Below are 458,376 nucleotides of genomic sequence, written 5' to 3'. Positions count from 1 at the left end.
CCACCGTCGGCGCAACCGAGCACCACGACGATCTCGTCGGCGCGCGGGGCGTCTTCGATCTGCATTTCCAGGGTGATGTAGTGCGAACGCAGGCCTTCGTCGTCCTTGTGCATCATCGGGATCTGGATCGAAGTGCCCGGGCCGCCGCGCTTGTTGGTGAAGCTCAGGTAACTCTTGGCCTTGACCGCTTCGCGGTAGTGGTTGCCAAAACGCAGGGTGTGGATCACCGCCGAGGCGTGTTCGATCTCGCCATCGGCGCCGACCACGGCCGCTTTGCCGTACGCCTCGATCTTGTCGGCACCGCCGATGGCCGCGCACAAGCGCTCGACCATCTGGGCGCCGAGGTCCGAGCAGTTGGCGCGGATTTCGGGTTTCAAGTCTTCGACAAAACCGCGACCCAGCCAGGGGTTCTTGATCACCACAGCCAGGCCGACCATGGTCACCGGTTTGTCGCTGGCCTTGCCGCCTTCAATCAGGGTCTGTTCGCTGTAGGTGACGATCTTGCGGATTTCGAAACTCATGGGCTGCTCCCGTGCAGGGTGGTTTGGTCTTGTTGTCTGATGGTATACCATAATATTTACCATGCAAGTGCTTCCGGCAAATTTCTCTGCTAGGGGGGACGGGTGGGGATGTACAGCATCGCGGGTCACACCGCCGCTCCCACAGAGGTTCAGATAACCTTGTAGGGGCGCCGGTGCGACGACTCGACTTGACCCGCGATAGGGGGACTACTTGCGGGCTTCGAGGATCAGGTTGAACGGTGTTTCGGTGGCCCGGCGAAAGCGCTTGAACCCAGCCTCTTCAAACACTGCCCGCAGCCTCGCTTCCCCCGCCTGGGCGCCAAGCCCGAGGCCGACTTCCTGGGACAGCGAGTTCGGCGTACAGATAAAGGTCGAGGCGGCATAGAACAGTCGCCCGACCGGCGTGCTGTTTTCATCCAGGGTGTCGTTGGCATACGGCTCGACCAAAAGTACCGTGCCATCGGCTTTGAGCGACTCATAGGCATGGCGGGCAGCGCCGACCGGGTCGCCCATGTCGTGCAGGCAGTCGAAGTAGCAGATCAGGTCGTAGTCGTTGCCGGGGAAGTTCTTGGCGCTGGCCTGGACGAACTCGGCGCGCTCGGCCACCCCCCCTTCGGCAGCACGTTGGTTGGCGATAGTGATGGACGGGCCGTGGTAGTCAAAGCCGCTGAAACGCGAGGCCGGGAACGCCTGGGCCATGATTACTGTCGAGGCGCCATGGCCGCAGCCGACATCGGCGACCTTGGCCCCGGCCTGCAGCTTGTCGATTACCCCGGTCAGGCTCGGCAGCCATTCGGCCACCAGGTGAGCACGGTAGCCGGGGCGGAAGAAGCGCTCGGTACCGCTGAACATGCACGGGTGATGATCGCCCCAGGCCAGGGCGCCATCGCCGCGCATCGCGGCGACCAGTTTGTCTTTGTCATGAAACAGTGCGGCGATCACCGAGGCGCCGCCAGCCGCGTACACCGGTGAATCTTCAATGGCCAGGGCCATGGCCTGTTCTTCCGGCAGGCGAAAGCGCCCATCGCTGTGTTCCATGTATCCGGAGGCCGCCTGGGCGCTCAGCCATTCGCGTAGCAGGCGGGCATTGCAACCGGTTTTGTCGGCCAGTTGTTCGGGTGTGATGAATTGGCTGTCGGCCATGGCCCGGTACAAACCGAGCTCATCACCGAGGATCAGGTTGGCAAGCATGGCGGCGGCACCCATGTCGGTGACCAGCTTGCCCATGAAGTCATTGAGTCTGGCTTCGTCCATTGCGTGTTCTCCTGCAGAAGTCCAACGTCAACGGGGTTGCCAGCGGGGCCGGCAACCTCGGGCCAATATGTTGCGGGGGCAACTTTTAAGTCTAGTTCGCTTCGAAGAACGCCAGCACTTGTGCGCTGAACGCTTCGTCCGCTTCTTCCATGACGAAGTGCCCGCAGTCGGCGATGACGCTGCCACGCAGGTTGTCGGCATGGGCCTGCAGGGTCTGCAACGGCACCTCGCCAGTAGCATGCTCGGCGCCGATGGCCAGCACCGGCATGCCCAGGCGTTTGCCCGCGCGCTGCTGGTTCTGGGCGATGGTCTGGCTGATCGAGCGGTAGTAGGCCAGCCCGCCACTGAGACCGCCGGGCTTGCTGTAGGCCTTGATGTAGGTATCAACTGCAACGCGGTCGACATGGTGCGCCCAGCGCTCGAACATGAACGTCAGGTAGCGGTCCTCGCGGCCACTGATCAAGGCTTCGGGCAAGTCCTGCAGCTGGTTGAACAGGAAGTGCCAGATGAAGATGTTCTGCTCGGCACTGACAAAGATTGGCGGCGCCTCGGCCAGGCCTGGAATCACCGCTTCGCTGAGCACCAACTGGCTGACGGCGTCGGGGTAGTCGCTGGCCAGCGCGTAGCCAACCCACATGCCGACATCATGGCCCGCCAGCCGGTAACGCTGATGCCCCAGTTGGCCCATGGCCCGGTGCAACAGCGCGGCAATGTTGCCGGTGTCGTGGCCTTCGGCGGCCGGGTCGGACAGGCCGGTGCCCGGCAGGTCGACGGCGATGGCCTGGTAACCCTGGCGGGCCAGGGCTTTCATCACATGCCGCCAGGTGTACCAGGTCTGCGGCCAACCCGGGATCAGCAGCACGGGCTGGCCGCGGCCCAATTGCACGCAATGCAGGCGGCGGCCGGGTTCCAGGATCAAATAGCGATGTTCGAAGTCGGCTTCGGGGGTTACTGACATCTGTTGCACTCCATGTGAAAGAGAGGGATTCAAGCCAGGCCCAGCAGGGTCTGGATCTGTTGCGGGTCGACCGGCGCGCCGGCAAAGTCGTCGAAGGTGCGAGTGGTGACCTGGATGATGTGCTCACGGATGAATGCTGCGCCTTCGCGGGCGCCGTCTTCCTGATCCTTGAGGCAGCACTCCCATTCCAGGGTGGCCCAGCCGGGGAAGTCGTATTGCGCCAGCTTGGAGAAGATCGCCTTGAAATCGACCTGGCCGTCGCCCAGGGAACGGAAACGCCCGGCCCGCTCGGTCCAGTCGCAGTAACCGCCGTAGGTGCCCTGGCGGCCCGTTGGGTTGAACTCGGCATCCTTGACGTGAAACATGCGGATGCGCGCGTGGTAAATGTCCAGGTAGTCCAGGTAGTTCAATTGCTGCAGGACGAAATGGCTGGGGTCGAACAGCAGGTTGCAGCGCGGGTGTTGGTCCACCAGGTCGAGGAAGCGTTCGAAGCTGCTGCCGTCGTGCAGGTCTTCGCTGGGGTGGATTTCGTAGCAGAGGTTGATGCCGTGGTCTTCGCAGGCATCGAGGATTGGCCGCCAGCGCCGCGCCAGCTCTGCAAACGCCGCCTCGATCAGGCCCGCCGGGCGCTGCGGGAAGGGGAACAGGTAAGGCCAGGCCAGCGAGCCGGAGAACGTGCCCATGTCGGTCAGGCCCAGGCGTTGCGAGGCCTTGATTGCCAGGTGCAATTGTTCCAGCGCCCAGGCCGTGCGCGCCTGGGGTTTGCCGTGCAGGGCCGGCGGGGCGAAGTTGTCGCACAGGGCGTCGTACGCCGGGTGTACCGCGACCAACTGGCCGAGCAGGTGGGTGCTCAGTTCGCTGATCTGCAGGCCGTGGTCGGCAAGCATGCCGCGCAGCTCATCGCAGTAGGTCTGGCTTTCGGCGGCACGTTCCAGGTCAAACAGGCGCCGGTCCCAGGCCGGCACCTGCAAGGCCTTGAATCCATGGCCGGCAGCCCAGCGGGCGATCTCGGGGAGGCTGTTGAAGGGGGCTTGCTCAGCGCTGAACTGGGCCAGGTGCAGGCTGGGTCCTTTAAGGGTACGCATGGTGACTTCCTATTGTTTGTCGATCGACAAACAATAGGTCGGCAACAGGCTTGCGTCAACTGTTTTGCAGGGTAGAATCCGCCACACCTGATTTGATGGACACACAACCCATGGCCGGACGTCCCCGGGAATTCGATCGCGACCAGGCCTTGCACAAGGCCCTGGCGACCTTCTGGCGATACGGCTATGAAGGCACTTCGATGGCCTTGCTGGTCAGTGCCCTGGGCATTGCCTCGGCGCGCATCTACGCCGCCTTTGGCAGCAAGGAGCAGCTGTTTCGCGAAGTGGTGGCGCTGTACCTGGCCGAGCAGGGCGGCTTTGCCGAGCGGGTCATCAACCGTGGCCTGCCGGTGTGCCAGGCGCTGGAGCAGATCCTCCTCGATGCCATCGCCACCTACACGGCGGCGGACGGCCCGCGTGGCTGCCTGGCGGTGTCATCGACCGCCAGCGGCGGGCCGGATATCACCGGCGTGCTCGACTGGATGAGCGAGCTGCGCCGCCAGCGCACCCAGTCGATCATCGACTTGCTGCAGCAGGCCCATGGCCGTGGCGAGCTCAAGGCCGATGCCGATCCGCAGGCACTGGGCGATCTGTTCGCTACCTTGCTGCACGGCATTGCCATCCAGGCCCGCGACGGCATTGCCACGGCGCGCCTGCAGGCGATGATCAAACCGGCACTAAGCGCACTGCGCGCGGCCCAGGCCTGATTCAGCGCGCCTGGCCCGAGGCCCGCTCACGCAGGGCCTTGCTGACCTTTGCCTGGATTTCGTAGGCCGGCGTTTCGACGGCGTCGAAGTCGCGCGAGTAGCGCCGGGCGAATTCCGCCACTCCCCATTGCTGGTACTGCTGCACATGGTGCAGTTCGTGGGCCCAGAGCGCGACGTTGTCCTGGGCGTCGGCTTCGTTGCGAAAGACGATGATGTCGATCAGGGTCACGGCGTTGACATCGGGGTTCTGCAGCAGGGCATTGGCGCTGTCCAGCGCCTCTTGGTCGCCAACCTTGTAGCGCGCGGCATCGAGCACCTGGAAGTCATAGAACGGCTCGAGCTGGGCACGGATGTGCAACGGGATCGGCAGCACCGTGCCGGCCGCGGCGGTGTCGCGTGCCTGTTGCAAGGCCATGGCCAGGGAGCTGCTGGCCATGCGCCCGAGGTCGTCGAGCACGGTGCCGGCCTGGCCGAGGTCGATGGGCGAGCAGATGCAACTGCCCAGACAGATTTCATACTGGCCGGCCGGGCAGGCGGCGAGGGCGGTCAGGGGGGCGCTCAGGGCAAGGCTCAGCAGTAGCGACTCAAGAGGCTTCATGCAAAGCCCCGGCAATAAAGTCGCGGGAGGCCTTGAGCACGTCTTGCTGAATCGGCTCGCTGGCCAGCATGCGCGCAATCACCAGCGCGCCCACGCACTGGCTGAGCAGCGCCCAGGCCAGGGCCGGGTCTTTCAGGGTCTGCGCCCAGGCGTGCTGCAGATGGCACAGCCAGTGTTCGGCTTCGGCGCGCACCGGTAACTCGGCGCGGGCGATCTCCGCGCCCAGGGCCGGAATCGCGCATCCGCCTTCGACATTGTGCAAATGGGCCATGCTCAGGTACTGCTCCAGGCAGCGCTCCAGCCGGGCGCGGTTTATCGGTTGCTGGGCGATGGGGCTCTGCGACAGTTCGCGACGCACCACTTCGCTGAACAGGTCGTCCTTGGACGGGAAGTGGTTGTAGAAGGCGCCGCCGGTCAGGCCGATGGCCTTCATCAGCCCGGCCACGCCGGTGCTGCCGAAGCCCCCGCGCTTGGCCAGGGCGCCGCTGCTTTCCAGCAATTTTTGCCGGGTTTGTTCCTTGTGGGTGGTGGAGTAGCGCACGCCGACAATCTCCGCTGGGCTGGCTTGACGAAGCCTGGATCATAGCATAGCGTTCGTTTACTAAATGATCGTTTACTAATGGAGGCGACAGATGACCCAAGGCAAGAAGGTGGTACTGGTGGTAGGGGCCGGCGATGCAACCGGCGGCGCGATTGCCAGGCGTTTTGCCCGCGAGGGTTATGTCGCCTGCGTGACCCGGCGCAGCGCCGACAAGCTGCAGCCGCTGGTGGACGAGATCCGCGCCGCCGGTGGCGAAGCCCACGGTTTTGCCTCGGATGCGCGCAAGGAAGAGGAGGTCGCGGCGCTGGTCGAGGAGATCGAAAGCAGCCTTGGCCCGATCGAAGCCTTTGTCTTCAATATCGGCGCCAACGTGCCCTGCAGCATTCTGGAGGAGACCGCGCGCAAGTACTTCAAGATCTGGGAAATGGCCTGTTTCGCCGGCTTTTTGACCGCTCAGGCGGTCGCGCGGCGCATGGTCACCCGCGAGCGCGGGACTATCCTGTTTACCGGCGCCACCGCTGGTTTGCGCGGCGCTGCGGGTTTTGCCGCCTTTGCCGGTGCCAAGCACGGTATTCGCGCTCTGGCCCAGAGCATGGCCCGCGAGCTTGGGCCGCGCAATATCCATGTCGCCCATGTGGTGGTGGACGGCGCCATCGACACCGCGTTCATCCGCGACAGCTTCCCCGAGCGTTATGCGCTCAAGGACCAGGACGGCATTCTCGACCCGCAACACATCGCCGACAGCTACTGGTTCCTGCACAGCCAGCCTCGCGATGCCTGGACCTTCGAGCTCGACCTGCGGCCGTGGATGGAACGTTGGTAAGCCCCTCACCACAACAAGAAAGGAACCGCTGCAGATGAGCAAGACCGTCGAATTCTTCTTTGACCTGGGCAGCCCGGCCAGCTACCTGGCCTGGACCCAGTTACCGAAACTGTGCGCCGAACACGATGCGCAACTGCTATACCGGCCGATGCTGCTGGGCGGGGTGTTCCAGGCCACCGGCAATGCCTCGCCGGTGATGGTGCCGGCCAAGGCCCGGCATGTGTTCGTCGACTTTCAGCGCTATGCCAAACGCTATGGCGTGACGCTGGCGTTCCCACCGGGCTTTCCGATCAATACCCTGGGCCTGATGCGCGCTACCGTTGCCGTGCAGCGCTACCAGCCAGAGCGTTTCCAGGCCTACCTGAGCGCGATGTTCGAGGCCCTGTGGGTTCGCCAGCGTAATCTTGGCGACCTGCAGGTCCTGACGGGTGTGTTGCAAGAAGCCGGTTTCGACCCCGAGCAGTACCAGGCCTGGACAGCCGCGCCCGAGGTCAAGGCTGCGCTCAAGGATGCGACCGAGGAAGCCGTGCGCCGTGGCGTGTTTGGCGCGCCCACCTGTTTTGTCGGCGAGCAGATGTTCTTTGGCCAGGACCGCCTGGAGTTCGTCGTCGAGGCGCTGGCGGAGCAGGACAGTCAAGTGTAGCGGCGTTATTTTCAGCAACTGTATGGTCGGTCCGGATCGGGACTCCGTTAGTGTCAGTGCAGCCCAATAAAAAAACTGGATGCCTGCCATGCTCGGTTCACTGGACCTGATCACTGCCTTCGTGTTGTTCGCCTTCGTCTCCTCGATCACCCCGGGGCCCAACAACACCATGTTGCTGGCCTCCGGGGTGAACTTCGGCGTGCGCCGTTCGATTCCCCATGCGCTGGGCATCAGCGTGGGCTTCATGGTCATGGTGCTGGCGGTGGGCTTTGGCCTGGGCGAAGTGTTCAAGGCCTATCCGCCGATCTATACCGTGCTGCGTTATGTCGGCGCCGCCTACCTGCTGTACCTGGCGTACAAGATCGCCACCTCCGGGCCGCTGTCGGTCAGCAATCCCGAGAGCCGCAAGCCCTTGGGCTTTTGGGGCGCGGCGGCATTTCAGTGGGTCAACCCGAAAGCCTGGGTCATGGCGGTGGGTGCGATTACCACCTACACCCCGGCTCAGGGTTACGTCACCAACGTCATCGTCATTGCCAGCGTGTTCGCCCTGGTCAACCTGCCCAGCGTGTGCGTCTGGGTGATGTTCGGCAGCGCCTTGCGCACGGTGCTGCAGAACCCGCGCTGGCTGATGCTGTTCAATCTGTTGATGGCGGCGCTGCTGGTGATATCCCTGTACCCCTTGCTGTTTGTAGAATCGAGCTTTTCCTGACATGAGTGCGCTGGCACATGCAGTTGATTCCCTGGTCCCATGACACAAGTGCTGGCTTCACCCTGCGCGGCTGGCGCTCCCCAGCCAGTGGCAAACCGTTGCTGCATTTTCTCCACGGCAACGGTTTTTGCTGCCTGGCCTACCAGCCATTGCTGGCGCGCCTGGCCGAGCGGTTCGACCTGTGGCTGTGCGATGTCCAGGGCCATGGCGACAGTGATCATGGTGGCCCGTTCGCCGGCTGGAACCGCAGCGCGCAGCTGGCCATCGAAGCCTTCGAGGCCGGGCGCGGCGAATACGGCGAGGTGCCGCGGTTTGCCGTCGGCCACAGCTTTGGCGGGGTACTGACCGGCTTGATGCTGGCGCAGCAACCGCAGTTGTTCCAGCGCGCAGTGCTGCTCGATCCGGTGCTGTTCACCCGTGCGATGATGGGCATCATGGGCGCCGCCGCCCTGGTTGGCCTGCACCGTCGACATGCCCTGGCACGCAAGGCCGCTACCCGCCGCAGCCACTGGCCAGACCGCAGCGCGGCGCGGGCGTCGCTGGAGGGGCGGGGGATCTTCAAGGGCTGGAGCGAATCGGCGTTGCAGGCCTATATCGAACACGCCATCGGCGATTGCGGCGAAGGCGTGGTGCTCAAGTGCCGGCCCAGCCGTGAGGTGGAAATCTTCAGCTCCTTCCCGCGGCGCATGTGGGCTTCGCTGACCCAGGTGACCACCCCGAGCCTGGTGCTTTATGGCCAGTCCACCTATCCCTTCGTGCCGCAGTCGGTGCAGCGTTGGGCCCAGACCAACAAGCATGTCACCGCCAGCCAGGTGCCGGGCGGACACTGCTTCATGCAGGAAGACCCGGCGGCGTGCTGCGAGCAGGTCGAGACCTTCCTGTTGAGGTGATCGGGTCGTTGTCCATTTTGCGACGATAGGTGGCCTGATCACGAGCGAACGACAGCTCGCCATTCCCTAAGCTGCCCCTCCACAGACAACAACAGGAGAGGCAGCATGGGACAGGCGCGTTGGCCGTTGCTGTGCGCAGGCGTGTTACTGAGCGGGGCGTGTAGCCAATTTGACGAGGGCCGGGCGCTGGCACCGGCACTGCGGCCCGACGTCGAACTGAGCCGTACCGCCGGCACGCATGCGCAGGCGTTGCCGCAGGATTGGTGGTCGCTGTACCACGACCCGCAGCTGGATCGGCTGGTGCAAGCCGCCCTTGCGCATAACCGTGAGCTGGCCGCTGCCCAGGCTAATGTGCAGGTATTGCTCGGTGGCTTGCGCAGCGCCGCTGCCGGCCGCTGGCCAACGACGCGGCTGGGGTATGGCTATCGCTATGGCCGCGATGGCGATGACCAGACCCTGGCACAAGCCAGCGATAGCCATGCTGACAGCCAGTGGCAGCATGAAGCGCAATTTGCCCTGGACTACGAACTTGACCTGTGGGGCCGGGTTGCCGCCAGCATCGTGGCCGCGCGCGCCGATGCCGAGGCGGCGCAGGCTGCCCGTGATGGGCTGCGGGTCAATGTGGCGGCACAAACCACACGCGCCTACTTGCGCGTGTGCGCCCTCGGCGCTCGCCGCGAGGTGCAGCTTCAATCAGTGGCGGTGCTGCAAGGCAGCCTGGCCCTGACGCGTCAGCAACAGGCCGCCGGGGTCCTCACGGCGCTGGACATCAACCGCCAGCAAAGCCTGCTGGAGCAGACCCGGGCGCTGTTGCCTCGGTTGCAGGGCCAGCGCCAGGCCGCCTTGTTCGAGCTGGCGGTACTCAGTGGCCAGCCGCCGCAGCACCTGGATCAACAGGCCAGCCATTGCCAGCGCCTGCCCAGCATTGCCCGGCCATTGCCAGTGGGCGATGCCTGGAGCCTGTTGCAGCGCCGCCCGGACATCCGCCAGGCCGAACGCCAGTTGTTCGCCGCGCGGGCACGGATCGACACGGCCAAAGCGCAACTGTATCCGCAGGTGCAGTTTGGCGCGGCGCTGGAGTCTTCAGCGGCCACTTTCGGCGCCATGGGCGACAGCAAGGCGTTGACCTTTGCCATCGGCCCCATGATCAGTTGGCGCTTTCCCAACCGCGCGCAGGCCCATGCCCGGGTCGAGCAAGCACACGCGAGCAGCGACGGCGCACTGGCGCGCTTCGACAGCGTGGTGCTGGGGGCTTTGCGCGACGTAGAGCAGGCCTTGGCGCTGTATGCCGGCGAACGCCAGCAGCGCGCGGCCCTGGCCCGCGCCACCGCCCAGAGCCAGCGCGCCTTCGAGCTTGTCCGGCTGAACCTGGACGCTGGCGCCGTGGACGGCCTGGAGCTGCTCGACAGTCAACGCACCCTGGTCCGCCAGCAGGCCGAGCTGGCCGAAGCCGACTTGCGCCTGTTGGAGCGCCAGGTCGAGCTGTTCCGTGCCCTCGGCGGCGGCTGGCAGCGTACCGACACTCCTCAATCCCTTGCCTTGCACACCGGAGCCCGCCCATGAACCAGGTCGTTACCCCCGATCCGCAGCGTGTCGGCGCGCAATTGACCCGCCGCCGGCACGCCCGCTATGCGCTGGGCACCGCCGGGCTGTTGGCCGTGCTGGCCTATGGCGGTTACTGGTGGAGCAGCGCGCGCTTTTTCGAACAGACCGATGATGCCTACGTGCGCGCCGACTGGGCGCCGGTCAGCGCGCGGCTGGCAGGTTATGTGGCCGAGGTGCGGGTGGCCGACAATGCCAGGGTCAAGGCCGGTGACGTGCTGGTGCGCCTGGATGCCCGCGACTACCAGCAGCGCCTGCGCCAGGCCCGCGCGCAACAGGCCGCCAGCGCCGCCGCCGTGCAGGCACAACAGGCGCGCCTGAGGACCTTCGCTGCGCAACTGGACGAGCAACGCCAGGCCATCGCCCGCGCCCAGGCCGAGCATGCCGCCTGTGCAGGCGAAGCGCGGCGTGCACAGCTCGACTGGCAGCGCTACCGGCAACTGGCCGGGCAACAGGCCGCCAGTGCCCAGCGCCTGGAAAGCGCCAGCGCCAGCCGGGTCAAGGCTCACGCGCTGTTGCGCGCGGCCGCCGCCGAGCTTGAGCGCCAGCAGGCGCGGCAACAGGTGCTGAGCAGCCAGCGGCAACAGGCGCAGGCCGATCTGGCTGCACGCCAGGCCGCGCTGGAACAGGCCGAGGCCGAGCTGGGCCTGGCCGAGAACGCCCTGGCCGACACCGAAATCCGCGCACCTTTCGATGGCGTGATCGGCCAGCGCAAGGTGCGCCAGCAGCAGTACGTCACCCCCGGTTTGCCATTGCTGGCGGTGGTGCCGGTGGCCCAGGCCTATGTGGTCGCCAACTACAAGGAAACCCAGCTTGAGCACCTGCGCCCCGGTCAGCGGGTCAGGCTTGAAGTCGACACCTTCGGCCGCCACTGGCAGGGCACGGTCGACAGCGTGTCGCCCGGCTCCGGTGCGGTGTTCGCGCTGTTGCCGCCAGACAACGCCACCGGCAACTTCACCAAAATCGTCCAGCGCTTCCCGGTGCGCATCCAGCTCGACCCGCCGGCCGCCGGTGAAGCGCAACTGCTGCCGGGCATGTCGGTGATCGCCACGGTCGATACCCGGGAGGCCGATCATGGCCGCTGAAGACAAGGTCTCGCTGCGCGCCTGGGTGGCGGTGATCGGCGGCCTGTTCGGCTGCTTCATGGCCGGGATGAACGTGCACGTCACCAGTGCCGCCTTGCCGGAGATCGAAGGCGCGCTGGGGGCCAGCTTCGAGGAAGGCTCGTGGATCTCCACGGCCTACCTGGTCGCGGAAATCAGCATGATCCCGCTCACCGCCTGGCTGGTGCAGGTGTTCTCCCTGCGCCGAGTGATGCTGGTGGGCTCGGTGGTGTTTCTGCTCAGTTCGGTCAGTTGCGCCCTGGCGCCGAGCCTGCAGGCGATGATCGCCCTCCGGGTGATTCAGGGCGCCTCCGGGGCGGTGCTGATCCCCCTGTCTATGCAGCTGATCATCACTGAACTGCCGGCCAGCAAGATCCCGCTGGGCATGGCCTTGTTCAGCCTGTCCAACAGCGTTGCCCAGGCGGCCGGGCCATCGATTGGCGGCTGGCTCACCGACGCTTATTCATGGCGCTGGATTTTCCTGTTGCAGTTGCTCCCGGGGGTGGCGCTGATTGCGGCGGTGGCCTGGTCGATCGGCGCCCAGGCCGGGGACCGGCGCAAGCTGCGCCAGGCCGACTGGCTGGGCATCGCCGCCATGGCCCTGGGCCTGGGGGCGTTGCAGATCGTGCTGGAGGAGGGCGGACGCAAGGACTGGTTCGACTCCTCATTCATCATCGGTTTCAGCCTGTTTGCAGGTGTCGCCCTGGTGCTGTTCATCCACCGGCAGTTGTGGGGCGAGCGGCCCTTTATCAACCTGCGCCTGCTGGCCAGTTACAACTTTGGCGTCGCCAGCCTGGCCATGGCGGTGTTCGGCGCGGCGACGTTCGGCCTGGTGTTTCTGGTGCCCAACTACCTGTCGCTGGTGCAGGGTTACAACGCCCGCGAGATCGGCATCAGCCTGATCGCCTATGGCATGGTCCAGTTGCTGCTGGCGCCATTGTTGCCGCGGCTGATGCGCTGGCTCAATGCCAAGTTGCTGGTGGCCAGTGGCTTCGCGATCATGGCCTTGGGGTGTTGGCTGGGGGCGCATTTGTCGGACGATGCCGCCGCCAACGTGATCATCCCCTCTACCGTGGTGCGCGGCATCGGCCAGCCGCTGATCATGGTGGCGCTCTCGGTGCTGGCGGTCAAAGGCCTGGACAAGGCCCAGGCGGGCTCGGCCTCGGCGTTGATCTCGATGCTACGCAACCTCGGCGGCGCGGTGGGCACGGCGTTGCTCACGCAGTTGGTGTCCCAGCGTGAGCGCTTTCATTCCGAGCGTATCGGCGAGGCGGTGACGATGTTCGACGGCGCCTTGCAGCAGCGTCTGCCGCGCGGGCTGGTCGATGTGCAGGCGCCGCAGGTGATGCAGACGCTGAGCCTGATCGATCATAGCGTGCGCCAGCAGGCTTACCTGATGGCTTATTCGGACGCCTTCTACCTGTCGTGCCTGGCCCTGGCCGCCTGCGCCCTGGCCTCGTTGCTGCTGCGTCAGAAAGACGGCTGATCAGTCCGGCTGCGCCGTGCCATAGGCCTGGGCTTTGCCAAAATAGGCTGAGGGCGACACCCCCAGGGTGCGGCGGAACATGGCGCTGAAGGCGCTGGGGCTGTCGTAGCCCAGGTCCAGCGCCACATCGAGGATGGGATGCCCGGCGGCCAGCGAGTCGAGGCTGGCCAACAGGCGCATGCGTCGCAGCCACTGGATGAAGCTCAAGCCGGTTTCACGCTGGAAGGCGCGGGTCAGGGTGCGGGCGCTGGTGCCGATCAGGCGGGCGGCGCGCGCAAGGTTCCAGTCTTCACTGGGCGCATCCCGCAGGGCCTGGCACAGCTCGGCCAGTTGTGGGTCGCGGGGGGAGGGCACGTGCAGGGCCATGATCGGCAGCACGCGGATCTCATCGAGGATCAATTGCATGACCCGCTCGTCGCGCCCTGTGCGCGGGTAGTCGGCGGGAATGTCCATGGCGCTGATGATCAGCTGGCGCAGCAGCGGCGAGATGTCGATCACCTGGCAGCCCTGGGGCAGATCCGTGCGCGCTTGTGGGTCGATGAACAGGGTACGCATGCGTACCGCGCCGGCCATCTTCAGGTCGTGTTCGACCGCCGCCGGCACCCACACACCACGCCCTGGCGGCACCACCCAACTGCCCTGCAGCGAGTTGACCGTGATGACCCCGCTCAAGGCGTGGATCAACTGTGCGCGGTTGTGGCAATGGGCAGCGATGCGTTCGCCGTGGCGGTAGTTTTCGGCCAGGGTGAGGATGGGCGGGTTAGTCACGGTGGTAGGCATTCATCCGCTGACCCGAAGGCGGCATAGTTGTTGGATCCAAGGTTCTAAAATGCCATTATTGATGGGTCCTTCTATCTGAATCAAGAGTTACGCATGGCCCAGGCGCTCAACACCCTCGTCAGTTTCGCCACCAGCTGGGGAACCCGTTTCGGCGGTATAAACAGCTTCAACTATGACCTGTTGGGGGCGTTTGCCATCTTGTGCTGCCGGCAAGTCGAAACGGTCTGCGTCGTGCTCTGGGCAAACGACGAGGACTTTGTCGATGCGGCAAGCAAGCAGGTTCGCCTGATTTCGCTCGGGCTGGAAGGGCAGAAGCATTTTTCTCCCGAGCTGAAATCGAGCGTACGCAACGCGCTTGATGCTGAAAAAGTGAGCTTGGGGACGGATACGGTCTGGCTGGGCCATGATCGTATTACCGGAGATATCGCTGTGGCTGCGGCGCGCGAATGGAAGGGGCGGTCGGCGCTGATCCACCACATGAGTTACAGCCATTATGAAGCGTTCGCGGAAAACAGCGTGGATGCTCGCGGCAAGGAGGATCAGCAGCGGGCGTTGTTTCAATCTGCCGATGTGGTCATGGCCGTGGGCCCACTGTTAAGAGATGCGCTTCTCGATCTGCGCGAAGACGGCGCCGTTGCGATGCTGGTGCCAGGGTTGCCGGAAATTGACGCGAAAGGAGCGGCGCCGCGTAATTTCAAGGCGATCCTGAGTGGGCGCTTGAGTGAGGACGCGCGCAAGATCAAACAGGCTCATCTGGGGGTCGCAGCGTTCTCCCAGGCCATACGAGTCGCGGACACCACGCCTCATCTGGACAACGTGTTCCTTGCCAAACGGCACCCGAGCTTGTTGCTGCGTGGCGTCGACTTCGAGAAAAGCGAAAGTGAACAGATCGGCGAAGCAGAACTTGAACTGCGCTGCTTCGCCGAGCAGCACGCGGACCGTGCGTACAACCTTAAGGCGCTTCCATTTACCACAGACCGCAAGGCGCTGTTCACGGATATCCGAAACGCCAGTGTGGCGATGATGCCGTCCTGGCATGAAGGCTTCGGCTTGGTTGCCTGGGAAGCTATCGCGGCGGGTGTGCCAGTTGTCATCAGCGACAAAAGTGGTGCTTACCAGATGCTGGAGGAATGGCAGGAAGGTTTGTACAAGGGGCATGTAACGTCTATCGATGTGCGTGGTAGCAATATCGATCCTTTTTACAAGGAGCAGGACATACAACAGTTGGTCGGCGCGTTGAATGTGGTCGGCAATGATTCGTCCAAGCGCAGGCAGGCCGCTAGTTTGCGTGAGGCGCTGGCAGCTGAGTTTACCTGGACCGCGTGTGCCAGAGCCTGTGCGAACGCATTGGGTTGGGACATTTCTGAATCGGCAACTACATCAGTTCCCAGCGTGTCCACAGCGGCGCAAACGCCACTTGAATTTGACTGGCTCAGTTGCCCTGGCCGATCGAGCGCCGCAATGGGCCACAGCGATAGCCAACTGCTGCGCGCGGAAGCGGCTGTGGTGCCTTTTGACAAGGATCGCGAGCCGTTCTTGAACCTGCAGTTGGACTGGGTCAAGGCCCCCACCCATTCATTGGCAATCAGGCTACTCACCGGTGCTGGAGGGGTGGGGAAAACCCGCCTGGGATTGGAGTTGTGTCAGCGCTTGCGGGAGAGTGGCTGGCTCAGCGGCATACTGTCCAGCGAGTTTACCGCCAGCAGCATGGCTCGGGTGGCTGATCAGCTGAAGGCTGCCAAGCAACCTTCGCTGATTGTGATCGACTATGCCGAAACCCGACAGGACGCATTGCTGGCACTGATTAAAGTCTTGCACAACGGTCGGCTCGAACAGCCGATACGTATACTGCTTCTTGCCCGAGATGGCGGCGAATGGTGGCGGCGGCTGCCAGAACACGACAGCGAGTGTGAAGGCGTGCTGAGCGGGTCGCAAACGAGTGGCCCTTATCAACTGCCTATGCTTCATGAGTCTGTGGCCAGTCGTCAGCGCGCGTATCAGGAAGCCTCGCTGGCATTTGCTCAGCATTTGAACATCGGCGCAGTTGATCTTCAGCCCAACCTTGAAGCCGAGCATTTTGATCGGCCGCTGTTCATCCAGATGGCGGCACTGATGACGTTGCGAGGGGAGTCTGCAAAGTCCGCCGAGGGATTGCCCAGGGCGGTGCTCAACCGTGAGTCGGAGTATTGGCAGAAGACCTTGGCAGCACAGGGGTTGGCGGACGTCCAGTCGCTCCGTCAAGCGACAATGCTGATGACCTTGTCGACGTTAATCAGTGGCATACCGACCGCTCGGGTACTCGATGATATTCTCGATTTGAAAGCAGAGGAACGCGCCAACCTTAAGCGTCTCTACGATGTCTTGACCCCGCTCTATCCTGATCGACAAGGGCTGCAAGCACTGCGCCCTGACTTGTTGGGAGAAGCGCTGGTGGCGAAAGTATTGCTGGAGCACGGCGGTTCTGTGTTCGAGCGCGTGCTGGCCGAGGGCAGCGGCAGCCAGGTCCGTTCGGCATTAACGGTTGTTGCACGGATGCTGCGCTATCGGGAGGATCTTGCGCCCACGGTGTTTGAAGTGATGGATCGGCAGTTTTCAGCAACCATGGATGGCTGGATTGCTGTTTGTCTGGAAACCCGCAGCCCACTGCCTGGCATCCTGGAAGGTATTTTTTCGCAGATGAGTCCTAAGCGAAAAATACAAGTGGCCGGTGCGTTGAAGGACAAATTACAGGTTGAAATGATCGCGTTACTTGGATTGCGCCAGCAGGTAGGGGAAGTGCTGGTCGGACACTTTAGTGACAAAAATGACAAGGCTGGACGTAAGGGCGATGTTGCACGGTCGTCCGCCTTGAAATGGCACTCGAAAACGCTTCGCTACATTGGTCAGTCGGTGTTGGCGAAGGACACAATGGAGCAGGCGTTGAGTGTCTCGCGATCCATTGCTCAGCGAGATCCAAGGCATACCCCGGCCCTGATAGACCTTCTTTGTGACATCTCTCAGCATCGCGCCGAGTTTGGCATGTCGGACAGTGCCATGTCCGCGATTGAGGAAGCGCTGGTGTTGGTTCGCAAGCACGGCACGATCATGGTACAGCAACGGGCAAAGGTGCTTGGCTTGTATGCACTGCGACTGGATGAGTGCGGGCAGGGCGACAAGGCCATTGACTACGTCAAGCAGTCCTTGGAACTGCATCGAAGTGCCAGCCAGGCCAATATTTCGCAGTACCATAAAAATATGGGGGTTGCGTACAATCGTTACAGTAATTTGTTGGGGAACAACGGATGTGATGAAGATGCCCTTCAGACCGCCAAACGTTCATTGGAGTCTTACCGTCAGCTTATCGAATGCCGCGGATACCCTGATGATCCGGACTGGGTTATCTCGCTGAATAATTATGCCAATCGGTTGTCGCAGCAGGGCGACATGGAAGAGGCTATTTCATATATCGAAGAAGGGTATTCGATTGCCACCAGGCTGGCGGAGGCCAAACCTGAGCGCTTCACAATCGATCTGGCTGACGCGGGGTACAGCTACTCGCTGATTCTCGGCGAGCATGGAAATATTGCCAAGGCGCTTGAGGTGGGCGACGTTGCGTTGAAGGGCTATCAAGGGCTGAATGAAGCTCATCTGCTGTATCGGCACGGCATCGATCGAGAGAAGTGTCGATTGTTAGTGGCCATGTGGCGCTGGCTGGACTCAGGCCAGGACCTGTATGCCGAAGCGAGAAAACCTTTGGAAATGGAAACGCATCCCGAGGTTCAAGGTATTGCTTTTCAGCGCTTGTGGTTGTGCGCGATAGCGGTTCCCGATCAGGCGCATTTGCAAAGCGCTTTCGAGCATTGGGAAAGCCTTAATCGTGCTGATCAACATGCGTGGAAAACAGGTTATTTCTTGATATCGGCATTGGCTGAACATTTTCTGGGTGCTGACGACGCACCCTCCGAATGGCGTACGGAATTCCTGACGTATCTACAAAAGCGCAACGGCCATTTGCCGTTCTGGATGAGCGAAACGCTCAAACGTCTGGGTTGCTCGTTTCCAACGCCATAAGGAAAAAGCGGACATCCCCTTACGCTATATCACTGGCCTCGAACTCCGCCGCGAGAAAATCCAGCAAGCTGCGCACCGACGGCAGCAATCCGCGGCGCGAGGCAAACACCGCATGCACCACGCCGCACTCCGGTGCCCAGTTCGGCGTGGCTTGCACCAGCCGGCCGGCTTCGAGTTCTTCGCGGATCACCACCAGCGGCAGGTGCACCACGCCCACGCCGGCCACGGCGGCCTGACGCAATACCACCAGGTCATCGGTCACCAGCCGCGGGTTGTGCCGCAGGCTGGCGCGGGCGCCGTCGGGGCCGAGCAGGTGCCAGTGATAGTCGCGCTGCGGATAGCCCCAGTGCAGGCTGGGCAGGCTGCTGAGGTCGGCAGGCACCGGCCGCTGCGGCAGGCGCTCAAGCACTGACGGCGCCGCCACCAGGTACTGGGTGCTGCGCGCCAAGACCTTCATCACCAGGTCGCTGCTTTCCAGCGGCGGTACGCGCACACGCAGGGCGATGTCGATGCCTTCCTGGATCAGGTCGACCTGACGGTTGGTGCTTTCGATATGCAACTGCACCAGCGGGCACTGGACCATGAAGCGGGTGAGCATGGCCCCCACCCAGAAATCCAGCAGCGCCGTCGGGCAACTCAAGCGCACGATGCCCTGGGGTTCGGCACGGTTGCGCTCGATCAGTTCGGCCGCGCCCTCGGCTTCGACCAGCATGGCCAGGCAATGGCGATAGTAGGCCTGGCCGATTTCGGTCACTGAAAAATGCCGGGTCGAGCGCTGGATCAGGCGCACGCCCAGGCGTTCTTCCAGCCCGGCAATGCGCCGGCTGAGCTTGGACTTGGGCATGTCCAGGGCGCGGCCGGCGGGGGCAAAGCCGCCGTGATCGACCACCTGGGCAAAGTAGTAAAGGTCGTTGAGGTCTTCCACCAGTGTTCTCCAAATGGAACGCTGAGGGCAGTTTAACCGATCTACCGCCGATGTCGTTGCGCTCGTATGGTTATAGCCATGCACGAGAGGAGGCATCTGATGAAAAAGATCCAAGGCGTCTACAGCAGCCCGCACCCGCATTGGGTGGGTGATGGCTTCCCGGTCCGTAGCCTGTTTACCTACGACAACCTGGCCCAGCACATCAGCCCGTTCCTGCTGCTGGACTATGCCGGCCCCCACGACTTCACCCCGACCACCGCACGTCGCGGGGTCGGCCAGCATCCTCATCGCGGTTTTGAAACCGTGACTATCGTCTACCAGGGCGAACTGGAGCACCGCGACTCCACGGGTGCCGGCGGCCTGATCGGCCCGGGCGATGTGCAGTGGATGACCGCTGCCGGCGGGATTCTCCACGAGGAGTTCCACTCGCCAGCCTTCGCCGCCAAGGGTGGCACCCTGGAGATGGTCCAACTGTGGGTCAACCTGCCGGCCAAGGACAAATCGGCGCCGGCCGGTTACCAGACCCTGCTCAGCACTGACATCCCGCAGGTGCCGCTGGGCAACGGCGCTGGCACCTTGCGGGTAATTGCCGGTGCATTCCGTGGCCATCAGGGGCCGGCGCAGACCTTTACGCCCATGGATGTCTGGGACCTGCAACTGAAGGCCGGCGCGCCGCTACGCCTGCCTAGCGCCGCTGGGCGCAGCACGGCGCTGGTGGTGTTGCGTGGCCAGTTGCTGGTCAACGGCGAGCGCCAGGTCGGTGCCGCGCAACTGGTGCTGTTCGACCGCGCCGGTGACGAGCTGCTGCTTGAAGCGCAAAGCGATGTATCGGTGCTGCTACTGAGTGGCGAACCGCTGGACGAGCCGATTGTCGGTTACGGCCCATTCGTGATGAACAGCGATGCCGAAATCGCCGAGGCCTTCGACGATTTTCGCGCCGGACGCTTCGGCCAGATGAGCGGGCAGGCCGGGCCGCGTCACCACAACTAGTCTCATAAACCCGAAGGAGAATATGCCATGAGTACATTTGCCAACGTTGCCAACTTCAACGGTCAGGTCCCGCGCATCGACCCCGATGACGCTGCGATGCTGCTGATCGACCATCAGAGCGGCCTGTTCCAGACGGTCAAGGACATGCCCATGACCGAGTTGCGGGCCAATGCCATCACCCTGGCCAAGATCGCATCGCTCGCCAGGATCCCGGTCATCACCACTGCCTCCGTGCCGCAGGGGCCCAATGGTCCGTTGATCCCGGAAATTCACGAAGCCGCGCCGCACGCCCAGTACGTGGCACGCAAAGGTGAAATAAACGCCTGGGACAATCCCGAATTCGTTGCCGCCGTAGAGAAGACCGGACGCAAGACCCTGATCATCGCCGGCACCATCACCAGCGTGTGCATGGCCTTTCCGAGCATCAGTGCGGTCAATGCCGGCTATAAAGTATTTGCGGTGATCGATGCCAGCGGTACTTATTCGAAGATGGCCCAGGAAATCACCCTGGCGCGCATCATGCAGGCCGGTGTGGTGCCGATGGACACCGCCGCGGTGTGCTCGGAAGTCCAGCGCACCTGGAACCGCGAAGACGCCCAGCAGTGGGCCGAAGCCTACAGTTCTGTGTTCCCGCATTACCAATTGCTGATCGAAAGCTACCTCAAGGCGCAACAGGTGGCCCGCGACAACGAACTGCTCGATTCCCAACGCTGATCCCTCATGTCCGGTGCCCGGCACCGGCGTCTCAACGCAAGGAGTAAGACCATGACCAAGCCCTACGTCCGTCTGGACAAGAACAACGCTGCCGTCCTGCTGGTCGACCACCAGACCGGCCTGCTGTCGCTGGTTCGAGACATCGACCCGGATCGCTTCAAGAACAACGTGCTGGCCGTTGGCGACCTGGCCAAGTACTTCAAGCTGCCGACCATCCTCACCACCAGCTTTGAAACCGGCCCCAATGGCCCGCTGGTGCCCGAGCTCAAGGCGCAGTTCCCCGAGGCGCCGTACATCGCCCGCCCCGGGCAGATCAACGCCTGGGACAACGAAGACTTCGTCAAGGCGGTCAAGGCCACCGGCAAGAAGCAACTGATCATTGCCGGGGTGGTGACTGAAGTGTGTGTGGCCTTCCCGGCGCTGTCGGCCCTGGAAGAAGGTTTTGACGTGTTCGTGGTCACCGATGCTTCCGGTACGTTCAACGAGCTGACCCGCGACTCGGCCTGGAACCGCATGTCACAAGCCGGCGCGCAGTTGATGACCTGGTTCGGCCTGGCCTGTGAGCTGCACCGCGACTGGCGCAACGACATCGAAGGCCTGGGTACCTTGTTCTCCAACCACATCCCCGACTACCGTAACCTGATGACCAGCTACAACACCCTCACCAACGGCAAATAACGCCGTGCACTGATCAACGGCCGGGCGCTAGCGTAGCCCGGCCGTCGTCGTATCGACATCCCCCTGAAGGGCAGACCTTTGGGGCGCCGAAATTCTGCGAAACCTCTGGCGTCGTGAGGTTTGCGCAGGTGATGATCGGCGCATGAAATCTTCCACCTTGGCTGGCCATCGTCGCACCGTGCGGCCGGGCAGCGTCATCAGCTTCTGGCTGCCCTATCAGCCACCGTTGCACTGGCCGTCGCTGCTGGGGTTCTTTGCCGCGCGGGCGATCACCGGGGTCGAGACGGTCGTGGCGGGGGTGTATGCGCGCAGCTTCGATCTTGCCCAGGGCCAGGGCATCGTCCAGGTGTCTCAGGCGCGTGGGCACCGGCTGAAAGTCACCGTATTCGGCGCCTCTGCGCGAGCGCTGCCAGGTATGCTGGCCAGGGTCCGACGGGTGTTTGACCTGGATGCCGAACCGCACAAGATCCAGGCGCAGCTCAGTCGCGACCCGTTGATGGCGCAACTGATCAGCCTGCGTCCGGGGCTGCGTGTGCCGCGCGGCTGGGACGCGTTCGAGCAAGCCATGCGTACCGTGCTGGGCCAGCAGATCAGCGTGGCCGGGGCCATCACCCTGGCCGGGCGGATGGTGGCGGGCTACGGCCAGCGACTCCCCGCGCATGTGCAGCAGTTGCCCGGCTTGACCCATGTGTTCCCCAGGGCCGAGGCCATTGTTGACGTCGACCTCAGTGGCCTGGGCATGCCGCGCTCCCGGGCCGCGACCTTGTCGACCCTGGCCCGGGCTCTGCGCGAGGACCCGCAGCTGTTTGGCCCGGACCGTGACCTGGAGGCCTGGGTCCAGCGCCTGTGCCGTTTGCGCGGTATCGGCCCGTGGAGCGCCCACTACCTGGCCCTGCGCCAGATGGGCGCGGCCGATGCCTTGCCGCTAGGGGATGTAGCCCTGATCAAGGCCTTGCGCCTGCTGGAGGGCCCCGAGGCGCAACTGGCACAGCGCGCTCAGGCCTGGCGCCCATGGCGCGCCTATGCCGCCCAGCACTTGTGGGCGTCGCTGAGCTGACTCAACCGGACTGGCGCCACTTCACATCGCTAATACCGTAGCGCTCGGCCAGGGGCCTGCTGACTTTTTTCACTTTTTCGTGTCCGTAACGGCCTATTCGACCAATACCGGCGTCGCAACTAGCCCAGTGCCAGGCATCGGCGTTGTCCATCGTTTCGGCGCGGACGATAAAGGACTTGTGATCGCCGTGCAGTTGGTAGTCGATGACGAACAGTTTTGCGTTTTCCATGGGGCTGGAAAGATCCTTACAGAGCAGTGACCAGGAAAATCTCTTCAATGCTTTTAGTGAGTGCTGCGCCTGCAGAAAAATTCCATTGGATTTCAGCCCGTCAGTGGGTGCCGCTGACGCTCAGGTGCCGGGCATCCTTGGCAAACACCACCTGCTCTAGGCGGTGAGCGATACCACAGGCCAACGAGTCATAGGCGGGAATGACCTTTTCTTCGGTCGACAGACAATGAAAAATGTCCAGCTTGCGCTCGGCCTGGGCGGTCTCCTGCTCGAAGATGCGCACGTAGCGCTCCAGGTCGTTGTTCAGGCTCGAGAGGTATTCACGCAGGCGCGAATGGTCCACTGCGCTTTGGCTGAAGTGCCAGGTCATGGGGTGGATGAGAAAGCGTGAATGCGGTGCGGCGACGCGCTCGGCGGCTGCCAGGTACATGATGATGCCCATTGACTCGATGTTGCCGGCATTGACAGCGCACAGCGGTACCGGCAAGGACTTGAGAAAGCTGTAGAGCGAGAACCCGAAGTTGGTGCTGCCGCCAGTGGTCGACAGAAACAGCAGCAACGAGGTGGCGCCATCAGCGATGGCCTGCAGGCACCGATCGCGAAAGCGCTCGGTGGTGTCCTGATCGATCTGGCAATGGAAGTGGATCACCTGTTGGCTCATTGCGCTCTCTCGGGACCGACGCACATGACGTGCGCCGGTCTTTCGTCCGTCAGCTACGGCCGCCACCACTGGGTTTGCGGGGCTGGTCCTTGTCCATGTCAGGCTTGCGGGGCTGGCCAGCTGCGCCGGAGGCCTGGCCACCTTTTTTCCCGGCATCAGATGCTTTTTGCTTGTCGTTAGCGAAATTCCCGGGATTCGAAGTGCCTTTGTTAGCCATGATTCTCTTCCTCTTGTGAATGTTCGCAAGGCGTTTGCCTTACATAAGTTGGGAGACGGCCGCGCTGGGCAAAGTTTGAAATATTTCGCCGCTTCATGACGAACGGTCAGGGCATCGACCATTGCTGCCTTGTATGGGGTAGCGGTGCGGTATCAGCAATTACAATTGGCATCTGGGGCTGGTCGGGTACTAACTCAATATTCGGGCCTTACGACACGAGGATCGAATCATGTCACTGATTGGTGTTTCTACGCTTGAGCTGTGCCATCTGATCGAACAGGCCTTTCTGCCTGAACGGTGCATCGTGTCCTGCCTCGATGGTGAGCATCTGACCCTTCAACTGGGGCAGGGCGATACCCTCGGCGAGTGCCTGACCGTCACCGGAATCCATGTGCACAGCCTTACCACCTGCCATGAACTGGCCGCCCTGGTCGCCCAGGTGCGTGAAGAACAGCGCCTGGGGCGTAGCCATATTCCCCTTACGCCCCAAGCGATGGTCTGAAGACTCAGCCCGGATGCCCGGTCAGCCAAAGCTGGCCGGGCGCAGGTATTCAGGGTTGAGCACGTTGAACCAGAACAGGATCATCGACACCAGGATGGTCACCAGTACCAACAACCCCACCGCCCAGACACTGGTCGAATACAGCAGGCCGTCTTCCTTGCGCAGGCGCAGAAAAGTCGGCAGGCCAATGTAGAGCAGAAAGGTCGCATAGGCCGACGCCACAGCCAGCACGATCAGCGCCAGCCAGCGTCCGGGGTAGAGCCCGGCGACACCGGCGACGAAGTATGGCGTGGCCGTGTAGGCGGCAAAACCGATGCATTGATTGAGCGTGGGACGTGCGTCGAAGGTGCGTGACATCCAGCGAATGAACCCGCCCATGATTATCAGCCCGAGCACGCTGGTGGCGTACAGCAGCACGCCCAGTTCGGCGGCGCTGGTCACACTCAGGCGTACCCGCTCGGTGCCGGCCAGGCTCCAGCCAATACTGGTGGTGCCAATGAACAGGCACAGGGCGGGAATCAGCGCCATCAGCAGCAGGTGCGGCAGGTAGTGACGCGGGTGCAGTTCTTCTTCCTGGCGAATTTCCATCCAGGCGTCGTCGGGGTGGGTGAAGAGTTGAACCAGATGGGTACTCATGGTGACCTCCGAGGGTGAGCAGAGTAGAAAACACCTCTCCCTGTTCTATGGAGACTTGGCCTGCGCTGGGGTTTCATTTTTTTTGAACCACTCCCGGTATTGTCTGGTCACTGACATGTGACTAGCACTACCCAAGGAGTCAACGCCATGAACGCACAAACCTGTGCCTGCCCAGGTTGCAACTGCAAGCTGGGTGAACATCCGGTGATGAGCGAGGGCAGGGCCTATTGTTGTCAGGCCTGTGCCGAGCACCATCCGTCCGGCAAACCGTGCAATAGCAGTGGCTGTGGATGCGCCGCCAGCCCCAAACGCTGACCGAACGGTGGGCGCGTCGCACCGCCGCTCCCACACGTGTTCACTGTAACTCCAGCTGCAACTGCAAGCCGCCGTCATCGCAGCGCCGGTGATACTGGACAATCCCGCGATAGGTGCGGCCTTCCCAGACAAACGCCACGCTGTGCGAACGCTCAAGCTTGTCGGGTACGGGCGCCTGTACCTGCATGCGCAAGCCAGGCAGGCCGTTGATGTTCAGCGGTGCCAGTTGCACTTCACATTCGGCGCTGTGGGCGATGGGACCGAACAGCGTGTCCTGGACGAAGTCGATCTGCAGGCAGGTCGGGCAGGCCGGGCTGACCTTTCTCATACCAAGGGCCTCCTTCAGTTCTTGCGGTGCGCGTTCTGCAGTTGCTTGGCCATTTCCAGGTGGTGCTTGAGGGTCGCCAGCGTGGACTTGGCAAAGGTGCGCAGATCGTCAGGGTCCGAGGTAGACCGGCTCTCTTCGTCGAACAGGCGCACCGCCTGCTCATGGGCGTCGACCTGATGGATGGCATAGGCCGCATCGAACGACGCGCCGTCCTGCACCTGCAACATCATCTTGCGCGCCTTGCTGGTGAGGGCTGCGTCATCCGGGACGCTGAAGCCATGTTGCTTGGCAAGATCGAGCAGGTGCTGATTAGCTTTAGTGTGATCCTTGATCATCTGCTGGGCAAATGCCTTTACCTGGGGCGATTGGGTTTTTTCCAGGGCCAACTGGCTGGTCTGGATTTCAGCCATGCCGGCACCGATCGCTTCGCTGACGAAGGCATTGTTGCTGTCAGCCTGGGTACTGGCACTAAGCACGACGCACAGGCACAGGACAAGGCGGATGGGACGGATAAAAGGGTTCATAAGCGGTATCTCCCGGGGCGTAAACAGCATGCAGCTGTTAGTTTTACGAAAGGCCCCAGGCGTCAGAGTTCAGCCCGATTGCTGTCTACGGACCACTGGCGCCACGGTGTATGCTGCTGGCCAGCCAGTAATCGAGTTGCATCAACGGCAACGTGTTCGTCGTCACCGGTGGCAATCCGCTGTCCTGACGGCAATCGCAGCAAACCTTCGGCGCCTGGCGCAGTCACAACAGGTAAGGGGTGGTCCAAACGCCCCATGGGAGGGCCCCATGACCATTATCTGTCTGTTCAAGGGCTGCCACTGGTGCGATGAGCCCGAGGGCGAAGGTGCGCTGCTATGCCAGCGTTGTGAGCGCTGCGGCGCCGTGCGCTGGCACGCTACGTGTTAAGAGGAAAGAGGTCATGGCCAGAGTCATCTGGAAAGGTGCAATCAGCTTCGGCCTGGTGCATATCCCGGTGTCGTTGAGTACTGCTATCAGCAGCGACCGGGTCGACTTCGACTGGCTCGACGAGCGCAGCATGGAGCCGGTGGGCTACAAGCGGGTGAACAAGGTCACCGGCAAGGAGATCGCCCGCGAGCATATCGTCAAGGGCGTGCAGTATCAGAAGGGCCAGTATGTGGTGATCAGCGAAGAGGAGATCCGCCAGGCGCGCCCGCAAGCGACCCAGACCATCGACATCTTCTCGTTCGTCGACAGCGGCGAAATCCCTCTTCAGCAGTTCGACACCCCGTACTACCTGAGCCCCGACCGGCGTGGCGGCAAGGTCTATGCCTTGCTGCGCGAAACCCTGGAGAGCACCGGCAAGGTGGCCCTGGCCAAGGTGGTGCTGCACACCCAGCAGCACCTGGCGCTGCTGCGCCCGCTCGAGGACGCGCTGGTGATGATCACCCTGCGCTGGCCCGAGGAAGTGCGCGGCCTGGACAGCCTGGACCTGGACGCCAGCGTGCGCGATTCAAGCCTCGACAAGCGCGAGCTGCAAATGGCCACGCGCCTGGTCGAGGACATGAGCGGGCATTGGACGCCCGAGGACTATCGTAACGACTTCAAGGACACCATCATGAGCCTGGTCGAAGAGAAGGCCCGCCAGGGCAAGATCGCCACGGTCGAGCCGCTGGAGGGCGAAGGCGAACAGAAAAGCGCCGACATCATCGACCTTACCGAACTGCTCAAACGCAGCCTGGGCGGGCGCAAGCCGGCCGCGAAGAAGGCGGCGCCGGCCGCGAAAAAACCGGCAGGCACCAGCAAGCCGCGCAAGAAAGCCTGATCAGTCCGTCACTGGCGTTTCATGCAGATGGCGCCAGCGCAGGGCGCCATTGGTGTTGTGTTCGAAGACCACGGTCGAGCGCCGTACTGAGCGGTTGCCTGCCGCGTCGGCCTGCCACTCGCGATAGCTGACCACCGACAGGTTCGGGCCTGTGGCGATCAATTGCAGCTCATCGATGCCGATTTCCAGGCCCGCACGCTTGCCGTAGGCGTGCTGAAACACACTGTGCAGGCCTTGGTAATCGATCACCTTGCCGGGCAGGGTGATCATTGAGAATTGCCGGCTGAAACGCGCCATCAGCGCGTCGAACTGGTCAGCCGGGGCGTTGCCCGACAGCCATTGTTCAATGGCGACGTGGGCATCGATGACTTCCTTGAATGCGGGGGTGTTTTGGTTCATGGGCAGGGCTCAGGTAGGGGTGGTGCAAAGCCCCAGGGTGCGAGCCCCGGGCAGTTTGAAAACCATCGGCAGCGGTAGCAGGGTCAGCAGCGCAGCGAGGATGAAGCTGTGGGCAAATGCTTGCGGCGCCGGCAGCAGATGATTGAGCGTGGCGCCGAGCACGGCGACGCCGAGGCAAAAGCTCAGTTGCCGGTTGAGGTTCCACAAGGCGCTGGCCTGGCCCATCTGCTCCGGCGCGATGGCCAGGAATGCCAGGCTTTGCGCACTGCTGCTGCACAGGCTGCTGCCAAGGCCCAGCAGGGCGAAAATCAGCGCCAGCCAGGCCGGATGCGCAGCGACCCACGGCGAGGCCAGCCACAACAGTGCAGTGCATTGGATCAATATCCCGGCGCTCAGCAGGCGTTTGGGCCCGGTCAGGTTGAAGCGCCAGCGGACAACGGCAATGGCACCCAAGGCGCCCAGCGCCCAGGGCAGCATCAGCGCGCCGGTGGCTGTGGCGTTCAACCCAAGGCGCTGTTGCAGGTACAACGCCGCCACCAGGTTGGCGCCGATGAATACGCCCGGCACGCACAGGTAAATCAGCATTGCCGTGCGCAGCAGCGGCTGGCCGAGCAGGCGCAGGTCAAGCATTGGCTGTGGGGCAGGCAAGGGCAGGTTCGCAGGCAGCCAGGCCAGCACCAGTACGCCTGCAATCAAGGTCAGCGGCAGCATGGCCAAGAAGATCCAGCGCCACGAACCCTGATCGACCACCACGCCACCCAGTGCCGGCGACACGGCCGGGACCAGCAGGGCCACCATCATCACCAGCGAGGTCAGGTGGTGGCGCTGCTCGGGTGCATATAAGCGATAGGCCATGGCCTGGCCCACCGGAATCAGCAGGCCGCCACCGAGGCCTTGCAGCAGGCGCCAGGCGAGCAGGCCCTCGATCGAACCGGCGCTGCCCGCAAGGGCCGATCCCAGGCCGAACAGCGCCAGCGAAAGCAGCAGTGTCTGGCGTTCGCCCAGACGCGCGGCCAGCCAGGTGCCCAGCGGGATCACCAGGGTCAGGCCGAGCATGTACAGGTTGCTGGTCCAGCTCAGTTGCGCCACCGAGGCGTGCAGTTCCTGGCCCAGCGCCGGGTAGGCGGCGTTGAGGGCGAACATGTTGAGCAGGTCGAGGGTGAAACCCAGCAGGTAGACCAGGGTGACTTTCGCACGATAAGGCATGAGCAGTTCGATGGGCCGAAGAAAAGCGCAGTCTAGAGACTTGCAGGTGCTTGAATAAGACGCGAAAACCCGGCAGATTGGTTGAGTTATTTTGACAATGGCGAAGGCATTGCATGGTCAGCCTCGACCGATTCGAACTGTTTTGCGCCGTGGTCCAGGCCGGCTCCTTCACGGGGGCCGCCGAGCGCTTGCAGCAAACCCGCGCTGCGGTCAGCTTCAGTATCAAGCAGCTGGAAGCTGAACTGGGGGTCACCCTGCTGACCCGCACCACCCGCCGGATCGCCCTGACTGACGCCGGTGAGCGCTTTTACCAGCGCTGCCTGCAGGTGGTCGAAGACGCGCGCATCGCCATCGACGAGGCGCGCGCCGAACACAGTGGCTTGCAGGGCAGCTTGCGGATTACCTCCACGGTCGAGTACGGGCTGAAAGTCCTCGCCCCGGCACTGCAGGCGTTCTGCCGCCTGCACCCGGGGCTGAGCGTGCGCCTGGAGACCCATACGGCGCAGGTTGACCTGGTGCGCGAGCGCTTCGATGTCGCCATTCGCCTGGGCCAGGCGCAGGACTCCAATTATCGCGGCGTGTGCCTGGCGACCTACAACGTGCGCCTGGTGCTGGCACCGAGCCTGTTGGCCGTTCATGGGGCTCAGCTGATCAACGCCCCCGAGCACCTGGCTAACGTCGCGCAACTGGTGCACAGCCGTTTCGAGCAGAACAATCGCTGGGAGCTGCTGGGCGACAAGGGGCGCCGCGCAGTGTTCGCGCCGCAGGGTACGCCGTTGCTGGTGGCCGACAATGCCTCGATCCTGCGTGCCTTTGCCCTGCAGGGCGCGGGCGTTACCTTGTTGCCCGACTGGCTGGTGGCCGATGACCTGGCCAGCGGGCAGTTGCTCGACGGCCTGCCCGGGTACCGCTTCGCGGCGCAGAGCGTGTATGCCCTGTATCCGTCCAGCCGCCATGTACCGCGCAAGGTTCGCGCCTGGATCGATTTCATCAAGGCCTGGCTGGCGATGCCCGAGCCGGGTCGCCGAGGTTGTTGAGAAAGTGCCCCAGTCGCCGGGCAGGCCGCGTTGTTTGATGCGTTACTCGAAACAGCGTGCCGATACGCTCATGTGAACACCAGTTCGAACGGTTGCAGCAGGCGTGCCAGGGCCTCGCGGTCGAGGACCGGCGGGGTCTGCTCGTCGGCCTGCAGCTGGCTGGTGTGGGCGGCGACGGCCTGCTGCTTGAGGGCCAGCACCGCGCGGTCGAGGAACAGCTTGTGGGCGCGCTGCCAGGGCAGGCGCGGGTCGCTGGGGCGGGCCCAGTGCCAGGCCCAGATCGGCACTTCGATCAAGCGCGCACCGACGGTTTCGCAAGCGCGGGCACAGGCGCGGCCGACCGCTTCATGGTCGCAGTGGCCGTCCAGGCGCCAAGTGGTCAGGACCCGGTCGCTGGCGCGCAGCAGTTGCACCAGGCGTTCGGCCAGCCAGCGTTCATGATTGGCCACGGCGCCGTCCGCCAGGCCCAGGCGCAGCCAGCTCAGCCGGGTCAGGTCCAGGCCCAGGCGGCGCAAGGCGTCGGCGCTTTCCCGCGGGCGTTGCTGGCGCAGGCGTTCGCTGGTCCAGTGGCGCGAATCAGGATGGCTGGCTTCGCCGTCGCTGACCGAGATCAGCAGCAGATCCTGCTCGCGGCCACGCATGCCGGCCAGCACGCCGCCGCAGCCGAGCACTTCGTCATCCGGGTGCGGGGCGACCACCACCAGGCGGCCGCCACGCGGCACCAATTGATCGTGGCTGATGGCCGGCACCGCTTGCAGGGTCGTGGAGGATTGCCAGTGCGCCAAGGGCGTGCCCGGTGCCTGGATCGGGTTTTGCGGTCTCTGCAGGGTCATAGCCGCCAGCCTCCCTCGAGGGGTGTACTCAATTGTCGGCCCAGTTCGGCCAGGTCGCTCATGATTCAACGCCCATGCGTCGGCGCAGGTCCTTGCTGATCGACTGCCGCACCCGGCCATAATCGGCCCAGGGGTCATCGCCTTCGACCAGGCGTTTGCCGAGGTTGAGCAGGTTCCACTGGTTGGCGCCTTCAAGCTCAGTCAGCTCTTCGCGGCGAATCGGCACCGACACCGGCAGGCCCGCGCGGGCGCGGAGCGAATAGGCGCAGACGGTGGTCGCGCCTTTGCCGTTGCGCAGGTAGTCGATGAAGATCCGCCCGACCCGGTTCTTCGGCCCGGACACCGCCGACAGGCGCTCGGGGAACAGCCCGGCCAGGTGCTGGACCATGGCTTGGCTGAAGGCCTTGACCTCGTCCCAACCGGCACGCCGGGTCAGCGGCACGACAATGTGCATGCCCTTGCCGCCGCTGGTCTTGAGGAACGACTGCAAGCCCAGTTCATCGAGCAGGGCCAGGGTCAATTGAGTGGCTTCGAGCATGGCCTTCCACGGCAGCGCCGGGTCCGGGTCGAGGTCGAGAATCAGCCGGTCGGGCGTGTCAAAGTCCTTGGCGGTGGCGTTCCAGGTGTGCAGTTCGAGGGTGTTCATCTGCACCGTGCCGAGCAGTGTTTCGACCCGGTCGATGATCATCAGCGCCTGACCGGCTTCGGCCTTGTCGTGGCGCTCAAGGCCGGGGATGTTCAACGGTGTGGCGTTCTTCTGGAAGAACAGCTCGCCGGCCAGCCCGTCGGGTGCCCGCACCAAGGCCACCGGGCGGCGCTTGAGGTGCGGCAGGATCCACTCGGCGACCTGGGCGTAGTATTCGCCGACCTGGCGCTTGGTGATACCGGTGCTGGCGTCGACCACCCGTTGCGGGTGGGTCAGCTGCAGTGTGGGCGTGTTGCTTGCCGGGCTTTTCACGGGCTGCTCCAGGCCAATGGCCTTGGCCGGTTTGTCGTCACGCAGGCCATGGAACACCGAATGGCGCACCACGCCGTCGCGGGTCATCTGCGCATAGGCGACCTCGGCCAGCAGCTGCGGCTTGAGCCAGTGCACGCCTTTGGCCTCGGCGCCGGTTGGCGGCGTGGGCAATGGCGGCTTGCCGACTTCAAGCGGCGCCAGGCGTTGATGCAGGTGGGCAAGGGTGGCACTGTTGAAGCCGGTACCGACCTTGCCGGCATAGCGCAGCTCGCCGCGCTCATCGTGCAGGGCCAGCAGCAGCGCGCCAAACGCTGCGCGCGAGCCTTTGGGGTCGGTGAAGCCGACGATCACGAATTCCTGGCGCTGCTTGCACTTGAGCTTGATCCAGTCGCTGCTGCGGCGGTTGACGTAGTGGCTGCCCAGGCGCTTGCCGATCAGGCCTTCCATCTTCATCTTGCAGGCGCTGTCGAGCAGCGATTCGACACGCTGGTCAAAGCCGGCAGAGAAACGCAGGCACTTGTCGTCGGCCTTCTCCAGCAGCGCGGCCAGGGCCGAGCGGCGCTGTTCCAGCGGGCACTGGCGCAAGTCCATGCCGTTGAGGTACGGCAGGTCGAACAGGTAGTAAACGATCTGCTCGTCGCAGGCCTGATCGAAGGCATTCTGCAGCGCCTGAAAATCCGCAACGCCGTGCTCGTTGGCCACCACCATCTCGCCATCGAGCCATGCCGATTGCACGCCGAGCCCGGCCAGGGCCTTGGCCTGTCTGGGCAACTTGGCGGTCCAGTCATGGCCGTTGCGGGTGAACAGGCGTATTTGCTCACCGTTGATGCGGGCGAGGATGCGGTAGCCGTCGAATTTCACTTCGTAGCCCCAGTCGCCCTCGGGGGGCGTCTCTACCAGGGTCGCCAATTGCGGTTTGAACGAAGCGGGCAAAGCGGCTTTGCTGGCGCCGTCGAGCTTGGACTTGCTCGCGGGCCTGGCCTTGCGGGTGGTTTTGTTCGCCGCTGCCCTGGGGCGGCGGGCAGTCAGGCTGCGTTCGCTGAGCACGCTGTCGGGCTCTGCTTCGAGGATGTCGTAGTCTGCTTGCGGGCGCGCCTGGGCATCGTCGGACTTGACCAGCAGCCACTGCTCCTTGGTGCCGGCCAGGTGGGTGCGAAACAGGTTCCAGGTGCCGGACAGCTTCTCGCCCTGCAGGCGAAAGCGCAGCTTGCCTTTGGCATAGGCCTTGCGCGGGTCTTCTTCGGGAATCCACACACCGCGGTCCCAGACGATTACCTCACCGGCGCCGTAATGGCCTTCGGGGATACGGCCTTCGAAGTTGGCGTAGTCCAGTGGGTGGTCTTCAACGTGCACCGCCAGGCGCCGGATTTTCGGGTCCAGCGACGGGCCCTTGGGGATGGCCCAGCTTTTCAGGGTGCCGTCCAGTTCCAGGCGAAAGTCGTAGTGCAGGTGGCTGGCGTGGTGTTTCTGGATGCAGTACTGCAGGGCGTGGGCGGCTTTTTTGCCCTGGGCATGGCTACCCACAGGCTCCGGGGTGGCGTCGAAATTGCGCTTGCGTGCGTACTCCTGCAACGGCTTGGCCATGGCGGTGTCCTGCTGCTTATGGGCGGCTCCTAAGGATTGGGATCGGACGGCTGGGGTGAGAGTTCAATCGGCTTTGTTCGAGGTGGGGCTGCTGCGCACCCCATCGCCGGCAAGGCCCCACAGGTGTCGAGCGCACCGCTATCCTGTGGGAACCGGCCTTGCCGGCGATCGACCGCGAAGCGGTCGCCGTATCAGCCTTGCTTCTTGATAATCGCCTCACTGATGCTCGCCGGCGCTTCAGCGTACTTGGTGAACTCCATGGTGTAGCTGGCCCGGCCCTGGGTCATGGAGCGCATCTGCGTGGAATAGCCGAACATCTCGCCCAATGGCACTTCGGCGCGTACCACCTTGCCCGCCGGCGTCTCGTCGCCTTCCTGGATCATCCCGCGACGGCGGCTCAGGTCGCCCATGATGTCGCCCTGGTACTCCTCGGGGGTCACCACCTCGACTTTCATCACCGGCTCCAGCAGCACCGCGCCGCCTTTTTGCGCCAGTTGCTTGGTGGCCATTGACGCTGCGACCTTGAAAGCCATTTCGTTGGAGTCGACATCGTGGTACGAGCCGTCGAACACCGTGGCCTTCAGGCCAATCAGCGGATAACCGGCCAGTACGCCGTTCTGCATCTGCTCTTCGATGCCTTTCTGGATCGCCGGGATGTACTCGCGCGGCACCACGCCGCCGACCACTTCGTTGATGAACTCCAGGCCCTCTTTGCCTTCCTCGCCCGGGGCGAAGCGGATCCAGCAGTGGCCGTACTGGCCGCGCCCGCCAGACTGACGGACGAACTTGCCTTCGATCTCGCAGGTGTTGCGGATCTTCTCGCGGTAGGCGACTTGCGGCTTGCCGATATTGGCCTCGACGCCGAACTCGCGCTTCATGCGGTCGACGATGATGTCCAGGTGCAACTCGCCCATGCCGGAGATGATGGTTTGCGCCGTCTCTTCATCGGTGCGCACCCGGAACGACGGGTCTTCCTGGGCCAGCTTGCTCAGGGCGATGCCCATTTTCTCCTGGTCGGCCTTGGTTTTCGGCTCGACCGCCACCGAGATCACCGGGTCCGGGAAGTCCATGCGTTCGAGGATGATCGGCTTGTTGATGTCGCACAGGGTGTCGCCGGTGGTGACGTCCTTCATGCCGATCAGCGCGGCGATGTCGCCAGCGCACACGTCCTTGATCTCGGCGCGCTGGTTGGCGTGCATCTGCACCATACGGCCGATCCGTTCCTTCTTGCCCTTGACCGAGTTGAGCACGGCATTGCCTGAGCTGAGCACGCCGGAGTAGACCCGGGCAAACGTCAGGGTACCGACGAACGGGTCGGTGGCGATCTTGAAGGCCAGCGCCGAGAACGGTTCGTTGTCGTCGGCGTGGCGCTCCAGGTGCTTGTCTTCGTCGTCCGGGTCGGTGCCGTTGATCGCCGGGATTTCCGAGGGCGCCGGCAGGTAGTCAATCACCGCGTCGAGCATCAGCGGCACGCCTTTGTTCTTGAACGACGAGCCGCAGATCGCCGGCACGATCTGGTTGGCCAGGGTACGCTGGCGCAGGCCGGCCTTGATCTGTTCGTTGCTCAGCTCCTGGCCGTTGAGGTACAGCTCCATGAACTCGTCATTGGCCTCGGCGGCGGCCTCGATCATGTGTGCCCGCCACTCGCGGGCAAGCGCCAGCATGTCGGCGGGAATCTCTTCTTCGCGGTAGCTGGTGCCCTGGTCGTCCTCGTTCCAGTAGATGGCCTTCATCTTCACCAGGTCGATCTGCCCGGCGAAGTGCTCCTCGGCGCCGATCGACAGCTGGATCGGCACCGGGTGATGGCCCAGGCGCTGATCGATCTGCTTGACCACGCGCAGGAAGTCGGCGCCCTGGCGGTCCATTTTGTTGACGTAGGCCAGGCGCGGCACATGGTACTTGTTGGCCTGGCGCCAGACCGTTTCCGATTGAGGCTCGACGCCATCGGCGCCGCTGAACACCACCACCGCGCCGTCGAGCACGCGCAGCGAACGCTCCACCTCGATGGTGAAGTCGACGTGGCCGGGGGTGTCGATGATGTTGAAGCGGTACTTGTCGGGAAATTGCTTGGTCGAACCCTGCCAGAACGCCGTGGTCGCCGCCGAGGTGATGGTGATGCCGCGCTCCTGCTCCTGGGCCATCCAGTCCATGGTCGCGGCGCCGTCGTGCACCTCGCCCATCTTGTGGTTGACCCCGGTGTAGAACAGGATGCGTTCGGTGGTGGTGGTCTTGCCGGCGTCAACATGGGCGACGATGCCGATGTTGCGGTACAGCTCGATGGGAGTGGTGCGCGCCATGAGGGGTCACCTGTGTGTGATGCGGATGAAGAGGGTATTCCCAAGGTAGCAGAAGTGCGGCGGCTTGCACGGCGGTCCATGGCTGAAGCAGGTTCATCCATGGCCTGAGTAACCATCGGTTGTAAAGCCTGCGGCGCTGACGCTTAATCCTTCTATCCGCTTGCCGATGGAGTCGCCCAATGCCGCTGGAACAATCCGTTAATGCCTGGTGCCAGAGTCATCCGTTGATCGCCGAACTGGTGGCGTTGCGCCCTACCTGCTGGTTCAACCCGGCCCTGGCACCGAGCGCCGAGGCCCTGGGGGACGTGGCGCTGACGGCTGCGGATATCCGTGAAGCCAGCGCCAGGCTCGAGCGCTTTGCCCCGTACATTGCCTCGGCGTTCCCCGAGACCGTGCCCAGCGCCGGTATCATCGAATCGCCCGTATTGCCGCTGCGCGCCCTGCAGGCGGTGCTCTGTGCCGAACAGCACCTTGCGCCAGCCGGTGAGCTGTGGCTCAAGGCCGACAACCTGTTGCCGATTTCCGGTTCGATCAAGGCCCGCGGCGGCATCTATGAAGTGCTCAAGCATGCCGAAGACCTGGCCCTGGCAGGCGGTTTGCTGCGCCCGGGCGACAGTTACGCCACGCTTGACAGCGATGAGGCCCGGGCATTCTTCGGCCAGTACAGTGTGGCGGTCGGCTCCACCGGCAACCTCGGCCTGTCGATCGGCATCATCAGTGCGCGCCTGGGCTTCAAGGCGACGGTGCACATGTCCGCCGACGCCCGTCAGTGGAAAAAGGATCGCCTGCGCGCCTGCGGCGTCGAGGTGCGTGAGTACAGCGCCGACTACAGCGTGGCGGTGGAGCAGGGACGCCAGGAGGCCGAGGCCGATCCGCGTTGCCATTTCGTCGATGATGAAAACTCGCTGAACCTGTTCCTTGGTTACGCCGTGGCCGCCGAGCGCCTGCAGCGCCAGTTGGCGGAGCAGGGCATCCAGGTCGACGCCGAGCATCCGCTGTTCGTCTACCTGCCCTGTGGCGTCGGCGGTGGCCCGGGTGGCGTGGCCTTCGGCCTCAAGCATATCTTTGGCGATGCGGTGCATTGCCTGTTCGCCGAGCCGAGCCATTCACCGTGCATGTTCCTCGGTGTGTACACCGGCTTGCACGACAGTGTCTCGGTGTATGACTTTGGCATCGACAACCAGACGGCCGCCGACGGCCTGGCGGTTGGCCGCCCCTCGGGCTTTGTCGGCCGCTCGCTGCAGCGCCTGATCGACGGCTACTACACCGTCAGCGACGACACCCTGTACCGCCAGCTTGCGCAAATGCACGCCTGTGAGGGCATCGAACTTGAGCCCTCGGCGCTGGCCGGGGTGTCGGGGATGTTCAGCGTGATGCAAGAGCAACAAGGCTACCGTCAGCGCCTGGGCTTGAGTGATGAGCGCATGGCCCGTGCCACCCACCTGGTCTGGGGCACCGGCGGCAGTATGGTGCCGCGCGACGAAATGGACCGCTACCTGGCCAAGGGCCGTGCCGTGCTGGCCGGGCGCTGAGCATGCTCAACCTGCCCGATCGCCTAGGCATGCGCTTGAACGGCGCCCAGTTCGCCAACCTGCATACCTTCCTTGCGGTCGCCCGGCACCTGAGCTTCAGCCAGGCGGCGCAGGAGCTGTGCCTGACCGCCAGCGCCGTCAGCCACCGTATCGCCCGCCTGGAACAGGCGCTGGCACTGCGCCTGTTCGAACGGCTGACCCGGCGCATTCGCCTGACCGCTGAAGGTGAGCGGCTCTATCAGGTGCTGCAAGGCTTCGAGGCGCAACTGCAGGAAGCCCTGCAGCCGTTGACGACGCAGGTCAGCGGGGCCCTGAGCCTGTATGTACGGCCTTCGGTGGCCCAACACTGGCTGGTGCCGCGCTTGGCAGATTTTCAGCAGCGTTATCCGCAACTGAGCCTGGATATTCGCACTGGCAACGACCCGGTGGATTTTCGCACCCGGCCAGTGGACCTGGCCTTGCTGTACGGCCACGGCGAATTTCCGGGGCTGGTCAGCCGATTGCTGATGGACGAGCAGATAGCCCCGGTGTGCAGCCCGCAGTACGCCGAACGCCATGGCTTGATCGGCCACCCCGAGCGCCTGGCCCAGTGCACCTTGCTGCACGACGCGCTGGCCTGGGAACACGCGGCCTTTGACGCCGAGTGGCAACGCTGGGCCCGCGAACAGAACCTGCAACAGCTCCTGCCCGCCAGCCACCTGACCTTCGATCGCTCCGACCTGTGCAGCGCCGCTGCCCGCCACCATGCCGGCGTGGCCATGGGGCGCCAGCGCCTGGTGCAACCGTTGCTGGACCAGGGCGCGTTGATCCTGCCCCTGGGCGGCTTCAGTCAGGCGGCGGGGCAGGGTTATTACCTGGTGCATCCGCCGCGCGAGCCGCTGGCGCAGCGCGTGCGGGTGATGGTTGAGTGGTTGCGTGAGTGTGCGCTCAGCTGACCTCGGCCGTCGTGCACAGGCGTGCCAGTGGCGTGAGCTCGCGGGCAAAATGTTCGATGGCCAGCACGTAGCCGTGGGTGCCGAAGCCGGCCAGCACCGCCTTGGCCACCAGCGACACATAGGAGTGGTGGCGGAAGGCTTCACGGCGATGGACGTTGGAGATATGCACTTCGATCACTGGCACCTCGGCGGCAATCAAGGCGTCATGAATCGCCACCGAAGTATGGGTCCAGGCACCGGGGTTGATGACGATCCCGGCGACCCGGCCACGGGCCTGGTGAATCCAGTCGATCATCTGCCCTTCGTGGTTGGTCTGCTGGAACTCAAGCTTCAGTTCCAGCCGGCTGGCGGCCTGCTGGCAGAGGTTTTCGACATCGGCCAGGGTCTCCCGGCCGTAAACCTGCGGTTGGCGCAGGCCGAGCATGTTCAGGTTGGGGCCATTGAGCACGAGCAGGGTTTTCATGGTGCAGGTTTCCAGTCTGGGGGTTGGCGCGCAGGGCGTCGTAGGCGGGTAAAAAGGGCTCAGAGGCTGTCGGTGGCGACGATCTGGCCGCTACGCGCGGCGCTGCTGATGGCCTCGACAATCTGCACATTGCGCAGACCGTCGCGCACGCTTACCAGCGGCGGCTCGTGGCCGCGAATCACCTGGCAGAAGTGTGCCAGCTGGCGGGCCAGCGGGTCGGCGCTGTGCAAGGGCACCACGGTGCTGGTGAAGGGCTTCCACCACGAGCGGTCGGCGCGCTGCTCGTAGTACTTCAGGCGCATGCTCGGGATCGACAGTGAGCCCCGGGTGCCGCTGATCACATAGCAGTCTTCGTCGGCGTAGCTGGGGTAGTCGAGGTTCTCGCCCGTGGTCTGCTCCCAGCTGCGGGCGCAGGCGGCGGTGTCGGACAGCATGAAGGTGCCCAGGGCGCCGCTGGCAAAGCGCAGGCTGATGGCCACGCTGTCTTCCACGGCAAAGCCGCGGGTGGCGCTGGAGGCCTGGGCCTGCACGGCGACAATCTCGCCGCACAGCGAACGCAGGTTGCTGATCTCGTGGATCATGTTGATCAGCACCGGCCCGCCGCCGATCTGGCGGCGCCAGGGCGCAGCGTCGAAATAGTCGTCGGGTTTGTAGAACAGCGCGCTGCCCATCACCGCCACCAGGTTGCCCAGCAGGCCTTCGGCGATCACCTCGCGGGCCTTGGCCAGGATCGTGCTGTGGGCACGATGATGGCCGACCAGCAGCCGCGCACCGGTTCGCTCGGCGATGGCCAGCAGGCGCTTGCCTGCTTCCAGCGTGTGCGCCAGCGGTTTTTCGATCAGCACGCCAATGCCGTGTTCAACGCAGGCCAGGGCGCCTTCGACATGCAGGTGATTGGGCGTGGCCAGGATCACCGCGTCCGGGCGCTGCTCGGCGAACAACTGCTCAAGGCTGGGGTAGAGGGCAACGCCGTGGCTGGCCGCGAGTTCGGCGGCGGCCGGGGCCGGGTCGACCAGGGCGGCCAGTTCGCACTCGGCGCTGGCCTGGATCAGTTCGATATGCCGGCGGCCAATCAGGCCGGCACCGGCGACGGCAATACGGATCGTGTGCATGGCGCTCTCGTCATTGTTATGCGGACCGCGGCAACGGTTTTGTGAGAGGCTAATAAAAAACTCCCAGGAGATAATCGGGCCAGATGAAGAATCAGAATGCGCTATTAGCGAATAATGACCCGCTGCTGCGCGACCTGCAGTTGTTCTGCGAAGTGGCGCGGCGCTCCAGCTTCATCGCCGCCGCCACCGAGATCGGCCTGTCGCCGGCCCATGTCAGCAAGCGCATCGCCACCCTGGAGACGCTGCTGGGGGTCAAGCTGTTCAACCGCACCACACGGCGGGTGAATATCACCAGCGATGGCGAAGCGGCGTTCATCTGGGCGCAGAAGATCCTCGAGAATGTCGAGTCGATGCTCGAGGCGTTGTCCGGGGCCCACAGCGAACCGCGCGGCACCTTGCGCATCAGCACCAGCCTGCGCCTGGGCCGCGAGCACATCGCGCCGATCCTGTCGCTGCTGCGCAAGCGTTATCCGACCCTGGATATCTGGCTGGAGCTGCTCGACCGGCGGGTGGACCTGATTGGCGAGAATTTCGATATCGACATCCGCGTCGGTGAGGTGCAGGAAAAACACCTGATCGCCCATCGCATCGCCGAGAACAAGCGGGTGCTCGCGGCCTCGCCGGCGTACCTGGCGCGCCGCGGCCAGGTGCGGGTACCGGCGGAACTGGCCCAGCATGATTGCCTGCTGTTTCGCAGCCGCGACGATCGCTTCGGGGTGTGGCGGTTGATTGGGCCGGGCGGGTCGGAAACGGTCAAGGTCACCGGGCCCATGGCGGCCAACCACAGCGATGTCGTCCGCCAGTGGGCCATGGACGGGCACGGCATCATCATGGCCTCGTACTGGGACGTGGCTGGCAGCTTGCAGGAGGGGTCATTGGTTCGGGTGTTGCCGGCCTATCACCAGCCGGCGGATGTCTGGGCGGTGACGGCGGCGCGTTCGGACAGTTCGGCGAAGGTGCGCAGTTGCGTGGCGTTCTTGCGCGAGCAACTGGCGCAGGGGCCGTTTGCGTTGGCGGTGGGTGGCTGAGGGGGGGCATCGCGGGGCCGGCCAACTCCCACAGGTGCTGTGCAGGCTCGAAACTGTGGGAGCCGGCCTTGCCGGCGATGGGCTGCGCAAGCAGCCCCAGGCACTCAATCGCCGGCTTGAACCTGCAGCATCCACTGCCCGTCGATTTCACGCACCAGGCCACTGGCCAGGAACAGCGGCAGCAGGCGCTTGTGCAGCTGCGGTTCAACAAAACCTTTCACTGCGCTCAGGTCCAGCGCACCCAGCGTCGGCAGGTCGACCTTGGTGTACGAAAGCCAGGCCTTCTTCAGTGCATTGAGCACATCGCTGCCCGTAGTGTTGGCAAAGCGCCGGTTGAGCGTCTGGCCATCGAGCACGAAGGTGTGCTGGTACTCGTAGCCCGTTTCGTCACCGCCGCTGGTGCGGCAGCGGATACAGGTGCAAGGCCCGTCGCCGAAGGCTTTTTGCAGGTAGTTGTTGAAATCCACCACGGGCTTGAGCCCCAGGCGCTTGTCGACCTCGAACATGTCCGAGGTCAGGTTCTGTTCAGCACTCAATGTCATTCCTCTGACAGGTTTTTACCGGGGGGCACAATACCAGCCGGGGCGGGCCGAGGGTACCTTCGTGCGTCGCCTCGTCGAAGGGCGCGGGCTTTTTCCGTGCCGCTCCTTTACCCTATGCGCCCGCACGCGTCAGCTGACGCGGTTTTCCCTGTCGTTGGAGTTCGACCATGTTGTACAAATACACCGCCACCGTGACCGTCAGCGACGACCTGCATGAAGATGTCGAGGCCGTGGAAAACCCCGGGATCAAGATCGGCCTGGAGGCCGTCAGCGAGACGCTGAAAAAGGTTCACTTCATCAATACCCTGGCCGCTCCCGACAAGCCGACGCATATCTGCGTGACCCTGGAAAACGGCCTGAGCTACTACGGCCCGATCGTTAACGGCCATGCCGAGCTGGAAGGCGGCTGGATCGCCTTCGAAAGCGACATGCTCACCCCGGAAGAACTGGGCCTGTAATCCGTTGGGCTACAGCACCGTGGCCCAGAGCAACCCGGCCAGGTACAAGGCCACGCCGAACACCCCATGAGCCAGCAGGCTGCGCGCCCGCGCCGCATTCGGCTTGGGGGTTTTCGAGGCGAAGACGCCCGCGCCCATGCCGGGCTGCATGATCAGGTAAGGCGCCGCCACGGTCACCAGGCCGAGCACGAACGCAGGCACAAACTGCGGCTGGTGTGCCCACGCCACACCGCAGATTGCCAGCAGCAACCCGGCGAAAATCACCCCGATGGTGTAATGCGCACTCCAGCCAATCAGCCGTTCATTGGCCAGCGCAGGCGCCTTGGCGATGCTTTGATGGACGAACTGCCCGCGCGGCATATGCCCGATCCAGCGCCCCACCAAACCCCAGTTCGGTCCGGCCATGCCCAGCACGCGCTGCTGGAACAGTGACCAGAGGTCGGCCAGGGCCGTGGCGGTTACGCCGATCAAAACAGCAAGAACGATTCCTTCAGGCATGGCGTACTCCATTTAAAAACATTCAATAGATTGATTGAATGATTGGCCAATGCTACCTTCCTGTCAATGACCGATATGAAAACCCAGCAGCACCAGCACATCGCCGAACTGGCGCGGACCCTTGGCCACGCCCATCGCCTCAATCTGCTCGAACAGATCGCCAGCGGCGAGCTTGCCGTCGAGCAACTGGCCCAGCAGTGCGAGCTGTCGGTGGCCAACGCTTCCCAGCATTTGCAGCACTTGCGCCGCGCAGGCTTCGTGCAGACCCGCCGCGACGGCAAGCGCGTGCTCTACCGGCTCAGCGCCGGGCCGATCACCGAGGTGCTGGCGGCGCTCGGGCAATTGGCCGCGTTCAACCGTGCGGCGATCCGCGAGCTGATGAGCGATAGCCTGAGTGCGCCCGAGCACCTGGAAGCGATCAGCAGGGAAGAGCTGCTGGAGCGTTTGCAGGATCACAGCGTGACCCTGCTCGATGTGCGCCCGGCCGAGGAGTTTGCCCAGGGGCATTTGCCGGGGGCGATCAATATTCCGTTCGCTGAACTGCAGCAGCGCCTGGGCGAGCTGCCGGTCAGCCAGGAAGTGGTGGCCTATTGCCGCGGGCCCTGGTGCGTGTTCTCCCGCGATGCAGTGACGGCCCTGAAAGCCAGGGGCTTGAGGGCGCGTCACTTTCTTCAGGGCATCGAGCTGTGGCCTGGGCCGCTGCAGGATTAACCCAGTTCGGCCAGGCAGCGCTCAAAGATGTCCAGGCCTTCTTCGAACACTTCAGCCTCGATGGTCAGCGGCGCCAGCAAGCGGATGATGTGCCGCGCCTTGCCGCTGGGCATCAACAGCAGGCCGGCGCTCCTGGCCGCTGCCAGCAGTTGCGCCAGCTGCGCGGTGGCCGGTGTGCCGTCGGCGTTGACCAGTTCGATGCCGCGCATCGCCCCGGTGCCGGTCAGGCGGCCCAGATAAGGCGAGAGTTTGCTGGCCTGCCAGCGCTCGAAGCGGCTTAGCAGCGCGGCCTCCTGGCGTTCGCCCCAGGTCGAAAGGTTGGCGTCGCTCATTTCATCCAGGGTCGCCAGGGCGGCGGCGCAGGCCATCGGGTTGCCGGAGTAGGTGCCGCCAAGGCCACCTTTGGGCAGGTTGTCGAGCAGCGCCTTGCGGCCGACCACGGCGCCCAGCGGCATGCCGCCGGCGATGCTCTTGGCCAGCAACAACAAATCCGGCTCGATGCCCAGGCGCGGGAAGGCGAAGCGCTGGCCGGTGCGGCCAAAACCCGACTGGATTTCATCGATGATGATCAGGATGCCGTGCTGGTCGCAGAAGCTGCGCAAGGCGCGGGCAAACGCGGGCTCCATGGCCAGAAAGCCGGCTTCACCCTGGACCGGTTCGAAGATGAAGGCGGCCACGTCATTGACGTCGATCTCGACGCTGAACAAGCGCTCCATGGCCTTGAGCGCCTGCTCGCTGCTGACGCCGGTGTCCTGGCTGGGGTAGGGCAGGTGATACACCGGCCCCGGCAGTACGCCGACGCGTTGCTTGTAGGGCGCAACTTTGCCGTTGAGGTTGAGGGTCGCCAGGGTGCGGCCATGAAAGCCGCCATCGAAGGCGATGATTGCCGTCTTGCCGGTGGCACCGCGGGCGATCTTCAGGGCGTTTTCCGCCGCTTCCGCGCCGCTGTTGGTGAGCATGCCGCTGAGCGGGTAGGACACCGGCACAAACGTCGCCAGGCGATTCATCAATTCGAGGTAGGGTTCATGTGCAGCCGCGTTGAAGGCGTAGTGCGTCAGGCGTGTGGCCTGCTGCTGGATGGCCGCGACAATCCGCGGGTGACAATGGCCCAGGTTCAATACGCCGATGCCGCCAACGAAATCGATATAGCGTTTCCCGTCGGTGTCCCAGACTTCCGCGTTTTTACCGTGTGACAGTGTAATAGGGTGAACGACGGAAATAGACTGGCTGATCGTTTCGTGACTCATTTGCCCACGGCCTCACTGGAGTTTCTTATTATCTAAGCGAGGCCCGCTACTGCTGTGCAAGCGAAATAATGGATTGCAATCATTCCTGCAGGTCGTGAACTTTATCGCCCTGGCTTATCCATTCGGCAATCCACCCGACCAAGGCGTGCACCTTGGACGCCTTGACAGCTATCCAGGTAAAAGCACGGAGCAGAGTGGTGGTGGGGGGCACCAGGGGTTTGTACATGGGCAGAGTCAACCGGGCGAAAAAGAGATAGGGTCATTCCATTACGGAATCATGTGCTTCTAAAAGGTCGTTTGTGAGCAGCGGCCCTATAGATTAATACTGACCTGCATCAATGATTTCGACCCGTATCCGCTGTAGGAGAATAATAAGATGGTTGCTGAACTACTTACCCGTTTGGGCGTGCCTGAAGGTTTATATAACGGCGGCACACACGCTGTTTGTACCCCCATCGACGGCAGCCAGATTGCAGCGCTTACCCTGCAAAGCAAAGCCCAGGTGACCGCCAAGATCGATCAGGCCGAAAAAGCCTTCCAGGCCTGGCGCAACGTCCCGGCCCCGCGCCGCGGTGAGTTGATCCGCCTGTTTGGCGAAGTGCTGCGTCAATACAAGGCCGAGCTCGGTGAACTGGTGTCGATCGAAGCCGGCAAGATCACCCAGGAAGGCCTGGGCGAAGTGCAGGAAATGATCGACATCTGCGACTTCGCCGTTGGCCTGTCGCGTCAGCTCTACGGCTTGACCATCGCCTCCGAGCGCCCGGGCCACCACATGCGTGAAACCTGGCACCCGCTGGGTGTGGTCGGGGTGATCAGCGCTTTCAACTTCCCGGTCGCGGTCTGGGCCTGGAATACCACCCTGGCGCTGGTGTGCGGCAACGCCGTGGTGTGGAAACCGTCGGAGAAAACCCCGCTGACCGCACTGGCCTGCCAGGCCCTGTTCGAAAAAGCCCTGAAGGCCTTTGGTGAAGCGCCAGAAGGCCTGAGCCAGTTGATCATTGGTGATCGCGACGCCGGCGAAGCGCTGGTTGACGACCCGCGCGTGCCGCTGGTCAGCGCTACCGGCAGCACCCGCATGGGTCGTGAAGTTGGCCCGCGTGTCGCCGCGCGTTTCGGCCGCAGCATCCTCGAACTGGGCGGCAACAACGCGATGATCCTGGCGCCCAGTGCCGACCTCGATCTGGCCGTGCGCGGCATCCTCTTTAGCGCCGTCGGTACTGCGGGCCAGCGCTGCACCACCTTGCGCCGCTTGATCGTCCATCGTTCGATCAAGGACGAAGTGGTGGCCCGGGTCAAAGCCGCTTACGCCAAGGTGCGCATCGGCGACCCGCGTAAAGACAACCTGGTCGGCCCGCTGATCGACCAGGCCTCGTTCGCAGGCATGCAGGATGCCCTGGCCCGTGCCCGTGATGAAGGCGGCCAGGTATTCGGCGGTGAGCGTCAGCTTCAGGAGCAATACCCGAATGCCTATTACGTGGCGCCGGCGATCGTCGAGATGCCAGGCCAGAGCGCGGTGGTGCGTCATGAAACCTTCGCACCGATCCTCTACGTGCTGGCCTACGACGAATTCGACGAAGCCCTGCGCCTGAACAACGAAGTGCCGCAAGGCTTGTCGTCGTGCATCTTCACCACCGACCTGCGCGAAGCCGAGCGCTTCCAGAGCGCGGCGGGCAGTGACTGCGGGATTGCCAACGTCAACATCGGCACCAGCGGTGCGGAGATTGGCGGGGCGTTTGGCGGCGAGAAGGAAACCGGCGGTGGCCGAGAGTCGGGTTCGGATTCGTGGAAGGCCTACATGCGTCGGCAGACCAATACCGTGAACTATTCCCGCGAGCTGCCGTTGGCGCAGGGGATTGTGTTCGACTGATTACCGAGTCGGCCCCATCGCTGGCAAGCCAGCTCCCACAAGGACTCTGTGGGAGCTGGCTTGCCAGCGATGGCCGCGCCACCGATCCCGCCAGTGGAACAATAAAAACGCTTTCACCCTACCAGTTGAGGGTTACCCATGGCATCGCTACAACAAAAGAAACAGCGTTCGCTGCAACACGGTCTGACCTCGCGCCAGGTGTCGATGATCTCCATTGCCGGGATCATTGGCGCCGGCCTGTTCATCGGCTCGTCCACCGCCATCGCCACGGCCGGGCCGGCCATTCTGATCTCCTACACCATGACCGGCCTGCTGGTGCTGCTGGTGATGCGCATGCTCGGGGAAATGGCCATCGCCAACCCCAACAGCGGCTCGTTCTCCACCTACGCAAGCCAGGCCATCGGGCCCTGGGCCGGGTTTACCATCGGCTGGCTGTACTGGTGGTTCTGGGTGCTGATCATTCCGGTCGAGGCGATTGCCGGCGCCGATATCCTGCACGCCTACTTCCCCGGCGTGCCGTCGTGGCTGTTCGCCTTCCTGATCATGATCGTGCTGTCGGGCACCAACCTGATCAGCGTGAAGAACTTCGGTGAATTCGAGTACTGGTTCGCGCTGATCAAGGTCATTGCCATTCTTGCCTTCATCGGCGTCTGCACCCTGGCGGTGTTCGGCGTCTGGCCGTTGGCCGAAGTCTCGGGTGTGCAGCAACTCTGGGCCAGCGGCGGCTTTATGCCCAACGGTTTCGGTGCGGTGCTCGGTGGCGTGCTGGTGACCATCTTCTCGTTCTTCGGCGCCGAGATCGTCACCATCGCCGCCGATGAAACGGCCAACCCCAAGGACAAGATCCGCAAGGCCACCAACCTTGTGGTGTACCGCATCGCGATCTTCTACATCGTCTCGATCTTCTTCATCGTTTCACTGGTGGCCTGGAACGACCCGGGTCTGAAGGCGGTGGGCTCGTTCCAGCGGGTGCTGGAGGTGCTCAACGTGCCCGGCGCCAAGCTGATGGTCGACCTGGTGGTGCTGGTGGCAGTGACCAGTTGCATGAACTCGGGCCTGTACACCGCTTCGCGCATGCTTTATTCGCTGGGCTCGCGCGGCGAAGCGCTGAAGATGACCAAGCGCATCTCCGGCAATGGCGTGCCGACCGTGGCGGTAATCCTCTCGACCTTCGCCGGCTTTGCCGGTTGCCTGGTCAACTATGTGTTCCCGGGCAAGGTCTTTGGCTTCCTGCTGTCGACCACCGGCGCCATCGCCTTGCTGGTGTACCTGGTGATTGCCGTGTCGCAGCTGCGCATGCGCGCCATCACTGACCGCCAGGGCACCGAGCTTGCGTTCAAGATGTGGCTGTTCCCCTGGCTGACCTGGCTGGTGATCGGCTTGATCACCCTGGTGCTCGGCTACATGCTGATCAGCCCGGCCTACCGCTATGAAACCCTGATGACTGCAGGGGTGACCCTGGCCATCCTGCTGATCTCGCTGACCCGGCGCAAAACGCCGGCCGATGCGCCGGTCGGCAGCCCGGCGGTGTCAGGCAAAGGCCTCTAGCGCGGCGCTTGGCAAGGCAAAAGCCCATGACCGGTTCATGGGCTTTTTCGTTGTGCGGCGTTACTATCGGGGTCGCTTTCCCACCAATAACAGACAATCAGGAAGCCTATGAGTACCCAAGCCTTATCCCTGCAGGAACTGGCCGCCCCCGAAGGCGTCTGCTACGGCTGCGGCTGTTCCCACCCCAGCGGCCTGCGCCTGAAAAGCCACTGGGACGCCGATGGTATCCACCTGCTGTGCCGCCACTCACCCGACGGCACCTTCCTCGGCTGGCCGGGGCTGGTGTATGGCGGCTTGCTGGCAATGCTGGTCGACTGCCATTCCAATTGGACCGCCATGGCCTACCACTACCGTGCCGAAGGCCGGGAGCCCGGCAGCCTGCCGCGCATCGACTGCGTCACCGGCCAGCTCAGCCTGACCTACCTGAAACCAACGCCGATGGGCGTCGAGCTGTTGCTCAAGGCCCGGGTCGAAGGTGAGGTCGGGCGCAAGAGCCGGGTGATCTGCGAGGTCTGGGCCGACGACGTGCTGACCGTGACCGCCGATTCGGTGTTCGTGCGCGTCGATACCGAGAAACTCAAGCACAAGGCCCACGGCACGGCTTGAGTGCTCAGAAGGGCACGGCGATGGTCAACTGGCTGTAGACGTTGGTGCCGTTGCCGCCCACCTGGTTGCCGCCGTTATCGCTGCTCTTGCGCGGTTGGTACAGGCCCAGCAGCGGGCTGATGATCAGGTGCTCGCTCACCGCCCATTCGGCGTACAGATCCAGCTCGCGGCCGTCGAGGTTCAGCGTGCTGCGCTCGTGCAGGGTCTTGTAATTGAACAGCAGCACGCCCAGGGTCAGCGCCTCGACCGGGGTGGCCTTGAGGCCGACAAAGTGCACGTCGTTGTTGCTGTTGAGCGGGCCTGAATAGTTGCCCGTGACCTCGCCCTGGAACCAGGTGCCGTAGCCGCGGTTCATGCCGTTGAACATCGAGTCCCAGCCTTCGGAATAGCGGCTGTAGCGATAGGTCAGGTCCGGGCGCCAGGGCACATCGGCAAAGGTGTAGCCGGCCTCGGCGTACCAGGCTTTCTCCGGCCCTGCGTGCTTGTTCTGCCTGGCGTACTCAAAGGCAAAATGCGCGTTCTCGACCCCGGCGTCACCGGCACCGCGCAGGCTGTAGATGTCCATGCCTTCACGTTGCTTCTGGAATTCGCTGGCGTAACGATCATCGACATTCAGGCCACGGATGTAGGTCAGCTCCAGGGTGCCGGGGGCGGCGCTGTAGGTCAGGGTGCTGGCGGCCAGTTCGCTGTTGGCCTGGGCGCGGTTATCCGACTTCATCCACAGCAGGCTGGCGTGCAGGCCATCCTTGCCACCCAGGCGCAGTACTGCGGTCTTGTCGAAGGCATGGCGGGCGGCCAGGTAATAGGCGCCACCGCGATTGAGCTCGCCATCGGCCGGGCCTTTGCCGAAGTTCAAGCCGTCGTCGTTGATGATGAAGCCATCGCCGAGGGTGATGACCTGGCGGCCGAACGACAGGTCCAGGCCATCGTCGCCCAGTGCCGGGATCAAATTGCCCGAGCGCCAGCCGGCGAAGGCTTCGTCGAATTTAGTGGTGCGCTCGCTGCCATCGCTGATGCCGGCGGCATCGCCGTCGCCCCAGGTCGCCGAACTGACCAGGTTGGCGGTGCCGTACAGCGTACCCAGATCGTCCAGGCGCTGGTCGGCACTCAGGCCATATTTGATGAAGCCCTCGCGCCAGGTCGAGCCGCCGGTGGTGCCGTCGTAGTTCTTGCGGCTGTTGAACAGGCCATACACGGCGAGGAAGTTGGCGTTCAGGTGCGTGTCGTCATCGGCAAACAGCTCAAGTGCCTGAACCGGGGGCAGGGCCAGCAGCAGGCTCAGGCTGGAGCCCTTGAGAAAATGGGGGAGGCGGGTGGTCATGGCGCAGGTTCCCTAAAGGAGGCGTTGGTGGCCGCCATTTAGGGTGGCAAGGCCCCGGCAGGTCTTTGCTTTGCCTGCCAGGGCGGTTGATCCTGCTCGCCAGCAGGGTTAGCGCAGGGTGCCGGCCATCTGCCCGAACACGTCCAGCACGGCGCTGGCCAGGTCCTTGCTGCGCAGGCCGTTCCAGCCGGTCTGGGGGTTGGGGGCGTCGTCGTGGTCCTTGAACGGCATTTCCAGGGTCAGCGACAGGCAGTCAAAGGCCTGGCCGACGCTGTTGCAGGCCAGGGTCATGTTGGCTTGGCCAGGGGCGGAAAGCGGATAGCCATGCACCTGCTGGAAGTCCACGGTGCGCTTGCACAGGCTGTCGCGGAAGGTGGCTTCCAATGCAGCAATACGCGCGGTATAGCCGGGGTTGCCTTCGCAGCCGGCGGTGAACACGTGGGGGATTTCTTCGTCGCCATGCACGTCGAGGAACACGTCGACGCCATGCAGTTTCATCTGCTGCTGGGCGAACAACACTTCCGGGCTTCTGTCGATGCTTGCATCCTGCCAGGCGCGGTTCAGGTCCTGGCCCTTGGCGTTGGTGCGCAGGTGGCCGTGGAGGGCGCCGTCGGGGTTCATGTTCGGGATCAGGTACAGGTCGGCCTCCTGCAGCAAGGCCTGGATAGTCGGGTCATTGTGTTGCAGGCGGTCGATCACCCCTTCCATGAACCATTCGGCCATGTGCTCGCCTGGGTGCTGCTGGGCGATGATCCACAGTTTGCGCTTGCCCGGCGCCCCGCTGCCGGCACGCAGCAACTGGATGTCGCGGCCCTCGACGCTGCGGCCGGTGGCCAGCAGTTCGACGCCGGGAAGGCTTGTGGCACGTTCAATCAATTGATTGTGGCGCGCGCGCGGGTAAGGCTCGAAGTAGGCAAACCAGGCTTGGGGCTGCTCGGCCTTGAGGCTGAACTCAAGGGCCTTGCCATCGAAGCGGGTGGGCACCCGGAACCATTGTTGCTGATCGTAGGAGGCGACAGCCTGGTAGCCGCTCCAGGCCTCGTGGTAGGACGAGGCGCCGGCGTTTTCCAGGATAAAGCCATGGGTCTGGCCCGGGGTCAGCCCGGCGGCCTTGAAGTGAAACCACTGGAAGTGCTCGCTGCGGGTGTCGGGGCGAATCGCCAGGCACACCCGTGCGGGGTCACTGGCATCCTTGACGAGGATGTTGCCGGAATCGAAATCGCAGTCGATGTGCAGGGGGGACAGCGTCACGGTCATCACCAGGCTCCATGTAGAGTTGTTGTGACACCTACTCTACACGCCTGGCTCAGGACCAGAAACCGATCGCTGCCAGGGCGGCCAGGCCCAGGCCGATGGCCACCGAGCAACCGCCCAGCGACAAGCTTGCCCGTGGTTGCCGGTACCAGCCGTCCTCGCCCAGTTGGCGGGCCGGGGCCAGCAGGGTGCGCCAGCGCAGCTCGGTGGCATGGAAGGCCTCACGGTGCTCGGGGGCGCTGTCCAGCCAACGGCGAAAGTCGATGCGTTCGCTGGCGGTCACCTGCGGGCTTTGCAGGCGTACGTACCATTGGCCGGCGATGTTGGCCAGGGCGTCGCGCTCTTCGCGGGCGGTGTGCAGGGCCTGGTTCATGTGGCGCTCGACGGTGACCGCGGGCAGGTTCAGGCGCTCGGCGATGCTGGCGAACGACAATTGGTCGAGGCGGCTGAGCAGGAACACCTGTTGAACGCGGCGTGGCAGCTTTCTAAGGCGCTGCAACAGGGCATCGTCCGTCAGGTCGTGGGAAAGGGAATTGTGTTCAAGGGGCAGCAACAGACGGGTCATGTACAAGCTCCTTGCTGGTCGGTGGAGTGGGGGCGTCTTCCGTGACGCTGTAACAGCTTATTCGTAACGAGATTGATTCTCAAGTGCTAATTCTGCAAAGCGCTGTTACAACCATTCACTGTGCGACATTCATTTGCTATCATCGCGGCCATTCGAGCAACACCCCTCTTCATTAGCCTGAAGACCAAAAAAAAGACCCGGCAAAAAGCCGGGTCAAAAACCGTGATTAGCCTGATGAGGAGATAATCTGAGAGTCCGACCTAAGGGCTTTCAGTTTATCCAACCAGTCTCGCGACCAGTTGTGAGCAATAATAATCGTTATCATTTGCAAGTCAAATGAATTTTCTGTCATTCCGTAAAAATCTTTTACCGAATGCGCTCCCTCCAGACCGGCGGACACCAACACCCGCCTTCGGTCGACTCCCCACGAAATCCGTAGATCGCTGCTCAGGCAGGGTCCTGGTTGGCCGCCTTGCGTTCGAGCATGGCCCTGGCCATGTTGATCATGTGCATTGACGCCAGCGCCAGGTCCCGGGGGACGCCTTGCAGGCCGTCAGCCGATTCGTAGGCGGTGGCGGCGGCGCAGCGCAACAGGTTGGTGGCGTGAGCCGTGGCCTGGGCGCCGCTGAGGCCTTCGCGGGCCACCATCAGCGGTTCGTCCGGGCCGAACTGCACGGGTGCGGGGTTGAGGTAGTAGTCCAGCGCACGCCGGGCGGCATCACTGTTACTTAATGCTTCGCTATCAAGGCTGAGGTCCGTGTCAGGAAATGTCGGTTTCATTCGGCTGCCTGCTGTTTGGGTAAGCGATTAAAGGTGCTGGGGAATATTAATACGACATGTAGTTTTTGCGATTGCTTAAATACTACAATATGTGTATTGAGTGCCAGAAGGCAGTCCGTATCGTGCCAGCGATGGATAAATGGACTGACCTGGTAAAAGCCAGGATGCGTGAACTGAAGGTCACGCAGGAAAATCTTGCCGAACGCATCGGGGTCACCCAGGGCGCCGTGGGCCATTGGCTGCGCGAGGAGCGCGAGCCGAAACTCAAGGTGCTCAACCAGATTCTGGTGGAGGTGGGTCTGCCGCCGTTGCAGATGGTTTCCCCTCACCAGGTGGCGGAAAACCACGGTTCCTACACAGTCTCGGGTAACCCGACTACTGTTACTGGCGCCGATGGCCTACAGCACGATCTGTATTTTCGCTATCCGATTCTGAGCTGGGGCAATCTCGACCCGATCGAGGTAGGTGAAGACTGTGCGCTGCAGTCAACCGACTATAAAGCGCAGGGGCGGGCGTTCTGGCTCAAGGTCGAAGGCGATGCGATGACAGCGCCACTGGGTGTGAGTGTGCCGGAAGGGATGTTGATCCTGGTGGACACTGCGTTGCCTGGCGAGCCCGGCAAGCTGGTGATCGCGCGTTCGCCCGACAGCAAAGCGCCGCGTTTTCGCCAGCTGATCGAGGAGGGCGGGCAGCGCTATTTAAGGCCGCTGAACCCGACCTATCCCAAGGTCCTGTGTACCGAGCAGTGTGAAATGCTGGGGGTGGTGGTGCAGGCGTTGGTGAAATTCTGAGACACCGTGTCGCCTGCATCGCCGGCAAGACTGGCTCCCACAATGAGCCCGCATGCACCGATATCCTGTGGGAGCCGGCCTTGCCGGCGATGGGCTGCGTTAGCAGCCCCAATGACTCAAGCCTCTTCCAGTTCCACCAGCACAGCCCCTTCACTGACCATCTCGCCTTCCTGGCAGAACAACGCCTTGACGGTGCCGGCATGGGGCGCGCGGATACTGTGTTCCATCTTCATGGCCTCCAGCACCACCAGTTGCGTTCCGGCTTCCACCGCCTGACCGACCTCCACCAGGACCCGCACGATGCTGCCGTTCATGGGCGCGCCCAGACCGCCCTGATGGCTGTGGCTGGCGTCGGCTTCGGCGATCGGGTCGTAGCGGTTGACGCTGTGCAGCTCACCGTCCCATTGCAGGTACAGGGTGTCGCCACGGCGGATCGCCAGGTGCCGACGGCGCAGGCCGTCCTGATCGATCAGCAGGTGCTCACCGTCGAGCTTCAGGTTCGACGCCGCCGCCTGGCTCAGGTTGATGGCCCGGGCTTCACCGTTGCAGGTCAGGTGCAGGCTGATCTGCGCCGCAACACCTGCGCGAAAGCCGTTGTTGGCGGCCCAGGGTGAATGACGGTCGTCCGCGCGCGGTTGCAGCGGCTGGCTCTGGATGCAGGCTTCAGCCGCCGCCTGCCAGAACGCCTCGGGCAACGCTTGCGGCGCTGGCAGCAGTTGCTCCTGGTAGCGCGGGATAAACCCGGTATCCAGCTCGGCCTCGGCAAACGCCGGGTGGGCGAGGATGCGCCGCAGGAAGGCAATGTTGGTCTTCGGCCCGCCAATGGCGAACTCGTCGAGCATTGCCAGCAAGCGCAGGCGCGCCTGTTCACGGGTTTCGCCCCAGGCGATCAGCTTGCCGAGCATCGGGTCATAGAACGGCGAGACGTCGTCGCCTTCGCTGACGCCGCTGTCCACCCGCCGACCGTCGCCCGGCGCCGACTCGCGGTACAGCGCCAGATGGCCGGTGGCCGGGAGAAAATCATTGGCCGGGTCTTCGGCGTACAGCCGCACTTCGATGGCGTGGCCGTTGAGCGGCACCTGCGCCTGGGTGAGCGGCAGCGGTTCGCCACAGGCGACGCGGATCTGCCAGGCCACCAGGTCCAGGCCGGTGATCGCTTCGGTGACCGGGTGCTCGACCTGCAGGCGCGTATTCATCTCCATGAAGAAGAACTCGCCACGGGCATCGAGCAGGAACTCCACGGTGCCGGCGCCGACATAACCGATGGCCTGGGCGGCCTTGACCGCCGCTTCGCCCATGGCTTGGCGCTGGGCGCTGCTCAGGCCCGGGGCCGGGGCTTCTTCGACCACCTTCTGGTGACGGCGCTGGATCGAGCAGTCGCGCTCGTTGAGGTACAGGCAGTTGCCGTGCTGGTCGGCGAATACCTGGATCTCCACGTGACGGGGCTTGAGCACGTACTTTTCCACCAGCATGCGCGCATCGCCAAACGATGACTGGGCTTCACGCTGGGCCGAGGCCAGGGCTTCGCCGAGCTGGCTTTCGTGCTCGACCACCTTCATGCCCTTGCCACCGCCGCCGGCGGTGGCCTTGAGCAGCACCGGATAGCCGATCTTCTCGGCGGCGGCGCGGAAGGTTTCCAGGTCCTGGGCCTCGCCGTGATAGCCCGGCACCAGTGGCACGCCGGCCTGTTCCATCAGGGCCTTGGCCGCCGACTTGCTGCCCATGGCATCGATGGCGCTGGCCGGTGGGCCGAGGAAGATCAGCCCGGCCTGCTCGATGGCACGGGCAAAGCCTGCGTTCTCGGACAAAAAACCGTAGCCGGGGTGGATTGCCTGGGCGCCGCTGGCTTTTGCCGCGGCCAGTAGCTTGTCGATGTCCAGGTAGCTGTCAGCGGCCTTGGCACCGCCGAGGTCGACGCGAATATCAGCTTCGCGGCTGTGCCGCGCTTCACGGTCGATGGCGCTGTGCACGGCCACAGTGGTCAGGCCCAGGGCCTTGGCGGTGCGCATCACCCGGCAGGCGATCTCGCCGCGGTTGGCGACCAGCAGGGTGGTCAACGGGGTGCGGCTCATGGGCGCGGCTCCTTGTTCGACGGTTGGCCCTGCCAGGCCGGGCTGCGTTTTTCCAGGAAGGCGCGCAGGCCTTCCTGCCCCTCGGGGCTGACGCGGATGCGGGCGATGGCGTTTTCGCAGTAGCGACGGATGGCCGGGGTCAGTTCGCCGTGGCCGACTTCGCGCAGCAGCTCCTTGCTGGCGCGCATGGCTTGCGGGCTGTTGAGCAGCAGGTTGTCGATCCATTGGCCGACCTGCTGTTCCAGCTCGGCGGCCGGGTAGGCTTCGGCCAGCAGGCCCAGCTCGCGGGCGCGTTCGCCGCTGAAGCGTTCGGCGGTCAGGGCGTAGCGGCGCGCGGCACGCTCGCCCATGGCCTGGACCACGAACGGGCTGATCACCGCCGGGGCGAGGCCGATGCGCACCTCGGACAGGCACAGTTGCGCGTCACTGGCGCCAATGGCCATGTCACAGCAGCTGATCAGGCCCAGGGCGCCGCCAAAGGCTGCGCCTTGCACCACGGCCAGGGTCGGCACCTTGAGCCGCGCCAGGTTGTACATCAGCTCGGCCAGCTCGCGGGCGTCGTCAAGGTTGGTGTTGTAGTCCAGTTGTGCCGACTGCTGCATCCAGGCCAGGTCGGCACCGGCGCTGAAGTGCCGGCCACGGCCACGCAGCAGCACGAAACGCAGGCTGCTGTCGGCGCCGATGTGGTCGATGGCGATGATCAGCTCGCGGATCATCTGCGCGTTGAAGGCGTTGTTCTTGTCTTCCCGGCTCAGCCACAGGGTGGCGAAACCACGGGGATCCTTGATCAGTTCAAGGGTAGTGAAGTCGCTCATGGTCACATCCGGAAAATGCCGAAACGGCTTTGTTCGATCGGTGCGTTGAGGGCCGCAGACAACGCCAGGCCCAGGATCTCGCGGGTTTGCGCCGGGTCGATGACACCGTCGTCCCACAGCCGCGCACTGGAGTAGTAGGGGTGGCCCTGATGCTCGTACTGATCGAGGATCGGTTGCTTGAGGCGTGCTTCATCCTCGGCGCTGAAGGCGTGGCCGCTGCGTTCGCTCTGCTCGCGCTTGACCTGGGCGAGCACGCCGGCGGCCTGTTCGGCGCCCATCACGCCGATCCGCGCGTTGGGCCACATCCACAGGAAGCGCGGGTCGTAGGCGCGGCCGCACATGCCATAGTTACCGGCACCGAAGCTGCCGCCGATGATCACCGTGAACTTCGGCACCTGGGCGCAGGCCACGGCGGTGACCAGCTTGGCGCCGTGCTTGGCGATGCCGCCAGCCTCGTACTTCTGGCCAACCATGAAGCCGGTGATGTTCTGCAAGAACAGCAGGGGGATGCCACGCTGGCAGGCCAGTTCGATGAAGTGCGCGCCTTTTTGCGCCGCTTCCGCGAAGAGGATGCCGTTGTTGGCCAGGATCGCCACCGGGTATCCGTGCAAGTGGGCGAAGCCGCACACCAGGGTGGTGCCGAACAGCGCCTTGAATTCATCGAACACCGAGCCGTCGACCAGCCGCGCAATCACCTCGCGCACATCGAACGGCTGCTTGGCATCGGCCGGAACCACACCGTACAGCTCTTCGCTGCTGTACAGCGGCGCCACCGGGGCACGTTGCTGCAACTCGCCAAGCTTGTGCCAGTTGAGGTTGGCCACGCAGCGCCGGGCGATGGCCAGGGCGTGTTCGTCGTTGTCGGCATAGTGGTCGGCCACGCCGCTGGTCTTGCAGTGCACGTCGGCGCCGCCGAGGTCTTCGGCGCTGACCACTTCACCGGTGGCAGCCTTGACCAGCGGCGGGCCGGCGAGAAAGATCGTCGCCTGCTGGCGGACCATGATCGCTTCGTCGGCCATGGCGGGCACATAGGCGCCACCGGCGGTGCACGAGCCCATGACCACGGCGATCTGTGGAATGCCGAGGGCGCTCATGTTGGCCTGGTTGAAGAAGATCCGCCCGAAGTGCTCGCGGTCGGGGAACACTTCATCCTGGCGCGGCAGGTTGGCGCCGCCGGAGTCCACCAGGTACAGGCACGGCAGGCGGTTCTGCAGGGCGATGGCCTGGGCGCGCAGGTGTTTTTTCACCGTCAGCGGGTAGTAGGAGCCGCCTTTGACCGTGGCGTCGTTGGCGACGATCATGCATTCGACGCCTTCGACCCGGCCGATGCCGGCGATCACACCAGCGGCCGGGACGTCTTCGCCGTACACCGCATGGGCGGCCAGCTGGCCGATTTCGAGGAACGGCGAGCCGGCGTCGAGCAGGTGGTCGATCCGATCGCGCGGCAGCAGTTTGCCCCGCGAGGTGTGCCGCTCCTGGGCCTTGGGCCCGCCGCCCTGGTGAACCTGGGCGATCAGGCTGCGCAAGGCGTTGACCTGTTCAAGCATGGCCGCGCTGTTGGTGGCGAACTCCGCCGAGCGTGGGTTGATCTGGGTGTGCAAGGTAGCCATGGCGCGATTCCTTGTGCTCAGCGGGTTTCGTTGAACAATTCGCGGCCGATCAGCATCCGGCGGATCTCACTGGTACCGGCGCCGATCTCGTAGAGCTTGGCGTCACGCAGCAGGCGACCGGCCGGGAACTCGTTGATGTAGCCGTTGCCCCCCAGGATCTGGATCGCCTCAAGGGCCATCTGGGTGGCGCGCTCGGCGGTATAGAGGATGACCCCGGCGGCGTCCTTGCGCGTGGTTTCGGCGCGATCACAGGCCTGGGCCACGGCGTACAGGTAGGCGCGGCCGGCGTTGAGCTGGGTGTACATGTCGGCGATCTTGCCCTGGATCAGCTGGAACTCGCCGATGCTCTGGCCGAACTGCTTGCGGTCGTGGATGTAGGGTACGACCAGGTCCATGCAGGCTTGCATGATCCCGGTCGGGCCGCCGGAAAGCACTACGCGTTCGTAGTCCAGGCCGCTCATCAGCACTTTTACGCCGCCGTTGAGCACACCGAGGATGTTCTCTTTGGGCACTTCGACGTTGTCGAAGAACAGCTCGCAGGTGTTGGAGCCGCGCATGCCGAGCTTGTCGAACTTGTTGCTGCGGCTGAAGCCCTTCCAATCGCGCTCGACAATAAAGGCGGTGATGCCGTGGGCGCCTTTTTCCAGGTCGGTCTTGGCGTAGATCACATAGGTGTTGGCGTCGGGGCCGTTGGTGATCCAGGTCTTGCTGCCGTTGAGGACGAAATGGTCGCCGCGCTGTTCGGCGCGCAGTTTCATCGACACCACGTCGGAGCCGGCGTTGGGTTCGCTCATGGCCAGGGCGCCAATGTGCTCGCCGCTGATCAGCTTGGGCAGGTACTTGGCTTTCTGCTCGGCGTTGCCGTTGCGGTTGATCTGGTTGACGCAGAGGTTGGAGTGGGCGCCGTAGGAGAGGGCGACCGAGGCCGAGCCGCGGCTGATTTCTTCCATGGCCACCACGTGGGCCAGGTAGCCAAGACCGGCGCCGCCGTATTCTTCCGGGACGGTGATGCCGAGCAGGCCCATGTCGCCGAACTTGCGCCACATGTCGGCGGGGAACAGGTTGTCCTGGTCGATCTGCGCGGCGCGCGGCGCCAGTTCAGCGGCGACGAAGGACTGGACCTGGTCGCGGAGCATGTCGATGGTTTCGCCCAGGGCGAAGTTCAGGGTCGGATAACGCATGCTGGCACCTTCTATTTGTTCTTGGATCAGGGTGTGGTGTCTGCCCTCATCGCTGGCAAGCCAGCTCCCACAAGTAGCGAGTGCACCGAACACTGTGGGAGCTGGCTTGCCAGCGATGGGCTTGTAACCTTTACGTTAACGTAAACCTGCCGCCCGATGCTGTCAATCTCGTCATGACCTTTACGTTAACGTAAATTTGGGCCAGAGTAAGACCCGCTTGAGTCAGCTCCCAGAACAACCACAAAAAGGGACCGCCATGAATCAACCGAGCTATACCCAGGGCCGCCAGGACAAGCCGTTGCTGGCCATGACCATCGGCCAGGCGTTTGACCGGACCGTGTCGCGTTTTGCCACGCGGGAGGCACTGGTGGTGCGCCACCAGCACCAGCGTTATACCTGGCAGTCGCTGGCCGCCAGCGTCGACCTGCATGCCCGGGCGCTAATGGCGCTAGGGCTGAAAACCGGCGATCGCTTAGGAATCTGGGCCCCCAACTGTGCGCAGTGGTGCATTGCCCAGTTCGCCAGTGCCAAGATCGGCGTGATCCTCGTCAACATCAACCCGGCCTACCGCACCAGCGAGCTTGAGTATGTACTCAAACAGTCCGGCTGCCAGTGGTTGATCAGCGCCGGTGCCTTCAAAACCTCCGATTACCACGCCATGCTCGGTGAATTGCTGCCGGACCTGGCCCGGCAAACACCAGGGCAACTGCGCAGTGAGCGCTTGCCGGAGCTGCGCGGGCTGATCAGCCTCGACCTGCAGCCGCCGGCGGGCTTTCTGCCCTGGGATCGTCTGGCCGAGCTTGCCAGTGAAACCGAACCGGCCGAGTTCCAGGCCCGTCAGCAAAGCCTGCAGTTCGACCAGCCGGTGAACATCCAGTACACCTCCGGCACCACCGGCTTCCCCAAGGGCGCCACGCTCAGCCACTACAACATCCTCAACAATGGCTACATGGTCGGCGAGAGCCTGGGCCTTGACGAGCACGACCGCATGGTGATCCCGGTGCCGCTGTACCATTGCTTCGGCATGGTCATGGGCAACCTCGGTTGCATCACCCATGGCAGTACCATGATCTACCCCAACGACGCTTTCGATCCGCTGCTGACCCTCAGTTGCGTGGCTGAAGAGCAGGCCACCACCCTGTACGGTGTGCCGACCATGTTCATCGCCATGCTCGACCACCCGCAGCGGCCGGAGATGGACCTGTCGAGCCTGCGCACCGGGATCATGGCCGGCGCCACGTGCCCGATCGAGGTGATGCGCCGGGTGATCGGCGAGATGCACATGAGCGAGGTGCAGATCGCCTACGGCATGACCGAAACCAGCCCGGTGTCGATGCAGACCGGTCCCGATGACGACCTGGAACTGCGCGTGACCACGGTCGGGCGGACCCAGCCGCAACTGGAGAGCAAGATCATCGATGAACAGGGCTGCATTGTGCCGCGCGGGCAGATTGGCGAGCTGTGCACCCGCGGTTACAGCGTCATGCTCGGTTACTGGGGCAATCCGGCTGCCACCAGCGAAGCTATCGACCCGGCGGGCTGGATGCACACCGGCGACCTGGCGACCATGAACGAGGCAGGCTATGTGTGCATTGCCGGGCGCAACAAGGACATGATCATTCGCGGTGGCGAGAACATCTATCCGCGAGAGCTCGAGGAGTTCTTCTTCACTCACCCGGCGGTGGCGGATGTGCAGGTGATCGGTATTCCCGATGAGCGCTATGGCGAGGAGATCGTCGCCTGGATCAAGTTTCACCCCGGCCACAGCGCCAGCGAGATCGAACTGCAACAGTGGTGCAAGAGCCGCATTGCCCACTTCAAGACTCCGCGCTACTACCGCTTTGTCGAGGAGTTCCCGATGACGGTGACGGGCAAAGTGCAGAAGTTTCGCATGCGTGAGATCAGCATTGCAGAGCTGATCAAGCGCTGAATTTTTCGCGGGGCAAGCCCGCTCCTACAGATTGTAGGAGCGGGCTTGCCCCGCGATGTCTACGCTTTCACCGGCGGCTCGTTACTCGGCGAGTCGCCCACGGTGGGCGGCACCGTCGGTTTGACCGGCACCGATGGGAATGTGCATGACCTGCTCAGGATTCCTACCCTGGCCTTGGCCAATTGCTGATTTTTTTTGAACCCCAAGCCGCGCCCCCGCTCGAACCTTTACCGTCACTTCATAACGGAGCAATGTTCGATGACCCGCGATGAGCCCTTCGAAACCGACCGCATGCCCTCGGCGAGCGACCACCCGGACCAGGCCCTGAGCCTGTCCCAGGCCTTGCTCGAACCGCGGATCGTGATCGAGAACACCGTGCCGGTACTCGATGGCGGACTGTTTGCGGTCAAGGCGGTGGTGGGCGAGCCGGTGCAGGTCAGCAGCAAGGTCTATGCCGATGGCCATGATGCCCTGGCGGTGATGCTCAACTGGCGCCAGGCCCATAGCCGGCGCTGGCATTGCGTGCCGATGCAGTTTGCCGGCAATGACCTGTGGCAGGCCGAATTCACCGTCAGCGAGCAGGGCCGCCACCTGTTCAGCATCGAGGCCTGGATCGACCCGTTCGCCACCTATTGCCATGACCTGGAGAAGAAATTCAACGCCGGTGTCGCGGTGCCACTGGAGCTGCAGGAAGGGCAGCTGCTGGTCAAGCACAATATCGGTCGCAGCAGAGGCCCCTTGCGCGACCAGCTGCAGGCCTTGCACCAGCAGCTGCCGGGCCTGCCCGCCGATGAGCAGGTGGCCTTGCTGCTGCACCCGGACACCGCGCTGTTGATGGCCGAGGCCGAGCATCGTACCTACCTCAGTCGCAGCCCCGAATACCCGCTGGAAGTCGAACGCCTCCAGGCGCAGTTCGCCAGTTGGTACGAGCTGTTTCCCCGTTCGATCACCGATGACCCTGAGCGACATGGCACCTTCAATGATGTGCACGAACGCCTGCCAATGATCCGCGACATGGGCTTTGACGTATTGTACTTCCCGCCCATTCACCCCATTGGCGTGCGCTACCGCAAGGGCCGCAACAACGCCTTGCAGGCCGAGCCGGATGACCCGGGCAGCCCTTATGCGATTGGCGGCGCCGAAGGCGGGCACGAGGCGATTCACCCGCAACTGGGCAGCCGCGAGGATTTTCGCCGGCTGGTGGCTGCCGCTGCCGAGCATGGCCTGGAAATCGCCCTGGACTTTGCCATCCAGTGCTCCCAGGACCACCCCTGGCTCAAGGAGCACCCGGGCTGGTTCTCCTGGCGCCCGGACGGCAGCATCCGCTACGCCGAGAACCCGCCGAAAAAATACCAGGACATCGTCAGCGTCGACTTCTACGCCGCCGATTCGGTACCGGCCTTGTGGCTGGCCCTGCGCGACGTGGTCGTGGGCTGGGTGAAGGAGGGGGTCAAGACCTTCCGGGTCGACAACCCGCACACCAAGCCCTTGCCGTTCTGGCACTGGCTGATTGCCAATGTGCGCAGCCAGTACCCAGAGGTCATCTTCCTCGCCGAAGCCTTCACCAAGCCTGCGATGATGGCGCGCCTGGGCAAGGTCGGCTATTCCCAGAGCTATAGCTACTTCACCTGGCGCAACACCAAGGCCGAGCTGCAAAGCTATTTTGAAGAGCTCAACCAGCCGCCGTGGTGCTACTGCTACCGGCCGAACTTCTTCGTCAACACGCCGGACATCAACCCGTACTTTCTGCATGAGTCCGGGCGCGCCGGGTTTCTCATCCGCGCCGCCCTGGCGACCATGGGGTCGGGCCTCTGGGGCATGTACTCGGGCTTCGAGCTGTGCGAGGCGACGCCGGTGCCGGGCAAGGAGGAGTACCTGGATTCGGAGAAGTACCAGATCCGCCCGCGGGACTTCACCCAGCCCGGCAACATCATTGCCGAAATCGCCCAGCTCAACCGCATTCGCCGGCAGAACCCGGCCTTGCACACCCACCTGGGCGTGGCCTTCTATCACGCCTGGAACGACAACATCCTGTACTTCGGCAAACGCACCGCCCAGCGCGACAACTTCGTCCTCATCGCTGTCAGCCTCGACCCGCACAACGCCCAGGAAGCGCATTTCGAACTGCCGCTGTGGGAGCTGGGGCTGGACGACAATGCCGATACCTTCGGTGAAGACCTGATGAGCGGCCATCGCTGGACCTGGCACGGCAAGACCCAATGGATGCGCATCGAGCCCTGGCATCTGCCGTTTGGAATCTGGCGTATCGAAAAAGCCCACTAGAAAGGAGTCGAGCATGGCCAAGCGCATCCGCCCAGCCGCCTTTATCGATGATCCGCTGTGGTACAAGGACGCGATCATCTACCAGGTACACGTCAAGTCCTTCTTCGACTCCAACAACGACGGCATCGGTGACTTCCCCGGCCTGATCGCCAAACTCGACTACATCGCCGAGCTTGGAGTCAACACCCTGTGGCTGCTGCCGTTCTACCCCTCGCCACGCCGTGACGATGGCTACGACATCGCCGAGTACAAGGCGGTGCACCCCGACTACGGCACCCTGGCCGACGTCAAGCGCTTCATCGCCCAGGCGCACACGCGCGGCTTGCGGGTGATCACCGAGCTTGTCATCAACCATACCTCCGACCAGCACCCGTGGTTCCAGAAGGCCCGCCACGCCAAGCCCGGGAGCAAGGCCCGGGACTTTTATGTGTGGTCCGACAGCGACCAGAAGTACGACGGCACGCGGATCATCTTCCTCGACAGCGAGAAATCCAACTGGACCTGGGACCCGGTGGCCGGCCAGTACTTCTGGCACCGCTTCTACTCGCACCAGCCGGACCTCAACTTCGACAACCCGCAGGTGCTCAAGGCGGTGCTTGGGGTGATGCGCTACTGGCTCGACCTGGGCGTCGACGGCCTGCGCCTGGACGCCATCCCTTACCTGATCGAGCGTGACGGCAGCAACAACGAGAACCTGCCCGAAACCCACCAGGTGCTGAAAAAGATCCGCGCCGAAATCGACGCCAACTACCCCGACCGCATGCTCCTGGCCGAGGCCAATCAATGGCCGGAAGACACCCAGCTGTACTTTGGCGAAGGGCAGGGCGATGAGTGCCATATGGCCTTTCACTTCCCGTTGATGCCGCGCATGTACATGGCCGTGGCCCAGGAAGACCGCTTTCCAATTACCGATATCCTGCGCCAGACCCCGGAGATTCCGAGCAACTGCCAGTGGGCGATCTTCTTGCGCAACCATGATGAGCTGACCCTGGAAATGGTCACCGACCGTGAGCGCGACTACCTGTGGAACTACTACGCCGAGGACCGCCGGGCGCGGATCAACCTCGGTATTCGCCGCCGCCTGGCGCCGCTGCTGCAACGCGACCGGCGCCGGGTCGAGCTGTTGTGCAGCCTGCTGCTGTCGATGCCCGGCACCCCGACCCTGTATTACGGCGACGAGATCGGCATGGGTGACAACATCTACCTGGGGGACCGCGACGGTGTGCGCACACCCATGCAGTGGTCGATCGACCGCAATGGCGGTTTCTCCCGCGCGGACCCGGCGCGCCTGGTGCTGCCGCCGATCATGGACCCGCTGTACGGCTTCCAGTCGGTCAACGTCGAAGCCCAGGCCCATGATCCGCACTCGCTGCTGAACTGGAACCGGCGCTTGCTGGCGGTGCGCAAGCAGCAGAAGGCCTTTGGCCGCGGCACGCTGAAAATGCTGTCGCCGAGCAACCGGCGGATCCTGGCCTATCTGCGCGAGTACACCGGCACCGATGGCAAGACCGAGATCATCCTCTGCGTGGCCAACGTCTCGCGCGCCGCACAAGCGGCAGAGCTCGAACTTCAGCAGTATGCCGACAAGGTGCCGGTGGAGATGCTCGGCGGCAGTGCCTTTCCGCCGATCGGCCAGTTGCCGTTCCTGCTGACCTTGCCGCCCTATGGCTTTTACTGGTTCCTGCTGGCTGACAAGGATCAGATGCCCAGTTGGCACGTCGAGCCGGCCCAGAGCCTGCCGGAGTTCACTACGCTGGTGTTGAAAAAGCGTATGGAGGAACTGCTGGAGGCGCCGTCGCGGGCCACCCTGCAAGACAGTGTGTTGCCGCAGTACCTGCCCAAGCGCCGTTGGTTTGCCGGCAAGGAAACCGTGATCGAGCACGTGCAGATCGCCTATGGCGTGCGCTTCGGCGCGCCCACCAGCCCGGTGTTGCTCAGCGAGATCGTGGTGCAGGGCGGCGGTCGGAGCAGTCGCTATCAACTGCCGTTCGGCCTGATCGCCGAAGAGCACCTCAACAGCCCGGCGCCGCAGCAGCTGGCCTTGGCGCGGGTTCGCCGCGGTCGCCAGGTGGGCTTGATTACCGACGGTTTTGTCCTGGAAAGTTTCGTGCGCGCGGTGCTTGCCGGCTGCAAGGATGGCCTGCGCTTGCCGTGCGGCGAAGGTGAGCTGCGTTTCGAGGCCAGCGGGCAACTGGCGGCCTTGAACCTGGGGGAGGACGCTCAAGTGCGCTACCTGAGCGCCGAGCAGTCCAACAGCTCGGTGGTGGTCGGTGGCAGCCTGGTGCTCAAGCTGATCCGCCGGGTCAACCCCGGGGTGCACCCGGAGCTCGAAATGAGCGCCTACCTGAGCGCCGCCGGCTTTGCCAACATTTCGCCGCTGCTGGCGTGGGTGAGCCGCGTGGATGATCAGGCGCAGCCGCACCTGCTGATGATCGCCCAGGGCTACCTGAGCAACCAGGGCGACGCCTGGGACTGGACCCAGAACAACCTGGAACGGGCCATTCGTGACGAGATGGAGCCTTCGAGCAAGGACCAGGACGTGCACACCGATGCCCTGCAGGACCTGGCCGATTTCGCCGCCTTGCTGGGGCAGCGCCTGGGTGAGATGCACCTGCTGCTGGCCGCGCCCAGCGCAGATCCTGCGTTCCAGCCGCGGGCCAGCAACCGGCGCGACAGCCAGGCCTGGAACAAGCACATCAGCGCCCAGCTGAGCCGCGCCCTGGACTTGCTGCAGGAACACCGCGCCAGCCTCGACAGCGACAGCCAGGCCCTGGTCGACGACCTGCAACAGCAGCGCAAGCGCCTGCTCGAGCACATTGGCGAACTGAGCAAGCAGGCGCTGGGCGGGCTGCTGATGCGTGTGCACGGCGACCTGCACCTGGGCCAGGTGTTGGTGGTCCAGGGCGACGCCTACCTGATCGATTTCGAGGGTGAGCCGGCGCGGCCGCTGCAACAGCGGCGGGCCAAACACAGCCCGTACAAGGATGTCAGCGGCGTGCTGCGCTCCTTCGACTATGCTGCAGCGATGGTGCTGCGCAGTGCTTCTGCTGTCGACCTTTCCGAGGCTGCCCGTCAGGCCCGTCAACGTGTTGCCCGCCGTTACCTGCACCAGGCCCGGCATGCCTTCATCGAAGCCTATGGCCTGGCCAGCGCGGCCATGCCCCATGCCTGGGAGCACGGCGACGGCGAGCAGGCGGCGCTGGCGTTGTTCACGCTCGAGAAGGCCGCCTATGAAATCCTCTACGAAGCCGAGAACCGTCCGCATTGGCTGGCTGTGCCTTTGCATGGCCTGCATGGTCTGATCAGTACCTGGGGAGAGCAGTAAATGACTCAACGCAAGCGCGAGGAAGGCGGGCTGGGGCAGCGTGATATCAACGCCCTGGTAAACGCCAAACACGCCGACCCGTTCGCGGTGCTCGGTCCGCACCCGGATGGTGCCGGAGGCCAGTTTGTCCGCGCCTATTTGCCCAATGCCCTGAACGTGCGGGTGTTGGCGCGCGACGACAGCCGTGTCCTGGCCGTGCTGGAGCAGGGCCCGGTACCGGGGTTGTTCATCACCCGTCTGGCGGAGCAACAGCCGTACCTGTTGCAGATCAACTGGGCCGGCGGTGAGCAGGTCACCGAAGACCCTTACAGCTTCGGGCCGGTGCTCGGCGACATGGACCTTTATCTGTTCGCCGAGGGCAATCATCGCGACCTGTCCGGGGCCATGGGCGCGCAATCGGTGAAGGTCGAAGGCGTCGACGGCGTGCGCTTTTCAGTGTGGGCACCGAATGCCCGGCGGGTGTCGGTGGTGGGTGATTTCAACAATTGGGACGGGCGCCGACACCCCATGCGCCTGCGCCACCCGTCCGGGGTCTGGGAGCTGTTCGTGCCGCGCCTGCAGGCCGGCGAAGCTTACAAGTATGAAGTGCTCGGGCGCGAAGGCATCCTGCCGCTCAAGGCCGACCCGCTGGCTCGCGCTACGGAACTGCCGCCAAGCACCGCCTCGAGGGTCGCAGGTCCCCTGGCCCACGACTGGCAGGACCAGGACTGGATGCAGCAGCGTGGCGAGCGCCAGGCCACCCATGCGCCGCTGTCGATCTACGAGCTGCACGCTGGCTCCTGGCAATGCGAGCTGGACGACAACGGCGAAGTGGCGCGTTTTTACAACTGGCGCGAACTGGCCGAGCGCCTGGTGCCTTATATCCTGCAGCTGGGCTTTACCCATATCGAGCTGATGCCGATCATGGAGCACCCCTTTGGCGGCTCCTGGGGCTATCAACCGCTGTCGATGTTCGCGCCCACCGCGCGCTATGGCACGGCCGAGGATTTTGCCGCCTTTATCGACGCCTGCCACCAGGCGCGCATCGGCGTGATCCTTGATTGGGTGCCGGCGCATTTCCCCACCGACAGCCACGGCCTGGTGCGTTTCGACGGCACCGCGCTGTACGAGTACGACAACCCGCTGGAGGGCTTCCATCAGGACTGGGATACGCTGATCTACAACCTCGGCCGTACCGAAGTGCACGGCTTCATGCTGGCTTCGGCGCTGCACTGGCTCAAGCACTTTCATATCGATGGCCTGCGGGTGGATGCTGTCGCCTCGATGCTCTACCGCGATTATTCACGCAAGGCCGGGGAGTGGGTGCCCAACCGCCATGGCGGGCGCGAGAACCTCGAAGCCATCGACTTTTTGCGTCACCTCAACGACGTGGTGGCGCTGGAAGCCCCCGGTGCCCTGGTGATCGCCGAAGAGTCCACGGCCTGGCCGGGCGTCAGCCAGCCGACCCAGCAGGGCGGCCTGGGCTTTGCCTACAAGTGGAACATGGGCTGGATGCACGACACCTTGCACTACATCCAGAACGACCCGATCCATCGCACCTATCACCACAACGAGATGAGCTTCGGCCTGATCTATGCCTATTCCGAGCATTTCATCCTGCCGATCTCCCATGACGAAGTGGTGCACGGCAAGCACTCGCTGATCGACAAGATGCCCGGCGATCGCTGGCAGAAGTTCGCCAACCTGCGCGCCTACCTGACCTTCATGTGGACCCATCCGGGCAAGAAGCTGCTGTTCATGGGCTGCGAGTTCGGCCAGTGGCGCGAGTGGAACCACGACAGCGAGCTGGACTGGTATCTGCTCAAGTACCCCGAGCACCTGGGCGTGCAGCGCCTGGTCAGCGACCTCAACCGCCTGTACCGCGAAGAGCGTGCCTTGCACGAGCAGGACTGCCTGCCCCAGGGCTTTCAATGGTTGATTGGCGATGATGCACACAACAGCGTCTATGCCTGGCTGCGCTGGAGCGCTGACGGCGAGCCGCTGCTGGTGGTGGCCAACTTCACCCCGGTGCCGCGCGAGGGTTATCGCATCGGTGTGCCGTTTGGTGAGCGCTGGGCCGAGGTGTTCAACAGCGATGCCGAGGGCTATGCCGGGTCCAATTACGGCAACCTTGGTGAAGTGGCCAGCCAGGCGTTGCCCAGCCATGGCCAGCCGTTGTCGCTGGGGTTGAACCTGCCGCCGTTGGGGGTGTTGATCCTGCGACCGCAGTGATTGCCATCGCCGGCAAGGCCGGCTCCCACAAAGGGCCTGCATGCAGCGAACCTGTGGGAGCTGGCCTTGCCAGCGATCGAGCGCGAAGCGCTCGCATCACCACCGTATCCTGATCCCCAGGTTGCCGATCAGCCCGTTCAGGTCATTGTCATCGACATTGCTGCTGTAATCGGCACTGACAAACAGCGCCACCTTTGGCGTTACCCGTGCCACCAGGCCCAAGCCCAGTTCGACCGTGGCGGAATTGCGCCCGCTGCTGATCTTGTCGACCTTGTCCAGGCTCAGGGTGTCGGCGTTGGAGAAGTCATACCAGACGTTGGTGCGCACGAACGGTTCGATCGGCATGCCGCGTACGTTGTAATGCGCAGACAACTTGGCACCGACCCGGCCGGTCCAGTTCGGTTGCTGGTCGAACGCCTCTTGGGTGTCGGTCTGGGTCTGGCTGCCCGGAAAGTACTGCTGGTTGATCAACTGTGCTTGCGGCTCGAGGGTCCAGTTGTTACCCAGGCTGATGGGGTAGCCACCTTCGACCGACAGGGTCAGGGCATGGCCGTTGCCATCCAGGCGCTGGCCGGTTTCGCTGCGGCCATTGATATCGAAGCGCGTGCCCATGGCCACGGCATCCAGGTGCCAGCCCTGATCGTGGGTCATGCTCCAGTACACACCCAGGCTTTGTCCGTCGAGGTTGAGGACGCTTTCCTTGTTGCCGACCTGGGGTTTGCGCAGGCCGTCAAAACCGCTTTGCAGGTTGCTGTGGCCGACAAAGAAACCGGCACGGTGAGTATTGCCGCCACTGGTTTCACGAATGAACAGGTCCGGGCTGATCTGCAGGCTCTGGTTCGATATGCCGAGGTTGTCGACTTCCGGGCTCGGGGTGCGGACCGGGGTCGGGAAAAACTGCGCCCACTGGCTGGCGATAGGGTCGGTCGCGGCCGGGGCGTGGCGCTCGGCCAGGCGCTCGGAAAACGCCCCGAGGGTGCTCAGGCCCAGGCCGCTGGTGCTGACCGGGTTGAGCGAGAGTACAGGCTGAGCCTGCACCAGGTTGCTGAACGGTTCGTTATCCTCCAGGCCCAATGCATGGGTTTCCAACGGGGTTGCCAGTAGCAGCGACGTGGAAACCGCATAGAAAACATACTCAAAGCCCGTAGGATTCGGAGTTTTTTTCATAGCGGATATCCTCTGTTTTCATAGCCAGGGTTCTGGCCTGATGTCACGGGCTGTAAGGCAAAACCAGAGGGCGACCCAAACCAGCAAACCGGTCCCTGCCGCGCGCTGAAAAGCGCGCGCTAGAGGCTCGGAATGGAATCTGCAATTGCTGCATTACTTCTAGCTAAGGAGAGGAGCGGGCGGGCGTCAAGAAAGCGTGAAATAACTGTTATCAAACTATTAGTGGTGGCAATACATTGAAATAAAACAAAAATTCACATTCGATAGCCGCAACTGCTCTTTCCAGCGTCGCGGCTATGCCGAATGATTGCTAAAGCTGCACTTCCACCGCCAATGGCAGATGATCGGAGAGGTGGCTCCAGGGCTTGTTGCCGAGGATTTGCGGGGCATGGCTATTGGCGTTGCGCAGGTAGATGCGGTCCAGGCGCAACAGCGGCAGGCGCGCGGGGTACGTGCGGGCGAGCAGGCCATGATGGCGCTCGAAGGCTTCGTGCAGGTCGCGGTGCAGGTTGAGGGTGCGATTGCCACGCAGTTGCCAGTCGTTAAAGTCGCCGGCGATGATCACCGGGGCATCGGCCGGCAGCGAATCGAGCAGCCGGCGCAGCAACTGCAGCTGTTGTTGCCGATGGCTTTCGAGCAACGACAGGTGCACGCAAATGGCATGCACCTCGCGCTGTCCGGGTACATCCAGCACGCAATGGAGCAAACCGCGGCGCTCGGGGCCGGTAATCGACACGTCGAGATTACGGTGCTCGATGATCGGGTACTTGGACAACAGCGCATTGCCGTGATGGCCGTCCGGGTACACGGCGTTGCGACCGTAGGCGAAATCGCTCCACATACTGTCGGCCAGAAATTCGTACTGCGAAGTCGGCGGCCAACTGGCGTAGCGTGCGGCATGCCGGTCGTGGGAACCGAGCACTTCCTGAAGAAACACAATGTCGGCGCGGGTACTGCGCACCGCTTCGCGCAGTTCGGGGAGGATGAAGCGGCGGTTAAAGGCGGTAAAACCCTTGTGGGTGTTGACGGTCAGCACCTGCAGGCGCTTGACCGCTGCAGCCTGGCGGGCGGTGGCTGTGTGGCGGGTGTCCGATTCAGCGCTCACGGTGACTCCTGTTCGACCCATCTATAGCATCGGACTTGCCGGGGTACGTGCAGTTCCCCGGCAGTCACGCATCGTCGTCACGGTACAGCTCGAGCAACACCAGCGAGCGACCGCTGACCTGAAACTCGCTGGCAAAGGCATGCTGCTCGCCTTTGCGCAGGTGCGGCCGGTCGGTGTCGACCAGGCAGTTCCAGTATTCGCCCTCCGGCACGCCGGGCAGGGTGAAGGCCACCGTGTCGTGATGAGCGTTGACGATCAGCAGCAAGGTGGCGTCGGCCCCCGGGCGCAGGATGCCACTGACCTGGGCGCGGCCATCCATGAGCATGCCCAGGCAGCGCCCGTGGGCGTCCTGCCATTGCTCGACGCTCATCTCGCTGGCGTCCGGCGCCAGCCACGTGACATCCTTGACCCCGATCGCCTCATTGTAGTCGCCGACCAGAAAACGCGAACGGCGCAGCACCGGGTAAGCCAGGCGCAACGTGGTCAGGCGCTTGACGAACTTGAGCAGCGCGGCGCCGTCGTCGTCCAGCTCCCAGTTGACCCAGCCGATCTCACTGTCCTGGCAATAGGCGTTGTTGTTGCCGTGCTGGGTGCGGCTGAATTCGTCACCGGCAACGATCATCGGCGTACCCTGGGCCAACAGCAGGGTGGCGAACAAGTTGCGCATCTGGCGCAGGCGCAGGGCCTTGATTTCGGGGTCGTCGGTGGGGCCCTCGACACCGTGGTTCCAGGACAGGTTGTTGTTGCTGCCATCCTGGTTGTCTTCGTCGTTGTCCTCATTGTGCTTGTCGTTGTACGACACCAGGTCGCGCAGGGTGAAACCGTCGTGGGCGGTGATGAAGTTGATCGAAGCATAGGGCCTGCGCCCGCGGCGGTTGAACAGCTCGCCGGAGGCGGTCATGCGCGCGGCAAAGTCGGCCAGCTGGCCTTCGTCGCCTTTCCAGAAGGCGCGCACGGTATCGCGAAAGCGGTCATTCCATTCCGCCCAGCCGGGAGCGAAGTTGCCCACCTGGTAACCGCCGGGGCCGCAATCCCAGGGCTCGGCAATCAGTTTCACCTGGCTGAGCAACGGGTCCTGACGGCAGGCGACAAGAAAACTGTGGCGCTCGTCAAAGCCCTGGTGATAACGGCCGAGGATGGTCGCCAGGTCAAAGCGAAAACCGTCCACGTGCATCTCCCCGGCCCAGTAGCGCAGCGAATCGGTCACCAGCTGCAGCACGCAGGGGTGGCTGAGGTCGAGGGTGTTGCCGGTGCCGGAATCATTGACGTAGAAGCGCTTGTCGTCGGGCATCAGGCGGTAGTAGGAGGCATTGTCGATGCCGCGCATCGACAGGGTCGGGCCCAGCTCATTGCCCTCGGCCGTGTGGTTGTAGACCACGTCGAGGATCACCTCCAGGCCGGCGTCATGCAGGTGTGCGACCATCTCCTTGAATTCGGCGATCTTGCCGTTGGCCAGGTAACGCGGGTGCGGGGCAAAGAAGGCAATGCTGTTGTAGCCCCAATAATTGTTCAGGCCCTTTTGCAGCAGGTGCTGGTCGTTGACGAAGGCGTGAATCGGCAGCAATTCGATCGACGACACTCCCAGCTGTTTGATATGGCCGAGCAGTTCGTCGCACATCAGCCCGGCGAAGGTGCCACGGTTGGCCTCGGGGACTGCCGGGTGGCGCATGCTGATGCCACGTACGTGGGCTTCGTAGAGGATCGTCCGCTCCCAGGGAACGCCTACGCGCTGGTCGCGGCCCCAGGTGTAGGCCGGGTCGATGACCTTGCACTTGGGCACGAACGGCGCGCTGTCGCGTTGATCGAAACTGAGGTCGCCATCAGGGTGGCCGATGGTGTAGCCGAACAGTGCCTCGGACCATTTCAGGCGGCCGACCAACTGCTTGGCATAGGGGTCGATCAGCAGTTTGTTGGGGTTGAAACGGTGGCCGTTTTCCGGGGCGTAGGGGCCGTGCACCCGGTAGCCATAGATTTGCCCGGGGTGGGCGTCGGGCAGGTAGCCGTGGAAGATCTCATCGGTGTATTGCGGCAGCTCGATGCGCTCGAGCTCGACCTCGCCGCTGGCATCGAACAGGCACAGCTCGACCTTGGTGGCATTGGCCGAGAACAGCGCGAAGTTGACCCCCAGCCCATCCCAGGTGGCGCCCAGGGGGAAGGGCAGGCCTTCACGGATGCGCGAGGGTTCGGGGTGGACTTCGGCGGCGGGCTTGGCTTTGCGGGTGGTCATTTGTGCTCCTTGATGAGGCTGGGACTGCTCTGCAGCCCATCGCCGGCAAGCCGGCTCCCACAGGATTCGGTGCAAGCAGCCCCTGTGGGAGCTGGCTTGCCAGCGATGCTTTCAACGGCTTAAGCCAGCGGCGGCTTCTTGGCAGCCCTGGGCTTCTTCGGCGCCGCCGTAGCGCCGGCCGGCTTGGCCTTGCCGGTGCTGGCCGGCGGCGCCTTGGCGGGTTTGCGCGGTGTCACCTTGGGCGCCAGCGCTTCGGCTTCGGCGAGCTTGCGCGCCATGTCCCAATGGCGCTGCTCCTGGCCTTCGGGCCGGCCTTCCGATTCCCAGATCTGATAGGCGAATTCACGGATACGTTTTTCTTCGACACTCATCTCGACGCTCCTGAGGACTTAATGATGTTCAATGAACAGATTGACCGGAAACTCCTTGAGTGCAGTACTCAGCCACAGCTCCTGTGAGGCTGAGACTGCGCCTGTGGCAAACAGTCCCGAGCAATTGGCAGGCGACAAGGCAAACGGCAGGATCAGCCGGGTATCGTCCCAGTTCTGTGCCGGGATCAGGGGTATTGGCGACTGTGCAAGCAAGCCCCAGGCCAGGCGTGGCACGACAACAATGGCGTGCTCGTCGGCACTCACCCGGGCAAACGCCAGGACCCGCTCGGCGTGCCTGCCGCGCACTTCAACGGGCAGGTAGCGACCGCGCAGGAACAACTGGGGGTACTGTTGACGCCACTCCAGCACCTGGTTGATCAGCGCCTGTTTGACCCGACCGCTGCGCCAGTCCTGCAGCAGTTGCAACGTTGTGGTGCCGTCCCCCAGCGCCTGGCGGCGGCGGGCAAAATCCACCGGCCGGCGGTTGTCCGGGTCGACCAGGCTCAAGTCCCAGAATTCGTTGCCCTGGTACAGGTCGGGCACCCCTGGCGCGGTCATGCGCAGCAGGCATTGGGCCAAACTGTTGAGGGCCCCCGGGCAGGCGATCGCTTGCGCCGCCTCGGCCAGGGAATGGCGCAACTGCTGACTGGCGCGCTCCAGCAGCAGGGTATCGATAAAGTCCAGGCAGGCCTGCTCGTAGGCCTCGTTCGGTGCGCTCCAGCTGCTGCGCAGCTTGGCTTCGCGCAGGGCTTTGCGCTGCCATTGGCGCAGACGCTCGGCAAAGGCTTCCAGGGCCAACGGATCGTTCTCGTCGAGCTCCAGCGGCCAGCTGCCGAGCAGGGTCTGATACAACAGCAGTTCATCACCGGCGCCAGGCGCCTCACCGTCGGCCAGGGTGCAGCGCAAGGGGCTGGCAAGTTCGCGCCAGTGTTCGACCCGGCTGGCAAACCAGCTGCTGCGCTCGCTCAGCACCGCCAGGCGCGCGCGGGTGTCTTCGCCGCGTTTATGGTCATGGGTGGCGGTGGTGAGCAGGTTGTCCGGGAACTGCTCCAGGCGCTCGCTGCAGTGCTGATGGAAGTCCTCGACCGGGGCGCTGAAGCGCTCGGCATCAAAGCCGACATCGTTGCGCGACAGCAGCAGAGCCGAACGGTAAAATGCGGTGTCTTCCACGGCCTTGGCGGCGGTGGGTGACGTCAGTTGCTGGAAGCGCACGCAGGCATGACGGCGGTGTTTGCGTGGCCGGCCTGGCGGCAACTGGCGCCAGGGTTCGCCGCCGAGCCAGCGCTGCAGGTAATCGAGCACCGGCCAGTCGGCTTCGCTCAGGCACTGGCGAGCGCCACGCAGGGCCTGCTGGAAAAACGCTTCGTCTTCGCTGGGGCGCCCGCAGGCATTGATGTAGGTGCGGTACACCGGGTAGTGCTCGATCAGGGCCTGCACGGTGCGGCGGATGGCGCCGAAGGTCAGGTCGCGGCTCATCAGGTCGTCGCGGGCCACCTGCAACAATGCCTGGGCCACCGACTCGAAATCGCCGGCCAGGCTGCCATTGAGGATCTGCTGGCGGGCCAGGCGCACTTCCTCGGTAAAATCCGGGCGATCGCTGAGTGCGCTCCACAGCGCGGCCAGTTCACCTTCGCCGTCCGGGTCATGCTGCAGCAGCGAGACCTGGTTCATGAACTCATAACCGGTGGTGCCGTCGATGTGCCAATCGCGGTGCAATTGCTCGCCGGCGCCGAGGATTTTCTCGACATAGATCGGAAAGTGCTCCAGTGCCGCCTCCAGTGGGCGCTGGGCCAGCAGCCCGTCGACCCGGCGGCGCAGCTTGCGGCAGTAGCCTCGCGGGTCGGCCAGGCCGTCGATGTGGTCGATGCGCAACCCATCGACCAGCCCGCGGCCGATCAGCTCGAACACCTTGCCGTGGGTCGCTTCGAACACCGCTGCGCGCTCCACGCGCAAACCGCCCAGTTCGTTGACGTCAAAGAAACGCCGCCAGTTGATATCGTCGCCGGCGGTGCGCCAGCTGGCCAGGCGATAGGGCTGGCGCTCGAGCAGCGCGTGCAGGCGCTGGAAGCCTTCTGGCGTGCGGCTGTCGAATGCACTGAGCAGATTGTCCAGGGGCTGCTGCCTGGACAGCGCGGCCAGCTCGGCCAGCAGCGGCCGGGCGCGCACCGGCGCATCGGCAGCCGTGCGCAGGCTCTCCAAGCGTGCGCCCAGCGCCTGCAGGGCGGCGCCACCATTGGCGAGAATCACCCCGTAGTCGGCCGGGCAGATCGGAAAGCGGTGGTGGTGATGCTGGATATGAAACTGCCCAGTAGCGGCATCGAACTGCAGAGGGATTTCACCGCCTTGCAGCATCGCACCGTAGTCACTGGCCAGAAACGGCAGCAACAACTGGCCTTCGAGCAGCGGGTCGGGCGAGTGCCACTGGATGTCGAAGAATTCGGCATAGCGGCTGCGCCGGCCCCAGGCCAGCAGGTCCTGCCACCAGGGATTGTCGCTGCCGACCGCCATGTGGTTGGACACCATGTCGAGGATCAGGCCCATGCCGTGCAAGCGCAGCGCCGCCACCAGCCGCACCAGCGCCGCTTCGCCGCCGAGTTGCGGGCTGACCTGGCCGGGGTCGACCACATCGTAACCATGGCGCGAGCCGGGGCGGGCGCGCAGCAACGGCGAGGCATACAGGTGGCTGACCCCTAAGCGGGCGAAGTAGGGCACCAGCGCGGCGGCGTCGTCGAGGCTGAAGTCAGCATGAAACTGCAGGCGCAGGGTGGCGCTCAGGGCTTTCATCGGTCACGCTCCCAGGCTTGTTCGCGAGCCTGCGCCAGCAGCTCCAGGCGCCGCGCCGCGTCCTCGTCGTCGAGCAGGGCGGTGGCCGGCAGGGCAAAGCGCCGGCGCCAGTTCGGGTGGCTGTTGGTGGTGCCCGGCAGGTTGGGTTGTTCATCGATGCCCAGCAGGTCTTCCAGCGGGACCAGCACCAGCGGCGCGCGGGTATGGCCGAGGTAGCGGATGCTGGCATCGATCAGGGCGTCGCTGTCTGCCAGGGGTTGGCCGTAGTTGTGTTCGAGGATCCGCCGCAGGCCCTGACGCTCGTGCTGGCGGGTTTCGCGCCAGTGGCGTTCGGTGATGCCGTCGATCAGGGCCAGGCGCTGGTTCCAGTCAATATCGCGGGCCTCCAGCCAGCCGGCCAGCGTCGGCAGGTCATGGGTGCTGGTGGTCGCCAGGGCGCTGTCGGGCCAGTCGAGGATGGGCTTGAAGTGGCCGGGCGGGTCCTGTTCGAACAGCAGCACGCGCATGCCGAGGATCGCCCGTGCGGCGAGTTTCTCGCGCAGCCCTTCAGGGACGGTGCCGAGGTCTTCGCCCAGCACGATTGCCTGGTGTCGCACTGACTCAAGGCTGAGCAGGCGCAGCAGGTCATCGAGTGGGTAGTGCAGGTAGGCACCCTCGGCCGGGCTTGCGCCTTGCGGGATCAGCCACAGGCGTTGCAGGCCCATGACATGATCGATGCGCAGGCCCCCGGCATGGGCGAAGTTGGCTCGCAGCATTTCGATAAAGGCGCGGTAGCCGTTGCGCCGCAGGCCTTCGGGCGAGAAGGCGCAGATGCCCCAGTTTTGCCCGGTACGGTTGAGGATGTCGGGCGGGGCGCCGACATTCAGACCCGCCAGCAGCTCGTCCTGGCGGCTCCAGGCCTGGCTGCCGGCGCCGTCGGCTCCCACCGCAAGGTCAGCGATCAGGCCGATGCTCATGCCGTTGCTGCGCGCCGCATCCTGGGCGCGCTGCAGGCTGCGTTCGATCAGCCATTGGCAGAAGGCGTGAAACTCCACCTCCTCACTGTGCTGGCGGGCGAAGGCGCTCACCTGCGGGCTATGCGGGTCGTGCCAGGCGGCGGGCCAGCCGCGCCAGTCCTGGCCGATATCGCGTTTGAGCGCATGCTCGAGCAGCACCTCGAAGCGGCAGTGGCGCTCCAGTGCGGGCCCGGCGTGCTGGCGATAGCTGCTGAAATCGGCGAACAACGGGTGCTCAGCGGCGATGAAGTCGCGATACAGCGCGCGCAGCAGGCGCTGGCGAAACGACGCCGCCTGCGGCCAGTCGATCAGTGGCAATAGTTCAAGCTGCTCAAGCGGGTCGTGCAACTGACAAGCCTCAATGGCCATGCGCACCGCGCGGTCCCCCAGCAGCGCCGCGGGGCTGGCATACAGGCTGTTGAGAAACAGCCGGCTGGACGGCGAGTAAGGGCTGTAGCGCTGGGTGTCGCTGGCGAACATGGCGTGCAGCGGGCTGATCGCCAGGGCATCGGCGCCACGTTCGGCGGCGCTGCGCACCAGGGCTTCGAGGGCCAGGCAGTCGCCATAGCCGCCGTCGTTGGGGCGACGCAGGCTGTACAACTGGGCGCTCAGCCCCCAGCAGCGCGGTGTTGGCGTGCCGAGGGCATCGGCAATGCTGTAGCAGCGTGCGGGCGCTACGGCCAGGGTGAAGTGCTGCTGGTCGATCTGCACCTGGTGATAGCCGATAGGCAAGCTACCGGCAAGCCTGGCTTGGTCATCCAACTGCAGCTGTTGTTCGCTGCCATCCTCAAGCAGCACCCGGCACGGCATCGACGCCGGGAAATAGCCTGCCAGCTCCAGTGGCTGGTGTTGGTCAACGGTCAACAGCGGCGGCAGGTGGCGGGCATCGTGGGCACTGAGCAGGGCCTGGATGCTGGCTTCGATCGCCTCGACGCTATCGGCCGGATGGCCAAGCCCGGCCAGCACCCGCTGCAGCGCCGGGTCGCTGACCCGCTGGGCGCGGCCGTTGGCGTCGATCCAGTCCACGGCCAGGCCCGCCAGTTCGGCCAGTTGCTGCAAGCGAGGGTCAGTCATGGGCAGGCTCCGCTGGGGTGGTCGGCATCAGGCTGACCAGGGTGGTGTAGGGCGGCAGGTGCGTAGTGCCGACGCAAGCCTCGCTGCAGGTGAACAGTCGCGCAGCGTTATCGGGCAGGTCGGCACGTTGCGAGGTCGGGCCAAGGTTCAGGTCGATACGCAGCTCGCCGCCGCTTTTCAGCTGCCAGCGCACACTCAGGGCCTGCGGCCCCAGCACCCGGGCACCGAGGGCGCGGATACCAGGCAGGTGCGGGACGATGTGCCGGGCGCGCAGGGCCAGCAGTTCACGGTATAACTGTAGCCAGGGTTGCTGGCGCGATTGGGGCGGGCGCGGCCTTGAGGCGTTGAAGGTGGTGACGGCGTTGGGGTCGGGAATCCGCGCCCGGGTCGCGGCGTCGGCAAAGGCGGCAAAACTGGCGAACTCGGCCCGCCGGCCTGCGCGCACGGCATCGGCGAGTTCGTCGTGATGATCGGTAAAAAAGACGAAAGGTTGCTCGCAGCCCCATTCATCGCCCATGAACAGCAGCGGGATCATCGGTGCCAGCAGCAACAGGGTGGTGGCGGCCCGCAAGGCGGGTAGCGGGCACAGCTGGTTGAGGCGCTCGCCGAATGCGCGATTGCCGATCTGGTCGTGGTTCTGCAGGAACAGTACAAAGGCGGTAGGCGGCAAATGGCCGCTGGGCTCGCCGCGGGGGCGGCCGTTGCGGTCGGGCTGGCCCTGGAAGACGAAGCCCTGGCTCAGGCAGCGTGCCAGTTTGTCGATGGTCGATTCGCTGTAATCGACGTAGTACGCCTCCTGCTCACCGGTCAGTAGCACGTGCAGGGCGTTATGGCCATCGTCGTTCCACTGCGCATCGAAGCCCTGTTCGAGCAGGTGTGACTGGTTATGTTCGTTCTCAAGGCTCAGCCACACCTGACGCCCGGGAGCGATGTCATTGCGCACCCGGCGTGCCAGCTCGGCGAGAAAATCCGGCTCATCGATGGCGTGCACGGCGTCCAGGCGCAGGCCGTCGATGCGATAATCCTGCAGCCACATCAGGGCGTTTTCGATAAAGAAGTCGCGCACCTGGCGGCGGCGAAAATCGATCGCCGCGCCCCAGGGGGTCTTGCGATCTTCGCGGAAAAATCCGCTGGCATACTGGCCGAGATAATTGCCGTCCGGGCCGAAATGGTTGTAGACCACATCGAGCACGACCATCAGGCCATGGCCGTGGGCCTGGTCAATCAATTCGCGCAGTTGCATCGGGGTGCCATAACTGTGTTGCGGGGCAAACGGCAGCACGCCGTCATAGCCCCAGTTGCGTTCGCCCGGAAACTGTCCGACCGGCATCAGCTCGATCGCGGTGATACCCAGTTCGGCCAGGGCTGGCAAGCGTTCGATCACTCCGGCATAACCGCCGCACAGGCCGACGTGCAGCTCGTAGATGACCGCTTCGTGCCAGGGGCGTCCGTGCCAGTCCGGGTGCTGCCAGCGGTAGGCGGCAGGGGCCAGCAGCGCGCTGGGGCCGTGCACGCCTTCGGGCTGGTGGCGCGACGCCGGGTCGGCGACGCTCAGCTTGCCGTCGATGCGATAGCGATAACGGCTACCGGCGCTACACGCGAGCCGGCCGATGAACCAACCGTCAGCCTGTGCCGGCAAAACTTCACGCCGCCCCGACGCGAACTCGACATCTACCCGCTGCGCGTCCGGAGCCCAGAGGGCAAACCGGGCGCTGTTGCTGTCCAGCATCGCGGCCCCGTGAGTCGCGCGCTCCTGTGACCTAAAGGGCATACCTGCCACCTCGCGTTCAGCGTGGGGTTGCACGGGCGTTTTCGACCAGTTCCTCGTAGAGACGGGCATAAGGCTCGACAGCCTGGCACCAGTTGAAGGGTTGGGTCATGGCCAGGCAACGCATGGCGTTGAGCAGGTTTTTTTTGCTGTACACGTAGAACGCCCGGCCCAGGGCTTCGCGGTAGCTGTCGACGGTGGGCTCATCGAACAGAAAGCCGGTCACGCCATTTTCGATGGTGTCGGCCAGGCCGCCGGTGTTACGCGCCACCGGCAGTGAACCGAAGCGCTGGGCGTACATCTGGCTCAGCCCGCAGGGTTCGTAGCGTGATGGCATCAAGAGGAAGTCGCTGCCGGCGAACATGCGTCGGGCATCGGTTTCATTGAAGCCAATACGCACGCCAATCTGCCCGGGATGGCGCAGGGCAAGTTCGCGCATGGCCTGTTCTTCTTCCGGTTCGCCACGGCCGATGATCGCAATCTGGCCCCCTTGGCGCACGATGTATTCGGCCACCCCCAGGGTCAGGTCCAGGCCCTTTTGATACACCAGGCGCGAAACCACGGCGAACAGCGGCCCGCTCGAAGGTTCGAGGTCGAACAGTTCGCGGACCTGCCGGGAGTTGGCGGCCTTGCCTTGCCAGTCGTTGAGGCTGAAGGGGTGGGCCAGGTGCGGGTCGCTGGCCGAGTCCCAGCTTTCGTCAATGCCGTTGGGGATGCCGCTGAGCAGGCCTTGCTGGGCCTTGCTGGCAAGAAAGCCATCCAGCCCGCAGCCAAATGACGGCGTGGTGATTTCCCGGGCGTAGGTGGCACTGACCGTGGTGATGTGGCTGGAGTAGGCGAGGCCGGCCTTGAGGAACGACAGCTTGCCATAGAACTCCATGCCTTCCTGCTGCAGGGCATGATCGGGGATCGCCAGCTCCGGGCAGCAGGCGCGGCTGACCACGCCCTGGTAGGCCAGGTTGTGAATGGTGAACAGGGTCGGGGTCTGCAGGCCGCGCCAGTGCATATAGGCCGGGGCCAGGCCCGCCGGCCAGTCGTGGGCGTGGACCAGGTCGGGCTTCCAGTGGACCATGCCTTCACCGGCGGCGATTTCCGCGGCGGCCAGGCCCAGGCGGGCGAAGCGGATGTGGTTGTCGGGCCAGTCGCGACCGTTGTTGGCACCATAGGGGGTGCCTTCGCGCTGGTACAGCTCGGGGCAGATCAACACATAGATGACCAGGCCATCGGCCAGGTCCATGCGTCCGATCTTGCACGGCGGCAAGGCCGCGTGGCCGCCCAGCTCGCCCACCAGGTGGATCGGGTTGTCGCTCTCCAGCACCTGCGGGTAACCGGGAATCAGCACCCGCACATCGTGCAAATGGCGCATGGCCCGCGGCAGCGCCGCCGAGACATCGCCCAGGCCGCCAGTCTTGACCAGGTCGGCGATTTCCGAGGTAACGAACAACACCTTGCGTTTGTGCGATGAATGTCTGGGGTCAGCACCCAGTGCCTTGGCTGTCGGCGTGAACTCCGCTCCAAGCGGCTCACGCGTATCCGGGGTGAAATGCTCTACATGAGGTTCGACAGCGGCACTGATCATACGTCTCTCCGTCCCTAAGTGGTGCGGGCGTGGGCGCCCGTTGTTGTTTCTTTACCGATACTGTTCTCTGTAAGTGATGTTGCCTTGCGTTCCATGCCCCGAAGCCAAGCGCACAAGCGCTACGCAAGCCGGCATCCTGCCGACGGCGTGGTGACAATATGGGGTGGGTGGGCCGCGTCCGTTGAAGCGGAATCGATGGCCTACTTAGTTCCTGACCTACCGCAATTCCAGAAGTTTCGACTAATTTCAGTCGAGTTTTCCGGGCGATGTCTGGCCGAGTACCGAGTGTAGGAGAGATATCGTGAAAAATGTGACCCGCTGGTCATTTTTGCAGAGGGGAAAACCTGCTGCCCCTGGACCGCAGGTCATGGCGCAGGTTCAGCGTGCGGCGGCAGCGAGGAGTGATGGCGGCTGATCGGCCACTGCTGGCCATTTTCTGTACGCCACGCTAATCGTCAGGCGCGGGTTGGCACCTGGCCGTCCTGGGCTTGCTGCAGGAGCAGATTCAGTTGGGCGACTTGTTGTTGCAACTGGTCGCGCTCCTCCTTGAGGCGACGCAGCTCGTCGCGGCGAACCGTCACGTAGAGGGTCTGGGCAGGCATTTTTGGCAGAAGGGTTCCCATTGCACACCTCGCATAGGGTGGGTCGTTTTTCTAACAGCGTAGCTGCTGGATCGGCGGCGATTCTGAATTCTTTTCGCGGTCATTGGAACTTTTTTGTTTCTGGTTGTCTTGCCGTTCGTCGCTGAACCAAGTGGGCGACGGCTGGACTAACCTTGAAGGCCTGAACCGGCATTTTTCATTCCAGGGGAGCATCGCACATGCAATTGGGAATCGTGGGGCTGGGCCGCATGGGCGGCAATATTGCGCGGCGCTTGATGCGTGGCGGGCATCGCATGGTGGTGCATGACCGTGATCGCCAGGTGGTGGAAGCCCTGGTCAAGGACGGCGCCAACGGCGCCCATGACCTTGGCGCGCTGGTGGGCAAGCTGGACAAGCCGCGGGCGGTGTGGGTGATGCTGCCGGCCGGTGCGGCGACCGAGCAGACCATCGCGCAACTGGCCGACCTGCTCGACGCCGACGACGTAATCATCGACGGCGGCAACACTTTCTACAAGGACGACATGCGCCGCGCCGCCGAGCTGGGCCAGCGCAACCTGCACTATATCGATGTCGGCACCTCGGGCGGGGTCTGGGGCCTGGAACGCGGCTACTGCATGATGATCGGTGGCGAAAAGGCGGTGGTCGAGCGTCTCGATCCATTGTTTGCCACCCTGGCTCCCGGGGTCGGTGACATCCCCCGCACCCGTGGCCGCCAGGGCCCGGCCGGGCGTGCCGAGCAGGGTTATATTCATGCCGGGCCCGCAGGTGCCGGGCACTACGTGAAGATGATCCACAACGGCATCGAGTACGGCCTGATGCAGGCCTATGCCGAAGGGTTCGACCTGCTCAAGAGCAAGGGCAGCGATGCCGTGCCGGCCGAGCAGCGCTTTGACCTGAACCTGGCCGAAATCGCCGAAGTGTGGCGTCGTGGCAGCGTGGTGACGTCCTGGCTGCTTGACCTTACCGCCGACGCCCTGGTGGCCGATCCGCAACTGGGCGGCTACAGCGGCTCGGTCGCCGACAGCGGCGAAGGACGCTGGACCATTGATGCGGCCGTCGAGCAGGCAGTGCCGGTGCCGGTGTTGTCCAGCGCACTGTTCGCCCGCTTCCGCTCGCGCCAGCAGCAGGGCACCTACGCTGACCGCATGCTGTCGGCGATGCGCTTCGGCTTTGGTGGTCACGTCGAGAAGAACGCCGAATGAGCAAAACACAGATCGAAGCGGCCCCGCCTTGCAACCTGTTTCTGTTTGGCGCCAATGGCGACCTGGTCAAACGCCTGCTGATGCCGGCGCTGTACAACCTGAGCCGCGATGGCTTGCTCGACAAAGGCCTGCGGATCATCGGCGTCGACCACAACGCCGCCACCGACGGCGAGTTTGCCGCACGCCTGGAAGCCTTCATGCGCGAGCGTGACAAGGCTAGCCAAGGCGCCAGCAAGTGCCTGGATGACAAGCTCTGGGCGCGCCTGGCCAAGCGCATCGGCTACCTGACCGGCGACTTTCTCGACCAGGCGACCTACCAGGCCATCGCCGAGCGCATCCGCAGCAACCCTAGCGCCAACGCGGTGTTCTACCTGGCCACCTCGCCGCGTTTTTTCAGCGAAGTGGTGCAGCGCCTGGGCGCCGCCGGCCTGCTCGACGAAACCGACGGCTTTCGCCGGGTGGTGGTGGAAAAACCCTTCGGCTCGGACCTGGCCAGCGCTGAGGCGCTCAATACCTGCCTGCTCAAGGTCATGAGCGAAAAGCAGATCTACCGTATCGACCATTACCTGGGCAAAGAAACGGTCCAGAACATTCTCGTCAGCCGCTTTTCCAACGGCCTGTTCGAAGCCTTCTGGAACAACCACTACATCGATCATGTGCAGATCACCGCCGCCGAAACCGTCGGCGTTGAAAGCCGCGGCGGGTTCTACGACAACACCGGCGCCTTGCGTGACATGGTGCCCAATCACCTGTTCCAGCTGCTGGCCATGGTCGCCATGGAGCCGCCAGCGGCCTTTGGCGCCGATGCGGTGCGCAGTGAGAAAGCCAAGGTCATCGGTGCGATCCGGCCCTGGTCGAAGCACATGGCCCTGAAGAATTCGGTGCGCGGCCAGTACAGCGCCGGCAAGCAAGGGCGCAAGAAAGTCCCTGGCTACCGCGAAGAACCGCGGGTCGAGCCCGACAGCAACACCGAAACCTTCGTCGCCCTCAAGGTGATGATCGACAACTGGCGCTGGGTCGGCGTGCCATTCTACCTGCGCACCGGCAAGCGCATGAGCGTGCGCGACACCGAGATTGCCATCTGCTTCAAGCCGGCGCCCTACGCGCAGTTTCGCGACACCGAGGTCGAGCGGCTCAAGCCCAACTACCTGAAAATCCAGATCCAGCCCAACGAAGGCATGTGGTTCGACCTGCAGGCCAAGCGCCCGGGCCCGGCCCTGGCCATGGAGAACGTCGAGCTGGGTTTTGCCTACAAGGACTTTTTCAAGATGCAGCCGTCGACCGGCTACGAGACGCTGATCTACGACTGCCTGACCGGCGACCAGACGTTGTTTCAGCGTGCCGACAACATCGAGAACGGCTGGCGCGCGGTGCAGCCGTTTCTCGATGCCTGGAAGGAGGGCGGCGAGGTGCAGCCCTATGCCGCCGGCGAAAATGGCCCGACGGCGGCGGATGAGTTGCTGGCCCGGGACCGGAGGGTCTGGCACCGCATCGGGTGAAACCCATCGCGGGACAAGCCCGCTCCTACAACCAGTACGTCACCGCCCACCACCCCAGCCCACCCATGACCACGGTGTAGGGCAGCGCCATCCACACCATGCGCCCGTACGACAGGCGAATCAGCGGCGCAATCGCCGAGGTCAGCAGGAACAGGAACGCCGCCTGGCCATTGGGCGTGGCCACGCTCGGCAGGTTGGTGCCGGTATTGATTGCCACCGCCAGGGTCTCGAAGTGCTCACGGCTCATGCCGCCGTTGACAAACGCCTGCTTGACCTCGGTGATATAGATAGTGGCGACGAACACGTTGTCGCTGATCGCCGACAACAGGCCGTTGGCGATAAACAGCATGCCTGGCTGCTGATCGGCCGGTAGCGCCAGCACCCACTGGATCAGCGGGGTAAACAGCTGCTGCTGGTGAATCACCGCCACCACGGCAAAGAACACCACCAACAGCGCGGTAAACGGCATGGCGTCCTGGAACGCGCGGCCCAGGCGGTGTTCGTCGGTGATGCCGGTAAAGGCGGTGATCAGCACGATCACCAGCAGGCCGATCAGGCCCACTTCGGCCACATGCAGGCCCAGGCCGATGATCAGGATCAGCGCCGCCAGGCCCTGCACCAGCAGCGCGGCACGCTGCTGGGTGGTGCGCTGGGCGTCGTCTTCGGCGGCATAGGTGGCCAGCACCTGGCGCACGGTGTCCGGCAGCAGGGTGCCGTAGCCGAACCAGCGCAGTTTCTCCAGCAGGACACAGGTGACCAGCCCGGCCACCAGCACCGGCAGCGACACCGGCGCGACCTTGAGGAAGAACTCGGCGAAGTGCCAGCCCATTTCGTGGCCGATCAGCAGGTTCTGCGGCTCACCCACCAGGGTGCACACGCCGCCCAGGGCGGTACCGACAGCCCCATGCATCAGCAGGCTGCGCAAGAACGCGCGAAACTGCTGCAGGTCTTCGCGGTGCAGGTGAGCGATCTGCTGGTCGCTGTCCAGGTCGGACTCTTCCCGCGGGTTGCCGCCGGAAGCGACCCGGTGATACACCGAATAAAAGCCCACCGCCGCGCTGATGATCACCGCCGTGACCGTCAAGGCATCGAGAAACGCCGAGAGGAACGCCGACAGAAAGCAGAACAGCAAGGCCAGCAGGGTCTTGGAGCGCACCCCCAGCAGGATGCGCGAAAACAGGAACAGCAGCAGGTCTTTCATGAAGTAGATGCCGGCGACCATGAACATCAGCAGCAGGATCACCGGAAAGTTGTGCTGCAGCTCTTCATACAGCGCTTGCGGCGTGGTCATGCCCAGCAACAGGGCTTCGACCATCAGCAGGCCGCCGGGCATCAGCGGGTAGCACTTGAGCGCCATGCCGAGGGTAAAGATGAACTCGATCACCAGCACCCAGCCGGCCACCACCGGGCCAAGGGTGAACAGCAGCAGGGGATTGAGCAGCAGGAACAGGCACAAGGTGGCCTTGTACCAGCGCGGCGACTGACCGAGAAAATTGTGGGCCAGGGCGCCGGCCAGGGAGCGGGACATGAAAATGTATCCTTATGATTCAACAGCTGGGCAAAGTGCCGCATGTGTGAACGGAGATCAAGGTAAAAGTCCCGGTTTTGGCACAAGCGCGGCCTTGGCGCCGACGGCCACCTTGTTATAGTCCTGCGATCAACCTCGCCGCCATCAAGGAAAGCACCGTGACTGAGTACCAAGCGTTCAAGGTCGAACTGATTCACCACATCGCCCACGTGCAGATCAACCGCCCGGAAAAGTACAACGCCATGAACGCGGCGTTCTGGAGTGAGATCGTCGAGATCTTCCAGTGGATCGATGAAACCGACGCGGTGCGCGCGGTGGTGATCAGCGGCGCGGGCAAGCATTTCTCCGCGGGCATCGACCTGATGCTGCTAGCCTCGGTGGCCAACGAGCTGGGCAAGGACGTCGGCCGCAACGCACGCTTGCTGCGCCGGACCATCCTGCGCATGCAGGCGTCGTTCAATGCCGTGGACAACTGCCGCAAGCCGGTGCTGGCGGCGATTCAGGGCTATTGCATCGGCGGCGCCATCGACCTGGTCTCGGCCTGTGACATGCGCTACTGCAGCAGCGATGCGCAGTTCTCGATCAAGGAGGTCGACATGGGCATGGCTGCCGACGTCGGCACCCTGCAGCGCCTGCCGCGGATCATCGGCGACGGCATCATGCGCGAGCTGGCCTACACCGGGCGCAATGTCGCGGCTGACGAAGCCCTGCGCATCGGCCTGGTCAACCGGGTGTTCGACTCGTATGAGACGCTGCTCGACGGAGTCTTTGCCATTGCCGCTGAAATTGCGGGAAAATCGCCGCTTGCCGTGGCCGGCACCAAGCACATGATCAGCTACATGCGCGATCACCGCATCGACGATGGCCTGGAATACATCGCCACCTGGAACGCCGCCATGCTGCAATCCACCGATCTGCGGGTGGCGGTTGCCGCCCACATGAGCAAACAGAAACCCGAGTTCGCCGACTGACGCCCGGCGGCGAACCTGCGCAAGGAACCGCACAATGTCAGCGCGTTGGATCACCGCAGTACTGGATACGAACATCAGCGGCGGCTGGGCAGTAGCCCGCTGCAGCGAAGGGTTCCTGGTCGATGATAACGGCGCGCTGTTCCCGCGCGACTGGCTCAAGCGCCAGGAGCTGGACGTGCTGTGCGAGCACGGTATCGGCCATTTCGATGGCCAGCCGGTGTTCCTGCTCGAATTACGCAGCCCGCAGGCGGTGCAGGGCTGCAGCTGGCGGGGGTTGCGTCAGTTCATGCTTGAAGGCGACTTCGACACCTACAAGGTTCTCGGCTACGCCGCGCAGATCGGCACCTGGGCCCGCGAGCACCGGTTCTGCGGCAGCTGCGGCCAGCCCATGGCGCAGATCCACTGGGAGCGGGCCATGTACTGCGCGCCGTGCGAGCTGCGCAGCTACCCACGCATCTCGCCGAGCATGATCGTGCTGGTCACCCGTGGCGATGAAATCCTCCTGGCCCGTTCTCCGCGCTTTGTCACCGGCGTGTACAGCACCTTGGCCGGCTTTGCCGAGCCGGGCGAGTCGGCTGAGGATTGCCTGGTGCGCGAGGTGCGCGAAGAGGTGGCGATCGAGGTGCAGAACATCCAGTACGTCGGTAGCCAGTGCTGGCCGTTCCCGCATTCGATGATGCTCGGCTTTCATGCCGAGTACGCCGGTGGCGAGATCATCATGCAGGCGGACGAGATCGAAGACGCCCAGTGGTTTCGCGTCGATGCGCTGCCGCCGTTGCCGGCGGGGCGCTCGATTGCCCGTTACCTGATCGACCTGTACGTGGCGCGGCGTCTAGGCCTGGCCGAACCAGTGCTGCCACGCTAGGCGCACGGTCAACGCCAGCACCACGGTGATGAACACCGGGCGGATGAACTTGCTGCCGCCGCTGATGGCGGTGCGCGCACCGAAAAATGCGCCGACCATCAGCGCCGAGCCCATCGACAGGCCCACCAGCCAGTCGACCTGGCCGGAGAAAATGAACACCGACAGGGCCGCGGCGTTGCTGACGAAGTTCATGCTGCGCGCCACGCCGCTGGCCTTGACCAGGTCGATGGGGTAGAGCAGCAGGGTACTGACGGTCCAGAACGCCCCGGTACCGGGGCCGGCCACGCCGTCATAGAAACCCAGGGTGAAGCCCTGGGGGATCTGCCACTTCTTTTTCACCGGTGCGTCGGCATCCAGCGGCGCCTTGGGCGTGCCGCCGAACAGCAGGTAAACACCACAGAGGAAGACGATCACCGGCAGCATCTTGTTCAGCCATTCGGCCGGCAGGTAGTGGGCCACCACTGCACCGATCAAGGCGCCGACAAAGGTGCCGGCCAGGGCGTGACGCCACTGCGCCGGGTGGAACAGTTTGCGCCGGTAATAGGTAAAGCCGGCGGTGGCCGAGCCAAAGGTCGAGCTGAGCTTGTTGGTGCCCAGCACCAGATGCGGCGGCATACCGGCGGTGAGCAGGGCAGGGGTGGTGAGCAGGCCACCACCACCGGCGATGGCATCGATGAAGCCGGCGACAAAGGCGACGGCGGCAAGAATCGCCAGGGTGGTGAGGTCTACGCTGAGTTCGAAAGGCATGGCGTGGGCTTGACAGGACGCGCGTTGGCAGGCGCAAGGCCACCATGGTAAACGCAAGCGTTTGCGCTGCCCAGTGCAAGGCCGGTAGTGAGTAAATATCTATATGATCGACGCTGTCGGCTTCTGATGAACTGAAGGTTCTCTTTCAATCAGAGGTATCCGTCATGTCATCGTTATTGGCCAATACCCCCGCAGCGTCGTTGCCGTATGCCGGGATCGGTTACATACCATCGTCGTTTTCACCCCATGAACAGGAAGGTTTGCCCCAATGGCTGCAGACCGCCGAGCCGGCCAAACGCCTGCGCCTGATGCGCATACGTGAAGAGGGCCGTACGCTGCGCCGTGAACTGACGGCGGCGATCTGCGGGCTGCAAACCCTGTATGAATTCTGTCGACCCAAGCTCGAGCAAATGGCCCGTGAAAGCTCTGGCGAAGTGGTCGACACTGTCAACGGCACGTTTCTGGTGTTCAGCCCCGACTCAGCCGCGTTACCCAATCGCCTGGATGAGGTGCTGCTGAGTCAGCGCTCGATGTACGAAGCCGCCTTGCAGAACTTCAGCCTGGCGCAGTTGCGGCAATTGGCTGGCAACCCTTTCGTCAAGCTGGCAATACCCACGGAGTTCGATCTGTTTGCCGGCTTCACCGGCAAGGATCGGGATGCCGTCGATGCCGTAAGTTCCATCGTGTGTTACGCCGACGAGGGTGTTGCCTATGCGCTGCAAGTTCGCATCCTGGATATGGGCAAGCAGTATCAGGAGTACCTGACCCGCCAGCTGGCTGCCGGTTCCCTGCCGCAGATCAAATGTGTGGCCGCCATGAATGTCCTGGCCGAGGAACTGGCGATTGCCGATATCAAGGGCCAGCTGAGCAGCGCCGCGAAGGTCATCCTCAACGCATTCATCAACGCGGCGGCGCGCGATACCCCCCATGGCAGCCAGGTCCGGCATATCCTCGACGACGGCATCTCACCCTACGATCATGCCGAGGAGTGGTCGCTGCACCTGCTTGACGATGTGGCGTTGAGTGAAATTCTCGTGTTTGGCGTCGACAAGCCACAGTCGCCCTGTGTTGCCTTTGTACCGGGGCATCCGCAGCAGCCGTTGAAGGAGTACCCCTCCCGTTCAGCGTTCCTTGACGATCTGCAGGTACAGCTGACTGATGGGGCTTTCCAGGCCTTTTTCCGCCGTTTTGTACCAATGGCCAAATGGTCCATCGTGCTTGAAGCGTTGCTGGAGACCGACGAATACACACGCAACAGGCGCTTGAACCTGCGCACCGAATCGCTGAGCAAGGGTTTGAAGGCACACTGGTTCGAACAAATGTGCCGCAGGCTTGGCGACGATGCCAGGTACCTGGCCGTCCCCACGGCGGCGGTAGAGGGCCGCAGGACGGTTGGCAACATTGCATATTTTCTCGAGGCTACTCAGCAGCACCTGATGTTCGGTGCCGGGGTCGGGTTTCAAGCCGGCGAGGAGGATGAGGGCCAGGCCCCCTCCGACTACGTCATGCCCTGGCGCTGGGTGATCCTGCCCAACGGCCGTTACGGGCGTTGGGCCAGCAACCTGAGCGCCTACACCTTGCCGCCCCCGCAGCAGTTCGATCCGCCAAATGATCGAGGCATCATCCACTCGTCCCTGGGGCGGGAAATCCGAATCAATGGCCGCAGCTATTTGATCAATTTCGATGCCAGTATCGAAAAAGAGCGCTTGAGTCTGATTAGCGATCAGCGCGCCTATAGTCCGATCCTCGAGCACAACGGCGCGGGCAGTTGGCACCATAGCCTGGAGCGCCCGGAGCGATGGGGACGGCTATCGTTGCTGCGGCGCCTGGGTAGCTGGCTGGAAGACCTTGGCGATGAAGATCTGATGCTGGCTGCACGCCTCAGTGGTGTAACCAATACCACCTTGCGCAGGGTGTATAGCCATGACGATGCGCCGCCTGCATTACTGGTGTGGACGATCGGCCGACTGCGGCGGGTGCGCAAGACCGAATCGCTGCTGGCGCTGGTCAAGGACGGGCGTGTGGTGCCTGCTGAGTACGAGGTGCCAGAACTGGCAGAATTCCGTGCGCTGTTTACTGTCACCGAGACTCAGGTACCCCGGCCACGACGCAGCCCACAACAGGACGACAGTAACGCTTATTGCGGCCCTGACTGCGGCGCACCGCCGGCGGTGCTGTTTCTGGAATGGTACGACAGGCTATTTCGCGCGTTCCTGGCCCGCAGCGAAGTCGCCCTGCAACTGCCTGAGCCGGCGCAGGTGGCTAGCGACGTGCAACTTGACGAACTTCGCCAGCACTACCCGGACCTGCCTGTGCAGATGCTTGACCGGCTGATTACCGACTCCTCACCTCTCGTGCTGGAACGTCTTTCCCGCGGTGTCCTTGACCTGGACCTGTTCGAGCGTTCACGCCAGGCCTGGAACGCCTATCGGCTGACGCGTGCGCTGATGGGTTTTCGCGCTCCTGCCCAAGCCCACATCGATACCCGCCTGCTGGCGTTCGCACTATTACCGTCCCTGCCTGGCTGGCACTCAGACCTGAACCTGGCGTTGTATCCGGGAGATGTGCGAAGCACGACGCCGAGGCGCCATGCGCAGGTGCAAGGCGCGCCGTCCTGGGGGATGGGCGCCGGCAGCCCGATCAGCTACGAAGTGGTTCGACTGGAGGGTGAGCGTTACCTTGACAGCCGTTTCCACAGTGACTTCTATGCCGCGCTGCTGGATCTGATGGGGGCTTCGCAGCGCCAACGCCTGGGGCTGGGTACGAACGAGACTGAACGCTTGCGCAACCTGCTGGATGAACTGGCCGCTACCGATCCGACGCGTGCTTTGGCCCTGCTTGGCATCGAGCGCCCACCCGTTACCTTGCATCCGCACGGCTCCGGCCGCCGCACCCGGGCGATGGGTGGCACCGGTGGGCGGTTCGAGCGCGAGCGTGGTCGCGAACGGTTGCAACTCATGTTCCCTATGGCATCCGAAAGCCAAATCGATCGTATTTTTGACGAAGTGGCACAACAGGGGATGACGCTCACCGCCGCACTCGATAGCCTGGAGCAAGCGCGCTTGCGCCTGGACGGCGCGTTGCGGGCTTGGGTCCGGGTCAGCAATGTGCAGGGGGCGGGTTACGGTGCGCGCCGGCGGGGGATTATCGCCGAGCAGTTGCTCAATGCCATGGCCCCGACAATCCGTGAGCTGGAAATCAACGATGGGTTTGTCGACAGCCTGCCCGAGCTGCCGCTGGACTTCGCCGCAATCGAGTGCCTGACCCTCAACCTGCCGGCGATGGAAAATCTGCCTGGCAGCTTCATCGCGCGCTTCCCTAACCTGCGCGAACTGCGCTTGATAACCAGGATTGGCCGTCTGCCAATCGGCCTGACCGATTTGCCGCAGTTGCGCACGCTGTCCTTGACCAACGCGTATCTGCGCCCAGAGGACTTGAGGCCGATTGGCCTGCTTGCGCAATTAAGGGAGCTGAACATCATCAATCTGTGGCCAAGGCAAAGTCGTCGCGAAACGCTTACCTGGCGCGCCGAAGACATGGCGGCTATCGCCCGCTGCCAACACCTGCAGCGCTTGCAGATCCAAAACAGCCGGGCGTGGTTCGCGGACGATGTGATTGGCGCGCTGGCGCCCCTTCAACATCTGACGCATCTTGACCTGTCCGGCAACGCGTTCACCCTGTATGGAGAGAATGTTCGCGGTCTCGTTCATTTACGCCATCTGGACCTGAGCCGCACTCCGCTCTTCGGCACACTCGATGTCAGCAGGATGGGCGATTTGCGTTGCCTGGACCTGCATTACTCCTACGCCAACTGGCCGGTGGGCCTGGAAAACCTAGCGCACATCGAACACGCCAACCTTGAGGATGTCAATCTGGACAGCGTGCCGGCCGGTGCTGGCCTTGTGCCTGGGCTACGCCTGTCGGTTGACGGGCTCAATGCCCCGGACCGCGAGCGAGTGCTGAGGGAATTGACTGAAGTGAACAACCTGCCTGGCGCGGTTTATGGCGAAGTCCGCCTGTCACGCGCCTTAGTGGGCGATTCATCAACTGAATCCGAAGAGGAAATGGACACTGAGGAGAACGCCGAGGATACGTTGCTCGAAGGCTTGTCGGCAGAGGAACGGCGCCTGGCGCAGCAATTGATTGACGAGAACAGTAATGGCAGCCGTGCGTTTTTTGCCTTGATGAATACGATACGCTCGCGAACGCCAGTGGATGAGCGCGAAGAGGTCACCGGGCAAATCCACTCGATCATCTTGCGCATGTTCAATGAGACCACCCGCGAGGCGTTCTATCGTGTGGCACTGGACCTGGGGTGTATCGATTCCGCGGTGCAACGTTTTTCCGACCTGCTGGGGCTGGCAGAAGCGGATCGGGTAGTGGCCAGTACCTCCGGCGACGCCCGCCCCGAACTGATCGAACTGGGCCTGTCGCTCTGGCGGGTGCGCAGCCTGCGTGAGTCCGTTGCCAGGCGTTATCGCGATTGGTGGGCGCAGCACCCTAATCCTGACGGCCAGCCGGATTATGCCGAGATCGAGTTGTATATTCGTATCGCTTTGACCACCCCGCTGCGTTTGCGTCACCAGCCGCGGCGCCAGGTCAATGCCGACTTGGTAACGTGGATGAGCAGCGCGATGGCGCATGAAGTCGAGACGGACGTCCTGACCGCGCAGGCACAGGATTTCCCTGTGGCGTTGAGCGATCAGCCGTTCTGGCAGGAGCACCTGGGTGCGCAAGAGTGCGCCCCCTGGAGTTACGACGTTGCATCGGCGCTGGAGGAACTGGGGGTTGGCGAAGGTGTGCCGCTCACGTTGAGCGAACCGGCACGTAACCGCCTGGCGCAGCTCCTCACCCAGGCCCGCAAGGTCATTGCCGAGCGTGACGGCGTGGCAGTGAACACCGGGGCACTGGTGCTGGACAGCAACGACCATCGGCTGCAAGCGCTCCATCTGATGCCGGCAATGATCCAACTGTCCAGGGTTGAATACACCCGGCAGATCGTCAACGAGTACTTTGCCCAGGGCATGTCGACACAAAGCCCGCAGCCGGGGCCTTCGGGCGTACAGCGCAAACCTTGATCGTCAATAGCGGTGAGTCATGAAGAAAGGGGCCAGAGCCCCTTTCTCTTTTGCGGTCATCGCCATCAGCTTAGAAAACCGCCATCCACGTTCAATGCCACACCGGTGGTATAGCTCGACGCGTCACTGGCCAGGTACAACACTGCCCCGGCCATCTCCTTCGGATCGGCCACGCGCTTGAGCGGGATCTGCTGCAGGGCGGTGTTGAGGATCGCGTCGTTGTTGACCAGCGCCGAGGCGAACTTGGTATCGGTCAGGCCCGGCAACAGGGCGTTGCAGCGGATGCCGAACGGCGCGCACTCCTTGGCGAACACCTTGGTCATGTTGATCACCGCAGCCTTGGTCACCGAGTAGATGCCCTGGAAGATCCCCGGCGATACGCCGTTGATCGAGGCGACGTTGATGATGCTGCCGCCGCCGTTGTCGCGCATCAGCTTGCCGGCTTCCACTGACATGAAGAAGTAGCCGCGGATATTGACGTCGACGGTCTTCTGGAAGGCGCCAAGGTCGGTGTCCAGCACGTTGCAGAACTGCGGGTTGGTGGCGGCATTGTTGACCAGGATGTCCAGGCGCCCGAATTGTTCGCGAATGCCGGCGAAAACCTGACTGATCTGCTCCATCTCGCCGATATGGCAGGCAACCGCAGTGGCCTTGCCGCCGCCGGCAGTGATCGCATCGACGACCTGCTGGCAGCCCTCGAGCTTGCGGCTGGAGACGATTACATGGGCGCCTTGCTGGGCCAGCAGGTGGGCGATGGCTTCGCCGATGCCGCGACTGGCGCCGGAAACGAAGGCGACTTTACCGTCGAGGTCGAACAGGTGAGTCTTGGACATGGTCTTTTCCTTGTTGTAGTCGTCAGAGTGGGGACGTGGCGATGACCTGCAGGCTCATGTGCTCCAGCAGCGTGTTCATGTGAATGAACTGGGCGAAGCGCTTGTCCTGGGTCTGGCCGTGGAAGAACCGGTAGTAGATCTGCTGGACGATGCCGGCCAGGCGGAACAGGCCGTAGGTGTAGTAGAAGTCATAGTTGTCGATTTTGATCCCGGCGCGTTCGGCGTAGTAATCGACAAACTGCTGGCGGGTCAGCATGCCCGGGGCATTGCTCGGCTGGCGGCGCATCAGTTGCACCGGCGCCGGGTCCGCCGCTTCGATCCAGTAGGCCAGGGTGTTGCCCAGGTCCATCAGCGGATCGCCCAGGGTGGTCATCTCCCAGTCGAGCACACCGATGATGCGCATGGGGTTGTCGGCATCGAGGATGACGTTGTCGAAGCGATAGTCGTTGTGCACGATTGCAGGCTTGGGGTGGTCGGCGGGCATCTTCTCGCGCAGCCAGGCAATGACCTTTTCCCAGCGTGGCGCATCCGCAGTCAGGGCTTTTTCGTAGCGGCTGGCCCAGCCCTCGATCTGGCGTTGCACATAGCCTTCGGGTTTACCCAGGTCGCCCAGGCCGCAGGCGTTGTAGTCCACCTGGTGCAGTTCGACCATGCGCTCGATGAAGCTCTTGCACAGCGCCTCGGTACGCTGCGCATCCAGGCCCAGCTCCGGCGGCAGGTCCGAGCGCAGGATAATGCCCTTGACCCGGTCCATGACGTAGAACTCACCGCCGATCAGCGCCTCGTCGGTGCAGTGCACGTAAGCCTTGGGGCAGTAGGGGAAACCGCTGTTGAGCTGGTTGAGGATGCGAAACTCGCGGCCCATGTCATGGGCGGATTTGGCCTTGTGGCCAAAGGGCGGACGCCGCAGCACGAACTCGCGCCCGGGGTACTGCACCAGGTAGGTCAGGTTCGAGGCGCCGCCGGGGAACTGGCTGATGCTCGGCGAGCCGCTCAGGCCCGGGATGTGCGCCTTCAGATAAGGGTCGATCACCGCAGCGTCGAGTTCTTCGCCGGGGCGGACCTGGGTGGACTGGTCGGTGAGCGTCATGCGTTTCCCTTATGATCAAAGCCAGAGATTATTGGTCAATCTAATTCCTGTAACGGTTGCTCACAAGCATAGGTCGGCTTTATAGGCGAGCGTGTTGCAGCTCAATCAGCAGGCTTGATCGGCTGAGCCGGTGGGTGGGGCAAGTGGCGGGTGAATACATATCTACATCCTCGCGCCAGCGTGCCTTTGATTGACTGCTGCCTCAAGCCATCCATGAGGCAGTGCACATGACAACCGACGCTTTGAGGCCATTCAAGGCCCACGACCAGTACTTCGAACAGCAGATCCCCACTTGGCTGAGCCATTCCAGCACCCATGCCATCAAAGAGCTGCATCAACGTCAACTGCCCCCTGCCCAGGTTGCCGCCGATACGGTGTCGCAGCTGCGCGACGCCTTCAATGACAGCCTGCGGCGTAGCCAGGCATCCAATGCCGCCGCCGCCAGGGTTCTGCGCACGGTCAAGGGTATCAGCGAGTTCGCCGAACCGCTGCTGCGGGCTGAACTTAAGAGACGTTTCTCGCTGGATATCAGCGTGACCGCCAATGAGCTGGTGCACATGCGCAATGACGCGTCCTGGCGCGAAGACCGCCTGGCTTCGGTGCTGATTTCTCGCCAACCGTTGTTGCAGGCGGCCTTGCAGAACTTCAGTGCAGGTGACGTTGAGGTCTTTCGCACCGATGCCTACAGCGCCGTTACAGCGTTCGGTGCCTTGCAGCCCTTTCCTGAAGCGGTCGACCCTGCTCGGCGCGCCCACCAATCCATCCGCTACTCGAGCAAACTGTCGATCAGCCCTCATCAGTTCGCGCAAATGTGTCGGGAGCTGGATATCGGCCAGCAGTATCAAGACCATCTTCAGGCAATTTTCGACGCCCCCAATACCCGTGACGCCGTGCGCCAGACCCTGGTTGCAGCCGCCAGAGACCTGTGCGAAACCAGCATTCACGCTGCCCGCGTCGCTGGGCACATCAGCGAGCCGGCCTACCGCATGCTGAAAAAACTGCTTGCCCAGTCGGCGACCGCCCCGGCGTCGCGTACCTTGAGGGTCGACAAGGTGTATGAGTATGGCAAGAGTGCGTTCGACGGTTCGCGTTGTTATTTGCTGAACCTGTTCGGTACCACCTTGGGCGCCGGCTTTTTGCTGATCGGCCCCGATCCTGCGAGCGCGCAGTCGTCTGTGCCATTGGTGGTACTGATGCCGGGCGCTGCCAAGCCTGTGCAGGAATACGACTCCTACGCGGATTTTTACCTCAGCCTCAAGGCGCGCTTGCTGAATCAGGATTTCAGGCGTTTCTTCAGCCGGTTTCTTGGGTGGCGTGGGCAGTCCAAGGTGTTCGGGCAGTTGACGTCGCCCAGCAGTTGGCAAGCGCAAAAGCCCAGGACCCAGGAGGTGCGGGGCGAAGTGTTCGACTACCTGCACACGGCGATGTTGGTCAGGGCCAGGGATGACGCCAGGGCCCTGGCGGTACCGACTCGGGAGGTGGACCGCGAAGCCTGGCTGCAGGAGCTGGACCATTGCCTGGGCTTGGGTTTTAGCATGCTCAATGTCGCCGCCTTCTTTGTGCCGGGCCTGGGGGAAGTCATGATGGTGGCCCTGGGTGCACAATTGCTCGGCGATCTGTTCCATGGCCTGCAAGCCTGGGAGGCCAATGACAAGGAGCAGGCAATCACCTACCTGCAGTCGTTCGGCATCAACCTGGCCATTACCGCCGGGCTCGGTGTGGCGGCAGGGGTCGTGGGTACAGCGTTGAGCCAGCCGCTGGCGATCGACCTGCTGGAGGCCGTCGAACTACCGGGGGGCGAGGTCCGTTTGTGGCGGCCAGACCTTGGCCCTTACCAGCGCAGCGCAGAGGTGCTGCAGGGAAGCGTTGCCGATCCACAGGGCATTTACCGGGTCGATGGCAGGCGCTATATCCGCATCGAGGGCAAACCGTTCGAAATCACCCTGGATTCGAGCCTGGGCAAATGGCGGATCAAGCATCCCGACGATCCCCAGGCCTATCGGCCTGTGCTCGAGCATAACGACCAGGGGGCCTGGCATCATTCACTTGAGCGCGTGGACAGTTGGCCACGCAAGACACTGGTGCGCAGGTTGGGGCCGGGGTTCGAGGGCTGGTCCGATGCGCTGCTCGAACGCATGGCCGACATCAGCGGGGTCAGCGACGCGCAACTGCGTCGCGTCTACAGTGATGACCTGCCCACCCCGGCAGCGCTGCTCGATACCCGGCACCGTTTCGAAATCGATCGCTTGATCAGTGCGCAGATCAACAATGTCAGGACCGGGCAGGGGCTGCAAAAGGGATTCGACTATCCGGTATCGCTGTTGCCGGAGTTGCCGCAATGGCCGAGCGGCAAATCCATTGAACTGTTTGACAGCGCCGAGTTGTGGGGGCAACCGCAGGTGCATGGCAGCCCGGCGCCAGGTGTGGCGGCGATCAAGGTGTCGCGCAGCGATCTTGCGGCGGGACGCCTGGCCCGCAGGGTGATAGAAGGCTTGAGCCCGGCTGAGCGTCGCCATTGGTTTGGCAATGACTACCTGGCACGAGACCTCGAAGCAGTGCTGCGCCAGAGCCTGGCTGAGCGGATGCTGGCGTCAAGGGTGCGAATCTTCGATAGCCTGTACTTGGACCAGACGGAAATTGTCGACACCTTGCAACGGGCCTTGCAGCGTGATTTCCAGGGGTTGTCGCGCCCGGTCGCCAAGGCTTTGGCCGAGGCTGCCAGTGAAGTTGAAAGCAGTCGTTGGCAGGCTTCGCAGCGGGTGCCGCTGACGCTAGCCAAGCGGGCCCGCGAGGCTTCGCGGCAGATCCGCCTGTCACGCGCTTGCGAAGGCCTTGAAATAAGTTACCTGGCCAAAGACGACACCTACCGGCTGGCCCTTCATTTGTTGCCGGAACTACCCGGCTGGAGCGATACGGTTCATTTGAGCGTGCGCAGCGATAGTGTTTCCGGCACCGAACTTGACAGCATCGGCAGTGCTGCAGCAGTGTCACGCAAAACGCTGGTACGCACCGCGCAGGGGTGGCGCGCACATGACGAACGCGGGGAAACGTTGGACGGGCTGAACAGCTCAGACCACGGATTTTTCACCAGCGTGCTGCTGGCCTTGCCGGACAGCGAGCGTGTGGCACTTGGCCTGAATATCGACGACAGCGACGCACTGCGCCACAAACTATTGGAGCTGGCCGCCCGCCAGCCGGCCAAGGCAAGGCTGGCGCTGGGCATGGCGGTGGACCATGGCGGCTTCAGGCCTCCTCTGCCTGTAGGCGCCGGGCGCCGTGGTTACCCCTTGGGCGGTGTGATCGGGCGCTTGTTGCCCCGCACTCTGGAGCAGCGGCTCAGAGCGCTGTTTCCAGATTTTACCGATGGGCAGTTGCGTGACTTTTTCCGCAACGCGAGCGTACAAGGTGAGAGCCTGGAGAACGTAATCGGCGATCTGGAGCAGGAGCTGAGGGCCGAACGGGAAAGCTTGTCAGCCTGGGTAGAGCAAGGGGCTACGGCCACTGCCCGCACACGGCGCAGGCTAGTGGCGATGCAGTTGCTGGATGTATGGCAGTTGCGTCACCGGGCGCCACTTGAGGTCAGTGAGTACCAACTGGATGGGACGCCGGGTTACCTGCTGAGACTGAACTCCCCTGTGGTTGACGCGCTGCCACCCCTGACGTGCGAAATCGACCAGGTTCTGGAACTCGAATTGAGCACCATGTCGGCCATCACCGAATTGCCCGCGGATTTCCTGCGAGCCTTTCCCAACTTGCGCCGCTTGAGCGTGCGCAACACACCGATCACTGACCTCCCTGAAAACGTGGCGCAACTGAGTGAGCTGCGTGTGCTGGATTTCACCTACACGCAAATAGGCCTGGCCAATCTTGAACGCTTGAGCGGGCTTCGACGCCTGTGGTCACTGGACCTCAGAGGCGTCTCGCGCTCAGCGCTCATGCTTACCGCCGCACAACTTGCGCCCTTGTGCCAGTTACCCGCCTTGCGCTTTTTGTCGCTGATGGAAAACCAAATCAGCTTCGGTCCGGGCGTGTTTGCCGAGTTGGCGCGGCTGCCGAACGTGCGCCGGTTGTATTTGACCCGCAATAACATCACCCTGACCGAGGCCGATGTCGGTGAGCTGGCTGGCATTACCACCTTGCGAGAACTGTCCATGGGGCGCAACCCCTTGATGCGCGCCCCGGATATCCGCCAGATGCCGGCGTTGCGCCTGCTGGCCTTGCCCGATGCGCAGATAACCACCTGGCCGCTCGGGCTTGAAACCACCTCGACTATCGAGGTTCGGCTTGAAGGCAACGCCATCACCGAGGTACCTGAGGGTGCCGGACGGATGCGGGGCCTGTCGTTTGGCTACGAGGGCATGAGCGAGGCGCTTATTACCCGGTTTATTCGTGAGCGCATGCAGTTGCAGCCCGATCCGGGCGCGGACGTGCTTATCGAGGAGGAGTTGGATGAGGGCGCGGACGATGACCTCAGTGCCTATCATGCGCTGACTGAAGAACAGGAGCACACCGCGCTGGAGCTGTTTCGCCTGCCTGAGTCGCGCTCATTCCGGCGCTTGCTGGCCCGTTTGTTGAGCCACGAGCAAATTACCGAGGCTCAGGCCGTGCAGATGATCGAGGCGGCAGCGGCTGACCCTGAAGGGCTGGGCAGGCAACTGTTCGCTCAGGCAGTCGACGCTGATACCTGTGAAGACCGTGACGTCGTGGTGTTCAGTGATCTGCAGGGGCTTGAAGAAGCAGACCAGGCCCTCAGCCAGGTTGCGCTTGCCCAAGGTGACCAGGCCAGTCGCCAACTGCTCGCCCTGGGTATCAGCCGCTGGCGCCTGCAGCGCTTGCGTACCTATGTGGCGGAGCAGATTCGGGGCTGGCGATCGTCGATGCCAGACATCGACGACATAGAAGTGGAGCTGTACTACCGAATTCACCTGGCCGCACGTCTGGGCTTGCGCAATCAGCCGTCCACGATGAGGTTTCCTGGTCTTGTGACCTGGGTGACCAGCGATATGCTGGAGGCGGCGGCGCGCGTCATTAGCCAGGACCAGGCTGGCTTGCTACCGCAGTGGATGGTCGAGGAAGTCTACTGGCAGAATTATCTCAGGCGTGTGCACAGCGAGCGCTTTGAGGCGCTGCAGGTTGAACTGGCCGAAGTCTTCGACCCTGCAATCGATTTCATGGAAGCGCTGCAACGGCTCCGGGGAGAGCAAGCGGACCTGGCAACGCCGCTTCCTGTGGTACAGGGCCAGACGGCTGAGCAGCTGGCGCTGGCATTCGGGGTAGCACAAAACGAGCTGGCGCAGTTGGCTTATGTCGAGGCCGAATGGAGTCAGGCGTATGCAAACCTGCAGGATGCCAGGGAGGCCAGGGAGAATGAGCTTCCAGGGCTTCTGACCAGAGAGGAAATTGAGCGTAACGCCCGATAGCGACCTGCCGGCGATTGCAGCAGGCAAAAAACCGAAGCCAGGGCTTCGGTTTTTTTATCGCTGCAAGCCGATCAGGCCGGGAACAGCTCGCTCAGTTTCATCGACAGCATCATGTCGCCTTCAACGCGCAGCTTGCCGCCCATGAAGGCCTGCATGCCGTCGGTTTCGCCGCTGACGATACCCTTGAGGGTTTCGCTGTCCAGTACCAGGGTGCAGTTGGCGTCAGCGTTTTCGCCTTCCTGGATTTCGCAGGTGCCATCCTTGACGATGAGGGCGTAGTGCTTGTCTTCGTCAGTGATGTTGAAACCGAAAACCAGGTCCAGGCCGGCGGCAGCGGCTGGGTTGAACTTGGCTTTCATCGCTTCGACGGCTTTTGCTACATCGCTCATGGTGTGTTCCTTATTAAGTGATTTGCGTGACGGGTGAGGTCACAACGAGCCGGGGTTCATCGGTAGGTGATGAGCTCCGGCGCCTTCAACAGCTGCACATGGGCCTGGCTGTTGAAGGAAGCCAGGGCCACCTCGCGGCCGCGAAACTTCAGTTGGCTGAGCGAGGTGTTGATGATCTGCCAGTTCAGCTCGAAAGCCTGGCCGGCAGTGATACGGGTTACCAGGTGGAGCAGGGCGGCGATGGTGCCGCCCGAGGTGAAAATGGCAATGTTGTCGCCGTTGCCGGCCTGCTGCAGCACCCGCTGCAGGCCGCCGTCGACACGCTGGACAAAGCCCTGCCAGCTCTCGGCGCCTTCGCAGGCATGTTCGCCGCCGTGCCAGCGCTGTACCAGCAAGGCGAACAGGCGCTGGAATTCGCTGCGGTTCTGGGTGGCGTTGCGCAGTACATGCAGGGCTTCGGGCTCGTCCGGCAACAGGCCGGGCAGCAGGCCGCGGATCACGCCATCGGCGTCGAATTCGTTGAAGGCGTTGTCGGTTTCCAGCGCGGGCACTTCACAGCCGGCGTTGTGCATGACGGCCAAGGCCAGGCGCGCGGTGTCTTGCTGGCGGCGCAGGTCGCCGGCCAGGCAGCGGTCCAGGCGCAGGCCCAGTTGCGCCAAGTGCTCGCCGAGGGCCTCGCTCTGGCGCATGCCCACGGGCGAGAGGACATCATAGTCGTCTGCACCAAATGAAGCCTGGCCATGTCGAATCAGGTAGATACTGCCCACGTCGTCCGCCTGCACTTAAGGATGAGCCGAGGTTAGGTTGCCGCTGTCGGGCTGTCAACGAAAAAACATACAAGCGTTTGAAAAGAGCGTTTGAACTGCATTGCCGAAGATTTCCTACGCTGGCAGGGTCAAGGCCGCCTCGGTATGCTTGACTATCGGTTCGCGCCGTACGGGCGCAGGCATGTTAAGGAGTTACTGTGGAGTTTCTTGCAGAGTACGCAAGCTTTCTCGCCAAGACCGCGACCCTGGTGATCGCGATTCTGATTGTCCTCTCGGCGATTGCCGGTTTGCGCGGCAAGGGCCGGCGCAAGGGCGGCGGGCAGTTGCAGGTCAACAAGCTCAACGAGTTCTACAAGGACTTGCGCGAGCGCCTGGAAAGCAGCTTGCTGGACAAGGCCCAGCTCAAGGCCCTGCGCAAGCAGCAGGCCAAGGCCGAAAAGCAGCAGAAGAAAAAGCCCGAAGAAAAGCCGCGGGTGTTCGTCCTCGACTTTGACGGCGACATCAAGGCCTCGGCCACCGAGAGCCTGCGTCACGAAATCAGCGCCGTCCTGAGCCTGGCCACGGCCCAGGACGAGGTGGTGTTGCGCCTGGAAAGCGGCGGCGGCATGGTTCACAGCTATGGCCTGGCCGCCTCGCAACTGGCGCGTATCCGCCAGGCCGGGGTGCCGTTGACGGTGTGCATCGACAAGGTCGCCGCCAGTGGTGGTTACATGATGGCCTGCATCGGCGACAAGATCGTCAGCGCGCCGTTTGCCATCCTCGGCTCGATCGGCGTGGTGGCACAGCTGCCCAATGTCAACCGCCTGCTGAAAAAGCACGATGTCGACTTCGAGGTATTCACTGCCGGGGAATACAAGCGCACCGTGACGGTGTTCGGCGAGAACACCGAGAAGGGCCGGGAGAAGTTCCAGGAAGACCTGGACGTCACCCACCAGTTGTTCAAGGATTTTGTCTCGCGCTATCGCCCGCAGTTGCACATTGATGATGTGGCTACCGGTGAAGTCTGGCTCGGCGTTGCGGCGCTGAACAAGCAACTGGTCGACCAGTTGATGACCAGCGATGAGTACCTGAGCCAGCGCGCCCGCGAGGCCAACCTGTATCACCTGCACTTTGCCGAACGCAAAAGCCTGCAGGAGCGCGTGGGGCTGGCGGCCAGCGGTTCGATCGAGCATCTGGCGATCAAGCTCTGGAGTCGTCTCAGTGGGCGTCTTTGGTAACCGGCAACCCCCGCGGCGCGCAATGCGCAAGCATTAATTAGCACCCAGGTGGTGCTGCCGGCAGGTCTCCTAGGCGTTCAAGCCTACAGGAGACTTGCCATGCCCCCCCCTCCAGTATCTGTTCCCGGCCTGCATGGCCCCTTCATCTTGCAACGCCTGCCCGCTTGGATCAGGCACGCCAGGCCCGAAAACTTCGACCAGATGGGCGCTCACCTGCTGCCGGAACAGCATGGTCGCGACCAGGGCGACTGGTTTACGGCCGCCAGCGAGGTTGAAAAAAAGCTACTGGCCGATTACCAGATGCGCAGCCGCCGTTCCGGGCAACGCCTGGCCCGTGAGCTGAAGGACTTCAAGGGCATTGGCGCGTTTTGCGAACCCTTGCTCAAGGCCCGCCTCAAGGCCGACCTCGGTGCCGAGCCTGATATCGACAACGATGAGTTCGTGCGTATCGAGCGCGAATCGGTGTTGCTGGGGGTAATGCTCAAGACCATCCCGCGCCGCCAGCGCCTGATGCAGGCCGCGTTGCAGAACTTTGCCGCCGACAGCGAGTTTGAAGACGGTACCGCGCTGGCCCCCAAGGATGCGTTCTTCCTTGAGCGGGTGCCGGGTAGCGAGCAGGGCTACCCGCGTTTTCGCTATCGCTACTCGCAAAAGCTCGATATCGATCCCCAGGCATTTGCCCACTTGTGCCATGACCTGGATCTGGGTGGGCAGTACCAGCGTCACCTGAGCGAGGTGTTCGAGCATCCGCGCAGCAGCGTCAGGCGCCGTACCCTGGCCATCGAACTGTACAAAGACCTGCTGCGGGTCGGTCTGCAGGTCGCTTTTCTCAAACAGCAGATCAGCGAGCAGGCCCGCGCGGTGCTGCTGGAGCTGGTCCAGGGCGCGCAGAGCTGCCAGGTCAGCCCCAAGGCATGCTGTTCGAGCACATGGCCAATGTCACCGCAGCGCAACTGGACAGCGCCGCAACCGAGGTGCTGGAGGGGGAGACGCCGGAATCCTTGAAGGCGGGTATTTCGGGGCGGGACTTCTGGATCGACTTTCTCAAGATGCGCTATGCGGCCCGTTTCGATGAGGCCAGCAAACCTTACTTTGCCCGGCTGGAAGCGCTGGACGCCGACAAGCAGACGATGAGCGACCAGGCGTACCGCACTCGCTCGGAAACCATTGGGCAACGGCGCACGTTGGACGAGCAGCGCTTGATCGAGACGCTGACGACGGATATCTGGAATAGCGTGCCGGATCAGGTTACCCGTTTGTAACCCTGTTGGCAGTGCAACTGGCGCCCGTGCCGAGTGAGGCTCGGGCGCCGTTTTGCATCAGCGACGACGGAACAGCGGTTGCGGTTCGTCAGTGGCGGCCTGGTAGGTCACCGAAAAGTCCTGCAGGCTTTGCAGCGCTTCGACCGGGTCCTTGTCGGCACGCAGGGCAAAGGCGTCGAAGCCGCAACGCTTCATGTAGAACAACTGATCACGCAGCACGTCGCCAATGGCGCGCAGCTCGCCGGTGAACTTGTAGCGGTCACGCAGCAGGCGCGCATTGGAGTAGTTGCGCCCGTCGGTGAAGGCCGGGAAGTTCAGGGCAATGACCTGGAACTGGTTGGCGACTTCGCCGATTTCTTCGGCTTCTTCATCGGCGTCCAGCCACACGCCCAGGCCGCCGTCGCGGGCCATGAGCATATGGCCGTGTTCACGCCACAGCTGCAGTGGAACAATGTAGTCGTCGCAGTTGGTCACTTCGTCGATGCTGAAGTCCTTGGGCAGCAGGTGCCAGGTTTCGTCGACGATCTGGTTGTTCTTAATGATTCGCTGCATAGACGCGTTCCTTGAATGGGTCGATGCCAATACGTTGGTAGGTGTCGATGAAACGCTCGTCTTCGGTACGTTTTTCAACGTAGACGTCGATCAGCTTCTCGATCACATCCGGCATGTCGTCCTGGGCAAAGGAAGGGCCGAGGATCTTGCCCAGGCTGGCGTCGCGGCTGGCGCTGCCACCCAGGGAGACCTGGTAGAACTCTTCGCCTTTCTTGTCCACCCCGAGGATGCCGATATGGCCGACGTGGTGGTGACCACAGGCGTTCATGCAGCCGGAGATGTTCAGGTCCAGCTCACCGATATCGAACAGGTAGTCCAGATCGTCGAAACGGCGCTGGATGGATTCGGCGATAGGGATCGACTTGGCGTTGGCCAGGGAGCAGAAGTCACCGCCCGGGCAGCAGATGATGTCGGTCAGCAGGCCGATGTTCGGTGTTGCGAAGCCGTTTTCGCGCAGCTCCAGCCACAAGGCGTGCAACTGGCTCTGCTCGACGTCGGCGAGGATGATGTTCTGCTCGTGGGAGGTACGCAGCTGGCCGAAGCTGTAGCGCTCGGCGAAGTCGGCGACGGCATCCAGTTGCTTGTCGGTCAGGTCGCCCGGGGCCACGCCAGTAGGCTTGAGCGACAGGGTCACGGCCACGTAGCCGGGCTTTTTATGCGCCAGCACGTTGCGCGCGCGCCAGCGGGCAAAGCCTGGGTGCTGCTGTTCGAGTTCGCTGAAGTCGAGGTTGTCCAGCGCCTTGTAGTCCGGGTCGACGAAGTGCTTGGCCACGCGGTGCACTTCGGCTTCGGTCAGGGTAGTGCTGCCGCCGCGCAGGTGGACCATTTCGGCCTCGACCTTCTCGGCAAACACTTCAGGGGTGAGCGCCTTGACCAGGATCTTGATCCGCGCCTTGTACTTGTTGTCGCGACGGCCGTAGCGGTTGTACACGCGCAGGATCGCGTCCAGGTAGCTGAGCAGGTCCTGCCAGGGCAGGAACTCGTTGATGAAGGCGCCGACCACCGGGGTACGGCCCAGGCCGCCACCGACCAGTACGCGAAAGCCCAGTTCGCCGGCTGCGTTGTACACCGGCTCCAGGCCGATATCGTGCACTTCGATGGCCGCGCGGTCGCTGCTCGAGCCGTTGATGGCGATCTTGAACTTGCGCGGCAGGTAGGCGAATTCGGGGTGGAAGGTGGTCCACTGGCGAACGATCTCGCACCACGGGCGCGGGTCAATCACTTCATCGGCAGCGACACCGGCGAACTGGTCGGTAGTGACGTTGCGCAGGCAGTTGCCGCTGGTCTGGATCGCGTGCATCTGCACGGTGGCAAGCTCGGCCAGAATCTCCGGGATGTCTTCCAGGGCAGGCCAGTTGTATTGCACGTTCTGCCGGGTACTGATGTGGGCGTAGCCCTTGTCGTAGTCGCGCGCGATCTTCGCCAGCATCCGTGTCTGACGCGACGTCAGCTGGCCATAAGGCACGGCGACCCGCAACATCGGGGCAAAACGTTGGATATAGAGGCCATTTTGCAGGCGCAGGGGGCGGAACTCTTCTTCGCTCAGTTCACCGGCCAGGTAGCGGCGGGTCTGATCACGGAACTGCTTGACGCGGTCCTCGATGATCCGCTGATCGTACTCGTCGTATACGTACATAGGGGTCCTGTTCTCAAGCTGCTTGCAGCTAATCGCGCGCACGGCCGCGCACTCCGATGCGGAGCCGAAGAAAGATAGCAGTTTGCGTTTATGCGCAAAAGTGAAGTTTTTGCATATGAAAAGAACCATTTGGACTAAGTGAGACTGACTGGCGTTTAGCCAATGTGCCACTACGGGCGGTTATAATCGGCGGTTTGAATAGCGGGAGCGTTAACGCATGCTCAAGGCCTTGTGCCAAAGCCTTTGCCTGAGCCTGCCAGTGGTGGCTGGCGCACAGGCGGCTTCAGTGGTGTTTCTCAATCCGGGCTATTCCAACGAGACCTTCTGGGTCAGCTATTCGCGTTTCATGCAGGCTGCCGCCGACGACCTGGGCATGCAGCTGAGTATCCAGTACAGCGAACGCCGGCCGGAGCTGGCGCTGACCCAGGCCCGGGAAGTGCTCGAAGGTCAGCGGCGCCCGGACTACCTGGTGCTGGTCAACGAACAGTACATCGCCCCGGAGATCATCCGACTGTCCCGTGACAGCGGGGTCAAACTGTTTCTGGTCAATAACGGCCTGACCCCGAACCAGGCCGAGCTGATCGACAGCCACCCGGACAAATACCCGCCGTTGCTCGGCACCCTGGTGGGCAACGACGAGCAGGCTGGCTACCAGATGCTCAAGCAATTGATCGCCTTGCGCGCGCAGCCGGGCCTGACCCGGCCGCTGGAACTGCTGGCGTTTTCCGGGCTCAAGACCACCCCGGCCTCGCAATTGCGCGAGCAGGGTATGCGCCGCGCCCTGGCCGAGCACCCCGAAGTGCGCCTGCGCCAGGTGGTGTATGGCGGCTGGGGCAGGGAGCGCGCCTATGAGCAGGCCAAGCAATTGATACAGCGCTACCCGAAGATCGAGCTGGTGTGGTCGGCCAATGACGAGATGGCCTTTGGTGCCATGCAGGCGGTTGTCGAGGCTGGGCATGTGCCGGGCAAGGACGTGCTGTTCAGTGCCGTCAACAGTTCGTCGGCGGCGCTGCAGGCGCGCATTGACGGGCGCCTGAGCGTGCTCATGGGCGGGCACTTTTCCCTGGGCGGCTGGGCCATGGTGTTACTGCACGATGATGCGTTGAAACTGCCAATTGATCGGGACGGGCGCCGTGAACATCAGGTGCCGGTGTTGCAAATGATCGACCCGCTGCGAGCGCGGCGCTGGCTGAACCTGCAGGAACAGGCCGACTACGGCCTGGATTTCAACCGTTTTAGCGCCCAAGGGCACCCGGGCGACTACCGTTATCCGTTCCTCAAGGCCCCCGTCGAATATTGAAATGCCCCTGCTTGAGCAATGGCCATTGCTGGACTTAACTGCAACGGGTTACATGCATTCCCATAACCACTACAAGAGGCGATGCAATGGGAAATTCGACCAAAGCGGGTAAGCCTGACAGCAGTGTCGATGCCTGGGCGATACTCTGTCTGATCATCCTGGTGGTGGTGACCGCCGTGTATTGGGTCAGCCACCAGTGACATCACGCGATGGGTAACAGTGAACCGCCCGCAGAAGGGATATCTGCGGGCGGACTGCTGTTTAGCGGGCGGTAAGGTGCATGGCCAGTTGCACCAGCCCGATCAGTACCAGAATGAAAAGCAAGGTGAACACGGTGCCCAGCGCAATAAAGTGGCTGGCCTTGCCGTGGTTGAAGTCGCGGGCGCGGTTCTTGCCGCTTTGCACCCCGAACGCCGCCGCCAGGATGCTTTGCAGCATCTGCCAGAAGGTTGGGGGTTTGCCTTGGGCGGGTTCGTCCATGAGGGGCTCCTTATAGAAGGCATCTCCCCCAGTGTAGACGGAAGCTGCAAGCTACAAGCTACAAGCTACAAGAGGCTGATGCGCCCTCTTGCAGCTTGTGGCTTGCAGCTTGCAGCTTCAGTTGTCATACCCAAGGTTAGGCGCCAGCCAGCGCTCGCTTACGCTCAGGTCCTGCCCCTTGCGCACCGTGTAGCTCTGCACCTGGTCCTTGTCGACCTTGCCCACGGCAAAGTACTGCGCCTGCGGGTGAGCGAAGTACCAGCCGCTGACCGCCGCCGCCGGGAACATGGCGAAGTGATCGGTGAGGAACACGCCGCTGGGGCCGGTTTCGCCGATGGCGGTGCCGTCGAGCAGGCGGAACAGGGTTTCCTTCTCGGTGTGGTCCGGGCAGGCCGGGTAGCCCGGGGCAGGGCGGATACCCGCGTACTGCTCCTTGATCAGCGCCTCGTTGTCCAGGTGCTCGTCCTTGGCATAACCCCAGTAGTTTTTCCGCACCTGTTCATGCAGCCACTCGGCGCAGGCCTCGGCCAGGCGGTCGGCGAGGGCCTTGACCATGATCGAGTTGTAGTCGTCGCCCTTGTCCTGGTAAGCCTTGGCCACTTCCTCGGCGCCGATGCCGGCGGTGGTGATGAAGCCACCGACGTAATCGGTGATGCCGGTCTCTTTTGGCGCAACGAAGTCGGCCAGGGAGAAGTTCGGCTTGTTGTCCGGCTTGATGGTCTGCTGGCGCAGGTGGTGCAGTTGTGCCAGCGGCTGGCCGTCGGCGCCATAGACTTCGATGTCGTCATGGTTGACCTGGTTGGCCGGCCAGAAACCGAACACCGCGCGGGCGCTGATCAGCTTCTCGTCGATCAGCTTGGCGAGCATCTCCTGGGCATCCTTGAACAGCGCGGTGGCCGCTTCGCCGACCACTTCGTCGGTGAGGATGCGCGGGTACTTGCCGGCCAGGTCCCAGGAAATGAAGAACGGCGTCCAGTCGATGTAGGCGGCCAGCACCTTGAGGTCGATGTCCTTCAGCACTTTGACGCCGGTGAAGCTCGGTACCACCGGCTGATAAGCGGCCCAGTCGTATTTCGGCTTGGCGGCAATCGACTGCTCGTAGCTCAGGCGCTCGGTGCGGGCGCTGCGGTTGGCGGTGCGCTCGCGGACTTCAACGTAGTCCTGGCGGGTCTTTTCGACGAAGCCCGGCTTGAGCTCCTTGGACAGCAACTGGGTGGCGACCCCCACGGCACGCGAGGCGTCGGTGACGTAGATCACCGCGTCGTTGCTGTATTTGGGCTCGATTTTCACCGCCGTGTGCGCCTTGGAGGTGGTGGCGCCGCCGATCATCAGCGGCAGGTGGAAGTCCTGGCGCTGCATCTCACGGGCAACATGGACCATCTCGTCCAGCGACGGGGTGATCAGCCCGGACAGGCCGATGATGTCGCACTTCTGCTCGCGGGCGGTCTGCAGGATCTTCTCGGCCGGGACCATGACCCCAAGGTCGACGATGTCATAGCCGTTGCAGCCGAGCACCACGCCGACGATGTTCTTGCCGATGTCGTGCACGTCGCCCTTGACCGTGGCCATGAGGATCTTGCCCTTGGCTTCGGGTTTGTCGCCTTTTTCCGCTTCGATGAACGGAATCAGATGGGCCACCGCCTGCTTCATTACCCGCGCGGACTTGACCACCTGGGGCAGGAACATCTTGCCGGCGCCGAACAGGTCACCGACCACGTTCATGCCGCTCATCAGCGGGCCTTCAATCACCTCGATGGGGCGCGCGCACTGCTGGCGGCATTCTTCGGTGTCTTCGACGATAAAGGCAGTGATGCCTTTGACCAACGCGTGTTCCAGGCGCTTGTCGACCGGCAGCGAGCGCCATTCTTCGTTCTCGACTTCCTTGACCGCGCCACCGCCCTTGTAGTCGTCGGCGATAGCGAGCAGGGCGTCGGTGCCGTGCGGGGTGCGGTTGAGCACCACGTCCTCGACCTTCTCGCGCAAGGCTGGCGGGATTTCGTCGTAGATCTCCAGCTGGCCGGCGTTGACGATACCCATGGTCAGGCCATTCTGGATCGCGTGGTAGAGGAACACCGAGTGGATCGCCTCGCGCACCGGGTTGTTGCCGCGGAACGAGAACGACACGTTGGATACCCCGCCCGAGGTCAGGGCGTAGGGCAGATGGTCGCGGATGTAGGCGCAGGCTTCGATGAAGTCGACGGCGTAGTTGTTGTGCTCTTCGATGCCGGTGGCGACGGCGAAGATGTTCGGGTCGAAGATGATGTCTTCCGGCGGGAAGCCCACTTCATTGACCAGGATGTCGTAGCTGCGCTGGCAGATCTCGCGTTTGCGCGCAGCGGTGTCGGCCTGGCCGACCTCGTCGAAGGCCATCACCACCACGGCGGCGCCGTAGCGCTTGCACAGCTTGGCGTGATGCTTGAAGGCCTCGACGCCTTCTTTCATCGAGATCGAGTTGACGATGCCCTTGCCCTGGATGCATTTGAGGCCCGCTTCGATCACGTCCCATTTGGAGGAGTCGATCATGATCGGTACGCGGGAGATGTCCGGCTCGCCGGCGATCAGGTTGAGGAACTTGACCATGGCTGCCTGGGAATCGAGCATCCCTTCGTCCATGTTGATGTCGATCACCTGGGCGCCGGCCTCGACTTGCTGCAGGGCGACTTCCAGGGCTTCGGTGTAGTTCTCTTCGCGGATCAGCCGGGCGAACTTGGCGGAACCGGTGATGTTGGTGCGCTCACCGACGTTGACGAACAACGAGTTGCGGTCGATGGTGAACGGCTCCAGGCCCGACAACCGGCACGCCTTGGGGATGTCCGGAATGGCCCGTGGCGGGTACTTGGCCACCGCTTCGGCAATTGCCTGGATATGCCCGGGGGTGGTGCCGCAGCAACCGCCAATGATGTTCAAAAAGCCGCTGGCGGCGAACTCTTCGACCACCACGGCCATCTCGGCCGGGGTTTCGTCGTATTCACCGAAGGCGTTCGGCAGGCCGGCGTTGGGGTGCGCCGAGACATGCGTGCCGGCCTTGGTCGACAGCTCTTCGAGGTAGGGGCGCAGGTCCTTGGCGCCGAGGGCGCAGTTCAGGCCCACGGAGATCGGGTTGGCGTGGCGCACCGAGTTCCAGAAGGCTTCGGTGGTCTGCCCCGACAGGGTCCGGCCGGAGGCGTCGGTGATGGTCCCGGAGATCATGATCGGCAGTTCGACGCCGTCCTCCTCGAACACCTGCTGCACGGCGAAGATCGCCGCCTTGGCGTTGAGGGTGTCGAAGATGGTTTCGATCAGGATCAGGTCGGCGCCGCCCTCGATCAGGCCGCGGGTGGCCTCGATGTAGTTTTCTACCAACACATCGAAGGTGACGTTGCGGTAGCCCGGGTCGTTGACGTCGGGGGAAATCGAGCAGGTGCGGCTGGTCGGGCCGAGTACGCCGGCAACGAAGCGTGGTTTGTCCGGCGTCTCGAGGGTCTTGGCGTCGGCCACCTGGCGGGCGACGCGCGCGCCTTGCACGTTGAGCTCGTAGACCAGTGCTTCCATGCCGTAGTCGGCCTGGGAAATCTGCGTGGCGTTGAAGGTGTTGGTTTCGAGAATGTCGGCGCCGGCGTCCAGGTAGGCTTTCTCGATAGCGGCGATGACGTCGGGGCGCGACAGCAGCAACAGGTCGTTGTTGCCTTTGACATCGCTTGGCCAATCGGCGAAGCGCGTGCCACGATAGTCGTGTTCCTCGAGGCGGTAGCTTTGGATCATAGTACCCATGCCGCCATCGAGAATCAGGATGCGCTCTTTGAGTGCTTGCTGAAGTGCTTGGAAACGAGCGCTGCGGTCAGACATAGGACTACCTGGTCGGGCAAATACAAAAGTTGCGGAATAATAACAAAGCTGCGCGGTTTTTAGACGTGTTGAAGATTTACATGAATTTCATTCATGTTGGCACGCCGCCAGCACCGGTAGAATCGTGAAGCTATCAATACCCAGGACATTCGGCACATGGTGCATCGCTTACTTGCCGGCGCTTTCGCTCTGTTCATCAGCGGCGTGGCGTTGGGGCAAGCCCCTCAATCAAGCTCGGCTATTTCGTATACCCGGGACATCCAACCGATCTTTACCGAGAAATGCGTGGCCTGCCACGCCTGCAACGACGCGGCCTGCCAGCTGAACCTGGGCAGTGCCGAGGGTGCCTCGCGGGGCGCTTCGAAAGTGCCGGTGTACCAGGGCGACCGCAGCACGGCGGTGGCGCCGACGCGGCTGTTCTACGACGCCAACAGCACGCAAGCCTGGCAGCGCAAGGGCTTTTACTCGGTACTCGACAACCAGGGCAGCCAGGCTGCGCTGATGGCGCGGATGCTCGAACTGGGGCACAAGACCCCGCTGACGCCCAACGCCAAGCTGCCCGAGGAGATCGTCCTGGGCCTGAACCGCAACAACATGTGCCCGCTGCCCGGCGAGTTCGACGCCTATGCCGGCGCACACCCGAAAGAGGGCATGCCGCTGGCGGTCACCGGCCTCACCGATGCCCAGTACCAGACCCTGCAACGCTGGCTGGCGGCCGGTGCGCCGGTGGAGCACAACCCGATCCAGCCGAGCGCCAAAGAGGCCGCGCAGATCGCCGACTGGGAGGCGCTGCTCAACCGCCCGGGTTCGACCGAAGCGCTGGTCGGCCGCTGGCTGTACGAGCACCTGTTCCTGGCCCACATTCATTTTGTCGGTGGCGAGCAGGGGCACTTCTTCCAGTGGGTGCGATCGCGCACGCCAAGCGGCCAGCCGATCGACCTGATCGCCACGCGCCGGCCCAATGACCCGCCGGGCACCGACTTCTATTACCGGCTGATGCCGGTGCAGGGCGTGATCGTGCATAAAACCCACATCACCTACCCGATGGGCCCGCAGAAGCTCAAGCGCGTCAAGCAGCTGTTCTACAGCGGCGACTGGCACGCCAATGCGCTGCCCGGCTATGGCCCGCGCCACCGTGCCAACCCGTTCGAGACCTTCGAAGCGATTCCGGCGGTGGCCCGTTACCAGTTCATGCTCGATAACGCCGAGTACTTCGTACGCACCTTCATCCGTGGCCCGGTGTGCCGTGGCCAGATCGCCACCGACGTGATCCGCGACAACTTCTGGACGCTGTTCCAGGAACCGGCCCACGACCGCTACCTGACCGATGCCGAGTATCGCGGCCAGGCCACGCCGCTGCTGGCCATGCCCGGGCAGATCGACGACGTCGGCAGCATCCTGACCCTCTGGCATGCCTACCGCGACAAGCGCAACGAGTACGAAAAGCTGCGCCGCGATGCCTATGCCGAAGTCCCGCCGCCGAGCTGGTCGACCCTGTGGGCCGGTAATGACAACGCGCTGTTGACCATCTTCCGCCACTTCGACAGCGCCTCGGTGAGCAAGGGCCTGATCGGTGACGTGCCGAAGACCATCTGGCTGTTCGACTACCCGCTGTTCGAGCGCACCTATTACCAGCTGGCGGTCAACTTCGACGTCTATGGCAACGTCTCGCACCAGGCGCAGACGCGGCTGTACTTCGACCTGATCCGCAATGGCGCCGAGGTCAACTTCCTGCGCCTGATGCCGGCCGATGCCCGTGCTGCGATCCTCGGCGACTGGTACCAGAACAGCGGCAAGGTGAAGATGTGGATGGACTATGAGGACATCGACACCGACACCCCGAGCGCGCTGAAGCTGGATAAACGCGACCCCAAGCGTGACTTCGGCCTCAAGCTGATCCAGCGCACCGGTAGCCTCAATGCCGCGCCCGACCCGATCAACCGTTGCCAGGGCGCCTACTGCTCGCGCCCGCAGATGAGCGAAACGTTCCGCGATGTCGAACAGGCCCTGAGCCGCCTGGTATCACGCCCGGCGGCCGGCCTTAAGGTGATCAACCAGTTGCCGGAAGCGACCATGCTGCGCATCGAAGGGCCGGGTGGCCAGCGTCAGGTCTACAGCCTGCTGCGCAACCGCGCCCACAGCAACGTCGCCTTCATGCTCGGCGAGGCCTACCGTTACCAGCCGGGCCTGGACACCCTGACCCTGGTGCCGGGCGTGCTCAGCAGCTACCCGAACTTCATCTTCAACGTCCCGGCCAGTGATGTGCCGGAGTTCGTCGAGGACCTGGAAGCGGCCCGTGATGACACCGCCAAGTTCGAGCGTATTGTCATGCGCTGGGGCGTGCGTCGCAGCCATCCGCAGTTCTGGCAGTACTTCCATGACCTCGACAGCTACATCAAGGAGACCGAGCCGGTAGAGTCGGGCGTGCTCGACATGAACCGCTACGAGAATCTCTGAACATGATCTTTTCCGACAGAATTACTAGGACTTTGTTCGGCGGCCAGGTTGGCGTAAACTGCCGACAAGTCTGTGAGGAACTTCCATGAGCGCCATAACTATTACCGACGCCGCGCACGATTACCTGGCCGATCTGCTGGAAAAGCAGAACACCCCGGGTATTGGCATTCGCATTTTCATTACCCAACCGGGCACCACCTACGCCGAGACCTGCATTGCCTACTGCAAGCCGGGCGAAGAGAAGCCGGAAGACCAAGCGGTGGGCCTTAAATCCTTCACCGCCTACCTCGACGCGGTCAGCGTGCCGTTTCTCGAGGACGCCGTGGTCGACTACGCCACCGACCGCATGGGCGGCCAGCTGACCATCAAGGCGCCGAACGCCAAGGTGCCGATGGTCAACGAAGACAGCCCGATCAACGAGCGCATCAACTACTACCTGCAAACCGAGATCAACCCGGGGCTGGCCAGCCACGGCGGCCAGGTCAGCCTGATCGAAGTGGTCGAGGACGGTATTGCCGTGCTGCAGTTCGGTGGCGGTTGCCAGGGCTGCGGCCAGGCCGACGTGACCTTGAAGGAAGGCATCGAGCGGACCTTGCTCGAGCGTATTCCGCAACTCAAGGGTGTGCGTGATGTGACTGACCACAGTCAGAAAGAGAACGCCTACTACTAGCTCCATAGGGCCCCATCGCTGGCAAGCCAGCTCCCACAAGGTTCGGTGCATGCTGTACCTGTGGGAGCTGGCTTGCCAGCGATGGCGGTCTTCAAGCCTCAAAAGTCATAACTGACACTCGCATAGTAAAACGCCCCCTGCGCCCCCTCCGGCGACGTAATCGAATACTTCGGCACCCCGTACAACTGCGGCCCTTCGAGCTTGTCCGGATGGCTGTCGAACAGGTTGATCGCGCCCACCGACAGTTTCAGCCCCTGGTCGAAGCTGTAGCTCAGGTCCAGGTCGGTGATCCACTGCGGGCTGAAGGTCTGGTCCAGGTTCGGGTTGCTGCTGTTCAGGCTCTGCCACTGGCCATAACGGCGCTGGGTCAGGGTCACGCCCCAGTTCTCGTAAAGCCAGTTGGCGCTCAAGGTCAGCTTGTCTTCCGGCGTGCCGTGTTCGATCAGGCCCTGGGTGGCGCGGCCGACGATCTGCTCGCCGCTGATACCGCCGACATCGCGCAGCTCGGTGATTCGCGTGCGGGTCTTGGCAACGCCTGCGTTGAGGTTCAGCCGGCCAAACTGCTGCAAGTCCCACTGGTATTGCCCCGCCAGTTCCAGGCCGTCGGTGCGGGTGTCGGCGATGTTGGTGTAGAACGCCGCACTCTGGATGTTGGCGTAGGGCGTGCCGGCAAAGATCGGCCCGACCACGTTGCTGGGCAACTGGTCGGAGAGGGTGATGCGGTTGTCGATATCGATGCGGTAGGCATCCAGGGTCACCGAAGCGTTGCTCAGCGGGCGCCAGACCAGGCCCAGGGACAGGTTGGTGGACTCCTCGGGCTTCAATGCGCGGCCACCGAGCAAGGCCGCCTCCGGGCTGTCGGCGCGCAGGGTGCGCTGCTGTACTTCGACCCAGTTGCCGCTGCCTGAAGGCTGTTCGACCACCTGCACGCTGAACGACGACAAACCGCTCTGCACCAGCGATGGCGCGCGGTAACCGGAACTGATGCTGCCGCGTGCGGCGATTTGCGGGGTGAAGTCGTAGCGCAGCGACAGCTTGCCGTTGGTGGTGTCGCCAAAGTCCGAATAATGCTCGGAACGCACCGCAACCCCAGCCTGGAACTTGTCGGTGATCTGCCCTTCGACATCGACATAGGCACCGAACACCTTGCGCTCAAGCGACGCGGCATCGACCTGGGTGATGCCTGCGTAGTAACCGGGAATGCGCCGGCCACTCAGTGGGTCGAGCGTGTTGAACAGCGGCCCGTTCTGCCAGCCAGCCGCTTCGCCGGCACTCAGGCTGTAGTGCTCCTTGCGCCAGGCCAGGCCCGCCGACAGGGTCAGCGGCTTGGCCAGCAGGTCGGTAGGGAAGTCGCGGACCCAGTCCAGGGTCAGGTTGGTCTGTTCGTTCTCGCGCTCGCCGGTGTAGATCTTCTGCGGGCTGGCGTTGCCCCAGCTGGGGTTGATGGCATTGCGGTCGGTGGACTTGAGCGTGTCGTTGCCGTAGTTGGCCGCCAGGTCGAACTTGCCCAGTTGATCGTCTTCGTAACGCACGCCACCGGTCACGGCATAGTCTTCAAGGTTGTAGCGGGTGATCGGCAAACGACCGTCCGGGTAGCGCTGCAGGGCCACGCTGCCGTAGTTGTTGCGCAGGGTTGTCGGCGGGTCGAAGAAGCCTTCGGCGTCGGTGTTCTTGTGCGCGTAGGTGGCAAAGCCGTAGGCGGTCAGGCCGTCGCCGATGCCGAGCTCGCTGTTGGCCAGCAGGTTGTACTGGTCGGAGACATTGCCCGAGCCCCAGTTCCAGGTGCGGTAGCGGTTGTTCTGTTCGCGCTCGCTGTTGATGCTGGGGGAGCCGGGGTAGAAAATGCGGTTGTCCGGGCGGGTGTCGCTGGCCGGGTCCTGGCTGCCGGCATCGAAACTCAGGTTGAGAAAACCATCGTTGGGCAGGGCCAGGCCCTTCCAGCCGCTGAGCTTGCGCTGCAGGCCGTCGCCCTTGGCGTAGCCGCCAAAACGATAGCCGATGTTGCCGCCGGCGTCGTTCTCCTTGAGCACGATATTGATCACCCCGGCGATGGCATCCGAGCCGTACTGGGCAGCGGCGCCATCACGCAGGATCTCCACCCGCGAGATGGCGCTGAGCGGGATCAGGCTCAAGTCCACCGCCGCCGCACCGCGGCCGTTGGCCAGGCCCTGGCGGGTGACGTTGGCACTGCTGTGGCGGCGCTTGCCGTTGACCAGCACCAGCACCTGGTCGGAGGCCAGGCCGCGCAACGAAGCGCCCTGGGCAATGGAGCCGGCAAAGGCCCCTTGCGGCGACTGCGGGAAGCTGAACGACGGCGACAGCGCAGTGAGCGCACCGGACAAATCCTGCGCGCCGGTTTCCTGCAACTGCTCGGCGCTGAGCACATCCACCGGGGCGGCGCTTTCCAGGGCGGTGACATCGCTGCGGCGGGTGCCGACCACCACCACGGTGTCGAGCTTGCTGTCGCTGGCGCCCGGCGCCTGGGCGTAAACGCCGGGCGCGCCGAAGCCGCCGATGACCAGCGCGATGGCGCTGGCCTTGGGGGTAGGTCGGAACATGGGAACAGACTCCTGTAAGGCGCAAAAGGTGCAGCGATCAGAACCGGCTGGTGACACTCAGGCCCACGGTGCGCGGGTCGCCATAGGTGATCACGTACTGGCCGGCGGTGCCGTTGGGGCGGCCGTGGACCTGGTAGCGGCGGTCGGTGAGGTTGTTGACGAAACCGGTGACGCTGAGCTTTTCATCCGGGCTGAACCAGGTCAGGCGGGTATTGGCCAGGGTGTAGTGCGGCTGGTTGAGGGGCTGGTCGGCGCTGCTCTGGCGATCGGCGAGGAAGTACTCGCGGTCACGGAAGCTGACATCGGCACCGGCCACCAGCTTGCCGCCGACCTCCAGCGGGATGGTGTAGTCGCCACCCAGCGACACCACGTAGCGCGGCGAACGCACGAAACTGTTGCCGCTGTAGTCGGCGGTGACAGCACCGGTGGTGGGGTTGGTGTTCTTGAAGTCGGTGTATTCGGTGTCGAGGAACGACAGCGCCGCGCGCAGGTGCAGGGCGTCGGTTGGCTGGCCCTCGATTTCGAGCTCGGCGCCCTTGACCTTGCCCTTGGCACCGTTGGTCAGCGCCGTGGTGAGGATGCCGTTGTTGACCGTCAGCAGGTTGACCTGGATGTCCTGGTAGTCGTAGTAGAACAGGTTGGCGTTGACCGTCAGGCGATGGTCGAGCCATTCGGACTTCAGCCCCAGCTCGTAGGCGTCCAGCTCTTCCGGATCGACCGTGGTCAACTGCGCGAGGCTGGTCGACAGCCCGGTGTTGAACCCACCGGAACGGAAGCCATGGGCGTAGCGGAAGAACACCCGCAGGTTGTCATTGATGCGGTACTCGGGGGTCAGGTCGTAGGTCCAGGCATCCCAGCGCTTGGCTTCTTCCTGGGAGCCGTTGCTGCCGTTGGCGGTCAGCGGGATCAGCGGGCCGTTGGCGGTGGCGCGGGTCAGTTGCACCAGGTCCAGGTCGATGTCCTTTTTCTCGGTGGTCCAGCGCAGGCCGCCGGTCACCGTCAGGTTGTCGGTGACGTCGTAAGCCAGGTTGCCGAACAGCGCGTAGCTGTCGGTCTTGTGGGTGTAGCTCAGGTCGCGAAAGTCCACCACGCCGCCAGTCTGGTTGGAGCCCGTACCATTGGGCGTCGGCCCCGGAGTGACGGTGCGCAGGGCGCTGCTGTCGAGGGTTTCGTGGAAGTAGTGGGCGCCGAGCATCCAGCGCAGGGTTTCCTGCTGCGGCGAGGCCAGGCGAAACTCCTGGGAATACTGGTCGTAGCGGTTGTCGCTGTCGGCGGCGCCGTTGACTTCATAGGGGGTGTAGTCGGCGTCGCTGAGCTGCTGGTTGCGGATGTAGTCGTAGGCGCTGATCGAGGTCAGCGTGTAGTCGCCGATGTCCCAGTTCAGGGTCAGCGAGGTGCCGTTGTGGTCGAGCTTGGCATCTTCATCGACGTTCAGCTCGATGCGCCGGCCTTCCGGGCGCTGGTAACCGACGTTGTAGTAGCGGCCGAGCGTTAGCGAACCGCTGCTGCCATCGCCCTTGAACTGGCGGCCGTGGATCTTCCACAGCGCTTCCAGGTCGGGGTTGAGCTTGGCCAGAAACTGCACGCGCACCGCCTTCTTGTTGACGTCGCCGTAGGTCTGGTCGTTGCTCAGGTTGTGGGTGAAGCCATCGCGCTCTTCGGAGTACAGCGACACCCGTGCGGCCAGGCGCTCATCGACCAGCGCGCCACCGATGGCACCACTGAGGATGCGCTCGTTCTTGCTGCCAAAACCGATCGTGCCAAAGCCGTCGGTCTCGAAGCCCGGCTTCTTGGAGATGATGTTCACCGCACCGGCGGTGGTGTTCTTGCCGTACAGGGTGCCCTGCGGGCCGCGCAGGATCTCGATGCGCTCCAGGTCGAACAGCGGGCCGCCGCCGGCCACCGGCGCATTGAGGTAGACGTCGTCGGCGTAGATGCCCACCGGGTAGACGGTGGCAGCGCCAGTGTCGCCGGTGCCCAGGCCGCGGATGTACCAGCGCGGGCGGCCGTCGCCGTCGGGGTTCTTCGCTGAAGCGTTGGGGATGAACGTGGTGATGTCGCCCATGGCCCGAACGCCGTCGGCGGTGATGCTGCTGCCTTGCACGGCGGTGACCGCCACAGGGACTTCCTGCAGGGTTTCTTCGCGGTGCTGGGCGGTGACCGTGACGGTCTTCAGGGCCGGTGTGGTGCTGTCGTCGGCCCTGAGCAGTTGCGACTGGCTGGCCAGCAGGATGCTCAGGCCGATGCCTTTGGCGATTGGGTTAAGTGTGTGCATGCTGCTGGTCTCCCCGGATGTGCAGTTGAAGGGGATAGAGCAGGGTTTGTGCCATGTTTGTAAGTTACTGTATTTAAGGGTGTTTAATGGATTTTTGGGGAGTGATTGTTAGCTATTCAGCAGGGGGTGTGGAATTCCTGTTGCTGGGGCAGCAATCGCGGGGCAAGCCCGCTCCTACAGGGTGGGAGCGGGCTTGCCCCGCGATCAGGTAGCGACCCGCGAAGTGGAGCCGATCACCGCCTCCAGCACCCTGAAATCAATCCACTCACGCACATCGAAGCGCCGCGGTATAAAGGCCCAGCGATGGAGAAAATCGGTGAAATCCTGCAACGCCTCGATCGAGCGGCTATCGAGCGTGGTGCGCAAGCGCCGATGGGCATCCTCGCCATAGGCCGCCGCCACCCAGTACTCGCTGGTGTTCAGCTCACGGGCCAGGTAGCGCCGGGTTTCATCGGCATTGGCCCAGGCCCACTGCTCGGTGCGCAGCAGCACGTCAACGATGCGCTTGCAGGCACCGAAGTGCTGCTCCAGCAGGTTGATATCCACGGTCAAGGTGCGCGGCGTACCGTTGTTCGAACGAATCAGCGGGTCAGGGTGGGAGCCGGTGTCGATCACCACCCGCAAGCCGAACTCGTGGGCCAGTTGCAGCGCTGAGGCGCCCTTGAGGAAGATCGCATCGATATCCCCGCGCAGCAGGCCGATCAGTTCGTTGTTGCGCCGGCTGACCCGGTTCACCCCCAGGGTCACCGCTGCGCCATGCACATGGGTGACCTGTTCATCACTGTGAGTGCCGCCATAGGGGTAGTCGACCAGCTCGACATCGGCCACGTTCAGGCCTTCGAGTTTCAGCGCGTTCTCCAGCCCGCGCAGGGCCTGGGCGCGGGTGAAGTCGATCTGCACGTTGGCCCATTTCGGCAGGCCGAAGCGGCGGTTCTTCAGGTCGCGAACCGTGCGCACGCCACTGTCTTCGGTGGTCAGGATCAACTGCACCTCATCGGCCCAGCTCAGCCCCAGCACGCGGGTCTGCACGCCGCTGGCGTAAGCCCAGATCGCCGGAATGTTGCCGCCGTGGCGCACCGAGTTGCGCAGGTGATGGTCGTAATGGGCTTCGCGCACTTCGCGCTCGCTGGATTCACGCAGCGACTGTATCGAGGTGCCCAGCGGCTGGAAGGCTTCGGCCAGGCGCCCGCTTTGCACGGCGATGCCAAGGCCGGTGGGCACCGGGCTGTGGGTGTACCAGAGGGTATCGAGGGGTGTGCTCATTGTCGGTTCTAGTCCTTGTCAGGTGGCCGGTTAGCCGGCCAGTGCGGTATGCAGCCCGTCCATGGGGCGGCGGTCGATCCATTGGCGCACATCGAACGCCGTGCGGATAAAGCGCCAGCGCTGCAGGAAGGCAATGAAGTCCTGCAGGGCGGCGATGGCCTGTTCGTCGAGGGCGGTGTGCAGGCGCTTGTGGGCGTCTTCGCCGTAGGCGCGGCTGACCCAGTACTCGCTGCTGTTGGTTTCCAGGGCCAGGTAGCGGCGGGTCTGCTCCGGGTGCTGGTGAGCCCAGGCTTCGGCGCGCCGCACGCTGTCGAGCACCCGGGTGGCGACGGGCAGGTGCTGGTCGAGCAGGTCCTGATCGACGCTGAGGGTGCGCGGCGTGCCGTTGTTGCTGCGGATCAGCGGGTCGGGGTGGGCGCCAATGTCCAGCAGCGTGCGCAGGCCAAAATCATGGGCCTGCTGCACGGCGCTGGCACCCTTGAGGAAGATCGCGTCGACTTCACCGCGCAGCAGGCCGATCAGCTCCAGGTTGCGTGCCTCTTCACTGCTGGTCACGCTGCTGCCGGCAACAACGCGCACGGGGCTGTCGCTGAAGCCGCTGTCGTAGCGGTAGTTGACCAGCTGCAAGTCGCCGACCTGCAGGCCATCGAGCTTCAACGCGTTCTCCAGCCCGCGCAGGGCCTGGGCGCGGGTGAAGTCGATCTGCGCGCGGGCGCGGTCGGGCAAGCCGAAACGCTTGCCAGCCAGCTGCTGGATGCTGTGAATGCCGCTGTCGGCGCGGGTCAGGATCAACTGCGCTTCATCGGCCCAGGACAGCCCGATCAGGCGCGTGGCACGGCCTTGGGCGCGGGCCCAGATCGCCGGGATGCTGCCGCCATGGCGCACCGAATGGCGCAGGCTGTGATCGAAGTGCGACTCGCGCACTGTGGCGTCATCGGCCTCGCGGATCGACTGCACCTGGGTGCCGAGGCTGCGCAGGCTGTCCTGCAACCAGCCTTGCTGCACGGCGATGCCCAGCCCCGTGGGCACCGGGCAGCGGGTGTACCAGAGGGTATCGAGGGGTGTGCTCATGAAAGGCTCCGGTCAGGCGCTGGCGGTCAGGGGCAGGCTGGCGACCGGCGCCTGGCGCACCAGCGGCAGCACCTCCTGGCCGATGCGCAGGGCTTCTTCCAGGTGCGGGTTGCCGGCCAGGATGAAGGTCGAGAAGCCGGCGTCGCGGTATTCGGCCAGGCGTTCGGCAATGTGCTCGTGGCTGCCCACCAGGCCCACGGTCGGCCCCGGCTTGGCCTTGGCGAAACCGGCCCAGAGGTTGGGGCCGATGATCAGGTCGTCGAAGCGCTGGATGTTCTGGTGATAGGCCGTTTGCCGCGCGCCGCCGACCGAGTCGCTGGCGCTGGTGAAGGCCTTGGAGATGGCGCTGGGCTTGCCGTCGAGCTTGTCGAACTGGCGCCGCAGGTCGCGCCAGGCGGCGTCTTCGGTTTCACGGGCGAACAGGTCGACACGCAGGCCGAAACGCACCGTGCGGCCTTGCTTGTCGGCCAGTTCGCGCACCCGTTCGATATGCGGTTTGAGCTGCTCAACAGGCTCTGCCCAGTTCAGGTAGACATCGGCGTGACGGGCGGCCACGTCCAGTGCCGGGTCGGAGAACCCGGAGAAGTACACCCCCGGCTTGCGCTCGTTGCCCAGGTGCGGTGGCAGCGCGCCGTTCTCCAGGCGGTAGATGTCGCCGTCGTAGGAGAAGCGTTCGTTGTTCCACAGCCCTGCGATGATGTCGAGGAACTCGCCGGTGCGCTGGTAGCGCTGGTCGTGGTCGAGAAAGTCGCCCTGGGCGCGCTGGCTGGCCGGGTTGCCGCCGGTGATGATGTTCCAGTCCAGGCGCCCGTGGCTCAGGTGCTGGAGGATCGCCGCCTGCTGGGCGGCGTAGGCGGGCAGGGTCCAGGTGGCCTGGAAGGCGATCAGAAAGCGCAGCCGGCGGGTTTCCCGGGCCAGGGCCGCGGCGGCGATCCACGGCTCGGGGCCGGTGGGCAACAGCGCGCCTTCGAAGCCTGCAAGTTCCGCGGCCTTGGCCACCTGGGCGATGTAGTCGATGTAGGTGAAACCGTCGGCGCTGCCGTCCTGCAGCAGGCCGGGGGCGATATGCCCGGGCGTGTGGCTGAAGCTGCCGCGGTTGTGCTTGTCGGTGCTCAGTTGCGGGCCGTCGGTGCCCAGGGGCAGACGCCAGAAGAATTCGGTGCTCATGGCTGTTCCTCGGTGAATGTGAGGACACTGGTGCAACGCCCATGCCACGCCGCGCGGGCCCGGAATTACAGGGGGTTGAGGGCAGGGGTGTTGCCAGGGCAGCAGCGGGTCAGCAGTGGCTGCGGCGGTTGCAGCACAACAGCATCGCTGGCAAGCCCGCTCCCACAGGCTGTGGGAGCGGGCTTGCCCCGCGAAAAGGCCCTCAACTAGCTTGCAGTTCAGCACCATGCTGATAGCGCCGGTACAACGCCGCATATTCGCCACCCCTGGCCAACAACTGTTGATGCGGCCCTTGCTCCACCAGCCTGCCCTCGCGAATCAGCACGATCCGGTCGGCATCGCGGATGGTCGCCAGGCGGTGGGCGATGATGATCGCCGTGCGCCCCTCGCACAGCCGCCGCAGTGCCCGCTGGATGCGCCGCTCGGTGTGCACGTCGACCGCCGAGGTGGCCTCGTCCAGCACCAGCACCGCCGGGTCGGCCAGGTACGCCCGCACCAGGCACACCAGCTGGCGCTGGCCCTGGCTCAGGTGGCTACCCAGCGGCCCGACCTGGGTGTCGTAGCGATGGGGCAGGCGTTCCAGCACCTCGTCGGCACCCAGCTCGCGCACCGCAGCAATCAGGGTTTGATCCTCGGCATCCGGTGCGGCCAGGCGCAGGTTGTCGAGAATGCTGCCGTTGAACAGTACGTTGTCCTGCAGCACCACACCCACATGGCGGCGCAACTGTTGCTGGCTGAGCTGGCGGATATCGACGCCATCGAGGGTCACTGCGCCCCGGTCGACTTCGTAGAAGCGCGTGAGCAACTGCACCAGGGTACTTTTGCCATGCCCGGACGGGCCGACGATCGCCAGCACTTCACCGGCATGAATGCGCAGGTCCAGGCCGTCGATCACCGGCCGGGCCGGCTGTGGCAGGTAGGCAAACTGCACCTGTTGAAAATGCACCTCGCCACGGGCCCGGGGCAGGTCAACCGGGGTAAGCGGGTCGAGGATCTGCGGCGCCGTGTCGAGCAACAGGAAGATCCGTTGGGCCGAGGCGGAACCGGTCGCGTAGCGTTCGAACAGGTCGGTCAGCTCTTGCAATGGCCCGAGGAACAGCATCACGTAGAACAGGCTCTCGCCCACCTGGCCGACTGTGACGGTGCCCGCGGCCAGGCTGTTGCCGCCGACCAGCACCAGCACCGCCATGCCGGCGGCGGTGAGCAGGGCGGTAAAGGGCGCGAACCAGCCCGAGCGCAAACTGCCGACGATCAGCGCGTTGTTGAAGGCGTGCAGCAACTGCTGGTAGTGCGCCAGGTTCGGCGCTTGCTGGCCGGTCTGCTGCAACAGGCGAACGCCGCTGACGCTCTCGACCAGGTGCGCGGTAAAGCGGCTGCGCTGTTCGGCGACCTTGGCCCAGTTGCGCTGGGCGATGCGCTTGAAGGCCCAGGTCGCCGCCAGCAGCAAGGGCACGCTACCGATCAGGCTGAAGAAGAACAGCGGTTCGATCAGCCACAGCATCACGGCCGCCAGGCTGCAGCGCAGCAGGGCGCCGAGCAGCTCCGGCGGGCCCTGGATCAGCAGCGGCTCCAGGGCATCGACGTCGCGGTCGGCGCGGGAAATGATGCGCCCGGCGCGGGTGCGATCGAAGTAGCCGACGCTCAAGGCCTGGACATGGGCAAACACCCGCACCCGCAACTGGTTGAGCACGCCGATGGCGGCGCTGCCGGCAATGTACTGCGACACCCCGGCAAGTAGAAAACGCCCCAGCCAACTGGCCGTAAGCCCCAACCCCAGCCATAGCACCAGTGGCTGGTCGAGCAGCCAGCGGTTGCCGTCGTGGATCAGGCCGCGGTCGAGCAGTTCACGGACGAACCAAGGGCGCAGGAACACGGTGAACACCAGCACCAGCTCCAGGCCAATCACCCAGGCGATCTGCTTGCGCACCGGCCGCAGCAACGGCAGCAGGCGCTGGAACATGCTGCGGTCGAGGGCTTTTTTGGCCAGCAGTTCTTCGATTTCGATATCGCTCAGGGCGTTGCCCGGCAGTGGCTTAGCCATGGTCGATCCCCAGCAGGTCACGGTAGGTCGGGTTGCGTTGCAGCAGTTGCGCGTGGGTACCGCTGTCGGCGATGGCGCCATTGTCGAGCAGCAGCACGCGGTCGGCGCGTTGCACGGTGGAAACCTTGCTGGCGATCAACAGCAGGGTAGTGGCCTGTGGTTGCCGGCGCAGGTTGTCCAGCACTCGGCCTTCGCTGTGCGCGTCGAGGGCGCTGGTGGCGTCGTCCAGGCAGAGAATGGCGGGCGCGGCGAGCAATGCCCGGGCCAGGCACAAGCGCTGGCGCTGGCCGCCGGAGAGGGTCACGCCGCGATCGCCGAGCGGGCTGTCGAGGCCATCGGGCAAGCGTTCGAGGATATCCTCGGCGGCGGCCTGGTGCAGGGCCTGGAGCAGTTGCTGGCCGCTGGCGCCGGGGGCGCTCAGGCGCAGGTTGGCGGCGAGGCTGTCGGCAAACAGGAAGCTCTCCTGGGGCAGTACATGCACGCGCCGGCGCAGGTCGCTCAGGTCCAGGTAGCGAATGTCCTGCCAGCCGGATTGCGCGTTGCCGAGCAGCACACGGCCTTCGGCAGCATCGGTCAGGCGAGGCAACAGGCTGGCCAGCAGGCTCTTGCCGGTGCCGGTAGCGCCGACCAGGGCGACGGTTTCACCGGGTGCCAGCTCGAAGGCGCAGTGGCGCAGGATCGCCTGGCCACCGCCGGGGGCGGCCACGCTGACGTCTTCGAGCCTCAGCCCTAACGGCCCCTCGGGCAAGCGCTGACTACCGCCGACAATCAGCGCCGGCGCATCCAGCAACTGCCAGATACGCCCGGCCGAGGCGCGGGCGTCGGCGAAGGTCTGCATCACCCGGCCAATGCCTTCGATGCGAAACACCAGGGTGGTGGCGATCAGCAGCGAGGTCACCAGTTCGCCAATGCCGATCCGGCCTTCTGCGACCAATCGTGCACCCATCACTAGTATCCACACATGCCCCAGCGCCACCACCGCCTGCGGCAGCGGTATCCGCGAGCTGGCGTAGGCCAGGGCCTGGCGGGCCAGGGCGCTGAACTGCACAACCTGGCGCTCGAAGCCGGCGATGCGCTGGGCCTGCAGGCCGAACGACTTGATCACCCGCACCGCGCCAATGCCTTCGGCCAGGTCCTGGTTGACCCGGTCGTAGGCGGCGCCGACCGCGCGGTCGAGGCTCACCAGGCGCTCGGTCTGCAGGACGAAAATCCACACCCCGAGCACCGTCAGCAGCAACGGCCCGAGAGCCAGCAACGGGTCGTACCAGGCCAGCAGGCCGACGGTGGCCAGCACCACCAACGGCGTTTCGATCAATTGCCGCCAGAAGCTCACCAGCGCATCGCGAACCTTGTCGGCATCGCGAGTGGTGCGGGTGACCATCTCGCCCATGCCATGCTGCCAGTGATAGCCCAGGTGCAGGCGCAACACCTGTTCGAGCAGGCGTTCGCGCAGGCGCGTCAGCAATGCCTGGCCGAGGATCAGCGAGCCGATGGCGGCGGCGTACTGCAACAGCGCCCGGCCGAGGGCCACGCCGAGGATCAGCCAGAACCAGCGCCAGGCGCGCTGGCTGTCGAGGCTACCATCGGCCAGGCGCTGCACCGCCGTGCCGGCGCTGACCTCGTTGAGGGCGTGGCCGATCAGCCATTGCTGCCAGACCAGCCCGAGGTTGATGGAAACGAACAGCCCGGCGACCAGAGCGAAACGCCAGGGCATTTCGCGGTAGATCGCCAGGCTGCGCAGCAGCGGGTGTCGAGGGCTCATGAAGGACTCGCGGCAGAAGGAAAGTGTGTGCTCAGCGGCTGGCGCCGGCCTTTTGCTTGGCATTGAGGATGGCGGTGTATTCGCCCGGGTCGATGCCGTTGAGGTAGTAGTTGCCGACGTGGTGCAGGCGCCAGCGGATCGGGTCGTGGGTGGTGTGCACGCGGGCGTTGCGCCAGAAGCGGTCGAGGTTCCACTTGCTCAAGGATGAACTGGCACCGAGCAGCGAGAAGATGTCGCTGGAGATTTTCAGCGAAGCACCATCGGCATGGGCGCGGGCGGTAGCCACCGAGAGGATCAGCTCGTCTTCCAGGGCCTTGTTGTCCGGCTCCCGCTCATGGGCGTCGAAGGTTCGCGCGGCGTCGCGCAGCAACGATTCGGCCGCGCGCAGGGCCACCGCGTATTCGCCGATCTGGCGGATGATATGCGGCTCGTCACTGGCCCGTTCCACCTCACTCTCGACCCACGGCCGGGCGTGCTGGTTGAGGTAGTCGATGCCGGCCTGCAAGGCGCCGGCGGCGATGCCGGTGTCGATGGCGGCGTGGAGGATCTGCGGGAAGGTCAGGCCGGTGCGCTTCATCGGGCCCTGGCGACGCAGTAAGTAGCGTTCGTCCAGTTCGATGTTGTCGAAGATCACCGTGCCGCTGACCGAATTGTTCTGGCCGAAGGCGTCCCAGTCGTCGACCAGGGTCAGGCCGGGCGTGTCGCGCTGTAGCAGCACCCCGGCGCCGCCGTCATCGCTGGCGGCGGTCAGCGAGATCCACTCGGCCAGGTAGGCGCCGGTGGAGTAGAACTTGCTGCCGTTGAGGATCAGCTTGCCATCGGCGCGGCGCTCGACCCGGGTCTTGAGGGCGAACTTGTTCTTGCCGCCGACCTCGGCCAGGGCATTGCCCAGGCGCTTGCCGGCCAGCACGTCGCTGACCACGCCGTCGCGCACCTCGTCCGGGTAGCCGCTGAGCACGCCGCGCAGCATCACGTTGTGAATCTGCAGTAACTGGCCGACGCCGCCGTCGGCGCGGGAGATGATGCGCACGGTTTCAACGATGGTTTCTACCGACGCGCCCAGGCCGCCCAGCGCTGCGGGTACACCGATGGCGGTGATGCCGCTGTCGGACAGCAACTGCGCCTGGCGCCGGGGCAGTTCGCGGTTGAGCAACGGGTCGGCGGCGAGGGCGGCGATGGCCTCGGCAATCTCATGGGCCGCGGCGATGGCCTGGGCGGGGCTGTGCAGGCGACGGGGCAGGGTACTCACGATAGGGCTTCCTTGAATGAACAGGTACCCAGGGCCTTGAGCAGGTTCTGTGCCATTGGCGGCAAAGCCCCGCGCAGCAAGGCTTGCGCAGCGTTTGCCAAGGCCGGGTGTTGCTGGAGCAGCAATCGGCGGGTGATTGTTGCTCTGGCAGCAGCAGGGCTGCGGCACAACTGCTGGCAGATCAGCAGTCGATGCCTTTGACAAAGGGCAAGGTCCAATGAAATCAGGGCCTTGCCGAGTTGGCACGGGCGCTGCAATACCTCAGGCAAAGGCCACCTGGCCGATTCGATCCGCTTGATGGAGCATGCCCATGACAATCGCCGCCACCTTGCCGCTGCCTACCACAACTTCGCTTGAGCAACTCTGGTTTACCCGCTGCCCGGTGCCGACCGCTTCCGGCATCGCCTATACCCTGGGCTGGCTCACGGAAGAATTCGCCGCCGACGGCCTGCCGGTACACACCCTGCAGGAAGCCCGGCAACTGGGCCATCACCACTACGATCACCAACTGCCCGGGCTGTTTCGCGAGGGCGGTAATGTCCCGGCCTTGGCCGCCCGCGCCGCCGGTGCGCCGAGCCGCCTGATCGGCCTGACCTGGATCGAGGAGTGGCAGACCATCCTGGTTCGCCCCGACTCAGGCATTCGCAGCGCCGCCGACCTTAAAGGCAAGCGCCTGGCTCTGCCGGCCTGGGGCGCCAACCGCCCCGGCAGCATCGCCCGGGCCATGAGCCTGCACGGCTACAAAGGTGCCCTGAGCCTGGCCGGGCTGAGCTTCGATGATGTCCAGCTGGTGGAAGTGGCGCTGCACTCCCAGGACGATGCGCCGACCCCGCAGCAGGGGTTGCAGCGCCTGTGGTCGGGCCTGGATTACCTGGTGCGCGGCGAGGTCGATGCGGTCTACGTCAAGGGCGCTGCCGCCGCCGACGCTGCCCGGCGCCTGGGCCTGGTGGTGGGTATCGACCTGGACCAGATCGAAGACCCACGCTTGCGCATCAACAACGGCACGCCACGGCCGATCACCGTGCACCAGAGCCTGCTCGACGATCACTTCGAGCTGGTGGTGCGCTTTCTCGCCCAGACCCTGCGCGCCGCCGACTGGGCCCGCGATAACCGCGCCGGCCTGCTGCGCATCCTTCAGGACGAAACCCGCGCCGGTGCCGAAGGCGTCGATCAAGCCTACCGCGGCGACTTCCATACCACCCTGGCCCCGGACCTTTCGGCCGAGCGCCTGGCCTACCTCGACATCCAGAAAACCTTCCTCAACCTGCACGGCTTTCTCGAAGCCGATTTTGCCCTGGCCGACTGGGTCGACCCGCGTCCACTGCAAGCCGCCCAACAACTGCTGGCCGAACGCCGCGCCCGCGCTTAAAGGAGCATTGCCATGACTGTACTGACCAGCGACCACCTGATCGATGCCGAACTGAAAACCTTCATCGAGCAGGTGATCAACGAGGCCGAGCAGGCCTTCACCGTGTTCCGCGAAACCAACACCATCACCGCCAACGGCACCGTCGGCTTTATCGAGCGGGTACCGGGCCGCGAGCTGCTGGTGTCGGTCAACTACCCGGGGCCGTGGGAGTACCGCAAACCGCTGCAGGCCACGGTCAGCGACCTGGCCGGCAACCTGGTGCATGGCCAGGGCAAGGGCGGCCTGGGCCGATACGCCAAGCTGTTCCGCGAGCAGGCGCAGATCACCACGGTGTCCCATGTGCACTCGCCGTACCTGGGGGCCTGGGCCCAGACCCAGCGCACCTTGCCGTTCAACTATGTGCCGGTGCAGCGCTTCCAGCTGGCCCGCGAGCTGCCAACCTACATCGACCGGCGCCAGGACGAGGTCGATTTCATCCTCGAACGCCTGGTCGAGAACCCGTTCACCCCGGCCATCCTCGAAGCCAACGGCGGCGCCACGGTCTGGGGGCAGCACGGCCTGCGCGCCACCGCCGAGTTCATCGTGCTGCTGGAGGAGGGCGCGCAACTGCAACTGCTGGCCGAAGCCATCGGTGGCTCGCGGCCCTTCGGCCCGGGCGTGCTCACCCAGCAATGGAAGATGAGCAAGCTGATCGACAAGGCCAACGAGCTGGGCCTGATTCCCGCCACCGACCGCATTCGCGCCTGAGGAAAGACCATGGCAGTCAAGATTCTCTGGTACCTGACCAGCCCCGACGGCCCTTATCCATGGGAAGCCCAGGGGCGCTGGAAGACCGATTTTGCCCACCTCAAGCAACTGGCGGTGGCCAGCGATCGCCTCGGCTACTACGGCTCGCTGCTGGGCTCGAGCCCCAATGAAAGCCTGGCGGTGGCCGCCGCGCTGATCGACGCCACCGAGCGCTTGCGCTTTCTGGTCGCCCAGCACCCGGGCGAGTTGTCGCCGGCGGTGTTGGCCAAGTGGGCGCTGACCTTCGATGAGTTTTCCAACGGCCGCCTGTTGTTCAACGTGGTCAACGGCAGCGATGCCGGCCTGGCCCCCCTCGGTGTGCACTATCCGCACGATGAGCGCTACCAGTTCAGCCTGGAATACTGGCGCGCCTTCCAGAGCATCTACGCCGGCGAAACCGCAGGCTTCGACGGTCAGTACGTCAAGCTGGCGCCGCGCCCGGCTGCGGCGGCGCGCCACCCGCTCGGAGGCTGGCATCCGCCAAAACGCGCAAGCGTTCCGCTGTGGGGCGCAGGTACCTCGGGCCCGGGGGTTGCCCATTCGGTGCAACTGCTCGATGTCTACCTGAGTTTTGCCGACACCCCGCCAAAGCTTGGCGACAAGTTCCGCCGGGTGGCGGCGGAGGCGGCGAAGATCGGCCGCGAACTGACCTTCGGCACGCGCCTGCAGATTATCGTCCGCGAAACCGAAGAAGAGGCTTGGGCCCACGCCGAAAAGCTGCTGCAACAGACCTCGCTGGCCACCGCCCGCGCCGCCATCGAGCGCCAGTTGCCGCCAGGGCAAACGCTGGACACTTTCACCAGCGACAACCCGCAGATCCAGCGCAATGTGCAGAGCATCCGCGACGGCCGCCTGCCCACGACCCGCGAGCTTGAGATCTACCCCAACGTCTGGACCGGCCCGAGCCTGTTCGGCTTCAACATCCTCGGTCCTGCGGCCGGCACCTACCTGGTCGGCAGCGCCGAGCAGGTGGCCGCACGGATTCGCGAGTACCAAGCCCAGGGCACCTCGGCGTTCATCCTCTCGGGTTTCCCGCTGATCGATGAAGCCCACCGGGTCGCCGACCTGCTGTTCCCCTTGCTCGACCTGGACCACGGTTTCGACATTCCGCGCCTGAGTGCACGCACGGTTGCCGAACCGGCTTAAGGAGTTGCCCATGCCAAACGAATTTTCCCGCCGGGTGTTCCTCGGCAACAGCCTGGCCGTCGGTGGCGGCCTGTTGCTCGGCTCCAGCCTGCTCAGCGGCTGCGGCGGCGGTGAGCCTGCCGTGGTCGGTGCCATCAGCCGCCCCACCCAGCCGGTGCGCGGTGGGCGCCTGCGGGTCGGCATCATCGACGGCGACCAGGCCGGCAACCTCGATGCGCACAAGCCGTCTGGCGGCGGGATCATTCGCGGCTGGGCGCTGTACAGCAAGTTCTGGGAGTGGAACGACGACGTCAGCACGCGCCTGGGCCTGGCCGAGTTTGCCGAGCCCAACGCCGATGCCAGCGCCTGGACCATCCGCATCAAGCCGGGCCTGGAGTTCCACCATGGCAAGAGCATCACTGCCGACGACATGCTGTTCTCGATCCTGCGCCTGACCGACCCGAAACTGGCTTCGCCGTTTGCCGGGCTGGTCGGCGCCATCGACCGTCAGGCCCTGCGCAAGCTCGATGAGCGCACCATCGAGATCCGCTTCAAGCAGGGCCGCAGCTTCTTCCCGCTGGATGAAACCCTGATCGCCTTCGGCGGCATCGTGCCGACCGATTACCACCCGGTGAGCAACCCGGTGGGGGCTGGGCCGTACCGGCTGAAAAGCTTCGTGCCGGGCCAGCGCGCGCTGTTCAGCCGTTTCGAGAATTACTTCAAACCCAACCAGCCGTATGCCGATGAGCTGGAGATCATTGAATTCAAGGACCAGGTGTCGCGGGTCGCGGCGTTGCGCGCCGGGCAGATCGACGTTGCCAGCGGCGTGCAGGCCGAGCACAGCGCCTTGATCAAGGCCGACCCGCGGCTGCAACTGGTGGTGTCGCCGACCACTTCGTTCAGTGGCTTTAACCTCAACACCGCCAAGGCGCCGTTCCAGGACGAACGGGTACGCCAGGCCTTCCGCCTGCTGGCTGATCGTCAGGAGCTGATCGGCCGTGGCCTCAATGGCTTCGGGCGCATCGCCAACGACCTGTACTCACCGCAGGACCCGACCTACAACCACGCCATCGCCCAGCGCGGCCACGACCTCGACCAGGCCCGCTCGCTGCTGCGCCAGGCCGGCGCCAGCGACCTGCGCGTCGAGCTGACCACCACTGCCAACGAAGTCAACGCCGCCCTGGTGTTCGCCCAGCAGGCGAAGAAGGCCGGGGTCGAAGTCAAGGTCACGCCGGTGGACAGCTCGGTGTTCAACGGCCCGCAAAAAGAACAGTGGCTGATGTCGCCAGGCTCCACGCCGGCCCGTGGCTTCTTGGCCACCGGCCTGCACAACGACGCGCCGCTGGCGATCTACAACCGCAGCAATTTTCGCGATGAGCGTTTCTCCGAGCTGTTTACCCAGGCCCTCGGCCAGCCTGACCTTGAGCGGCGTAAGCAACTGGTACATGAGGCCCAGGCCATCCAGCACCAGCGCGGCGGCTTGCTGATCTGGGGCTTTACCGACGTGCTCGATGCCGCCTCCAGCAAGGTTGGCGGCCTGCACGGCGAACAGACCACCTTCGCCTCCTGGCGTTTTGACAGCCTGTGGTTGAACCATGCCTGAACCGTGCGCACGAACCTCCCGACTCCCGGCCTGGCTGCCGTGGTTCATCGGCCGCCTGGGCTACGGCCTGCTCACCGCCTGGGTCATCAGCCTGGTGGTGTTCATCGCCACCCAGGCGCTGCCTTCGGACCCGGCGCGGGTCATTCTCGGCCCCGAGGCACCGCTGGAAAGCGTGCTGACCCTGCGCGAGCAATTGGGCCTGAACCGGCCGATCCTGGTGCAGTACTTCAGCTGGCTCGGCCAGGTGCTGCGCGCTGACCTGGGGATTTCCCTGGACTCCAACCAGCCGGTAGCCTCGATCATCTTCAGCCGCTTCAGCAATACCCTGGCGCTGCTGGCCGGGGTGCTGGTGCTGGTGGTGCCGCTGGCCTTGAGCATCGGTGTCAGCCTGGCCTTGCGCCGCGACAGCCGCCTGGACCGCTTTGGCCTGTCGGCGCTGATCTTCCTCAAGGCCACGCCGGGCTTTCTGCTGGCCATCGGCCTGGTGCTGCTGTTCTCCATGCCCCAGGTCAACCTGCTGCCGGCGGTGTCGATCCTCGACCCGGACAAGGCCCTGTGGCAGCAGCTTGAGTACCTGTTGCTGCCGATCTTCGCCCTGAGCCTGTCGTCGCTGCCGTACCTGGCACGCATGGTCCGCGCCTCGATGATCGAAGCGCTGGACTCGGACTACGTCAGCGCGGCGCGCCTGCGCGGTATTGCCGAATGGCGCATCGTCTGGCGCCACACCTTGCCCAATGCCCTGGTGCCGGCGATCCAGGGCGTGGCCCTGACCCTGCGCACCCTGATTGGCGGTGCGTTGCTGGCCGAGGTGATCTTCAGCTACCCGGGGATCGGCACCCAGCTCAATAGCGCGATCCAGATGCGCGACCTGCCGCTGGTGCAGGGCGTGGTGCTGGTCATCACCCTCGGGGTGGTGCTGATCAACCTGGTGGCTGACCTGCTTACCGTTCTGCTCACCCCGAAACTGCGCACCGCCCGCCGCGCCACCCTGATCCAGCGCAACCGCCGCGGCATCCAGAGCTGGTGGCGGCGCCCGGCGGCCAAAGCCCCTTGAAAGGAATAGCCCATGTTCTATGCACGCTGGTGGCGTGAGCCACAGATTCGCCGCGGCGCCCTGGTGACCCTGGCCATCGTCCTCCTCGCCCTGTTCGGCCCCTGGCTGGCCCCCCATGCGCCCACCGACATGGTTGGCGGTGTCTACGGTACTCCGGCCAGTGACGCGCCGCTGGGCCATGATTTTCTTGGTCATGACGTGCTGTCACGGTTGCTCAATGGCGGTTTGTCGATTTTGTGGATGTCGCTGGCGGCAGCGGCCATCGCCTTGATCGTCGGTACCGTGCTGGGGCTGCTGGCCGGTTTGTCGCGCCAGCGCCTGGACCAGGCGATCACGTGGCTGGCGGATGTCTGGCTGGCGTTTCCCGACTTGATCCTGGTGCTGTTGATTGTCTCGATGCTTGGCCGGGCGCCGTGGTTGATCGTGCTCACCGTGGCCATCGCCTTCACCCCCGGGGTGATCCGCCTGGCCCGTGGCAGCGCGGTGGCGGTGGCCAGCCAGGAGTTCGTCGAGGCGGCGCAGATGATGGGTTTTTCGCGCACGCGCATCCTCTTGCGCGAGATATTGCCCAATGTGCTGACGCCGTTGCTGGTGCACTTTGGCAACATGCTCACCTGGGGCATCGGCATGCTCTCGGGGCTGAGCTATCTCGGTTACGGCGTAGCGCCTCCGGCCGCCGACTGGGGCCTGATGATCAACGAAAACCAGGCCGGCCTGCTGGTCCAGCCCTGGGCGGTGTTGGCCCCGGCGCTGCTGATCGGGGTGTTCGCCTACGGCACCAATATCTTCGCCGAAGGCATTGCCCGGCATAGCGCGGGAGAACGTCGATGAACTCATATGCCCCACTGGCCCCATCGCGGGTCAAGCCCGCTCCCACAGTGGAACTGCATGCACCGAACCCTGTGGGAGCGGGCTTGACCCGCGAGAGGCCGGCCCTGCAGGTGCAAAACCTGCGGGTTGAACTCAACACAAGCGCCGACATCATCGACCACATCAACTTCACCCTGGCCTCTGGCGAAATCCTCGGCCTGGTCGGCGAGTCCGGCTCGGGCAAGACCACCCTGGCCACCGCTTTGCTGGCCCATGCCCGGCGCGGTGCGCGCATCGCCGCAGGGCATATCCAGGTTGCCGACGTCAGCCTCCTTGAGCTGCACGGCGAGCCCCTGCGCCAGGCCCGTGGCGGGCTGATCGGCTATGTCGCCCAGGACCCGGCGCAAGCCCTGAACCCGGCCCTGCGCATCGGCCCTTTGCTGCTGGAAACCCTGCACGCCCATGAACCGCAGTTGCCAAAAGCCGCGCAGCAACAGCGCCTGCAACAGACCCTGGTCGACGTCGGCCTGCCGGGCGATGCGCAGTTTCTGCAGCGCTTCCCTCATCAACTGTCCGGCGGCCAGCAGCAGCGGGTGATGCTCGCCCTGGCGTTCGTCCTGCGGCCACGCCTGATCGTGCTCGACGAACCGACCACGGCCCTGGACGTCAGCACCCAGGCGCACATCCTGCAAACCCTGCGCCGGCTGTGCAAAGAGCAGGGCGTGGCGGCGGTGTACGTGTCCCACGACCTGGCGGTGATCAAGGACCTGGTCGACCGGGTGCTGGTCCTGTACGCCGGACGCATCGTCGAAATGGCCAGCCGCGAACGGTTGTTCGCCCGCCCCAGCCATCCCTATACCCTGGGGTTGCTGGCGGCGATCCCGGACGTTGCCCGCCAGCACCCGCTGCAGGCGATCCCGGGCCATGCCCCGGCACCGGGCCAGCGCCCCAACGGTTGTGCTTTCGCACCACGCTGCCCTCGGCGTACGGCGGCCTGCGAGCAGGGGGAGCCGGGCTTGCAAACGCTTGAGGCCCGGCAACAGGTCGCTTGCCTGCATGCGCAGCTTGAGGCGCTGGCGCCGACAGCGGCGCCGCAGGTACGGGCGACGCGGGCGGATCAGGCACCGTTAATGGCGATCAGCAACCTCAACCTGACCTACGACCGGCCGGTGCTGTTCGACCTGGCCCTGGACGTACAGGCGGGGGAGTGCCTGGCGGTGGTCGGCGAGTCCGGCTCGGGCAAGACCAGCCTGGCCCGTACCCTGGCAGGCCTGGGCGACAACGCTACGGGTGAGCTGCGCTTCGATGGCCAGGCGCTGAGCCTGCTGGCCCGGCAACGTCCCAGCGCTACCCGCCATCGCATCCAGTACATCTTCCAGAACCCGTACCGGGCCTTGAACCCCCGGCAGACTGTTGGCCAATGTCTGCAGGCACCGCTGGAGCACTTCTTCAAGCTCAAGGGCCAGGCCTGCCGGGCGCGTATCGAGGTGGCGCTGCAACGGGTGGCCTTGCCGGTCACGGTCGCCGACAAGTACCCCCACCAGCTGTCCGGCGGCGAGCGCCAGCGGGTGGCGATTGCCCGCGCGTTGGTGTGCGAGCCGAGCGTGCTGATTTGCGATGAGGTGACCTCGGCGTTGGACGTTTCAGTCCAGGCGGCGATCCTGGCCCTGCTCAAGCAACTGCAAGGCGAGGGCATGACCCTGGTGTTCGTCACCCACGATCTGGGCGTGGTGCGGGCGATTGCCGACCGGGTGGTGGTGATCAAGCAAGGGCGCATCGTCGAGCAAGGCCCGGTGGATCAGGTGCTGGACCGGCCGGTAGACCGCTATACCCAGAGCCTGCTCGCCCATACGCCGAGATTGGCAGCAGCGCTTTAGCGGCGGCGCCAGGGCGCGCCGTTGGCAAAACGCGCCTCGATCCACTGCTTGAAGGCGAGGGTCGCGGCGCTGTTGTAGCGGGCGCCGGGGCGCACGAAGTAGATGCCGGCGTCGCTATCCAGTTGCCAGTCGGGCAGCACCGGCAGCAGGCGGCCGCTGTCCAGGTCGTGCTGCATCAGCCAGTCACCGCCGGCGAGGATGCCGACCCCGGCGCGCGCGGCGGCCAGTAGCGCTTCGTTGTCGTTACTGACCAGCGAACCGCGTACTTTTACCGTCTGCTGCTGGCCAAAGCCTGCCAGGCGCCATTCGGGGTACGAGCGCAGCCCGGTAAAACCCAGGCAGTTATGGCGGGCGAGGTCGGCCGGTGTTTGCGGCTGGCCGTGTTGTTGCAGGTAGGCCGGCGCCGCGCAGAGGATACGCCGATGCTCACAGAGCTTGCGCGCCACCAGCCGGCTGTCGGCCAGCTCGCCAATACGGATTGCGGCATCGAAGCCTTCGGCGACGATATCGACAAAGCGTTCGGCGTATTCGGTCTCAAGCTGTACCTCGGGAAACGCCAGGGCAAACTCGGCGAGCATCGGGCTCAGCCACAGCCGGCCCATCGACGAGGGCAGGGCGATGCGCAGCCGCCCGCGAATCTGCGTAGCGCCCTGGGCTGCTTCGCGTTCGGCCTCGCTGATCAGGTTTGCGGCCTGGCGCAGGCGCTCCACCAGCCGTGCGCCTTCATCGGTAAAGCGCAACTGGCGGGTGGTGCGCTCGACCAGGCGAATCCCTAAGCGCTGCTCCAGCGCACCCAGGCGCTTGGACAGCACCGACGGGTGGCGCTGCAGCGTGCGCCCGGCGGCGGCAAACGAGCCTTGCTCGAACAGCGCCAGGAGGGTGGCAAGCTCATCGGCCTGGCGACTGTCGAACGGGTCCATCGGGGCTACCTCGGTAGGTCAGGGCGTGAGGATGATCGCGCCCTGTGAACGTCCATATTGCAGGTCTTCATGGGCCATGGCGGCGTCGGCCAGGGCATAACGCTTGCAGATCTGCGGGCGAATGATACCTGCCGCCACCGCCGCCAGCACCTCCCCGGCACGTTGCTGGTATTCGGCAGCCGTTGCCGTGTGCGCCGCCAGCGACGGGCGGGTGATGAACAACGAGCCCTTGGCGTTGAGGGTGCTCAGTTCGATGGCCGGCGGTGCACCCGAAGCCATGCCGCAGGACACCAGCAAGCCGCGTGGGCGCAGGCTGTCCAGCGAGGCCTCGAACGACACCCGGCCAATCGGGTCGTAGACCACGTCGAGTTTCTGCCCCTGGGTCAGTTCCAGCACCTGCGCAGCCAGGGTGGCGGCGTCGAACACCAGCACCTCGTCGCAGCCGGCGGCCCGGGCGCGGGCGACACTTTCTGGTTTCGACACCACGCCGATGACAAACGCGCCCAGGTGCTTGGCCCAGGGCACCAGCAACTGCCCCAGGGCACCGGCGGCGCCGTAGATCATCAGCCGCGTGCCGGGCCCGACCGGGTAAGTGCTGTGAAGCAGGTAGTGGGCGGTGATGCCCTTGAACAGCAGCGCGGCGGCGTGGTCCAGGCCGAGCGTGTCCGGGAGTTTCACCAGCCGCTCGGCGGGGTACAGCCGGGCGCTGGCGTAGGCGCCCAGCGGGCCGGTGGCGTAGCCGACGCGCTCGCCGACAGCGATGCCGCTGACCCCCGCGCCAATTGCCGCTACCGTCCCGGCGCCTTCCAGGCCCAGGCCCGAGGGCAGGGCGATGCGCACATCGCCCTTGCGCTGGCTGACGTCCAGCGGGTTGACGCCGATCGCCGCCTGTTCAAGCCAGACCTCGCCGGGGCCGGGTACTTGCGCGGTGGTTTGTTCGAGGTGCAGAACACGTGGTGCGCCAGTCTGCTGGAGGCGGATGTGCATGACCATGGTTGAGAATCCTGAAACACAGTTAAGGTGCGTTCAAGGGTATTTTCTCAACCAGGGTCCAGCAATCGGCTTGTATGCAGTTGATTGCAGCAGCGAGTGCACGAGTCTGAGGGTTTGAACGTGCTTATGCCAGCAAAGGCCGTAATACGCCCGCTACGATTGTGTCGTTGAGGTACTCGACGATGCCGTGGCGGTTATCGCTGCCGTTGCTGGCGTTGCTGTGGTTTTGCACCGCAGGTGCTCCACTGAACCGCGCGGCGGGAATTTCGTAGAGCGCCACCACATCGCGTTTGTCACGAATGTTGACCCAGCTGGGTACGCCATCCGGGGCCTTGCGCGGCGAACCGTTGGAGGGCAGCCGGCTCAGGATGGCTTCAATGCCCAGGGGCGAGCCGAGGGTCACCAGGCCCTTGATGTTGCTGCGAGCAGGCCGGTTCATCAGCAGGTTATAGGCAATGATGGTACCCAGGGAGTGGGCCACCACGATGCACGGATCGTTTTCTGGAAGCTGCGCATCGACCAACGTGTTGACCGCGTCACGGATGGTTTTTTCGGTCAGGTAGTACCACACATCGCGTGTGAACAACTCGACCGAGGTCGCGCCGACACCGGGCAACTGATCGAGCAGGCGCAGGGCCGCCAGCACGCCGCGCCAGTTCTGAACACCTTTCTCAAGCATCTCGCCATTGGCCTCGGCGTTGATCTGTTCCTTGCTGATACCTTGCTGCTTGGCAATGTCGTAAATGACCTGGCGCATGAACTCTTCTTCCTCGCCACCCGGGGCCGCGGCGTCGGCGCCTTTGTCGGTGAGTACCTGAAAGTCTTTCTGCGCTCTGCGGTAGGTTTCGTCGAACAACAGATCGCCGTAGTAAGGGAAGGCCACATCGACCACGCCAGTGTAGGGCGAACCGATGTCTTCAAAACCCTTGATCAAGGCATTGGTCCAGGTGTTTTGCAGGGTGAGCGGGTTCTTGCCTTGTTGTGACCGGCCATGGATGAACACGACTTTCATGACAACTCTCCTTGTAGAAAAGCTTCGATAAGCGGTTGGGTATCGCGGCGGCGAAAGGTCGACCATTCAGTATTGAGCCGGTATTTACCGGCTTCGAGGATTGCAGGGTGGAGCTTCTGGTTCTTGCCATGGGCTGCCAGCACTGTCCAACCCAGGCTCATCATCGGGCAGAACGGGGCGATCAGCGGCCGTGCCTTGCGCTTGCCGGATGCCAGGGCGCCGGCGAGCAAAGCCACATCGAACGGCACGGGCAAAGGCGGTTGGGACGATGCCTGGTAGTCAAGGAAGTAGCTCAGTACCGAACGCACGCCTTGGTCGTCAGCGGCCAGCAGATAGGCGTAGGCGGCGTAGATGCCCAAGGTCGGGTCCAGGCGCTTTTCCTGGCGCAGGACATCGGCGAAGCTCGATGCCTGGGTCGCGGCCAAGGTGCGCAGTTTGGCGCTGCTGGCGAAGGCTGCGGCAAGTGCTTGCAGGTGGTGCAGGTGCAGGCGCCTGCTCGGAGTTTGCGCAAAGGTCTGGGCCAGGGTCATACCCATCTCGAACGAAACCGACTGCACCAGGCCTTCGTCTACGTGGACTGTGCCGATGTAGCCGGGCATGACCGGCAAGACGATCAGGGTGTCGTCGCTGAACGTGACGATGACTGACTGTGCCTGAGCAGACGGCGCCAGGCTGATGATGCTCTGCTGGTCATGGGTTTGCACAAGGGGCGCCGCTTGGCCGGGGGCCACCAGCACGCTGATGGCCTGGCTGCCGATGATGCGCAATCCGCTTTCGGCCAGGCTCTGGGGGAGTGCTGTGTAGCGCTGCAGGTTGCGCCGGTAGGCTTCGTCGAGGCCGGCTTGTTCAAGCAATGTGGTGCTGATGTACGCCTCGGGTTCCTTGAGAAAGCTGCTGGCCACCTGTTGTATCGCCTGGTTTCGGCTGGTGACCCTGAGGTCTGCTGGAAACAGATCGGGAAGCGGCAGGATCTGGATTTGCTCAAAGTAGGGTGCTCCGGCTCCAGCCGGCAGGCCGTAGTCCAGCGGCCCGGGGCCAGGCAGCGGGGGAGGGCTGGCAAAGACTAGCGGCGGGCTGGCATAGCCGAGGAACAGCGGTTGGCGCGCCTGGACAATGATGTCCGGCGTTTGCTCGAAGCGCGGTGTTTGCTGCTGGGCGCGGGTCGGCACCTGGTTGTACAGGTAGTCTTCCAGAAGCCAGGTGGGAATGATCGGCACGCTGGAGCCCGGCCAGGTCTCGCAAATTTCTGTCGGTGGGCTTTGCAGCGCTTCGAGCAGGACCTTGGTAAAGAAGCCTTCGCCTTTGTACTCCTTGGCGGTTTGTGACGGTTCGGTGGCGTAGAAGATATCGACCTTGCCGGGCTTGATGCCGACCACCGCACCGCGTTTCACCGCCGGCCTGCCACTGACCTGGCCCAATGAACCAAAGGGGTCGACCGCATTGCGACAGGCGTCGGAGATGATCACGACATGGGGTACGCCAATATGGCGGGCGTTGAGCGCCGTTGCGGCAATGTTGATGGCTTCGTCGGGGTAGTCCTTGACGTTCGACAGCAAGACTTGTTCATCGGCGCCGTTCTTGACAATGCCGTGCCCGGAGAAATACAGAATCAACAGGTCGAGCCCGCCGACCGCGAGCAAGTCGCGGGCGGCGGTCTGGATCGCCTTGGCTTCGACCACCTGGTCATTCTGATCGGTCAGCACGCTGATGCTCGGGCTGATGCCGAACTGCTGTTGCTCCTCCAGCCAGCGGGCAAATTGCAGTGCCCCGCTGGCCGCGCCCTTCAACGAATCCAGAATGCCAGTGTGATCCACCCCGACGGCAATCAAACCAACGTTTCGGCTCATGGCCCGGCCCTCGGTCCGCTAGAGGCGTAGTGCTATCAGTATGGGGCGGTTTTTGCGCTTATCCAGTGCGGCGCCGGTGCCGGGCGACGAGGTGCCAGCAGGGCAGTCAGGCCAACACCTCGATAATTCGCCGGGCAATGCAGGGCGCATGAGTCTCCAGGGCAAAGTGGCCGGTATCGAGCAGCTCGACCACGGCATTGGGGTTGTCGCGCTTGTAGGCCTCGGCCCCCGGGGCAATGAAGAACGGGTCGTGCTTGCCCCAGATGATCAGCGAAGGCACCTGATACTCGCGCAAAAACGCCTGGAACTGCGGGTAGCGCTCAAGGTTGTTGGCGTAGTCGAGGAGCAGGTCGAGCTGGATCTCCTTGTTGCCCGGGCGCTCCAGCAACAGCGCATCGAGGGTGTAGGACTCGGGGGCGACCAGGCTCGGGTCCGCCACGCCATGCAGGTACTGCCAGCGAGTGCCCTCCAGGTGCAGAACCGCATCGCCCACGGTTTTCCGGTTGGCCGCCGAAGGGTCAGCCCAATACGCCCTGATCGGCGCCCAGGCATCGCCCAAGCCTTCAAGATAGGCGTTGCCATTTTGCGAGACGAAGCCGGTGACCCGTTCAGGGTGCGCCACGGCCAGGCGCAGGCCGGTGGGCGCGCCATAGTCGAACACATACATCGCGTAGCGCTTGAGGTTAAGGGCCTCGACAAAGGCGCCGAGGGTCTGCGCCAGGGCATCGAAACTGTAGCGATAGTCGCGCTCGGGCGGCACTTCAGTGAAGCCAAAACCCGGCAGGTCCGGGGCAATCAGGTGAAAGTGCCCGGCCAGCAGCGGGATCAGCTGGCGAAACTGATGGGATGAACTGGGAAATCCGTGCAGCAGGAGCAATACCGGGGCCCCCGGCTCGCCGGCTTCACGGTAGAACACGCGAACGCCGTCGGCGTCGACGTACTGGTAGCGCACGGTTGGGGTGAAAGTGCTCATCGGACTGATCCTCTGTAACCGATTAAATTGGTTTGTTGGGTTACTGCGCAAGCAAATCTTGCACGGGCTTAGTAACCTGTCAAACTCAATTTAAACGGTTACAGATCTTTCGCGATGAGTGGTGCTGTAACTTGTACTGCAGAAAATAAGGGTTACCATGGACCAACCCCACCACCGAGAACGGCCATGACCGACACCATCACCGAGCCCTACGTCCTTGCCGACCACCCGGTGCTGGACATGCTCAACACCGTGGCCATTGTCGACGGCCAGCGCACCGATTTCTGGCGCAGCGATGCCGATGTGCTGACCTGGCTGCAGCGCCTGGGCTTACACCCGCAGGCGATGCCGCGCCTGGCCAAGGGCGCTTTGCTGGCGGCGGCAGTCACTTTGCGTGAAGCACTGCGCGACCTGGTCGAGCAGCGCAAGGCGGGCGAACGCGGCAATCCGGCGATCCTCAACCGCTTCCTGGCCCAGGGCGCCAGCCACGGGCAATTGGTGTGGGACCAGGACGCCAACCCGAAACTGCTGCGAGTGGCCGAGCAGCGTTCGGCCGAGCAACTGCTGGCGCCCCTGGCCGAGCAAGCGGCCGAGCTGTTGGCCGGCGGCGACTTCAGCCTGGTCAGGACCTGCGAACACCCGGACTGCATCCTCTGGTTCTACGACCGCACCAAGTCCCACCGTCGGCGCTGGTGCAGCATGGCGGTGTGCGGCAACCGGCATAAAGTCGCCGAGCACCGCAAGCGCCTGCGCCAGGAGTAGCCGCCATTGTAGGAAGGCTCTGATGCCCGGGTTTAAACACCCGGCAGCCGGGCAGCGCTAAACCGGTGCATGCCGGCGGTTTAAACAAACCCCTCCAGCGCGCCATCTTGGCCCGCTATGTGCTTTGCCTCTGCCATCGATTGCTGATCGATTGGTCAAACCTGCAAGTCGCCGCATTGGCTTGAGCGCGCAGGTTGTTTCTTGCAAATGCGCCTGTAGCCCGATAGCTGCAGCGTTTACTGGAACCTGAGGCATGTCGCTCCCCGAACTCCCCGACCAGGTCAACGCTGATGCCGGCTGGCGCGCCGAGCTCAGGCTGCGTTTCGTCCGGGGCGAGACCAGGACCTGTATTGGTGCGCGGCGCCATTTCGGTCCTCTTTTGGTGCAGCGGCCGTTCTATCCCGAAGGCGCACCGTGCCACGTCTATGTGCTGCACCCCCCAGGCGGCGTGGTCGGTGGCGATAAGCTGCTGCTCGATGTGCAGTTGGAGGCGGGTAGCCATGCGCTGCTGACCATGCCCGGAGCGACCAAGTTCTACCGTAGCGCCGGCCCGACCTCGATTCTCCAGCAGCACTTCTGCCTGGCCGAAGACAGCACGCTCGAATGGCTGCCCCAGGGCAACATCTGCTTTGCCGGCGCCCGCGTGCATCTGGAAAACCGTTTTACCCTGGCGCCTGGCGCGCGCCTGCTGGCCTGGGAAACCCTGTGCCTGGGCCGCCCGGTGATGGGCGAGACCTTCAGCCACGGCGCCCTCGACAGTCGCCTGCACATCGAGGTGGCCGACGACCCGGGCCTGCACGAACGCTTGCGCATCGACGGCGGGCCGCTCGACAAGCTCGCAGGCTTCCCCCTGCAAGCGACCTTCTGCGCCTACCCGGCCAGCAGCGAACTGCTCGACCACAGCCGCGCCCTGCTCGAAGACCTGGGCGCCCCGGCCGGCGCGACCCTGCTCGGCCAACTGCTGGTGGTACGCCTGCTCGACCACGACAACCAACGCCTGCAATCCACTTTGCAGCGGCTCTGGCATGCCTTGCGACCCGCCGTGGTCGGCCTGGCGCCATGCCCGCCGCGGATCTGGGCCACTTGAGAGAACGCCATGGAGCTGACCCCGCGAGAGAAAGACAAACTGCTGCTGTTCACCGCCGCGCTGCTGGCCGAGCGGCGCCTGGCCCGTGGCCTGAAACTCAACTACCCGGAAGCGGTGGCATTGATCAGCGCCACGGTGATGGAAGGTGCCCGCGACGGGCGCACCGTGGCCGAGCTGATGAACCTGGGCCGCGAAGTGCTGCGCCGCGACCAGGTGATGGCCGGGGTCAGCGAAATGATCCCCGATGTGCAGGTGGAAGCGACCTTTCCCGACGGCACCAAGCTGGTCACCGTCCATGACCCGATCATCTAGGAGCGCAGGATGATTCCCGGAGAAGTACAGGTCGCCGACGGCGACATCGAACTCAATGCAGGCCTGGCGGTAATCAGCGTCACCGTCGCCAACCACGGCGACCGGCCGGTGCAGGTCGGCTCGCACTATCACTTTTACGAGGTGAACAACGCCCTGGTGTTCGAGCGCGAGCCGACCCGTGGTTTGCGCCTGGATATCGCCGCCGGCACCGCCGTGCGGTTCGAACCGGGCCAGGCACGCACCGTCCACCTGGTGCCGTATCGCGGCAAACGCGAGGTCTACGGCTTTCAGGGCAAGGTCATGGGCAAGCTGGAGAATCAGGCATGAGCCGGATATCACGCAGGGCCTATGCCGACATGTTCGGCCCGACGGTGGGCGACCGCGTGCGCCTGGCCGATACCGAGCTGTGGGTCGAGGTCGAGAAGGACTTCACGGTTTATGGCGAGGAGGTCAAGTTCGGCGGCGGCAAGGTCATCCGCGACGGCATGGGCCAGGGCCAGATGCTTGCCGCCCAGGCGTTGGACCTGGTGCTGACCAATGCGCTAATCATCGACCACTGGGGCATCGTCAAGGCCGACATCGGCATCAAGGACGGGCGCATCGTCGGCGTCGGCAAGGCCGGCAACCCCGATGTGCAACCGGGGGTGACCCTGGCGGTGGGGCCGGGCACCGAGGTGATCGCCGCCGAAGGCAAGATCGTCACCGCTGGCGGCATCGACTCGCACATTCACTTCATCTGCCCGCAGCAGGTCGAAGAAGCGCTGACCTCGGGCATTACCACCTTCATCGGCGGCGGCACCGGGCCTGCCACCGGCACCAATGCCACCACCTGCACCTCCGGGCCCTGGTACCTGGCGCGCATGCTCCAGGCCGCCGACCAGTTGCCGATCAATATCGGCCTGCTGGGCAAGGGCAACGCCTCACGGCCCGAGGCCCTGCGCGAGCAGATCGAAGCCGGCGCCGTCGGCCTGAAACTGCACGAAGACTGGGGCTCGACCCCGGCGGCCATCGACTGCTGCCTGAGCGTGGCCGAGGAACACGACGTGCAGGTGGCGATCCACACCGACACCCTCAATGAATCCGGCTGCATCGAGGACACCCTGGCGGCCATTGGCGACCGCACCATCCATACCTTCCACACCGAAGGCGCCGGCGGTGGCCATGCGCCGGACATCATCCGCGCCGCAGCCTTTGCCAACGTGCTGCCGTCCTCGACCAACCCGACCTTGCCCTACACCCAGAACACCGTCGACGAGCACCTGGACATGCTCATGGTCTGCCACCACCTGGACCCGAGCATTGCCGAAGACGTGGCCTTCGCCGAGTCGCGCATCCGCCGCGAGACGATTGCCGCCGAAGACATCCTCCATGACCTCGGGGCGTTTTCCATGACCTCGTCCGACTCCCAGGCCATGGGCCGGGTCGGGGAGGTGGTGCTGCGTACCTGGCAGGTGGCGCACCAGATGAAACTGCGCCGTGGCCCCTTGGCGCCAGATAGCGCACGCAGCGACAACTTCCGGGTCAAGCGCTACATCGCCAAGTACACCATCAATCCGGCGCTGACCCATGGCATCGCCCATGAAGTGGGCTCGATCGAGGCCGGCAAACTGGCTGACCTGGTGCTTTGGGCGCCGGCGTTCTTCGGGGTGAAACCTGCGCTGGTGATCAAGGGCGGGATGATCGCCATGGCACCCATGGGCGATATCAACGGCTCGATCCCGACCCCGCAACCGGTGCACTACCGGCCGATGTTCGGCGCCCTGGGCGCCGCGCGCCATGCCACGCGCATGACCTTTCTGTCCAAGGCGGCGATCGACCGTGGCGTGCACCGGCAACTGGGGCTGCACAGCCTGATCGGCGAGGCCCGAGGCTGCCGCACGGTGCGCAAGGGCGACATGGTCCATAACGGCCGGTTGCCGATGATCGAGGTCGACTCGCAAACCTACCAGGTGCGCGCCGACGGTGAGCTGCTGGTGTGCGAACCGGCCACGGTGTTGCCGATGGCCCAGCGTTATTTTCTGTTTTAAGGAGCGAGCATGATCCTCTTGACCCGTCGCCTGAGCGACACCGCCCAGGTAAGCGGCACCGTCACCCTCACTGTCGACACGCGCATCAAGAGCCGCGTGCGCGTCACCCTCGACGATGGCCGCGAGGCCGGCTTGATGCTCGAACGCGGGCAGTTGCTGCGCGGTGGCGAACTGCTTGGCGAAGCGCAGGGCGGCGAGGTGATTCGCGTACTGGCGGCGGCCGAGCAGGTGTCCACGGTGCGCTGCGCCGATCCGCTGTTGCTGGCCCGCGCCGCCTACCACCTGGGCAACCGCCATGTACCGCTGCAGATCGAGGCCGGCCTGGTGCGTTATCAGCACGACCATGTGCTCGATGAGATGGTCCGCGGCCTGGGCCTGGAGGTGGAGCTCGAGCAGGCGCCGTTCGAGCCTGAAGCCGGTGCCTACCAGAGCGCGCCGCACAGCCACGCCCACAGTGACCATTTGTTCGTTCGCGTCGCTCAGCACTGATTGTCGATAAGGAGATTGCCCGATGAAAAAACTCATTACCCTCGCACTGCTGCTGGTTGCGGTTCCGGCGTTCGCCCACCCCGGCCATGACGCCAACCCGTTGCAGGACGGTTTGCTGCACCCGCTGACCGGCCTTGATCACTTGCTGATGCTGCTCGGCACCGGCGTGCTCGCGGCCCTGACCGGGCGCACCCTGGCGCTGCCGTTGCTGACCCTGGGCGCGATGTTCGGCGGGGCGCTGATGGGCCACGTGTTCGGCCGTGTGCTCGGCATGGAAACCATGATCATCGGCTCGCTGCTGGTGGCCGCCGCGGCGCTGCTGGTGCCCAGCCGCCAGGTGTTGCTGGCCCTGGCCATGCCGCTGTTTGCCCTGTTCCACGGTTGGGCCCATGGCGTTGAAGCCAGCCCGGGCGCGTTCTGGGTGTTCAGCGCAGGGTTCGTCAGCGTCAGTGGCCTGTTGTTGCTGGTCGGCTTTGGCGCGGGATGCCTGCTGCGTCGGCACCAGGGCTTGCAGAAGGCCTTCGCTGGCGGCCTGCTGGCCGGCGCCGCGTTGGTGCTGGCCGGTTGATGAGCCACGACCTGAAGCTGCTGCGCTTGCTGCAACTGGCCAGCCCGAGCCTGCCGGTGGGTGGTTTCACCTACTCGCAAGGCCTGGAGTGGGCGGTGGAGGCCGGCTGGGTGCAGGGCGCCGAAGGTTTTCGCAACTGGCAATGCCAACAGATCGAGGACACCCTGTGCCACCTCGACTGGCCGCTGCTGGCGCGGCTGTATCAAGCTTGCCTGGATGACGATGCCGAGGCGTTCGCGCGCTGGAGCCGGTTTTTACTGGCCAACCGCGAAACCGCCGAACTACGCCTGGAAGAACGCCAACGCGGCATGGCCCTGACCCGCCTGCTCGATGGCTGGCAACTGGGCCAGGCGCCTGAATGGCGTGCGTCGCTGGAGCTCAGCCAGCTCGGTGGCATGGCCTGGTTGGCTGTGCACTGGGAGATCCCGTTGCGTGATCTGGCCCTTGGTCACGGCTATGCCTGGCTCGAAGGCGCGGTGATGGCCGGGGTCAAGCTGGTGCCGTTTGGCCAGCAAGCGGCACAGACCTTGCTGCGTGACCTGAGCGAAGTTCTACCCCAGGTGCTGCAAACCGCCCTGGCCCTTGGCGATGACCAGCTCGGCGGCGGCTTGCCGTTGCTGGCGATTGCCTCGGCGCGGCACGAAACCCAATACACCCGCTTGTTCCGATCCTGAGGAAACCCCCATGCAAAGCTACCAACAACCCCTGCGCGTCGGTGTCGGCGGCCCGGTCGGCTCCGGCAAGACCGCGCTGCTCGAAGCGCTGTGCAAGGCCATGCGCGACCATTATGAGATCGCCGTGGTGACCAACGACATCTACACCAGGGAAGACCAGCGCATCCTCACCGAGGCCGGCGCCCTGGCCCCCGAGCGCATTGTCGGGGTGGAAACCGGCGGTTGCCCGCACACCGCGATCCGCGAGGACGCCTCGATGAACCTGGCGGCGGTGGAAGAACTGGCGCGCACGTTCGGCAACCTCGAAGTGATCTTTGTCGAGAGCGGCGGCGACAACCTCAGCGCCACCTTCAGCCCGGAGCTGGCGGACCTGACCGTGTACGTGATCGATGTCGCCGAAGGTGAAAAAATCCCGCGCAAGGGCGGGCCGGGGATCACCAAGTCGGACTTCCTGGTGATCAACAAGATTGACCTGGCGCCTTACGTCGGAGCTTCGCTGGAGGTAATGGAAAAGGACACCCAGCGCATGCGCCCGCAACGGCCGTGGACCTTCACCAACCTCAAGACCGGGCAAGGCTTGCAGCAGGTGATCGATTTCATCGTCGAGCGGGGCATGTTGAAACCGCTGTGATCGTCAACAGCATCGCTGGCAAGCCAGCTTCCGCAGGAATGCGTGGGCCTGATAGAGTCGCCACCCCCAACGACTCGATCCAATGCAGGAGGCAACTTTGATGATGTGCAGTCAGTGCGGCAAGGACCACGCCGATGACCTGGGTGAACTGGCGTTCCGACGTCCGGATGCGCTGTTCGCGCTTAGCGCCGAGGAGCGCGAGCACAAGGTTAGGGAAAGCAACGACTGGTGTGTGATCGCCGGCGAGCGGTTTTTTCTGCGGGCACTGTTGCCACTGGCCGTGGCGCAAATGAACGATAGCTACTGCATCGGTATCTGGGTTGAACTGCAGCCGAGCGATTTCGAACGTGTCTGCGAGCTCTGGCGTGATGAGGGCCAGGCTGGCGAGCCGCCTTTTGCCGTACGCCTGGCCAACAGCATTGCCAACCTGCCAGAGACCCTGGGGCTGGAAGGCCTGCTGCAGTTGAGCGGGCCGACCTCACGCCCCAGTGTGACGCTGAGCGCCAGCAGCCACCCGTTGGCCGTGGAGCAGGCCAACGGGATTTCCTTGCACCGCGCGCATGAGTACAGCGTGATCTTCGCCTGAAAGGCCCAGGCCCGTATCGTGCTGGGTGGCCAGGCCTATGCCACCCATCAGTCATAATGTACCCCGAGCCACACCGTGGCCTGGGTGCTGTCGGTCCATTCGACCCGATGCCGGCAGTGCGCCGGAATATCAATGAAATCCCCCGGTCGCAGCACCCGCTCGGCAGGCTCATGTTCCAGCCGCAACCCGGCAGACCCGGCCAGCAGCAGCACCCATTCGCCCTGCGCCTGGTTGTACCAGAACCCCGGTGGGCTGGCCTGGCCGTGGGAGACGATGCGTTCAATGCGCAGCCCCGGGCGGGTCAGCAGTTGTTCGAAGTGCTCTTGTGCGCCCGCCGCGGGCAGTGGATCAAACAGGTTGTCGAGCATGGTGGCCTGGCTCTCGTCTGGTTGCACGTTGTGGTTTAAGGTGGGCACCTGCCACTCATGATAGGGATTGATCATGAAACACCCGCTTTTGCGGCCCCTCGTTGTTGCAATGCTGCTGGGCGCGGCCCTGCCAGCCCTGGCGGCATTGCCAAGCGCGCCGTCCTACATCGACGATAGCGGTTATTCGCCGGCTGCCAAGCAGCGCATCCTGCCGCCAATGTTCGCCCAGGCCCTGACCAGCACCCGCTACCTTGCCAAGCCGGACAACCCGCTGATCACCCAGGCCGAAGCCAGCGAATTCCGCCAGACCAGCAACTACGACGAAACCCGCGCCTACATGACCCGCCTGGCGGCGGCCTCCGGTGGCAATATCGTGCTCAACGACCTGCCGGAAAAAAGCGCCGAAGGTCACCCGATGTTGATGGCCATCGCCTCCCTTGAGGTCGACAAATCGCCGGCCGGGTTGAATGAATCGGGCAAGCCGACGATCTTCGTCGAGGCCCAGATTCACCCGGGCGAAGCCAATGGCAAGGATGCGATGTTCATGCTCCTGCGTGACATGACCACGGGTGACAAACCGTTGGCTGCCTTGCTGGAGAAGGTCAACATCCTGTTCATTCCCACCGTCAATGTCGACGGCGACCTGCGCCGCAGTGCCTACGGGCGGATCAACCAGAACGGCCCGGATGAAACCGGCTGGCGGGTCAACGGCCTGAACTACAACCTCAACCGTGACTTCACCAAGCTCGACAGCGCCGAAATCCGCAACGTCGCCTGGGTGTTCAACACCTACCAGCTGAGTTTCTTCGCTGACACCCACTCCACTGATGGCGCCATGTACCCTTACGACAGTTCGTATTGCCACAATGGCAATGGCTGGTCGCCGGCCAGCAGCGCCTGGATGGACAACGTCATGCGCGCACCGGTGTACCAGGCGCTGGAGGCCGACGGCCATGTGGTGCACGAGTGCATCAGCCTCAACAGCAACCAGGACCCGAGCCAGGGCTACTACCCGTACCGCACGGACTACGCACGTTTTTCCAACCAGTACGGCGATATCCGCAATGTACCGTCGATCCTGATCGAGCAACACGCATTGCACCCGTACCAGACCCAGGTGCTGGGCAATTACGTGATGCTCAAGAGCATGTTCCAGGTGATCGGCGATCAGGCGGTGTCGCTCAACGAAGCCATCCGCCAGGACCGCGAACGCCTGGAGACGCAAGAGCAGGTGACCCTGACCTGGAAGCCGGGCAAGGCCCAGACCACAGCGTTTACCGTAGGTGATTACCGCTATGAGCAGTCGCCGATTACCGGCGCCAGGACCATTGTCTGGAGCAACACGGCGAAAAAACTCAAGGTCCCGGTCACCGGCAACACCGAGCCCGACCTGGTGGTCAAACGGCCCCGGCAGTACGTGGTGCCGGGGCAGTGGCGCGAGGTGATCGCCCGGCTCAAGGCCCATGGCATCCACATGACCACTCTCGACAAGCCGACACCGATTGCCGTTACGCTGTATCGCATGGATGAGGTGAAAGTGGCGGGTGGTTTCGAACCCGATCGCACGCAAAGCAACCAGATCCCCGGTTACGAAGGGCGCTTGCTGGTCAGTGGCGTGGCCAAGCCGCTGGAGCGCTTGCAGACCTTCCCGGCCGGCTCGGTGGTGATCGATACCGACCAGCCGTTGGGCGTGCTGGCGGTCAACCTGCTATACCCCGAAAGCCCGGACTCGTTCTGGGCCTGGGGCTTCTTCAATTCGACCCTGGTGGCGGCTGAAGAGCCGGAGGAATACGTGATGGAACCCATGGCGCGCAAAATGCTCGCCGAGAGCCCGGAACTGAAGGCCGAGTTCGACAGCAAGCTCAAGAACGACAAGGCCTTCGCCGCCAGCCCCAGCGCACGCCTGCACTGGTTCTACGCGCGCACGCCGTTCTATGACGTCAATGCGTTTGTCTATCCGGTGGGCGCGGTGTACTGACCGGGTATCAATCGGTCTGAAATCGGTATTGGTCTTGGGCAAAAGCGGTGATCTATAAAGGCTCTGGTCTTTCAGCCAGAGCCTACATTGCATGAACATCCGCCGTCGCTCGCTTTTCGCCGCCAGCATGGCCCACGCCGTGCACGACGGCCTTACCGACGTTATCTACGTATTGCTGCCGCTGTGGCAGGCGCAGTTCGCCCTGAGTTTTGCTCAGGTCGGCCTGCTGCGTGGCGCCTATGCCGGGATGATGGCGGGCCTGCAACTGCTGGCCAGCCGCGCGGCAAAGCGCTGGGGCCGGGAGCGCCTGTTGGTCGGCGGCACCGCCCTGGCCGGGCTGGCCTACCTGGTTGCCGGGCAGGCCAGTGGCCTCGCTGTGCTGTTGCTCGCGCTGTTGCTGGGCGGCCTTGGCGCCAGTACCCAGCACCCCCTGGCGTCGTCGTTGGTCACCGACACCCATGAGGCCGGGGGCGGGGTCAAGGAGGCGCTGGCGCAGTACAATTTTGCCGGCGATATCGGCAAGATGCTGGTGCCTGCCGGGGTCGGTTTGCTGTTGCTGGTAACCAGTTGGCAAACCAGCGTCACCGTGCTGGGCCTGCTTGGCCTGGCTGCCGCCGGCGTACTCTGGTGGCTGCTTGCGCCGCAGCCGTCGTTGCCGTCGAGCCCGCGCAAAACCGTGCCTGCCCGTGGTAACGACTCCGGCAGCGGCCTGGCCGCCTTGCTGCTGACCGGCACCCTCGACAGCGCCGTGCGCATGGGGTTTCTTACCTTTCTACCGTTTTTGCTGCAAGGCAAGGGCGCCGGCTCCGCGGGTATCGGCCTGGCGTTGATGCTGCTGTTTGTCGGCGGCGCCTTCGGCAAGCTGGTGTGCGGCTACCTGGGTGCGCGCATTGACATGATGAGAACCGTGTGGTTCACCGAGTCGGCCACTGCGTTGCTGATCCTGTTGATGTTGTTCCTGCCGCTAGCGGCGATGATGGCGCTGTTGCCGCTGCTGGGCCTGGTGCTCAATGGCACCTCGTCGGTGCTGTACGGCGTGGTGCCGGAACTGGCGGGGGCGGGCAGGCGCGATCAGGCCTTTGCCTTGTTCTACACCGGCACCATTGGTGGCGGCGCGCTGGCGCCGGTGGTGTTCGGCCGCCTAGGCGATGGGGCCGGCATCACTGCGGCGGTAATCGGCCTGGCGGCGCTCCTGCTGCTGACCCTGCCGTTGTCCTGGTGGGTCGAGCGGCAACTGCATAGCTACCTGCCAAGGACCCTTTAGGCGCAGCGGTCGCAATCCAGGCGCCACCGGGTGTGCTGGCTGGGCGGTCCTCATCGCTGGCAAGCCAGCTCCCACAGGTTCTGCGCCAGCCGAGCCCTGTGGCCAGGGCAGCCAGTTGTTGAGCCTGCTCAGATAAAGATCGTTCCGCGCAGGTACAGCGCACCCTCACCGCTGATGATCACCCGGCCGTTGTCCAGCACTTGACAGTGCAGCTGGCCCTTGCGCACGCCGCCTTGCTCGGCCGTCAGGCTGCGCTTGCCCAGGCGCTCGGCCCAGTAGGGGGCCAGCGAGGTGTGCGCGGAGCCGGTGACCGGGTCTTCATTGACGCCTACCCGCGGGCCGAACCAGCGCGAGACGAAGTCAAAGTGCTTGCCCGGGGCCGTGACCGCAATACCGCGCACGTCAAAGGCCGCCAGCGCAGCATAGTCGGGCTCAAGATCGGCGATCAGCGCTTGATCCTCGACCACCACCAGGTAGTCATCGGTGCGGTACAGCGCCTCGATCCGCTCCAGGCCCAGGGCCTGCAACAAGCCATCGGGCACTGCCACAGCTTGTGGCTGCTTGGCCGGGAAGTCCATGGCCAGGCGAGCACCGTCACGGCGAACCCGCAACTCGCCGCTACGGGTGGCAAAGCGCAGGGTGTCGCGCTGTTCAGCGAACTGCTCGAACAGCACCCAGGCGGTCGCCAGGGTGGCATGGCCACACAGGTCGACTTCTACCGTCGGGGTAAACCAGCGCAATTCGAACAGCTCGCCATTGCGCACCACATAGGCGGTTTCCGACAGGTTGTTCTCGGCAGCAATCTGCTGCAGCGTCGCATCCGGCAACCAGGCCTCAAGCGGGCACACTGCGGCCGGGTTGCCGCCAAACGCCGTGGCTGAAAACGCGTCTACCTGGAACATTTCAAGTTGCATGCTGCTCATTCCTGTCCGTTGTCTGTCGCCCGGATCTGCTCCAGGTAGTTGTAGATGGTGTAGCGGGTCACGCCGAGTGTGGCGGCGGCTTTCTCGATACCGCCCTTGACGATGAACAGGCCGCGCTCCTGCATGTGCCGCACGGCCTGGATCTTTTGCGCTTTCTTCATGCCGAGCACGCCGCCGGGGCAGGCGTCCTGGATGATTTCGATCATCAACTGTTCCATGTCCCGGGATTCATCCGGCACTGGCGCAGGTGCGCTGGCCAGCCCCAGCAGGCCTGCGAGCACGTGATGCGCGGCAGCGATCGCGCTGAGGTCGGTGTTGATGCACAGGCTGGCAAACGGCTGCCCGCTGCTGTCGCGATAAACCACGGTAGCGCTGCGCAAGGGGCGGCCGTCGGGGGCGAGGGTGGCGTAGTTCTCGACCACGATCGGCTCGCTACTGGAGCGATCGTCCATCGCCCGGCGCACGGCGGCGAAACCCTGGTCATGACGCGGCCCGGCCAACACCGAATCACCGACCTGGCGCCCGGTGACATGGCCGTTGGCGATGGCGAGGATGGAGCGCTGCGGGTTGAGCACGTCATGCAGGACGATTTCGGTATGGGAGCCGAGTGCATGGCTGAGCATTTTCAGGGTGCTGTGCAGTACGCCGAGGATCAGCTGTCGTTCGCTGCTCAATGCGCTGGAAACCTTCATCAGGGCCTTCGAGGGAGTTGAATGGTCGCGGTCAAATTATCAACTAGTAGTTGAAATATCAACTAACTGTAGATTTTATGTCCAGCATCTCCACCCGCTAGGGCCCTTCAGGATTGCGTCCGCCCGGCTCAGGCACTTAAGATATAACCATTCTCATTTAATGCCTGCGCCGATGAAAGTGCCTCCTCCTGCTGACAGTCTCGACACCTTGTACAAGGGCTATCACGGCTGGTTGCTGGGGTGGCTGCGACGGCGCCTGGACTGTCCGCACAATGCCGCCGACCTGGCCCAGGACACTTTCGTGCGCCTGCTCAATGCCGGTGCCTACGTGGCGCCGCGCGAGCCGCGAGCGTTTCTGGCCACGGTGGCGCGCCGCCTGCTGGTCGATCGCGGCCGTCGGCAAAAGCTTGAGCAGGCGTACCGTGAAGAACTCGCGCGGCACGTCGAGCACCTCGAGCAGGCCCCTTCACCCGAACAACTGCTGGCGGCCATAAATGCCCTTGAACACATTGCCCGCGCGCTGGAGCAGATGAGTGCGCGCGCACGTCAGGTGTTTATCCTGCGCCACCTGGAAGGCCTGAGCCATGCGCAGATCGCCGAGCGCTTCCAGGTCTCGAGCAAAACCGTGCAGAACGATCTGGTCCAGGCCTTGCTGCAGTGTCATGCCGCCAGCGAGTCGGCACGATGAGCCCGTCACCCAGCGCCGCGGTGTTGCGCGAGGCGGCCGAATGGTTGGTACGCCTGGATGATGAACCGAGCGCTGCCGATCAGCAGGCGTTCAGCGCCTGGTTGGCCGAGGCCGATGAACACCTGGACGCCGTGCAGCGTTTGCAAGGCAGCCTCGCACCGCTGCGCGAACTGCCGCGTGCGCCGGCCCGTGCCGCCTTGCAGCGGGTGACGGCGCGAGCCCCCGGCAAGCAGGCACTCAAGGCGCTGGCCGTCAGCCTGGCGCTGTTGCTGCCCGGCGCTGCCTTGCTCCAGCATTATCCGCCGGCCTACCTGATGGCCGATCTGCGCACCGGTACGGGCCAGTGGCGCAGCGAGCAATTGCCGGACGGCAGTCGGATCAGCCTGGAGGGCCGTACGGCGGTCGACCTGCAGTTCGACGCGCAGACCCGTACCGTTCGGTTGCTCAGCGGTGACATCCTCGTGGACGTGGCCAAGGATACCGCCCGGCCGTTCCGGGTGGTGACCGAGCATGGCAGCATTCGCGCACTGGGCACGCGTTTTAGGGTGGAGCGCCTGGACGAAAGCACGCGCCTGGTGATGATCGAGTCGAGCACCGAAGTGCGCAGCGGCGCCAGCACCCAGACGGTGAGCGCCGGACAGCAGGTACAGTTCAGTGCCTCGGGCATGCAGGCGGTGCAGGCAGTGGATGCCTCGGGCCAGGAGCAGGCCTGGGCCAGGCAGCAGATGCTGGTGCGCGAACAACCCTTGAGCGAGGTGCTGGAGCGCCTGGCCCGCAATCACCAGGGCTACCTGCTGTTCGATGCCAAGGCTCTGGCGCACCTGAACGTCACCGCGGTGCTGCCTGCCGACGACAGCGAGCGGGCCTTGCGCCTGCTGGCGCGCAGCTTCCCGATCCGGGTCGAGCACTACACGCCGTGGCTGACCCGTGTCAGGCTCGAATAAAAATTATTATCAAACGCTTCCAGTTCTTGTTACCCGAGCGTCCTTGTATTAGCCCAATACATCGGAGAGTCGGGAACATGCTTTCACCCAAGCCATTCAAGCCCTGCCGTGCGTTGACCCTGGCGGTCCACTTCGCCCTCGGCGCCGTGCCTCTGCTGGCGGCCCAGCCGCTACAGGCCCAGCAGCAGATAAAACGCTACGACATTCCTGGCGGCCCTTTGGGTGACGTGCTGAGCCGCTTTGCCCGCGAGAGCGGCCTGGCCATCTCGTTCAATGCCGGGCAAGTGGCAGGCCTTGCCAGCGCCGGTCTGCAGGGCAGTTACGCCGTGCAGGAAGGGTTCGCCCAGGTCCTGCGGGGCCATGCATTGCAGGCACAGGCGAGCAGCGATGGCTATGTGCTGGTCGAGGTGCCCGCCGCCAATGGGGCATTGGAACTGGGCGCCACCAGTATCAATGGGCAGGTGCTGGGAAGCATCACCGAAGACAGTGGCTCCTACACCACCGGGCCGATGCAGACGGCGACCAAGCTGGCCCTGACCATTCGCGAGACACCGCAGTCGGTAACGGTGATCACCCGTCAGCGCATGGACGACCAGAACCTGCGCAGCCTTGAAGATGTGCTCAAGAGCACCCCCGGCATGTCCATGACCAAGGATGGCCCGCAGCGCCCGACGTTCTACGCGCGTGGTTTTACCGTGGAAAACCTGATGAACGACGGGCTGTCCAACGACCTGTCGCATTACCTGTCGCGGGACATGAACTCGGCGCCGGACATGGCCATCTACGACCACGTCGAAGTGGTGCGCGGCGCCACCGGGCTGATGCAGGGAGCGGGTACGCCGTCGGCGGCCATCAACATGGTGCGCAAGCGCCCGACCGCGGACCCGCGCGTGAGCATCACCGCCAGCGCCGGTAGCTGGGACAACTACCGCAGCGAAGTGGATGCTTCCGGGCCACTCAACGACAACGCCACCTTGCGCGGGCGGGTGGTCACGGCGTACCAGACGCGCAACAGCTTTCAGGACGTCACCGATAGCGAGCGTTCGGTGTTCTACGCCATTGGCGAGGCCGACCTCAGCGACAACAGCACCTTGACCCTCGGCGTCTCCAACCAGCGCGTCAACAACACCGCGACCTGGGGTGGCTTGCCAACGGCAATCGATGGCAGCGACCTGCATTTGTCCCGCAAGACCTACCTGGGCAATGACTGGGAGTACTGGGACCAGGACAACACCACCGTGTTCAGCCGCCTGGATTACCGCTTCGACAACGACTGGAAACTGCTGTTGGCCGCCAGCCGCACCTGGTCGGACCTGAAGATGCTGGGCACCATGACCGAACGCATGGGCGATGAGGGCGAGGTGTTCGGTCAGTACCTGGGCCAGTACCACTATGACGATGAGCAGAGCAGTTACGACGCCTACGCATCGGGGCCTTTCCAGTTGCTCGGGCGGACCCATGAACTGGTGGTCGGTGCCAGCCGGCGTGAGCTGACCTTCGAAGGCAAGGGCAACTACAGCGACGACGCGATCGGCATGGATATCTACAACTGGGACCCGGGCTCGCTGCCCAAGCGCGAGCTGGACCTGAGTTACTGGCATCAGGATCGCGAGACCTCGCAGACCGGCGCCTACCTGACCACCCGCTTCAACCTGGCCGACGACCTGAAGCTGATCCTCGGCGGGCGCCTGGACTGGTACGACAACGACACCCGTACCCGCAACGGCAGCCGCGCGCCAACCGGCAGCGACTACTCGGTGACGCGTCATGTCACGCGTTACGCCGGCATCATCTATGACCTGGACGTGCACCATTCGCTGTACGCCAGCTACACCGACATCTTCAAGCCGCAGTCGGAACTGGACGCGGCGGGCACCGCGATCGAGCCGATGGAGGGCAAGAACTATGAGCTCGGGATCAAGGGCGAGTACTTCGACGGCAGTTTGAATGCCAGTGCCGCAGTGTTTCGCATCGACCAGCAAAACCGCGCCAAGACGCTTGAGATCAATGAGTGTTCGGCGCTGGTGCCCAGTTGCGCGGAGGCTGCCGGCAAACTGCGCAGCGAAGGGATCGAGCTTGAGCTCAACGGCACCGTTCTGCCGGGGTGGGAGTTGGGCGCGGGCTATACCTTTGCCCAGGTCAAATACGTCAAGGACAGCAACCCGGCCAACGAGGGACGCCTGTTCGATACTGATATTCCCCGCCATGTGTTCAAGGCCTTCACCACCTATCAACTGCCGGGTGAACTGCAACGCTGGAAGGTCGGCGGCGGCCTGTACCGGCAGAACCAGATCTACAACAAGGGCAACAACTTCTATGCCACCGAGAGCCGTTACCGTATCGAGCAGCAGGCCTATACCCTGGTCGATCTGATGCTCAGCTACCAGGCCTCCGAGCACCTGGATGTGCGCTTGAACCTGAACAACGTGTTCGACAAGAAGTACTACCAGAGCATTGCCGGCAATACCGCCTACGGCGGCAACCTGTACGGTGATCCGCGCAACTTCATGCTGACCACGCGCTGGAGCTTCTAAGGGCCGAGCCTGCGGGGTAACCGCAGAGGGCACAGGTAAGGCAAGAGCGGCGCCCTTGATGTGCGGGCCGCCGCTCAAGCCTTACAGAATTTGAAATAGTTTCATGCTGTGAGAAAAGACTGCTGCAATTGTAGGATCACTTCCCCAATTGATTTCAGGTTGACATGACTTCGTTCTCGGAGCCCCCCAGTACCCGGCCGTTCCGGCCTTTCTCCCGTCCTTGTGACGCTTCCCGCCTGTTCCCGCACATGAGTAATCGCCCATGGAATGGCTAGCCGACCCCACGGCCTGGCTGGGCCTTGCCACGCTGATTGTGCTGGAGCTGGTACTGGGTATCGACAACCTGGTATTCATCGCCATCCTCGCCGACAAGTTGCCGCCCCATCAACGCGACCGCGCGCGGGTGATCGGCCTGTCGCTGGCATTGATCATGCGCCTGGGCCTGCTGGCCAGCATTTCCTGGATGGTGACCCTGACTGCGCCGCTGTTCGAGGTGTTCGACAAGCACTTCTCCGGTCGCGACCTGATCATGCTGTTTGGTGGTGTATTCCTGCTGTTCAAGGCCACCATGGAGCTGCACGAGCGCCTGGAAGGCCACGTTGCGCAAAATACCGGCAGCGTGCGGCATGCCGCGTTCTGGCCAATCGTGGCGCAGATCGTGGTGCTTGATGCGGTGTTCTCCCTGGACGCGGTGATCACCGCCGTGGGCATGGTCGAGGAACTGTCGATCATGATGATCGCGGTGGTCTTCTCGATCGGCATCATGATTGTCGCCAGCAAGCCGTTGACCCGCTTCGTCAACAACCACCCGACGGTGATCATGCTGTGCCTGGGCTTCTTGATGATGATCGGCTTCAGCCTCACCGCCGAGGGCCTGGGCTTTCATATCCCCAAAGGCTACTTGTATGCGGCCATTGGCTTCTCGATCCTCATCGAGCTGTTCAACCAGTTGGCCCGTGCCCGGCGCAAACGTAGCCTGCAGCAGCACCGGCCGCTGCGTGAGCGTACCGCCCATGCGGTCATGCGCCTGCTGGGCGGGCGTCGGGTCGAGGCCGACGACGTTGGCGAGGAGATCGCCGACCTGGTTGAAGGCGGTGAAGCGCAGGTGCTGTTCGACCGCCGCGAGCGGGTGATGATCAGCGGCGTGCTGAACCTTGCCGAGCGGCCAATCAAGACGGTGATGACGGTTCGGGCCGAGGTCGACGCGATTGACCTGGCGCAGCCGGCCGAGGCGATTCGCACTGCTCTGATGCATTCGTCCTATTCGCGCCTGCCGCTGATTCGCGACGGGCGCATCGAAGAACCCCTGGGCTTCGTGCACAAGAAGGAGCTGCTCAAGGAGCTGCTGGCCGGTCATCAGCCCGACCTTGAGAGCCTGGCCCGGGTGCCGCTGAACCTGCTGGAGAGTTTCAGCATCCTCAACGCCCTGGAGCAGATGCGCAACCAGTCGACGCACATTGCCTTCGTGGTCAACGAGTTCGGTGATTTCACCGGGGTGCTGACCATGACCGATATCCTCGAGTCGATTGCCGGCGAGCTACCGGATGCCAGTGAGGTCGAGGGGCCGGGCATTGTCGAAGACGAGCAGGGCTTTGTCGTCAGCGGCGCGCTGAACCTCAGCCAGATCCAGGCGCGCACCGGTTTTGCCGCCAAGCCCACCGAGGACTACCAGACCCTCGCCGGCCTGGTCATGAGCCTGCTCGATCGCTTGCCAATGGTCGGCGACAGCCTGGTGTGCAATAGCTGGAAGATGACCGTGGTCGCGGTGGAGGAGCGTCGGGTGCGGCAGGTACGCCTTACACCGAACGCCGCCGTTGACGCAGCAGGTGCCTGACGCCCTCAGCGATCAGCACCAGCACCGCCAGCCAGATCGGCAGGTAGGTCAGCCACTGGTCGGGGCCGATGGTCTCGCCCAGTAGCAGGGCGACGGCCACCAGCAACACCGGTTCGACATAGCTGAGCAGGCCGAACAGGCTGAACGCCAGCAGGCGGCTGGCCAGTACATAGCAGATCAGCGCCAGGGCGCTGATCACCCCCAGCAGCGGAATCAGGCCGTACAGCCCCGGATGCTCGGCCAGGTCCCGGGCCGACAACGGGCCCTGAATGACGAAGTACAGCGCCGCAGGCAACAGCAGGCACATGTCGGCCCATAGCCCACCGAGGTGATCGGTGGCGCATTTGCGCCGCAACACGAAGTACAACGGGTAGCCGCCGGCGACCAACAGGGTTTCCCAGGCAAAGCTGCCGTGCTGGTAGAGCTCATGGCCGACGCCGGTCATCGCACAGGCTACCGCCAGTTTCTGCAGGCGCGACAGGCGCTCGCCATAGACCAGGCGGCCGGTCAGGACCATGGTCAACGGCAACAGAAAGTAACCCAGCGAGACTTCCAGGCTGCGCCCGTGCAACGGCGCCCAGAGGAACAGCCAGAGTTGCACGCCCATCAACGACGACGTCCCCAGCAGGCCGAGCAACAGCAGCTGGTTGCGCCGCACGCGCGCCAGCAACCCGGTGACCAGCGGCCAGTCGCGGGTGAACAGCATGAACAGGGTGACGCACGGCAGGGTCAGGAGCATGCGCCAGCCAAACACCTCTTCGCCATCCAGGGGTGTCAGCAGCGAGGTGTAGTAGTACATCACGGCAAACAGGAACGATGCCGTGACCGATGTAATGATGCCTTTTGACACAAATGCCTCGGTTGCAAAAGATGACAGAGCGGGTAACCCGCCATGATCTCAGGCTGCAGGCCTAACCGGCAACCTCCGCCCTCTGTGGCGCGACCTCGGCCTGGGCCGCCAGGGCGCGGACAAAGTCTTCTATCGGCATCGGCCGGGCGAACAGATAGCCTTGCTGAAAATCGACGTTGTGGCGTGCCAGGTAGTCGCGTTGGGTGTCGGTTTCCACGCCCTCGGCGACGATGCCCAGCTCAAGCTTGGCCGACAGCTCGATGATGCTGTCGAGAATGTGCAACGACAAGGCGTCGACGCCGATCAGGGCAACGAAACTCTGGTCGATCTTCAGGTAATCGACCTTGAACTGGCGCAAATAGCTGAGGCTGGACTGACCGGTGCCGAAGTCGTCGATGGCGATCATCACCCCCAGTTCGTGCAGCTTGGCGAACAGCGTCTGGGTGGCCTCGCTCGGTGCGATCAGTTTGCGTTCGGTCAACTCCAGGGTCAGCAACACCCGCCCGGGCGGGAAGGCGGCGAGAAAGTTCCGGCAGTCGTGGTACAGGGCCAGGTCCTGGCAGTGATCGGCGGTGATGTTGATGCCAATGTGAAAGCCATCGTCCATCAGCGCGGCATGCGGCGCCAGAAGCTGGGCGGTGCGCTGCATGAGCAGGCGCGTCATCGGTACGATCTGGCCGCTGTGTTCGGCATAGGGAATGAACAGGTCGGGGCGCACCAGGCCTTCACGCGGGTGCTGCCAGCGCATCAGCACTTCGGCACCGGCCCAGCGGTAGTCGCCCTTGCGCACCACCGGCTGGAAGTAGGGCAAAAATTCGTCGGCCTCCATCGCCCGCTGCAGTTCGACCCGCGGCGAACTGGCCCGGCGCAGCATCCAGCGGCACACGGCGCCGGCGATCACGCCGAGAAATACCAGCAAGCCGAACAGGGCAGGGTATTCGTCGCGCATCACCTGGCCGATCTTGCCGTGCTCATAACCGCTGTGAATCGAGAACGGGTAGTGGCTGGAGTCGAGCCGTACCGGTGCAACGGCGGCAGCGGGGGCGAGCCCCTCATGCACCAGGCCGTCCTTGCCCATCCAGTAGCGCCCCACCTGCAGCAACAATTGGGTGTGCGGGCCGATCAGGCGCAGGGCGGTGAGCAGGTGATCACCGTCGACGGTGCTGATGGCGCCACGCTCGCCTTCGTAGACCCGATACACCAGCAGGGGGTGGCCGGGGGTCACCGAGTTGCCATTCATCAACCAGAGTTTGCCATCGACATAGTCGCTGGCGTTGACCTGCTCGCTGTAGGGGCCGAACAGCGAACTGCAATACAGTTCGTTGCGGTACACCAGATTGGTCGAGCGCACGAACGAGCGACGGGTGACCTGATCGCGCAGGGCCAGTTTTTCTTCCATGCACGGCAGGCCGGCCAGCGGCAGCAGCGACCTGGCCGCACCGGAAATGTTATCCAGGATCAGCTCCACCTGCGCCACCACCTGCTGCGCCGTGGCCTGGCTGCGTGCGTCAAGCGCGCGCTCGGCCTGCAGGTGCATGATCACCAGCCCGCAAAGCACCGGCACGGCGCCGACGGCCCAGGGCAGCAGGGCACGCAATGTCCAGCGTCCGGGACGTTTTACCGTGAGCGGCATGGCAGCTAACCTGTATAAGCACAGGGAATGAAAACGGCGGTGTGCCTAGGATAGCCGCTCGTCGGCCGATGGGTGTCAACTTAAGTGCGGACAAAACGGTTTACGCACTGTAGAATCCTGTTACGCATACAATAATAAGGTTCTCCACCGTCGGGGAATCAACCCACCGAGAATGGGTCCATATGAAGTGTCATGGGTTCAAGCTGATTTATGGTGACTACCTCGCCAGAAGTGTGAGGGGCATCTCTTGCGCGCCACCACGCCTGCTCGACATCGATAGCAATTAACGACCGTTATTTACCCGCTTTGATGATGAGGAAACGAGCATGGCTGATATCTTTGAAAACCCGATGGGCCTGATGGGCTTTGAATTCATCGAGTTCGCGTCGCCGACCCCGGGCGCCCTGGAACCGATCTTCCAGATCATGGGCTTCACCAAGGTGGCCACCCACCGCTCCAAGGACGTGCACCTGTACCGCCAGGGCGACATCAACCTGATCCTGAACAACGAGCCGAAAAGCGTCGCCTCGTACTTTGCCGCCGAGCATGGCCCGTCGGTATGCGGCATGGCTTTCCGTGTGCGTAATGCCCACGAAGCCTATGCCCGTGCCCTGGAACTGGGCGCCCAGCCGGTGGAAATCGAAACCGGGCCAATGGAGCTGCGCCTGCCGGCGATCAAGGGTATCGGCGGCGCGCCGCTGTACCTGATCGACCGTTTCGAGGAAGGCAGCTCGATCTATGACATCGACTTCAACTTCATCGAAGGCGTCGATCGTCATCCGGTGGGTGCCGGCCTCAAGATCATCGACCACCTGACCCACAACGTTTACCGCGGGCGCATGGCCTACTGGGCCGGTTTCTACGAGAAGCTGTTCAACTTCCGCGAGATCCGCTACTTCGACATCAAGGGCGAGTACACCGGCCTGACCTCCAAGGCGATGACCGCGCCCGACGGCATGATCCGCATCCCGCTCAACGAAGAGTCGTCCAAGGGCGCCGGGCAGATCGAAGAGTTCCTGATGCAGTTCAACGGCGAAGGCATCCAGCACGTCGCGTTCCTCTGCGACAACCTGCTCGAAAGCTGGGATGCCCTGAAGAAACTCGGCATGCGCTTCATGACGGCGCCGCCAGACACCTACTACGAGATGCTCGAAGGTCGTCTGCCAGGTCACGGCGAGCCGGTTGGCGAGTTGCAGAGCCGTGGCATTCTGCTCGACGGTTCGTCCGAGGCGGGTGACAAGCGCCTGCTGCTGCAGATCTTCTCGGAAACCCTGATGGGCCCGGTGTTCTTCGAGTTCATCCAGCGAAAGGGTGACGATGGCTTCGGTGAAGGCAACTTCAAGGCATTGTTCGAATCCATCGAGCGTGACCAGGTGCGTCGCGGTGTGCTGAGCACCGACTGATCTGGGCGGTCACTGAAAAGGCCATTGGGCGTGTGCTCAATGGCCTTTTGTATGGGTGATCACTCAGTCGGCGACGACGGCCTGCGGCGTTGCCTGAACAAACCCCAATAAGCCACCGCAGACGTGATGATGCCAACCAGCAGCAATGATGGCGCGGTTGAAGCCATGGCCTGGGTGATCATCTGCCAGGTATGACCATCCGGGTAGCCGGCATGCACGGTATAGCCATACTTCTCCGAGACCGTGCGCTGGAGATTTTCCTTGTGATCGGGCACTTGCGAGGCGCTGCCATTGCCGGTTGCCCAGATATAGTCATTACCGAATTGCAGTACCAGGACGATGGCGTTCTTGAAACCCTGCAACTCGGTCTGCAGGATGCGGGCATCGCTGATGGCGATCACGCCGAAAGGGTATTCCTGGATACGGTAATGCAACACCGGAACATCCGGAGTGATTTCGTTGCGCAGGTCCAGGCGCAGGCGCTGGTTGAAGAAAGTGCCAGGGTCCACCGCCGCGTCAAAGTCGCCGAGCAGGGTGCTGCAATAGCCGCGGTTTTCCCTGACCAGCACCAGCGAGCGCACGTTGGGTTGTTTGAAGGCTTGCTGGCGCAGGGTGGGGAGAGCGCTCTCGCAGCGTTGTCCGGCCAGGCTGAGTACCGCACCGGCGGCGTCATGCAAGGTATCGATTACCCGGTCAATGACGTAAATGGCTTCAACGGCGGACAATTCGGAGGTTTCTTCCTGTTCGCGCTCGACCTGAAGTGACAGCACCAACAGCCCGCATGCGACCGGTGCCAGACCGATCAGGAGGGTAAGCAGAAATTCGAGCAGACTACGGCCGGCAAGACTGGGTGGAGCCATGATTGCACCTCTATGCTGAACGTAACAACGACCTTCCTGGTCGTGTGGTTACGCGTCAGCATAAAGAGTGAAGTCAGAAGCGACTGTAGGCTTGATTTACTCTGCGCGACGTACCAATCGACAATCGGTGTAATCAAGCGACTCAGCGCTTTTTCAGCGCTTCAATCACCCGGTCCGCCACAACGCCCGCCGACGCAGGGTTCTGGCCGGTGATCAAGCGTCCTTCCTTCTGATCGGCAATGGCGAAGGCTTGCCACGGCTCTTCGGCCTTGACGTACAACCCGCCGCGGGCCTTGAGCTCGGTTTCGGTCAGGTAAGGCACCACCTTGTCCAGTTCCGCCAGTTTCTCTTCCGTGTCGGAAAAACCGGTTACCTCGCGGTCCTTGACCAGCAAGGTATTGTCGCTGAGCTTGATATTGAGCAGAGCAACGGCGCCATGGCACACCGATGCCACCACGCCACCGGCTTCGAAAATGCGCCGGGCCAGGGTTTGCAGCTCAATGTTGTCGGGAAAGTCCCAGATCACACCATGGCCGCCGGCATAGTAAATGGCGCTGTAGTCCTGGGCCTTGACTTCGCCGGGGGGCAGGGTGTTGCCCAGGCGGTTCATGAACGCCTTGTTCTGATACCACTCCCAGTCGATATCCGCCGCCATTTGCAAGCTGTGCGGGTCGATCGGTACATAGCCGCCGCCGGGGCTCAGGTAGTCGACCTTGTAGCCAGCCTTTTCGACCTTGTCGACAAAGTGCACCGCTTCACCCAGCCATAGACCAGTGGCGCGCTTCAGCGTCGGGTATTTGGCCGTATTGGTCAGCACCACCAGTATCTTCTTGCTCATCGCAACGCTCCCTGATTCCGGAACCGATCCGGATTGCCCGGATCGCAGTGGAGAAACCTGTTCAGCATAGTAGCGGCTGGCATGGATGCCATTCCCCGCCGGCGATATGCTAGCCTGCGAGGATATCGCCAGCTTTGCTACAGGGAGTCTTCAAGCGGATGAACACTTTGACCCAACCCGTGGATGCGTTCATGCAGGCGGCCATCGATGAGGCCCGTCTGGGCCACGAAGAGGGTGGCATACCGATCGGCTCGGTGCTGGTGCATGACAACCGGATCATCGGCCGTGGCCACAACCGCCGCGTGCAACAGGGCAGTGCGATCCTGCACGGTGAAATGGATGCGCTGGAGAACGCTGGCCGTCTGCCAGCCAGCGTCTATGCCCAGGCGACCCTGTACACCACCCTGTCACCGTGCCCGATGTGCAGCGGGGCCATTCTGCTGTATGGCATCAAGCGCGTCATTGTGGGCGAAAACCAGACCTTCATGGGCGAGGAAGACCTGCTCAGGGCCCGTGGTGTCGAGGTGCAGGTCCTGCACAATGATAACTGCGTCAAAATGATGAAGGATTTCATCGAGGATCGCCCCGAACTCTGGAACGAAGATATCGGCGTCTAGGTCCGATCATCAAACTCCTTACCGCCAGCCGAGCTCGCCCATGTCAGTACCGATGAGTGTCAAGGTTCGCAATCACGACTGGGGCAGCACCGCCCTTGGGCCTTTGCACCTGTGGCCGGCGTCATTGCGCATTGCCGTGGACATGCTCCTGGCGTCGAAATTTCCCGGTTGCCTGATCTGGGGGCCGCAGCTGGTAACCCTCTACAACGATGCGTTCAAGCCGATCCTCGGGGCCAAGCCCGAGGCGCTCGGGCGCGGTTTTGACGAGGTCTGGAGCGAGGCCTGGGACAATATCGGCGCGCTGGTGTTTCGCACCCTGTCCGGCGAGGCGATCTTCATCGAAAACTTCCCGTTGATGATCAATCGCAACGGTTCGATGGAGCAGACCTACTTTACCTTCTGTTTCAGCCCTATCCGCGATGAGCGTGGGGCGGTGGCGGGGTTTCTCGACACGGTGATCGAGACCACCGCCAGCGTCGAGGCCGAACAGCAATGGCGTCATCTGGCCAACACGTTCGAGCGCCAGGTGCAGGAGCGCACGGCTGACCGCAATCAGTTCTGGCAACTGTCCAGCGATATCATGTTGATGGTCCTGCCGGACCTCACGATCAGCGCGGTCAACCCTGCCTGGACCCAGGTCCTGGGCTGGCACCAGGACGAAGTGCTGGGCTGCTTGATCATGAATTGGGTCCATGCGGACGATTACCAGGAGGTCACGTCGGTGGTTGAGCGCCTGCGCGCGGGCCAAGGCACTGGAAACACGGTCAGTCGCTTGCGTCACAAAGACGGGCACTATCGTTGGTTCAACTGGGCAGCGGTGCCTTCGGCGCTTGGTTTTACCGCCGTAGGCAGCGACATCACCCAGGAGCGCGAGCGCGAAGAGGCGTTGCGTCACGCTGAAGAATTGCTGCACCAAAGCCAGAAAATGGAGGCAATCGGTCAGCTTTCCGGCGGCATGGCCCATGATTTCAACAACCTGCTGACCAGCATCAGCGGTAGCCTGGAACTGCTCGAACGGCGCATTGCCCAGGGGCAGCTGGATAACCTGCACGTCTACCTCGATGCCGCCCGTGGCGCGACCAGGCGCGCGGCGTCCCTGACCCATCGATTGCTGGCCTTTTCCCGGCGCCAGGCACTCGATCCCAAACCTGCCAGTGTCAATCAGTTGGTACTGGACATCGAGCGGTTGATCCAGCAGACCCTGGGTACGCACATCGAATTGCAGGTGCAGGTCGAGCCTGCCCCCTGGTGGGTGCTGGTCGATGCCACTCAGCTTGAGAATGCCCTGATCAACCTGTGCATCAATGCCCGCGACGCGATGGGGGCCGGTGGCTGCCTGCGCATCAGTACCGGAAACGAACGCCATGAGCTGCCCTTCGAGGGCGAAGATGGCCTGGGCCCGGGCGACTATTTTTCGCTACAGGTACAGGACAACGGTCAAGGCATGAGTGCCGACATCGTCGCGCGTGCCTTTGACCCGTTCTTTACCACCAAGCCGGTAGGCCAGGGCACCGGGCTTGGCCTGTCGATGGTCTATGGGTTTGTCCGCCAGTCGGGCGGGCGGGTATGGATCGATTCGAGTCCCGGGCAGGGCACCCGGGTGAAGATACTCCTGCCACGCTACCTGGGCGAACTGCCGGAATCCTCGCGTGGCAAGCCTTCTGGCAAAGCCTACGCACGGGCCAATGGCGAGCGCATCCTATTGGTCGACGATGAGAGCAGCTTGCGTTCAATGATCAAGGAGGCCCTGGACGAGGAAGGCTTCGAGGTGTTCGTCGCGGGCGATGCCAATGCGGCGCTGCAGCAGTTTCAGGCGTTGGGCTCGGTCGACCTGCTGATCACCGATATCGGCTTGCCGGGCGGCTTCAACGGCCGACAGCTGGCCAATGCCCTGCGCATGCTGCAGCCAGAGCAGAGGATACTGTTCATTACCGGCTTCGCAGCACAGGAAGTGACCGAACAGCAAGTCCTTGAGCCTGGTTCTGCGCTGATGACCAAGCCTTTTTCCCTGCAAGACCTGGTCCACCAGGTGCAGGAGATGCTGGCACCGGTTCAGCCGCTGGTTTGCGACCTGTCCCCGGTGCTGCGCTGACTGGCCAGGTGCTCGAGCACCAGGTACGTCAGTGTGGCAATCAGCAGCGGCAGCAGAAAGTAGATCGCCCGATAGCCAATCAATGCCGCAAGCAGCGTACCTTTGCCGTAGCTCCCGTGCAGCAGGGAGAGAAACACTGTTTCAAGCACACCGAGCCCGGCCGGAATATGGGTAATGACCCCGGCAATGCTGCTGATCATCAGCACCGCCAGAAGGGTCGGATAGTCTGCCCCTTTGGGCAGCAGGGTGAACACCACCAGCGCCATCAACGACCAGCTGCAGGCGCCCATCAGCATTTGTAGCGTGGCCAGGCGGATGCCCGGCAGGCTGATCTGATGCTGGCGCAAGCGCCAGGTACGACGGGTGGCGAACCCGCAGGCAAGCCAATAGATCACCGCCACCAGCAACAGCAGCGCGCCGATCAGGCGCAGGCCGGTATTGCCGATCTCCATGCCGGCCGGCAATCTGGGCAGCCCGCACACAAACAAGCTACCCGCCACCACGCAGTACCCCACCCAGTTGGTCAGTAGCCCCAGGCTGAGCACCCGGGTAATGGTCGAGACCTTCAGGCCGAGGCGGGTATACAAGCGGTAACGTAGGGCGATGCCACCGACCCAGGCGCTGAGGTTGAGGTTGAAGGCGTAGCACACGAACGCCAGCGGCAGCACCTGACGGGCCGGCAGGTGGTGCCCGGTGTAGTGGCGCCCGAGCAGGTCGAAGCTGCTGAACAGGGCAAAGCTGCCCAGGGTCACGCCAGCGGCCAACGCCAACGTGCTCCAGCGATAGGCGGCCAAGGCCTGGTGCACTTCCTGCCAGTCGAGGTTTTTCAGCACGCTGAACAGCAACACCGGCACCAGGATGAAAAACGCCAGGGTCAGTGCCTGCCGCGCACGGCGCCAGCGCTTCCGGTGCTTGTTCATGTCGGTTTTCCCGGTAGTTCGTGCCCTTCGTACAGCGGTTTGAGCCGTGGTACATGGGCCGGCAGCCAGCCAATCAGGGCCGGAAAATGGCGGATGAAGTGAAAGGTCAGGAAGATCAGCGGCGCCCGCCACCAGTAGCCGCGCAGCACGCGTTTCAGGCTGACCGCTTTGCAGCGATGGGCGGTGAGCTCCTGCAGGTGCTCGTGCAGGCGGGTGTTGAAGGTCTCATCGCGGATGATCAGGTTGGCCTCAAGGTTCAAGGCCAGGCTCAGGGGGTCGAGGTTGCTGGAACCGACCGTCGACCAGTGCCGGTCCACCAGCGCCACCTTGCCGTGCAAGGGCCGCTCGCAGTACTCGAAAATCCGCACGCCGTCGCTGATCAGGTAGTTGTACAGCAAGCGCGAGCACATTCGCACCCAGGGCATGTCGGGCACGCCCTGCAGCACCAGGGTGACCCTCACGCCGCGGCGGGCGGCATTGCGGATCGCCCGTAGCAGCCGGTAACCGGGAAAGAAATAAGCATTGGCGATGGTGATCCGTTCGCGCGCACCGTTCAACGCCCGCAGATAGTGCTGCTCGATGTCATTGGGATGATCCTGGTTATCGCGGATGCACAGGGTCATGCTCGCCTGATCACTGTCCGGGGCGATCGGCACCCGCCGTTGCCACCAGCGCCGGCTGCCCGGTTTGAGCGCGCTGTGTTGTTCCAGCAAGCGCAGGGTAGCGCGCTGCAGGTCGGCGACGATCGGCCCGCGCACCTGTACCGCGTAGTCCTGTTTGGCCATCGGTCCGAAGTCGGCCAGGTGATCGGCGCAATAATTGATGCCGCCGACAAAGCCGACCTCGCCGTCGACCACCAGGATCTTGCGGTGCAGGCGGCGAAACAGGTTGGTGCGCAGGCCCAGGCGTTTCGGGCTCGGGTCGAACGCCTGCAGGTGAACGCCGGCGTCGCTGAGTTCGCGCAGGTAGTCGACGCTCAGGTCGGCGGTGCCGTAACCGTCGACCAGCATCTCGACCTTGACCCCGCGCTTGGCTGCAGCGATCAACAGTTGCTGCAGCTGCTTGCCGACTTTGTCTTCAAAGATGATGAAGGTTTCCAGGAGGATTTCCACGCGCGCCTGTTCAATGGCGGCAAAGGCACTGGCGAAATAGTCTTCACCGTTGATCAGCAACTGCACCTGGTTGTCGGGTCGCCATTGGTTGTTCACAGGAGCACCTCCACTGCCAATGGCAGGTGATCGGAAAGGTGGGTCCAGGGCTTGCGGGCCATGACCTTGGGCGCATGCGCGCGGGCGTTGCGCAGGTAGATGCGGTCCAGGCACAGCAGCGGCCAGCGCGCCGGAAAGCTGCGCGCCGGCTGGCCATATGCCTGGCTGAAGACTTCCCGCAGGCCGCACTCGAGCAGCACCCCATCGGCGCGCTGGCGCCAGTCGTTGAAGTCGCCGGCAACGATGACCGGGGCATCGCCGGGCAGGCTGTGCAGCAGCGCGCAGAGCAGGCGCAACTGTTGCTGGCGCTGGCGTTCGTCCAGGCCCAGATGCACGCACACCGTGTGCAGTTCGGTCTCCGCCGGCAGCGCCAGGACCGAATGCAGCAGGCCACGTTGCTCAGTGCCGTGGACGCTGACATCGAGATTGTCGTGGCGCAGGATCGGGAACTTGGACAGCAGGGCATTGCCGTGTTCGCCTTGCGGGTACACGGCGTTGCGGCCATAGGCGAACACCGGCCAGAGGCTGTCGGCGAGAAACTCGTACTGCGGTACCTGCGACCAGTTGCGGTGGCGCAGGCCGTGCTGGCGGTGGCTGCCCAGCACTTCCTGAAGGAACACCAGGTCGGCGTTCTCGCTGCGCACCGCTTCACGCAGCTCGGGCAACACGTAATGGCGGTTCAGCGGGCTGAAGCCCTTGTGCGCGTTGACCGTCAACACCCGTACCCGATGCACTGCCGGCGCCGCAGCAAGAGGGCTGGTTGATTCCATCCGGCTCATGGCCGACGACCCTTGCCAAGGTAGAGAGGCCGGGTCAGCTGGCTGAGCTGCACCGGTGCCGGAATCAGTGCTCGTTCGGCATTGGCTAACGCATTGCCCACGGGTGGCCTCCGTTGATAACGCTCAGGCAAGCACTGTGGGTGCCTGCTGTCCTCGCACTATCTCTGGACCACAGGGGTTGCCGGGGGGTTCAACCGGGGTGGCGGACGGTTGTCGAAGCGGGTCAAAGACCTTGTTGCACCAGCGGGTCGTCCGGGTTCTGCTGTTCCAGCTGGGCCAGCAATACCTGCACATTCTGCAGTTGGCCGGTTTCTTTCCAGTACTCGATCAGCAGCACCCGCGCCTTGCGATTGGCCGGTTGCCGGGCAAGGATGGTCTCCAGCTGTTTTTGTGCGGCATCGACCTGCTCCAGCTGGTGCAGGCTGGTGGCCAGGGTGTAGCGGTAGTCGTTGTTCTCCGGTTCCAGCTCCAGGGCCCGGGCGAAGGCCAGCAGGGCGTACTCGTCCTGGCCATGGCGCAGCAGCCAGCGGCCCAGTTCATGTTGCAGGAAGGCTGAACCCGGGCGTTGTTGCAAGGCCTTGGCCAACACCTGGCGCGAGGCATCGGTCTGATTCTGGCGCTCCAGCAACTGGACCTGGGCGGCCAGTGCATCGAGATTGTCCGGGGCCAGTTGCAAGGTGCGCTGCAGTGCTTGTGCGGCCTCCTGGTAGCTGTTTTCGTGCAGGTACAGCTGAGCCAGGTGCAACTGCGCGCTGGCATCGTCGTCACGCCGGGCCAAGACCTGCTGATACTGCTCCAGCACCTCCTGCAGCGGGCCAAAGTACAGGCCAATGTCATCCGGGCCCAGCCCGAGCAAGGCATCGACCACCGCGAAACGCACACTTTGCTCGTCATCGTCGAGCAAGGGGCCGAGTACCAGGCTGCGCTGGGCGCCGGGCAGCATCGCCTGAATGCTGGCAATGGCGGCGCGGCGCACCAGCGGATCGTCGTGCTGCAGGTCGCGGCTGGCCAGTTTCAGGGCCAGGGGCGAGGGGTAGTTGGGCAGTTCGGCGTACAGGCTGGCGCGGCGGATAGGCGACAGGTCAGCGCGCCCCAGTTGCTGGTAAAGCACCCGTGCAGCGCCTGGCTGGCCGTCATGGGCCATGGTCAGTGCCTTGGTGTAGCTGTGCTTGAGGGCCGGTGCCGGTGCCGGGCTGTCGTCACGCCAGAAATAGCCACCAAGGCCCAGGATGATGAGCAGGGTCAGGCTGATGAACGTGTACTGGCGCTGTTTCGACATGGTGAATCCGAAGCGTGTCGCGGTTGCAAAGGGTTGAGCTTGGGTCACGAGGGCCGGTGGCGTCAAATGCAAAGCGTGGTTATGCGCTGACTGCATCGCCGGCAAGGTCCAGCGTATGCAGCACCTGTGGGAGCTGGCCTTGCCAGCGATGGGCTGCAAAGCAGCCCCTGGAATCGTCAGACACAAAAAAGCCCCGCCAGCGTGAGCCAGCGGGGCAAAAGGCCGGTCAGAAACCAACCAAAGGAGCTATTGAATCAGTTCACCGCCGCCACGCTCTCGGCCTGCCAGCCACCACCGAGGGCCTTGTAGATGGCGACAATGCCGCGGTACAGGTCGACTTCACCCTGGGCCTGGGCGTCTTCGGCGCTCAGGCGTTCGCGTTCGGCGTCGAGCAGCACCAGGTAATCGACCGTACCTTCACGGTAGCGAATCGAAGCCAGCTCCGCCGCCTTGCGGCTGGCTTCGCTCTGGCGCAGCAGGGCCAGCAGGCGTTGCTGACGTTTGCTGTAGTCGCTGAAGGCGTTTTCCGACTCTTCCAGGGCCAGCAGCACCTGCTGTTCATAGTTGGCGAGCGCGCCCTCGGCATCGGCATTGGCGCCGCGCAAACGGGCGCGCACGCTGCCCAGGTCAAAGGCCGCCCAGGTAATGCTCGGGCCCAGGGCCCAGGCTTTGGCGGCTGACGAGCCCAGTTGCGAACCGCGCCCGGCGGTAAAGCCCAGGAAGCCGCTGAGGCTGACCCGTGGGAACAGGTCGGCCGTGGCCACGCCGATGTTGGCGGTGGCGGCGGCCAGTTGGCGTTCGGCGCTGCGGATATCCGGGCGGCGCTTGAGCAGCTCGCCCGGGTCACCCACCGGCAGCGCTTTGGCAATGGCCGGCAGTTGCGCCGGTGACAGGTCCACCGCCAGGGTGTCCGGGCGCTGGCCGAGCAGGGTGGCGATGCGGTTGCGCGCCCGCACCTGTTCGGCCTGCAGTTGCGGCACGCTGGCTTCGACCGCCGCCAGGCGGGCATCGGCACGCACCACGTCAAGGTCGTTGCCGACCCCGGCGTCGCGCAGGGTTTCGGTAATGCCACGCGAATCCTGCTGGGTCTTGAGGTTGGCCAGGGCGATCTTCTCGCGCAACTGTGCACCGCGTAGCTGGCCGTAGGCGTCGACCAGCTCGGCGATCAGGCTGACCTGCAACTGCTGCAGGTCGGCCTGGGCGGCATCCTGCTCGGCTTCGCTGGCTTCCAGCTGGCGCTGGATACGGCCGAACAGGTCCAGTTCCCAGGCCATGTCCAGGCCCAGGTCGTAGCGTTCGCTGTTGACCCGGTCCTCGGTCTGGCCGGGGACCTGGCCCTTGCCCAGGTCGCTGCTGGCACGGCTGGTCACCGTTGGCAGGGCGTCGTTGCTGACATCGTCGCGAATCGCCCGCGCCGCTTTCAGCCGGGCGAAGGCCACGCGCAGTTCACGGTTGCCGTCCAGCGACTGGCTGACCAGCGTGTTCAGCACCGGGTCGTCGAACTGCTTCCACCAGATGCTTTCGAAGCGGCTGCGGTCGAATGTAGCCTTGGCGCTCGGCTCGTTGGCGGCGCTCAGTTGCGCCGCTGCGGTATCCGGGGCCTTGTAGTCCGGGCCCACCGCACACGCGGCCAGGGCCAGGACCAGCAGGCTGGGCATAAAGAGTTTCACACTGCGGTTCATGCATGAGTCTCCAGCTTCAGCGCACGCGCCGCTTTGCGGGCCTGGCTGCGTTCCACGTAACGGCGGATCAGGACAAAGAACACCGGCGTCAGCAGCAGACCGAAGAAGGTCACCCCGATCATCCCGGAGAACACCGCCACACCCATGGCATGACGCATTTCGGCACCGGCACCGGAAGAGAACACCAGCGGCACCACACCCATGATGAAGGCGATCGAGGTCATCAGGATCGGCCGCAGACGCAGGCGGCAGGCTTCCAGTACCGCGGCCAGCGGGTCGAGGCCTTCGGCCTGTTTGTCCTTGGCGAACTCGACGATCAGGATGGCGTTCTTGCACGCCAGCCCCACCAGTACGATCAAGCCGATCTGGGTGAAGATGTTGTTGTCGCCACCGGACAGGATCACCCCGGTGATCGCCGACAGCAGGGTCATCGGCACGATCAGGATCACCGCCAGCGGCAGGCTCCAGCTTTCGTACTGGGCGGCCAGCACCAGGAAGGCCAGCAGCACGCAGAGCGGGAAGACGAACAGCGCGGTGTTACCGGCGAGGATCTGCTGGTAGGTAAGCTCCGTCCATTCGAAGGTCATGCCGTTGGGCAGTTCTTCCTTGAGCAGCTTCTCGATGGCCTTTTCCGCTTGCCCGGAACTGTAGCCGGGCGCTGCGGCACCATTGATCTCGGCGGTGATGAAGCCGTTGTAGTGCATGACACGGTCCGGCCCCGAGGTGTCACTGACCTTGATGAAGGTCGCCAGCGGGATCATCTCGCCCTGGTTGTTGCGCACCTTGAGCTGGCCGATCTGCTCGGCTTCGAGGCGGAACTGCTGCTCGGCCTGGACGTTGACCTGGTAGGTGCGGCCAAAGCGGTTGAAGTCGTTGGCGTACAACGAACCCAGGTAGATCTGCAGGGTGTCGAAGATATCGCTGATGGCGACACCGTGGGTCTTGGCCTTCTCGCGGTCGATGGCGGCATCGACCTGTGGCACGTTGACCTGGTAGCTGGTGAACAGCCCGGCCAGTTCCGGCACGTTGTGGCTCTTGGCGATGATGTTCTGGGTTTCCTTGTACAGCGCTTCATAACCCAGGTTGCCACGGTCTTCGATCTGCAGGCGGAAACCACCGATGGTGCCCAGCCCCTGTACCGGCGGCGGCGGGAAGATCGCAATGTAGGCGTCTTCGATGTCGGCGAACTGCGCGTTCAGTGCGGCGGCAATCGCGGCGGCCGACTGGCTCGGGTCCTTGCGCTCATCGAACGGCTTGAGCGGGGTGAACACGATGCCGCTGTTCGGGCTGTTGGTGAAGCCGTTGATCGACAGGCCCGGGAAGGCCACCGAGTCGGCTACGCCGGGTTGCTTGAGGGCGATCTCGCTCATCTTCTTGATCACCGCCTCCGTGCGGTCGAGGCTGGCGGCATCCGGCAGTTGCGCGAAGGCCACCAGGTACTGCTTGTCTTGCGCCGGGACGAAACCGGTCGGCGTCGAGGAGAAGCCCAGCCAGGTCATGATGATCAGGCCGCCATAGACGAACAGGGCGATGCCGCTGCTGCGGATGACCCGGCCGACCGCGCCGACGTAGCCATGGCTGGCACGGTCGAAGAAGCGGTTGAACGGGCCGAACAGCCAGCCACCGAGCAGGCGTTCGAGTACTTTCGAGAAGCGGTCCTTCGGTGCGTGATGCTCCTTGAGCAGTACCGCGGCCAGGGCCGGCGACAGGGTCAGGGAGTTGAAGGCCGAGATCACCGTCGAAATGGCGATGGTCAGGGCGAACTGCTTGTAGAACTGCCCGGTAAGGCCGGAAATGAACGCTGCCGGCACGAACACCGCGCACAGCACCAGCGCCGTGGCGATGATCGGCCCGGTCACTTCGCTCATGGCCTTTTGCGTGGCTTCCAGGGGCTTGAGGCCCAGGCCGATGTTACGTTCGACGTTCTCCACCACAACGATGGCGTCGTCGACCACGATCCCGATGGCCAGTACCAGGCCGAACAGCGACAGGGCGTTGAGCGAGAAGCCGAACAGGTGCATGACCGCGAAGGTACCGATCAAGGATACCGGCACGGCCACCAACGGGATGATCGAGGCGCGCCAGGTCTGCAGGAACAGGATGACCACCAGCACCACCAGGATCAGCGCCTCGAACAGGGTATGCACCACCGCTTCGATCGAGCCGCGGACGAACACCGTCGGGTCATAGACGATGCTGTAGTCCATGCCTTCGGGGAAGTCCTTCTTCAGCTCGGCCATTTTCCCCCGGACCTCGTCGGAGATCTCGATGGCGTTGGAGCCAGGACGCTGGAAGATCGGGATGGCCACCGCCGGCTGGTTGTTCAGCAGCGAACGCAGGGCGTACTGGCTGGAGCCGAGCTCGACCCGGGCAATGTCTTTCAGGCGAGTGATTTCGCCATCGGCACCCGAGCGAATGATGATGTTCTCGAACTCTTCCTCACTGACCAGGCGGCCCTGGGTGTTGACCGACAGCTGGAAGCTGGTGGCCCCTGGCGCAGGCGGCGCACCCAGTTGGCCGGCAGCCACCTGGCGGTTCTGCTCGCGAATGGCCGCAACCACGTCGCTGGCGGTCAGGTTGCGCGAGGCGGTCTTGTTCGGGTCGAGCCAGACCCGCAGCGAGTAGTCGCCCATGCCGAACAGCTGCACGTCACCGACACCGCCCAGGCGGGCCAGTTCGTCCTTGATGTTAAGGATGGCGTAGTTGGACAGGTAGAGCATGTCGTAACGGTTGTCCGGCGAGGTCAGGTGCACGACCATGGTCAGGTCGGGCGAGGCCTTGTCGACGGTGATACCGATGCGCGTCACCTCCTCGGGCAGCTTGGGCTGGGTGCGGGTCACGCGGTTCTGCACCTGCACCTGGGCGTTGTCCAGGTCAGTGCCCAGGGCAAAGGTGATGGTCAGGGTCAGCTTGCCGTCGGCGGTGGACTGCGAGGACATGTAGAGCATGTTCTCCACCCCGGTAATCGCCTGCTCAAGCGGCGCGGCGACGGTCTCGCCGATCACTTTGGGGTTGGCGCCGGGGAAGTTGGCGCGCACCACCACGGTGGGCGGCACCACTTCCGGGTATTCGCTGATCGGCAGCTGGAACAGCGAGATGCTGCCGGCGATCAGGATCAGCAGCGACAGCACCGCGGCGAAAATCGGCCGGGTAATAAAAAACTTGGAAAAATTCATCGGACTGATCCCTTAACCGCGCGGTGCCGAGGCACTGGCGAGTTTTACGCTGGGGTTGACCACGACCTTGCCCTGGGTGCTGGCTTCGAGTGCCTGACGTTGTTGGGCGAGGGCGGCGATGGTTGCGTCACTGGCCATTGGCGTGTCCTGCGGGTCGACCGGCGAGCCCGGGCGTACCCGTTGCAGGCCCTTGACCACGATGCGGTCATCCTTGCTCAGGCCGTTGCGCACAATGCGCAGGCCTTCGAGCTTCGGCCCCAGCTCCACGGCGCGGTAGGCGGCCTTGTTGTCCTTGTCCATGACCAGCACGAACTTCTTGCCAAGGTCGGTGCCCACCGCTTCATCGTTGATCAGCACCGCCGAGTAGGTGGCGCTGCCGACCAGCTTCAGGCGCGCATACAGGCCCGGGGTGAACTGGCCATCCGTGTTGTCGAACACCGCGCGGCCACGGATGGTGCCGGTCTTGGGGTTGACCTGGTTGTCGACGAAGTTCATCTGCCCCAGGTGCGGGTTGCCGCTTTCGTTGGACAGGCCCAGGTACACCGGGGTGCTCTGGCCGCGCTGGCCATCGCGCGCCAGCTGGGTGTACTTGAGGTACACGCGCTCGTCGGCGTCGAAGTAGGCGTAGACCTTGTCGGTGGAGACCACGCTGGTCAGCGGCGTCACGTCGGCAGTGACGATGTTGCCGGCAGTGAACTGGGCACGACTGACCCGGCCGCTGATCGGCGCGGTCACGCGGGTAAAGCTCAGGTTCAGGCGGGCCAGGTCGAGCTGGGCCTGGATTGCGGCAACTCCGGCGCGGGCTTCGGCGGCGGCGCTGGTGCGCGATTCGGCAAGCTCGGCGGAAATCGCGTTGCTGCTGCGCAGGCGCTCGCCACGTTGGGCTTCGTTTTCACTGCGGATGGCGGTGGCGCGGGCTTGTTGCAGTTGGGCTTCGAGGCGGCGGACCTCAGCCTGGAACGGACGTGGGTCGATCTGGAACAACAGATCGCCTTTTTTCACCTGGGCGCCTTCGGTGAAGGCCACCTGGTCGATCTGCCCGGAGACGCGCGGGCGCACCTCGACGGTTTCCGGCGCTTCCAGGCGGCCGGTGAACTCGTCCCATTCGTTGATCGGTTGTTCCAGAACCTTGGCCACGCTGACCTTGGTCGCTGCCGGTGCCTGCACGGCCTCCGGGGTGCGACCGCAGGCACTCATCACCACTACAGCCAATAGAGCAAGGGGGTAACGCAAAGGTTTGAGTGACTGTTCCATGGGGAGTCCGCCAATTTATTGATAGTGGGCGGATTCTGCGATCTGGAACTATTAACGACGAATCGAATGGGGCGAAGGTTATTATCATTGGGAATGATATGAGGGCATCTGGCCTCATCGCGGGTCAAGCCCGCTCCTACAGGCCTGCATCAATCCTGTGGGAGCGGGCTTGACCCGCGATTGAAATTACAGCGACCGCAAAAACGCTCGCAACGCCCGGCGATCCTCAGCCAGCAGCGCCTTGAACCGCTCCCGCGCCACAGCCCCTTCACCACCATGCCACAACACCGCCTCCTCAAGCGTACGCGCGCGGCCGTCATGCAGGTAGCCGGCGCCAGGGTTGATCCGCTCGATCAGCCCCAGCCCCCACAGCGGCGGGGTACGCCACTCGCGGCCGGTGGCCAGGTAATCGTCACGGCCATCGGCCAGGCCCGGGCCCATGTCATGCAGCAACAGGTCGCTGTAGGGCTCGATCTGGCGCGCTGACAACAGCGGGTACAGCGGATGCTGCCCTGTGCTCAGGTGCGGGCGGTGGCACTGGGTGCATCCCGCTTCATTGAACAGCCGCTCGCCACGCTGCACCTCGGGATTGTCCAGGCCTCGCCGCGGCGGTGGCGCCAGATGCGCGAGGTAGAAGTGCAGGTCGCCCAGTTGCACGGCATCGAGCTCCGGCTCACCGCCACTGACCGCCTGGCGACAGTCCTGTTGCAACGCCGTGCAGTTCTGTTCAGGGTACAGCGCCGAGGTAATCCCCAGATCACCGTGCAGGGCGCTGGCAATCTGCTGACGCAGGTCCGGCTGGTTGGATTTGAGGCCGAAGCGCCCGGGCTCAAGGCGTTGGCGCTCGACGCTCCACACCTGGTTGACGCGGCCCTTCACGCCATCAGGCTTGGGGGCGTCGGCCAGCGCTTGCAGGGTGCTGGCCTCGATGGCTTCGAGCAGGCCCAGGCCGAACACCGGTGAGCCGACCCGCATCGAGGTGTACACGTTATCCAACGGACCATAGCTCAGCTCGCTGAAGCTCAGCCGTGGCGAACGCAGGCCGATGCGCTCAGCATCCGCCAGGGTCACAAACTGCTCTTGCCAGCGGACATGCGCCCGGCCTTCACCGGCCACACCGGGAATCCCCGACTCGTTGAGCTGATCGCCATAGGCCGGATGCGGCAGTGGCCCGCCATGGACGTCGCGCCCGGGCAGCGAGAGGCGGACCAGCAGCGTGCGCAGCGGTTCGTGTTCGCTGGCAGGTGCCTGCCCGCGACCATTTTTCGGGTGGCAGGCAATGCAACTGATGCGGTTGTACAACGGCCCCAGGCCATCGACCGCTTCGTCCCGCGAGGGGGTGATCACCCAGGCCTGGCGGAACAGGCTGCGGCCGTGGAAGAAACGCTCCCGTTGCTGCGGGTCATCCAGGCCTGGCAAGGGTTGGGCGAAGGCCTCACGGTTGATGGCGGCAGGCTCGGCGCTTGCGTTCAGGCTCAGCAGTGCGCCAAACAGCAGCCAGAGACCGCAGCGCTTCACAGGCCCATGGCCGCAAGCAGGCGCTCGGCTTGCGCCTGTTGCCTGGCGCTATGGAACTGCCAGGCGATTTCCTCACGGCCCAGCGCATCCTGATCGCTGACCGGCTGGCGCAGCATGCCGTGATCCTGGCGTTGGCCAAACAGCGCCAGCAGCGTGGCTGAGGTGGCTTGATCCTCGTCGATGGGCGGCACGCTGAGGAACTCGCGCACGGCGGTCAGGTCACGGCCCTGGGCTTCACCGGCATGCACCCGCGCCCACAAGGCGCTGAGTTGCTCATGGGGCTGGCCGAGCCATTGCTCAAACAGTGAGGTGATCAGCGCCAGGCGTTCGCGCGAACTGTCGTTCGCGTAGGCATAGCTACCTTGGCGTGCAGCGGCAAAGGGGTCGTGATAATCCGCCGGCAGTTGCGCATAGACGCCGGGGCGCACCGGCAGTTTGCGAATGTCCGGATCGGCCAGCAGGGTTTGCCCCTCGGGCGACAACACAAAGCGCACGAAGGCCCTGGCGCCCTCGACCTGCTTGGCGGTCCGGGTGATGGCGATATGCGCCGGGTTGAGGCCGCCATGGGTGGGATAGACGAACTCGACCGGCTGGCCGTTGCTGACCGCCGAGGCAACGAAGAAGTCGATCGACACCCCCACCACCGAGCGCCCGCTGGCCACCTCGTCACTGACCAGGGCGCCGCCGCGGCTGACCAGCCGCGATTGCCCGGCGAGCTCGCTCCACAGTGCCCAGCCTTTATCCCAGCCGTAGGCCTGCAGAACGATGTCCAGCAGCACCGGGGCAAAGCCGACCTGGGCCGGGTCGGGCAGGGCGATGCGCCCGCGCAGGCGGGCATCGAGCAGGTCCGGCCAGTCCCGCGGGGCGCGCAGGCCCAGCGAGTGCAATTCGCCCGGGTTGATGGCAAAGCCGTAACCGGCGAGTTCCGTGGCCTGGTAGCACGCATCGCGATCGCGCAGGGCGATGCCACCCAGGCGTGGCGGCAAACCTTGCAGGTCGACACCCAGCGGCTGCCAGCCAGCATCCTTGGCCAATCGGCTGAAGTTGCCCGGTGACGGCGCCCAGTACACATCGACACCGCCTTGATCCGCTTGACGCAAATAGGGCAGGGCATCGAAGCCCTGGCGCCAGAGGATCTGCAGGCGATAGCCGGGGTTGGCGCGCTCGAAGGCCGCTTCGAAGCGCGTCATCATCTCCTCGGGGTAGCTGGTCAACACCACCACCGGCTGCGGCGCTGCGGCTTGTGAGCTGGCCGAGCCCAGCACCAGCGCCAGCAGCCAGGCCTTACAGCGGCACATTGAACTGTACGAAGTAGTTGCGGCCAATTTCCGGATACCCCTCGCTGTATGCATAAAGACGGTCGAACAGGTTGCGCACGCCCGCCTCGATGCGCAGGTCATTGCTGAAGCGGTAGCCGCTCTTGAGGTTGTACACCGCGTAACCGCCGCTCATCTGGCTGCCATCGGACAGGTTGTAGCGCCGCGACGCGGCTTCGACGCCGGCGGTGTGGCGCCAGGCATCGAGGTTCAGGCTGGCCGAGGCGAACAGGTTGTGGCGCGGTGTGTCGATCGGGTGCAACTCGGGGTTGCTGCGGTTTTCGCGATCGAGGTAGGTGTAGCTGGTGTTCAATTCCCAGTTGCCCAGGTCACCGCGCAGGCCCAGTTCAACGCCCTGGTTACGCGCCTTGGCGATGTTCTGGTATTGCCCGCACGGTGCAGCGCAACCGGCTACCGGGGCGACGGTGACCTGCTGGATGGAATCTTCGATGTTACTGACGAACAGCGCCGCATCCAGGGCCCAGTGCGCCGCCAGCGCACCGCTGTAGCCCAGCTCGTAATGGGTGGCGCGTTCGGATTTCAGGTCGGGGCTGGGGATGACCGTGCCAAAGCGCGTCGAGTAGCGATCCTTGATGGTCGCAAAGCGGCTCTTGCGCGCCACGGTCAGGCGCACCTGGCCGTTGTGATCGATGTTCAGCAGCGGGCCGGTGTTCATGAACAGGCCCAACTGGCTGTTGAGCGCATCATCGCTGCCGGTGGGTTCGTCATACAGGGTCTTGACCCTCGGCGACGCGGCGTTGGTGCCGAAGTTCTCGGCCTCCAGGCTTTTGCGGTAGTTGTACGAGACGCCGCCGACCACGCTGAAAATCTCGTTCAGGCGCAGGGTGTCTTCCAGGGCGATGGACTGGGTCTGGTCGCGAAAGTGCGTTTGCGGGTCGCTGCCATCGTGGGAGCGGTGCAGGTCTTCCTTGAAGTGATAGGCGATGCCCAGGCGATTGCTTTGGCTCAGGGCCAGGTCGCCTTCGACCGAGAAGCCGGTGGACTCATCGTCGTACTTGCTCGGAAAACCCGGCTGCATCGCGCCAGGGTTGCCGTTGTTGTAGACGAAGCTTTCCAGCGAGTTCTTGAAGGTGTCGCGGTACACCCGGGTTTTCAGGCCGTGCTCGCCGAAGCGGGTGTTGGTGGCCAGGAACAGGCTGGTCTTGTCCCATTGCGGCCACTCCCACCAGCGTTTGCGTTGGCCGCTTGCCGGCAGGTCGCCGGCGTAGGGTGGCTGGCCCTTGCGGCCTGCCTGCTGGACATAGCCGAGCACGTACTCGTCGGTGTCGTTGGGGGTAAAACCGAGCTTGAAGCTGAACTTGCCGTCACGTTTGTTGCTGTTTTCGCGGCGGCCGTTGCCTTGCTGATTGTTGCTCGGCTCGAAGTCGTCCGGCAGCATCGTGTAGTCATAGTCAACATAGGACACGCCGCCCTGCATCCACCAGGCACCCTGGTTGGAGCCGAGGTTGGCATAGCTGCGGTAGGCGTTGACGTTGCCGTGGTCGGTCAGCTCCAGGCCGCCGCCCACTTCACCTTCGAAGGCCTCGGTGGGCCGCCGGGTAATCAGGTTGATCGCACCGCCCAGGGTGTTTGGGCCGTACAGCAATGAGGCAAAGCCCTTGGCCACCTCGATGCGCGACAGGTCGTAGGTGGTGAAGCGGCCCAGGTCGATATTGCCGTCGTAGGGTACGTAGGTGGGGATGCCGTCGATATAGACCGGTACCTGCAGACGGTCAAAACCACGCACATACACCACCTGCTCGGCGCGCCCGCCCATATAGGCGAGGTTCACCCCGGGCGCCAGGGCCAGGGCGCGGTCGACGGTTTCACGGTCGTGCAGGCGCATGTCTTCGAGCTCGACGACGCTGCTGCCGGTTGCCAGGGCATCATCCTGCGGGGCGCCAATCTGGATTTCGCCGAGACTGAAGGTTTTTTTCTGCTCTGCCAGGGCGGCCTGGGCACTGATGGCAGCCAGGGCGAGCAGCAGGGTAGGCGGGGCGAACGGCTTCATGGCGCTCCTTTATCGGTATCGTTATGTATTTTGTTATATAGCGAATGGCGCAAAACGGCCGACGGCTCCCTCCCCGGAGCAGTCAGGTCGTATCGGTCAAGCAGGCACGCGCATCGGCAGAACGCCGCAGATACTAGAGGCAGGCGTGGAAATTGACAACGCTATATAAAAATTAATATAGCGCTTTGCTCATAGGCTGGGTTCGGCTAGCGCTTGCACTCGGCCAGCACCACCTTGCAGGTCGCCGGCAGGCCGCCCGAGCGCCCGGCATAGCGCATGCAGTTGTTCATGGATTTTTGCCGGGCGATCTGCAAGGTCGCGCCCCAGGCCAGCCCGCCTTCACCCGCGCTGGGCACGGCTTTGGCGTGGCAGTTGGACCCTGCGTTGGCGGCCTGGTAGGAGGCTTTGGGTTTGCTCGAGCAGCCGGGCAGCAGCGCCAGGCAGAGGGCGAGCAGGCAGGTGGTGAAAACGGTGCTGTTCATATCAAAGGCTGTCCGGACCGCCGAAGAGGGCTGTACCCGGGTGTGCCCCGGTGCTGATCAATTATAGGCAGTGGGCAACAATGTTTGTCGGGTATTTTGAGCGCAAAGCGTTCGGCCTGAGAGAGCAGGGTAGACCTGTGTGTTGCATTCACCGGTTGAATCCACAGCTCAAAGCGGACGGTCGAACGCGTACGTTCCTCGATGGCTATTGCAAAGGCTGGATTGCAGCGCTCCGAGTACCGGCGAACGCACTTGTGCCAAGCCAGCGCCACAAGTTTTGCGCATCCTGCACAGCGCCGTCCACACGCAGCTCTTGCGACTGAAGAACCTCCCTTGGTGTACGGTCGCCAGTCCACACCTCGGTCAATGCACGCACGCTAGAGTCCACGACGAGCGTGAGTTCGCGTCCGGGGTCGTCGCGGCACAGATCTGCCACACCATGTTCGACCACCAGCCACCACGCTTGCTCGCCGGACCGCGCGTCGCGGAACCTGAAGTGAATGACCACCGGTCGGGACGGGAACATCTCGATGCGCGCGAACCGGCGCACGTCCCACATGAGCAGGCCCGCGTCGAGCTCGTCATCGCGAAGACGACTACCTATCCAACGGGCGCCCCAATGGCCTAGCGCCATTATGATGGGGCGCAATGCCTCGCCTGCCTCGGTCAGGCTGTACTCCCAGACTTTGCCTGTGGCTGTGCGATGTACGACACCGATATCTTCCAAGTGGCGCAGCCGCTGTGCCAGCAAGCTGGTGGACATCCGTGGTACGCCGCGGTGCAGTTCATTGAAGCGCTTGCTGCCGCATAGCAGCTCGCGCACGACCAAAGGTGTCCAGCGCTCGCACAGTGCTTCAGCGCCGCGCGCGACCGTGCAGAACTGACCGTAGCTTTCGTCCATCGCCTGTACTCCGCAACTACAACGCTTCAGATTCTGAACTAGCCTCGCGACTGCGCCAGGTGCACGCTGAAACCTGCGAAAGCCACCGCCCGAGGAGAACGCCATGACCATGATAGCCATCATTCAGCGGCCGCCCGTGCTGCTCGATCGCAGCGCGACGATCGCTCGAGCCGTGCAATCAGTTGCTGAGGCTGCGGCGGCCGGAGCCGCGTTGATTGTTTTACCCGAATCGTTCATTCCAGGTTACCCGTCGTGGATCTGGCGGCTGGCGGCGGGAAAGGACGGGGCCTTGATGGGGCAGTTGCACACGCGTCTGCTGGCCAACGCCGTTGATATCGCCAACGGTGACCTGAACGAATTGTGCGAGGCCGCCAGCGCCCATGCCGTGACCATCGTATGCGGCATCAATGAATGCGAGCGGCGTAATGGCGGCGGCACGCTCTACAACAGCGTAGTCGTTATCGGTGCGAACGGCGAAGTGCTCAACCGGCATCGCAAGCTGATGCCCACGAACCCCGAGCGCATGGTCCATGGATTCGGTGATGCGTCCGGATTGCGTACGGTCGATACACCCGTCGGGCGCATTGGTACGCTCATCTGCTGGGAAAACTACATGCCCTTGGCGCGCTATACATTGTATGCCCAAGGCGTGGAAATCTACGTCGCGCCCACGTACGACGCCGGCGAGGGCTGGATCAGCACGATGCGTCACATTGCACTCGAAGGTCGATGCTGGGTGCTCGGCAGTGGCACCGCGTTGCGCGGCAGCGACATTCCCGATGACTTTCCGGCGCGCATGCAACTGTTTCCCGATCCGCAAGAGTGGATCAACGACGGCGACTCGGTGGTGGTCAACCCGCAAGGCCGGATCACAGCCGGTCCATTACACCGAGAGGCGGGCATTCTGTATGCAGACATCGACGTGTCACTCGTGGCGCCAGCGCGGCGGACGCTTGACGTCACCGGGCACTATGCGCGCCCTGACATTTTCCAATTGCAGGTGCGCCGCGCGCCGGCGACAGCGGTGCGCTTCATCGACGGATGAAGCCAACCGCCCCCCTGGCGGTCCATTCCAACCTCAGCGATGTGTGTAACAACTGATCAAGGAGTCATGTCATGAGCATTCAAAAGTCTTACAAGGGCAGTTGTTTTTGCGGCGCAGTCGAGTTCACCGTCAGCGGTGAGCCAGCGGCAATGGGCTATTGCCATTGCGAGTCGTGCCGACATTGGTCAGCAGCGCCGGTCAATGCCTTCACGCTGTGGAAACCCGAGGCGCTGCAAGTAACGCGGGGGGCTGACAACATTGGCACCTACAACAAGACACCGCAGAGTTCTCGCAAATGGTGCAAGCGTTGCGGCGGGCATATTTTCACCGAACACCCGGAGATGGGGCTCATCGACGTGTATGCCGCAGTCATCCCGGATTTCGCGTATTCGCCAGGCGTTCACGTCCACTATCAGGAGACCAGGCTGCGGATCAAAGACGGGTTGCCCAAACTGAGGGATGTCCCTAGCGAATTAGGGGGATCGGGCGTCAGCGTGGACGAATAGCGCTGGTACCGTCACGGACTTCAGTAGACCCGGTTTTATAGACGCTGCGACGGGTCGTTAAGGGTCGTTTGCTGCCTGTTGCGAAGGGCAGTAAACGGCCAAATGCGGTCGTTCAGTAAAAAGTGAGAAATTTCCAATAGGTGTTTTTATCGCAATAGACTTAACCCGTTCTTAGCGTCCGAGTGAGGGCGGCCCATAAAGTTCGGTTTCCCAGTCTTCAAAAGGTGGCGTCACTTTGAAAGATGGGTCGCAGTAGGATCTTAGGTAGTCAGTCGCTCTCCTTTGGGCGTGGGTGAAATTGAGTACATTGCCTTCATTGTCCATCTCTATCACGTTCGCAAATATCGCGAACACCATCTCAATTGCACTTGGCTCTGACCCATAAATATCCAGGTACTCCACGTTTTTTAGCATGTAGTGGGTACCACTTGCCATGAAGTACGCAAACGTTCGGAGTGCCCCGCTGAAGTCATTACTTAGCTTTTCCATGTCAATTTTCCGTAGCCAATATTCTGGTTTGATTGAGGGGCGAGTTATATCCCGTCCCGAGCGAAAAAAATGGTTTGTACCGTTAACCAGGTTCTAAGAATACACAACAGTACCAGGCGGCAATTTTATACCGCGCAGAGAGCGGTAACAGACCCCATTCCCGTACACAAGGCCCGCATCCAGGGCTTGAGCTTTAACCACTAACGTTCGCAGCTTATGGATAAGCCGAGATAGCCGCCCCCTGAATAACAGCGGTTGAATCGGCCGCCGTGGTTGCCTGGGATACTGAACTTCACCTAGATATTCCCGCCAGCTTGTGGGACGCCGATACAGCTGCATTTCGAAGTTGTTCAGAATTTCCAATGCGTTATTTAGATCGTCACTTCTGAGGCAGAATTTTACGTTTATTGACGTAATGCTCATCCCTGCATCTCTTTGAGCATATCGTTCAAAAGCAGGTGCTATCAGGTAAAAATAACCAGACGAATGAAAGCAATCAGATCTGAAAACAATTTGGTCTTGAGCGTCTAGCTGCCACAATTGCTCTGTTTTTTTCGAGGTATATAAACCGATGATGTGATGCATGTGACAATCCTGATTACTGACATGCTTATTGGTGACGGCAAGCACAATAACTTGCGAGGACTTAGCATAGCAGGCCCATGCCATCCATTTGCCACGGCTTTGTCCGCTTCTGGCAGTGGATTCAACCGGTCGACGCTGTCAGCTATGGGTCGAGAGCCGTCTGTCGCGAACGGCTGCTATTGACCCATCTGGCCGGCGTTACCCCTTGGTCAGATCAACCAGCGGCGTCTGCCGCACCTCGGTTTCGCGCCCACCCTGGATCTCGCCCACCTGTTTCAAGGCCTTGTCCACAGCCGCCTTATCCGTCAATAAGCTGTAGCTGATGTGGAACTGCCTGTGTTCCTTCGGCCCGATTGTCGGCACCAGGTTCAGTGGCCGCTGGTAACGGCGGTTGTAGGAAAAACTCGTTCCTGGCTCCAGCCCTGTGACATAGCCCTGGCCTTGGGTATCGGTATTTTTCCACAGGGAAAACACGGGCAGTGTCCGAGTATTGAAACCGACTGAAACGCCCAGGCTGCCTGCCTTGTTATACAACACGGCCAACGTATCGCCCTTGGCATCGGCATACGGCACCACGTTATACACCGTTTCGTCATAGTCCTTGGTGGGTGCGCGGTAGACTTGCCAGTCGGGCAGATCGCCCCTGGCCTTGTCGTTGAACGGCGACACCTGTTTCACCGGCGCGGCGAAACGAGCGTCCTGTTCCAGGAACGGGGTGCTGAAGTTGCTGTGATACAGCGCCTGGTATTCCTTCGGATAGTCGCCGTTGTTGGTTAGGGTGTCGTTGAGGGTGAACCCCACGCTGCCGGGTTCGGTGACCACTTCGGTAGCGACGGAGAAGTCGACCTTCTTGAATACCTGCTCTTTCAGTTCGCCACGCAAGGTGATGGCGTACGGTGGTTTCTCATCGATGTGCAGGGTGACTTTGTTCGCAGGAATGTTGGCGGCCCGGCCGTGCAGGGTCAGCAGTTCGCCGTTGTCGACGCCGGGGTGGCCGACCCATTCGTAACCGCAGCGGGCGACCAGCTCGTTGAAACCTTCCAGCCAGCCTAGACCATTGCGCCCATTGAGTTCGATGAAGGACGGGTTGACCACTTCCTTGACCGGCGAATCCCAGCCCATGCGCACATTACCGACCGAGGCCTGCAAGACGTTCATTCCGCGAGTCGGCACTACCGAAAGTTTCATCGTACCGTTATCGATGTCGACAATGCTGACACCCTCCTGCCGACCTCCGTGCAAGGTGCGCAGGGTAACGCTGAAGGGCTTATCGGTTTTTACGCCAAGTAGCTGGCTAGTGATCTGCCAGTTCTGGGCGGCTTTTTCGGTGTCGAGCAGGACGTAATCCCAGGCCATGGCGTGGGAGGCCGCGGACAGGGCGCTGAGAGCAACGAAGAGTTTGAGGGGGGACATGGCAGCAGCCTTTCTTGGAGTTGTGCCTTTTTATAGACTTACAGAAACGTTTCAGCAAGCTGAATAAGTGAGGCTTCCGGCAAATGTCAGGAATCATTTGGAGATCAACTACGCCAGAAATCTTCGGCGCATTTGTTGGCCAGCGCAGCCTGCGGCAGCGATTACGGTACACAGGTTGCTTGACCGCTTTGGGTCGTTAGCTGTCGTTTGCGAGTGATGCTTTCGATCCAAAGCTGCCCCAAAAACGATTTTAGATAACCCAGCCTCACGATGTTACTGCCCGTCAAAGACGATGAACTTCAATCTGGAGCCCCTCACCCTCATCCGGGGCGCGAAAGTAGCTAGTGATCAGATCGAACTCCGCGTCAGTCGCCGCAAACTCATGTTCGGCGCGGTTGTTGCGAAGATGCAACCTGTCTCGACAGGTGTCATCGTCCACCTCGATGTAATGGACACAATGAGAAACCTCGGCTGCATCAGCCAAGTCACGCAACCATTGTCGATCTTGAGGAGTATTAGCGGGAAAATCCAAAACCACAGTCACGCCAGCCTTCAGGACATCGATGACGAGCGGGCCCAGTACTTCCCGCATCTGGCGTGCAAGGCGCACATAATCGGTCACTGACTTGATCTGATCAGGGTAAAGCCGTGAGAGCCAATGATCCTCACTCAGCAGGATTGCGGATCGTTCGGCTGCCAAGCTTTTGGCCAGCGTTGATTTGCCGGAAGCAATCTTGCCTGACATGAGATGAAGCACTGGTTTGGTCATGGGGACGTCTCCTTGTCGAACCCCGATGATGCTTATTGAAAAGTGTCTAAGCAACAACCGAGCCGACATTCAGGAGCGAGTTGGTTCTTTATACGCAATGAGTTCTCCATCACACGCTCACGTGTCGAGACGCTCGGTACGGCTGACAGCGACCTGCCGCCCGCGCTTCAGGTCGACTCCCGCCAGGATCAGCAGACCGACGACGAAATAGCTGCCAGTAATCAGCATCGCCAGGCGGTGATCGCCTGCGGACAGCCAACTGGTCAGGCCGTAAGTCATCGGGCCGAGGATTGCCGACAGTTTGACCGCCAGCCCCCAGAGGCCGAAGAACTCCGCCAGCCGTGTCGGCGGCGCAAGCAGGCCGACTATCGCCCGTCCGGCCGATTGGCTGGCGCCCATGCACAGACCGGCAAGGTTGGCGGCCAGCCAGAACAGCCCGGGGCCGCGCGCGACCCAGACCAGAGCGACCATGCCCAGCCAGCCCAGCAAGGTCAGCGCCAAGGTGGCGCGATGGCCGAGGCGGTCCTGCAGCCAACCGAACAGCACTGCACCGATGGAGGCCGTGATATTCACCACTAGTATCAGCAGCAGCGTGTCTTGGGTACTGAAGCCCATGACCTGATTGGCATAGATGGCAGCCAGGGTGATCACGGCCGAGATACCGGCCTGGTAGCAGACCGTGCAGGCAAGAAAGCGCAGCAGGTCGCGATAGCGCCCGGCTTCGCGTAGCGTCTGCGCGAAGCGCGCCAGCACCGCTTGTGCGACAGGCATGTCGCCGCACACGGGCTGCGGCTGGCTGCGTTCGCGCAGGAACAGGAAGGTCGGCAGGCTGGCGACGGCGAACAAGGACGCGGTGATCAGCATGCACACCGGCACGAACTGCGCCGCAGTCTGGCCCTGCGCCTGGGCCCAGCTGACGAAGGCCAGGCAGGCGCCCAGGCTGAACAGGCCACCGATATAGCCGAATCCCCAGCCCCAGCCGGACACCTTGCCCAAGGCCTCCACACGGGCGAGTTCGGGCAGGAAGGCGGCGATCAGGTTTTCGCCGCTGCCGAAACAGAAGTTGGATAGCACGATGAAAAGGATCGCGACACCGAGTTCCCCGGGTCCTGCCAGCGCGAGTCCAGCGGTAAATACGACACAACCGACGGTACTGAACAGCAGCAGGCGTTTCTTGCAGGCGAAGGCGTCGGCATAGGCGCCAACCAGCGGCGCGCTCAGGATGATCAGGGCGTAAGAGAGGGCTATGGCGCTGGTCCAGGCCAGCGTACCCCAGGCTTCGCCTTTGGCGACCACGGCGACGAAGTAGGCGTTGAACACGGCGGTGATCACCACCGTCGTGTAGCCGGAGTTGGCGAAATCAAACATCGCCCAGGCCCAGAGTTCTCGGCGTGTCACTCCGGGGGCAAGGCTGGCTGGCATGGCGATCCCTCTACAGGGCTGTGGCGAGGGTAAAGCCCTCGCCACAGGTGCAATGTTCGTCTCAACGTCCTTAACCGACTGGTATTGAGCCTAGCCCTGGCCCACCCTTCCTGCGAGCGTATAATGGCAATTGGCAAGGATTTACACGCAGAGTTTCCTGTCATGAGGGGCCGCCGATGTCTCGTCCGCCTCCAGACCCCCGCGCCGTTCCCCATTACGATGGGGGCGCGGAAAAATTGCTCGAAATTGTCCAGCGCACTGTGGTCGAGCTGCACCCGCAAGCGGCAGAAGGGGTGCACGTTACCTTGCACAGCGTGCTGGACCGGGACCTGGGCGTCGACAGCCTGGCTCGAGTCGAACTGTGGTCACGTATCGAGCACGAATTCGGTGTGCGTTTGCCAGAACACCTGTTCGCCTCGGCGGACACCCCCGCCGATGTACTGCGCGTGCTGCACAGCAGTCATGGCGCCGAGGCCGTCCGTCCGTTGCCCGCCAGTGACGCTAGCGAAGCCCTGACAGCAACGGTGCAGACGCCGGACGCCGCGCGGACCCTGATCGAGGTACTGGACTGGCATGTGCGTCATCAGCCGCAGCATCTCCACGTACGCCTGCTAGGTGAAGGTGACCAGCAGGAAGCGATCAGCTATGGCGCCTTGCACCAGGGCGCCCTGGCCGTTGCCGCAGGGCTGCAACGCAGTGGCTTGCGGGCCGGTCAGACCGTGGCCCTGATGCTGCCCACAGGCCGCGACTTTCTCCAGGGTTTTCTCGGCATCCTGTTGGCCGGTGGGGTGCCGGTGCCCATCTACCCGCCGCTGCGCCTGTCGCAGATAGAGGAGCATCTGCGCCGCCAGGCCGGCATCCTGCACAACGCCGAGGCCAAAGTGCTGATTACCGTGACGCAAGCGAAGCTGCTCGCCCGCCTGCTCCGGCCGCAGGTCCCGAGCCTGGTCCGTATCGCCAGCGTGGCCGAGTTGACGGGCGAGGGGGGCGAGTGTGTCACACCGTTGCGGCAACCGGATGACATCGCCTTCCTGCAGTACACCTCGGGTAGCACTGGCCAGCCCAAGGGCGTGATGGTCAGCCATGCCAATCTGCTGGCCAATCTGCGCGCCATGGGCAGGGCGCTGAAGGTGGGCCCGCAGGACGTGTTCGTCAGCTGGCTGCCCATGTACCACGACATGGGCTTGATCGGTGCCTGGCTGGGCAGCCTGTATTACGGCTACAACCTGGTGCTGATGTCACCGCTGGCTTTCCTGGCACGGCCGGAGCGTTGGCTAAGGGCCATCGATAGCTTGCGCGGCACCTTGTCGGCGGCGCCCAATTTCGCCTACGAACTGTGCCTGAACAAACTCGCTGACAGTGACCTCGAGGGCCTGAACCTGAGCAGTTGGCGGCTGGCCTTCAACGGTGCCGAACCGGTCAGCCCGGATACCTTGCAGCGCTTTACCGAGCGCTTCGTACGCTACGGTCTGGCGCCCACTGCGTTGACGCCTGTCTATGGGCTGGCCGAGGCCACCTTGGGCGTAGCCTTTCCTCCCTTGGGCCGAGGGCCGCTGATCGACCGGGTGCAGCGAGAGGCGTTCCAGACCCGTGGCACTGCACTGCCCGCCGAAGCGGACGCCAGCGCAACGCTGCGCTTTGTCTCCAGCGGCCGGCCGTTGCCGGGGCATCAGATTCGTATCGTCGATGGTCGCGGGGTCGAGCTCCCCGAGCGCAGCGAAGGTCACCTGCAATTCACTGGGCCATCTACCACCGCAGGCTATTACCGTAACCCCGAAGAGACCCGCCGGGTGTTGCGCGATGGCTGGATCGACTCGCTCGACTTCGCCTACATGGCCGCTGGAGAGGTCTACCTGACCGGCCGCGCCAAGGATCTGATCATTCGGGCCGGGCGCAACATCTACCCCTACGATGTCGAAGCGGCGGTCGGCAACTTGCCCGGTCTGCGCAAAGGCTGCATTGCGGTGTTCGGCAGTCCTGACCCGGCCACCGGCACCGAGCGCCTGGTGGTGTTGGCCGAAAGCTACGAGAAGGAAGCTGCCGCGCGGCAACGCCTGCAGCAGGAGGTCAACCGCATCGTGGTCGACCTCACCGGGGTGTCGCCCGACGATATCGTGCTGGCACCGCCGCATAGCGTACTGAAAACCTCCAGCGGCAAGATTCGCCGTGCTGCCAGTCGCGAACTGTATGAGCGCGGTGAAGTAGGCCGGCCACACCTCGCTGTGTGGCGCCAGCTGCTGCGCCTGGTGCTGCAGGCCGTACGCGGGCATTTCCGTCGCAGCTGGCGGAGCGGCCGCACGGCGCTATATGCCGCTTACATCTGGCTGCTGTTCTGGTTGGTCACCCCACTGACCTGGCTGGGCGTCGCGCTCCTGCCGCGCCAGCGTTGGTGCCGCAGCTTTACCCGCGCGGCCGCACGGCTGTTCGTGTGGTTGACGGGTGTGCCGTTCAGCGTCACAGGGCTGGAGCACCTGCCTGAGTCTGGGGCGAGCGTGCTGGCGGTAAACCATGCCAGCTACCTCGACGGCGTCATGCTCTGCGCGGCCCTGCCGCCGCGATTCAGCTTCGTTGCCAAGCGCGAACTGGCTGGACAGTGGATCGCCGGCCGGTTCCTGCGCAAGCTCGGTGCCCGCTTCGTCGAACGCTTCGACCTGCAGCGCAGCGCCGCGGACACCGGGCACCTGGCCGAGGCGCTAGAGGCTGGCCAGCCGCTGGTGTTCTTCCCCGAGGGAACCTTCACCCGCGAGCCAGGCTTGCGAACGTTCCACATGGGTGCCTTCGTGCTCGCCGCGCGTACCGGCGTGCCGCTGCTGCCGGTCGCAATCCGCGGCACGCGCCGGGTGCTGCGCGACGGTCAGTGGTTCCCGCGTTACGGTGCAATTCACGTCAACGTCTGCTCGCCGCTGTTGGCGCAAGGGCCGGACTGGACGGCGGCAATCAAGCTGCGGGACACGACGATAGCGATGCTGCTAGAGCATCTGGATGAATCGGAACGCGCCCAGCGCGCTGGATAGGCGACTACTGTGCTGTCGTCGTCTGTCCAGGGCCGGTTATAGCGTGGCATACGTCAACAGCGAAACTGGATTGGATCAATCATCACCGACACGAGCTGACCAGGGCGGCTGCAGGTGCCGAGCAATAGCACACTCCAACACCCAGGCCAACACCGTGACGGTTGCAAGCCCCAGCATTGGCGGCTTCAGTTTTGCGCGGTCTTTTCACCTGCTTCCAGTTTCACTGTCTCTTCCAGGGTGAAGCGCCCCAGCGGGTTTTGCAGGAAGTTCTGGATATTGCTGCGCGAAATATTGATGTAGGGGCTGTAGTACAGATCGATCCAATGGACATCCTGTTTGGCCTGCTTCTGTAGTTCCTGGTAAATCTGCTTGCGTTTGCTCGGGTCGATCTCCACCCGGGCCGCGGCCACCAGGTCCTTGACCTTGTCGTTGTGGTAGCGGGTCATGTAGTTCATGTTGGTGTCGTGACCGAGCACGAAGGTGGTCTTCTGGTCCGGGTCCAGCACGTCGTTGGTCCAGTACATCACCGACAGGTCGTAATCGCCATCGACCAGCATCTGCCAGCTCTGGGTCGGGTCGACCTTCTGCAGGTTGGCGGTGATGCCGACATCGGCCAACTGCTTCTGCACCAGCACGGCGATCTGCTCGTCGGCCTCGTTGCCGGCGTTGACGACATAGTTGACCTTGAGCCCCTCGGCGCCAGCCTTCTTCAGCAGCTCGCGGGCCTTGGCCGGGTCGAAGGGGCGTTGTAGGTTGTTGGCGTTGTGATAGAGCGCGCCCTTGGGAATGTACGAATAGGCCACGTCGCCATGGCCGAAGGTCACGGTGTCCACCAGGGCCTTCTTGTCGATCGCCAGGTCGATAGCCTCGCGCACCTCGACCTGCCCCAGCAACCCCTTCTCGTGGTTGATCAGCAGGTGGTCCTCACGGGTCGACGGGTCGATGTGAATGGTCAGGCTCGGGTCCTTGCGCAGGGTATCGACACGGGAGAAGGGCACGAAGATCGCCGAGTCCAGTTCGCCGGCCTGGACCTTGAGCATGCGGGTGTTGTCGTCGGGGATGGAGATCCACTCCACGCCATCCAGGCTGACCTTGTCGGCCTCCCAGAAGTGCGGGTTCTTTTCCAGGATCACCCGGTCACCGCGCAGCCACTCCTTGACCTTGAAGGCACCGGAGGTCACCGGCTCCTGGGCGTAGGCGTCCTCGCCGATCGCGTCCATGGCTTTTTTCGACAGGATCGAGACGTTGGCGGTGGCCAGTTGCGAGAGGAACGGCACCGACTTGCTCTTCAGGGTCACCACCAGGGTGCGGTCGTCCGGGGCGTCGGCCTTGTCGATGATCTTGTAGGAGTCGGCCCACAGCGAGCCGGGGTTGTCGCGGATGCGCAGCAGGGAGAACGCCGCATCGCTGGCGCTCAGTGGCGAGCCATCGGAGAACTTGGCTTCGCGGATCTTGAAGGTGTAGGTCAGGCCGTCGTCGGAGACCTTCCAGCTTTCGGCCAGGCCCGGGACCAGCCGGGTGCCGCTGTTGTCGACCCGGATCAGCACGTCGTAGACGTTGGCGAAGACCCAGCTGTCGCGGTTCTGTGCGCTCTTGATCGGGTCGAAGGTAGTGCTCTCCTCACGGCAGCCGATGGTCAGCACGCCGGCTGCCAGGGTTGTGCCGGTGGCCAGGGTGCTGGCGGCCAGGACGGCGGCGGTGAGTAGCTTCAATGCTGTAGGTTTCATGCTCAAGCTCCGTTTGATGGTCATGGTTGTTGTGTCAGTACGGCGGTCGCGGATGGATGCAGGCATGGCGCCGGGCACCCTGTGAGTGGCTGGGCGGCGCGGTTTCGCTGCAGGTAGGCAGCGCCTGCGGGCAGCGTGGGTGGAAGGCGCAACCCGACGGCAGGTGCAGCGGGCTCGGTGGCTCGCCGGCCAGGGGGCGTTCTGGCAGGCGGCGGGCCGGGTCGATGTCGGCGATCGACTGGATCAGCGCGGCAGTGTAGGGGTGATGGGGCGCGTCGAACACCTCGTCCACCGGGCCTTCCTCGACAATCTGCCCCAGGTACATCACCGCCACCCGGTCGCACAACCGGCGCACCACGCCCAGGTCGTGGGTGATGAACAGCAGCGCCAGGCCCATGCGTTCGCGCAGCGTCAGCAGCAGGTTGATGATCTGCCCCTGGATCGACACGTCCAGGGCAGCGACGCATTCGTCGGCGACGATCAGCCGCGGCTCGATGGCCAGGGCTCGGGCGATGCCGACCCGTTGGCACTGGCCGCCGCTGAGCGAGCCGGGCTTGCGTTCGGCCATCTCGGGGTGCAGGCCGACCAGCTCGAGCAGTTCGACGACCCGCGCCGGGATCCGCTCGGCGGGCACCTTGCGCTGCACCTGCAGGACTTCGGCGAGGATCTGGCCGATGCGCTGGCCTGGATTGAGCGCGCTGTACGGGTCCTGGAAGATCATCGCAGTCTCGCGGCGCAGGCGGGCGATATCGACCTTGCGGCCCTGGGTCATGTCGATGCCGTCGAACACCACTTGCCCGGCGGTGACCGGGTTCAGTTGCAGGATGGCCCGGGCCAGGGTGCTCTTGCCGCAGCCCGATTCGCCCACCAGGCCGAGGGTCTGGCCGGCGGCGAGGGTCAGCGAGGCGCCGTTGACCGCGTTGACTTTGCGTGGGCGCAGGCCGAACAGGCCGCCTCCGGCGGCGGAAAACTGCACATGCAGGTCCTTGACCTGCAACAGCGTGGTCATGACAGGCCTGCGGCCAGCAGCGGGGTGTGGCAGGCCAGGCGGTGGCCGGGGCCGCTCTCACGCAGCTCCGGCAGTTGCTCCCGGCACCTCGGCAGGGCCTGGGCGCAGCGCGGCTCGAAGCGACAGCCCGGGGGCAGGGCATCGAGCAGGGGCGGTTGCCCGGCAATGGTGTTCATCAGCCGCACCTGGCGTTGCGCCGCGGGGTGGCAGGCCAGCAGCCCGGCACTGTACGGGTGGCGTGGATGGGCCAGCAGCTGGTGCTTGGCGCCGTGCTCGCAGAGACGTCCGGCGTACATCACGGCGATGCTGTCGCAGGTCTGCGCCACCACTCCCAGGTCGTGGCTGATCAGGATCATCGACAAGCCGCGACGGTCACGCAACTCCAGCAGCAGGCGCAGGATCTGCGCCTGCACGGTGACGTCCAGGGCCGTGGTCGGCTCGTCGGCGATCAGCACTTTCGGGTTGCAGCCCAGGGCCACGGCGATCATCGCCCGCTGGCGCATGCCGCCGGAGAACTCGTGAGGGTAGTTGTCCACCCGAGATTTGGGATCGGGAATGCCGACCTGGCGCAGCACTTCGATGGCCTCGGCCCGAGCCTCGCGGCGCGAGGCGCCCTGGTGCAGGCGGATGCCCTCGGCGATCTGCTCGCCGATGCGCATCAGCGGGTCCAGGTGGCTGCTGGGGTTCTGGAAGATCATGCCCAGCTCGCGTCCGCGTAGGCGGCGCATGCCGGCCTCGTCCAGTTGCAGCAGGTCGTGGCCCGCCAGGTGCACGGCCTTGCCCTCGATCCGCAGGTTCGGCGAGGGCAGCAGGCGCATGAGGGCACGGCAGGCCAGGGTCTTGCCCGAGCCGCTTTCGCCCACCAGGCCGAGGATCTCGCCCTGGCCAAGGTCGAAAGACAGGCGCTCGACCAGGGTGATCTCGCGCAGGCCGTTGCGGGCGATCACGCTTAGCTCCCGGACCTGCAGCAGCGGTGTGCTCATGAGCGGTCTCCAAGGCGTTCGGCGACGCCATCGGCCAGCAGGCTGAAGCCCATGGCCAGGGTCACCACGGCAAGGCCCGGGAAGGTACAGATCCACCAGGCGATGGTGATGAAGCTCTGGCCCTCGGCCACCATCGAGCCCCACTCCGGGGTCGGTGGCTGCACGCCAAGGCCCAGGTAGCTGACGGCGGCGCCGTTGAGCAGCACCAGCACCGCGTCCGACATGCAGAACACAACCGAGCCGAACAGGGCATTGGGCAGCAGGTGGCCGAACAGCGTGCGCCGGTGGCTGAAGCCCAGGCTCCTGGCGGCCAGGGCGAAGTCGCTTTGCTTGAGCACGAGGATCTGTGAGCGGATCAGCCGTGCATAGGACACCCAGCCGACCAGGGCCATGGCGATATAGAAGCTGCCAAGGCCCGGGCCGAGAATGGCCATGATCGCCAGCATCAGCACCAGGAAGGGGAAGGCCAGGACGATGTCGATCAGGCGCATGCAGGCGTTGTCCAGCAAGCCGCCGATGTAGCCGGAAATGGCGCCGATGCAGGTGCCCAGCAGGAACGGAAAGATCACCCCGATCAGGGCCATCTGCAAGTCGATGCGCGCCCCCCAGATCACTCGCGACAGCACGTCGCGGCCGAAATTGTCGGTGCCGAAGGGGTGCGCCAGGCTGGGGGCGGCCAGGCGCAGCTCGCCGTTCTGCATCAGCGGGTCGAACGGGGCGATCCATGGTGCGCACAGCGCCAGCAGGCACCAGCCGAGGACGATGGCGAGGCCGCAGTACAGGGTCAGACGACCGTTGCGCAGGCTCCAGACCAGGCGCCAGCGGAGGGAAAGCGTGGGGCTGGGACTGTGGCTCATTGGATCTTCACCCGCGGATCGAGGGCGGTGGTCGCCACGTCGGCGATGAAGTTCACCGCCACCGTGGCACAGGCCAGCACCATGGCCACGCCCTGGACCACCATGTAGTCGCGGGTGAAGATGCCGCGCACCAGCAACTGGCCGATGCCGGGCAGGGAGAACAGGCTCTCGATTACCACGGTGCCACTGATCAGCCAGCCGATGTTGACCGCCAGCAGGTTGATCGTCGGCACCATGGAGTTGGGCAAGATGTGGCGCCGCAGCAGCGCGCCTTCGCCAAGGCCGCGGGCGCGGGCCGCGGTGACGTGGTCGGCCTGCATCTCCAGCAGGATGCTGGCGCGCAGGTTGCGCACCAGTACCGCCGAGAGCGCCAGGGCGATGGTCAGGCAGGGCAGCACCAGGTGATGCAGCTTGTCGGCCCAGGTCCGGCCATAACCGGATACCGGGAACAGCCCCCAGTGCACGCTGAACAGCAGGATCAGCATCAGGCCCAGCCAGAAGGCCGGCAGGCCCAGGCCGGCGGTGGTGAACAGGCGGATCAGGTTGTCGGTCCAGCCGCCCTTGTTGCGGGCGGCAAGCGTGGCTAGCGGCACGGCGATGAGCAGTGCCAGCAGCACGCTGCCCAGTACCAGCATCAGGGTGGGCTCGATGCGGCTGGCGATCAGGGGCAGGGCGTCGATCTTGTACAGCAGCGATTTGCCCAGGTCGCCGTTGAGCAGGTTCTTCAGGAAGTACAGGTACTGCATCCAGATCGGCTCGTCCAGGCCAAACTGGGCACGGATCTTCTGGATCGCATCCGGGGTGCTGCGCGCACCCAGCAGCACCCGCGCCGGATCGCCCGGAATCGAACGGACCAGCACGAAGGTGATGATGCTGATACCCAGCAGCACCGGCAGCAGTTGCAACGGCCGGATCAAGACGAACCGGTAGCGTGCCAGGTTCATCGATCAGCCCCGGTTGCGCTGCAGGAAATCCAGCAACACCGGGAAGTAGGCTTGCGGCTCTTCGTAGAACGGCATGTGGCTGCTGTTGGGGAACACGTGCAGCTCGGTCTGGTCATGCAGTGCCAGTTTCATGCGCAGGGCGCAGGCGGGGGACAGTTCGTCGTGCTGGCCGGTGGTGATCAGGACCGGCATCTGGAACTCGCGCATTTGCTCCAGGCGGTTCCAGTCCTTGAGGTTGCCGATATAGAGGAATTCGTTGGGGCCCTGCATGGTGGTGTAGGGGCCCATGTTCCAGTCGCCCAGCGAGCGATTGACCGGCGCCGGCCACTCGTCGAGGCGGCACACGTGACGGTAGTTGAGCAGGGTGATGGCTGCCTGGTACTGGGGATGGTCGAGGTTTCCCTGGGCCTCGTAGCGCTGCATCATCGCCACGGTTTCGCTGCCCAGGGCACTGCGCAGGCGTTCCAGCTCGCTGATCAGGTGCGGGATGTCGCCGACGGTGTTTTCCAGAATGAGGGTTTTCAGCGACTGCGGGTGGTGGATGGCGTATTCGATCGCCAGCCAGCCGCCCCAGGAATGTCCCAGCATGTGTACGCGGCCCAGGTCCAGGGCCTGGCGGACCTGCTCGACCTCGGCCACGTAGCGGGTGATGTTCCACAGGCTGTCGTCGTCGGGGCGGTCGGAGGCGCCGGTCCCCAACTGGTCGAAGGCGACCACGCGGATGCCCTTGTCCTTGAGCCAGGCATGGGCATCGCGAAGGTAGTCGCAGGGCAGGCCCGGCCCGCCGTTGAGGCACAGCAGCACCTCGTCCCCTTCGCCAAAGCTGTACACCACGAGATTGTGGCCATCGACCGATACGTTGAACTGCTGGTCAGGTTGCATCTCACGCCACATCGCTACTCTCCTGTTGGCCATGGCTTACAGCTATACCCTGCACAGGAGAGTGCGCCGCCTACAAGCTAGTATTTCTTATAGGTTTTGTCTGGCAGTCCCGCGCCGAGCCGTGGCATTCTACTCGGCGGACTTCAAGATGGAAATCCAACAGGGTATACACAGGGAGTGTAAGGAATGCAGGCCAAGCTGGCTGATCTCCATACCCGTCTGGCGTCGGACAGTAACCTGGACGAACAGATGGACAGCGTCGCCGAGCTGGCGGCGCAACTGGGCTTCGATGCCCTCGTGTACGACTACAGCCCGGTGCCGCTGGATCACCTCGGCGAGTTGATCACCCCCTCCGTGGTCAGGCTGCGCCAGACCCCGAGGGATTGGCAGGACCTCTGGTGCTCCGATGGCTTCTACCAGATCGACCCGGTGCAGCAATTGGCCGTTTCCTCCATCGCGCCGTTCGCCTGGTCGTACCTGCCCAAGGGCGAGACCGTCCTGCAGCGCCTGATCGATCGCCGCCATGCGCCGGTGGTCGGTTACCTGCTCGATGCGCAGCTGGCCTGCGGCGTCACCGTGCCCATCCACCTGCCGCGCGGTGGGCTGGCGACCCTGACCGGCCTGCGTCCCCAGGCCAGTCAGCGTGACCTGGACGATGCCCGGGAACACCTCGCCGACTTCAGCCTGATCGCCCATGCTTTGCAGGAGGCGGCCTATCCCTTGCTGGGCAAGGAGGCCGCCAGCCGCGCAATCCGCCTGACCCGCCGTGAGCTCGAGTGCCTGCGCTGGGCTGCCGAAGGCCTGACCGCGGCGCAGATCGCCGAGATGCTCACCCGCTCGCTGGCCACGGTCTCCCTGCACCTGACTTCGGCCATGCACAAGCTGGGGGCGAAGAACCGGGTCCAGGCGGTCGCCCGGGCGGTGCACTATCGTCTGCTCGACAATTGAGTGGTAAAAAATCCGAAAACCTAGAGAACTCTCTAGTTATGCCTCGTCGTGCGTAGGGCTATTGTGTGCTCCACGATTCGCACGGAGCCGGATGAAATGGAACTCATCAAATCGCATGAAGGTTTTGCCCCGTTCGGCGACTATCAGACCTGGTACCGCGTCACGGGTGACCTGGATTGTGGTCGCACTCCGCTGGTCATCCTGCATGGCGGGCCGGGCTGCACCTACGATTATGTCGATGCCTACAAGGATGTCGCGGCCGGTGGCTATCCGGTCATCCACTATGACCAGCTGGGCAACGGCCGTTCGACCCACCTGCCGCAGATGCCGTCGTCGTTCTGGACGGTGAAACTGTTCATGGAAGAGCTCGACAACCTGCTCGAGCACCTGGGCATCAGCGACCGCTACGCCCTGCTGGGCCAGTCCTGGGGTGGCATGCTGGCCAGCGAGCACGCGGTGCAGCGCCCGGCGGGCCTGCGTTGCCTGGTGATCGCCAACTCGCCGGCAGATATGCGCACCTGGGTCAGGGAGGCCAACCGCCTGCGCGAGAGGCTGCCCGAAGATGTTCAGGCCACACTGTTGCGCCATGAAGCCGTGGGCGACTACACCGCCGCCGACTACATCGCCGCCACCCGGGTGTTCTACGACCGTCACGTGTGCCGCCTGAACCCCTGGCCGGATGAGGTGGCCCGCACCTTCGCCCAGGTCGATGCCGACCCGACCGTGTACCACGCCATGACCGGACCCAACGAGTTCCACATCATTGGCAGCACCAAGGACTGGACCATCGTCGACCGCCTGCCGCAGATCAACGTGCCGAGCCTGCTGATATCAGGACGCCATGACGAAGCCACGCCGCTGGTGGTCAAGCCGTACTTAGACCTGATCCCGGGCATCCGCTGGGCATTGTTCGAGAACTCCAGCCACATGCCCCATGTGGAGGAGCGGGTGGCCTGCATGGGTACCGTGGTCAAGTTCCTCGACGAGAGCCTGTAGCGTTAGCAGCGGCCCTCATTCCGGCGATGACTACCTTAGGATTGGTGTAGGCAGGATTTTCCATGTGTAGGTTGAAGAAAATCCTGCGTCGCCAATCTACCTTCCCATGCAGGCAATCGCTGCACCTTCGAGCCTCGGGCTCAGCCCCCCGCGGGCAAGCCACGAACCCGGTACATGACGTGCACCTGCTGCTCATCTCAAGATCATCGTGTTTTTGAAATCACACCACTCATGTATTGATGTAGATCGCGCAGGTCCTTAACACTCCAGGCGTGCGGCGGTATCTTTACACCGTTCTCCTGCAACGTCTTTGGAATTAAGTTTCCATTGGGGCGAAGTATTATGGAAGATACAATAACACCCGGGTAATCACTCAGCCGCCTCTTGAAAGCCGATGTTGTAAGGTCAGGGGTTGGCGGATTGCTTTTATTGGCCAATGGCCCTGTCCCCTTGATATCTGCTCCGTGACACACGGCACATCTCTGTAAATAGAGACTTTTCCCATTGGTATTATCCGCGAGGGCGGGTGATGTTTGAATGAGTGAAAACACCCCGAGTAAAGCAAGGAATGGTATTTTAATTTTTATTTGTCCGTGTTGTATGAGTAGCATCCGCATCGAGGGCAAACCCAGCGTTACCAATGCAACGCTCAATGCGCTCGATAACATTTGAACCCAGAGTGTTCATTAGGGTCTTTACGAAATATGCCTGCGCGACAAGGGTGGAAACCGACCCATGGCGGCCAATGGCACACGCTCGGTTGAAAGGGCAGCTAACGGTATGACAGCCGTCTTAGAGAACCGACTCCACTCGCCATGTCCAGCGCCCCAACGGGCTATTCTGCACCGCCTGCACAAACACCCCGTAATCTTCGAGGTAGTGGTAGCTCTCGGCCCATTCAGAAGTAGCCGTTTTGTGCTTGGAACAGCTCAGCGGCTTGGCCATGCCTTGCAAGGCGGGGTTTATCTGACTGGCTGGCAGCGCGGCGCCGACCTTGCAGGTGACGGTAGTGGTGAAAGGCCCCGTGGTGGTGGCCTGGACCAGGTCATAGGCCACTTCGCTGTGTTCCGGCAGGCGTTGCCAGTCGCCTGTGAAGCTCAAGCCGATGACGTGCAAGGAGTCTTCTACCTGGTTGCCGTTGTTGCGGTCGAACGAGCGGTTGGCCAGCTCGATCAGGCCGCGGAACGTCAGCAGCAGCTTGGTGCCCAGCACCGAATCCACTGGCTGCAGCAGCAGCTGGCCGCTCTGCGGGTCACGGCTGAAGATGTCCTTGCGCTGCACGCCGGTGATCTTCATGCCGTTGAGCACCAAGGCGTCGTAGCGATAGTGCAAAGCCTGTAGCGTCAAGCGCGGTTCGGGCAGTTGCAGGGTATTGATCGCCGCCAGCACGGCTGGCGCCGTCTTGGGTGTATCGAGCTGCGGCGGCAGTGGCGTGCGCACAGGGGGCATCGCCATCTGGGCCCAGGTGGCAGCGGGCTGGCAGGCAGCTTCGATCAGGCGTTGTTGTCCGCTGTCGGCCTGTGCCTGCGGCATCATTGGGGTGTCCAGATTGACCTTGCCGTTGTACACCCGGCCATTGTCGTCCACCTTGAAGTCGCTCAACGGCTTGAAAGTGCGCTGCTTGCAGTCGATGGCCAGGCGCTCATGCAGTTGTGCAATCTGGCCGTACCCTTTGACTGCTTGATAGTTGGCAAGTTGAATGCTCGTCCAGATCTTGAGTACGCCATCCTCGTGAATCGCGCTGTTACGGTCCAACACCAGCCAGTCTTGAACTGGCGCGGTGTCCAGCGCTCGCCAGTCAGGCACGGCGCGATAGGCGCAGGCATTTTTGAGTTGTTCGCTGCGCTGCAGCACCTGCAACTGTGGTTGCGGAAGGTTGCTGGAATCGTCGTTGTCAGAAAACGCCTGCATGCCCCGTTTGGTGGGATAGAACATGCTGCCGCTGGGCTGGCTGCAGGAGGCGTCAAAGCGGGTGACCCAGGGGTTGCTCGCGGAGGGCGCGATCATGTAGGTGATCTGGTCGCCTTGACGGATGATCGAATCGGGCGCGGCCGATTCGTTGATCACTCGTTCGAACACTTCAAGGCCAGGGTGCTTGGCCGGTGGTTGCGGCTTGGGCGGGGTGCTGCAGGCGGCGAGGGCGAGCGGCAGGGCTAATGAAAGCGAGAAACGGGCATCCATGCAAAAAAGCTCTTGGTCAAAAAAAAGCGCGATTTTACCTGACCTGCACTGGTGCTCAACTGATGAAGATAATTTTCGACACCAGCTCTGCGCTGTTCTTGGCCTGAAGTTTCTTCATCAGCCGGGCGCGGTGGACTTCCACGGTGCGGTGGGAAATGCCCAGCTTGCGCGCCACTTCCTTGCAGGTCAGGCCATTGACGATATGCAGCGAAATCTCCCGTTCGCGCGGAGTCAGCTGGATGGTCGGCGCCGGCTGGCGATCCAGGCGCTCGAAATGCCAGACCATCAGTTTGAACGGGTCTTCCACCGTCAGGGAAAACCCGTGGGCCCGGGCCCAGAACACCTCGCCGTTGCGATGCTGCATGAAGCGCTCGTCGGAGTAGAAGGCGCCGGGGCCGTTGCGCAGCCAGTGCTCGCTGCGCTCGCCGATGCTCTGGTAGTCGGCCTGGGAGGGGTACAGCAGCAGGGTCAGGTGGCCCTGCAAATGCTCGCGCTCGTAGCCGAACAGGCGGACGAACGCCTGGTTGCAGTCGAGCATCCGCCGATGGCCGGTGATCATCTGCGGCGCGGGGGAAACCTGGAAGGCCAGGCGCTCGAGGTCCTGGAATCGCGGGTCGTGTACGGTCATCAGGCATCCTGCCTCGGGTTTATCTCGGGTACTACTTACTGGCGTAAGTAGTTGCCCCAACTAGCGTGTGATTCGGGCGCTGAATCATTGTATGGAATACGCGCTTCAAGGACAGAAGAAAATCACCATGACTCACGATTCCGTATCCATCGTCGCTGCCGCCCACAGCCCTTTCGGTCGCCTGGACGGCCTGAACCTCGAGGACCTGATCGTCCAGGTTACCCGCGAAGCCCTGGCGGACGCGGCGATCGACGCAGCAGAAATCGACGCGCTGTTTCTCGGGCACTTCAACGCCGGCCTGGTGGCCGATGGTTTCCCCGCTTCGCTGATGCTCCAGGCCGACCCGCAACTGCGCTTCAAGCCCGCCACGCGCTGCGAGAACGCTTGCGCCTCAGGCTCAGCGGCGATCCAGGCCGGGATCAACGCGATTCGCAGCGGTGCCGCCGAACTGGTACTGGTGGTCGGCGCGGAGAAAATGACCGGCAACAGCACCGTCGAAGTCACCCGGGCCCTGGCCGGCGCCGGCTACCAGAATGCCCTCCAGGAAGCCGGCCTGAGCTTCGCCCAGCTGTTTGGCCAGGTGGCGCAGCAGTACGCCGAGCGCTACCACAGCCCCTTGGCCTCGATGGCCGCGATCGCGGTGAAGAATCACGCCAATGCCATGGCCAACCCCCTGGCGCAGATGCACCGGGTGATGGACTTCGAACACTGTAACAATGTTTCCCAGGGCAACCCGCTGATCGCTCCACCACTGCGCCTGACCGACTGCTCGCTGATCAGTGACGGCGCGGCGGCGATCATCCTCGCCTCGCCGCGGCGCGCCCGTTCGATGCGGCGCCAGGTGGCGATCCGCGCCATGGTCCAGGTGAACGACTTCCTGCCCTTGTCGCGCCGCGACATGCTGGCCTTCGAAGGGCCGCAACGGGCTATCCAAGGGGCCCTGCGCGAGGCCGGGGTGACCCTCGGCGACTTGAGTTTCGCCGAGGTCCACGACTGCTTCACCATCGCCGAACTGCTGATCTACGAAGCCATGGGCCTGGCGCCCAAGGGCGAGGGCCACCGGGTGCTGGACGCGGGCATCGTACGCCAGGGCGGCCGCCTGCCGGTGAACCTCTCCGGCGGGCTCAAGGCCAAGGGGCATCCGGTGGGGGCCACCGGGGTATCGATGCATGCCCTGGGCTTTGCCCAACTGGTCGGTAAACCCATCGGCCTGGGGGTGCCCGGTGCCGAGTTCGGCTTGCTGTTCAACATGGGCGGCATGGCGGTGGCCAACTACGCCAGCGTCCTGCAAGCGGTCAAGGTCTGAGGATGAACATCGCCCATTGGCTGCACGCTGCGGCCCAGCGCTGGCCGCGGCGGGCGGCGCTGTTCGAGGGGTGCCGCGAGGTTGCCGACTACCAGGCGTTCGCCGCCCAGGCCCGGGCACGCGCCCTGCAACTGCGCCATGAGTACGGCATCGTGCCTGGTGACCGGGTGGCGTTGCTGATGAAGAACAGCTGCGGCTATCTCGAATTGCTGTATGCCATCTGGTGGAGCGGGGCGGTGGCGGTTCCGATCAACAGCAAGCTGCACGCACGGGAAGCGGCCTGGATAGCCGGCAATGCCGGGGCCCGGTTGGTCTATACCGATGAGGGCGAGGTCTTTGACCGCGCGTCGCTGCCGGCTGGCTGCCGTGAGCTGGCCGCGCCCGGGCTGGCCGATCCAGGCCAGCTGCCGGGCGATGAACTGCTGGCGCCGCACCCGCGGGAGGACAGCGACCTGGCCTGGCTGTTCTACACCTCCGGCACCACCGGGCGTTCCAAGGGGGTGATGCTGTCCCATGGCAACCTGATCGCCATGTCCTTGTGCTATCCGCTGGACGTCGATCCGGTGGCCGCAGAAGACGCGGTGGTCTATGCCGCGCCGATGTCTCACGGCGCCGGCCTGTACAACTTCATCCATGTGCGCTGCGGCGCCCGGCACGTGGTGCCGGCGTCCCGGGGGTTCCAGGCGGCGGAGTTGTTCGAGCTGGCGCAGGCGCTGGGCCAGGTCAGCCTGTTTGCCGCGCCGACCATGGTCAAGCGCATGGTCGGCCAGGCCCGGCAGCAGGGCTATTGCGGCGAAGGGATCAAGACCATCGTCTACGGCGGGGCGCCCATGTACCTGGCCGACCTCGCCGAGGCCCTGGACACCTTTGGCCCGCGCCTGGTGCAGATTTACGGCCAGGGCGAATGCCCGATGACCATCAGCGCGCTGTCGCGGGAGGCCATCGCCGACCGCGGGCATGCCGACTGGCCGGTCATTGCCGCCTCGGTCGGGCGTGCCCACGCCTGCGTCGAGGTGCGCGTGGTGGATGCGCAAGGCCTGCCCCTGGCCCCCGGCGAACCCGGGGAAATCGCCGTGCGCGGGGCGGCGGTGATGCAGGGGTACTGGGACAACCCGCAAGCCACCCAGGAGGCCCTGGTGGATGGCTGGCTGCGTACCGGCGACATAGGGTTCCTCAATGAACAGGGCTACCTGACCCTTACCGATCGCAGCAAGGATGTGATCATCTCCGGTGGCAGCAACATCTACCCGCGGGAAGTCGAGGAAGTGCTGATCCAGCACCCCGAGGTGTTCGAAGTGTGCGTGGTGGGGGAGGCCGATGCCCATTGGGGCGAGTCGGTGGTGGCCTTCGTGGTCCTGCGCACGCCCCACAGCCTCGATGCACAGGCGCTCAACGATTGGTTCCTGGCGCGCATGGCCTCGTTCAAAAAACCGAAGAAATACCTGTTTTGCGCCGAGCTGCCGAAGAACAGCTATGGCAAAATTCTCAAGACCCGCTTGCGTCAGTGGCTGCAAGACCCCACGGGGCCTTTGAGCAACCTCTGAAACACTGCATTTCATGGATAGCACTACGACAGGAGTCCCCACGATGGGTGTGTCATCTTTCAACTCCCAGCGCCAGCGGCGCCGGGCCTTCATCGGCGCCACTTCCGGCCACTTGATTGAGTGGTACGACTATGGCGTCTACGGTTTCCTGGCCTTGTACATCGGCAAGGCCTTCTTCGTCTCTGACGACCCCACCAGCAGCCTGCTGGCAAGCTTTGCGGCCTTTGCCTTGAGCTTCTTCATCCGGCCCCTGGGCGGCCTGTTCTTCGGCCCTCTGGCCGACAAGATCGGCCGGCGCAAGACCCTGATCACCGTGCTGGTGATGATGGCCGGCTCCACCTGCCTGCTGGGCCTGTTGCCAACCTACGCCAGCATCGGCATTGCCGCGCCGGTGATGCTGGTGCTGATCCGCTGTGTGCAGGGCTTCTCCGCCGGTGGCGAAATCGGCACCATCACCAGCTTCATTTCCGAATATGCCGGCCCCGGGCGCCGGGGGTTCGCCACCTGCTGGCTGATGGTCACCGCCGTGCTCGGCCTGCTCCTGGGCGGCGCCGTGGCCAACGGTATGACCTGGGCCCTGGGCGCCGACCTGATGCAGGACTGGGGCTGGCGGATCCCGTTCCTGATCGCTGGGCCGCTGGGCTTCATCTCGCTGTACATCCGCCTGAAGCTTGAGGACAGCCCGGAGTTCCTCGCCCTGGTAGAGGCCGGGCAGACCTCGAAGGCGCCGCTGCGCGAGGTCTGGCAGTGGAAGCGCTCGATTGCCCTGGTGTTCTTCATCATCACCCTGCACAGCTCGATCTTCTACCTGGTGCTGACCTTCGCCTCGACCTACATGTCCAACACCCTCAAGTTCGACAGCGGTACCACCTTGCTCTACGTGTTCGTCGCCAGCCTTTCGGCGGCGGTGGTCATGCCCTTCGGCGGCGCCTTCACCGATCGTTACGGGCGCAAGCCGTTCCTGATGGTGATCGGCACCCTGGCGACCCTGGCCATGTACTGGTTCTTCAAGGCCGCGCCCGGCGCCACCCCGGCCACCTTGTTCTGGCCGTTGATGGCCGTGGCGATCCTGTTCGGGCTGTACGCGTCCTCGACCTACGCGCTGATGAGCGAGCTGCTGCCAACGCGCATCCGCTCCACCGGCATCGCCGTGGCCTACAACATCCCGGTGGCGGTGTTTGGCGGTAGTGCGCCGCTGATTTCCACCTGGCTGATCAAGCTCACCGGCGACATCACCGCGCCCTGGTACTTCTACGTGGCGACCGGGGTCGCGTCGTTGCTGGCACTGGTGGTGCTGCGCAAGGAGGATTTCGTTGCGTGTGGCCATGACGTTCGGCACGAGGGTAGCGCGGCGGTGCCAGGGTTGGTGAATCTGCAGCCTTGAGCGCGTCGGTCGGCGCCAGCGTTGGCTGGCGCCGCCTGTCACAATCGAAGTTACGGTGGCGGCTGCAGCGGGAACTTCAGGGTACTGGGCAGGTCAATGGGGGCCCTGTATCGGCAATGCCGAGCAGCACTGTGGTCTGTTTACGCCAGTGCCGTCCGAGATCAGTCGAGTCCGCCCCCTGATGCCAACCAAGAGTTTTCTCCCGGGTCTGATCCTGGTGTTCTGCGCCGTCGCGTCGCTTGGTTCGGTTGCGGCTGAGCGAAGAGCGCCAGCGCACAGTAACAGCGCATCAACCACCCTCATCGAAACCGCCTCGCGGCAATATGAAAATGGCCAGTTGGACCAAGCCGCTGCCACGCTGGAGCGAGCCCTGCATATCCAGCCGAACAATCCCGCGACGCTGCATTACCTTGGTGTCTTGCGTCTTCAGCAGGGGCAATACCAGCAGGCTGAAACCTTGGCGGTGCGCTCGAACATGCGGGTTGGTCGCAACGTCGAGTTACGCAACCGCAACTTCCAATTGATCCAGGCGGCGCAGCAGGCCCGGTCTTCGGGTATCCCGCCCAGCGTCAAGGCGGACCTGGTCGCAGCACAGAAGAGGCCGCAAGAGCAGGCGCAAAGGCGCAGCGAGGCAGCACTGGGCGTTGCCGAACAATCCACGCAGCCTGGGTACGATGCAGTGGTAATTCCCCGCAGCCATTTGCCGCCTCCGGGTAAATGCCGAATCTGGTTTCCTGATCGCCCGCCGGGGCATCAGCCCGCACCCGGCAAATGCAAGAAACTGCGGTATCGGGTTCCGTCAGGGGCTTACCTGGTGCACGGGTGAGTTTCTGCGTATCCAGGTCTGGCCGCCGTCGGCCGGTAGCGTTGCCGGCCACGTTGTGGGAGGGACAAAGCGGACGTTCATATCTATTCCACCTCACCGCTGTAGCAAATGCACTGTCATACCAACCAGCGCGCAGGCTAACAGCACTTGAATGACTCCCCGTTTGAAGCGAAACAAGGCGACGGCGGCACCGACCGCGATCAGCGCGGATGGCCAATCAAACGTGCCGTTGAAGCCGTTTGGCCAAAGCACGTGATAACCGAAGAACAGCGCCAGGTTGAGGATTACGCCTACCACTGCGGCGGTGATGCCGGTGAGCGGGGCGGTGAACTTCAGCTCGTTATGAGTCGACTCCACCAACGGTCCGCCAGCCAGGATGAAAAGGAAAGACGGCAGGAACGTAAACCAAGTGACGAGGCTGGCTGCGATTGCGCCGGCAAGGAAAGGCTGATCGGCACCAAACATTGGATTGAGATACCCGCCGACAAACCCCACAAATGCCACCACCATGATGAGTGGCCCAGGAGTGGTTTCGCCCAACGCGAGCCCGTCAATCATCTGGGTAGGCGTCAGCCAGCCGTAATGACCAACGGCACCCTGGTAGACGTAAGGCAACACCGCGTAGGCGCCGCCGAATGTCAGCAAAGCGGCTTTGGTGAAAAACCAGCCCATCTGGGTCAGGGTGCTGTCCCAGCCAAACGACCCTATCAATGCCCCCATTGGCAGTAGCCACAACCCGGCACCAATCAGCGCCAGGCGCAGTAGATGCGCCCAGCGAAAGCGCGCGTGCTCGGGCGTTGGCGTGTCGTCATCGATCAGGGCGGGGCCGTAATTGGCTTTCGCAGCACCATGCCCGCCGCCAATGACGAACTTGTCCGCGGCAAAGCGGCCACCGATATAACCAGTGATACCGGCAACCAGCACGATCACCGGGAACGGCACGCTCAGCGCAAAAATGGCCACGAAGGAGGCTGCGGCAATCGCCCAAAGCCAAGCGTTCTTCAGGGCCCGAGAGCCGATCCGGTGAGCGGCGTGAACCACAATCGCCGTCACCGCAGGCTTGATACCGTAGAAGATCCCGGCCACCACCGGCACCTCGCCAAAGGCCACATAGACCCAGGACAATCCGATCAGGATAAAAAGCGACGGCAGCACGAACAGCGCCCCGGCAATCACTGCGCCCCAGGAACGGTGCATCAACCAACCGATGTAAGTCGCAAGCTGCTGGGCCTCCGGGCCGGGCAGCAGCATGCAATAGTTCAGCGCGTGTAGAAACCGCTTTTCACTGATCCAGCGCCGACGCTCGACCAGCTCCTGGTGCATGATCGAAATCTGACCTGCCGGGCCGCCAAAGCTGATGAAGCCAAGTTTGAGCCAGAACAGCAATGCTTCAAACAAGCCGACAGGCGGCGGAGCAGCATGCGGCTGATCGCTAATTGCAGAGGTTGTATCAACCATTGGCAACATCCTCGCTTGCGAAAGCCGCCAGGAGGCCATCAAAGATGCCCCCGGCAACCTGGGTCAGTTGATCATCATCGAGAATACTTTCCCGCAATCCGGTGAGGACACGCTCAATCCCTGGGGCTTCAACGGGCTGGCTCCCCCCCACGTCCAGGTAGTGAACGACGGCGGCAAGTCGCGATAGCCCCGATACTTCAAGGGCAAAGCTGGCAATGAGGGTCTCGAAGGAGACTCGCTGGCCGGTGTGGCTGAACTGCGCCCCATCGAAATCGAAGCCGAGCGCATCGCCAGGACAGTCCTTCGGGCTATCCAGCCAGATGATTTTGGCGTCCGTATCGATAAAGCGGCGGATCAACCAGGCGCAGGCAAGCCGGTCTACCCACGGGCGCTTTCGGGTCGCCCATTTACGCCCTTGAAACGCGCTGCGATCAAGAACGATGATCGGCTGTTCATAGGCTGTCGGCTCGTCGGCAGACAGCGCTCGACTGATTGCCGTCTCCAGGTCTTGAAGCGCTGAGTCGGCCTGGGCTTTGGGTGCGCCAGGGAAAAAATCGATGGTCGTCAACTGGCCATAGGCCTTCCTGAGCTTTCTCACCTGCCGCGCTACTTGAAGTGCATTGTCCTGAGTCAGCGCTGCTCGGCAGCCAGCAATGTCTTCCAGCAGCTTGGTGTAGTCATCGCTTCGGTCGAACAGCGCACTGAAGCGTTCTTCCGGCGCCGAAAACGTCAGCAAGTATGCCGTGCCATTGAGGCTAAGTACGTCTCGCTCAACCGTCTCGAATGCATCTTTGCTCACGCTGAACTCGGGGAGCAGATAGACACCGTCGCGCAAAACCGTCGCGCCTGAAGACTTCAGGGTCCTCCAGGCACGCATTCGCTCGGTCGCATTCGCTGTTGGTAGACCAAGAATCAATAGCGACCAACCGACCATGTAGATCTCTCAACAATTAACGTCATGTACTCTACATTAAACTCGATCAGGCCGAAGTCAATCTCATCCTGCCGGGATAACCAGGGCGGGCGGGAAAAAACGTGGTGTATGCGCCGTGCGAGCGCAGCAGTTCATCCGCGTTCATCAGCCAGTCAGCTGCATGTACTCTTGCAACGGTGAATCCGCTCCGCTCACTGGGCTCGTAAACGCTACGCTTGATCATTGGCTGACTATTGCCCAATGCTTTAGTCCAGTCCAGGGCCGTTCTGCAAGACGCATGGGTGGTAAGGGCATTGAGGACGCTATGACTGACCGCGAACAACTTCATCGAGATGGCTATGTGCTGCTCCGTCGAGCAATCCCGGACGAGTGGCTGGGTGACCTTCGTGCAATGTTCGATGCGGGGGTGAAGCCATCGGGCCAATGGCCAGTGCCGCGTGGCATGGGCTGGCGCCATTCGCTGTTGGACACAGACTCGACGGTTCAGGCTGTGTGTCGCCTGCCGCGGGTGCTGGCGGCGGTTGGTGAGTTGATCGGAGAACGGTTCTTCCTCTCGCAGGTGGAGGGGCGCGAACCCCTTGCAGGTGACGGTCATCAGCAGCTGCACCGCGACTTGTCGGCCCAACGGCCAGGCGACATAGTGAGCGCGCTGGCTTATTTCGACGATTATGGTCCTGAGAACGGCGCGACACGTATCGTCCCCGGCAGCCATCGCCCTGGGCAGGGAGAGCCGCCATTCGACTTCAGTGACGAGTCCCGGTCTGTGCAGCTTTCAGGCTCCGCTGGCGACATCCTGGTGTTTGATGTCGATTTGGTGCATGCGGGCAGTCTGAGCTCAATCGGCGCACGCCGTCGCTCCCTCCTGATTAGCTACTTTTCTGAGTTTCTGTACGCGTCACACCTGGAAACAGTGAGCCTGCGAAGTGTTCGGATGGACACGACCGATCGGTTCGATCCTTCGGACTTTGCCTTTGGGGCTATATAACCTGACCTACCTGACGCAAAAGCCAGTTATCCCTGGCAACGCAGACGGCCCGATGCGCTTGGCTATTGGTCCAGCAGCGGTGCCAGCAGTGCACACATGCCGCGCCAGTGCGAACCCTCCCAGTAAACCCGTTGGCAGGCGTCGCAGCGCAGGAATTGCGAATAGAGGGCGCCAATGCGTGGCGGCACCTGCGGCCGGGCCAGTTCCGGGCTGATCTCGTGCAGCGGCTGGTTGCAGTGAAGGCACAGGCTGAATGGCCGCGCGCTACGCGCCAGGTCGAGGCGCTCGTACAATTCGCGCAGTTGCAGCGACGGCTTCAGGGCATGCACGTAACAGCCGTGGCTGATGATCCGCCGCTTGAGGAGTTCGCGGTCGCGGGTTAGCACGATGCGTCCTTGCTGCGCAGCGATTTCGGCAATCTCGGCGTCCTCGAAGCCATTGTCGTAGAGCGTGTCGAAGCCACTCATGCGCAGCAGGCTGGCCAGCCCGCCAAGGTGCGCATCAGCGATGAAGCGCAGCACCCGTAAAGGTTGCGCACGAACCTGTAGCAGCGGGCTGATGTCCAGCGCTTCGAACTTGGGATACACCGCAAGCCGGTCGCGGTCGAAGACCACCCGCTCGAAGCCCACTGACTCGTCGTTGAGCAGCACCAGCTCGACCTCGGTGTGCGGTATCCCAAGCGCCTCGATCATGTGCTTGACCGTGGCCCCGCGCGCGCACTCGCAGGTGAAGGACTGCCGCCGCCGTTCGGCCGGCAGGAAATCGTTGAGCTCTTCGTAGAAGCGGAAGGTTGCACTGGTCATGCTGATCAGTATGGCAGGGCTGCAGGATGAGCGCGTCGAGCCCGGTCAACGACTATCCGGATCCCCTCATTCAGCAACGGAGCAGGCGACGCACGCCTTGGTCGCCCGTTCTCCCTCCCAGGTAGGCTGAAACTCCCATGTTGCCTAGGAGTATCGGCCGATGCGCAATCCCCGGCGCTCGTTCACAGTGGTGGATGGTAGCAGTAAAGGTCCACGCTCCGGCCTCTGGGGCCGGGATTGCTCGGGAGAAAGCCATGACTATCCGCAAAAAAATCGCATCGCCGACGAGCGACCTTACCGATGACACGGATGCCAACCTGTTTCCCATCACGATCGCCTCCACCAACCCGACAGACGCCGCCCCCGCCAGCACTGCCATCACCACCGCCTGCGCCCTGAGCGTCGAGGCGACGGGGGTGAACGTTTCGCTGGACGAAACCGCCGGGTTGCAAAACAGCACGGCCACCGCAAGCCCTGCGGGAGACGCTGACGACAATGACATTCTGATCTCGGCGCTGCCCTCGGTCTTCGCTACCCGCTTGACAGCGCTGGGGGCCGGTACCGCAACAGGTGCAGCCCTGAGTGGTTATACAGGTGCGGTGGGCAACACCGGCAGTGATGCTTTCACCATCACCGCTGCACCCGGCGGCAGCGTTACCGATGTCAGCTTCACCGACAGCCTGGGCGCACCGCTCAATGGCCTGGACAGCGGACTCGATACCCTCGATGGCACCAGCATCCTTCTCTATACCGATACCAACAACAACATCCTGCTGGGCCGAGCCGGGGGCCCAGCCGGCGCAATCGTGTTCGCGGCCTACATTGAAGAAACCGGATCGCCGGTCACCGGCGGCAAGATCTGGACCGTGGAATACCAGCCGCTCAAGCATCCGGATGCCAGTAACCCGGACGATGCCCTCAACCTGCTGGACAAGGTGTTCATCGGCGCCAGCCAGGACCTGGGATTCAGCCTGGCCAATGCGCCCTCCGGGCAGAACCTGTTCCTGATGTTCACGACGGCGAACCCGACCGTGGTTGACGACGGTGGGGTCCTGCGGATCACGGATCCGACCGTTATCGCCACCGGCAAGGACCCCGCCGACCAGTCAAGCGGCGCCAATATAACGACGGGCGACACGATCAACACCAGCCAGGGGGGGGGGCCGACCACCTTTGGCACCAACAATCAGATGATCGTGGAGCAGGAAGGCATCCGTTTTTCGTTCGTCACCGGTGCCAGGCAGAATGTGACCGTTCCCAACCTTAGTCAGAACGAAGCAGATGTTGAAGCCAACATCGACTTTACCGACGTCTTCAATACGAGGTCGGCCGCGTTCGACGTCGTGCAGTTGCAAAGCGGCAAGAGCGCGGTGGTAAAAATCAGCGCATTCAGCACCGCTGCTGAACCTGGCGTGAATTTCATCAACGGTTATGCCAATGATGCGTCGGTTGCAATCAGCAATGTTCGCGTCATCAACATCAGCACCGGGCTGGTGATCGAGAACTCGGACGGCTCGGTGAATGATCCGGCCATTGTCATCAGCTTTGCTTCCGGGGTTGCCACCATCACCGGCGTTAAGGCCGGCTACCAGATTGAGTACACCACAACGGCCGACCACAACCGCGTGCTCATCGAGAATGGCGCGGCCATCGACGCCAAGGGCAATAACCACGCCGATTTCGATATCGGTGGCTTCACGATGCGCCAAGCCTCTACCACGACCGCCGAAATCGGCTCGAAGATAATCTTCGAGGACGACGGCCCGAGCATTAGCACCACTGGCACCGAGCCAACGCTGACCGTCGATGAAACCGTACTCGCAACCGACGCCACGCAGAACTTTGCCGCCAACTTCACCTCGGCGTTCGGCGCCGATGGCGCCGGCACCCTGACCTATGCGCTGGGCGTGGTGGCCGGAGCTTCCGGCTTGACCGACACTGCTAGCGGTGAGGCCGTCAACCTGTCGCTCAATGGCACAGTGGTGGAAGGCCGCACGGCGACGACCAATCAACTGGTGTTCACCGTCAGCGTCGCTGCCAACGGTGATGTCACCCTCGACCAGCTTCGCGCCGTGGTGCATCCCGACGCGACCGATCCGGATGACTCCACCAGTTTGACCTCGGACAACCTGGTGACCCTGACGGCAACCAAAACCGACGGAGATGGCGACAGTGTCCAGGCCACCCTGAACATCGGGCAGAACCTGGTGTTCAAGGATGACGGCCCAAGCATCAGCACCACCGGCACCGAGCCAACGCTGACCGTCGATGAAACCGTGCTGGCAACCGACGCCACGCAGAACTTTGCCGCCAACTTCACCTCGGCGTTTGGCGCCGATGGTGTCGGCACCCTGACCTATGCGTTGGGCGTGGTAGCCGGGGCCTCGGGGCTGACCGACACGGCCAGCGGTGAGGCGGTCAATCTGTCGCTTAATGGCACAGTAGTCGAAGGCCGTACGGCGACGACCAACCAACTGGTGTTCACCGTCAGCGTCGCTGCCAACGGTGACGTCACCCTCGACCAGCTTCGCGCCGTGGTGCATCCCGACGCGACCGATCCGGATGACTCCACCAGTTTGACCTCGGACAACCTGGTGACCCTGACGGCAACCAAAACCGACGGGGACGGCGACAGTGCCCAGGCCACCCTGAACATCGGGCAGAACCTGGTGTTCAAGGATGACGGCCCAAGCATCAGCACCACCGGCACCGAGCCAACGCTGACCGTCGATGAAACCGTGCTGGCAACCGACGCCACGCAGAACTTCGCCGCCAACTTCACCTCGGCGTTTGGCGCCGATGGTGCCGGCACCCTGACCTATGCGCTGGGCGTGGTGGCCGGGGCCTCGGGGCTGACCGACACGGCCACTGGTGAGGCGGTCAACTTGTCGCTCAACAGCGGTGTGGTCGAAGGCCGCACGGCGACGACCAACCAACTGGTGTTCACCGTCAGCGTCGCTGCCAACGGTGACGTCACCCTCGACCAGCTTCGCGCCGTGGTCCATCCCGACGCGACCGATCCGGATGACTCGACCAGCCTGACCTCGGACAACCTGGTGACCCTGACGGCAACCAAAACCGACGGAGATGGCGACAGTGTCCAGGCGACCCTGAACATCGGGCAGAACCTGGTGTTCAAGGATGACGGCCCAAGCATCAGCACCACCGGCACCGAGCCAACGCTGACCGTCGATGAAACCGTGCTGGCAACCGACGCCACGCAGAACTTTGCCGCCAACTTCACCTCGGCGTTTGGCGCCGATGGCGCCGGCACCCTGACCTATGCGCTGGGCGTGGTGGCCGGAGCTTCCGGCTTGACCGACACTGCTAGCGGTGAGGCCGTCAACCTGTCGCTCAATGGCACAGTAGTCGAAGGCCGTACGGCGACGACCAACCAACTGGTGTTCACCGTCAGCGTCGCTGCCAACGGTGATGTCACCCTCGACCAGCTTCGCGCCGTGGTCCACCCCGACGCGACCGATCCGGATGACTCCACCAGTTTGACCTCGGACAACCTGGTGACCCTGACGGCAACCAAAACCGACGGAGATGGCGACAGTGTCCAGGCGACCCTGAACATCGGGCAGAACCTGGTGTTCAAGGATGACGGCCCAAGCATCAGCACCACCGGCACCGAGCCAACGCTGACCGTCGATGAAACCGTGCTGGCAACCGACGCCACGCAGAACTTTGCCGCCAACTTCACCTCGGCGTTTGGCGCCGATGGTGCTGGCACCCTGACCTATGCGCTGGGCGTGGTGGCCGGAGCTTCCGGCTTGACCGACACTGCTAGCGGTGAGGCGGTCAACCTGTCGCTCAATGGCACAGTGGTGGAAGGCCGCACGGCGACGACCAACCAATTGGTGTTCACCGTCAGCGTCGCTGCCAACGGTGATGTCACCCTCGACCAGCTTCGCGCCGTGGTGCATCCCGACGCGACCGATCCGGATGACTCCACCAGTTTGACCTCGGACAACCTGGTGACCCTGACGGCAACCAAAACCGACGGGGACGGCGACAGCGTCCAGGCCACCCTCAACATCGGGCAGAACCTGGTGTTCAAGGATGACGGCCCAAGCATCAGCACCACTGGCACCGATCCGACGCTGACGGTGGACGAAACCGTGCTGGCAACCGACGCCACGCAGAACTTCGCCGCCAACTTCACCTCGGCGTTTGGCGCCGATGGTGCTGGCACCCTGACCTATGCGCTGGGCGTGGTGGCCGGGGCCTCCGGACTGACCGACACCGCCAGCGGTGAGGCGGTCAACCTGTCGCTCAATGGCACAGTGGTGGAAGGCCGCACGGCGACGACCAACCAACTGGTGTTCACCGTCAGCGTCGCTGCCAACGGTGATGTCACCCTCGACCAGCTTCGCGCCGTGGTGCATCCCGACGCGACCGATCCGGATGACTCCACCAGTTTGACTTCGGACAACCTGGTGACCTTGACGGCAACCAAGACCGACAAGGACGGTGACAGCGCCCAGGCCACCCTCAACATCGGGCAGAACTTGGTGTTCAAGGACGATGGCCCGAGTATCAGCACCACCGGTACGGAACTGACGCTGACGGTGGACGAAACCGTACTAACAACCGACGCCACGCAAAACTTTGCCGCCAACTTCACCTCGGCGTTTGGCGCCGATGGTGCTGGCACGCTGACCTATGCGCTGGGCGTGGTGGCCGGGGCCTCCGGGCTGACCGATTCCGCCACCGGTGAGGCAGTCAACCTATCGCTCAACGGCGGCGTGGTGGAAGGCCGCACGGCCACGACCAATCAACTGGTGCTCACCGTCAGCGTTGCCGCCAACGGTGACGTCACCCTCGACCAGCTCCGCGCCGTGATCCATCCCGACGCGACCAATCCGGATGATTCGACCAGCCTGGCCTCGGACAACCTGGTGACCCTGACGGCAACCAAGACCGACAAGGACGGTGACAGCGCCCAGGCCACCCTCAACATCGGGCAGAACCTGGTGATCAAGGACGACGGCCCGGCACTCGCATTCGGCAACCTGATCGGGACCGGTAGCGTCCTTGCGCAATACGGCTTCTGGAGCAAGTCGGCCGGTGCCGATGGGCTGGGGGCGACGGGCCTGAACATCTCGTTGGTCAATGGCCAGTTCACCCTCGTCAGGCCCGACAACACGACCACGACCGGGACCGGCACGCTCACCGAGCTGGTGCCCTCGCCGGACCTCAATGGTGCGTACCAGTTCGCCGGGACCTTGACCGGTGACTTCGACAACAACGCCGCAACGGCGGACACCACCGTCGACTACACGCTGACCGCCTTTGCCAATGGCAGCTATGCATTGGATCTGGTGCAAGGCTTTGCTTCGACGATCGTGCTCAGCAGTGCCGACGGCGCACTCGCTGCCGGCGGTCCGGACCCGGTGCGCACCTTGTTGATTCCAGAGCCGGATGACCCGGCTATCCCTTCGCCCTCCGAGGAGATTGTGTTCTTTTCCGCCAAGGCGCTTGCGTCTACGGCGGACATCCTGACCGGCATCGGGCTCGGAGAACCCGACCCCACTGAAGCTGCGCTGCAGACCAACCCCTTGCCAGCGTACATAGACCCGGCGGCCATGAACGTCAGCACAGCCGGCATTGGCGTTGCCAATAACCTCTTCCAAGGGGACAACCTGGCAGCCATCAGCAACGCCGATGAAAGTTTCGTCATCAACCCGGAGAGCCTGCTGACAGCCATGAGGGTGTTCATCGACAACTCCGTGGGGGGATACAACACGGCGACCGAGGACCTGTACTACAGGATCTACTACGAGGATGGCACGTTCTCCAACCTCATCGAGGTCAACACCCTGACGCCGGAGGCCGGTGGACAGGTCTCCTTCCTCGTTGAGAAGCAGGGCACGGCGCTGATCGACGCGGTTCAGCTGACGATGGCCAGGGGCGAGATCAAGATCCCGGTGATCCAGTTCATCCAGGAGACCGAGAGCCTGGCCAGCGATGTCAAGCTGGCGTTCAATGCGACGCTGACGGACAAGGACGGGGACACAGCGACCAGTGCGTTCGACGCCAACCTGTTCGCCAACGACGCGGCCAACGCAACGTTCGACTTCACCCTGATCGGCACGGGCGGTGAGCAGGATGCCTTCAACATCGATCTGTCAGTCGCCGAGAACCTGTACCAGGTCACCGGCTTCGATGTGAGCCTAAGCCTGCGCGACACGCTGGTGCTCAACGGCGACCAGAGCGCCGTTGTCCAATCGATCGACAACAGCGGTGCAGACAGCATCGTGACGGTTGCCGAGACGGGCGGACAGACAACGACCATCACCCTGGTCGGGGTCGATCTGCTCAATAGCGACATTGTGTTTGGCGGTGCCTGAGGCCGCGCATGTGTGAAAGGATGCGAGGGTGGTGCAAACCACTCTCGCATTTTTTTGCAGTTCCAATATGAGCCTTTGCTCAAAGGCTATCCGGATCCCCAAAAAACATCTGAATCCTCGACCGTAACCACCGCTCCCCCGGATCATTATCCTGCGACCCGCGCCAAGCCATGTGCAGCTCGAAGGTCTGCACCTCCAGCGGCGGGTCCTCGGCGCGCAGGCCGCCGGCGGCGGTCAGGACTTCGGCGGTGTAGTCGGGTACGGTGGCGATGATGTCGGTGCCGGTCAGCAAACTGCCCAGGCCGTTGAACTGCGGCACCGCGAGGACCACATGGCGCTTGCGCCCGACCTTTTCCAGGATCTCGTCCATGAACCCGCCCAGGTCGCCGGCAAACGACACCAGGGCGTGGGGGCGGGCGCAGAAGTCGTCAAGGCTCAGGCTGCCCGGCATGCTGTCAGCCCGCAGTACCTTGGGTTTGCTGCGCCGCAGCACCTTGCGTTTGGCGTTGGCCGGCAGGTCGTTGGTCCAGCTGACGCCCACGGAGATTTCCCCCGAGGCCAGTAGCGCCGGCATCAGCAGGTAGTTGACCCGGCGCACCACCAGGACGATGCCCGGGGCTTCGGCGCGCACGCGCTTGAGCAATTGCGGCAGCAGGGCGAACTCGGCGTCGTCGGACAGGCCGATACGAAACACCGTGGTGCTGGTGGCCGGATCGAAGTCGGCGGCGCGGCTGACCGCGGTGGAGATCGAGTCCAGTGCCGGCGAGAGCAGGGCGAAGATTTCCATGGCCCGCGCCGATGGTTCCATGCTGCGCCCGGTGCGCACGAACAACGGATCATCGAACAGGTTGCGCAGGCGCGAGAGGGCGGCGCTGATGGCCGGCTGGCCGAGGAAGAGTTTCTCCGCCGCGCGGGTCACGCTACGCTCGTGCATCAGGGTCTCGAAGACGATCAGCAGGTTCAGGTCGACGCGACGCAAGTCGTTACGGTTCATCGGCTCGGCTTCACAAGGCGGTTGGGGCAGGGGTGAATCTTACGGGTAAAGGCTGGTACCCTGCACCGCATAAATTGATGAAGGCTGAACTAGCATCAATCAATGACAGGCATGTTGACTATTAATGGCCACTGATGGTCTAACCGTCAAAGCCCGGATAGAGTTCAGGGCATTAGAGGTTCAATTGGCGAGGTTTGCGATGTCCCGCATGATCCGTTTCCACAAGTTCGGCCCGGCCGAGGTGCTCAAGATCGAAGAGCAGGCTCAGGCGCAGCCGGCCGCCGGCGAGGTGCAGATTCGTGTAGAAGCGATCGGCATCAGCTGGTACGACGTGCTCTGGCGGCAGAACCTGGCGCCGTCTCAGGCGCGCCTGCCTGCCGGGATCGGGCACGAGATGGCGGGCGTGGTCACAGCCGTGGGCGAGGGTGTCGACGACTTGGCTATCGGTGACAAGGTCGCCAGTTTTCCGGCCAGCAGTGCCAACGAGCATCCGGTCTACGGTGAAGTCATCGTCATGCCGCGCAACGCGCTGACCCGTTATCCGGACATTCTCTCGCCGGTCGAGGCCAGCGTGCATTACACGCCGCTGCTGATCGCCTATTTTGCCTTTGTCGACCTGGCCCGGGCCAAGGCCGGGCAAACGGCGCTGATCACCGACGCCAGCCACTGCGCCGGCCCTGCTTTCGTGCAGTTGGGCAAGGCCCTGGGCCTGAAAGTGTTCGCCGCGACCAAAGAGGCCGACCAGCGTGACTACCTGATCAGGCTCGGTGCCGACAAGGTGATCGTCACCGAAGAGCAGGACTTGCTCATGCAGATCAACAAGTACACCGACAACCGCGGTGTCGACATGGTGCTTGACGGCCTCGGCGGCCCGCAGATGGCCCTGCTCGGTGATGCCCTGGCGCCGCGGGGCAGCCTGGTGCTGTACGGCCTGCAGGGCGGCAACCAGACGCCGTTCCCGGCCTGCGCGGCGTTCCAGAAGAACATCCAGTTCTTCGTCCATTGCATCGGCAACTTCACCGGCAAGCCGGAACTGGGCATCAGTCAGGACCAGGTGGCGCTGCAGCGTGCCCTGCGCGATATCAACCAGTTCACCGCCGACAAACTGCTCACGCCGCTGATCATCAAGACCTATCCGTTCGAGAAAGTGGTCGAGGCACATCGCTACATGGACGAGTGTCCGTGCGGCGGCAGGCTGGTGCTGGACCTGTCGTTGCCCGGGTAATACGCGCAACGAAACGCAACAACACTGAAGCCCGAGCCGTGACTCGGGCTTTTTTGTGGGTATTTCCTAGGCTGGTTTCGGATATTTCCACGGTGACTTTTCCCGGTGTTACGACAGTATTCTTGCTATGTTCAAACAAGAGGAAAAGTGCTGTGATGTTGTCTGAATAATAACTGTTGGGTGGCCGGTTCTGAATTGTTTTTTTACCCTGATCTGTATCTTTTATTCGCCCGGCAACGCCCGATAATAGTTCGTCAATGGTCGTCTCATGGAGCGAGGCAAGATGGGTCGTAAGCCGAGGGTTAGAGGCGTTGTGCTGCCAGGCTGGGGAGGGGGAGCCAGGAGGAATAATAGTTTCTGAAGTTATTTTCCGTAGGAGGTTGTAGGAAGTTTCTTAGGATGAATTTTGTTTATCCTCCTTTGCTGATTGAAAGTTCTTCGCTGGGGTATTTTTCTTTCAGGTCGCCATATTCTGAATAGCGGGTATGTGTTATGGGCAGCATTCACGATCAGGCCATGCAATATATTTATCAGCAAGTGTTGCAGCGCTTGCTGGAGCACTTGTCACAAGCCCAGCGGGCGTCCTTGCAACTGCTGATACAGCGCTTGATCGTCGCAGCCGGCGGTATCGAACGCATTGGCGGGTTCAAGCTGATGTTCACCCAGGATGGCAGCCAGAATGCCAGCCATGCGCTGGCCTGCCTGCGCGCGGCGCAGTTGAGCATTGCTGCGCGGTCGCCGGGTACGTTTCAGCTGCGCGTTGCCGTGGTCCGCCAGCCGGGCATGAGCGCTACGGCGGTGAGCAATATCGAGCACGGCTTCTCGGCGTTGTTCCTGCATGACGACCCACGGGTCGAACTGTTGATGCTCGTCGATCAGCAGTTGCTGCCTTTTGACAGCCGGCACTGTCCTTCTGCCAGTCAACAGCAGGCTGAACGTCATGAACTGCTGCTGTTCGGTCATTTGCTGGCAGGGCTGCCACGCGCAGGTTTTGGCAGCCATGGCTACTTGCGCCTGGCCGAGCTGTGTCGCCAGGCCCTCGACTGGCGTGGCGGCGTCGACGCCATCATCAGCGCCCAGCCGCTGCTTGAGCGCAGGCGCTACCTGGCCTGGAGCCGCAGGGCCCTGCGTGAGGAGGACCTGCTGAGCATCAGGCCTATCCACAGTTGCGCCGCCTCACTGTGCGAGGGCTTGAGCGAACTGCGGCGGCGCTACCTGGAGCAGTTGTACGGCCAGGCGAAAACCTTCCCTCAGGCCGCGGTCGGTGACGTGTGTGCGCCGGCGATGCGCTTCATCACCATCGATGATCTGGTTCACGACCCCGACGTGCCCCATGACGAGCGCTTGAACCGCTTCCTGGGGTATCGCTTTGATGAGCAGTATTACGCCTGCGCACGCTCGGGCACGGCCAATCCGTTGCTGCTGGCGCACCTGAGCGGGCTGCATGCGCAGTTCATCGAAGACAGCGATTACCGTGAAGGTGTCGATGCCTACCTGCGCCAGGCGCGGTTGCTGATGCAGCGCAATGGTCTGCCGCGAGCCGTGCAGGTTCGCGTGTTGGGCCGCTGGCAGAACGCCGAGCAGTTGCAGCAACGCCGGGCCCAGGCCAATGAGTTTGCCTTGCAGGCCTATGGCCTGAGCGAGGCGCAACTGGTTTGCCAGCTGTTTGCGCCATTCGTCTCCCGTGGCTTGCGGCTCGAGGTATTTCTGCGCCGCTGTCATCCCGGCATGCTGGTGGCGTTGCCCTATCTGCACAAGGCGTTGCAGCAGTTGCCCGCGCCTGAGCCGGTGGTGCAATGGATGATCGACATCAGCGGCCTGAGTTTGCCACTGCTGCAGATGCTCTATCAGCGAGAGCCGCAGCCCAGTGCCCGGCCGCGTTCGCTGCTGGCGCGTATTCAGGGCCGCGGCGCGGACCTGCAACACCTGCGCCTGGCGCCGACGGCATGGACCTGGCTCAAGGCCGAGCAGCCTGGCGGCCATGGATGAAAGCGCCGGCGCAAGGCGAGTTCGCCTATCGGGCAGTGTACCGTTACCTGGTCGAACTGATTGCTCAGATGGCACCGGGCAGTTACAGCAAGCTGCCTTCGCTGCGTGACCTTGCTCAACGCCTTGACGTGTCGATTTCCACGGTGCAGTACGCCTATTCACTGCTCGAGCATGAGGGCCGGGTACAGCCGGTGCCCAAGTCCGGCTACTTTGCCAAGGTGCCGGCACTGGACGGCCAGCCGCGCAGTGGCGGTGATTTGCTTCAGGACCTGCAGGAGCATGCCAACTCGCCGCAGATGCTGGTGCTCAGCGGCGGCCAGGCGCAGGCCTTGCCATCGATCGAGGCAACGCTGTTGGGTATCGAGCGCCAGCTGTTGCGTCAGTATCCGCGGCTTGCCGGTGCGCCCCAGCCATGGGGCGATCTGCAGCTGCGCACCGCCCTGGCGGCGCGCTACACCCGCTCGGCGCAGCTGTACTGGAGTGCCGAGGATGTCTACCTGGCGCTGGATGTACGTTCGTTGCTGGAGACCACCCTGGCGGCCCTTGAGTTGCATAACAGTGCGGTGCTGGTCACCACACCCTGTTCCTGGCGCCTGTTGCGGGTGTTTCAGGCTGCCCGGATTCGGGTCATTGAACTGCCCTTGGGCCCTGAGGGTGGCCTGGACCTCGAGCAGCTCGCCCGGCTGCTACGTGAAGAGCCGGTGCGCCTGGCCATGCTGTCGTCACGCCTGAGTGTCCCGCAGGGCAGCCTGATGCCGGAGGCTGACCGCAAGGCCATGGCGCAGCTCCTTGACGTGCACGGGGTGTGGTTACTGGAGAACGACCTGGAGGCCGAGCTGTGCTTCCAGCCTGCGGCGGCGGGCTATCTGCGCGAGCTGGTCGACCCGCAACGCTTGCTGGTGTTCTCTTCGCTGGAGCGCAGTGTCGGTGCCGAGGCGCCTTATGCCTACCTGCTGTCCCGGAACTGGCATGGGCCCTTGCACCGGCAGTTTCTGTTGCGCGGTTTTCGCTTGCCGCCCTTGCGCCAGCAAGCGGTAGCACGTTTGTACAGCAAGGGCCGCATCGACCGGCACCTGGAGCAACTGCGCTTGCGCTTGCACGAGCGCCTGAGCCACCTGTACCGGCAGATGCAGCTGTACCTGGGGGGGCCAGTTGGAGTTCCAGATGCCGGCGGGTGGCGCCTGTATCTGGGTGCGGGCGCCGGTGGATACCCGGCCGTTGTTCCATCGTTTGCTGCAGCAAGGCCTGGTAATCGCCCCGGGCGAACTGTTCAGCTTGCGTGGCGACTTTCGTCGGCATTTGCGCCTGGGCTGGCCGCTGGGGCCGCAAGGGGACCTGCAGTACGGCCTGAGCATCCTCAGTGACGAGCTGCGGCGCACCCAGCAGGCCAGCTGAGCCCCCGCGCATCGGCGTCAGCGGCGCAATGTCGCGCAGTAGTCCTGTTCCGGTTGCGCGGCGGTGTACCAGACAAAGTCCGCGCTTTCGGCGCTGACGGTCTTGCCGGCCTCGGCCAGTATCAGCACCGGGTCGCTGCCGGGTGCTCCCAGGTCGATCAGGTGCAGCGGTACGCCCAGGTCCTTGCGCACATGGAATGCCCCGGCCAGTAACAGCGCCGGGCTGGGCGCGGCCAGCAGGCGTTCGGCCATGCGCCGGTCGCGTTGTTGCTGCACCGCCAGCATTGCCGGCATCTGGGGCTCGGGCAGCAAACCGCAATGGGACGAGCGAATGTCAGCGAGCAGGGTGGCTTGAACCTGTTGGGTGGTGGAGGCGTGGCCTTCGAGCGTCGGGCGCTGTGTATAGACCTGCATTACCTGCGCCCGGTCCAGGTTGGCGGCCAGCAGGGCATAGGGCTGGCGCAGCGCATAGGTCACCAGCGGTCCGTACAGGCTCCAATCCCAACCGGCTTGCCAGGCCAGCGCCTGGATCGGGTCGGCAGGTGGCTGCCCTGCGCGCGATGCGGCCTGCACGGCATCGACCCGATTCTGTTGGTCGGGGTTGAGCATTTCCAGCAACAGGCTGCCTTGCGGGCGCCGGGCTGCCAGTTCGCGCAACAGCCACAGTTGCAGGGCGTGATGGTCGGGGTTGTCGTGCTGCTCGCCGACCAGCACCCGTGGTGCCGCAGCCAGGCGCTCGACCAGTTGCTGCGGGGTCAGGGTACGGCCGCTGGCCAACTCGCGGATCATGCCAACGTCGGCGTGATCGCGCCCATGGGGCGCTATCGGTGCCGGTGGTGGCAGAACCTGATGGGATTGGCAGGCAGCCAGCAGGCCGACCAGGCAGAGCAGTCCTATGCGCATGGGATTTCCTTGTCGTCATGGATCGTAATCGCCAGCAAGAGCCTACGTTGGTCGCACGCAGGTTGCCAGACCAATGAGTCTGTATGTATAACCAGTGTTCCAGTTGCCAGCCCGTACTGTCCCGTGATCGCTCATTCCGTCGACGACCCGTTCTATTACCTGCACAACTTCCAGCAAGTGCTCGACTGGATCGAGTTGCGCTATGCCGACCTGCTCGACGACCAGGAGCAGGCCTTCATCCGCCAGTTTCGCCAGCAACCGCAGGCAGCCCGGGCTTTATTGGTGCGCATGGTGATGCGCAAGGGGCTGCTGTTTCGCCCGAGCAAGCTCGACTACGCCGAAATCGGCCCGGCACAGGCAGCGTTGGCGCCCTTGCTGGCTCTGGGCTGGGTGGCCGATGACAGCCTGCTGAGCCTGGAGCAATTGTTCCATCTGCTGCGCAAGGACGAGCTGGCCAGCGGCTTTGCCGAGTGGCTCGAGCGCCCGCGGGCCGCCAAGCGCGAGCTGCTGGCCCAGCTGCAGGCACTCGATCTGCAGCCCCGGCCGCTGCAGGCATGGCTGCCCGGCTTCGATGAGCCGATCATCGAGTTGCGCCTGCAGGCCTTGTGTGACCGCTTGCGTCTGCTGTTCTTCGGCAACCTGTACCAGGACTGGTCGGAATTCGTGCTCGCCGACCTTGGCTTGCTGCGCTACGAACAAGTGGCCTTCAGCGACGACTCGCGGGCGTTGCGCAAACGCAGCGATATCGATGTCGCGCTGGCCTTGCACCAGTGCGGTGAATGGCTTGAGCAGGGCATGGCCCTTGAGCAGGTGGTCGAGCACATCGAGTGCCTGGACAGCGACAACCCCTGGTTGCTGCGCCGGCGCTCACGGCTGCTGTATCAGCTTGGCCAGCACAGCGAGCGCCTGGCCGACTGGCAACTGGCCTTGCGCATCTACCCGCGTAGCCAGCATCCGCAGGCGCGCATTCGTCAGGTGCGGGTGCTGGAGCGTAGCGAGCAGTGGGCACAGGCGTTCGAGCTGGCCTCGCAGATTGCCCGGCAACCGGCCAATGGCCTTGAGGTCCAGGCCCTGGCGCGGATGTTACCGCGTTTGCAGCGCAAGCTGGGCGGGCCGGCGCAGCCACGGCGGGCCAAGCCGCAGGTCAGCCTGGTCGAGCTGCAGTTGCCGGCCGAGCTGGCGGCCCTGGGGGTGGAGCAGGCCGTGCAGTTGCACCTGGGGCAGGGCGGTGGGCAGGTGCATTACGTCGAGAACGGCCTGTTCAACAGCCTGTTCGGCCTACTGTGCTGGGAGGCGATCTTCGCACCGTTGCCTGGCGCGTTTTTCCACCCGTTCCAGAGCGCGCCGCAGGATTTGCATGACGCCGAGTTTCATGGCCGGCGCAGCGAGCTGTTCGCACGTTGCCTGGGGCAACTGGACGATGGCAGCTACCGGCAGACCATCCGCCGCCATTTCATCAGCAAGCAGGGCCTGCAATCGCCTTTCGTTTATTGGCAGCTGCTTAGCGAAGCGCTGCTTGAGCAGGCCCTGGCCTGCCTGCCCGCGGCGCACCTGAAAAGCTGCTTCGAGCGCCTGCTTGACGACATCCAGGGTAACCGTTCGGGCATGCCCGACCTGATCCAGTTTTGGCCCGAGCAGCAGCGCTACCGCATGATCGAGGTCAAGGGCCCGGGCGATCGCCTGCAGGACAGCCAGCTGCGCTGGATCGAGTTCTGCGCCGGGCACGGCCTGCCGGTGGAAGTCTGCCACGTGCAATGGGCACCATGAGCTACCGTGTGGCGGTGCGGGCGCTGTGTGAGTTCAGCGCCAAGGTCGGCGACCTCGACCTGCGCTTCACGCCGTCGCCCACCGCCGAGGAGGGCATCAGCGGCCATCGTCGGGTAGTGGCCGGACGGGGTGAGGGGTATGAGACCGAAGTCAGCCTTGAGGGGCAGTACGCGACCTTGCAAGTGCGCGGCCGTGCCGACGGTTACGATCCGCGGCTCAATCGCCTCGAAGAAATCAAGACCTACCGCGGCGACCTGGCCCGCCAGCCCGACAACCACCGGCAACTGCACTGGGCCCAGGCGCGGGTCTACGGTTGGTTGCTGTGCCAGCAGCGCCAGTTGCCGGTGTTGCGCCTGGCGCTGGTCTACCTGAATGTCGACAGTGATGAACAGACGCTGGTCGAAGAACAACGCAGCGCCCAGGAGCTTGAGCAGTTTTTCAATGGCCAATGCGCGATCTTCCTGCACTGGGCCGAGCAGCAGATGCTGCGTCAGGTTTCGCGCAATCAGGGCTTGCAGGCCCTGGCATTCCCCCATGGGCAGTTTCGCCAAGGCCAGCGCGAGCTGGCCGAAACCGTGTACAAGGCGGTCAGCACCGGCCGCTGCCTGATGGCCCAGGCCACCACCGGCATTGGCAAGACCCTCGGCACCCTGTTCCCGTTGCTCAAGGCGATGGCCCCCCAGCAACTGGACAAAATCCTCTTCCTCACCGCCAAAACCCCTGGCCGTGCCCTGGGGCTGGAGGCGCTTCGGCAGGTGATGGCCAGCGCTACCCAGCCTGCGCTGCGCAGCTTGGAGCTGGTGGCCCGCGACAAGTCCTGTGAATACCCCGGCACGGCCTGCCATGGTGATGCCTGCCCGTTGGCCAAGGGCTTTTACGACCGCCTGCCCGCAGCGCGCCAGGCCGCCCAGGCCGTGGCAGTGCTGGACCAAGCGGCGCTGCGCGAGGTGGCCCTGGCCCATCAGGTCTGCCCCTATTACCTGGGCCAGGAGATGGCCCGGTGGGTCGATGTGCTGGTGGCCGACTACAACTACTACTTCGACCAGAGCGCCTTGCTGTATGGCTTGGCCCAGGCCAACCAGTGGCGCCTGGCACTGCTGGTGGACGAGGCGCACAACCTGGTCGAGAGGGCCCGGCAGATGTACAGCGCCAGCCTCGACCAGGGCCAGTTGCTGGCCCTGCGCAAGCTTAAGCCCGCAGGCCTGAGCAGCGCCCTGGACCGTCTCAACCGCCAGTGGAACGCCCTGCACAAGGAGCAGGTGGCGCCTTATCGGGTGGTTGACGGCTTGCCCGAGGCGCTGCTCAGGGCCTTGCAGCAGTGTGTCGGGGCGATCCAGGAGCAACTGAACCAGAACCCGACCGGCATTGACCCGGCTGTGCTGCAGTTCTTTTTCCAGGCGCTGCAGTTCACCCGCGTCAGCGAGTTGTTCGACGAACACTTCCTGTTTGATATCAGCAAGCGCCCGGGCCCGGGCAAGCGTGCCTTGTCGACCCTGTGCCTGCGCAATGTGGTACCCGCAGCGCTGATCGGCCCCCGGCTGGCGGCAGCGCGCAGTGCCACGCTGTTTTCCGCGACCCTCAGCCCGCGCCACTACTACGCCGACCTGCTCGGCATGCCCGCCGATTGCGCCTGGCTCGAGGTTGCCTCTCCGTTTGCCGCCGAGCAATTGCAGGTGCAGGTGATCAGCAGCGTCTCGACCCGATACCAGCACCGGGAAGCCTCCCTGGCACCGATCGTCGAGCTGATTGCCGAGCAATATGGGCGTGCGCCGGGCAATTACCTGGCGTTTTTCAGCAGCTTTGAGTACCTGCAGCAGGTCTCGGCCTTGTTGGCTGCGCGCTATCCGGCCATCAGCCAATGGCGCCAGGCACCGGGCATGGATGAGCAGCAGCGCCAGGACTTTCTCGAACGTTTTGCTCCCCAGGGCCAGGGCGTGGGCTTTGCCGTGCTCGGTGGGGCCTTTGCCGAAGGCGTCGACCTGCCCGGCACGCGCCTGATCGGTGCGTTTGTCGCCACCCTCGGGTTGCCCCAGGTCAACCCGGTCAACGAACAGATCAAGCTGCGCATGGCCCGGTTGTTCGGCGCGGGGTTCGACTACACCTACCTGTATCCCGGGGTACAGAAGGTCATTCAGGCGGCAGGACGGGTGATTCGTGGCACGCAGGATCGTGGCACGGTATTGCTGATCGATGACCGCTTCGCCGAAGCCCGTGTACAACGCATGTTTCCGGCCTGGTGGGCGCCACAGTAGAAATAATTGCCACGCCAGGGATCGTCACCGTCGCAAGCTTGTCAAAGTGCCAGTAAACTGCCTGTTTTCATTACCCTGAACATCCTTTCTTGAGGTTTTGCATGAAGCTCAGTCCTTTGGCGGGCAAACCGGCCCCGGCCTCCGTGCTGGTGGATATCCCGCAACTGTTGACCGCCTACTACACCGGCCAGCCCGATGCCAGCATCGCCACCCAGCGCGTTGCCTTCGGCACCTCCGGCCACCGCGGCAGCTCTCTGGAGCTGAGCTTCAACGAACACCACGTGTTGGCCATCAGCCAGGCCATCTGCCTGTACCGTCAGGCCAAGGGCATCGATGGCCCGTTGTTCATCGGCGCCGACACCCACGCGTTGTCGACCCCGGCCGCAGCAAGCGCGCTGCAGGTCCTGGCGGCCAACGGCGTTGAGGTCATGCTGTCCAAGGATGACGAGTACACCCCGACCCCGGCGGTGTCCCATGCCATCATCTGCTACAACCGCGGACGCAGCAGCGGCCTTGCCGACGGTATCGTCATCACCCCGTCGCATAACCCGCCGCAAAGCGGCGGCTTCAAGTACAACCCGCCCAATGGCGGCCCGGCCGACAGCGATGTCACCAAGTGGATCGAGGCCAAGGCCAACGAGCTGCTGGCGGTGGGCCTGGCGGGCGTCAAGCGCATCTCCCATGAACAGGCGCTGGCAGCCAGCACCACCCATCGTCATGACTATGTCGCCAGCTATGTCGCCGATCTGGAAAACGTCATCGATTTCGACGTGATCCGCAGCGCCAACCTGCGCCTGGGCGTCGACCCGCTGGGTGGGGCAGGGGTGCGCTACTGGTCGGCGATTGCCGAGCACTACAAGCTGAACCTGGAAGTGGTCAACACCGAGGTCGACCCGACCTTCCGCTTCATGTCGGTCGACTGGGACGGACAGATCCGCATGGACCCGTCTTCGCCGTATGCCATGCAGGGCCTGATCGGCCTGCGCGAGCGTTTCGACGTGGCGTTCGCCTGCGACCCGGACCACGACCGCCACGGCATCGTGACCCCGAACGGCCTGCTGGCGCCGAACAACTACCTGGCCGTGGCCATCGACTACCTGTTCCAGCACCGTCCGCAATGGCGTAGCGACGCCGCCGTGGGCAAGACGGTGGTCAGCAGTGGCCTGATTGACCGCGTCACCGCGCGCTTGGGGCGTCGTTTGTTTGAGGTGCCGGTGGGCTTCAAGTTCTTCGCCGACGGTCTGTTCGACGGCTCCCTGGGCTTTGGTGGCGAGGAGAGCGCCGGCGCCTCGTTCCTGCGCAAGGACGGCAGCGTCTGGACCACTGACAAGGACGGCCTGATCCCGGCGCTGCTGGCGGCGGAAATCACTGCCCGCACTGGCCGCGACCCAAGCCAGGCCTATGCCGAACTTACCGCCAAGCTGGGCGAGCCGTTCGCCACCCGCGTCGAGGCCAAGGCCAACCCGCAGCAAAAGGCCCTGCTGAGCAAGCTGGCGCCCGAGCAGGTCAAGTCGACGATGCTGGCCGGCGAGCCGATCGAGCAGATCCTCAGCCATGCACCGGGCAACAACCAGGCCATTGGTGGCCTCAAGGTGATGACCGCCAACGGCTGGTTCGCCGCGCGGCCGTCGGGGACCGAGGACATCTACAAGATCTACGCCGAAAGCTTCATCGATGAAGCGCATTTGCAGCGCCTGGTGGCTGAAGCCCAGGAACTGGTGGATGCGGCGATTGCCTGACCGCTAAAAGCATCGCTGGCAAGCCAGCTCCCACAGGTGTTGCAAATATCTGAGAGATATCACCTGACCTGTGGGAGCTGGTCTTGCCAGCGATGGGCCGCATAGCGGCCCTAGGCTACATCGACCAGCACGATCTCGCTGTCCTGCACCGCCGTCACCCTGAGCACCGGCTCGTCCTCGATCGCCACCCCGTCACGGGCTTCGGCGCGCAAACCGTTGATTTCAACCTGGCCCTTGGCCGGCACCAGGTAGCCACGGCGCCCGGCTTCGAAGCGGTACTCGGCGGTTTCTCCTGCCTGCAAGGTCGCTGCCACCAGGCGTGCATCGGCACGAATCTGCAGGCTGTGCTCATCGCCCTCGCGGCCACTGGCCAAGGTCACGAAGCCTTCACCGCGCTCGCCTTTGGGGAACGGCCGGGTCCCCCAGGAAGGCGCCTGGCCAACGCGCTCAGGGACGATCCAGATCTGGAAGATGCGCGTATCGACCTTCTCCAGGTTGTATTCGCTATGGGTGATGCCGGTGCCGGCACTCATCACCTGCACGTCACCGGCCTCGGTGCGGCCCTTGTTGCCAAGGTTGTCCTGGTGGCTGATGGCGCCTTCGCGCACATAGGTGATGATCTCCATGTCGCGGTGCGGGTGCGGCGGGAAGCCGCTACCCGCAGCAATCAGGTCGTCGTTCCAGACCCGCAGGTTGCCCCAGTGCATGCGCGCCGGATCGTAGTACTCGGCGAACGAAAAGTGATGATGGGCATCGAGCCAACCATGGTTGGCATGGCCAAGGCTCTTGAATGGGCGCAGTTGCAGCATGTTGGCTCTCCTCGAAAGGTAGTGGATGGAGGAGATGATCTATCAAATAATGATCGAAAATAAGCGTAAATTTCGGCTGAATACAATCAATATTGTCGATATATAGAGCTAGGGTAATTTGTACGCTTCATCGCCTAATTCACTGATCTGCAAGCAATCGGCTGGTGATTTTTGCCCGATGGAGCGAACATGGCCGCTGGTTTTCATTGTGTTGGAGTCGGTGTGTCTGAAGAGCGTCCCAAGCTACCCCTGGAGTTGATTGCGCCCGCGCAGCTGCCGTGGCTGCGTCGCCTGGCCGCGCGCCTGCTCGGGCGTGGCCTGAGCCACTTGCAGGCGCAGCATCGCGATTCCTGGTTCCAGGGCCATGCCAGCGGTCAGCGCACCGGTCATGCCGATGGCCTGCGCGAAGGCTACGAAGAAGGGCGGATCGACGGCTATGAGGCCGGGCGCCAGGTCCTGGTGATCCGCGACACCCGCCCCGACGCTCACGCTGTGCCCGGGCTGGACGACGCGCTGTTCGATGACTGGCGCCTGGCGCTGACTGCCGAGCTGAAGAAACGCTTCAAGGCCGACGTTGCCCAGCGCCTGCCGGCCCATGCCCAGCCAAGCGCGGCGCAGTGGAAGATGATCTTCAGCGACACGCCGTCAACCTGCGTGATTGCCGGCGCCGGCGCCGGCAAATCGACCTCGCTGGTGCTGCGCATCCTGCTGCTGCGCCATTACCTGGGCTACGAGCTGGACGCCATGACCGTGGTGACCTTCACCCGCGAATCGCGCAAGGATTTCATCAATCGCCTGGTCCAGGTATTTGCCCTGTGGCAACTGGACCTCAGCCAGGCCCAGGCCCGTGAGCTGGTGCGTACCTTCCATTCGCGCATCTTGCCGCTGGTGCGCAGCTTGCCGGGCTTTAGCCAGGTGCGCGCGTTCGAGACCCTGGGCAGCGAAATGCCCGGCGGCAGCGAAGCCAGCGCCGAGAGCAATCCGTTCGACCTGCGCATCAACGATGCCCAGCGTCAGCAGCTCAACCTCTGCTATCGCGACCTGCTGGGCAGCAGCCCGCGCTTTGCCGAGCTGATCGCCAGCCTGCGCCGCGAGGCCCTGCAGCTCAAGGCGCTGGACCGTGATCACCCCGACGTGCAAAAGCGCGTGGCAGTGACCCAGCTGTCCGCCAGCCGCGACGAAGAGCTGTGCGACACGCTCGAAGACCTGTGGTTCGCCGCCGGCGCCTGGCCGATCAAGGGCATCGAACCGAGCCGCGAAACGGTCGAGATCAACGGCAGCCGTTTTCATTTCCACGGCCATATCGCCGAGTTGGACGCTTATGTCGTGCTCGGCTTCGACCCCAAGGAAAACCAGCAGTACAAGCGTCCCAGCGCCAAGCTGCCGGTGTGGGCGGAGTGGGTGATAAAGCGCACCCTGTTTCAAGCTTTCTGTGATAAGCCTGTGATTTGGCTGGAAAACTACTCTGCTGCCAAGCGCCTGGCTTCGTCCCTGGCAGGCGATGCGGTGGCTGGGCCCGGCTTCGATTACAAGGTCAAGGGTGAGCTTGCCGCAGCCCCTTTGCTGGATGCCTTTGTCGGCGCCGCCGGCTTTATCGAGAACCTCGGGCTTGAGGTCAACACCGCAGTCGCCGCCATGAGTTTCCCGGCGGGCGACAACGATGCGCTGTTCTTCGAAGCGCTGGGCCTGTACTGGAAAGCCCTGGAAGCGCACCTGCTTGGCCAGTCGCCGCCGATCATGAGCTACAACCGCATGTTCGCCCTGTTCGGCGAGAACAACCCGGAGAATCTGCGGCTGTTGCCCGATCCGCTGTTACGGCCGTTGGCGCACCTGATGATCGATGAGTTCCAGGACGTCTCGCCGCAGATCGTCTCCTGGCTGCGCGCCTGCCTGCGCGAAATCCGCCGCCGCGGCCCGGCCATGCAGGTCGGGCGGGTGGCGCAGCATTCGTCGTTGCTGTGCGTGGGTGATGACTGGCAGTCGATCTATGGCTGGCGTGGCAGTTCACCCAAGTACTTCATGGAGTTCGCCAAGGAATTTCCGGCGCCGAGCAGCACCCGGGTCATGCTCGCCGACAACTACCGCAGCCATCAGCACATCATCGATGCCGCCGAGCACATCGTGAAGTCGGCCCCGGCTATCAGCGGCAAGAAAGCCAGGGCGTGCGGACCGGCAGCCGAAACGCCAGTACCGGTCAAGGTGCTTGAGCGTGACGAGGCGAGCCTGGCCGAGACACTGCTGGAGCATTACCGCAAGGGCGAGTCGGTGATGTTGCTGTACCGCAAGAGCAGCGACAAGGCGGCGATTGCCGACCATTTGCAGGCATTGGTCAACCACGAGGCCGGGTTGCCGGCGGCACAACGGCGCCTGCGCCAGCTGACTTATCACAGCGCCAAGGGGCTACAGGCCGATGCGGTGTTCATGCTCGGCGATTGTCAGCACCTGACCAACTCACCGTACAAGAACCAGGTGTATCGCCAGGCAGGTCTAGGCCGCAACGGCGATGCCCAGGCGTTCGACAACGCACAGAAGGACGAGGTGTTGCGCCTGGCCTACGTGGCCATTACCCGGGCGGCGAAGCACTGTTACTGGTATGTCGAGAAGCCGACGGCAGAGGCGGCCAACCTGCCACGGGCGTCGAGCCAGGTGGATGGGCGCAAGGTGTTCTTCGAGGATGGGCGGGAAATGGCCCGCAGTTGATTTTGGCGCTGCCTGGATTACGACCGCTGCGCGCTCGATCGCTGGCAAGGCCAGCTCCCACTGGTTGTGCGGACACAGATCCAATGTGGGAGCTGGCTTGCCAGCGATGAGGCGTGAATCAGGCCTTCAGGGCCGCATCCGGCGCCACCGCCGGCACCGGCTTGCCGGTGGCCGCTTCAACCCGGCGGGCGACCGCCGGGTCGTCGGCGAAGGGGATCAGGCTGGCTTGATCGTCCACTTCGCCGTTGTGGCGCTGCAGGCAGGCACTGGTGACCAGGTAGAAGAACAGTACGCCGCTCAGGCAGTACAGTGCATACAGCCAGTCATCCATCTCCGTGCCTCCTAGGCCAGGCTGGCGTTGTTCAGCGCCAGTTTTTCATCGGCCACCCGCACGGTGCGCCAGGTGTTGTAGGCCATCAGCAGCATGCCGCTCAAGAAACACACGCCACCGACAAAGCGCACGATAAAGCCCGGGTGGCTGGCCACCAGCGCCTCGACGAACGAGTAGGTGAGGGTGCCGTCGTCGTTGGTGGCGCGCCACATCAGACCCTGGGCGATGCCGTTGACCCACATCGAGGCGATGTACAGCACGGTGCCGATGGTCGCCAGCCAGAAGTGCAGGTTGATCAGGCCGACGCTGTACATCTGCTCGCGGCCAAACACTTTCGGGATCATGTGGTACAGCGAGCCGAAGGTGATCATCGCCACCCAGCCCAGGGCACCGGCATGCACGTGGCCGATGGTCCAGTCGGTGTAGTGCGACAGGGCGTTGACGGTCTTGATCGCCATCATCGGGCCTTCGAAGGTCGACATGCCGTAGAACGCCAGCGACAGCACCAGAAAGCGCAGGATCGGGTCGCTGCGCAGCTTATGCCAGGCGCCGGAGAGGGTCATCATGCCGTTGATCATGCCACCCCAGCTTGGCGCCAGGAGGATCAGCGACATCGCCATGCCCAGCGACTGCGCCCAGTCGGGCAGGGCGGTGTAGTGCAGGTGGTGGGGACCTGCCCAGATGTACAGGGTGATCAGCGCCCAGAAGTGCACGATCGACAGGCGATAGCTGTACACCGGCCGGCCCACTTGCTTGGGCACGAAGTAGTACATCATCCCCAGGAAACCCGTGGTCAGGAAGAAGCCCACGGCGTTGTGGCCGTACCACCATTGCACCATGGCGTCAGTGGCCCCGGAGTACACCGGGTACGACTTGAACCAGCTCACCGGAATCGACAGGTGGTTGACCACGTGAAGCATGGCGATCACCACGATGAAGGCACCGAAGAACCAGTTGCCGACATAGATATGCTTGGCCTTGCGGCGCATCAGGGTGGCGAAGAAGACGATGCCGTAAGCGACCCAGACGATCGCCATCCACACCGCGCCGGTGAATTCGATCTCGGCATATTCCTTGGTCGTGGTCAGGCCCAGCGGCAGGCTGACCAGCATGATCACGATGGTCGCCTGCCAGCCCCAGAAGGTGAAGGCGGCGAGTTTGTCGCTGAACAGCCGCACTTGGCAGGTGCGCTGTACCGCGTAATAACTGGCGGCGAACTGCGCGCTACCGGCGAAGCCGAAGATCACCAGGCTGGTGTGCAAGGGGCGCAGGCGGCCGAACGAGGTCCACGGCAAGTCGAGGTTAAGCTCGGGCCAGACCAGTTGCGAGGCGATCCAGACGCCCATGGCCATGCCGACGATACCCCAGACCACCGTCATGATGACGAATTGCCGGACCACCTTGTAGTTATAGGCCTGCGCCTGTTGATGTGTGCTCATGGCTAGTTTCCACAGTTCCTGTATGGCTCGCCCTGCCGTGGGGCAGGGGCACAGGCGCAGACTCTAGGAAGCTGCTGGCATACAAAACAGACTCAGAAACCGGCGTTAATACCGGATCAGATAAAACCCCCGTATTCATTGGACAATGGCGCACCTGTTATGGATTGGGTGCGGCGATTTATCTCTGTTCTGCATCGAACCTGCCGGCAAAAGCGTGTCGCTGTGTCGCAGACAAAACTCCGTGGAATTATCTTGACATCACGGCAAATGCGGACGCAGAATTTCACAAACTTTGCGCGCAAAGTTTTATGTCGGGCCCACTTACTCGCCCGGCAAGTGGTGCGCAACCAACTTTGACGCCATCCCGCTATACGCCCTTGTCTCGGTGCTCTCAAGCCGGGACGGGGTACGCGCGCAGCGGCGGCACACTATAAGAACGAAGGGAGCAACAGATGAAGCTTTCCAAGGAACTGGTCCTCCAGGCAAAAGCGACGTTCGGGACACCGACCTACCTCTACGATGAAGCCGTGCTACGCAGCAGTTTCAACGAGTTGCGCGATGCATTGCCGGACTGCGTGGATATCTTCTATGCGTTGAAGGTCAACCCGAACCTGTCCCTGGTGAAACTGATCCGCTCCTACGGCGGCAATACCGAAGTCTGCTCGCTGGGCGAGCTGGAAATCGCCCTGAAGGCCGGGGTCGCTCCTGAGGACATCATTTTCCTCGGGCCCTACAAGAAACCCGAGGAACATCGGCGCGCCCTGGAAGTTGGGGTGTTTGCCATCGTCGTCGAATCGGAAACCGAACTGCGCAAACTCTCGGCGCTGGCGGGCGAACTCGGCCGCGTGGCGCCGGTGGCGATTCGTATCAACCCTAACTTCTCCGCCTCCGGTTCCCCGTGGAAGATGGGCGGGCGGCCGACCCATTTCGGCATTGAAGAAGATACGGCCGTTGCCAATTTCGGCGACTACGCGGCGTTGCCAAACCTGCAGATCAAAGGCATCCACGTTTACAACGGGACCAAGATCCTCGATGCGCAGTCGGTGTACGACAACGCCAAGTACATTCTTGGCCTCTACCGTAGCCTGACCCGGCGCTACAACCTGGACATGAGCATGGTCGATGTCGGCGGCGGCCTGGGTATCAAGTACTACGAGAACGAGAGCGAACTCGACACCCGCCAGCTCAAGCAACTGCTGGCGCCACTGTTCGAGGCGTTCAATCAGCAGTTCCCGCAGACCCGGATCATTGTCGAGTCGGGGCGCTTCGTCGCCGGCAAGTGCGGTGCCCTGCTGGTGACGGTCGACAACATCAAGGAAAACCACGGCAAGACCTTTGCCGTCACCGATGGCGGTACCAATTGTCATGGCGCCGCCGCTGGCAGCGGCCAGGTGCTCAAACGCAACTTCCGTATTGTCCACGCCACCGGCAGCACCGGCGCGCCGCTGCGCGAATACCATATCTCCGGGCCGCTCTGTAGCCCCGATGATCTGCTGGCCCGTGACCTGCAGATCGAAACCCTGCACGAGGGCGACATCCTCGCCGTCACCGCCTCAGGTGCCTACGGCCCGTCTGCTTCGCCGACCCTGTTCCACAGCCATGGCCACCCGGCCGAAGTGATTGTCAGCAACGGCCAGCTGTTCCTCGCCCGTGCCCGGCAAACCGCCCTGGACATCCGTGACAGCCACGCCGATGTACCGCTGTCGGCCATGCTCGGCGCTGCCCCGGCGGCGAGCGAGCCGACGCCGATCGCCCAGGCGGCGACCCAGCGTCAGCTCGGCGAGATCCTGCGGGTGGTGCTGAAACTGCCGGCAAACACCGTGATCAGCGCCGACTCGCATCTGCGGGACGACCTGGGGCTGGATTCACTGACCTCCATGGAGTTGCTGGTCAATCTGGAAGACGATATCGAAGGTTTCTTCGTCAACCCCGACACCATCGCCCCCGGACACTTCAATACCGTCGCCACCCTGGCCGGCTATATTGACGCCCACCGTCAACCGGCGGCGGTGCGCCGGGCACGTTTCGAGGTGCAGCATGAAGGCGTCTGACGTCCTCTTGCAGCACGTACTGGACCGTCCCAACGGCCTGTACCCGGACAAGGCGGCGATCATCTATGCCGATGAAACCTACACCTATGCCCAGCTCGACGAAGCCAGTGGGCGCCTGGCTGCCGGGCTGCAGGTCAATGGCCTGCAGCGCCAGGAGCGGGTGGTGGTGTGCCTGGGCAACCGGGTCGAGACCGTCTGTGCGTTCTGGGGCGTACTCAGGGCCGGCGGTGTGATGGTCAACGTCGGCCTGGAAACCCCGGCCGACAGCCTCGACTACATCATCCGCGATGCCGAGGCCTCGGTACTGATCACCACCTCGGAGAAATTCGCCAGCCTGCCGGCGGGCACCTCCGAGCTGAGCTACCTCAAGGCCATCGTGCTGCTCGACGGCGAAGCCGACTCCCCGGTTACCCAGACTGTCGAAAGCCTGTTGGGGCAGGGCGCCGGCGTGCCGCTGCCGTGCGGCAACCTCGACCTGGACCTGGCTGCGATCATCTACACCTCAGGGTCCACTGGCGCGCCCAAGGGGGTGATGCTTACCCACCGCAACATGCTCGCGGCGCTCAACTCGCTGCATACCTACCTGGGGTACACAGCCACTGACAACGTGCTGTGCTCGTTGCCGCTGTCGTTCGACTACGGCCTTTACCAGATGATCATGGCCTTGAGCAGTGGTGCCACCCTGGTGCTGGAAAAGGAATTCACCTGGCCGATCTTCCTGATCAAAAAGATCCGCCAGTATCAGGTCACGGTCATTCCGTTCGTGCCGACCATGCTCATGCTCCTGCATGAATACGCGCACAAGCGCGAGGCGACTTTCCCCCAGGTGCGCATGGTGACCAACACCGGCGCGGCCCTCAAGCCGACCCACATCGCCCAAATGAAAGGCCTGTTCCCCCAGGCGCAGATCTTTTCCATGTACGGCCTGACCGAGTGCAAGCGCTGCACCTACTTGCCACCGGAAGATATAGACGACAAACCAGGCAGTGTCGGCATCGCCATCCCCAACACCGAGCTGTGGCTGGTGGACGACGAAGGCCGGCGTATCGACCAGCCGCATCAGGTCGGTCAACTGGTGATTCGCGGCGCCACTGTGATGGCTGGTTACTGGCGCAACCCCCAGGCCACGGCGCAAAAGCTCAAGCCGGGCCCGTACCCGGGTGAAAGCGTGCTGTACACCGGCGACTACTGCAGCCTTGATGAGGACGGTTACCTGTACTTCCAGGGCCGTATGGACCACGTGATCAAATCGCGCGGCATGAAGGTCAGCCCCAGTGAAGTCGAGAGCTTCCTCTATGCCATTGATGGCGTCGAAGCGGCGGCGGTGGTCGGTATCGAGCATGCGTCGGTCGGCGAGGCGTTATGGGCGTTCGTCACCTTGGGCCAAGGTGTGAGCCTGAGCGTGGAACAGTTGCTCGAACGTTGCCGGCACGGCCTGGAGTCGCACAAGGTACCCCTGTCGATCAGTATCGAAGGCACCCTGCCGCGTACGGCCAACGGCAAGTTCGACCTGCAGCAGCTGCAGCACACGGCGCGCAGCGCACAACTGGCGGTGGCCGGTTGAACGGCGCCTTTGATGGGTGATTCAGTCATACAGGAGGTACGGACATGAGTCTGGGCAATAGAGGCCGCGATCAATCGCTGGACGTTAACGGCAACCATGTTGCATTGCGTATCTGGGGCAATGAGCGTGGCCATCCGGTGCTGGCCATCCATGGCTGGCTCGACAACGCGGCGTCGTTCGAGCGCATTGCGCCGCTGCTTGATGAGTGTTTCGTGGTCGCCCCGGACCTGGCCGGCCACGGGCGTTCCGAGCACCGTCGCGGCGACAGCGGCTATTACCTGTGGGAACACGCCGATGACATGAACGCGCTGGTCGAATGCCTGGGCTGGAAGCGTTTTTCAGTGTTGGGCCATTCCATGGGCACGGGGGTCGCATCGATTCTGGCGGCAATGAACAAGTCGATCGACAGCATGGTGTTCATCGACGGCATGGGGGCGCCTTTTACCATCGCCGAAGAAGACACCGTCGAGCACCTGAAAAAGTCCCAGCGCCTGCTGCGCCTGGCCCTGCGCACCCGCCTGCATGGCTTCTCGGCGGCGCAAACGGCGCAGTTCGACAGCCTTGAAGCGGCCATTGGCGAGCGGCGCAACAGTATCGACGCCACGCTGTGCGCCGAGGGCGCGCGGTTGCTGGCCATGCGCGACCTGCTCAGCGTCGGCGACGGTTACCGCTGGCGCCATGACCCGCGCCTGGTGTTGCCCGAAGCAATGCAGCTGACCGAGCGTCAGGCCTGCGATTTCCTGCGCCAGATCAATTGCCCGCTGCACCTGATGCTTGGGCGCCAGGGGCTGTTTGCCGGCGCCCAGTTCGACAAAAGAAAACACGCCTTGCCCTGGGCCACCCAGGTGCACTGGCATGACGGCGGCCACCATTTTCACCTGGAGGAGCCGAGCGCGGCCTTGATCGGCCAGATCAACGCTGCGCTGCTTCAGCGTGAGTCGGGGCCGCGGCAACGATTAGTCAATGAGTAATGGAGTACACCCGTGAAAGAGTTCTGGATTGCACCATCGATTCTGGCGGCCGATTTCGCCCGCCTCGGCGCTGAAGCCGAGCAGGTGCTGGCCGCCGGTGCCGATGTCATCCATATCGATGTGATGGATAACCACTATGTGCCCAACCTGACCATGGGCCCGCAGTTCTGCAAGGCCTTGCGCAGCCACGGGATCACCGCGCCGATCGATGTGCACCTGATGGTCACCCCGGTGGATGCGATGATCCAGGCCTTCGCCGAGGCCGGCGCCGACTACATCTCGATCCATCCCGAAGCCACCCTGCACCTGGACCGCTCGCTGCAGTTGATCAAGGACCTGGGCTGCAAGGCAGGCCTGGTGTTCAACCCGGCCAGCACCCTCGACGCGGCTCGCTACGTGCTCGATAAGCTCGACCTGATCCTGCTGATGTCAGTCAACCCGGGCTTTGGCGGGCAGCGGTTCATCCCTTCGGTATTGCCCAAGGTAGCTGCAGCGCGCAAGCTTATCGACGACAGTGGCCGGGCGATCCGTCTGGAGGTAGACGGTGGCGTCAACCTCGAAACCATCGGCCAGGTGGCTGCCGCCGGGGCTGACATGTTTGTTGCCGGCACGGCGATTTTTGCCCAGAGCGATTACCGCGCTACCATCGAGGCCTTGCGCCGGGAGATTGCTCAAGCTGTGCCCAACCGCCACTGATAGGCGGTCTTTCCAACGATTCTCGCGAATCCAGTACGAGTTACCTGTCCTTGCACACTACAACTTTAATCAAGGCCTTGCTGCGTCAGCCGACTGCGCACACACCGGTCTGGCTGATGCGCCAGGCCGGGCGTTACCTGCCCGAGTACCGAGAGTTGCGGGCCCGCGCCGGATCGTTCCTGAACCTGGCGAAAACGCCGGACTACGCCACCGAGGCTACCTTGCAACCCATGCGCCGCTTCAACCTGGATGCGGCAATCGTGTTCTCCGATATCCTCACCGTGCCTGATGCCATGGGCCTGGGCCTGTACTTTGGCACGGGCGAGGGCCCGCGTTTTCGCCATCCATTGCGCGACGAGCAGGCCATCAAGCGCCTGCGTGTGCCTGAGCCCGAGTCACTGGACTACCTGTACCAGACCGTGGCCCAGGCCCGCCGGGCGCTGGACCCCAAGGCGGCGCTGATCGGCTTTGCCGGCAGCCCCTGGACCTTGGCCTGTTACATGGTCGAAGGCGGGCCGCCGGGTGATTTCCAGCTGATCAAGAAGATGCTCTACCGCCGCCCGGAACTGCTTCAGCGCATTTTGCAGGTCACCAGCCAAGCGGTGGCGGCCAGCCTCAATGCGCAGATCGAGTCCGGCGCCCAGGCGCTGATGATCTTCGACACCTGGGGCGGGGCCCTGGCCGATGGCGCCTACCAGCGTTTCTCGCTGTTCTACATGCGCGAGGTGCTGGCGCGCCTGCACAAGACCCATCACGGTCAGCGGGTACCGTCGATCATCTACACCCCAGGTGGTAGCCCCTGGCTTGGCGAAATGGCCGACAGCGGTGCCGACGCCCTGAGCCTGGACTCGGCCTGTAACCTGGGCATGGCCCGGCAACTGGTGGGCCACAGCGTCGCCTTGCAAGGTAACCTCGACCCCAGCGTCTTGTTGGGCGATGAGGCCTGCATCCGCCGCGAAGTGCAGCGCACCTTGCAGGCCTTCGGGCCGCCGGCCGCAGGCTTTGGCCATGTGTTCAACCTGGGCCAGGGGATCTCGCCGGCAACCTCGCCAGAGGCGGTGGCGACCCTGGTCGAGGCGGTCCATGAATTGAGCCGCGTGCGCGGAGGTGCCTATGCTTGACCCGACCTTCGACTTCGACCGGATGCTGTGCTTCTCGCTGTATTCGACCGCCAATGCCATGGTCCGTGACTACGCCGAACCGCTGAAAAAGCGCGGTGTGACCTACCCGCAATTGCTGGTGATGGCCGGGTTATGGGGCCAGGACGATGTCTCGATCAGTGCCCTGAGCGAGCTGACCTTGTTCGACCTTGGCACCCTGACACCGATCGTCAAGCGTCTGGCCGACAATGGCTTCATCACTGTCTATCTCGACCCCAATGACCGCCGTCGACGTAACCTGCTGCTGACCGACAAGGGCCGTGAGCTCAAGGCCGAGGCGGCGCAGGTGTTCAGCAACATGGCGTGCAAGATCGACCTGGGCGAGGGGGAGGTGGAGCAGGTGCTGGACGTGTGCCACCGGATCAGGTCGCGGTTGCGCTGAAGCTGGACTTGTCAGCGATCGCCGGCCTCATCGCTGGGCAAGCCCGCTCCCACAGGTCCTGCATCAATCTGTGGGAGCGGGCTTGCCCAGCGATGACTAGGTGCGCAAAAACTCCGGGGTATTGAAATTGCTCAGGCGCAGGTCGCCCTCGGCGCACTCCAGGGCCCGCACCGGGTGCTGGCGCAAGGTCCGTTGCACACCTCTATCGCCCGCATCCCAGGCTCGCTGAAAGTCAGCGCGCAAGGCGCAGGGAATCAGGCTGAACATCGGCTGCCAGTAGCCGCCCTGGCGGATCATCGCCGGCTGCTGTTGGTCATTGGCCAGGTGCATCAGGTCGAGGATCAGCGCCTGGTCGATCAACGGCGCGTCGCAGGCCAGCACCAGCATCCATTCATGCCGCGCCACCGCCAGCCCCGCCAGCACCCCGGCCAGTGGCCCTGGAAAATCCGCTTCGGCATCCCCCACCAACTGATCGGCGTAAGGCCGGTACAGGTCCTGGTTGCGGTTGCAGGAAATGATCAGGTCGTCGGTCAGCGGCCGCACCACGGCGTGGATGTGGGCGATCAGGGGTTGGCCCTGCCAGTCGAGCAGGCCTTTGTCCTGGCCGCCCATGCGCTGGCCGCGGCCACCGGCAAGGATGAGGATGGAGCAGGGGGGAGGGGCGGCGGGCATGGTCAGGGTTCCTGGCGGTATCAGCCGATCACCTTCCCATGCACGCCGCAGTCTGTCCAGATCAGCTGTCGCTGGCTACCGGCGCGCACGCTCGGGCGTGGCCCTTGGCCCGGCGCTTGCCGGTCAGGCGCATCACCACCACGAAGAACACCGGCACGAACACCACCGCCAGGGTGGCGCTGAGCATGCCGCCGATCACCCCGGTACCGATGGCCTGCTGGCTGGCCGAGCTGGCGCCGCTGGCAATCGCCAGGGGCACCACACCGAGGATGAACGCCAGCGAGGTCATGACGATCGGGCGCAAGCGCAAACGTGCGGCTTGCACGGTGGCATCGACCAGGTCGTGACCTTCATCGACCAGGCTCTTGGCGAACTCGATGATCAGGATGGCGTTTTTCGCCGACAGGCCGATCAGGGTGATCAGGCCGACCTTGAAGAACACGTCGTTGGGCATGCCGCGCAGGCTCACCGCAATCACCGCGCCCAGTACGCCCAGCGGTACCACCAGCAGTACCGAGGTCGGGATCGACCAGCTCTCGTACAACGCCGCCAGGCACAGGAACACCACCAGCAGCGACAGGCCCATGAGGATCGGCGCCTGGGCGCCGGACAGGCGCTCCTGCAGCGACAGGCCGGTCCATTCCAGGCCCATGCCCTGAGGCAGTTGATCGACCAGGCGCTGGATCTCGTTCATCGCCTCGCCGGAGCTGTAGCCCGGTGCCGGCTCGCCCGACACGGCAATGGCCGGGTAGCCGTTATAGCGGGTCAACTGCACGGGGCCGGTGATCCACTTGGCCTGGACGAAGGCCGACAGTGGCACCATCTTGCCGTTGCTGTTGCGCACGTGAATCTTCAACAGGTCGTCGACCTGGCTGCGCTGGTCGCCTTCGGCCTGCACCACCACGCGCTGCATCCGCCCCTGGTTGGGGAAGTCGTTGACGTAGTTGGAGCCCACCGCAGTGTTGAGCACGTTGCCGATATCGGCAAACGACACGCCCAGGGCATTGGCCTGCTTGCGGTCGACTTCCAGCTGCACCTGCGGGCTCTCGGCCAGGGCGCTTTCGCGCACGTTGACCAGCAGCGGGCTTTTTTCCGCGGCGGCGAGCAACTGGTCGCGCGCCGCCATCAGCCCGGCATGGCCGAGGCCGCCACGGTCCTGCAGGCGGAACTCGAAACCGCTGGACGTGCCCAGGCCATCCACCGGCGGCGGCAGCACCGAATAGGCAATGGCGTCCTTGAGCTGGCTGAACGCGGCATTGGCGCGGTCGGCGATGGATTGCGCGCTGTCGTCGCTGCCGCGCTCGGACCAGTCCTTGAGGGTGGTGAACGCCAGCGCCGCGTTCTGGCCGTTGCCAGAGAAGCTGAAGCCGAGAATCAGGGTGCTGTTACCGACGCCAGGCTCTGTGGCGTTATGCGCCTCGATCTGCGCCGCCACCTGTTCGGTGCGGGCGCGGCTGGCCCCCGGCGGCAGCTGGATGTCGGTAATGGTGTAGCCCTGGTCTTCGGTGGGCAGGAACGAGGAGGGCAGTTGGCTGAAACCGTATACCAGCCCGGCCACCAGCACCAGGTAGACCAGCAAATAGCGGCCGCTGCGCTTGAGGGCCTGGATCACCCAGCGCTGGTAGCCATTGGTCATGCTTTCGAAGCGGCGGTTGAACCAGCCGAAGAAGCCGGTTTTCTCGTGGTGCGAGCCCTTGGCGATCGGCTTGAGCAGGGTCGCGCACAAGGCCGGGGTCAGGCTCAGGGCGAGGAACGCCGAGAACAGGATCGACACCGCCATCGACACCGAGAACTGCTGGTAGATCACCCCCACCGAGCCTTTCATGAAGGCCATCGGCAGGAACACCGCCACCAGCACCAGGGTGATGCCGACGATGGCGCCGCTGATCTGGCTCATGGCCTTTTTCGTCGCCTCGCGCGGTGCCAGGCCTTCTTCGCTCATGATCCGCTCGACGTTCTCGACCACGACGATGGCGTCGTCGACCAGGATACCGATGGCCAGGACCATGCCGAACAGGGTCAGCACGTTGACCGAGAAGCCCAGCGCCAGCATCACCGCAAAGGTACCCATCAGCGCCACCGGCACCACCAGGGTCGGGATCAGGGTGTAGCGGATGTTCTGCAGGAACAGGAACATCACCGCGAACACCAGGGCCATGGCTTCGAGCAGGGTGGTGATGACCTGCTGGATCGAGACCTTGACGAACGGCGAGGTGTCGTAGGGGATGTCGAACTTGGCCCCCGGCGGCAGGTAGCGCGACAGCTCGTTGAGCTTGGCTTGCACCAGGGTCGCGGTTTCCATGGCGTTGGCGCCGGGCGACAACTGCACGCTGAAGGCGCTGGTCGGCTTGCCGTTGAGACGGGTGCCGTACTGGTACTCCTGGCTGCCGATCTCGACCCGGGCGACATCGCCGATGGTGACTGTCGAGCCATCGGGATTGGCGCGCAGGACGATGTCCTTGAACTCCTGCACAGTGCTGAGCTGGCCCTTGATCACCACGTTGGCGGTGATTTCCTGGGTGCCGGTACCCGGCAGGTCGCCGATGCTGCCTGGCGCCACCTGGGCGTTCTGCGCAGCGATGGCGTCGTTGACGTCATCCGGGGTGAGGTTGAAACCGATCAGCTTGGCCGGGTCGATCCAGATGCGCATGGCCCGTTCCGAACCATACAGCTGCGCCTTGCCGACACCCTTGAGGCGGCGGATTTCGTTCATCACGTTACGGGCGAGAAAGTCGCTCAGGGTCACTTCATCGAGGCTGCCGTCCATGGCGGTGAGGGTCACCATCAACAGGAAGCCGGTGGAGACTTTCTCCACCTGCAGGCCTTGCTGGGTGACCGGGCGCGGCAGGCGCGACTCGACCACTTTCAGGCGGTTCTGCACGTCGACCTGGGCCAGGTCCGGGTTGGTGCCCGGCTCGAAGGTGGCGGTGATGGTGGCGCTGCCCAGGCTGCTTTGCGAGCTGAAGTAGAGCAGGTTGTCGGCACCGTTGAGCTCTTCCTCGATCAGGCTGACCACGCTGTCGTCGATGGTCTGCGCCGAGGCGCCGGGGTACACGGCGTAGATTTCCACCTGCGGCGGCGCCACGTCGGGGTACTGGGCCACCGGCAACTGCGGGATGGCCAGGGCGCCGGCCAGCAGGATGAACAAGGCGACCACCCAGGCGAAGACCGGGCGGTCAATGAAAAACTGCGGCATGAATCAGGCCCTCACTGGCCGTTGGACTGAACGATGGGAAGGGCGTCCTTGCCCGCGTTGTCGACCTGTACCTGGTCGCCGGGGTTGATGTGCTGCAGACCTTCGACCACCACCCGGTCACCGGGGGCCAGGCCGTCGCTGACGATCCAGCGGTCGTTCTGCACACTGCCCAATACCACCGAGCGTTCGCTGATGCGCTGTTCGGCATCCACCAGCATTACCTTCGGGTTGCCAGCACTGTCACGCAGGATGGCCCGTTGCGGCACGCTGATGCCTTGTTGCTTGACCGCCTGCTCCAGGCGCACGCGGATGAAGCTGCCCGGCAGCAGGTCCAGGTCCGGGTTGGGGAACTCGCTGCGCAGGGTGATCTGCCCGGTGCTCGGGTCGACGCTGATGTCCGAGAACAGCAGCTTGCCCGGCAGCGGGTAGGGCGTGCCGTCGTCCTGGATCAGCGTCGCGCTGGCCTGGTCCTGGCCCACCTGCTGCAGTTCGCCGGCACGCAGGGCGCGGCGCAGGGCATTGAGCTCGCGGGTCGACTGGGTGACGTCGGCATGGATCGGGTTCAACTGCTGGATGGTCGCCAGCGGCGTGGTTTCGTTCTGCCCCACCAGGGCGCCTTCGGTCACCAGGGAGCGACCGATACGCCCGGAAATCGGCGCGGTGACGGTGGCGTAGCCGAGGTTGAGCTTGGCCCGCTCGAGCGCAGCCTTGGCAGCGGCGACATCGGCATCGGCTTGCAGGAAGGCGGCGCGGGCGTTGTCATGCTCCTGGCGGCTGATCGCATTGATACCGATCAGCTCGCGATAGCGCTGGTCCTGCAAGCGCGCCTGGAACAGCGTGGCTTCGGCGCGGGCCAGGCTTGCGCGGGCGCTGTCGTAATCGGCCTGGAACGGCGCCGGGTCGATGCGAAACAGCACATCGCCCTGTTTGACGTCGCTGCCTTCGCGGTACACACGCTTGAGCACCACCCCGGCCACTCGCGCACGTACCTCGGCGGTACGTGGGGCAAGGATGCGGCCATTGAGCTCGGTGCTGATCGCCAGCGGCTGCACGCGCACGGTCTCGACCTTGACGGCGCTCGGCGGGGCCTTTTCTTCGGCCGGCGATTTGTCGTCGCAGGCGCTCAGGGCAAAGGTGATCAACAACAGCGGCGCCAGGGCGCGCAGACGGGCGGGACTTGTACTGGACATGCGGATCTTCCGAAAATGACCCGGCAATGCTAAGGCAGGCGACCGACGGGCAACAGTTAAGCTGTGTAGGCCATGTGTAAAAAAGTGTGAAGCTTTATCCTGCGAGCGCGTGAGCTCTTATATCCTGCCTGACTTTCCCAGCCTGTCAAACTACCCATGCCGAATATCCTCCTGGTCGAAGACGACTGCGCCCTGTCCGAACTGATCGCCAGCTACCTGCAGCGCAACGACTTCAGTGTCAATGTGATTGCCCGTGGCGACCATGTGCTGGCCGAAGCCCGGCGCAACAAGCCGGACCTGGTGATCCTCGACCTGATGCTGCCCGGCCTCGATGGCCTGCAGGTGTGCCGGCTGCTGCGCGCCGAGTCCCAGGCCTTGCCGATCCTGATGCTGACCGCCCGCGACGACAGCCATGACCAGGTGCTGGGCCTGGAGATGGGCGCTGACGACTACGTGACCAAACCTTGCGAGCCACGGGTGCTGCTGGCCCGGGTACGCACATTGCTGCGCCGCAGCTGCATCAACGAGCCCCGGCTTGAGAGCGACCTGATCGTGGTCGGCGGCCTGCGCATCGACCTGGCCGAGCGCAACGTGTTCTGGCGCGAACAACCCGTGGAGCTGTCCAGCGGCGAGTTCAACCTGCTGGTGGTGCTGGCGCGCAACGCCGGGGTGGTGCTCAGCCGCGACCGTATCCTCCAGCAACTGCGCGGCATCGAGTTCAACGGTACCGACCGCTCGGTGGACGTGGCGATTTCCAAGCTGCGGCGCAAGTTCGACGACAGCGCCGGCGAAGCGCGCAAGATCAAGACCGTGTGGGGCAAGGGCTACCTGTTCAGCCGGGTCGAGTGGGAGTTCTAGCGGCTCATGCTGAAGATCCTCATCCGTCTGTACCTGATCACCATCGTGGCCTATGCCGGGGCGATCTTCCTGATTCCCGACGCCATCGTCGGCGCCTTTCATCAGCGCTTCATCGCCTACAACCTTGATCAGGCGCGGGGCGTGCAGCGCCTGATCGTCAAGCAGTTCGAGCAGGTGCCGGCCAGCGAGTGGCCGGCCAAGGCCAGGGAGCTGGCGGCGGATTTCGCGCCCCTTGAGATTGAACTGCGCCGCCAGGACCAGATCGGCCTGAGCCATGAAGAACGCGATCGCCTCAACGCCGGGCAGAACGTGGTGCGCCTGGGCGACTGGGGCTACTACGAAACCGCCCTGGCGCCGCTGGACGACACCTGGCTGGTGGAACTGAGCAACCCGCCCGACCCGATGGACATCAGCCTGCTGTCCTGGGTGGTGACCGTACTGATTGGCGCCGCCTTGCTCGGTTGCCTGCTGTTCTGGGTATGGCCGCACTGGCGCGACCTTGAGCGCCTCAAGGAAACCGCACGGCGCCTCGGCCAGGGCGAGTTGTCGCAGCGCACCCATATTCCGCCGCGCTCGAACATCGGCGAACTGGCCCAGGTGTTCGACACCATGGCCCAGGACGTCGAGCGCCTGCTGACCCAGCAACGCGAACTGCTCAACGCCGTGTCCCATGAACTGCGCACGCCGCTGACGCGCCTGGATTTTGGCCTGGTATTGCTGTTCGACGAAGTGCCGCCGAACTGCCGCAAGCGCCTGCTGGAACTGGTCGGCCATGTCCGCGAGCTGGATGAGCTGGTGCTCGAGCTGCTGTCCTATAGCCGCCTGCAGAACGCCGACCAGGCGCGCGAGCGGGTCGAGGTGTCGTTGCTGGAGCTGGTCGACAGTATTCTTGGCAGCTTTGCCGAGGAGCTCGATGGCCGCGGCATCGAATGGCAGGTGCGCGCCGACGACAAACTGCCGCGCTTCATCCTCGACCCACGGCTGACCGCCCGCGCCTTGCAGAACCTGGTGCGCAACGCCATGCGCTATTGCGACGGGCAGATCCTCCTGCGCCTGAGCCTGGACCCGCAGGGCCATTGCCTGCTGACCGTGGAGGATGACGGCATCGGCATCCCGCCTGATCAGCGTGAGCTGATCTTCCAGCCGTTCTACCGCCTGGACCGCAGTCGCGACCGGACCACTGGCGGCTTTGGCCTGGGCCTGGCGATCAGCCGCCGGGCCATTGAGGGCCAGGGTGGCACGCTGACTGTCGGCCAGTCAGCGCTCGGTGGGGCGCAGTTCAAGATCAGGTTGCCACGGGGCTGACCTCACGTTTGACCACCAAGGTCAAAATGTCATAACTGGCCACCAGCTCTCCCAACTGGTTGGTCACCTCCACATCCCAGGCCACCACCCCTTGCGGGATGCCTTGCGGGCTGCTCTTGCCCTGGTCGATCTTGCGCTTGCAGGTCAACCGGGCCTGGATGGTGTCGCCAATGCCCACCGGGTTGATGAAGCGCAGGGTATCCAGGCCGTAGTTGGCCAGTACCGGACCGGGAGCGGCACTGACAAACAGCCCGGCCGCGGCAGACAGCACGAAGTAGCCGTGAGCGATGCGCTTGCCGAACTGCGAGTCCCTGGCGGCGATTTCGTCGAAATGCATGTAGAAGTGATCGCCCGACAGGCAGCCGAAGTTCACCAGGTCGGCTTCGGTGACGGTACGTCGGTGGGTCAGCAGCGACTCGCCGATGCGCAGGTCCTGGAAGTAACGGCGAAACGGATGCGCCTCGGTTTCAATCACCTCGGCGCCGCGCACGTACTCGCCAGTGACCGCCGTGAGCATGCTCGGCGAACCCTGGATCGCCGCCCGTTGCAGGTAGTGCTTGACCGCACGTAGGCCGCCGAGCTCTTCACCGCCACCGGCACGCCCCGGGCCACCGTGCTTGAGTTGCGGCAGCGGCGAACCATGGCCGGTGGACTCCGGCGCCGCCTGCGGGTCGAGGATCAGCAGCCGGCCGTGCCAGGCGGCTGCTACCGGGATGACCTTGGCCGCCACCTGGCGGTCGCAGGTCACCAGGCTGGCGACCAGGCTGCCTTTGCCCCGTGCGGCCAAGGCCAGGGCTTCGTCGAGGTCGTCATAGGCCATCAAAGTGCTGACCGGGCCGAAGGCCTCGATGTCATGGGCGCCGCCTTCGGCATGCGGGTCGCGGGCCTGGAGCAGGGTCGGGGCAAAGAACGCCCCTTCGCTGACCCCTTCGCCACGCGGGGCGAAACCATCGCTGGCACCGAACAGCTGCTCGCAGCTTTGCAGCAGGCTGTGCAGGCGTTCACCGACATCGCGTTGCTGCTCATGGGAGGCCAGGGCGCCCATGCGTACGCCCTCGATCGACGGATCGCCCACCACCACCTGGCTCAGGCGCTCACGCAGGGCGCTGGCGACGGCGTCGATGTGCCGGGCCGGGACGATGGCGCGGCGGATCGCGGTGCACTTTTGCCCGGCCTTGGTGGTCATTTCGCGGACCACTTCCTTGATGTACAGCTCGAACGCCGGATCGCCCGGCTTGACGTCCGGGCCGAGGATCGCGCAGTTGAGCGAGTCGGCTTCGGCGCTGAAGGGGACCGAGTGACGGATCAGGTTCGGGGTCACGCGCAGTTTTGCCGCGGTGTCGGCTGAGCCGGTAAAAGTCACCAGGTCCTGGCCTTGCAGGCGGTCGAGCAGGTCGCCGGTGCTGCCAATCACCAGTTGCAGGCTACCGGCCGGCAGCAGGCCGGATTGCGCCATCAGGCGCACCACCGCTTCGGTCAGGTAGCTGGTGGCGGTGGCGGGTTTGATGATGCAGGGCATGCCGGCCAGGAAGGTCGGGGTGAATTTCTCCAGCATGCCCCAGATCGGGAAGTTGAACGCGTTGATATGCACCGCGAGGCCCGCTCGCGGGACCAGAATATGGCTGCCGACGAACGAGCCCTGTTTGCCCAGGGGGATGGCCGGGCCTTCGTGAAAAATATTGCCCGAGGGCAGCTCCCGCGCGCCGATGCCGGCGTAGGCGAACAGCGTGGCGTTGCCGCCTTCGATGTCGATCCAGCTGTCGGCACGGGTGGCACCGCTGTGGTGGGAGAGGGCGTAGAGCTGCTCCTTGCGTTCGCTCAGGTACAAGGCCAGGGCCTTGAGGCGGGCGGCGCGTTGTTGGAAGTCCATGGCCATGAGGGCCTGCAGGCCCTGAGCGCGGGCATGCTCGATGGCCTCGGCAAAGTCCGGGCGCTCCTCGTGGCTGTAACCGATGATATGGCCGTCCAGGGCACTGCGCAGCGGCGTGGCGCCGTGCTGGCCGATCCATCGGCCGGCAATGAAGCTTTGCAAGGTAGGGGCAGCAGACATCGGGTGTCCTCCGGTTTCAGGTAATCGATTGCACACGGGCTTGGCGCTTACCACAGCGCCAGGGTGTAGCCGATGATCAGGCGGTTCTCGTCCAGCGCCGTGGTCAGGCCGTTGCCCGAGCGAAACATGACATTGCGCCAGCGCAGGCTGACGTTTTTCAGCGGGCCGCTCTGGATCACGTAGGTGATATCGGTATCGCGCTCGCGCTCACGACCGTTGTCGATGGCCCCGGCCTTGGCGTGACGGCCGTCGGTATAGCGGGTCATGAAGCTCAGGCCCGGTACGCCGAGCGCGGCGAAGTCGTAGTCGTAGCGCAGTTGCCAGGAGTCCAGCCCCGCGCGGGTGTAGGTGTTGTAGGTGACCAGGTTGACGGTGTAGGGGTCGCCACCGTTGAGAAACGGAAAGGCGCTGTCGCCAGACATCTGTTGCAGGTTGGCGGTGAACTTGTGGGCGCGCACGCCGAGGGCGAAGCTGGCGTTGAAGTTGCGGTTGTCGATTTGTCCGCCACGTTCGGCGCCATCGCCGCGGCTGTCGAAGTAACGCAGGTCGCTGCGCAGGTTCAGGCCCTCGGCCAATGGCAGGGTATGCACCAGGCCGACAAACTGCTGGCGGTAGATGTGCTCAAGCTTGCCGTAGTAGTAGCTCAGGCTCAGTTGCGGGTTGAAGGCATAACTGCCGCCGGCAAAATCGAAGCCGTCGCTGCTGGCCGCGCCATAGCCGATATCGTCGCGGCTTGAAGAGTCGCGCAGGTTGGCCTTGGTCAGGCGCCCGGCATTGACCGTCAGGCCGTCGATTTCCTGGCTGCTGAGCAAGCCGCCCTGAAAGCTTGAGGCCAGCAGGCGGGTATCGTTGTACACCACCACCGGCAACAACGGCTGCAGGGTGCCCAGGCGCAACACGCTTTTCGAGGCGCGCAGCTTGGCGGTCAGGCCCAGTTCGCTGTAGTCGTCGGCCGGCTCCAGGCTGTTGCGCCCGTAGGGCAACAGGCCAGTGCCACGGCGGTCGCGACTGGAGTCGAGCTTGATCCCCAGTTGGCCCATGGCGTCGACGCCAAGGCCCACGGCCCCCTCGGTAAAGCCCGACTCCAGTTTAGCCGTGAAGCCCTGGCCCCATTCTTCGGCCTTGGCCTGGGGCGCGTTGTCCTGACGAAAATCGCGGTTCAAGTAATGGTTGCGCAGCTCGAGCTTGGCGTGGCTGTCAGCGAAAAAGTCCGCCATGGCCGGTGCGGCGACCATGGGCAGGGCAAGGCTGGCCAGCAGCGAGGCTGGCTTGAGGCGAATGTGGTTCATTATTTTTATACCCGACAATCGTTTTTGTTGTTGGTGTCAGTGCTTGCTGGCGCCGGCGGCGCCGATCCCGGTCATGGATCGAATGAACTGCGCGAGATAACGGCCACGTTCCTCGGTGGCCCGCGCCGAGGTGTCGGTGACCGAAAACAGCCAGGCGCCGAAGAAGGCCAGGCTCATCGAGAACAACGCCGGGTTGCTGTAGGGGAACAGCGCCTGCTGGTGATGCAGGACGTTGACCCACACCGCCGGGCTGAGCACCAGCAGGACGATCGCCGAGATCAACCCGCTCATGCTGCCGACCACCGCGCCGCGCGTGGTCAGGCCTTTCCAGAACATCGACAGGAACAGCACCGGGAAGTTGACCGAGGCGGCGATGGCCAGCACCAGTCCGGAGAGGAAGGCAATATTTTGCGACTCGAACATCAGGCCGAGAATGATCGCCAGCACGCCAATCCCTAAGGTGGCAAGGCGCGAGACGCGCATCTCTTCCTTCTCGCTGGCCTGGCCCTTGCGGATCACGCAGGCATACAGGTCATGGGACACCGCCGAGGCGCCGGACAGCGCCAGGCCGGCGACCACGGCCAGGATCGTGGCGAAGGCCACCGCCGAAATGAAACCGAGGAACAGGTTGCCGCCCACCGCCTGGGCCAGGTGCACCGCGATCATGTTGCCGCCGCCGATGATTGCGCCGCTGGCATCGCGGTAGGCCGGCTCGGTGCCGACCATGACAATGGCGCCAAAGCCGACCACGATCAGCAACAGGTAGAAGTAGCCAATAAAACCAGTGGCATAGAACACGCTCTTGCGCGCTTCCTTGGCGTCACTGACGGTAAAGAAACGCATGAGGATATGCGGCAGCCCCGCCGTGCCGAACATCATCCCCAGGCCCAGGGATATGGCGTCTATCGGGTTGGACAGCAAGCCACCGGGGGCCATGATCGCCGTGCCTTTGGCGTGCACCGCCGCCGCGCCGGCAAACATCGCCTCGGTGCTGAAGCCGAAATGCTTGAGCACCATGAAGGCCATGAAGCTGGTGCCCGAGAGCAGCAGGACGGCCTTGATGATCTGCACCCAGGTGGTCGCCAGCATGCCGCCGAAGGTCACATAGAAGACCATCAGCACACCGACCAGCAGCACCGCATTGAAATAGCTGATGCCGAACAGCAGTTCGATCAGCTTGCCGGCACCGACCATCTGCGCCACCAGGTACATCAGCGCCACGGTCAGGGTGCCGAAGGCCGAGGTCAGGCGCACCGGCGTCTGCGCCAGGCGGTAGGACACCACGTCGGCGAAGGTGTATTTACCCAGGTTGCGCAGGCGCTCGGCAATCAGGAACAGGATGATCGGCCAGCCGGCCAGCACCCCCAGGGCATACAGCAGGCCATCGTAGCCATTGAGGAACATCATCGCCGAGATGCCGAGGAAGGAGGCGGCGCTGATCATGTCGCCGGCAATGGCCAGGCCATTCTGAAAACCGCTCAAGCCACCACCGGCGGTATAGAAGTCACTCGCCGAACGGGTGCGCAGTGCCGCCCAGCGGGTAATGCCAAGGGTGAACAGTACAAACAGCAGGAACATTGCGATCGCGGTCCAGTTCATTGTGCACACTCCCGCTTGACCTTGTCGTTCAAGGGGTCGAGCACATTGTTGGCGCGATGCACGTAGATCCCGGTAAGGGCAAACGAGGCCAGCACGATCAGCACCCCGACCAGCATGCCGACCGTGGTGACCCCACCGCTCAATGACTGGCCAAGGGTCTCGGGGGAGAACGCCACCAGCAGGACGAAGCCGTAATAGATGCACAGCATGATCAGGGTCAGGACCCCGTTCAGACGCCGTTTTCGTTTGACCAGTTGCTGGAAGTCAGGGTGCTGGCTGATGCTTTCGATGTCGTTGGGGGTCATGGCCGTACTCTTGTTATTTTGGTTGTTGTCAGGACACGCGAGGTACCACAGGGAAAGTCGTCTTCTGCTCCTTGGGCTTAGAGTTGGTCGAAGTCCAGCACCACCTTGGCGCTGAGTGGATAGCTCTGGCACGACAGCACATAGCCGGCGGCCACTTCGTAGTCTTCAAGGGCGTGGTTGCTGTCCATTTCCACTTCGCCTTCGATGACCTTGCACTTGCAGGTCGAGCACACCCCGGCCTTGCACGAGTAGGGCAGCTCGGCGCCGATGGCATTGCCGGCATCCAGCACGCTCAGGGTGTTGCGCGGCAGGTCGAAGGCCAGCGCGCGGCCGTCGCTGATCACGGTGATCTGGCTGCTCTGTGGGTTCTCGACCCGTGCCGCTTCGCGCTGCTGGCGGCGTTGCTCATTGCCAGCGGCAGCGAACAACTCGAAATGAATCCGTTCAGCTGCCAGACCATTGGCCTTGAGGCTGTCGCGCACCATCTCGGTCATGCTCTGCGGCCCGCAGATGAACGCGGCATCCAGGCGCGGCGCATCCAGCCAGCGGCTGAACAACAGGTTGCATTTGTCGGCATCGATACGACCGTTGTACAGATCGATGTCCTGTTGCTCGCGGCTGAACACGAAGATCAGGTTCAGGCGTTGCAGGTAGCGGTTCTTCAGGTCTTCAAGCTGCTCGCGAAACAGTGCCGAGGTGCTGGCGCGGTTGCCGTAGAGCAGGGTGAAGCGGCTATGCGGTTCGTGCTCCAGGGTGGTCTTGATGATCGACAGGATCGGCGTGATACCGCTGCCGGCCGCCACGGCCAGGTAGTTGCCCTGGCGCGCGGGGTCGAGCTGGACATTGAAGCTGCCGGCCGGCGGCATGACCTCGAGTGCGTCGCCCGCCGCCAGCACATCGTTGGCAAAGGCCGAGAAGCGTCCGCCGGCGACGCGTTTGACCGCCACCCGCAACTCGCCATCGTTGACCCCGGTGCAAATCGAATAGGAGCGGCGTACTTCTTCGTTGTCCAGGTGGGTGCGCATGACCAGGTACTGGCCCTGGACGAAGTGAAACTGTTCGCGCAGGTCATCCGGTACGTCGAACAGGATCGACACCGCATCGCGGGTTTCATTGCGCACTTGCTTGACGGTCAGGCTATGGAACTGGCTCATGGTCGTTCTCCATCAGGCGCAGCAATGTGCGCTCAGATGCATTTGAAATAGTCGAAAGGTTCACGGCAGTCGCAGCAGCGATACAACGCCTTGCAGGCGGTCGAGCCGAACTGGCTGAGCAATTCGGTATGGCTGCTGCCGCATTGCGGGCAACTGATCAGCGGGCTGTCACCCAGCAGGCTGCGTTTGCTGGCACTGCCCTGGGGCGCCGCGATGCCGTAGGCCTGCAGGCGCTCCCGGCCGCTGGCGCTGATCCAGTCGGTGGTCCAGGCCGGGTGCAATTGGCGCTTGAGCCGTGGCGTGACAAAGCCTGCGTCCTCCAGGGCCTGGCAGATGTCCTGCTCGATCACCTCGGTGGCCGGGCAGCCGGAGTAGGTTGGGGTGACCACCACCTGCAGGTGGCCGGTTTGCCAGCTCAGCTCGCGAACGATCCCAAGCTCCACCACGCTGACCACCGGCACTTCCGGGTCCATGACCTGGGCCAGTACCGCCCAGGCCCGGCTCAGGTCGTCGCCGCGCGCCGCCCGGGCGCCGCCATCGCTGGCAATCAGTTCACCAGGTTGCATCGGGGTAGGCTCGTGGCAGGAACTGCATTTCGGCCAGCAACAGGCCCAGGTGTTCGCTGTGAATGCCGCGGCGGCTGTCCAGGTAGAAGGGGCTGGCGGCGGCCGGGACGGGCAGGGTGGCGCTGGCGAACGTGCTGGCCACCTGCTGCTGCCAGGCGGCGGCGATGGCCTGCGGATCACCGATGATGCCGGCCTCGAACAGGCGTTGTTCGAGCGCGTCGCTGTTGACCAGCTCAACGGTAAAGCGCCACACCTGAGGGATGGCTGCCAGCATGCGCTGGTGGCTTTCTTCGGTGCCATCGCCCAGGCGTTCGATCCACTCGCCCGAGCGGCGCAAATGGTAGGTGACCTCTTTCAACGCCTTGGCGGCTATGCCCTGGATGCGCGGGTCGAGCGACTGGCTCAGTTGCTCAAGCACCTGGAAGTGCCAGGCGTCGTAGAGAAACTGCTTGAGCATGGTCACGGCGAAATCGCCATTGGGCTGCTCGACCAGCAGCAGGTTGCGGTAGTCGCGCTGATCGCGACGAAACACCAGATGATCGGCGTCGCGGCCGTCGTTGCTCATTTCGGCCGCGTAGTCCAGCCAGTTGCGGGCCTGGCCGACCAGGTCGAGGCCGACGTTCATCAGCGCCAGTTCTTCTTCCAGCGCCGGCGCATGGCCACACCATTCACACAGGCGCTGGCCCTGGATCATGGCACTGTCGCCCAGGCGCAACAGGTAGGGGATCAGGTCCTGGGTCATCTTACATATGCCCCACTTCGGCCGGCAGCTCATAGAAGCTGGCGTGGCGGTAGACCTTGTCCTGCGACGGATCGAATAGCGGCTCTTTCTCGTCGGGCGAGGAAGCAATGATCAGCGCCGAGGGCACCACCCACAGGCTGACCCCTTCGTTGCGGCGGGTGTACAACTCGCGGGCGTTCTCGATCGCCATGGTGGCGTCGGCGGCGTGGACGCTACCGACATGCTTGTGGTTCAGGCCGTGCTTGCTGCGCACGAATACTTCAAACAGGGTCCATTCGGACATGGCGGGCTCTCCGGTCAGGCGGCGATCTTGTTGTGTTTTTTGCGGGCATGGGCGACGGCGGCGGCGCGGACCCAGGCGCCATCCTCGATGGCCTGGCGTCGGGTGGCGACGCGTTCCTGGTTGCACGGGCCGTTGCCCTTGAGCACTTCGTAGAACTCGTCCCACTGGATTTCGCCGAAGTCGTAATGGCCGCGCTCGGCGTTCCACTTCAGGGCCGGATCCGGGACGCTGCAGCCGAGCAGTTCGAGCTGCGGGATGGTTTGGTCGATGAAGCGCTGGCGCAGTTCGTCGTTGCTCTGGCGCTTGATCTTCCAGGCCATGGACTGGGCGCTGTTGGGCGAGTGCTCGTCGCTGGGGCCGAACATCATCAGCGCCGGCCACCAGAGCCGGTTGATGGCGTCCTGGACCATGTCCTTCTGTACCTGGGTACCGTGGCGCATCATGGTCAGGAGCATTTCGTAGCCCTGGCGCTGGTGGAAGCTCTCTTCCTTGCAGATGCGAATCATCGCCCGCGAGTAAGGGCCGTAGCTGGTGCGCTGCAGCACCACCTGGTTGACGATGGCGGCGCCGTCCACCAGCCAGCCCACCACGCCCATGTCAGCCCAGCTCAGGGTCGGGTAGTTGAAGATGCTCGAGTACTTGGCCTTGCCGTTGTGCAGCTTGGCGATTTCGCTGTCGCGGTCGGCGCCCAGGGTTTCCATGGCGCTGTACAGGTACAGGCCGTGGCCGGCTTCGTCCTGGATCTTGGCCATCAGCTGCAGCTTGCGCTTGAGGGTCGGGGCGCGGGTTACCCAGTTGCCCTCCGGCAGCATGCCGACGATTTCCGAGTGAGCGTGTTGCGAGATCTGCCGGATCAGGGTCTGGCGGTAGGCGTCGGGCATCCAGTTCTTGGCTTCGATCTTGATTTCGTCATCGATCCGTTGCTGGAACGCGCGCTCTTGCGCGGACATCTCATCCAGGCTCTTGAGGCGCTTGACGCCGGTTTCTACCAGTTGTGCGTACATGGTGTTCTCCAGCCTTTTATGAAAGGGGCTTTGAGGCTGAAGACAGTTATATGTGATACAGGGCAAAATATCAAACATAAAAATGTGTATCGAGTTCGTCTTGTGTATCGCTTTATTCGGGCATGAAAAAGCCCCGGCCGCGCGGGGCGTGACCTGCGAAGAGGTGCGGACAATGGGCCGCGAGGCGACCCGCGGCTGTATTACTTGCGCTTGTCGAAGACGTGACAGGCCTTGCCTTCCGAGCGTTTGATCGAATAGGCGGGCTGCAGCACCACATGCGAACTGATACCGATATGCGTCTTGATATGCCGGCTCAGCTCGCTGCACAGGTCCTGCTGCCGGGCCGGGTCCAGGTGTTGGTGTTCGCTTTTCAGTTCGACATGCACGTCGACGCTGTCCAGGTTTCCTTTGCGATACAGATGTATTTCGTAGATTTCTGAAAACTGTTTGATTTTAAGCAGCTGTTCCTCGACCTGCGTCGGGAACACGTTCACCCCGCGAATGATCAGCATGTCGTCACTGCGGCCGGTAATCTTGTCGATGCGCCGCATCGGCCGCGCCGTGCCTGGCAGCAGGCGAGTCAGGTCGCGGGTGCGATAGCGGATCATCGGCAGGGCTTCCTTGCTCAGCGAGGTGAACACCAGCTCGCCCAGCTCGCCGTCGGGGAGTACCGCGCCGCTCACCGGATCAATGATCTCGGGGTAGAAGTGGTCCTCCCAAACGGTCGGGCCATCCTTGCTTTCGGCGCACTCCATGGCCACCCCGGGGCCCATGATCTCCGACAGCCCGTAAATATCCAGGGCTTCAATACCCAGGCGTGCCTCCAGGGCGCTGCGCAGTTCCGGGGTCCAGGGTTCGGCGCCAAAAATCCCCAGGCGCAGGGCCAGCGAATGCGGGTCGATGCCCTGGCGTTCGATCTCGTCGGCCAGGTTGAGCATGTACGAGGGGGTGACCATGATGATGTCGGGCTGGAAGTCGCGGATCAGCTGCACCTGTTTTTCAGTCTGGCCGCCGGACATGGGGATCACCGTGCAACCCAGGCGCTCGGCGCCATAGTGCGCGCCCAGCCCGCCGGTAAACAGGCCGTATCCGTAGGCAACATGGACCTTGTCGCCACGCCGCCCGCCGGCGGCGCGAATCGAGCGGGCGACGACATTGGCCCAGGTGTTGATGTCGTTCTGGGTATAGCCGACCACGGTCGGCTTGCCAGTAGTGCCGCTTGAGGCATGCAGGCGCACCACATCGTGCAGTGGTACGGCAAACAGGCCATAGGGGTAGTTGTCGCGCAGGTCGGCTTTACAGGTAAAGGGAAAGCGCGCCAGGTCGTCGAGCGAGCGGATGTCATCAGGGTGCACGCCCAGCTCATCGAAACGTTGCCGGTACATGGGCACGTTCTGGTAGGCATGGCTCAGGCTCCAGCGCAGGCGTTGCAGTTGATGCTGGCGCAGTTCGTCGATACTGGCGGTTTCCAGCGGGTCGAGCACGGGGGCATTGGGGATCTGCATGTTCATGGTTTCACTCTAATTGTTGTTGTTTGTTGCCGTCTGCACGCGGCTTGAGTGTGGAGCTAGGGTACGGCTTCAGTCCTCCAGGCGCTCGATAATCAAGGCAATGCCCTGGCCGACGCCGATGCACATGGTGCACAGGGCATAACGCGCCTGGCGTTGCTCCAGTTCATGCAGCGCCGTGGTCACCAGGCGGGCACCGCTCATGCCCAGCGGATGCCCCAGGGCAATGGCGCCGCCGTTGGGGTTGACCCGCGGGTCGTCGTCGGCAAGCCCCAGCTCGCGCAGTACTGCCAGGCCCTGGGCGGCGAACGCTTCGTTGAGCTCGATCACCTCCATGTCGGCCAGGCTCAACCCGGCGAGGGCCAACGCCTTGCGTGTCGCCGGCACCGGGCCGATGCCCATGATCCGTGGTTCGACCCCGGCCGTGGCCATCGCCAGCACCCGTCCGCGGGCTTTGAGAGCAAAGCGCTCGGCCTGTTCGCGGCTGGCCAGCAGCAGGGCGCAAGCCCCGTCATTCAGGCCTGAAGCATTACCGGCTGTCACCGTGCCGTTGTCCCGAAAGGGCGTAGGCAGTTTCTGTAATTGCGCGAGGGTTGTTTCTGCGCGGGGGTGTTCATCATGCACGACCACGTGTGCCGGCCCTTTGCGCTGGGCGATGGTCACCGGCACGATCTCCCTGGCCAGGCGTCCGCTGGCCTGGGCCGCCGCGGCGCGCTGTTGGCTGCGCAGGGCAAAGGCATCCTGATCGGCCCGGGAAATGTTGAACTGCGCGGCGACGTTCTCGGCCGTTTCCGGCATGGAATCGATACCGTACTGCTGTTGCATCAGCGGGTTGACGAAGCGCCAGCCCAGGGTGGTGTCATGCAGTTCAGCCTGGCGGGAAAACGCCTGTTCGGCCTTGGCCATGACCAGCGGCGCCCGCGACATCGACTCGACGCCCCCCACCAGCAGCAGCCCGGCCTCACCGCAGCGGATGGCGCGGGCGCCGCTACCGATTGCATCCAGCCCCGAACCACACAGGCGGTTGACGGTGGTGCCGGGCACGCTGGGCGGCAGGCCGGCCAGTAGCGCCGACATGCGTGCGACGTTGCGGTTGTCTTCGCCGGCCTGGTTGGCGCAGCCATAGATCACATCGTCGACGGCGCTCCAGTCGACCTGCGGGTGGCGTTGGCACAGGGCGCGCAGGGGCAGGGCGCCGAGGTCGTCTGCACGCAGGCTGCTCAGGGCGCCAGCGTAGCGGCCGATCGGGGTGCGCAAGGCGTCAATGATCAGGGCGTCGGTCATGCCTGGGGCTCCTCGGGCAACACAGTGCCGCGTACTTTGTAGGACTTGCCGTGAAACAGGGCGATCAACTGGCCCTGCTGGTTCTCGATGCGTACGGCGTAGTTGCCGGTACGCCCGCTGCGGCTTTGCTCGCTGCAGGTGGCGGTGAGGGTATCGTCCAGGTGCGCCGGGGCGACGTAGTCGATACTGCAGCCCAGGGCGACGGTGGCTTCGTTGTGGCTATTGCAGGCAAAGGCAAAGGCTGAGTCGGCCAGGGCAAACAGGTAGCCGCCGTGGCAGGTGCCATGGCCCTGGAGCATGTCCTTGCGCACGCTCATGCCGACCCGGGCGCTGCCGGGGCCGGCGGCCAGCAGGCGCATGCCCATGCCCTGGCTGGCCGGGTCGCGTTCGAACAGCGCCTGGGCGCAACGGCTGGCGAGGTCCAATCGTTCATTCATGAAAGCAGGCTCCTTCGGCCAGCAGCCGACGCAAGTGCAGGGAGGGGCGGTAGCGTTCTTCACCGTAGGCGGCCTGCAGGTTGCTCAGCACCTGCACCGTGTAGCCGATGCCCAGGGCGTCGGCCCAGGCCAGTGGGCCGCAGGGGTAATTGACCCCGGCGCACATCGCCAGGTCGATATCCGCGGCCGAAGCCACCCCGTGCAACAGGGCGTCGGCGCCTTCGTTGGCCAGGCAGACCACGGTGCGCAGCACGCACAGGGCCGGACTGTCGCGCAGAGCGGTTAGCGCAATGCCGGCGGCATTGAGCAGGGCCACCACCTGGTCGATGGCGGCGGGCGAGGTGTCGGCTGCCCAGCTGATGCCCAGGCGCCTGGCGCTGGCGTAGTCGAGTGCCAGATCGAGCAGGACCAGGTTGCTCAGGCCCTCATCCCTGGCCCGCTGGCTGGCCAGGCGGCCATCGCTCAGGGCCAGTGTCGCCTGGCCAATGCGCAACAGGCCGTTGCCGGGGCGGTGGCTGAGCACCAGGCCTGCGCTGGCCAGGCGCTCAAGCAGGGGTGCGAGCAAGCCAGGCTCGCCTTCGACGAACAGGGTGTCGGGCACGGCCTGGCTTTCCAGGCTCAGCGGTTGCGGGCGCAGTGCGTGTTGGTGATAGTCATAGAAGCCCCGGCCGCTCTTGCGCCCCAGGTACCCGGCGTCGACCAGCGCCTTTTGTACCAGCGACGGCGTAAACCGCCGGTCCTGGTAGTAGGCGTCGAATACCGAACAGGTCACGGCGTAGTTGACGTCGTGGCCGATCAGGTCGGTCAGTTCGAAGGCGCCCATGGCAAAGCCGCCAGCTTCGCGCAGCAAGGCATCGAGGCTGGCGCAATCGCTCACTTGCTCCTGGAGCAGGCGCAGGCTTTCGGCGTAGAACGGGCGCGCGACCCGGTTGACGATAAAGCCTGGGGTGGAGCGCGCCAGCACCGGCTGCTTGCCCCAGGCCAGGGCGGTGTCCTTGATGCACTCGGCGATCTGGCTGGCGGTGGCCAGCCCGCTGACCACTTCGACCAGGGCCATGACCGGTGCCGGATTGAAAAAGTGCATGCCCACCAGCCGTTGCGGGTGCGCAAGGCCGGCAGCCAGTTGCGTGATCGAGATTGACGAGGTGTTGCTGGCCAGGATGCAGTCGCTGCGGCACAGCGACTCCAATTGGCCTAGCAACTCACGTTTGACCTCAAGCTTTTCGACGATGGCCTCGATCACCAGGCCCGCGTCGGCCAGCTCGTCCAGCTGCGCGGCGGGCCGCAGGCGAGCCAGGCATTCGGCCCGGGCGCTGGCGGCGAGCTTGCCGTTGGCCACGCGTTTGCCCAGGTGCTGGTCTATGGCTGCAATGGCCTGGGCGGCGGCGCCGGGGCGGCTGTCGTACAGCTGCACCCGGTGCCCGGCCTGGGCCGCCACCTGGGCGATACCGGCGCCCATGGCCCCGGCGCCGATCACCGCGACCATGACGTTGTGACTGAGGGCAGTCATGCTCAACGCCCTTTGAACTGAGCAGTACGCTTGGCCATGAAGGCACTCACGCCTTCGCGATAGTCCTCGCTGCGCCCGGCCAGGCGTTGCAGGTCGCGCTCCAGGGTCAGTTGCTGTTCGAAGCTGTTGTCCAGGCTTGCATGCAGGCTGCGCTTGATCAGGCCCAGGCCGTAGGTGGGCTGGGTGGCCAGGTGGCGGGCCAGCTTGATGGCCTCGTCGCGCAGTTCAGCATCCTCGACGCAGCGGTAGATCAAGCCCCATTGCTCGGCTTGTTCGGCGCTCAGCCGTTCGCCGAGCATGGCCAGGGCTTTGGCCCGGGCCATGCCGACCAGCCGTGGCAAGGCGTAGGTGCCGCCCGAATCGGGGATCAGGCCGATCTTGCAGAACGCCTGGATAAAGCTGGCCGAGCGAGCAGCCAGCACCAGGTCGCAGGCCAGCGGTATGTTCGCGCCAGCACCGGCGGCGACGCCGTTGACGGCACAGATGACCGGGATCGGCAGGTCGCGCAGGGTGTGAACCAGCGGGTTGTAGTAGCGCTCGATGGATTCGCCCAGGTCGGGTGCCTCGGCGCCGGGGACGACATTGCGGTCGGCCAGGTCCTGGCCTGCGCAAAAGCCGCGGCCTTCGGCGGTCAGCAACAGGACCCGTACGTCATTGCTGCGGCGTACCAGGCGCAGCGCCTCCTGAACCTCTTCATGCATGCGGCCGTTGAAGCTGTTCAGTTGCTCGGGACGATTGAGGCTGAGCAGGGCGACGCCTGCATCGATGGAAAACAGGATGTGCTCGAAACTCATGGTATCTGCCTTTGGTTGCAGGTCAATCGAGGGGGTGGTGGGGCTTATTTGCCGCAGAAGCTGGCGCGGCGTTTTTCCTGGAAGGCACGGATGCCCTCGTTGCGGTCGGCGGTGCCGGCCAGCAGGGTGAAAGCGTGGCGTTCAAAGCGCAGGCCGCTGGCCAGGTCCAGGTCCTGGGCCTTGAGCAGCGCCTCCTTGGCCAGGCGCAGGGCCAGCGGTGCTTTGCTGGCAATGCGCTGGGCAATCTGCAAGGCGCGCTCGACCGTCAGCTCCGGCGGGGTGATTTCGCTGACCAGGCCGGCCTCGAGGGCGCGCCTGGCACTGATCGGCTCACCGCTGAGGACCATCTGCATGGCCAGCGACTTGCCCACCGCCCGCAGCAGGCGCTGGGTGCCACCGGCCCCGGGCATGATGCCGAGGTTGATTTCCGGCTGGCCGAACTGGGCGTCCTCGCCAGCAATCAGGATGTCGGCGTGCATCGCCAGTTCGCAGCCGGCGCCCAGGGCGTAGCCATTGACGGCAGCAATCAGGGGCTTGGCGAACTGGGTAATGGTTTGCCAGTGCGCCTGACGCGGATCGTTGAGCATGCCCACCAGGTCGCGTCCGGCCATTTCATTGAGGTCGGCGCCTGCGGCAAAGGCCTTGCGGCTGCCGGTCAGGACCACGGCGCCAATGCTGTCGTCGCTGGCGCAGCGCTGCAGTTGCTCGGCGAGCTCGGCCAGCAGTTCACTGGTCAATGCATTGAGTGCTTGTGGGCGCTGCAGGGTGATCAGGCAAACCGCCTGGTGGGTGTGCACGGCAAGGGTATGCGGCATGGCGAAGGTCTCGCAGGGCGGTCGGGCGTCAAGGCCGGGATTTTTATTGGGCGGGCGGGAGCCGTTTCGTCAAAGTATAGGCATGAAGCGATACGAAAATACAACACGAAAAATAACAATGCGTGTCTAATTGTTTGTGGCTCTATGCCTGTGGTGTTGCCGAATCCAATAAATAGCGGAGGCTTATAGGAGGGGGTGCACTGATGGTGACATGGTAAAACGATACATAAAATGTTATTGCTGTCAGGTGATTGCGGTTAAATGCTACGAGGAGATTCGCCATGCCCTGCTACAGCCTTGACGGCCTCACGCCGGTGGTCGACCCCAGTGCCTATGTACACCCGAGCGCCGTATTGATCGGCGACGTGATTGTTGGCCCGCGGTGCTACATCGGTCCTTTGGCCAGCTTGCGCGGTGATTTCGGCAGGATCGTGCTGGAGGAGGGCGCCAACCTGCAGGACACCTGTGTCATGCATGGTTTCCCCGACAGTGATACGGTGATCGAGCGCGACGGCCATGTCGGTCACGGCGCGGTGTTGCATGGCTGCCGGGTGGGCGCTGATGCGTTGATCGGTATCAATGCCGTGGTCCTGGACTACGCCCGCATCGGCGCGCGCTCGATCGTCTCGGCTGGCGCCCTGGTCAAGGCGCGCTTCACCTGCGCCGAGCAATCGCTGGTGGTCGGTTCGCCAGCCCGGGTTACCCGGCGCTTGAGCGATGAGGAAGTGGCCTGGAAGCAAGCCGGCACCCGCGAATACCAACTCCTCGGCCAGCGCTGCAGCAGCCTGGTGGAGTGCGCGCCGTTGTCGGCTGTCGAAGCCGACCGGCCACGGATCAGCCACAGCGAGCATCGCCCCAAGGCCGCCAGCAGCACCTGAAACCCTCGGGCAACAGGGCCGGCGTAGTCTTGAGCTGGGCGGCGGGGTATATTTCAACTTTTTCGATGGACCGTCTATGTCGTCCCTGACACCGCTCAATCAGCTGATCAACCGTTTTCAGCAACAGACACCCATACGGGCCAGCTCGCTGATCATCACCTTGTATGGCGATGCCATCGAGCCCCATGGTGGCACCGTGTGGTTGGGCAGCCTGATTCAGCTGCTCGAGCCCATGGGCATCAACGAGCGGCTGATCCGTACCTCGATCTTTCGCCTGAGCAAAGAAAACTGGCTGACCGCAGAGAAGGTTGGCAGGCGCAGCTATTACAGCCTGACCGGCACCGGCCGGCGGCGTTTCGACAAGGCTTTCAAGCGTGTGTACAGCGCCAACCTGTCGGCCTGGGATGGCTCATGGTGCCTGGCGATGCTGACCCAGCTGCCTGCCGACAAGCGCAAGCAGGTGCGCGAAGAGCTCGAATGGCAGGGGTTTGGCGCGATTGCACCCACGGTACTGGCCTCGCCGCGTTTTGACCGCGGCGACGTCAATGCCACCTTGCTGGAGCTTGGCGTGCAGGAAGACACCATCCTGTTCGAGACCACCACCCAGGATGTACTGGCCTCGCGGGCGTTGCGCATGCAAGTGCGCGAAAGCTGGAACCTTGAGGAGCTGGCGGCCCATTACAGCGAGTTCATCCAGTTGTTTCGGCCGCTCTGGCAGAGCCTGCGCGAGCAACCCACGCTCGACCCTCAGGACTGCTTCCTGGCCCGTATCCTGTTGATTCACGAGTACCGCAAGCTGTTGCTGCGTGACCCGCAGCTCCCCGACGAGCTGCTTCCGGGGGACTGGGAAGGCCGCGCAGCCCGGCAATTGTGCCGCAACCTGTACCGGCTGATCGTCGCCCCGGCCGAGCAATGGCTGGAAAGCGCCATGGAAACCGCCGACGGGCCGCTACCGGACGTCGGCGAGAACTTCTACAAGCGCTTTGGCGGCTTGACCTGATCTGTTGACACCGCCCGTGGATGGCAAGCGCTGCGCAGCGGCGGTTGCGCCGCCACGGCCCTGACGGGCTGGCCTGCTGCGCGGGGCTGGCGAAAGGCTTCATTGACGATGCCGATGCTGCAGGGCAGGGCGTCCAGGTAGCTTTGGCGCACCAGCGGCGCCAGGCGCCCGCTGCCGGCACCGTCGTGCCACCAGACCTGCACATTGAGGCTGGCCAGTTGCTCCAGCCAGCGGGCATTGACCGCCGGGCTCAGGCGCCCGGTGCTGAAGGCGCTGATGTGCAGCGGCGCATCCAGCCGGCGGTTGAACGCCTGCAACTGGGTGTACAGCGCTTGGCGGCGGTCGGCACTGTGAAAGTGCAGGTCGTCCAGTTCCATTGGCAGGTACCAGCCTGCCACCGGCAATTGCCAGTCCTGGCGCACCTTGCGCTGCTGGGCCAGGGCGTTGCCCAGTTGGGCCTTCCAGTAGGCGGCAAGGCCGGCGCCGTCCAGCGCGTCGATGCGCTGGTAATAGGCGGCGTCCATGTACAGCCCCAGCACCAGTTGCAGCCCCTGTTCGTGGGCCAGGCGCAGGCTGTTGGCCAGCCAGCCCCGGGCACCACCGAAGTCGCTGTCGCCGTAGGCGCTCCACTGCACGATCAGGGTTTTGCCGCCCTGGGCCGCGCTGGCCTTCCATCGCGAGCGCCATTGTTCCTGGCTCAACTGGGCGTCGCGGTTCAGCGGTTGGTAGAACAGGTGTTCGTCGGCGCTGGCCTGCAGGCTCAGCACCAATAGCATCACAGCGATCAAGCGGCGCATCAGAAGGTCAACTCCGCACCCAGCAACACGCCATTGGTGTGTTCATAAAGATTACCGCCCAGCGCTTGCTGGTATTCGGCGCGTACTTTCAGCGAACCGCGATAGGCGTTGTAGCGGTCGTCGTCGAACCACCATTGCCAGCGCAAGCCCAGGCCGGTGCGCAGGTCCTGGCGCCAGTCGTTGCTCGGGTCCTGGCTTGAGAGCTCAAGAAAGCCATAGGGCATCAGGGTTTGTGGCGAGGTGCTGGGCAGTTTCCAGGTGTGTCCGCGCTGGTAGCGCGACAGCCATTGATGATCACCGGCGCGGGTCCACCAGGCGCCATCGAGGTAGAGGAAGCGCTCGTCCCAGTCGTCTTCATCGGCGCGCCAGTCGTTGCGCCATTTGCCCTGGTCGAGGAACGAGGCGGTGGCGCGCAGCAGCAGGTCGTTGCTCGACGCGGCGTGGCCGCGCAGGTCGCCATAGTTGTCGCCAGCCTTGCTCGGGCTGATCAGTTGGCCCAGGCTCAAGCCGCCGTAACGGGCATCGTCGATCTGGCGCTGGTGATAGAGCTCGCTGTAGAGGTTGAGGTTGGCCGTGCCGAACGGCTTGTAGCGCAGGCCGACGCCGGTGCCCATGCTTTGCGCGTAGTCGTTGCGGCCCGTGCCGCCAAACAACACCCGGCCATAGACCGAGAAGGTGCTGCCATTGCGGCTCGGTTCCTCGCCCAAGGCATGGTCCCACATCGCCAGCTGCACGTTTTGCGAGGTGGCACGGCGGTTCTGGCGCTCGTCACGCAAGTTGTCGTTGGTCGAGACGCCACCCGGCGACCAGGTACTGGCCAGGGTGATGCGGTCGCGTCGCGACAACGCTTCATGGTCGCGGCGCTGACGGTACTTGCGTGCTTGCAGGCTGCCGAACTGGTCATCGCCGTCGACCAGGTCCTGCTCGACATCCAGCACCCGGCGCAGCTCTTTGCGCGCGGCGGCGCTGTTCCCCACTTCGGCGTAGCGCCAGGCCAGGGTTTCGCCGAGGCGGTAGTCCTCGGGGAAGTCGTGAGTGGCGCGCTCAAGGTGGGCAATCGAGCGGGCTCGGGTCGCTTCCTCCTGCGAGCCTGACAGGCGCATGCCGTAGTCGGCGCGGTAGCGCGGCTGGTCCGGCGCCAGGCGTACGGCTTCGGCCAGCCAGGCGGTGCTCTGGCGCAGGTCGTCATTCTGCGCGGCGGTCACCGAGGCGGCGTAGTAGTGGTCGGGGCGCGGCTGGCGCTTGAGGGCCTCGCGCTGGTAGTTCATGGCGGCGTCGATCTGGCTTTGGCGCCGGGCAATGGCCGCGCCCAGCGCCCAGTCGTCGGCCGTTACATGCGGCGCCTGGTTCCAGTACTTTTCGGCCTGATACGGATCGTTGGCATTGAATGCACTGCGTGCGGCGGTGAGGCGCGCGTTGTCGGTCCACTCGCTGTCGGCCAGGTGCTTCCAGATTGGTTGCGCACCGTAGGAATCGCCCGAGGCTTCCAGGGCGTAGGCCAGCGGCAGGCGGCTGCCGCTGTCGCCCAGGCTTTCGGCGGCCTGGTAGTAGACCACCGCCTCACCCGGGCGCTCGGGCATGGCGCAGTGGCCCAGGGCGCGCAGTTGGTCGACTTGGGTGGGGTTGGCAGGCGTTGCCTGACGCAGGCGCTCGCACTGGCCGATATCGGCTACGCCGGGGGCGGCGTAAAACCACAGCAAGACCGTGGCCAGTTGCATCGGCCCACGCAGGTGCTGGTTGATCGAGTGATGACTGACCCGCTTAGGTAGCGCGGCATCGTCCTGATGCAAGTCGAGAGCCGCGAGCATGAGCCGGGTCTCCTCCTTCTGCCAAGGGGCTGGGATAGGGGTGTTGCAAGCCGAGGGGCATGCCCTGCTGGTGCGATTGGCGGCACTCTGCAGTGCACGGCCAGGCGGCGGGGCAGCAGGGTAATCAATTTGTGCGCGAGTTTGAACGGATTTAATTCGCTCCAGCGCAAATAGCGCTGCCCAGCCAGTCCAGGAAGGCCCGCAACGCAGGTTCGCGCTCACGCCCCGGCAACCACACTGCGCTGTACTGTGCGGCCGGCAGACGCACTTCATCGCGCCACGGCTGCAGCAAGCCCTGGCGCACGCTGTCGGCGACCAGCACATTGCTCGCCAGCACCAGCCCATAGCCGGCAGCGGCCGCCTGCAGGGCATAGTGTTCATCGTCGTAGCGATGAAAGCGCGCCCGCTGCAGCCAGTCTTCACAGCCGGCCAATGCGCACCAGCGGGCCCAGTCGATGACCACGCCACTGACCGAACTCCACGGTACCTCAAGCAGCGACAGGGGCTGATCCGCAGGTGGCTCCTGCCAACCGGGCGGGGTATAGACCGAGAAATGCTCGGCCAGCAACGGCATCCGTTGCAGCCCGGGGTCGGGATTGAATTCGGCACGCAGGGCCAGGTCGAAACGCTGGTCGCGCTGCAGGTCGACCACCTCGCTGCCGGTCAGCACCCGCACCTGAATGTCGCCATGGCGATGATGGAAATCGCCCAGCCGGGGGATCAGCCACAAGCTGGCAAACGCCGCGGTGGTGGTCAGGGTCAGTTGCTGGCGATCGCCGGGTGGTTGCAACGCTTCGAGGCTGCGCTGCAGGTTTGCCAGGCCCTGGTGCACCTGCAGGTACAAGCGCTCACCGGCTTCGCTGAGCCTGACCCCCTGCGCGCTGCGCTCAAACAACAGCAGGCCAAGGTGCGACTCCAGGCGCTTGATCTGGTGCGAGACCGCCGCCGGGGTGACCGCCAGTTCGTCGCTGGCAGCCTTGAAGCCGCCCAGGCGGGCCGCCGATTCGAACGTGCGCAGGGCAGTCAGGGGCAGTTTGGTGAACACGGTGCTCAAGCCAATTGAGGGAGGCTCAATTTAGCTCAATTGAACCGCCGTCTCAACGCGGCTAGGGTGGGGCTTCATTGACGTTCAGGGAGGCAGACATGCAAGGCAAGGCGCGCAAGATCGTTCAGGCCATACTCTACGAAACCATCGCCGTGCTGTGTGTGGCGCCGGTATTGTCCTGGGCCTTCGATGCCGGCATGGCCCATTCCACCGTGCTGTCGCTGATCCTCTCGGCGGTGGCCCTGGCCTGGAACATGTTCTACAACTGGGCCTTCGAGTATTGGGAGGCGCGTCAGGCACAGCGTCGGCGTACCCTGTGGCGGCGTTTTGTGCATGCGTTGGGCTTTGAAGGCGGGCTGGTGTTGATCCTCTTGCCGGTGGTCGCCGGCTGGTTGCAGATCAGCCTGTGGGCGGCGCTGTTGACCAACCTGGCGCTGTTCCTGTTCTTCTTCGTCTATGCCTTCGTGTTCCAGTGGGCCTTCGACCGGCTCTTCGATGTGCCGGACTCCGCCCGCGAGCCTGCTTGACTTTGTCTGCGCGGCTGCGCTAGTTTCGCTGCCATGAATACATTCCTGCAGTTGCCTCAGCACAGCATTATTACCGCCATTATCGTTTTGGCGGGCTAGCTGACACTTGCACCGAACCCGCCCTGGAGGCGGGTTCTTTCTCTCTCTCCTGGGCACTTTAAAACACCAGGAGTCACTGATGACCAGCCTTGCCGTAAGCCCCCGTACACCGTCCGCACCGCTGAACCTGCTGTCTGACTACGTGCGGCGCATTCTTGCGGCACCCGTGTACGACCTGGCGATCGAAACGCCCCTGCAAGCTGCGCCGGCCTTGTCGCGCAGCCTCGGCAACCAGGTGTTGCTCAAGCGCGAAGACCTGCAACCGACCTTTTCCTTCAAGATCCGCGGTGCCTATACCCGTCTCAGCCGCCTGAGCCCGGCCCAGCGCCAGCGCGGGGTGATCACCGCGTCGGCCGGCAACCATGCCCAGGGGGTCGCCCTGGCCGCCCGCGAACTGGGCATGCGCGCGACCATCGTGATGCCAACCACCACCCCTGAGCTCAAGGTTGAAGGCGTGCGTTCGCGCGGCGGCCAGGTGGTGCTGCACGGCGAGAGCTTCCCGCACGCGCTGGCCCATGCCTTGAAACTGGCCGACAGCGAAGGCGCGACCTTCGTGCCGCCGTTCGACGACCCGGACGTGATCGCCGGGCAAGGTACCGTGGCCATGGAAATCCTCCGCCAGCAACCGGGCGAGCTGGATGCAATCTTCGTCCCGGTCGGTGGTGGCGGCCTGATCGCCGGCATCGCGGCCTACGTCAAATACCTGCGCCCCGAGGTCAAGGTGATCGGTGTCGAGCCGCACGACTCCAATTGCCTGCAAGCGGCCATGGCCGCCGGCGAGCGGGTGGTGCTGGCTCAGGTCGGCAGCTTTGCCGAGGGGGTGGCAGTGGCGCAGATCGGTGCCCATTGCTTTGAACTGTGCCGCCACTATGTCGACGAGGTGATCACTGTCAGCAGCGACGAGTTGTGCGCGGCGATCAAGGACATCTACGACGACACCCGCTCGATCACCGAGCCGTCCGGCGCCCTGGCGGTGGCCGGGATCAAGAAGTACGTGGCCCGCGAAGGCGTGCAGGGGCAGACCCTGGTGGCCATCGATTCCGGCGCCAACGTCAACTTCGACCGCCTGCGCCATGTGGCCGAGCGTGCCGAACTTGGCGAACAGCGCGAAGCGATCATCGCCGTGACCATCCCCGAGCAGCCGGGCAGTTTCCGCGCCTTTTGCCAGGCCCTGGGCAAGCGCCAGATCACCGAGTTCAACTACCGCTACTATCCGGGCAAGGAAGCGCGGCTGTTCGTGGGCGTGCAGACCCACCCGCAGACCGATCCCCGCGAGCAGTTGCTGGCCAGCCTGCGCGAGCAGGGCTACACGGTGCTGGACCTGACCGACAACGAACTGGCCAAGCTGCACGTGCGCCATACCGTCGGTGGCCACGCCGGGCCGGGTGCGGACGAGCGCGTGCTGCGCTTTGAATTCCCCGAGCGCCCGGGGGCCTTGCTGGGCTTTCTGGAGCGCCTGGGCAAACGCTGGAACATCAGCCTGTTCCACTACCGCAACCACGGCGCCGCCGAGGCGCGGGTGTTCGCCGCTCTGGAAGTGCCGCAGGACGAACAGGCCAGCCTGCCCGAGGCGCTGGACGCCATGGGCTACCGCTACTGGGACGAAAGCGACAACCCGGCCTACCGGCTGTTCCTCGGCTGAGCCAGGCCTTGCCCCAGATCAACACGGGGCAGGGCCGACAGGTGGATCCTCAAGGCAAAGGTACATTGCATGAGGATCTCGCCATGAGCAGCACGTTTTTCATCCCCGCCGTCAATATCATGGGCATCGATTGCCTCGAAGAGGCGATGGCTGCCATTGCCGGGTATGGCCTGCGCAAGGCCTTGATCGTCACTGACGCGGGCCTGGCCAAAGCCGGCGTTGCCGAGCGCATGGCCGAAATGCTGGCGATGCGCGACATCGACTCGGCGATCTTCGATGGCGCCAAGCCCAACCCGAGCATTGCCAACGTCGAGCAGGGCCTGGCGCTGTTGCAGCGCGAGCGTTGCGACTGTGTGATTTCCCTGGGCGGCGGCTCGCCCCATGACTGTGCCAAGGGCATCGCCCTGTGCGCCACCAACGGCGGGCACATCCGTGACTACGAAGGCGTCGACCGGTCGGCCAAGCCGCAACTGCCGCTGATTGCCATCAATACCACGGCCGGTACGGCCAGCGAGATGACCCGCTTCTGCATCATCACTGACGAAGCGCGCCACGTGAAAATGGCCATCGTCGACCGCAACGTCACGCCGCTGCTGTCGGTCAACGACCCGGCGCTGATGGTCGGCATGCCCAAAGGCCTGACGGCGGCCACCGGCATGGATGCCTTGACCCACGCCATTGAAGCCTATGTATCGACGGCGGCCACGCCGATCACCGATGCCTGCGCCATCAAGGCCATCGAGCTGATCAGCGACAACCTGCGCCAGGCCGTAGCCGACGGCAGCGACCTTCAGGCCCGGGAGAACATGGCCTACGCCCAGTTCCTCGCCGGCATGGCATTCAACAACGCTTCCCTGGGATACGTGCATGCCATGGCTCACCAGCTCGGTGGCTTCTATGACTTGCCCCATGGTGTCTGCAATGCGGTGCTGTTGCCCCATGTACAGCGCTTCAACGCCAGCGTCAGTGCCGCGCGCCTGCGTGATGTGGCCAAGGCCATGGGCGTGGAGGTCAGCGCCATGAACGTCGAGCAGGGCAGCGATGCGGCCCTGGCGGCGATCGAGAACCTGTCGCGGGCCATTGATATCCCGGCCGGGTTGGCGCTGCTGGGGGCGAAGGAGGCGGATATTCCGACCCTGGCCAGCAATGCCTTGAAGGATGCTTGCGGCCTGACCAACCCGCGGGTGGCCAGCCAGGAGGAGATCGAGGCGATCTTCAAGGCAGCTTTTTGATCTGATGTACTAGCAAGCCAGCTCCCACAAGGTCCTGTGTACACCGAACCTGTGGGAGCTGGCTTGCCAGCGATGGGCTGCGCAGCAGCCCGCAGGTCTTCAGACCACCAACGACAGCAGCATGATAAAGATGATGCCGACCACCGACAGGATGGTCTCCATCATGCTCCAGGTCTTGAAGGTCTCGGCCACGGTCATGTTGAAGTACTGCTTCACCAGCCAGAAGCCGGCATCGTTGACGTGGGACAGAATCAACGACCCCGCGCCGGTCGCCAGCACCAGCAGCTCGCGGTTGACCCCCGGAATCATGCCGATCACCGGCGCGACGATCCCGGCCCCGGTAATGGTCGCCACCGTCGCGGAACCGGTGGCGATGCGAATCACCGCCGCCACCAGCCAGGCCAGCATGATTGGCGATATCTGCGCCTGTACGGCCATCTGCCCGATCACATTACCCACGCCGGTATCCACCAGCATCTGCTTGAAGCCACCACCGGCACCGACGATCAGGACGATTGCCGCCGTTGGCGCCAGGCTCTGGTCGAGCAGCTTCATGATCTGCTGGCGGGAAAAACCGCGCGCCGCGCCAAAGGTGTAGAAGGCCAGGAGCAGGGCGGCAAGCAGGGCGCTGATCGGGTGGCCAATCAGGTCCATCCACTGACGGACGATATGCTCGGCCGGCAGTACCACGTCAGCGAAGGTTTTCAGCAGCATCAGGAACACCGGCAGCAGCACGGTGATCAGGGTGATGCTGAAGCTAGGCAGGTTGTGCTGGTCGGACTCGCGGGCGATCTGGTCCATCAGCTCCTTGTTCGGGTTGCCCGGGATGTACTTGGAGATGAAGTTGCCGTACAGGGGGCCGGCGATGATCGCCGTGGGCAGGGCGACGATCAGCCCGTAGAAGATGGTCTTGCCGATGTCGGCATTGAAGATGCCAATCGCCAGCAGCGGCCCCGGGTGGGGCGGCACCAGGCCGTGGACCACCGACAACCCGGCCAGCAGCGGAATGCCGATCTTGATCAGCGACACCCCGGAGCGCCGGGCGACGATGAACACCAGCGGAATCAGCAATACGAAGCCGATTTCAAAGAACAGCGGAATACCCACCAGAAAGGCGGCGAACATCATCGCCCAGTGCACCTTCTGTTTACCGAAGGCACGAATCAGCGTCTGGGCGATCTGGTCGGCACCGCCGGAATCGGCCATCAGCTTGCCGAGCATGGTGCCCAGGGCCAGGACGATGCCGACAAAGCCGAGCACGCCACCGAAGCCGTCCTGGAATGATTTCATCACCTTGGCCACCGGCATGCCGGAGGTCAGGCCAAGAAAGCCTGCGGCCAGGGTCAGGGCGACAAAGGGGTGGACCTTGAAGTGGGTGATCAGCAGCACCAGGCCGATGATGGTGATCACCGCGTCGAGCAGCAGGTAGGTATCAGTTGCCAAACCGAACATGGTTCAGTGCCTCATCTTGTCATTTTTGTGGGCGTAACGTTTGCAGCGTTTACGGGGCGAGACAGCGCTATCTTTGGTGAGCCGAGAAAACAGCCAGGGTCAGGCCGTTCGCGCCAGCAACGGTTCACCGCAGGGCTTTAGCCACTGGTCTACCTCGATGGCCAGCTTGTCCACCGGCAGGGTGGCGTCCAGTGGCAGGGTCAGTGGCTCGCCATGGGGCGGTTCGAGGGCGGCGAACTGGCTTTCGATCAGGCTGGCGGGCATGAAGTGGCCGGGGCGGGCCAGTACCCGGCGTTCGGCTTCTTCGGGGCTGAGTTCGAGGAACACGAAGCCCAGGTCCGGCACCGCGTGGCGCAGGGCATCGCGGTAGCGTTTTTTCAGCGCCGAGCAGGTGAGGATCGGCCGTGCGCCGCTTTTGAGGGTACGTTGCAGTTCTTCACCCAGAAGGATCAACCAACCCGCACGGTCGTCGTCATCCAGGGGAATGCCGGCGCTCATCTTCTGGATGTTGGCGGCAGGGTGAAAGGCATCGCCTTCGATCAGGCGGCCGCCGCTATGGCTGGCGATGGCGGCACCGACGCAGCTCTTGCCGCAGCCAGCTACGCCCATTACCACGATTGCGGACAAGGGGGGATTCATCGGTACCTCCTGCAGGGCAAGATAGCGCTATCTTGAAGTGAGACCGCTAAAGTCTCGGGCGCTTCCCACCCAGATGTTATTGATCTTGTAAAAGCAGTCTGGATGCTCATTCCTGGCCTCATGCAGTTTTGCATTGCCTGTGGTCTGAGACAGCGCTACCTTAGTGCCCGTTCCCCATTCTTTGCAAGTCGAAAATAAAACCTGTCATGACCCGCATTGGCTCCCGTACTACCGGTCGTCCCACCTTGGCTGAAGTGGCCAGGCTTTCCGGGGTTTCCCCGATCACTGCTTCGCGGGCGCTGCGCGGGGTCAGCACGGTTGCCCCGGAGCTGGTCGAGAAGGTCCAGGTGGCCGCTGCCAGCCTTGGCTACGTGGCCAATCCGGCGGCCCGGGCGTTGGCGTCGGCGCAAAGCCAGTCGATCGTGGTGTTGATCCCGTCGCTGTCCAACCACCTGTTCATCGACACCCTGGAAGCCATCCATGAGGTGATGCGACCGCGTGGGCTTGAGGTGCTGATTGGTAACTATCACTACGATATTGCCGAAGAAGAGAACCTGATCCGCAACTACCTGGCCTACCAGCCACGCGGCATCCTGCTCACCGGCTTTGATCGCAGCGACGCGGCCAAGCAGCTGCTGGCAGCCAGCGGCATACCTTGCGTGCACATGATGGAGCTGGGCGGCGATGCCCAGGCGATGTCGGTAGGTTTCTCCCAACAGGAAGCGGGCAGGGCGGCTGCGCGGCATTTGCTTGAGCGCGGCTGCAAACGCCCGGGATTTATTGCCGCACAACTCGACCCGCGGGTGATGCAGCGCGCCGAAGGCTTTCGCCAGGCCCTGGCCGAGGCGGGCCTGGATGCCCATGCGCGGGAAGTGCTCGCCCCGCAGCCGTCGTCGATCGGCCTGGGCGGCGAACTGTTCGCCCAGTTGCTGCAACGTCATGCGGATGTCGACGGCATCTTCTTCTGCAACGACGACCTGGCCCAGGGCGCCATTCTCGAAGCGCTGCGCCAGGGCATCAAGGTGCCGCAGCAAGTGGCCATGGTCGGTTTCAACGACCTGCCCGCCTCAGCGTACATGGTCCCGCGCCTGACCTCGATTCGCACCCCGCGCGCGGCCATTGGCCGTTGCGCCGCCCAGGCGCTGCTGGGCCTGCTCGACGGCAAACGCGCGCAGGTGCAAAGCCAGGACCTGGGCTTTGAACTGATGGTCCGCGAAAGCAGCTGAAACCGCCAGTCGGCGGGCGTTGCACGGTGATGTCATAGTGCTTGCACGGTGCTAATCGCGATCTATGCTCAGCACATCCCGAGCATGGAGTGTTGCAAAATGTTTGATTTGCATCGTAAGTCCGATCTGGCTGAAATCGAGCGTTGCACCCAGGCCTTGGGGCACATGAGTGGCAAACTTGCGGCGATCAGCCGCTCGATGGCGATGATTGAATTCAGCCCCGACGGGGTGATCCTCGACGCCAACGAAAACTTCTGCAAAACCCTCGGTTATAGCGTCGAGGAGATTCGCGGCAAGCATCACCGCATGTTCTGCGAAGAAGCCTTCACCAAGAGCGAGGAATATCACCAGTTATGGCGTGACCTGGGCCGCGGTGAACCGCGCAGCGGCACCTTTGCCCGTGTCGACAAGCAGGGTCGCGAAGTCTGGCTCGAAGCCAGCTACATGCCGGTGCTCGGCGCGCAGCAGCAAGTCACCGGCGTGATCAAGGTCGCCTCGGACATCACCCAGCGGGTGCGCCACGAACACGAGACCGAAAGCCTGATCAATGCCATCAGCCGCTCGATGGCCATGGTCGAATTCACCCCGGATGGCAAGGTCATCGAGGCCAACCAGAACTTCCTCGACACCATGCATTACCGCCTGGACGAGGTGGTGGGCAAGCACCACAGCCTGTTCTGCCACAAGAGCGAAAGCGAGTCGGCGGCCTACAAGGCCTTCTGGGCCTCGCTCAACCGCGGCGAGTACCATTCCCACCGCTTTGAACGGGTCAACAAGCTCGGGCAGATGGTCTATCTGGAGGCTTCCTACAACCCGATCTTCGACACCCGCGGGCGGCTGTACAAAGTGGTCAAGTTCGCCAGCGACATCACCCGTCAGGTCAGTACCCAGCAAACCGCCGCCGAATCGGCCCACGCCACTTCGGTGCAGAACGACGCTTGTGCGCGCAAAGGCTCACAGGTGGTGCAGCAAACCGTGCAGGTGATCGAGGAAATCTCCCAGGACCTCAATGCCGCCGCCCGCAGCATCGATGCGGTGAGCAAGCAGTCGGAGCTGATCGGGCAGATCGTCCAGACCATCCGCAGTATCGCCGACCAGACCAATCTATTGGCACTCAACGCCGCCATCGAAGCGGCGCGGGCCGGCGAGCACGGGCGCGGGTTTGCCGTGGTGGCCGATGAGGTGCGTAACCTGGCGGCACGTACCAGCAAGGCCACCCTGGAGATTGTCGAGGTGGTGCGCCAGAACCATGACTTGTCGTTGACCGCCGTGGCCAGCATGCAGTCAAGCCTCAGCCGTACCGGCCTTGGCGTGGAACTGGCTAACGAAGCCGGTGAGGTGATTCTGGAAATCCAGCAGGGGTCCCAGCATGTGGTCGATGCGATCAGCCAGATCAACTCGACCTTGCAGTTGCACTGAGCCGCTGGTTGAGCTGGCCGTCGAGGGTCTGCAGGCTGTGTTCCAGGGCCTTGGCCAGCACCTCTAGATCGGCGCTGCTGGCCTCGCCAACACAGGCTTGCTCGAGCGCTTCGCAGCGCCTTACCACGCCACGGGCCTTGAGCATCTTGGCGCCGCCCTTGATCCGGTGGGCCAGGGCGCGCAAGGCATCGCGCACAGGTTCCGGGCCCAGGGCACGCAGGGCCTTGAGGTCGTCGCTGTTGCTGTGCGCCAGTTCCCGCAGCAGGCGTTCGACCAGTTGCGGATCGCCCAGCGTCAGGTGCTTGAGGTTGTCGACATCGAAGCCGCTGGCATGCTCCGGCTCCTGCGCCTGCGCGGTAACTGCTGGCGCCGATGTCGGGCTGGTCACTGCGATCAGATGACGGCGCAACTCATTGAGACCGATCGGCTTGAACAGGCAATCGTTCATGCCGCTGGCCAGGCATCGCTCGCGCTCCTCAACCTGGGCATTAGCGGTCAAGCCGAGGATCAGGCAGGCGCGGCGTTGCTGCAGGTGTTCCTCGCTGCGCAGCCGGCGTGCCAACTGATGGCCATCCATGCCGGGCATGTGGCAATCGGTGATCACCGCATCGAACTGCCCTTGCAGCCACAGCCCCAGCGCGGCCTGGCCATCGCTGGCCTGGCTGACCTGATGGCCGAGAACACTGAGCTGGCGCTGCAGCAGCATCAGGTTGGCGGGGTAGTCGTCTACCACCAATATGTTCAAGGCACTGTCGGCCAGCGGTTGCTCGATTTCTGCCAGGGGCGCTTGCGCCAGGGTCGCAATCGGCAATTGCAACTCGATGTCGACCCGCGTGCCGACGCCCGGGGTGCTGGTCAGGCTCAGTCGGCCACCCATCAGCTCGCACAGGGTACGGCTGATCACCAGGCCCAGGCCGCTGCCCTGGCGTGCCTGTTGTTCGCCCACCCGGGTGAAGTTGTGGAACAGGCGCGCCTGGTCTTGAGCACTGATGCCGATGCCGCTGTCTTCAATGCTGAGCAAGACCCGTCGCACCTGCCCGGGCTGTTCCGCGCCCCAGCGCAGCGTGACCTTGACCTGGCCCTGCTCGGTAAACTTCAGGGCATTGCCCAGCAGGTTCGACAGCACCTGCTTGAAACGCAGCGGGTCAACCAGCACACCCTCGGTGACCGTGTGCAAGTCCGTCTGCAACATCAGGCCCTTGAGCCGGGCATTGCCTTCGAACACCCGTACGGTAGCGGCAACCAGCGCTGTCAGGTCGGTGGCGGTGGCGTTCAGTTCCATGTGTCCGGATTCGATCCGGGCGATGTCGAGAATGTCTCCGATCAGCGCCAGCAGGCCGTTGGCCGAGTCGAAGGCGACCTGCAGCGAGGCGCGATCGGCACGGCCCTGCTCGGCATCCTTGAGCGCAAGCTCGAGCAGGCCGATCACCGCGTTCATCGGCGTGCGGATTTCATGGCTCATGGTCGCCAGGAACGTACTTTTGGCCCGGCTGGCGTCGTCGGCCTGGTCCTTGGCCAGGCGCAGTTCGTCGAGCAGGCGCTTGCTGAACCCCAGTTCGTGCTGCAGCGCTTGCTGGGCCTCGCTGCGTTGGCGGATCAGGTTGCGCAGGTAGCGGTTCCAGAACACCACCACGGCGATCATCAGGCTGGCGACGATGAGAATCCGCAGGATCAGTGAGCGGTAGTTGTACCAGGGGCTGTCGCTGATCAGTGCGTTGGTGCGCCAGCGGTTGGTCAGTTGCGCCAGTTCGTCGGGCGGGATGCTGAGCAAGGCCTTGTCGATGATCGAGCGCAGCACCCTGGCGTCCTTGGGCGTTGCAAACGAGGCGGTAATCGGCCGGTCGCCATACTGGGAGGCGATACGCAACCGATCCTTGAACAGGCGGCTGATGAAGTAGGCCGCGTTGATGCGCGAGCTCAGTACCAGGTCGACCTGTTTATCCTCCAGGGCTTCCATCAATGCCAGCGGGCTATCGACCTCGATCAGCGTCAGCGTCGGGTAACGCTGCAGCAATTGCGCCTTCAAGGGGGTGTCGCGAATGACCGCCACGCGCTTGCCATCCAGCTGTTCGGGGTTTTGCCCGAACTCGCTGTCGGTACGGCACACCAGCACCCAAGGGTCGGTCAGGTATGGCCGACTGAAGTTGACCAGCCTGGCGCGCTCGGGGCTATAGACCAGCGTACCGGCCAGGTCGGCTTTGCCCTGTTGCAGCAACGCGATCATGGTCGCACCGGCATCGGTCTCGATGAACTCGAACTTCAGCCCCGTGCGCAGGCTGATCTGCTCCAGGACGTCGGCGGTTATGCCGCGAACCTGCTGCTGGTCATCGTAGAAACTCAACGGCGCAAAGTATTTGTTCACCAGCACACGGGTAACCGGGTGCTGTTCGATCCAGCGCCGCTCCTCGTGGCTCAGGGTCAAGGCGCCGCGATCAAGCAACATACTGGTGCTGCCGCTGCTCCAGCGGCGCAGGATGTTCAAACGCTCGGTTTCACTGGTGACCGCCAGTGAACGGTTGAGCAGGTGCAACAGCCTGTCGTTGCCGCGGGCCAGGGCAAAGGCGAAGGTTTCCCGCTCGTGCTTGACGAAGTGGGAAATCTGCACGCTGTCCTGAAAGCTCTTGCCGATCAGGTAATCACTGCTGATCGCATCACCGAGAAAGGCGTCGGCCTGGCCCAGCGAGACGGCCGACAAGCCGGCCATGGTCGAGGTGTACAACTGCAGGCGGGCCTTGGGGAACAGATGCCGGACTTCTTCGTCCGGCAGGTAGTGATCGACCATCGCCAGGCGCAGCCCATCCAGCTCGTCATCGACGGCGCGGGTCTTGCCCTGGGGCGTGACGATCACCGGCAGATCATCGGCATAGGGCTGGCTCAGCACTAGCTGGGCATCGGCGGCTTCAAAGCCATTGGAACTGCCGAGCAGGTCGATGTCCCCGGCATGCAGGGCGGCGATCGCCTCTTTGCGGCTGGCGTAGCGGCGCACGTCGAAGGGGATGCCCAGCAGTTCGCTGATCAGCCCGGCATAGTCGGCGGTCAGGCCTTCGTATTCGCTCTGGCTGACATTGATATCGAAAGGCGGGTAGTCCGGGCTCGAGGTTCCCAGGCGCAGCACGGCTTTTTCCTTCAGCCAGCGCCGATCATCCGGCGACAGCGCTACGCCTTCGCCACCCACCACTGAGCGGGCCAGCAGCGTGCGCGGTTCACCGGGCTCATCGGCCAGGCTGCTGTTGAGCAACAACGCCGGCAGGCAGACCAGCAGCAAGAGCAGAAGAGCGGGGCGCAGGGTCATGGCCGGCTCAGATCACAAGATTGCGATTTGCCAGACCCATAAGGTCGACGAAAGATCCTACCTGAAGCTTCTCCATGATCCGGCTCTTGTAGGTGCTGATGGTCTTGGGGCTCAGCAGCATGCGAATGCCGATGTCGTTGTTGGAAAGGCCGGCGGCGAGCATGCGCAGCACTTCCATCTCGCGGTGGGAAAGGCTGGCCAGCCGCTCTTCTTCGCTGCCCAGCGGGCCGCGGCTGGCGGACATGTCAGGGAAGGTCGAGTAGCCCTTGAGCATGGCTTTCAAGGCAAACACCAGTGCGTCCAGGTCTTCGTCCTTGTGCACGAAGGCCGAGCTGCCGGCATCCAGGCAGCGACGGGCGAACAAGGCCGCGGGCTGACCGGTCAGGACCATGATTTTCGGCGGTTTTTCCAGCAGGTGCAGGCGTTTGATCACGCCCAGGCCATCCAGGCCGGGCAGGCCGATATCGAGGATGACCACATTGGGGCGCAGTTCGCGGGCCATCTGCACGGCGGCCACGCCGTCCCCGGTTTCACCCACCACTTCGTAGCGTTCGCGTTCCAGCAGAATACGCACCGCAAGACGAATTGTGGGGTGATCATCGACGATCAGTACCGTGGGCATTGGCGCAACTCCTTGACGAAGAGGGTAAGCCGTTTCCTGAATCATTCAGGAAGACGAAACGGGCCGGAGCCGGCGAGTCGCCAACGATACGTCGAATCAGGATGCAAGAGTATGGGAAGTATAGAGGCGTTGAAAATTGTGGTAGGAATTGTCGAATATTCCTACATATTGACTAGAGAGACCGCTACACGGACTGTCGCTAACCGATGTTGCCGGGATTGCGATCGCTTCGCGCTCGATCGCTGGCAAGTCAGTTCCCACAGGTCGGGTGCATGCAAGTCCACTGTGGGAGCCGGCTTGCCGGCGATGGGGCAGCAAGGCTGCCCTGCGGTCAACGCCGGGTTCAGAACGACGTGGTAAACGAGGCGAAGTACGCCCGGCCCGCCTCGTTGTAGGTCAAGGCCCCGGCTTCATCGGAGTTGCCTTCGCGGTACAGGCGCTTGTCGAACAGGTTGTTCACGCCCACGCGCATGCTCAGGTTCTTGGTGAATTCATAGCCCCCGCTGATGCCGACAATCCCGTAGGGATCGACGTCCTTCTGGACCTTCTTGTCCAGGGCTTCATTGGCCCGAGCGTTGTAGGTAGGTGCTTCTTGTTTGCCGTAGTAGGTGCCGTTGAGCTGGAACGACAGCTTGTCGGTGACGTTCCAGTCCAGGGTCGAGTTGACCGTGTACTCGGGAATGATGCTCAGCGGCTCGCCGGTTTTCTTGTCTTCGGACTCGATCATGTAGGTGAAGTTGGTGTTCCAGTCCAGCGCTGAGGTCAGCTCGACGAACAGGTTGCCCTCGACACCTTGCACCACGGCCTTGCCGGTGTTTTCCCAGCGCAGGATGCGGCGCCCGTTGGGCAGGCGGAACAAGGTCTGGTTGCCGGCTTCGATCTTGTTCTTGTAGTCGTTACGGAAGTAGGTTGCGCTGGTGCGCCAGGTGCCCTTGTCGTAGGCCAGGCCCAGTTCCTTGTTAACGCTGGTTTCCGGTTCGAGGTTGGCGTTGCCCAGCAGGTAGCAGCCGCCATTGTTGACTTCGCTGGAGTTGCAACCTGCGCCACGGCTGTACAGCAGGTAATTGGGGTTGGCCTGGTACAGGTTCGGGGTTTTGTAAGCGCGGGCGATACCGCCCTTGATGCTCAGGGCCTCGGTGATCTGGTGCGAGGCGTTCAGGCTCGGGCTCCAGTTGTTGCCGTAGTCCTCGTGGTGATCAAGACGCAGGCCAGGGGTGACAATGGTGTTTTCGCCGACTTCGATGTTGTCCTCGGCGTACAGGGCAAAACTGCGCGCGGTGGATTTGGTCTGGGTACGGTCGAAGTTCGGCAGTTCAGCGCCTGGGTCATAGCTTTGCGGGCGCAGCGAGCCCGGGTCGTTGAGCGATTCATAGAGGTATTCGCCGCCCAGGGTCAGCACCTGCTCCAGACCGATGCTCAGTGGCAGGTTGACCTCGCCGGTGGCGCGGGTATTGCGCAGGCGCGACTCGAAGCGTCCGGCACCGCCCGATGGCGCACCTTCGCCCCAGCCGGCCAGGCCTTCATTGAGGCGGTCGTTACGGGTCAGGTCATAGGACAGCGACGCGGTGGAGGTACCCCAGTCATAGTCGCCGCGATGGGTCACGGCAAAGCTTGAGCGTTGCATGACGTTGGTTTCCTTGCCCACCTGGCTTTCGACGAACTCGCCGCCGGCGTTGAGCATGGTGTCGCCGGCAAAGATGTTGCCCTGGCGGCTGTAGCTGGACTCAAAATCAAGGGTGTTGGCCGGGTCGATCTTCCAGCTCAGCAGGCCGTTGATGTCCTTGTTGCGCACGCCTTCGCGGCCGGCCATCAAGGATGAATCGAAGGCCTGGTGCGCCGAGTTGATCTTCATGTCATCGGCGTCGGTCTTGTTCAGGTTGCCATAGACGCGGAAGATCAGGCTGTCGGTAAGCGGCCCGCTCAAGCTGAAGTTGACCCGCTTGCCCGTGCCTTCGGCATCGTCCTCGGGGAGCATGGTGTACAGGGTCATGGAGCCGCGCAGGTCCTGGGTCGGGCGCTTGGTGATGATGTTGACCACACCGCCCATGGCGCCGGAGCCGTAGCGCGCGGCGGCCGGGCCGCGCAGGATCTCGATGCGTTCGACTTCTTCGGCCGGTACCCAGTTGGTTTCGCCCCGGGTGTCGCGGTCGCCGCTCCAGCCATAGCGCACGGCGTTGCGTGAGGTAGAGGGCTTGCCGTCGATGAGGATCAGGGTGTTTTCCGGGCCCATGCCGCGCAGGTCGATCTGACGGTTGTTGCCGCGGGCGCCGCTGCTGCTGTTGCCGGTGAGGTTGACCCCGGGTTCGCGGCGGATGATGTCGGAGAGGTCATTGACTGGTGGGCGTTTCTTGATGTCTTCAGCGGTGATGATCGACACCCCGGGAGCTTGCTTCAGCTCCTCTTCGGCGGTGCCCAGTACCCGGGTGTTCTCCAGCTCGATCGCTTGCCGGCTGCCGTCCACTGGCAGGTCGGTCGGCTGCACCTGGACTTCGTCCGGCTGCAGTTCCAGCGGGGCTGCGGCGATTGCCGTGGAACCCAGGGTCGCCAGCAAGGCAATGCTCAAGCGGCTGAGGTTGAAGCGCGACACCATGTCAGATTTCTCCTGGAGCAAAGGGTGAGCGACCGGGACGGAAGGGCCCGGTCGCTCGGGAAGTCGAGAATGATAAGAATTACCATTCGCGTGTAAACCCTTAAGGAGAAAAATAAAATATTAACGAAGCAGGACGCACAGGCTCTGCTATACGGGGTTCAGCCCATCGCCGGCAAGGCCGGCTCCCACGGGGTTGTGGGTGCACCAATCTATTGTGGGAGCCGGCGTTGCCGGCGAAGCGATGGTCCAGACACATCAAGTTTAATTGACCTGCCACCTGAGTGTTTCGATCGAGCTAGCCTGAAAGCTCGATTTTCAGGAGACCCAACATGGACAGTCCAGCCTCCCATCGCCTGAGACGTGGGCGAGTATCGACACTTGGCGGCTTATACCTGCTGACCAGCATCACCGAAAACCGCCAACCGGTTTTTACCGATTTTCACCTGGCTCGGCTGATGGTTGAGCAACTGCAATATGCACAGCGTCAAGCGTTGGCTAAATCCTTGGCCTGGGTGATCATGCCCGATCACCTGCACTGGTTGATCGAGCTGCGCCAGGGCACCCTTGCGTCACTGGTACGCCGGGTCAAATCTCGCAGTACCTGCCTGATCAACAAGGCCAGCCGGCGCAAGGGTCGTTTATGGCAGCACGGTTTTCATGATCGGGCGTTACGCCGGGAAGAGGATGTTCAGGCGGTGGCTCGCTACATCGTTGCAAACCCGTTGCGGGCTGGTTTGGTGTCCAGCATTGGTGATTATCCGCATTGGGATGCAATCTGGCTTTAGAGGCCTGGGGCCGCTGGGGCAGCCCATCGCCGGCAAGGCCGGCTCCCACAGGGCGATGGCCGCGCAGCGGCCTGGTCGTTAGCCGTTACTCGCGTCCGCGCATGAAGAAGCCGGCGACATACTTGCGAAAGGTGTCCAGGCTCTTGAAGTCGGCATAACGCTTGAACGTCTCGCCCTCCGGCTCCGGCCCCAGCGGCTGCTCGGTCAGCGACACCGACAGCACCCGGTCCTGGTCGGAGCTGAGCACCAGCGCGTCCATGCCCTGACCACCGAGCACCGGCCGGCGCATGATCACCTTGACGCCCTTGCTGGCCATCCAGTCGATCAGCGAGATGAGCATCTTCAACGGCTCACGCTCTTCATCGCGATACACCGGGAACAGTTGCCCGCGCGACAACACCGGCACGCTGGCAACATGAATCAGCTCATAGAAATGACTGCCGGCACTGGCCGGCGAGTAGATCGCCAGGGCCAGCAACGGCCCCGGGGTCTTGCTGCCGCCCCAGAGCAGGTGATGGCCCTGGAAGTCGAAGCCGTCTTCACTGCGGTCGTTGAATACCTTGCGCGCCTTGATCTGGCTGACGCAGTCGAGCAGCAGGCCATGCCGGCGATGGTTGCCAAAGGCCGTGGACTCACGCAAACGCGCCTTGAGCATCATCATGTGCTTCATGTCCAGGCGGGTTTCCAGGTAGTTGCTGGCCGGCACCCGCTCGATCAACGGATAACGGCTGGCGACCCCGCGCAATTCGGCGAACTGCCCGGTGAGGTCTTTTTTCAAGTGGGTGGCATAGACGTTCAAGCCACTGGCTTCGATCAAGGTCAGCAGCAGCGACAGCAGCCGATGCTGCTCGCGTTTGTCGCCACTGCCTGCAGACTCGCCAGCAGCGCCGCCGGCCGCTTTGAAATCAACGATCAGGCGCAAGGGGGTGTCCGGTGCGAGCCAGGCAGCCGGTGGCGAGTCGTTGTCGCTGTCGCGGCTGCCACTTTCCCGCTCATCCTTGATGAACGCGCAGTCTGGCGCGTGCTCGGCCGTGCCCGGGTTGTTCTTGAGGAACAGCGTGCCGGTGTTGCCATTGAGGTTGACGTTGAGTACCGGCATTGCTTTGGGCTGGCAGTCGCAGGCCAGCCAGTGGCCGGCGGCGCGCACCTTCATCAGCAGCTGGTTGGCCTGCAACAGGCGCGGGCCTTCCAGGCCGCCCTGGACAAAACCACGCAACAGCGCGTCTTCAGCAGGGGTGAGGGTGCGCACCAGCGCGGCGTTTTTTTCGATGATTCGCATGGACAATCCTGGCCAGCCTTCCTGTGCCTGCCACCTTAATGCAAAGCCCGGCTGGCGAACATGCCCGCCAGCCGAGCCAGGTGCTGCTTACTGGCCGCCAAACAGCTTGGCGGCGCGGGCGCGGATCTCTTCCACGCTGAGGTCTTCCTTGTGGGTGGAGACGAACCACAGGTTGCCGAACGGGTCTTTCAGGGTGCCGCTACGGTCGCCGTAGAACTGGTCTTTGACTTCGGTGACCTGGGTGGCGCCGGCAGCGAGGGCCTGGGCAAACACTTTGTCGGCGTCCTCGACATACAGGTGCAGACCAATGGCGGTGCCATTGAGCGACTGGCTGCTGGTCAGCCCACCGGACTGGTCGCAGGGGTCGGCAAGCATCAGCGAGGAATCGCCGATTTTCAGCTCGGCATGGCCGACGCGCCCGTCTGGGCCGTCGAGGCGGAACATCTCGACGGCGCCGAAGGCCTTCTTGTAGAACTCGATGGCCTTGGCGGCATCCTTGATGCCCAGGTAAGGGGTAATGCTGTGCTGTCCTTCGGGGATTGGTTTGACTGCCATTTTATTGATCCTCCTTTAAGGCGCCGCAGGGAATGGCGCGAAACTGTATATTTATACAGTTTCGGCAATTGGGCAAATCAAAAGTCGCGGCGCTGGACGAGTGGCAGTCAGAAAATGTAATCGGTGGTCAGGAAACTCGACTCGCGGTTACGGATGATGTCGCTGATCAGTTGCTTGTTGCTCTCCTGGAATTTGGTCGCCACCAGGGTACGGATCGAAAACACCCGCAGGGCGTCATGCACCGACAGGGTACCCTCGGCCGAATTCTTGCGCCCGTTGAACGGGTAGGTGTCCGGGCCGCGCTGGCACTGGGCATTGAGGTTGATCCGGCCGACCTGGTTGGCGAAGGTATCGACCAGCATGCCGACTTCAGCCGAGTTGCTGCCGAAGATGCTCAACTGCTGGCCGAAGTCGGAATCGAGCACATAGTCGATCACCGTCTGCAGGTCGCGATAGGGCACCACCGGCACCACCGGGCCGAACTGCTCTTCATGGTACACGCGCATCTGCGCATTCACCGGGTACAGCAGGGCCGGGTAGAAGAACGAGCCACGGCTGGCGCCACCGCCCTCGTTAATGACCCTGGCGCCTTTGTCGAGCGCATCGGCCACCAGGCCATTGAGGTAATCGATCTTGCCGGCCTCGGGCAGCGGCGTCAGGGCCACGCCCGGCTCCCAAGGCATGCCCGGCTTGAGCGCGGCCAGCTTGCGCTGGAATTTGTCGAGGAAATCATCGACCACGTCTTCATGGACGAAGAGGATCTTCAGCGCCGTGCAGCGCTGGCCGTTGAACGACAGGGCGCCGGTGACCGCCTCGTTCACCGCGTTGTCGAGGTCGACCTCGGGCAACACGATCCCCGGGTTCTTGGCATCCAGGCCCAGGGCTGCGCGCAGGCGGTGCGGGCGTGGGTGAAGTTTTTTCAGGTCGCTGGCGGCCTTGTTGGTGCCGATGAAGGCGAACACATCGATCTTGCCGCTGGCCATCAGCGCGCTGACGGTCTCGCGGCCGCGGCCATAAATGACGTTGATGACCCCGGCCGGGAAGCTGTCGCGAAACGCTTCAAGCAGCGGGCGGATCAGCAGCACGCCGAACTTGGCCGGCTTGAACACCACGGTGTTGCCCATGATCAGCGCCGGGATCAGGGTGGTGAAGGTTTCGTTCAGCGGGTAGTTGTAGGGGCCCATGCACAAGGCCACGCCCAGCGGCGCGCGGCGGATCTGGCCAAGGGTGTCCTGCTCCAGTTCAAAGCGGCTGGAGCGGCGGTCCAGCTCCTTGAGGGCGCCGATGGTGTCGACGATGTAGTCGCAGGTGCGGTCGAACTCTTTCTCCGAGTCCTTGAGGTTCTTGCCGATTTCCCACATCAGCAGCTTGACCACGGCTTCGCGTTGTTCACGCATCTTGGTCAAAAAGGTCTCGACATGCTGGATGCGTTCGGCCACCCGCATCGTCGGCCAGGCGCCACGGCCTTTGTCGTAGGCATGCACGGCGGCGTCCAGGGCGGTGAGGGCGGTATCGGCGTCCAGCAGCGGGGTATTGCCGAGGATCACCTGGCGCTCCTCAACGCCCTCCTTGAGCCACACCGGGCTGCGGACCGTGGCCAGCGGCCCGTGCCATTGCTGCAACTGGCCGTTCACCAGGTACTCACGTTGCACCAGGGGTTCACCCAGGCGGTACGCCTCGGGGATCTCGTTGGCGGTGGGGAACAGCGTATCGAGCAGACGGTCCATGGGCGCAGCACCTCTTTTTCTGTAATGGGTGAAACGTTTCAGTCCGAGCATAACGCCAGGGCGCTAAAAAAAGCCAGCCTCGCTCAACATTGCGCCCAAGGCGCCGATACAGCGTTAATCCGATGTGAATTACGGACCTATGAGCACAAGAATCCTCGCCCTTGATGACAACCTGGTCCTGCCGACGAACCTGCGTACCACCCTCAATCGCCTGCTGCCAGTGGGCTTTGCCCTGATCGGCATCGGCCTGTCGGTGGTGCTCGGGCGTCTGGATGTACAGCGCCAGGAAGCTGAAGTGATCGCCAATGCCAGCGCGCGCCTGTCGGGCGTGCGGGCCAGTATCGAGGCGCAGCTGCGCTCGGCGTTCGGTGAGACCGAGGGTATTGCCCAGCTACTCAGTGCCGATGGCGAAATCAGCCCCGAGCACTTTCACGACATGGCCCGCCAGGCGATCGCCTCGGTGCCGCACATCCGCCATATTGCCCTGGCCCCGGGTGATGTGATCGCCGACGTCTACCCGCTGCACGGTAACCAGAGCGTACTGGGCATGGATTACCGCCAGATGCCGGAGCAGTACCCGCTGCTGCAGCGCGCCCGTGACAACTACAGCCCGGTGCTGGCTGGCCCGGTGCAGCTGCGCCAGGGCGGGCGTGGGTTGATCTACCGGCGTCCGGTATTCCTCAAGGGGCACAAGGGCGTGAAACTATACTGGGGCAATGTGTCGATCGTCGCCGATATCGACCGCTTGCTCAGTACCGCCGGGCTGGACCTTGACCCGGGCTTCGAGCTGGCCCTGCGCGGCGCCGACGGCCAGGGTTCGGCCGGCGGGATGATCTGGGGCGACCCGAAGCTGTTCACCCAGCACCCGGTGACGGTCAATGTCGATGTGCCGGGCGGGCTCTGGCAACTGGCGGCCAGCCCCCTGGGCGGCTGGCCGTCCATGAGCCTGTTCGTCTCGCCGTTGTTCCTCTTTGCCCTGACCTGTACCGGCCTGTTCAGCGTGTTCGTCGCCCAGCTCAATCGCAGCAACCGCCTGATCAACCTGCGCAACCTCGAACTCAAGCAGTCCCAGGCCCAGCTCGAACGCCTGGCCCATTATGACGCGATCACCGGCTTGCCCAATCGCCTGCACTTTCATCAGCAACTGCTCGAGGAGATCAACCGGGGCCAGCGCCTGGCCGTACTGGTGCTGGATATCGACGGTTTCAAGCAGGTCAACGACAGCCTTGGCCACGCCATGGGCGACCTGTTGCTGCAACAGGCCACTGCACGTTTCATGCAGATCATCGAAGTGCAGGACAGTGTGTGCCGCCTGGGCGGAGATGAGTTCGCCTTTGTGCTCAAGGGGCCGGAGGCTGATTGCATCGAGCGCATCCAGAGGTTGCTGCAGGCCCTGCAACTGCCCTTCGACCTCAAGGGCAACGCCGCCCTGGTCACCGGCAGCATTGGCCTGGCCTGGTGCCCGGAGCATGGCCAGAGCGTCGATCGCCTGCTGCGCCATGCCGACACCGCCATGTACGCGGCCAAGGAGAGTGGGCGCAACGCTTACCGCCTGTACCAGCCGGAAATGACCCAGCGCCTGCAGGCGCGCCTGGACCTGGAGCACAACCTGCGCCGGGCCCTCAAGCACAATGAGTTCGAGCTCTGGTACCAACCCAAGATCGACCTGTTCAGCGGCCGCGTCGAAGGCGCCGAAGCGCTGCTGCGCTGGCGTGATCCAGAGCACGGGCTGGTATCGCCAGCGCAGTTCATCCCCCTGGCCGAACGCACGGGGCTGATCATCCCCTTGGGTGAGAAGGTACTGGATCTGGCCTGCGCACAGATCGCTGCCTGGCGCGCCGCCGACCGCCTGCCCGGGCCGGTGGCGATCAACGTCGCAGCCTTGCAGATCGAGCGCAGCGACTACGTCGCCAGCCTCAAGCGCTCGCTCAAACGCTACGACCTGCCGCCGACCTTGCTGGAGGTGGAAATCACCGAAAGCCTGCTGATGGAAAGCCAGCAGCATGCCTGTGCGGTCCTTGCACAGCTGCAGGAATTGGGCGTGACCACGGCGGTGGACGACTTCGGCACCGGTTACTCGTCACTGGCGTACCTGAAGATGCTGCCGATCGACCACCTGAAGATCGATCGGGCGTTTATCAAGGATCTACCTGAAGACGACGATGGCGTGGCCATTACCCGGGCGATCATTGACCTGGGCCACGCCTTGGGCTTCAAGATCACCGCCGAGGGCATCGAGACCGCCGAGCAATATGCGTTTTTGCGCAATGCCGGGTGTGATCAGGGCCAGGGTTTCTGGATGGGTCGGCCGATGCCGGTGGCTGAGTTCGACAGCTGGCTGGGCACAAAAGTAATGGATCAAAGCACTTTGATTCGGTGAGTTTAAGATTGTTGAATCTCGGCTGAGATGCGATTGCCGTTCGCTTGGCTTTTCCTATACTCGGTGTTCATGCCGCCGGGGTGGAGTAAAAAAGTGCGGAGCGATAGAACAGCAATCCTAAATTCGTACGATGCGATGCAAGTCTTGAACGGTCAAGACTTATGCGCAGATGCTATAGATTCTATGCGTCGTTATAACGAATCGAAAGGAAAGCTCCCTGAACAGGAGATCGAAATGCTTCGCATTGAAGCTGAGTCGCAATTCGCTAGGCTGCAACTTTTTTACCTAAAAAAATTTGGCGGATACATTCCAGTTCTTCACTGACGCGCTCTGTGATACCTGATTTGTCTGAAGTGGCTGTTCTAATCGGAAAACGTCGTGATTGTTGTTAGCAAATAGAGGACTTCTTAGTTTTACGTGAAAATTCACCCATCGCGACTTTTTTAGCTAGTTCAAATGCTTCCTAGGATTTATCCTACGCGTTCTGTCGCCTTCAGTCGCTTGCTTGGGCTACATGTTCAAACTAGGCTCGCTCGGTCACTGAATTTTGGTGATCGGGTTTGGCGACCCGGGATCTATATGCAGATATGTCCCTGAATGAAAGCGGGCGTTTTCATGCCCGTATGTCCTTTATGGTGGCTGTACGCGGGAGGGCCTAGGCCCTGCCGGGGTTTCCTGCGTTGATCCGGTTCGCCAACCCGCGTACAGCTACCACCTAATCTCGTTTGGCGACGAGTTCGTGGTAGCGCCACTCAACCAGGAGCCTATCGATGAAGAAACTAGTACCCGATCCCCCATCACTGCATCTTGTCGAAACGATAGAAACTAGTGTCAATAGTTGTCCTGACCACCCACCACTGTTCAATGTCCGAGCTGGGGTGTGTGCAGAGGATGCATTGGTGCATGCGTTGCTTTACCTGAAATGTGCGAGTGCGACGATCTCGCAGGCTGTTCAACATACGAGTGAGGCTGGGCGTGCTTTTGTATGGTCCTCGCAGCACTCTGTTGAAATGGCCAGCGCGCTGATGGATGCCTTGCTAGATGGAGTCGAAGCGCGACAGTTGAAGGTCTGAGCCATAGCTGAAAACTGGTACGTGTTAGATCCTGCTCTATTGGATAAAAAGCACTCACTTTCAGTGACCGGACCTACCAACTGGGGTATCGACAGCCCAGTCAGCGCAAAGTAAATGCGCTGACTGCTTACACTCAAGCATCCTAAGATGGGGCTAGCATAGTTCTTCCCACAGTAAGCACGCTATACCCCACCCGCGGCACCCCCGCCAACCTTAGCTCCACCAACGCCCTCAACGACTCCCCACTCCCCAAATACGCATCACCAAAATCATGCCCCCCCAACGCACTTGGGTGCGCCACCACTTCCAGCAACCCCTGCGCCGGCGCCAACCCCGCGCGTAAATCAGCAGGCGTACACACATAATCCGCCGTCGCCCCTGCCAACTGCTTCAACCTTCGATTAAGCAACGTTTTGAACACCCGCTTCAGCGGCCCGATGTTGTGCCCAAGGTTGCGCGCCAACCTCACCGCCACGCCCTCACGCGCTGCAAACCGGGCGACGATTACGCCAATGGGCCAGATGTTGTGCACGTGCTGGTGCGAGTCCAGGTGGCTGGGCGTCAGGCCCTGGTTCAGGCAGTGCTGCCACTGCGCCTGCAATTCCTGTTCGACGGCTTCGCGCTCGGCCCGGCTCAGGCGCAGGGTGCGCTGTTTCAGGCGCAGGTCGAATTCGCCATTGGGCGCGCAGAAGCGCGGTTGCTTGCCGATGGCTTCGCTCAAGGGCCGGCCATAGGTGAGGTTGAAGTGCAGGCCGATGCGCCCGCGCAAGGCCGGCAACTGCGCCAGGCTGCAGGCGGCGCTGAAGGCCGGCATGTTGGCCATGGCCGTGGCCGAGCTGATCAGCCCGGCCTGGAAGGCATGCAGGATGACCGCGTTGGTGTGGGCGCTGAGGCCGAAGTCGTCAGCGTTGACTATGACCTGTGAGGGCATCCGGGTTCTCCTGTGGCGAGTCGGGCTCGGCGGTTGCGGCCGAGGGTGGGCGGCGCAGGCGCTGCAGTTGCGGCTTGAAGCGTTGCCACAGGCGCAAGGCCAGGCCCAGGGCCAGGCCGCTGGGGCGCCAGCTGTAGAAGCTCTGGCGCTGGTGTTCAAGGGTGGCGCTCATGCGTTCGTGCAGTTGGTGGCTGGAGTTGTTCAGGCTCACCCGCGAGGCGTCGACCCATTCCCAGCCGTCGTCCAGACCCCAATGTATCCATTCTTCGAGCAGCACGCGGCCACTGCCAAGTTCGGCATGGGCAGGCACGAAGGCGAGGTTGTAGTCGTACACCCGGCCGCGTTCGAACACCCCCAGGCGGTAGCTGATGCAGCGGCCATCGAGCTCCAGCAGCACCAGGCGCACCAGGCCCTGGGCCGCCAGGGCGGTGAAGGCCTGGTACATCCATTGGCGGCGCAGGCGGCCAGAGAAGATGCCGACGTCGTCGTCGCCTTTCCAGCTGAGGTCTTCGACGGCGCTGATGGCATCGAGCAGTGGCGTGATGGTGTTTGCATCCGGGACAATCCTGCGTACCTGGGCGCCGCAGGCGGCAATGCGCTTGCGCGCGCGGCGCAGTTTGTAGCGCGGGTCGCCGCTGATTTCCTGGCGGTCTTCGGGCACGATGCGGTGCACCGGCACCCGGCAGTTCAGGCGCTGTTCATGGGTGGAGCTGCGCCGCGCCCAATGCCTGAGCAGGCTGTGGGCCACCGCGCCGGCGGGCACTTCGTCCAGTTGCAGCAGGGCGTGGGGCAGTTGCTTGCGGATTGCCCGTAGCACCTGCGCGTCCGCCTTGGCCGGCAGGTCGCAGAGCAGGGCGATGCGGTCGCTGAGCGGATAACCCAAATGGCGCACCACCTGCACCGTCAGTGGCCCGAAGCGCTCATGGCTGCGAATCAGCGGCAGGCACAGGCTCAATCTGCCCTGATCGCGGCCCACCAGTACCTGCAACTGTTGCCCGGCTGTCAGCGCCGCTTCCGCCGCACGCAGCCAGCCGAGGTGGTTGAACGGCGTGCTGTCGGCCAGTTGCTGGCGCAGTTGCTCGTAGTCGGCGGCGGGGAAGTCCGCCGCCGCCAACGACGGGTACCACTGCAGTTCAAGGCTCATGGGCTCAGGTCACCGTGGCCGGGGCCGCGCTGGCTTCAGGTTTGCGCAGGGCCTCCAGGCGCGATTCGCTGTAGCGCGTTTCGCGGAAGAACTTCCAGCGCCCGAACAGGCAGTACACGTGCATGATCCGCCCCTGTTCCTTATAGCCCATGCGCAGGTGCAGCTTAAGCGCCGGGATGTTGTGGCTCTCGCACACGTCCACCACGGTGTCGCAACCCTGGGCAGCCATGGCTTTCCACAGCTCCAGCTGCACGTCGACCGACAGTTGCGAGCCCCAGTAGCGGCGGATCATTTCGCCTCCAAACTCGAAGAACTGCCCAGGCTCCACCGGGAACCAGCAGCCGTAGTAGTGGCGATCGTGGTAGTGGCGCAGGCTGCCCCAGATAAACGCCACGGTGTCGCCGGCGTCATCGAGGAACATCAGCCCGGTGTGGCCTTCGCCAGCCAGCTCGCGCATGGTCTCGATGCGCTCGCCAAAGTGTTTGGCGAAGGCCCGCACGTTGTGCACGGTGATGGTTTCGACGCGCAACGCCGGGTAGGGTTTGAGCTTGTGCGGCGGCACGGGGCTGACCAGGTCACGCTCCATCCACAGCAGTTCCCAGTGGTAGAACAGGTAGCGCTTGACCCCAGCGCGAATAGTATTGCGCAGTCCTTTGCGCTTGATGCGATCCTGGATTTTGCTCAAAGCACTCATGGTGCCTCCTGTTGCTGGCAGGTGAGGTGCGCGCTTATGACGCGCTCCAGGTCAGGGCGAACAGGGTCTGCCCCGGTAGTTGAAACTGAATACGGCCGCGTTCGCAGGTAAAGCGCGCGCTGCGTGGTTGGTTGTCGGGGCCAAACAAGGTCAGGGCGCCTTGCGGGCAGTTTTGCTCGGTGGCCAGGCTCACCTGCTGCAGGCGCTCGCCCTTGTTCACCCCGAGCAGGCTGCGCTGCTTGCCGCGGGCCATGGCCAGGGCATCGACTTCGAAGGCGTCGTTGTCCAGGGCCAGCACCTGGTCGAGCCAGTGCTGCTGGATGAACTGCTGGGCCAGGCCCACGGGCTTGAGTTCAAAACCGTTCTCGCCCAGCACCCGGACCATGCCCTTGGGCCACTCGGGCTCATCGGCAACGTGGAACCAGTTGAGCATGTCGAGCAGGCCGTCCTGGGAGGCGTTGATCACCACCGACGCCCACCACAGCGCGGTGAAGTGGGTTTCCTGATCGTAAGGGCTCAAGGTCGAGCCGCTGGAGACGTTAGTCTGGTCGAGCAGCAGCGCCTTGTTCGGCCGGCCTTGGGCATCGAGGCCGACCAGGGCTGCGGCCTGGCGTACCGAGTCGCGGTAGCTGCGGGTGGCCAGCAGGTCGCGGACCATCCATTCGTGCCAGGCCAGGGCGTCGATCTGCTGGCCGTGGTCTTTGAGCAGGCGCCGCGCCCAATCGAGGCCGATGCGCGTTTCGCTGCTGCTGTGCAGGGGGCCGTTGACCAGCCGCGAGCTTGCCGGCATGGCGATGCGTACCCCGGCCTCGCGGGCCCCTGGGCTGTGTTGCACGTGCTCGGCCATGGCCTGGAAGTAGCGGCTGAAGCTCGGGTAGTCGCTGTAGTTGAGGTTCGGCTCATCGGCGAAGGCCAGGTAGTGCAGGGTGCTGCCGCCCAGGTTGCGGGTGGTGTTGAGCCAGTCGTCGAGGCCGTCGTTGCTGGTGCGGTTGGCGGCCAACACTGACTCGCGGCCGGTGCCGGCCAGCAGGGTGATGTCTTGTTTGATCGCATAGCGTTGCTGGTAGAAGCGACGGAACTCATTTTCGTAGCCGGGTTGGCGCGCCAGCAAGTCGGCAAAGCTGTAATAGCCGGCGGCTTGCGGGCGCAGGGCGTCGAGCGCGGCATAGCTGGAGGGTGGCGGCAGCACATAGGGCAGGTTGACGCCCAGGTCCGGGGTACGGCCCAGCACCTTGTGGCCCAGGGTTAGCATGACCTTGCCCTCGGCGTTGTGCAGCGGCCCCAGTTGTTCGGCCTGTTGGGCGAACAGGTTGGCGCTGCCGTCGAGCCAGAACGCTGCCTTGCCGCGGCCTTGCAACTGCAGGCGGAAGGTTTGCGCGTGACTGGACACCGGCAGCGGCAAACGATCGAACTGCCAGTAGGCCGGGTAGGGCTTGAGCGCCAGGCTCAGTTGCTGGTTATCGCCCAGGCGCTGCACCTGCAGACCGCGCACGCCGCCGTGGTATTTACCGGCCAGGGTGGCTTTTTCGCCCGCGGGCACACGAAAGTACAGCGCCACATTGGGCCCGACTTCGGCACTGAAGTGCACCTTGGCCGGGGCGAACAGGGCGCGGGTGCTGTCGGCGTGCTCGATGCGATACCGCCTGAAGCTGTAGCCGGGGATTTCCAGCTGGTAGTCGCTGGTGCTCGCCGCCAGTGGCCATTGCACCCGGCCACGGGGTTCATTGGCCTTGATCGGGCGATCGGCCTGTAAGTGGCCCTGGCCATTGAGCAGGAAGATGTGTTCGGGGTTGGCGTCGGCCTGCCAGGCCGGTTGCCAGCTGACCGTCACGGTGTCGGCCTTGGCCGCCTGCAGGTACAGGCTGCCATCGCGCAGGTCGCCCCAGTGCAAGGGCACAGCCTGCACGCTGGCGCTCAACAGCACGCCGCTCACCACCAGGGCCATGGGCTTCATGCTGGCCGCCGTTGCAGCATCTGCCGCAGTGGCGCCAGGTCGCTGGGCAGTACCAGCAAGGTTTGCCAGAACGCTACGCGACTGAGTTTGCAGTACAGCAGCAACATCGCCAGGGTCACCGCCAGGTAGGCGATGGACGAAGCCATGGCGGCGCCGACGATGCCGTAGGCGGGAATCAACAGCATGTTGAGCACCAGGTTCAGTGCCGCGCCCAGGCCCATCATCAGCGATACCGTGCCGGGGCGGTCCTTGCCCAGCAAGTCGAGGCGCAGGATGCTCGCATAGCACAGGCCGAACAGCCCCGGCAGCAAGGCCAGCAAGGCCGGGTAGGCCGGTTGGTATTCGGCGCCGAACAGGGTGACGATCAGCCACTCGCCGATCAGCGCCATGCTCAGGCAGGCGCCGAGCATCACCGTGGCGGTCAGGCGCAGGGCCAGCGGGGTGAGCTTGTCCATGCCGGCGTCCTGCTGCAGCAGGCGCTTCATCAACGGCGTGGTCACAGCTTCGGGGACGATCAGCAGCAGTTCGGCGGCGGCGCTGGCCATGGCGTAGTGGCCTAGTGCGGCGCTGCCGAGCATGGCACTGATGAACAGGTAGTCCGAACGCAGGATCACTTGCTGGAACAACAGGTCCGGATGGCTCTTGGCACTGTAAGACAGCAGCTCGCGCTGGCCGCTGCGATCCCAGCACAGGCGGATCGAGTGCTGCTTGCCGAGCCAGTACAGGCCCAACAGCACCACCAGGCTCAGGCCCAGCAGCCAGCTGATCAGCGCCGCTTCCAGCGCCGCGCTCTGCCACATCCAGAACATCCCGACAAACAGCAGCAGCGGCACCAGCGACTCGGTCAGGCGCAAGGCGTTGAAGGCGCCGACGCCGCCGCTGGCGTTGTGCAGGGTCAGCAGGCCGCTTTTGAGCACCGTCAGCGGCACCGCCAGCAGCAACAGCCAGGCCAGCAGGCCGAGCTGGGTGGTCACTTCAAGTTCGTTGCCGAACGCCCGGGCCAGGGCCACGCAGATCAGGGTCAGGGCGCCGGCCACCAGGCAGCCGTAGATCAGCACCTGGCTGAGCAGCAGGCCCATGCTGCGCTGCTTGGCCGCCTGGTAACCGACGGCGGTGTTGAGGCCGCCGCTGGTGGCGGCGCTGATCAGGTCGGGCAGGGTACTGAGCAGGGCGAACAGGCCGCGCTCGCTAGGGCCGAGAATGCGCGCCAGCAGCACGTTGCGCATCAGCCGCAGGGCGATCATCGCCAGGCGCGTGCCCATGCTCAGCAGCAGGTGGCGAACATAGTGGCTGCGGCTCATGGGCGGCCCCCGCGGCTGATCCGCCAGGCCAGCAAGGTGGGCCGGCTGGCGGTGCGCTGGCTGACGCTGATGCGTGGCAGGGCCAGGGGGTCGTCATGGCCCTGGCAGATCCCCGGGCGGGTGCTCAGGGCAAACGGGTAGCAGTGCGCCGCCAGGCGCTCGCGCACCCGTGCATCGTGGTCGCCGTTGGGGTAGCAGTACACCGGCAGCGGCTGCTTGCAGCCTTGTTGCAGGGCGTAGTGGCTGCGGCTCAGTTCCTCTTCCAGGCGCTGGTCGTCCAGGCCCGGCAGCAGCGCGTGGCTGGCACCGTGGGGGCCGAAGCTGATCAGCCCGGAGTTTTCCAGGTGGCGCACCTGGTTCCAGTCCAGGGCCTGGGGCAGGGATTCGGCCGGGCAGGCATCGGTGAGATGATGCAGGGCGATCGGGCTCAGGGTTTTCAGGCTTTGCAGGTATTTACCCAGGGCCCTGCTGCGGGCATGGGCCTGTTCGTTCATGAAGTAGGCCGCCGGCAGCGGCCTGCCGATCTTGCGCAACTGCTCGATCAGCGCCCGTCGGGAGATTTCGCCATGGGTGCCCCAGAGGGTTTCGCCCAGGCTTTCCCACCAGAAGCGCTGGCGGCTGCCGATGTAGTCGGTGGACAAAAAGATGCTCGCCGGCACCTGGTATTGCTGCAGCAGCGGGAAGGCATTCAAGGCGTTGTCGCGCCAGCCGTCGTCGAAGGTCAGGGCGACCTTGGGGCGGCCGCCGTTGCGCGGCTGCTCGTGGGTTTTGAGCAGGTCCATCAGGTGCACGCAGTCAAAGTGACGTTGCAGCCAGCGCAGCAAGCGCTCAAAGGCCTGGGGGCCGACGCACAGTTCGTTGCGATGGGGCAGGGCGGCGCTGCTGTCCTCGGCCAGCACCCGGTGCAGCATGAGGATCACCCCGGCGCCGCGCAATTGGCTGCGACCCTTGGGCGAATTGAGGTACAGCCAACCGCTGGCACGCTTGATACTGGTTTTTATCGGCATGTCAGGTGCTCATCGAGTCTGGTCGGGGGTCCATTGGTTGTAGCTGTGCCCACGCAGGAACTGCCACAGGCCGACGCTCATTCCGGCCAGGGTCACCAGCACGAAGGCCGCCAGGCGAAACGGCTTGGGCAGGCGTTGGCGCACATCCAGCAGGCCGGCGATGGCAGCGCCATAGCCGAGCAATTGCGCGGCCAGGGTCAGTTGGTAAAAACCGTGGCCGTCGAGCAACCACAGGTTGGCCAGCAACAGCGGCAACAACAGCACCGGCGCCAGACGGCGGATCAGCTTGTGGCTGATCAGGGCAATGGCGTACAGGCCATGGCGCAGCGGGTTGAGCAGCTCACGACGGGCGGCCAGGCTGATCAGGCCGCCAACGGTGACGCGCTGACGGCGGCTGAACTGGCGCTCGGCCTCGTCCACGCCCTGGTCGAGCACCTGGGCCTCGTCGACGTAGACCACGCGCTTGCCGGCGACTGGCGCGCAGGTGTTGATATAGAAGTCGTCGTTGACCCGCGCCGGGATCGGCTGGTACAGCTCGCGACGTAGCGCCTGCAGGGCGCCGTCGGCGGACACCGTGCAACCGGTGCGGCTTTCCACCCGCCGCAGCCAGGCTTCGTAGTGGCGGTACAGGCTTTCGCCCAGGCTCAGGCCCTTGCCGGGCACCGGGATGATCATCTTGCCCACCGTGCCACCGACCTGCGGGTCGGCAAAGGGCGCCAGCAACGCCGCCAGGGTACCGTCGATCCAATGCACATCGGCGTCGGTGAACACCACGATGTCGCCCGTGCACTGGGTGACGGCGACGTTGAGCACGCTGTTCTTGCCCAGGCGCGGCAGGTCCAGGACCTGGATGCGCGGGTCGTCGAAGCCGCGCGCCAGGGCCACGGTGCGGTCAGTGGAGCCATCGCTGGCGACGACGATCTGCAAGTGTTCGGCCTGGTAGTCCTGGGCCAGCAGGTTGCGCAGCTTGTTGTCGATATTGCCTTCTTCGTTGTGGGCGGCCACCACCACGCTGACCCGTTGCGGCGCCAGCGGCGCAGGTGCATGCCGGCGGAACAGCGGCCCGACCAGGGTCAGCAGCAAGGGGTAGCCCAGCCAGGCATAAAATGGCAGTAACAGGCACAACCAAAAAATCAACTCAGCCACGGGCGGGCCTCCTTGCGTTCCAGTTGAACAGGCTGAACACGAAGGCCGCGCCGGCCAGGTGCAGGCGGATCCAGTGCAGCCCCCAGAGCTGCAGGGCAAAAAGCGGGTCGCGGTGTGTCAGGCTCTGGCGCAGGCTCAGCACCAGCGCCGGGGCACTGGCGATGAACAGCATGAACAGCGGCAGGCGCGGGTAACCAAAGAGCAGCGCCGACAAGGCCAGGGCATCGAGCATCCAGATACTCAGCGACAACAGCGGAAAGCGCAGCAGGCGCAGGCTCGGTCCGTTGCTGCGCAGCAGTTGCAGGTTGCTGCCCTGGCGCCACAGCTCCTTGCCCAGCCACTCGCTCCAACTGCATTCGAAGCCCCAGTGCAACGCCACCGGATTGCGCAGGGCCAACAGGCGTGCGCCGGCCTTGTTCAGGTGCCAGGTGAAATCCTTGTCTTCGCCGGTGCGCAGGGTTTCGCTAAAACCTCCGACCTTGTCGAACCAGTGGCGCTGCATCAGCAGGTTGGGGGTCGGCAGCCATTGCATACGGTGCAGTGCCGGCAAGCCTGCGCGCAGGGTGCGCCGTTGCCAGGCGCGGGCGAACCAGGGCGCCTGGCGCGGGGTGTCGCAGTCCAGGGCAAATACGTCGCCACGGCCTTCGGCATGCAGGTCGAGCAGCAGGCTCAGCCAGTGCTCGGGTACTTCGAGATCGGCATCGAGAAACGCCAGCCACTCGCCGCTGCTGGCCTGCACGCCGCGATTGCGCAGGGCGCCAATGGTCAGCCCGGGCAGCTCCAGCACCTGGGCACCGAGGCGGCGGGCGATCTGCGCGCCGTCGTCGCTGGAGCCGTTGTCGAGCACGATCAGCTCGCACTCTAGGCCGGCATCAGCGGCGGCGGTGAGCGCCGACTGCAGGGTTCGGCCAATATGCCGGGCCTCGTTGAACATCGGTACTATGACACTGACTTTCATGCCTTCACCTGTTTCAGGCGTGCCTGTTCAGCGTTAACGCGCAACACGCTGGACAGCGCCAGCATGATCCATAGGTACTTGTGGTTGGGCGCGCTGAGGAACATCAGGAACAGGCTGATGGCGAGCATGCTCATGCACAGGTGGGTGAGCAGGTCGGCCTGGTAGTGGTCGCCCTGTTGCAGCCACAGGCGCCGGGCATGCCAGACGTTATAGAGGGCCAGCAGCACCATGCTGGCGAATAGGATGCCCGCGGGGACGCCGACTTCGCTGAAGATCTCCAGGTAGGTGTTGTGCGCCCGGCGGTACAAATCGCCGACCTTGCGGTTGGCCGAGAAGGCCTTGGCGTAACCGGTGGTGGCATAGTGCAGGGGGAAGGTGCCGGGACCGCTGCCGAGCAGCGGATGCTCGCGGATCATCTTGCTGCCGACCACGATGTACGAGGAGCGCCTGCCCAGGGAATCATCCTTGAAGGCGTTGACCCCGGACTTGAGCAGCGCCAGCGACTGGATGCGCGCCACGTAGCTTTCCGGCATCAACGCCACCAGCGTGGGCAGCAGGATCGCCAGGCCGAGCATGGCAAAGCCCAGGTGCCGCGGGCGCAGGTGGGCGACCTGGGTGCGGTAGTGCACCAGCACGATGCCTAAGCTGATCAATAGCACCACCAGGCCCGAGCGCGAGTTGGTCTTGGTCATGCCCGCCAGCAAGAGGATGCAGCAGGCGATCCAGAGCAGCTTCTGCACCCGCCCGGGGCTGTTGAACACCAGCCACAGGGCCATGGGCACGGCGATGGCGATGAACATGGCAAACACGTTGGGGTCTTCCAACAGGCCCGCGGCGCGGCCTTCGTCCTGGTACTTGGCCGAGACCATGGCCATGATGCAGGTCAGGCCGACGCTCAGGGTCACCAGCCGGTACAGCATCGGCAGGTCGAGTTCGCGGCCGATCAACAGGGTGATGCCGAACAGCAGCAGGCCTACCGCCAACTCACGCACATGGCCCAGGGACATCTCGCTGCTGTCGCTGGCCAGAAAGCTCAGCAGGTACAACGCCAGAAAGCCCAGCAACAGGCGCCACATGGTGCTGCGCAGGCGCTCGGCCGGCAGTTGCTTGATCGCCAGTTGCAGCACCAGCACCAGCGCCAGCGCGGCGCCGATCAGCTTGGTGGCGGTCAGTTGGCTGTCCTTGAACAGGCCTTCGAGCGGCACCAGGGTGATGATCGCCAACAGCCCCCAGGCCGGGCGCCTGTACAGCGCCAGCAGGCCGGCCAGGCCGATGACCGCGCCGGGCGCGAGGAATGGGTAGGGGCTGGCCAGCAGCGCCAGGCAGGCAATGGCCAGCAAGCCGATCAGGGACAGGGGAATGATCATGCGCAGGTCTCCGTGGCCGCGCCCAGGTATATCCGGGCCCAGCGTTGCGCCAGCGTCGGCAGGTGATAACGTTCGCGTTGGGTGTGCCGCGCCCGGGTAATCAGCTCACCGGCCTGGGCCGGGTCGAGCATCAACGCCTCAAGCTGCATTGCCAGTTCATCCACCGCCAGGGGCCGGGCCAGCAGACCGCTGTGCCCGTGTTCGATCACATCAGGAATACCGCCAACGCCAAAGGCCACCACCGGTACGCCATCCTGCATGGCTTCGAGCAGGATCATCGGCGTACCTTCGGTGCGCGAGCTGATCACCAGGGCATCCAGGCGCGCCATCCAGGCGCGCATGTCGGTCTGATAACCCGGCAGGCGAATACGCTCGCTCAAGCCAGCGGCATCGATGCGTGCCTGCAGGGCTTTGCGCTCCGGGCCGTCGCCGAGCATCACCGCAGCGAGCTGCGGATGACGCTGGCACAGCGGGATCAGGGCATCGAGAAACAGGTCCGGGCCTTTTTCGCGGCTCAAGCGCCCGACATAACCGGCCAGCCAGCGACCGTCGCCATGGCGGCGTTCGGGCAGCGCTTGGGCGTCGGGCAAACCGTTGGGAATCACCTGCAACTTGGCTTCGGCAACCCCCGCCTGGCGGTGGATGCGCTTGATGCTTTCGGCCACGCAGATCACCTGGCCGATGGTGGCGGTGCGGCACAGCTGCAGGCTGATCCAGGTATACAGGTGTTGCTTGCGGCTGGTGGGGGTGAAGCCGTGCTGGGTAGCGACCATGGGCAGGCGCCACAACCTGGCCCCCAGCCAGCCGAACAGCAGGCCCTTGAAGTTGTGGCTGTTGATCAGCGGCTGCTGGTCGTGGCGCTGGCGCAATTGGCCGAGCAGCTCGCCCATACCGTCGCAGGTCTGGCAGGCCACGCCGGCGGCGCGAAAGCGCGCCACCAGTTGGTCCGGGGCTCCGAGGAACAGCACCAGGTGCTGTCCGGGGGTGGACCGGCAGTGGTCCAGCAGCATGCGCTCGACGCCGTAGAAGCCACCACTGCTGAGCAGATGCAGGATGGGCCGCATGGGCGTCAGCGCAGCGTTCAATTGCGCACCCAGTGCACCAGCCGCGGCAGCGACCAGCCCTTGTAAGGGTTGGGAGTTTCCGGGGTCTGGTCGTTGATCACCAGCAGTACCGGCAGGTCCAGTTGATGGCTGATTTGCGCCGGGTGCTTGAAGCGCCGGTCAAAGAACTCTTTGACGTACACCAGGGCAATGGCCAGCAGCAGGCCGGTGAGCATGCCGAACGGCACGATCAGCAGCGGCCTGGGAAACGCCGGCTCCGCAGGCTCATACGGCGCGCTGAGGATCCGCGCGTTGGACAGACCGTTGAGCAGGTCGGCCCCACGCGACTCTTCGTAGCGCTGGGTGTAGGTAAAGTAGGCCTTGTGCAGGGCGTCGATCTCGGTGTCGAGCTGGCGCGCCTTGCTCTGGGTCTCTTGCAACTGGTGCACGCGGCCTTTGAAGTCAGCGATGCGCTGGGTCTTCTGGGCGATCACGTTCTGCACCACGGCCAGGTCCTTTTCACGCTCCTTGATGCGGTTGGCGACGATCTTGAGGAACTGCTGGCGGGTCTTGGCGATCTGTTCGCGCTGCAGCAGCATCTGCTCGCTGCCAGGCTGGAACACCGCCAGGTCGCTGACGTAGGTCAGCACCAGGGTGGTCAGCTGTTCACCGAGCTGCTTGATCTCGCGGTCCTCGAACGCCACGTTGTCGACCGTGGTGGTGAAGGTGTAGGGGAAGGCGAAATCGCGCATGCCAGCGTTGCCGGCCGCGGCCAGGCTGGTTTTCAGGTACTCCAGCCACTGCTGGCTTTGCAGCAGGCGGTCGCGGTACAGGTTCAGCGCCTGTTCTTCGGTGTTGATGGCGTTGAGGCGGAAGGTGATTTCTTCTTTGGGGTCCGAGGAGCCGATGCTCTCGAGCATCCCCAAGCGCTTGCCTTCGAGGTTATCCATGCGCACCTGGTACTGCAGTTTCTTCTGCTCGTAGAACTGCTCGGGCAGCTCGTTGGACTGCAGGTTCTGGCGGTTGTGCAGGTAGTTGTCGAGCAGGCGGCTGACGAACAGCGTACCCAGTTTCGGATCGGGGAAGCTGTAGGTCACCGAGACCACGTTGGAGCCCGGCAGGGTTTCGATTTTCAGGTCCTCGATGGCGTCATCGGTCAGGGTGTCGAGCTCGGTGTCGCGCACCGGGTCGACTTCCAGGCCGAACAGCGAGCGCAGCGGGTTGACCACGTACTCGCGCAGCGGGTTGGTAATGATGTTGCGGATCGGCCCGAGCACCATCCGTTGCATCAGGCTTGGCGGGACCTCGTACTTGCCCTCGGCGCGCAGCTGGCTGATGGTTTCGCGGATCAGGGTTGGCGAGCGCAGGATGTTGCTCTCGGTTTCCATGTCGGCCAGCGACGGTGGGATGAACTTGTCGGTCTCCTGGGCCAGGGCGGTGTTGGCATCGCTCTGGGACAGTTTTTTCGACTGCACGATCACTTGCGCCGTAATGTCGAAGCTCTGTTTGAGCACCAGCGGCAACAGCAAGGCGATCACTGCGAAGACCAGGAACACACGTTTGACCAACTGGCGGTTGGCAAAGAAGATCCTGAAGAATTCATGCAGGTAGTTTTCTTTTGTATTCATGCTCGGATACCCGCCTGGGATTAGTTGTTGTCGCTTTCTTTGTTGTCAACGCGATAACCGAAGCTGAAACCGACCCCCTGGAACAGCACCACGTCAGCCAGTTGCCGGGCCAGGTCGCCGGCGCTGGCGAGCTTGGTCTTGGGCACATAGAGCATGTCGTCCGGCTGCAGGTAGGCGACTTGCGCCGCGCTGGCGTCCAGGGCCTCGTCGACGTTGTAGGGCACGGCCTGCACCTGGTTGCCGTTGCGGCGCATGATCACCACCGAATCGAGCCGCGCCTTGACGTTCGGGCCTCGGGCCAGGGTCAGGGCTTCGAGCACTGACACCGGGCGGCGGATCGGGTAGGCGCCGGGCTGGCCGACTTCACCCAATACGTAGATTTCGTTGACGGCGGTGGACTTGAGCATCACGTCCACGGTCATCCGCCCCGGCAGGTCGGCATAGCGCTTGTTCAGGTAGGTCTGCAGCTGGGTGACGGTCATGCCCTGCAGCGGTACCGAGCCGATTTCCGGGAAGCTGGCCTGGCCGTCGCTGCCCACGGTGATCTCGCGGCTCATGCCGGTGGCGGGGTGGCTGAGGGCGCTTTTCAGCTGCTGCTCGTTGGTCAGCGGGCTGATCACCTGCACGGTGACGTTGTCACGCCCCGGCTGGAACAGGTGCTTGTTGCGGTAGGCCTGCTGGATGGTCCGCCGCGCTTCATCCGGGGTTTGCCCGGCGATGTTCACCGAGGTGTTGGCCCGTGGCAGCTCGATGGTGCCGTCCGGCAGCACCAGCTGGTTGCCGTTGAGCGAGCTGGCCGCCGGGAACTGCAGGCCCACGGTGTCACCGGGCTGGATGCGGTACGCCGCCGAACCGCTGGTACTGATGTGGAAGATCACATCGAGCACGTCCTGCGGGCGTAGCACCTGCTCGCTGCGCGGCAGTTCGGCATCCTGGGCGTTGGCCGGGTTGGCGGTCATGATCTGGACCGGCATCTGCCGGGTGTCTTGATTGGCGCAGCCGGCCAGGGTCAGCAGGCACAGCGCGAACGTCGTGTATTTCATGTGAGGCTCCTGGGCTGCTGGCCTAAAGGTTGTTGTACAGCCACTTGGGCATGTAGTACTTGCGCCGGTTGAACACGCTGCCGATCAACCTGGCGCCGGCTTGGGTCAGGCGCTGGGCGGTGGCCTGGGCCACTTCCCAGCGGGTGTCTTCGGCGCACACCACCAGGATCACGCCGTCGACCAGGGTGCCGATGATCAGGCTGTCGGCACTGGCGTAAACGGCCTCGCCGTCGATCACCACGAAGCGGTAGTGCTCACTCATGTGCTTGAGCAGCACACGCAGCAGATCGGGGTTGAGCCGCTCCTTGCCGCGCTTGTAGGTGCCGGCCGGCAGTAGGTCGAACGGCTGGTCGGACAGGCGCACGATGCAGTCCTGCATCAGCGGCGGGGTGTCCTGGTCAAACATCAGGTCGCTGAAGCCGCGCAGTTTATGCAGGGCCAGTTGCTGGCTGAGGTTGTTGCTGCTTGGGCTGCTGTCGACCAGCAACACCGGGCCGCCACTCATCAACGCCAACTGGCTGGCGAAGGCCAGGGCGCTGGTGCTGGTGCCGCTGCCGGTGTTGGCAGCGGTGAGCAGCAGGATGCGCTGGTCTTCGTCGAGCACCGTGGAGGTCAGGTTGGTTTCGCTCGGGGTGGCGATCGTCAGACTTCTTGAAGTAGAACCGTCCATTCAACTTGCTCCGTGGCCGCTGAAGACTTTGAAGGGAGTCTTGAGGAGGATCTTCAGATCCAGCATCAAGCTCTGTTCGTTGATGTAGCTCAGGTCCAGTTCGACTCGCTGGTCGAAGTCTATGTCGCTGCGTCCGGATATCTGCCACAGGCCGGTCATGCCGGGGTGGATGCTCAGGCGAGCGAGGTGGTTGTCTTTGTAGCGATAGGCGTTGAACGAGGTGGGGCGCGGGCCGACCAGGCGCATGTCACCGCGCACCACGTTGAACAGGTTGGGCAACTCGTCCAGGCTGCTGCGCCGCAGCCACTGGCCGATCGGGGTGACGCGCGGGTCCTTGTCGATCTTGAAATCGATGGCATCGGCGCCGTGCTTGTTCAGGTGGCGCACCGAATCCTTCAGGGCTTCGGCATTGGCGACCATAGTGCGGAACTTGTACATGCCGAATGCACGGCCGCGGTAGCCGGTACGCTTCTGCACGAAGAACACCGGGCCGGGGCTGCTGAACTTGACCAGCACGGCCAGCGCCAGCAGCAACGGCGAAATCAGCAGGAGGATGCACAGGGCGCCAAAACAGGCGACCACCCGGTTGGTGCGCGACAGGGTCCAGGGACGCCCGCCCGCGCGGCCGGTCATCCAGCCACGGCCTTGCATGTGAATCGCCGCGTCGATGCGCTGGCGATGCGCGGGGTCCATGCGCTTGTCTTGATACAGTGCCTGCAGTTGCGCACTTTTAGGTTGGCCTGTCATACCGCCCTCCGCTGATGCACGGGCGCCTGCCCGTTTGCCCGCGCTACGTCCTGGTCAGGTCGCGGGTAGTACTGATGAAACCAGGCAATAAAACGCCCGAGCCCTTCATCCAGAGAAACCTGGGGGGTGAAACCGGTGACCTGCTCCAGCGTGCTGACATCGGCACAGGTGGCTAGCACATCACCCGGTTGCAAGGGCAGCAGCTCGACCTCGGCCTTGCGCTGCAGGTGTTTTTCCAGCAGCGCCACGTAGTCGCTGAGTTCCACCGGGCGCTGGCCGCCGATATTGAACAAGCGCCATGGCGCCGGGCTGCTGGCCGGGTCCGGATGCTCGCGGTCCCAGGCCGGGTTGGCTTGTGGCGCCAGCGGGATCAGGCGCACCAGGCTTTCGACGATGTCGTCGATGTAGGTGAAGTCGCGCTGGTGCTGGCCGTAGTTGAACAGCTGGAGCGGCCGGCCCTCGGCAATCGCCCGGGCGAACTGGATCGGCGACATGTCCGGGCGGCCCCAGGGGCCGTACACGGTAAAGAAACGCAGGCCGCTGGCGGGGATGCCGAACAGGTGGCTGTAGCTGTGGGCCATGGCCTCGTTGGCCTTCTTGGTCGCGGCATACAACGACAGCGGATGGTCGACGGCATCCTCGACCCGGTACGGGATGTGTTGGTTGGCGCCGTACACCGAGCTCGACGAGGCATACAGCAGGTGCTGCACCGGATGGTGGCGGCAGCCTTCGAGAATGTTCAGGAAACCGCTGAGGTTGCTGTCGATGTAGGCCCTTGGGTTTTCCAGCGAGTAGCGCACACCGGCCTGGGCCGCCAGGTGAATCACCACCTCGGGTTGCTCGCTGGCGAACAGTTCGGCCATGCCGACGGCATCGTTCAGGTCAAGGCGCTGCAGGGTAAACGCGCCGGCTTCGGCTTCGACCCAGCGCACCCGCGCTTCTTTGAGCGCCGGGTCGTAGTAGTCGTTGAAGTTGTCTAGGCCGATCACTTGATGGCCGTCGCGCAACAGCCGCAGGCTGCAGTGAGCACCAATGAAACCGGCGGCGCCGGTGACCAGGATCTTCATGGCGCCGGTACCTCGGGCTGGACCTGGCGCAGGCCGATGCCGCTGTAGCTCAGGCCGAAGGTGGCGACCTGCTCGGGGTTGTACAGGTTGCGTCCGTCAATGATCAGGCGGCTGCGCAGCTTCTTGGCCAGCAGGGCGAAGTCGACCACGCGAAAATTCTTCCATTCGGTGCAGATCACCAGGGCGTCGGCGTCTTCCAGGGTGTCGTCGCGGGTGGCGCACAGTTGCAGGTCTTTGCGGTAGCCATAGAGGCGCCGGCATTCGGCCATGGCTTCCGGGTCGAAGGCGCACACGGTAGCGCCTTCGGCCCACAGCGCTTCCATCAGGTAGCGGCTGGGCGCTTCGCGCATGTCGTCGGTGTTGGGCTTGAAGGCCAGGCCCCAGACGGCGATCGACTTGCCGGCCAGGCTGCCGGGGAAACGCTGCTTGAGCTTGGCGAAGAGGATCTGCCGTTGGGCGTCGTTGACGTCGCTGACACTCTGCAGCAAGCGCAGGGGCATACCGCTGCGTTCGGCAGTGTGCAGCAGGGCGCGCAGGTCCTTGGGGAAGCACGAGCCGCCAAAGCCGCAACCGGGGTAGATGAAGTGGTAGCCGATGCGTGGGTCGGAGCCGATGCCCTTGCGCACGGCTTCGATATCGGCGCCCAGGTGCTCGGTGAGGTTGGCCAGTTCGTTCATGAAGCTGATGCGCGTGGCGAGCATGGCGTTGGCCGCGTACTTGGTCAGCTCGGCGCTGCGGTTGTCCATGAACATGAGCTTTTCATGGTTGCGGCAGAAGGGCGCGTAGAGTTCGGCGAGCTGGTCGTGGGCCTGGTCATCGGCAGTACCGACGATGATCCGGTCCGGGCGCATGCAGTCGGCCAGCGCGCTGCCCTCTTTAAGGAACTCGGGGTTTGACACCACCCGCACCTTGAGCGCGCCCTTGCCCAGGCGCTGCAGTTCTTCGCGGGCCAGGGCGGTGACCTTGTCGGCGGTGCCGACCGGTACGGTGGACTTGATGATCAGGGTGCGGTCGGCCTCCATCAGCCCGGCGATTTGCCGGGTCACCCCCAACACATGGGAGAGGTCGGCCGAGCCGTCTTCATCCGGCGGCGTGCCGACGGCGATGAAGATCAGTTCGGCGTGGCTGACGGCGTCACTGGCTTGCGTGCTGAACAGCAGGCGGCCTTCCTTGATGTTCTCTTCGAGCATGCTCGAGAGGCCGGGTTCGCTGATGGGCGGTACGCCTTGGCGCAGTTGATCGATCTTGTGGGTATCGACATCGACGGATAAAACCCGGTGTCCCACATCTGCAAGGGCTGCAGCTTGTACAAGACCGACATAGCCGGTGCCAAACACACTCACGTCCATGTCGGCGCGCCTCGTATGGAGTAAGGAGGATGAAACAGTGGTGTGATTTCGGTATAGCCCACCCGTGGAAAACTGTGTCAATCAAATGGCATGTTTCGTCGAATTTACAGTCGTCGCGATTTGGACTTTTTGCGATCAAGCTGTTCTAAATCCGAGGGTTAGCTTTGCTAAGCACTGGCCAATTGCCGCATCGCAAAACGATGAACGGTCGAAAGCCGTGATAAACAAGGTGTTCATGCATGCAGTTGCTACGCGAATGCAACGTTTTCGCGTTTTTGAATTGTCAGAATTGGCGCTGCCAAGTTTGGTCAGAAAATTGACGTTGTTCCGGTTTGCGCTTTGGGGGAGCGCTGCTAACGTGTCAATGTCCACGGCAATTTCAAGGTTTCCAGGTGAGGACGAGATGCACAGATACTTCAAGGAACTGCTGCTCGCGCTCTACCTGCTGAGCAACTACCCCTATTACCTGGAACGCTTTGAGGCCATCGGCCTGAACCCGGCATTGCTGCTGTATGCCGGCGTGCTGGTGCTGCTGGTGCTGGCCTTGCTGCTGAGCGCGAACATTCGTCAGGGCTGGTTACGCTGGGGCTTTGCAGGGGTGTTCAGCGCCAGCGCGGTGTTCTTCGATGCCTACACGCGCATTACCGCCGACTACCTGACCTACAGCGGCTTTATCTCGATGGTCTATTCCGGTGGTTTTATCGGTGAGGCCATAGAGCAGTACCACAGCGTAATCCTCCGCGTGTTGGGCAGCTCGCTGCTGTTGCTGTTGGGCCTGGGGCTCAAGCCACGGCACAGCGTGCCTGGGCCCGGGGCACTGCCATGGGTGGCGCCGCTGCTAGGCATCGCCTTGCTTACCGCGATTCTGTTCGTGCGCGCCGGCGAGGGTGCGCGCGGTTTGCCGATCATGTACACGCCGCTGGCGTATTCCAACCTAATGCTCTACGAGTCGCTGCACGACAGCGTCGGCCCCCGTGAACCGGTGACCCTGGCGCGCAGCGGCCCGGCCCTGGCCCGTGACATCGTGCTGATCATCGACGAAAGCGTCTCCGGCAATTACCTGGACCTGAACACCGCCCATGGCGTACGCAGCCAGCTCAACCAGGCCCGCCCCGGGGTCAGTATCTTCAACTATGGCTACGCCGCCTCGATTGCCAATTGCAGCTCCGACACCAACGTCACCCTGCGCTATGGCGGCACCCGCGACGACTACCTGCGCATCAACTCGACCTTGCCGTCGATCTGGCAATACGCCAAGGTCGCAGGGCTTGGCACCGTGTACATCGATGCCCAGCGCACGGGCGGCAACCTGCAGAACCTGATGAATGCGGCGGAAAAACGCGATATCGACCAGTTCATCCAGTTCGACAGCACCCCGGTGCGTGACCGCGACATGGCCGCCGTGGTCAAGCTCGGTGAGCTGCTGGGCGACGGCAAGCCGCAGCTGATCGTGATCAACAAGGTCGGCGTGCACTTCCCTGTGCACGACAAATACCCCGACGACTTCTTGACCTACCGCCCGGCCTTGCCGCGCGGGCAGTACACCGACATCACCGACACCGGCCGGCGCGATGGTTTCTCCGGCCAGCCCGAAGACTGGGTGCTGTACCGCAATTCGTACATGAACAGCCTGTTGTGGAATGTCGGCGAGTTCTTCAATCGCTTGTTTGCCAACGCCGACCTCAGCCAGGCGGTACTCATCTATACTTCCGACCACGGCCAGGACCTGCACGAGCGCGGCAACCCCGGCCTGAATACGCACTGCGACAGCAACCCGGTAGAAGAAGAGGGCCTGGTGCCGCTGGTGGTGATCCAGGGCCAGGGCTTGCAGACCCTCGACTGGCAAGCGCACCTGGCGAGCAACAAGGATCGTTCCAGCCACTACAACATCTTCCCCACCTTGCTGCAGTTGCTCGGTTACGATCCGGCCGGCATCGCCCCCATCTACGGGCGTTCGCTGGTGGTACCAACGAAGGACGACTTCAGCTTCAATACCCGCTTCAATGCACGCCTGGGGGCCAAGCCGGTGTTCAGGCGTATCGATCTGAGCCAGGTGGTCGTGCCCCAGGGCGGTCCGGTAGCGACCCAGGCGCAGATGCCGGTCGGCCAGGCCGACTGATCGGCCACAGGTTTACACCGGGGGGTGCAGAGCTCTGAAACCTTCGGCTTCTTCCACCAGCCAGTCATGCACCGCGCGTGCCCCTGGATGCGCCAGGCCACCGGGCGGGTACAACAGCACATAGCGCTTGTGGTTGGCGATCGGCAGGCCGAACGGCACGATCAACGTACCGCGCTCCAGCTCGTCGTTGAGCAGGGTGCGCCGGGCAATCGCCACGCCGATGCCGGCAATCGCCGCCTCAATGGTCAGGTGGTTGCGGTTGAACGTGTGCCCACGGCGCACATCCAGGCCGCTGGCGCCAATCCCTTCCAGATAGAACTCCCACTCGGCGTACTCCGAACTGCCACGCCAGGCGGTGATGTCGTGCAGCAGCGGATAGTGCGCCAGGTCCGCCGGGCCGTGCAGCGGTGGGCGGCCGCGCAGCAGGGAGGGGGCGCAGACCGGGAAGATCTGCTCGTCGAGCAAGGGCGTTGAGTGCATGCCCGGGTAGCTGCCGTCGTTGAGGTCGATGGCCAGGTCGAAGTCACCTTCATGCAGGGCCTGGCTGCTGTCTTCGGCCACCAGACGCAGCTGGATGTCCGGGTAGCGTTGCTGCAAGCGCGGCAGGCGCGGGGTCAGCCATTTGGCCAGGAACGACGGGATTGAACGCAGGCGCAGGGTGCCGCGGATTTCGCCGGCATCCAGGCGGCGCAGCTCGGCATCGATGCTGCCATAGGCTTCGCTGACGGTTTGTGCCAGGCGCTGGCCCTCGGCGGTCAGCTCCACGCCGCGCGCGCGGCGCAGGAACAGGCGAAAGCCCAGGCGCTCCTCCAGCTGGCGAATCTGCTGGCTGACCGCGCCGGGGGTGATGTGCAGTTCTTCGGCGCAGCGGGTGAACGATAAGTGCCGCGCCGCACAGGCAAACACATGCAGCCAAACGTACATCTGGCCATTCATTTGTCGCTTCATTGTTTAGCTCTGCTAAAGGCTTGCTTAGAAAGTTTCGTTGGTCAAGACGGCAGTGACCGGGCAGTATCGCGCAACTTCGCGACACCCATCAATTTTTTAACAGCGCCGTTGCGTGACATGGAATGTTACCTCGGTCAGGCATTAGCATGGCTATCAGTGTTTTCGACCTTTTCAAAATTGGCATCGGGCCGTCCAGCTCCCACACCGTAGGGCCCATGCGTGCAGCGGCAACCTTTGCCCGGGCGCTGCGTGAGCACGGTGTGCTGGAACAGGTGAACCGGGTCGAGGTGCGCCTGTACGGTTCATTGTCGGCCACCGGCGTCGGCCACGCCACCGACCGGGCCTGCCTGCTCGGGCTGATGGGCGAATGGCCCGACCAGATCGACCCGCAGAGCATCGAGCCGCTGATCGCGCAATTGCAGCAGAGCCAGGTACTGATGCTCGACGGCCGCCGGGCGATCCCGTTCGACTGCGCTACCGACCTGCTGCTGCTCGACGAAAGCCTGCCGTATCACCCCAACGCCATGACCCTGGAAGCCAGCGGTGCCAGCGGCTCGTTGCTGCAGCAAACCTATTACTCGGTCGGTGGCGGTTTTATCGTCGAGGCGGCGCAAGTGGGCGAGGCGGGCAACAGTGCCGAGCAGGTGCAGTTGCCCTATGACTTCGACAGCGCCGCCGAGCTGCTGGCGCTGTGCAAGCAGCACCAACTGCGGGTCAGCCAGGTGATGATGGCCAACGAGTTGGCCTGGCGTGAAGAGGCCGAGGTGCGCAGCGGCCTGCTGAAATTGTGGGCGGCCATGCGCGAGTGCGTCGACAACGGCCTGCGCAACGAGGGTGTCTTGCCCGGCGGGCTCAAGGTCAAGCGCCGCGCCGCCAAGCTGCACCGCAGCCTGCAGGAACTGGGCAAGCCCAACGTGATCGGCTCGACCCTGAGCGCCATGGAGTGGGTCAACCTGTTCGCCCTGGCCGTCAACGAAGAGAACGCCGCCGGCGGGCGCATGGTCACCGCGCCCACCAATGGCGCGGCGGGGATCATCCCGGCGGTGCTGCATTACTACATGAAGTTCAACCCCGATGCCTGCGACAACGACGTGGTCGACTTCCTGCTCAGCGCCGCCGCCGTGGGCATCCTGTGCAAGAAGAACGCGTCGATCTCCGGGGCCGAGGTGGGTTGCCAGGGCGAGGTCGGTTCGGCCTGCGCGATGGCTGCTGCCGGCCTTGCCGAAGTGCTCGGGGCAACGCCGATGCAACTGGAAAACGCCGCCGAGATCGCCCTGGAACACAACCTCGGGCTGACCTGCGACCCGGTTGGCGGCCTGGTCCAGGTGCCGTGCATCGAGCGCAATGCGATTGCTGCGGTGAAGGCCATCAACGCCGTGCAGATGGCCTTGCGTGGCGATGGCGAGCACTTCATCTCCCTCGACCGGGTGATTCGCACCATGCGCGACACCGGCGCCGACATGCATGCCAACTACAAGGAGACTTCGCGCGGCGGCCTGGCGGTCGCGTTCGTCGAGTGTTGATCCCATCGCGGGTCAAGCCCGCTCCTACATGTGGGAGCGGGCTTGACCCGCGATAGCTGCACCCCTGTTCCAAAGTTATTCATACGCAACAAAAACAACTACAAGGCAATATCGATGACTGATTTAAATAGCACCACGACCGTTCGTGTGGACTCGGCCGCGCCTGCGCAAAGCCGTGCCTGGAGCCGTCACGACACCACCTGGGTTCTGGGCCTGTATGGCACCGCCATCGGCGCCGGCACCCTGTTCCTGCCGATCAACGCCGGGGTAGGGGGCTTCTGGCCGCTGCTGGTGTTGGCGGTACTGGCCTTCCCGATGACCTTCTATGCCCACCGTGGCCTGACCCGCTTCGTGCTTTCGGGCAAGCGCGGCGCCAGTGAAGACATCACCGAAGTGGTCGAAGAACACTTCGGCGTCGGGGCCGGCAAGCTGATCACCCTGCTGTACTTCTTCGCCATCTTCCCGATCCTGCTGGTGTACAGCGTTGCCCTGACCAACACCCTGGGCAACTTCATGGAACACCAACTGCATGTGACCCCGCCACCGCGGGCGCTGCTGGCCCTGTTGCTGATCTGCGGGTTGATGATCGTGGTGCGCAGCGGCCAGGGCATCATCGTCAAGGTCATGAGCCTGCTGGTCTATCCGTTCGTTGCCGCGCTGTTGCTGCTGGCTCTGAGCCTGATCCCCAACTGGAACGGCGCCTTCTTCGCCCAGGCCAGCGAAGGCATGCCCCTGGACCTGTTCTTCAAGACCTTGTGGCTGGCCATCCCGGTGATGGTGTTCTCCTTCAACCACTCGCCGATCATCTCGGCCTTTGCCGTTGACCAGAAGCACCGCTACGGCGAACAGGCCGACGCCAAGAGCGGCAAGATCCTCGCCAGTGCCCACGTGATGATGGTGCTGACGGTGATGTTCTTCTGCTTCAGCTGCGTGTTGGCCCTGAGCCCGGCGGATCTTGCCGCAGCCAAGCAACAGAACATCTCGATCCTGTCGTACCTGGCCAACCACTTCCAGACCCCGGTGATCGCCTTCGTGGCGCCGTTGATTGCCCTGGTGGCAATCACCAAGTCGTTCCTCGGCCACTACATCGGTGCCAGCGAAGGCTTCCAGGGCATGATCGTGAAAAGCCTGCGCAGCCGCGGCAAGCAAGTCTCGGCCAAGCGCCTGGAGCAAATGACCGCGCTGTTCATGGTCATTACCTGCTGGGCCGTGGCGACCCTGAACCCGAGCATCCTCGGCATGATCGAGAACCTCGGCGGGCCGATCATCGCCTGCCTGCTGTTCCTGATGCCGATGTACGCCATCCACAAGGTGCCGGCGCTGCGCAAATACTCGGGCAAGGCCTCGAATGTGTTTGTAGTACTGATCGGCTTGATTACCCTGTCGGCGATCCTGTACTCGTTCTTCGCTTGACCCGAGCACCAAGCGCCGGGTTACTTGAGCACCACCCGGCGCTTGGTCAGCTCACCATCCTCGCCACTGGGCCAGTGCAGCTCCACCAGCACTTCGGTCTGCTGGCCATCCAGTGACGGGCGCACGCTGAGCAGGGCGAAGTTCTTAGCGCCGGCCATGGCGTACCAGCGCTCGCAGACCATGTTGGCAATGCCCGGCATCTCGCCACCGCCGCTGATGGCCATCTTCAGCATGTCCGGCGCCGGTAGGCGCGAGATGGCGCTGGAGGTGACCTGGAACACCTTGGCCGCCGGGTATTGCTTGTGCAACAGGCGAAACACCGCCGCGCAGTGCACGTCACCGCTGAGAAACACCACTGGCTTGGCGCTTTTGCCCAACGCCGCATACACCTGATCGAGCAGTACCTTGCGTTCGGCCAGGTTGCTCTTGTGGTCCCACTCATCCATGCAGTCATCCTTCAGCGAGCCGAAATCGGCGCCGTTGGTGACCGCGTTGTTCCAGTGCATCACCGGCACCGGCGAGACAATGAACACCGCCTTGGCGCTCTGCACCACGGCACTGTTCAACCAGTCCTTGAAGCGCTTCATTTGCGCGCTGCCGAGGATCTTGTGCGGGTCGTTGGCCTCAATATCGTGATGGCCGCGCATGTCCAGCACATAGAAGGCCGAGCCGCCTTGCTCGAAGGCGTAGTCCCAGTGGCAGTCGTCGGGCTTGTCGAGGTTGATCGAGGTCACAGGGTTGTGGCTGTGCTCGTATTCATAATAAGCGCGGCAGGCGGCGCGCCACATGAGGTCGACGAGCATCTGGTTGGTGGGGCCGTTGCTGGTGCTTTCAAACAGCAGCGAGATGCGTTTTTGCCGCTCCTTGTTGGTCAGCGAGCCCCAACCGTCCATGATCTCGTGATCGTCCCAGATCATGTACTGCGGGAACTGCTCGTACACCTCGCGCAGGGTCGGGATGTTCCAGTACACCCGGTAGTACCAGCGGTAGATGTTCAGCAGGTACTGCTCGATGCCGGGTTTGTCGTAGCTGTTGCCTTTCTTGTAGTGGGCCAGCAGGGCCTGCTTGTTTTCTTTCAGCCATTCCCAGATATCCAGGAAGCCGTTTTTCTTGTTGGTGTCGACGTACATCTGGTCGCCACCGCCGATGACGAACTGCGCGCGCTGGTCGATCAGTTGCTGGTGCAGCAGCGGCCAGGCGCCGGCACTGCCGTCGGCGCTGATCGGGTCGTGGCAGCTGTAGAAGCCGAAGGTCAGGGTTTCGGGATTGATCGCCGGGGTGATGAAGTTTTTCGGCGAGTCGGCGCCGATTTCGGTGCGCCGACGGATGATCAGGTGGTCGGTTTCGCTGCTGATCAGGGCATAGTAATAGGTGCTTTGCGCCTTCAGGCCAGTCACTGCAAAGACACCGGTGAGGTCGCTGTCGAAGCTGAATTTTTGCGCCTGGACGAACACCGGCTTGATCTTGTGTTTTTTCAGGAAATCGGCCACGGGCAGCTCATCCAGGCGCTGCAGGTCGCCGCTCAACGGCGTGGTGGTGACCACCAGCACCCACTCGCCGGGCATGTACACGCGAAACCACAAGCGTACGCTGGTTGGCGTGATCGCACCGATGATCGCGGCGCTGGCCAGCTTGGCGTATTTGCTTTCATTGGAGGTGGGGTCCAGGAGCTGGGACATGGTCGATTTCCTTATCAGGTCAAGTTGTTGTCCTGGCAAGTAAAGCGGATTGGCCTGGTTCTGCCATTGTGCGTCGTTCTGCGCGCAGGACGCTGTAGTTCAACCGCGCGACTGGCGGCGGCGGGTCTTGGGCGCTAGGGTAGGCGGGTGTACCCATCTCCGATTAAGGAAGCTCATGAGCGCATCAACCGTTTACGCCGACCTTGGCGATGTTCCGTATCAGGTAAGCCTGGCTGCCGGTGCCCAGCAGTGGCTGGCTGATGAGGGCCGCGAGCTGGGCGGCCACGACAGCGGTCCCAATCCGCATCAATTGCTGCTGTCGGCCCTTGGCGCCTGCACCGCAATCACCTTGTCGATGTATGCAAAACGCAAGGAGTGGCCGCTGCACCATGTGCATGTGCAGCTGGACATCGTCAGTGAGGTGAAAAGCCCTGAAGTGCGCACCGAGATCAAGCGTGTGATCGAACTGCACGGTGATCTCGATGCGGCCCAGCGCGAGCGCCTGCTGGGCGTGGCCAATGCCTGTCCGGTGCACAAGCTGCTCAGCGGCAGCATCGTCATCGACAGTGAACTGAGCGACTAGCGTGATTCGCTCTTGAGCTTGGCGAAGCTTTTGCGCAGGTCGCTGGCCCAGCCGTCCAGCACTGGCTTGACGTTCTCCAGGGCCAGCTTGGAGGTGTTGTTTTCCAAGGCCTCGCCGGTGCCTTTGCGTACCACCTGAGCGATCACCTTGTTGTTGCCACCGTCGAGGAAGGCTGCCTCGGTGGCGATGTCCACTTCCTGGTCGCGGCCACCGGCGGCAGTGTTGACGGCGGCGGCCACCAGGGCGATGGGGATCACTTCGTAGGGCTTGAGGCCTTCGGTCTTGGTCGACACGGCGGTGATCGCCGGGCGCACCACCAGCACACCCGGGCCCGGACCCTGAGCCAAGGGCAGCTCGGCACCCAGTTCACGCTTGAGCGCGGTGTTGTAGTACTGGGTGATCTGCCCCAGGGTCTGCGGCGATATCGCCGCAGTGGGCTGGGGCTTGGGGTAGAACTGGCTGGGCTCGATATACACCTTGGTGAAGCGCGCGGCTTTCACCTGCGGGTCGATCCAGCGCATCACCGGCTGGCCGGAGATGCTTTCGGCGGGCTTGAGGCGGCTGTAGTCCTGGAGGAACCCGGAGTACTGGCTGGGGTCGACCCGGGAGCTGGCGCAGCCAGCCAGCACGACAAGGGCGGAGCAGAGCAGGGTGGAGCGCAAGGTGGGCTTCATCGACTTTCGTATCCTTGGCAATGACCGCACGGGACAGGGAGTTGATCGCCTGAACAACGCTAGCAGCTCTTGGCCGGGCCGCCAGCGATCGAGCGCAAAGCGCTCGTAAAGGATAGGTCTATGCAATACTTGTCGGTCCTTACCCATCCCAGGACCCCGCAATGGACTTGCCCCGCCGCCTGCGCAGCAAACAGCTGAAACTCCACGCCCCGGAACTGACCTTTGCCGCGCAACTGCAGGCTGTGCTCAACGCCAACTACGGCTTCCACCGTGAATTCCTGCCCTGGGCCCGCGACGACTGGACCCTGGAGCAGGCGCGGCAAAGCCTGCTCCAGGCCCGGCAGAACTGGGCAGCGCCCCAGGGCGAAAAACGCTACTACCTGTTCCTGGCCAGCGGCGAACTGATCGGCTGCCTGGGCGTGCGGCCGGATGCCCAGGGCAAGGTCGGCTTGGGCTACTGGATCGCCGAGGTCCATGCCCGGCAGGGCTTGATGACCGAGGCGCTGGAAACACTGCTGCCGGTGCTGGAAGGCTCGCTGCTGTGGCTGACCACGTCGCCGGCGAATGTGGCCTGCCAGCGGCTGGCGGAGAGGTTGGGGTTCCGGCGGGTGGCTGCGGCGGGTGGGGCGAATGCGCGGTTGCGGTATGAGTTGAGGTGCTGATTCAAAGTCGGCGTTACCTGGGTTTACGAGCGCTTCGCACTCGATCGCTGGCAAGGCCAGCTCCCACAAGTTCAGCGTTACGCCGGCCACTGTGGGAGCTGGCTTGCCAGCGATGAGGCCGGCAAAGCGCTAGCCAATCTCAGGTCCTAGGACCTATCCTAACCATTACGCTCTATGGTGGCTGTGCGCGGGAGGGCTTCGGCCCTGCCGGGTTCCTAACTTACCGGTTCGCCAACCCGCGTACAGCTGCCACCCATTTGTTTGGCGACGAAAGCGTGGCGGCTCCACAAGTTAGGAGTTGACCATGAAAAAGCTCGTCCCCGATCCCCCAAGCCTGCACCTCGCTGAAACCGTCGAAACCCCTGTCAACAGTTGCCCGGAGCACCCACCCTTGTTCAGCGTGTGCGCAGGTGTCAGCGCCGAAGACGCGCTGGTGCATGCCTTGCTGTACCTCAAGAGCGCCAGCGCCACTATTGGCCAGGCGGTGCAGCACTGCAGTGAGGAAGGACGAGGGTTTGTCTGCTCGGCCCAGCAATCGGTGGAGCTGGCCAGGGCACTGGTGGATGCGTTGTTGGACGGGATTGAGTTGAGGGTGCTGAAAGACTGACTCGGTGTCGCCTGAATTTACGAGCGCTGCGCACTCGATCGCTGGCAAGCCAGCTCCCACAGGGTCAGCATGTGGGAGCCGGACTTGCCGGCGATGGGCTGCAAGGCAGCCCCGGGAGCGTCAATCCTTGACCAGTGCCCGCAACGCCGCTTTCGCCTCTGGCGTGTGCAGCCGCTCGATAAACAGCAAGCCTTCACGTTGAACAGTGACCTCCAGCTCCTGCCGATGGGCATCCTTGAGCAAGCGCTTGCTGATCCGTAGCGCATCCTGGGGCAAGGCCTGCAGGCGCTGGGCCAGTTTGCGTGCGGCCGCCAGGCACTGTTCGCCATCCTCATGCAGTTCATTGGCCAGGCCCCACTCGACGGCCTGTTCGCCCGTGAGCAGCTCATTGCACAGCAACAGTCGCGCCGCCCGCGCATGGCCGAGCAGCCGTGGCAGCAACAGGCTGGAACCAAATTCCGGGCACAAGCCCAACGGCACGAACGGCAGGCGCAGTTTGGCCGAGCGGCTGACCAGCACCTGGTCGCAGTGCAGCAGCAGGGTGGTGCCGATGCCGATGGCCGGCCCCGCCACCGCAGCGATCAGCGGTTTGTCCAGGGCCATGATCACCCGCATCAGGCGAAACACCGGGCTGTCCATGGCAGTGGGCGGGTTGTCGAGAAAATCTTTCAGGTCGTTGCCGGCGCAAAAGCACTGTGGGCCACCGGTGAGCAGGATCACCTCGACCTGCGCATCCTCGGCCGCTGCCCGCAACTGATCGCCCAACTGCGTGTACATGGCCGTGTTCAGCGCATTGAGCTTATCTGGGCGGTTGAGGGTCAGGGTCAGCAGGCCCTGGTGCAGTTCGCGTGTGATCAACTCGTTCATGGCGTGCCTGTGTTGTTGTAGGTATCAGAACGTCGGCGGGGTGATCACCCAGATCACCACCGCATCCACCTCGCCAGGGTTGCCGTAACGGTGCGGCTCCTGGCTGGAAAAACTGAAGCTGTCGCCTTCGCTCAGCTGAAAATGCCGCTCGCCGACCCACAGCTCGAAACTGCCGGACAGCAGGTAGCCGGCTTCTTCGCCTTCATGGCTATAGCTTTGCTGGCTGTAGGTGCCCGGTGGGAAGCGCGAGTGAAGAATCTCCAGTTGGCGGTTGGGTTGCGGGGTGAGCAACTGGTCGACGATGCCGTCTTCGTAATGCACACTCAGGCGGCTGTTCTTGCGTACCACGTAACCGTTGTCTTCCGGGGCGGTGCTGGCTTCGCTGGCGAAGAACCACTGGATGGTCACGCCCAGGCTGCGGGCGATGTTGAACAGCGCCGGGATCGACGGGTAGGAGAGGTTGCGCTCCAGCTGGCTGATGTAGCCGGCGGTGAGCTCGCTCTGTTCGGCAAGCTCGGCCAGGGTCATGCCGCGGCGCTTGCGCAGGCCGCGGATGCGGGTGCCGAGAAAATGCGGGGCGCTGGCACCTTCCTGGCTGGCGGCGGGCGGCGTCTTGCTGCTGTTGCTCATGGCGTGCTCCGAACCGCACTGTCAAAGCCCCGGAGTATAAACAGCCTTACAGGCTCCAGGCGACCTTCAAACCGTCGTAGACGGCTTCTTCAACCGTGCGCGGGGCCAGGCAGTCGCCGATGCGTTTTACCTCGACCAGGCCGTGCAGTTGCGCCGCCAGGGTATCGACCGGCTGATGGCCCTGGCACAGCACCAGGGTGTCGATGTCTTCAAAGATCATCGGCTCGCCGCTGGCGGTGTGTTGCAGGTACACGGTGTTGTCGTCGCAGCCGTACAGGCGTGCATAGGGGGTGATCGGGATGCCCAGCTTGTGCAGTTCGCCAGCCATCTGGTCGCGTACGTACAGCGGCAGGCTTTCGCCGCAGTGGGTGCCGTTGACCGCCAGTTGCACCTGGTGGCCTTCACGCACCAGGCGCTCGGCGATGCCCGGGCCGATCCAGTCGCAGCGCCAGTCGACCACCAGCACCGAGCGCCCGGGCTTGGCCTCGCCACGCAGGATCTGCCAGGCATCGACCACCTGCAGGTCGCCGCCGCGCTCGAAGGCCGGCCAGTAAGGTTCGGCACCGGTGGCGACGATCACCAGGTCAGGCTGCTCGCGCTCGACCAGGGCGCGATCCACGCGCGTGTTGCGCACCACCTTGACCCCGGCCAGGTGCATCTCGCGCTGCAGGTTGGTGCTGGCGCCGCCGAACTCGGCCCGGCGCGGCAGCAGTTGCGCGAGCAGCACCTGGCCGCCGAGCTGGGCGCTGGCTTCATACAAGGTGACGTCATGGCCACGGGCTGCGGCCACCGCCGCGGCCTTCATGCCGGCCGGGCCGCCACCGGCGATCATGATGCGCTTGCGTGTAGTCGCCGCCTGCAAGGTGCCGAACTGTTGCTCGCGCCCGGTTTCCGGATGCTGGATGCACGAGATCGGCAGGCCCTTGTGAAAATGACCGATGCAGGCCTGGTTGCAAGCGATGCAGGCGCGCACGTCTTCGACGCGTTCGCTGCAGGTCTTGTTGGGCATCTGCGGGTCGCAAATCAGCGCGCGGGTCATGCCGCAGACATCGGCCTGGCCACGGGCGAGGATCAGCTCCGCTTCCTGCGGCTGGTTGATGCGCCCGGTAACGAACAGCGGAATGTTCAGCTGTGCCTTGAAAGTCCCGGCCTCTCGCGCCAGATAGGCCGCCTCGATGGCCATGGGCGGGACGATGTGCACCGCACCACCGAGCGACGCCGAGGTGCCGGCGACGATGTGCACATAGTCCAGCTCGGACTGCAGCATTTTTACCGCCGCCAGCGATTCGTCCTCGGTCAGGCCCTCGGCATCGCGCTCATCGGCGCTGATGCGCAGGCCGATGATGAAATCGTCTGCCGTTGCCGCACGTACCGCGGCGATCACTTCGCGGACAAACCGCAGCCGTTGCTGCAACTCACCGTTGTAGCCATCGCTGCGGCGGTTGACCCGTGGGTTGATGAACTGCGCCGGCAGGTAACCGTGGCTGGCAACCACCTCGACACCGTCGATGCCGGCCTGGTGCAGGCGCCGGGCCGCGGCGGCGTAACCGGCGACGATCTCGTCGATCATGCCCTGGTCGAGCGCCCGCGGCATCACCCGAAAACGCTCGTTGGGCACTGCCGACGCCGAGTAGGCCACCGCCAGCAGGCCATCGCTCGACTCCATGATTTCCCGCCCCGGGTGGAAGATCTGCGACAGCACCACGGTGCCATGGGCATGGCAGGTCTCGGCCAGCTGGCGGTAACCCTCGATACAGGCGTCGTCGGTGGCCATCAGCACGTGGGAGGTGTAGCGGGCGCTGTCGTGCACCCCGGCCACCTGCAGCACGATCAGGCCGACGCCCCCGGCGGCGCGGGCCTGGTGGTAGGCGATCAGGCGCTCGTTGACCAGGTTGTCGGTGGGCATCGAGGTGTCGTGGCCGCTGGACATGATGCGGTTCTTCAGGCGTTTGCCCCGGATTTGCAGCGGTTCGAACAGGTGCGCGAAGGTCGACATGCGGGTCAGGCTCCAGCGGGGTGTTGTTATTATTTTTCTATAGAAGTGTACCGCCAGTAAAAAATCAACTTGTTTTTTTACTGGCCTTTGACTAGTTTGCAATCACCCCCGGGTCCTGGGGCACACCTCACAACAACAAGAAAACGGGCCACGCATCACGTGGTACCGGCAAGAGGAACCATTGATGAAATCGAACCTGCTCAAGCGCTCTCCCTGGCTGTTCGCCCTTGCTGTCGGCGCCGTCCAGGCAGCACCGGACATGGTCGTGGTCGCCTACGGCGGCGCCGGCCAGAAAGCCCAGGATGCGGCGATCTTCAAGCCGTTCAGTGCCCAGGACGGCAGCACGTTGATCCAGAGCGAGTACAACGGCGAAATGGCCCGGATCAAGGTCATGGTCGATACCGGCAACGTCGACTGGGACCTGGTGCAGATCGAAGGCCCGGACCTGATGCGCGGCTGCGACGAGGGCATGTACGAGCGCCTCGACTGGACCCGGCTCGGGCGTGCCGAGCAGTTGATCCCCGATGCCGCTCAGGAATGCGGCTCGGCGGTGCTGGTGTGGAGCGTGGCGATCGCCTACGACCGCAACAAGCTGGCCCAGGCACCGACCTCGTGGGCGGATTTCTGGGACGTGAAAAAAATCCCCGGCAAACGCGGCCTGCGCAAGCGGGCGGTGTACAACCTGGAGTTCGCGCTGATGGCCGACGGGGTCAAGGTCGAGGACGTGTACAAGGTCCTGGCCACCCCCGAGGGCGTCGACCGCGCCTTCAACAAGCTCAGCGAGCTCAAGCCCTATATCCAGTGGTGGGAAGCCGGCGCGCAACCGGCGCAGTGGCTGAGCGCCGGCGATGTGGTGATGACCTCGACCTACAGCGGCCGGGTCGCCGTCGCCGCTCAACAGGGCAGCCCGTTGGCCCTGGTGTGGCCGGGCAGCCTATACGGCATGGATTACTGGGCGATCATCAAGGGCTCCAGGCATGTCGACCAGGCCAAGCGCCTGATCGCCTTCGCCAACCAGCCCGACACCCAGGTGCGCTATGTGAAGGAGATTCCTTACGGGCCGACCAACATCCAGGCCGCCGCCGAGCTTGATCCGCAGCTGGCCAGCTGGGTGCCGACCTCCAGGCAGAACCTTGAAGGCGCGCTGTCGATGAACGTCGAGTTCTGGGTCGATCATGGCGATGAACTGGAAGAGCGCTTCAACGCCTGGGCCAGCCGCTGAACCCTCGCCGTGGCTGGACATCGCACGATGTCCAGCCCTATTGTCTGGCCAGCCTTTCGCCTGAGGACAACAATAATGACCGAGACCGAAATCCACCTGCGCCAGGAGCTGGCCGCCTGCTACCGGTTGATCGCGCACTTTCGCATGACCGACCTGATCTTCACCCATATCTCGGTGCGCATTCCCGGCCCCGAGCATCATTTTCTGATCAACCCCTACGGCTTGATGTTCGATGAAATCAGCGCCTCCAACCTGGTCAAGATCGACCTTGAGGGCAACGCGGTGCAGGCGTCGCCGTACCCGGTCAACCCGGCCGGTTTCGTTATCCACAGTGCCATTCATGGCGCCCGCGAGGATGCCCAGTGCGTGCTGCACACCCACACCAAGGCCGGTTGCGCGCTGGCGGCGCTCAAGTGCGGGTTGTTGCCGGTGAACCAGATTTCCATGGAGTTCCATGGCAAGGTTGCCTACCACGATTACGAAGGCATCGCCCTGGACATGGCCGAGCAAGCGCGCCTGGTCGATGACCTGGGTGACAAGGCGGTGCTGATTTTGCGCAACCATGGCTTGCTCAGCGTCGGGCGCAGTGTCAGCGAGGCGTTCCTGCGCATGTATTACCTGGAAAAAGCCTGCGAGATCCAGCTGACGGCGATGGCTGCCGGCGAGCTGGTGTTGCCGACGGAAGAGGTTTGCGCCCACACCGAACGCCAGTTCAACGAACCGGCGCGGGCCCTGAAGGAAGGCGAGCTGAGTGACCCGGATGGCATGCAACTGGCCTGGTCGGCGTTGCTGCGCCTGCTCGATCGGGTGGCGCCGGGCTATCGCGACTGATCGGGACTTGTTGTACAGTTGTTCAACAGCATCGCGGGGCAAGCCCGCTCCCACCGGAATTGCCCATCCCCCTGTGGGAGCGGGCTTGCCCCGCGAAAAGTCTCCCACCCGAAGAGAACCGCCAATGAGCCAGGAAGCCCGTTACAGCCGTATGGTCCCGGAGTTGCGCAAGGCCAACCTGGTCGAAGCGACCCTGGTGTGTTTGAAGCGGCACGGCTTCCAGGGCGCCTCGATCCGCAAGATCTCCGCCGAGGCCGGGGTCTCGGTGGGGCTGATCAGCCACCACTATTCAGGCAAGGACGAACTGGTGGCCGAGGCCTACATGGCAGTCACCGGCCGGGTCATGGGCCTGATCCGCGAAGCCATGGCCCAGGCCGCGCCCAATGCCCGCGAGCGGCTGTCGGCGTTTTTTCGCGCCTCGTTCTGCGCCGAATTGCTCGACCCGCAGCTGCTCGATGCTTGGCTTGCGTTCTGGGGCGCAGTGAAAACCGCCGAAGCGATCAACCAGGTGCATGACCACTCCTACGGCGAATACCGCAACGAACTGGGCCGGCTGCTGGCGGACCTGGCCAAGGAGGAGGGCTGGCAGGCCTTCAACGCCGACCTGGCAGCCATCAGCCTGAGCGCCTTGCTCGACGGCCTGTGGCTGGAATCCGGGCTCAACCCGGGCACCTTCACCCCGGAGCAGGGCGTGCAGATTTGCGAGGCCTGGGTCGATGGCCTGCAGGCCGGTGGCCGCCGGCGCTTCACCCTGACCGAGGGCTGTTGATCGGTCGTTCAGTAATGGGTACGCTGCTGTCGTGAGTCATACAACAATTCCTATAAGAGACAACACGCAATGACGCCTCGGGTACTGGTCGTCGATGACGATCCGCTTATTCGCGACTTGCTGCACGCCTACCTGTCCCAGGAAGGCTACGACGTGCACTGCGCCGCCACCGCGGAGCAGGCCGAGCATGTGCTCGCCGAGCAGGCCGTCGACCTGGTCATGCTCGACATCCGCCTGCCGGGCAAGGACGGCCTGACCCTGACCCGCGAACTGCGGGTGCGCTCGGAGGTCGGCATCATCCTCATCACCGGCCGTAATGACGACATCGACCGTATCGTTGGCCTGGAATGCGGCGCCGACGACTACGTGATCAAACCGCTGAACCCGCGCGAACTGGTGTCGCGGGCCAAGAACCTGGTGCGCCGGGTCCGCCATGCCCAGGCCGGCAAGCCGCCCAGCGCCGGCAATCACCCGCTCAAGCAATTCGCCGACTGGGCCCTGGACACCGACCGTCGCCGCCTGATCGATGCGCAAGGTGGCGAAACCCTGCTGACCCACGGCGAATTCCAGCTGCTCAGTGTGTTCCTGCGCAACAGCGGCCATACCCTGAGCCGCGACCAACTGATGGACCAGATCCGCAACCGCGAGTGGGTGCCCAACGACCGCTCCATCGACGTGCTGGTCGGCCGCTTGCGGCGCAAGCTGCACGACGATCCGGCCGAACCGCAGCTGATCATCACCATTCACGGCGCCGGTTACCTGTTTACTGCCAGCGTGGCGGCCTGATCACATGTGGCGGTTGCTCTGGCTCGCCATGCTGATGCCCGGCGCCCAGGCCCAGGCGGCCGAGCGCATCCGCTATTGCGACTACCCGGTGTACCCGCCGATTTCCTGGAGCGACGGCAAGCAGGTGCGCGGCCTGGCGCCGACCGTGGTGCGCCAGCTGTTCGCGCGCCTGGGCTATGAGGTGGAGATCGTCGTGCTGGGCAACTGGAAGCGCTGCCTGCTCGACGCTGCCGCCGGCCGGGTGGATGTGGTGCTGGCCTACAACAGCGACCAGCGCGACCAGGGCATGCGCTTTTCCACGGTGCCGGTGCTGCGCGAGGAAGTGGCGGTGTTTTTCAATCGCCAGCGGCCGGTGACCTTCGAGCGCCTTGAAGACCTGGCCAGCTACCGCGGTGGGCTGTTGTTCGGTGAAAGCTACGGCGCGGACTTCGACCGCTTCGTGGCCCGCCACCAGAACATCGAGTGGGTCTCCGACAGCCAGCAGAACTTCGGCAAGCTGATTCGCGGGCGTATCGACTTCGTCATCCAGGAGCGGCGCACCGGCCAGCTGTTCGTCGAGCATTTGCCCGGCGCCGAGGATATCCAGGCCTTGCCCACCGCGCTGAGCGTTGACTACCTGCGGGTGGCGGTGTCGCGGCATTCACCCTTGAGCCAGCACATGGCGCAGATCGACGAGCAACTGCAGCGCATGCGCGACAACGGCGAGATCCAGCGCTGGCTGGAACAGAGCGAAGTCACCTACCGCGACATGGTCAACCTGCCGGCAGGCGCCAAATGATGCGCCTGCAACCCGGTGGCCTGCTGCGGCGCCTGCTGCTGTTCATCCTGTTGTTCAGCCTGTGCTTTACCGTGCTGGCCAGCACCGTGCAGCTGTATTTCGAGTACCGTCGCGAGATGCGCGACATCGACGCGCGCATGGCGTTGATTCGCGCCGGTTACCTGGCAAGCCTTGAACGCAGCCTCTGGGACCTCAACCAGGAGCAGTTGAACGTGCAGCTGCGCGGCCTGGTGGACTTCTCCGATGTGGCGCGGGTGCGCCTGAACAGTGCCGACTTCGACTTGCTGCAGGGCGAAGCGACGCCACAAGGGCCGCTGCGCATCGAGCGTTTCGCGCTGGACTATCAACCGCCTTCGGGACCGTTGCGCCACCTGGGTGAGCTGGAGATCAGCATCGACCTGGGGGCGGTGCACCGGCGCCTGTTCGCCACCGGGCTGACCAGCCTGCTGTGGATGAGCGTGTTCCTCTGCGGCCTGGCGGTGGCGTTGTCGGGCTTGTTTTACCGCCTGGTCACCCGCCACCTGCAAGTGATGGCCGAGTTCGCCCGGCGTATTGGTGCAGGCGACTGGCAGGAGCCGCTGCGCCTGGACAAGCGTCGCTCAAGCCGCGAAGACGAAATCGACACCGTGGCCCACGCCCTGGACGACATGCGCAGGAATATTCTCAGCGACATCGACCGCCGCGAAGTCGATCGCCTGGCCTTGCAAGGCAAGCGCGACGAACTGCAAAAGATGGTCGAGCGGCGCACTGCCAGCCTGATGCGCGCCAAGGAGGATGCCGAAGCGGCGAACCTGGCCAAGTCGCGCTTTCTGGCGACCATGAGCCATGAACTGCGCACCCCGCTCAATGGCATCCTGGGGATGGCCGAATTGCTCCGCGAAGCGGATCTGGACGCCCGCGACAGCAAGCGCCTGGATGCCCTGTACAAGGCCGGCGAAGGCTTGCTGAGCATCCTCAACGAAGTGCTGTACTTTGCCCGCCTGGAGGAGGGCGAAAGCCACCCGGAAGCGGTGGATTTCTCCCTGCGCCAACTGTGCGACGAGGTCATGACCCTGCTCGAACCGCGGGCCCTGAACAACGACACGGTGTTGCGCTGTCGTATCGATACGCAGTTGGCGCCACGTCAACACGGCGCCGAACAGTTCCTGCGCCAGGTGCTCAGCAACCTGCTGGCCAATGCCATCAAGTTCACCGAGGCCGGTGAGGTGAGTGTCGAGGTCCAGGTGCTGGGCCAGGAGCAGGGCCTGCAGCAGTTGCGGATCAGTGTTAGCGACAACGGCATCGGCATCGCCCCGGCGGTGCAAGGGCGGATTTTCGAGCGTTTCGTCCAGGCCAGCGACGCTGTGGCCCGCCGCTATGGCGGCACAGGCCTGGGCCTGGCGATCTGCAAGCACCTGGTGGAACTGCTCGGCGGGCGCATCGGCCTTGAAAGTGTCGAGGGGCAGGGCAGTTGTTTCTGGTTCGAGCTGGAGCTGCAAGCGGCGGCGGCCGAGGCGCCGGCGCTGCTGCCGGCAGCAGCGATCCAGGCCCTGGATGTCCTTGTAGTCGAAGACGTCGAGCTCAACCGCGAGGTGGTGCGCGGCCTGCTGCAGCGCGACGGGCACCGCCTGTGGATGGCCGAGGACGGTGAACAGGCGCTGGAGCTCTGTGCCCAGCGGCGCTTCGACCTGATCCTGCTCGATGTGCACCTGCCGGGTATCAGTGGCGTCGAGCTGTGCCGGCAGATACGCCGCACCCCCGGGCCGAACCGCGCTTGCCGGATCCTGGCGCTGACCGCCAGCGTGCAGCCGGCGCTGCTGCGCGGTTACCTGGCGGCGGGCATGCAGGGCATCCTGGCCAAGCCGCTGAAGCTCGACAGCCTGCGCCAGGCGTTGGCGCAAGAGGGCGCGGTGGTCGAGGCGCCGGTCACCGAGCAGGGCATGGACTGGGCCCTGCTCGATACCCATCGCAGCTTGTTGGGCGAACAGAAAGTCCAGGGTTTGCTGGCGGTGCTGCGCGACGCTATCGAGCAGCATCAGGATGCCCTGGCCGAAGCGCTCAAGGCCGGCGACTGCACCGACGTCGCGCATCTGGCTCATCGCCTTGCCGGCAGTAGTGATTCTCTCGGTTTTCGCGGCCTGGCGACGGTACTGCGCGAACTGGAAGAGGCGGCGCTGAACAAGGCCCCGGCAGCCTTGCAGGCCCTGCAAACGCCCTTGGCCGAGCAGTTGCGCCTGGCCGACGAAACCCTGAAACAGCTGATCCAGTGCTGACGTACAAAAAACTTACGACTTTTTACATCTTCGATCTTCAGGTACAACGCCACCTTACATCGCTTTCCAATAATCGACGGCAACCGCTGCCCGCGGTCTTCGAAGCTTATTGGAGATAATAATAATGAACTGCCGTAAAGCTCAGCCGTCCCCGCACCACCGCCTGTCCCTTCCGCGCTTCAACCACTGTTGAGGTGCCGACATGACTGACTCTACCGAACGTAAAGGCATCCACCTCACCCGTGCGCTGAAAAGCCGGCATATCTTCATGCTGTCGCTGGGCGGGGTGATCGGCACCGGGCTGTTCATGGGCTCGGGGGTGACCATCAACCAGGGCGGGCCCATGGGCGCGATCCTCGCCTACCTGGTGGCGGGTTTCCTGATGTACCTGGTGATGGTCTGCCTGGGCGAACTGTCGGTGCAGATGCCGGTGTCCGGCTCGTTCCAGACCCACGCCACCAAATTCATCGGCCCGGCCACCGGCTTCATGATCGGCTGGGTGTACTGGATGAGCTGGGCGACCACCGTGGGCCTGGAGTTCACCGCCGCCGGCATGCTGATGGTGCGCTGGTTCCCGGAGGTGCCGATCTGGTACTGGTCGGCGCTGTTCGTGGTGGTGCTGTTCGGTCTCAATGCCCTGGCCACCCGTGCCTTTGGTGAAGCCGAGTACTGGTTCTCGGGGATTAAGGTGGCGGCGATCCTCGGCTTTATCATCGTTGGCGTGCTGGTGATCTTCGGCGCCATCCCGCTGACCAGCGGCGAGCCGGCGCCGATGATGAACAACCTGATCGGCGACTCGATGTTCCCTAATGGCCTGTCGGCGGTGTTCGCGGTGATGATGACCGTGGTCTATGCCTTCCAGGGCTGCGAGATCATGGGCGTGGCCGCCGGTGAAACCGACCAGCCGGAAAAGAGCATCCCGCGCGCGGTGCGCAACGTGGTGTTTCGCGTGCTGATCTTCTATGTGCTGGCCATCGTCGTGCTCTCGGCGATTGTACCGTGGCAACAGGCCGGCCTGATGGAGAGCCCGTTTGTGCAGGTGTTCGACATGGTCGGTATTCCCTACGCGGCGGACCTGATGAACTTCGTCATCCTTACCGCGATTCTGTCGGTGGGCAACTCCGGCCTGTATGCCTCCACGCGCATTCTCTGGGCCATGTCCAAGACCGGCATGGCGCCGAAAAGCCTGTCGCCCTTGAGCAAGCGCGGCGTGCCGTTGCGAGCGCTGAGCATCACCCTGTGTTTTGCCCTGGTGTCGCTGATGACCAGTTTCGTCGCCGCCGATACCTTGTTCATGGTGCTGATGGCGGTGAGCGGCATGTCCGGTACCGTGACCTGGATCGTCATTGCCCTGGCCCAGTACAAGTTCCGCCGCGCCTACCTGCAGGGCGGCGGCAAGCTTGCCGACCTCAAGTACCGCGCGCCGCTGTTCCCGCTGGTGCCGCTGCTGTGCATCGCCCTGTGCAGTTCGCTGTTCGTGTTCCTGGCGCTGGATGAGACCCAGCGGCCGTCGCTGTATTGGGGTTTTGGTTTCATCGCAGTGTGTTACGCGGCGTACTTCATCATTCACCGCAAGCACCAGGGGGTGTTGGCGCCGTCGGTGTAAACCCGGCCACCTAGCATTTTTGTCAGTTGTTGGCCTCGATAACGAGGTATTGAATAAGGGTCGACTTTAACCAGGTCGGCCCTTTTTCATGGCGGTATGCACGCAGGGCCGAAACGTTGTTTCCCCGCACCGAGGCTGTCTGCCATGAATGACTTGCAAACCGATACCATCGAATCCACGACCACCAGCGAGCTGCCGGCACTGTCCCTGTTCGCCTCGGTCGCGCCGGTCAGTGACTATGACGCGGGCGTCAACCTGCATACCCTGAGCACCGACGCGCGAGGTGTGCTGGCGACCGTGCCGCCTTTCACCAACGTGCGCGGCGGTGACGAACTGCGGGTGTACATGGATGCCGACAGCATGCCGGTCGTCGCGCCGCTGGTGCTCGAAGGCTACGACCTCGGCCGGGCCCTGCACCTGCACCTGCCCGCCGAGCGGTTTACCCCGGGCGCGCATACAGTGCACTACCGCTTCAGCCGCAACAACATCGAGTATGGCACTTCGCGCGACCTCTCGGTTCTGGTCAAGCTGGATCGCCCGGGCGGTTCCGAACCCGGGCACCAGGGCCTGGTCGCGGCAGATGTCGGTGTCAATCCGGTCACTGCTGAACACTTGGAGAACGGCGTCCAGGTGCAGGTCTATTTCTACGAGAACCGCGCCGTTGGCGATGTGATCCGCCTGAGCTGGGGCGGGGTGATGCTGAGCTATACCCTGGTCGAGGCCGATCTCAACCAGCCGGTGGTGTTCACGGTGCCCGGCAGTGTCATTCGCCAGGCCGGCGACAGCCCCAACCTGGTGGTGACCTGGGAAGTGCACGATATTGTCCACAACACCAGCCAGACCTGGGCTCCGCATGTATCGGTGGTGGTCGACACCGGTCATGCGCAATTGCCGGCCGTTTCGGTACCGGGGCTCGATCATGAGGGCTATATCAATCTCGAGGTACTGGGTAGCGATGACCTGCTGATTCATGTGCAGGCCAGCGCACCGGCGTTCGCCATCGGCGACACGGTCAGGTTGCGCTTTACCGGCTACATCGATTCGGGCCTGCCGACCCATATCGACCTGGACCAGACCCTCCGCGGGACCTTGCCGCAGACCCTGACGTTCACCATTGCCAATGACAAAGCCTGGGCCCTGGCCAGTGGCCTGGCGGTCGTGGGCTACAGGCTGGTGAAGGCTGGCGGCGAGCAGCACTCGCAGCGCCTGAGCATCGGTTTCAAAGGGCAGCCCAAGGCGTTGACTGTGCCGAGAGTGGCGCGGGCGGAGGAGGGCGTACTGGCCTACGATATTGCCCGGGCTGCGGTGATGATCCCTCATTACCAGGGACGTACGGCGGGCCACCAGATTACTCTGGTGTGGCAAGGCACCCAACTGGATGGCAGACCGACCCTGCATGAGGTTCGGCGTGTGGTGACCGCCTCGGAGGGGGCAGGGGACCGCGAGGTGGCGATCAATGTCGGCACGGAACACATCCGCCTGCTGGAGTCGGGCACGGTCAAGGTCTACTACCAGGTGCGCATGCTCAGCACGCGCAGTGTCGGCTTTCGGCAATCGGACCCGCTGGAGCTGCGCATCAGCGCCGCCGGACTGTTGCCGGCGCCGGAGGTGGACGAGCCGGTCAATGAACTGGACCCGCATTTCTACCCTCTCGGGGTCCAGGTGACAGTCAACTACCCGGGCAAGCACGTAGGCGACAAGGTCACGTTCACCTGGCAAGGCGCCGGACCGGAGAGCAGCTATAGCGAAGCCAAAACCGTCGACAGCAGCGGTGCGCTGCCAGCGTTCCGGGTACCCCAGGCCATCGCCAACGCCGGCCTGGGTAGCACGGTATTGATGCGCTACGAGGTCGAGCCGGCGCTGGGCGGGCGGCCGTTGCCGTCCCAGGAGCGGGCGCTGGCGTTGCGCTCGGTCGCGCCGGTGCCTGAACTGGCGCAACTGCTCGGTATGCAGGATGGCAGCTACGACCCGATGCTTGGCTTGCATGGCGCCCAGGTGCTGATCAGCTACCCCGGCATGCGCGCCAGTGACCGTATTGTCTTGTACTGGAAAGGCGCTGCGGGCGCCGGCTCACCGGTACTGCCTGAGCGCCCGGGCAGTGATACCGGCAGCATCACCATCAGCGTGCCGGCGGCGGCGGTGGCGGCGAACTTCAACGGCGCGGTGCAGTTTTACTATGAGGTGCTGCGCAATGAACTGGCGGCGCTTGAGTCGCCCAGGCAAACCGTGCAAATCGGCGCGCCGAGCGCCGATGATTTACCACGCCCGAGGATCGATGAGGCTAACGGCAGCGAACTGGACCTGGACCTGTTCGAGGGCGATGCCCACATCAGCGTCAGCGCCTGGCCGTTCATTGCCCTGGGCCAGCGGCTGTGGCTGGAGGTGCGCAGCGCCAATGCCACGCTGCCGTTGTTGGTGGACAGCCCGGTAGAGCAGGTGTCGGGGCTGACCGTGGCGCTGCCGCGCGAGTTTCTCGACGAGCTCGACGATGGCAGCGCGTTGTCGCTGCATCTTAGTGTCAACTTCGGCGGCGCTGCGACGCTGGATTTCCCGGTCAGGACCTACACCGTGCGCCAGGGGCAACTGCACATCGGTGTCTCCGATTCGGGCCTGGCCAGTTCCGCGTTGCCCGAGGACTGGGCGCTGGCGACCCAGACCTGTGCGGTGAACCTGGTCGGACGGCCGGGCGCGCAAGGCAGCCTCAGCGTCAATGGCTCGGCACAGTTCGACAACGACAGCCAGCAGTTGGACTTCACCCTGGATGCCAAGGGTGAGTTCATCGCCTGGCTGGGCGACCGCTACGCCGAGACGGTGCTGGTCAGCGCGGCGATCGGCACCGGCCAGGCCCAGCATGTGCCGGTGCGCTTTAGCGATGTCTTCCCGTTCGATCAACAGCAGGACGATCAACACGTACGCGCCCGTGCGGCCAGCGGTGCGCTGGCCAACGGCCGCGCCGCCAACCGCGTATGTTTTGAGGCCGACGGCTTCACCGATGCCACTTACGTGCAGGTTGAGCTCAGCGGCAGCGCACGGATTGTCGGCCACCCCGGCCAGGTGGTCAGCCTGCCGTTGACCGAGCTGACCGGTGATTGCCAGTTCGACGTGGTCGACAACGTCGCCGAAGAAGTGACGCTGACCTTTCAACTACCCCAGGGCGGCAGCTGGACCCGCTTCAGCAAGACCCTGTACTTCTCCAGCCTGGCTTCACGCTATGCGGCCCGGGGGGTGGCGGCCGACGGCATTCCCTGGTTCATGCGCGTCAACCAGATCACCAGCGTCGAAACCAGCCATGTGCGCATCCCGCACATGCGCGAGTTTAGCGATCATCCCGGGGGGCTGGATGGTGGCATTGGCGTACGCGCGATGGACGCCGACAAAAAGGGGCTGCTGGTATTGGTGGAGCCCTACCTGCAAATGGCCGCCGGCGACAAGATTCACGTGCACTTTGGTGATGAAGAGGTGCCGGCTACGCCGTTGCCGATTGTGGTACTGCCCAACGAAGTGAATGAACTGGTCACCCTGTTCGTGCCCGCTGCCCGCATTCCCAACGGCGTCAGCGAGGTATGGTTCACGGTCGAGCCGCTGAGCGGCAACAAACGGGCGTCGGCGCGCTTGCGGGTCAAGGTCAAGGTCACCTTGCCCGGCGGCCCTAATCAAATCCCTGGCAGCCCTCATAATGCCAACTTGATGTCGCCGGACGTGCCCTTCGGCCTGATCGACTGGGAGATGGCCCAGGACGGCGTCACGGTGTACGTCAACCGCTGGCGCTATATGGAAGTCGGCGACACCCTCAACTTGAGCTGGGGCGGGGCCAAGGTCACTCACGTCGTCCAGGAAGGCGAGGTGGGCAAGACCATACCGGTGTTCGTCGACTATGCCACCATCGAGGCGGGCGGCGATGATGAGCGCCTGCTGGTGCTGTACTGGCTGGAAGACGAGGTGGGCAACGAGTCCGATGGTGCCTCGTTGCCCAGCTATGCCTTTGTCGAAGTCAGCCTGCTGTTGTTGCCACGGCCAGGGGTGGCCGGGATTGACGAGGAAGGTTTCCTCGACCTGGGGGCTCTGCAGGGCGCCGATGTCGAGATCTCGGTAATTGCCGATCGGCCGGATTTTCGCGTTGGCGATCAGGTGGTTTTCACCTTCCGCGGTTACACCGAAGACGTGGCGGCGATCCCGCCACATGTCTCCCCCGCGTACCCGGTGGGCATCATTCCCCCCCCGCGGACCATTACCCACAAGGTGCCCAACAGCATCGCCGAGTCGATCGCCGGTGGCCTGGCCTATGTCTCCTACAAGGTCACCCGCGACGGGCAGCAGATTCCATCCCGAACCACTGCCGTCGGCGTTCGGGGCAAGGCGGCCGAGTTGCTGCCGCCGGATGTCGACGACCGCCAGGAAGACTTCCTGCCCGACACATTGCCGCAGGCCGTGGTGCGGATTCCGCCGTGGGTGGGCATGTTTGCCGGCCAACAGGTCCGCCTGGTCTGGCAAGGCAAACGGGAGAACGGCCACGCCTACGCCTTTATGCGCGACTGGTACCTGACCGGGTCCCAAGTGGACCACCCGGTCGTGCTTATCGTGCCAGCCGAGCATATTGCCGCGCTGTCGGGCGGTAACCTGGAACTGTTCTACCGGGTGTACTTCGGCAGCAGCGAGCCGCGGGAGTCCCAGGTGTTGCCATTGTGGGTCGGTGAGCCGGCCCCCGAGCTGGTCGCCCCGAACGTGCCGGAGGCCGAGAACGATACCCTCGACCCGATCGGCATCGTCGTGGCTACCGTCGAGGCGCCCCTGTACGAAGGTATGGCCCCTGGGCAAACGGTATGGATGGAGTGGCTGAGTCCGGTCGCGGGGGCGGACATCATCGACAACTTCCCGGTGCAAACTGCCGATGATGTGGCGTTTTCCGTCTACGAGGAGGATATCGTGCCCAGCCTGGGGCACGAGGTGCGCATCCGCTACTACGTTAGCGAACCGGCGGAACGCCGGCGCTATTCGGACTTCCTGCACCTGGGCATCGGCCCGGTGCTGAGCAACCCGCCACGGCCACGAATCGAAGAGGCCAATGGCGATGTGCTCGATCTGCTGAGTTTTCCGGGCGATGCGCTGGCGACGGTGGCGAAATGGAACGGGATCAACGAGCGTCAGCGTTACTGGTTTCGTTGCCGTGGAACCGATGCACAAGGTAATGCCAAGACTATCGTCCTGGCTGAAGGGCAACGGGTGTCCGCAGGGGAGGTCCACCTGGGTGTACGCGCTACGCTGAACCGGGCCGATTTGCAGGCATTCGCCCACCAGAGCCGGATCACCCTGGAGATGGCGGTGGCGCTGCGTGAGGATGCCGAAGAATCGCAAGCTATCAGGTTCCCGGTGCGCGAGTACCAGATCCTTCAGGTGCAGATCAGCCTGACCGATCCTAAAATTCTCGAGGCGAGGGGCCAAGTGCTGGAACTGGCCGCCTTCTCCGGTAACGCCACCTTGAGGATTGATCGCTGGCAGGGGATTGTTGCAGGTCAGCAGGTCTGGGTGACACTTGAAGGCAAACTTCAAAGTGGAGGAGACTGGACGCTACCGCTGCTTGTAGCGCATCCGGTGTCTCCGGCTGAGGTGACGGGCGGCATTACTCGCCCGATTTCGCGCTCGGACCTTGAAATGCTCGCTGACCGTTCGCGCCTGAGTATTCATTTAAGGGTGGAGGACATCGTTGCGCCGGTGATTGCTTATGAGGTTCGTGTGTTCGATCCCGTGACACTTACGGTGTCTACCAATGGGCTAACACGTATTGCATTACCTCCAGACTGGCGACATCCCACAGAAACCAACAGCGTGGTCGTGCGCGGGACACCGGGAGCTTCAGTGGTGCTGAGCTTGACTGGAAGTGGGAGATTTGCAGGCGGTGCATCGCAGCTTGATGTCACGCTCGATCAATATGGCACCTCACACCAGACGATAAGGTGTGACCGCAACAGTACAACGATTACCGCCAGGCGGGGTGCGTATAGTGTTTCAGCCGAGCTGCTTTTCAGCATCGTATTTCGGGATGACAAAGTTAATGGTACATGGGTCGCCAAGGCCAACCTTGCCTCTGGCGCTAAAGCTGATGGTCGCTCTATCAATCGTGTGAGTTACGACACCCGCACTCAAAGCAGATACACACAAGTCACTGTGACCTTATCCGGAGGGGCCAGGGTCGTTGGGTACTCAGGCTCCACAGTGACGCTCCCGCTATCAAATACAGGGTTCGATTGCTTCTTCGATGTTACCAACACGACAGCGGGAATGATAACGGTGACGTTCGAATTAACTGGGTTCGGCCCTGGGTTGACTTTCAGCAAAAAAATGACCTTTACCTGATCCGAGATTTAGAAAGTTTGTTGAGACCGCTCCCCATGGAGCGGTTTTTTTCTGCAACCAATTGTTCGAAGTTTTAACAGTGCTGTCGGTTGGTGATGTTTGAATTTTGAAAATATATAAAAGCAGTCTGTTATAGGTATTTCATGATGTAGTTTACTTACATGTGCAATGATCGCATTCTTGTCGAACACACGTTTAGGGATTCTCCGATCAAGTCAGCACAGGCCATCTGACCTGTGCTGAAATAGCCCTCCGTCCAACTGTCCTCTACAAGCCCGCCATCCCATGAGTCAGATGAGCTTTTCCGATTTCGAGTACGCCGGTAAGCGCAAGCAAACCCGTCGCGAGCGTTTCCTGGCCGAGATGGAGCAGGTGGTTCCGTGGAGCGGGTTGGTAGCGTTGATCGAGCCTCACTACCCAAAGGCTGGCGGTGGCCGCAAGCCGTATCCACTGGAAACCATACTGCGCATTCACCTGCTGCAGAACGGGTTCTCGTTGAGCGATCCAGCCATGGAAGAGGCGCTGTACGAGATTACTTCGATGCGCCAGTTTGCTCGTCTGACGCTCAGCGCTCCGATCCCCGAAGACACGACGATCATGAATTTCCGGCACCTGCTGGAGAAGCATCAGTTGGCGGCGGGCATTCTGGAAACCATCAACAATTACCGGCGAGACAAGGGCCTGTCGTTGCGCCAGGGCACCATTGTCGACGCCACCATCATCCACGCACCCAGTTCGACCAAGAACAAGGAAGGCAAACGCGATCCTGAGATGCATCAGACGAAGAAAGGTAACCAATATTTCTTTGGCATGAAGGCGCACATCGGTGCAGATGCCGAGTCGGGTCTGGTGCACCACGTCCACGGCACAGCGGCGAATGTCGCCGATGTAACGGAGGTCGCTCACCTGTTGCATGGCGATGAAAATGTTATCTGTGCCGACGCGGGTTATACCGGCGCGGAGAAGCGGCCGGAGCATGACGGCCGGCCGGTGATCTGGCAGATTGCGGCTCGTCGCAGCACCTATAAACACTTGAACAAACGCAGCGTGCTCTACAAAGCCAAACGCAAGATCGAGAAGGTCAAAGCACAGACGCGAGCGAAGGTCGAACATCCATTCCGTGTGATCAAGCGCCAATTTGGTTATGTGAAAACCCGCTTCCGTGGCTTGGCCAAGAACACGGCGCAACTGACCACGCTGTTTGCCCTGTCGAATCTGTGGATGGTGCGCCGGCAATTATTGCCTGCTGCGGGAGAGGTGCGCCCGTGAGGGCAGAAAACCAAGGCTGTGCCTTGGTTATCCAATAATCAGCGGCTGAAAATCGGGCGTTTCGGCATCCCCAAGCCGTCCATTTCCGGTTGAGGAGCAACTTGTTCGGAGTTTCCTTAGGTGGCGGTTTCTTTACAGGTGGAGGAAACAATAAAGACATAATACTTGACCAACGAGGGGAGTGGCGTGAATGGATGGGCGCTCGATACAGCGGCCTAAGCGCAGTTGTTACTCCTCATGGTGGCAGTTCAGTAGTTGCTCATGTGCACTTTAGAGTTTTGAGTTGGCCCATTGATGTAGCCGGCGGTCGGATCTGGGTGCATCCGGCAACGGGGGCACGAGCCGATGGGCGAAGCGTGAACCGAATCTCCTATGCGACGCAAGGTTTCAGTAGATATCAAGAGTGCAGGGTAACCCTTTCCGGGGGCGCGCGGGTGGTGGGGCATCCGGGGAACGTCGTAATTCTCAGGCTGGGGATGGGCAGCGCCACCAATAGCAGAGAGGGCTACGTTGCAATCGATGTAGTTCATTCAAAAGCTGAACCAATTAAATTAACGCTCCAACTCATTAACGCTGGGACCTCTATCGGTGCTTCTTGGGTTCAGCGAACTATCCGGTTTACCTGACCAGCCTTTATAACTTTTCTATCGGCCGCCCTCCGGGGCGGTTTTTTTGTCATGAGTTGTGCGAAGTTGTAACGGTGGTATAACCAAGTGTTTTTCGAGCGTTTTAAAACCTTATAAAGCAATAAGATAAATTGCTTTTGTGAAATATTTTTAGAGTTACAAAGTCGTTTGCCTTCTTGTTGAACACTCGTTTAGTATGGCCTCACGCCCCCCCCATACCCACCACAATAATTCGAGGCCACCCATGACCCCTCCTGCGTCGCTGCTCAGCCAGGTCGAAGCCGGCATTGCCTGGATCACCCTCAACCGCCCCGACCAGCGCAACGCGCTGGACATCCCCAGCCTGAAAAACCTGCATGCCTTGCTCGATGCCCATAACGCCGACCCGGCGGTGCGCGTGGTGGTCTTGACCGGCACCGGCCGCAGCTTCTGCGCAGGCGCCGACCTTGCCGAATGGGCCGAGGCCCAAGCCCGCGGCGCGCTTGAAAGCTACGGCTGGACCGAAACCGCCCATGCCTTGATGCAGCGCCTGCACAGCCTCGACAAACCCACCATCGCCGCCATCAACGGCACCGCCGTCGGCGCCGGCATGGACCTGACCTTGTGCTGCGACCTGCGCATTGCGGCAGCTTCGGCGCGGTTCAAGGCCGGCTACACCAGCATGGCCTACAGCCCGGATGCCGGTGCCAGCTGGCACCTGCCACGGCTGATCGGCAGCGAACAGGCCAAGCGCCTGCTGTTTCTCGATGAGCTGTGGGGGGCCGAGCGCGCCCTGGCGGCCGGGCTGGTGGGCGAGGTGTGCGCCGATGAGCAGTTGCTGGCGGTGACCGCCGAGCTGGCCGGGCGCCTGGCCAATGGCCCGACCTTCGCCTTCGCCCAGACCAAACGGCTGATCTGCGACGGTGCCCAACGCACCCTTGGCGAGCAGCTACAGGCCGAGCTTGCCGCTGGGCTGCTGTGCGGGCGTAGCGAGGATGGCGCCGAAGCGTTGCGCGCTGCCGTCGAAAAGCGCACTGCTAATTTCGTTGGTAAATAAACACTTACAAGCACTTCTTCAGGATCGACTCATGAATTTCCAACTGACCCAAGAACAACAAATGTTGGTGGAAGCGGTACGCAGTTTTGTCGCCAAGGAGTTACTGCCCCATGAGGAGGCCGTCGACCGCGCCGACGAAGTTTCGCCAGAGCTTGCCGCACAGATCCGCGGCAAGGCCATCGCCGCTGGCTTCTACGCCTTCAACATGCCCGAGGAAGTCGGCGGCGGCGGTCTCGATTACCTGTCCCAGGCGCTGATCGAGCGCGAGCTGTCGAAGGTGTCGTGGGCCCTGCATGTGTTTGTCGCGCGGCCGTCGAAGATCCTCATGGCCTGCAAGGACGAACAGATCAACGATTACCTGCTGCCGTGCATCCAGGGCGAGAAGACCGACTGCTTTGCCCTTACCGAGCCGGGCGCCGGCTCCGATGCCAATGCGATCAAGACCCGCGCCGTGCGCGAGGGTGACAACTTTGTGCTCAACGGCAGCAAGCACTTCATCAGCCATGCCGGGCATGCCGATTTCGCCATCGTCTTTGCCGTCACCGACACCTACGAGCACAACGGCAAGACGCGCAACGCGGTGACCGCCTTTCTGGTCGACCGCGGCACCCCGGGCATGACCATCCGCCGCGGGCCCAAGTGCGTGAGCAACCGCGGTTATCACACCTTCGAGCTGTTCTTCGATGACTGCACGGTGGCGGCCAGCAAAGTGCTGGGTGAAGTCGGCAAGGGTTGGGAAGTGGCCAACGCCTGGCTCACCGCCGGGCGGGTGATGGTCGCCGCTAACTGTGTTGGCCAGGCCCAGCGCGCCCTTGACGTGTCGCTGCAGTGGGCGGCCGACCGCAAGCAGTTCGGCCAGCCGATCGGCACTTACCAGGGTATCTCGTTCAAGCTCGCCGACATGGCCACGCAGATTCGCGCCGCCGAGCTGTTGACCCTGCACACGGCCTGGAAGATGGACCAGGGCACGATGACCGATGGCGAGGCCGGCATGGCCAAGCTGTTTGCCAGTGAAGTGCTCGGCAAGGTTGCCGACGAGGCGGTGCAGATCTACGGCGGCATGGGCCTGATGGATGAAGGCCCGGTCGAGCGGATCTGGCGCAATGCGCGCATTGAGCGGGTCTGGGAGGGCACCTCGGAGATCCAGCGGCACATCATTTCCCGTGAACTGCTGCGCCCGCTGTTGCGCTGATCAGGAGCCTGCTCATGTTACGAGACAATCTCAAACGTCTGCTCGCCCCGCGTCACCTGGCGTTCGTCGGCGGGCGCAGCATGGCCCGGGCGCTCAAACGCTGCGCCGAGGGCGGTTACCAAGGGCCGATGTGGCTGGTCAACCCGCAGCACGACAGCCTCGACGGCGTGCCGTGCGTGCGCAGCGTCGCCGAGCTGCCCTGTGCGCCGGATGCGGTATTTATCGCCACCAACCGCGAGCTGACCCTGACCTGCGTGGCCGAGCTGGCCGCCAAGGGTGCCGGCGGAGCGATCTGCTACGCCTCGGGCTTTGCCGAAACCGGCGCCGAAGGCCTGGCCCTGCAGCAGCAACTGCTCAAGGCTGCCGGCCACATGGCGCTGCTGGGCCCCAACTGCTATGGCCTGCTCGACTACCTGCACAGCTCGGCGCTGTGGCCGGTGGCCCATGGCGGCAAGGCGGTGGAGAAGGGCGTGGCGGTGCTGACCCAGAGCGGCAACTTTGCCTACAACCTGTCCATGAGCGACCGCTCGCTGCCGGTGGCCTACATGGCCTCGGTGGGCAACCAGGCGCAGATCGGCATCGCCGAACTGATGGACGCGCTGCTCGATGAGCCGCGGGTGACTGCCATCGGCCTGCACCTGGAAGGCCTGAAGAACGTGCCGGGCTTTGCCCGCGCCGCGCACAAGGCGCTGCAGCTGGGTATCCCGATCATCGCCCTGAAAACCGGGGTGTCGCAAATCGGTGCGGAACTGGCGCTGAGCCACACCAGCTCGCTGTCCGGCTCCGATGCGCTGTACGACAGCCTGTTCGAGCGCCTGGGGGTGATCCGCGTCAGCGGCCCGGTGAGCTTTGTCGAAACCCTCAAGGCCGCTGCCTGCGGCCACTTGCCCAAGGGCGGCAGCCTGATCGCCCTGGCTTGCTCCGGTGGCGATGCCGGGCTGATCGCCGACTATGCCGAACGCAACGATCTGAGCCTGCCGAAGCTGGAAGACGGCCAGGTCCGCGAGCTGGCCCAGGTGCTGCCAACCTATGCCAACCTGGTCAACCCGCTGGACTTCACCACGGCGATCTGGGGCGATGCCGCCGCGCTTGAGCGCATGCTCGACAGCGCCCTGCGCACCGAGGCCGATGCCGCCATGCTGGTGCTCGACTACCCGGCCGAGTTTACCGGCGAGCGCAAGGAGTGTGACCTGCTGCTGGAGCTGTACTGCGCGGCGCTCAAGCGTCATGGCAAGAGCGGTTTTGTCACCTCGGCCTTGCCTGAACTGCTGCCGGCCGTTGCCCGCGAGCGCCTGCATGCCCATGGCATCGCCGCGTTGCAGGGCGTCGAGGACGGCCTGGCGGCCTGGGGGCGGATTGCCGCTTACCAGGGCAAACGCCAGGCGCTGCTGGCGCTGGGCGAGTCGGCGTTGCCGCCGCTGTGCCCGCAGGCGCTGCAGGGCGAGGGCACACTGCTCAACGAGTGGCAATCCAAGCAAGCCTTGCTGGCGTTCGGCCTGCCGGTGCCCACGGGCGTGTTGAGCACCCCGGAACAGGCACTCAAGGATGCTGAAAGCGTTGGCTACCCGCTGGTGCTCAAGGCGGTCAGTGCGCAACTGCCGCACAAGACCGAAGCCGGTGCCGTCGCCCTCAACCTGCGCGACGCCCAGGCCCTGGGCGCGGCGCTGGAACAGATGCGTACGCGGATTGCGGCCTATGCGCCCGGTGTAGCGTTCGACCAGGTGCTGCTCGAACCCATGGCCAGCGCGCCGCTGGCCGAGCTGATCGTCGGTATCAAGCGCGAGAACGACTTCGGCCTGGCCCTGGTGATCGGTGCCGGCGGCATCCTCGTCGAGCTGCTCAAGGACAGCAAGAGCCTGTTGCTGCCGACCACCGACGGCGCCATCCGCAAGGCCGTGCTCGGCCTGCGCAGCGCCGCCTTGCTCCAGGGCTTTCGCGGCCGCGAGGCAGCTGACCTGGAGGCGCTGGTGGCAGCGATCCGTGCGGTCGCCGACTACGCCTGCGAAAACGCCGCGCAATTGCTGGAACTGGATGTGAACCCATTAATGGTCAGTGCCCAGGGCACCACCGCGGTCGATGCGTTGATTCGCCTCGGCCAGGTATAAGGAGATGAACATGCACAACAGCCCATTGACCGGTGGCCAGGCCCTGGTGCGCCTGTTGGCCAACTACGGCGTCGATACCGTGTTCGGCATTCCCGGGGTGCACACCCTGGAGTTGTACCGTGGCCTGCCCGGCAGCGGCATCCGCCACGTGCTGACCCGCCATGAACAGGGCGCAGGCTTCATGGCCGACGGTTATGCGCGGGTCAGCGGCAAGCCTGGGGTGTGCTTCGTCATCACCGGCCCCGGCGTCACCAACGCCGCCACCGCCATCGGCCAGGCCTATGCCGACTCGATCCCGATGCTGGTGATTTCCAGCGTCAACCACACCGCGAGCCTCGGCAAAGGCTGGGGCTGCCTGCACGAAACCCAGGACCAGCGCGCCATGACCGCGCCGATCACGGCGTTTTCCGCCGTGGCCCTGAGCGCCGAGGACCTGCCTGAACTGATCGCCCGTGCCTACGCGGTGTTCGACAGCGAACGCCCGCGCCCGGTGCATATCTCGGTGCCGCTGGATGTGCTGGCCGCACCGGTCGCCCGCGACTGGAGCACTGAAGTGGTGCGCCGCCCGGGCCGGGGCGTGCCGGCCAGCAGCGTGCTGGATCAGGCTGCCGGCAAACTGGCAGGTGCCAGGCGGCCGATGATCATCGCCGGTGGCGGCGCCCTGGCCGCTGCGCAGGAGCTGCAACAGCTGAGCACCCGCCTGGCCGCGCCGCTGTTCACCAGCGTTGCCGGCAAAGGCCTGCTGGCGCCGGATGCGCCGCTCAATGCCGGTTCGTCCTTGTGCGTGGCGCCGGGCTGGCAACTGATCGCCGAGGCCGATGTGATCCTCGCGGTCGGCACTGAAATGGCCGACACCGATTTCTGGCGTGAACGGCTGCAGCTCAACGGCGAGTTGCTGCGGGTGGATATCGATCCGCGCAAGTTCAACGACTTCTACCCCTGCGCGGTGGCTTTGCAAGGCGATGCCCGGCAAACCGTCGCCGCCTTGCTCGAGCGTTTGCCGCACGCGCCGCGCGATGCTGGCGCCGCCATGGATGCCGTCGCCAGCCTACGCCAGGCGGTCAAGGCCAGCCACGGCCCGCTGCAGGCGATCCACCAGGCGATCCTTGGCCGGGTCGCGGCCGAGCTGCCGGCCAACGCCTTTATCAGCACCGACATGACCCAACTGGCCTACACCGGCAACTATGCCTATGCCAGCCGGGCCCCGCGCAGTTGGCTGCACCCGACCGGTTACGGCACCCTCGGTTACGGCTTGCCCGCCGGTATCGGCGGCATGTTCGCCACTGAGGACCGCCCGGGCCTGGTGCTGGTCGGCGATGGCGGCTTCCTCTACACCGCCCAGGAACTGGCCACCGCGGTCGAAGAGCTGGAGCGCCCGCTTGTGGTACTGCTATGGAACAACGATGCCCTGGGACAGATTCGCGACGACATGCTCGGTTTGGATATCGAACCGATCGGCGTGCTGCCGCGCAACCCGGACTTCATCGGCCTGGCCCGGGCCTTTGGTTGCAGCGTGGCGCAGCCGCAAAACCTGGATGACCTGCAACGGGAACTGCGCAGCGGCTTTGCCCGCAACGGCGTAACCCTGATCGAGCTCAAGCACGCTTGCGCGCGCTGAACTTCAACCGCTTTTTTGGGAGACTGCCATGCGCTTTTCCGATCTGACCCAACGTATCGCCGGGGACGGCGCCGCCGCCTGGGACATCCATTACCGCGCCCTGGAACTGCTGGACAAAGGCGAAGACGTGCTGCTGCTGTCGGTTGGCGATCCGGATTTCGACACCCCGGCGCCGATCGTCCAGGCCGCCATCGACAGCCTGCACAACGGCCACACCCATTATGCCGACGTGCGCGGCAAGCTGGCCCTGCGCCAGGCCATTGCCCGCCGCCATCAGCAGCGCAGCGGCCAGCCGACCGGCGCCGATCAGGTGACGGTGCTGGCCGGGGCCCAGTGCGCGCTGTTCTGCGTGGCCCAGTGCGTGCTCAACCCTGGCGATGAAGTGATCGTCGCCGAGCCCATGTACGTCACCTATGAGGCGGTGTTCGGCGCCTGTGGCGCCACGGTGATCCCGGTACCGGTGCGCCCGGAGCACGGCTTCCGGGTGCAGGCCGAAGATGTCGCCGCGCGCATCACCCCCAAGACCCGCGCCCTGGCCCTGAACAGCCCGCACAACCCCTCCGGCGCCAGCCTGCCGCGCAGTACCTGGGAGGCGCTGGCCGAGTTGTGCATTGCCCATGACCTGTGGATGATCTGCGATGAGGTCTACAGCGAGCTGCTGTACGACGGCGAACACATCAGCCCCGGCAGCCTGCCGGGCATGGCCGAGCGCACGGCGACCCTCAACAGCCTGTCCAAGTCCCATGCCATGACTGGCTGGCGGGTCGGCTGGGTAGTGGGCTCGCCAGCGCTGGCCACGCACCTGGAGAACCTGGCACTGTGCATGCTCTATGGCTCGCCGGATTTCATCCAGGATGCGGCGGTAGTAGCGCTGGAGCAGCAATTGCCGGAGCTGGCAGCCATGCGCGAAGCCTACCGCCAGCGCCGCGACCTGGTCTGTGAGTGCCTGGCCGACTGCCCGGGCCTGCGTGCGCTCAAGCCCGATGGCGGCATGTTCGTGATGGTCGATATCCGTGAAACCGGCCTCAGCGCCCAGGCGTTCTCGAATCGCCTGCTCGATCACCATGGCGTGTCGGTGCTCGCTGGTGAAGCCTTCGGCCCCAGCGCCGCCGGGCATATCCGCCTGGGCCTGGTGCTCGGCGCCGAACCGCTGCGCGAGGCCTGCCAGCGCATTGCCCGTTGCGCGGCTGAGCTGATGGAGGGTAAAGCCCATGCGTGACTATCCGCGGCTGTTTATCGATGGCAGCTGGCAGGTGCCGTCGGGCCAGGGCCTGGCCGAAGTGATCAACCCGGCCACCGAAGCAGTGGCAGGCCGGGTGCCGCTGGGCGACGAGCAAGACGTCAACCGGGCGGTGGCAGCGGCGCGCAACGCCTTTGGCCGCTGGTCGCAAACCCCGTCGAGCGTGCGCGCCGGCTACATTCGCGCCCTGGCCGAACAGCTCAAGGCCCGCGCCGATGAGATGGCGGCCGTCATCACCCGCGAGCTGGGCATGCCGGTGCAGTGGTGCCGGGCGGTGCAGGTCGATGGGCCGATTGTCGGCCTTGAGCAGTACATCGAACTGGCCGGGCTGATGGACGAGGTACGTGAAGTCGGCAACTCGCGGGTGGTGCGCGAGGCGGTCGGTGTCTGCGCCTTCATCAACCCCTGGAACTACCCCCTGCACCAGTTGATCGGCAAACTGGCCCCGGCGTTGGCCGCCGGTTGCACGGTGGTGGTCAAACCGAGCCAGGAAACCCCGCTGCACGCGTTTTTGCTGGCCGAGATGATCGAATCCATCGGCTTGCCGGCCGGGGTGTTCAACCTGGTCAGCGGGCCGGGGGCCAAGGTCGGTGAGGCGCTGGCCCGTCACCCGCAGGTGGACATGGTCTCGTTCACTGGCTCCACCGGTGCCGGCGTGCGCGTGGCTCAGGCCGCGGCGCCGACGGTCAAGCGCGTGTGCCTGGAACTGGGTGGCAAGTCGCCGCTGCTGATCACCGCCGATGCCGACCTCGACGCCGCGGTGCGTTATGGCGTGCAGGACGTGATGATCAACTCCGGGCAGACCTGCACGGCCCTGACTCGCATGCTGTTGCCGGCCAGCCGCTATGAAGAGGCCGTGGCAATCGCCCTGGATGAAACCCGCCAGCTGGTCATGGGCGACCCGCAAGACCCGAACAGCTTCCTCGGACCCATGTGTTCGGCGGCGCAGCGGCGTACCGTGCTGGACTACATCCGCATCGGCCAGGAGGAGGGCGCACGGCTGCTGTGTGGCGGTGACACGGGGCCGGGCTTTGAGCGCGGCTTCTATGTGGCGCCGACGCTGTTCGCCGACGTCGATAACCGCATGCGCATTGCCCAGGAAGAGATCTTCGGCCCGGTGCTGTGCCTGATCCCCTATGCCGATGAAGCCCAGGCGCTTGCCCTGGCCAACGACTCACCCTTCGGTTTGTCCAGCGCGGTGTGGGCGGCGGACCGCGAGCGGGCCCTGCAACTGGGCCGGCAATTGCGGGCCGGGCAGTGCTTCGTCAATGGCGCGGGGTTCAATTACCAGGCGCCGTTTGGCGGCTACAAGCAGTCGGGCAACGGCCGCGAGTGGGGCGAGGAAGGCCTGGCCGAGTTCGTCGAAGTTAAAGCGATTCAGTGCTGATAAGCCTGAAGGCGTCCCGTATTGCTGTGCACACCGTTTAAGGACTCCCCATGAATGTACTGATCGTTCACGCTCACCCCGAGCCGCAATCCTTTACCGCCACCTTGCGTGACCAGGCTATCGAAACCTTCACCGCCCAGGGCCATCAGGTGCAGGTCAGCGACCTGTACGCGATGAACTGGAACCCGGTGGCCAGCGCCGATGACTTCGTCAGCCGCGAGAACCCCGATTACCTGGTGTATGCCCTGGAGCAGCGCCTGGGGGTCAAGAGTCAATCGATTGCCGCCGACATCCAGCAGGAGCTGGACAAGCTGTTGTGGGCCGACCTGCTGGTGCTCAACTTCCCGATCTTCTGGTTCTCGGCACCGGCCATGCTCAAGGGCTGGATCGACCGGGTGCTGGTCTCGGGGGTGTGCTATGGCGGCAAACGCTTTTACGACCAGGGCGGGTTGGTGGGCAAGAAGGCGCTGGTGACCGTGACCCTGGGCGGGCGCGAGCACATGTTTGGCGACGGGGCGATTCACGGGCCGCTGCAAGACATGCTGCGGCCGATTTTGCGCGGCACCCTGGCGTACGTTGGCTTCGAGGTGCTGGAGCCGTTTGTGGCCTGGCATGTGCCATATATCAGCGATGAGGCGCGCAAGGACTTCTTGCGTAGCTACCGGCAGCGCCTGGCGCATTTGTCCGATGACCAGCCGCTGGAGTTTCCGCGCCTGGCGCAGTTTGATGAGGCGTTGTATCCGTTGGCTTGAGGGCCTCATCGCGGGGCAAGCCCGCTCCCACAGGTACTGTGGGAGCGGGCTTGCCCCGCGATAAAAACGACACCTACCCATTCGGGGTATGGTCCCCATTACCGGCTCCCTCGATAGTAACCCCGTCGGCTCACACCGAGCAGATCCTGGTGACACGACGGAGTGGCTATGCGAAAGACACTGAAGGTGATTTCCAGTCTGTTGCTCGCGCCCCTGGCAACAGCGGCGCTCGCCGCCGAGGGAGAGGCGGCCAACACACTCAGGCTGTACAACTGGACGGATTACATCGGCGAAACGACCCTCGCCGACTTTGAAACAGCCACCGGCATCAAGGTGATCTACGACACCTTCGACGGCTACGAAACGGTGCAGACCAAACTGCTGACCGGGCGCTCGGGCTACGACCTGGTGGTACTCAACGCCTCCCTGGTACCGCCGCTGATCAAGGCGCAGGTGTTCCAGCCGCTGGACAAAACGCAGCTGCCAAGCTGGAGCAATCTCGACCCGCAGGTCGTGAGCAACCTGCAAGGCTACGACCCGGGCCTTGCCTACTCGGCACCCTACACCTGGGGCAGTTCCGGGGTGACCTACAACGTCGACAAGATCAAGGCACGCATGCCCGACGCGCCCATCGGTTCGCTGGCCATGCTCTTTGACCCCAAGATTGTCTCGCGCTTTGCCGACTGCGGCGTGACCCTGATGGACGCGCCCAGCGAAGTGATCCCGCTGGCCCTCAAGTACCTGGGGCGCGACCCCAACAGCGCCACAGCCGATGACCTTGAAGCCGCCCAGGCGCTGCTGCTCGGCGTGCGGCCATTCATCAAGAAATTCGACTCGGTCAATTACCTGACCAGCCTGCCCAATGGCGATACCTGCCTGGCCCTGACCTGGTCCGGCGACTACGCCACCGCACAGGCGCGGGCAGAGGAGGCGAACAAGCCCATCAAGCTGGCGTTCTTCATCCCCCAGGAAGGCTCGCTGATCTGGTTCGACAACTTGTACCTGCCCAGCGACGCGCCGCACGCGGCCAACGCCCATCGCTTCATCGAGTTTTTGCTGCAGCCGCAGAACATCGCCAAGGTCACCAACTACATCCATTACGCCAACAGCAACGCCGCCGCCACGGCGCTGGTGCAGGCCGAGATTCGTGACGACCCGGCGATCTACCCGGACGCCGCCACCCGCCAGCGCCTGTTCGCGCAGAAGACCCAGAGCGGCAAGGACATGCGCGCCATTACCCGGGTCTGGAGCACGGTCAAGACCGGTAGCTGATTGCCATTTTCCCCTCGCCAAGGACACTGCCATGGCCACCCCAAACAAAACCTTTTCAGCACCCGCCGCCAATGATTGCCTGGTGGCGGCCGACAAAGCCCACTACATGCACGGTTACCACGTGTTCGATGAGCACGCCGAACACGGTGCGCTGAACATCGTCGAAGGCCAGGGCGCCTATATCTACGACACCGATGGCCAGCGCTTGCTCGATGCCGTCGGCGGCATGTGGTGCACCAACATCGGCCTGGGCCGTGAAGAGATGGCCCTGGCCATCGCCGACCAGGTGCGCCAGTTGGCCTATTCCAACCCGTTCTCGGACATGGCCAACAACGTCGCCATCGAACTGTGCGCAAAACTCGCCAGCCTCGCTCCGGGCGATCTCGATCACGTGTTCCTCACCACCGGCGGCTCGACGGCGGTCGATACCGCCTACCGGCTGATCCAGTACTACCAGAACTGCCGCGCCAAGCCGCACAAAAAGCACGTGATCGCCCGCTACAACGCCTATCACGGCTCCACTTGCCTGACCATGTCGATCGGCAACAAGGCCGCCGACCGCGTGCCCGAGTTCGACTATGGCCATGAGTTGATCCACCACGTCTCCAACCCCAACCCGTACCGGGCGCCGGATGGCATGGACGAGGCGGCGTTTCTCGACTTTCTGGTGGCCGAGTTCGAAGACAAGATCCTGTCCTTGGGCGCCGACAACGTCGCGGCGTTCTTTGCCGAGCCGATCATGGGCTCGGGCGGGGTGATCATCCCGCCCAAGGACTACTTCCTGCGCATGTGGCAGGTGTGCCAGTCCTACGACATCCTCTTCGTTGCCGACGAGGTGGTGACGTCCTTTGGCCGCCTGGGCAAGTTTTTTGCCTCGCAGGCGCTGTTCGGCGTGCAGCCGGACATCATCACCACCGCCAAGGGCCTGACCTCGGCCTATTTGCCGCTGGGCGCGTGCATCTTCTCCGAGCGCATCTGGAAGGTCATCGCCGAGCCGGGCAAGGGCCGCTGCTTTACCCACGGTTTTACCTACAGCGGCCACCCTGTGTGCTGCACCGCGGCGTTGAAAAACATCGAGATCATCGAGCGGGAGAACCTGCTGGCCCATGTCGATGAGGTCGGCGGCTACCTGGAGCAGCGCCTGCAGAGCCTGGCCGGGCTGCCGCTGGTGGGCGAGGTGCGCTGCATGAAGCTGATGGCCTGTGTCGAATTCGTTGCCGACAAGCGCAGCAAGGCGCTGTTTGCCGATGAGGTCAACATCGGCGAGCGCATCCACCGCCGGGCCCAGGCCAAGGGCTTGCTGGTACGGCCGATCATGCACCTGAACGTGATGTCGCCGCCGCTGATCATCACCCATGCCCAGGTGGACGAGATCGTTGAGACCTTGCGTCAGTGCATTGTCGAAACGGCAGAAGAACTGGTCAGTGAAGGCCTGTGGGAGCGGGCTTGACCCGCGATGAGGCTAGTCCATTCAATGCATCAAGTGTTGGCTGGACTACGACCGCTTCGCGCTCGATCGCGGGTCGAGCCCGCTCCCACAGGTCCGGCTACACAAACCCGCTGTGGGAGCCTAGACTGCCGGGCATGAGCCGAGCCACCGCCGACACCCCGATCTGCCTGTCTTTCTCTGCCCTGCAGCAATGGCATGCAGCGCTGCAGCACGCCTTTGCCCGCAGTCACGAGACGGACGCCCTGGCAACCCTCGCCGCCGCCCTGAGCCAGTTGGTGGCGGTCGAGTCGATGATGATCAGCCTCGAACGCCAGGGCCAGCCGCCGCAGCTGCTCTACCAGCAAGGCATCCCCGAGCGTTACCGCGATGCGATCCTCAACCGCTACTTCACCGCCGGTTACCTGCTCGACCCGTTCTGCCTGGCGGTGGAGAAGGGCCTGGCGCAAGGCTTTTACCACCTGCAGGAGATCGCCCCGGACCACTTCTTCGACAGTGACTACTACAAGACCTACTACCTGGGCACGGGCTGCACCGAAGACAGCTACTACATCGTCGACATCGACCCACACAGCAAGATCTCCCTGAGCCTGTTCCAGGGCTACGGCGCCAGCCCCCTGAGCGTTGAGCAACTGCACCTGCTGCAGGCGGTGGAGCCGATGGTGCGTGAACTGATCAGCCGCTTCGCCCAGCACGGCCTTGCGCAAACCCGCGAAGCGGATAGCCAGGGCAGCGTCCAGGCGGCCTTCGACAGCTTTGGCTGCCAGGTGCTGACCGAGCGCGAGCGCGAAGTGGCGCAGATGATCCTGCGCGGTCACTCGGTGAAGTCCACCGCCGGCGAAATGGGCATCTCCCCGGAAACCGTGCGCATGCACCGCAAGAACCTCTACCTTAAACTGGAGATAAACTCCCAGTCCGAGCTGTTTGCGCGCTTTATCGACTGGTTGCGCCAAGGCTGACCCTCGGCCTTGTGGAGGCCCTGATGAACCGCACTACCGCGCAGCACCTGCAGGCCTTGAGCCGCGACGGCTTCGTGGTGTTGCCGGGCGTGCTCGACAGCGCGCAGGTCAACCTGCTGCGTCACGCCATCGACCGGCTCAAAGCGTTTCACTGGGATTACAGCGGCGGCCTGATCGAGCACTACAAGTGTGTGTTCAACCGCGACCCGCTGTGGCTGGCGTTCCTCGATCTGCCCGGGGTGATCGAACTGGCCGAGGCGGCGTTGGGTGAGGATTGCCATATCATCGGCCAGACCGCCTGGCGCTGCCATCCGGGTTACCAGGGCATGCCGTTGCACCTGGACTACCTGATGATGGAGGCCGCCCCGGCGCTGATGGCCGACCCGGCCTTTGAGCTGCCGATGCAGATCTGCACCGTGCAGTTGTACCTGGATGACATCGACGCCGACCTGTGCCCGACCCGGGTGATTGCCGGGAGCCACAGGGCAGGGCGCGCGCCACGCAAGGATGAGCACAGCTGGCAGGGCCGTCCCCCGCAGCCGGTGCTGTGCCAGGCCGGCGACGCCCTGGTGTTTCGCAGCGAGCTGTGGCACGCCGGTAGCGACAACCGCAGCGCAGAGCGCAGCCGTTACATGTTGCAGGTGCACTACGGCCGACGCATGGTCGCGCAAAAATTTTCGCCCTACCTGCACTTTCAGTTCAACCCGGCGGTGCTGGCCGCCGCCACGCCGCGCCAGCGCCGCTTGCTCGGCGACCACGCCGAAGCCGAGTACGACTGAAGCTCAAGCCGCGCCGCGGATCGCCAGCACGTTGCACAAGCGCTGTTCCAGCACGTGCTCGGTGGTGCTGCCGGTCAGGCGTTCGAGCAGCTTGCGCGGGTGGTTGCCCATCACCAGCACGTCGGCGCGGCTGTGGCTGACGAACTCGGCGATGCTGCGAGTAATAGGCGCCGACAGAAAGTGCTGGCGCTCAACCGGTACCGCGTGGCGCTCGGCCAAGCGCTCGAAGGCTTTGTGAATCGACTTGCGCACATCATCGCCAAAGCCCGGCATGGTCACGGTGCCAGCACCGAAGTCGGCCATGTGGGTGTGGGCGCTGTCGCACACATGCAACAGGTGCAACTCGGCGCTGCATTGGCGAGCCAGGTCGGCTGCGGCCTGGATCACGCTTTCATTGAGGTCGCTGTGCGGGTGTTCGGGGTGGGTCGGGTCGACAGCGGCGACAACGATGCGCGGCAGCGGGCAATGCACGTCGGTGACCAGGTGCACCGGGCACGGGCACTCGCGCAGCAGTTGCCAGTCCAGCGGCGCCACCACCAGGCGCTTGAGCAGGGCTTCGTGGTGTACATCCTTGATCAGCAGGTCCGGGCCGATTTCGGCCACCTGGGTCAGTACCGCTTGCAGCACGTCCCGGGCCAGGATCACGTCGGTGGTGACGCGGATGCCGTTTTCATGCAGTAAGGTGGCTTCATCGGCCAGCCACTGGCGGTTGTCCTGCATCAGCTTGTCCAGGTGCTGCTCGTCGCCGCTCATCAGGCCCAGGGTATCGACCTCGTCGATAAAGGCGCAGATATGCAAGGCGGCGCCCGTGGCGTGCGCCAGGGCGGCGGCACGTTCCAGTGCCGGGGTGTGGCGCAGGTCGCAGCCGACCATCAAGAATAGGCGTTGGTACTGGCTCATGGGCACCTCCGGTAGCGTTGTATTGCCAGCCCCCGTGCTTGAAGTCTAGTCCATGGTGCTGCCCGAAGCGCCTGGCGGCTCCAGTGCAGGCTCCTCGGCCGGGCTGTCGGCGGCCAGCGGCTGCGCCACCCAGCTCATGAACAGCTCGTAGCCCACGGCCAGCACCACCGGGCCGATGAACAGGCCGATGATGCCGTTGGTCAGCATGCCGCCAAGCGCCCCGATCAGCACCACCGGCATCGGCACGGCAACCCCGCGGCCCAGCAGCAACGGTTTGAGGACGTTGTCGCACAGCCCGGCGAGCAAGGTCCAGATGGCGAAGATCACCGTGCTGACGCCAACCCCGTCATGGGCAAACACGTAGATCACCACCGGCAAGGTAACCAGCAGTACCGGCAGTTGGGTGATGCCCAGCAGCAGTACCAGCAGGGCCAGCACGCCGGCCGCGGGTACGCCCATGACCACCAGGCCGATGCCAACCAGCAGCATCTGCACAAAGGCGATGCCGACCACGCCCTGGGCCACGGCGCGAATGGTCGCGGTGCACAGCGCGGCCAGTTGCTCGCCGCGCTGCGGCCCGGAAATGCGCTTGGCGATGGCCACGGCCGTGCGCTGGCCATTGTCGCCCTTGGCCATGATGACCCCGGCCACCACCAGGGCAACCACGAACACCAGGATGCCCGAGCCGATTCCGGCCAATTGGGTCAGCAAGGTCTTGCTTACGCCCTTGAGGTGTGGGGCCACCTGCGACAGCGCCCAGCTCAGGTCGCTGCTGGCATGGGCCCAGATACCGTACAGCGGCGCGCCGATCAGCGGCCAGTCGCGCACGTTGTCGGGCGGCGGCGGGATTTCGATGTGTTGGTCTTCGAAACCATGGATGCCCTGCTGCACAGTGTCGGCCACCGAAGTACCGAGCAGGCTCAACGGCCCGATCAGGCAGGCCAGGCCAATGATCACCAGCACCACCGCCGCCCAGCCCGGGCGCCCGCCAAGCCAGCCGCCCAGGCGCTGGTTGAGGGGGTAGAGGGTGATCGCCAGGATCACCGCCCAGAGCATCAGGCTGAGAAACGGTCGGAAGATCTCGAAGCAGAACATCACCAGGGCGGCGATCAGCCCGGCGCGGATCAATACATCGAGCAGTTCCCGGGCAGTGCCCAGGTGGAGTGGGTGATTGTTGGCCATCAGCGTGTCCTCGGGCAGGCAGTCCGGTCTTCAGCGCAGCGCCGGGCAACGGCTGGCGCCGCCGCTGGCAGCCTGGCTGACCAGCTCGGTGAAGCGTTTGAGGTTCTGTTGGTGGGCCAGCACCAGATCGTCGATGCTGGTGCCGGCCGGGGTCTGGATCACGCTGCGGCAGTTCAGCACCGCGTTGCCGGCACGCAAGCGCCAGCGGGCATCGAACAGGGCGTATTGCCCCGGCACCGAGTCAAAGCGCTGGACCTCCACGCGCAAGCCCTGGCGCGGTTGGGCAGTGCTGCTGACGAACTGGTTGACCAGGGCATTGCGCAACTCGTCGGCGAGGCTTGCGCCCCACCATTCGGTCTCGAGGATCGCCAGGCCGCTGTTGCCCTGGCGAATCACTACCTGTGGCCGATCGACCTGGGGCGGCACGCTGACCTGCTCCAGCTGGATATCGACGCTGCTGGCTGGCACCGGTTGCTGCGGGATCAGCGTGTGGTAGTGGATCGGGTCGCTGCGGCAGGCGGCCAGCAACACCGCCAGGCTCAACACTGCAAACGGGGAGGCATGCGCCATAGGTGTGCTCCTGCGGTCAATTGCGCGACGAAGGTTTCAGCGAGTCAGCGGGTGCATCCTTGGGCCGGCCACGCAGCAGCGATTCAGGGTTGCGTCCCAGGTAATCGGCCAACTCGCGCAGCGAGCGCGACATGCGCCCCAGCTCGTCGAGGGTCTGGGTCAGTTGCTCGCGCTGCGGCGAGTCCTCGGCCAGGGTCGAGTTGGCCGACTGCAGGGTCTTGCTGACTTCCTGCAAGGTGCCCTGGACGCCCGGCAAGGTGCGGCTGTTGAACTGCTGCAAGCTTTTGCGCAATTCCACCAGGTTGGCGTCGAGGTTGTTGGCGATGCGCTCGAGCGGCAGGCGGTTGAGCTTTTCGACCATGGCCTGGAACTGCTCCTGCAGTTGCTCCAGGCTACCCGGTACGGTGGGGATGGTAATCGGCCGGGCTGTGGGGTCGAACACCACCTTGGGCGCCTTGGGGTCGAAATCCAGGGCGATGTACAGCTGCCCGGTGAGCAGGTTGCCGCTGCGGGCCTGGGCGCGCAGGCCGTTGTCGACGAAAGAGCCGAGCAATTGCGCGGCGGCCTTTTCGTCGTCGGGGTCGTGGTTCAGTGCCTTGAGCAGCTTGGTGTGGGCCCGGCCCAGGCGTTGCGGGTAGATGACGATACCGACATTGACCGGGAAGGTGCGCTTTTCGACGTCGAAGTCGAGGTTCACCGAAACCACCGAGCCGATTTCCACCCCGAGGAATTCCACCGGGGCACCGACCTTGAGGCCGCGCAGGGCCTGGTCGAAGCGCAGGCTCAGGTACTGTGCCTTGCCATGGGGCGGGGCGAGCGCCCGGGCGCGGTCGTCGAACAGCTCGAACTGGCGGTCTTCGGCGGCCACCTGATCGTCGGGGCTGTAGTCCGGGGCGCGAAAGGCGATACCGCCGACGATCACCGACGACAGCGACTCGGTGCGAAAGGCAAAGCCGTTGGCGCCGACTTCGACATCGACACCGCTGGCGTTCCAGAACCGGGTGTTGTCGGTGACGAAGGCATCGTTGGGCGCGTTGATGAACACCTCGATACTGACCCCTTTGCCGTTCTCGTCGAGGCTGTAGGCCACTACCTGGCCGACCGGAATCTTGCGGTAGTACACCGGCGAGCCGACGCCCAGCGAGCCAAGGTCGCTGGCATGCAGGAAAAAGCGCTTGCCCGGTTCGCCATAGGTGATCGGCGGTGGCGATTCGAGGCCGATGAAGGCCTTGGCGCGGGTGTTCGATTCGCCGGAGTCAGCGCCGATGAAGTCACCGGACAACAAGGTATCGATACCCGACACGCCGCCGGCGCCGATGCGCGCGCGCACCACCCAGAACTTGGCGTCTTCACGGGTGAAGTTTTCGGCCTGCTTGACCAGCTTGACCGTGGCGGTGACGTTCTTCTGGTCCTTGCTCAGCTCCACGGCGGTGACCTGGCCGATCACCACGTTGCGGTACTTGACCGCGGTTTTGTTGGCTTCCAGGCCCTGGCCGGTCTTGAAGGTGATCTCAATGGTCGGGCCTTGCTGCATGACGTTGTGCACCACCAGCGACAACCCCACCAGCACGGCCACCAGCGGCACGATCCACACCAGCGAGATGCTGAAACGGCGGGTCTTGACCGCGGGTTGGCCGGGTTGTGGGCTGTCTTGGCGGGTATCAGTCATCGGCCTGCTCCTTGTCGCGCTGCCAGATCAGTCTAGGGTCGAAACTCATTGCCGCCAGCATGGTCAGCACCACGACCATGCCGAAAAACAGAATGCCCGGGCGTGGCGCGATGTCGCCCAGGGCCTGGAACTTGACCAGCGCCGCCACCAGGGCGACCACCAGCACATCGAGCATCGACCAGTAGCCGATCAGCTCGACGAAGCGGTACAGACGTGCCCGTTGCGTCTGCGCCCAGGTGCTCTGGCGCTGCACGGTGATCAGCAGCAGGGCCAGGGCGACGAACTTGGTCGCCGGCACGGCGATGCTGGCAATGAAAATGATCAGGGCGATGTCCCAGGCACCGTGCTCCCAGAACTCCATGACGCCGCTCATGATGGTGCTGTCGGCGCCGCTGCCGAACAACGTGGTGTTCATCACCGGCAGCAGGTTGGCGGGGATGTAGAGCACCAGCGAGGCGATCAGGTAGGCCCAGGTACGGGCCAGGGAATCGGGCTTGTGCGCATGCAGCGGCGCACCGCAGCGCTCGCACTCGTGCGGCTGGTTGCTGTTGTCGCAGGCCATGCCGCAGGCGTGGCAGAGCACCAGGTTGAGCTCGGCGGCGCGTGGCGGGCGGTTCATGGCAGCAGGTCCCAGAGTTCACGGATATCGCGCCCGGCGATGCGCAATATCAGCAGGCTCAGGGCCGCCAGGGCCAGCAGGCCGATGCCCGGCAGCACATCGAGCATGCCGGCCAGCTTGAACACCGCGACCATGGCGCCGAGCAGGCACACCTCGAGCATGCTCCACGGGCGCAGGGTTTCCAGCCAGCGCATGCACAGGCTGAAGCCTGGGGCGCGGCCGCCGGCCAGGGCAAAGCCGAGCACCCAGATCAACAACAGCAACTGGAACACCGGGGCGATGATGATCGAGATCGCCGCCACCAGGGCGATGAAGGTGATGGGCCCGGTGGCCAGGGCCTTGACCGAATCCCACAGGGTAGCGCTGTTGTGCAGGCCTTTGAGGCTGATGCTCATGATCGGGTAGAAGTTGGCGAACACCCAGAGGATCAGCGCAGTGACGCTCAGGGCCAGGCGTTGCTGCACGCTCAGGCCGTTATAGCGCTGCAGCACGGCGCCGCAGCACTGACACAGGGCTTTCTGGTGCTTGCCGAGGCTGGCCTTCTGGTACACGCAGTCGCAATGTTCGCAGATGATCAGCTGATGGGTATCCAGCATGGCGCGCGCTCTGGCTGCGGGCGGGGACTAGGTCAATATAGTCGGCGCTGGCGCGGGGCTGCGGATTTTTTCCCCCGCAGGCTCCCTACAGGTGCTGGCGTGGTGAAGCGGGCAGGTGCGCCAGTTTCAACGCCTGGGCAGCGGCGCGCGGCAGTTGGGCGAGAAACTCATCGAACCGCGCCTTGTCGGGGACATAGCGCCAGCCTGAGATACCGACGTGCAAGTGCGCTTTGCCAGGCTTCATAGGGTTCGGTCGCTCAATGTCCAGGACGCAGCCACCGGCACTTGTGAGTTCCATTGGAAAAACCGGAACCTCTGTCGTTGTCTGCGGTTCAGAACAGATAGTGGTCACAAAAAACCACCAAGCACCACTCCCAGACGAGGATTTTCATGATGAGCACACTTTTGCGCACCGGGGCCTTTGCACTGGCCTTCAGTCTTGTCGGCGCCGTCCATGCCGCCCAGGATGCCGACGACTTTGTCGAAGACGCCTCGGCCAAGGGCGTGGCCGAGGTCGAAGCGGGCAAGCTGGCCCAGGAGAAAGGCACCAGCAGTGACGTCAAGGCGTTCGCCGACATGATGGTCAAGGATCATCGAGCGGCCAACCAGAAGCTCAAGGTGCTGGCCACCAGCAAGGACATAAAGGTCTCCACCGATGCCGACCTGATCGACAAGGCCAAGGCCATGATCCTCGAGCTGCGCGGCGCCAAGTCCTTTGACCAGGCCTATGCCAACAACCAGGTCAAGGCCCACGAAGCGGCCATCGAACTGTTCCAGGATTACGCCAAGGACGGTAAGGACGCTGAACTCAAGGCCTTCGCCACCCAGGCCCTGCCGACCCTGCAGGCCCATCTGGAAAAAGCCCGGGCACTGGCCGCTGCGCACGGCGGGGATGAAGCCAAGCCTTGATCTGAAAGCCACGAAGACCGTCGCCGCAACGACGGTCTTCGCCGCCTTGCTATGGCCGTTGCGGCACTTGCGTGAGTCGTTGGCCTTGAGCCGCGCCCCGACCCTGTGGCACGACCAACGGTATGGGTGACCTGCCGGTTGCCAAGGCGTTGGGTGAACTACACTCAAGCCACTTCTCACAGCGCTGCGCTGGTAAGCAATCATGCTTGATTACTTCGCCTTGGGTTTGTTGATTTTTGTCGGCCTGGTGCTGTTCTACGGGATCATTGTGTTGCACGACATCCCTTATGAAATCGCCGTGCACCGCAACCACCCGCACCAGGACGCGATCCACGCCACTGGCTGGGTCAGCCTGTTCACCCTGCATGCGCTGTGGCCATTCCTGTGGATCTGGGCGATGCTCTATCGCGAAGATCGCGGCTGGGGGTTTGGCGACGGCAAGTCGCCGCAAAGCCATGTGCTGCGCCTGGAGCAACAGGTGGTCGAGCTGCAGCAGCGCATCGACCGCCTCGAGGGAACATCCGCCACTGTCGATGCCGGCGAAGGCATCTGAGCCATGGACCTGTTGCTGATCCTCACCTACGCCGCAATCTGTGTGGCGATTTTCAAGCTGTTTCGCATCCCGCTGAACAAATGGACGGTGCCCACTGCGGTGCTCGGCGGCATCGTCATGATTGGCGCCCTGATCTTCACCATGAACTACAACCACCCGTATTCGGAGGTGGCGCGGTCGTATTTCGTCTCGGTGCCGGTGATCCCGGTGGTGACCGGCCAGGTGATCGAGGTGCCGGTCAAAGGCAACCAACCGCTGGAGAAGGGCGATGTGTTGTTTCGCATTGATCCGACGCCGTTCGAGCACCGTGTGCGCTCGCTCAAGGCACAGATCATCGCCGCCAGGGGCGACCTGTACCGCATCAACGAGCTGATCAAGCGCAACTTCGGCACTCGCCGCGAGCAGGAAGCGGCCATCGCCCGGGTCGACGACCTGCAGGCGCAACTGGACAACGCCCAGTTCGAACTCGACAGCACCGTGGTGCGGGCGCCGAGCAAGGGCTATGTCACCCATGTATCGCTGCGTGCGGGGATGATGGCCAGTGCCTTGCCGCTGCGCCCGTCAATGGTGTTCATCCCTGACGAAGGCCAATACTTCGCCGCCTGGATGCGCCAGAACAGCTTGTTGCGCCTGGTGCCGGGCGATGAAGCGGAAGTGGCCTTCGACGGCATTCCGGGCAAGGTCTTTCGCGGCAGGGTCAAGAATGTCATCGCGGTGATTGGCGAAGGTCAGGTGCAGCCCTCCGGCAACCTGGTCAGCTACACCGGTTCGCCCCCGCCCGGGCGCGTGCCGGTGATCATCGAGATCGACGATCCGGCGTTTGCCCAGTACGCCAAGCAGATGCCGGGCGGTGCCTATGGCCAGGCGGCGCTGTACAGCAAGCACTTTCCGCATATTGCCACGATGCGCAAGATTCTCCTGCGCATGGCGGCATGGATGAACTACATCTTCCCGTTTCATTGACGGCGTGCAAATGTGCGACCTGTGGGCGCTATGAGGCCGGTACAGCCAGCACATCAGGTGGCGTCTGGATTACGACCGCTGCGCGCTCGATCGCTGGCAAGGCCAGCGCCCACAAGTCCGGCGTACGCAGATCCACTGTGGGAGCTGGCTTGCCAGCGATGGGGCCAGTACAGCCAGCACATCAGGTGGCGTCTGGATTACGACCGCTGCGCGCTCGATCGCTGGCAAGGCCAGCGCCCACAAGTCCGGCGTACGCAGATCCACTGTGGGAGCTGGCTTGCCAGCGATGGGGCCAGTACAGCCAGCACATCAGGTGGCGTCTGGATTACGACCGCTGCGCGCTCGATCGCTGGCAAGGCCAGCTCCCACAAGTCCGGCGTACACAGATCCACTGTGGGAGCTGGCTTGCCAGCGATGGGGCCAGTACAGCCAGCACATCAGATGGCGTCTGGATTGCGACCTCTGTGGGAGCTGGCCTTGCCGGCGATGAGGCCGGTACAGCCAGCACATCAGGTGGTGTCTGGATTACGACCGCTTGGCGCTCGATCGCGGGCAAGGCCAGCGCCCACAAGTCCGGCGTACACAGATCCACCGTAGGAGCGGGCTTGACCCGCGATGAGGCCAGTGCTGCAGAACTAGGCCGCCCGCGCCTGACGTATTGGCAGCTCGATCCTGAATGTAGTGCCGGCACCGAGTTCGCTGTGCACGCGGATTTCCCCTCGATGGCGCTTGATGATCCCGTACGACAACGACAGGCCCAGCCCCGTCCCCTGGCCCACAGGTTTGGTGGTGTAGAAAGGGTCGAAGATCTTTTGCAGGCTGTCGGCGGCAATGCCACTGCCGGTGTCGGCCACTTCGATCCACACCTGCTCGCCATCGCAGCCGGTACGCAAGGTGATGGTGCCGCGCTCCGGGCCTATGGCCTGGGCGGCGTTGACCACCAGGTTCATGATCACCTGGTTGATTTGCGAGGGCAGGCACTCGACCTCCGGCATTACCCCATAGTCTTTGATCACATCGGCCTTGTACTTCAATTCGCTGGCAACGATGTTCAGGGTCGAGTCGATCCCCTGCTGCAGATTGGCCCATTGCCAGTCATGGTTCGAGTCCACCCTGGAGAAGTCCTTGAGGTCTTTGACGATTCGTCCGACTCGGCTGATACCGTCCTTGGACTCGCGGATCAGCAGCGGGATGTCATCGAGGATGTAGTCCAGTTCGATCTCGGTGCGCAGTTCTGCCAGGTCCGCGCTGAGTGTTGTCGGGTCGATGGCCGTTTCCGCCTCGCGGTAGGCCTTGAGCATGCCCTGCAAGCGGCTGAAATACTCGTCCAGTGCACCTAGATTGGACGAGACGAAGCCGATCGGGTTGTTGACCTCATGGGCGACTCCTGCAGCCAACTGGCCCAGCGACGCGAGCTTTTCCGATTGCACCAGCTGGCTTTCCAGCAGCTTGCGCTCGTCGATCTCGCGCTGCAGGGCGGCGCTGGCCTGGGTCAGGGCCAGGGTGCGCTGCTCGACGCGCTGTTCCAGTTCGTTCATCTGCAACTGGGCACGGGCGGTCATTTCCCATTTGGTGGTGAGGGTGTTGGCCATCTGCAAGACTTCGATGTTGTCGAACGGCTTCTTCAGGATCAGCAGGCGGTCATGGCCGTTCAGACGGTCGAGCAGTTCATCCCAGGAATAGTCCGAGTAGGCCGTGCACACCACCACCTGCAGCAACGGGTCGTGCTGCCACAGCGCTTCAATGGTCTGCGCGCCATCCCAGCCATCGGGCATGCGCATGTCGACGAAGGCCAGGGCGTAGGGGCGCTGACGGCTCGCTGCCTCGAGCAGTTTGCCCAGGCCTTCCTCGCCGCCGTAGGCCGAATCGAGTTCGAACACGGTGGCGGCGGCCTTGGGCGTTTCGCCGAACAGGGCGCTTTCCAGGGCATCGAGGTCGGCGTTGACGGCGGATTGTGGCGCCAGGATCTTGCGAAAATCGTCATGGATAGCCGGCGTGTCATCGATCAGCAGGATGCGCCGGTTGCAGGGCTCGGACATGATTCACCTTCGGCGATTATCAACGGGATTTGCAGGACGAAGCGCGCACCCTTGCCAGGCCCGTCGCTGTAGGCAAGCAGATGGCCGTTCATTTCCACCGCGGCCAGGGCGCAGCTGTGCAAGCCGAAGCCGTGGCCTTCCTTACGGGTGGTAAAACCGTGGGCAAAGATCCGCGTGATGTTTTCCGGGGCGATGCCTTCGCCTTCGTCGGTGACGCTGATCTGCAGCGTGTCGTCATCGAGCCGTTTTACCCCCAGGGTCATGTTGCGGGCGTGGTTGCACACGTCCGACATGGCGTACTTGGCGTTGCTGATCAGGTTGATCAGAATCAGCAGCAGGCGGTGTTTGTCCCCCATGATCCGCGGCACCTCGTCGTATTCCTTGAGCACCGTGACGTGGTGGCGGGTGAGGGCGCCGGCGTTCATGCGCAGGGCGTCTTCGAGCAATGTGCTGACCTCCAGCGGCTCCAGCAACGTGCTGGCCCCGGCATAGGATTGCTGGGTGGCGACGATGTCCTTGATGTGATCGACGCTCTTGCTCAACTGGGTCAGCTCGTCGGCCATTTCCTTCTGTTCAAGGCTGATCGCCTCGACCAGCTGGTTGAGGTAGCCAGGGAGCATTTTGCCTTTGGCGTCTTCACTGAGGAAACGCCCCAGGTCGTCGGGGTGCTCATTGATCAGCTGCATGGCCTTACCCAGGCCCAGGGCCTTGCTGGTGCGCAGCTTTCGGGTCACCAGGTCGGCGGAAATATTCACGCTGTTAAGCACGTTGCCGACGTTATGCAGAACGTTGGTGGCGATTTCCGCCATGCCGGCCTGGCGTGCGGTATCGAGCAGTTCGCTCTGGGTGTCCTTGAGCTGGCGGGTGCGCTCCTCGACCCGTTGCTCAAGCTCGTCGTTGGCACTGAGCAGGGCGCGGTTGACCCGGTTGATCTCGCTAAAGCTGCGCATCAGGCGTATGGCCATGTAGATCAGCAGCAGGACCAGCAGGGTGGAGAACACCAGCAGGTAGAAATGGTACTGCTGGTCGACCAGGGCCACGGCGCGCTCGTCGCGATCGAGCATCAAGGTGATGTCGTCCAGGCGTACCGCCACCGGCACCGCCTCGATCTGCTCAAGCAACTGGTTGACCCTGGGTTGCTCGCGAAGGATCAAGGCGATGTGGTTGCTGAGGGTATCGATGGGGGCGTGGAACTCGATGGGCAGGCGGTCTTTGTTGATGGCCAGCTTGTTCAGCCCGACCAGTATGTCGGCGGCCTTGTCGTCGGTGGTCATCTGGGCGAATTCGAGGCTGCTGAGCATCAGGTCGTAGGTGTCGGTGGCGATGTTGTGCAGGCGCAGTTTGTCGGCATCGGCAAGCTGCCCCAGCTGGGCCTGGATACCATCTTCGGCGGTCGGCAAGAAGGCCAGGGAATTGCGCAGCACGGCGTTATGCGACTTGAACTGCTCCACCAGCCGGGACTTCTGCGCCAGCGCATCCCGGTAATCGGCATGGGCCGTGCGCCAGGCGGGTGTGTCGCTTTGGCCATGCAGGGCCTCTGCGGTCTCGAACGCTTGCCACAAGCGCGTCATCTCCACCAGCGGCGACACCAGCGGATCATAGTTGTGGCTGATGGTGATGCGCGCCTTGAGGATCTCGTTTTCCCATTGGGAGTTGTACTGTTTGATCTGCCGGACAAGGTCGCGCGCCTGGGCGTAGTTTTGTGTTTCGTCGGCCTTGGACATGAAGTACAGGTACACCAGGACCGAGGCCAGCAGCGCCGCACTGACGCCCAGCAGGAGCAAACCGCGTCGGTGGGTCAGTTTCATAATGGCTTGCCCTCCCATTCACCGGTCAGGGTCTTGAGGAACTGGACAATCAGCGCCTTGTCTTCGGCGCTTGGCGTGCGCCCGAGCTGGTAGCGGAACATGACATCGACTGCCGCTTCCAGGGTCGCCGCCGAGCCGTCATGAAAGTACGGTGCGGTGACCGCGACATTGCGCAGGCTGGGCACTTTGAACACATGCCGGTCGTCCTCCTCGCCAGTGACGTTGTAACGGCCCAGGTCTGCCTCGGTCGGGTTGCCGCGGTCTTTGAAGTAGTCACCCAGCACACCGAACTTCTGGAACATGTTGCCGCCGATGTTCACCCCTTGGTGGCAGGCGATGCAGCCGTACTCCTGAAAGCGCTGATAACCGTGTTTTTCTTCGGTTGTGAGGATCTCGGTGTTGCCTTGCAGGTAGCGGTCGAAGCGCGAGCCGGGGGTCAGCAAGGTGCGCTGGAAGGTGGCCAGGGCATTCTGGATGCTGTGCTCGCTGACGCCATCGCTGTAGGCCTGGGCAAAGCTGCTGCGGTACTGCGGGTCGGCGGCAATGCGTTGCACCACTGTCGTCCAGTCGCTGCCCATTTCAGTCGGGCTTTGCACCACCAGGTGCGCTTGCTGCTCCAGGGTTTGCGCGCGGCCATCCCAGAACTGGCGAAAATTCAGCGCGGCGTTGAACACGCTGGGCGTGTTGACCGGCAAGGGTTTGCCATCGACGCCGAGCGAGTGCGGCAAACGGTCGGCGCCGCCGTGGTCGAGTTGATGGCAACTGGCGCAGGACAAGTCGTTGTTGCTCGACAAACGGGGATCGAAGAACAGCTTGCGACCCAACTCGACTCGTTCGGCGGCCACCTGCGGTAGCACCGGCAGTGGCATGAGTGGGCCGCCAACGCTTTGTGCCAGGCTCGTGGCGCTGCTGCCAAGGGTTGTTGCCAATACCAGCAAGGGGAGCAAGTGTGCCATCCATGTGCTCTCAGTCGTGGGGTTCGATGCGCTGTCCGGCGGCGAGCAGCAAGCGGGAAAACGCTACAGGGTCGAGCGGTTTGCTGAAGAGGTAGCCCTGGCCTTGCTCGCAGTCCTGGGCTTTAAGAAGGCGCAGTTGCTCGGCGGTTTCGATCCCTTCGGCGATAACGTTCAGGTTCAGGTTCTTGCCCAGGCTGATGATGCTGCTGACCAGCCGCGCATCGTTGTTGTCGCTGCCCATCTCGCGGACAAAGGACTTGTCGATCTTCAACACATCGACGGGAAATTTCTGCAGGTAGCTGAGGCTGGAGTAACCGGTACCAAAGTCATCGATGGCCAGGCGCACGCCCAGTTGCTTGATCGCCTGCAGGGTGACGACCGTGGCATCGACGTTGTGCATCAACACGCTTTCGGTGATTTCCAGCTCGAGCAGCGATGGCTCGAGGCCGCTGTCGTTGAGGACCTCGGCGAGGTTGTCGACAAAGCCGCGCTGGCGAAAGTCGATGGCCGAGACGTTCACGGAAACACTCAGTGGCGCCATGGCTTGCGCTTGCCATGCGCGTGCCTGGGCACAGGCCCGGCGTAGCACCCACTGGCTGAGGGCAATGATCAGGCCGCAGTCTTCGGCCACCGGAATGAAATCGTCGGGGTACACCCAGCCGTGGCCAGGGCGTTGCCAGCGTATCAGCGCCTCGGCACCGACGATGGTGCCGCGACGCAAGTCCACCTTGGGTTGATAATGCAGAACAAACTCATCGCGCTTGAGGGCCAGGCGCAGGCCGCTTTCCAGTGACTGCTGGCGGCGGGCGCGCAGGTTCATGTCGTCGATGAAAAAGTTGAAATCGTTGGGGCCGTTGTCCTTGACGTTGCGCATCGCGGTCTCGGCTTTCTTGATCAGCATCACCGGGTCGCTGCCGTCATCGGGATAAAGGCTGATACCCATGCTCGCGGTCACCGTAAGGTCATGGCCCGCCAGGGCATGGGGCAGGCTGATCGAGGCCAGGAGCTTTTCGGCAACACCCTGGGGCTGCTGCGGATGCACGATGTCGCTGAGGATGACCACGAATTCATCGGCGCCGTAGCGGAACACCGAGTCCGATTCGCGTACGCTGCTGGTCAGCCGGGCAGCGACCTGCTTGAGTACTTCATCGCCGACCGGATGGCCAAGGGCGTTGTTGATTCGCTTGAAACGGTCCATGCCGAGGAACATCACCGCGGCCTTGCGCTCGTGACGACGCGCCTGCAACAGATGCTGGGTCAGGCGGTCGCCGAGCAGGGTGCTGTTGGGCAGACCGGTAAGCGCGTCGTAGTGCAGCAGGCGGGACACCTGCAACAGCTCCTGCACCCGCTCCTCGACGGTGCGCTGCAGGTCATGCAGCTTGCGCGTGGCGTCCTGGGCCAGTTGCCACTTCCAGCTCAGGGCATTGGCCATCTGGCGGATTTCCAGGCTGTCGAAGGGCTTTTTCAGAATCAGCAACTGGTCGCCGAACTCGATGTGCTCGGCCAGCTCGTCCCAGGAGTAGTCCGAGAAGGCGGTGCACAGCGCAATCTGCAGGTGCGGGTCGGCCTTCCACAAGGCCTTGACGGTTTGCAAGCCATCCCAGCCGGGCGGCATGCGCATATCGGCGAATGCCATGGCGTAGGGCCGGCCTTGCGCGCGTGCGCGGGTGACCAGCTTCAGCGCTTCTTCGCCCTGGTAAGCGGAATCGAGTTCGAAGTTCAGGCGTTGCCGGGCAGGTGAGCCGAACAGCAGCGCCGTGGTATCTTCCAGCGAATCAACGCCCATCGGTTCGGGGCTGAGGATCTTGCGAAAGTCCTGATGGATTGCCGGGGTATCGTCAATGATCAGGATTCGCCGGTTGGCCGGTTGGCTGAGCGGGTTCATCGCTTTACCTGCATCAGTTGCGCGCTGTCGAGTTTCAGTAGCGCCAGTGCCTGGGCGCTGTCGAGGCACTGGCTCAAGGTATGGCCGAGCGGTTGGGCAGGCTCGCTACCGAGGCCATCAGGCACCTGCGGCAAGGCTTGCCGGTCGGTGATGATGCCGATGCCGACGTCACGGGCAAAGTTGATGATGGCGCGTAACGTCTGCGCGCAATCAGGGTCGTTGCTGGCACTGTCGAGCAATTGCGGCGCCAGCTTGAGATGGTTGACCCGGTAGGTCTTGAGGTAGTCGAACGAGGAATACTCGCTGCCAAAATTGTCGATGGCGATCGTCACCCCCAGTTCGCAAAGCCGGGGGAGAATATCGTTGTGGGTCCATTTGGTTTGCGCCAAGGTCGCCTCGGTGACGTCAAAGCGCAGTTCCCAGGGGCAGAGGCTCCAGCGAGCGGTGGTGCGCAATACGTCGTAGATCAGGTCGGCGCCAGACTTGAGCTGGGTCAACGAGACCTTCAAGGCGATCAACGGTGGCGCGATACCCAGGTCATGCCACTGGCGCATCTGCCGACACGCCTGGTCCAGCAGCCAATGGCCAAGGGCAATGCTGACGCCGGTTTTTTCGGCCGCCGGCATGAACACCTCGGGGGCCAGCCAGCCGCGCTCGGGGTGCAGCCAACGCACCCGGGCGGCCATACCGAGCACCTTGCCATTACTCAGGTCGACCTCCGGCAGGAACTGCAACTGCAGTTCATCGCGCTCCAGCGCCTGTTTCAGGTCGTTGGCCAGGGTGACCCGCTCGGTGACTTCGCGGGTGATCTCTTCGCTATGGAACTGGAACTGGTTGCGGCCTTTTTCCTTGGCCCGGTACAAGGCCATGTCCGCTTGTGCCAGCAAGCTATCGGCGCTCAGGCACTGGTGGCTGTACAGGCTGATGCCGATGCTGGTCGACAGGCGCACGGCATTGTTGTCCAGCTGGTAGGGCTGGGCGAGGGCATCGCGGACCTTGCCGGCCAGGGCGGCGCAGTGGGTCGGCTCGTCCACGTCCAGTTGCACAATGGCGAACTCGTCGCCACCGAGGCGGGCAACCACATCGTTCTCGCGGGTGCAGGCGCTGATGCGTCGAGCCGCTTCCTGCAGTAACAGGTCACCGATCGGATGGCCCAGGGTGTCGTTGATCCGTTTGAAGTGATCCAGGTCCAGGTAGAACATCGCAAATGGCGCTGCCCCTCGTCTGGCGGCGGCAAACGCCTGGTGCAGGCGCTCAATCAGTGTGGCCCGGTTGGCAAGGCCGGTGAGGCCGTCAGTGCGGGCCATCAGGGCGAGGTTCTCTTCGGCCAGGCGGCGCTCGGTGATGTCGAGGATGATGCCCTCGATTTCCACCAGTTGGCCCTGGGCGTTGCGTACCGGGATGTAGCGGTTCTCGACCCAGCGCAGGCCGCCATCGGCGGTGCGCAGGCGAAACTCGATGGAGGCTGCGGCGGCATCACGGTCCAGTACCCGCACCATGGCCTCGTCGAGCTTGCCCAGGTCATCGGCATGCACCAGGGTGCTGGCCCAATCCGCACTGCCGACCAGCTGGGTTGCCGAGTGACCGAACTTGGTGATGTTGTGCGAGATGTACATCAGGGCGAATGGCGGCTCGCCCCTGAGCCGGTAAAGAATGGTCGGGCTGTTCTGCACGATGATGTTGGCATCGGCCAGCTCCCGGGTGCGCGCTTCGACCGCCTGCTCCAAGCGTTCGGTCTTGAGTTCAGCCTGTTCGGTCATCTGCCATTTGACCGTGAGGGTGCTGGCCATCTGCCGGATCTCGATGGCATCGAAAGGCTTTTTCAGGATCAGCAGGCGGTCGCCCAGATCAAGCTGGCCGGCGATGTCTTCCCATGAATAGTCGGAATAGGCGGTGCAGAGTGCGACTTGCAATTTGGGATCGACTTGCCAGAGCCGTGCGATGGTCTGCAGCCCGTCCCAGCCAGGCGGCATGCGCATATCGATGAAGGCCATGGCATAAGGCGCCTGGGCGTCCAGGGCCGCCTCGACCTTGGCCAGCGCCTGCTCACCCTGGAAGGCTGAGTCGAGGACGAAGGGCTGGGCCGGCGCCGTCGGCGTGGCGCCGAACAGGGCGTATTCGGTTTCCCCCAGTGCATCGAAGGCGCTGGAGCCGCCGCCGAGGATCTTGCGAAAGTCCTCATGAATTGACGGCGTATCGTCGACGATCAGGATCCTGCGATTGATGTCGGTCAATGGCTGGCTCATCGCAACGCTCCGACGGCGCGCGTAACCGGCAAGTAGACGTGCATCGGGCAACCCTCCCTGGTAGCAATGCTTATGAATGCCTTCAGGGCCAGCATAGTCAGGCAAATGCCGGCGCGCGAGCCCGGACACAAAGGTCGACCGTTTCGGCAAATGTCATCTAGCCTGTGCTGAGGCGTTGTTGCGCTTGCCCACGGTACAAGGACGGCATCATGGAAGAACCCCTAGCGGATAGACCCAGCGTGCTGCTGGTCGACGACGAAGCCTCGATTCTCAACAGCTTGCGCCGCCTGCTGCGCAGTCAGCCTTACGAGCTGTTGCTGGCCGAAAGCGGCGCCCAGGCCCTTGAAGTGCTTGAACAGCGCCCGGTCAGCCTGGTGATCAGCGATGCACGCATGCCCAACATGGACGGCGCCACCTTGCTGGCGCACATCCACCAGCGCTTTCCCGCGACCTTGCGGATCCTGCTGACCGGTTATGCCGACATGGATACCATCGCCAAGGCGATCAACGACGGCCGGATCCACCGCTACATCAGCAAACCCTGGAACGATGAAGAACTCCTGGTGACCCTGCGCCAGGCCCTGGCCTACCAGCACTCGGAAAGCGAACGGCGGCGCCTGGAGCAGCTGACCCAGGCGCAAAACCAGCAACTCAAGGCGCTCAACGCCAGCCTCGAACAGCGCGTCGCGGCGCGGACTGCAGAGCTGCAGCAAACCGCCGACATGCTCGACCTGGCCTATGAAGAGCTCAAGCGCAGCTATGTCACCGGCACTGAAGTGTTTTCGCTGCTGGCCAACCTGCGCCTGCCCAAGGCCAAGCAGACCAACCGCCAGGTCATCGAACTGATCCGCGTGTACTGCCGCCGCCACGGCCTGGACGAAAGTCGCAGCCGCGACCTGAGCATGGCGGCGGCGTTGTACAACATTGGCAAGATGAGCTGGAACGACAGCATGCTGACCTGCCCGGCAGACCTGCTGCCGCACGCCGAGCGTGACCTGTACCGGGCCTACCCGAAACACAGCGAATCGTTGGTGATGACCCTGGAACCGATGAAGGAAGCGGCGCGAATCATCCTCCACCATCAGGAGCGCTGGGATGGCAGTGGCTTCCCCGCACGCCTCAGGGGCGAAGCGATTCCAGTGGGGGCGCGCTGGTTGAAACTGGCGGTGGATTTCATCGAGCTGCAACGCGGCTTGATCCTCGAGCGGCACATGAACAGCGACGAAGCGCTGGTGTACATCCGCAAATACGCCGGCAAGCTCTACGACCCGGGGCTGGTGGAGGATTTCGTCAAGGTCTGCGCCGAGTTCCTCAGTGACGTGACCCTGGCCGACCCGTCGGTCAAGGTCATGACCACCCGAGAGCTGGCCGGCGGCATGGTCCTGGCGCGCAATCTCAATGCGGATAACGGCATGCTCCTGCTCAATGCCGGCAAAGTGCTGAGCGAGGCGCTGGTGGAAAAGCTGATTGCCTTCGAAGAGATGGAGGGCGGCAAGTACAGTGTTTTCGTCAAAATCCCCGAAGAGCAGGCGCTGCCTGTCGTCGCGGGGTAGACGGTTGATGTGCTGGAGTACAAATGTACTCCTGGGTGCCGGGCCACTCCTCGCGCCGCGCCGCCGCTCCCGCAAGGCGGCTACACTGTTTCTACTGCCCGCTACCCCGGAGTCCATCATGAACAGGTTGCCATCCGTTGGCCTGTGCCTGGCTTTGTCGGCTGTGTGTGCCCAGGGCTGGGCCGAGACCGTGGTGCCGATCAAGGGCCAGAGCGCCGAGCAGGTACAGATCGATATCAACGATTGCCATAACATTGCGGCCAGTTCGGCCACCACCGAGGCGCATGTCGGTGGCCGGGTGCGCGGCGCTGCCGTCGGTGCCGCGGCCGGCGCGGCGGGCGCCGAGGTGCGGGGCCGTCAGCATGACGAGCTCTACGACCGGGTCGACGATGACGTCAAGCAGGACTACCGGCAGAACCGCGCGCAGGAGACCGCTGCTGCCGGGGCTGTGGTGGGTGGCGCGCGCCAGCGTCAGGAGCGTCGTCAGGACCGGCGCAGCACTGCATCGAGCAGTGCCTCGGCCTACACCAGTTGCCTGCAGGGCAAGGGTTATCAGGTCACGCCATAAGCGCCGCTGGTCGGCTAGTCTGCTGGTTTTGACCGGTAGGCAGGCAGCCGAAGATTACGCCGGTTTCAATTCGCTGATGAGCAGTGATTGAACCTCGGCAAAGCACTTCTCGGCAATCGCCGAACGCGGTTCGGTTCGGCGCAGCAGCAAGCCGATCGGTGCGTGCACACTGGCAGCACTGATCGGCACGATGCGCAGGTGCTCGCTCAAGCCTTCCAGGCCGTAATCCAGCGGCATGATCGCGCAGCACATGCCGGCGCAGGCCGCCTGGATCAGCTGATAACTGGAGTCGCTTTCCAGCACCGCATGGGGCTGCAGGCCGCGGCTGCGAAAGCTCAGGTCGACCGACTGGCGATAGTGCATACCCTTGCTCAAGAGCCCCAGGGGCACTTCGCTGACCGCTTCCCAGGGCAGTTCAGCCTGCTCGAACTGAAAATGGCGCACGTCATACAGCAGACCCATGCGCGTGGTGCCCAGCTCGATCACCTCGAAGTAGGTACTGTTGATCTGGTCCAGGTAGCAGATGCCCAGGTCCAGCTGGTTGCGGCTCAGGCCATCGGTGATCTGCTCCGAGCTCAAGGACGACAGCTGAAACTGCAGCTCCGGATAGCGCTGGGCCAGGGGCTGGAGAAACTGCATGGGGTTGAAGCTCGACAGCGGCACCATGCCCAGGCGCAGGCTGCCGACGATCTGCCCACGGCAGCTGGCCGCTTCGGCCTGCAGGCCGTCATAAGCGGCCAGCAGGGTACGGGCCCAGGCCAGGATGCGCTCGCCAGCCTCGGTAAAGCCTTCAAAGCGCTGGCCTCGGGTCACCAGCACAAGGTTCAGTTCGTCCTCCAGGTTGCGCAAGCGCATCGACAGTGTCGGCTGGGTGATGTGGCACAGTGCTGCGGCCTGGCCGAAGTGGCGGGTCTGGTCCAGGGCGAGGAGAAACTTCAGTTGTTTGATATCCATGGCACAGCCTGGCAAGTCAGTGGGGGCGGGTGGCAAAACGGTAAAGCAAAAGGGTCTGGGCCGTCCAATGAGCATTAGTGACCGGGTGATAGAGGCGCTTGATCAGCGGCGCTGTGCATAGACGATAGATCAACTCGATAAGCCGGTCGGATCTATCGATTGGACGCTGTTGGTGTTTGCCTCTAGCGTTGCTCGCAACTTCCTGTCTGCTGCCAAGGGGCTTTGCATGAGTATCAAACTGGATGCGGCGTTCGTGCCGTTGAATATCGCCGTACTGACCGTCAGTGACACCCGCAGCTTCGACACCGACACCTCCGGCGAGCTGCTCGCCAGCCGCGCGGTGGAGATGGGCCATCGCCTGGTTGCGCGGGTGTTGCTCAAGGATGACCTGTACAAGATTCGCGCCCAGGTGGCGGGCTGGATTGCCGAGGATGACGTGCAGGTGGTGCTGATTACCGGTGGTACCGGTTTTACCGGGCGCGACAGTACCCCGGAGGCGGTGGCCTGTTTGTTCGACAAGCACATCGACGGTTTTGGCGAGCTGTTCCGCGCCTTGTCGATCCTGGACATCGGCACCTCCACCGTACAGACCCGCGCCCTGGCCGGCCTTGCCAACGGCACCCTGGTGTGCTGCCTGCCGGGCTCCACCGGCGCATGCCGCACCGCCTGGGAAGGCATCCTCGCCGAACAGCTGGACGCCCGCCATCGCCCTTGCAACTTCGTCGCCCATCTCAAGCCTGGCACGCTGTGCGAATCGCGTCAGTGAACTGATCGCGGGGCAAGCCCGCTCCTACAGGTCTTGCACTGATTCTGTAGGAGCGGGCTTGCCCCGCGATGAGGCGCTTCAGCTCAAGACAAAATCCACCGGCAACAGCGGCGGCGGCAGGTCCTTGCGCCCGGTTGCACCCAGCAGCTCGCGCTCCAGCGTACGCACCATGGCATCGGTGGGCAGGTCGTTCTCGTCACGGCCGAACGGGTCTTCCAGCTCGTCGCTGATCGCATCCAGGCCAAAGAAGGTGTAGCTGACGATCAAGGTGAAGATCGGTGCCAGCCAACCCAGCGGCTCGGCCATGGCGAATGGCAACAGGATGCAAAAGATGTAGATGGTGCGGTGCAGCAGCAAGGTGTAAGGGAAGGGCAGCGGCGTGGTCTTGATCCGCTCGCACACCGCCTGCGCTTGCGACAAGCCGCGCAGGCGCTGCTCGAGGTTGACGTAGCGCCATTCGCTGATCTGCTGTTGCTCGGCCAGTTGCGAACAGCGCTTGCCGATGCTTTGCAGGATCCCGTCGCTGATGTTGTACAGCGGCAAGTTCGAAGACTCTGCCACCCAGGGTTGCGCGGCGTGCAGCTCATCTTCGCCACGCAACCTGGCATTGAGCGCATGGGCATAACCACACAGCGCCAGCAGCAATCCATCGCGGGTCTGGCGGTCGGCAATCACCACGCTTTCGCGAATGAACGAGCGCACCTCGATGATCATCTCGCCCCAGGCCTTGCGCCCCTCCCACCAGCGGTCGTAGCAGGCGTTGTTGCGAAAGCTCATGAAGATCGACAGGGAAATACCCAGCAAGGTAAAGGGGGTGGCGTTGACCTTGGCGAAGAACGCCGGGTGCAGGTTCTCCACCAGCACGATCAGTGACGCCAGGGCGGTGACCATCACGCTGCGCCGGGCAATACGCTTGGCAATCGAGCCTTTGAGGGACACCAGGACGTTGAGCAGGTTGGGTTTGGGATGGACGATCATCGGAGTCTAGCCGCCAGTCATGTTCATGAAGCGCAGGATCTGCACCTCACCGTTGATATCGAAGGTGTGGCTGTAAGGCTTGAGGGTCATGGCCTGGCGGATGGCCTTGTCCAGGCGTTCGGTATCGCCCGGGTGGGCACGCAGGACCTGCTTGAGGTCCGCGGAGTGTTCATTGCCCAGGCACAGCAACAGCCGCCCTTCGACGGTCAGGCGTACGCGGTTGCAGGTGCCGCAGAAATTGTGGCTGTGGGGCGAGATGAAGCCGATGCGGATCTCCGGGGCTTCGGCCAGGCGCCAGTAACGCGATGGACCCTGGGTCGATTCGGCCGACTCGAGCAAGGTGAAGTGCTCGGCGATACGCGCACGCACTTCGTCGCTGGAGCAATAGGACTCGCTGCGCTGGTGTTCGTTGATCACGCCCAGGGGCATTTCTTCGATAAAGGAAATGTCCAGTTGGCGGTCGATGGCAAAGCGCACCAGGTCGACCACTTCATCATCGTTACGGCCCTTGAGCACCATGCAGTTGAGCTTGGTCCGGCGAAAGCCTGCGGCATGGGCGGCATCGATGCCGGCGATCACCTGGGCCAGGTCGCCGGTGCGGGTCAAGGCCTTGAAGCGCTGGGCATCGAGGCTGTCGAGGCTGATGTTCAGGCGCGACAGGCCGGCATCGAACAGCGGCTGGGCCAGGCGCGTGAGCTGCGAGCCGTTGCTGGTCATGCACAACTCGCGCAGGCCGGGCAGGGCGGCAATGCGTGCGCACAGGCCGACGATGCCGGCGCGCACCAACGGCTCGCCACCGGTCAGGCGGATCTTGCGCGTGCCCATGGCGACGAAGCGTTCGGCGACCTGGTACAGCTCCTCAAGGGTGAGGATGCGCTGGCGCGGCAGGAACTGCATGTCTTCGGCCATGCAATAGACGCAGCGAAAATCGCAGCGATCGGTCACCGACATGCGCAGGTAATCGATTTTACGACTGTAGCCGTCGACCAGTTGTTTGCCGGTTGCACTCATGATGGGCAGGGCCTCTTATATCGCGGCAGTGTTGCTGTTTGCGGAATAAATCTTTGCTGTTTATCGAGGGTAAATAGCCTGGGCAAGTGGGTCAAATCACTAATAATGACCAAACGATAAGGTTCATCTATCGGCGGCTTGAGAGTCCCGTATCCAGGGGCTTTCGGCGCGCTGATAGAGGGTTTTGATCAGTCCGTCAGTTCTTTTGATTAGACGCAAAAGTCCACGCTCAATAGGCTCAAAAGGGAGAAAACGAAGTTCGTCATTAACCACGATGTCATTAACACGTTGTGCGTTGGCGACACATTAAAGATGCCCTGCGTGCCAAGCGAGGAAGCCCTGATGAGCCAAGATGAACATATAAAAAACTATGACGCCCCCGCCGCCGGTTGGGGCGCGCTGAAAAGCGTGACCAAGAGTTGGCTGGGCAGTGAAAACGCCTTCAAGAACCTGCGGGTGATGCTCAAGACCAACCAGAACGGCGGTTTCGACTGCCCCGGCTGTGCCTGGGGCGAGTCGCCGGAAAGCGGCATGGTCAAGTTCTGCGAGAACGGCGCCAAGGCGGTCAACTGGGAGTCCACCGGGCGCCTGGTCGATCCGGATTTCTTTGCCCGCTACAGCGTCACTGAGCTGGCCCGGCAAAGCGACTACTGGCTTGAGTACCAGGGCCGCCTGACCCACCCGATGCGCTACGACGCCGCCACCGATCACTACGTCGAAACCAGCTGGGAAGACGCCTTCGCGCTGATCGCCAAGCACCTCAACAGCCTCGAATCCCCCGACCAGGCCGAGTTCTACACCTCGGGCCGGGCCAGCAACGAAGCGGCGTTTCTCTACCAGTTGTTCGTCCGCGCCTATGGCACCAACAACTTTCCTGACTGCTCGAACATGTGCCATGAGGCCAGCGGCGTCGGCATGTCGGAAACCCTCGGAGTCGGCAAGGGCACCGTGGTGTTCGACGACCTGGAGCACGCCGACGCGATCTTCGTCATCGGCCAGAACCCTGGCACCAACCACCCGCGCATGCTCGAACCGCTGCGCGAGGCGGTCAAACGCGGTGCCCAGGTGATCTGCCTGAACCCGCTCAAGGAGCGTGGCCTGGAGCGTTTCCAGCACCCGCAACACCCGTTCGAGATGCTCAGCAACGGCTCGGAACCGACCAACACCGCGTACTTCCGCCCGGCCCTGGGCGGCGATATGGCGGTGATGCGCGGCATCGCCAAGTTTCTGCTGCAATGGGAACGCGAAGCCCAGGCCAAGGGCGAGCCCGCGGTGTTCGACCATGCCTTCATCGCCGAGCACACCTCGGGGCTCGACGCCTACCTGGCCGAAGTCGATGCCACCCGTTGGGCGCACATCGTCGAGCAGTCGGGCCTGAACCTGGCCGAGCTGGAGCTGGCCGCACGCATGTACCGCCGCGCCGAGCGGGTGATCATGTGCTGGGCCATGGGCGTGACCCAGCACCGTCATTCGGTGCCGACCGTGCAGGAGATCATCAACCTGCAATTGCTGCGCGGCAACGTCGGCAAGCCTGGCGCCGGGCTGTCGCCGGTGCGCGGCCACAGCAACGTGCAAGGTGACCGCACCATGGGCATCGACGAGCAGCCACCGGCACGCCTGCTCGATGCCCTGGAAGCGCGTTTCGCCTTCAAGGCCCCGCGCCTGCACGGGCACAATGCGGTGCTGGCGATCCAGGCCATGGAAGAACAGCGCGCCAAGGTGTTCATCGCCCTGGGCGGCAACTTCGCCCAGGCCACCCCGGATACCCCGCGCACCCACGATGCCCTGCGCAACTGCGAACTGACCGCGCACATCGCCACCAAGCTCAACCGCTCGCACCTGGTGACTGGCCGCGATGCACTGATCCTGCCGTGCCTGGGCCGTACCGAAATCGACGTGCAGGCCGAAGGGCCGCAAGGCATCACCGTCGAAGACACCTTCAGCATGGTGCATATCTCCCACGGCCAGCTCAAACCCTGTTCGCCGCTGCTGCGCTCGGAGCCGTCGATCGTCGCCGGTATCGCCAAGGCGACCCTCGGTGACCGACCGATCGACTGGGAGTGGACCGTTGCCGACTACAGCCGCATCCGCGACCTGATTGCCGACGTCATCCCCGGCTTTGCCGACTTCAACGCGCGCCTGCAGCACCCCGGCGGCTTCCACCTGGGCAACACCGCGGCGCTGCGCGAATGGCACACGCAAAGCGGCAAGGCGCAGTTCACCCCCAGCGTATTGCCGGCGCAACTGGTCAATGAAGAGGTCCTGGCCCGTGGCGACACGCCGGACCTGATTCTGCAGACCCTGCGCTCCCACGACCAGTACAACACCACCCTGTACGGCCTCGACGACCGCTACCGAGGGGTGTTCGGCCTGCGTGACGTAGTCTTCGTCAACGCGCAGGACATCCAGCGCCTGGGCTTCAAGCCCAATGACAAGGTCGACCTGGTGTCGCTCTGGGAAGACGGCCGCGAGCGCCGGGTCAGCGGTTTTGTCCTGGTCGCCTACGACATCCCGCCAGGGCAGGCAGCGGCCTACTATCCGGAGACCAACCCCCTGGTACCGCTGGAAAGCTACGGCGACCGCACCTTCACCCCGACCTCGAAGTTCATCGCGATCAAACTCGAGAAAGCCAGCGCCGACAACCTGATTCCTTCAGCGCACGTCTGACGCCTTACTCGATTTCCACTCACTGACTGAAACCCGGACCCTGCAGCCGCCATTCGCTGGCGGTTGCAGGTGGGCCGGCGCTTTCTCGGGATACTGTCATGTTCAATCTGGATGCGTTGGATCTGGCGCGGATTCAGTTCGCCTTCACGGTCTCGTTCCACATCATCTTTCCGGCGATTACCATCGGCCTGGCCAGCTTTCTGGCGGTGCTCGAAGGTTGCTGGCTGAAAACCAGTAACCAGGTCTACAAGGACCTCTATCACTTCTGGTCCAAGCTGTTCGCGGTCAACTTCGGCATGGGCGTAGTCTCCGGCCTGGTCATGGCCTATGAGTTCGGCACCAACTGGGCGAGGTTCTCCGACTTTGCCGGGAGCATCACCGGGCCCTTGCTCACCTACGAGGTGCTCACCGCGTTCTTCCTCGAAGCGGGCTTTCTCGGTGTGATGCTGTTTGGCTGGGACCGGGTAGGGCGGCGCCTGCACTTTTTTGCGACGATCATGGTGGCGATCGGCACGCTGATCTCGATGTTCTGGATTCTCTCGTCCAACAGCTGGATGCAGACCCCGCAAGGCATCGAGATCGTCGACGGCCGCGTGGCGCCGGTGGACTGGTTCAAGATCGTCTTCAACCCGTCGTTCCCCTACCGGCTGATGCACATGGCCCTGGCGGCGTTCCTCTCCACCGCGTTCTTCGTCGGTGCCTCGGCGGCCTGGCATTTGCTGCGGGGCAACAACACGCCGCAAATCCGCACGATGCTGTCGATGGCGATGTGGATGATCCTGGTGGCCACGCCGGTGCAGATTGCCGTTGGCGATGCCCATGGCCTGAACACCCTGGAGCACCAGCCGGCGAAAATCGCCGCCATTGAGGGCCACTGGGACAACACCCCCGGCGAGCCGTCGCCGCTGGTGCTGTTCGGCCTGCCGGACATGCAGGCCGAAACCACCCGTTACAGCCTCGAAGTGCCGTACCTGGGCAGCCTGATCCTGACTCACAGCCTGGACAAGCAGATCCCGGCGCTCAAGAGCTTTGCCAAGGAAGACCGGCCCAACTCGACGATCATCTTCTGGAGCTTCCGGGTCATGGCCGGGCTCGGGATGTTGATGCTGCTGTGCGCCGTGGCTGCCCTGGTGCTGCGCCGCAACGGCGCGCTGTACCGCAACCGGGTCTTCTTGTGGCTGGCCTTGCTGATGGGACCGTCCGGGCTGATCGCCTTGCTGGCCGGCTGGTTCACCACTGAAATTGGCCGCCAGCCCTGGGTGGTGTACGGGTTGTTGCGCACCACCCAGGCGGCCTCCAACCACGGCGCCGTGCAAATGAGCGTGACCCTGGCGTTGTTCGTGGTCATTTACTTCTCGGTGTTCACTGTCGGCATCGGCTACATGATGCGCCTGGTGCGCAAGGGGCCGAACGCCGCCGATGCGCTGCACACCGTTGATGCCACCGCGCGCAGACCGCTGTCTGCGGCTGATTGAGAGAGGATTTCAACATGGCAATTCAAGGCATTGACCTGTCGATCATCTGGGGCGTGATCATCGCCTTCGGGCTGATGATGTACGTGATCATGGATGGCTTCGACCTGGGCCTGGGCATCCTCTTTCCGCTCATTGAGGATTCCCGCGAGCGTGACGTGATGATGAACACCGTGGCCCCGGTGTGGGATGGCAACGAAACTTGGCTGATACTCGGCGGCGCGGCGTTGTACGGCGCCTTTCCGCTGGCCTATGCGGTAATACTCGAAGCGCTGTACCTGCCGTTGGTGCTGGTGCTGGCCGGGCTGATCTTTCGCGGCGTGGCCTTCGAGTTCCGCTTCAAGGCCCAGGCGCACAAGCGGCACCTGTGGGACAAGGCGTTCATTGGCGGCTCGATCGTTGCCACCTTTTTTCAAGGGGTGGCGATCGGCACCTATATCGGTGGCATCCCGGTGGTCGACCGCCAGTTCGCTGGCGGCGCCCTGGACTGGCTGGCGCCGTTCCCGCTGCTGTGCGGCGTCGGCTTGCTGCTGACCTACGCCTTGCTCGGCAGCACCTGGCTGCTGATCAAGACCGAGGGCATGCTCGAGTCGCGCATGCGCCATTACAGCCGGCCGCTGACTTACCTGCTGGCGTTGGTGATTGTGCTGATCTGCGCCTGGACGGCGTGGCTGCACGCCGATATCGCCCAGCGTTGGCTGGCCGGCAGCCACTGGATGCGCTCGCTGCTGATTGCCGTGCTGGCCGTCGGTGCAGTGGTGGTGATCCAGAAGACCCTGCGCAAACGTCACTCGCACCTGCCGTTCATTGGCGTCGTGGCCCTGGTGTTTCTTGGTTACCTGGGCCTGGCAATCAGCATCTGGCCGAACATCGTGCCACCCGGCGTCAGCCTCTGGCAGGCCGCTTCGCCGCCGTCCAGCCAGCTGTTTGCCCTGATCGGCGCGCTGTTCATCATCCCGGTGATCCTGGTTTACACCTTCTGGAGCTACCACGTGTTCCGCGGCAAGGTGAAAGTCGGCGACGCCTATCACTGAGGCCCATGGTGAATTTTTTTACCGGGGCACCAGGCCAGGGAACTCAAGGCTACTTGCGGCAATCCTAGTTGAGGTAGGTACACGTTATCCGGAGGCACCATCATGCGCCGTTTACTGTTTGTTTCCTCGCTTGTGCTCTGTCTGCCCTTCGGCTCGGCCCTGGCCCGTGTCGACGCGGGTGATGTTGCCACCTCGGCGGGGATTTCCGCTTCGCTGTATTCAACGTTCAAGGATGACAAACGGATCATCCCGGCACGTGACGACGCGTCGTCGTTCATCGCCAGTGGCGGTGCAATCCGCGGGGTGTATCTGGAGTCGATGCTGCAGAGCATTCGCGCGCAGAACCCGGACCTCAACGCCAGCGATGAAGCGTTGGCCCGGGCGATCCTGCTGCAGGACGCGTTTGGCGCCGGGCAGTAAAGCCCTTGTGGGTGCGGCGCCACGCCACGGCAGTGGCCGCACCGCACGTCTAAATCCCCAAGCCTAATGGCTACCTGCCATTGCGCTTCTGCTATACCTCTATCCCTGCCAATACCACTTCAGGAAGGATTCCGATGGGGGCATCCAGCAGGGAGCAGGGCGCCGAAGCCAACGGCGTGATGGGGCCGTCGCCGGCCATGCAGGCTTTACATGCACTGATGGAGCGGGTAGCTGCAAGCGACCGGCCGGTGCTGATCTGTGGCCCCACCGGGGCTGGCAAGGAAGTCATCGCCCAGCGACTGCATCGCCTGAGTGCGCCAGGCAAGCCGTTCATCGACCTCAATTGCGGGGCGATCCCCGAGTATCTGCTCGAAGCGGAGCTGTTCGGTCATGCGCGAGGGGCATTCACCGGGGCCGTTGGCGAGCGGGCAGGGCACTTGCAGATGGCCGGTGCGGGCACGCTGTTTCTCGATGAAGTGGGCGAGCTGCCACTGGCCCTGCAACCGAAGTTGTTGCGTGTGCTTGAAACCCGCCAGTACCGTCCGCTGGGCAGTAGCGAAAACCGCCACTTCGCCGGGCGCGTGATCGCCGCCACCCACCGTGACCTCAAGGCGTTGGTGCATGAGGAGCGCTTTCGCGAAGACCTCTACTACCGCCTTGCCGTGTTCGAGCTTGAGCTGCCGAGCCTGGACGCCCGGCGCGAAGACATCCCCGGCCTGATCCAGTACTTCTGCAGCCTGCAGCCACGCCCGCTGACGTTCGACGCCAGGGCGACGGCGCTGCTGTGCCAACGGGACTGGCCTGGCAATGTGCGCGAGCTGCGTAACCTCATCGATCGTATCGGCGCCCTGGCCCAGAGCCCCGAGATCGACTGTGCCGCACTGCAGGCCTTTCTCGAGCCTGTGCAGCACTCGCCGCAGAAATGGGCAAACCTCGCCGAGGCACTGCTGCAGCTGGAAGGCAACGACAAGCTGGCCGCCGCCGAGAACCTGCTGGTGGAACATGCGTTGCAGCGTTGCAAGGGTAATAAAAGCGCGGCTGCGCAGTTGCTTGGGGTCAACCGCAAGGTCATCGAGCGGCGCCAGAAATTGCGCGCAGACAAGCGCCAGGCGGTAGAACGCTACCTTGCCCAGGGCCGCCTGCTGATCGAAGACGCCGACTTCCGTGGCGCCTTGCCGGTATTGCAAAAAGGCTTGCAAGTGGCAGGTGACGTCTTCGACTGCAAAGACCTGTGGCGCCTGCAGTTCGAATTGCACCGCTTGCTGGGTGTGAGTTTTCGCAGCATCGAGGGCTGGCTCAGCGCTACCAGCCAGGCCAGCTACCGTAGCGCCCTGGCCCTGGCGGCGGAACAGGGCACTTCAGACGAGCTGTCGTCGGTGCAGTTCGGTGTCTGGACCACCCAGTTGATGGGCCTGGAGTTGGGCAAGGCACGGGCTACCGCCCAGGACATGCTGCAGCGGGCGCAACAGGCCGGCCTTGGTGCCTTGCGCATCGAGGCCCATGTGGCCATGGCCAACACGTTGTTCTGGCTGGGCGATTTCGAGGAAAGCCTGGCCTGCCTGAACCGCGGTGAGCTGCTCAGCGAATACCAGCCGGACTGGCCCCAGACCCAGGGCCTGGACCTGATTGGCCTGGCAATCACCTTCGAGGGGCTGTCGGCCTTCGAGTTGGGCCGCTTCGCTCAAGCCCGCCATGCTCAGGCCCAACTCACGGCCCGTGCCGGGCAGACCGATGCCAACGCCTTCAACCGCGCCGTGGCCTTGCAGGGCGCGGCCTGGTTGGCGGCGGTGCTGGGCTTGCAGCCAGCCCTGGGCACCCTGGCGCGGGAGCTGGAGCAGTTGTCGGCGCGTCACGAGTTCTCGTTCTATCAGGGCGTCGGGCAGATCCTGCGCGGTTATCACCAAGGCTTGGAAGGCTTCTACGATGAAGGCGAGCGCGCCATCGCCGATGGCTATCAGCATCATGTCCTGCGCAACGGCGGTCAGCTGTTCCATGCGTTCCAGGCCTGGAAGCGCGCAGAAGTGTTGCTGCTGGCCGGACGGGTACGTGAAGCACTGGCGCTGGCAAACAACGCCCTGGACCTTGCCCAGGACCATCAGGAGCGTGCCTACCTGTGCGAGCTGATGCTGCTCAAGGGCCGTGCCTTGCTGGCTGCCGGCGAGCAGGATGAGGCCGAAAGCACTTTGCGCAACGCATTGTCCACCACCCTGACCCTCGGCAGCGTACCGGCGCGCCTGCGCACCGGCCTCGAACTGACCCGCCTGTTGCAGCGCGACGGTCGCCCGGAACAGGCCGCCCTGGTCCTGGAGCGGGCCTTGCGCGGCATCGAGGCGGATTGCGGCTACCCACCGGCGCAGCAAGCCAGTGACTGGCTGGCACGGCTGCGGCGCTGAAACCTCTACGGCGATTCACCCATAGACAACACCAGGAGCAAGACCATGGCTTTCGAGCTGGAACACAAGGATATGCGTGCGTTGATCGATGGTGGCTGCTTTTTCGGTAGTGGTGGTGGCGGCACGCGCACCTCGGCCTTGCACTTGCTGGAGTACTTCAAGGTCGGTGATTTTTATCCCACCAACCGGGTCACAGTGGTCAGCGTGGAGGAGGCGCGGGAGGGGGACGCTGCCGTACTGGCCTACATGGGGGCGCCGGAAGCCATCGCCGGTTGCCGCTACCCCCTTGGGCCGGTCCAGGCGTTGCAGAGTATTGCCCGGCGCCTGGCCAGCGAGGGCCGCAGGCTGGCTTATGTGGTGCCACCCGAGAGCGGTGCCCTGGGCTTTCTGGTGGCCTGCCTGGCGGCTGCGCGGCTTGGCCTGGCGGTGATCGATGCCGACGGTGCCGGACGCGCAGTGCCGTCGTTGCCGATGCTGACCTTCGCCGCCGTCCAGGTGCCGCCGCGGCCGGCCTTCGTGGTCAGCCACAACGGTCTTGAGGTGGAACTGAACGTAACCCCACCCACTGACGCTACAGATTACAACGATGATGCCAGTGTGATCGCCGAGCAAATGCTGCGGCCGATCGTCGCTTCGACGGCCTTTGGCGAGTTCGGTGGCTTGGCGCTGTGGGTCATGAGCGCTGAGCAATTGCCCCGGGCATTGCCGATTCGCGCCACCCTCAGCCGCGCCCTGGACCTGGGCCGGGCCTTGCATGCCGGCGAGCTGGGCAGCACCGAGGCACTGCTGGCATTCCTTGCCAGGCGCTGCGGCATCCAGGCCCGGGTGCTGTGCGGGCCTGCGCGTATCGACCACGCCGGGGCCAACACCATGGGTGGCTTTGATGTCGGCACCATCGACCTGCAAAGCGCCGATGCCAGCCTGCGCCTGTGCTACGAGAACGAGTCCTTATTGTTGTGGGACAGACACCAACCGCAACCGCTGGCCATGGCCCCGGACAGCATCAGCTGGTTTTTCCCGGGCCCGGGCCCGCAGGTGGCCTCCAACGGTGACCTGGTCGGCAATGACGGCCGCCTCGCTGCGCACTACGGCGGGCGGCCTGTCTGCCTGCTCGGCTGGCAGGCCGAGGCGCCGTTGCGGGTGCCTGGCGGGCTGATCCTCTGGAGCTTCGAGCAGTTGCTGGCAAGCCTGGGCTACCCCGGCCCGTACCGCAGCATCGGGCAATTGCAGGAGGTCCGCTGATGAGCCTGCGAATCGCCATGCTCGCACCGGTCAACAGCAGCGCCTACAACACGGCCCTGATGGCCTGCATCGCCCCGGTGGTACCGGCGGATGTCAGCGTACAGGTGTTCAACCTCGACCAGGGCAGCCCCAGCATCGAAAACCGCTTGAACCTGAGTGAAAATGCCCCGGCAGTGGTAGCGCTGGCCCAGCGCCTGGAGCAGGAAGGCTTCGACGGCATCTGGCTCAGCGACTTCGACATGTGCGGGGTGGAGGCGGCCAGGGAAGTCATCGACATCCCGATCATTGGCGGCTTCCCCACCTCGGCGTTCACCGCACTGGGGCTCTGCCAGCGGTTCTCGATCATCACCATCCTGCAGAGCACCCTGGCCCTGCAGCAAGGTCATGTGGCCGCCTACGGCCAGAGCAACAACTTTGCCTCGATCCGCGCCATCGACTGCCCGGTAGCGCGCTTGAGCGATGTCGATGTGGTGCTGGTCAAGGCACTGGAGGCGGGCTTGGCGGCCGTCCGCGAGGATGGTGCGCAGGCGTTGTTGCTGGGCTGCACCGGTTTCATGGGCGTCGCCGAACGGCTGTCGCGCCTGCTTGAGCAGGACCTGGGCTGCTATGTACCGGTACTGGACCCCAACCAGTGCGGCTTCAGTTTCCTGCTTTCGCTGGTGCGCATGGGCTTGCGCCCGAGCCGTTTGTGCTACAGCAAGGCGAGCCTGGGCTGAGGTGGTCGATTGCGTCCCCGGCCACGGGGACGCAATGGACGAAAACGGCCAACCCTCTTTTGTTGCATACAGCCAAGCTATTGATTTTACGGCCATTAGAAGCTTGGCACAGATGCTGCTGTTCTCTCCTGGCGTGGCAGACGACCTGCCCGCATACAACACGACAATGGAGAGTGTCATGCCCAACTACTACGTGGACTTCAATAACAACACCAGTGAAACCTGGACCATGGGGGTGTATCAGGAACTGCCAGGATCGGTCGGATTGGAGAGTGTTTCCTGGAAGCAGACCACTGTGCCGCAGATGGGTGAAAGTGGCGTGGAATGGGAGGTTGACTACAACGTCGCCATCGCCAACTACAAACAGAACGGCGGGATTGGCGTGTACAAGGCCAGCCAGACCCTGGGCGCCAGCCTGGGCTCGGTGTGGGACTGCGTGTTCGAAAACAACGTGCAACAATTGCGTCTGGCCAGCGGATCCACCTTGCCTGACTCGATTCTGATTCGTAACGCCTCCAACCAGCTTGCCAACCTGGGCATCGGCATGAGCGGCCAGGGGGCGGTGTACAAACGCAATGTCGTCGGTGGCGGCTCAGCTCAGTTCCAGGTCACTCCGACCTATTACTTCGGGCTGTTCAATAACCTGGTGCTCGGTGAAGTGATCAGCAGCAACGTGGTGGTCGGTCCACAGAAACTGGTGTTCCCGTCCGGGTTGAACTGCGCCACCGTCACCGCCCGGATGGACGGTGCCAATATCAAGTTGAGCGTTGCCTATTCGCAGGTGTCCTCGGTGTCTTACGAGGTGGTCAATCGCCTGCGTGCCATCCAGCTGGAACGCACCGGCGAACTGCTCGAGCGCGCCTAAGCCTTGCCCTCGGTGTGCTGCGCGCATGCGCGGCCCACCCGGGGTGCGGTTTGCCATTTCTGCAAGGAGCTGATCATGAACGAAGCTGTTAAATCCCAAGCCCTGACCCAAGACGGCCCGCTGGCTTTCACCAGCGACAAGGGTGTCTCGCCCACGCAACTGGAGAAGTTCGTCGCAACCGTCGACCTGCAGGCCGCCGAAGTGGCTCGCGGGCTGCTCGACAGCCTGAAGAAAGAAGGGGTGAAAGCCCGCGTGGAGCAGCGCCAGAACCAGTACCTGATTATTCAGGAATCGCTCAGCCCCAGTGTCGCCGAGCTTGCGGCGGTCGACCCGAACAGCCGGCCATCACGGATCCGGCTGTTTATCCGCAGTGCCGACGCACCGCCGACGATCAACGCCCTGCGGCTGTTTTTCCGCGACTGGCGGGCGGTGGCCGGGCTGGTCGCTGTCGGTACCGCCTGGCAGGCCGGCCAATGGCTGATGACGGTGCGCCGGCGCGAAGGCCCAACCCAGCACTGAGGCCCTGTGAGTTACAGGATGCTGCTCAAGCAGGGTTCAGGCCGGCGCGGCCAACTCGGCAAACAACGGGTGACCTGCAAGCACAAGCCTGGCCTGAGTAGTGGCGGCAAGCACCGCTTGCTCATTGATGGCCAGGCCCTCCAGGTAGACGAAGTGCACATCCTGCAGGCCCAGTGTACCGAGCACATGGCGCAGGTAGGGGCTGAGAAAATCCGGCTGGCGGGCCCGCGCTCCCCGATGAAAACCACCTGAACTGACGATCACGTAGACTGGCCGATCCCCCAGCAGGCCGACCTTGCCGTCAGGGCCGGCAATGAAGGTGCGGTGGATTCGCAGCACATGATCGATCCATAGCTTGAGTGCTGCCGGTACGCTGAAGTTATGCATGGGGGTTGCGATCAGCAGTACCTCACACCGTTCCAACTCGCTGACCAGTACCTCGGAGTGGGTAAATACCGGGTCGTGTGCGGGCGTCAGCCGGGTCAGTGCAGTCGCGTAACCCGCGCTCAGCGGCGCCAGTGGCGCTGCAGCCAGGTCACGCAGGGTGACCTTGAGCTGAGCGTGCCGTTGGCGGATACAGTCGACCATTTCACTGGCAAGGCGCAAGCCAATCGAGGCGCTGCCACGCATGCTGGCATTGATCAGCAGCAGGTTATCCATGGCGCTGCCCCTCGGCTGCGGGCAATGCCTGGACGAAATGCATGCCTTTGGCCAGCAGTCCCTCGCGATAGTAGAAGCGCTGAGCCAACGGCATATGCAAGCCGGTATCCAGCACCAGGTACGCATGGCCGTAACGCAGGCCCTCTGCGCGTGCCGCATCGAGCAAGGCTGCGCCCACGCGCAGGCCGCGCATTGCGGGGGCAACGACCAGATCGTCGACGTAGGTAAAGCGCCCATAGAGCAGGTTTTCGCTGATCCGCACACCGGCCAGGCCCAGCAGCTGCTTACCGTAAAAAGCCCCGAGCAGCCTGTAGCCTTGCTGCGCTTGGCGCCTGACTTGCTGAGCGAACGCGTCGGCGTCAACCAGGTGCGGCCGCAGCTCGCGCATGAGCTCGAATGCCGCCTGCTGTTCGGCACCTTCTTGCAGGTATCGGATGGTTGCCTGTTCGCCCACGGGTATCTCCCTGATCAATTTGAGGCGTTACTTTACGGCCGCGACGGACTACCTTATAGGTCCAAAAAATGCACAAATGACTAGGACATGCCGAATTCCTGCCCGCCACCCAACCCGCATGCGGCGACGCCGATCTATCGTCAGGTTTATCTGCGTTTTCGCCACGCCATCAGTGCCGGGCGCCTTCAGCCTGGCGAGCGTCTGCCGTCGGTTCGGGCCTTGGCGGCGGAACTTAACCTGGCGCGCGGTACGGTCGAGGCGGCTTACCAGATGCTCGCCGGTGAAGGCTATGTGCAGACCCGAGGGCCGGCCGGTACGGTGGTAGCGCCGTTGCTGAGCCCGACCCCGGTTGATGCCGGTGAGCGGCGGCTTGACCCGCCACAGACATTCCCTAAGCCTGCAGCGCTTGCGCCAATGCCTTTGCAGATGGGGCTGCCGGCGCTGGACGCGTTCCCGCGCAAACTGTGGACGCGCCTGCTCGGTCGCACCTTGCGCCAGAGCGGCCTGGATGGCCTGGTATACCCGGACCCTCAGGGGGACCTTGCACTACGCCGTGCGTTAGCGAGCTACCTGGGGGTATCGCGGGGGATTTCCTGTACAGCGGAGCAGATTTTTATCTGCGCCGGATACCGTGCCTGCCTCGACCTGATATGCCGCAGCCTGCTGCACGATGGTGATCGCTGCTGGTTCGAAGACCCGGGTTACTTCCAGGCCAGGCGCTTTCTTGAGCAAGCCCGGGCGCAGTTGGTCTCGATTCCGGTGGATGCCGACGGCCTGGTTGTCGAAGCCGGTATGGTACTGGCCCCGGACGCGCGCTTCGCCCTGGTCACGCCTCATCACCAAAGCCCCCTTGGGGTCACGCTCACGCTGCCCAGGCGCCAACGCCTGCTGGAATGGGCCAGCAGCCAAGGCAGCTGGGTCATAGAGGACGACTACGATAGCGAATACCGTTACCGCGGTCGTCCGGTGCCGGCACTGAAGAGCCTCGACACGCAGGGACGGGTCCTGTACTGCGCCACCTTCAGTAAAGTGCTGGCGCCAGGCATGCGCCTGGCTTACCTGGTGGTACCGCAGGCTCAGGTGGCCCGCTTCGCCACGGTGGCAGGGGACATGCAGAACCACTGCCCGCAGCTTTTGCAGGCGACGGTGAGCGCATTCATCGAAGCGGGGCACTTTGCCAGGCACTTGAGGAGGATGCGTGGCCTCTACGCCGACAGGCGCAGGTACCTGGTCGACGCCTTGCAGGCCGAGGTGGGCGAGCACCTGCAACTGGACGACAGGGCGGGTGGCATGCACCTGGTGGCACATCTGGCCGGCGGCCTTGACGATTGCACGATCGCCAGGCGCGCGCACCACCTTGGCCTGGCGATTGAACCCCTTTCCAGCTGGTATCGCGGGCACGGGCAACGACACGGCCTGTTGATCGGCTTTACCAATGTCAGCAGCCGCGAGCAAGCCGCTGAGCTGGCCAGGCGGTTACGCCTGGCGATGGACCTTTAGCCGGGCGTGTGCGCTCGTGCTGGCGGCGATCAATTGCGATCGATCCACACCGTCTGCGCGTTGCAGAACTCGCGCACGCCGAAGTGCGACAGCTCACGGCCAAAACCGCTTTTCTTCACGCCGCCGAAGGTCACCCGTGGGTCACTGGCGCAGTAGCCATTGATGAACACGCCGCCGGTGTCCAGCTCAGCGGCCAGTTGTTCGGCCAGCGCGGCATTGTTGGTGTAAAGGGTCGAGGCCAGGCCGAACTCGCTATCGTTGGCCAGCTCCAGGGCATGGCGGGCATCGCGGGCGGTGATGATCGAGGCCACCGGGCCAAACAGCTCCTGCTTGAACGAGGTCATCTGGTCGGTGACGTCTGCCAGTACCGTCGCCTGGTAGTAGTTGCCATTGCCTTCGACCTTGCCTCCACCCAGCAGCAGTGTTGCACCCTCGGCCAGGGTCGCCTGGACTTGCTGGTCCAGTTCGTCGCGCAGGTCAAAGCGCGCCATCGGGCCGATGTAGGTGTCGGCGGCGTGCGGGTCGCCCATCACCAGGGCTTTGGTGGCGTCGACGAACTTGCGGGTGAACGCCTCGACCACGCCTTGCTCGACGATCAGCCGCTTGGCGGCGGCGCAGACCTGGCCAGTGTTCTGGTAGCGGCCGATCACCGCGGCCTTTACCGCTTCATCGAGGTTGGCATCGTTGAGCACGATGAACGGGTCGGAGCCGCCCAACTCCAGTACGCATTTTTTCAGCGCGGCGCCGGCCTGAGCGCCGATGGCGGTGCCGGCCCGCACGCTGCCGGTCAGGGTCACGGCGGCGATGCGCGGGTCGGCGATGGCCTTGGAGACGCCATCGGGAGTGACGTTGATCACCTCGAACACCCCTTCAGGGAAGCCGGCGCGCTTGAACGCCTCGAGCAGCAGGTAGGCACTGCCCATCACGTTCGGTGCGTGCTTGAGCACATAGGTGTTGCCGGCCAGCAGCGCCGGCACGGCGCCGCGCAGCACCTGCCAGATCGGGAAGTTCCACGGCATTACCGCCAGCAGCGGGCCGAGCGGACGGTATTCGATGCGGGCCTTGCCAGCGGGTACCTGGGCAGGCTCGGCCTGGAGCATGGCCGGGCCGTTGGCGGCGTACCATTCGCACAACTGGGCGCATTTTTCGATTTCACCCCGCGCCTGGGTGACCGGCTTGCCCATTTCGTCGGTGATCATCCGGGCCATGGCTACGGCGTTGTCGCGCAGGGCGCCGGCCAAGGCCAGCAAGCGCTCGGTGCGGGCCGCTACCGGCGTGCGGCGCCAGGCGGCAAAACCTTGGGCAGCCCGGGCCAGGGCGGCATCCAGAACGGCGTCGCTTTCATAGGCGTAGTGGCCGATCTGCTCGCCGCTGGCGGGGTTGATCGACAAAGCATGGGTCTGGAAGTTGATCGCGGTCATCACGGCGGTCCTGAGGGGAGAAGAACGGCTTCAGACTACTGCGTTGTATCTTTGCCTGAAACTGAATAATACTGAGCAAAACATTCACGTAGAGAGAATGAGCATGGACCTGGTGCAACTGGAGATGTTCAAGGCGGTGGCCGAACAAGGCAGCATCAGCGCTGCGGCCCAGCATATCCACCGCGTGCCGTCGAACCTGACCACGCGGATCAAGCAGCTGGAGCAGGAGCTGGGTGCCGAGCTGTTCATTCGCGAGAAAAGCCGCTTGCGCCTGTCGCCAGCGGGCTGGAACTTCCTCGACTATGCACGGCGCATTCTTGACCTGGTGGCTGAGGCGCGGCTGACCGTGGCCGGTGACGAGCCGCAAGGCGCCTTCGCCCTCGGCTCGCTGGAAAGTACCGCCGCTGTGCGTATTCCGACGTTGCTCGCGGCGTACAACCAGGCCTACGCCAAGGTCGAACTGGACCTGACCACCGGTCCTTCAGGCGCGATGATCGATGGCGTACTCGCCGGGCGCTTGAGTGCGGCGTTTGTCGATGGGCCGGTGCTGCATCCGGCGCTGGAGGGCGTGCCGGTGTTCGTCGAAGAGATGGTGCTGATCGCGCCGCTCAACCATGCGCCGATCACCCGCGCCAGCGAGGTCAATGGCATGACCATTTACGCCTTTCGCGCCAACTGCTCGTACCGGCATCATTTCGAAAACTGGTTTGCCCAGGACGAGGCGGTGCCGGGCAAGATCATCGAAATGGAGTCGTACCATGGCATGCTCGCCTGCGTCAGCGCCGGTGCAGGCCTGGCGCTGATGCCGCGCAGCATGCTCGAAAGCATGCCCGGGTGCAGTACGGTCAGTGTCTGGCCGTTGTCGCAACGCTTTCGCTACCTGCGTACCTGGCTGGTGTGGCGGCGGGGCACGGTGTCGCGCAGCCTGAGGACTTTTGTGCAGTTGCTGGAGGCGCGGGGCGAGGTGCTCAAGGTCGAGGAGGCGCAGTGAAGTGTGCGGCGGCGCCTGGATTTGCGAGCGCTGCGCGCTCGATCGCCGGCAAGGCCGACTCCCACAGGTTCGGTGGCGTCAGGATGTCCGCGCTGCGCACACCACGTAACTGGTCCGCAAGCTCGGCATTGATCGCCACCAGCTTGGCAATGTTCTGCCGGGCCTTGAGCAACTCGGTGTTGAGGTACTCGGCTTCGTTGGTCATCAGTACCACCTGATGCTTCCACATTTCCACCAGGGTCGGTGAATCAGGCGCGGCGAAGTCTTCATCGTAGTCGTTCATCATGTGTACTCGTTGATGCTGTATGCATATACAGTAATCCATGTTTACAACCTTTTGCCAGCCCAGCCGACAAACTGCGAGTGCTGGGCACCCGGGTGTGGCATTGTCAAAGCAGCAGCGTTTTTACCCGGAATGGACATGAGCGAACAGCGCACCGCCCCGCGCAACATTGGCCTGGACCTGCTCAAGTGGCTGGCAATCATCGCCATGGTCGCCGATCACCTGCGGTTTATCTGGCCCGCCGAGCACTGGCTGTTTGTCGTCGGCCGCCTGGCGTTCCCCTGGTTCTGCCTGGCAATTGCCGCCAACCTGGCGCGCAGCACACCCGGGCACGCCTATACCGCTGCCAATGCCCGCTACGTGCAAGGGCTGGTGGTTTTCGCGCTGCTCTCGGAGTGGCCCTATCGCTGGCTCAATGGCCCGTCGCCGACGCTCAACGTGATGCCGACCCTGGCGCTGGGCTTGTTGGTCGCCTGGGGGCTGCACCATCGCACCCGCAGCAGCGGGCTGGTTGCACTGGCGACGGTAGCGGCCGCGGCGCTGCTGTCGGAGTGGTTGATGTACGGGTTGCCCGGGGTGTTGTTGCCGGGCGCTTTTCTGTTGGCCATGCGCTACCGGTCGCTGACCTGGCTGCTGCCCGCGGTGCTGGCATTGGCAGCGAACCTGACCAACCTGTGGTTGCGCGAGCACCCGCTGCAATTGATCGCGCTCATGGCCCTGGGCACAGCGTTCGTCTCTGCGCCCCTGGGGCTGGCGTTGTTACGGCTGGAGGTGCGGCAGCACCTGTGGCGCGTCGGCCGCTGGGGCTACTGGTTCTATCCATTGCATCTGGCCCTGATCAAAGTGGCCAGCGGCATTGGCTATACTTGAACATCAAGGTACTGGCTCACCGGTCGAAGTAGCGCGGATCCAGGAATATCGATCAGTGAGGGCTTGTTCGGGGCCCCAGGTGGCGCAGCATGATAAAGGTTCACTGGGGCTACTTGTTGTTGGCGGCGATGCTGATCGCCTCTGCCGGCGTGCTGGCCTGGGGCGCTGCGGTGGTCCGGCGACGGCGGCGTGAGGAGCGCATAGCCCGCCAGCATGAGCCCGGCGACGACAAATAAGTCGTCGCTGGGCGAGCAGTTCGAACCCACTCGCGAGCCAGAGGTCTATCGACTACCTGCATGCCACACAGGAAACCCTGCGATGAAACCGCTGACCACGATGTTTGCCGGCCTGGCCCTGCTCGGCGCAATGGCCGCCACGCCAGTGTGGGCCCAGCAGCCTGGCGACGACTGGAAAGTCGACCAGGCCGAAGCCGAGGCGACCCTCAAAGCCGCCGGCTACACCAGGATCATCAAGATTGAGGCCGAAGAGGACCACTGGGAGGGCGAGGGCATCAAGCAAGACGGGATGAAGTATGAATTCAACGTCGATGCCAACAGCGGCAAGATCACCAAGGATGAGAGGGAGTACTGATCCTGGTCTGTGCGCAGCTCAGGTTGTAGCCGCAGGCTTGGCCAGTTGGATGCCCGCCGCCGCCAGCCGCTTGAGAATCTCGAACAACAGGTCACTCTTGGTCGTGGCGACAATGCGCGGGCTGCTGACGTAGCCGGTGACCTTCAAGGTGATGCCCTCTGCGGTGAGGTTACTGAAGCGTACGAACGGCGCAGGTTTGTCGAGGATCGTCTCGTGTTCCAGGTAGGTGTCGTAGAGCAGGGTCTGCACCTGCTCGGGGTCGATGTCCAGAGGGAACACCAGCTCCAGGGTCGCCACCCCCTGGGCACTGCCGCCGAGGGTGACGTTGCGCAGGTTCTGCGAGATCAGTTGCGAGTTGGGCACGATGACGATCGAGCGGTCGCTCAGCTGGATCTCGGTGGCGCGTACGTTGATGCGGCGGATGTCACCCTCGACCCCGCTGATGCTGATCAGGTCGCCAACCTTGACCGGGCGCTCGGTGAGCAGGATCAGGCCGGAGACGAAGTTCTTGACGATCTCCTGCAGACCGAAACCGATGCCCACCGACAGCGCGCTGACGATCCAGGCCAGGTTGGTCCATTTGACCCCCAGCGACGACAGGGTCAGGAGGATCACCAGGGCATAGCCGATGTTGGCGAACAGGGTGCTGAGCGAGGCGCACATGCCCGGGTCCATGTCGGTCTTGGGCAGGAACTCGTTATCCAGCCAGCGGCGCAGGGTGCGGATCAGGTAGATGCCCAGCATCAGGGCCAGCGCCGCATTGAACAGGTGCCCCGGAATGATGTTGAACTGGCGCAAGCCGGCGCCGCTGAGAAACGCGGCGATGTTGCTGATCAGTTGGCCGAGGGTGGTCCCGATACCACCGACGAACAGGGTGATGACCGCCAGCAGCAACAACCCAGCCCGACCGAAACCGCAAATCAGGGTCTCGATCTGATCCAGGCGCCGGTCACCGATGCCCAGCAATTCCTTGAGCGCCTTGCCGCTGGCCTGCCTGGGCGAGAACAGGTATTCGCAGCCGTCCTTGAACGCCTGCATCAGCAGGTAGAAACCGGCCAGCAGGATAAACACCCAGACCACCTCATAGGTGACAAAGCGCGCCAGCGACACATAGCCGGTGAGCAGGGCAATCACCGAGGTGAGCATGGCGATGCTGGCGATGGTGTAGATCACCCCGGCCATGGTCGAGGCGGCTTCCGGCGCGTCACCGGCGGCAGCCATCGCCCGGCGGGTGCTGCTGGTGCGCACCAGCAGGGCGATGATCAGGCCGGTGATCACCGAGGCAGCGATGCCGCGCCCGGCAATGACCAACGGGTTGCTCATGCCGGCGGCGTTGCAAATCTGCACCAGGGTCACCAGCACCAGCAGGGCGCCCGCCAGCCAGCGGGCAAACGGCTGCAAGGCCAGCGCTACCGGGTCGGCGATATCGGGTAGCCGCCAGGAGGGATGCTGGGTCGACAGCAACGCCCGGCTCAACCCTGTGATCAGCACACAGGTATACGCGAGCTTTTCGAATTCCTCCGAGAATGTCGCCAGCATGGCAGGCAACGGCAGGTGGCGGGTGCAGGCGTAAAACAGCAGCTCCAGGGCAACGCCGGTGGCCAGCAGGGTTGCCAGTACCGAGGCCAGGGCCAGCGAGCTGCGGCGCAAGCGGCCCTCGGGCACGCGGTTCATGCAAGCCCAGGCCAGCCAGCGCTCCACCAGCCGGCGGCCCAGGGTCCAGACCAACAGGGCGAGCAACACCAGCACCACGGTGGAGACGCGCTGGCCGGGTTGCCAGACGGCCCCGGCGGTGCTGCCAAGCTCAGCGAAGAACGCCTGCAGGCGCTGGCGGTCGTCGGGCAAGGGGTTGAACACCGGCAACCAGAATGCCGGGTTGAGCAGGCTGTGGGTGCTCAGGGTCAGTTCGCTTTCGAGCATGGTGCGGCGAATGCCGGCAATTTGCGTCAGCAGGTTGGTGGCACTTTCCTTCAGCGTCGCCAGGGTGGTGAGGGTGGCATCCAGGCTGTCCTTCTGTTCGGTGAGTGCCTTGCGTTGCGCGGCAATGTCCGAGGTGCTCGCTACCGGGGCGTCGACCTGCGCCGGGCCCAGCACCTCCAACTGCGCGCGCAACTGCGCCTGTTCAGGTAATAGCGCAGTGGACAGGCGGTCGATATCGACGATCAGCGCCTGCAGTCGATCCTGCGGGCCTTCGAGCTGGTTGTAGTTGTTGGCTTGGGAAATCTGCTGCTTGAGGCTGTCCAGGCGCAGTTGCAAGGCTTGCAGGTCGTTCTGCGTCACCTTGACGGCCGGCGCGGCAGCCGTGGCGGTTGCAGGCGCGGGTGGTTCGGCGGCCTGCCCAAGGGCACTCAGCTGCAGCAGGGCGAGGGTGATGATGCCGATGATCTTAAAAGCATTGCGCATGGTAATGCCCGGTTCGGTAATTGATCTCCCAGCTTTTGAGGGTAGGTCATTACAAGGTATTTGCGCGGGGCATCGGTTGAGGGAAAGCCTTCATTGGCGCTGCTGTGAGGGCTTGCGGGTATGAGAGCGCCGTTCAACCGCCACCACGGCGTTGGCCAGGGCTACCACGCCAGCTTGTAAAAAATATTAATAAGTCATGTCCTTTTAGCCCCGTTTATCAGGGACTTTCAATAACCGATCATCTCGACATCCGTCCCAGGCCTTGCGAGGTGCTCAGCATGTCCCTTGATTTTCAGTTCGATCATTTAGCCTTCAACACATCCGCCGACGGCGATCTTCAGGCTGCGCTGCAAACCTTGCTGGGCGTCGAGCCTGGGCCGAGGCCGGCGTTTCCGTTCCCGGGGCACTGGTTGTACCAGGGTGGCCAGGCGCTGGTGCACCTGATCGAAGGTGAGCACACGCGCTTCAACCACCTGGCCTTGCGCACCGCGCATCCCGCGTCGGCCGTGCTTGAGCGGGTGCGTGCCAGCGGCTTGCCGTACCAGGTCGCGGTGTTGCCGCAAGAACGTGTCTGCCAGGTCTTTGTCAGCCTGCCCGGCGGTCTGGTGCTGGAGCTGGACTGCCCGCTCGACCGGGACGACATAGGCATCAGCCACCACTACCAGCACAGTACCTACGCCCCGGTCTGAGCATCCCCAATCGGAGCACTGCGGTGCTTCTTCGATGCGAGACCACTATGAACAACAAGACAACGCTCGGTCAGAACGCCAGGGTCACCCGCAGCCCGCCAACGTCACGGTTGTGCAAGCGGACCTCCCCGGCGAGGCGATCGGCAATGGTTTGCACGATGGTCAAGCCCAGGCCCGCACCTTGATCGTTGCCGCGGCTGTAGAAGCGCTCGAACACCCGCTCGCGTTCGGCCTCATCGATGCCCGGTCCCTGGTCTTCGACCGACAGCTCGAACCGGCCTGCCTGCTTGCTCAAACGCACGGTGATGACGCCATGGACAGGCGAAAAGTTGGCGGCATTGCTCACCAGGTTGTTCAAGGCGATGGTGATGGCCGAGGCGTCGACGCGGGCCCGGTAGGTGCCTTCTTCGTGGTCGAACACCAGCTCCAGGCCTTGATCGAACAACCAGGGCGTCAGTTGTGCCAAGGCTTCGCGGACGGTATGGGCCAGGTCGATTTCCTGCGCCTGGCGGCTGCCGGTTTGCGGTTCCAGCCGAGCCATGGTCAGCAGTTGGTTGACCAGGCGGCTGGTGCGGTCGACACCGGTGATCAGGTGCTCGAGCGATTCGCGCCGCTGCGCTTGGGTTCCGGCTTCGAGCAGATTTTGCGCATGGACGCGCAGCACCGCCAGAGGGGTACGCATTTCATGGGCAGCATCGGCAATGAAGCGCCGCTCGCGTGCCAGCACGTCCTGGATCTGCGCCAGCATCCGGTTGAGGGCTGCCTGCATCGGCTCAAGCTCGGTCGGCAGAGGCACCAGTTGCAGCGGTTCGAGCGAGCCTGAATGGCGCGCGCGCAAGGTTGCCGCCATGTCCGCCAGCGGTTTGAGGCCCCAGCCGATGGCCAGCCATACCAGGCCCACCAGTATCAGGCTGCCCAGCACGTTGGGCCACAGGGTATGGCGCACGATGCGGCTCACCAGGTCCGTGCGCACATCATCGCGCTCGCCCACCCAGATCCGCAGGTCGGTCTGTTTGTCTTCAAGCAGGAAGGCGCGCCAATGGCGATGCTTGAGGTCAGTGATATCGCTGAAGCCGGTCGTGCTCGGCGGCACCTCGAAGCTGGGCGCGCTAGCGGTATGCACTAGGCGCTCGCCCTGCGGGTTCCAGACCTGAAACGCCAGCTTGCTTTCGTAAGGATGGCCGTCGACCTTGGGTTCCGCCTCGCCCAGTGCCTGGTTGAAGGCCCGGTACAGCGCGGCATGTTCCTCGCTGGTCAGCGGCATACGCATCACACCCTGGAGCAGGCGTGCGTTCTGGGCCAACTGGGCATCATATACTTCGGCAATCTCATGGTTGCTGTCGTGCAGGTTGAGCGCGCTGATGATCAGCAGCCCGGCCAGCATCAGGCCGATGATCAGGCTCAGGGTACGGCGCCGGATCGAGGTCATGGGCGGTCCTCCACCAGGTAACCGACACCGCGTACGGTGCGGATCAGGTCAGTGGAGAACTTCTTGCGCAGGTGGTGGATGTGCACCTCGAGGGTATTGCTCTCGGCCTCTTCGTTCCAGCCATACAACAACTGGACCAGCCGCTCACGGGTCATCACCCGTCCCGGTGGCGACAACAGTTCGTGCAGCAATTGGTACTCTTTGGGGGTAAGCGCCACGGCCTGGCCGTGGTAGGTAACCTGTTGGCTGCCAGGGTCCAGGGTGATACCGGCGTGCTCGATCAATGCCCGGGCGCGCCCGGCGCTTCGGCGCAGCAGGGCCCGCAACCGGGCTTTCAATTCGGCCAGGTCAAAGGGCTTGACCAGGTAATCGTCGGCGCCGGCATCCAGGCCGGCAATACGGTCTTCGGTGGCATCCCGGGCCGTGAGGATCAGTACGGGCACCGTCGCTCCGTTGTGACGCATGCGCCGCAGTACTTCCAGGCCGTCCAGGCGCGGTAAGCCGAGGTCGAGAACCACCAGGTCGAAGGTTTCGCTGAGCAACGAATGCAGGGCGCTGCTACCGTCGTGCAGCCAGTCGACGGTATAGCCTTCACGGCTCAGCGCGTGATCGATCCCTTCGCCAAGCGCGGCATCGTCCTCAATCAGTAATAGGCGCACTGCAACTCCACTCAGTCGATGTTCTTGTTGACGTCGCCCAGCAAGGTCTCGATCTCCTTGCGCCGCCCGGCGTCGGCACTTTCGCGACCTGGACGGGGCGCCGCCAGCAGGGCTTTTTGCAAGGCAGAGCGGGCTTCGCTGTATTTCTTCTGACGGTAGAGGTGATCCCCCCAGAAGTACAGGCTGTCGATACCGTCAGGGTTGATGTGCAGTGCCTGTTGGAGCAATTGTTCGGCTTTGTCGGTATCGCCAAAGCCAATGGGCCAGCCCGGTACCCGGTCGTACAGCGCGGCCAGGCTGGTGTAGGCCGAGCCCTGTAATGCTTGCGGGTCCAGGGCCAGGGCTTTTTCCAGGTCGGCCCTGGCAGCCTTGACCTTGCCCAGCGCGCCCAGACCACCCTGAGCACCGGCCCAGCTACTGATGACAATACCAGACCAGATCCATGCTTCAGCGGCGCCGGGGCGCTCCCGGGCGAAGGCCGAGGCTTGGCTTGCGAGCTGTTCAAAGGCGACGCTGCGCTGCTCGGCAGGCAGCTGATACTGGATTTGCGCCCAGCGTTGCTGGATATCATTCAGGCGCTGCTGGTCGGGAGCGTCCAGCGCGGCCCAGGCGCCTTGGCTGAGCAGGCCGAGCAGCAGGCAAGTGGCAAGTGTTCTCATGGTTTGAAGTGCTCCTTGTCAGGCTTTTGGCTCAGGCGGCGGATCAAGGGTAGTTGCTTGCGCAAGCCGCGATCCACCAGATGGGGCAGCAAGCTGTTCAGACGCACGAAGAAGCGTTCTGGCCAGCCCAGGTACAAGTCCCGGCGATCACCGGCAATAGCGTTCAACACCGCTGAAGCGACGGTTTGCGGGTCATCGACACTGGACTTGAGCGCGTCATTGAGGGCCTGGGCTGCGGTGCTGTTCATGGCCGTGCGGGTGGCCCGGGGCGCGACGTACAACACCGTGACGCTGGTGTCGGCCAGCTCGCGTCGCAGCGCTTCGGAAAACCCGCGCAAGGCAAATTTGCTGGCGCTGTAGCTGGCATAGCCGGGGTAGCCAATGGAGCCGTAGGTCGAGCCGACGTTGACCACCATGGCACTCTTGGCTTTGCGCAGCAGGGGCAGCAAGGTTTTAGTCAGGCAGATCGGTGCGCCGATGTTGACTGCTAGCAAGGCATGAATCTCGCTGTCGTCCAGTTGCTCGAGCATGGCGAAGTGGTTCACACCTGCGGCGTTGATCAGCAAGTTGATACCACCCATGGCCTGGGCCATGGCCAGTACTTTCTTGCGATCGCTGGCAAATGTCAGGTCGGCATCTACCCAGCAGAGGTTGTGCGCGAAGCGCGCAAGCAACGGTTCCAGGGCCTGACGATGGCGGGACACTGCCAGCACCTGGGCACCGCTGGCGCACAGCCCTTCGCAGATCGCCAGGCCAATGCCGCCCGAGGCGCCGGTCAATACCACGCGAGCTTCAGACAGGCGCATGCTTGGGCTCCCCGTCTCGCGGCAAGCCGCGGAACATATCGGTATAGAGCGCGTAGACCACTTTTGATGCATGAATGACCGCCTGCTGGTCAAGCGGATCGTCCAACCTGTCCATGAGTCGGCGGTAGGTCTGCATATGTTCGATGTCCAGCGCACCATGGGAGTCGAGGTAGCTGAAGGCGCTCTCAGGCAGGCCCAGGTGTTGGCGAATGCTGCCAGCGGCATGGGTCGCCAGGGCGATGCTGGTGCCTTCCAGAACGTTGACCATGCCGAACAAGCCAACCGGGTTGTCCCGGGCGATCAGGTCGTAGAGGTAACTAACCATCAGCTCGATCGGCAGCGACGGACGCCCGTCACGCACCGCCGCCGGGTCGCCACCGCAGGCCTGAATGTCATTGAGCACCCAGGCCTCGTGCCCGTATTCGTCCTCAATGTACTCGCAGACCGCCTTGCGCAGCCATTCCAGGCGCATTGGCAGGCGTGCGCCGCAGGCCATCATCAACGGCACGGTGTGCCGCACGTGGTAGTAAGCCTGGGCCAGGAACGCCTGGTAGCTTGCCAGGCTGACCTGGCCATCGAGCGCATCGCGAATGATTGGCAGGTTGAACAGCGTCTGACGCTCGTGGTGGGTGGCCTGTTGCAGGGTGTCGAAAAAACTCATGATGTGCTGTCCTCATCGCGGAAGGTGTCAGTTAGCTGCGCGCGGTAGCGTTCGACAATCTGCTCACGGCGCGCCCGGCCATTGGCCGTGAGCAAGCCATTGGCGTAGGTGAATGGTTGCTCCAGGCGGCTCCAGCGGTGAACCCGGGCGTAGTCGGGCAGCGCCTGATTGGCTTGGGCGACGGCGGTGGCCAGCTCGCAGTCAGTGCAGTCCGGACGATGGGGCCAAAGCAAGGCATGGTTGTGCGCCATGGCTTCGCCGTAGACGAAGGCCTGAGCGATCGGGCCGCGTTGGGTCAGTTCGGTCTCGACCCATTCCGGGTTGACGTTACGGCCGAAGCTGGTGACGAACTGATGTTTTTTGCGACCCTTGAGGTAAAGAAAACCTTCGTGGTCGAACTCGCCCAGGTCGCCACTGGGCCACCATTCGCCGCTGTACGGGGGCTCACCGAGGTAGCCGAGCAAGTTTGAGCCCTTGATCAACACTTCACCGTCGTCGGCCAAGCGCACCTGCAGATGAGGCAGCGGCTGGCCAACACTGCCTGGGCGCAACGCCTGAGGTCGATTAAGGCACACTACCGATGCGCATTCCGATAAACCGTAGCCTTCGTACACGGGGATGCCGACGCATTGGGCGCGCTTGAGCAGCGCGGCCGATACCCGCGCACCGCCCACCGCGGCAAACCGCAATGAACGCGGGTCGAAGCGATGCTGTTCGGCGGCGCTGACCAATAACAGCAGCAGTTGCGGCACCAGGATCACACTGTGCGGTGCTCGGGCTGCCAGTACCCCGAGCAGGCGTGGCACATCGACGCCGCTGGCGCCCTGGATACCCAGGGTGTGCAGCCCGGGCACACTCAAGGTCGCGCCGCTAATCAGGGCGGCGTAGCACCCCAGGTTTTCCAGGAGAATCGCCAGTGATAGCAGCGCCAGGTGATGACGCGGGTCGGTCAGCGCGCTGGCCGCGCTCAGTTCGCGGGCGACGCTGAGCATGCTATCGGCGCTCAAACACACCCCTTTGGGCGTGCCCGTGGTGCCGGAGGTAAAGGTCACCTTGGCGGTGCCTGCCGGCAGCCGTTGCGAGCCGTCATAGTGCTTGTGCCAGAACGCACCGACCTTTTCATAACCGCTTGCCTGCAACTCGACTTGCAGCGCAGGTTCAGCGATGACCAGGCTGGCCTGGCTCAGTGCCAGGCAATGGCTGCGTTGCGCCATGCTGAAGAACGGCGGCAAGGGCAGGCAGGTCACCCCCTCGAACAACAACGCCAGGTCCCAGAGCAACGCGTCGACGCCATTGTCCAGCGCCAGGGCAACCACCGTAGCCCGCTCATCGCGCAATTGTTGCTGGCGGTACCGCACTTCGGCGTACAGCGCGGCATAGCTCAGCTTCAACTCATCGCCCCACAGGGCGATGACAGTGGCGTTGTGCTTGGCATGGTGGCGCAGGGTCTGCGCGAAGCGCTGCAGTTCAGGCGACATGACCGCCCTCCAGATGAGCGCTCGGCAACCCGAGTCGATTGAACAGGCCGGTGTTGTGCAGATGAACGAAGCCTGCGCGGATGTTGCCGACATGCACCTTTGGCTGGCTTTGGTAGTAGCTGCCCCAACTGTGGCGCTCTTCGCCCAGTCGTAGCGGGTCTGCGGTGCACAGTGTCTGAGGCTTGAGGCCCAGGCGATGAAAGCTGTTGACCAGACCGATGCTGCCGGTGAACGTGACCCACTCCAGCCCGCCCATGGCCAGCAGGTAGGTTATGGTGATGATGCTCAGGCGTGCGCTGCCGGTGTCCGCAGCGGCCAGGTTGCCGACTTCGACAATTGCCCCGCGCTCTACCGACTGCGCCTGAGCGGCGCTGATCATGCGCTCGATCGGCTCGTCCAGGTAACACTCGAGAAACAGCGGCTCGGCGCCTGCCAGGCGTATACCGGCCACGGCACAAAGCGTTCCTGCCACGCTGCTGAGCGCAAACAGTTCGGGCATGAAGTGGCGGATCTGCGCGCCATGGACCTTGCCAAAGCGCTGCTGGATGAAGGCTTCAAACAGTGGGCGAGGGCCTTCGCCGGGGAGCGCCCTGGCCAGCATCATGGTTGTCGCGTGCGCAGTACCGAAGCACAGGGGCAGGGGAATATTCCAGTCAAAGTCCGGCATGGGTCGATGCCTCCCACAATTAGCAATGGCAGGAGTATCCGGGGCAATTCTTAACGGAGTCTGAAGATGGTCAAAGCAGCAGGGCGGGGCGTTCTTGAGCGTGCCTGCGGTTCTGGATGTGTTTGGATCTATGCTCAAGCGTATGCTAGCCAAGCGCCAGGCACATGCATGGATCGAGCATGTGGCGGCCACCTTGTTTCTAACTGGCAGAGAGGAATGCGCATGACCATCGATTGGAGCAACTTCACCCCCTGGACGGCATTGCTCGGCGGTCTGTTGATCGGTGGCGCGGCCAATTTGTACATGCTCTTGAATGGGCGCGTGGCGGGTATCAGCGGGATGCTCGGCAGCCTTCTGGAAAAACACGGCGAAGGCAAAGGGGAGAAAGCGCTGTTCCTCCTCGGGGTGGTGCTATCGCTCTTGCTGTGGTGGGTGTTCGCCGAGGGGCCGGTCGTGCAGTTTGAGACCGGTTGGCTTGGCTTGCTGGTGGCCGGCGTTCTGGTCGGGGTGGGTACCCGCTACGCCGCCGGTTGCACCAGCGGGCACGGTGTCTGCGGCGTGGCGCGGCTAGCGCCTCGTTCACTGCTGGCCACGCTGTGTTTCATGTCCGCAGGCTTTGCTGTGGTGTTCATCGTTCGTCATCTGCTCGGAGCCTGATCATGCTACGGCTTATGGCCTTTATTTGCGGTGTCCTGTTTGGCCTTGGCCTGTTGCTGTCGGGCATGGTCAACCCGGCCAAGGTGCTGGGTTTTCTGGATCTGGCCGGGCAATGGGATCCATCACTTGGGATGGTCATGCTCGGTGCGATCGGGATTGGCTTGATACCCATGCAATGGGGCCGCAAACAAACACGCTCGCTGCTAGGCGCGCCGATGTGCATGCCGACGTCGCGGACCCTGGACCGCAGGTTGGTGGGCGGCAGCCTGCTGTTTGGCATCGGTTGGGGGATTGCCGGTATTTGCCCCGGGCCATCACTGGCGCTGTTACTGAGCGGCCACTGGCAAATCATTATTTTTGTGCTCGCGATGCTGGCGGGCATGGTGCTTTTCAATGCCCTGGAAAGCCGGCGTACGCGCTGATCTACTGCAACAGCAGGCCTGCCCACATCGAGGTGATAATCAGCAGCTGTCCAACAATGACATAAGCGCCGAACCTGGGCCCACCGCTGGTCCAGGCCAGCACGCACTTGGTCAGCGTATTGCTGCTCATGGCTGTCAGTGCGGGGATCGCGATGTCTGCCACTGGCAGTTGCCCTGACTTCACCACCGAGGCGATCGACGCTGCCGTTGCATGCGCATCGGCCAGGCCGCTCAGCAACGCGGCGATCAGTACACCTTTGTGTCCAAGGCTGGCTAGAAGCGCCGATGAGAGCAGGGTGATGCCGGTCACTGCCGCCGTGACCACAAGGGCGACCTTGAGATTGAAAGCGCCGTCCCCAACCTTGCTTGCAGCCGGCACAAGCGAAGGATTCCAGGGGGCTAGCAGCAGGGAACCGCAGACCACTGTCGTCAATGCCGCCAACAGCATCGGCGCCCATAACGCCCCCACGTACGCCGGGTCGACGGCCCCCAGCACCAGACCGAGCAAGGCAACAGTCGCCAGGTTGGAAAACAGCGCTGCAGCGCTGAGCGCTTTGACAGATGATGGTTCCCTTCGGGCTAAATGCCCCATCAGGGCGATGGTCGCCGAGCCAGAAGCAAATCCTGATGCAATGGCACTCAAGGTATAGCCATAGCGCTCGCCCACCATGCGCATGGCAATATGGCCCAGTGCCCCGGCCCCCATCAGCAGCACGGTCAGGGTGCAGATGGTGCGCGGATTGATGGCGCCAAACGGGCCGAAGAAGCGATCTGGCGTCAAGGGCAGGATGACCAATGCCCCAGTCAGCAGGATCAACCCGTCGCGAACTTCGGTTTCGGTCAATTGCTGGAGGGCAAAACGGTGCAGTTCTTGCCTGAGCGCCAAAACAACCGTAAGCACCACGCCGATGGCGATCGCCAATTCTGGCTGCTCATGACACAAGGCACCGAGCAGCAAGACGAACAGCAGGGCGATTTCACTGGTGATGCCTGGATCCTTGCCAGCGTGTTTCCAGTAGGCGACGGCAATGATGAGAGCCAGCGCGATACTCATGACAGCCACTAACATCGCCCCCGCGACGGCCATGCAGACGTAGCCCAGCACCGAGGTGATGGCAAAGGTCCTGAGGCCGGCAAATGCGCGATGCTCGCCGCTGCCTTTCTTGCGTTCACGCTCAAGGCCAACCAGCATTCCTATGCCCAAGGCTGCAGCGAGGTGCGTAATGTCCAGGGTTTCAAGCATGATGGCGGCATCGAGGCACAGGGGAGGGCAGGCGTGCTAACCGCTTGGGTTGAGCTGCAGTCCTTCCCGGATTATAGCGTTGTCGCCGGGCCTTCACCGTAGCGTTGACTTACCAACTACCTGCGCACGCTCAGCTAGCATCGTCAGGGAGTGCGGGGCGTTGACTCGAGCATGGAGGCGATCGACGAAGGTTGTCGCTTCTTCAAGACTTTGAAAACTCACCCTCCAGACATCCAGGTGCACCCACCAACGGTTCTGACGTGGATGGCTTTCAATGTAGATGTTCATTGAGGCTACTCCGTTCATTCAGGGCGTAATGGCGACCTTCATGACGCCGTCGCGTTGATGGGCAAACAGGTCGTAGGCGGCTTCAATGTCGTCCAGCTTGAAGCGGTGGGTCACCAATGGCGCCAAGTCAATGCGTGCGCTGGCGATGACTTCCATCAAGCGTCGCATACGCTCCTTGCCACCGGGGCACAGCGTGGTAACGATGTTGTAGTCACCCAGGCCGGCCGCAAACGCATCGAGGGGAATGCGCAAGTCTGAAGCGTAGACACCGAGGCTGGACAAGGTGCCTGCGGGCCGTAACACCCGCAGCGCGGATTCAAACGTCGATTGGCTGCCAAGTGCTTCAATCGCGACATCGACACCACGGCCGTGAGTTATCGCCATGATCTGCTCGACGACATTGCCCTGGGTGTAATCGACCAGGTGTGAAGCGCCAAGCTGGCGGGCCACGCTCATGCGCGCGCTCACGCTATCAACACCGATAATCGTGCCGGCACCTTTCAAGCGGGCACCGGCGACCGCACACAAGCCAATAGGGCCCAGGGCAAAGACCGCGACCGTATCGCCGATTTTCACATCACCGCGTTCGGCACCGCTGAACCCGGTGGACATGATGTCCGGGCACATCAGAACCTGTTCATCACTGAGGTTATCGGGTATCAACGACAGGTTGGCCATGGCGTCGGGTACCCGAACATACTCGGCCTGGCAGCCATCGATGGTGTTGCCGAACTTCCAGCCACCGATGGCCTTGAAGCCATGGAGGGTGCCGGGCCCATCCTGGGAAGAGCACCCACACAGGCAGGCATTGCTATAGCCGCTTGGGGTGATTGCGCCGGCAATGACCCGCTGTCCTTCGCTAAAGCCTTGAACCTGGGCGCCGAGCTTTTCAATGATGCCAACGGGCTCATGACCGATGGTCAAACCCTTGGCGACAGGGTATTCACCGCGCAGGATGTGGACATCGGTGCCACAGATGGTGGTGGTTGTGAGGCGCACCAACGCGTCACTCGGGCCGATGTCGGGAATAGGCTTTTGCTCCAGCACTATCCTGTTTTTCTCCACAAAAACTGCAGCTTTCATGGTCGCCATGGCATCGGTTCCTCTTCGGGAGCGTGGCATTCACCTTGGTTTAGCCTGCGCGCAAAACCAGCGAATCGATTGACCCGGATCAAGGATCCAAGGCTATTTTCACTAGTCGGGTTACCGTGCGTCGGACGACATCGCCTGGTATGGCCTTCAGCAACGCAGTGGGCCATTGCGCGTTGCATTGCATCGCGAGCTTGATGCAAATCAATCGTTCAGCGTTGGACGGATGCAGGATGGTATGTACCTGCTCATTACTTCGCCCGAGGTGAGTCATGTCTGACGTTCAACGCTTGTTGCTGATTGCTCCGTCGTGTGGGTAGAGAATGTCCTGGAGGAAATGCTGACTCACTTGAAAGAACAGCCCTTTACCATGCTGGTAAAGGATATCGAGCAGGAATCGCGCCTGATGCGGGCGATGTTCAGCACGCTGGATATCCGGCTGTTGCGCGAAAGCAGAACACCGTTGCACTTTGTCAGCGAGGCCAGCCACGCCCTACCGCGCAAAATACTGGCAGCGGTTGATCTGTCACGCCCTGAGGATCAATTCCAAGGGTTCAATGACCGTATCATCAATGAAGCGTTGAAATTGGCCATGCAATGCCAGGCGCAAGTGGAAATCCTGTATGCCTACGACCTGACCTCTATGCAAACGGATGCAGAAAACCTGGGGCGTAGCGCCTTTGTGTTTGGCTCCAATGTGGCCGAACGTCTGCATGAAGCCCAAAGCGATGCCTTTCGCCAGTTGGCCGCGCGCAATGGTATCGATCCAGAGAGTTGCCACATGATCATGGGCGACCCGACAAAAGTCTTGAGTGCCTTTTGCCGGGATCACGGCACCGATATCGTGGTGATGGGGCGGGTGCACCACCGTGGTTTGGCCAAGTACATTGGTAGCACGGTTGAAAGGGTACTCTACAAGATGCCCAGCAGTGTCCTGGTGATCACGCCGGATGCTCCGGTGGCCTGACAACGGCGTGCCTCAGCGTGGTTCCGCGGCCCGGATGCTGCCTGGCAACGCTCATCACAGCAATGAAAGCCGATGGATAACCTGGCACGCATAGCTGGGGTCACGCACGGTCGAGAAACCAAACTCGCGAGCCAGATCGCGCATCGCCGTATTAGCCGCCGAGTCGATCGAGAACAGGCTTGTGTAGCCGTTCGCCCGCGCCTTGTCGATGAGGTGGCCAAGTAGCAGTGACCCCAGGCCGCGATGCTTCCATTGATCATCAACGGTAACCGCGCATTCACACTCATCCGCTTCAGGGCTGGCTGCATAGCGACTGATACCGACCTCCAGGAGTTCGCCATTGACGTGTGCCAACGCCACGTACGCCACATGCTGACGCATGTCGATGGTCATCAACTGATCCAGCATCGCTTGCCCCGGCTCTGTGATTTGCGACAAAAAGCGAAAGTGCCGCGACTCTGGAGAAAGGCGCATGATGAAGGCTTTTTCTCGCTCGCGATCCTCGGCGCGCAACGGCCTGATGAGGACATGTCCACCCTCCTTTAGCGGCTCGATCCAGTGTTCGCCTTGTACAGGCGCAAAGGCGGGGGTAGAGGGTGTTTGCGCAGAGGGCTGGGGTGCCATGGGGGTTACTCCGAAGCGATCGAGAGGTTGGAAAGCACCTCCCTTGTCTACACCTGTCACAAGCTGCGTGTTTGATTTACGTCAAGTGAAGATGCATCGACGACTGCCTTATGAGCGCTCGGCAGAACCGCGCCATCGCCGCGCACGCTGCGAGCAGCGATGGGGCGTCCAGGGCGTAGGCAATGCGCAAGTAAGGTCCAAGGCCGAAGGCGCTGCCATGCACCACGGCAACCTGCGCCTCTTCCAGCAAGGCCAGCGCCACGTCTTCATCACTGGCCAGATAACGGCCAGCCGGGGTGGTCTTGCCGATCAGCGCCGCGCAGCTGGCAAAGGCATAGATGGCAGCATCCGGCGTTGCGCAATGGATCCCCGGCATGCCAGCGAACTTACGCCTGCCTCATGCGATAGGTCGTGGCGCTCCAGTAGCTATTGCCATTGCGCTGTTGGCGAACCCAGCCGGCAGCTTCCAACTGCTTGGCGATCAGCTGATTCATGATTCCGTGGCCAAGCAGTAGTACGGGCCCCTCATCCGCAAGGGATTGAAGTCGTTGCGCTGCTTGGTTGGCCCGCAGTTTGGCCTTGCGGGCAGACTCAACCGTGCCTGAGAAACCGCACAACCATAAGACACGAAGAATGAATGCCCAGGTGAAGGGGGAAAGACGCGGCAGCGCCCAGCGGCCATGAGGCAGTTGCGCCTCGCAGAAAACCGCGTCGACCAGAATGGGCTGCAAGCCCAGCGCTCGCACGGAGGTCAGTGCCCGGGGCGCGGTGCTCGAGACAATCACTTTGGCGGTAGCCGCCAGCTCAACGCTAACCTGTGGTGCGGGCTGGTTTTTGACTTCGGAGCATTCGTACTGCTCGATCCAGCGCTGCATCTCGAGCGCTGAAATCTTGCCGGAGGTGGCCAGGTCTGGCTGACCATGACGCATCAAGATGATTTCCCTATGCACGGTGTTCCAATCCTTGATTTGTTCTTGCGTGAGAAGGCGTTACCTACAGGTTTTCTCTCAGTTGGGAGAGCTGTTCAGCTTCTGCAGCTCAATTTGCTCGGCGGCACTGCGTTCAAGGTTGATGCGCTCCTCATCGAGATACTGATAAATACTCTGGAGGCTGACGATTTTCTGTTTGATCTCTGCCATCTTCTTTTCAATCAGCTTCGCGCCGGCCGCACAGTCGATCAGCTTGTTGCGCTGCGCATCGAGAATCTCGCCAATTTCCCCGAGGGAAAACCCCATGCCCTGTGCGCGCTGGATAAAGTCCAGGTCCTGCAGTGTTTGCGTGGTGTAGATGCGGTAGTTGTTAGTCCGCCGCTGGGGCGAGATCAAGCCGATTTGTTCGTAGTAACGAAGGGTGTGCCGACTTGCCCCGCTACGAGCCTCCAGTTCGCCGATTCTCATGAAAACACCGCTTGACTGTAGAGTTGGGTCGATAGTTTACGCTTGATTTCTCACCTTACCAAGGAGCAGGAAAATGAGCGTGGAGTGCTTTGTCACAGGGGGTACCGGCTTCATCGGTCAGCATCTGGTGGCGCTCTTGAGTGCACAAGGGCATACGGTCCGGGTCTTGATGAGGCGCCCGGAGCGACTGGCCGCATTGCGTGAGCACGTCGCCAGCCTGGGGGGAAATGCCGCCCAGGTGTTCGCCGTATCTGGCGATCTGCAGCGGGATAACCTTGGCCTGAGTCATGTCGACCGAGCCGTGCTAAGAGGTGCCCGCATCGTGTTTCATCTGGGGGCCCACTTCGCCTGGGGGCTTTCGCTGCAACAGTCACGGGCAGTGAACGTCGAGGGGTCGAGGCAGGTGGCGCTGTTGGCCGCTGAACAAAACAGCCGGTTGGTGTTGATCGGCGGCTATATGCTGAAGAATCACCAGCATCTGCGCAACATCGGTATTGATCCCCGTCGTCCAGAGCTGACCAACTGGCCCGCCGTTTACCGCAAGGTCGGTGGTTACGAGGCAAGCAAGCTGGAGGCGCATTTTGCGACCCTGCAGGTTATGGCGGCCCAGGGCGGGGAGATTACCGTTGTCCACCCTGCGACAGTCTGCGGCCACAGCCGCACCGGACACATCCTCGAGGGGCAGCCCCTGATGGAGCTGATACGCAACCTGGTGCAAGGAAAGCTGGCGGCAGTGCCGGGGACCCCCGAGCACTGGCTGCCGTTGGTCAGCGTGGATTACCTGGTCGAACTGGTGGCGGCCTGTGCGTTTGATCCCGCCATGGTGGGGCAGGAACTGCTGGCGCTTGATGACCAGACGCCCAATTTGCGAGAACTCCTGGCCCAGGCGGCACACCCGCTTGGCGTGAAAGCGCCGAAGCATCACATGCCGCTGCGACTGATGAAGTTGCTACTCAGCGTTCGTCCCATTGCGCGGTTGTTGAATACAAACGTCGAGGCCTTGGACTTCATCCAGACCACCCGTTTTGATACCGCGGCGGTCGAGCAATTTGCTGGCAGGCATGGCATTGCCAAACCGGATATCCGCGAAGCGCTGCGACACACCGCGACGTTCGTCAATGCGCATTGTCTGGGCAAGGATATCCAGTGACACCTGAAGCGAACTCGCCGCTCAGGCTGGGAACTGCTCTATGTATTGCTCCACCCATTCGTACAGGCGCTCGTCGAGCTGCGGCCGCTGCTGGCTGAAGCTGTCCTGGCAGGCGTTGAACAACGGATCCTGATTGACCCGCACGGCCAGCTCAATGGGGCTTTCGCGCTCGGTATGGGCTGCCCGTAGCCGTTGCTGGTGCTGATCGGCCTGTTCCAGGGTGTCCGCCAGGGCATCCAGTTGCAGGTGCCTGAGTTGGGCGATGGCCTGCGGCAGATGAAAGTGCAGGGCACTGTCAAAGCCTTCCCAGTCCTCAAAGGCCAGCCATTCGTGGAGCACCATGAAGCAACGCGGTGCCGGGGCCAGTTGTTCCAGCCGCTCGAAGGCCAGCCAGTACTGGCGCGGCAGTTGCTCGGCGGTTTCTATCGCCTGGGCGATCAGGTCCAGGGCCCGGGCCTTGTCCTGGTGATGTGTGCGCAGGATGCGCTGGGTCAGGGTGAAGCGCGCTTGCTCTACCGCGCTCAAGGCGCGGTTCAGGTCATAGCCTGCGTTGTGCAGATGCGCCTGGGCTTGATCGGCGGGCAGACCGGACTTGTCCACCAGCACCTGCAGCAGCTCGGTCTTGTAGCGCTCGGCGGCCTGCTGGGGGTTGCCTGCGCAGTGTTCCAGCAGGGCCTGGGCGTGGCGCAGGCTGATGGGGAGCACGCTGCGTAGCTGTTGAAGGGCCTGGATGTGCGTCGGGTCCATCGACTGCGGTGCCTCGGTGTTTGCTGGCGTTGGGGATGGCGGGCCGAACCTGTCACGGCTCGACAGCGTCAATGGGGGGCGGTGTTTGCGAGGTATTGGTGGTAAGTCACGAATTCGCCTTCCCGTTGATAGCCCAGTGACTCGTACAGGGCTTGCGCGGCCTTGTTCGAGGTAGCGGTGTCCAGGCTGATGCGGTCCGCGCCTTCGGCGCCGAGGAGGGTGGTCAGGTGGTTCATGAGATGGCGGGCGTAGCCGGCTTTTCTCGCGTGCGGGGCGACGAAGAGGTCGTAGAGCCAGTAGAAGCGCTTCATTGCCAGGGAGCACATGGCTGGGTAAATCTGAGCGAAGGCTACGGGGTTTTGCTCGTTGTCGAGGGCGAGGAATATTCGCGAGAGGTTGTTGTGCAGGTTTGATTGGAGGAAATCGCGGGATTTCTCCAGATCGTCCGGCAGCTCATAAAAGACCCGGTATTGGTTGAACAGAACGGCGGCCTGTTCCACGTCCTTGAGGCTGCATTCGATGATATGCATATGAAACTCCAAAAAAACGGATAGTGCGGTGTGAGTGTAAAAAATGCCAGCCCATACCTTCTTACATCCGCATTCGTTAGCACTCTGTTGATCCGTTAAGGTCAGCCGGGGTGAGTGAAGGGGGAGAGCGCTATCCAGTTGTTTGCATGGAGTACAAATGTACTCTTTGCGCTGCGCTTCCTGTTCGAATCGCCACCGCGAGCGTTTGTATGCTGTTTCAGCTCTAGGTTGAACGCTCGTGCACGGTAGGTGTTGCACAAATATTTGACGTGGGAGCAATATTTGCAGCCGCAGGCTTGCGGCCGAGCAATGCAGCGACACACCGGTTGACCCAGGACGGGCGACCCGACAACAAAAACAAGAGAAGTCATCGACATGGATGTGAGATGTGATCAGCTCAAGACGCTGACGGGCACCCTGTGCCTGGCGTTCGCCACCGGACTGCCGCTGTCGGCTGCGGCGGCCTATCAGGAGACCGGCCGCCCGGGCGACCCCGCCAGCTGGCGGTCGGCCGAATACCAGCAGGACTGGGGCCTGGAGCGCATGCAGACGAGCCAGGCCTATGCCGCCGGGATCACCGGCGCCGGGGTCAGCATCGGCGCCCTGGACTCCGGGTTCGATGCCGCCCATCCCGAGGCCAGCCCCGGACGTTTTCACTCGGTTACCGCCACCGGCCAGTACCTGGACGGCACCCCGTTCAGTGTGTCCGGGGTGCTCAATGGCGCCAACGACAGCCATGGCACCCATGTCACCGGCACCATGGGCGCGGCCCGTGATGGCGTTGGCATGCAGGGCGTGGCCTTCAATGCCCAGGTTTACGTGGGCAACACCAACCACAACGACAGTTTCCAGTTCGGCACCGGCCCCGATCCGCGGTATTTCAAGGCGGTCTACGGTGCCCTGATGGATGCCGGGGTACGGGCCATCAACAACAGTTGGGGCAGCCAGCCCAAGGGGGTCAGCTACCAGACCCTGGGCGACTTGCGCGCGGCCTACGCCCAGCATTTCCAGCAGGACACCTGGCTCGACGCCGCCGGCGACGTGGCGAGACGTGGCGTGATCAACGTGTTCAGCGCCGGCAACAGCGGGTATGCCAATGCCAGCGTGCGCTCGGCGCTGCCGTACTTCCAGCCGGAGCTGGAAGGCCACTGGCTGGCGGTGTCGGGCCTGGACAAGAACAACCAGCAGAAATACAACCAGTGCGGCATCGCCAAGTACTGGTGCCTGGCGACCCCGGGTGCGGCGATCACCAGTACCGTGCCCGGTGGCGGCTACGCCACCTACAACGGCACCTCGATGGCCGCGCCCCATGCCACCGGGGCCTTGGCCCTGGTCATGGAGCGTTATCCCTACCTGAACAACCAGCAGGCCCTGCAAGTGCTGTTGACCACCTCGCGCCAGCTCGATGGCTCGCCGACCCAAGGGCCCAGCGACCGGGTGGGCTGGGGCGTCCCGGACCTGAGCCGGGCGTTGCACGGCCCCGGGCAGCTACTGGGTGAGTTCGACGTCAACCTGGGGCGCGGGCAGGGCGATATCTGGAGCAACGGCATCTCCGACCAGGCCCTGGTGCAGCGTCAGGCCGAGGACGCCGCGGAACGCCAAGCCTGGCAGCAGACCCTCAAGGATCGCGGCTGGGAGAATGGCCTGGCACCGGGAGCCAGCCAGCAGGATCGCAGCGACTATGCCCTGGGCATGGCCCGGGACGCGGCTGCCGCGCAGCGGGTCTACCAGGGCAGCCTGGTCAAGTCCGGGGCCGGCTGGCTGGTGCTCACGGGTGACAGCAGCTACCGCGGCCCGACCCGGGTCGATGACGGGTTGCTGGCGGTCAACGGCAACCTGCAATCGGCGGTGACGGTCAACGCAGGCGGTACCCTGGGCGGCAACGGCCGGATCGGTGCCCTGACCGCCAGCGCCGGGGGCGTGGTGGCCCCGGGTAACTCCATCGGTACCTTGAATGTCGCCGGCAACCTGGACTTGCAGCCGGGCTCGACCTATCGGGTGGAGCTGTCGCCCACGGCCAGCGACCGGCTCGTCGTGGGCGGCCAGGCCAGTGTCGGTGGCGCCAATCTCAGCCTGGTGCCCCAGGCTCAGCCGAACCTGTTGGCCGGTGGCCCGGTATCCAGCCTGGTGGGGCGCCAGTTCGACATCCTGCAGGCAGCGGGTGGCGTCAACGGGCGCTTCGCCCAGGTCCAGCCCGGCTACCTGTTTCTGGGGACCGTACTCGATTATTCGGCCAACGGCGTGCAGCTGGACGTGACGCGCAGCGGCACGACGTTCGCCAGTGTCGGTGCCACGGCCAACCAGCGCTCCAGCGGCGGCGCCGTGGAGCGGCTGGGACCGGGCAATCGCGTGTATGAAAGCCTGCTGCTCTCGACCTCGGTGGACCAGGCCCGGGACGGCCTGCGGCAGCTGTCCGGGGAGATCTACCCGGCGCTGGACTCGATGCTGCTCAGCCAGGGCTCGGTCTTGCGCGATGCCCTGGGCGAGCGTGTGCAAGGTCCTGCACTGAATGCCAACGCGCCTGGAACGACTGCGAGCGAGCCAGGCTCTACCCAGCTCTGGCTCAAGGGCCTGGGCAGTTGGGGACGCATCGAGGGCGTGCAGGGCAGCGAGTTCTATACCAGTTCCCTGGGCGGGATGCTGCTGGGCCTGGACCATGACCTTGACGAGCAGACCCGCGCCGGCCTGGCCGCAGGCTACAGCGACAGCTCCCTGGGCATGGGTGGCAGCCACTCCCGGGCCACGGTCGACAGCTACCACCTGGGCGCTTATGCCCGCCACGACCTGGACCAGCTGCGCTTGAGCCTGGGCGGCAGCTACAGCTGGCACCGTGCCGAGGTCCGGCGCGACTTGGCCTATGGCGAGGTGTCCGGCCGCCAGCGCGCACGGGTCGATGCCCGCAGCCAGCAGCTGTTCGCCGAGGCGGCCTATCGCCTGGCTTTGCCGGCGGTACAGTTGGAGCCCTTCGCCAACCTGACCTACCAGCACCTGGACCGCGATGCCTTCCATGAGAAGGGCGACGCTGCGGCGCTGCAGGCTCGCGACGAGCAGCGTGATGCCTGGCTCAGCACCCTGGGCCTGCGTGGGCGCCAGCAATGGCAACTGGGCCCGCAGCAGGACCTGCAACTGGCGGCAAGCCTGGGCTGGCAGCACCGCCTGAGCGGGACCCAGGATCGCGAGCACCTGGCCTTTGCCGGTAGCGACCTGCCGTTCCGGGTGGAGACTGCGCCGGCATTGCGCGATGCCGCGCTGGTGGGGCTCCAGGCACGGGTGGGGCTGACCCGCGACCTGGACCTGAGCCTGGACTACCAGGGGCGCCTGGCCAGTCGTGAGCAACAGCATGGCGCGGGACTCAACCTGCAATGGCGTTTCTGAAGCGTCGTGGCGCTGGTGGTGCCAAGGGCTCGCCGGCCAGGCGTTGCAATACGGAGTTTGACCAACGCGGTTTTTCATCAATGCAACTAAGGAAGGTCGTAGTGAAGCAAGTCAGAAAGGATGACAGCGTGCTCGGGCAGGGCTGGCCCCTGGCCCCACTGGGTCGCGCATTGGTGGGCTGGGCGGCGCTGATGGGCACGGCCCAGGCCGCACCCTACGTGGAGAGTGGGCGCCTCGGCGACGCCAGCAGCTGGCGCAGCAGCGAATTCAAGGCCGATTGGGGGCTTGGGGCGATCCACGCCGACAGCGCCTATGCCGCCGGCTACAGCGGCAAGGGGGTGAAGCTGGGGATCTTCGACCAGCCGGTATACGCCCAGCACCCCGAGTTTGCCGGCAAGGACAAGATGGTGACCCTGGTCACCACCGGTATCCGCCAGTACACCGACCCCTACATCCCGGTGAAGGTCGGCGATGTTTTTCGCTATGACGGCAGCCCGTCGGTGGGCTCGGATGGCAAGCTCGGTTCCCATGGCACCCACGTCGGCGGGATCGCCGCCGGCAACCGTGACGGCGTGTCGATGCACGGCGTGGCCTTCGATGCGCAGATCATCAGCGCCGACAACGGCGACCCCGGCCCCGAGGATGGCATCGTCCTGGGCAACGATGGCGCGGTGTACAAGGCCGGCTGGGACAGCCTGGTGGCCAGCGGCGCGCGGATCATCAACAACAGCTGGGGCATCGGCATCACCGATCGCTTCGCCAAGGGTGGGCGCAATCCGGAGTTCCCGCATTTCACCGTGGACGATGCCCGGGCGCAGTTCGCGCAGATCCAGCCACTGCTGGGCACCTTGCCCGGTGGCGCCTATGACGGGGCCATCGCCGCCGCCCGCAGCGGGGTCATGACGATCTTCGCCGCCGGCAACGACTACAACCTGAACAACCCCGATGCGATTGCCGGGCTGGCCTATTTCGTCCCGGAGATCGCCCCCAACTGGCTGACCGTGGCGGCGTTGCAGCAGAACCCCGACACCAGCAGCGCCAACCCGTACCTGATCAGCACGTTCTCTTCCCGTTGCGGCTATACCGCAAGCTTCTGCGTATCGGCCCCCGGCACCCGGATCTACAGCGCGGTGATTGGCGGCACCAGCCTGGAAGACCTGACCCAGGGCTATGCCAACAAGAACGGTACGTCCATGGCCGCGCCCCATGCCGCCGGTGCGGCGGCGGTGCTGATGGAGCGCTTCCCCTACATGAGCGGCGCACAGATCGCCAGCGTGCTGCGCACCACCGCCACCGACATGGGCGCACCCGGCATCGATGCCTTGTACGGCTGGGGCATGATCGACCTGGACAAGGGTCTGCGGGGCCCGGGCATGTTGGTCACCGAACAGGACATTCCCGAGGCGTTCCGCATCGCCGGTGGCTACGGCCCGAGCCAGTTCGTGGTCGATCTGCCGGGTATCGGCGCCCTGGTGGATGCCGGCAAGCCGACCCAGCGGCGCTGCAACGACCTGGGCTGCGGGCTGGACCTGTGGAGCAACGATATCGCTGGCCATGGCGGCCTGACCAAGCAGGGCATCGGTACCCTGGTGCTTACCGGTAACAGCATTTACTCCGGCCCGACCCTGATCAACCAGGGACGGCTGGCGGTCAATGGTTCGCTGCAATCGGCGGTGACGGTCAATGCCGGCGGCGTGCTGGGCGGCAATGGCCGGATCGGCGCGCTGGTGGCCAACGCCGGCGGCGTGGTGGCGCCAGGCAACTCCATCGGCACCTTGCACGTGAGTTCCGATGTGACCTTCCAGCCGGGCTCGACCTATGCCGTGGAGGTGGATGCCGCTGGCAGCGACCGCCTGGTCAGCGATGGCAAGGCTTTCCTGGACGGTGCGAACCTGGGCCTGGATCTGCAGAACCCCGGGGTTTCGCTGCAGTCCCAGCGGGCTACGAGCCTGGTGGGGCGTCAGTACGACATCCTGGATGCCGCGGGCGGCGTGCAGGGCGGTTTCGCCAGTGTGCAGTCCAACTCACTGTTCCTCGGTGGTGGCCTGGCCTATACCGGCAGCGGGGTGCAGCTGGCAGTGCAGCGTAACGCCACTTCTTTCGCCAGTGTCGGCTTGACCGCCAACCAGCGTTCGGTGGCCGCGGCCGCCGATCAGCTCGGCGCGGGCAACCCGGTCTACGAGAGCCTGCTGTTGTCGGCCAATGCCGGCAGCGCCCAGCAGGCTTTCGATCAACTGTCCGGGGAAATTCACCCGGCGGTGGGCAACCTGCTGCTCAACGACAGCCGCCAGTTGCGCGACGCCGTGGGCGAGCGTACCCGCCAGCAGGGCGTCGCCGCCGCGCCGGCCGTGGAAGGCCAGGGCAACGGCCTGTGGGTCAAGGCCCTGGGGGCCTGGGGCAAGGCCGAGGGTGATTCCGCTCGGGCGCGCTATAGCAGTTCCATTGGCGGCATGTTGCTGGGGATCGACGGGCAGATGAGCGAGGACACTCGCGTCGGGGTCTTCACCGGCTACAGCGACAGTTCGCTGAGCATGGGCGATGGTCGTCATTCCTCGGCCAGCGTCGATAGCTACCATCTGGGTGCCTATGCAGGCAAGGAACTGGAGCAGATGCGCCTGAGCCTGGGCGGCAGCCACAGCTGGCACCGGATCGAGACCAAGCGCGAGCTGCAGTACAACGAGGTCAGCGATCGCCAGAAGAGCAAGCGCGATGCCCAGAGCACTCAGGTGTTCGGCGAGGCCGCCTGGAAGGTCGCACTGCCGAGCATGGCGCTGGAGCCGTTCGCCAACCTGGCCTATGTGCATATAGCCAGCGACAGTTTCAAGGAACATGGCGGCGCTGCTGCGCTCAAGGGTGGGCAGGATAACCGGGATGCCTGGCTCTCGACCCTGGGCATGCGCGCCGGCAAGCAACTGCAATTGTCCGGCGGCCAGGCGGTGGAGCTTTCCGCCACCCTGGGCTGGCAGCACAACCTGAGTTCCACCGGGGCCGACCAGCACCTGGCCTTCGCTGGCCAGGGCGATACCTACACGGTCCAGGCGCTGTCCCTGGATCGTGATGCGGCGGTGGTCGGTGCACGGGCGGGGATCGCCCTGGGTCGCCAGGCCCGGGTCAACCTGGACTACAACGGACTGCTGGGTAGTCGCGACAAGAGCCACGGGGTCGGCCTGACCCTGGACTGGGCGTTCTGAGGCCCCGGCAACAGATATGCAAGGTGTTGTACCCGCCCCGCGGACCTGGCAACGGGTTCGCGGGCGCAAGCTACCTCGTTCAGGTTGTGCTTGAATGGGCGTCAACGCCGCATCGTTGCAGGCTGCGAATGAACATTGATGTCGGTCCAGAACCGGTGCTTCAATGCGCGGCCCGTTTATCAAGGACTGGATAATGCTGCTCAGAGGAATACATCGGCTGTTGGTACTGCTGCAACTGGCCATCGGCATTGCGGGTTTTTTACTGTCGGCGCTCATCCTTGGCGAGAGCATCAAGGTCGGTTTGCAGCCGTTTTCAGCCATGTTCATGGCCTGCATCCTGGGCGTGGTCAGCCTCTGCGTGCACGAAGGCGGGCACTATCTGGGCGCCAAATGGGTTGGCATGACGGTGCTGGCGGCGCGGGTGCTGGCCTTGGAGATTCAGCCGCTGCAGCGTGGCTGGAAGGCTCGCTGGTCGCGCCTTGGCAAAGGCCAGCCACTGGCCGGCTATGTCATGGCAGCGCATGCCCCGCACCAGCCATTGCGTCGGCCCATGCTGGTTTTCACGCTGATGGGGCCGTTGCTCAACCTGTTGTTCGCGGGCCTGTGCCTGGTGCTGTATCCGCTGCTGGGCGGCGAGTTTGCGGCGCTGGTACTGGCGCTCGGGGTGTGCAATCTGACCACCGGCCTTGCCAATCTGCTGCCCACGGTCGCGCCGGGCCGGGTCAGTGATGGGGCGGTATTTCTGGCCTGGCTCTACAAGCCTGATGAACAGGGGCAGGCACTGGCCGGTGTGCGCCTGATGGCCTTGGGGGCTGCGGGTATGCAAGCCGAAGACCTGCCCGGCGCCGATCTTGATCACCTGAGTACCCAGCCGATGCCGGCGCCGTTGAGTGCGCTGGGCTATCGCTTGTATGCCCGGCAGAATCAGGCGGATTGGGCGGGCGCCGTAGCGCTTGGGAAGGAGCTGGAGGCCATGTTGGCGTCGCCATCCCTGGTGCTCAAGCAGTGCATGGTGCTGCTGGCGATTCTGCGGGCGGAGCTGGCCTTCTCCCGAGCCATGCTTGAGCGCGATGCCCGCGAGCTGCATGACCATTTGTTCAACGAAGAAACCGACTGGTACGCCCCAAGCTTCCGGCCGCGCTGCCTGGCACTGCGCGCTGCTCTTGCCGGCGATGCCAACCACCTGGCGCACCCTGTTGAGCAGGCCGTGCGCCTGGCCGGTAACAGTCAGGATCGGTCCCAGGGCCCGCGTGAAGAACGGCTGGCCGGTTACATCCAGGCGTTGCTCACGGCACCTGCAAGCTTGGCAGCGCTGCCCGACCCTGTGCCGAGAGCAGCGGCTCCACCTGCTTCCAACTGAAGGTCACATCTACGTCACAGCCATCGCCGGTGGCCTGGTTGGCCAGGCGCATGCCCTGGGTGTCGAAGCTCAGGTCGTAGGAGGCGTAGCTCGCCACGCCGGGGCAGTCGCTGTCCGCTGTGGCCTGGGTCTGGAGCCAGGTGGCGAATTTTTTCGGCAGGTTGACATGCCCGGAGAACGGGCTGTACCACTCAAAGCGCGTACCGATCCAGGTCCAGGGATCGACGCTTTCACCGGTCTGCAGGTTCCAGGTGTGCAGGCCCCAACTGATGCCGCCGCGACCATAGCCTGCGGTCCAGCGGTAGAACTTGACGGTGATCCACTGAGACGACCAGTACGTGGGGGTAACGCTGATCTCGCTGGTTTCGGCGGAGCCGCCGCGGCCCAGGTATTCGCGTCGCTCGCTGAAGAACGCTTGCTGGCCCTCGGGGCTGACGGCTAGGCGTGCCAGGTGTCGATTGATCGTGTGGATGGCTGGGCCATCTCCCTCCAGCTTCAAGGTGACCTGGGCGCCTTGGGTCCTGACCTGATAAGCGTGCTCGCCAAAGGTATTTTTCTCTACCTTGACGGGCAACGGTGCCGCCTCCATTGGCGCGTTATAGGCGTCGCCACCACAACCTTCGGCACTCGACCGCGTCAGCGCCAAGGGCAACGGCGTGCCGCCTGCGGCCTTGGTCCAGGTTCCGGTCAGCGTCTCGCCCTGGAGGGCGTCCAGTTGCCAGAACCCGGTCTTGCCGTCTTCGGCCCAGGGTTCGCCGGGCTTTTCCCGGGTTAGCTGGATCGGCGTGAGGAAGCGTTGGTAGTAGTAGCTGCCGTTGCTGTCGGGGGCGGCGTTAAAACAGGCGGTGATCGGGGCCTTGCCGAGGGTGCCTTTCCAGACGCCGGTGAGGTCGGTGGGCGCGGCATTGGCGTAGCCAGAAGCACAAGCGAGGGTCAGTACGGCCAAGGGCTTGAGCATGAGGATCGGACTTCCAGTTGTCTGACGGGTAAGCATCATAATTGCTGTCGCCTCATTTGGGCGAGGCGATGCTCATAAGCGGCTGTAGCCCGAGATTTTGAGACCTGTCAGCCAGAAACCAGTAGAGTGTTCATCACTGTCTGTTCATCACGGCCCTCCATTCGATTCGCGTAGTCGCGCCAAGCGCGTGCAGCGAGCGAACTGGGCAAAAAACTGTATATCAAGCGTTGTTTGAAGAATGAATCGTCCGCTGTTTGTTTCTCTCGATGGGCCCAAGGGCACCGGCAAAACCACACTGTTGGAGGCCGTGACGAAAGTACTGCGGGCAGACAACAAAAAGGTGATCCGACTCTGCGAGAAAAAAAGCGACCCTTATCGGGGTGAAACAATGGCCCTGGTTAACACGCTCGCCAGAAATCCCAGCCGGGATCTGGAGTTGGGGGTGTGTGAGCGCTTTGCTGATAGCCGTACCTGGATTTCCCAGCACGTGCTGACCAAACAGCCAGCGGACAGCATCATCCTGATCGATCGCTGGTACCCGTCCGATGCCGCGTTTCGCCGGATGGTCCCGTTTGCAGAGATTCTACAGTTGAACATGGATCGCAACGTGCGAGTGCCAGACCTGCATGTCGGGGTTGTCACCACCCCTGAGGTTTCATGGGCGAGGGCAGCGGCACGAACCCGTGGGCTGAGCAGCACTGTGATGCATAAGCTGGAAGAACATGTCGCTTGCACCAAGGCGTTCGAGCAAGCGGTTGCAGATCACGGCTGGGTTTTGTGCCGTAATGAAGGAACGGTCGAAGACGCAACGATGCAGGTGGTTTCTGAGATTTATAGCGTCCTTCGCTAGGGAAACGGACAGGGCCTATGGCCGCTTTTTGTACCGGTCCGACTAGAAGGCGTCAGCCTGGAATGGAGGCATTGCTCCAACAATAAATTTGTACCCTTTGCGCGTGAACCTTGTGTTGAGGATCGCAGTCTTAGCCGAGCCCTTTTTTCGGCATTACCGCCGTCATCCCACCAGAGCTGTTCGCCCCATGCGCCAAGCCGTCCGCTGCCCCCGCTTTGTCTCGCTCTGCCTCATGCCTTTGTTCCCCTTGCTCGCCAGCCCCGCCCATGCCAGCGGAGAAAGGCAATTGGTGGAGGCCATCAACGATTACCGCGCCCAGCCCCAGCGCTGCGAGAGGCGCGTGGTTCGGGTCTCGACGCCGCTGGCGTTGAAGTCGAACCTGGCGTTGCCGATCGGCTATAGCGGCGGTTTGCGGGAAAGGTTGAAGGCTGCCGGCTATCAGGCAGTGACGGTGCGAACCATCCGCCTGGTCGGCGCGCAAGATGCCGAGGAGGCCTTTGACATGCTCCAGAGCGACTACTGCGCGGCCCTGCTCGATAGCCAATTTGCCGATATCGGCGTCAGTCGCGCCCGGAACGAGTGGCGGGTGGTGCTGGCGCGCCCCTTGCTCGATGCTCAGCTCGGCGATGGGCGATCTGCGAGCACAGCGTTGCTGGCACAGGTCAACGCAGCACGGGCGAAGCCGCGCCTGTGTGGTCGCCAGCGCTTCGCCGCGGCACGTCCGTTGACCTGGAATAGCGCTTTGGGGACGGCGGCGCAGAGACACAGCCGGGCGATGGCCAACGGCAATTACTTCGCGCATCGTGCCCCCAACGGTGATTTGCCGGCAGATCGGGCGTGGGATGCGGGCTACCGTGGCCGTCAGATCGGCGAGAATATCGCCGCAGGGCAGGGCTCACCGAGCAAGGCGATGGCAGGTTGGCTGGCCAGCCCCGGGCATTGCGCCAATCTGATGAACCCGATGTTTACCCAGGTGGGCGCGGCCTACGCCGCGAACTCGCGTAGCGACGAGGGCGTGTATTGGACGATGCTGTTCGGCGCGCCTTGAGGGGGCGCGAGCCCCGGCGGGTCCGTTTATTTTCGGCGGGGAGGGTGAAGTGGCGGGTGGTGGGAGCGTTGCATTAGCGTGTGTTCTTCTGCTTTTGTAATCGTCTTTTCATGGTGGACAATCCAAAACCTTGCGCTAGCCTGAAAGTTCTCCTCTAGGGAGCAGATCAATGCCTTGCTTTGGCGTGTTGCTGATACCGGCACTGCACTCCATCAGGCGTTTGATGTGAACTTTGAGTCAGCGCGGGCCATGTACGGCCCTCATACAGTTCTGAAGGAATAGAACAATGTCTACGATTGATTTTTCATTACTGAAGTCCAACGTAAATGACTCAGCATCATTGATGCCTAGTATTGCCAATAAAAAAATCCTCATGGGTTTCTGGCATAACTGGCCAGCCGGCCATAGTGATGGTTATCAAGGTGGGCAGTTTGCCAATCTGAATTTGGTGGATGTACCCAAGGACTACAACGTTGTTGCTGTAGCGTTCATGAAAGGCCAAGGTATTCCTACCTTCAGACCTTACAACCTCTCCGATGAAGAGTTTCGCCGTCAGGTAGGCGTGCTGAACAGCCAGGGACGGGCGGTGTTGATCTCATTGGGCGGCGCCGACGCTCATATTGAGTTGCACAAGGGGGATGAGCAGCCACTGGCGAATGAGATCATTCGCTTGGTTGAAGTCTACGGTTTTGATGGGTTGGATATCGACCTGGAGCAAAGCGCCATTGATTTTGCTGACAACAAGACGGTGCTGCCGGCGGCCTTGAAACTGGTGAAGGATCACTACAAGGGCGAAGGGAAACATTTCATCATCAGCATGGCACCTGAGTTTCCCTATCTCAGAGTTGGCGGCAAGTACGTTGGTTACATTCAGGCCCTTGAGGGGTACTACGACTTCATCGCGCCTCAGTACTACAACCAAGGTGGCGATGGGATCTGGGTGCAGGAGGCCAACGGTGGTCAAGGTGCCTGGATTGCACAGAACAATGATGAGATGAAAGAGGATTTCCTCTACTACCTGACCGAAAGCCTGGTGACTGGCATTCGGGACTACATCGCCATCCCCGCAGATAAATTTGTCATTGGCTTACCGGCCAATAATGACGCTGCGGCCACTGGCTATGTGATCGATCCTGCTGCAGTTGTAAATGCATTCAAGCGTCTCGACGCTGCCGGCCATTCCATCAAAGGGCTGATGACGTGGTCTATCAACTGGGACGACGGCGTTACCAAGCACAATGTTCCCTACAACTGGGAGTTCTACGATCGTTACTCCCCGTTGATTCACGGCGGGTCGGCGCCTGGTGACCGGCCAACGGCGCCGGCGAACCTGTCCGCCAGGGACGTAACCGAGATCAGTCTGACCTTGAGTTGGGGGGCTTCAAGCGGCCCTCGTCCGATCGAGACATACACGCTATACCGAAATGGGGCTGCGATAGGCCATGCGGCAGCTTTAACGCTGAAGGACTCAGGCCTAACGCCGAACACTCAGTACAGCTACTTTGTCACGGCAACAGACTCTCAGGGAAATGAGTCGCTGCCGAGCAAGAGCCTGAGCGTTCGAACTGCTGGAGACATCCCTGATCCAGAGTTCCCCGAGTGGCAGTTGAACCATCGGTATCGCAAGGAGGATGGCGTGACTTACGAAGGCAATCATTACGTGTGCCTGCAAGAGCACGTATCAAACTCAGGCTGGACACCACCAGTCGCCTTTACCCTGTGGTCGAAGGTCGCAATCAAACGGCGCGCTTAGAGCGCTATGCAAAGCCCGGCTTCAATGCCGGGCTTTCATTGCTTGCGGATAAGCGGTCAAAGCTAGCCAGTCATGGCCGCGCCATGACTACTCCACGGCTTGGGCCAGTCCCTGATCCTCGCCCAGAAACCCACCACTCTGGTGCTGCCACAGGCGAGCATAGGTGCCGTTCCTGCCGAGCAATTCGGCGTGCGTACCTTGCTCGATGATGCGCCCCTCATCCATGACGATGAGTCGGTCCATAGCCGCGATGGTGGACAGCCGGTGGGCGATGGCGATGACGGTCTTGCCCTCCATCATTTCGCCGAGACTGTCCTGGATAGCGACTTCCACCTCGGAATCCAGCGCGCTGGTGGCCTCGTCGAGCAGCAGGATCGGGGCGTTCTTGAGCATCACCCGGGCAATGGCAATGCGTTGGCGCTGGCCGCCCGAGAGCTTGATGCCGCGCTCACCCACCAGGGTGTCGTAGCCGCGATGGCCCTGCTTGTCGCTCAGCTGGTTGATAAAGCCATCGGCCTGGGCATGGATCGCGGCAGTGCGAATTTGCACATCGGTTGCATCGGGACGGCCATAGGCGATGTTGTCGCCAATGGAGCGATGCAGCAGGGAGGTATCCTGAGTGACCATGCCGATGGCGCTGCGCAGGCTGTCTTGCGTTACCTCGGCGATGTTTTGTCCATCGATGCGGATCACCCCCTTGTCCACGTCGTAAAAGCGCAGTAGCAGGTTGATCAGCGTGGACTTGCCGGCGCCGGAGCGACCCACCAGGCCGACCTTTTCACCTGCGCGTATCTTCAGGCTCAGGCCATCGAGCACCTGGCGCTCACCGTTGTAGTTGAAGCTTACATTGTCGAAGCTCACCGCGCCGCCGCGTGTCTGCAGCACACCCGCGTTCGGCGCATCCTGCACCTTGGGGCCACGGGTGAGGGTGGCCATGCCATCCTGAACGGTGCCGATGTTCTCGAACAGTGAAGTCATTTGCCACATGATCCAGTGCGACATGCCATTGATGCGCAGGGCCATGGCGGTAATCGCCGCCACCGCCCCGGTACCGACTTCACCCTGGTGCCACAACCACAGGGCATAGCCGCCTGCGCCCACAATCAGTGCTACCACCAGCATCTGGTTGACGATCTCGAACTGGCTGACCAGGCGCATCTGGCGAAAGCCGGTTTGCTTGAAATCCTCCATCGCCGCACGCGCGAAGTGCGCCTCACGTTTGGAGTGGGAGAACAGTTTCACCGTGGTGATGTTGGTGTAGGCGTCCGAGATGCGACCGGTCATCGATGACCGCGCATGGGCCTGTTCCTGCCCGACTTGCCCCAGGCGCGGCACGAAGTACAGCATGGCCAGCCCGAACAACGCGACCCAGGCAATGAAAGGCAGCATCAGCTTCAGGGCGAAGCCACCGGCCAGGGCGATGATGGCGATGAAATACACCCCGATCCCGGGGGCGATCTCGATCACCGTGAACAGCACTTCGCGCACGGCGAGTGCCGTCTGCATCACCTTGGTGGTCACCCGGCCGGAGAACTCATCGGAAAAGAACGAAAGGCTTTGCCGCAACATCAGGCGATGGAAGTCCCAGCGCAATCGCAGCGGTAGATTGATCGCCAGTATCTGGTGCTGCACCAGGGTGCGCAGCGCCACCAGCCCGATGCTGCTAAACAGCACGATAGCGATACCCCAGAGCACGCGACGTTCCTGGCCGTCGGCAGCGCCGCCTGCCTGCCAGGACGAGAGCAGGTCGACGACCTGGCCAAGAAAGGAGAACAACCAGGCTTCGTAAATCGACACACTGGCACTGAGCAGCGCGAGCGCAAGCACATAGCCACGCGCGCCGCGCGTGCAGGCCCACATAAAGCGCAACAGGCCCACCGGCGGGGGTGGTACTTCGTCGGGCGGGAAAGGGTCGAGGCGTCGTTCAAAAATCTGAAGCATGGCGGTTTCCGAGTGATGATGGACATCGTTGAGCAGAGGTTGTTGTATTTGCTTTAAATGTAAAGTATTCGCATTTATACTGCGCGACCACGCCTTCCTTCCAGGCATTCGTTCCCCCCTTCGCGCAGGTCATCGTGCAGGTCGAGCCTAGCAAACCCACACTCCTGGCAACATTGGTTCGCCATTATGACGAGCTGGTGGATCATGTGCGCCGACGTTTCGGTGAACGGGTCTCCGTAGCGAGCGTCGACGCCAGATCCGCTCTACAGTCAACTGATGCGTAACAGCAACAACACCAGCCACCTGCCAGCGCCGGGTACGGTGTTGACGGCGACTTATACGCATCAGTGGTAATGAACAAACCCTCTGCGCCGATCGGTGTAGCAAACTGTGTGGTGATCATGGGTGGAAATGCCGCTCCAAGCAGATACGGCGGCGCCGATAAAAGCAACAACATGCTTGATCTCCAGCAATTGCCTGGCGATGGCACTGAGGGGAATGGATGTTCCCCGTTGGGTCTCTCCGATCAAGGGTGGTGGCGGTTAGCCATGACGGCAATGTACGATTCAGGTTTCGTCTCCGACATGGATAGCGGCACATGGAGCTTCTAGCATTAGTCGCAGGGATAAGCGCCTGCGTGTTCCTCGTTCAAAGCATCAAGGCCAAGGGATTGATCAGCCAGCTCAAAATGGAGCTGGCGGCCAGACAACACGACATAAAAGTTATCGAAGAGGCATCAGCTGCGCTGAAGTCGAGACTGGAGCAAACGCTCAGTGAGTTGGAGCGCTTCAGAGACATCCTAGATGCTGAGGCTGAAGCAGCGAGGATCTTGGGCGAGACAAGGTCTGAGCGAAATCAACTCCTGCAGCAAGCCCAGGTAAAAGTGCAGGAGGCCGAAAACCGCCTGAAACAGGCCATTTCAGATGCGGAAGCTGAGAAATCTCAGATCCTGGGGAAAACCAGGCTGGAGCGCGATCAGCTCTTGCAGCAAGCACAGTCAAAGGTGAATCAAGCTGAGAGCCGACTGCAGCAGGCCATTGCTGATGCCGCCAAGATCATTGCCGATGCCCAAGAACGTGCCGAGCAGGTGGCTGGGGATGCCTTGGCCGCTATGGGCAAAGCCAAACATTACGCTGATGCAGCCCAGGCCATGAAGAATGTCGTAGAAGGGTATGGCGACGCGTACATCGTGCCGACCTACAACCTCCTGGACGACCTGGCGGAAGAATTCGGCTTCACTGAGGCTGGCCAGAAGCTCAAAGCAGCTCGGGACTTCACGCGTTTCATGGTCAAGGCGGGAAGGGCGGCTGCGTGTGATTATGTTGAGGCAAACCGTCGCGATACCGCGGTTCGGTTCGTCGTAGACGCATTCAACGGAAAGGTCGACTCCATCCTTTCTCGTTCCAAATCTGACAATCACGGCAAGCTTGAGCAAGAGATCCGCGATGCCGCTGCCTTGGTCAACCTCAATGGAGCACCGTTTCGCAACGCGCGGATCACAGAGGAGTATATGAACTCCCGCCTGGAGGAGCTGCGTTGGGCGGTAACGACAAAGCTGCTCAAAGACCAGGAGCGTGAAGAGCAACGTCAACTGCGCGAGCAGATCCGCGAGGAAGAGAAGGCTCGCCGGGAGTATGAGCGAGCGATCAAGGATGCCGCTAAAGAAGAGGCCACCTTGCGCAAAGCCCTGGAGAAAGCACAGGAGCAAGTTGCCGCCGCCAGCGCCGTTGAGCGTGCCGAATTCGAGGCTCGGCTGGCTCTTCTCCAAGAGCAGTTACAGGCTGCCGAGGACAAGAACCAGCGCGCGCTCTCCATGGCGCAGCAAACACGTGCAGGCCATGTTTACATCATTTCCAACATCGGCTCGTTCGGAGAGCAGGTGTTCAAAATCGGCATGACGCGCCGGCTCGAACCGCTGGACCGGGTGCGCGAGCTCGGCGATGCCAGCGTGCCCTTCGAGTTCGACGTCCACGCCATGATCTTCAGCGACGATGCACCTGGCCTTGAAAAACAGCTGCACCGTCACTTCCTGCGGGAGCAGGTGAACAAGGTCAATCCGCGCAAGGAATTCTTCCGCATTGGGCTGCCTGCCATCCGCGCTGAGCTCGAGCAATTGCGAGTCGAGACGCAATGGACGATGAGCGCCAAGGCGCTTGAGTTCAAAGAGACTCAGCGCATCGAGCAGCAGATCCTCGAGAATCCTGCCATCGCCGCAGAGTGGACGCGCCATCAGCTTGAGATTGAAGAAGCCATTGATCACTCGGAGGAGGAAGCTTTGGCTTCAGCCTAAACGCTCCTTGCCAACATCGGAAAAGGATTCATCACTCCAGTAACCTCCGGTACGACGTATGACGATGTACTCTTGGGAGTTAGATGAAACCCATCGGGGGCTACGGGCTTGCCGCTAGAGGATTGCAGTGCTAAGCCCCATCCACTGGATGTCCTTCAAGAAGGCTTAGGTGATCAAGAATGGCATATCGCCCGGATTCAGTTGGGGAGGTGAGATTTTCCAAACTCCCGTATTAACGTTTCAGGATGGAAGTCAGGGGCAGGGCCGATGGTACAGCTCTGGTGGCCAGCTTTCCGCCTTCTACGATGACATTCAGCAGGAGGTGCACGCACTCCTCGTTGGTTATCTGACCTATCGAGCGACAGAAGAGCCTGAGGTTGCAGCGGTTGAGATTCTCGCTCAGATGTCTAGGCATGAGCGTGTGGCATGTGAGAGAGGCAAAATGCAGCTGGAATGGTACGGCAAAGTGCTGGAAGAGGCTGGCACAGCAAATCAGCAAAGCCAGGTTGGCGCTTGATCCCTCCCGCGCTCTGCGGCTTCACAGATCTTAATATCATCCTGGAGGCGGCATTACTCCGCAGCAAGCTGTGCGCACCTGATAACTCCAAAAATGGCCGTAGCCGGCTGTCGGCTGTCGGCTGTCGGCTGTAACGGATTCAGATCTGTGTAATTGATCCTCACCATCCGTTTAGGCGAGACCAATGGCTGATCTCTCCATTTTCCTCCAAAGCCTCGTAGGCTTGGTATTGAGCACCCGTGGCGCAGGCATGGTTGGGCAGAATACGCAGCCGGGTTCCAATAGGAAACTGCTGCTCGATTTCTACCTTTTGGCCTTCCTCGAAAGACGCCACACCGTGCTCTTGGTTGGCTGAGCGCAACTGAAGCCCGTCGATGAGCTTGCCCTCAGCATCGCAAACCAGGCCGTAGCCGACATCGCATTGCTGGGACGTCAATGACTCAGGCCAGTGTCTCGGAAGGCTCGCTACCCAGGTGGCCAGTTACGACGTAAGCAGCGGCGCGCGCCAGGCCAGCGGCATAACCGGCCGTCGAGAAATTTTCAGATGTCGTCAAGCGCGATCGCCAGAGTCTCTTGGCTAGGTAAACCGCGGACTCCTCCAGCAATCAGCTCAGCGTATACACCGGAAAACATTCACACAAATGCATTACCCGGCGCCGGCTGTTATCCAGCCGCGCCGCGTTGTTCGGCTGTTCCAGCAGGTCGGCGATCAGGTTCGCCACTTCGGCACATTCCGCTTCACCAAAACCACGCGTGGTCAGCGCCGGCGTGCCGATGCGAATGCCGCTGGTGATCGCCGGTTTCTGCGGGTCATTGGGAATCGCGTTCTTGTTCAGCGTGATGTGGGCGCTTTCCAGCAGTGCTTCGGCATCTTTGCCGGTGATGTTCATCGAGCGAAGATCGAGCAGGAACATGTGGCAGTCGGTGCCGCCGGACACCACTCGCAACCCCCGCCGGGTCAGGATGTCGGCCATGGTCCTGGCGTTGTTGATCACCCGCTGCTGGTAAAACTTGAACCCATCGTCCAAGGCTTCATTGAACGCCACGGCTTTGGCGGCGATGACGTGCATCAGCGGGCCACCTTGGTAAACCGGGAAAATCGTCTTGTCGAGCAGGGCGGCGTATTGCGCCTTGGCCAGAATTAAACCGCCGCGCGGGCCGCGCAAGGTTTTGTGGGTGGTGGAGGTGATGAAGTCAGCGATTCCGACCGGCGACGGGTATACGCCCGCAGCGATCAGTCCGGCGTAGTGCGCCATGTCCACCATCAGGTAAGCGCCGATTTCATCGCAGATGTTGCGAAAGCGTTGGAAGTCGATGGTCCGGGAATACGCCGAGGCCCCGGCGATGATCATCTTCGGCCGGTGCTCCCTGGCCAGGGCTTCCATTTCTTCGTAATCGAGCGTCTCGGTTTCCTTCTCCAGTCCATAGGAAAACGTCCGGTAGAATTTGCCGGAAAAATTCACGGAGGCGCCGTGGGTCAGGTGACCGCCGTGGGCCAGGGACATGCCTAGAATCGTGTCTCCGGGGTCAAGTACCGCCAGGAAAACCGCTTGGTTGGCCTGGGACCCGGAGTGCGGCTGAACGTTGACGTATTCGCAGTTGAACAGTTTGCGGGCGCGTTCGATGGCCAGGTTTTCGATCTCGTCGACGACCTTGCAACCCCCGTAGTAACGCTTACCTGGATAGCCTTCGGCGTACTTGTTGGTGAGCACCGAGCCCTGTGCCTGGAGCACTTCTTCGCTGACATAGTTTTCTGAAGCGATCAGCTCCAGGTGGGTTTCCTGGCGATTGCGTTCGCGGTCGATCAGGCGTGCGATGGCGGGGTCGAAATTTTGCAGGCTCATGGTGTGATTCCTTAAGTAAGTGCTTCGGCCGACGGCGCAGGCACGTGATGTCGCAGCCCTCGTGACTGGCTTGCGGTCGAGCCGGAGAGAAAAATGGAGGTGTCTTTCAAGCCGCTAGCTTTCCATCGAGATTGCCGCCGAACGGCCAGTGGTGTGATAGGCCAGTTGCTGTTCCTGTTTGTGCCGTCATGGTCGGCTGCCCTCGGCGATGGCGGCCGCTTTGTTTTCCCGGGTGTAGGTCAGTACGAAATGCGCCACAAGGCCGAAGATCAACCCCCAGAACGCGGCGGCCAAGCCTAGGAAACTCATGCCCGAGGCCGTCACCAGAAAAGTGATCAGCGCTGCTTCCCGTTGTTTTTCGTCGACCATGGCGCCGGTCAGCCCGGCACTGATCGCGCCGAACAAGGCCAAGCCAGCGAGGGAAGCAATCAACTCTTTCGGCAGCGCGGAAAACACCGAGGCCAGGGTCGCGCCGAAGGTGCCCATCAGAATGTAGAACACCCCGCAGGCGATCCCGGCGATGTAGCGTTTGTCGCGGTCTTCGTGGGCTTCGCGGCCGGTGCAGATCGCGGCGGTAATGGCTGCCAAATTAAAGCCGTGGGAGCCGAACGGTGCCATCAGGATCGAGCCAATCGCGGTGACCGAAATGATCGAGCGCGCCGGCGTGTTGTAGCCCGAGGTGCGCAACACGGCCATGCCCGGCACGTACTGACCGGTCAAGGTCACCAGTGCCAGCGGCAGGCCAATGTTGATGATTGCGTGCCAGCTCCATTCAGGGGCGATGAAGACTGGGTGGGCCACTACGATGGTGATCGAGCTGCTGTTGAGTTCACCGAACGAGGCGGCCACGGCGCAGCCGACAATCAGTACCGACAGAATCGCGTAGCGCGGCGAAAAGCGTTTGAAGATCAGGTAAACCGCGATCATTGACAGCACCAGCGCCGGTTGCAGCTTGATCGAAGTGAACAGTTCAGCGCCGAAGCGGAACAGGATGCCAGCGAGCATGGCTGCTGCGATGGCTTTGGGCAGGCGACTCATCAGTTTGTCGAACGCCCCGGACAAACCGATCAAGGCAATGATCACCGACGCCACCACATAGGCGCCTATGGCCTGGGGCAGGGTGACGGTGGGCAGCATCGACACCAGCAATGCTGCGCCCGGTGTCGACCACGCCGTGATCACCGGAATCCTCAGACGCCAGCTCAGGAGCAGGCCGGTAATCCCGCTGCCAATGGAAATGGCCCAGATCCACGAAGACACCACGTCATTGGGCAGGTGCGCTTCCTTGGCTGCCTGAAACACGATGATTAGGGGGCCGGCATAGGAAATGATCACGGCGATAAAGCCCGCAATGACGGCTGACAGGGATAGATCCTTTCTGAGTGCGTCCATGATGTCTCGACTTGGCGCGGCAGAGGCGCGCAGTTATCAGGGGAGGATTGACTCGATTGATGCGATTCGAGGCGAGTGTATTTTAAAGAATTGAGTTGATTCAATAGGCTGGGTGATTGTTGCGAGGCATATTTTTGCTATCAGCGCCTTTTTTTTGGCTATAGTGTAGCTAAACAATTGATTTATATGCTTATTTACTAAAATAGAAATATATTCCCATTACGATGCATAGCGATTCAAAAATCGATTCAATCGACTCAATATCTTGATTTGACCGATTTATTAATTGCCTAACCTCCATGTGATATGCTCGCATATTCATCATTTCTACGATTGGCAGTGATCATTCATGTGGGTTCCCCAGCTAAGCGAGTTCAGCCAGCCGATGTACTTGTCGATTGCCGACGCGTTGGCGCGCGATATCAGCAACGGCGTGTTGAACGAAGGTGATCGCCTGCCGACCCTTCGGGAGCTGGCCACCACGCTGAATGTCACACCGGGCACCATCAGTCGGGCCTATAGCGAAGCCCATCGACGTCGTCTGGTTCAGGGGGAAGTGGGGCGTGGTACTTATGTGCTCAACCAGAAGCAGCTGGAACTGCCGGCGAGCAATAGCGCCGCGCCGCTGAATCTGGGGCAATCCGAATTAATCGATCTTTCAATCATCAAGCCCTACGGCGAAACCCTGGAATACTGGTTGCGCGGCGCTCTGGTGGATATGGCCAAGAGCACCGATTTCGCTAGAACCCTGGATTACGCGCCGGACGGCGGTCATCCGGCACATCGCGAGGCGGGTGCGCAGTGGTTGCGCCATTCGTTTCCCGATGCGCAATGGCAGCAAGTGGTGATTACGGCCGGGGCCCAGCATGGCTTGATGGTCGCGATGAGCGCCCTGACCAACGCCGGTGACCTGGTGCTCTGTGAAGAGCTTTGCTACCCCGGCATCATTTCCATGGCCCATGGCCTTGAGCGCCGCCTGCGTGGTGTGCCGATGGACGACGAAGGCATCATTCCCGAAGCGTTGCGCGAACTGTGCCTGCGAGAGAAACCGGCGATGCTGGTTTGCGTGGCGACCTGCCAGAACCCGACGGCGGCGATCATGTCGCAAAAACGTCGGGCCCAAATTGCGGCACTGGCCGAAGAGTTCGATTTCATCATCCTGGACGATGACATTTATGGCTTCCTCGCCACCGATCCGTCGATCAAGCCGCTGTCGGCGTTTGCGCCGGATCGTTCGGTGTACCTGACCAGCCTGTCGAAGTCGGTCATGCCGGCGCTTCGCATCGGCTATATCTATAGTCCGCCGAAACTGCTGTCGCGCCTGACCTCGATGGTGCGCAGCAGCGTCTGGATGCCGTCGCCGTTGACTGCGCAACTGGCCAGCAATGTGATCACCGAGGGCCTGGACAAAAAGCTGATCCGCATCCAGCGCAACGAAGCCTCCGGGCGGCAAGCGATTGCCCGGGAAATTTTTGCCAATTTCGAGCTCAAGACCCAGCCCTATTCGTACCACGTCTGGTTGACGCTGCCCGAACCCTGGACCAGTGACGAATTCAGCATGCTCGCCCGGGCCAACGGTGTGCTAGTGCTCAGTGGCACCCAGTTCCAGGCTGAACGGTCCGGGAGCACCCGTTGTGTGCGACTGGTGTTGATGTCGCCCACCAGCCAGGACGAACTGCGCTTTGCCCTGACCAAACTGGCCAGCCTGATCGATTCCGATCCGCGACGTTACTACTGAGTCGCCGCAGGCTGCAATATTTCTCGTTTCCAACGAAGGTCCGAAAAACCACTCAATGTGGTGAATCGGTTCTCCGGAGGTGGTCGTGCCCGGGTTCAGGCGATCTGAAAATCCGACTTTTTCAACAGAATCGGCCGTAGCGGCGATCATGAGTTTGATCCAGTCGGGGCGGCTCAACGGGCATGAACCGTACGCCTATTTGAAGGACGTCCTTACGCGCGTGCCGACCAGCGAGCGAGTGAAATCGGTAACCTTTTACCGCATCAATGGGTGCCGGCCTAACTTACACAAGGTAAGTTGGGTAGACGCATACCCTAATTCCATCGGAGCGCCTCATGTTCAGCCATGTCACAATCGGCACTAACGACCTCGCCCGTGCGACAATCTTCTATGGGCGGCTACTCGCACCGCTAGGCATCACGTTGCTTGCCCTCAAGCACAATCCTGAACGCGCTCTATTCACCCAAAGTACGACTGACTCAGGTACGGCGTTCTGTATCTATAGCCCGCTAAATGGCGAACGCGCGACACCAGGTAACGGGTTGATGGTTGCGTTCGAAGCCCAAACGCGGGCGCAGGTTGATGACTTCTACGCGATCGCTATGGCTAACGGGGCATCAGACGAAGGCACACCAGGGCTGCGTCCTCAGTACTCTCCGGATTATTACGGTGCTTACATCAGAGACCCCGATGGCAACAAAATATGTTGTGTATGTCACAGCGCTGACTGACCTTCGACCTCTGCGCTGATGAGGTTGCCGATTCAGCGGGTTCTTACCTGAGTCACGCAAGGTGACTTGGGTAGACGCTTACGGTATCTCGCCATCTGGCCCAGCTGCGCATTTGTGGTTTGCTGGAGGATCGTCGCCAAGGTCAATGGGTCTATTGCCGGCTGCATCCGAGCCTGCCGAATTGGGTGCGCGAGATCCTGATGGCGACATTGGAAGCTAATCGTCAATGGCTGAGTGACAGCTCCACCTGTCTAGACGACATGGGTGATCGTCCTCAGCGTATTGCCACCTGCTGCTAATCAACAGTTGGGACGATTCGATGAAAGTTCTTTTTATCTGCACCGCCAATAGCTGCCGCAGCATAGTGTGCGAAGCAATGTTCAATCACCTATCTCAACTCAGGCCAGCGGGAAGGGTGAGGTTATTTCTCCCACTGTTCCAGCAGTATCGAGACGAATTTTTCCGCAGCCGGGGAGAGGGAGGCGCCTCTTCGGTAGACCAGTCCCAACGATCGGTTAACCACGGGCTCTATCAACGGGACGCTCACCAATGTTGGATGATCCACAGCAGGCATTGCGAGGCTCGGCATTGCCGATACGCCTAATCCAGCCTCTACCAGACCCAGCGACGTTGATAGGTGTTGCACCTCATAGAACCACTGTGGACGCCAGCTCAAGCCCGACAAAGCATGGTCAAGCAACATGCGGTTGCCGCTCAGACGACCGACTCCGATCAGGCGGTAATTACTGAGTTCAGACCAGGTGACGGCGCTTCGTTTGGCCAACTCATGATCGCGTCGACACGCCAGGACAAAAGGTTCGTTGACCAACGGTACGAACTCTATGTCCGGGTGCTGGCCGCTCATCATGTTGATGCCAAAGTCGGCTTCGCCACGCAGGACAGCCTCCAGTCCTTCGTTCGCACTCAGGTCAAGCAAGCGAATGCGAATTTGTGGATAGCGCTCGTTGTAGAGGCGGATGACCGATGGCAAAAAGTAGAAGGCTGCGGTGGGGATGCAGGCGAGGGTTACCCGGCCGCTCTGGCGCTCCGCCAGCTCTCGGATGTTGAGTATCGAGTCATCGAAATCATCCAGTAAGCGTCGTGCCTTGGGCAGGAAATCTCGCCCCACGCTGGTGAGGCTGACCCTTCTGGTGGTGCGATCAAGAAGCGCTGTTCCCAATCCCTCTTCCAGTTTTTTCATTCTCCGGCTCAACGCCGGTTGAGAGAGATGCAATGCATCGGCAGCTTCGTGAAAGCTGCCAAGCTCTGCGATCTTCACGAAAGATCGGATGTCATTGAGTTCATAATTCACTTTTTTATCTCAGCAGACGGGGGTGGTTGCGCCTGGGAATCCTAGAATCTTCATTCGTTAAACGCAATAATCAGGCTGATATTTGCATTGGAAACAATTTTCAAAGCCTGCGACTCTTGCTCTCAGCACATCAATTACCCCGATTGATCAATAAGAGTCAGTATTCATGCAACGAATTCCCTGTGTGCTCATGCGCGGTGGTACTTCCAAGGGCCCGGTATTTCTCGCCTGGGATCTACCTGTTGCGATCGAAGAACGTGATGAGCTGCTGCTCAACCTGATGGGTTCCGGCCATGAGCTGGAAATTGACGGCATCGGTGGCGGAAGCCCACAAACCAGCAAGGTGGCGATCGTCAGCCCGTCGCTGCATCCCGACGCCGATGTCGACTATCTGTTCGTTCAAGTTATGGTTTCCCAGCGTCGAGTCGACACCGCGCCCAATTGCGGCAACATGCTCTGCGCTGTTGGCCCCTTCGCCATCGAGCAGGGGTTGGTAAAGGCCGGCAAAGACCTGACCTGCGTGCGTATTCGCAACCTCAACACCGGGACGTTTGTGAACGCCGAAGTCCAGACCCCAGGCGGCAAGGTCAGCTATGAAGGCGATACCGCCATCGATGGTGTGCCAGGTACCGCCGCGCCTGTGCAACTGACCTTTCTCGACGCTGCAGGCAGCAAGACCGGAAAACTGTTCCCGACGGGTCAAACACAGGATGTGATCGACGGTATTGCGGTGACGTGCATCGACATGGCGATGCCAATGATGATTGTCGAAGCCGGCCAACTGGGTAAACGTGGTGATGAAAGTCCTGCTGAATTGGATGCCGACAAAGAGTTCCTGCGTCGCCTGGAGTCCTTGCGACTGCAAGCCGGCCTGGCAATGGGCCTGGGTGATGTCAGCGACAAAGTGATTCCCAAGCCAGTACTGGTGTCACCGGCCAAGGCTGGCGGCACAATCCAAGTGCGCTACTTCATGCCACACAACTGCCACCGGGCCTTGGCGATCACCGGCTCCATCGGCCTTGCCACCGCTTGTGTCACTGAAGGCAGTGTGGTCGCGCAATTGCTCGGCGGGGTTAGCGAGCCACGCTTGAAGCAAGTACGCATTGAACATCCAAGTGGCGGGATAGATGTCGTATTGTCCTACACCGGCGATCAGGGTGAGACAATTCGTGCTTCGGTGGTGCGTACATCGCGCCGGTTGTTCTCCGGTTTTGTCTACGCCGCGGCTTCCCAACGACTTGCCGGATAATTTCCCTAGTCATTGCCGTTATTGCATCAGCACAATTCTAAAAATGGGTGATGCCATGAAAGTTGTAAAATCGCTCTACTTCCAGATTCTCTTCGCCGTGCTGTTGGGTGTGCTGGTTGGGCATTTTTGCTCGCAACAGGCCATTGCCTTGAAACCGCTAGGTGATGCCTTCATCAAGCTGATCAAGATGATGATCGCTCCGGTGGTGTTCTGCACCATCGTCACGGGTATCGCCGGCATGAGCGACAAACACTCCCTCGGGCGTCTGTTGAGCAAGACCATGCTGCTGTTCCTGGCGCTAACCGTGATCAGTCTGATCATCGGCCTGGTGGCGGTCTACCTGTTCAAGCCCGGTGTGGGCATGAACATTGACCCCACCCAGTTGAGCACCAAGGGCCTGTCGCAGTACACCGATTCCGCCGCGAAGCTGGGCGTGGTCGAGTTTTTCATGCACATCATCCCCGACACATTCATCGGTGCTTTCAATAAAGGTGAAGTGCTGCCGGTGTTGTTCATCGCGGTGCTTTGCGGTTTTGCGCTTTCGGCCATAGGTGAGCGTGGCAAGCCGGTACTGGATGTACTGGAATCCGCCTCGCACATGGTGTTCAAGATCTTCTCCTACTTGATGCGCTTCGCTCCGATCGGTGCCTTTGGCGCTTTGGCCTTCACCGTGGGCCAGTACGGTATTACCTCGTTGGGCTCGTTGGCCAAGCTGATCATGACCTTGTACATCGCCTGTGCCTTCTTCGTCTTTGTGGTGCTTGGGAGCATTTGCCGGGCGAATGGCTTCAGTCTCTGGAAGTTGCTGCGCTACTTGCGCGAAGAATTCCTGGTGGTGCTGGGGACTTCCTCCACCGAGCCTGTGATGCCACGGATGTTGGAAAAGCTGCAAGCCCTGGGTTGCAAAAAAGGTGTGGTGGGGCTGGTGCTGCCAACGGGTTATTCGTTCAACCTCGACGGTACGGCGATCTACCTCTCGCTGGCAGCGGTGTTCATTGCTCAGGCCTGCAACATTGAGCTGAGCCTGACGCAGACCGTGACCATGCTGGCAATCATGCTGCTGTCCTCGAAGGGCGCGGCAGGCGTCACCGGCTCCGGTTTTGTCGCGCTGGCTTCGACACTGACTGTCATCCATGACATTCCCTTGGCCGGCCTTGCCCTGCTGATCGGCATCGACCGCTTCATGTCAGAGGCCCGGGCTTTGACCAGTCTGGCAAGCAACGCCGTGGCCACCGTAGTGATGTCCATCTCGGAGAATGCCTGCGATCGCGAAACACTGATGCGGACACTGGACGGCAAACCTTCGCCCGCAGCGACCCCAACCCAAGCCCAGAGCGAAAACTGGGATGGCCTGAAGGTTACGGAACACGTCTGACCGGTCACGGCTGAATCAAGCCCCCCTAAATACCTCAATGAATACCCCCGCCAGGCACCGTTGATCGTGCCGTCTGGCGGGTACGGGGTCGTGCGCCTGTGCGTCGGCCACGCTACTCATAAGAACAAGAGAACTTACCTATGCTCGCATTGCTTGGCTTGGCCATGGTGGTGGTCTTCACCGTCCTGATAATGACCAAACGGTTGTCACCGATAGTCGCCCTGACGGTGGTGCCGATTGTCTTTGCCGTCATTGGAGGCTTCGGTGGCACTACCGGCAAGATGATGCTCGATGGCTTGAAAATGGTCGCTCCTTCGGCCGCTCTCCTGCTGTTCGCGATCTTGTTTTTTGGCTTGATGATCGACGCCGGCCTGTTCGACCCGCTGATTCGCAAGATCCTCAAGCGCGTCAACGGCGACCCGATGAAAATCGCTGTCGGCACAGCGTTGCTGTCGCTGCTGGTTGCCCTGGACGGTGATGGCACCACCACCTACATGATTACCTGCGCGGCAATGCTTCCCCTATACAAACGTATCGGGATGAATCCGATGATTCTGGCGACCATTGCCATGCTTTCTCTGAGCATCATGAGTGGTATGACCCCTTGGGGTGGCCCAGCGACCCGGGCGATCGCGGCGTTGGGCCTGGATGCCGGTGCCTACTTCGTTCCCTTGCTGCCGACCATGATTGGCGGTGCTATGTGGGTGGTGTTCACCGCGTTTTTGCTGGGCCGTGCGGAACGCAAACGGATCGGAAATATCCAGTTGGAAAGCGGCGGGGGAGATTGCTACATCAAGGCGATTCTTGAAGACACTCCGCACAAGCGACCGAAACTGGCCTACGTTAACCTGTTGTTGGTTATCGCGGTGATGGTCGCACTGGTGATGGGGATCATGCATTCCGCGATCCTGTTCCTGATCGGGTTCGTACTGGCGCTGATGATCAACTATCCGCAACTGGATATTCAGAAGGAACGCATCCTTGCCCATTCGGGCAACGCCATGACCGTCGTACTTTTGGTGTTTGCCGCCGGTATCTTTGCCGGGATCTTCTCGGGCACCAAGATGGTCGATTCTCTGGCGCAAACCCTGGTTGACTGGATTCCACCGTCCTGGGGGCATTTGTTCCCGCTGGTAGTGGCGATTACCAGCATGCCGCTGACCTTCGTCCTGTCCAACGATGCTTACTACTTCGGTGTGGTGCCCATCTTGGCGAATGCCGCTGCGGCCTATGGCATTGATCCGGTGGAGATCGCCCGTGCATCGATTCTCGGCCAGCCAGTACACCTGATGAGTCCGTTGGTAGCTTCAACCCTGTTGCTGGTGGGTATGGTTGATCGCGATATCGGCGACTTCCAGAAAGCCACCGTCAAATGGGCGGTGCTCACTTCCCTGGTGATTACCGCGCTAGCCCTGCTGACCGGGGCGATCAGTCTCTTCACCTGATTCCCCAAAACCACCTGCTTTTTCCTGACGTGCCTCGCCAGTGAGGCGCGCGCTGTCCTGCACTCTAAATAACAACAATGAGTAGTTCGCTATGAAGACTTTGTTTACCCGTGGCGTTTCATTCCCTCTTCTTGCACTTTTGCCATTGGCCAGCGTTAGCGCTGAAGGTTTTATCGACGACAGCAAGCTCAAGCTGCAATTGCGCAACGTCTATTTCAATGAGAATTTCCGCGACGAGCATGGCTTGAGTACCAAATCGGCAAGGACGGCGAAGAGCGAGCGAACCGAGTGGGCCCAGGGATTTCTGTTGGATTACCAATCGGGATTTACCCCCGGCACCATTGGGTTTGGTGTGGATGCCCTTGGCCTGCTCGGGGTCAAGCTCGACTCCGGTCGTGGCCGCAGCGGCACGGGCTTGTTGCCCGTCCATGATGACGGTCGAGCGGCTGACGAGTTCGCAAGTCTGGGCATGACTGCCAAGGCCCAGCTGGCCAAGACCACGGTCAAATACGGCACCTTGCTACCCAAGACTCCGGTGCTGATCTACAACGATGCGCGTCTGTTGCCGCAAACGTATCAAGGCACACAGGTCAGTAGCGTGGACATCGAGAACCTCACCCTCACCGGCGGCTACCTGGATCGATTCAAACTGCGCGATTCCACCGACAGCATGCCGATTGTGCCCGACGGTTATGGCGGTGATAAATCAGGGGACTTCAGCTACGCAGGGGCCGAATACAAGCTGGGGAAAAACGTCCGCTTGAGTTACTTCTACGGCGAACTGGAAAACTTTTACCGTCAGAATTTTGCAGGTATCCAGCACGACCTACCCTTGGGCGGCGGTGTGCTGACCAGTGATTTGCGCTACTTCAACAGTGTCGATACCGGCTCGGCCTACGGTGGCAAGATCGACAACAACATGCTGAGCGGACAACTGTCCTACGCTATCTCCGGCCATACTTTCGGTGGTGGCTACCAGACCCTCAGCGGCGATGCCGGTTTGCCCTTCATCAGTGGCGCGACTGTCTACTCGTTCAGCAACGCCGGGATAGGTAAGTTTGTCGAGGAGGATGAAAAAACCTGGATGCTTAATTACGGCTATAACTTTGCTGCCCTCGGCGTGCCGGGCCTAACGTTCTCCACCCGTTATCTGAGCGGCAACGATGGTAAGTCCACCACCACGGTCAAAGAGTGGGAGCGTGACGCTGAACTGGCTTACATCGTGCAACAAGGTACCTTCAAAGGTCTGGGGGTGCGGTTGCGTAACTACGTTTATCGCTCTGATTATTCCCGTGGCCGTGACAGCAACCGGATCTACTTTACCTACGACATCGCGCTCTGGTGATTCCCTGATCGCGGCCTCGCGATGTTCGCAGGCCGCCTCTTCAGTGGCGGCTGCATAGGATTGGGTGAAGGATTTCAACGATGTCATTCAAAACCAAAATACTGTTGCTGACCTTACTACCAGTGATGTTGTTTGCTCTGGTTTTAGGTTTGAGCACCCGCGGCACTTTGCAGTCCCAGGCTGAGCAAGAAGTCGCTCACACCCGCGAGCGACTGCTTGAGGACAGCCGCATACGGCTCAAGGATTACGCGAGCATTGCTCGCACTTCTGTAGCCGAGCTTTATGATCGGGCGGCTCCCGGAGATCCCACCAGCCGAGCCTTGGCGATCAGTCGTTTGTCGAAAGTGAAGTATGGTGATGACGGTTATTTCATTGGGTATGACAGCCAGGTTGTACGCCTGTTTCGTGGTGACAGCAGCGAAGGCGTCGGCATTAACATGAGTGATCGCAAGGACATCAACGGGATTTTTTTGAACCGTGAAATGGTTGCAGCTGCAAAAAATGACACTCACTTCGTCAACTATTCAGGTGGCGTGGTCAACACCGATAAGGTGGTGCCGAAGCTCGCATACAGTTTTTATTTGCCCAAGTGGGACATGATCGTGGTCACCGCGGTCAATCTGGACAGCATTGAGGTTCAGGTCGCCAAGGTACGGGCCGATGTTGATCTACGGGTACGCAACTTGATGTACAGCATTGCCATCACCGCTACCACACTGATTGGCATTATTGGGGCACTGACTCTACTGCTGGTCAGGCGCAGTTTGCGTCCCCTGACCCTGATCCGAATCCATCTTGACGAAATCGCTGCGGGTGAGGGTGATCTGACAAAGCGTCTGCCGCTTGTAAGTCGAGATGAGCTGGGACAACTTGCCGGTTCGTTCAATGCGTTTATCGAAAAGATTCACAGCCTCGTCAGCCAAATCGTTGCCATGAGCGAGCAGTTGAATGGATCTGTGAGCCATGTGGCCGAGCAGAGCAGGCAAATCGACCGCACTATGGATAAACAGCGCCAGGAAGCCGACCAGGTGGCCGCGGCGATAAACGAGATGTCATCGGCAGCGCAGGAAGTGTCGGTCAGTGCGCAAAATGCTGCAGACGCAGCCGTCGAAATCGACAGACAGTCCCGACACGCGGGGCAGATAGTCAATGGCAGCATGACTCGAATCCAGGCGCTGACCGTGGAGCTTGATGAGAGTGGTATCTCCATGAAGAGCCTTCAAAACGACGTAGCTTCTATCGTCACCGTGCTGGATGTCATTCGCTCGATTGCTGAACAGACCAATCTTCTGGCACTCAATGCGGCCATTGAAGCAGCCCGTGCCGGTGCGGCCGGGCGCGGGTTTGCGGTGGTTGCAGATGAAGTACGAGCCCTGGCCAGTCGTACTCAGCGCAGTACCCAGGAAATCCAGGCAATGGTTGAGCGTCTCAAGAGCACTACGGGTGGCGTAGTCAGTGCCATGCGCCAATCCACTCAAGCCGTTCAAGGCGCTAACGCTCAGGCCGATCAGGCGGCTGAATTTCTGGGCAATACGGTCGAACTGATTGCTACTATCAATGCGATGAACGCACAGATCGCGAGCGCTGCGCAGGAGCAGACCTCAGTGGCTGAAGAGATCAACCGCGGGGTGCATCAGATCGCGCGCGCAATTGACAGCGTAGCCGGTCAGACTCAGCTCGGGGTCAAGACAGTCGATGAGATGTATATGATCGGCAATCGCCTGCAAAGCTTGCTGGGGCAATTCAAAATTTGATGCCGTCCTGCACAGCACTTGTCAGGGCCTATGCTGGCCCGGAACCAAGGCGATCAAGACCGTGCCCGCGGCCATGATCGACAGCGTCACGATCAGCCCTGATGTAAGTTGCATAGAACCCGAACAAAAAGAAGTCGAATTGTCCGAGAAAATTGCCGCTAGTGACCCGCAGGATGGCGCCCAGTTTCGACCCTTTGGATCGAGTGTCTTGAGTTGTTGTTTTCATCATGGCTACCGTGGTGATCAATATTGTTTTTGGAATGAGTGGATCGCCGATCAGTCGCTACCTCCGTTGATCGGGCTGGGTTGGCGTTTTTCGATGGCGTGCTTGAGCAGCGCGGCGCTGCGGAAGATGCCATGGGCGAATTTGCTGTAGGGCATAGTCAGGAAGAACGCCATGACCAGGCCGAGATGGATCGCCAGCATCAAGCCTAGGGCCGCGCTTTCGCGAAACGCCAGGAGTGCCAGGCCGCTGGCACTGACTAGAAACAGCAGCGCGATAAAGCCACGATCCATGGGTTTCTGATTTTCGTCGCCGTGCTCAGGGTTGCGACGCAGGTTCAACCACAACAGACCTGCGGGGCCTATCAGCAGGCCGACTCCACCTGCGATGCCCAGCATCACCGGCAAGCTCAGAACGGGGTAGGGCGCCGACCAGTCCCGCAGGAAATGGTAAAGCGTGGCGACACCGGTGGCGGCGAAGCACAGCATGAAGCCGTAGAAGGTGAAGTGGTGCAAGCGCCGCCGCCATAGGGTGAACTGATCATCGGCATTATTGCAGCCCTCGCCATGACCCCCGTCCAGGTATTTGAGTCGGGCGACGTTGGCCGCGGCCTCCAGTGCAGCGGCTGTCTTTTCCTGCCGGGGGGCATCCGCCGGTGAAACGTTACGCCAGAAGCGCCGCACGCCAATCGTCAATGCAAGTACCGAGAAACCGAAAACCGCACCGAACATCAGTGCCAGGGTGTTATGCGGGAAGATCCCGTAGAAATTCCCCCCGGGCATTGCGGTAAATAGATTGCCCATCACCATCAGCGTGAGGCAGAGGAACAGTGCCAACCCCGCACCGGATGCCAGCGCCAGCGCCAGCCCGTTGCGCCGGTACAACTTGCCCATCACCTGTGGCCAGGCGTACTCGGCATAAGTGTCGAGGCGGACTTTGGCCATGGCCTTGGGCACATTGATTCCGAATTCGTGAGGGGCAGCGTACTGACAGGCATGCAGGCACGCACCGCAGTTATGGCAAAGGTTCGCCAGGTAATGGATATCCGCCTGAGAAAACTCCAGACGCCTCGTCATGGCTGGGAATACAGCACAGAAACCTTCGCAATAACGGCAGGCATTGCAAACACTCATCTGTCGCTGAACTTCGCTTTCATCAAGGTTGAGTACGGGAATCAAATTACCCGGTGCCTTGGGATCAAACAGCTGCATGTTGGGGCTCCGTGGATGAAGGGGTCAGGAAGCCGGCCGCAGCCGCGGCTTGCACACCGGCGATGCGACCAAATGCGGTACCAATGGCCATACCGATGCCGGCGGTATAGCCCTTGCCCAATACGTTGCCCGCCATCATTTCTCCTGCGACAAACAGGTTGGGGCTAGCCTCACCGTTGAAGTGAACGGCCGCGGTATCGTCGGTAGCCAGCCCCAGATAGGTGAAGGTCACGCCTGGCTTGAGTGGGTAGGCACAGAAGGGGGGCTTTACCAATGGGCGGGCCCAATGGGTTTTGGCGGGTGTCAAACCTTCGGTGTGGCAATTGTCCAGCGCGGTGTGGTCGAACGTGCCGACGCGGCAGGCGGCGTTGTATTGCTCGATGGTTTTGACGAATTGCGTAACGGGAAGCTTCAACTGGCGGGCCAGATCTTCCAGCGAGTTGGCTTTAGTGCCCGGAAATACCGGCGGCATGAACCGTCCGAGGGCTTGTTGGTCGATGATCGAGTAGGCCTGTTGGCCGGGTTGCCCCGCGACCAGGCGCCCCCAGATCGCATAGCGCTTGGGCCAGAAGTCTTCGCCCTCATCGTAGAAGCGTTCGCCGTCGCGATTAACCACCACGCCCAGCGATACGCAATCGATACGGGTACAGATACCTCCGTCATACAGGGGCGCGCGGGCGTCGATGGCCACCATGTGCGCTTGCGTCGGGTCACCAATGAAATCGGCGCCCAGGTTCTGCATGCGCCGAAGCAGTACGCCGGTATTGAAGCGCGTCCCGCGAATCAGAAAATTGTCTGAGGGCCATTCTCCGCGCTCGTTTTGACCCCAAGCTTCGCGGAGCCATGCGCGGTTCGACTCGAAACCGCCAGCTGCCAGAACGCAGGCTTTGGCCTGAATACGCTCGGCGGGTAAACGCTGACCATCGACCTCTCGTTCACCGATGTACGCCGCGACGAACTCTGCGCCCTTCAACTCAATGTCAGTGACTTGAGCGTTGTAGCGGATCTTGATGCCCAGCCGCTCGGCGCTGCGGAAGTACGCATTAACTAACGCTTTGCCGCCGCCCATGAAAAACGCATTGGTGCGCGCAACATGTAGGGCACCCGACAACGACGGCTGAAAATGCACACCATGGCAGCGCATCCAGTCACGGCAGTTCGACGAGGCGCGGATGACAATACGTGCAAGCTTTTCGTTGGTAATCCCACCGGTGACTTTCAGCAGATCCTGCCAATATTCTTCTTCGGGATAGGCATCGACCAACACATCTTGCGGTGCGTCGTGCATGCAGCGCAGGTTTCGGGTGTGTTGCGAGTTGCCGCCGCGCCAGATTTTTGGTGCACCTTCCAGCAACATGACGCTAGCGCCGGCCTCTCGAGCCATCAACGCTGCACACAAGGCGGCATTGCCACCGCCAATCACCAATACATCGATCATCATCACTCCTCAATCGCAAGGAGGCATGAACGAAGTGCTCCTCGCGAGTGGGGAGAAGGTAGAGCTGTCAGCTTATTGTCGAAAGGCGCGAAATGAATCTGGGTGTTTAGTTTTCGTAAAGGCTTTGGCGCGGATACCCCAGTATTGGAAACCGGGAAGAGGGTGCGCCGGGATCATGACGCGACGTCCTCAATCCACGACGCTCCTGGCCATTGTTGATCAACGACCAACTGTCGAGCGACATCGGTGATGACCAGTCGCGCCGCCAGAGCAGCGGGAGACAGCTCATCATCAGGCAGTGTCGCCAGCAGGTTCCGTCGACCTACGTGAGCATCGGAAATTTCCACCACTGAAAGTCCCGACTCACCTTTGAGCGCCGCTGCCGCACCGGGCTGGATGGTGGCAGCATGACCTGCGCGTACGGTGTTCATCAATACGGCAAGGCCATCCACTTCCATGATGATGTTGGGAGCCAATCCCGAACGTTCAAACGCAACCATCAGGGTAGAACGCAAACCGTGTTGCGCACTCGGCATCACCAGTGGAAGTTGCCCCAGATCCGACAGTTGCACGCTGATTCCTTGTGGTGCGTGGGGCAGGTGCGGTGCGCTGATGACAAATAGTTTCTCGTCGAGCAGCGGTGTCACGCTCCAGCGCTTACCACCTTCAAGTTGAGACAGAATGGCCAGGTCGATCTGGCGAGCATTGAGTTGCGTGGCCAAATGCCCGGACAGCATCTCGACCAGGTGCAATTGAATATCCGGGTAGCGCTCTCGCATCGCATTGATCAATGGCAGGGCAAGAACAGTGGCAGTCGTGGGCGCCATTCCGACGGTGACATATCCACTCATTCGCCCACGGTGAGCGGCCATGATCGCATTTTCGGCTTGCCGCAAACATAGCTGGGCATGGTGCAGGAACGCCATACCGGAGCAGGTCGGTGTGACGCCAGTAGTAGTGCGATTAAGGAGGCGGGTTGACAGTTCACTTTCAAGTTTCGCGATCTGTTGGCTAAGGGCTGATACGCCGACGTCCAGTTCAAGAGCTGCGCGTCCCAAGCTGCCGTGTTCGAGGATTTTTACGAAATAGCGCAGTTGTCTCAATTCCAAGCGTTGCTGCTCCACGTCAAATTGTTGTTGGAGTGCCTATCGATCCTCACATCAGTGCCTTACGAGGCTCATGAACATTATTAACATGGCACCTCGTTTAACAAGTGGGCGTTCTCATATGTTCATAAGCCACTCACGGGCCGGAGATTGCGGACTCAAAGTCCTCGAAACGAATGCGGCCGTTCATCGATTGATGTTCATAAACCTAGCTTTATTGGCCTCAGTACAAGGCAAAGAGGTGTCTACGAAACCCAGGGCGATTCAGGGTGTATGGTCAATTCAGGCAAAGTCTGGTTCTCGGGAGTGCTCAGAACTAATAATTAGAAATTTCCACAAGAAAGAAAGCCCTCAATTTGGGCTGGGATTGCCCCGGCCTCTCTTCTGTTTAAAGAATTAGTTATGCGAACAATACGCACTCGGAGGGCCTTTTCTGAGTGATAACTAAAGTTACGTAAATGTGCTGGACAAAAAATAAGCGTGGATATTCCAAAATAATATAATTACATGTGAGCTTGGCTAGTCATGAGCGATTGATTGATTGTGAGCATATCGCTATTGCTTAGCCATGGAGGTACATTCTCCAAATCCAACCGATTTTTGGTTTTCAGAATGCGTGTTTTTGACGGCGACTTTTTATAGAAAGGGAGCACCTCTAGAATCTCACGCCGGGACCAACCGTTGGCAGCTAAGAAAAAATATAAACTGTAGTGCTGATCGTTTGTGTTAGCGCTCGCTCCTGGAGTAGCTGCCATTAGCTTTCTAACGAAAGCGTGAACCGATCGAGAGCTGACAGGGCCATTCAGTGATTTATGGGTAGTCCTCGGGAACAAGTAATCAACTGGACAGGTGAAATTTCCGAGCCAAACGTCTAGTGCTGACACGGGACAGATAACCGGAAGACGAGTTAGCCTGAACGAAAACTTTTCTTCGCCTTGGTCGCCTATCCATTTCGTGGTAATCGTCAAAGAGTTTTGATCCAAATGCACATCCCGCCTTCTCAGTCGACAAACATCAGAAGTGTTCAATCCAAACCAAAAGGCTATAAGCCAAATCGCCCTGTTTCTACAGGCCGATTTTTGGTCAAATGTGAGTCTATTTGGAGTTGCGCCAGTGGAGTGATAATATTGCTGTAGTACATCCGTGATGCACTTGACATCGCTGATTGTTGGAGGAGGCTGTAGCGCGTTAGCCTTTAGTTCCGTTACAGCCCGAATCAGTTGCGTCAATCGCATCACCGATCGGCATTCGGTAGGGTCGGGAAATCCGTTTTCCGTGTGCCAGCGTCCGATTGCCAAGAGCTTGGACTTGAGTAGTCTGACGTTGCCACAGGCGTAGCATTCCGCCAGGTAAATACAGACTTCGTACGGCAGCGCCGGCAAATTCCGCTGGGGTGATTGGAGGTAGTGTTGTATTACGCCCTGATAATACAGCTCTTCCCGACGAGAGTTTAGAGCACTTCTGTTCATATGTACCTTACCTCCTAGGGCTGGCATTCTTTCAACTGTTCAGCATAGCTCTTGGTGGCCCAGCGCATTTGCGCCTCCTGTGGACCGCATGTGCACTGTCCATGTCCGGCCGGGCGGGCCCTAGGATGGTTATTTGAATCCGACCTCAGCTCAGATGAAACCGCCTCATGCGCCGGTGTGCCATACAGGATATAATAGGTGTAACGCGTGTAGAATGGACACATTGTAGGACACTTTGGCAAAGGGGAATGCGCGATGCTACCCATCGATGTAGACGTGCTAAGGTCCGAGTACGGAGATCGAACGCCAACAAACTGCCTCATCCCTGGCGAACCCGGTGAGCACAGCTGCATTGTGCTTTACCGCCATATCCGGCAAGGCATCAACCTGAAAGATTTATGGGGCATGCTGTCGGTTTATGACGCTAGTTTCAGAAAGCAGGTTATGAACTGCATTCTCGGTGTGCCCATCCCCATAAATCAGAGGCGACCCAGCAGTAAGAGTCCTACGCGACTCAACCCTCAACAAAGCGCAGTGGCATATCTGTATGCGGAGGTTTTCGAACAGGCAATCGCGGTGTTTGGCAACCGTGAGTTGGCGGTGAAATGGCTTGTTCGTCCGTGCCGTTATCTTGAAGGATGTGTACCGCTGGAAATGGTCTGCAACGTGCTCGGCTATCAAGCCGTCCAGCATTATCTGGCTGGCATTCGATACGGCGTGTATCAATGATCGTCAACTGCATGATGATGTGGTGCCTCGACACGTATTCACTCGAACGCATTCTGCCAGCGGCTTGCTCAGCATCGGTTTGTGGCATACCTCCGCGGGTGTCGGGTAAAATGTTTGATCTGTGGCATACCGCTATCTATGACTATCAACGTCAGAGCCCACGAGCTATAGATAGAACATGGCGGTCGCTTTCAACGATCCAAAGAACAGATGAGACTGAGCGGTTGTGGTGAATTCGGCCCGATTGCCAAAGTTACGCATCATAAGTCCTTGGTCTTCCGTCACGGCCCCGATGAGTCGACGCATAGACGCTCGATCGGCGGGAAGTTCCAGTAAGCAGTGGTAATGTCCCTCTAATCGCTTTCCCAGCAGTCGATCAAGCATCCCCGAGGCCGTCCCGTCATCCAGTATTTCGAAGAAATGTTCGGGATCGATATGTACGACAAACCTAGAAGCCGAGCGACTCCAGAACCAAAGTAGGGAAACGAGTCGGTAGAACACTATCTGAAAAAAGTGATGTGCCGTACAGGGCGTCATGGCAAGCTCTCTTAACGCTAATGCGGCCGGTCCTGATAAATGCGGGTGCAAGTCATTGCGCAAGTATTCGAATTTTTGTCGAAACAAGGAGAGCGCTGCGGCGTAAGTGCAAGTGTTGCATTGTCGCTCGCCTAAATCAGGTCGCGATAGCGACATGCAACACGCGCAGTCTTGGTGTGCTTTAAGCAGCCGACGCTGATGAAATTGTATGAACCTGCGATAATACAAGTCAGAGAAAGGGGGCAAGAAGCCTGGCGCGACAACCTCCAATCGTTTGCCCCATGTTGTTACAGTATTGTCAGGCAAGAATTCACGGGCATCATAAGCGTTCGAGACGTCGGGATCAGTTGCGGCTGATGGGCCATAATGGAGTACATCCAGAACCGACAACCTCGCTAACCTGTCTAAATTTGAGAAGAAGTTGCCGCAGCCTCTGAGGAACCGATCAGCAGCACGATAACGCAAAATTTCGAAAATAGCTGCGCGCTTCGGTACCCAGTAGCCACAGTCAGGGCAGGTATAACCGACCCCACTGCCAAATGGACGCGGTACAAATTTATGAATATTCAAACAAATTTTGCACATTGGCTTGAGTGTTTGATTGTGCCATGGGCAACGGGACATAAATTGTAGTGAAAACAAGCTTGGAACAAATCCCGCCTCCTCCAAGCACCGAGGGCAATATTTTGCCACACCCCTGGCGCTGATTGGAAAGTGATTCATTATCCAATCATCTTGATTGAGTAGTGAAGCAGGTTGATAGTTAGAGTCGTAAAGTTCACCCAGAGCCATAGACATGTGGGTTTTTCTGCCAATTGCTGATTTGTCATGCGTCTTTTTCATGGGGCAGGTGCGAAGTATTACACTGCCACTGACACCATTTATCACTGCAATTTTGTGCAGGGTGGTTATTGTGGAATCATATGGCCACGGGAAATTATTGGGGAAAAAGAGCCCTTTCTTATAACGCATCACAAAATACCCCGACACCTGAGCGCCGCACCGCTTCATTGACGAGTTTGTCATCGGCTTCGAGCAGTTCGTTGTCATGGGGGGCGAGAAGAAGCAATAGGCAGACGATCGATTCGCGCAGGTGCTGCATGGGCAAATTTTTTATATATTTACCGGCAACGCTCTCGCCGAAGGCGTTCCAGAACAGCGCGGCCAGAGGGACAAGTCTAAAACCAGCCGCATAGGCTTGGGGTATAAAGTACGCGGTGTAGCTTATGCCCGAGCCACAAGGAAATTCTGAACCGGTATCGCATGCCTGCAAAATCGTTGCTAATTCCTCGATACTTTGACAACCCCTGAATGGGATGATTTCGGCGAAAAAGCGTGCGATGATCTGATAATGTTTCACCGCCTTAAGCCCACTGAGGCGGCTGTATATTTCGGGTTGGGCGAAGCCTATCAGTGTGAGCGTGATACCCTGCAAGTGCAGGTAATTATGCAGGTCTGCCAAGACATGGAAGTCATTGGGCTCCCAGTTCTGGACCTCATCAACAATCAGTATGCAATGGGGTGCCACCTCGCCGGTTACATGAGCCTCTATATACGCTAAAAAATGCTGAAGGTGATCTACGCCGCGCGCTTGTGGAAGGATATTT

Annotated in this window: 372 protein-coding genes and 9 pseudogenes (2 of these 381 running past the window's edge); 179 read left to right on the top strand and 202 right to left on the bottom strand. The window is 63.1% G+C overall.

The window, feature by feature from the left end:
- The 4 genes from BV82_RS16205 to BV82_RS16190 all read right to left on the bottom strand — a co-directional run.
- Positions 1-521, bottom strand: partial view of an amino acid synthesis family protein gene (locus BV82_RS16205; protein ID WP_010223857.1) — the 5' portion only. 70 nt of this gene lie to the left of the window's left edge; only the first 521 of its 591 coding nucleotides appear in the window; the start codon lies at positions 519-521; its stop codon lies off the left edge, out of view.
- Positions 522-728: 207 nt separating this feature from the next.
- On the bottom strand, positions 729-1,775 hold the full coding sequence (locus tag BV82_RS16200; RefSeq protein WP_010223856.1) for a class I SAM-dependent methyltransferase: 1,047 nt from the start codon (positions 1,773-1,775) through the stop codon (positions 729-731).
- A gap of 91 nt (positions 1,776-1,866) precedes the next feature.
- Complete coding sequence (locus tag BV82_RS16195) at positions 1,867-2,733, bottom strand: alpha/beta fold hydrolase (protein ID WP_036994817.1); 867 nt, start codon at positions 2,731-2,733, stop codon at positions 1,867-1,869.
- Positions 2,734-2,762: 29 nt separating this feature from the next.
- Positions 2,763-3,818, bottom strand: coding sequence for a sugar phosphate isomerase/epimerase family protein (locus tag BV82_RS16190; RefSeq protein ID WP_010223854.1), 1,056 nt, complete (start codon positions 3,816-3,818; stop codon positions 2,763-2,765).
- Between the two features lie 110 nt (positions 3,819-3,928).
- Here BV82_RS16190 and BV82_RS16185 point away from each other — a divergent pair, with 110 nt between their 5' ends.
- Positions 3,929-4,525 carry a TetR/AcrR family transcriptional regulator gene (locus BV82_RS16185; protein WP_036994818.1) on the top strand — a complete coding sequence of 199 codons (597 nt, stop codon included), beginning with the start codon at positions 3,929-3,931 and terminating at the stop codon, positions 4,523-4,525.
- A gap of 1 nt (position 4,526) precedes the next feature.
- Here BV82_RS16185 and BV82_RS16180 read toward each other — a convergent pair whose 3' ends face one another.
- Both BV82_RS16180 and BV82_RS16175 read right to left on the bottom strand, forming a co-directional pair.
- Entirely contained in the window at positions 4,527-5,123 is a 597-nt protein-coding gene (locus tag BV82_RS16180) for an eCIS core domain-containing protein (protein WP_010223852.1), read from the bottom strand.
- Positions 5,110-5,664, bottom strand: coding sequence for a TetR/AcrR family transcriptional regulator (locus BV82_RS16175; RefSeq protein WP_010223851.1), 555 nt, complete (start codon positions 5,662-5,664; stop codon positions 5,110-5,112). Before BV82_RS16175 ends, BV82_RS16180 begins: the two co-directional genes overlap by 14 nt.
- A 91-nt stretch (positions 5,665-5,755) precedes the next feature.
- On the opposite strand from BV82_RS16175, the gene BV82_RS16170 reads away from it, so the two are divergent.
- The 7 genes from BV82_RS16170 (at position 5,756) to BV82_RS16140 (ending at position 12,920) form a co-directional block, all read left to right on the top strand.
- Positions 5,756-6,487, top strand: coding sequence for an SDR family oxidoreductase (locus tag BV82_RS16170; protein WP_010223850.1), 732 nt, complete (start codon positions 5,756-5,758; stop codon positions 6,485-6,487).
- A 34-nt stretch (positions 6,488-6,521) separates the two neighbouring features.
- Positions 6,522-7,130 (top strand): 2-hydroxychromene-2-carboxylate isomerase, encoded by a 609-nt coding sequence (locus tag BV82_RS16165; RefSeq protein ID WP_010223848.1) that lies wholly within the window; start codon positions 6,522-6,524, stop codon positions 7,128-7,130.
- Between the two features lie 79 nt (positions 7,131-7,209).
- Positions 7,210-7,839, top strand: coding sequence for a LysE family translocator (locus BV82_RS16160; RefSeq protein WP_189638184.1), 630 nt, complete (start codon positions 7,210-7,212; stop codon positions 7,837-7,839).
- Between the two features lie 17 nt (positions 7,840-7,856).
- A complete protein-coding gene (locus BV82_RS16155; protein WP_036994820.1) occupies positions 7,857-8,729 on the top strand; it encodes an alpha/beta fold hydrolase in 873 nt (290 codons plus the stop codon).
- 105 nt (positions 8,730-8,834) lie between these two features.
- Positions 8,835-10,292 (top strand): efflux transporter outer membrane subunit, encoded by a 1,458-nt coding sequence (locus tag BV82_RS16150; RefSeq protein WP_036994822.1) that lies wholly within the window; start codon positions 8,835-8,837, stop codon positions 10,290-10,292.
- On the top strand, positions 10,289-11,416 hold the full coding sequence (locus BV82_RS16145; protein ID WP_036994823.1) for an HlyD family secretion protein: 1,128 nt from the start codon (positions 10,289-10,291) through the stop codon (positions 11,414-11,416). The genes BV82_RS16150 and BV82_RS16145 overlap by 4 nt, the downstream gene beginning before the upstream one ends.
- On the top strand, positions 11,406-12,920 hold the full coding sequence (locus BV82_RS16140; protein ID WP_036994824.1) for an MDR family MFS transporter: 1,515 nt from the start codon (positions 11,406-11,408) through the stop codon (positions 12,918-12,920). Before BV82_RS16145 ends, BV82_RS16140 begins: the two co-directional genes overlap by 11 nt.
- Here the strand turns inward: BV82_RS16140 and BV82_RS16135 are convergent, their stop codons facing one another.
- Positions 12,921-13,700: an AraC family transcriptional regulator gene (locus tag BV82_RS16135; protein ID WP_036994825.1), complete on the bottom strand. Its 780-nt coding sequence runs from the start codon at positions 13,698-13,700 to the stop codon at positions 12,921-12,923.
- A 93-nt stretch (positions 13,701-13,793) separates the two neighbouring features.
- Here BV82_RS16135 and BV82_RS16130 point away from each other — a divergent pair, with 93 nt between their 5' ends.
- On the top strand, positions 13,794-17,750 hold the full coding sequence (locus BV82_RS16130) for a glycosyltransferase (protein ID WP_036994826.1): 3,957 nt from the start codon (positions 13,794-13,796) through the stop codon (positions 17,748-17,750).
- A gap of 19 nt (positions 17,751-17,769) precedes the next feature.
- Here BV82_RS16130 and BV82_RS16125 read toward each other — a convergent pair whose 3' ends face one another.
- Positions 17,770-18,678 (bottom strand): LysR family transcriptional regulator, encoded by a 909-nt coding sequence (locus BV82_RS16125; RefSeq protein ID WP_026001379.1) that lies wholly within the window; start codon positions 18,676-18,678, stop codon positions 17,770-17,772.
- Positions 18,679-18,774: 96 nt separating this feature from the next.
- On the opposite strand from BV82_RS16125, the gene BV82_RS16120 reads away from it, so the two are divergent.
- From BV82_RS16120 to BV82_RS16105, 4 genes are all read left to right on the top strand, one after another.
- Positions 18,775-19,665: a pirin family protein gene (locus tag BV82_RS16120; RefSeq protein WP_010223834.1), complete on the top strand. Its 891-nt coding sequence runs from the start codon at positions 18,775-18,777 to the stop codon at positions 19,663-19,665.
- 27 nt (positions 19,666-19,692) lie between these two features.
- The gene (locus tag BV82_RS16115) at positions 19,693-20,379 is read left to right on the top strand and encodes a hydrolase (RefSeq protein WP_010223832.1); all 687 of its coding nucleotides are present in this window, start codon (positions 19,693-19,695) and stop codon (positions 20,377-20,379) included.
- Between the two features lie 51 nt (positions 20,380-20,430).
- On the top strand, positions 20,431-21,057 hold the full coding sequence (gene ycaC, locus BV82_RS16110) for an isochorismate family cysteine hydrolase YcaC (protein ID WP_010223830.1): 627 nt from the start codon (positions 20,431-20,433) through the stop codon (positions 21,055-21,057).
- Between the two features lie 142 nt (positions 21,058-21,199).
- On the top strand, positions 21,200-22,114 hold the full coding sequence (locus tag BV82_RS16105) for a DNA-3-methyladenine glycosylase family protein (RefSeq protein ID WP_010223828.1): 915 nt from the start codon (positions 21,200-21,202) through the stop codon (positions 22,112-22,114).
- 1 nt (position 22,115) lies between these two features.
- On the opposite strand, the gene BV82_RS16100 is transcribed toward BV82_RS16105, so the two are convergent.
- From BV82_RS16100 to BV82_RS16090, 3 genes are all read right to left on the bottom strand, one after another.
- Positions 22,116-22,343 (bottom strand): DUF6555 family protein, encoded by a 228-nt coding sequence (locus tag BV82_RS16100; RefSeq protein ID WP_036994827.1) that lies wholly within the window; start codon positions 22,341-22,343, stop codon positions 22,116-22,118.
- A 100-nt stretch (positions 22,344-22,443) separates the two neighbouring features.
- Positions 22,444-23,004: an ATP-dependent Clp protease proteolytic subunit gene (locus BV82_RS16095; RefSeq protein WP_010223824.1), complete on the bottom strand. Its 561-nt coding sequence runs from the start codon at positions 23,002-23,004 to the stop codon at positions 22,444-22,446.
- Positions 23,005-23,053: 49 nt separating this feature from the next.
- Positions 23,054-23,221 (bottom strand): KGG domain-containing protein, encoded by a 168-nt coding sequence (locus BV82_RS16090; RefSeq protein ID WP_081492811.1) that lies wholly within the window; start codon positions 23,219-23,221, stop codon positions 23,054-23,056.
- Positions 23,222-23,450: 229 nt separating this feature from the next.
- On the opposite strand from BV82_RS16090, the gene BV82_RS16085 reads away from it, so the two are divergent.
- The gene (locus BV82_RS16085; protein WP_081492810.1) at positions 23,451-23,723 is read left to right on the top strand and encodes a DUF1652 domain-containing protein; all 273 of its coding nucleotides are present in this window, start codon (positions 23,451-23,453) and stop codon (positions 23,721-23,723) included.
- A 21-nt stretch (positions 23,724-23,744) separates the two neighbouring features.
- Here the strand turns inward: BV82_RS16085 and BV82_RS16080 are convergent, their stop codons facing one another.
- Entirely contained in the window at positions 23,745-24,359 is a 615-nt protein-coding gene (locus BV82_RS16080; RefSeq protein WP_036994830.1) for a Yip1 family protein, read from the bottom strand.
- A gap of 147 nt (positions 24,360-24,506) precedes the next feature.
- Here BV82_RS16080 and BV82_RS16075 point away from each other — a divergent pair, with 147 nt between their 5' ends.
- Positions 24,507-24,674 (top strand): metallothionein, encoded by a 168-nt coding sequence (locus BV82_RS16075; protein WP_010223820.1) that lies wholly within the window; start codon positions 24,507-24,509, stop codon positions 24,672-24,674.
- Between the two features lie 40 nt (positions 24,675-24,714).
- Here the strand turns inward: BV82_RS16075 and BV82_RS16070 are convergent, their stop codons facing one another.
- Together BV82_RS16070 and BV82_RS16065 are read right to left on the bottom strand one after the other, a co-directional pair.
- On the bottom strand, positions 24,715-25,002 hold the full coding sequence (locus tag BV82_RS16070) for a hypothetical protein (RefSeq protein WP_010223819.1): 288 nt from the start codon (positions 25,000-25,002) through the stop codon (positions 24,715-24,717).
- A gap of 14 nt (positions 25,003-25,016) precedes the next feature.
- Entirely contained in the window at positions 25,017-25,526 is a 510-nt protein-coding gene (locus BV82_RS16065) for a DUF4142 domain-containing protein (protein WP_036994832.1), read from the bottom strand.
- Between BV82_RS16065 and BV82_RS26745 the strand changes: the two genes are divergently transcribed.
- Both BV82_RS26745 and ku read left to right on the top strand, forming a co-directional pair.
- Positions 25,411-25,914 carry a PSPA7_2676 family Cys-rich small protein gene (locus BV82_RS26745; protein WP_420831642.1) on the top strand — a complete coding sequence of 168 codons (504 nt, stop codon included), beginning with the start codon at positions 25,411-25,413 and terminating at the stop codon, positions 25,912-25,914. The genes BV82_RS16065 and BV82_RS26745 overlap by 116 nt on opposite strands.
- A gap of 13 nt (positions 25,915-25,927) precedes the next feature.
- Positions 25,928-26,791, top strand: coding sequence for a non-homologous end joining protein Ku (ku, locus tag BV82_RS16060; protein WP_036994834.1), 864 nt, complete (start codon positions 25,928-25,930; stop codon positions 26,789-26,791).
- Here the strand turns inward: ku and BV82_RS16055 are convergent, their stop codons facing one another.
- Both BV82_RS16055 and BV82_RS16050 read right to left on the bottom strand, forming a co-directional pair.
- Positions 26,792-27,190 carry a hypothetical protein gene (locus BV82_RS16055; RefSeq protein ID WP_036994835.1) on the bottom strand — a complete coding sequence of 133 codons (399 nt, stop codon included), beginning with the start codon at positions 27,188-27,190 and terminating at the stop codon, positions 26,792-26,794.
- A 9-nt stretch (positions 27,191-27,199) separates the two neighbouring features.
- Positions 27,200-28,396: an MFS transporter gene (locus tag BV82_RS16050; RefSeq protein ID WP_010223810.1), complete on the bottom strand. Its 1,197-nt coding sequence runs from the start codon at positions 28,394-28,396 to the stop codon at positions 27,200-27,202.
- A gap of 113 nt (positions 28,397-28,509) precedes the next feature.
- Between BV82_RS16050 and BV82_RS16045 the strand changes: the two genes are divergently transcribed.
- Positions 28,510-29,433, top strand: coding sequence for a LysR family transcriptional regulator (locus BV82_RS16045; RefSeq protein ID WP_010223809.1), 924 nt, complete (start codon positions 28,510-28,512; stop codon positions 29,431-29,433).
- Positions 29,434-29,501: 68 nt separating this feature from the next.
- On the opposite strand, the gene BV82_RS16040 is transcribed toward BV82_RS16045, so the two are convergent.
- From BV82_RS16040 to fusA, 3 genes are all read right to left on the bottom strand, one after another.
- Positions 29,502-30,266, bottom strand: a complete 765-nt coding sequence (locus tag BV82_RS16040) for a PIG-L deacetylase family protein (protein WP_036994837.1) — start codon at positions 30,264-30,266, stop codon at positions 29,502-29,504.
- Positions 30,267-30,324: 58 nt separating this feature from the next.
- Positions 30,325-32,808: a DNA ligase D gene (ligD, locus tag BV82_RS16035; protein ID WP_036994839.1), complete on the bottom strand. Its 2,484-nt coding sequence runs from the start codon at positions 32,806-32,808 to the stop codon at positions 30,325-30,327.
- A gap of 191 nt (positions 32,809-32,999) precedes the next feature.
- The gene (gene fusA, locus BV82_RS16030) at positions 33,000-35,105 is read right to left on the bottom strand and encodes an elongation factor G (protein WP_036994841.1); all 2,106 of its coding nucleotides are present in this window, start codon (positions 35,103-35,105) and stop codon (positions 33,000-33,002) included.
- A 179-nt stretch (positions 35,106-35,284) separates the two neighbouring features.
- Between fusA and BV82_RS16025 the strand changes: the two genes are divergently transcribed.
- Positions 35,285-36,637, top strand: coding sequence for a D-serine ammonia-lyase (locus BV82_RS16025; protein WP_010223805.1), 1,353 nt, complete (start codon positions 35,285-35,287; stop codon positions 36,635-36,637).
- Positions 36,638-36,639: 2 nt separating this feature from the next.
- The gene (dsdC, locus tag BV82_RS16020; RefSeq protein ID WP_036994843.1) at positions 36,640-37,572 is read left to right on the top strand and encodes a DNA-binding transcriptional regulator DsdC; all 933 of its coding nucleotides are present in this window, start codon (positions 36,640-36,642) and stop codon (positions 37,570-37,572) included.
- Here the strand turns inward: dsdC and aroQ are convergent.
- Entirely contained in the window at positions 37,565-38,035 is a 471-nt protein-coding gene (gene aroQ, locus BV82_RS16015; RefSeq protein WP_010223802.1) for a type II 3-dehydroquinate dehydratase, read from the bottom strand. The genes dsdC and aroQ overlap by 8 nt on opposite strands.
- A 59-nt stretch (positions 38,036-38,094) precedes the next feature.
- On the bottom strand, positions 38,095-39,147 hold the full coding sequence (locus BV82_RS16010; RefSeq protein WP_036994845.1) for a Gfo/Idh/MocA family protein: 1,053 nt from the start codon (positions 39,145-39,147) through the stop codon (positions 38,095-38,097).
- Between the two features lie 83 nt (positions 39,148-39,230).
- Here BV82_RS16010 and BV82_RS16005 point away from each other — a divergent pair, with 83 nt between their 5' ends.
- The gene (locus BV82_RS16005) at positions 39,231-40,175 is read left to right on the top strand and encodes a LysR family transcriptional regulator (RefSeq protein WP_036994847.1); all 945 of its coding nucleotides are present in this window, start codon (positions 39,231-39,233) and stop codon (positions 40,173-40,175) included.
- 104 nt (positions 40,176-40,279) lie between these two features.
- Here the strand turns inward: BV82_RS16005 and BV82_RS16000 are convergent, their stop codons facing one another.
- A complete protein-coding gene (locus tag BV82_RS16000; RefSeq protein ID WP_010223796.1) occupies positions 40,280-40,711 on the bottom strand; it encodes a hypothetical protein in 432 nt (143 codons plus the stop codon).
- A 173-nt stretch (positions 40,712-40,884) separates the two neighbouring features.
- Between BV82_RS16000 and BV82_RS15995 the strand changes: the two genes are divergently transcribed.
- On the top strand, positions 40,885-41,175 hold the full coding sequence (locus BV82_RS15995) for a hypothetical protein (RefSeq protein ID WP_010223794.1): 291 nt from the start codon (positions 40,885-40,887) through the stop codon (positions 41,173-41,175).
- A gap of 9 nt (positions 41,176-41,184) precedes the next feature.
- Here BV82_RS15995 and BV82_RS15990 read toward each other — a convergent pair whose 3' ends face one another.
- Positions 41,185-41,673, bottom strand: coding sequence for a DUF2938 domain-containing protein (locus BV82_RS15990; protein ID WP_036994848.1), 489 nt, complete (start codon positions 41,671-41,673; stop codon positions 41,185-41,187).
- Between the two features lie 75 nt (positions 41,674-41,748).
- Here BV82_RS15990 and BV82_RS15985 point away from each other — a divergent pair, with 75 nt between their 5' ends.
- Positions 41,749-42,384: an ArsR/SmtB family transcription factor gene (locus BV82_RS15985; RefSeq protein WP_051636747.1), complete on the top strand. Its 636-nt coding sequence runs from the start codon at positions 41,749-41,751 to the stop codon at positions 42,382-42,384.
- Here the strand turns inward: BV82_RS15985 and BV82_RS15980 are convergent.
- Positions 42,381-43,631, bottom strand: a complete 1,251-nt coding sequence (locus tag BV82_RS15980) for a 2-aminoadipate transaminase (RefSeq protein WP_036994852.1) — start codon at positions 43,629-43,631, stop codon at positions 42,381-42,383. The genes BV82_RS15985 and BV82_RS15980 overlap by 4 nt on opposite strands.
- Before the next feature lie 376 nt (positions 43,632-44,007).
- On the opposite strand from BV82_RS15980, the gene amaB reads away from it, so the two are divergent.
- The 3 genes from amaB to BV82_RS15965 all read left to right on the top strand — a co-directional run bounded on the left by amaB (position 44,008) and on the right by BV82_RS15965 (position 47,652).
- Positions 44,008-45,498, top strand: coding sequence for an L-piperidine-6-carboxylate dehydrogenase (gene amaB, locus BV82_RS15975; RefSeq protein ID WP_215444966.1), 1,491 nt, complete (start codon positions 44,008-44,010; stop codon positions 45,496-45,498).
- A 138-nt stretch (positions 45,499-45,636) separates the two neighbouring features.
- Complete coding sequence (locus tag BV82_RS15970; protein WP_051636752.1) at positions 45,637-47,046, top strand: amino acid permease; 1,410 nt, start codon at positions 45,637-45,639, stop codon at positions 47,044-47,046.
- 108 nt (positions 47,047-47,154) lie between these two features.
- Positions 47,155-47,652 (top strand): PaaI family thioesterase, encoded by a 498-nt coding sequence (locus BV82_RS15965; RefSeq protein ID WP_036995209.1) that lies wholly within the window; start codon positions 47,155-47,157, stop codon positions 47,650-47,652.
- A gap of 4 nt (positions 47,653-47,656) precedes the next feature.
- Here the strand turns inward: BV82_RS15965 and BV82_RS15960 are convergent, their stop codons facing one another.
- From BV82_RS15960 to BV82_RS15945, 4 genes are all read right to left on the bottom strand, one after another.
- Positions 47,657-48,973: an alginate export family protein gene (locus BV82_RS15960; protein ID WP_036995208.1), complete on the bottom strand. Its 1,317-nt coding sequence runs from the start codon at positions 48,971-48,973 to the stop codon at positions 47,657-47,659.
- Positions 48,974-49,081: 108 nt separating this feature from the next.
- Positions 49,082-50,230, bottom strand: a complete 1,149-nt coding sequence (locus BV82_RS15955) for a M14 family metallopeptidase (protein WP_036995207.1) — start codon at positions 50,228-50,230, stop codon at positions 49,082-49,084.
- 49 nt (positions 50,231-50,279) lie between these two features.
- Positions 50,280-50,792 carry a DUF4880 domain-containing protein gene (locus tag BV82_RS15950; protein ID WP_010223762.1) on the bottom strand — a complete coding sequence of 171 codons (513 nt, stop codon included), beginning with the start codon at positions 50,790-50,792 and terminating at the stop codon, positions 50,280-50,282.
- A 447-nt stretch (positions 50,793-51,239) separates the two neighbouring features.
- The gene (locus tag BV82_RS15945; protein WP_010223760.1) at positions 51,240-51,572 is read right to left on the bottom strand and encodes a DUF6124 family protein; all 333 of its coding nucleotides are present in this window, start codon (positions 51,570-51,572) and stop codon (positions 51,240-51,242) included.
- Between the two features lie 131 nt (positions 51,573-51,703).
- Here BV82_RS15945 and BV82_RS15940 point away from each other — a divergent pair, with 131 nt between their 5' ends.
- Positions 51,704-52,363 (top strand): LexA family protein, encoded by a 660-nt coding sequence (locus BV82_RS15940; protein WP_026001374.1) that lies wholly within the window; start codon positions 51,704-51,706, stop codon positions 52,361-52,363.
- Between the two features lie 116 nt (positions 52,364-52,479).
- Here the strand turns inward: BV82_RS15940 and BV82_RS15935 are convergent, their stop codons facing one another.
- Genes BV82_RS15935 through BV82_RS15920 form a run of 4 tightly spaced genes read right to left on the bottom strand, consistent with a single transcriptional unit; the run spans position 52,480 to position 58,041 of the window.
- Positions 52,480-54,435, bottom strand: coding sequence for an acetyl/propionyl/methylcrotonyl-CoA carboxylase subunit alpha (locus tag BV82_RS15935; RefSeq protein WP_036995206.1), 1,956 nt, complete (start codon positions 54,433-54,435; stop codon positions 52,480-52,482).
- Entirely contained in the window at positions 54,432-55,250 is an 819-nt protein-coding gene (locus BV82_RS15930; RefSeq protein ID WP_010223754.1) for a gamma-carboxygeranoyl-CoA hydratase, read from the bottom strand. Before BV82_RS15930 ends, BV82_RS15935 begins: the two co-directional genes overlap by 4 nt.
- Positions 55,251-55,252: 2 nt before the next feature.
- On the bottom strand, positions 55,253-56,860 hold the full coding sequence (locus tag BV82_RS15925) for a carboxyl transferase domain-containing protein (protein ID WP_036995204.1): 1,608 nt from the start codon (positions 56,858-56,860) through the stop codon (positions 55,253-55,255).
- Positions 56,861-56,877: 17 nt separating this feature from the next.
- Complete coding sequence (locus BV82_RS15920; protein WP_010223751.1) at positions 56,878-58,041, bottom strand: isovaleryl-CoA dehydrogenase; 1,164 nt, start codon at positions 58,039-58,041, stop codon at positions 56,878-56,880.
- A 256-nt stretch (positions 58,042-58,297) separates the two neighbouring features.
- Here BV82_RS15920 and BV82_RS15915 point away from each other — a divergent pair, with 256 nt between their 5' ends.
- The 5 genes from BV82_RS15915 (at position 58,298) to glgB (ending at position 67,790) form a co-directional block, all read left to right on the top strand.
- Entirely contained in the window at positions 58,298-59,971 is a 1,674-nt protein-coding gene (locus tag BV82_RS15915) for an AMP-binding protein (protein WP_036995203.1), read from the top strand.
- 45 nt (positions 59,972-60,016) lie between these two features.
- A complete protein-coding gene (locus BV82_RS15910) occupies positions 60,017-60,160 on the top strand; it encodes a hypothetical protein (protein ID WP_158467532.1) in 144 nt (47 codons plus the stop codon).
- A 69-nt stretch (positions 60,161-60,229) separates the two neighbouring features.
- Positions 60,230-62,254 carry an alpha-1,4-glucan--maltose-1-phosphate maltosyltransferase gene (locus BV82_RS15905; RefSeq protein ID WP_036995202.1) on the top strand — a complete coding sequence of 675 codons (2,025 nt, stop codon included), beginning with the start codon at positions 60,230-60,232 and terminating at the stop codon, positions 62,252-62,254.
- Between the two features lie 13 nt (positions 62,255-62,267).
- Positions 62,268-65,579 carry a maltose alpha-D-glucosyltransferase gene (gene treS, locus BV82_RS15900; protein ID WP_036995201.1) on the top strand — a complete coding sequence of 1,104 codons (3,312 nt, stop codon included), beginning with the start codon at positions 62,268-62,270 and terminating at the stop codon, positions 65,577-65,579.
- Positions 65,580-67,790, top strand: a complete 2,211-nt coding sequence (gene glgB, locus BV82_RS15895) for a 1,4-alpha-glucan branching protein GlgB (RefSeq protein WP_036995200.1) — start codon at positions 65,580-65,582, stop codon at positions 67,788-67,790. It abuts the gene before it with no gap.
- A 96-nt stretch (positions 67,791-67,886) separates the two neighbouring features.
- On the opposite strand, the gene BV82_RS15890 is transcribed toward glgB, so the two are convergent.
- The 9 genes from BV82_RS15890 to BV82_RS15850 form a co-directional block, all read right to left on the bottom strand.
- Positions 67,887-68,957, bottom strand: coding sequence for an autotransporter domain-containing protein (locus BV82_RS15890; protein WP_036995199.1), 1,071 nt, complete (start codon positions 68,955-68,957; stop codon positions 67,887-67,889).
- Positions 68,958-69,267: 310 nt separating this feature from the next.
- The gene (locus BV82_RS15885; RefSeq protein ID WP_249684659.1) at positions 69,268-70,083 is read right to left on the bottom strand and encodes an endonuclease/exonuclease/phosphatase family protein; all 816 of its coding nucleotides are present in this window, start codon (positions 70,081-70,083) and stop codon (positions 69,268-69,270) included.
- 43 nt (positions 70,084-70,126) lie between these two features.
- The gene (glgX, locus tag BV82_RS15880; protein WP_010223741.1) at positions 70,127-72,289 is read right to left on the bottom strand and encodes a glycogen debranching protein GlgX; all 2,163 of its coding nucleotides are present in this window, start codon (positions 72,287-72,289) and stop codon (positions 70,127-70,129) included.
- A 119-nt stretch (positions 72,290-72,408) separates the two neighbouring features.
- Positions 72,409-72,660, bottom strand: coding sequence for a DUF2934 domain-containing protein (locus BV82_RS15875; RefSeq protein WP_010223739.1), 252 nt, complete (start codon positions 72,658-72,660; stop codon positions 72,409-72,411).
- Positions 72,661-72,678: 18 nt separating this feature from the next.
- Positions 72,679-75,444, bottom strand: a complete 2,766-nt coding sequence (locus BV82_RS15870) for a malto-oligosyltrehalose synthase (protein ID WP_036995198.1) — start codon at positions 75,442-75,444, stop codon at positions 72,679-72,681.
- Positions 75,441-77,513 (bottom strand): 4-alpha-glucanotransferase, encoded by a 2,073-nt coding sequence (malQ, locus tag BV82_RS15865; protein WP_036995197.1) that lies wholly within the window; start codon positions 77,511-77,513, stop codon positions 75,441-75,443. Before malQ ends, BV82_RS15870 begins: the two co-directional genes overlap by 4 nt.
- On the bottom strand, positions 77,506-79,284 hold the full coding sequence (gene treZ / locus BV82_RS15860) for a malto-oligosyltrehalose trehalohydrolase (protein ID WP_051636751.1): 1,779 nt from the start codon (positions 79,282-79,284) through the stop codon (positions 77,506-77,508). The genes malQ and treZ overlap by 8 nt, the downstream gene beginning before the upstream one ends.
- A gap of 16 nt (positions 79,285-79,300) precedes the next feature.
- Positions 79,301-80,860, bottom strand: coding sequence for a glycogen synthase GlgA (gene glgA, locus BV82_RS15855; protein ID WP_010223733.1), 1,560 nt, complete (start codon positions 80,858-80,860; stop codon positions 79,301-79,303).
- A gap of 455 nt (positions 80,861-81,315) precedes the next feature.
- Complete coding sequence (locus BV82_RS15850; RefSeq protein ID WP_010223732.1) at positions 81,316-81,483, bottom strand: DUF6026 family protein; 168 nt, start codon at positions 81,481-81,483, stop codon at positions 81,316-81,318.
- A 170-nt stretch (positions 81,484-81,653) separates the two neighbouring features.
- On the opposite strand from BV82_RS15850, the gene gnd reads away from it, so the two are divergent.
- Together gnd and zwf are read left to right on the top strand one after the other, a co-directional pair.
- On the top strand, positions 81,654-82,664 hold the full coding sequence (gene gnd, locus BV82_RS15845; RefSeq protein ID WP_275959749.1) for a phosphogluconate dehydrogenase (NAD(+)-dependent, decarboxylating): 1,011 nt from the start codon (positions 81,654-81,656) through the stop codon (positions 82,662-82,664).
- Entirely contained in the window at positions 82,661-84,163 is a 1,503-nt protein-coding gene (gene zwf, locus BV82_RS15840; RefSeq protein ID WP_010223729.1) for a glucose-6-phosphate dehydrogenase, read from the top strand. Before gnd ends, zwf begins: the two co-directional genes overlap by 4 nt.
- A 25-nt stretch (positions 84,164-84,188) precedes the next feature.
- Here the strand turns inward: zwf and nhaB are convergent, their stop codons facing one another.
- Entirely contained in the window at positions 84,189-85,691 is a 1,503-nt protein-coding gene (nhaB, locus tag BV82_RS15835) for a sodium/proton antiporter NhaB (protein WP_010223726.1), read from the bottom strand.
- A gap of 158 nt (positions 85,692-85,849) precedes the next feature.
- Here nhaB and BV82_RS15830 point away from each other — a divergent pair, with 158 nt between their 5' ends.
- Entirely contained in the window at positions 85,850-86,662 is an 813-nt protein-coding gene (locus BV82_RS15830; RefSeq protein WP_036995194.1) for a crotonase/enoyl-CoA hydratase family protein, read from the top strand.
- A gap of 34 nt (positions 86,663-86,696) precedes the next feature.
- Entirely contained in the window at positions 86,697-87,527 is an 831-nt protein-coding gene (gene nudC / locus BV82_RS15825) for an NAD(+) diphosphatase (protein WP_036995193.1), read from the top strand.
- On the opposite strand, the gene BV82_RS15820 is transcribed toward nudC, so the two are convergent.
- Positions 87,495-88,274, bottom strand: a complete 780-nt coding sequence (locus BV82_RS15820) for a TSUP family transporter (protein WP_010223718.1) — start codon at positions 88,272-88,274, stop codon at positions 87,495-87,497. The two genes, nudC and BV82_RS15820, sit on opposite strands and share 33 nt — an antisense overlap.
- 308 nt (positions 88,275-88,582) lie before the next feature.
- Here BV82_RS15820 and BV82_RS15815 point away from each other — a divergent pair, with 308 nt between their 5' ends.
- Positions 88,583-93,352 (top strand): dermonecrotic toxin domain-containing protein, encoded by a 4,770-nt coding sequence (locus BV82_RS15815; protein ID WP_158491190.1) that lies wholly within the window; start codon positions 88,583-88,585, stop codon positions 93,350-93,352.
- 65 nt (positions 93,353-93,417) lie between these two features.
- Here the strand turns inward: BV82_RS15815 and BV82_RS15810 are convergent, their stop codons facing one another.
- Both BV82_RS15810 and BV82_RS15805 read right to left on the bottom strand, forming a co-directional pair.
- Positions 93,418-94,185 (bottom strand): SDR family oxidoreductase, encoded by a 768-nt coding sequence (locus tag BV82_RS15810; RefSeq protein WP_010223714.1) that lies wholly within the window; start codon positions 94,183-94,185, stop codon positions 93,418-93,420.
- Positions 94,186-94,207: 22 nt separating this feature from the next.
- Positions 94,208-95,275: a phosphotransferase family protein gene (locus BV82_RS15805; protein ID WP_036995191.1), complete on the bottom strand. Its 1,068-nt coding sequence runs from the start codon at positions 95,273-95,275 to the stop codon at positions 94,208-94,210.
- Between the two features lie 227 nt (positions 95,276-95,502).
- Here BV82_RS15805 and BV82_RS15800 point away from each other — a divergent pair, with 227 nt between their 5' ends.
- Positions 95,503-100,695, top strand: coding sequence for a dermonecrotic toxin domain-containing protein (locus BV82_RS15800; protein ID WP_036995190.1), 5,193 nt, complete (start codon positions 95,503-95,505; stop codon positions 100,693-100,695).
- Between the two features lie 71 nt (positions 100,696-100,766).
- Here the strand turns inward: BV82_RS15800 and BV82_RS15795 are convergent, their stop codons facing one another.
- The gene (locus BV82_RS15795; RefSeq protein ID WP_036995189.1) at positions 100,767-101,084 is read right to left on the bottom strand and encodes an SCP2 sterol-binding domain-containing protein; all 318 of its coding nucleotides are present in this window, start codon (positions 101,082-101,084) and stop codon (positions 100,767-100,769) included.
- Between the two features lie 56 nt (positions 101,085-101,140).
- The gene (locus BV82_RS15790) at positions 101,141-101,851 is read right to left on the bottom strand and encodes a histidine phosphatase family protein (protein WP_010223707.1); all 711 of its coding nucleotides are present in this window, start codon (positions 101,849-101,851) and stop codon (positions 101,141-101,143) included.
- Between the two features lie 197 nt (positions 101,852-102,048).
- Between BV82_RS15790 and sohB the strand changes: the two genes are divergently transcribed.
- The 3 genes from sohB (at position 102,049) to BV82_RS15775 (ending at position 104,330) form a co-directional block, all read left to right on the top strand.
- The gene (gene sohB / locus BV82_RS15785) at positions 102,049-103,068 is read left to right on the top strand and encodes a protease SohB (RefSeq protein WP_036995188.1); all 1,020 of its coding nucleotides are present in this window, start codon (positions 102,049-102,051) and stop codon (positions 103,066-103,068) included.
- Positions 103,069-103,167: 99 nt separating this feature from the next.
- The gene (locus BV82_RS15780; protein ID WP_036995187.1) at positions 103,168-104,073 is read left to right on the top strand and encodes a dermonecrotic toxin domain-containing protein; all 906 of its coding nucleotides are present in this window, start codon (positions 103,168-103,170) and stop codon (positions 104,071-104,073) included.
- Positions 103,983-104,330: an NEL-type E3 ubiquitin ligase domain-containing protein gene (locus BV82_RS15775; protein ID WP_081839652.1), complete on the top strand. Its 348-nt coding sequence runs from the start codon at positions 103,983-103,985 to the stop codon at positions 104,328-104,330. The genes BV82_RS15780 and BV82_RS15775 overlap by 91 nt, the downstream gene beginning before the upstream one ends.
- A gap of 57 nt (positions 104,331-104,387) precedes the next feature.
- Here the strand turns inward: BV82_RS15775 and BV82_RS15770 are convergent, their stop codons facing one another.
- On the bottom strand, positions 104,388-104,882 hold the full coding sequence (locus tag BV82_RS15770; RefSeq protein WP_010223700.1) for a DUF934 domain-containing protein: 495 nt from the start codon (positions 104,880-104,882) through the stop codon (positions 104,388-104,390).
- Positions 104,866-106,518 carry a nitrite/sulfite reductase gene (locus tag BV82_RS15765; RefSeq protein WP_036995185.1) on the bottom strand — a complete coding sequence of 551 codons (1,653 nt, stop codon included), beginning with the start codon at positions 106,516-106,518 and terminating at the stop codon, positions 104,866-104,868. Before BV82_RS15765 ends, BV82_RS15770 begins: the two co-directional genes overlap by 17 nt.
- Positions 106,519-106,735: 217 nt before the next feature.
- Between BV82_RS15765 and BV82_RS15760 the strand changes: the two genes are divergently transcribed.
- Positions 106,736-107,818 carry an ABC transporter substrate-binding protein gene (locus tag BV82_RS15760; protein WP_036995183.1) on the top strand — a complete coding sequence of 361 codons (1,083 nt, stop codon included), beginning with the start codon at positions 106,736-106,738 and terminating at the stop codon, positions 107,816-107,818.
- Between the two features lie 261 nt (positions 107,819-108,079).
- On the opposite strand, the gene BV82_RS15755 is transcribed toward BV82_RS15760, so the two are convergent.
- Together BV82_RS15755 and metH are read right to left on the bottom strand one after the other, a co-directional pair.
- Complete coding sequence (locus BV82_RS15755; protein WP_010223692.1) at positions 108,080-108,298, bottom strand: DUF2970 domain-containing protein; 219 nt, start codon at positions 108,296-108,298, stop codon at positions 108,080-108,082.
- Between the two features lie 117 nt (positions 108,299-108,415).
- A complete protein-coding gene (gene metH, locus BV82_RS15750) occupies positions 108,416-112,123 on the bottom strand; it encodes a methionine synthase (protein ID WP_036995181.1) in 3,708 nt (1,235 codons plus the stop codon).
- A gap of 156 nt (positions 112,124-112,279) precedes the next feature.
- On the opposite strand from metH, the gene BV82_RS15745 reads away from it, so the two are divergent.
- Entirely contained in the window at positions 112,280-114,580 is a 2,301-nt protein-coding gene (locus BV82_RS15745) for a fatty acid cis/trans isomerase (RefSeq protein ID WP_036995179.1), read from the top strand.
- Between the two features lie 85 nt (positions 114,581-114,665).
- Positions 114,666-115,250, top strand: coding sequence for a Fe-S biogenesis protein NfuA (nfuA, locus tag BV82_RS15740; RefSeq protein ID WP_010223686.1), 585 nt, complete (start codon positions 114,666-114,668; stop codon positions 115,248-115,250).
- A gap of 98 nt (positions 115,251-115,348) precedes the next feature.
- Here nfuA and BV82_RS15735 read toward each other — a convergent pair whose 3' ends face one another.
- From BV82_RS15735 to BV82_RS15700, 8 genes are all read right to left on the bottom strand, one after another.
- The gene (locus BV82_RS15735) at positions 115,349-117,808 is read right to left on the bottom strand and encodes a TonB-dependent receptor plug domain-containing protein (RefSeq protein ID WP_036995178.1); all 2,460 of its coding nucleotides are present in this window, start codon (positions 117,806-117,808) and stop codon (positions 115,349-115,351) included.
- A 37-nt stretch (positions 117,809-117,845) separates the two neighbouring features.
- The gene (locus tag BV82_RS15730; protein WP_036995177.1) at positions 117,846-120,083 is read right to left on the bottom strand and encodes a TonB-dependent receptor; all 2,238 of its coding nucleotides are present in this window, start codon (positions 120,081-120,083) and stop codon (positions 117,846-117,848) included.
- Positions 120,084-120,287: 204 nt separating this feature from the next.
- Complete coding sequence (locus BV82_RS15725; protein ID WP_036995176.1) at positions 120,288-121,346, bottom strand: ABC transporter substrate-binding protein; 1,059 nt, start codon at positions 121,344-121,346, stop codon at positions 120,288-120,290.
- A gap of 30 nt (positions 121,347-121,376) precedes the next feature.
- Positions 121,377-122,417, bottom strand: coding sequence for an ABC transporter substrate-binding protein (locus BV82_RS15720; protein ID WP_036995175.1), 1,041 nt, complete (start codon positions 122,415-122,417; stop codon positions 121,377-121,379).
- Between the two features lie 12 nt (positions 122,418-122,429).
- A complete protein-coding gene (locus BV82_RS15715; protein ID WP_036995174.1) occupies positions 122,430-123,584 on the bottom strand; it encodes an LLM class flavin-dependent oxidoreductase in 1,155 nt (384 codons plus the stop codon).
- Positions 123,585-123,786: 202 nt separating this feature from the next.
- Positions 123,787-125,625 (bottom strand): ABC transporter ATP-binding protein, encoded by a 1,839-nt coding sequence (locus BV82_RS15710; protein ID WP_036995173.1) that lies wholly within the window; start codon positions 125,623-125,625, stop codon positions 123,787-123,789.
- On the bottom strand, positions 125,618-127,387 hold the full coding sequence (locus BV82_RS15705; RefSeq protein ID WP_036995171.1) for an ABC transporter ATP-binding protein: 1,770 nt from the start codon (positions 127,385-127,387) through the stop codon (positions 125,618-125,620). Before BV82_RS15705 ends, BV82_RS15710 begins: the two co-directional genes overlap by 8 nt.
- Before the next feature lie 31 nt (positions 127,388-127,418).
- Positions 127,419-128,636, bottom strand: a complete 1,218-nt coding sequence (locus BV82_RS15700) for an acyl-CoA dehydrogenase family protein (protein ID WP_103143284.1) — start codon at positions 128,634-128,636, stop codon at positions 127,419-127,421.
- Positions 128,637-128,946: 310 nt separating this feature from the next.
- On the opposite strand from BV82_RS15700, the gene BV82_RS15695 reads away from it, so the two are divergent.
- From BV82_RS15695 to BV82_RS15665, 7 genes are read left to right on the top strand one after another with little or no spacing between them, the layout of a single operon-like run.
- Positions 128,947-130,005, top strand: coding sequence for an ABC transporter substrate-binding protein (locus BV82_RS15695; RefSeq protein WP_036995169.1), 1,059 nt, complete (start codon positions 128,947-128,949; stop codon positions 130,003-130,005).
- Positions 130,006-130,017: 12 nt separating this feature from the next.
- Entirely contained in the window at positions 130,018-130,752 is a 735-nt protein-coding gene (locus BV82_RS15690) for a class II aldolase/adducin family protein (protein WP_010223671.1), read from the top strand.
- Positions 130,753-130,761: 9 nt separating this feature from the next.
- Positions 130,762-131,937: an LLM class flavin-dependent oxidoreductase gene (locus BV82_RS15685; RefSeq protein WP_036995168.1), complete on the top strand. Its 1,176-nt coding sequence runs from the start codon at positions 130,762-130,764 to the stop codon at positions 131,935-131,937.
- 10 nt (positions 131,938-131,947) lie between these two features.
- A complete protein-coding gene (locus BV82_RS15680) occupies positions 131,948-133,519 on the top strand; it encodes an ABC transporter substrate-binding protein (protein WP_010223668.1) in 1,572 nt (523 codons plus the stop codon).
- Positions 133,512-134,573: an ABC transporter permease gene (locus BV82_RS15675; protein ID WP_010223666.1), complete on the top strand. Its 1,062-nt coding sequence runs from the start codon at positions 133,512-133,514 to the stop codon at positions 134,571-134,573. Before BV82_RS15680 ends, BV82_RS15675 begins: the two co-directional genes overlap by 8 nt.
- Positions 134,574-134,585: 12 nt before the next feature.
- On the top strand, positions 134,586-135,404 hold the full coding sequence (locus BV82_RS15670; RefSeq protein WP_010223664.1) for an ABC transporter permease: 819 nt from the start codon (positions 134,586-134,588) through the stop codon (positions 135,402-135,404).
- The gene (locus BV82_RS15665) at positions 135,401-137,260 is read left to right on the top strand and encodes an ABC transporter ATP-binding protein (RefSeq protein WP_244993521.1); all 1,860 of its coding nucleotides are present in this window, start codon (positions 135,401-135,403) and stop codon (positions 137,258-137,260) included. The genes BV82_RS15670 and BV82_RS15665 overlap by 4 nt, the downstream gene beginning before the upstream one ends.
- Here BV82_RS15665 and BV82_RS15660 read toward each other — a convergent pair.
- The 5 genes from BV82_RS15660 to BV82_RS15640 form a co-directional block, all read right to left on the bottom strand.
- Positions 137,257-138,180 carry a LysR family transcriptional regulator gene (locus tag BV82_RS15660; protein ID WP_036995167.1) on the bottom strand — a complete coding sequence of 308 codons (924 nt, stop codon included), beginning with the start codon at positions 138,178-138,180 and terminating at the stop codon, positions 137,257-137,259. The two genes, BV82_RS15665 and BV82_RS15660, sit on opposite strands and share 4 nt — an antisense overlap.
- Positions 138,181-138,198: 18 nt before the next feature.
- Positions 138,199-139,173 (bottom strand): quinone oxidoreductase family protein, encoded by a 975-nt coding sequence (locus BV82_RS15655; protein ID WP_010223658.1) that lies wholly within the window; start codon positions 139,171-139,173, stop codon positions 138,199-138,201.
- Positions 139,174-139,297: 124 nt separating this feature from the next.
- Positions 139,298-140,185: an alpha/beta fold hydrolase gene (locus BV82_RS15650; protein WP_010223655.1), complete on the bottom strand. Its 888-nt coding sequence runs from the start codon at positions 140,183-140,185 to the stop codon at positions 139,298-139,300.
- Positions 140,182-142,032, bottom strand: a complete 1,851-nt coding sequence (locus BV82_RS15645; protein ID WP_081839651.1) for a caspase family protein — start codon at positions 142,030-142,032, stop codon at positions 140,182-140,184. The genes BV82_RS15650 and BV82_RS15645 overlap by 4 nt, the downstream gene beginning before the upstream one ends.
- Positions 142,033-142,138: 106 nt before the next feature.
- Positions 142,139-143,005, bottom strand: coding sequence for an alpha/beta fold hydrolase (locus tag BV82_RS15640; RefSeq protein WP_036995165.1), 867 nt, complete (start codon positions 143,003-143,005; stop codon positions 142,139-142,141).
- 186 nt (positions 143,006-143,191) lie between these two features.
- Here BV82_RS15640 and BV82_RS15635 point away from each other — a divergent pair, with 186 nt between their 5' ends.
- The 10 genes from BV82_RS15635 (at position 143,192) to BV82_RS15590 (ending at position 150,141) form a co-directional block, all read left to right on the top strand.
- Positions 143,192-143,767 carry a CGNR zinc finger domain-containing protein gene (locus BV82_RS15635; RefSeq protein WP_036995164.1) on the top strand — a complete coding sequence of 192 codons (576 nt, stop codon included), beginning with the start codon at positions 143,192-143,194 and terminating at the stop codon, positions 143,765-143,767.
- A 253-nt stretch (positions 143,768-144,020) separates the two neighbouring features.
- The gene (locus BV82_RS15630; RefSeq protein ID WP_036995163.1) at positions 144,021-144,854 is read left to right on the top strand and encodes an urease accessory protein UreD; all 834 of its coding nucleotides are present in this window, start codon (positions 144,021-144,023) and stop codon (positions 144,852-144,854) included.
- Positions 144,855-144,863: 9 nt separating this feature from the next.
- Complete coding sequence (locus tag BV82_RS15625; RefSeq protein WP_010223644.1) at positions 144,864-145,166, top strand: urease subunit gamma; 303 nt, start codon at positions 144,864-144,866, stop codon at positions 145,164-145,166.
- A gap of 9 nt (positions 145,167-145,175) precedes the next feature.
- On the top strand, positions 145,176-145,493 hold the full coding sequence (locus BV82_RS15620; protein WP_010223642.1) for an urease subunit beta: 318 nt from the start codon (positions 145,176-145,178) through the stop codon (positions 145,491-145,493).
- Positions 145,490-147,193 carry an urease subunit alpha gene (gene ureC, locus BV82_RS15615; protein WP_010223640.1) on the top strand — a complete coding sequence of 568 codons (1,704 nt, stop codon included), beginning with the start codon at positions 145,490-145,492 and terminating at the stop codon, positions 147,191-147,193. The genes BV82_RS15620 and ureC overlap by 4 nt, the downstream gene beginning before the upstream one ends.
- A gap of 9 nt (positions 147,194-147,202) precedes the next feature.
- Complete coding sequence (ureE, locus tag BV82_RS15610) at positions 147,203-147,682, top strand: urease accessory protein UreE (protein ID WP_010223638.1); 480 nt, start codon at positions 147,203-147,205, stop codon at positions 147,680-147,682.
- A gap of 22 nt (positions 147,683-147,704) precedes the next feature.
- Positions 147,705-148,250, top strand: coding sequence for a HupE/UreJ family protein (locus BV82_RS15605; RefSeq protein WP_036995162.1), 546 nt, complete (start codon positions 147,705-147,707; stop codon positions 148,248-148,250).
- The gene (locus BV82_RS15600; protein WP_010223635.1) at positions 148,250-148,924 is read left to right on the top strand and encodes an urease accessory protein UreF; all 675 of its coding nucleotides are present in this window, start codon (positions 148,250-148,252) and stop codon (positions 148,922-148,924) included. Before BV82_RS15605 ends, BV82_RS15600 begins: the two co-directional genes overlap by 1 nt.
- A gap of 10 nt (positions 148,925-148,934) precedes the next feature.
- Positions 148,935-149,555, top strand: a complete 621-nt coding sequence (ureG, locus tag BV82_RS15595) for an urease accessory protein UreG (protein WP_010223633.1) — start codon at positions 148,935-148,937, stop codon at positions 149,553-149,555.
- A 100-nt stretch (positions 149,556-149,655) separates the two neighbouring features.
- Positions 149,656-150,141, top strand: coding sequence for a DUF2199 domain-containing protein (locus BV82_RS15590; RefSeq protein ID WP_010223631.1), 486 nt, complete (start codon positions 149,656-149,658; stop codon positions 150,139-150,141).
- Between the two features lie 47 nt (positions 150,142-150,188).
- On the opposite strand, the gene BV82_RS15585 is transcribed toward BV82_RS15590, so the two are convergent.
- Entirely contained in the window at positions 150,189-150,509 is a 321-nt protein-coding gene (locus BV82_RS15585; protein ID WP_036995213.1) for a cupin domain-containing protein, read from the bottom strand.
- A 73-nt stretch (positions 150,510-150,582) separates the two neighbouring features.
- Here BV82_RS15585 and BV82_RS15580 point away from each other — a divergent pair, with 73 nt between their 5' ends.
- Complete coding sequence (locus tag BV82_RS15580; RefSeq protein WP_036995161.1) at positions 150,583-152,487, top strand: M14 family metallopeptidase; 1,905 nt, start codon at positions 150,583-150,585, stop codon at positions 152,485-152,487.
- A 91-nt stretch (positions 152,488-152,578) separates the two neighbouring features.
- Positions 152,579-153,751, top strand: a complete 1,173-nt coding sequence (locus BV82_RS15575; RefSeq protein ID WP_036995159.1) for an MFS transporter — start codon at positions 152,579-152,581, stop codon at positions 153,749-153,751.
- A gap of 128 nt (positions 153,752-153,879) precedes the next feature.
- On the opposite strand, the gene BV82_RS15570 is transcribed toward BV82_RS15575, so the two are convergent.
- Together BV82_RS15570 and BV82_RS15565 are read right to left on the bottom strand one after the other, a co-directional pair.
- Entirely contained in the window at positions 153,880-154,665 is a 786-nt protein-coding gene (locus BV82_RS15570; protein ID WP_010223623.1) for a PhzF family phenazine biosynthesis protein, read from the bottom strand.
- 5 nt (positions 154,666-154,670) lie between these two features.
- Positions 154,671-155,366 (bottom strand): helix-turn-helix transcriptional regulator, encoded by a 696-nt coding sequence (locus BV82_RS15565; RefSeq protein ID WP_036995158.1) that lies wholly within the window; start codon positions 155,364-155,366, stop codon positions 154,671-154,673.
- Between the two features lie 172 nt (positions 155,367-155,538).
- On the opposite strand from BV82_RS15565, the gene BV82_RS15560 reads away from it, so the two are divergent.
- From BV82_RS15560 to BV82_RS15545, 4 genes are all read left to right on the top strand, one after another.
- Entirely contained in the window at positions 155,539-156,054 is a 516-nt protein-coding gene (locus tag BV82_RS15560; RefSeq protein WP_036995157.1) for a sigma-70 family RNA polymerase sigma factor, read from the top strand.
- Positions 156,051-156,998 carry a FecR family protein gene (locus tag BV82_RS15555; protein WP_036995156.1) on the top strand — a complete coding sequence of 316 codons (948 nt, stop codon included), beginning with the start codon at positions 156,051-156,053 and terminating at the stop codon, positions 156,996-156,998. The genes BV82_RS15560 and BV82_RS15555 overlap by 4 nt, the downstream gene beginning before the upstream one ends.
- A gap of 77 nt (positions 156,999-157,075) precedes the next feature.
- Positions 157,076-159,532 (top strand): TonB-dependent siderophore receptor, encoded by a 2,457-nt coding sequence (locus BV82_RS15550; protein WP_051636750.1) that lies wholly within the window; start codon positions 157,076-157,078, stop codon positions 159,530-159,532.
- Between the two features lie 262 nt (positions 159,533-159,794).
- Positions 159,795-161,366: a TerC family protein gene (locus BV82_RS15545; protein WP_010223613.1), complete on the top strand. Its 1,572-nt coding sequence runs from the start codon at positions 159,795-159,797 to the stop codon at positions 161,364-161,366.
- On the opposite strand, the gene rarD is transcribed toward BV82_RS15545, so the two are convergent.
- Both rarD and BV82_RS15535 read right to left on the bottom strand, forming a co-directional pair.
- A complete protein-coding gene (gene rarD / locus BV82_RS15540) occupies positions 161,329-162,216 on the bottom strand; it encodes an EamA family transporter RarD (RefSeq protein WP_036995153.1) in 888 nt (295 codons plus the stop codon). The two genes, BV82_RS15545 and rarD, sit on opposite strands and share 38 nt — an antisense overlap.
- A gap of 61 nt (positions 162,217-162,277) precedes the next feature.
- On the bottom strand, positions 162,278-163,849 hold the full coding sequence (locus BV82_RS15535; RefSeq protein ID WP_036995152.1) for an EAL domain-containing protein: 1,572 nt from the start codon (positions 163,847-163,849) through the stop codon (positions 162,278-162,280).
- A 326-nt stretch (positions 163,850-164,175) separates the two neighbouring features.
- Here BV82_RS15535 and hppD point away from each other — a divergent pair, with 326 nt between their 5' ends.
- Complete coding sequence (gene hppD, locus BV82_RS15530; protein ID WP_010223608.1) at positions 164,176-165,252, top strand: 4-hydroxyphenylpyruvate dioxygenase; 1,077 nt, start codon at positions 164,176-164,178, stop codon at positions 165,250-165,252.
- 59 nt (positions 165,253-165,311) lie between these two features.
- On the opposite strand, the gene BV82_RS15525 is transcribed toward hppD, so the two are convergent.
- Positions 165,312-166,112, bottom strand: coding sequence for a CSS-motif domain-containing protein (locus BV82_RS15525; RefSeq protein ID WP_036995150.1), 801 nt, complete (start codon positions 166,110-166,112; stop codon positions 165,312-165,314).
- A 142-nt stretch (positions 166,113-166,254) separates the two neighbouring features.
- The gene (locus tag BV82_RS15520; protein ID WP_010223603.1) at positions 166,255-166,950 is read right to left on the bottom strand and encodes a type 1 glutamine amidotransferase domain-containing protein; all 696 of its coding nucleotides are present in this window, start codon (positions 166,948-166,950) and stop codon (positions 166,255-166,257) included.
- 179 nt (positions 166,951-167,129) lie between these two features.
- Here BV82_RS15520 and BV82_RS15515 point away from each other — a divergent pair, with 179 nt between their 5' ends.
- Positions 167,130-167,567 carry a nucleoside deaminase gene (locus tag BV82_RS15515; RefSeq protein ID WP_010223601.1) on the top strand — a complete coding sequence of 146 codons (438 nt, stop codon included), beginning with the start codon at positions 167,130-167,132 and terminating at the stop codon, positions 167,565-167,567.
- A gap of 52 nt (positions 167,568-167,619) precedes the next feature.
- Complete coding sequence (locus BV82_RS15510) at positions 167,620-169,659, top strand: hybrid sensor histidine kinase/response regulator (RefSeq protein ID WP_036995148.1); 2,040 nt, start codon at positions 167,620-167,622, stop codon at positions 169,657-169,659.
- Here BV82_RS15510 and BV82_RS15505 read toward each other — a convergent pair.
- From BV82_RS15505 to BV82_RS15450, 12 genes are all read right to left on the bottom strand, one after another.
- Positions 169,620-170,579 (bottom strand): lysylphosphatidylglycerol synthase domain-containing protein, encoded by a 960-nt coding sequence (locus BV82_RS15505; RefSeq protein ID WP_010223597.1) that lies wholly within the window; start codon positions 170,577-170,579, stop codon positions 169,620-169,622. The two genes, BV82_RS15510 and BV82_RS15505, sit on opposite strands and share 40 nt — an antisense overlap.
- On the bottom strand, positions 170,576-171,787 hold the full coding sequence (gene clsB, locus BV82_RS15500) for a cardiolipin synthase ClsB (protein WP_010223595.1): 1,212 nt from the start codon (positions 171,785-171,787) through the stop codon (positions 170,576-170,578). The genes BV82_RS15505 and clsB overlap by 4 nt, the downstream gene beginning before the upstream one ends.
- Positions 171,784-172,557, bottom strand: coding sequence for an endonuclease/exonuclease/phosphatase family protein (locus BV82_RS15495; protein ID WP_010223593.1), 774 nt, complete (start codon positions 172,555-172,557; stop codon positions 171,784-171,786). Before BV82_RS15495 ends, clsB begins: the two co-directional genes overlap by 4 nt.
- Positions 172,558-172,789: 232 nt before the next feature.
- Positions 172,790-173,845, bottom strand: coding sequence for a tetratricopeptide repeat protein (locus tag BV82_RS15490; RefSeq protein ID WP_010223592.1), 1,056 nt, complete (start codon positions 173,843-173,845; stop codon positions 172,790-172,792).
- A gap of 254 nt (positions 173,846-174,099) precedes the next feature.
- On the bottom strand, positions 174,100-175,527 hold the full coding sequence (locus BV82_RS15485; protein ID WP_036995146.1) for an efflux transporter outer membrane subunit: 1,428 nt from the start codon (positions 175,525-175,527) through the stop codon (positions 174,100-174,102).
- On the bottom strand, positions 175,524-178,703 hold the full coding sequence (locus BV82_RS15480) for an efflux RND transporter permease subunit (RefSeq protein ID WP_036995144.1): 3,180 nt from the start codon (positions 178,701-178,703) through the stop codon (positions 175,524-175,526). The genes BV82_RS15485 and BV82_RS15480 overlap by 4 nt, the downstream gene beginning before the upstream one ends.
- A 12-nt stretch (positions 178,704-178,715) precedes the next feature.
- Positions 178,716-179,957: a multidrug efflux RND transporter periplasmic adaptor subunit MexE gene (gene mexE / locus BV82_RS15475; RefSeq protein ID WP_010223589.1), complete on the bottom strand. Its 1,242-nt coding sequence runs from the start codon at positions 179,955-179,957 to the stop codon at positions 178,716-178,718.
- A 186-nt stretch (positions 179,958-180,143) separates the two neighbouring features.
- Positions 180,144-181,475: a di-heme oxidoreductase family protein gene (locus BV82_RS15470; protein ID WP_081839649.1), complete on the bottom strand. Its 1,332-nt coding sequence runs from the start codon at positions 181,473-181,475 to the stop codon at positions 180,144-180,146.
- Entirely contained in the window at positions 181,472-182,773 is a 1,302-nt protein-coding gene (locus tag BV82_RS15465; protein WP_010223588.1) for an ABC transporter substrate-binding protein, read from the bottom strand. The genes BV82_RS15470 and BV82_RS15465 overlap by 4 nt, the downstream gene beginning before the upstream one ends.
- Positions 182,760-184,802, bottom strand: coding sequence for a TonB-dependent receptor plug domain-containing protein (locus BV82_RS15460; protein WP_010223587.1), 2,043 nt, complete (start codon positions 184,800-184,802; stop codon positions 182,760-182,762). The genes BV82_RS15465 and BV82_RS15460 overlap by 14 nt, the downstream gene beginning before the upstream one ends.
- Before the next feature lie 206 nt (positions 184,803-185,008).
- Positions 185,009-185,284 carry a hypothetical protein gene (locus tag BV82_RS15455; protein ID WP_036995142.1) on the bottom strand — a complete coding sequence of 92 codons (276 nt, stop codon included), beginning with the start codon at positions 185,282-185,284 and terminating at the stop codon, positions 185,009-185,011.
- A 205-nt stretch (positions 185,285-185,489) separates the two neighbouring features.
- Complete coding sequence (locus tag BV82_RS15450; RefSeq protein WP_026001361.1) at positions 185,490-186,185, bottom strand: winged helix-turn-helix transcriptional regulator; 696 nt, start codon at positions 186,183-186,185, stop codon at positions 185,490-185,492.
- A 103-nt stretch (positions 186,186-186,288) separates the two neighbouring features.
- Here BV82_RS15450 and BV82_RS15445 point away from each other — a divergent pair, with 103 nt between their 5' ends.
- Together BV82_RS15445 and BV82_RS15440 are read left to right on the top strand one after the other, a co-directional pair.
- The gene (locus BV82_RS15445; RefSeq protein WP_026001360.1) at positions 186,289-187,230 is read left to right on the top strand and encodes a carbon-nitrogen hydrolase family protein; all 942 of its coding nucleotides are present in this window, start codon (positions 186,289-186,291) and stop codon (positions 187,228-187,230) included.
- A gap of 71 nt (positions 187,231-187,301) precedes the next feature.
- A complete protein-coding gene (locus BV82_RS15440) occupies positions 187,302-187,736 on the top strand; it encodes a GFA family protein (RefSeq protein ID WP_036995134.1) in 435 nt (144 codons plus the stop codon).
- A gap of 171 nt (positions 187,737-187,907) precedes the next feature.
- Here the strand turns inward: BV82_RS15440 and BV82_RS15435 are convergent, their stop codons facing one another.
- From BV82_RS15435 to BV82_RS15420, 4 genes are all read right to left on the bottom strand, one after another.
- Positions 187,908-188,225, bottom strand: coding sequence for a DUF7677 family protein (locus BV82_RS15435; RefSeq protein ID WP_010223582.1), 318 nt, complete (start codon positions 188,223-188,225; stop codon positions 187,908-187,910).
- Positions 188,226-189,008: 783 nt separating this feature from the next.
- A complete protein-coding gene (locus tag BV82_RS15430) occupies positions 189,009-190,223 on the bottom strand; it encodes an aldose 1-epimerase family protein (RefSeq protein WP_036995132.1) in 1,215 nt (404 codons plus the stop codon).
- Between the two features lie 283 nt (positions 190,224-190,506).
- Positions 190,507-190,992 (bottom strand): P-loop nucleotide/nucleoside kinase family protein, encoded by a 486-nt coding sequence (locus BV82_RS15425; protein WP_010223580.1) that lies wholly within the window; start codon positions 190,990-190,992, stop codon positions 190,507-190,509.
- A 117-nt stretch (positions 190,993-191,109) separates the two neighbouring features.
- Positions 191,110-192,414, bottom strand: coding sequence for an MFS transporter (locus BV82_RS15420; protein WP_036995130.1), 1,305 nt, complete (start codon positions 192,412-192,414; stop codon positions 191,110-191,112).
- Positions 192,415-192,590: 176 nt separating this feature from the next.
- Between BV82_RS15420 and BV82_RS15415 the strand changes: the two genes are divergently transcribed.
- Positions 192,591-195,428 (top strand): AMP-binding protein, encoded by a 2,838-nt coding sequence (locus tag BV82_RS15415; RefSeq protein WP_036995128.1) that lies wholly within the window; start codon positions 192,591-192,593, stop codon positions 195,426-195,428.
- A gap of 185 nt (positions 195,429-195,613) precedes the next feature.
- Here the strand turns inward: BV82_RS15415 and BV82_RS15410 are convergent, their stop codons facing one another.
- Genes BV82_RS15410 through BV82_RS15385 form a run of 6 tightly spaced genes read right to left on the bottom strand, consistent with a single transcriptional unit; the run spans position 195,614 to position 201,842 of the window.
- Complete coding sequence (locus BV82_RS15410) at positions 195,614-197,155, bottom strand: ABC transporter substrate-binding protein (RefSeq protein WP_010223575.1); 1,542 nt, start codon at positions 197,153-197,155, stop codon at positions 195,614-195,616.
- 34 nt (positions 197,156-197,189) lie between these two features.
- Entirely contained in the window at positions 197,190-198,164 is a 975-nt protein-coding gene (locus BV82_RS15405) for an ABC transporter ATP-binding protein (RefSeq protein ID WP_010223573.1), read from the bottom strand.
- The gene (locus BV82_RS15400) at positions 198,161-199,147 is read right to left on the bottom strand and encodes an ABC transporter ATP-binding protein (protein WP_036995126.1); all 987 of its coding nucleotides are present in this window, start codon (positions 199,145-199,147) and stop codon (positions 198,161-198,163) included. The genes BV82_RS15405 and BV82_RS15400 overlap by 4 nt, the downstream gene beginning before the upstream one ends.
- Positions 199,144-200,004, bottom strand: coding sequence for an ABC transporter permease (locus BV82_RS15395; protein ID WP_036995123.1), 861 nt, complete (start codon positions 200,002-200,004; stop codon positions 199,144-199,146). Before BV82_RS15395 ends, BV82_RS15400 begins: the two co-directional genes overlap by 4 nt.
- Positions 200,001-200,948 carry an ABC transporter permease gene (locus BV82_RS15390; RefSeq protein WP_010223569.1) on the bottom strand — a complete coding sequence of 316 codons (948 nt, stop codon included), beginning with the start codon at positions 200,946-200,948 and terminating at the stop codon, positions 200,001-200,003. Before BV82_RS15390 ends, BV82_RS15395 begins: the two co-directional genes overlap by 4 nt.
- Positions 200,949-200,951: 3 nt before the next feature.
- Positions 200,952-201,842, bottom strand: a complete 891-nt coding sequence (locus tag BV82_RS15385) for a proline iminopeptidase-family hydrolase (RefSeq protein ID WP_010223568.1) — start codon at positions 201,840-201,842, stop codon at positions 200,952-200,954.
- A 174-nt stretch (positions 201,843-202,016) separates the two neighbouring features.
- On the opposite strand from BV82_RS15385, the gene BV82_RS15380 reads away from it, so the two are divergent.
- Together BV82_RS15380 and BV82_RS15375 are read left to right on the top strand one after the other, a co-directional pair.
- On the top strand, positions 202,017-202,778 hold the full coding sequence (locus tag BV82_RS15380; RefSeq protein ID WP_010223567.1) for a LuxR family transcriptional regulator: 762 nt from the start codon (positions 202,017-202,019) through the stop codon (positions 202,776-202,778).
- Between the two features lie 96 nt (positions 202,779-202,874).
- The gene (locus BV82_RS15375; protein WP_010223566.1) at positions 202,875-203,774 is read left to right on the top strand and encodes a proline iminopeptidase-family hydrolase; all 900 of its coding nucleotides are present in this window, start codon (positions 202,875-202,877) and stop codon (positions 203,772-203,774) included.
- Between the two features lie 203 nt (positions 203,775-203,977).
- Here BV82_RS15375 and BV82_RS15370 read toward each other — a convergent pair whose 3' ends face one another.
- The 3 genes from BV82_RS15370 to BV82_RS15360 all read right to left on the bottom strand — a co-directional run bounded on the left by BV82_RS15370 (position 203,978) and on the right by BV82_RS15360 (position 206,583).
- The gene (locus tag BV82_RS15370) at positions 203,978-204,385 is read right to left on the bottom strand and encodes a c-type cytochrome (RefSeq protein ID WP_010223565.1); all 408 of its coding nucleotides are present in this window, start codon (positions 204,383-204,385) and stop codon (positions 203,978-203,980) included.
- Between the two features lie 181 nt (positions 204,386-204,566).
- Positions 204,567-205,955 (bottom strand): hypothetical protein, encoded by a 1,389-nt coding sequence (locus BV82_RS15365; protein ID WP_036995121.1) that lies wholly within the window; start codon positions 205,953-205,955, stop codon positions 204,567-204,569.
- Between the two features lie 55 nt (positions 205,956-206,010).
- Positions 206,011-206,583: a LuxR C-terminal-related transcriptional regulator gene (locus BV82_RS15360; protein WP_036995119.1), complete on the bottom strand. Its 573-nt coding sequence runs from the start codon at positions 206,581-206,583 to the stop codon at positions 206,011-206,013.
- Positions 206,584-206,710: 127 nt separating this feature from the next.
- On the opposite strand from BV82_RS15360, the gene BV82_RS15355 reads away from it, so the two are divergent.
- From BV82_RS15355 to BV82_RS15340, 4 genes are all read left to right on the top strand, one after another.
- The gene (locus tag BV82_RS15355) at positions 206,711-207,889 is read left to right on the top strand and encodes an acetyl-CoA acetyltransferase (RefSeq protein ID WP_010223562.1); all 1,179 of its coding nucleotides are present in this window, start codon (positions 206,711-206,713) and stop codon (positions 207,887-207,889) included.
- 2 nt (positions 207,890-207,891) lie between these two features.
- Positions 207,892-209,433, top strand: a complete 1,542-nt coding sequence (locus BV82_RS15350) for a class I adenylate-forming enzyme family protein (protein WP_036995117.1) — start codon at positions 207,892-207,894, stop codon at positions 209,431-209,433.
- A 43-nt stretch (positions 209,434-209,476) separates the two neighbouring features.
- A complete protein-coding gene (locus BV82_RS15345) occupies positions 209,477-210,817 on the top strand; it encodes an MFS transporter (RefSeq protein WP_010223560.1) in 1,341 nt (446 codons plus the stop codon).
- Between the two features lie 181 nt (positions 210,818-210,998).
- Positions 210,999-211,643, top strand: coding sequence for a tetratricopeptide repeat protein (locus tag BV82_RS15340; protein WP_036995114.1), 645 nt, complete (start codon positions 210,999-211,001; stop codon positions 211,641-211,643).
- A 93-nt stretch (positions 211,644-211,736) separates the two neighbouring features.
- Here BV82_RS15340 and chrA read toward each other — a convergent pair whose 3' ends face one another.
- The gene (chrA, locus tag BV82_RS15335; protein WP_036995111.1) at positions 211,737-213,101 is read right to left on the bottom strand and encodes a chromate efflux transporter; all 1,365 of its coding nucleotides are present in this window, start codon (positions 213,099-213,101) and stop codon (positions 211,737-211,739) included.
- Positions 213,094-214,035, bottom strand: coding sequence for a chromate resistance protein ChrB domain-containing protein (locus BV82_RS15330; RefSeq protein ID WP_081492804.1), 942 nt, complete (start codon positions 214,033-214,035; stop codon positions 213,094-213,096). The genes chrA and BV82_RS15330 overlap by 8 nt, the downstream gene beginning before the upstream one ends.
- Positions 214,036-214,339: 304 nt before the next feature.
- Between BV82_RS15330 and BV82_RS15325 the strand changes: the two genes are divergently transcribed.
- On the top strand, positions 214,340-215,020 hold the full coding sequence (locus BV82_RS15325) for a phytanoyl-CoA dioxygenase family protein (protein ID WP_036995109.1): 681 nt from the start codon (positions 214,340-214,342) through the stop codon (positions 215,018-215,020).
- A gap of 62 nt (positions 215,021-215,082) precedes the next feature.
- On the opposite strand, the gene BV82_RS15320 is transcribed toward BV82_RS15325, so the two are convergent.
- Positions 215,083-215,823 carry a Mut7-C RNAse domain-containing protein gene (locus tag BV82_RS15320; RefSeq protein ID WP_010223555.1) on the bottom strand — a complete coding sequence of 247 codons (741 nt, stop codon included), beginning with the start codon at positions 215,821-215,823 and terminating at the stop codon, positions 215,083-215,085.
- Between the two features lie 254 nt (positions 215,824-216,077).
- On the opposite strand from BV82_RS15320, the gene BV82_RS15315 reads away from it, so the two are divergent.
- Positions 216,078-222,179: a DUF5801 repeats-in-toxin domain-containing protein gene (locus tag BV82_RS15315; protein WP_215444965.1), complete on the top strand. Its 6,102-nt coding sequence runs from the start codon at positions 216,078-216,080 to the stop codon at positions 222,177-222,179.
- 79 nt (positions 222,180-222,258) lie between these two features.
- Here the strand turns inward: BV82_RS15315 and BV82_RS15310 are convergent, their stop codons facing one another.
- Positions 222,259-223,173 (bottom strand): LysR family transcriptional regulator, encoded by a 915-nt coding sequence (locus BV82_RS15310; RefSeq protein WP_036997037.1) that lies wholly within the window; start codon positions 223,171-223,173, stop codon positions 222,259-222,261.
- A 199-nt stretch (positions 223,174-223,372) separates the two neighbouring features.
- Here BV82_RS15310 and BV82_RS15305 point away from each other — a divergent pair, with 199 nt between their 5' ends.
- The 3 genes from BV82_RS15305 (at position 223,373) to BV82_RS15295 (ending at position 227,751) form a co-directional block, all read left to right on the top strand.
- Positions 223,373-224,398, top strand: coding sequence for a zinc-dependent alcohol dehydrogenase family protein (locus tag BV82_RS15305; RefSeq protein ID WP_010225212.1), 1,026 nt, complete (start codon positions 223,373-223,375; stop codon positions 224,396-224,398).
- 516 nt (positions 224,399-224,914) lie between these two features.
- The gene (locus BV82_RS15300; protein ID WP_145959322.1) at positions 224,915-226,387 is read left to right on the top strand and encodes a hypothetical protein; all 1,473 of its coding nucleotides are present in this window, start codon (positions 224,915-224,917) and stop codon (positions 226,385-226,387) included.
- On the top strand, positions 226,384-227,751 hold the full coding sequence (locus BV82_RS15295; protein ID WP_244993520.1) for an aminotransferase class I/II-fold pyridoxal phosphate-dependent enzyme: 1,368 nt from the start codon (positions 226,384-226,386) through the stop codon (positions 227,749-227,751). The genes BV82_RS15300 and BV82_RS15295 overlap by 4 nt, the downstream gene beginning before the upstream one ends.
- 48 nt (positions 227,752-227,799) lie before the next feature.
- Here the strand turns inward: BV82_RS15295 and BV82_RS15290 are convergent, their stop codons facing one another.
- On the bottom strand, positions 227,800-228,684 hold the full coding sequence (locus tag BV82_RS15290) for a ChaN family lipoprotein (RefSeq protein WP_036997038.1): 885 nt from the start codon (positions 228,682-228,684) through the stop codon (positions 227,800-227,802).
- 123 nt (positions 228,685-228,807) lie between these two features.
- Here BV82_RS15290 and BV82_RS15285 point away from each other — a divergent pair, with 123 nt between their 5' ends.
- The 3 genes from BV82_RS15285 to pgm all read left to right on the top strand — a co-directional run bounded on the left by BV82_RS15285 (position 228,808) and on the right by pgm (position 234,442).
- A complete protein-coding gene (locus BV82_RS15285) occupies positions 228,808-230,451 on the top strand; it encodes a VRR-NUC domain-containing protein (RefSeq protein WP_036997039.1) in 1,644 nt (547 codons plus the stop codon).
- The gene (locus BV82_RS15280) at positions 230,448-232,703 is read left to right on the top strand and encodes an ATP-dependent DNA helicase (protein WP_036997046.1); all 2,256 of its coding nucleotides are present in this window, start codon (positions 230,448-230,450) and stop codon (positions 232,701-232,703) included. The genes BV82_RS15285 and BV82_RS15280 overlap by 4 nt, the downstream gene beginning before the upstream one ends.
- A 101-nt stretch (positions 232,704-232,804) precedes the next feature.
- On the top strand, positions 232,805-234,442 hold the full coding sequence (gene pgm / locus BV82_RS15275) for a phosphoglucomutase (alpha-D-glucose-1,6-bisphosphate-dependent) (protein ID WP_036997040.1): 1,638 nt from the start codon (positions 232,805-232,807) through the stop codon (positions 234,440-234,442).
- 110 nt (positions 234,443-234,552) lie between these two features.
- Here pgm and BV82_RS15270 read toward each other — a convergent pair whose 3' ends face one another.
- Entirely contained in the window at positions 234,553-235,251 is a 699-nt protein-coding gene (locus BV82_RS15270) for a pirin family protein (protein ID WP_036997041.1), read from the bottom strand.
- 189 nt (positions 235,252-235,440) lie between these two features.
- Here BV82_RS15270 and BV82_RS15265 point away from each other — a divergent pair, with 189 nt between their 5' ends.
- A complete protein-coding gene (locus BV82_RS15265) occupies positions 235,441-237,951 on the top strand; it encodes a UvrD-helicase domain-containing protein (RefSeq protein WP_036997044.1) in 2,511 nt (836 codons plus the stop codon).
- A 118-nt stretch (positions 237,952-238,069) separates the two neighbouring features.
- On the opposite strand, the gene BV82_RS15260 is transcribed toward BV82_RS15265, so the two are convergent.
- Positions 238,070-238,282 (bottom strand): hypothetical protein, encoded by a 213-nt coding sequence (locus BV82_RS15260; RefSeq protein ID WP_010225226.1) that lies wholly within the window; start codon positions 238,280-238,282, stop codon positions 238,070-238,072.
- Positions 238,283-238,293: 11 nt separating this feature from the next.
- Complete coding sequence (gene ccoN / locus BV82_RS15255) at positions 238,294-239,721, bottom strand: cytochrome-c oxidase, cbb3-type subunit I (protein ID WP_100783391.1); 1,428 nt, start codon at positions 239,719-239,721, stop codon at positions 238,294-238,296.
- A gap of 452 nt (positions 239,722-240,173) precedes the next feature.
- Between ccoN and BV82_RS15250 the strand changes: the two genes are divergently transcribed.
- The 6 genes from BV82_RS15250 to BV82_RS15225 are packed head-to-tail and all read left to right on the top strand — an operon-like array spanning position 240,174 to position 246,545.
- Positions 240,174-241,772 carry a phosphopantetheine-binding protein gene (locus BV82_RS15250; RefSeq protein ID WP_010225231.1) on the top strand — a complete coding sequence of 533 codons (1,599 nt, stop codon included), beginning with the start codon at positions 240,174-240,176 and terminating at the stop codon, positions 241,770-241,772.
- Positions 241,759-243,336: a class I adenylate-forming enzyme family protein gene (locus BV82_RS15245; protein ID WP_051636826.1), complete on the top strand. Its 1,578-nt coding sequence runs from the start codon at positions 241,759-241,761 to the stop codon at positions 243,334-243,336. The genes BV82_RS15250 and BV82_RS15245 overlap by 14 nt, the downstream gene beginning before the upstream one ends.
- Positions 243,337-243,380: 44 nt before the next feature.
- On the top strand, positions 243,381-244,307 hold the full coding sequence (locus BV82_RS15240) for an alpha/beta fold hydrolase (RefSeq protein ID WP_036997052.1): 927 nt from the start codon (positions 243,381-243,383) through the stop codon (positions 244,305-244,307).
- Positions 244,308-244,319: 12 nt separating this feature from the next.
- Positions 244,320-245,003 (top strand): ribulose-phosphate 3-epimerase, encoded by a 684-nt coding sequence (gene rpe, locus BV82_RS15235; protein ID WP_010225234.1) that lies wholly within the window; start codon positions 244,320-244,322, stop codon positions 245,001-245,003.
- A 44-nt stretch (positions 245,004-245,047) separates the two neighbouring features.
- Positions 245,048-246,124, top strand: coding sequence for a uroporphyrinogen decarboxylase (gene hemE / locus BV82_RS15230; protein WP_026001432.1), 1,077 nt, complete (start codon positions 245,048-245,050; stop codon positions 246,122-246,124).
- On the top strand, positions 246,117-246,545 hold the full coding sequence (locus BV82_RS15225; protein WP_010225236.1) for a MarR family winged helix-turn-helix transcriptional regulator: 429 nt from the start codon (positions 246,117-246,119) through the stop codon (positions 246,543-246,545). The genes hemE and BV82_RS15225 overlap by 8 nt, the downstream gene beginning before the upstream one ends.
- A 96-nt stretch (positions 246,546-246,641) precedes the next feature.
- On the opposite strand, the gene mobA is transcribed toward BV82_RS15225, so the two are convergent.
- The 3 genes from mobA to BV82_RS15210 all read right to left on the bottom strand — a co-directional run bounded on the left by mobA (position 246,642) and on the right by BV82_RS15210 (position 251,603).
- A complete protein-coding gene (mobA, locus tag BV82_RS15220; RefSeq protein WP_010225238.1) occupies positions 246,642-247,217 on the bottom strand; it encodes a molybdenum cofactor guanylyltransferase MobA in 576 nt (191 codons plus the stop codon).
- Positions 247,218-247,278: 61 nt separating this feature from the next.
- Positions 247,279-250,413 (bottom strand): efflux RND transporter permease subunit, encoded by a 3,135-nt coding sequence (locus tag BV82_RS15215; protein WP_036997054.1) that lies wholly within the window; start codon positions 250,411-250,413, stop codon positions 247,279-247,281.
- 11 nt (positions 250,414-250,424) lie between these two features.
- On the bottom strand, positions 250,425-251,603 hold the full coding sequence (locus tag BV82_RS15210) for an efflux RND transporter periplasmic adaptor subunit (protein WP_036997056.1): 1,179 nt from the start codon (positions 251,601-251,603) through the stop codon (positions 250,425-250,427).
- A gap of 156 nt (positions 251,604-251,759) precedes the next feature.
- Here BV82_RS15210 and BV82_RS15205 point away from each other — a divergent pair, with 156 nt between their 5' ends.
- Both BV82_RS15205 and BV82_RS15200 read left to right on the top strand, forming a co-directional pair.
- Positions 251,760-252,461, top strand: a complete 702-nt coding sequence (locus tag BV82_RS15205; protein ID WP_010225242.1) for a response regulator — start codon at positions 251,760-251,762, stop codon at positions 252,459-252,461.
- 6 nt (positions 252,462-252,467) lie between these two features.
- Entirely contained in the window at positions 252,468-253,766 is a 1,299-nt protein-coding gene (locus tag BV82_RS15200) for an ATP-binding protein (RefSeq protein WP_010225243.1), read from the top strand.
- Here the strand turns inward: BV82_RS15200 and paaZ are convergent.
- The 15 genes and pseudogenes from paaZ to paaF all read right to left on the bottom strand — a co-directional run bounded on the left by paaZ (position 253,747) and on the right by paaF (position 269,106).
- Positions 253,747-255,816 carry a phenylacetic acid degradation bifunctional protein PaaZ gene (paaZ, locus tag BV82_RS15195; RefSeq protein WP_036997058.1) on the bottom strand — a complete coding sequence of 690 codons (2,070 nt, stop codon included), beginning with the start codon at positions 255,814-255,816 and terminating at the stop codon, positions 253,747-253,749. The two genes, BV82_RS15200 and paaZ, sit on opposite strands and share 20 nt — an antisense overlap.
- 47 nt (positions 255,817-255,863) lie before the next feature.
- On the bottom strand, positions 255,864-257,105 hold the full coding sequence (locus BV82_RS15190; protein WP_036997060.1) for an OprD family porin: 1,242 nt from the start codon (positions 257,103-257,105) through the stop codon (positions 255,864-255,866).
- A gap of 36 nt (positions 257,106-257,141) precedes the next feature.
- Positions 257,142-258,704, bottom strand: a pseudogene (locus tag BV82_RS15185) (cation acetate symporter); the annotation flags it as partial.
- Complete coding sequence (locus tag BV82_RS15180) at positions 258,701-259,009, bottom strand: DUF485 domain-containing protein (protein ID WP_010225248.1); 309 nt, start codon at positions 259,007-259,009, stop codon at positions 258,701-258,703. The pseudogene BV82_RS15185 and the gene BV82_RS15180, both read right to left, overlap by 4 nt.
- Positions 259,010-259,086: 77 nt before the next feature.
- Positions 259,087-260,163 (bottom strand): 1,2-phenylacetyl-CoA epoxidase subunit PaaE, encoded by a 1,077-nt coding sequence (gene paaE, locus BV82_RS15175; protein ID WP_036997062.1) that lies wholly within the window; start codon positions 260,161-260,163, stop codon positions 259,087-259,089.
- Between the two features lie 32 nt (positions 260,164-260,195).
- The gene (gene paaD, locus BV82_RS15170; RefSeq protein WP_010225252.1) at positions 260,196-260,729 is read right to left on the bottom strand and encodes a 1,2-phenylacetyl-CoA epoxidase subunit PaaD; all 534 of its coding nucleotides are present in this window, start codon (positions 260,727-260,729) and stop codon (positions 260,196-260,198) included.
- Positions 260,716-261,471, bottom strand: a complete 756-nt coding sequence (gene paaC / locus BV82_RS15165; RefSeq protein ID WP_010225254.1) for a 1,2-phenylacetyl-CoA epoxidase subunit PaaC — start codon at positions 261,469-261,471, stop codon at positions 260,716-260,718. The genes paaD and paaC overlap by 14 nt, the downstream gene beginning before the upstream one ends.
- A 1-nt stretch (position 261,472) precedes the next feature.
- On the bottom strand, positions 261,473-261,754 hold the full coding sequence (paaB, locus tag BV82_RS15160; protein WP_010225256.1) for a 1,2-phenylacetyl-CoA epoxidase subunit PaaB: 282 nt from the start codon (positions 261,752-261,754) through the stop codon (positions 261,473-261,475).
- 14 nt (positions 261,755-261,768) lie between these two features.
- On the bottom strand, positions 261,769-262,758 hold the full coding sequence (paaA, locus tag BV82_RS15155; protein WP_010225258.1) for a 1,2-phenylacetyl-CoA epoxidase subunit PaaA: 990 nt from the start codon (positions 262,756-262,758) through the stop codon (positions 261,769-261,771).
- A 200-nt stretch (positions 262,759-262,958) separates the two neighbouring features.
- Positions 262,959-264,269 (bottom strand): phenylacetate--CoA ligase PaaK, encoded by a 1,311-nt coding sequence (paaK, locus tag BV82_RS15150; RefSeq protein WP_036997064.1) that lies wholly within the window; start codon positions 264,267-264,269, stop codon positions 262,959-262,961.
- A 69-nt stretch (positions 264,270-264,338) separates the two neighbouring features.
- On the bottom strand, positions 264,339-265,550 hold the full coding sequence (pcaF, locus tag BV82_RS15145) for a 3-oxoadipyl-CoA thiolase (protein WP_010225262.1): 1,212 nt from the start codon (positions 265,548-265,550) through the stop codon (positions 264,339-264,341).
- On the bottom strand, positions 265,547-265,987 hold the full coding sequence (paaI, locus tag BV82_RS15140) for a hydroxyphenylacetyl-CoA thioesterase PaaI (protein ID WP_010225264.1): 441 nt from the start codon (positions 265,985-265,987) through the stop codon (positions 265,547-265,549). Before paaI ends, pcaF begins: the two co-directional genes overlap by 4 nt.
- Positions 265,980-267,497, bottom strand: coding sequence for a 3-hydroxyacyl-CoA dehydrogenase PaaH (paaH, locus tag BV82_RS15135; protein WP_036997066.1), 1,518 nt, complete (start codon positions 267,495-267,497; stop codon positions 265,980-265,982). The genes paaI and paaH overlap by 8 nt, the downstream gene beginning before the upstream one ends.
- A 2-nt stretch (positions 267,498-267,499) precedes the next feature.
- Positions 267,500-268,291, bottom strand: coding sequence for a 2-(1,2-epoxy-1,2-dihydrophenyl)acetyl-CoA isomerase PaaG (paaG, locus tag BV82_RS15130; RefSeq protein ID WP_010225266.1), 792 nt, complete (start codon positions 268,289-268,291; stop codon positions 267,500-267,502).
- A 44-nt stretch (positions 268,292-268,335) separates the two neighbouring features.
- A complete protein-coding gene (gene paaF, locus BV82_RS15125; RefSeq protein WP_036997069.1) occupies positions 268,336-269,106 on the bottom strand; it encodes a 2,3-dehydroadipyl-CoA hydratase PaaF in 771 nt (256 codons plus the stop codon).
- A 281-nt stretch (positions 269,107-269,387) separates the two neighbouring features.
- On the opposite strand from paaF, the gene BV82_RS15120 reads away from it, so the two are divergent.
- Positions 269,388-269,984: a phenylacetic acid degradation protein PaaY gene (locus BV82_RS15120; protein ID WP_010225268.1), complete on the top strand. Its 597-nt coding sequence runs from the start codon at positions 269,388-269,390 to the stop codon at positions 269,982-269,984.
- Between the two features lie 76 nt (positions 269,985-270,060).
- Positions 270,061-270,984 carry a phenylacetic acid degradation operon negative regulatory protein PaaX gene (gene paaX, locus BV82_RS15115; RefSeq protein ID WP_010225269.1) on the top strand — a complete coding sequence of 308 codons (924 nt, stop codon included), beginning with the start codon at positions 270,061-270,063 and terminating at the stop codon, positions 270,982-270,984.
- Here paaX and BV82_RS15110 read toward each other — a convergent pair.
- From BV82_RS15110 to BV82_RS15100, 3 genes and pseudogenes are all read right to left on the bottom strand, one after another.
- Positions 270,957-271,781: a DUF4434 domain-containing protein gene (locus BV82_RS15110; RefSeq protein ID WP_036997071.1), complete on the bottom strand. Its 825-nt coding sequence runs from the start codon at positions 271,779-271,781 to the stop codon at positions 270,957-270,959. The genes paaX and BV82_RS15110 overlap by 28 nt on opposite strands.
- A pseudogene (locus tag BV82_RS15105) lies at positions 271,781-273,454 on the bottom strand (NfrA family protein); the annotation flags it as partial. The pseudogene BV82_RS15105 and the gene BV82_RS15110, both read right to left, overlap by 1 nt.
- Before the next feature lie 286 nt (positions 273,455-273,740).
- A complete protein-coding gene (locus BV82_RS15100; RefSeq protein ID WP_036997133.1) occupies positions 273,741-274,634 on the bottom strand; it encodes a LysR substrate-binding domain-containing protein in 894 nt (297 codons plus the stop codon).
- A gap of 98 nt (positions 274,635-274,732) precedes the next feature.
- Between BV82_RS15100 and BV82_RS15095 the strand changes: the two genes are divergently transcribed.
- The 3 genes from BV82_RS15095 (at position 274,733) to yiaY (ending at position 278,134) form a co-directional block, all read left to right on the top strand.
- Entirely contained in the window at positions 274,733-275,161 is a 429-nt protein-coding gene (locus BV82_RS15095) for a PACE efflux transporter (RefSeq protein ID WP_010225275.1), read from the top strand.
- A 178-nt stretch (positions 275,162-275,339) separates the two neighbouring features.
- On the top strand, positions 275,340-276,902 hold the full coding sequence (gene ilvA, locus BV82_RS15090; RefSeq protein WP_010225277.1) for a threonine ammonia-lyase, biosynthetic: 1,563 nt from the start codon (positions 275,340-275,342) through the stop codon (positions 276,900-276,902).
- 83 nt (positions 276,903-276,985) lie between these two features.
- Positions 276,986-278,134 carry an L-threonine dehydrogenase gene (yiaY, locus tag BV82_RS15085; RefSeq protein WP_010225278.1) on the top strand — a complete coding sequence of 383 codons (1,149 nt, stop codon included), beginning with the start codon at positions 276,986-276,988 and terminating at the stop codon, positions 278,132-278,134.
- Positions 278,135-278,233: 99 nt separating this feature from the next.
- Here yiaY and BV82_RS15080 read toward each other — a convergent pair whose 3' ends face one another.
- Positions 278,234-279,586 (bottom strand): GntP family permease, encoded by a 1,353-nt coding sequence (locus BV82_RS15080; protein WP_010225279.1) that lies wholly within the window; start codon positions 279,584-279,586, stop codon positions 278,234-278,236.
- A gap of 99 nt (positions 279,587-279,685) precedes the next feature.
- On the bottom strand, positions 279,686-280,225 hold the full coding sequence (locus tag BV82_RS15075) for a gluconokinase (protein WP_036997074.1): 540 nt from the start codon (positions 280,223-280,225) through the stop codon (positions 279,686-279,688).
- A gap of 206 nt (positions 280,226-280,431) precedes the next feature.
- Here BV82_RS15075 and gntR point away from each other — a divergent pair, with 206 nt between their 5' ends.
- From gntR to BV82_RS26735, 3 genes and pseudogenes are all read left to right on the top strand, one after another.
- Positions 280,432-281,451: an HTH-type transcriptional regulator GntR gene (gene gntR / locus BV82_RS15070; protein ID WP_010225281.1), complete on the top strand. Its 1,020-nt coding sequence runs from the start codon at positions 280,432-280,434 to the stop codon at positions 281,449-281,451.
- 84 nt (positions 281,452-281,535) lie between these two features.
- A pseudogene (locus BV82_RS26740) lies at positions 281,536-282,333 on the top strand (PAS domain-containing protein); the annotation flags it as partial.
- A 42-nt stretch (positions 282,334-282,375) separates the two neighbouring features.
- Positions 282,376-282,870, top strand: coding sequence for a methyl-accepting chemotaxis protein (locus BV82_RS26735; protein ID WP_371128680.1), 495 nt, complete (start codon positions 282,376-282,378; stop codon positions 282,868-282,870).
- Here the strand turns inward: BV82_RS26735 and BV82_RS15060 are convergent.
- From BV82_RS15060 to BV82_RS15050, 3 genes are all read right to left on the bottom strand, one after another.
- The gene (locus BV82_RS15060) at positions 282,845-286,162 is read right to left on the bottom strand and encodes a transporter substrate-binding domain-containing protein (RefSeq protein WP_036997078.1); all 3,318 of its coding nucleotides are present in this window, start codon (positions 286,160-286,162) and stop codon (positions 282,845-282,847) included. The genes BV82_RS26735 and BV82_RS15060 overlap by 26 nt on opposite strands.
- 7 nt (positions 286,163-286,169) lie before the next feature.
- Positions 286,170-286,784: a response regulator transcription factor gene (locus tag BV82_RS15055; protein ID WP_036997080.1), complete on the bottom strand. Its 615-nt coding sequence runs from the start codon at positions 286,782-286,784 to the stop codon at positions 286,170-286,172.
- Between the two features lie 343 nt (positions 286,785-287,127).
- Entirely contained in the window at positions 287,128-289,374 is a 2,247-nt protein-coding gene (locus BV82_RS15050) for a FepA family TonB-dependent siderophore receptor (RefSeq protein WP_036997082.1), read from the bottom strand.
- Positions 289,375-289,703: 329 nt separating this feature from the next.
- Here BV82_RS15050 and BV82_RS15045 point away from each other — a divergent pair, with 329 nt between their 5' ends.
- Complete coding sequence (locus BV82_RS15045) at positions 289,704-290,159, top strand: REP-associated tyrosine transposase (RefSeq protein WP_010227025.1); 456 nt, start codon at positions 289,704-289,706, stop codon at positions 290,157-290,159.
- Positions 290,160-290,244: 85 nt separating this feature from the next.
- Here BV82_RS15045 and BV82_RS15040 read toward each other — a convergent pair whose 3' ends face one another.
- The 3 genes from BV82_RS15040 to BV82_RS15030 all read right to left on the bottom strand — a co-directional run bounded on the left by BV82_RS15040 (position 290,245) and on the right by BV82_RS15030 (position 293,720).
- Positions 290,245-291,438, bottom strand: a complete 1,194-nt coding sequence (locus BV82_RS15040) for a hypothetical protein (protein WP_036997083.1) — start codon at positions 291,436-291,438, stop codon at positions 290,245-290,247.
- 87 nt (positions 291,439-291,525) lie between these two features.
- Entirely contained in the window at positions 291,526-291,993 is a 468-nt protein-coding gene (locus tag BV82_RS15035) for a VOC family protein (protein WP_010227023.1), read from the bottom strand.
- 107 nt (positions 291,994-292,100) lie between these two features.
- Positions 292,101-293,720: an NADP-dependent glyceraldehyde-3-phosphate dehydrogenase gene (locus BV82_RS15030; protein ID WP_036997084.1), complete on the bottom strand. Its 1,620-nt coding sequence runs from the start codon at positions 293,718-293,720 to the stop codon at positions 292,101-292,103.
- Positions 293,721-293,859: 139 nt separating this feature from the next.
- Between BV82_RS15030 and BV82_RS15025 the strand changes: the two genes are divergently transcribed.
- Together BV82_RS15025 and BV82_RS15020 are read left to right on the top strand one after the other, a co-directional pair.
- The gene (locus BV82_RS15025) at positions 293,860-296,100 is read left to right on the top strand and encodes a putative bifunctional diguanylate cyclase/phosphodiesterase (protein ID WP_051636827.1); all 2,241 of its coding nucleotides are present in this window, start codon (positions 293,860-293,862) and stop codon (positions 296,098-296,100) included.
- Between the two features lie 770 nt (positions 296,101-296,870).
- The gene (locus BV82_RS15020; protein WP_081839714.1) at positions 296,871-297,173 is read left to right on the top strand and encodes a DUF6124 family protein; all 303 of its coding nucleotides are present in this window, start codon (positions 296,871-296,873) and stop codon (positions 297,171-297,173) included.
- A 142-nt stretch (positions 297,174-297,315) separates the two neighbouring features.
- Here the strand turns inward: BV82_RS15020 and BV82_RS15015 are convergent, their stop codons facing one another.
- The 16 genes from BV82_RS15015 to BV82_RS14940 are packed head-to-tail and all read right to left on the bottom strand — an operon-like array spanning position 297,316 to position 315,222.
- Positions 297,316-298,104, bottom strand: a complete 789-nt coding sequence (locus BV82_RS15015; RefSeq protein ID WP_036997086.1) for a carbohydrate deacetylase — start codon at positions 298,102-298,104, stop codon at positions 297,316-297,318.
- On the bottom strand, positions 298,076-299,248 hold the full coding sequence (locus BV82_RS15010) for a GNAT family N-acetyltransferase (protein WP_036997087.1): 1,173 nt from the start codon (positions 299,246-299,248) through the stop codon (positions 298,076-298,078). The genes BV82_RS15015 and BV82_RS15010 overlap by 29 nt, the downstream gene beginning before the upstream one ends.
- 4 nt (positions 299,249-299,252) lie before the next feature.
- Positions 299,253-299,942: a GNAT family N-acetyltransferase gene (locus BV82_RS15005; RefSeq protein ID WP_010220527.1), complete on the bottom strand. Its 690-nt coding sequence runs from the start codon at positions 299,940-299,942 to the stop codon at positions 299,253-299,255.
- Positions 299,943-299,976: 34 nt separating this feature from the next.
- Complete coding sequence (locus BV82_RS15000) at positions 299,977-301,896, bottom strand: hypothetical protein (protein WP_036997088.1); 1,920 nt, start codon at positions 301,894-301,896, stop codon at positions 299,977-299,979.
- A complete protein-coding gene (locus BV82_RS14995; protein ID WP_036997090.1) occupies positions 301,893-303,197 on the bottom strand; it encodes an oligosaccharide flippase family protein in 1,305 nt (434 codons plus the stop codon). Before BV82_RS14995 ends, BV82_RS15000 begins: the two co-directional genes overlap by 4 nt.
- Positions 303,194-304,204, bottom strand: a complete 1,011-nt coding sequence (locus BV82_RS14990) for a polysaccharide deacetylase family protein (protein WP_010220530.1) — start codon at positions 304,202-304,204, stop codon at positions 303,194-303,196. The genes BV82_RS14995 and BV82_RS14990 overlap by 4 nt, the downstream gene beginning before the upstream one ends.
- Positions 304,205-304,213: 9 nt before the next feature.
- Positions 304,214-305,350 (bottom strand): glycosyltransferase family 2 protein, encoded by a 1,137-nt coding sequence (locus tag BV82_RS14985; protein ID WP_036997092.1) that lies wholly within the window; start codon positions 305,348-305,350, stop codon positions 304,214-304,216.
- Positions 305,343-306,308: a glycosyltransferase family 2 protein gene (locus BV82_RS14980; protein ID WP_036997094.1), complete on the bottom strand. Its 966-nt coding sequence runs from the start codon at positions 306,306-306,308 to the stop codon at positions 305,343-305,345. The genes BV82_RS14985 and BV82_RS14980 overlap by 8 nt, the downstream gene beginning before the upstream one ends.
- A complete protein-coding gene (locus BV82_RS14975) occupies positions 306,305-307,675 on the bottom strand; it encodes an O-antigen ligase family protein (protein WP_036997095.1) in 1,371 nt (456 codons plus the stop codon). Before BV82_RS14975 ends, BV82_RS14980 begins: the two co-directional genes overlap by 4 nt.
- A complete protein-coding gene (locus BV82_RS14970) occupies positions 307,672-308,760 on the bottom strand; it encodes a glycosyltransferase family 4 protein (protein WP_374045207.1) in 1,089 nt (362 codons plus the stop codon). Before BV82_RS14970 ends, BV82_RS14975 begins: the two co-directional genes overlap by 4 nt.
- Positions 308,757-310,346: a GumC family protein gene (locus BV82_RS14965; protein WP_036997097.1), complete on the bottom strand. Its 1,590-nt coding sequence runs from the start codon at positions 310,344-310,346 to the stop codon at positions 308,757-308,759. The genes BV82_RS14970 and BV82_RS14965 overlap by 4 nt, the downstream gene beginning before the upstream one ends.
- 20 nt (positions 310,347-310,366) lie before the next feature.
- On the bottom strand, positions 310,367-311,389 hold the full coding sequence (locus tag BV82_RS14960) for a polysaccharide biosynthesis/export family protein (protein ID WP_010226851.1): 1,023 nt from the start codon (positions 311,387-311,389) through the stop codon (positions 310,367-310,369).
- A gap of 22 nt (positions 311,390-311,411) precedes the next feature.
- Positions 311,412-312,059, bottom strand: a complete 648-nt coding sequence (locus BV82_RS14955) for a CpsD/CapB family tyrosine-protein kinase (RefSeq protein WP_010226852.1) — start codon at positions 312,057-312,059, stop codon at positions 311,412-311,414.
- Positions 312,060-312,806, bottom strand: a complete 747-nt coding sequence (locus BV82_RS14950; RefSeq protein ID WP_010226854.1) for a sugar transferase — start codon at positions 312,804-312,806, stop codon at positions 312,060-312,062.
- Entirely contained in the window at positions 312,803-313,873 is a 1,071-nt protein-coding gene (locus BV82_RS14945) for an NAD-dependent epimerase (RefSeq protein ID WP_036997098.1), read from the bottom strand. Before BV82_RS14945 ends, BV82_RS14950 begins: the two co-directional genes overlap by 4 nt.
- Entirely contained in the window at positions 313,870-315,222 is a 1,353-nt protein-coding gene (locus BV82_RS14940; RefSeq protein ID WP_036997099.1) for a UDP-glucose dehydrogenase family protein, read from the bottom strand. The genes BV82_RS14945 and BV82_RS14940 overlap by 4 nt, the downstream gene beginning before the upstream one ends.
- A gap of 403 nt (positions 315,223-315,625) precedes the next feature.
- On the opposite strand from BV82_RS14940, the gene BV82_RS14935 reads away from it, so the two are divergent.
- Entirely contained in the window at positions 315,626-317,341 is a 1,716-nt protein-coding gene (locus BV82_RS14935) for a sulfatase-like hydrolase/transferase (RefSeq protein ID WP_036997100.1), read from the top strand.
- 12 nt (positions 317,342-317,353) lie between these two features.
- Here the strand turns inward: BV82_RS14935 and BV82_RS14930 are convergent, their stop codons facing one another.
- Positions 317,354-318,289 (bottom strand): LysR substrate-binding domain-containing protein, encoded by a 936-nt coding sequence (locus tag BV82_RS14930; protein ID WP_026001544.1) that lies wholly within the window; start codon positions 318,287-318,289, stop codon positions 317,354-317,356.
- Between the two features lie 146 nt (positions 318,290-318,435).
- Between BV82_RS14930 and BV82_RS14925 the strand changes: the two genes are divergently transcribed.
- Positions 318,436-319,812 (top strand): L-serine ammonia-lyase, encoded by a 1,377-nt coding sequence (locus BV82_RS14925; RefSeq protein WP_010226863.1) that lies wholly within the window; start codon positions 318,436-318,438, stop codon positions 319,810-319,812.
- A 114-nt stretch (positions 319,813-319,926) separates the two neighbouring features.
- Complete coding sequence (locus BV82_RS14920) at positions 319,927-321,225, top strand: serine/threonine transporter (RefSeq protein WP_026001545.1); 1,299 nt, start codon at positions 319,927-319,929, stop codon at positions 321,223-321,225.
- 20 nt (positions 321,226-321,245) lie between these two features.
- Here BV82_RS14920 and BV82_RS14915 read toward each other — a convergent pair whose 3' ends face one another.
- Positions 321,246-322,904 (bottom strand): alkaline phosphatase D family protein, encoded by a 1,659-nt coding sequence (locus tag BV82_RS14915; protein ID WP_036997101.1) that lies wholly within the window; start codon positions 322,902-322,904, stop codon positions 321,246-321,248.
- Between the two features lie 175 nt (positions 322,905-323,079).
- Here BV82_RS14915 and BV82_RS14910 point away from each other — a divergent pair, with 175 nt between their 5' ends.
- Positions 323,080-323,487 (top strand): OsmC family protein, encoded by a 408-nt coding sequence (locus BV82_RS14910; RefSeq protein WP_010226866.1) that lies wholly within the window; start codon positions 323,080-323,082, stop codon positions 323,485-323,487.
- Here BV82_RS14910 and BV82_RS14905 read toward each other — a convergent pair.
- Positions 323,484-324,161, bottom strand: coding sequence for a DUF3313 domain-containing protein (locus BV82_RS14905; protein WP_036997103.1), 678 nt, complete (start codon positions 324,159-324,161; stop codon positions 323,484-323,486). The two genes, BV82_RS14910 and BV82_RS14905, sit on opposite strands and share 4 nt — an antisense overlap.
- Before the next feature lie 161 nt (positions 324,162-324,322).
- Here BV82_RS14905 and BV82_RS14900 point away from each other — a divergent pair, with 161 nt between their 5' ends.
- Together BV82_RS14900 and BV82_RS14895 are read left to right on the top strand one after the other, a co-directional pair.
- Positions 324,323-324,823, top strand: coding sequence for a GNAT family N-acetyltransferase (locus BV82_RS14900; RefSeq protein WP_051636828.1), 501 nt, complete (start codon positions 324,323-324,325; stop codon positions 324,821-324,823).
- A gap of 304 nt (positions 324,824-325,127) precedes the next feature.
- On the top strand, positions 325,128-325,430 hold the full coding sequence (locus BV82_RS14895; RefSeq protein ID WP_010226869.1) for a DUF6124 family protein: 303 nt from the start codon (positions 325,128-325,130) through the stop codon (positions 325,428-325,430).
- A 120-nt stretch (positions 325,431-325,550) separates the two neighbouring features.
- On the opposite strand, the gene BV82_RS14890 is transcribed toward BV82_RS14895, so the two are convergent.
- Genes BV82_RS14890 through BV82_RS14880 form a run of 3 tightly spaced genes read right to left on the bottom strand, consistent with a single transcriptional unit; the run spans position 325,551 to position 328,923 of the window.
- Entirely contained in the window at positions 325,551-326,297 is a 747-nt protein-coding gene (locus BV82_RS14890) for an enoyl-CoA hydratase (RefSeq protein ID WP_036997104.1), read from the bottom strand.
- A 24-nt stretch (positions 326,298-326,321) separates the two neighbouring features.
- Entirely contained in the window at positions 326,322-326,927 is a 606-nt protein-coding gene (locus BV82_RS14885; RefSeq protein ID WP_036997106.1) for a helix-turn-helix domain-containing protein, read from the bottom strand.
- Positions 326,928-326,973: 46 nt separating this feature from the next.
- Positions 326,974-328,923, bottom strand: coding sequence for an oxidoreductase (locus BV82_RS14880; RefSeq protein ID WP_036997108.1), 1,950 nt, complete (start codon positions 328,921-328,923; stop codon positions 326,974-326,976).
- A 184-nt stretch (positions 328,924-329,107) separates the two neighbouring features.
- Between BV82_RS14880 and BV82_RS14875 the strand changes: the two genes are divergently transcribed.
- The 20 genes from BV82_RS14875 to BV82_RS14780 all read left to right on the top strand — a co-directional run bounded on the left by BV82_RS14875 (position 329,108) and on the right by BV82_RS14780 (position 359,200).
- Positions 329,108-330,145 carry an ABC transporter substrate-binding protein gene (locus tag BV82_RS14875; RefSeq protein ID WP_010226873.1) on the top strand — a complete coding sequence of 346 codons (1,038 nt, stop codon included), beginning with the start codon at positions 329,108-329,110 and terminating at the stop codon, positions 330,143-330,145.
- 75 nt (positions 330,146-330,220) lie between these two features.
- Positions 330,221-330,976: a class II aldolase/adducin family protein gene (locus BV82_RS14870; RefSeq protein ID WP_051636829.1), complete on the top strand. Its 756-nt coding sequence runs from the start codon at positions 330,221-330,223 to the stop codon at positions 330,974-330,976.
- A gap of 124 nt (positions 330,977-331,100) precedes the next feature.
- A complete protein-coding gene (locus BV82_RS14865) occupies positions 331,101-331,745 on the top strand; it encodes a TetR family transcriptional regulator C-terminal domain-containing protein (protein WP_010226876.1) in 645 nt (214 codons plus the stop codon).
- Between the two features lie 69 nt (positions 331,746-331,814).
- Positions 331,815-332,531 carry a response regulator gene (locus tag BV82_RS14860; protein ID WP_010226877.1) on the top strand — a complete coding sequence of 239 codons (717 nt, stop codon included), beginning with the start codon at positions 331,815-331,817 and terminating at the stop codon, positions 332,529-332,531.
- A 4-nt stretch (positions 332,532-332,535) separates the two neighbouring features.
- Positions 332,536-333,309: a substrate-binding periplasmic protein gene (locus BV82_RS14855; RefSeq protein WP_036997109.1), complete on the top strand. Its 774-nt coding sequence runs from the start codon at positions 332,536-332,538 to the stop codon at positions 333,307-333,309.
- Positions 333,306-335,561, top strand: coding sequence for a hybrid sensor histidine kinase/response regulator (locus BV82_RS14850; RefSeq protein ID WP_036997113.1), 2,256 nt, complete (start codon positions 333,306-333,308; stop codon positions 335,559-335,561). Before BV82_RS14855 ends, BV82_RS14850 begins: the two co-directional genes overlap by 4 nt.
- Positions 335,562-335,763: 202 nt before the next feature.
- Entirely contained in the window at positions 335,764-337,167 is a 1,404-nt protein-coding gene (locus BV82_RS14845) for an amino acid permease (RefSeq protein WP_036997114.1), read from the top strand.
- A gap of 144 nt (positions 337,168-337,311) precedes the next feature.
- On the top strand, positions 337,312-343,518 hold the full coding sequence (locus BV82_RS14840; RefSeq protein WP_036997115.1) for a hypothetical protein: 6,207 nt from the start codon (positions 337,312-337,314) through the stop codon (positions 343,516-343,518).
- Positions 343,519-343,803: 285 nt separating this feature from the next.
- Positions 343,804-344,787: an IS5 family transposase gene (locus BV82_RS14835; protein WP_081839715.1), complete on the top strand. Its 984-nt coding sequence runs from the start codon at positions 343,804-343,806 to the stop codon at positions 344,785-344,787.
- A gap of 870 nt (positions 344,788-345,657) precedes the next feature.
- Positions 345,658-346,449, top strand: coding sequence for an enoyl-CoA hydratase/isomerase family protein (locus BV82_RS14830; RefSeq protein ID WP_036997119.1), 792 nt, complete (start codon positions 345,658-345,660; stop codon positions 346,447-346,449).
- A gap of 31 nt (positions 346,450-346,480) precedes the next feature.
- Entirely contained in the window at positions 346,481-347,641 is a 1,161-nt protein-coding gene (locus BV82_RS14825) for an acyl-CoA dehydrogenase family protein (RefSeq protein ID WP_036997120.1), read from the top strand.
- A 14-nt stretch (positions 347,642-347,655) separates the two neighbouring features.
- A complete protein-coding gene (locus BV82_RS14820; RefSeq protein WP_036997121.1) occupies positions 347,656-349,746 on the top strand; it encodes an acetate--CoA ligase family protein in 2,091 nt (696 codons plus the stop codon).
- Between the two features lie 10 nt (positions 349,747-349,756).
- Complete coding sequence (locus tag BV82_RS14815; RefSeq protein ID WP_215444964.1) at positions 349,757-351,364, top strand: 5-guanidino-2-oxopentanoate decarboxylase; 1,608 nt, start codon at positions 349,757-349,759, stop codon at positions 351,362-351,364.
- Positions 351,365-351,392: 28 nt separating this feature from the next.
- Entirely contained in the window at positions 351,393-352,583 is a 1,191-nt protein-coding gene (locus BV82_RS14810; protein ID WP_036997124.1) for a pyridoxal phosphate-dependent aminotransferase, read from the top strand.
- Complete coding sequence (locus BV82_RS14805; RefSeq protein WP_036997126.1) at positions 352,576-353,991, top strand: aldehyde dehydrogenase family protein; 1,416 nt, start codon at positions 352,576-352,578, stop codon at positions 353,989-353,991. Before BV82_RS14810 ends, BV82_RS14805 begins: the two co-directional genes overlap by 8 nt.
- A gap of 50 nt (positions 353,992-354,041) precedes the next feature.
- A complete protein-coding gene (locus BV82_RS14800; protein WP_036997127.1) occupies positions 354,042-354,743 on the top strand; it encodes an NAD(P)H-dependent oxidoreductase in 702 nt (233 codons plus the stop codon).
- 168 nt (positions 354,744-354,911) lie between these two features.
- The gene (locus BV82_RS14795) at positions 354,912-356,015 is read left to right on the top strand and encodes a polyamine ABC transporter substrate-binding protein (protein WP_036997128.1); all 1,104 of its coding nucleotides are present in this window, start codon (positions 354,912-354,914) and stop codon (positions 356,013-356,015) included.
- 31 nt (positions 356,016-356,046) lie between these two features.
- The gene (locus BV82_RS14790; RefSeq protein WP_010227103.1) at positions 356,047-357,465 is read left to right on the top strand and encodes an aminotransferase; all 1,419 of its coding nucleotides are present in this window, start codon (positions 356,047-356,049) and stop codon (positions 357,463-357,465) included.
- A 134-nt stretch (positions 357,466-357,599) separates the two neighbouring features.
- Positions 357,600-358,421, top strand: coding sequence for a LuxR family transcriptional regulator (locus tag BV82_RS14785; protein ID WP_036997140.1), 822 nt, complete (start codon positions 357,600-357,602; stop codon positions 358,419-358,421).
- 23 nt (positions 358,422-358,444) lie between these two features.
- Positions 358,445-359,200 carry a phytanoyl-CoA dioxygenase family protein gene (locus tag BV82_RS14780; protein ID WP_036997141.1) on the top strand — a complete coding sequence of 252 codons (756 nt, stop codon included), beginning with the start codon at positions 358,445-358,447 and terminating at the stop codon, positions 359,198-359,200.
- 3 nt (positions 359,201-359,203) lie between these two features.
- On the opposite strand, the gene BV82_RS14775 is transcribed toward BV82_RS14780, so the two are convergent.
- The 7 genes from BV82_RS14775 to BV82_RS14745 all read right to left on the bottom strand — a co-directional run bounded on the left by BV82_RS14775 (position 359,204) and on the right by BV82_RS14745 (position 364,980).
- Complete coding sequence (locus BV82_RS14775) at positions 359,204-360,100, bottom strand: universal stress protein (RefSeq protein WP_010227106.1); 897 nt, start codon at positions 360,098-360,100, stop codon at positions 359,204-359,206.
- 45 nt (positions 360,101-360,145) lie between these two features.
- Positions 360,146-361,282: an AI-2E family transporter gene (locus BV82_RS14770; protein WP_036997143.1), complete on the bottom strand. Its 1,137-nt coding sequence runs from the start codon at positions 361,280-361,282 to the stop codon at positions 360,146-360,148.
- Between the two features lie 30 nt (positions 361,283-361,312).
- Positions 361,313-361,852 (bottom strand): PqiC family protein, encoded by a 540-nt coding sequence (locus BV82_RS14765; protein WP_036997145.1) that lies wholly within the window; start codon positions 361,850-361,852, stop codon positions 361,313-361,315.
- A 16-nt stretch (positions 361,853-361,868) separates the two neighbouring features.
- Positions 361,869-363,521: a PqiB family protein gene (locus BV82_RS14760; RefSeq protein ID WP_010227111.1), complete on the bottom strand. Its 1,653-nt coding sequence runs from the start codon at positions 363,519-363,521 to the stop codon at positions 361,869-361,871.
- Positions 363,514-364,140, bottom strand: a complete 627-nt coding sequence (locus tag BV82_RS14755; protein ID WP_010227113.1) for a paraquat-inducible protein A — start codon at positions 364,138-364,140, stop codon at positions 363,514-363,516. Before BV82_RS14755 ends, BV82_RS14760 begins: the two co-directional genes overlap by 8 nt.
- Positions 364,137-364,736 (bottom strand): paraquat-inducible protein A, encoded by a 600-nt coding sequence (locus BV82_RS14750; protein ID WP_010227115.1) that lies wholly within the window; start codon positions 364,734-364,736, stop codon positions 364,137-364,139. The genes BV82_RS14755 and BV82_RS14750 overlap by 4 nt, the downstream gene beginning before the upstream one ends.
- Before the next feature lie 85 nt (positions 364,737-364,821).
- Positions 364,822-364,980: a hypothetical protein gene (locus BV82_RS14745; protein WP_158491196.1), complete on the bottom strand. Its 159-nt coding sequence runs from the start codon at positions 364,978-364,980 to the stop codon at positions 364,822-364,824.
- A 149-nt stretch (positions 364,981-365,129) separates the two neighbouring features.
- Here BV82_RS14745 and BV82_RS14740 point away from each other — a divergent pair, with 149 nt between their 5' ends.
- From BV82_RS14740 to BV82_RS14730, 3 genes are all read left to right on the top strand, one after another.
- Positions 365,130-365,645, top strand: coding sequence for a DUF4142 domain-containing protein (locus BV82_RS14740; RefSeq protein ID WP_010227117.1), 516 nt, complete (start codon positions 365,130-365,132; stop codon positions 365,643-365,645).
- Between the two features lie 202 nt (positions 365,646-365,847).
- A complete protein-coding gene (locus BV82_RS14735; protein ID WP_010227119.1) occupies positions 365,848-366,198 on the top strand; it encodes a DUF3302 domain-containing protein in 351 nt (116 codons plus the stop codon).
- Between the two features lie 3 nt (positions 366,199-366,201).
- Complete coding sequence (locus tag BV82_RS14730) at positions 366,202-367,161, top strand: HlyD family secretion protein (protein ID WP_010227121.1); 960 nt, start codon at positions 366,202-366,204, stop codon at positions 367,159-367,161.
- Positions 367,162-367,796: 635 nt separating this feature from the next.
- Here the strand turns inward: BV82_RS14730 and BV82_RS14725 are convergent.
- From BV82_RS14725 to BV82_RS14705, 5 genes are read right to left on the bottom strand one after another with little or no spacing between them, the layout of a single operon-like run.
- Positions 367,797-369,200: an ATP-binding protein gene (locus BV82_RS14725; RefSeq protein ID WP_036997147.1), complete on the bottom strand. Its 1,404-nt coding sequence runs from the start codon at positions 369,198-369,200 to the stop codon at positions 367,797-367,799.
- The gene (locus BV82_RS14720) at positions 369,167-371,008 is read right to left on the bottom strand and encodes a DAHL domain-containing protein (RefSeq protein WP_036997148.1); all 1,842 of its coding nucleotides are present in this window, start codon (positions 371,006-371,008) and stop codon (positions 369,167-369,169) included. The genes BV82_RS14725 and BV82_RS14720 overlap by 34 nt, the downstream gene beginning before the upstream one ends.
- A complete protein-coding gene (locus BV82_RS14715) occupies positions 371,005-371,964 on the bottom strand; it encodes a cytochrome-c peroxidase (RefSeq protein WP_036997149.1) in 960 nt (319 codons plus the stop codon). The genes BV82_RS14720 and BV82_RS14715 overlap by 4 nt, the downstream gene beginning before the upstream one ends.
- Before the next feature lie 10 nt (positions 371,965-371,974).
- Positions 371,975-373,849, bottom strand: a complete 1,875-nt coding sequence (locus BV82_RS14710; protein ID WP_036997152.1) for a putative bifunctional diguanylate cyclase/phosphodiesterase — start codon at positions 373,847-373,849, stop codon at positions 371,975-371,977.
- Complete coding sequence (locus tag BV82_RS14705; protein WP_010220138.1) at positions 373,846-376,095, bottom strand: GGDEF/EAL domain-containing response regulator; 2,250 nt, start codon at positions 376,093-376,095, stop codon at positions 373,846-373,848. The genes BV82_RS14710 and BV82_RS14705 overlap by 4 nt, the downstream gene beginning before the upstream one ends.
- A gap of 209 nt (positions 376,096-376,304) precedes the next feature.
- Between BV82_RS14705 and nosR the strand changes: the two genes are divergently transcribed.
- Together nosR and BV82_RS14695 are read left to right on the top strand one after the other, a co-directional pair.
- Entirely contained in the window at positions 376,305-377,648 is a 1,344-nt protein-coding gene (nosR, locus tag BV82_RS14700; RefSeq protein ID WP_036997154.1) for a response regulator c-di-GMP phosphodiesterase, NosR family, read from the top strand.
- Between the two features lie 118 nt (positions 377,649-377,766).
- A complete protein-coding gene (locus BV82_RS14695; RefSeq protein ID WP_010220135.1) occupies positions 377,767-378,216 on the top strand; it encodes a YMGG-like glycine zipper-containing protein in 450 nt (149 codons plus the stop codon).
- 54 nt (positions 378,217-378,270) lie between these two features.
- Here the strand turns inward: BV82_RS14695 and BV82_RS14690 are convergent, their stop codons facing one another.
- Positions 378,271-379,170 carry a LysR family transcriptional regulator gene (locus BV82_RS14690; RefSeq protein ID WP_036997156.1) on the bottom strand — a complete coding sequence of 300 codons (900 nt, stop codon included), beginning with the start codon at positions 379,168-379,170 and terminating at the stop codon, positions 378,271-378,273.
- Between the two features lie 226 nt (positions 379,171-379,396).
- On the opposite strand from BV82_RS14690, the gene moaB reads away from it, so the two are divergent.
- Complete coding sequence (gene moaB / locus BV82_RS14685) at positions 379,397-379,936, top strand: molybdenum cofactor biosynthesis protein B (RefSeq protein WP_010220133.1); 540 nt, start codon at positions 379,397-379,399, stop codon at positions 379,934-379,936.
- 78 nt (positions 379,937-380,014) lie between these two features.
- Here moaB and BV82_RS14680 read toward each other — a convergent pair whose 3' ends face one another.
- On the bottom strand, positions 380,015-380,914 hold the full coding sequence (locus BV82_RS14680; protein ID WP_036997158.1) for a bestrophin family protein: 900 nt from the start codon (positions 380,912-380,914) through the stop codon (positions 380,015-380,017).
- 6 nt (positions 380,915-380,920) lie between these two features.
- Positions 380,921-381,925: a GTP 3',8-cyclase MoaA gene (gene moaA / locus BV82_RS14675; RefSeq protein WP_036997160.1), complete on the bottom strand. Its 1,005-nt coding sequence runs from the start codon at positions 381,923-381,925 to the stop codon at positions 380,921-380,923.
- A 342-nt stretch (positions 381,926-382,267) separates the two neighbouring features.
- Here moaA and BV82_RS14670 point away from each other — a divergent pair, with 342 nt between their 5' ends.
- From BV82_RS14670 to BV82_RS14630, 9 genes are all read left to right on the top strand, one after another.
- Positions 382,268-384,592, top strand: a complete 2,325-nt coding sequence (locus tag BV82_RS14670) for an FdhF/YdeP family oxidoreductase (protein WP_036997162.1) — start codon at positions 382,268-382,270, stop codon at positions 384,590-384,592.
- A gap of 98 nt (positions 384,593-384,690) precedes the next feature.
- The gene (locus BV82_RS14665) at positions 384,691-386,067 is read left to right on the top strand and encodes a cytochrome ubiquinol oxidase subunit I (protein ID WP_036997164.1); all 1,377 of its coding nucleotides are present in this window, start codon (positions 384,691-384,693) and stop codon (positions 386,065-386,067) included.
- A 14-nt stretch (positions 386,068-386,081) separates the two neighbouring features.
- On the top strand, positions 386,082-387,098 hold the full coding sequence (gene cydB, locus BV82_RS14660; RefSeq protein WP_036997167.1) for a cytochrome d ubiquinol oxidase subunit II: 1,017 nt from the start codon (positions 386,082-386,084) through the stop codon (positions 387,096-387,098).
- Positions 387,099-387,200: 102 nt separating this feature from the next.
- The gene (locus tag BV82_RS14655; RefSeq protein WP_010220126.1) at positions 387,201-387,518 is read left to right on the top strand and encodes a DUF2388 domain-containing protein; all 318 of its coding nucleotides are present in this window, start codon (positions 387,201-387,203) and stop codon (positions 387,516-387,518) included.
- 134 nt (positions 387,519-387,652) lie between these two features.
- Positions 387,653-389,911: a sigma-54-dependent Fis family transcriptional regulator gene (locus BV82_RS14650; protein ID WP_036997170.1), complete on the top strand. Its 2,259-nt coding sequence runs from the start codon at positions 387,653-387,655 to the stop codon at positions 389,909-389,911.
- A gap of 45 nt (positions 389,912-389,956) precedes the next feature.
- Positions 389,957-391,153 carry an S-methyl thiohydantoin desulfurase domain-containing protein gene (locus tag BV82_RS14645; RefSeq protein ID WP_010220124.1) on the top strand — a complete coding sequence of 399 codons (1,197 nt, stop codon included), beginning with the start codon at positions 389,957-389,959 and terminating at the stop codon, positions 391,151-391,153.
- A complete protein-coding gene (locus tag BV82_RS14640; RefSeq protein ID WP_010220123.1) occupies positions 391,153-391,869 on the top strand; it encodes an aspartate/glutamate racemase family protein in 717 nt (238 codons plus the stop codon). Before BV82_RS14645 ends, BV82_RS14640 begins: the two co-directional genes overlap by 1 nt.
- A gap of 178 nt (positions 391,870-392,047) precedes the next feature.
- Positions 392,048-392,734, top strand: a complete 687-nt coding sequence (locus tag BV82_RS14635; RefSeq protein ID WP_010220122.1) for a hypothetical protein — start codon at positions 392,048-392,050, stop codon at positions 392,732-392,734.
- Between the two features lie 75 nt (positions 392,735-392,809).
- The gene (locus BV82_RS14630; protein WP_010220121.1) at positions 392,810-393,253 is read left to right on the top strand and encodes a hypothetical protein; all 444 of its coding nucleotides are present in this window, start codon (positions 392,810-392,812) and stop codon (positions 393,251-393,253) included.
- A gap of 36 nt (positions 393,254-393,289) precedes the next feature.
- On the opposite strand, the gene BV82_RS14625 is transcribed toward BV82_RS14630, so the two are convergent.
- Positions 393,290-393,913 carry an FMN-dependent NADH-azoreductase gene (locus BV82_RS14625; RefSeq protein WP_010220120.1) on the bottom strand — a complete coding sequence of 208 codons (624 nt, stop codon included), beginning with the start codon at positions 393,911-393,913 and terminating at the stop codon, positions 393,290-393,292.
- Positions 393,906-394,367 (bottom strand): GNAT family N-acetyltransferase, encoded by a 462-nt coding sequence (locus BV82_RS14620; RefSeq protein WP_010220119.1) that lies wholly within the window; start codon positions 394,365-394,367, stop codon positions 393,906-393,908. Before BV82_RS14620 ends, BV82_RS14625 begins: the two co-directional genes overlap by 8 nt.
- Positions 394,368-394,454: 87 nt before the next feature.
- Here BV82_RS14620 and pdxR point away from each other — a divergent pair, with 87 nt between their 5' ends.
- Positions 394,455-395,867 carry a MocR-like pyridoxine biosynthesis transcription factor PdxR gene (pdxR, locus tag BV82_RS14615; RefSeq protein WP_036997172.1) on the top strand — a complete coding sequence of 471 codons (1,413 nt, stop codon included), beginning with the start codon at positions 394,455-394,457 and terminating at the stop codon, positions 395,865-395,867.
- A gap of 29 nt (positions 395,868-395,896) precedes the next feature.
- On the opposite strand, the gene BV82_RS14610 is transcribed toward pdxR, so the two are convergent.
- The gene (locus tag BV82_RS14610; protein WP_036997174.1) at positions 395,897-397,288 is read right to left on the bottom strand and encodes an aldehyde dehydrogenase family protein; all 1,392 of its coding nucleotides are present in this window, start codon (positions 397,286-397,288) and stop codon (positions 395,897-395,899) included.
- 103 nt (positions 397,289-397,391) lie between these two features.
- Between BV82_RS14610 and ptrR the strand changes: the two genes are divergently transcribed.
- Complete coding sequence (gene ptrR / locus BV82_RS14605) at positions 397,392-398,279, top strand: putrescine utilization regulator PtrR (protein WP_010220116.1); 888 nt, start codon at positions 397,392-397,394, stop codon at positions 398,277-398,279.
- Here ptrR and BV82_RS14600 read toward each other — a convergent pair.
- Positions 398,257-398,562, bottom strand: a complete 306-nt coding sequence (locus tag BV82_RS14600) for a hypothetical protein (RefSeq protein ID WP_010220115.1) — start codon at positions 398,560-398,562, stop codon at positions 398,257-398,259. The two genes, ptrR and BV82_RS14600, sit on opposite strands and share 23 nt — an antisense overlap.
- Before the next feature lie 132 nt (positions 398,563-398,694).
- Between BV82_RS14600 and BV82_RS14595 the strand changes: the two genes are divergently transcribed.
- The 3 genes from BV82_RS14595 to BV82_RS14585 all read left to right on the top strand — a co-directional run bounded on the left by BV82_RS14595 (position 398,695) and on the right by BV82_RS14585 (position 400,023).
- On the top strand, positions 398,695-399,432 hold the full coding sequence (locus BV82_RS14595; protein WP_036997176.1) for a TraX family protein: 738 nt from the start codon (positions 398,695-398,697) through the stop codon (positions 399,430-399,432).
- A gap of 89 nt (positions 399,433-399,521) precedes the next feature.
- Entirely contained in the window at positions 399,522-399,668 is a 147-nt protein-coding gene (locus BV82_RS14590; RefSeq protein WP_158491197.1) for a hypothetical protein, read from the top strand.
- An 82-nt stretch (positions 399,669-399,750) separates the two neighbouring features.
- Positions 399,751-400,023: a PepSY domain-containing protein gene (locus tag BV82_RS14585; RefSeq protein WP_010220113.1), complete on the top strand. Its 273-nt coding sequence runs from the start codon at positions 399,751-399,753 to the stop codon at positions 400,021-400,023.
- 18 nt (positions 400,024-400,041) lie between these two features.
- On the opposite strand, the gene BV82_RS14580 is transcribed toward BV82_RS14585, so the two are convergent.
- Positions 400,042-402,426 carry a DUF3772 domain-containing protein gene (locus tag BV82_RS14580; protein WP_010220112.1) on the bottom strand — a complete coding sequence of 795 codons (2,385 nt, stop codon included), beginning with the start codon at positions 402,424-402,426 and terminating at the stop codon, positions 400,042-400,044.
- A 278-nt stretch (positions 402,427-402,704) separates the two neighbouring features.
- Here BV82_RS14580 and BV82_RS14575 point away from each other — a divergent pair, with 278 nt between their 5' ends.
- Complete coding sequence (locus BV82_RS14575; protein WP_036997178.1) at positions 402,705-403,115, top strand: VOC family protein; 411 nt, start codon at positions 402,705-402,707, stop codon at positions 403,113-403,115.
- A gap of 70 nt (positions 403,116-403,185) precedes the next feature.
- Here the strand turns inward: BV82_RS14575 and BV82_RS14570 are convergent, their stop codons facing one another.
- The 7 genes from BV82_RS14570 to BV82_RS14540 are packed head-to-tail and all read right to left on the bottom strand — an operon-like array spanning position 403,186 to position 409,474.
- The gene (locus BV82_RS14570) at positions 403,186-404,544 is read right to left on the bottom strand and encodes a sensor histidine kinase (RefSeq protein ID WP_036997180.1); all 1,359 of its coding nucleotides are present in this window, start codon (positions 404,542-404,544) and stop codon (positions 403,186-403,188) included.
- A complete protein-coding gene (locus tag BV82_RS14565) occupies positions 404,541-405,203 on the bottom strand; it encodes a response regulator (protein ID WP_036997182.1) in 663 nt (220 codons plus the stop codon). Before BV82_RS14565 ends, BV82_RS14570 begins: the two co-directional genes overlap by 4 nt.
- Before the next feature lie 11 nt (positions 405,204-405,214).
- On the bottom strand, positions 405,215-405,862 hold the full coding sequence (locus BV82_RS14560; RefSeq protein ID WP_036997185.1) for a tetratricopeptide repeat protein: 648 nt from the start codon (positions 405,860-405,862) through the stop codon (positions 405,215-405,217).
- On the bottom strand, positions 405,859-406,668 hold the full coding sequence (locus tag BV82_RS14555) for an SDR family oxidoreductase (RefSeq protein ID WP_036997188.1): 810 nt from the start codon (positions 406,666-406,668) through the stop codon (positions 405,859-405,861). Before BV82_RS14555 ends, BV82_RS14560 begins: the two co-directional genes overlap by 4 nt.
- Positions 406,655-407,329 (bottom strand): iron-containing redox enzyme family protein, encoded by a 675-nt coding sequence (locus tag BV82_RS14550; RefSeq protein WP_036997190.1) that lies wholly within the window; start codon positions 407,327-407,329, stop codon positions 406,655-406,657. The genes BV82_RS14555 and BV82_RS14550 overlap by 14 nt, the downstream gene beginning before the upstream one ends.
- On the bottom strand, positions 407,326-408,807 hold the full coding sequence (locus BV82_RS14545) for an AMP-binding protein (protein ID WP_036997192.1): 1,482 nt from the start codon (positions 408,805-408,807) through the stop codon (positions 407,326-407,328). The genes BV82_RS14550 and BV82_RS14545 overlap by 4 nt, the downstream gene beginning before the upstream one ends.
- On the bottom strand, positions 408,797-409,474 hold the full coding sequence (locus BV82_RS14540) for a thermostable hemolysin (protein WP_036997194.1): 678 nt from the start codon (positions 409,472-409,474) through the stop codon (positions 408,797-408,799). The genes BV82_RS14545 and BV82_RS14540 overlap by 11 nt, the downstream gene beginning before the upstream one ends.
- Positions 409,475-409,696: 222 nt before the next feature.
- Between BV82_RS14540 and BV82_RS14535 the strand changes: the two genes are divergently transcribed.
- Positions 409,697-410,131, top strand: a complete 435-nt coding sequence (locus BV82_RS14535; RefSeq protein ID WP_010220102.1) for a YeeE/YedE family protein — start codon at positions 409,697-409,699, stop codon at positions 410,129-410,131.
- A gap of 2 nt (positions 410,132-410,133) precedes the next feature.
- The gene (locus BV82_RS14530; RefSeq protein WP_026001126.1) at positions 410,134-410,553 is read left to right on the top strand and encodes a YeeE/YedE family protein; all 420 of its coding nucleotides are present in this window, start codon (positions 410,134-410,136) and stop codon (positions 410,551-410,553) included.
- 1 nt (position 410,554) lies between these two features.
- Here the strand turns inward: BV82_RS14530 and BV82_RS14525 are convergent, their stop codons facing one another.
- From BV82_RS14525 to BV82_RS14515, 3 genes are all read right to left on the bottom strand, one after another.
- Positions 410,555-411,796, bottom strand: coding sequence for an MgtC/SapB family protein (locus BV82_RS14525; RefSeq protein ID WP_026001125.1), 1,242 nt, complete (start codon positions 411,794-411,796; stop codon positions 410,555-410,557).
- 93 nt (positions 411,797-411,889) lie between these two features.
- Positions 411,890-412,084 (bottom strand): hypothetical protein, encoded by a 195-nt coding sequence (locus BV82_RS14520; RefSeq protein ID WP_081492750.1) that lies wholly within the window; start codon positions 412,082-412,084, stop codon positions 411,890-411,892.
- A gap of 18 nt (positions 412,085-412,102) precedes the next feature.
- The gene (locus tag BV82_RS14515) at positions 412,103-413,176 is read right to left on the bottom strand and encodes an NAD(P)-dependent alcohol dehydrogenase (RefSeq protein WP_036997196.1); all 1,074 of its coding nucleotides are present in this window, start codon (positions 413,174-413,176) and stop codon (positions 412,103-412,105) included.
- A gap of 334 nt (positions 413,177-413,510) precedes the next feature.
- Here BV82_RS14515 and BV82_RS14510 point away from each other — a divergent pair, with 334 nt between their 5' ends.
- The gene (locus BV82_RS14510) at positions 413,511-414,140 is read left to right on the top strand and encodes a universal stress protein (protein ID WP_051636830.1); all 630 of its coding nucleotides are present in this window, start codon (positions 413,511-413,513) and stop codon (positions 414,138-414,140) included.
- A gap of 54 nt (positions 414,141-414,194) precedes the next feature.
- Here the strand turns inward: BV82_RS14510 and BV82_RS14505 are convergent, their stop codons facing one another.
- The 4 genes and pseudogenes from BV82_RS14505 to BV82_RS14490 form a co-directional block, all read right to left on the bottom strand.
- Complete coding sequence (locus tag BV82_RS14505; RefSeq protein ID WP_036997198.1) at positions 414,195-414,764, bottom strand: GNAT family N-acetyltransferase; 570 nt, start codon at positions 414,762-414,764, stop codon at positions 414,195-414,197.
- Between the two features lie 76 nt (positions 414,765-414,840).
- Positions 414,841-415,137, bottom strand: a pseudogene (locus BV82_RS14500) (aminotransferase class I/II-fold pyridoxal phosphate-dependent enzyme); the annotation flags it as partial.
- Positions 415,138-415,150: 13 nt separating this feature from the next.
- Complete coding sequence (locus BV82_RS14495) at positions 415,151-415,714, bottom strand: histidine phosphatase family protein (protein WP_036997200.1); 564 nt, start codon at positions 415,712-415,714, stop codon at positions 415,151-415,153.
- A 57-nt stretch (positions 415,715-415,771) separates the two neighbouring features.
- Positions 415,772-416,161 (bottom strand): MerR family transcriptional regulator, encoded by a 390-nt coding sequence (locus BV82_RS14490; RefSeq protein ID WP_036997202.1) that lies wholly within the window; start codon positions 416,159-416,161, stop codon positions 415,772-415,774.
- A 73-nt stretch (positions 416,162-416,234) separates the two neighbouring features.
- Between BV82_RS14490 and BV82_RS14485 the strand changes: the two genes are divergently transcribed.
- On the top strand, positions 416,235-417,311 hold the full coding sequence (locus BV82_RS14485) for an SDR family oxidoreductase (protein WP_036997204.1): 1,077 nt from the start codon (positions 416,235-416,237) through the stop codon (positions 417,309-417,311).
- Between the two features lie 21 nt (positions 417,312-417,332).
- Here BV82_RS14485 and BV82_RS14480 read toward each other — a convergent pair whose 3' ends face one another.
- Complete coding sequence (locus BV82_RS14480; protein WP_010220091.1) at positions 417,333-418,058, bottom strand: hypothetical protein; 726 nt, start codon at positions 418,056-418,058, stop codon at positions 417,333-417,335.
- Positions 418,059-418,126: 68 nt separating this feature from the next.
- Positions 418,127-418,588 (bottom strand): GNAT family N-acetyltransferase, encoded by a 462-nt coding sequence (locus tag BV82_RS14475; protein ID WP_010220090.1) that lies wholly within the window; start codon positions 418,586-418,588, stop codon positions 418,127-418,129.
- A gap of 375 nt (positions 418,589-418,963) precedes the next feature.
- On the opposite strand from BV82_RS14475, the gene eprS reads away from it, so the two are divergent.
- From eprS to BV82_RS14460, 3 genes are all read left to right on the top strand, one after another.
- On the top strand, positions 418,964-421,963 hold the full coding sequence (gene eprS, locus BV82_RS14470; RefSeq protein WP_036997205.1) for an autotransporter serine peptidase EprS: 3,000 nt from the start codon (positions 418,964-418,966) through the stop codon (positions 421,961-421,963).
- Between the two features lie 191 nt (positions 421,964-422,154).
- Positions 422,155-425,154, top strand: a complete 3,000-nt coding sequence (locus tag BV82_RS14465; RefSeq protein WP_103143311.1) for an autotransporter domain-containing protein — start codon at positions 422,155-422,157, stop codon at positions 425,152-425,154.
- Positions 425,155-425,347: 193 nt separating this feature from the next.
- A complete protein-coding gene (locus BV82_RS14460; protein ID WP_145959310.1) occupies positions 425,348-426,514 on the top strand; it encodes a M50 family metallopeptidase in 1,167 nt (388 codons plus the stop codon).
- Here BV82_RS14460 and BV82_RS14455 read toward each other — a convergent pair.
- Positions 426,441-427,472, bottom strand: a complete 1,032-nt coding sequence (locus BV82_RS14455; RefSeq protein WP_036997207.1) for a hypothetical protein — start codon at positions 427,470-427,472, stop codon at positions 426,441-426,443. The genes BV82_RS14460 and BV82_RS14455 overlap by 74 nt on opposite strands.
- Before the next feature lie 238 nt (positions 427,473-427,710).
- On the opposite strand from BV82_RS14455, the gene BV82_RS14450 reads away from it, so the two are divergent.
- The 3 genes from BV82_RS14450 to BV82_RS14440 all read left to right on the top strand — a co-directional run bounded on the left by BV82_RS14450 (position 427,711) and on the right by BV82_RS14440 (position 431,123).
- Positions 427,711-428,322 carry a dTMP kinase gene (locus BV82_RS14450; protein ID WP_036997208.1) on the top strand — a complete coding sequence of 204 codons (612 nt, stop codon included), beginning with the start codon at positions 427,711-427,713 and terminating at the stop codon, positions 428,320-428,322.
- Positions 428,323-428,509: 187 nt separating this feature from the next.
- Entirely contained in the window at positions 428,510-429,370 is an 861-nt protein-coding gene (locus BV82_RS14445; RefSeq protein WP_036997209.1) for a CAP domain-containing protein, read from the top strand.
- Between the two features lie 286 nt (positions 429,371-429,656).
- Positions 429,657-431,123, top strand: a complete 1,467-nt coding sequence (locus BV82_RS14440; protein WP_010220083.1) for a glycosyl hydrolase family 18 protein — start codon at positions 429,657-429,659, stop codon at positions 431,121-431,123.
- 87 nt (positions 431,124-431,210) lie between these two features.
- On the opposite strand, the gene BV82_RS14435 is transcribed toward BV82_RS14440, so the two are convergent.
- Entirely contained in the window at positions 431,211-433,064 is a 1,854-nt protein-coding gene (locus tag BV82_RS14435; RefSeq protein WP_010220082.1) for an ABC transporter ATP-binding protein, read from the bottom strand.
- A gap of 134 nt (positions 433,065-433,198) precedes the next feature.
- Between BV82_RS14435 and BV82_RS26440 the strand changes: the two are divergent.
- From BV82_RS26440 to BV82_RS14425, 4 genes and pseudogenes are all read left to right on the top strand, one after another.
- Positions 433,199-433,294 (top strand): annotated as a pseudogene (locus BV82_RS26440) (RNA polymerase sigma factor); the annotation flags it as partial.
- Between the two features lie 28 nt (positions 433,295-433,322).
- Positions 433,323-433,418, top strand: a pseudogene (locus BV82_RS26730) (hypothetical protein); the annotation flags it as partial.
- Positions 433,419-433,662: 244 nt separating this feature from the next.
- Positions 433,663-435,354 carry an SNIPE associated domain-containing protein gene (locus tag BV82_RS14430; RefSeq protein WP_010220081.1) on the top strand — a complete coding sequence of 564 codons (1,692 nt, stop codon included), beginning with the start codon at positions 433,663-433,665 and terminating at the stop codon, positions 435,352-435,354.
- Between the two features lie 169 nt (positions 435,355-435,523).
- Positions 435,524-435,871 carry a hypothetical protein gene (locus BV82_RS14425; RefSeq protein ID WP_036997210.1) on the top strand — a complete coding sequence of 116 codons (348 nt, stop codon included), beginning with the start codon at positions 435,524-435,526 and terminating at the stop codon, positions 435,869-435,871.
- Between the two features lie 160 nt (positions 435,872-436,031).
- Here the strand turns inward: BV82_RS14425 and BV82_RS14420 are convergent, their stop codons facing one another.
- From BV82_RS14420 to BV82_RS14410, 3 genes are all read right to left on the bottom strand, one after another.
- Positions 436,032-436,307: a type III PLP-dependent enzyme domain-containing protein gene (locus BV82_RS14420; protein ID WP_244993519.1), complete on the bottom strand. Its 276-nt coding sequence runs from the start codon at positions 436,305-436,307 to the stop codon at positions 436,032-436,034.
- 169 nt (positions 436,308-436,476) lie between these two features.
- A complete protein-coding gene (glyA, locus tag BV82_RS14415) occupies positions 436,477-437,715 on the bottom strand; it encodes a serine hydroxymethyltransferase (protein WP_036997211.1) in 1,239 nt (412 codons plus the stop codon).
- Between the two features lie 186 nt (positions 437,716-437,901).
- Positions 437,902-439,107, bottom strand: coding sequence for a benzoate/H(+) symporter BenE family transporter (locus BV82_RS14410; RefSeq protein WP_010220078.1), 1,206 nt, complete (start codon positions 439,105-439,107; stop codon positions 437,902-437,904).
- A 349-nt stretch (positions 439,108-439,456) separates the two neighbouring features.
- Here BV82_RS14410 and BV82_RS14405 point away from each other — a divergent pair, with 349 nt between their 5' ends.
- From BV82_RS14405 to BV82_RS14390, 5 genes and pseudogenes are all read left to right on the top strand, one after another.
- Positions 439,457-440,845, top strand: coding sequence for an aminotransferase-like domain-containing protein (locus BV82_RS14405; protein ID WP_010220077.1), 1,389 nt, complete (start codon positions 439,457-439,459; stop codon positions 440,843-440,845).
- A gap of 139 nt (positions 440,846-440,984) precedes the next feature.
- Positions 440,985-441,127 (top strand): annotated as a pseudogene (locus tag BV82_RS14400) (transposase domain-containing protein); the annotation flags it as partial.
- Between the two features lie 53 nt (positions 441,128-441,180).
- Entirely contained in the window at positions 441,181-441,576 is a 396-nt protein-coding gene (locus BV82_RS14395) for a VOC family protein (RefSeq protein WP_010220075.1), read from the top strand.
- Positions 441,577-441,659: 83 nt separating this feature from the next.
- Positions 441,660-441,875: pseudogene (locus tag BV82_RS26435) on the top strand (metalloregulator ArsR/SmtB family transcription factor); the annotation flags it as partial.
- A gap of 20 nt (positions 441,876-441,895) precedes the next feature.
- Positions 441,896-441,988, top strand: a pseudogene (locus BV82_RS14390) (arsenate reductase/protein-tyrosine-phosphatase family protein); the annotation flags it as partial.
- A gap of 9 nt (positions 441,989-441,997) precedes the next feature.
- On the opposite strand, the gene BV82_RS14385 reads toward BV82_RS14390, so the two are convergent.
- Positions 441,998-442,888, bottom strand: coding sequence for a LysR family transcriptional regulator (locus tag BV82_RS14385; protein WP_010220074.1), 891 nt, complete (start codon positions 442,886-442,888; stop codon positions 441,998-442,000).
- 166 nt (positions 442,889-443,054) lie between these two features.
- On the opposite strand from BV82_RS14385, the gene BV82_RS14380 reads away from it, so the two are divergent.
- The 5 genes from BV82_RS14380 (at position 443,055) to BV82_RS14360 (ending at position 450,056) form a co-directional block, all read left to right on the top strand.
- Positions 443,055-444,137, top strand: a complete 1,083-nt coding sequence (locus tag BV82_RS14380; RefSeq protein WP_010220072.1) for a 4-oxalomesaconate tautomerase — start codon at positions 443,055-443,057, stop codon at positions 444,135-444,137.
- Between the two features lie 43 nt (positions 444,138-444,180).
- Positions 444,181-445,512, top strand: a complete 1,332-nt coding sequence (locus BV82_RS14375; protein ID WP_036997212.1) for a dicarboxylate/amino acid:cation symporter — start codon at positions 444,181-444,183, stop codon at positions 445,510-445,512.
- A 140-nt stretch (positions 445,513-445,652) separates the two neighbouring features.
- On the top strand, positions 445,653-446,957 hold the full coding sequence (locus BV82_RS14370; protein ID WP_010220068.1) for a CitMHS family transporter: 1,305 nt from the start codon (positions 445,653-445,655) through the stop codon (positions 446,955-446,957).
- A 91-nt stretch (positions 446,958-447,048) separates the two neighbouring features.
- Entirely contained in the window at positions 447,049-448,302 is a 1,254-nt protein-coding gene (locus BV82_RS14365) for an OprD family porin (protein ID WP_036997213.1), read from the top strand.
- An 80-nt stretch (positions 448,303-448,382) separates the two neighbouring features.
- Positions 448,383-450,056, top strand: a complete 1,674-nt coding sequence (locus tag BV82_RS14360) for a methyl-accepting chemotaxis protein (RefSeq protein ID WP_036997214.1) — start codon at positions 448,383-448,385, stop codon at positions 450,054-450,056.
- A gap of 276 nt (positions 450,057-450,332) precedes the next feature.
- Here the strand turns inward: BV82_RS14360 and tcuB are convergent, their stop codons facing one another.
- The 3 genes from tcuB to BV82_RS14340 all read right to left on the bottom strand — a co-directional run bounded on the left by tcuB (position 450,333) and on the right by BV82_RS14340 (position 454,037).
- Positions 450,333-451,490, bottom strand: a complete 1,158-nt coding sequence (tcuB, locus tag BV82_RS14350) for a tricarballylate utilization 4Fe-4S protein TcuB (RefSeq protein WP_036997215.1) — start codon at positions 451,488-451,490, stop codon at positions 450,333-450,335.
- Positions 451,477-452,928, bottom strand: coding sequence for an FAD-dependent tricarballylate dehydrogenase TcuA (tcuA, locus tag BV82_RS14345; RefSeq protein WP_010220064.1), 1,452 nt, complete (start codon positions 452,926-452,928; stop codon positions 451,477-451,479). Before tcuA ends, tcuB begins: the two co-directional genes overlap by 14 nt.
- Before the next feature lie 173 nt (positions 452,929-453,101).
- Positions 453,102-454,037, bottom strand: coding sequence for a LysR family transcriptional regulator (locus BV82_RS14340; RefSeq protein WP_010220063.1), 936 nt, complete (start codon positions 454,035-454,037; stop codon positions 453,102-453,104).
- A gap of 1,721 nt (positions 454,038-455,758) precedes the next feature.
- Here BV82_RS14340 and BV82_RS14335 point away from each other — a divergent pair.
- Positions 455,759-456,232 (top strand): antitoxin Xre/MbcA/ParS toxin-binding domain-containing protein, encoded by a 474-nt coding sequence (locus tag BV82_RS14335; protein WP_036997217.1) that lies wholly within the window; start codon positions 455,759-455,761, stop codon positions 456,230-456,232.
- Between the two features lie 165 nt (positions 456,233-456,397).
- Here the strand turns inward: BV82_RS14335 and BV82_RS14330 are convergent, their stop codons facing one another.
- Positions 456,398-457,741, bottom strand: coding sequence for a hypothetical protein (locus tag BV82_RS14330; RefSeq protein ID WP_145997616.1), 1,344 nt, complete (start codon positions 457,739-457,741; stop codon positions 456,398-456,400).
- Positions 457,731-458,376: the 3' portion of an ATP-binding protein gene (locus BV82_RS14325; RefSeq protein WP_036997219.1), read on the bottom strand. Its footprint extends 275 nt past the window's final position; only the last 646 of its 921 coding nucleotides appear in the window; the start codon falls outside the window, past its right edge; its stop codon occupies positions 457,731-457,733. Before BV82_RS14325 ends, BV82_RS14330 begins: the two co-directional genes overlap by 11 nt.

Origin of the sequence: Pseudomonas donghuensis (assembly GCF_000696345.2) — a bacterium.
GTDB lineage: Bacteria > Pseudomonadota > Gammaproteobacteria > Pseudomonadales > Pseudomonadaceae > Aquipseudomonas > Aquipseudomonas donghuensis.
The sequence above is the reverse complement of the archived record's forward strand: the minus strand, read 5'-3'. Positions and strand labels throughout refer to the sequence as shown.

What these genes read in the sequence shown, in the direction of transcription:
- BV82_RS16200 (WP_010223856.1), bottom strand. Translation starts at nt 1,775, where the DNA reads ATGGACGAAGCCAGACTCAATGACTTCATGGGCAAGCTGGTCACCGAC.
- BV82_RS16195 (WP_036994817.1), bottom strand. Translation starts at nt 2,733, where the DNA reads ATGTCAGTAACCCCCGAAGCCGACTTCGAACATCGCTATTTGATCCTG.
- BV82_RS16190 (WP_010223854.1), bottom strand. Translation starts at nt 3,818, where the DNA reads ATGCGTACCCTTAAAGGACCCAGCCTGCACCTGGCCCAGTTCAGCGCT.
- BV82_RS16185 (WP_036994818.1), top strand. Translation starts at nt 3,929, where the DNA reads ATGGCCGGACGTCCCCGGGAATTCGATCGCGACCAGGCCTTGCACAAG.
- BV82_RS16180 (WP_010223852.1), bottom strand. Translation starts at nt 5,123, where the DNA reads ATGAAGCCTCTTGAGTCGCTACTGCTGAGCCTTGCCCTGAGCGCCCCC.
- BV82_RS16170 (WP_010223850.1), top strand. Translation starts at nt 5,756, where the DNA reads ATGACCCAAGGCAAGAAGGTGGTACTGGTGGTAGGGGCCGGCGATGCA.
- BV82_RS16165 (WP_010223848.1), top strand. Translation starts at nt 6,522, where the DNA reads ATGAGCAAGACCGTCGAATTCTTCTTTGACCTGGGCAGCCCGGCCAGC.
- BV82_RS16160 (WP_189638184.1), top strand. Translation starts at nt 7,210, where the DNA reads ATGCCTGCCATGCTCGGTTCACTGGACCTGATCACTGCCTTCGTGTTG.
- BV82_RS16155 (WP_036994820.1), top strand. Translation starts at nt 7,857, where the DNA reads ATGCAGTTGATTCCCTGGTCCCATGACACAAGTGCTGGCTTCACCCTG.
- BV82_RS16150 (WP_036994822.1), top strand. Translation starts at nt 8,835, where the DNA reads ATGGGACAGGCGCGTTGGCCGTTGCTGTGCGCAGGCGTGTTACTGAGC.
- BV82_RS16145 (WP_036994823.1), top strand. Translation starts at nt 10,289, where the DNA reads ATGAACCAGGTCGTTACCCCCGATCCGCAGCGTGTCGGCGCGCAATTG.
- BV82_RS16140 (WP_036994824.1), top strand. Translation starts at nt 11,406, where the DNA reads ATGGCCGCTGAAGACAAGGTCTCGCTGCGCGCCTGGGTGGCGGTGATC.
- BV82_RS16135 (WP_036994825.1), bottom strand. Translation starts at nt 13,700, where the DNA reads ATGCCTACCACCGTGACTAACCCGCCCATCCTCACCCTGGCCGAAAAC.
- BV82_RS16130 (WP_036994826.1), top strand. Translation starts at nt 13,794, where the DNA reads ATGGCCCAGGCGCTCAACACCCTCGTCAGTTTCGCCACCAGCTGGGGA.
- BV82_RS16120 (WP_010223834.1), top strand. Translation starts at nt 18,775, where the DNA reads ATGAAAAAGATCCAAGGCGTCTACAGCAGCCCGCACCCGCATTGGGTG.
- BV82_RS16115 (WP_010223832.1), top strand. Translation starts at nt 19,693, where the DNA reads ATGAGTACATTTGCCAACGTTGCCAACTTCAACGGTCAGGTCCCGCGC.
- ycaC (WP_010223830.1), top strand. Translation starts at nt 20,431, where the DNA reads ATGACCAAGCCCTACGTCCGTCTGGACAAGAACAACGCTGCCGTCCTG.
- BV82_RS16105 (WP_010223828.1), top strand. Translation starts at nt 21,200, where the DNA reads ATGAAATCTTCCACCTTGGCTGGCCATCGTCGCACCGTGCGGCCGGGC.
- BV82_RS16100 (WP_036994827.1), bottom strand. Translation starts at nt 22,343, where the DNA reads ATGGAAAACGCAAAACTGTTCGTCATCGACTACCAACTGCACGGCGAT.
- BV82_RS16095 (WP_010223824.1), bottom strand. Translation starts at nt 23,004, where the DNA reads ATGAGCCAACAGGTGATCCACTTCCATTGCCAGATCGATCAGGACACC.
- BV82_RS16090 (WP_081492811.1), bottom strand. Translation starts at nt 23,221, where the DNA reads ATGGCTAACAAAGGCACTTCGAATCCCGGGAATTTCGCTAACGACAAG.
- BV82_RS16085 (WP_081492810.1), top strand. Translation starts at nt 23,451, where the DNA reads ATGTCACTGATTGGTGTTTCTACGCTTGAGCTGTGCCATCTGATCGAA.
- BV82_RS16080 (WP_036994830.1), bottom strand. Translation starts at nt 24,359, where the DNA reads ATGAGTACCCATCTGGTTCAACTCTTCACCCACCCCGACGACGCCTGG.
- BV82_RS16075 (WP_010223820.1), top strand. Translation starts at nt 24,507, where the DNA reads ATGAACGCACAAACCTGTGCCTGCCCAGGTTGCAACTGCAAGCTGGGT.
- BV82_RS16070 (WP_010223819.1), bottom strand. Translation starts at nt 25,002, where the DNA reads ATGAGAAAGGTCAGCCCGGCCTGCCCGACCTGCCTGCAGATCGACTTC.
- BV82_RS26745 (WP_420831642.1), top strand. Translation starts at nt 25,411, where the DNA reads ATGCCGGCACCGATCGCTTCGCTGACGAAGGCATTGTTGCTGTCAGCC.
- BV82_RS16065 (WP_036994832.1), bottom strand. Translation starts at nt 25,526, where the DNA reads ATGAACCCTTTTATCCGTCCCATCCGCCTTGTCCTGTGCCTGTGCGTC.
- ku (WP_036994834.1), top strand. Translation starts at nt 25,928, where the DNA reads ATGGCCAGAGTCATCTGGAAAGGTGCAATCAGCTTCGGCCTGGTGCAT.
- BV82_RS16055 (WP_036994835.1), bottom strand. Translation starts at nt 27,190, where the DNA reads ATGAACCAAAACACCCCCGCATTCAAGGAAGTCATCGATGCCCACGTC.
- BV82_RS16050 (WP_010223810.1), bottom strand. Translation starts at nt 28,396, where the DNA reads ATGCCTTATCGTGCGAAAGTCACCCTGGTCTACCTGCTGGGTTTCACC.
- BV82_RS16045 (WP_010223809.1), top strand. Translation starts at nt 28,510, where the DNA reads ATGGTCAGCCTCGACCGATTCGAACTGTTTTGCGCCGTGGTCCAGGCC.
- BV82_RS16040 (WP_036994837.1), bottom strand. Translation starts at nt 30,266, where the DNA reads ATGACCCTGCAGAGACCGCAAAACCCGATCCAGGCACCGGGCACGCCC.
- ligD (WP_036994839.1), bottom strand. Translation starts at nt 32,808, where the DNA reads ATGGCCAAGCCGTTGCAGGAGTACGCACGCAAGCGCAATTTCGACGCC.
- fusA (WP_036994841.1), bottom strand. Translation starts at nt 35,105, where the DNA reads ATGGCGCGCACCACTCCCATCGAGCTGTACCGCAACATCGGCATCGTC.
- BV82_RS16025 (WP_010223805.1), top strand. Translation starts at nt 35,285, where the DNA reads ATGCCGCTGGAACAATCCGTTAATGCCTGGTGCCAGAGTCATCCGTTG.
- dsdC (WP_036994843.1), top strand. Translation starts at nt 36,640, where the DNA reads ATGCTCAACCTGCCCGATCGCCTAGGCATGCGCTTGAACGGCGCCCAG.
- aroQ (WP_010223802.1), bottom strand. Translation starts at nt 38,035, where the DNA reads ATGAAAACCCTGCTCGTGCTCAATGGCCCCAACCTGAACATGCTCGGC.
- BV82_RS16010 (WP_036994845.1), bottom strand. Translation starts at nt 39,147, where the DNA reads ATGCACACGATCCGTATTGCCGTCGCCGGTGCCGGCCTGATTGGCCGC.
- BV82_RS16005 (WP_036994847.1), top strand. Translation starts at nt 39,231, where the DNA reads ATGAAGAATCAGAATGCGCTATTAGCGAATAATGACCCGCTGCTGCGC.
- BV82_RS15995 (WP_010223794.1), top strand. Translation starts at nt 40,885, where the DNA reads ATGTTGTACAAATACACCGCCACCGTGACCGTCAGCGACGACCTGCAT.
- BV82_RS15990 (WP_036994848.1), bottom strand. Translation starts at nt 41,673, where the DNA reads ATGCCTGAAGGAATCGTTCTTGCTGTTTTGATCGGCGTAACCGCCACG.
- BV82_RS15985 (WP_051636747.1), top strand. Translation starts at nt 41,749, where the DNA reads ATGAAAACCCAGCAGCACCAGCACATCGCCGAACTGGCGCGGACCCTT.
- BV82_RS15980 (WP_036994852.1), bottom strand. Translation starts at nt 43,631, where the DNA reads ATGAGTCACGAAACGATCAGCCAGTCTATTTCCGTCGTTCACCCTATT.
- amaB (WP_215444966.1), top strand. Translation starts at nt 44,008, where the DNA reads ATGGTTGCTGAACTACTTACCCGTTTGGGCGTGCCTGAAGGTTTATAT.
- BV82_RS15970 (WP_051636752.1), top strand. Translation starts at nt 45,637, where the DNA reads ATGGCATCGCTACAACAAAAGAAACAGCGTTCGCTGCAACACGGTCTG.
- BV82_RS15965 (WP_036995209.1), top strand. Translation starts at nt 47,155, where the DNA reads ATGAGTACCCAAGCCTTATCCCTGCAGGAACTGGCCGCCCCCGAAGGC.
- BV82_RS15960 (WP_036995208.1), bottom strand. Translation starts at nt 48,973, where the DNA reads ATGACCACCCGCCTCCCCCATTTTCTCAAGGGCTCCAGCCTGAGCCTG.
- BV82_RS15955 (WP_036995207.1), bottom strand. Translation starts at nt 50,230, where the DNA reads ATGACCGTGACGCTGTCCCCCCTGCACATCGACTGCGATTTCGATTCC.
- BV82_RS15950 (WP_010223762.1), bottom strand. Translation starts at nt 50,792, where the DNA reads ATGACCCGTCTGTTGCTGCCCCTTGAACACAATTCCCTTTCCCACGAC.
- BV82_RS15945 (WP_010223760.1), bottom strand. Translation starts at nt 51,572, where the DNA reads ATGAAACCGACATTTCCTGACACGGACCTCAGCCTTGATAGCGAAGCA.
- BV82_RS15940 (WP_026001374.1), top strand. Translation starts at nt 51,704, where the DNA reads ATGGATAAATGGACTGACCTGGTAAAAGCCAGGATGCGTGAACTGAAG.
- BV82_RS15935 (WP_036995206.1), bottom strand. Translation starts at nt 54,435, where the DNA reads ATGAGCCGCACCCCGTTGACCACCCTGCTGGTCGCCAACCGCGGCGAG.
- BV82_RS15930 (WP_010223754.1), bottom strand. Translation starts at nt 55,250, where the DNA reads ATGAGCGACTTCACTACCCTTGAACTGATCAAGGATCCCCGTGGTTTC.
- BV82_RS15925 (WP_036995204.1), bottom strand. Translation starts at nt 56,860, where the DNA reads ATGGCTACCTTGCACACCCAGATCAACCCACGCTCGGCGGAGTTCGCC.
- BV82_RS15920 (WP_010223751.1), bottom strand. Translation starts at nt 58,041, where the DNA reads ATGCGTTATCCGACCCTGAACTTCGCCCTGGGCGAAACCATCGACATG.
- BV82_RS15915 (WP_036995203.1), top strand. Translation starts at nt 58,298, where the DNA reads ATGAATCAACCGAGCTATACCCAGGGCCGCCAGGACAAGCCGTTGCTG.
- BV82_RS15905 (WP_036995202.1), top strand. Translation starts at nt 60,230, where the DNA reads ATGACCCGCGATGAGCCCTTCGAAACCGACCGCATGCCCTCGGCGAGC.
- treS (WP_036995201.1), top strand. Translation starts at nt 62,268, where the DNA reads ATGGCCAAGCGCATCCGCCCAGCCGCCTTTATCGATGATCCGCTGTGG.
- glgB (WP_036995200.1), top strand. Translation starts at nt 65,580, where the DNA reads ATGACTCAACGCAAGCGCGAGGAAGGCGGGCTGGGGCAGCGTGATATC.
- BV82_RS15890 (WP_036995199.1), bottom strand. Translation starts at nt 68,957, where the DNA reads ATGAAAAAAACTCCGAATCCTACGGGCTTTGAGTATGTTTTCTATGCG.
- BV82_RS15885 (WP_249684659.1), bottom strand. Translation starts at nt 70,083, where the DNA reads ATGGGTCGAACAGGAGTCACCGTGAGCGCTGAATCGGACACCCGCCAC.
- glgX (WP_010223741.1), bottom strand. Translation starts at nt 72,289, where the DNA reads ATGACCACCCGCAAAGCCAAGCCCGCCGCCGAAGTCCACCCCGAACCC.
- BV82_RS15875 (WP_010223739.1), bottom strand. Translation starts at nt 72,660, where the DNA reads ATGAGTGTCGAAGAAAAACGTATCCGTGAATTCGCCTATCAGATCTGG.
- BV82_RS15870 (WP_036995198.1), bottom strand. Translation starts at nt 75,444, where the DNA reads ATGAAAGCCCTGAGCGCCACCCTGCGCCTGCAGTTTCATGCTGACTTC.
- malQ (WP_036995197.1), bottom strand. Translation starts at nt 77,513, where the DNA reads ATGACTGACCCTCGCTTGCAGCAACTGGCCGAACTGGCGGGCCTGGCC.
- treZ (WP_051636751.1), bottom strand. Translation starts at nt 79,284, where the DNA reads ATGCCCTTTAGGTCACAGGAGCGCGCGACTCACGGGGCCGCGATGCTG.
- glgA (WP_010223733.1), bottom strand. Translation starts at nt 80,860, where the DNA reads ATGATCAGTGCCGCTGTCGAACCTCATGTAGAGCATTTCACCCCGGAT.
- BV82_RS15850 (WP_010223732.1), bottom strand. Translation starts at nt 81,483, where the DNA reads ATGGGAACCCTTCTGCCAAAAATGCCTGCCCAGACCCTCTACGTGACG.
- zwf (WP_010223729.1), top strand. Translation starts at nt 82,661, where the DNA reads ATGAGCAAAACACAGATCGAAGCGGCCCCGCCTTGCAACCTGTTTCTG.
- nhaB (WP_010223726.1), bottom strand. Translation starts at nt 85,691, where the DNA reads ATGTCCCGCTCCCTGGCCGGCGCCCTGGCCCACAATTTTCTCGGTCAG.
- nudC (WP_036995193.1), top strand. Translation starts at nt 86,697, where the DNA reads ATGTCAGCGCGTTGGATCACCGCAGTACTGGATACGAACATCAGCGGC.
- BV82_RS15820 (WP_010223718.1), bottom strand. Translation starts at nt 88,274, where the DNA reads ATGCCTTTCGAACTCAGCGTAGACCTCACCACCCTGGCGATTCTTGCC.
- BV82_RS15815 (WP_158491190.1), top strand. Translation starts at nt 88,583, where the DNA reads ATGCGCATACGTGAAGAGGGCCGTACGCTGCGCCGTGAACTGACGGCG.
- BV82_RS15810 (WP_010223714.1), bottom strand. Translation starts at nt 94,185, where the DNA reads ATGTCCAAGACTCACCTGTTCGACCTCGACGGTAAAGTCGCCTTCGTT.
- BV82_RS15805 (WP_036995191.1), bottom strand. Translation starts at nt 95,275, where the DNA reads ATGACGCTCACCGACCAGTCCACCCAGGTCCGCCCCGGCGAAGAACTC.
- BV82_RS15800 (WP_036995190.1), top strand. Translation starts at nt 95,503, where the DNA reads ATGACAACCGACGCTTTGAGGCCATTCAAGGCCCACGACCAGTACTTC.
- BV82_RS15795 (WP_036995189.1), bottom strand. Translation starts at nt 101,084, where the DNA reads ATGAGCGATGTAGCAAAAGCCGTCGAAGCGATGAAAGCCAAGTTCAAC.
- BV82_RS15780 (WP_036995187.1), top strand. Translation starts at nt 103,168, where the DNA reads ATGCCCCCCCCTCCAGTATCTGTTCCCGGCCTGCATGGCCCCTTCATC.
- BV82_RS15775 (WP_081839652.1), top strand. Translation starts at nt 103,983, where the DNA reads ATGCTGTTCGAGCACATGGCCAATGTCACCGCAGCGCAACTGGACAGC.
- BV82_RS15770 (WP_010223700.1), bottom strand. Translation starts at nt 104,882, where the DNA reads ATGCAGCGAATCATTAAGAACAACCAGATCGTCGACGAAACCTGGCAC.
- BV82_RS15765 (WP_036995185.1), bottom strand. Translation starts at nt 106,518, where the DNA reads ATGTACGTATACGACGAGTACGATCAGCGGATCATCGAGGACCGCGTC.
- BV82_RS15760 (WP_036995183.1), top strand. Translation starts at nt 106,736, where the DNA reads ATGCTCAAGGCCTTGTGCCAAAGCCTTTGCCTGAGCCTGCCAGTGGTG.
- BV82_RS15755 (WP_010223692.1), bottom strand. Translation starts at nt 108,298, where the DNA reads ATGGACGAACCCGCCCAAGGCAAACCCCCAACCTTCTGGCAGATGCTG.
- metH (WP_036995181.1), bottom strand. Translation starts at nt 112,123, where the DNA reads ATGTCTGACCGCAGCGCTCGTTTCCAAGCACTTCAGCAAGCACTCAAA.
- BV82_RS15745 (WP_036995179.1), top strand. Translation starts at nt 112,280, where the DNA reads ATGGTGCATCGCTTACTTGCCGGCGCTTTCGCTCTGTTCATCAGCGGC.
- nfuA (WP_010223686.1), top strand. Translation starts at nt 114,666, where the DNA reads ATGAGCGCCATAACTATTACCGACGCCGCGCACGATTACCTGGCCGAT.
- BV82_RS15735 (WP_036995178.1), bottom strand. Translation starts at nt 117,808, where the DNA reads ATGTTCCGACCTACCCCCAAGGCCAGCGCCATCGCGCTGGTCATCGGC.
- BV82_RS15730 (WP_036995177.1), bottom strand. Translation starts at nt 120,083, where the DNA reads ATGCACACACTTAACCCAATCGCCAAAGGCATCGGCCTGAGCATCCTG.
- BV82_RS15725 (WP_036995176.1), bottom strand. Translation starts at nt 121,346, where the DNA reads ATGAGCACACCCCTCGATACCCTCTGGTACACCCACAGCCCGGTGCCC.
- BV82_RS15720 (WP_036995175.1), bottom strand. Translation starts at nt 122,417, where the DNA reads ATGAGCACACCCCTCGATACCCTCTGGTACACCCGCTGCCCGGTGCCC.
- BV82_RS15715 (WP_036995174.1), bottom strand. Translation starts at nt 123,584, where the DNA reads ATGAGCACCGAATTCTTCTGGCGTCTGCCCCTGGGCACCGACGGCCCG.
- BV82_RS15710 (WP_036995173.1), bottom strand. Translation starts at nt 125,625, where the DNA reads ATGGCTAAGCCACTGCCGGGCAACGCCCTGAGCGATATCGAAATCGAA.
- BV82_RS15705 (WP_036995171.1), bottom strand. Translation starts at nt 127,387, where the DNA reads ATGAGCCCTCGACACCCGCTGCTGCGCAGCCTGGCGATCTACCGCGAA.
- BV82_RS15695 (WP_036995169.1), top strand. Translation starts at nt 128,947, where the DNA reads ATGACAATCGCCGCCACCTTGCCGCTGCCTACCACAACTTCGCTTGAG.
- BV82_RS15690 (WP_010223671.1), top strand. Translation starts at nt 130,018, where the DNA reads ATGACTGTACTGACCAGCGACCACCTGATCGATGCCGAACTGAAAACC.
- BV82_RS15685 (WP_036995168.1), top strand. Translation starts at nt 130,762, where the DNA reads ATGGCAGTCAAGATTCTCTGGTACCTGACCAGCCCCGACGGCCCTTAT.
- BV82_RS15680 (WP_010223668.1), top strand. Translation starts at nt 131,948, where the DNA reads ATGCCAAACGAATTTTCCCGCCGGGTGTTCCTCGGCAACAGCCTGGCC.
- BV82_RS15675 (WP_010223666.1), top strand. Translation starts at nt 133,512, where the DNA reads ATGCCTGAACCGTGCGCACGAACCTCCCGACTCCCGGCCTGGCTGCCG.
- BV82_RS15670 (WP_010223664.1), top strand. Translation starts at nt 134,586, where the DNA reads ATGTTCTATGCACGCTGGTGGCGTGAGCCACAGATTCGCCGCGGCGCC.
- BV82_RS15665 (WP_244993521.1), top strand. Translation starts at nt 135,401, where the DNA reads ATGAACTCATATGCCCCACTGGCCCCATCGCGGGTCAAGCCCGCTCCC.
- BV82_RS15660 (WP_036995167.1), bottom strand. Translation starts at nt 138,180, where the DNA reads ATGGACCCGTTCGACAGTCGCCAGGCCGATGAGCTTGCCACCCTCCTG.
- BV82_RS15655 (WP_010223658.1), bottom strand. Translation starts at nt 139,173, where the DNA reads ATGGTCATGCACATCCGCCTCCAGCAGACTGGCGCACCACGTGTTCTG.
- BV82_RS15650 (WP_010223655.1), bottom strand. Translation starts at nt 140,185, where the DNA reads ATGAAAGTCGTGTTCATCCATGGCCGGTCACAACAAGGCAAGAACCCG.
- BV82_RS15645 (WP_081839651.1), bottom strand. Translation starts at nt 142,032, where the DNA reads ATGAGCCGAAACGTTGGTTTGATTGCCGTCGGGGTGGATCACACTGGC.
- BV82_RS15640 (WP_036995165.1), bottom strand. Translation starts at nt 143,005, where the DNA reads ATGAGCACTTTCACCCCAACCGTGCGCTACCAGTACGTCGACGCCGAC.
- BV82_RS15635 (WP_036995164.1), top strand. Translation starts at nt 143,192, where the DNA reads ATGACCGACACCATCACCGAGCCCTACGTCCTTGCCGACCACCCGGTG.
- BV82_RS15630 (WP_036995163.1), top strand. Translation starts at nt 144,021, where the DNA reads ATGTCGCTCCCCGAACTCCCCGACCAGGTCAACGCTGATGCCGGCTGG.
- BV82_RS15625 (WP_010223644.1), top strand. Translation starts at nt 144,864, where the DNA reads ATGGAGCTGACCCCGCGAGAGAAAGACAAACTGCTGCTGTTCACCGCC.
- BV82_RS15620 (WP_010223642.1), top strand. Translation starts at nt 145,176, where the DNA reads ATGATTCCCGGAGAAGTACAGGTCGCCGACGGCGACATCGAACTCAAT.
- ureC (WP_010223640.1), top strand. Translation starts at nt 145,490, where the DNA reads ATGAGCCGGATATCACGCAGGGCCTATGCCGACATGTTCGGCCCGACG.
- ureE (WP_010223638.1), top strand. Translation starts at nt 147,203, where the DNA reads ATGATCCTCTTGACCCGTCGCCTGAGCGACACCGCCCAGGTAAGCGGC.
- BV82_RS15605 (WP_036995162.1), top strand. Translation starts at nt 147,705, where the DNA reads ATGAAAAAACTCATTACCCTCGCACTGCTGCTGGTTGCGGTTCCGGCG.
- BV82_RS15600 (WP_010223635.1), top strand. Translation starts at nt 148,250, where the DNA reads ATGAGCCACGACCTGAAGCTGCTGCGCTTGCTGCAACTGGCCAGCCCG.
- ureG (WP_010223633.1), top strand. Translation starts at nt 148,935, where the DNA reads ATGCAAAGCTACCAACAACCCCTGCGCGTCGGTGTCGGCGGCCCGGTC.
- BV82_RS15590 (WP_010223631.1), top strand. Translation starts at nt 149,656, where the DNA reads ATGATGTGCAGTCAGTGCGGCAAGGACCACGCCGATGACCTGGGTGAA.
- BV82_RS15585 (WP_036995213.1), bottom strand. Translation starts at nt 150,509, where the DNA reads ATGCTCGACAACCTGTTTGATCCACTGCCCGCGGCGGGCGCACAAGAG.
- BV82_RS15580 (WP_036995161.1), top strand. Translation starts at nt 150,583, where the DNA reads ATGAAACACCCGCTTTTGCGGCCCCTCGTTGTTGCAATGCTGCTGGGC.
- BV82_RS15575 (WP_036995159.1), top strand. Translation starts at nt 152,579, where the DNA reads ATGAACATCCGCCGTCGCTCGCTTTTCGCCGCCAGCATGGCCCACGCC.
- BV82_RS15570 (WP_010223623.1), bottom strand. Translation starts at nt 154,665, where the DNA reads ATGCAACTTGAAATGTTCCAGGTAGACGCGTTTTCAGCCACGGCGTTT.
- BV82_RS15565 (WP_036995158.1), bottom strand. Translation starts at nt 155,366, where the DNA reads ATGAAGGTTTCCAGCGCATTGAGCAGCGAACGACAGCTGATCCTCGGC.
- BV82_RS15560 (WP_036995157.1), top strand. Translation starts at nt 155,539, where the DNA reads ATGAAAGTGCCTCCTCCTGCTGACAGTCTCGACACCTTGTACAAGGGC.
- BV82_RS15555 (WP_036995156.1), top strand. Translation starts at nt 156,051, where the DNA reads ATGAGCCCGTCACCCAGCGCCGCGGTGTTGCGCGAGGCGGCCGAATGG.
- BV82_RS15550 (WP_051636750.1), top strand. Translation starts at nt 157,076, where the DNA reads ATGCTTTCACCCAAGCCATTCAAGCCCTGCCGTGCGTTGACCCTGGCG.
- BV82_RS15545 (WP_010223613.1), top strand. Translation starts at nt 159,795, where the DNA reads ATGGAATGGCTAGCCGACCCCACGGCCTGGCTGGGCCTTGCCACGCTG.
- BV82_RS15535 (WP_036995152.1), bottom strand. Translation starts at nt 163,849, where the DNA reads ATGCCGCTCACGGTAAAACGTCCCGGACGCTGGACATTGCGTGCCCTG.
- hppD (WP_010223608.1), top strand. Translation starts at nt 164,176, where the DNA reads ATGGCTGATATCTTTGAAAACCCGATGGGCCTGATGGGCTTTGAATTC.
- BV82_RS15525 (WP_036995150.1), bottom strand. Translation starts at nt 166,112, where the DNA reads ATGGCTCCACCCAGTCTTGCCGGCCGTAGTCTGCTCGAATTTCTGCTT.
- BV82_RS15520 (WP_010223603.1), bottom strand. Translation starts at nt 166,950, where the DNA reads ATGAGCAAGAAGATACTGGTGGTGCTGACCAATACGGCCAAATACCCG.
- BV82_RS15510 (WP_036995148.1), top strand. Translation starts at nt 167,620, where the DNA reads ATGAGTGTCAAGGTTCGCAATCACGACTGGGGCAGCACCGCCCTTGGG.
- BV82_RS15505 (WP_010223597.1), bottom strand. Translation starts at nt 170,579, where the DNA reads ATGAACAAGCACCGGAAGCGCTGGCGCCGTGCGCGGCAGGCACTGACC.
- BV82_RS15495 (WP_010223593.1), bottom strand. Translation starts at nt 172,557, where the DNA reads ATGGAATCAACCAGCCCTCTTGCTGCGGCGCCGGCAGTGCATCGGGTA.
- BV82_RS15490 (WP_010223592.1), bottom strand. Translation starts at nt 173,845, where the DNA reads ATGTCGAAACAGCGCCAGTACACGTTCATCAGCCTGACCCTGCTCATC.
- BV82_RS15485 (WP_036995146.1), bottom strand. Translation starts at nt 175,527, where the DNA reads ATGAACCGCAGTGTGAAACTCTTTATGCCCAGCCTGCTGGTCCTGGCC.
- BV82_RS15480 (WP_036995144.1), bottom strand. Translation starts at nt 178,703, where the DNA reads ATGAATTTTTCCAAGTTTTTTATTACCCGGCCGATTTTCGCCGCGGTG.
- mexE (WP_010223589.1), bottom strand. Translation starts at nt 179,957, where the DNA reads ATGGAACAGTCACTCAAACCTTTGCGTTACCCCCTTGCTCTATTGGCT.
- BV82_RS15465 (WP_010223588.1), bottom strand. Translation starts at nt 182,773, where the DNA reads ATGTGCCGCTGTAAGGCCTGGCTGCTGGCGCTGGTGCTGGGCTCGGCC.
- BV82_RS15460 (WP_010223587.1), bottom strand. Translation starts at nt 184,802, where the DNA reads ATGAAGCCGTTCGCCCCGCCTACCCTGCTGCTCGCCCTGGCTGCCATC.
- BV82_RS15455 (WP_036995142.1), bottom strand. Translation starts at nt 185,284, where the DNA reads ATGAACAGCACCGTTTTCACCACCTGCCTGCTCGCCCTCTGCCTGGCG.
- BV82_RS15450 (WP_026001361.1), bottom strand. Translation starts at nt 186,185, where the DNA reads ATGGACGAAAGCTACGGTCAGTTCTGCACGGTCGCGCGCGGCGCTGAA.
- BV82_RS15445 (WP_026001360.1), top strand. Translation starts at nt 186,289, where the DNA reads ATGACCATGATAGCCATCATTCAGCGGCCGCCCGTGCTGCTCGATCGC.
- BV82_RS15440 (WP_036995134.1), top strand. Translation starts at nt 187,302, where the DNA reads ATGAGCATTCAAAAGTCTTACAAGGGCAGTTGTTTTTGCGGCGCAGTC.
- BV82_RS15435 (WP_010223582.1), bottom strand. Translation starts at nt 188,225, where the DNA reads ATGGAAAAGCTAAGTAATGACTTCAGCGGGGCACTCCGAACGTTTGCG.
- BV82_RS15430 (WP_036995132.1), bottom strand. Translation starts at nt 190,223, where the DNA reads ATGTCCCCCCTCAAACTCTTCGTTGCTCTCAGCGCCCTGTCCGCGGCC.
- BV82_RS15425 (WP_010223580.1), bottom strand. Translation starts at nt 190,992, where the DNA reads ATGACCAAACCAGTGCTTCATCTCATGTCAGGCAAGATTGCTTCCGGC.
- BV82_RS15420 (WP_036995130.1), bottom strand. Translation starts at nt 192,414, where the DNA reads ATGCCAGCCAGCCTTGCCCCCGGAGTGACACGCCGAGAACTCTGGGCC.
- BV82_RS15415 (WP_036995128.1), top strand. Translation starts at nt 192,591, where the DNA reads ATGTCTCGTCCGCCTCCAGACCCCCGCGCCGTTCCCCATTACGATGGG.
- BV82_RS15410 (WP_010223575.1), bottom strand. Translation starts at nt 197,155, where the DNA reads ATGAAACCTACAGCATTGAAGCTACTCACCGCCGCCGTCCTGGCCGCC.
- BV82_RS15405 (WP_010223573.1), bottom strand. Translation starts at nt 198,164, where the DNA reads ATGACCACGCTGTTGCAGGTCAAGGACCTGCATGTGCAGTTTTCCGCC.
- BV82_RS15400 (WP_036995126.1), bottom strand. Translation starts at nt 199,147, where the DNA reads ATGAGCACACCGCTGCTGCAGGTCCGGGAGCTAAGCGTGATCGCCCGC.
- BV82_RS15395 (WP_036995123.1), bottom strand. Translation starts at nt 200,004, where the DNA reads ATGAGCCACAGTCCCAGCCCCACGCTTTCCCTCCGCTGGCGCCTGGTC.
- BV82_RS15390 (WP_010223569.1), bottom strand. Translation starts at nt 200,948, where the DNA reads ATGAACCTGGCACGCTACCGGTTCGTCTTGATCCGGCCGTTGCAACTG.
- BV82_RS15385 (WP_010223568.1), bottom strand. Translation starts at nt 201,842, where the DNA reads ATGTGGCGTGAGATGCAACCTGACCAGCAGTTCAACGTATCGGTCGAT.
- BV82_RS15380 (WP_010223567.1), top strand. Translation starts at nt 202,017, where the DNA reads ATGCAGGCCAAGCTGGCTGATCTCCATACCCGTCTGGCGTCGGACAGT.
- BV82_RS15375 (WP_010223566.1), top strand. Translation starts at nt 202,875, where the DNA reads ATGGAACTCATCAAATCGCATGAAGGTTTTGCCCCGTTCGGCGACTAT.
- BV82_RS15370 (WP_010223565.1), bottom strand. Translation starts at nt 204,385, where the DNA reads ATGCTACTCATACAACACGGACAAATAAAAATTAAAATACCATTCCTT.
- BV82_RS15365 (WP_036995121.1), bottom strand. Translation starts at nt 205,955, where the DNA reads ATGGATGCCCGTTTCTCGCTTTCATTAGCCCTGCCGCTCGCCCTCGCC.
- BV82_RS15360 (WP_036995119.1), bottom strand. Translation starts at nt 206,583, where the DNA reads ATGACCGTACACGACCCGCGATTCCAGGACCTCGAGCGCCTGGCCTTC.
- BV82_RS15355 (WP_010223562.1), top strand. Translation starts at nt 206,711, where the DNA reads ATGACTCACGATTCCGTATCCATCGTCGCTGCCGCCCACAGCCCTTTC.
- BV82_RS15350 (WP_036995117.1), top strand. Translation starts at nt 207,892, where the DNA reads ATGAACATCGCCCATTGGCTGCACGCTGCGGCCCAGCGCTGGCCGCGG.
- BV82_RS15345 (WP_010223560.1), top strand. Translation starts at nt 209,477, where the DNA reads ATGGGTGTGTCATCTTTCAACTCCCAGCGCCAGCGGCGCCGGGCCTTC.
- BV82_RS15340 (WP_036995114.1), top strand. Translation starts at nt 210,999, where the DNA reads ATGCCAACCAAGAGTTTTCTCCCGGGTCTGATCCTGGTGTTCTGCGCC.
- chrA (WP_036995111.1), bottom strand. Translation starts at nt 213,101, where the DNA reads ATGGTTGATACAACCTCTGCAATTAGCGATCAGCCGCATGCTGCTCCG.
- BV82_RS15330 (WP_081492804.1), bottom strand. Translation starts at nt 214,035, where the DNA reads ATGGTCGGTTGGTCGCTATTGATTCTTGGTCTACCAACAGCGAATGCG.
- BV82_RS15325 (WP_036995109.1), top strand. Translation starts at nt 214,340, where the DNA reads ATGACTGACCGCGAACAACTTCATCGAGATGGCTATGTGCTGCTCCGT.
- BV82_RS15320 (WP_010223555.1), bottom strand. Translation starts at nt 215,823, where the DNA reads ATGACCAGTGCAACCTTCCGCTTCTACGAAGAGCTCAACGATTTCCTG.
- BV82_RS15315 (WP_215444965.1), top strand. Translation starts at nt 216,078, where the DNA reads ATGACTATCCGCAAAAAAATCGCATCGCCGACGAGCGACCTTACCGAT.
- BV82_RS15310 (WP_036997037.1), bottom strand. Translation starts at nt 223,173, where the DNA reads ATGAACCGTAACGACTTGCGTCGCGTCGACCTGAACCTGCTGATCGTC.
- BV82_RS15305 (WP_010225212.1), top strand. Translation starts at nt 223,373, where the DNA reads ATGTCCCGCATGATCCGTTTCCACAAGTTCGGCCCGGCCGAGGTGCTC.
- BV82_RS15300 (WP_145959322.1), top strand. Translation starts at nt 224,915, where the DNA reads ATGCAATATATTTATCAGCAAGTGTTGCAGCGCTTGCTGGAGCACTTG.
- BV82_RS15295 (WP_244993520.1), top strand. Translation starts at nt 226,384, where the DNA reads ATGAAAGCGCCGGCGCAAGGCGAGTTCGCCTATCGGGCAGTGTACCGT.
- BV82_RS15290 (WP_036997038.1), bottom strand. Translation starts at nt 228,684, where the DNA reads ATGCGCATAGGACTGCTCTGCCTGGTCGGCCTGCTGGCTGCCTGCCAA.
- BV82_RS15280 (WP_036997046.1), top strand. Translation starts at nt 230,448, where the DNA reads ATGAGCTACCGTGTGGCGGTGCGGGCGCTGTGTGAGTTCAGCGCCAAG.
- pgm (WP_036997040.1), top strand. Translation starts at nt 232,805, where the DNA reads ATGAAGCTCAGTCCTTTGGCGGGCAAACCGGCCCCGGCCTCCGTGCTG.
- BV82_RS15270 (WP_036997041.1), bottom strand. Translation starts at nt 235,251, where the DNA reads ATGCTGCAACTGCGCCCATTCAAGAGCCTTGGCCATGCCAACCATGGT.
- BV82_RS15265 (WP_036997044.1), top strand. Translation starts at nt 235,441, where the DNA reads ATGGCCGCTGGTTTTCATTGTGTTGGAGTCGGTGTGTCTGAAGAGCGT.
- BV82_RS15260 (WP_010225226.1), bottom strand. Translation starts at nt 238,282, where the DNA reads ATGGATGACTGGCTGTATGCACTGTACTGCCTGAGCGGCGTACTGTTC.
- ccoN (WP_100783391.1), bottom strand. Translation starts at nt 239,721, where the DNA reads ATGAGCACACATCAACAGGCGCAGGCCTATAACTACAAGGTGGTCCGG.
- BV82_RS15250 (WP_010225231.1), top strand. Translation starts at nt 240,174, where the DNA reads ATGAAGCTTTCCAAGGAACTGGTCCTCCAGGCAAAAGCGACGTTCGGG.
- BV82_RS15245 (WP_051636826.1), top strand. Translation starts at nt 241,759, where the DNA reads ATGAAGGCGTCTGACGTCCTCTTGCAGCACGTACTGGACCGTCCCAAC.
- BV82_RS15240 (WP_036997052.1), top strand. Translation starts at nt 243,381, where the DNA reads ATGAGTCTGGGCAATAGAGGCCGCGATCAATCGCTGGACGTTAACGGC.
- BV82_RS15225 (WP_010225236.1), top strand. Translation starts at nt 246,117, where the DNA reads ATGCTTGACCCGACCTTCGACTTCGACCGGATGCTGTGCTTCTCGCTG.
- mobA (WP_010225238.1), bottom strand. Translation starts at nt 247,217, where the DNA reads ATGCCCGCCGCCCCTCCCCCCTGCTCCATCCTCATCCTTGCCGGTGGC.
- BV82_RS15215 (WP_036997054.1), bottom strand. Translation starts at nt 250,413, where the DNA reads ATGCCGCAGTTTTTCATTGACCGCCCGGTCTTCGCCTGGGTGGTCGCC.
- BV82_RS15210 (WP_036997056.1), bottom strand. Translation starts at nt 251,603, where the DNA reads ATGTCCAGTACAAGTCCCGCCCGTCTGCGCGCCCTGGCGCCGCTGTTG.
- BV82_RS15205 (WP_010225242.1), top strand. Translation starts at nt 251,760, where the DNA reads ATGCCGAATATCCTCCTGGTCGAAGACGACTGCGCCCTGTCCGAACTG.
- BV82_RS15200 (WP_010225243.1), top strand. Translation starts at nt 252,468, where the DNA reads ATGCTGAAGATCCTCATCCGTCTGTACCTGATCACCATCGTGGCCTAT.
- paaZ (WP_036997058.1), bottom strand. Translation starts at nt 255,816, where the DNA reads ATGTCTGCTGCCCCTACCTTGCAAAGCTTCATTGCCGGCCGATGGATC.
- BV82_RS15190 (WP_036997060.1), bottom strand. Translation starts at nt 257,105, where the DNA reads ATGAACCACATTCGCCTCAAGCCAGCCTCGCTGCTGGCCAGCCTTGCC.
- BV82_RS15180 (WP_010225248.1), bottom strand. Translation starts at nt 259,009, where the DNA reads ATGACCCCCAACGACATCGAAAGCATCAGCCAGCACCCTGACTTCCAG.
- paaE (WP_036997062.1), bottom strand. Translation starts at nt 260,163, where the DNA reads ATGAGCCAGTTCCATAGCCTGACCGTCAAGCAAGTGCGCAATGAAACC.
- paaD (WP_010225252.1), bottom strand. Translation starts at nt 260,729, where the DNA reads ATGCAACCTGGTGAACTGATTGCCAGCGATGGCGGCGCCCGGGCGGCG.
- paaC (WP_010225254.1), bottom strand. Translation starts at nt 261,471, where the DNA reads ATGACCCAGGACCTGATCCCCTACCTGTTGCGCCTGGGCGACAGTGCC.
- paaB (WP_010225256.1), bottom strand. Translation starts at nt 261,754, where the DNA reads ATGTCCGAATGGACCCTGTTTGAAGTATTCGTGCGCAGCAAGCACGGC.
- paaA (WP_010225258.1), bottom strand. Translation starts at nt 262,758, where the DNA reads ATGTACGCACAACTGGTAGAAACCGGCGTCAAGCGCCTCAAGAGCCTG.
- paaK (WP_036997064.1), bottom strand. Translation starts at nt 264,269, where the DNA reads ATGAACATGCAGATCCCCAATGCCCCCGTGCTCGACCCGCTGGAAACC.
- pcaF (WP_010225262.1), bottom strand. Translation starts at nt 265,550, where the DNA reads ATGACCGACGCCCTGATCATTGACGCCTTGCGCACCCCGATCGGCCGC.
- paaI (WP_010225264.1), bottom strand. Translation starts at nt 265,987, where the DNA reads ATGAATGAACGATTGGACCTCGCCAGCCGTTGCGCCCAGGCGCTGTTC.
- paaH (WP_036997066.1), bottom strand. Translation starts at nt 267,497, where the DNA reads ATGACTGCCCTCAGTCACAACGTCATGGTCGCGGTGATCGGCGCCGGG.
- paaG (WP_010225266.1), bottom strand. Translation starts at nt 268,291, where the DNA reads ATGAGTTTCGAGCACATCCTGTTTTCCATCGATGCAGGCGTCGCCCTG.
- paaF (WP_036997069.1), bottom strand. Translation starts at nt 269,106, where the DNA reads ATGCCGCATACCCTTGCCGTGCACACCCACCAGGCGGTTTGCCTGATC.
- BV82_RS15120 (WP_010225268.1), top strand. Translation starts at nt 269,388, where the DNA reads ATGCCCTGCTACAGCCTTGACGGCCTCACGCCGGTGGTCGACCCCAGT.
- paaX (WP_010225269.1), top strand. Translation starts at nt 270,061, where the DNA reads ATGTCGTCCCTGACACCGCTCAATCAGCTGATCAACCGTTTTCAGCAA.
- BV82_RS15110 (WP_036997071.1), bottom strand. Translation starts at nt 271,781, where the DNA reads ATGCGCCGCTTGATCGCTGTGATGCTATTGGTGCTGAGCCTGCAGGCC.
- BV82_RS15095 (WP_010225275.1), top strand. Translation starts at nt 274,733, where the DNA reads ATGCAAGGCAAGGCGCGCAAGATCGTTCAGGCCATACTCTACGAAACC.
- ilvA (WP_010225277.1), top strand. Translation starts at nt 275,340, where the DNA reads ATGACCAGCCTTGCCGTAAGCCCCCGTACACCGTCCGCACCGCTGAAC.
- yiaY (WP_010225278.1), top strand. Translation starts at nt 276,986, where the DNA reads ATGAGCAGCACGTTTTTCATCCCCGCCGTCAATATCATGGGCATCGAT.
- BV82_RS15080 (WP_010225279.1), bottom strand. Translation starts at nt 279,586, where the DNA reads ATGTTCGGTTTGGCAACTGATACCTACCTGCTGCTCGACGCGGTGATC.
- BV82_RS15075 (WP_036997074.1), bottom strand. Translation starts at nt 280,225, where the DNA reads ATGAATCCCCCCTTGTCCGCAATCGTGGTAATGGGCGTAGCTGGCTGC.
- gntR (WP_010225281.1), top strand. Translation starts at nt 280,432, where the DNA reads ATGACCCGCATTGGCTCCCGTACTACCGGTCGTCCCACCTTGGCTGAA.
- BV82_RS15060 (WP_036997078.1), bottom strand. Translation starts at nt 286,162, where the DNA reads ATGACCCTGCGCCCCGCTCTTCTGCTCTTGCTGCTGGTCTGCCTGCCG.
- BV82_RS15055 (WP_036997080.1), bottom strand. Translation starts at nt 286,784, where the DNA reads ATGCCCACGGTACTGATCGTCGATGATCACCCCACAATTCGTCTTGCG.
- BV82_RS15050 (WP_036997082.1), bottom strand. Translation starts at nt 289,374, where the DNA reads ATGGTGTCGCGCTTCAACCTCAGCCGCTTGAGCATTGCCTTGCTGGCG.
- BV82_RS15045 (WP_010227025.1), top strand. Translation starts at nt 289,704, where the DNA reads ATGGACAGTCCAGCCTCCCATCGCCTGAGACGTGGGCGAGTATCGACA.
- BV82_RS15040 (WP_036997083.1), bottom strand. Translation starts at nt 291,438, where the DNA reads ATGCGAATCATCGAAAAAAACGCCGCGCTGGTGCGCACCCTCACCCCT.
- BV82_RS15035 (WP_010227023.1), bottom strand. Translation starts at nt 291,993, where the DNA reads ATGGCAGTCAAACCAATCCCCGAAGGACAGCACAGCATTACCCCTTAC.
- BV82_RS15030 (WP_036997084.1), bottom strand. Translation starts at nt 293,720, where the DNA reads ATGGACCGTCTGCTCGATACGCTGTTCCCCACCGCCAACGAGATCCCC.
- BV82_RS15025 (WP_051636827.1), top strand. Translation starts at nt 293,860, where the DNA reads ATGAGCACAAGAATCCTCGCCCTTGATGACAACCTGGTCCTGCCGACG.
- BV82_RS15020 (WP_081839714.1), top strand. Translation starts at nt 296,871, where the DNA reads ATGAAGAAACTAGTACCCGATCCCCCATCACTGCATCTTGTCGAAACG.
- BV82_RS15015 (WP_036997086.1), bottom strand. Translation starts at nt 298,104, where the DNA reads ATGCCCTCACAGGTCATAGTCAACGCTGACGACTTCGGCCTCAGCGCC.
- BV82_RS15010 (WP_036997087.1), bottom strand. Translation starts at nt 299,248, where the DNA reads ATGAGCCTTGAACTGCAGTGGTACCCGTCGTTGGCGGCGGCGGACTTC.
- BV82_RS15005 (WP_010220527.1), bottom strand. Translation starts at nt 299,942, where the DNA reads ATGAGTGCTTTGAGCAAAATCCAGGATCGCATCAAGCGCAAAGGACTG.
- BV82_RS15000 (WP_036997088.1), bottom strand. Translation starts at nt 301,896, where the DNA reads ATGAAGCCCATGGCCCTGGTGGTGAGCGGCGTGCTGTTGAGCGCCAGC.
- BV82_RS14995 (WP_036997090.1), bottom strand. Translation starts at nt 303,197, where the DNA reads ATGAGCCGCAGCCACTATGTTCGCCACCTGCTGCTGAGCATGGGCACG.
- BV82_RS14990 (WP_010220530.1), bottom strand. Translation starts at nt 304,204, where the DNA reads ATGCCGATAAAAACCAGTATCAAGCGTGCCAGCGGTTGGCTGTACCTC.
- BV82_RS14980 (WP_036997094.1), bottom strand. Translation starts at nt 306,308, where the DNA reads ATGAAAGTCAGTGTCATAGTACCGATGTTCAACGAGGCCCGGCATATT.
- BV82_RS14975 (WP_036997095.1), bottom strand. Translation starts at nt 307,675, where the DNA reads ATGATCATTCCCCTGTCCCTGATCGGCTTGCTGGCCATTGCCTGCCTG.
- BV82_RS14965 (WP_036997097.1), bottom strand. Translation starts at nt 310,346, where the DNA reads ATGAATACAAAAGAAAACTACCTGCATGAATTCTTCAGGATCTTCTTT.
- BV82_RS14960 (WP_010226851.1), bottom strand. Translation starts at nt 311,389, where the DNA reads ATGAAATACACGACGTTCGCGCTGTGCCTGCTGACCCTGGCCGGCTGC.
- BV82_RS14955 (WP_010226852.1), bottom strand. Translation starts at nt 312,059, where the DNA reads ATGGACGGTTCTACTTCAAGAAGTCTGACGATCGCCACCCCGAGCGAA.
- BV82_RS14950 (WP_010226854.1), bottom strand. Translation starts at nt 312,806, where the DNA reads ATGACAGGCCAACCTAAAAGTGCGCAACTGCAGGCACTGTATCAAGAC.
- BV82_RS14945 (WP_036997098.1), bottom strand. Translation starts at nt 313,873, where the DNA reads ATGAAGATCCTGGTCACCGGCGCCGCCGGTTTCATTGGTGCTCACTGC.
- BV82_RS14940 (WP_036997099.1), bottom strand. Translation starts at nt 315,222, where the DNA reads ATGGACGTGAGTGTGTTTGGCACCGGCTATGTCGGTCTTGTACAAGCT.
- BV82_RS14935 (WP_036997100.1), top strand. Translation starts at nt 315,626, where the DNA reads ATGCACAGATACTTCAAGGAACTGCTGCTCGCGCTCTACCTGCTGAGC.
- BV82_RS14930 (WP_026001544.1), bottom strand. Translation starts at nt 318,289, where the DNA reads ATGAAGCGACAAATGAATGGCCAGATGTACGTTTGGCTGCATGTGTTT.
- BV82_RS14925 (WP_010226863.1), top strand. Translation starts at nt 318,436, where the DNA reads ATGGCTATCAGTGTTTTCGACCTTTTCAAAATTGGCATCGGGCCGTCC.
- BV82_RS14920 (WP_026001545.1), top strand. Translation starts at nt 319,927, where the DNA reads ATGACTGATTTAAATAGCACCACGACCGTTCGTGTGGACTCGGCCGCG.
- BV82_RS14915 (WP_036997101.1), bottom strand. Translation starts at nt 322,904, where the DNA reads ATGTCCCAGCTCCTGGACCCCACCTCCAATGAAAGCAAATACGCCAAG.
- BV82_RS14910 (WP_010226866.1), top strand. Translation starts at nt 323,080, where the DNA reads ATGAGCGCATCAACCGTTTACGCCGACCTTGGCGATGTTCCGTATCAG.
- BV82_RS14905 (WP_036997103.1), bottom strand. Translation starts at nt 324,161, where the DNA reads ATGAAGCCCACCTTGCGCTCCACCCTGCTCTGCTCCGCCCTTGTCGTG.
- BV82_RS14900 (WP_051636828.1), top strand. Translation starts at nt 324,323, where the DNA reads ATGGACTTGCCCCGCCGCCTGCGCAGCAAACAGCTGAAACTCCACGCC.
- BV82_RS14895 (WP_010226869.1), top strand. Translation starts at nt 325,128, where the DNA reads ATGAAAAAGCTCGTCCCCGATCCCCCAAGCCTGCACCTCGCTGAAACC.
- BV82_RS14890 (WP_036997104.1), bottom strand. Translation starts at nt 326,297, where the DNA reads ATGAACGAGTTGATCACACGCGAACTGCACCAGGGCCTGCTGACCCTG.
- BV82_RS14885 (WP_036997106.1), bottom strand. Translation starts at nt 326,927, where the DNA reads ATGAGCAACAGCAGCAAGACGCCGCCCGCCGCCAGCCAGGAAGGTGCC.
- BV82_RS14880 (WP_036997108.1), bottom strand. Translation starts at nt 328,923, where the DNA reads ATGTCGACCTTCGCGCACCTGTTCGAACCGCTGCAAATCCGGGGCAAA.
- BV82_RS14875 (WP_010226873.1), top strand. Translation starts at nt 329,108, where the DNA reads ATGAAATCGAACCTGCTCAAGCGCTCTCCCTGGCTGTTCGCCCTTGCT.
- BV82_RS14870 (WP_051636829.1), top strand. Translation starts at nt 330,221, where the DNA reads ATGACCGAGACCGAAATCCACCTGCGCCAGGAGCTGGCCGCCTGCTAC.
- BV82_RS14865 (WP_010226876.1), top strand. Translation starts at nt 331,101, where the DNA reads ATGAGCCAGGAAGCCCGTTACAGCCGTATGGTCCCGGAGTTGCGCAAG.
- BV82_RS14860 (WP_010226877.1), top strand. Translation starts at nt 331,815, where the DNA reads ATGACGCCTCGGGTACTGGTCGTCGATGACGATCCGCTTATTCGCGAC.
- BV82_RS14855 (WP_036997109.1), top strand. Translation starts at nt 332,536, where the DNA reads ATGTGGCGGTTGCTCTGGCTCGCCATGCTGATGCCCGGCGCCCAGGCC.
- BV82_RS14850 (WP_036997113.1), top strand. Translation starts at nt 333,306, where the DNA reads ATGATGCGCCTGCAACCCGGTGGCCTGCTGCGGCGCCTGCTGCTGTTC.
- BV82_RS14845 (WP_036997114.1), top strand. Translation starts at nt 335,764, where the DNA reads ATGACTGACTCTACCGAACGTAAAGGCATCCACCTCACCCGTGCGCTG.
- BV82_RS14840 (WP_036997115.1), top strand. Translation starts at nt 337,312, where the DNA reads ATGAATGACTTGCAAACCGATACCATCGAATCCACGACCACCAGCGAG.
- BV82_RS14835 (WP_081839715.1), top strand. Translation starts at nt 343,804, where the DNA reads ATGAGTCAGATGAGCTTTTCCGATTTCGAGTACGCCGGTAAGCGCAAG.
- BV82_RS14830 (WP_036997119.1), top strand. Translation starts at nt 345,658, where the DNA reads ATGACCCCTCCTGCGTCGCTGCTCAGCCAGGTCGAAGCCGGCATTGCC.
- BV82_RS14825 (WP_036997120.1), top strand. Translation starts at nt 346,481, where the DNA reads ATGAATTTCCAACTGACCCAAGAACAACAAATGTTGGTGGAAGCGGTA.
- BV82_RS14820 (WP_036997121.1), top strand. Translation starts at nt 347,656, where the DNA reads ATGTTACGAGACAATCTCAAACGTCTGCTCGCCCCGCGTCACCTGGCG.
- BV82_RS14815 (WP_215444964.1), top strand. Translation starts at nt 349,757, where the DNA reads ATGCACAACAGCCCATTGACCGGTGGCCAGGCCCTGGTGCGCCTGTTG.
- BV82_RS14810 (WP_036997124.1), top strand. Translation starts at nt 351,393, where the DNA reads ATGCGCTTTTCCGATCTGACCCAACGTATCGCCGGGGACGGCGCCGCC.
- BV82_RS14805 (WP_036997126.1), top strand. Translation starts at nt 352,576, where the DNA reads ATGCGTGACTATCCGCGGCTGTTTATCGATGGCAGCTGGCAGGTGCCG.
- BV82_RS14800 (WP_036997127.1), top strand. Translation starts at nt 354,042, where the DNA reads ATGAATGTACTGATCGTTCACGCTCACCCCGAGCCGCAATCCTTTACC.
- BV82_RS14795 (WP_036997128.1), top strand. Translation starts at nt 354,912, where the DNA reads ATGCGAAAGACACTGAAGGTGATTTCCAGTCTGTTGCTCGCGCCCCTG.
- BV82_RS14790 (WP_010227103.1), top strand. Translation starts at nt 356,047, where the DNA reads ATGGCCACCCCAAACAAAACCTTTTCAGCACCCGCCGCCAATGATTGC.
- BV82_RS14785 (WP_036997140.1), top strand. Translation starts at nt 357,600, where the DNA reads ATGAGCCGAGCCACCGCCGACACCCCGATCTGCCTGTCTTTCTCTGCC.
- BV82_RS14780 (WP_036997141.1), top strand. Translation starts at nt 358,445, where the DNA reads ATGAACCGCACTACCGCGCAGCACCTGCAGGCCTTGAGCCGCGACGGC.
- BV82_RS14775 (WP_010227106.1), bottom strand. Translation starts at nt 360,100, where the DNA reads ATGAGCCAGTACCAACGCCTATTCTTGATGGTCGGCTGCGACCTGCGC.
- BV82_RS14770 (WP_036997143.1), bottom strand. Translation starts at nt 361,282, where the DNA reads ATGGCCAACAATCACCCACTCCACCTGGGCACTGCCCGGGAACTGCTC.
- BV82_RS14765 (WP_036997145.1), bottom strand. Translation starts at nt 361,852, where the DNA reads ATGGCGCATGCCTCCCCGTTTGCAGTGTTGAGCCTGGCGGTGTTGCTG.
- BV82_RS14760 (WP_010227111.1), bottom strand. Translation starts at nt 363,521, where the DNA reads ATGACTGATACCCGCCAAGACAGCCCACAACCCGGCCAACCCGCGGTC.
- BV82_RS14755 (WP_010227113.1), bottom strand. Translation starts at nt 364,140, where the DNA reads ATGAACCGCCCGCCACGCGCCGCCGAGCTCAACCTGGTGCTCTGCCAC.
- BV82_RS14750 (WP_010227115.1), bottom strand. Translation starts at nt 364,736, where the DNA reads ATGCTGGATACCCATCAGCTGATCATCTGCGAACATTGCGACTGCGTG.
- BV82_RS14745 (WP_158491196.1), bottom strand. Translation starts at nt 364,980, where the DNA reads ATGAAGCCTGGCAAAGCGCACTTGCACGTCGGTATCTCAGGCTGGCGC.
- BV82_RS14740 (WP_010227117.1), top strand. Translation starts at nt 365,130, where the DNA reads ATGAGCACACTTTTGCGCACCGGGGCCTTTGCACTGGCCTTCAGTCTT.
- BV82_RS14735 (WP_010227119.1), top strand. Translation starts at nt 365,848, where the DNA reads ATGCTTGATTACTTCGCCTTGGGTTTGTTGATTTTTGTCGGCCTGGTG.
- BV82_RS14730 (WP_010227121.1), top strand. Translation starts at nt 366,202, where the DNA reads ATGGACCTGTTGCTGATCCTCACCTACGCCGCAATCTGTGTGGCGATT.
- BV82_RS14725 (WP_036997147.1), bottom strand. Translation starts at nt 369,200, where the DNA reads ATGTCCGAGCCCTGCAACCGGCGCATCCTGCTGATCGATGACACGCCG.
- BV82_RS14720 (WP_036997148.1), bottom strand. Translation starts at nt 371,008, where the DNA reads ATGAAACTGACCCACCGACGCGGTTTGCTCCTGCTGGGCGTCAGTGCG.
- BV82_RS14715 (WP_036997149.1), bottom strand. Translation starts at nt 371,964, where the DNA reads ATGGCACACTTGCTCCCCTTGCTGGTATTGGCAACAACCCTTGGCAGC.
- BV82_RS14710 (WP_036997152.1), bottom strand. Translation starts at nt 373,849, where the DNA reads ATGAACCCGCTCAGCCAACCGGCCAACCGGCGAATCCTGATCATTGAC.
- BV82_RS14705 (WP_010220138.1), bottom strand. Translation starts at nt 376,095, where the DNA reads ATGAGCCAGCCATTGACCGACATCAATCGCAGGATCCTGATCGTCGAC.
- nosR (WP_036997154.1), top strand. Translation starts at nt 376,305, where the DNA reads ATGGAAGAACCCCTAGCGGATAGACCCAGCGTGCTGCTGGTCGACGAC.
- BV82_RS14695 (WP_010220135.1), top strand. Translation starts at nt 377,767, where the DNA reads ATGAACAGGTTGCCATCCGTTGGCCTGTGCCTGGCTTTGTCGGCTGTG.
- BV82_RS14690 (WP_036997156.1), bottom strand. Translation starts at nt 379,170, where the DNA reads ATGGATATCAAACAACTGAAGTTTCTCCTCGCCCTGGACCAGACCCGC.
- moaB (WP_010220133.1), top strand. Translation starts at nt 379,397, where the DNA reads ATGAGTATCAAACTGGATGCGGCGTTCGTGCCGTTGAATATCGCCGTA.
- BV82_RS14680 (WP_036997158.1), bottom strand. Translation starts at nt 380,914, where the DNA reads ATGATCGTCCATCCCAAACCCAACCTGCTCAACGTCCTGGTGTCCCTC.
- moaA (WP_036997160.1), bottom strand. Translation starts at nt 381,925, where the DNA reads ATGAGTGCAACCGGCAAACAACTGGTCGACGGCTACAGTCGTAAAATC.
- BV82_RS14670 (WP_036997162.1), top strand. Translation starts at nt 382,268, where the DNA reads ATGAGCCAAGATGAACATATAAAAAACTATGACGCCCCCGCCGCCGGT.
- BV82_RS14665 (WP_036997164.1), top strand. Translation starts at nt 384,691, where the DNA reads ATGTTCAATCTGGATGCGTTGGATCTGGCGCGGATTCAGTTCGCCTTC.
- cydB (WP_036997167.1), top strand. Translation starts at nt 386,082, where the DNA reads ATGGCAATTCAAGGCATTGACCTGTCGATCATCTGGGGCGTGATCATC.
- BV82_RS14655 (WP_010220126.1), top strand. Translation starts at nt 387,201, where the DNA reads ATGCGCCGTTTACTGTTTGTTTCCTCGCTTGTGCTCTGTCTGCCCTTC.
- BV82_RS14650 (WP_036997170.1), top strand. Translation starts at nt 387,653, where the DNA reads ATGGGGGCATCCAGCAGGGAGCAGGGCGCCGAAGCCAACGGCGTGATG.
- BV82_RS14645 (WP_010220124.1), top strand. Translation starts at nt 389,957, where the DNA reads ATGGCTTTCGAGCTGGAACACAAGGATATGCGTGCGTTGATCGATGGT.
- BV82_RS14640 (WP_010220123.1), top strand. Translation starts at nt 391,153, where the DNA reads ATGAGCCTGCGAATCGCCATGCTCGCACCGGTCAACAGCAGCGCCTAC.
- BV82_RS14635 (WP_010220122.1), top strand. Translation starts at nt 392,048, where the DNA reads ATGCCCAACTACTACGTGGACTTCAATAACAACACCAGTGAAACCTGG.
- BV82_RS14630 (WP_010220121.1), top strand. Translation starts at nt 392,810, where the DNA reads ATGAACGAAGCTGTTAAATCCCAAGCCCTGACCCAAGACGGCCCGCTG.
- BV82_RS14625 (WP_010220120.1), bottom strand. Translation starts at nt 393,913, where the DNA reads ATGGATAACCTGCTGCTGATCAATGCCAGCATGCGTGGCAGCGCCTCG.
- pdxR (WP_036997172.1), top strand. Translation starts at nt 394,455, where the DNA reads ATGCCGAATTCCTGCCCGCCACCCAACCCGCATGCGGCGACGCCGATC.
- BV82_RS14610 (WP_036997174.1), bottom strand. Translation starts at nt 397,288, where the DNA reads ATGACCGCGATCAACTTCCAGACCCATGCTTTGTCGATCAACCCCGCC.
- ptrR (WP_010220116.1), top strand. Translation starts at nt 397,392, where the DNA reads ATGGACCTGGTGCAACTGGAGATGTTCAAGGCGGTGGCCGAACAAGGC.
- BV82_RS14600 (WP_010220115.1), bottom strand. Translation starts at nt 398,562, where the DNA reads ATGAACGACTACGATGAAGACTTCGCCGCGCCTGATTCACCGACCCTG.
- BV82_RS14595 (WP_036997176.1), top strand. Translation starts at nt 398,695, where the DNA reads ATGGACATGAGCGAACAGCGCACCGCCCCGCGCAACATTGGCCTGGAC.
- BV82_RS14590 (WP_158491197.1), top strand. Translation starts at nt 399,522, where the DNA reads ATGATAAAGGTTCACTGGGGCTACTTGTTGTTGGCGGCGATGCTGATC.
- BV82_RS14585 (WP_010220113.1), top strand. Translation starts at nt 399,751, where the DNA reads ATGAAACCGCTGACCACGATGTTTGCCGGCCTGGCCCTGCTCGGCGCA.
- BV82_RS14580 (WP_010220112.1), bottom strand. Translation starts at nt 402,426, where the DNA reads ATGCGCAATGCTTTTAAGATCATCGGCATCATCACCCTCGCCCTGCTG.
- BV82_RS14575 (WP_036997178.1), top strand. Translation starts at nt 402,705, where the DNA reads ATGTCCCTTGATTTTCAGTTCGATCATTTAGCCTTCAACACATCCGCC.
- BV82_RS14570 (WP_036997180.1), bottom strand. Translation starts at nt 404,544, where the DNA reads ATGACCTCGATCCGGCGCCGTACCCTGAGCCTGATCATCGGCCTGATG.
- BV82_RS14560 (WP_036997185.1), bottom strand. Translation starts at nt 405,862, where the DNA reads ATGAGAACACTTGCCACTTGCCTGCTGCTCGGCCTGCTCAGCCAAGGC.
- BV82_RS14555 (WP_036997188.1), bottom strand. Translation starts at nt 406,668, where the DNA reads ATGCGCCTGTCTGAAGCTCGCGTGGTATTGACCGGCGCCTCGGGCGGC.
- BV82_RS14550 (WP_036997190.1), bottom strand. Translation starts at nt 407,329, where the DNA reads ATGAGTTTTTTCGACACCCTGCAACAGGCCACCCACCACGAGCGTCAG.
- BV82_RS14545 (WP_036997192.1), bottom strand. Translation starts at nt 408,807, where the DNA reads ATGTCGCCTGAACTGCAGCGCTTCGCGCAGACCCTGCGCCACCATGCC.
- BV82_RS14540 (WP_036997194.1), bottom strand. Translation starts at nt 409,474, where the DNA reads ATGCCGGACTTTGACTGGAATATTCCCCTGCCCCTGTGCTTCGGTACT.
- BV82_RS14535 (WP_010220102.1), top strand. Translation starts at nt 409,697, where the DNA reads ATGACCATCGATTGGAGCAACTTCACCCCCTGGACGGCATTGCTCGGC.
- BV82_RS14530 (WP_026001126.1), top strand. Translation starts at nt 410,134, where the DNA reads ATGCTACGGCTTATGGCCTTTATTTGCGGTGTCCTGTTTGGCCTTGGC.
- BV82_RS14525 (WP_026001125.1), bottom strand. Translation starts at nt 411,796, where the DNA reads ATGCTTGAAACCCTGGACATTACGCACCTCGCTGCAGCCTTGGGCATA.
- BV82_RS14520 (WP_081492750.1), bottom strand. Translation starts at nt 412,084, where the DNA reads ATGAACATCTACATTGAAAGCCATCCACGTCAGAACCGTTGGTGGGTG.
- BV82_RS14515 (WP_036997196.1), bottom strand. Translation starts at nt 413,176, where the DNA reads ATGGCGACCATGAAAGCTGCAGTTTTTGTGGAGAAAAACAGGATAGTG.
- BV82_RS14510 (WP_051636830.1), top strand. Translation starts at nt 413,511, where the DNA reads ATGCTGACTCACTTGAAAGAACAGCCCTTTACCATGCTGGTAAAGGAT.
- BV82_RS14505 (WP_036997198.1), bottom strand. Translation starts at nt 414,764, where the DNA reads ATGGCACCCCAGCCCTCTGCGCAAACACCCTCTACCCCCGCCTTTGCG.
- BV82_RS14490 (WP_036997202.1), bottom strand. Translation starts at nt 416,161, where the DNA reads ATGAGAATCGGCGAACTGGAGGCTCGTAGCGGGGCAAGTCGGCACACC.
- BV82_RS14485 (WP_036997204.1), top strand. Translation starts at nt 416,235, where the DNA reads ATGAGCGTGGAGTGCTTTGTCACAGGGGGTACCGGCTTCATCGGTCAG.
- BV82_RS14480 (WP_010220091.1), bottom strand. Translation starts at nt 418,058, where the DNA reads ATGGACCCGACGCACATCCAGGCCCTTCAACAGCTACGCAGCGTGCTC.
- BV82_RS14475 (WP_010220090.1), bottom strand. Translation starts at nt 418,588, where the DNA reads ATGCATATCATCGAATGCAGCCTCAAGGACGTGGAACAGGCCGCCGTT.
- eprS (WP_036997205.1), top strand. Translation starts at nt 418,964, where the DNA reads ATGGATGTGAGATGTGATCAGCTCAAGACGCTGACGGGCACCCTGTGC.
- BV82_RS14465 (WP_103143311.1), top strand. Translation starts at nt 422,155, where the DNA reads ATGGGCACGGCCCAGGCCGCACCCTACGTGGAGAGTGGGCGCCTCGGC.
- BV82_RS14460 (WP_145959310.1), top strand. Translation starts at nt 425,348, where the DNA reads ATGCTGCTCAGAGGAATACATCGGCTGTTGGTACTGCTGCAACTGGCC.
- BV82_RS14455 (WP_036997207.1), bottom strand. Translation starts at nt 427,472, where the DNA reads ATGCTCAAGCCCTTGGCCGTACTGACCCTCGCTTGTGCTTCTGGCTAC.
- BV82_RS14450 (WP_036997208.1), top strand. Translation starts at nt 427,711, where the DNA reads ATGAATCGTCCGCTGTTTGTTTCTCTCGATGGGCCCAAGGGCACCGGC.
- BV82_RS14445 (WP_036997209.1), top strand. Translation starts at nt 428,510, where the DNA reads ATGCGCCAAGCCGTCCGCTGCCCCCGCTTTGTCTCGCTCTGCCTCATG.
- BV82_RS14440 (WP_010220083.1), top strand. Translation starts at nt 429,657, where the DNA reads ATGTCTACGATTGATTTTTCATTACTGAAGTCCAACGTAAATGACTCA.
- BV82_RS14435 (WP_010220082.1), bottom strand. Translation starts at nt 433,064, where the DNA reads ATGCTTCAGATTTTTGAACGACGCCTCGACCCTTTCCCGCCCGACGAA.
- BV82_RS14430 (WP_010220081.1), top strand. Translation starts at nt 433,663, where the DNA reads ATGGAGCTTCTAGCATTAGTCGCAGGGATAAGCGCCTGCGTGTTCCTC.
- glyA (WP_036997211.1), bottom strand. Translation starts at nt 437,715, where the DNA reads ATGAGCCTGCAAAATTTCGACCCCGCCATCGCACGCCTGATCGACCGC.
- BV82_RS14410 (WP_010220078.1), bottom strand. Translation starts at nt 439,107, where the DNA reads ATGGACGCACTCAGAAAGGATCTATCCCTGTCAGCCGTCATTGCGGGC.
- BV82_RS14405 (WP_010220077.1), top strand. Translation starts at nt 439,457, where the DNA reads ATGTGGGTTCCCCAGCTAAGCGAGTTCAGCCAGCCGATGTACTTGTCG.
- BV82_RS14395 (WP_010220075.1), top strand. Translation starts at nt 441,181, where the DNA reads ATGTTCAGCCATGTCACAATCGGCACTAACGACCTCGCCCGTGCGACA.
- BV82_RS14380 (WP_010220072.1), top strand. Translation starts at nt 443,055, where the DNA reads ATGCAACGAATTCCCTGTGTGCTCATGCGCGGTGGTACTTCCAAGGGC.
- BV82_RS14375 (WP_036997212.1), top strand. Translation starts at nt 444,181, where the DNA reads ATGGGTGATGCCATGAAAGTTGTAAAATCGCTCTACTTCCAGATTCTC.
- BV82_RS14370 (WP_010220068.1), top strand. Translation starts at nt 445,653, where the DNA reads ATGCTCGCATTGCTTGGCTTGGCCATGGTGGTGGTCTTCACCGTCCTG.
- BV82_RS14365 (WP_036997213.1), top strand. Translation starts at nt 447,049, where the DNA reads ATGAAGACTTTGTTTACCCGTGGCGTTTCATTCCCTCTTCTTGCACTT.
- BV82_RS14360 (WP_036997214.1), top strand. Translation starts at nt 448,383, where the DNA reads ATGTCATTCAAAACCAAAATACTGTTGCTGACCTTACTACCAGTGATG.
- tcuB (WP_036997215.1), bottom strand. Translation starts at nt 451,490, where the DNA reads ATGCAGCTGTTTGATCCCAAGGCACCGGGTAATTTGATTCCCGTACTC.
- tcuA (WP_010220064.1), bottom strand. Translation starts at nt 452,928, where the DNA reads ATGATCGATGTATTGGTGATTGGCGGTGGCAATGCCGCCTTGTGTGCA.
- BV82_RS14335 (WP_036997217.1), top strand. Translation starts at nt 455,759, where the DNA reads ATGCTACCCATCGATGTAGACGTGCTAAGGTCCGAGTACGGAGATCGA.
- BV82_RS14330 (WP_145997616.1), bottom strand. Translation starts at nt 457,741, where the DNA reads ATGCGTTATAAGAAAGGGCTCTTTTTCCCCAATAATTTCCCGTGGCCA.